The sequence below is a fragment of the Pseudomonas sp. TWR3-1-1 genome, assembly GCF_049896545.1.
GTDB lineage: Bacteria > Pseudomonadota > Gammaproteobacteria > Pseudomonadales > Pseudomonadaceae > Aquipseudomonas > Aquipseudomonas weihenstephanensis.
This window is the reverse complement of the sequence record NZ_JAFCUO010000004.1, coordinates 1-422,462: the sequence shown is the minus strand read 5'-3', so window position 1 is coordinate 422,462 and position 422,462 is coordinate 1. Positions and strand designations below refer to the sequence as shown.

339 protein-coding genes, 7 tRNA genes, 6 pseudogenes and 1 riboswitch are annotated in these 422,462 nt (G+C 57.9%); of the genes and pseudogenes, 179 read left to right on the top strand and 173 right to left on the bottom strand.

Annotated elements, in window-relative coordinates; all coding sequences use genetic code 11:
• Positions 1–66 precede the first annotated feature (66 nt).
• From ACP7A4_RS12615 to ACP7A4_RS12585, 7 genes are all read left to right on the top strand, one after another.
• A complete protein-coding gene (locus ACP7A4_RS12615) occupies positions 67–318 on the top strand; it encodes a hypothetical protein (protein WP_426247138.1) in 252 nt (83 codons plus the stop codon).
• Positions 319–376: 58 nt separating this feature from the next.
• Positions 377–910 (top strand): glycoside hydrolase family 19 protein, encoded by a 534-nt coding sequence (locus ACP7A4_RS12610; protein ID WP_426247136.1) that lies wholly within the window; start codon positions 377–379, stop codon positions 908–910.
• Complete coding sequence (locus tag ACP7A4_RS12605; RefSeq protein WP_426247134.1) at positions 907–1,416, top strand: DUF2514 family protein; 510 nt, start codon at positions 907–909, stop codon at positions 1,414–1,416. Before ACP7A4_RS12610 ends, ACP7A4_RS12605 begins: the two co-directional genes overlap by 4 nt.
• Positions 1,417–1,627: 211 nt before the next feature.
• Positions 1,628–1,742: transfer RNA gene (locus ACP7A4_RS12600), tRNA-Pro, on the top strand.
• 929 nt (positions 1,743–2,671) lie between these two features.
• Positions 2,672–5,227, top strand: a complete 2,556-nt coding sequence (locus ACP7A4_RS12595) for a hypothetical protein (RefSeq protein ID WP_426247132.1) — start codon at positions 2,672–2,674, stop codon at positions 5,225–5,227.
• 214 nt (positions 5,228–5,441) lie between these two features.
• Positions 5,442–5,897: a glycine zipper 2TM domain-containing protein gene (locus tag ACP7A4_RS12590; RefSeq protein WP_059762872.1), complete on the top strand. Its 456-nt coding sequence runs from the start codon at positions 5,442–5,444 to the stop codon at positions 5,895–5,897.
• A 298-nt stretch (positions 5,898–6,195) separates the two neighbouring features.
• Positions 6,196–6,270: transfer RNA gene (locus tag ACP7A4_RS12585), tRNA-Gln, on the top strand.
• A gap of 191 nt (positions 6,271–6,461) precedes the next feature.
• Here ACP7A4_RS12585 and ACP7A4_RS12580 read toward each other — a convergent pair.
• Together ACP7A4_RS12580 and ACP7A4_RS12575 are read right to left on the bottom strand one after the other, a co-directional pair.
• Entirely contained in the window at positions 6,462–8,177 is a 1,716-nt protein-coding gene (locus tag ACP7A4_RS12580) for an amidase (protein WP_426247130.1), read from the bottom strand.
• A 603-nt stretch (positions 8,178–8,780) separates the two neighbouring features.
• Positions 8,781–8,978: a tetratricopeptide repeat protein gene (locus ACP7A4_RS12575; RefSeq protein WP_177332367.1), complete on the bottom strand. Its 198-nt coding sequence runs from the start codon at positions 8,976–8,978 to the stop codon at positions 8,781–8,783.
• A gap of 137 nt (positions 8,979–9,115) precedes the next feature.
• Here ACP7A4_RS12575 and ACP7A4_RS12570 point away from each other — a divergent pair, with 137 nt between their 5' ends.
• Both ACP7A4_RS12570 and ACP7A4_RS12565 read left to right on the top strand, forming a co-directional pair.
• Positions 9,116–9,469 carry a hypothetical protein gene (locus ACP7A4_RS12570; protein WP_059762911.1) on the top strand — a complete coding sequence of 118 codons (354 nt, stop codon included), beginning with the start codon at positions 9,116–9,118 and terminating at the stop codon, positions 9,467–9,469.
• Between the two features lie 30 nt (positions 9,470–9,499).
• The gene (locus ACP7A4_RS12565; protein ID WP_426247128.1) at positions 9,500–11,863 is read left to right on the top strand and encodes a DNA polymerase II; all 2,364 of its coding nucleotides are present in this window, start codon (positions 9,500–9,502) and stop codon (positions 11,861–11,863) included.
• On the opposite strand, the gene ACP7A4_RS12560 is transcribed toward ACP7A4_RS12565, so the two are convergent.
• On the bottom strand, positions 11,860–12,141 hold the full coding sequence (locus ACP7A4_RS12560; RefSeq protein ID WP_048365689.1) for a hypothetical protein: 282 nt from the start codon (positions 12,139–12,141) through the stop codon (positions 11,860–11,862). The genes ACP7A4_RS12565 and ACP7A4_RS12560 overlap by 4 nt on opposite strands.
• A 199-nt stretch (positions 12,142–12,340) precedes the next feature.
• Between ACP7A4_RS12560 and ACP7A4_RS12555 the strand changes: the two genes are divergently transcribed.
• Entirely contained in the window at positions 12,341–12,598 is a 258-nt protein-coding gene (locus ACP7A4_RS12555; protein ID WP_426247125.1) for a CrcB family protein, read from the top strand.
• A gap of 50 nt (positions 12,599–12,648) precedes the next feature.
• Here ACP7A4_RS12555 and kch read toward each other — a convergent pair whose 3' ends face one another.
• The 11 genes and pseudogenes from kch to ACP7A4_RS12500 all read right to left on the bottom strand — a co-directional run bounded on the left by kch (position 12,649) and on the right by ACP7A4_RS12500 (position 23,444).
• A complete protein-coding gene (gene kch / locus ACP7A4_RS12550; RefSeq protein WP_059762868.1) occupies positions 12,649–13,824 on the bottom strand; it encodes a voltage-gated potassium channel protein in 1,176 nt (391 codons plus the stop codon).
• Between the two features lie 82 nt (positions 13,825–13,906).
• Complete coding sequence (locus tag ACP7A4_RS12545) at positions 13,907–14,965, bottom strand: HoxN/HupN/NixA family nickel/cobalt transporter (protein ID WP_059762867.1); 1,059 nt, start codon at positions 14,963–14,965, stop codon at positions 13,907–13,909.
• Between the two features lie 27 nt (positions 14,966–14,992).
• Positions 14,993–15,985, bottom strand: coding sequence for an urea transporter (gene yut / locus ACP7A4_RS12540; protein ID WP_426247123.1), 993 nt, complete (start codon positions 15,983–15,985; stop codon positions 14,993–14,995).
• Positions 15,986–16,070: 85 nt separating this feature from the next.
• Positions 16,071–17,036 (bottom strand): urease accessory protein UreD, encoded by a 966-nt coding sequence (locus tag ACP7A4_RS12535; protein ID WP_426247121.1) that lies wholly within the window; start codon positions 17,034–17,036, stop codon positions 16,071–16,073.
• Positions 17,033–17,677, bottom strand: coding sequence for an urease accessory protein UreG (gene ureG / locus ACP7A4_RS12530; RefSeq protein ID WP_059762864.1), 645 nt, complete (start codon positions 17,675–17,677; stop codon positions 17,033–17,035). Before ureG ends, ACP7A4_RS12535 begins: the two co-directional genes overlap by 4 nt.
• Positions 17,678–17,748: 71 nt before the next feature.
• Positions 17,749–18,435, bottom strand: a complete 687-nt coding sequence (locus ACP7A4_RS12525) for an urease accessory protein UreF (RefSeq protein WP_426247118.1) — start codon at positions 18,433–18,435, stop codon at positions 17,749–17,751.
• A 20-nt stretch (positions 18,436–18,455) separates the two neighbouring features.
• Complete coding sequence (gene ureE, locus ACP7A4_RS12520) at positions 18,456–19,136, bottom strand: urease accessory protein UreE (protein ID WP_426247116.1); 681 nt, start codon at positions 19,134–19,136, stop codon at positions 18,456–18,458.
• Between the two features lie 64 nt (positions 19,137–19,200).
• Entirely contained in the window at positions 19,201–20,919 is a 1,719-nt protein-coding gene (locus ACP7A4_RS12515; protein ID WP_426247114.1) for an urease subunit alpha, read from the bottom strand.
• Positions 20,920–21,095: 176 nt separating this feature from the next.
• A pseudogene (locus ACP7A4_RS12510) lies at positions 21,096–21,497 on the bottom strand (urease subunit beta); the annotation flags it as partial.
• Positions 21,498–21,550: 53 nt separating this feature from the next.
• Entirely contained in the window at positions 21,551–21,853 is a 303-nt protein-coding gene (locus ACP7A4_RS12505) for an urease subunit gamma (protein ID WP_059762860.1), read from the bottom strand.
• 490 nt (positions 21,854–22,343) lie between these two features.
• Positions 22,344–23,444, bottom strand: a complete 1,101-nt coding sequence (locus ACP7A4_RS12500; protein ID WP_426247112.1) for an FUSC family protein — start codon at positions 23,442–23,444, stop codon at positions 22,344–22,346.
• A 446-nt stretch (positions 23,445–23,890) separates the two neighbouring features.
• Between ACP7A4_RS12500 and ACP7A4_RS12495 the strand changes: the two genes are divergently transcribed.
• From ACP7A4_RS12495 to ACP7A4_RS12475, 5 genes are all read left to right on the top strand, one after another.
• Complete coding sequence (locus ACP7A4_RS12495) at positions 23,891–24,799, top strand: LysR family transcriptional regulator (RefSeq protein ID WP_059762859.1); 909 nt, start codon at positions 23,891–23,893, stop codon at positions 24,797–24,799.
• A 171-nt stretch (positions 24,800–24,970) separates the two neighbouring features.
• On the top strand, positions 24,971–26,497 hold the full coding sequence (locus tag ACP7A4_RS12490) for an MFS transporter (protein ID WP_371260627.1): 1,527 nt from the start codon (positions 24,971–24,973) through the stop codon (positions 26,495–26,497).
• Positions 26,498–26,517: 20 nt separating this feature from the next.
• On the top strand, positions 26,518–27,582 hold the full coding sequence (locus ACP7A4_RS12485; RefSeq protein WP_059762857.1) for an HlyD family secretion protein: 1,065 nt from the start codon (positions 26,518–26,520) through the stop codon (positions 27,580–27,582).
• Complete coding sequence (locus ACP7A4_RS12480) at positions 27,579–29,030, top strand: efflux transporter outer membrane subunit (RefSeq protein WP_426247109.1); 1,452 nt, start codon at positions 27,579–27,581, stop codon at positions 29,028–29,030. Before ACP7A4_RS12485 ends, ACP7A4_RS12480 begins: the two co-directional genes overlap by 4 nt.
• Positions 29,031–29,149: 119 nt before the next feature.
• Positions 29,150–30,469 (top strand): MFS transporter, encoded by a 1,320-nt coding sequence (locus ACP7A4_RS12475; protein WP_059762855.1) that lies wholly within the window; start codon positions 29,150–29,152, stop codon positions 30,467–30,469.
• Positions 30,470–30,501: 32 nt separating this feature from the next.
• On the opposite strand, the gene ACP7A4_RS12470 is transcribed toward ACP7A4_RS12475, so the two are convergent.
• Both ACP7A4_RS12470 and ACP7A4_RS12465 read right to left on the bottom strand, forming a co-directional pair.
• Entirely contained in the window at positions 30,502–31,344 is an 843-nt protein-coding gene (locus ACP7A4_RS12470; protein WP_426247107.1) for a nitrilase family protein, read from the bottom strand.
• Positions 31,341–32,774 (bottom strand): purine-cytosine permease family protein, encoded by a 1,434-nt coding sequence (locus ACP7A4_RS12465; protein WP_426247105.1) that lies wholly within the window; start codon positions 32,772–32,774, stop codon positions 31,341–31,343. The genes ACP7A4_RS12470 and ACP7A4_RS12465 overlap by 4 nt, the downstream gene beginning before the upstream one ends.
• 286 nt (positions 32,775–33,060) lie before the next feature.
• On the opposite strand from ACP7A4_RS12465, the pseudogene ACP7A4_RS12460 reads away from it, so the two are divergent.
• The 4 genes and pseudogenes from ACP7A4_RS12460 (at position 33,061) to ACP7A4_RS12445 (ending at position 39,106) form a co-directional block, all read left to right on the top strand.
• A pseudogene (locus ACP7A4_RS12460) lies at positions 33,061–34,932 on the top strand (flavin monoamine oxidase family protein).
• A 79-nt stretch (positions 34,933–35,011) separates the two neighbouring features.
• Positions 35,012–35,506 (top strand): sigma-70 family RNA polymerase sigma factor, encoded by a 495-nt coding sequence (locus ACP7A4_RS12455; RefSeq protein ID WP_048365701.1) that lies wholly within the window; start codon positions 35,012–35,014, stop codon positions 35,504–35,506.
• 58 nt (positions 35,507–35,564) lie between these two features.
• Entirely contained in the window at positions 35,565–36,542 is a 978-nt protein-coding gene (locus ACP7A4_RS12450) for a FecR family protein (protein WP_426247151.1), read from the top strand.
• Positions 36,543–36,688: 146 nt separating this feature from the next.
• Positions 36,689–39,106: a TonB-dependent siderophore receptor gene (locus tag ACP7A4_RS12445; RefSeq protein WP_426247149.1), complete on the top strand. Its 2,418-nt coding sequence runs from the start codon at positions 36,689–36,691 to the stop codon at positions 39,104–39,106.
• A 78-nt stretch (positions 39,107–39,184) separates the two neighbouring features.
• Here ACP7A4_RS12445 and ACP7A4_RS12440 read toward each other — a convergent pair whose 3' ends face one another.
• Complete coding sequence (locus ACP7A4_RS12440) at positions 39,185–40,336, bottom strand: MFS transporter (protein WP_426247103.1); 1,152 nt, start codon at positions 40,334–40,336, stop codon at positions 39,185–39,187.
• Positions 40,337–40,460: 124 nt separating this feature from the next.
• Positions 40,461–42,476, bottom strand: coding sequence for an excinuclease ABC subunit UvrB (uvrB, locus tag ACP7A4_RS12435; RefSeq protein ID WP_059762848.1), 2,016 nt, complete (start codon positions 42,474–42,476; stop codon positions 40,461–40,463).
• Positions 42,477–42,810: 334 nt separating this feature from the next.
• Here uvrB and ACP7A4_RS12430 point away from each other — a divergent pair, with 334 nt between their 5' ends.
• From ACP7A4_RS12430 to ACP7A4_RS12420, 3 genes are all read left to right on the top strand, one after another.
• Positions 42,811–44,007: an amino acid aminotransferase gene (locus ACP7A4_RS12430; protein WP_059762847.1), complete on the top strand. Its 1,197-nt coding sequence runs from the start codon at positions 42,811–42,813 to the stop codon at positions 44,005–44,007.
• A gap of 65 nt (positions 44,008–44,072) precedes the next feature.
• Positions 44,073–44,148, top strand: a tRNA-Asn gene (locus tag ACP7A4_RS12425).
• A gap of 186 nt (positions 44,149–44,334) precedes the next feature.
• Positions 44,335–45,279 carry a hypothetical protein gene (locus ACP7A4_RS12420; protein WP_426247100.1) on the top strand — a complete coding sequence of 315 codons (945 nt, stop codon included), beginning with the start codon at positions 44,335–44,337 and terminating at the stop codon, positions 45,277–45,279.
• A gap of 72 nt (positions 45,280–45,351) precedes the next feature.
• Here ACP7A4_RS12420 and ACP7A4_RS12415 read toward each other — a convergent pair whose 3' ends face one another.
• On the bottom strand, positions 45,352–45,822 hold the full coding sequence (locus tag ACP7A4_RS12415) for an FAD/FMN-containing dehydrogenase (protein ID WP_426247098.1): 471 nt from the start codon (positions 45,820–45,822) through the stop codon (positions 45,352–45,354).
• Between the two features lie 241 nt (positions 45,823–46,063).
• On the opposite strand from ACP7A4_RS12415, the gene ACP7A4_RS12410 reads away from it, so the two are divergent.
• Both ACP7A4_RS12410 and ACP7A4_RS12405 read left to right on the top strand, forming a co-directional pair.
• Positions 46,064–48,256 (top strand): response regulator, encoded by a 2,193-nt coding sequence (locus ACP7A4_RS12410; protein ID WP_426247096.1) that lies wholly within the window; start codon positions 46,064–46,066, stop codon positions 48,254–48,256.
• Between the two features lie 420 nt (positions 48,257–48,676).
• Complete coding sequence (locus tag ACP7A4_RS12405; protein ID WP_426247094.1) at positions 48,677–50,056, top strand: NAD(P)-binding domain-containing protein; 1,380 nt, start codon at positions 48,677–48,679, stop codon at positions 50,054–50,056.
• A gap of 52 nt (positions 50,057–50,108) precedes the next feature.
• Here the strand turns inward: ACP7A4_RS12405 and ACP7A4_RS12400 are convergent, their stop codons facing one another.
• The 3 genes from ACP7A4_RS12400 to ACP7A4_RS12390 all read right to left on the bottom strand — a co-directional run bounded on the left by ACP7A4_RS12400 (position 50,109) and on the right by ACP7A4_RS12390 (position 51,369).
• Positions 50,109–50,291, bottom strand: coding sequence for a DUF1289 domain-containing protein (locus ACP7A4_RS12400; RefSeq protein ID WP_048365358.1), 183 nt, complete (start codon positions 50,289–50,291; stop codon positions 50,109–50,111).
• A gap of 3 nt (positions 50,292–50,294) precedes the next feature.
• A complete protein-coding gene (locus tag ACP7A4_RS12395) occupies positions 50,295–50,669 on the bottom strand; it encodes a hypothetical protein (protein WP_048399365.1) in 375 nt (124 codons plus the stop codon).
• Between the two features lie 79 nt (positions 50,670–50,748).
• Positions 50,749–51,369, bottom strand: a complete 621-nt coding sequence (locus tag ACP7A4_RS12390; RefSeq protein ID WP_203303782.1) for a hypothetical protein — start codon at positions 51,367–51,369, stop codon at positions 50,749–50,751.
• A gap of 656 nt (positions 51,370–52,025) precedes the next feature.
• On the opposite strand from ACP7A4_RS12390, the gene mqo reads away from it, so the two are divergent.
• Complete coding sequence (gene mqo, locus ACP7A4_RS12385; protein WP_426247091.1) at positions 52,026–53,675, top strand: malate dehydrogenase (quinone); 1,650 nt, start codon at positions 52,026–52,028, stop codon at positions 53,673–53,675.
• A gap of 89 nt (positions 53,676–53,764) precedes the next feature.
• Here mqo and ACP7A4_RS12380 read toward each other — a convergent pair whose 3' ends face one another.
• The 6 genes from ACP7A4_RS12380 to ACP7A4_RS12355 all read right to left on the bottom strand — a co-directional run bounded on the left by ACP7A4_RS12380 (position 53,765) and on the right by ACP7A4_RS12355 (position 58,009).
• Positions 53,765–54,616 (bottom strand): CAP domain-containing protein, encoded by an 852-nt coding sequence (locus ACP7A4_RS12380; protein ID WP_203303783.1) that lies wholly within the window; start codon positions 54,614–54,616, stop codon positions 53,765–53,767.
• Between the two features lie 138 nt (positions 54,617–54,754).
• A complete protein-coding gene (locus ACP7A4_RS12375; protein WP_059762839.1) occupies positions 54,755–55,429 on the bottom strand; it encodes a hypothetical protein in 675 nt (224 codons plus the stop codon).
• Complete coding sequence (locus tag ACP7A4_RS12370) at positions 55,426–56,016, bottom strand: UPF0149 family protein (RefSeq protein WP_426247088.1); 591 nt, start codon at positions 56,014–56,016, stop codon at positions 55,426–55,428. Before ACP7A4_RS12370 ends, ACP7A4_RS12375 begins: the two co-directional genes overlap by 4 nt.
• A 97-nt stretch (positions 56,017–56,113) precedes the next feature.
• Complete coding sequence (locus ACP7A4_RS12365) at positions 56,114–56,446, bottom strand: hypothetical protein (RefSeq protein WP_059762837.1); 333 nt, start codon at positions 56,444–56,446, stop codon at positions 56,114–56,116.
• A gap of 119 nt (positions 56,447–56,565) precedes the next feature.
• Positions 56,566–56,967 (bottom strand): hypothetical protein, encoded by a 402-nt coding sequence (locus ACP7A4_RS12360; protein ID WP_059762907.1) that lies wholly within the window; start codon positions 56,965–56,967, stop codon positions 56,566–56,568.
• A gap of 76 nt (positions 56,968–57,043) precedes the next feature.
• Entirely contained in the window at positions 57,044–58,009 is a 966-nt protein-coding gene (locus tag ACP7A4_RS12355; RefSeq protein WP_426247086.1) for a threonine dehydratase, read from the bottom strand.
• Between the two features lie 86 nt (positions 58,010–58,095).
• Here ACP7A4_RS12355 and ACP7A4_RS12350 point away from each other — a divergent pair, with 86 nt between their 5' ends.
• Both ACP7A4_RS12350 and ACP7A4_RS12345 read left to right on the top strand, forming a co-directional pair.
• Entirely contained in the window at positions 58,096–59,442 is a 1,347-nt protein-coding gene (locus tag ACP7A4_RS12350; protein ID WP_426247084.1) for a PLP-dependent aminotransferase family protein, read from the top strand.
• Positions 59,443–59,597: 155 nt separating this feature from the next.
• Positions 59,598–59,822, top strand: a complete 225-nt coding sequence (locus ACP7A4_RS12345) for a hypothetical protein (RefSeq protein ID WP_059762834.1) — start codon at positions 59,598–59,600, stop codon at positions 59,820–59,822.
• A gap of 6 nt (positions 59,823–59,828) precedes the next feature.
• On the opposite strand, the gene ACP7A4_RS12340 is transcribed toward ACP7A4_RS12345, so the two are convergent.
• Both ACP7A4_RS12340 and ACP7A4_RS12335 read right to left on the bottom strand, forming a co-directional pair.
• The gene (locus ACP7A4_RS12340; RefSeq protein ID WP_426247147.1) at positions 59,829–60,905 is read right to left on the bottom strand and encodes a DUF1615 domain-containing protein; all 1,077 of its coding nucleotides are present in this window, start codon (positions 60,903–60,905) and stop codon (positions 59,829–59,831) included.
• Positions 60,906–60,981: 76 nt separating this feature from the next.
• The gene (locus tag ACP7A4_RS12335) at positions 60,982–61,323 is read right to left on the bottom strand and encodes an FKBP-type peptidyl-prolyl cis-trans isomerase (protein WP_203303787.1); all 342 of its coding nucleotides are present in this window, start codon (positions 61,321–61,323) and stop codon (positions 60,982–60,984) included.
• Positions 61,324–61,686: 363 nt separating this feature from the next.
• Here ACP7A4_RS12335 and ACP7A4_RS12330 point away from each other — a divergent pair, with 363 nt between their 5' ends.
• The 6 genes from ACP7A4_RS12330 (at position 61,687) to ACP7A4_RS12305 (ending at position 72,530) form a co-directional block, all read left to right on the top strand.
• The gene (locus ACP7A4_RS12330) at positions 61,687–63,945 is read left to right on the top strand and encodes a FepA family TonB-dependent siderophore receptor (RefSeq protein WP_059762832.1); all 2,259 of its coding nucleotides are present in this window, start codon (positions 61,687–61,689) and stop codon (positions 63,943–63,945) included.
• Between the two features lie 136 nt (positions 63,946–64,081).
• The gene (locus ACP7A4_RS12325) at positions 64,082–64,372 is read left to right on the top strand and encodes a hypothetical protein (protein ID WP_059762831.1); all 291 of its coding nucleotides are present in this window, start codon (positions 64,082–64,084) and stop codon (positions 64,370–64,372) included.
• The gene (locus tag ACP7A4_RS12320) at positions 64,369–65,907 is read left to right on the top strand and encodes a PepSY-associated TM helix domain-containing protein (RefSeq protein ID WP_426247080.1); all 1,539 of its coding nucleotides are present in this window, start codon (positions 64,369–64,371) and stop codon (positions 65,905–65,907) included. The genes ACP7A4_RS12325 and ACP7A4_RS12320 overlap by 4 nt, the downstream gene beginning before the upstream one ends.
• A 1-nt stretch (position 65,908) precedes the next feature.
• Complete coding sequence (locus tag ACP7A4_RS12315) at positions 65,909–66,244, top strand: DUF3325 domain-containing protein (protein ID WP_426247078.1); 336 nt, start codon at positions 65,909–65,911, stop codon at positions 66,242–66,244.
• A gap of 437 nt (positions 66,245–66,681) precedes the next feature.
• Positions 66,682–67,698: a hypothetical protein gene (locus ACP7A4_RS12310; RefSeq protein WP_426247076.1), complete on the top strand. Its 1,017-nt coding sequence runs from the start codon at positions 66,682–66,684 to the stop codon at positions 67,696–67,698.
• A 44-nt stretch (positions 67,699–67,742) separates the two neighbouring features.
• Positions 67,743–72,530: an RHS repeat-associated core domain-containing protein gene (locus tag ACP7A4_RS12305; protein ID WP_426247074.1), complete on the top strand. Its 4,788-nt coding sequence runs from the start codon at positions 67,743–67,745 to the stop codon at positions 72,528–72,530.
• A 55-nt stretch (positions 72,531–72,585) separates the two neighbouring features.
• Here the strand turns inward: ACP7A4_RS12305 and ACP7A4_RS12300 are convergent, their stop codons facing one another.
• The 17 genes from ACP7A4_RS12300 to ACP7A4_RS12220 form a co-directional block, all read right to left on the bottom strand.
• Complete coding sequence (locus ACP7A4_RS12300; protein ID WP_059762826.1) at positions 72,586–73,272, bottom strand: amino acid ABC transporter permease; 687 nt, start codon at positions 73,270–73,272, stop codon at positions 72,586–72,588.
• A 3-nt stretch (positions 73,273–73,275) separates the two neighbouring features.
• Positions 73,276–74,004 carry an amino acid ABC transporter permease gene (locus ACP7A4_RS12295; RefSeq protein WP_059762825.1) on the bottom strand — a complete coding sequence of 243 codons (729 nt, stop codon included), beginning with the start codon at positions 74,002–74,004 and terminating at the stop codon, positions 73,276–73,278.
• A gap of 74 nt (positions 74,005–74,078) precedes the next feature.
• Positions 74,079–74,885 carry an ABC transporter substrate-binding protein gene (locus ACP7A4_RS12290; RefSeq protein ID WP_059762824.1) on the bottom strand — a complete coding sequence of 269 codons (807 nt, stop codon included), beginning with the start codon at positions 74,883–74,885 and terminating at the stop codon, positions 74,079–74,081.
• Between the two features lie 186 nt (positions 74,886–75,071).
• Positions 75,072–76,700: an ABC transporter ATP-binding protein gene (locus ACP7A4_RS12285; RefSeq protein WP_059762823.1), complete on the bottom strand. Its 1,629-nt coding sequence runs from the start codon at positions 76,698–76,700 to the stop codon at positions 75,072–75,074.
• Between the two features lies 1 nt (position 76,701).
• Complete coding sequence (locus tag ACP7A4_RS12280) at positions 76,702–77,724, bottom strand: ABC transporter permease (RefSeq protein WP_059762822.1); 1,023 nt, start codon at positions 77,722–77,724, stop codon at positions 76,702–76,704.
• The gene (locus tag ACP7A4_RS12275; protein WP_426247070.1) at positions 77,724–78,794 is read right to left on the bottom strand and encodes a microcin C ABC transporter permease YejB; all 1,071 of its coding nucleotides are present in this window, start codon (positions 78,792–78,794) and stop codon (positions 77,724–77,726) included. Before ACP7A4_RS12275 ends, ACP7A4_RS12280 begins: the two co-directional genes overlap by 1 nt.
• 1 nt (position 78,795) lies before the next feature.
• Positions 78,796–80,670, bottom strand: a complete 1,875-nt coding sequence (locus tag ACP7A4_RS12270; protein ID WP_082706778.1) for an extracellular solute-binding protein — start codon at positions 80,668–80,670, stop codon at positions 78,796–78,798.
• A 140-nt stretch (positions 80,671–80,810) separates the two neighbouring features.
• Positions 80,811–83,537, bottom strand: coding sequence for a TonB-dependent receptor (locus ACP7A4_RS12265; RefSeq protein ID WP_059762821.1), 2,727 nt, complete (start codon positions 83,535–83,537; stop codon positions 80,811–80,813).
• Positions 83,538–83,751: 214 nt separating this feature from the next.
• Positions 83,752–84,153 (bottom strand): ExbD/TolR family protein, encoded by a 402-nt coding sequence (locus tag ACP7A4_RS12260; protein WP_059762820.1) that lies wholly within the window; start codon positions 84,151–84,153, stop codon positions 83,752–83,754.
• Positions 84,153–84,857, bottom strand: a complete 705-nt coding sequence (locus ACP7A4_RS12255; RefSeq protein WP_203303793.1) for a MotA/TolQ/ExbB proton channel family protein — start codon at positions 84,855–84,857, stop codon at positions 84,153–84,155. Before ACP7A4_RS12255 ends, ACP7A4_RS12260 begins: the two co-directional genes overlap by 1 nt.
• A gap of 51 nt (positions 84,858–84,908) precedes the next feature.
• On the bottom strand, positions 84,909–85,718 hold the full coding sequence (locus tag ACP7A4_RS12250) for an energy transducer TonB (RefSeq protein WP_426247066.1): 810 nt from the start codon (positions 85,716–85,718) through the stop codon (positions 84,909–84,911).
• A gap of 497 nt (positions 85,719–86,215) precedes the next feature.
• Positions 86,216–87,550 carry a TldD/PmbA family protein gene (locus tag ACP7A4_RS12245; RefSeq protein WP_426247064.1) on the bottom strand — a complete coding sequence of 445 codons (1,335 nt, stop codon included), beginning with the start codon at positions 87,548–87,550 and terminating at the stop codon, positions 86,216–86,218.
• Positions 87,550–88,983 (bottom strand): TldD/PmbA family protein, encoded by a 1,434-nt coding sequence (locus ACP7A4_RS12240; RefSeq protein ID WP_059762817.1) that lies wholly within the window; start codon positions 88,981–88,983, stop codon positions 87,550–87,552. Before ACP7A4_RS12240 ends, ACP7A4_RS12245 begins: the two co-directional genes overlap by 1 nt.
• Before the next feature lie 261 nt (positions 88,984–89,244).
• Positions 89,245–91,068, bottom strand: a complete 1,824-nt coding sequence (locus ACP7A4_RS12235; protein WP_426247061.1) for an ABC transporter ATP-binding protein — start codon at positions 91,066–91,068, stop codon at positions 89,245–89,247.
• Positions 91,069–91,571: 503 nt separating this feature from the next.
• Positions 91,572–92,960: a sensor histidine kinase gene (locus ACP7A4_RS12230; RefSeq protein ID WP_059762815.1), complete on the bottom strand. Its 1,389-nt coding sequence runs from the start codon at positions 92,958–92,960 to the stop codon at positions 91,572–91,574.
• Positions 92,938–93,621, bottom strand: coding sequence for a response regulator transcription factor (locus tag ACP7A4_RS12225; protein ID WP_048365387.1), 684 nt, complete (start codon positions 93,619–93,621; stop codon positions 92,938–92,940). Before ACP7A4_RS12225 ends, ACP7A4_RS12230 begins: the two co-directional genes overlap by 23 nt.
• Before the next feature lie 131 nt (positions 93,622–93,752).
• Positions 93,753–95,288, bottom strand: a complete 1,536-nt coding sequence (locus tag ACP7A4_RS12220; RefSeq protein WP_426247058.1) for an MFS transporter — start codon at positions 95,286–95,288, stop codon at positions 93,753–93,755.
• Positions 95,289–95,510: 222 nt separating this feature from the next.
• Between ACP7A4_RS12220 and ACP7A4_RS12215 the strand changes: the two genes are divergently transcribed.
• The 4 genes from ACP7A4_RS12215 to ACP7A4_RS12200 all read left to right on the top strand — a co-directional run bounded on the left by ACP7A4_RS12215 (position 95,511) and on the right by ACP7A4_RS12200 (position 100,127).
• Positions 95,511–96,407 (top strand): LysR family transcriptional regulator, encoded by an 897-nt coding sequence (locus ACP7A4_RS12215; protein ID WP_059762813.1) that lies wholly within the window; start codon positions 95,511–95,513, stop codon positions 96,405–96,407.
• Between the two features lie 139 nt (positions 96,408–96,546).
• On the top strand, positions 96,547–98,643 hold the full coding sequence (locus ACP7A4_RS12210) for a putative bifunctional diguanylate cyclase/phosphodiesterase (RefSeq protein WP_426247055.1): 2,097 nt from the start codon (positions 96,547–96,549) through the stop codon (positions 98,641–98,643).
• Between the two features lie 63 nt (positions 98,644–98,706).
• Positions 98,707–99,453, top strand: a complete 747-nt coding sequence (locus ACP7A4_RS12205; RefSeq protein ID WP_203303799.1) for an SDR family oxidoreductase — start codon at positions 98,707–98,709, stop codon at positions 99,451–99,453.
• 347 nt (positions 99,454–99,800) lie between these two features.
• Positions 99,801–100,127 carry a FecR/PupR family sigma factor regulator gene (locus tag ACP7A4_RS12200; RefSeq protein ID WP_426247053.1) on the top strand — a complete coding sequence of 109 codons (327 nt, stop codon included), beginning with the start codon at positions 99,801–99,803 and terminating at the stop codon, positions 100,125–100,127.
• Here the strand turns inward: ACP7A4_RS12200 and ACP7A4_RS12195 are convergent.
• Together ACP7A4_RS12195 and ACP7A4_RS12190 are read right to left on the bottom strand one after the other, a co-directional pair.
• The gene (locus tag ACP7A4_RS12195) at positions 100,080–101,348 is read right to left on the bottom strand and encodes an AGE family epimerase/isomerase (protein ID WP_426247051.1); all 1,269 of its coding nucleotides are present in this window, start codon (positions 101,346–101,348) and stop codon (positions 100,080–100,082) included. The two genes, ACP7A4_RS12200 and ACP7A4_RS12195, sit on opposite strands and share 48 nt — an antisense overlap.
• Before the next feature lie 127 nt (positions 101,349–101,475).
• A complete protein-coding gene (locus ACP7A4_RS12190) occupies positions 101,476–102,339 on the bottom strand; it encodes a LysR family transcriptional regulator (protein WP_426247049.1) in 864 nt (287 codons plus the stop codon).
• Between the two features lie 239 nt (positions 102,340–102,578).
• Here ACP7A4_RS12190 and hcnA point away from each other — a divergent pair, with 239 nt between their 5' ends.
• The 4 genes from hcnA (at position 102,579) to ACP7A4_RS12170 (ending at position 108,834) form a co-directional block, all read left to right on the top strand.
• Complete coding sequence (gene hcnA, locus ACP7A4_RS12185) at positions 102,579–102,896, top strand: cyanide-forming glycine dehydrogenase subunit HcnA (RefSeq protein WP_048365395.1); 318 nt, start codon at positions 102,579–102,581, stop codon at positions 102,894–102,896.
• Positions 102,893–104,290, top strand: coding sequence for a cyanide-forming glycine dehydrogenase subunit HcnB (gene hcnB, locus ACP7A4_RS12180; protein ID WP_059762809.1), 1,398 nt, complete (start codon positions 102,893–102,895; stop codon positions 104,288–104,290). Before hcnA ends, hcnB begins: the two co-directional genes overlap by 4 nt.
• 1 nt (position 104,291) lies before the next feature.
• On the top strand, positions 104,292–105,548 hold the full coding sequence (gene hcnC / locus ACP7A4_RS12175) for a cyanide-forming glycine dehydrogenase subunit HcnC (protein WP_059762808.1): 1,257 nt from the start codon (positions 104,292–104,294) through the stop codon (positions 105,546–105,548).
• Between the two features lie 361 nt (positions 105,549–105,909).
• Positions 105,910–108,834: a hypothetical protein gene (locus ACP7A4_RS12170; protein ID WP_426247046.1), complete on the top strand. Its 2,925-nt coding sequence runs from the start codon at positions 105,910–105,912 to the stop codon at positions 108,832–108,834.
• 155 nt (positions 108,835–108,989) lie between these two features.
• On the opposite strand, the gene ACP7A4_RS12165 is transcribed toward ACP7A4_RS12170, so the two are convergent.
• Together ACP7A4_RS12165 and ACP7A4_RS12160 are read right to left on the bottom strand one after the other, a co-directional pair.
• Positions 108,990–109,439, bottom strand: coding sequence for a DUF1289 domain-containing protein (locus ACP7A4_RS12165; protein WP_059762807.1), 450 nt, complete (start codon positions 109,437–109,439; stop codon positions 108,990–108,992).
• 43 nt (positions 109,440–109,482) lie between these two features.
• Positions 109,483–110,715, bottom strand: a complete 1,233-nt coding sequence (locus tag ACP7A4_RS12160) for a ribonucleotide-diphosphate reductase subunit beta (RefSeq protein WP_426247044.1) — start codon at positions 110,713–110,715, stop codon at positions 109,483–109,485.
• A gap of 332 nt (positions 110,716–111,047) precedes the next feature.
• On the opposite strand from ACP7A4_RS12160, the gene ACP7A4_RS12155 reads away from it, so the two are divergent.
• Entirely contained in the window at positions 111,048–111,962 is a 915-nt protein-coding gene (locus ACP7A4_RS12155; RefSeq protein WP_048365400.1) for a LysR family transcriptional regulator, read from the top strand.
• 4 nt (positions 111,963–111,966) lie between these two features.
• Here ACP7A4_RS12155 and ACP7A4_RS12150 read toward each other — a convergent pair whose 3' ends face one another.
• From ACP7A4_RS12150 to ACP7A4_RS12120, 7 genes are all read right to left on the bottom strand, one after another.
• The gene (locus ACP7A4_RS12150) at positions 111,967–112,908 is read right to left on the bottom strand and encodes a cupin (RefSeq protein WP_426247042.1); all 942 of its coding nucleotides are present in this window, start codon (positions 112,906–112,908) and stop codon (positions 111,967–111,969) included.
• A 172-nt stretch (positions 112,909–113,080) separates the two neighbouring features.
• Positions 113,081–114,103, bottom strand: coding sequence for a methyltransferase (locus ACP7A4_RS12145; protein WP_203303521.1), 1,023 nt, complete (start codon positions 114,101–114,103; stop codon positions 113,081–113,083).
• Positions 114,104–114,359: 256 nt separating this feature from the next.
• Positions 114,360–116,837 (bottom strand): TonB-dependent siderophore receptor, encoded by a 2,478-nt coding sequence (locus ACP7A4_RS12140; RefSeq protein WP_426247040.1) that lies wholly within the window; start codon positions 116,835–116,837, stop codon positions 114,360–114,362.
• Positions 116,838–117,006: 169 nt separating this feature from the next.
• Positions 117,007–118,671, bottom strand: coding sequence for a cyclic peptide export ABC transporter (locus ACP7A4_RS12135; protein ID WP_048399431.1), 1,665 nt, complete (start codon positions 118,669–118,671; stop codon positions 117,007–117,009).
• 159 nt (positions 118,672–118,830) lie between these two features.
• Positions 118,831–119,703 carry a formylglycine-generating enzyme family protein gene (locus tag ACP7A4_RS12130; protein WP_203303523.1) on the bottom strand — a complete coding sequence of 291 codons (873 nt, stop codon included), beginning with the start codon at positions 119,701–119,703 and terminating at the stop codon, positions 118,831–118,833.
• A 15-nt stretch (positions 119,704–119,718) separates the two neighbouring features.
• Positions 119,719–121,068: a pyoverdine-tailoring dipeptidase-like protein PvdM gene (pvdM, locus tag ACP7A4_RS12125; protein ID WP_203303524.1), complete on the bottom strand. Its 1,350-nt coding sequence runs from the start codon at positions 121,066–121,068 to the stop codon at positions 119,719–119,721.
• 131 nt (positions 121,069–121,199) lie between these two features.
• A complete protein-coding gene (locus tag ACP7A4_RS12120; protein ID WP_426247037.1) occupies positions 121,200–122,108 on the bottom strand; it encodes a LysR family transcriptional regulator in 909 nt (302 codons plus the stop codon).
• A gap of 95 nt (positions 122,109–122,203) precedes the next feature.
• On the opposite strand from ACP7A4_RS12120, the gene ACP7A4_RS12115 reads away from it, so the two are divergent.
• Both ACP7A4_RS12115 and ycaC read left to right on the top strand, forming a co-directional pair.
• Positions 122,204–123,070, top strand: a complete 867-nt coding sequence (locus tag ACP7A4_RS12115) for a pirin family protein (RefSeq protein ID WP_059761624.1) — start codon at positions 122,204–122,206, stop codon at positions 123,068–123,070.
• 90 nt (positions 123,071–123,160) lie between these two features.
• The gene (gene ycaC / locus ACP7A4_RS12110) at positions 123,161–123,787 is read left to right on the top strand and encodes an isochorismate family cysteine hydrolase YcaC (RefSeq protein ID WP_048399441.1); all 627 of its coding nucleotides are present in this window, start codon (positions 123,161–123,163) and stop codon (positions 123,785–123,787) included.
• A 27-nt stretch (positions 123,788–123,814) separates the two neighbouring features.
• Here the strand turns inward: ycaC and ACP7A4_RS12105 are convergent, their stop codons facing one another.
• Positions 123,815–125,293 (bottom strand): alpha/beta hydrolase, encoded by a 1,479-nt coding sequence (locus ACP7A4_RS12105; RefSeq protein ID WP_426247145.1) that lies wholly within the window; start codon positions 125,291–125,293, stop codon positions 123,815–123,817.
• A gap of 138 nt (positions 125,294–125,431) precedes the next feature.
• Here ACP7A4_RS12105 and ACP7A4_RS12100 point away from each other — a divergent pair, with 138 nt between their 5' ends.
• A complete protein-coding gene (locus ACP7A4_RS12100) occupies positions 125,432–126,688 on the top strand; it encodes a cytochrome P450 (RefSeq protein WP_059761625.1) in 1,257 nt (418 codons plus the stop codon).
• Between the two features lie 702 nt (positions 126,689–127,390).
• Here ACP7A4_RS12100 and ACP7A4_RS12095 read toward each other — a convergent pair.
• A complete protein-coding gene (locus tag ACP7A4_RS12095) occupies positions 127,391–128,572 on the bottom strand; it encodes an acetyl-CoA C-acyltransferase family protein (RefSeq protein WP_203303526.1) in 1,182 nt (393 codons plus the stop codon).
• 203 nt (positions 128,573–128,775) lie between these two features.
• Here ACP7A4_RS12095 and ACP7A4_RS12090 point away from each other — a divergent pair, with 203 nt between their 5' ends.
• Positions 128,776–129,234 carry a lipocalin-like domain-containing protein gene (locus tag ACP7A4_RS12090; protein WP_059761627.1) on the top strand — a complete coding sequence of 153 codons (459 nt, stop codon included), beginning with the start codon at positions 128,776–128,778 and terminating at the stop codon, positions 129,232–129,234.
• Between the two features lie 23 nt (positions 129,235–129,257).
• On the opposite strand, the gene ACP7A4_RS12085 is transcribed toward ACP7A4_RS12090, so the two are convergent.
• A complete protein-coding gene (locus tag ACP7A4_RS12085) occupies positions 129,258–132,518 on the bottom strand; it encodes an EAL domain-containing protein (protein ID WP_426247033.1) in 3,261 nt (1,086 codons plus the stop codon).
• Between the two features lie 27 nt (positions 132,519–132,545).
• Positions 132,546–133,451 carry a LysR family transcriptional regulator gene (locus ACP7A4_RS12080; RefSeq protein WP_426247031.1) on the bottom strand — a complete coding sequence of 302 codons (906 nt, stop codon included), beginning with the start codon at positions 133,449–133,451 and terminating at the stop codon, positions 132,546–132,548.
• Positions 133,452–133,581: 130 nt separating this feature from the next.
• Between ACP7A4_RS12080 and leuC the strand changes: the two genes are divergently transcribed.
• The 26 genes from leuC (at position 133,582) to pelG (ending at position 165,131) form a co-directional block, all read left to right on the top strand.
• Entirely contained in the window at positions 133,582–135,000 is a 1,419-nt protein-coding gene (leuC, locus tag ACP7A4_RS12075) for a 3-isopropylmalate dehydratase large subunit (RefSeq protein WP_048399452.1), read from the top strand.
• A gap of 10 nt (positions 135,001–135,010) precedes the next feature.
• Positions 135,011–135,655 (top strand): 3-isopropylmalate dehydratase small subunit, encoded by a 645-nt coding sequence (leuD, locus tag ACP7A4_RS12070; protein WP_426247029.1) that lies wholly within the window; start codon positions 135,011–135,013, stop codon positions 135,653–135,655.
• 101 nt (positions 135,656–135,756) lie between these two features.
• Positions 135,757–136,521, top strand: a complete 765-nt coding sequence (locus tag ACP7A4_RS12065) for a class I SAM-dependent methyltransferase (RefSeq protein ID WP_426247027.1) — start codon at positions 135,757–135,759, stop codon at positions 136,519–136,521.
• A gap of 57 nt (positions 136,522–136,578) precedes the next feature.
• On the top strand, positions 136,579–137,661 hold the full coding sequence (gene leuB / locus ACP7A4_RS12060; RefSeq protein ID WP_203303532.1) for a 3-isopropylmalate dehydrogenase: 1,083 nt from the start codon (positions 136,579–136,581) through the stop codon (positions 137,659–137,661).
• Between the two features lie 68 nt (positions 137,662–137,729).
• The gene (gene asd / locus ACP7A4_RS12055) at positions 137,730–138,842 is read left to right on the top strand and encodes an aspartate-semialdehyde dehydrogenase (RefSeq protein ID WP_426247024.1); all 1,113 of its coding nucleotides are present in this window, start codon (positions 137,730–137,732) and stop codon (positions 138,840–138,842) included.
• Between the two features lie 156 nt (positions 138,843–138,998).
• Positions 138,999–140,009 (top strand): aspartate-semialdehyde dehydrogenase, encoded by a 1,011-nt coding sequence (locus ACP7A4_RS12050; RefSeq protein ID WP_426247022.1) that lies wholly within the window; start codon positions 138,999–139,001, stop codon positions 140,007–140,009.
• A gap of 186 nt (positions 140,010–140,195) precedes the next feature.
• Positions 140,196–142,817, top strand: coding sequence for a FimV/HubP family polar landmark protein (locus ACP7A4_RS12045; protein ID WP_426247020.1), 2,622 nt, complete (start codon positions 140,196–140,198; stop codon positions 142,815–142,817).
• Positions 142,818–143,013: 196 nt separating this feature from the next.
• Positions 143,014–143,838 carry a tRNA pseudouridine(38-40) synthase TruA gene (gene truA, locus ACP7A4_RS12040; protein WP_059761641.1) on the top strand — a complete coding sequence of 275 codons (825 nt, stop codon included), beginning with the start codon at positions 143,014–143,016 and terminating at the stop codon, positions 143,836–143,838.
• A 65-nt stretch (positions 143,839–143,903) separates the two neighbouring features.
• The gene (locus ACP7A4_RS12035; RefSeq protein WP_059761635.1) at positions 143,904–144,527 is read left to right on the top strand and encodes a phosphoribosylanthranilate isomerase; all 624 of its coding nucleotides are present in this window, start codon (positions 143,904–143,906) and stop codon (positions 144,525–144,527) included.
• Between the two features lie 270 nt (positions 144,528–144,797).
• Complete coding sequence (gene accD, locus ACP7A4_RS12030; protein WP_203303536.1) at positions 144,798–145,718, top strand: acetyl-CoA carboxylase, carboxyltransferase subunit beta; 921 nt, start codon at positions 144,798–144,800, stop codon at positions 145,716–145,718.
• Positions 145,715–147,022 carry a bifunctional tetrahydrofolate synthase/dihydrofolate synthase gene (gene folC / locus ACP7A4_RS12025; protein ID WP_203303537.1) on the top strand — a complete coding sequence of 436 codons (1,308 nt, stop codon included), beginning with the start codon at positions 145,715–145,717 and terminating at the stop codon, positions 147,020–147,022. The genes accD and folC overlap by 4 nt, the downstream gene beginning before the upstream one ends.
• Positions 147,006–147,638: an SPOR domain-containing protein gene (locus ACP7A4_RS12020; RefSeq protein WP_426247017.1), complete on the top strand. Its 633-nt coding sequence runs from the start codon at positions 147,006–147,008 to the stop codon at positions 147,636–147,638. The genes folC and ACP7A4_RS12020 overlap by 17 nt, the downstream gene beginning before the upstream one ends.
• Before the next feature lie 106 nt (positions 147,639–147,744).
• Complete coding sequence (locus ACP7A4_RS12015) at positions 147,745–148,302, top strand: CvpA family protein (RefSeq protein WP_048365424.1); 558 nt, start codon at positions 147,745–147,747, stop codon at positions 148,300–148,302.
• 41 nt (positions 148,303–148,343) lie between these two features.
• Positions 148,344–149,849, top strand: a complete 1,506-nt coding sequence (gene purF, locus ACP7A4_RS12010; protein WP_048365425.1) for an amidophosphoribosyltransferase — start codon at positions 148,344–148,346, stop codon at positions 149,847–149,849.
• 93 nt (positions 149,850–149,942) lie between these two features.
• Positions 149,943–151,154: an O-succinylhomoserine sulfhydrylase gene (locus ACP7A4_RS12005; protein ID WP_203303539.1), complete on the top strand. Its 1,212-nt coding sequence runs from the start codon at positions 149,943–149,945 to the stop codon at positions 151,152–151,154.
• A gap of 5 nt (positions 151,155–151,159) precedes the next feature.
• Positions 151,160–151,930 carry an SDR family oxidoreductase gene (locus tag ACP7A4_RS12000; RefSeq protein WP_177332341.1) on the top strand — a complete coding sequence of 257 codons (771 nt, stop codon included), beginning with the start codon at positions 151,160–151,162 and terminating at the stop codon, positions 151,928–151,930.
• A gap of 122 nt (positions 151,931–152,052) precedes the next feature.
• Positions 152,053–152,128: transfer RNA gene (locus ACP7A4_RS11995), tRNA-Val, on the top strand.
• 56 nt (positions 152,129–152,184) lie between these two features.
• Positions 152,185–152,261: transfer RNA gene (locus tag ACP7A4_RS11990), tRNA-Asp, on the top strand.
• A 100-nt stretch (positions 152,262–152,361) separates the two neighbouring features.
• Positions 152,362–152,438 (top strand) — tRNA-Asp (locus ACP7A4_RS11985).
• A gap of 521 nt (positions 152,439–152,959) precedes the next feature.
• Positions 152,960–155,770, top strand: a complete 2,811-nt coding sequence (locus tag ACP7A4_RS11980; RefSeq protein ID WP_426247013.1) for a bifunctional glycoside hydrolase 114/ polysaccharide deacetylase family protein — start codon at positions 152,960–152,962, stop codon at positions 155,768–155,770.
• On the top strand, positions 155,748–159,359 hold the full coding sequence (locus ACP7A4_RS11975; protein WP_426247011.1) for a tetratricopeptide repeat protein: 3,612 nt from the start codon (positions 155,748–155,750) through the stop codon (positions 159,357–159,359). The genes ACP7A4_RS11980 and ACP7A4_RS11975 overlap by 23 nt, the downstream gene beginning before the upstream one ends.
• A 34-nt stretch (positions 159,360–159,393) precedes the next feature.
• Positions 159,394–159,912 (top strand): hypothetical protein, encoded by a 519-nt coding sequence (locus ACP7A4_RS11970; RefSeq protein ID WP_059762130.1) that lies wholly within the window; start codon positions 159,394–159,396, stop codon positions 159,910–159,912.
• Positions 159,913–159,917: 5 nt separating this feature from the next.
• Positions 159,918–161,282: a PelD GGDEF domain-containing protein gene (locus tag ACP7A4_RS11965; protein WP_059762131.1), complete on the top strand. Its 1,365-nt coding sequence runs from the start codon at positions 159,918–159,920 to the stop codon at positions 161,280–161,282.
• The gene (locus ACP7A4_RS11960; protein WP_059762132.1) at positions 161,260–162,246 is read left to right on the top strand and encodes a HEAT repeat domain-containing protein; all 987 of its coding nucleotides are present in this window, start codon (positions 161,260–161,262) and stop codon (positions 162,244–162,246) included. The genes ACP7A4_RS11965 and ACP7A4_RS11960 overlap by 23 nt, the downstream gene beginning before the upstream one ends.
• The gene (gene pelF / locus ACP7A4_RS11955) at positions 162,243–163,760 is read left to right on the top strand and encodes a GT4 family glycosyltransferase PelF (protein ID WP_059762133.1); all 1,518 of its coding nucleotides are present in this window, start codon (positions 162,243–162,245) and stop codon (positions 163,758–163,760) included. The genes ACP7A4_RS11960 and pelF overlap by 4 nt, the downstream gene beginning before the upstream one ends.
• Positions 163,761–165,131 (top strand): exopolysaccharide Pel transporter PelG, encoded by a 1,371-nt coding sequence (pelG, locus tag ACP7A4_RS11950; protein ID WP_059762134.1) that lies wholly within the window; start codon positions 163,761–163,763, stop codon positions 165,129–165,131. It begins immediately after the preceding gene.
• Between the two features lie 24 nt (positions 165,132–165,155).
• On the opposite strand, the gene ACP7A4_RS11945 is transcribed toward pelG, so the two are convergent.
• The 4 genes from ACP7A4_RS11945 to ACP7A4_RS11930 form a co-directional block, all read right to left on the bottom strand.
• Positions 165,156–166,253, bottom strand: coding sequence for a GGDEF domain-containing protein (locus ACP7A4_RS11945; RefSeq protein ID WP_426247008.1), 1,098 nt, complete (start codon positions 166,251–166,253; stop codon positions 165,156–165,158).
• Between the two features lie 167 nt (positions 166,254–166,420).
• Complete coding sequence (locus ACP7A4_RS11940) at positions 166,421–167,140, bottom strand: HPP family protein (protein WP_426247006.1); 720 nt, start codon at positions 167,138–167,140, stop codon at positions 166,421–166,423.
• A gap of 203 nt (positions 167,141–167,343) precedes the next feature.
• Positions 167,344–167,640, bottom strand: coding sequence for a type VI secretion system contractile sheath small subunit (locus ACP7A4_RS11935; RefSeq protein WP_053221307.1), 297 nt, complete (start codon positions 167,638–167,640; stop codon positions 167,344–167,346).
• A gap of 482 nt (positions 167,641–168,122) precedes the next feature.
• The gene (locus ACP7A4_RS11930; protein ID WP_059762137.1) at positions 168,123–169,043 is read right to left on the bottom strand and encodes a MurR/RpiR family transcriptional regulator; all 921 of its coding nucleotides are present in this window, start codon (positions 169,041–169,043) and stop codon (positions 168,123–168,125) included.
• Between the two features lie 290 nt (positions 169,044–169,333).
• Here ACP7A4_RS11930 and ACP7A4_RS11925 point away from each other — a divergent pair, with 290 nt between their 5' ends.
• The 10 genes from ACP7A4_RS11925 (at position 169,334) to ACP7A4_RS11880 (ending at position 182,535) form a co-directional block, all read left to right on the top strand.
• A complete protein-coding gene (locus tag ACP7A4_RS11925) occupies positions 169,334–171,271 on the top strand; it encodes a bifunctional 5-dehydro-2-deoxygluconokinase/5-dehydro-2-deoxyphosphogluconate aldolase (protein ID WP_426247003.1) in 1,938 nt (645 codons plus the stop codon).
• Between the two features lie 79 nt (positions 171,272–171,350).
• On the top strand, positions 171,351–172,244 hold the full coding sequence (iolE, locus tag ACP7A4_RS11920; protein WP_059762139.1) for a myo-inosose-2 dehydratase: 894 nt from the start codon (positions 171,351–171,353) through the stop codon (positions 172,242–172,244).
• Positions 172,241–173,050 (top strand): 5-deoxy-glucuronate isomerase, encoded by an 810-nt coding sequence (gene iolB, locus ACP7A4_RS11915; RefSeq protein ID WP_426247001.1) that lies wholly within the window; start codon positions 172,241–172,243, stop codon positions 173,048–173,050. The genes iolE and iolB overlap by 4 nt, the downstream gene beginning before the upstream one ends.
• A 21-nt stretch (positions 173,051–173,071) precedes the next feature.
• Positions 173,072–174,574 (top strand): CoA-acylating methylmalonate-semialdehyde dehydrogenase, encoded by a 1,503-nt coding sequence (locus ACP7A4_RS11910; RefSeq protein WP_426246999.1) that lies wholly within the window; start codon positions 173,072–173,074, stop codon positions 174,572–174,574.
• 48 nt (positions 174,575–174,622) lie between these two features.
• On the top strand, positions 174,623–176,560 hold the full coding sequence (iolD, locus tag ACP7A4_RS11905; RefSeq protein WP_203303545.1) for a 3D-(3,5/4)-trihydroxycyclohexane-1,2-dione acylhydrolase (decyclizing): 1,938 nt from the start codon (positions 174,623–174,625) through the stop codon (positions 176,558–176,560).
• A 38-nt stretch (positions 176,561–176,598) separates the two neighbouring features.
• The gene (locus ACP7A4_RS11900; RefSeq protein WP_203303546.1) at positions 176,599–177,624 is read left to right on the top strand and encodes a Gfo/Idh/MocA family protein; all 1,026 of its coding nucleotides are present in this window, start codon (positions 176,599–176,601) and stop codon (positions 177,622–177,624) included.
• Between the two features lie 81 nt (positions 177,625–177,705).
• Entirely contained in the window at positions 177,706–178,734 is a 1,029-nt protein-coding gene (locus ACP7A4_RS11895) for a Gfo/Idh/MocA family protein (protein WP_426246996.1), read from the top strand.
• Positions 178,735–178,865: 131 nt separating this feature from the next.
• The gene (locus ACP7A4_RS11890) at positions 178,866–179,792 is read left to right on the top strand and encodes a sugar ABC transporter substrate-binding protein (protein WP_203303548.1); all 927 of its coding nucleotides are present in this window, start codon (positions 178,866–178,868) and stop codon (positions 179,790–179,792) included.
• 92 nt (positions 179,793–179,884) lie between these two features.
• A complete protein-coding gene (locus ACP7A4_RS11885) occupies positions 179,885–181,450 on the top strand; it encodes a sugar ABC transporter ATP-binding protein (protein WP_203303549.1) in 1,566 nt (521 codons plus the stop codon).
• A gap of 62 nt (positions 181,451–181,512) precedes the next feature.
• Complete coding sequence (locus tag ACP7A4_RS11880) at positions 181,513–182,535, top strand: ABC transporter permease (RefSeq protein ID WP_059762147.1); 1,023 nt, start codon at positions 181,513–181,515, stop codon at positions 182,533–182,535.
• Positions 182,536–182,589: 54 nt separating this feature from the next.
• Here the strand turns inward: ACP7A4_RS11880 and ACP7A4_RS11875 are convergent, their stop codons facing one another.
• Positions 182,590–186,450, bottom strand: a complete 3,861-nt coding sequence (locus ACP7A4_RS11875; RefSeq protein WP_426246993.1) for a hypothetical protein — start codon at positions 186,448–186,450, stop codon at positions 182,590–182,592.
• A 400-nt stretch (positions 186,451–186,850) separates the two neighbouring features.
• Between ACP7A4_RS11875 and ACP7A4_RS11870 the strand changes: the two genes are divergently transcribed.
• The 4 genes from ACP7A4_RS11870 (at position 186,851) to ACP7A4_RS11855 (ending at position 189,121) form a co-directional block, all read left to right on the top strand.
• Positions 186,851–187,255, top strand: a complete 405-nt coding sequence (locus tag ACP7A4_RS11870) for a TraR/DksA family transcriptional regulator (protein WP_047274833.1) — start codon at positions 186,851–186,853, stop codon at positions 187,253–187,255.
• A gap of 183 nt (positions 187,256–187,438) precedes the next feature.
• Positions 187,439–188,146 (top strand): phospholipase effector Tle1 domain-containing protein, encoded by a 708-nt coding sequence (locus ACP7A4_RS11865; protein WP_426246991.1) that lies wholly within the window; start codon positions 187,439–187,441, stop codon positions 188,144–188,146.
• A gap of 6 nt (positions 188,147–188,152) precedes the next feature.
• Positions 188,153–188,785, top strand: a complete 633-nt coding sequence (locus tag ACP7A4_RS11860) for a hypothetical protein (RefSeq protein ID WP_426246989.1) — start codon at positions 188,153–188,155, stop codon at positions 188,783–188,785.
• A gap of 126 nt (positions 188,786–188,911) precedes the next feature.
• Positions 188,912–189,121: a hypothetical protein gene (locus ACP7A4_RS11855; protein ID WP_203303552.1), complete on the top strand. Its 210-nt coding sequence runs from the start codon at positions 188,912–188,914 to the stop codon at positions 189,119–189,121.
• Here the strand turns inward: ACP7A4_RS11855 and ACP7A4_RS11850 are convergent.
• The 4 genes from ACP7A4_RS11850 to ACP7A4_RS11835 form a co-directional block, all read right to left on the bottom strand.
• Positions 189,118–189,354: a DUF2789 domain-containing protein gene (locus ACP7A4_RS11850; RefSeq protein ID WP_426246987.1), complete on the bottom strand. Its 237-nt coding sequence runs from the start codon at positions 189,352–189,354 to the stop codon at positions 189,118–189,120. The two genes, ACP7A4_RS11855 and ACP7A4_RS11850, sit on opposite strands and share 4 nt — an antisense overlap.
• Positions 189,355–189,449: 95 nt before the next feature.
• Positions 189,450–189,839, bottom strand: coding sequence for a hypothetical protein (locus tag ACP7A4_RS11845; protein WP_059762152.1), 390 nt, complete (start codon positions 189,837–189,839; stop codon positions 189,450–189,452).
• A 79-nt stretch (positions 189,840–189,918) separates the two neighbouring features.
• Complete coding sequence (locus ACP7A4_RS11840) at positions 189,919–190,149, bottom strand: hypothetical protein (protein ID WP_426246985.1); 231 nt, start codon at positions 190,147–190,149, stop codon at positions 189,919–189,921.
• A 133-nt stretch (positions 190,150–190,282) separates the two neighbouring features.
• The gene (locus ACP7A4_RS11835) at positions 190,283–190,558 is read right to left on the bottom strand and encodes a hypothetical protein (RefSeq protein ID WP_131811515.1); all 276 of its coding nucleotides are present in this window, start codon (positions 190,556–190,558) and stop codon (positions 190,283–190,285) included.
• A 397-nt stretch (positions 190,559–190,955) separates the two neighbouring features.
• Between ACP7A4_RS11835 and ACP7A4_RS11830 the strand changes: the two genes are divergently transcribed.
• Positions 190,956–191,426: a hypothetical protein gene (locus ACP7A4_RS11830; protein WP_059762201.1), complete on the top strand. Its 471-nt coding sequence runs from the start codon at positions 190,956–190,958 to the stop codon at positions 191,424–191,426.
• A complete protein-coding gene (locus tag ACP7A4_RS11825; protein ID WP_426246982.1) occupies positions 191,423–191,644 on the top strand; it encodes a hypothetical protein in 222 nt (73 codons plus the stop codon). The genes ACP7A4_RS11830 and ACP7A4_RS11825 overlap by 4 nt, the downstream gene beginning before the upstream one ends.
• Before the next feature lie 30 nt (positions 191,645–191,674).
• Here ACP7A4_RS11825 and ACP7A4_RS11820 read toward each other — a convergent pair whose 3' ends face one another.
• The 7 genes from ACP7A4_RS11820 to ACP7A4_RS11790 form a co-directional block, all read right to left on the bottom strand.
• Positions 191,675–192,859 carry an acyl-CoA dehydrogenase family protein gene (locus ACP7A4_RS11820; RefSeq protein WP_426246980.1) on the bottom strand — a complete coding sequence of 395 codons (1,185 nt, stop codon included), beginning with the start codon at positions 192,857–192,859 and terminating at the stop codon, positions 191,675–191,677.
• Complete coding sequence (locus ACP7A4_RS11815) at positions 192,856–194,028, bottom strand: acyl-CoA dehydrogenase family protein (RefSeq protein WP_426246978.1); 1,173 nt, start codon at positions 194,026–194,028, stop codon at positions 192,856–192,858. Before ACP7A4_RS11815 ends, ACP7A4_RS11820 begins: the two co-directional genes overlap by 4 nt.
• Before the next feature lie 101 nt (positions 194,029–194,129).
• Complete coding sequence (locus tag ACP7A4_RS11810) at positions 194,130–194,621, bottom strand: CS1 type fimbrial major subunit (RefSeq protein WP_059762158.1); 492 nt, start codon at positions 194,619–194,621, stop codon at positions 194,130–194,132.
• Positions 194,621–195,361, bottom strand: coding sequence for a molecular chaperone (locus tag ACP7A4_RS11805; RefSeq protein WP_426246976.1), 741 nt, complete (start codon positions 195,359–195,361; stop codon positions 194,621–194,623). The genes ACP7A4_RS11810 and ACP7A4_RS11805 overlap by 1 nt, the downstream gene beginning before the upstream one ends.
• Positions 195,362–195,396: 35 nt before the next feature.
• Positions 195,397–196,713 carry a hypothetical protein gene (locus ACP7A4_RS11800; RefSeq protein WP_426246974.1) on the bottom strand — a complete coding sequence of 439 codons (1,317 nt, stop codon included), beginning with the start codon at positions 196,711–196,713 and terminating at the stop codon, positions 195,397–195,399.
• 5 nt (positions 196,714–196,718) lie between these two features.
• Positions 196,719–199,244: a TcfC E-set like domain-containing protein gene (locus tag ACP7A4_RS11795; protein ID WP_426246972.1), complete on the bottom strand. Its 2,526-nt coding sequence runs from the start codon at positions 199,242–199,244 to the stop codon at positions 196,719–196,721.
• 92 nt (positions 199,245–199,336) lie between these two features.
• Positions 199,337–199,837 carry a CS1 type fimbrial major subunit gene (locus ACP7A4_RS11790; protein WP_426246970.1) on the bottom strand — a complete coding sequence of 167 codons (501 nt, stop codon included), beginning with the start codon at positions 199,835–199,837 and terminating at the stop codon, positions 199,337–199,339.
• Positions 199,838–200,393: 556 nt separating this feature from the next.
• On the opposite strand from ACP7A4_RS11790, the gene ACP7A4_RS11785 reads away from it, so the two are divergent.
• The 17 genes from ACP7A4_RS11785 to ACP7A4_RS11705 all read left to right on the top strand — a co-directional run bounded on the left by ACP7A4_RS11785 (position 200,394) and on the right by ACP7A4_RS11705 (position 219,146).
• Positions 200,394–200,927, top strand: coding sequence for a PadR family transcriptional regulator (locus tag ACP7A4_RS11785; protein ID WP_203303557.1), 534 nt, complete (start codon positions 200,394–200,396; stop codon positions 200,925–200,927).
• A gap of 201 nt (positions 200,928–201,128) precedes the next feature.
• On the top strand, positions 201,129–201,881 hold the full coding sequence (locus ACP7A4_RS11780) for an enoyl-CoA hydratase family protein (RefSeq protein WP_120752321.1): 753 nt from the start codon (positions 201,129–201,131) through the stop codon (positions 201,879–201,881).
• A 10-nt stretch (positions 201,882–201,891) separates the two neighbouring features.
• A complete protein-coding gene (locus tag ACP7A4_RS11775; protein WP_426246968.1) occupies positions 201,892–203,046 on the top strand; it encodes an acyl-CoA dehydrogenase family protein in 1,155 nt (384 codons plus the stop codon).
• 8 nt (positions 203,047–203,054) lie between these two features.
• Positions 203,055–204,110: an acyl-CoA dehydrogenase family protein gene (locus tag ACP7A4_RS11770; protein ID WP_203303559.1), complete on the top strand. Its 1,056-nt coding sequence runs from the start codon at positions 203,055–203,057 to the stop codon at positions 204,108–204,110.
• Positions 204,111–204,113: 3 nt separating this feature from the next.
• Positions 204,114–205,265 (top strand): acetyl-CoA C-acetyltransferase, encoded by a 1,152-nt coding sequence (locus ACP7A4_RS11765; protein ID WP_426246966.1) that lies wholly within the window; start codon positions 204,114–204,116, stop codon positions 205,263–205,265.
• A 10-nt stretch (positions 205,266–205,275) separates the two neighbouring features.
• Positions 205,276–206,154 carry an SDR family oxidoreductase gene (locus ACP7A4_RS11760; protein WP_059762167.1) on the top strand — a complete coding sequence of 293 codons (879 nt, stop codon included), beginning with the start codon at positions 205,276–205,278 and terminating at the stop codon, positions 206,152–206,154.
• 50 nt (positions 206,155–206,204) lie between these two features.
• Entirely contained in the window at positions 206,205–206,990 is a 786-nt protein-coding gene (locus tag ACP7A4_RS11755; RefSeq protein ID WP_059762168.1) for an SDR family oxidoreductase, read from the top strand.
• A gap of 10 nt (positions 206,991–207,000) precedes the next feature.
• Positions 207,001–207,471, top strand: a complete 471-nt coding sequence (locus tag ACP7A4_RS11750) for a MaoC family dehydratase (RefSeq protein ID WP_059762169.1) — start codon at positions 207,001–207,003, stop codon at positions 207,469–207,471.
• A gap of 8 nt (positions 207,472–207,479) precedes the next feature.
• A complete protein-coding gene (locus ACP7A4_RS11745; RefSeq protein WP_203303562.1) occupies positions 207,480–208,688 on the top strand; it encodes an acetyl-CoA C-acyltransferase in 1,209 nt (402 codons plus the stop codon).
• Positions 208,689–208,789: 101 nt separating this feature from the next.
• Positions 208,790–210,145: an MATE family efflux transporter gene (locus ACP7A4_RS11740; RefSeq protein WP_059762171.1), complete on the top strand. Its 1,356-nt coding sequence runs from the start codon at positions 208,790–208,792 to the stop codon at positions 210,143–210,145.
• Positions 210,146–210,383: 238 nt separating this feature from the next.
• A complete protein-coding gene (locus ACP7A4_RS11735) occupies positions 210,384–211,358 on the top strand; it encodes a WD40/YVTN/BNR-like repeat-containing protein (RefSeq protein WP_203303563.1) in 975 nt (324 codons plus the stop codon).
• Positions 211,359–211,368: 10 nt separating this feature from the next.
• On the top strand, positions 211,369–213,795 hold the full coding sequence (locus ACP7A4_RS11730; RefSeq protein WP_426246962.1) for an efflux RND transporter permease subunit: 2,427 nt from the start codon (positions 211,369–211,371) through the stop codon (positions 213,793–213,795).
• Between the two features lie 167 nt (positions 213,796–213,962).
• On the top strand, positions 213,963–215,207 hold the full coding sequence (locus tag ACP7A4_RS11725) for a helix-turn-helix transcriptional regulator (RefSeq protein WP_059762174.1): 1,245 nt from the start codon (positions 213,963–213,965) through the stop codon (positions 215,205–215,207).
• A gap of 95 nt (positions 215,208–215,302) precedes the next feature.
• Positions 215,303–216,070 (top strand): SDR family oxidoreductase, encoded by a 768-nt coding sequence (locus ACP7A4_RS11720; RefSeq protein ID WP_426246960.1) that lies wholly within the window; start codon positions 215,303–215,305, stop codon positions 216,068–216,070.
• A gap of 14 nt (positions 216,071–216,084) precedes the next feature.
• Entirely contained in the window at positions 216,085–216,912 is an 828-nt protein-coding gene (locus tag ACP7A4_RS11715) for an SDR family NAD(P)-dependent oxidoreductase (RefSeq protein WP_426246958.1), read from the top strand.
• 108 nt (positions 216,913–217,020) lie between these two features.
• Positions 217,021–218,058, top strand: a complete 1,038-nt coding sequence (locus ACP7A4_RS11710) for a Rieske 2Fe-2S domain-containing protein (RefSeq protein ID WP_059762177.1) — start codon at positions 217,021–217,023, stop codon at positions 218,056–218,058.
• Between the two features lie 74 nt (positions 218,059–218,132).
• Complete coding sequence (locus ACP7A4_RS11705; RefSeq protein ID WP_059762178.1) at positions 218,133–219,146, top strand: AraC family transcriptional regulator; 1,014 nt, start codon at positions 218,133–218,135, stop codon at positions 219,144–219,146.
• A gap of 53 nt (positions 219,147–219,199) precedes the next feature.
• Here the strand turns inward: ACP7A4_RS11705 and ACP7A4_RS11700 are convergent, their stop codons facing one another.
• The 4 genes from ACP7A4_RS11700 to ACP7A4_RS11685 form a co-directional block, all read right to left on the bottom strand.
• Positions 219,200–220,741, bottom strand: a complete 1,542-nt coding sequence (locus tag ACP7A4_RS11700) for a SulP family inorganic anion transporter (protein ID WP_426246955.1) — start codon at positions 220,739–220,741, stop codon at positions 219,200–219,202.
• Positions 220,742–220,823: 82 nt separating this feature from the next.
• Entirely contained in the window at positions 220,824–221,552 is a 729-nt protein-coding gene (locus tag ACP7A4_RS11695; RefSeq protein ID WP_426246953.1) for a carbonic anhydrase, read from the bottom strand.
• Positions 221,553–221,782: 230 nt separating this feature from the next.
• Positions 221,783–222,838: a permease gene (locus ACP7A4_RS11690; RefSeq protein WP_048365465.1), complete on the bottom strand. Its 1,056-nt coding sequence runs from the start codon at positions 222,836–222,838 to the stop codon at positions 221,783–221,785.
• Positions 222,839–222,949: 111 nt separating this feature from the next.
• Positions 222,950–223,726, bottom strand: coding sequence for an IclR family transcriptional regulator (locus ACP7A4_RS11685; protein WP_059762180.1), 777 nt, complete (start codon positions 223,724–223,726; stop codon positions 222,950–222,952).
• A gap of 173 nt (positions 223,727–223,899) precedes the next feature.
• Between ACP7A4_RS11685 and ACP7A4_RS11680 the strand changes: the two genes are divergently transcribed.
• Genes ACP7A4_RS11680 through ACP7A4_RS11665 form a run of 4 tightly spaced genes read left to right on the top strand, consistent with a single transcriptional unit; the run spans position 223,900 to position 227,412 of the window.
• Positions 223,900–224,667, top strand: coding sequence for an ABC transporter substrate-binding protein (locus ACP7A4_RS11680; RefSeq protein WP_048365467.1), 768 nt, complete (start codon positions 223,900–223,902; stop codon positions 224,665–224,667).
• A 59-nt stretch (positions 224,668–224,726) separates the two neighbouring features.
• A complete protein-coding gene (locus tag ACP7A4_RS11675; RefSeq protein ID WP_048365468.1) occupies positions 224,727–225,383 on the top strand; it encodes an amino acid ABC transporter permease in 657 nt (218 codons plus the stop codon).
• A complete protein-coding gene (locus ACP7A4_RS11670; protein WP_059762181.1) occupies positions 225,380–226,126 on the top strand; it encodes an amino acid ABC transporter ATP-binding protein in 747 nt (248 codons plus the stop codon). Before ACP7A4_RS11675 ends, ACP7A4_RS11670 begins: the two co-directional genes overlap by 4 nt.
• Positions 226,123–227,412, top strand: coding sequence for an NAD(P)/FAD-dependent oxidoreductase (locus ACP7A4_RS11665; RefSeq protein ID WP_203303568.1), 1,290 nt, complete (start codon positions 226,123–226,125; stop codon positions 227,410–227,412). The genes ACP7A4_RS11670 and ACP7A4_RS11665 overlap by 4 nt, the downstream gene beginning before the upstream one ends.
• 54 nt (positions 227,413–227,466) lie before the next feature.
• Here ACP7A4_RS11665 and ACP7A4_RS11660 read toward each other — a convergent pair whose 3' ends face one another.
• Together ACP7A4_RS11660 and ACP7A4_RS11655 are read right to left on the bottom strand one after the other, a co-directional pair.
• Positions 227,467–227,691 carry a YgdI/YgdR family lipoprotein gene (locus tag ACP7A4_RS11660; RefSeq protein WP_048365471.1) on the bottom strand — a complete coding sequence of 75 codons (225 nt, stop codon included), beginning with the start codon at positions 227,689–227,691 and terminating at the stop codon, positions 227,467–227,469.
• Between the two features lie 31 nt (positions 227,692–227,722).
• A complete protein-coding gene (locus ACP7A4_RS11655; protein ID WP_426246949.1) occupies positions 227,723–228,625 on the bottom strand; it encodes a LysR substrate-binding domain-containing protein in 903 nt (300 codons plus the stop codon).
• Positions 228,626–228,819: 194 nt separating this feature from the next.
• On the opposite strand from ACP7A4_RS11655, the gene ACP7A4_RS11650 reads away from it, so the two are divergent.
• A complete protein-coding gene (locus ACP7A4_RS11650; RefSeq protein ID WP_203303569.1) occupies positions 228,820–229,755 on the top strand; it encodes a DMT family transporter in 936 nt (311 codons plus the stop codon).
• Here ACP7A4_RS11650 and ACP7A4_RS11645 read toward each other — a convergent pair whose 3' ends face one another.
• On the bottom strand, positions 229,756–230,421 hold the full coding sequence (locus ACP7A4_RS11645) for a histidine phosphatase family protein (protein WP_203303570.1): 666 nt from the start codon (positions 230,419–230,421) through the stop codon (positions 229,756–229,758).
• Between the two features lie 226 nt (positions 230,422–230,647).
• Between ACP7A4_RS11645 and ACP7A4_RS11640 the strand changes: the two genes are divergently transcribed.
• Positions 230,648–231,352, top strand: coding sequence for a YoaK family protein (locus tag ACP7A4_RS11640; RefSeq protein WP_059762186.1), 705 nt, complete (start codon positions 230,648–230,650; stop codon positions 231,350–231,352).
• 104 nt (positions 231,353–231,456) lie between these two features.
• Here ACP7A4_RS11640 and ACP7A4_RS11635 read toward each other — a convergent pair whose 3' ends face one another.
• On the bottom strand, positions 231,457–231,786 hold the full coding sequence (locus ACP7A4_RS11635; protein WP_426246946.1) for a hypothetical protein: 330 nt from the start codon (positions 231,784–231,786) through the stop codon (positions 231,457–231,459).
• A 595-nt stretch (positions 231,787–232,381) separates the two neighbouring features.
• Between ACP7A4_RS11635 and selD the strand changes: the two genes are divergently transcribed.
• From selD to ACP7A4_RS11600, 7 genes are all read left to right on the top strand, one after another.
• Positions 232,382–233,416, top strand: coding sequence for a selenide, water dikinase SelD (gene selD / locus ACP7A4_RS11630; protein WP_059762188.1), 1,035 nt, complete (start codon positions 232,382–232,384; stop codon positions 233,414–233,416).
• On the top strand, positions 233,416–234,513 hold the full coding sequence (mnmH, locus tag ACP7A4_RS11625; protein ID WP_426246944.1) for a tRNA 2-selenouridine(34) synthase MnmH: 1,098 nt from the start codon (positions 233,416–233,418) through the stop codon (positions 234,511–234,513). Before selD ends, mnmH begins: the two co-directional genes overlap by 1 nt.
• Before the next feature lie 225 nt (positions 234,514–234,738).
• Positions 234,739–236,403 (top strand): AMP-binding protein, encoded by a 1,665-nt coding sequence (locus ACP7A4_RS11620; RefSeq protein WP_059762189.1) that lies wholly within the window; start codon positions 234,739–234,741, stop codon positions 236,401–236,403.
• Between the two features lie 14 nt (positions 236,404–236,417).
• Positions 236,418–237,185 (top strand): SDR family NAD(P)-dependent oxidoreductase, encoded by a 768-nt coding sequence (locus tag ACP7A4_RS11615; protein ID WP_203303572.1) that lies wholly within the window; start codon positions 236,418–236,420, stop codon positions 237,183–237,185.
• Positions 237,186–237,195: 10 nt separating this feature from the next.
• The gene (locus tag ACP7A4_RS11610) at positions 237,196–238,389 is read left to right on the top strand and encodes an acetyl-CoA C-acyltransferase (protein ID WP_203303573.1); all 1,194 of its coding nucleotides are present in this window, start codon (positions 237,196–237,198) and stop codon (positions 238,387–238,389) included.
• Positions 238,390–238,398: 9 nt separating this feature from the next.
• Positions 238,399–239,526, top strand: a complete 1,128-nt coding sequence (locus ACP7A4_RS11605) for an acyl-CoA dehydrogenase (protein WP_426246941.1) — start codon at positions 238,399–238,401, stop codon at positions 239,524–239,526.
• Positions 239,527–239,542: 16 nt separating this feature from the next.
• Entirely contained in the window at positions 239,543–240,316 is a 774-nt protein-coding gene (locus tag ACP7A4_RS11600; protein ID WP_048365482.1) for an enoyl-CoA hydratase, read from the top strand.
• A gap of 87 nt (positions 240,317–240,403) precedes the next feature.
• Here ACP7A4_RS11600 and ACP7A4_RS11595 read toward each other — a convergent pair whose 3' ends face one another.
• The 7 genes from ACP7A4_RS11595 to ACP7A4_RS11565 form a co-directional block, all read right to left on the bottom strand.
• Positions 240,404–241,555, bottom strand: coding sequence for an acyl-CoA dehydrogenase family protein (locus ACP7A4_RS11595; protein ID WP_203303575.1), 1,152 nt, complete (start codon positions 241,553–241,555; stop codon positions 240,404–240,406).
• A gap of 3 nt (positions 241,556–241,558) precedes the next feature.
• Positions 241,559–242,665, bottom strand: a complete 1,107-nt coding sequence (locus tag ACP7A4_RS11590; RefSeq protein WP_426246939.1) for an enoyl-CoA hydratase/isomerase family protein — start codon at positions 242,663–242,665, stop codon at positions 241,559–241,561.
• A gap of 146 nt (positions 242,666–242,811) precedes the next feature.
• Positions 242,812–243,582 carry a 3-hydroxybutyrate dehydrogenase gene (locus tag ACP7A4_RS11585; protein WP_082706750.1) on the bottom strand — a complete coding sequence of 257 codons (771 nt, stop codon included), beginning with the start codon at positions 243,580–243,582 and terminating at the stop codon, positions 242,812–242,814.
• 121 nt (positions 243,583–243,703) lie between these two features.
• Positions 243,704–243,985, bottom strand: a complete 282-nt coding sequence (locus ACP7A4_RS11580; RefSeq protein WP_048365485.1) for a peptidylprolyl isomerase — start codon at positions 243,983–243,985, stop codon at positions 243,704–243,706.
• Positions 243,986–244,078: 93 nt separating this feature from the next.
• Positions 244,079–244,963, bottom strand: a complete 885-nt coding sequence (locus ACP7A4_RS11575) for a lipase family alpha/beta hydrolase (RefSeq protein ID WP_426246936.1) — start codon at positions 244,961–244,963, stop codon at positions 244,079–244,081.
• 269 nt (positions 244,964–245,232) lie between these two features.
• A complete protein-coding gene (locus ACP7A4_RS11570) occupies positions 245,233–246,321 on the bottom strand; it encodes a 3-deoxy-7-phosphoheptulonate synthase (RefSeq protein ID WP_426246934.1) in 1,089 nt (362 codons plus the stop codon).
• 676 nt (positions 246,322–246,997) lie between these two features.
• Positions 246,998–247,234 carry a DNA-binding protein gene (locus ACP7A4_RS11565; RefSeq protein ID WP_426246932.1) on the bottom strand — a complete coding sequence of 79 codons (237 nt, stop codon included), beginning with the start codon at positions 247,232–247,234 and terminating at the stop codon, positions 246,998–247,000.
• 81 nt (positions 247,235–247,315) lie between these two features.
• Here ACP7A4_RS11565 and ACP7A4_RS11560 point away from each other — a divergent pair, with 81 nt between their 5' ends.
• The 6 genes and pseudogenes from ACP7A4_RS11560 to ACP7A4_RS11535 form a co-directional block, all read left to right on the top strand.
• Positions 247,316–247,681, top strand: coding sequence for a helix-turn-helix domain-containing protein (locus ACP7A4_RS11560; protein WP_203303590.1), 366 nt, complete (start codon positions 247,316–247,318; stop codon positions 247,679–247,681).
• Between the two features lie 132 nt (positions 247,682–247,813).
• Complete coding sequence (gene gacA / locus ACP7A4_RS11555; protein ID WP_047273603.1) at positions 247,814–248,452, top strand: response regulator transcription factor GacA; 639 nt, start codon at positions 247,814–247,816, stop codon at positions 248,450–248,452.
• A 2-nt stretch (positions 248,453–248,454) separates the two neighbouring features.
• On the top strand, positions 248,455–250,278 hold the full coding sequence (gene uvrC, locus ACP7A4_RS11550; RefSeq protein WP_059762199.1) for an excinuclease ABC subunit UvrC: 1,824 nt from the start codon (positions 248,455–248,457) through the stop codon (positions 250,276–250,278).
• Between the two features lie 32 nt (positions 250,279–250,310).
• Positions 250,311–250,868, top strand: coding sequence for a CDP-diacylglycerol--glycerol-3-phosphate 3-phosphatidyltransferase (gene pgsA, locus ACP7A4_RS11545; RefSeq protein ID WP_048365490.1), 558 nt, complete (start codon positions 250,311–250,313; stop codon positions 250,866–250,868).
• Positions 250,869–250,935: 67 nt separating this feature from the next.
• Positions 250,936–251,011 (top strand) — tRNA-Gly (locus ACP7A4_RS11540).
• Positions 251,012–251,287: 276 nt separating this feature from the next.
• Positions 251,288–251,608, top strand: a pseudogene (locus tag ACP7A4_RS11535) (Arm DNA-binding domain-containing protein); the annotation flags it as partial.
• A 122-nt stretch (positions 251,609–251,730) separates the two neighbouring features.
• On the opposite strand, the pseudogene yecR reads toward ACP7A4_RS11535, so the two are convergent.
• The 11 genes and pseudogenes from yecR to ACP7A4_RS11480 all read right to left on the bottom strand — a co-directional run.
• Positions 251,731–251,946 (bottom strand): annotated as a pseudogene (gene yecR / locus ACP7A4_RS11530) (YecR family lipoprotein); the annotation flags it as partial.
• 170 nt (positions 251,947–252,116) lie between these two features.
• Complete coding sequence (locus tag ACP7A4_RS11525; protein ID WP_426246929.1) at positions 252,117–252,545, bottom strand: hypothetical protein; 429 nt, start codon at positions 252,543–252,545, stop codon at positions 252,117–252,119.
• Complete coding sequence (locus tag ACP7A4_RS11520; protein ID WP_426246927.1) at positions 252,469–253,197, bottom strand: hypothetical protein; 729 nt, start codon at positions 253,195–253,197, stop codon at positions 252,469–252,471. The genes ACP7A4_RS11525 and ACP7A4_RS11520 overlap by 77 nt, the downstream gene beginning before the upstream one ends.
• Positions 253,198–253,266: 69 nt before the next feature.
• Positions 253,267–253,761: a hypothetical protein gene (locus ACP7A4_RS11515; protein WP_426246925.1), complete on the bottom strand. Its 495-nt coding sequence runs from the start codon at positions 253,759–253,761 to the stop codon at positions 253,267–253,269.
• Positions 253,762–253,768: 7 nt separating this feature from the next.
• The gene (locus ACP7A4_RS11510) at positions 253,769–257,920 is read right to left on the bottom strand and encodes an RHS repeat-associated core domain-containing protein (protein ID WP_426246923.1); all 4,152 of its coding nucleotides are present in this window, start codon (positions 257,918–257,920) and stop codon (positions 253,769–253,771) included.
• A gap of 6 nt (positions 257,921–257,926) precedes the next feature.
• Positions 257,927–258,388: a DcrB-related protein gene (locus ACP7A4_RS11505; protein WP_426246921.1), complete on the bottom strand. Its 462-nt coding sequence runs from the start codon at positions 258,386–258,388 to the stop codon at positions 257,927–257,929.
• A gap of 37 nt (positions 258,389–258,425) precedes the next feature.
• Positions 258,426–259,007: a hypothetical protein gene (locus ACP7A4_RS11500; protein WP_426246919.1), complete on the bottom strand. Its 582-nt coding sequence runs from the start codon at positions 259,005–259,007 to the stop codon at positions 258,426–258,428.
• Between the two features lie 6 nt (positions 259,008–259,013).
• Positions 259,014–260,891, bottom strand: a complete 1,878-nt coding sequence (locus ACP7A4_RS11495) for a type VI secretion system Vgr family protein (protein ID WP_426247142.1) — start codon at positions 260,889–260,891, stop codon at positions 259,014–259,016.
• Between the two features lie 91 nt (positions 260,892–260,982).
• Entirely contained in the window at positions 260,983–261,729 is a 747-nt protein-coding gene (locus ACP7A4_RS11490; RefSeq protein WP_426246917.1) for a hypothetical protein, read from the bottom strand.
• Between the two features lie 67 nt (positions 261,730–261,796).
• Entirely contained in the window at positions 261,797–262,510 is a 714-nt protein-coding gene (locus tag ACP7A4_RS11485) for a hypothetical protein (protein ID WP_426246915.1), read from the bottom strand.
• A complete protein-coding gene (locus tag ACP7A4_RS11480) occupies positions 262,507–263,526 on the bottom strand; it encodes a hypothetical protein (RefSeq protein WP_426246913.1) in 1,020 nt (339 codons plus the stop codon). The genes ACP7A4_RS11485 and ACP7A4_RS11480 overlap by 4 nt, the downstream gene beginning before the upstream one ends.
• A gap of 591 nt (positions 263,527–264,117) precedes the next feature.
• Between ACP7A4_RS11480 and tssB the strand changes: the two genes are divergently transcribed.
• From tssB to ACP7A4_RS11455, 5 genes and pseudogenes are all read left to right on the top strand, one after another.
• On the top strand, positions 264,118–264,666 hold the full coding sequence (gene tssB / locus ACP7A4_RS11475; protein WP_426246911.1) for a type VI secretion system contractile sheath small subunit: 549 nt from the start codon (positions 264,118–264,120) through the stop codon (positions 264,664–264,666).
• Positions 264,656–266,155, top strand: a complete 1,500-nt coding sequence (tssC, locus tag ACP7A4_RS11470) for a type VI secretion system contractile sheath large subunit (RefSeq protein WP_426246909.1) — start codon at positions 264,656–264,658, stop codon at positions 266,153–266,155. The genes tssB and tssC overlap by 11 nt, the downstream gene beginning before the upstream one ends.
• Before the next feature lie 25 nt (positions 266,156–266,180).
• Positions 266,181–266,663 carry a type VI secretion system baseplate subunit TssE gene (tssE, locus tag ACP7A4_RS11465; protein WP_426246907.1) on the top strand — a complete coding sequence of 161 codons (483 nt, stop codon included), beginning with the start codon at positions 266,181–266,183 and terminating at the stop codon, positions 266,661–266,663.
• Positions 266,663–267,697 (top strand): annotated as a pseudogene (gene tssF / locus ACP7A4_RS11460) (type VI secretion system baseplate subunit TssF); the annotation flags it as partial. The gene tssE and the pseudogene tssF, both read left to right, overlap by 1 nt.
• A gap of 426 nt (positions 267,698–268,123) precedes the next feature.
• Positions 268,124–268,330: a hypothetical protein gene (locus ACP7A4_RS11455; protein WP_426246905.1), complete on the top strand. Its 207-nt coding sequence runs from the start codon at positions 268,124–268,126 to the stop codon at positions 268,328–268,330.
• Positions 268,331–268,704: 374 nt separating this feature from the next.
• Here ACP7A4_RS11455 and ACP7A4_RS11450 read toward each other — a convergent pair whose 3' ends face one another.
• Positions 268,705–269,523: an alpha/beta fold hydrolase gene (locus ACP7A4_RS11450; protein WP_426246903.1), complete on the bottom strand. Its 819-nt coding sequence runs from the start codon at positions 269,521–269,523 to the stop codon at positions 268,705–268,707.
• Positions 269,524–269,644: 121 nt separating this feature from the next.
• Complete coding sequence (locus ACP7A4_RS11445) at positions 269,645–270,541, bottom strand: LysR substrate-binding domain-containing protein (protein WP_426246901.1); 897 nt, start codon at positions 270,539–270,541, stop codon at positions 269,645–269,647.
• Positions 270,542–270,646: 105 nt separating this feature from the next.
• Between ACP7A4_RS11445 and ACP7A4_RS11440 the strand changes: the two genes are divergently transcribed.
• From ACP7A4_RS11440 to ACP7A4_RS11425, 4 genes are read left to right on the top strand one after another with little or no spacing between them, the layout of a single operon-like run.
• Complete coding sequence (locus ACP7A4_RS11440; RefSeq protein WP_426246899.1) at positions 270,647–271,312, top strand: RraA family protein; 666 nt, start codon at positions 270,647–270,649, stop codon at positions 271,310–271,312.
• Entirely contained in the window at positions 271,312–271,977 is a 666-nt protein-coding gene (locus ACP7A4_RS11435; RefSeq protein WP_059762069.1) for an RraA family protein, read from the top strand. Before ACP7A4_RS11440 ends, ACP7A4_RS11435 begins: the two co-directional genes overlap by 1 nt.
• On the top strand, positions 271,974–272,609 hold the full coding sequence (locus ACP7A4_RS11430) for an RraA family protein (protein WP_426246896.1): 636 nt from the start codon (positions 271,974–271,976) through the stop codon (positions 272,607–272,609). Before ACP7A4_RS11435 ends, ACP7A4_RS11430 begins: the two co-directional genes overlap by 4 nt.
• A complete protein-coding gene (locus ACP7A4_RS11425; protein ID WP_426246894.1) occupies positions 272,606–273,826 on the top strand; it encodes a pyridoxal phosphate-dependent aminotransferase in 1,221 nt (406 codons plus the stop codon). Before ACP7A4_RS11430 ends, ACP7A4_RS11425 begins: the two co-directional genes overlap by 4 nt.
• An 87-nt stretch (positions 273,827–273,913) precedes the next feature.
• Here the strand turns inward: ACP7A4_RS11425 and ACP7A4_RS11420 are convergent, their stop codons facing one another.
• Entirely contained in the window at positions 273,914–274,777 is an 864-nt protein-coding gene (locus ACP7A4_RS11420; protein WP_059762072.1) for a LysR family transcriptional regulator, read from the bottom strand.
• Positions 274,778–274,886: 109 nt separating this feature from the next.
• On the opposite strand from ACP7A4_RS11420, the gene ACP7A4_RS11415 reads away from it, so the two are divergent.
• From ACP7A4_RS11415 to ACP7A4_RS11405, 3 genes are read left to right on the top strand one after another with little or no spacing between them, the layout of a single operon-like run.
• The gene (locus ACP7A4_RS11415) at positions 274,887–275,546 is read left to right on the top strand and encodes an ankyrin repeat domain-containing protein (protein WP_203303506.1); all 660 of its coding nucleotides are present in this window, start codon (positions 274,887–274,889) and stop codon (positions 275,544–275,546) included.
• Positions 275,547–275,565: 19 nt separating this feature from the next.
• Positions 275,566–276,027: a nucleoside deaminase gene (locus tag ACP7A4_RS11410; protein WP_426246892.1), complete on the top strand. Its 462-nt coding sequence runs from the start codon at positions 275,566–275,568 to the stop codon at positions 276,025–276,027.
• Positions 276,014–277,210, top strand: coding sequence for a CynX/NimT family MFS transporter (locus tag ACP7A4_RS11405; RefSeq protein ID WP_059762075.1), 1,197 nt, complete (start codon positions 276,014–276,016; stop codon positions 277,208–277,210). The genes ACP7A4_RS11410 and ACP7A4_RS11405 overlap by 14 nt, the downstream gene beginning before the upstream one ends.
• Here the strand turns inward: ACP7A4_RS11405 and ACP7A4_RS11400 are convergent.
• Positions 277,207–277,893: an ATPase gene (locus tag ACP7A4_RS11400; protein WP_426246889.1), complete on the bottom strand. Its 687-nt coding sequence runs from the start codon at positions 277,891–277,893 to the stop codon at positions 277,207–277,209. The two genes, ACP7A4_RS11405 and ACP7A4_RS11400, sit on opposite strands and share 4 nt — an antisense overlap.
• Before the next feature lie 120 nt (positions 277,894–278,013).
• Positions 278,014–278,454 carry a carboxymuconolactone decarboxylase family protein gene (locus ACP7A4_RS11395; protein WP_059762077.1) on the bottom strand — a complete coding sequence of 147 codons (441 nt, stop codon included), beginning with the start codon at positions 278,452–278,454 and terminating at the stop codon, positions 278,014–278,016.
• Positions 278,455–278,567: 113 nt separating this feature from the next.
• Here ACP7A4_RS11395 and ACP7A4_RS11390 point away from each other — a divergent pair, with 113 nt between their 5' ends.
• Positions 278,568–279,488, top strand: coding sequence for a LysR family transcriptional regulator (locus ACP7A4_RS11390; protein WP_426246887.1), 921 nt, complete (start codon positions 278,568–278,570; stop codon positions 279,486–279,488).
• 115 nt (positions 279,489–279,603) lie between these two features.
• On the opposite strand, the gene ACP7A4_RS11385 is transcribed toward ACP7A4_RS11390, so the two are convergent.
• The 5 genes from ACP7A4_RS11385 to ACP7A4_RS11365 all read right to left on the bottom strand — a co-directional run bounded on the left by ACP7A4_RS11385 (position 279,604) and on the right by ACP7A4_RS11365 (position 286,200).
• Positions 279,604–280,044 carry a cupin domain-containing protein gene (locus ACP7A4_RS11385; protein ID WP_059762079.1) on the bottom strand — a complete coding sequence of 147 codons (441 nt, stop codon included), beginning with the start codon at positions 280,042–280,044 and terminating at the stop codon, positions 279,604–279,606.
• A 95-nt stretch (positions 280,045–280,139) separates the two neighbouring features.
• Positions 280,140–281,579 carry an efflux transporter outer membrane subunit gene (locus ACP7A4_RS11380; protein ID WP_426246885.1) on the bottom strand — a complete coding sequence of 480 codons (1,440 nt, stop codon included), beginning with the start codon at positions 281,577–281,579 and terminating at the stop codon, positions 280,140–280,142.
• Positions 281,572–284,751 (bottom strand): efflux RND transporter permease subunit, encoded by a 3,180-nt coding sequence (locus ACP7A4_RS11375; RefSeq protein ID WP_426246883.1) that lies wholly within the window; start codon positions 284,749–284,751, stop codon positions 281,572–281,574. Before ACP7A4_RS11375 ends, ACP7A4_RS11380 begins: the two co-directional genes overlap by 8 nt.
• 18 nt (positions 284,752–284,769) lie before the next feature.
• Positions 284,770–285,924, bottom strand: a complete 1,155-nt coding sequence (locus tag ACP7A4_RS11370; protein WP_120752314.1) for an efflux RND transporter periplasmic adaptor subunit — start codon at positions 285,922–285,924, stop codon at positions 284,770–284,772.
• A 42-nt stretch (positions 285,925–285,966) separates the two neighbouring features.
• A complete protein-coding gene (locus tag ACP7A4_RS11365; RefSeq protein ID WP_426246880.1) occupies positions 285,967–286,200 on the bottom strand; it encodes a hypothetical protein in 234 nt (77 codons plus the stop codon).
• Between the two features lie 340 nt (positions 286,201–286,540).
• Between ACP7A4_RS11365 and ACP7A4_RS11360 the strand changes: the two genes are divergently transcribed.
• A complete protein-coding gene (locus ACP7A4_RS11360) occupies positions 286,541–287,458 on the top strand; it encodes a LysR substrate-binding domain-containing protein (protein ID WP_426246878.1) in 918 nt (305 codons plus the stop codon).
• A 62-nt stretch (positions 287,459–287,520) separates the two neighbouring features.
• Here the strand turns inward: ACP7A4_RS11360 and ACP7A4_RS11355 are convergent, their stop codons facing one another.
• Positions 287,521–288,060 carry a DUF1523 family protein gene (locus tag ACP7A4_RS11355; RefSeq protein WP_059762084.1) on the bottom strand — a complete coding sequence of 180 codons (540 nt, stop codon included), beginning with the start codon at positions 288,058–288,060 and terminating at the stop codon, positions 287,521–287,523.
• Between the two features lie 355 nt (positions 288,061–288,415).
• Between ACP7A4_RS11355 and ACP7A4_RS11350 the strand changes: the two genes are divergently transcribed.
• Positions 288,416–289,627, top strand: coding sequence for a YeeE/YedE family protein (locus ACP7A4_RS11350; RefSeq protein WP_426246876.1), 1,212 nt, complete (start codon positions 288,416–288,418; stop codon positions 289,625–289,627).
• A 59-nt stretch (positions 289,628–289,686) separates the two neighbouring features.
• Here ACP7A4_RS11350 and ACP7A4_RS11345 read toward each other — a convergent pair whose 3' ends face one another.
• Together ACP7A4_RS11345 and ACP7A4_RS11340 are read right to left on the bottom strand one after the other, a co-directional pair.
• Positions 289,687–291,426 (bottom strand): dipeptidase, encoded by a 1,740-nt coding sequence (locus tag ACP7A4_RS11345; protein WP_426246874.1) that lies wholly within the window; start codon positions 291,424–291,426, stop codon positions 289,687–289,689.
• A gap of 151 nt (positions 291,427–291,577) precedes the next feature.
• Positions 291,578–293,734, bottom strand: a complete 2,157-nt coding sequence (locus tag ACP7A4_RS11340; protein WP_426246872.1) for a TonB-dependent siderophore receptor — start codon at positions 293,732–293,734, stop codon at positions 291,578–291,580.
• Positions 293,735–294,096: 362 nt separating this feature from the next.
• Between ACP7A4_RS11340 and ACP7A4_RS11335 the strand changes: the two genes are divergently transcribed.
• Together ACP7A4_RS11335 and ACP7A4_RS11330 are read left to right on the top strand one after the other, a co-directional pair.
• On the top strand, positions 294,097–295,293 hold the full coding sequence (locus ACP7A4_RS11335; protein WP_059762088.1) for a sugar transporter: 1,197 nt from the start codon (positions 294,097–294,099) through the stop codon (positions 295,291–295,293).
• A gap of 111 nt (positions 295,294–295,404) precedes the next feature.
• Positions 295,405–296,535, top strand: a complete 1,131-nt coding sequence (locus ACP7A4_RS11330) for a metallophosphoesterase (RefSeq protein WP_426246870.1) — start codon at positions 295,405–295,407, stop codon at positions 296,533–296,535.
• Here ACP7A4_RS11330 and ACP7A4_RS11325 read toward each other — a convergent pair.
• The 7 genes from ACP7A4_RS11325 to tauA all read right to left on the bottom strand — a co-directional run bounded on the left by ACP7A4_RS11325 (position 296,532) and on the right by tauA (position 304,833).
• Complete coding sequence (locus ACP7A4_RS11325) at positions 296,532–296,975, bottom strand: YqaA family protein (protein ID WP_426246868.1); 444 nt, start codon at positions 296,973–296,975, stop codon at positions 296,532–296,534. The two genes, ACP7A4_RS11330 and ACP7A4_RS11325, sit on opposite strands and share 4 nt — an antisense overlap.
• Before the next feature lie 104 nt (positions 296,976–297,079).
• A complete protein-coding gene (locus ACP7A4_RS11320) occupies positions 297,080–298,333 on the bottom strand; it encodes a ferredoxin reductase family protein (RefSeq protein ID WP_059762091.1) in 1,254 nt (417 codons plus the stop codon).
• A 126-nt stretch (positions 298,334–298,459) separates the two neighbouring features.
• Positions 298,460–299,359, bottom strand: coding sequence for an alpha/beta hydrolase (locus tag ACP7A4_RS11315; RefSeq protein WP_426246865.1), 900 nt, complete (start codon positions 299,357–299,359; stop codon positions 298,460–298,462).
• Positions 299,360–299,377: 18 nt separating this feature from the next.
• A complete protein-coding gene (locus ACP7A4_RS11310) occupies positions 299,378–301,624 on the bottom strand; it encodes a TonB-dependent siderophore receptor (RefSeq protein ID WP_426246863.1) in 2,247 nt (748 codons plus the stop codon).
• 101 nt (positions 301,625–301,725) lie between these two features.
• A complete protein-coding gene (locus ACP7A4_RS11305) occupies positions 301,726–303,075 on the bottom strand; it encodes a HAMP domain-containing sensor histidine kinase (protein WP_426246861.1) in 1,350 nt (449 codons plus the stop codon).
• Positions 303,075–303,773, bottom strand: a complete 699-nt coding sequence (locus ACP7A4_RS11300; protein ID WP_203303490.1) for a response regulator transcription factor — start codon at positions 303,771–303,773, stop codon at positions 303,075–303,077. Before ACP7A4_RS11300 ends, ACP7A4_RS11305 begins: the two co-directional genes overlap by 1 nt.
• An 85-nt stretch (positions 303,774–303,858) precedes the next feature.
• The gene (gene tauA / locus ACP7A4_RS11295) at positions 303,859–304,833 is read right to left on the bottom strand and encodes a taurine ABC transporter substrate-binding protein (protein ID WP_059762096.1); all 975 of its coding nucleotides are present in this window, start codon (positions 304,831–304,833) and stop codon (positions 303,859–303,861) included.
• 268 nt (positions 304,834–305,101) lie between these two features.
• On the opposite strand from tauA, the gene ACP7A4_RS11290 reads away from it, so the two are divergent.
• Positions 305,102–307,156: a c-type cytochrome gene (locus ACP7A4_RS11290; RefSeq protein ID WP_203303489.1), complete on the top strand. Its 2,055-nt coding sequence runs from the start codon at positions 305,102–305,104 to the stop codon at positions 307,154–307,156.
• Positions 307,157–307,224: 68 nt separating this feature from the next.
• Here the strand turns inward: ACP7A4_RS11290 and mrdA are convergent, their stop codons facing one another.
• From mrdA to ACP7A4_RS11215, 15 genes are all read right to left on the bottom strand, one after another.
• Positions 307,225–309,117: a penicillin-binding protein 2 gene (gene mrdA, locus ACP7A4_RS11285; RefSeq protein WP_059762098.1), complete on the bottom strand. Its 1,893-nt coding sequence runs from the start codon at positions 309,115–309,117 to the stop codon at positions 307,225–307,227.
• Positions 309,118–309,268: 151 nt separating this feature from the next.
• Positions 309,269–310,876, bottom strand: a complete 1,608-nt coding sequence (locus ACP7A4_RS11280) for an ArnT family glycosyltransferase (RefSeq protein ID WP_426246857.1) — start codon at positions 310,874–310,876, stop codon at positions 309,269–309,271.
• Positions 310,877–310,979: 103 nt separating this feature from the next.
• Positions 310,980–311,381: a 4-amino-4-deoxy-L-arabinose-phosphoundecaprenol flippase subunit ArnF gene (gene arnF, locus ACP7A4_RS11275; protein ID WP_426246855.1), complete on the bottom strand. Its 402-nt coding sequence runs from the start codon at positions 311,379–311,381 to the stop codon at positions 310,980–310,982.
• Positions 311,378–311,722 (bottom strand): 4-amino-4-deoxy-L-arabinose-phosphoundecaprenol flippase subunit ArnE, encoded by a 345-nt coding sequence (arnE, locus tag ACP7A4_RS11270; RefSeq protein WP_048365844.1) that lies wholly within the window; start codon positions 311,720–311,722, stop codon positions 311,378–311,380. The genes arnF and arnE overlap by 4 nt, the downstream gene beginning before the upstream one ends.
• The gene (gene arnT / locus ACP7A4_RS11265; protein WP_203303487.1) at positions 311,719–313,371 is read right to left on the bottom strand and encodes a lipid IV(A) 4-amino-4-deoxy-L-arabinosyltransferase; all 1,653 of its coding nucleotides are present in this window, start codon (positions 313,369–313,371) and stop codon (positions 311,719–311,721) included. The genes arnE and arnT overlap by 4 nt, the downstream gene beginning before the upstream one ends.
• Positions 313,368–314,252, bottom strand: a complete 885-nt coding sequence (gene arnD, locus ACP7A4_RS11260; RefSeq protein ID WP_426246853.1) for a 4-deoxy-4-formamido-L-arabinose-phosphoundecaprenol deformylase — start codon at positions 314,250–314,252, stop codon at positions 313,368–313,370. The genes arnT and arnD overlap by 4 nt, the downstream gene beginning before the upstream one ends.
• The gene (arnA, locus tag ACP7A4_RS11255; RefSeq protein ID WP_203303486.1) at positions 314,252–316,243 is read right to left on the bottom strand and encodes a bifunctional UDP-4-amino-4-deoxy-L-arabinose formyltransferase/UDP-glucuronic acid oxidase ArnA; all 1,992 of its coding nucleotides are present in this window, start codon (positions 316,241–316,243) and stop codon (positions 314,252–314,254) included. The genes arnD and arnA overlap by 1 nt, the downstream gene beginning before the upstream one ends.
• Positions 316,240–317,253: an undecaprenyl-phosphate 4-deoxy-4-formamido-L-arabinose transferase gene (arnC, locus tag ACP7A4_RS11250; RefSeq protein WP_059762103.1), complete on the bottom strand. Its 1,014-nt coding sequence runs from the start codon at positions 317,251–317,253 to the stop codon at positions 316,240–316,242. Before arnC ends, arnA begins: the two co-directional genes overlap by 4 nt.
• A gap of 475 nt (positions 317,254–317,728) precedes the next feature.
• Complete coding sequence (efeO, locus tag ACP7A4_RS11245; RefSeq protein WP_426246850.1) at positions 317,729–318,553, bottom strand: iron uptake system protein EfeO; 825 nt, start codon at positions 318,551–318,553, stop codon at positions 317,729–317,731.
• Between the two features lie 23 nt (positions 318,554–318,576).
• Positions 318,577–319,896, bottom strand: coding sequence for an iron uptake transporter deferrochelatase/peroxidase subunit (gene efeB, locus ACP7A4_RS11240; RefSeq protein ID WP_426246848.1), 1,320 nt, complete (start codon positions 319,894–319,896; stop codon positions 318,577–318,579).
• Positions 319,897–319,922: 26 nt separating this feature from the next.
• On the bottom strand, positions 319,923–321,107 hold the full coding sequence (gene efeO, locus ACP7A4_RS11235; RefSeq protein WP_426246846.1) for an iron uptake system protein EfeO: 1,185 nt from the start codon (positions 321,105–321,107) through the stop codon (positions 319,923–319,925).
• 8 nt (positions 321,108–321,115) lie between these two features.
• Positions 321,116–321,958, bottom strand: coding sequence for an iron uptake transporter permease EfeU (gene efeU / locus ACP7A4_RS11230; protein WP_059762107.1), 843 nt, complete (start codon positions 321,956–321,958; stop codon positions 321,116–321,118).
• 134 nt (positions 321,959–322,092) lie between these two features.
• Positions 322,093–324,222 (bottom strand): FAD-dependent oxidoreductase, encoded by a 2,130-nt coding sequence (locus ACP7A4_RS11225; protein WP_426246844.1) that lies wholly within the window; start codon positions 324,220–324,222, stop codon positions 322,093–322,095.
• A gap of 48 nt (positions 324,223–324,270) precedes the next feature.
• Positions 324,271–325,098, bottom strand: coding sequence for an alpha/beta fold hydrolase (locus ACP7A4_RS11220; protein WP_426246842.1), 828 nt, complete (start codon positions 325,096–325,098; stop codon positions 324,271–324,273).
• Between the two features lie 17 nt (positions 325,099–325,115).
• Positions 325,116–326,447 (bottom strand): spinster family MFS transporter, encoded by a 1,332-nt coding sequence (locus tag ACP7A4_RS11215; RefSeq protein ID WP_059762110.1) that lies wholly within the window; start codon positions 326,445–326,447, stop codon positions 325,116–325,118.
• 253 nt (positions 326,448–326,700) lie between these two features.
• Between ACP7A4_RS11215 and ACP7A4_RS11210 the strand changes: the two genes are divergently transcribed.
• The 14 genes from ACP7A4_RS11210 (at position 326,701) to ACP7A4_RS11145 (ending at position 341,975) form a co-directional block, all read left to right on the top strand.
• Entirely contained in the window at positions 326,701–327,435 is a 735-nt protein-coding gene (locus ACP7A4_RS11210) for an SDR family NAD(P)-dependent oxidoreductase (RefSeq protein WP_059762111.1), read from the top strand.
• Positions 327,436–327,457: 22 nt separating this feature from the next.
• The gene (locus ACP7A4_RS11205; RefSeq protein ID WP_426246840.1) at positions 327,458–328,231 is read left to right on the top strand and encodes an SDR family NAD(P)-dependent oxidoreductase; all 774 of its coding nucleotides are present in this window, start codon (positions 327,458–327,460) and stop codon (positions 328,229–328,231) included.
• Between the two features lie 45 nt (positions 328,232–328,276).
• Entirely contained in the window at positions 328,277–328,906 is a 630-nt protein-coding gene (locus ACP7A4_RS11200) for a nuclear transport factor 2 family protein (protein ID WP_059762113.1), read from the top strand.
• A 9-nt stretch (positions 328,907–328,915) separates the two neighbouring features.
• Positions 328,916–329,989, top strand: a complete 1,074-nt coding sequence (locus tag ACP7A4_RS11195) for an alkene reductase (RefSeq protein WP_426246837.1) — start codon at positions 328,916–328,918, stop codon at positions 329,987–329,989.
• Positions 329,986–331,848, top strand: a complete 1,863-nt coding sequence (locus ACP7A4_RS11190) for a long-chain-acyl-CoA synthetase (protein ID WP_426246835.1) — start codon at positions 329,986–329,988, stop codon at positions 331,846–331,848. Before ACP7A4_RS11195 ends, ACP7A4_RS11190 begins: the two co-directional genes overlap by 4 nt.
• Positions 331,841–332,926, top strand: coding sequence for an MBL fold metallo-hydrolase (locus tag ACP7A4_RS11185; protein WP_426246833.1), 1,086 nt, complete (start codon positions 331,841–331,843; stop codon positions 332,924–332,926). The genes ACP7A4_RS11190 and ACP7A4_RS11185 overlap by 8 nt, the downstream gene beginning before the upstream one ends.
• A 67-nt stretch (positions 332,927–332,993) precedes the next feature.
• Positions 332,994–334,664: a DUF1302 domain-containing protein gene (locus ACP7A4_RS11180; protein WP_059762117.1), complete on the top strand. Its 1,671-nt coding sequence runs from the start codon at positions 332,994–332,996 to the stop codon at positions 334,662–334,664.
• Positions 334,665–334,737: 73 nt separating this feature from the next.
• On the top strand, positions 334,738–335,949 hold the full coding sequence (locus ACP7A4_RS11175) for a thiolase family protein (RefSeq protein WP_203303478.1): 1,212 nt from the start codon (positions 334,738–334,740) through the stop codon (positions 335,947–335,949).
• 5 nt (positions 335,950–335,954) lie between these two features.
• Complete coding sequence (locus tag ACP7A4_RS11170; RefSeq protein ID WP_203303477.1) at positions 335,955–336,899, top strand: OB-fold domain-containing protein; 945 nt, start codon at positions 335,955–335,957, stop codon at positions 336,897–336,899.
• A 499-nt stretch (positions 336,900–337,398) separates the two neighbouring features.
• The gene (locus ACP7A4_RS11165) at positions 337,399–338,289 is read left to right on the top strand and encodes a VOC family protein (RefSeq protein WP_059762120.1); all 891 of its coding nucleotides are present in this window, start codon (positions 337,399–337,401) and stop codon (positions 338,287–338,289) included.
• Positions 338,290–338,299: 10 nt separating this feature from the next.
• Complete coding sequence (locus ACP7A4_RS11160) at positions 338,300–339,175, top strand: CoA transferase subunit A (protein WP_426246830.1); 876 nt, start codon at positions 338,300–338,302, stop codon at positions 339,173–339,175.
• An 11-nt stretch (positions 339,176–339,186) separates the two neighbouring features.
• Positions 339,187–339,984 carry a CoA-transferase subunit beta gene (locus ACP7A4_RS11155; RefSeq protein ID WP_426246828.1) on the top strand — a complete coding sequence of 266 codons (798 nt, stop codon included), beginning with the start codon at positions 339,187–339,189 and terminating at the stop codon, positions 339,982–339,984.
• Between the two features lie 15 nt (positions 339,985–339,999).
• A complete protein-coding gene (locus ACP7A4_RS11150) occupies positions 340,000–340,905 on the top strand; it encodes an enoyl-CoA hydratase (protein WP_426246826.1) in 906 nt (301 codons plus the stop codon).
• Positions 340,902–341,975 carry an NAD(P)H-dependent flavin oxidoreductase gene (locus ACP7A4_RS11145; RefSeq protein WP_426246824.1) on the top strand — a complete coding sequence of 358 codons (1,074 nt, stop codon included), beginning with the start codon at positions 340,902–340,904 and terminating at the stop codon, positions 341,973–341,975. Before ACP7A4_RS11150 ends, ACP7A4_RS11145 begins: the two co-directional genes overlap by 4 nt.
• Positions 341,976–342,421: 446 nt before the next feature.
• On the opposite strand, the gene ACP7A4_RS11140 is transcribed toward ACP7A4_RS11145, so the two are convergent.
• The 5 genes from ACP7A4_RS11140 to ACP7A4_RS11120 form a co-directional block, all read right to left on the bottom strand.
• A complete protein-coding gene (locus ACP7A4_RS11140; protein WP_059761991.1) occupies positions 342,422–343,528 on the bottom strand; it encodes a Gfo/Idh/MocA family protein in 1,107 nt (368 codons plus the stop codon).
• 95 nt (positions 343,529–343,623) lie between these two features.
• A complete protein-coding gene (locus ACP7A4_RS11135; protein WP_426246822.1) occupies positions 343,624–344,391 on the bottom strand; it encodes an SDR family oxidoreductase in 768 nt (255 codons plus the stop codon).
• A 24-nt stretch (positions 344,392–344,415) separates the two neighbouring features.
• Entirely contained in the window at positions 344,416–345,483 is a 1,068-nt protein-coding gene (locus tag ACP7A4_RS11130; RefSeq protein ID WP_203303471.1) for a phosphotransferase family protein, read from the bottom strand.
• A 198-nt stretch (positions 345,484–345,681) separates the two neighbouring features.
• Positions 345,682–345,996, bottom strand: a complete 315-nt coding sequence (locus tag ACP7A4_RS11125; RefSeq protein ID WP_003182883.1) for an SCP2 sterol-binding domain-containing protein — start codon at positions 345,994–345,996, stop codon at positions 345,682–345,684.
• A gap of 55 nt (positions 345,997–346,051) precedes the next feature.
• Entirely contained in the window at positions 346,052–346,765 is a 714-nt protein-coding gene (locus ACP7A4_RS11120; protein ID WP_426246819.1) for a histidine phosphatase family protein, read from the bottom strand.
• A 206-nt stretch (positions 346,766–346,971) separates the two neighbouring features.
• Between ACP7A4_RS11120 and sohB the strand changes: the two genes are divergently transcribed.
• A complete protein-coding gene (gene sohB / locus ACP7A4_RS11115) occupies positions 346,972–347,991 on the top strand; it encodes a protease SohB (RefSeq protein WP_059761987.1) in 1,020 nt (339 codons plus the stop codon).
• A gap of 417 nt (positions 347,992–348,408) precedes the next feature.
• Complete coding sequence (locus tag ACP7A4_RS11110; protein ID WP_426246817.1) at positions 348,409–353,355, top strand: NEL-type E3 ubiquitin ligase domain-containing protein; 4,947 nt, start codon at positions 348,409–348,411, stop codon at positions 353,353–353,355.
• Positions 353,356–353,467: 112 nt separating this feature from the next.
• On the opposite strand, the gene ACP7A4_RS11105 is transcribed toward ACP7A4_RS11110, so the two are convergent.
• Positions 353,468–353,962: a DUF934 domain-containing protein gene (locus ACP7A4_RS11105; RefSeq protein WP_426246815.1), complete on the bottom strand. Its 495-nt coding sequence runs from the start codon at positions 353,960–353,962 to the stop codon at positions 353,468–353,470.
• A complete protein-coding gene (locus ACP7A4_RS11100) occupies positions 353,946–355,604 on the bottom strand; it encodes a nitrite/sulfite reductase (protein ID WP_059761984.1) in 1,659 nt (552 codons plus the stop codon). The genes ACP7A4_RS11105 and ACP7A4_RS11100 overlap by 17 nt, the downstream gene beginning before the upstream one ends.
• A 482-nt stretch (positions 355,605–356,086) precedes the next feature.
• On the opposite strand from ACP7A4_RS11100, the gene ACP7A4_RS11095 reads away from it, so the two are divergent.
• The gene (locus tag ACP7A4_RS11095) at positions 356,087–357,178 is read left to right on the top strand and encodes an ABC transporter substrate-binding protein (protein WP_059761983.1); all 1,092 of its coding nucleotides are present in this window, start codon (positions 356,087–356,089) and stop codon (positions 357,176–357,178) included.
• Here the strand turns inward: ACP7A4_RS11095 and ACP7A4_RS11090 are convergent.
• Entirely contained in the window at positions 357,175–357,390 is a 216-nt protein-coding gene (locus tag ACP7A4_RS11090) for a DUF2970 domain-containing protein (RefSeq protein WP_059761982.1), read from the bottom strand. The genes ACP7A4_RS11095 and ACP7A4_RS11090 overlap by 4 nt on opposite strands.
• A gap of 167 nt (positions 357,391–357,557) precedes the next feature.
• Here ACP7A4_RS11090 and ACP7A4_RS11085 point away from each other — a divergent pair, with 167 nt between their 5' ends.
• Positions 357,558–363,944 (top strand): NEL-type E3 ubiquitin ligase domain-containing protein, encoded by a 6,387-nt coding sequence (locus ACP7A4_RS11085; protein ID WP_426246812.1) that lies wholly within the window; start codon positions 357,558–357,560, stop codon positions 363,942–363,944.
• Positions 363,945–364,010: 66 nt separating this feature from the next.
• Here the strand turns inward: ACP7A4_RS11085 and metH are convergent, their stop codons facing one another.
• Positions 364,011–367,721 carry a methionine synthase gene (gene metH / locus ACP7A4_RS11080; RefSeq protein WP_059761980.1) on the bottom strand — a complete coding sequence of 1,237 codons (3,711 nt, stop codon included), beginning with the start codon at positions 367,719–367,721 and terminating at the stop codon, positions 364,011–364,013.
• A 152-nt stretch (positions 367,722–367,873) separates the two neighbouring features.
• On the opposite strand from metH, the gene ACP7A4_RS11075 reads away from it, so the two are divergent.
• Both ACP7A4_RS11075 and nfuA read left to right on the top strand, forming a co-directional pair.
• On the top strand, positions 367,874–370,171 hold the full coding sequence (locus ACP7A4_RS11075; RefSeq protein ID WP_059761979.1) for a fatty acid cis/trans isomerase: 2,298 nt from the start codon (positions 367,874–367,876) through the stop codon (positions 370,169–370,171).
• Positions 370,172–370,281: 110 nt separating this feature from the next.
• Positions 370,282–370,866, top strand: a complete 585-nt coding sequence (gene nfuA, locus ACP7A4_RS11070) for a Fe-S biogenesis protein NfuA (protein ID WP_048365821.1) — start codon at positions 370,282–370,284, stop codon at positions 370,864–370,866.
• A gap of 79 nt (positions 370,867–370,945) precedes the next feature.
• Here the strand turns inward: nfuA and cobM are convergent, their stop codons facing one another.
• From cobM to ACP7A4_RS11045, 5 genes are all read right to left on the bottom strand, one after another.
• On the bottom strand, positions 370,946–371,692 hold the full coding sequence (cobM, locus tag ACP7A4_RS11065; protein WP_426246809.1) for a precorrin-4 C(11)-methyltransferase: 747 nt from the start codon (positions 371,690–371,692) through the stop codon (positions 370,946–370,948).
• A gap of 76 nt (positions 371,693–371,768) precedes the next feature.
• Positions 371,769–372,182, bottom strand: coding sequence for a cobalamin biosynthesis protein (locus ACP7A4_RS11060; protein WP_059761977.1), 414 nt, complete (start codon positions 372,180–372,182; stop codon positions 371,769–371,771).
• Positions 372,179–372,880, bottom strand: coding sequence for a CbtA family protein (locus ACP7A4_RS11055; RefSeq protein WP_426246807.1), 702 nt, complete (start codon positions 372,878–372,880; stop codon positions 372,179–372,181). The genes ACP7A4_RS11060 and ACP7A4_RS11055 overlap by 4 nt, the downstream gene beginning before the upstream one ends.
• An 11-nt stretch (positions 372,881–372,891) precedes the next feature.
• Complete coding sequence (locus tag ACP7A4_RS11050) at positions 372,892–373,080, bottom strand: CbtB domain-containing protein (protein WP_059761975.1); 189 nt, start codon at positions 373,078–373,080, stop codon at positions 372,892–372,894.
• 96 nt (positions 373,081–373,176) lie between these two features.
• A riboswitch (cobalamin riboswitch) is annotated at positions 373,177–373,392 on the bottom strand.
• A 30-nt stretch (positions 373,393–373,422) separates the two neighbouring features.
• Complete coding sequence (locus ACP7A4_RS11045) at positions 373,423–373,788, bottom strand: response regulator (protein ID WP_203303463.1); 366 nt, start codon at positions 373,786–373,788, stop codon at positions 373,423–373,425.
• 255 nt (positions 373,789–374,043) lie between these two features.
• On the opposite strand from ACP7A4_RS11045, the gene ACP7A4_RS11040 reads away from it, so the two are divergent.
• The 5 genes from ACP7A4_RS11040 (at position 374,044) to ACP7A4_RS11020 (ending at position 380,597) form a co-directional block, all read left to right on the top strand.
• Positions 374,044–377,538: a response regulator gene (locus ACP7A4_RS11040; protein WP_203303462.1), complete on the top strand. Its 3,495-nt coding sequence runs from the start codon at positions 374,044–374,046 to the stop codon at positions 377,536–377,538.
• The gene (locus ACP7A4_RS11035; RefSeq protein ID WP_059761972.1) at positions 377,539–378,354 is read left to right on the top strand and encodes a CheR family methyltransferase; all 816 of its coding nucleotides are present in this window, start codon (positions 377,539–377,541) and stop codon (positions 378,352–378,354) included.
• On the top strand, positions 378,351–378,965 hold the full coding sequence (locus ACP7A4_RS11030; protein ID WP_203303461.1) for a chemotaxis protein CheB: 615 nt from the start codon (positions 378,351–378,353) through the stop codon (positions 378,963–378,965). The genes ACP7A4_RS11035 and ACP7A4_RS11030 overlap by 4 nt, the downstream gene beginning before the upstream one ends.
• Positions 378,956–380,152, top strand: a complete 1,197-nt coding sequence (locus tag ACP7A4_RS11025) for a hybrid sensor histidine kinase/response regulator (RefSeq protein WP_059761970.1) — start codon at positions 378,956–378,958, stop codon at positions 380,150–380,152. Before ACP7A4_RS11030 ends, ACP7A4_RS11025 begins: the two co-directional genes overlap by 10 nt.
• 67 nt (positions 380,153–380,219) lie before the next feature.
• Positions 380,220–380,597: a response regulator gene (locus ACP7A4_RS11020; protein ID WP_426246803.1), complete on the top strand. Its 378-nt coding sequence runs from the start codon at positions 380,220–380,222 to the stop codon at positions 380,595–380,597.
• Positions 380,598–380,612: 15 nt separating this feature from the next.
• On the opposite strand, the gene ACP7A4_RS11015 is transcribed toward ACP7A4_RS11020, so the two are convergent.
• Positions 380,613–382,307 carry an ATP-binding protein gene (locus ACP7A4_RS11015; RefSeq protein ID WP_426246801.1) on the bottom strand — a complete coding sequence of 565 codons (1,695 nt, stop codon included), beginning with the start codon at positions 382,305–382,307 and terminating at the stop codon, positions 380,613–380,615.
• A 219-nt stretch (positions 382,308–382,526) separates the two neighbouring features.
• Positions 382,527–383,582: a tetratricopeptide repeat protein gene (locus ACP7A4_RS11010; protein ID WP_426246799.1), complete on the bottom strand. Its 1,056-nt coding sequence runs from the start codon at positions 383,580–383,582 to the stop codon at positions 382,527–382,529.
• Between the two features lie 196 nt (positions 383,583–383,778).
• Here ACP7A4_RS11010 and ACP7A4_RS11005 point away from each other — a divergent pair, with 196 nt between their 5' ends.
• Together ACP7A4_RS11005 and pssA are read left to right on the top strand one after the other, a co-directional pair.
• Positions 383,779–384,915 (top strand): glycerate kinase, encoded by a 1,137-nt coding sequence (locus ACP7A4_RS11005; RefSeq protein WP_426246797.1) that lies wholly within the window; start codon positions 383,779–383,781, stop codon positions 384,913–384,915.
• An 89-nt stretch (positions 384,916–385,004) separates the two neighbouring features.
• Positions 385,005–386,348 carry a CDP-diacylglycerol--serine O-phosphatidyltransferase gene (gene pssA / locus ACP7A4_RS11000; protein WP_203303457.1) on the top strand — a complete coding sequence of 448 codons (1,344 nt, stop codon included), beginning with the start codon at positions 385,005–385,007 and terminating at the stop codon, positions 386,346–386,348.
• A gap of 52 nt (positions 386,349–386,400) precedes the next feature.
• Here pssA and ACP7A4_RS10995 read toward each other — a convergent pair whose 3' ends face one another.
• The 11 genes from ACP7A4_RS10995 to ACP7A4_RS10945 all read right to left on the bottom strand — a co-directional run bounded on the left by ACP7A4_RS10995 (position 386,401) and on the right by ACP7A4_RS10945 (position 402,205).
• On the bottom strand, positions 386,401–388,593 hold the full coding sequence (locus tag ACP7A4_RS10995; RefSeq protein WP_426247140.1) for a TonB-dependent receptor: 2,193 nt from the start codon (positions 388,591–388,593) through the stop codon (positions 386,401–386,403).
• Positions 388,594–388,809: 216 nt separating this feature from the next.
• Positions 388,810–389,088, bottom strand: coding sequence for a DUF1652 domain-containing protein (locus ACP7A4_RS10990; RefSeq protein ID WP_059761964.1), 279 nt, complete (start codon positions 389,086–389,088; stop codon positions 388,810–388,812).
• A gap of 266 nt (positions 389,089–389,354) precedes the next feature.
• Positions 389,355–392,396 (bottom strand): hypothetical protein, encoded by a 3,042-nt coding sequence (locus tag ACP7A4_RS10985; protein ID WP_426246795.1) that lies wholly within the window; start codon positions 392,394–392,396, stop codon positions 389,355–389,357.
• A gap of 27 nt (positions 392,397–392,423) precedes the next feature.
• Positions 392,424–393,152 carry a hypothetical protein gene (locus tag ACP7A4_RS10980; protein WP_426246793.1) on the bottom strand — a complete coding sequence of 243 codons (729 nt, stop codon included), beginning with the start codon at positions 393,150–393,152 and terminating at the stop codon, positions 392,424–392,426.
• 399 nt (positions 393,153–393,551) lie between these two features.
• The gene (locus ACP7A4_RS10975; RefSeq protein WP_426246791.1) at positions 393,552–393,749 is read right to left on the bottom strand and encodes a hypothetical protein; all 198 of its coding nucleotides are present in this window, start codon (positions 393,747–393,749) and stop codon (positions 393,552–393,554) included.
• A 146-nt stretch (positions 393,750–393,895) separates the two neighbouring features.
• Positions 393,896–396,748 (bottom strand): S8 family serine peptidase, encoded by a 2,853-nt coding sequence (locus ACP7A4_RS10970; protein ID WP_426246789.1) that lies wholly within the window; start codon positions 396,746–396,748, stop codon positions 393,896–393,898.
• 237 nt (positions 396,749–396,985) lie between these two features.
• Positions 396,986–398,008: a 2-hydroxyacid dehydrogenase gene (locus tag ACP7A4_RS10965; RefSeq protein ID WP_426246787.1), complete on the bottom strand. Its 1,023-nt coding sequence runs from the start codon at positions 398,006–398,008 to the stop codon at positions 396,986–396,988.
• Positions 398,009–398,013: 5 nt separating this feature from the next.
• Positions 398,014–399,309 (bottom strand): MFS transporter, encoded by a 1,296-nt coding sequence (locus tag ACP7A4_RS10960; protein WP_426246785.1) that lies wholly within the window; start codon positions 399,307–399,309, stop codon positions 398,014–398,016.
• 54 nt (positions 399,310–399,363) lie between these two features.
• A complete protein-coding gene (locus tag ACP7A4_RS10955) occupies positions 399,364–400,326 on the bottom strand; it encodes a sugar kinase (protein WP_426246783.1) in 963 nt (320 codons plus the stop codon).
• Positions 400,319–401,095, bottom strand: coding sequence for a sugar phosphate isomerase/epimerase family protein (locus ACP7A4_RS10950; RefSeq protein ID WP_059761959.1), 777 nt, complete (start codon positions 401,093–401,095; stop codon positions 400,319–400,321). Before ACP7A4_RS10950 ends, ACP7A4_RS10955 begins: the two co-directional genes overlap by 8 nt.
• 84 nt (positions 401,096–401,179) lie before the next feature.
• The gene (locus tag ACP7A4_RS10945) at positions 401,180–402,205 is read right to left on the bottom strand and encodes a LacI family DNA-binding transcriptional regulator (RefSeq protein ID WP_338101716.1); all 1,026 of its coding nucleotides are present in this window, start codon (positions 402,203–402,205) and stop codon (positions 401,180–401,182) included.
• A gap of 770 nt (positions 402,206–402,975) precedes the next feature.
• On the opposite strand from ACP7A4_RS10945, the gene ACP7A4_RS10940 reads away from it, so the two are divergent.
• The 6 genes from ACP7A4_RS10940 to ACP7A4_RS10915 all read left to right on the top strand — a co-directional run bounded on the left by ACP7A4_RS10940 (position 402,976) and on the right by ACP7A4_RS10915 (position 411,356).
• Positions 402,976–404,421, top strand: a complete 1,446-nt coding sequence (locus ACP7A4_RS10940) for a serralysin family metalloprotease (RefSeq protein ID WP_426246780.1) — start codon at positions 402,976–402,978, stop codon at positions 404,419–404,421.
• Positions 404,422–404,554: 133 nt separating this feature from the next.
• Positions 404,555–404,875, top strand: coding sequence for an AprI/Inh family metalloprotease inhibitor (locus ACP7A4_RS10935; protein WP_426246778.1), 321 nt, complete (start codon positions 404,555–404,557; stop codon positions 404,873–404,875).
• A 156-nt stretch (positions 404,876–405,031) separates the two neighbouring features.
• Positions 405,032–406,786 carry a type I secretion system permease/ATPase gene (locus tag ACP7A4_RS10930; RefSeq protein WP_203303447.1) on the top strand — a complete coding sequence of 585 codons (1,755 nt, stop codon included), beginning with the start codon at positions 405,032–405,034 and terminating at the stop codon, positions 406,784–406,786.
• A gap of 17 nt (positions 406,787–406,803) precedes the next feature.
• Positions 406,804–408,114 carry an HlyD family type I secretion periplasmic adaptor subunit gene (locus ACP7A4_RS10925; protein ID WP_371260615.1) on the top strand — a complete coding sequence of 437 codons (1,311 nt, stop codon included), beginning with the start codon at positions 406,804–406,806 and terminating at the stop codon, positions 408,112–408,114.
• A gap of 31 nt (positions 408,115–408,145) precedes the next feature.
• Positions 408,146–409,483, top strand: coding sequence for a TolC family outer membrane protein (locus ACP7A4_RS10920; protein ID WP_059761992.1), 1,338 nt, complete (start codon positions 408,146–408,148; stop codon positions 409,481–409,483).
• A gap of 25 nt (positions 409,484–409,508) precedes the next feature.
• On the top strand, positions 409,509–411,356 hold the full coding sequence (locus tag ACP7A4_RS10915; protein WP_426246777.1) for a polyurethane esterase: 1,848 nt from the start codon (positions 409,509–409,511) through the stop codon (positions 411,354–411,356).
• A 45-nt stretch (positions 411,357–411,401) separates the two neighbouring features.
• Here ACP7A4_RS10915 and ACP7A4_RS10910 read toward each other — a convergent pair whose 3' ends face one another.
• On the bottom strand, positions 411,402–413,036 hold the full coding sequence (locus tag ACP7A4_RS10910) for a methyl-accepting chemotaxis protein (protein WP_426246776.1): 1,635 nt from the start codon (positions 413,034–413,036) through the stop codon (positions 411,402–411,404).
• Positions 413,037–413,326: 290 nt separating this feature from the next.
• Here ACP7A4_RS10910 and ACP7A4_RS10905 point away from each other — a divergent pair, with 290 nt between their 5' ends.
• Together ACP7A4_RS10905 and ACP7A4_RS10900 are read left to right on the top strand one after the other, a co-directional pair.
• On the top strand, positions 413,327–414,157 hold the full coding sequence (locus tag ACP7A4_RS10905) for an undecaprenyl-diphosphate phosphatase (protein WP_059761952.1): 831 nt from the start codon (positions 413,327–413,329) through the stop codon (positions 414,155–414,157).
• Positions 414,154–414,591, top strand: coding sequence for a DUF1294 domain-containing protein (locus ACP7A4_RS10900; RefSeq protein WP_426246773.1), 438 nt, complete (start codon positions 414,154–414,156; stop codon positions 414,589–414,591). The genes ACP7A4_RS10905 and ACP7A4_RS10900 overlap by 4 nt, the downstream gene beginning before the upstream one ends.
• Before the next feature lie 17 nt (positions 414,592–414,608).
• Here ACP7A4_RS10900 and ACP7A4_RS10895 read toward each other — a convergent pair whose 3' ends face one another.
• On the bottom strand, positions 414,609–414,968 hold the full coding sequence (locus ACP7A4_RS10895) for an MmcQ/YjbR family DNA-binding protein (RefSeq protein WP_059761950.1): 360 nt from the start codon (positions 414,966–414,968) through the stop codon (positions 414,609–414,611).
• Positions 414,965–415,873, bottom strand: a complete 909-nt coding sequence (locus tag ACP7A4_RS10890) for a LysR substrate-binding domain-containing protein (RefSeq protein WP_426246771.1) — start codon at positions 415,871–415,873, stop codon at positions 414,965–414,967. Before ACP7A4_RS10890 ends, ACP7A4_RS10895 begins: the two co-directional genes overlap by 4 nt.
• A 128-nt stretch (positions 415,874–416,001) precedes the next feature.
• Here ACP7A4_RS10890 and ACP7A4_RS10885 point away from each other — a divergent pair, with 128 nt between their 5' ends.
• Entirely contained in the window at positions 416,002–416,613 is a 612-nt protein-coding gene (locus tag ACP7A4_RS10885; RefSeq protein ID WP_426246769.1) for an FMN-dependent NADH-azoreductase, read from the top strand.
• Positions 416,614–416,785: 172 nt separating this feature from the next.
• The gene (locus ACP7A4_RS10880) at positions 416,786–417,817 is read left to right on the top strand and encodes an alpha/beta hydrolase family protein (RefSeq protein WP_426246767.1); all 1,032 of its coding nucleotides are present in this window, start codon (positions 416,786–416,788) and stop codon (positions 417,815–417,817) included.
• 1 nt (position 417,818) lies between these two features.
• Here the strand turns inward: ACP7A4_RS10880 and ACP7A4_RS10875 are convergent, their stop codons facing one another.
• The 4 genes and pseudogenes from ACP7A4_RS10875 to ACP7A4_RS10860 all read right to left on the bottom strand — a co-directional run.
• Entirely contained in the window at positions 417,819–419,006 is a 1,188-nt protein-coding gene (locus ACP7A4_RS10875; RefSeq protein WP_426246765.1) for an MFS transporter, read from the bottom strand.
• A 161-nt stretch (positions 419,007–419,167) separates the two neighbouring features.
• Positions 419,168–420,754 (bottom strand): ABC-F family ATPase, encoded by a 1,587-nt coding sequence (locus ACP7A4_RS10870; protein WP_082149463.1) that lies wholly within the window; start codon positions 420,752–420,754, stop codon positions 419,168–419,170.
• A gap of 47 nt (positions 420,755–420,801) precedes the next feature.
• On the bottom strand, positions 420,802–421,980 hold the full coding sequence (locus ACP7A4_RS10865; protein ID WP_048365790.1) for a tyrosine-type recombinase/integrase: 1,179 nt from the start codon (positions 421,978–421,980) through the stop codon (positions 420,802–420,804).
• Between the two features lie 254 nt (positions 421,981–422,234).
• Positions 422,235–422,462 (bottom strand): annotated as a pseudogene (locus ACP7A4_RS10860) (SAM-dependent methyltransferase); the annotation flags it as partial.

The window sequence follows — 422,462 nt, the reverse complement described above, 5'->3', positions numbered from 1 at the left end:
TACGGACGCTGCCAACTTCCCCGAAGACATCGTCAATCCACGTAACGGCCACATAGGGCTTCCTGAATGAACATCGACTTCAGCCAACTCAAAACCGCCGAACAGCTCCAGGCTGACAAAGAACGCACCGAACTCGACGGCATATTGGCCACACGCCGCGCGGCTTACCTGAGCGAGTCAGACCCGCTACGGCTGGAGGCTGACTATGACGGCCTGAGCCAGGGCAACGCGCCGGACTACACCGCGTGGCTGGCCTCCGTCGCCGACATCAAGAAACGCTTCCCGCTGCCCAAGGCGGTCGTTCCGGCCAAAGACTAAAGCCGCACGAACCACCGAACCCCGCCAAGTGCGGGCTTTTTTACGCCCGGAGAAAGCCATGCCCATCACCGCGCAGCAGCTGCTGCAAATCCTCCCCAACGCCGGCCACGTTGCCGGCGTTTTTGCACCTGTCCTCAACACCGCCATGAACCGGTACCAGATCGTCGGCCCGCAGCGTGTCGCGGCCTTCATCGCCCAGATCGGCCACGAATCAGGTCAGCTCAAATATATGCGCGAAATCTGGGGTCCAACGGCCGCTCAAGCGCGATACGAGGGCAGGGCCGACCTCGGCAACACCCACCCGGGCGACGGCTCCAAGTTTCGCGGGCGTGGCCTGATCCAGATCACCGGCCGCAGCAACTACAAAACGTGCGGCGAAGCGCTGGGCCTTGACCTGATCAACCAACCCGAATTGCTGGAAAAGCCACAGCACGCGTGCATGTCGGCGGCGTGGTTTTGGGCCACCCGAGGCCTCAACACCCTGGCTGATGAGGGCAAGTTTGAAACCATCACCCGCCGTATCAATGGCGGGCTGAATGGACTAGCGGATCGTCAGGCGCTGTATGCGCGGGCGCTCAAGGTGTTGGCGTGAGTCAGGGTCGCGGGCTTAGCTTTGCCGTACTAGTGGCGATGGCCATTGCTTGTTTTTCCACATGGAAAGTGGACGCTTGGCGCTACGGGAAGCAACTGGCTGAGCTGAGCGCATCACATCAAACGGCACTCTCAGAAATCGCTAATGCCGCCGCCAAGGCAGGCGAGAAGGCCCGCAAGACCGAACAGCAACGCCAACGAGCCATTGACCAGGTGCGCGCTGATGCAACCCACCAGAAACAGAAAGACAATGCTCTTGCTGCTGAGCAGCGCGCTGACAATGACAGCCTGCGCGACAAAACCCGTCAGCTACTTGCCGACAAGTCCACCCTCAATACCCGCCTTGCCCAGCGAGGCAAGACAATCAATGACCTTATCGATCTGCTCGCCGAGCTGCGATCAGAAGCTGATGGATATGCGGGAGAGTTGGCGACAGCGCTTACAGCAAGTCGTAGGGCCGGGTTCGCCTGCGAGCGATCCTATGACTCGGTAGCTGTGCCGCGTTGAAGGGGGTGCTGGAGTACGTGCGGGAGGCGTGTAAGTGACCTACATTCGCGGTCGTAAAAATCAACACGACCTCAATTCATGCAGGAATTGATCCCGATGATGTTTCTTTTTTTCGCAAAAAGGGATAGGCGAGTCTTGGCAGGAAGCCGGGGTAGGGTGGAATGCTACGTCGGGGGAAATTCGGGGAATGGCTCATCATGGTAGAGCACCGTGGGGCGTCGTTGCAGCGAGCGCGAGGTGCAAAGCCCTGATTTCATTGGGCTTTTAGGAGGTATGCAAGCATGGGGTGCTAGGGGTCGAGTGTTCGAATCACTCCGTCCCGACCATATTATTCAATGACTTAGCCCAACTTTTGCGAGTTGGGCTTTTTCATGTGCATGACTTTTGCGGGACATCTCCGCGACTTACGCCTCAAATTTGTCTGTTCCCCCCCCCCCCTCCCGCATGACAGCCTACGATGCTGTGTTTGCCGCTTCGATTAGTTGCCCAGCCCTTGGGGCGATTGACTGGTGATGCTTGCAGATGGTCGTGTATACGCTTTTCACGCACAGCAACAGCACGCAGGAGCAGCGAGAGTATGCGCAGTTTCTGGCAGTTCAAATCCTTCCCGGTTTCTATGCCCTTCAAACACTTTTGATCCGTCTTGGCTCAGGAAAACGATTAGGGTCAGCCGGATGCAGGGCTGCGTTGTTCGCTAGCACCACGGCTCAGGGTGTAAAAACTCAACTCAACGAGATTGTCAGCAGTCGGGCGCGCCCCCAAATATGTTTGATGGCGAGCTGGGCGGTGTGTCTGGCTTAAACTTTGGTGTGGCAGAAAAGCTCAAAGGCTGCGGCCTGTCCCTATGTCGTGACTTCCTATTCTCCACAGCCACGTAAGGTGGAGGCTCAGCCACTGCTGGGTGATGTTGAAGCGTTGTTCAGCTTGCTGTTGAGAAAGAAGACGCCTCGCGCGTTGGCGCGAGTTTGATCCGCTTGAGTAAAGCTCGCATCCCCGGCGCGAATAGTAGATACGCCAGAGTTGTTATGGGCCTCCTGTTTTTCACCAAGCACAGGAATACTTCTCGCCCGGCTATCTCAGCCTGATGCAGTGCCGTGTCCAGCGCGAGCCAGGTTAAGGCTACTGGCGGGAACCAGGGGAGATAGCGCCAGACCGTTTGCCGGATACTGCCCCCTTGCTCGATAACTAGGCGCTACGCTAAAGACATAAACAATTGGCAGGCTTGATCTCGCCTGTATTAAAAGGAGTTACGACGGTGAGTGTCGGCACGATAGATTGCAGTGCAGAGTTTGTGACCAACGGGACAGTTAATAGCTTCCCGTTTTATTTCAATTTTCTGGATGGCAAGGATCTGGTGGTTATCTATATCAGTCCTGAGGGTGTCAGCTCAAAACTGTTAATGGGAATGCACTACACGCTCATCGGCGCTGGCAATAATGACGGGGCGAGCATACAGACCCGAGAGATTCTGGCTGGCCCTGGGCAATTGATTGTATTTCGGGACAGGCAGGTTTATCAGCAGGCCATGTCAGGCAAGCGGGGAGCGTCATTGTCCAAGGCGAACGCAGGCGTGTTCGACAGATTGATCCTGTTGGTGCGTAAAGCCTATGCACTCTTCAGTCAGGTCCTGACTCGACCATTTGGGCGTGACTGTTTCGATGCGCAAAATCGGCGTATTGCCTCGGTCAAAGATCCTGTTGATCCGCAGGACGCAGCCACAAAGCACTTTGTTGATAGGCTTATAGCTGAACGTGGCGTTAGCGCTGAAGATCTCACGGATACAGCAGACAACATTATTTATGTAGGCCCAAATGACGAGGTTGCGAAAGTCCAGCATCTGTCGGGCTCCCAGGGTTCGCTATTGTTGGGGCATAACGCTGAGACGGTGGCGGATGTACTAAAGCGTGTGGGTGAAAACAATTGCTTTGCCCTCGGTGGGGTTGTTCAAAATACGCGTGACTATTCGCTTAACGGTGACAACGTGCTGCCCGAATTTGCTGTGTTCAGCAAAGTGAATTTTGATGCCTCGGGCTATCACGCTTCTGGATCACTGGGAAACATGACAACGACCGCGTCCCCAGCCGGCTCGGACTTCTCGCTTTACATGGTGACAGTTGTACTTCAGACCGAAGTTGCAGGTTGCTTGAATATCAAGTTCGATGGCGCGCCGATAATGTCTGATCAGCCGTCGGGCTACTTGTTTTCAACAGCGCCCATCAAAACAGCAGGGGTTGAAAATAACCGCGACATCGACCCCAATACTTACAGTTTCATCTATGCGACGAGTGGGACCGCGTTTACAACGGTGTCTATAGAGAGTGATACCTCCTGGGGCGGTCAGGTGTATTCGTTATCCCTTGTGCCTGTGGCGGAGACGATGTTTGCCCTGGCGGGAGCGGGTACAGAGAACGGGCCAAAAAATCCGATTGGTTTCAAGGCCTGCGCTTATGGTCGAAACGACATTGCATTTGGGGATAGATACACACTTGCCAGTCTTAAATACGATGGATTACCTCAAACCCCTGCGCATAACCTTGCGATTGGTGCCAAAGCTCTGGCAACAAATCAGTTCGGTGATCAGAACACCGCGATAGGGACCTACGCACTTGAATTCAACGAAACATCAAACAACATTGCGTTAGGGTACTCGGCTGCAAAACTCAATACTAAAGGCCGAGAGCTGACAGCTATCGGCTATAAATCCCTAACCAATAACACCACAGGCTCGGCCAACACAGCGACGGGATTTTGGTCGCTAGGTCTAAATACAACCGGTACAGATAACTGTGCGTTTGGCTGGTACTCATTGCGAAACCTGCTGCTGGGTAACTTCAACACCGCCCATGGCTCCAACGCTGGAATGATGGCCTTGTCCGGGTCGGGTAACACTTATGTGGGGGCATATGCCGGTTACGGCAATGGGGCTGCCTATGCCACCTATGCCAATACAACGGCCGTGGGGCGAGAGTCCTTGGCCGCAGGTGACAACGCCATCGCCATTGGTTTCCAGGCGCGAAGTGGCTCCTTGAGTCTTTCGTCGCCATTTTCGGTGGCCATTGGTTCATCTTCTAGTGCGGCAGGTGCCACGCCTTGCGTGGCTGTTGGCGCTTCTAGCGCGGCAAGTGGTGACAGAACGGTGGCCATTGGCGAGTCCGCGGTTGCATCAGGCCCTAAATCAGTGGCCATTGGCGCTCTTTCTGAGGCCAGTGCCCAATACGTTACGTCTGTCGGCACTCAAGCGGGTGCAGGCAGTACCGGGATCAACAACACTTTTTTAGGTGCCCTGGCCGGATTTTCTCCAAACGCTTTCAACGGTTGCACCCTGCTGGGGTCGAGCACTGCTGCGACCGGGGACAACCAGGTTCAGTTGGGCGCGTTCGGTACGGTCCCGTACGCGTTCGCGGCTCTTCAAATTCGCGCGGATGAGCGTGATGCGACGGATGTGAAGCCGCTAAAAAAATCATATGAGTTTATTCGTGCTCACAAAGGCATGGCGATTCAATACAGATACGACCTGCGGGCGCAGTATACGAGCGGTAAACCCGATGGGTCTAAAGCCGGAAAATCCCTACATGCTGGTTTTCCCGCGCAGAAGGTTAGCGCGCTTGCCAAAAAGATAGGCATCACGTTCACGGGGGTAAGCCATCACGCAGATACTGGCGGGCTTGATGTCTGGTCAATGGGGTATGAGCAGTACGTTCCGCATTTGGTGGAAGCACAAGCCATCGCGATAGAAATGCTAGAAGCCCAAGCATTAGAGATAGAGCGGCTGTGGGCACGCATAAAAGTGCTGGAGGGGCAGAAGGACTAGGAACTCATCACGGCATCTATAAGCTCATGTGCACCTTGTAAGCCCGTATTTCACTTGTTAAGCCGTACCTCACCTCATCCCTTCAGCCGTGGTTTGAGTCTCTGCGTTCTGACTGCAGCTGTGTGGCTGGAGTGAGCGGCTAACGCTTGAAAAACCCTGTGCTACGCTCTTTTTCACCTTGAATAAACTCATGCCCTAAACACGGAGTTCGGTGATGAATAGCGCATTTTCAACGTTGACGATGGTAGTGGCCGCCTTGGTACTGAGTGCCTGTGTAGCGGTAGGCGCTAATAACGCCGGGCCGGGTGAGTTCGAAATCCGTACCGGTGTGATAGAACAAATTGAGCTCACGCAAGTGCAGACCAACCATGACAGTGGCGTAGGCGCGATTCTGGGCGGGCTTGCGGGTGCGGGTATCGGCAGCCTGATCGGTCATGGCACAGGGCGCGATGTTGCGATGGTCGCCGGTGCGCTGGCGGGAGCGGCGGGGGGTAATTACACACAGAGAACGCGCTACGACCAACCTCAGCAGGCGCAGCAAATTATTGTGCGCATGAAAAGCGGCGTATTGGTGTCGGTGACTCAGCCGATCAACCCCGTACTTAAGCCCGGTATGAGCGTTTACATCGAGGGGGCAGGCAGTGATGCCCGGGTTGTACCCCAGAACTAGCGTGTTCAGGCGTTGCCTGGGCGTGATGGCTCAAGGCAACGCCGTATCGTGATCGCCTCTCTTGCAGTGCGCGTACACGTCTTTACAAGTCCTCTAAACGCGGATATGCCAGGTTTTTTGCACTAAGTAGCTGTTTTTTAATAAATTTGTGCGTTGGGGGGTTCCCAGATGTAACAAATGTTGGTAAATTTGCGCGCATTCCGGGACAGGTCATCACATGGCCTGCTGCAGAGGGCATATATGCCACCTGCGCAGAACAACCAGGAATAGAGTGCCAAGCACTCGTTGCAACAGATACAGGGGCGTCGCCAAGCGGTAAGGCAGCAGGTTTTGATCCTGCCATGCGTTGGTTCAAATCCAGCCGCCCCTGCCATTTTCTCCAAGCTTATCTCTTCGAACCCCCAGCGCCTCTGCGTCAGGTGATTTCGTTGTCTGTTTTATCTCCTCTTCTATCTATGTTCTTGTTCAGCACGCTCTGTTAGCGCTGTCATGGCCAAGTGTTATTGCGCGCTTGAAGCCTGAATCAGTAAAGATTGGCGTGCACGCACGCCAATCCCGTGGTGGTTATGCCTGGTTGCTGCTCAGTGGCGGGGTGCGAGGCGGGATCATGCGCTTTGAGCCCGTGGCCTCAAACGCGCTGGCCAAGCCCAGCAATGACGAATCATCGTAGGCGCGCCCGGCAAATGTCAGCCCGACCGGCATCCCGATATCCTGCATCACGCCCATGGGGACGGTCACCGTCGGAACGCCCAAGTGGCGGATGGCCAGATTGCCGTTAGCCACCCATACCCCATTGCTCCAGGCAATGTCGGCAGATTGCGGGTTGACGTCCGCATCGGCCGGCCCGACGTCGGCCACGGTGGGGAAGATCACCGCATCAAGTTGCAAGTGATCCATCCAGTCTTCGAGGTCGATTTTGCGTGTCTGTTCCAGTCCGCGTAAACCATCGGGCAGCGTCGTGATCTGGTCCCACGGCGTGATCCCGCGCTGGGCCATTTTCACGTATTCGTCCATGCCGGCGGCCAGATCGTCTTCGCGGTTGGGCAGGGTGCCTGGGTCGTGCGGGAAAATCTTCGGCCCGTCGACATCGGCCAGCCGATTCAGTTTTGGGTCGCCATTGGCACGCAAGAAGTCATCGAAAGCCCAGGCCGACAGCTCCCACAATTCGTCATGCATAAAGGCTTTTGATACCAGCCCGCGATTGAAAACCGTCGGTGCGCCGGGGCGGTCGCCCTCACAGTTGGACACCAGCGGGAAGTCCACTTCAATCACTTGTGCCCCGGCCGATTCGAGCGCCTTGCGTGCCTGCTCCCATAGAGCAATCACAGAATCGCGGGTGATGATTTTTTGTCCGGTGGGGCCGCCAATGCCTGGCTTCTCTGCGGTGCCTGCCTCAGGGTCTGCGTTGATGTACATGCGGGGCACGCCGAAGCGCTTGCCGGCAAGCGATTGCGGGCTTGCGGCCAGTTGCGCATACGAAGCAGGGCGCACAGAAGATGCACGCGGGATTGGCACCCAGGGTTGCAGACGCCACAGGTCGCCACGGGTATCCGGGTCATCGGCGACCACAATGTCGAGCACTTCAAGCAGGTCAGCCATGGTTCTGGCGAAGGGCACCACCACGTCCATTGTCGGGGTTAAAGGCCAGTTGCCACGCACTGAAATCACACCGCGCGAGGGGGTGTAGGCACACAAACCATTGTTCGATGCCGGGCCGCGACCGCTGGACCAGGTTTCTTCAGCCAGGCCAAAGGCTGCGAAGCTGGCGGCGGTGGCTGTGCCTGCGCCGTTGGAGGAGCCACTGGCAAACGGTGCGGTCAAATAATGTGCGTTGTAGGGGCTTTCGGCGCGGCCATAAACACCGCGCTGCATACCGCCGTTGGCCATGGGCGGCATATTGGTTTTGCCCAGGCAGATGGCACCGGCAGCACGCAGGCGCTCGATGGTGAAGGCGTCGCGATAAGCAATCAGGTCCTTGAAGGCCGGGCTGCCAGACGCTGCGGTCAGCCCTTTGACCAGATAGCTGTCTTTGGCGGTGTAGGGGATACCGTCCAGCGGCCCCAGAGTTTTACCTTCGGCGCGACGGGCATCCGCTGCCTGCGCTTCTTCGAGCGCTTGCGGGTTGCGTACCACGACCGCATTCAGTGCGGTGGCGGTGTTTGGACCGTCATAGGCTTGGATGCGCGCCAGGTACGCCTCGACCAGCGCTACGGCAGTAGTTTGTCCCGACTCAAGCGCGGCGCGCAGTTGGGCTATCGATACTTCAGTCACTTCGATCATGCCTTCACCGCCGTTGATCGGGAGGTGGACAGGTGACTGCGCTCATCAGGCCTGCATTGGGTTTCAGAGGCATTGTGTTGCTCAAAATGGCTTGTCATATCGGTTCTCATTGCACGGCTCACACAACAGGGGCTGAACGTGGGGTCAGAGCTTATCTAATCCGTGGGCGGTTAGGCCATCTGCGATGCACATTCGGGATAAATCGCCGCTTCAAGCGCAGCCTCGATGAGTCAAGGCCAAAGGTGAAATAAGCCTGCAAATTGGATCCGACTGCATAACCTGCTGAAAAGATTCAGCTTATGGCCAAGTGGAATGGGCTTATGAGCCTAATCTAATGAAAAATATTTGGTTATTTAATGACTTAGATCAGTAATAAATTGAAAATATTCATGCAAAATATCTTGTTACGAGTTGTAACGCTGAGGTAAGATCGCCCCGCGTTCACCTACCACGGTTTATGCATTTTTAAGGCCCAAGTTTCCATCAGCTACTTGGGCTTTTTTTTGCGTGCGATTTTTATTGGATCCAAAATTGCGCAGTCGTGGATCCGGTCATCGCGTGAGGGCCGTTGTGCCGTCAAACACAGGCTTACCCTGCAACTGCTCAGTGCTTGAGCGCCACATCTTCAGGATTGATAGCCTTCCACGCTTGCAGCACCGCCTGCGCTTTGGGCTCCTCACCGTTCTCTGGATAGAACTGGATCAGCGACAGCCGCGCCTCACGGTTGAAAGGTTGGCGCTTGAGCTGTTCTTCCAATTGCTCGCAGGCTTTGCCCACTTGGCCACAACCCTGCATCGCCACTGCCCGGTCCAAGGCATTGGGCGACAGCCTGTCGTGCGCTGCATCACTGTTTAACGACGGGCGGTGCGCGTGCGCAGGGAAAATGAAACCGCGCTATCAGCGTGCTATCGTGCTTGCCATTTTTGAGGGGATACGTGATGCGAATGCTGATTGGCGCTGTGAGCCTGGCCCTGCTGGCCGGTTGTGTTTCATCTGCGATGAACGAGGCCCGCAACCAAAAGCCGGTTCGCCTGCTGATGTCCGACAAACCGACACCGCTGGTGGCTCAGTGTGTTCAATTTGCGTGGCAAGACGAAGCGGTTTACGGCGTGGATGCCAGTGGCTACATGGACAACGCCAACAACGGCCGTATGACGGTGTATACCCGTGGCGCCGAGTCGTTTGCTGACCTGCAACCCCAAGGCACGGGCACCAACGCCAGCTACTACGCCGCCAAACCCGATGACAGCGTGGCTTTGCGCCGTTTGGCCGCGTTGGCTACATGCCTGTAACGGCGCAACGTTGGCGCTGAGGTTGACCCCGTGAGCCTGCGTCAGGGTTTTGTGCTGACCCGTCATTGGCGCGATACGCCGTCGGGCATCGAAGTCGAATTTTGGTTGGCCACCGATGAGGGGCCGCAACAGGTGCGCCTGGCGTATCAGACCTCGACTGCGTTCATCCCGGCCCAGCAGCGCGAGCAGGCTGAGGCGTTGTTGCAGGATGAACGCAACGTTGAGTTTCGCGGGTTGGCCTTGTGCGACTTTCAATCGCGCCCGGTGGTGGGGCTTTATTGCCAGCAGCACGGGCAATTGATCGACATCGCCCAGCGGTTGCGGCGTGCCGGGCTGGATGTGTATGAGGCTGACATTCGCCCCCCGGAACGCTACCTGATGGAGCGCTTTATCACAGCCCCGGTCAGTTTCAGCGGCCAGGTGCAGGCTGATGGCCTGCTGCTCAATGCGCAAATCAAACCCCACCCCGACTACCGGCCGCGTTTGAAACTGGTGTCGCTGGACATTGAGACCAGCGAGCAAGGCGACCTGTACTCGATTGCCCTTGAAGGTTGCGGCCAACGACAGGTGTACATGCTGGGCAAGGCCACCGAGACCGACAGCGCTGTCGATTTCGACCTTGAGTTCTGCGCCAGTCGTGGTGAGCTGTTGCAGCGTTTGAACCAGTGGATGGCCCTGCACGACCCGGACGCAATCATCGGCTGGAACGTCATCCAGTTTGATATGCGGGTGTTGCATGAGCACGCGCGACGTCTGGGCATCCCGCTGTTGCTGGGGCGTGGCGCCAGCGAAATGCAATGGCGTGAGCACGGCGCGCGCAACAACCATTTCTTCGCCAGTGCGGCGGGCCGTCTGATCATCGACGGCATTGAGTCGTTGCGTTCGGCAACGTGGTCATTTCCCTCGTTCAGCCTGGAAAACGTCGCTCAAACCCTGCTCGGTGAAGGCAAGGACATCAGTACGCCGTATCAGCGCATGGACGAGATCAATCGCATGTTCGTCGAGGACAAACCTGCGCTGGCGCGTTACAACCTTAAAGACTGTGAACTGGTCACGCGTATTTTCGAACACACCGAACTGCTCACGTTTCTGCTGGAGCGCGCCTCAGTGACGGGGCTGGAAGCGGACCGCAGTGGCGGTTCGGTGGCCGCGTTTTACCATTTGTACATGCCATTGATGCACCGCCAGGGCTTTGTCGCACCCAATTTGGGCGACAACCCGCCCCAGGCCAGCCCCGGCGGTTTTGTGATGGAGTCCCAACCGGGTTTATACGAGTCGGTGCTGGTGCTCGATTACAAGAGCCTGTATCCGTCAATCATCCGCACATTTCTGATTGACCCGCTGGGTTTGGTCGAGGGCCTGCGCGACCCGCGCGATGAAGCGTCGGTGCCGGGCTTTCGCGGCGCACGGTTCTCCCGCACCCGGCATTGTCTGCCCGCGATCATCGAGCGCGTGGCCAACGGCCGCGAAGTGGCCAAGCGTGAAAAGAATGCGCCACTGTCCCAAGCGCTAAAAATCATCATGAACGCGTTTTACGGCGTGTTGGGGTCCAGTGGCTGTCGTTTCTTCGACACCCGGCTGGCTTCGTCGATCACCTTGCGCGGTCACGAGATCATGCTCAAGACCCGCGCGTTGATCGAAGCCAAGGGTTACAGCGTGATTTACGGCGACACCGACTCCACCTTCGTCTGGCTGCGCAGTGAACACAGCGAAGCCGACGCCAGCCGTATCGGCCGTGAATTGGTCAGCGACGTCAATCAATGGTGGCAGGCCCATGTTCAGGCGCAATATGGCCTGAGCAGCGCGCTGGAACTGCAATTTGAAACCCACTACCGACGCTTCCTGATGCCGACCATTCGCGGGGCCGAAGAGGGCAGTAAAAAGCGCTACGCCGGGATGGTTGAACGCCCTGACGGTCAACTGGAGATGGTCTACAAGGGCCTTGAAACCGTGCGCAGCGACTGGTCGCCGTTGGCGCAGCAGTTTCAGCAGGCGCTGTACGAGCGCATCTTCAAGCGTCAGCCGTATCAGGACTACGTGCGCGATTTTGTGCGCAGCACGCTGGCGGGCGAACATGACGAATTACTGATCTACCGCAAACGCCTGCGCCGCCCGCTCAGTGATTACGAGCGCAACGTGCCGCCCCACGTGCGGGCGGCGCGCCTGGCCGATGACTACAACGACCGGCACGGGCGGCCACGCCAATATCAGCGTGGTGGCAGCATCCGCTACCTGATTACCGTGGCCGGGCCACAGCCACTGGAAAACCTGACCGCTGCGGTGGATTACGACCACTACCTGACGCGTCAGCTACAGCCCGTGGCGGATGCGATTCTGGTGTTCGTCGATGACGACTTCAGTGCGCTGGTCGGCGGGCAACTGGGACTGTTTTAAGCCTTGTCGGCTGCATCAGCCAGGGCTTTGGACTTGGCGCGGTCTTTGGCGGCCTTGGCTTCAACGGCCAGGCACTCCATGCAGAACTGCTCTGCATAGGTCATGAAAATCTCGGTGGTGTCGTTTTTGATCGTGCGTGAACCGGCGAGGATGTAGCGCATGCGCTTTTCCGTCACTCCGATGCGCGAGGCAATCCAGGCGGGGGTTTGGCCGATGCGGTCGACCAGTTTGTTGGCGTACTCGGTGTCAGGGTTGTAGCGGTCAGCGTTGGGGTACATGGGGGTTCCGTGTGCGGTGGATTCTGAGCAGGGCGGCAGGGTACTCCTTTTTGCCGGGGCCAGCCTGGCAAATCCCGCGCTAACCGACGCCCAGCAGCTGCCCGCCTGCGCTGCATGAACTAGAGTTCCTGACGTTTACCCACATCCGCCAGAGGAATTTCCATGACGGCACTGGACGTTTTTTGGGTCGGCCTGGGCGGTGGCCACGTCGTTGTTCAAGAGCAACGGTATCAATCAGTACATCCATGTCATGGTTGGCACCGGGATCATGGGCGGGTTGGCGACGTTCTCAAGCGTTGTGTTTGGCGCGGTGCAAATGATGAACGACCCGGCGGGGGTGTTTGTGTCTGTGTGTTATCTGGTGGCCAGCCTGGTGACAGGGTTTGTTGCGGTAGAACTGGGTTTGATCGCCGGTGCCAAGCGGCCAGCGCCGCGTGCAACCGACCCCCCGCAGTGACACGTCATACCCGCACGCAAGCGCTTGCGTGCGGATTGAACGCGCAAGGCTTAGCCCAGCGAGGTGCGTTTACCGAAGAACATCTCGGTGATCAGGTCGTTATTGATCGTGTCGCCTTGCAGGGTGCGCACCAGCAGTTCGCTGGCCAGTTGCGGCAGTGAAAGCACCATGGTCGGGTTGACGCGCTTGACCTTGTTCATGTTTTGGCTTTCGTTGACCAGCGCGATGGTTTGCGTGTTATCGCCTGCCACTTCTTTGGCCGCCAGCACCACGAATACGTTTTCTGCGTCACTGTCGCACAACGTGACGATGTATTTGGCTTCACCCGCGCCGGCCAATCTCAAGGTGGAAGCCGCCGAGGTATCGCCCTCGATAATGTCTGCTTTATCCGGCAAGTCGTGCTGGGTGCCAGGTGCGCACACCACTGTCACATGCTCTCCACGATCAGTCAGGCTCTTGTAGACGTTTTGCGCCAGCGAGTTGGCGCCCACCAGGATGTAGTGATTTTTACGTGCCATGTGGGTAATCCTGCCTTTAACAATGCGTTGGATGTTGTTGCTGATCAGCGGGCCGGCAATCGAGGCCACTGAGATCGCGAAGATGGTGATGCCCAGAATGATCACGGTCAGGGTGAACATGCGTGCATCGGTGGTGTGCGGCACGATGTCGCCAAAGCCCACGGTCGACATCACCACAATGGCGAAATAGAACGCGGTCGGCAGATCGCTCACCTGGGGTGCAAACTGGTCGCCCATGTAGAGCGTGCCGAGCATGCTGTAGACGATCAATGACGCCACACTGACCACGGCAAAGAAGCTGCCGGTGGCCAGGCTGTAATGGTCAAAGCGGCGCCAGTAATACACCTGCACCGCAATGGTGAAGAGCGAGTAGACGGTTATCCAGGTGGGTTTTTTTACGATGAACACGTCGACGCAGACGGTGGACACCAGCAACAACAGGGCAAAAAACCAACTGATGCGTGACTTGATCACCAAACCGATGGACATCAACAACAACACCAGCCCGACCACGAAACCGGGTATTTCCAGTAAGGCCAAAAAGCTCAAGGCCTCCTTCCATGTGTCGAAGGTGCCCAGGGCCGCGTTGGAGTGCGCGACCCCGCGTTGCAACACCGGCAAAAATAAAAGAAAGCCATTGATGGCCACCAGCAAGGCGACCACATGGGCAAAGGAAAGTCTGGCTTTTATGTCCTCTTTTAAAGTCATGGTTCCTACGACGCCTCAGTGAAAGAGTGGGTGGAGTGTCGATCAGGCAATAACGGGCACATCCCTTTGCTGAACCTGTTCATCAGGCATTGGCTCCTAAGTGGTCATAACCGCGCAGGTAGTAATTCAAGGCTGAGATCAGCCAGCACAACACGAACATGCCGATGATCCAGTAACCAATTTCACCGAAGTGATCGCTGATTGCATTGATCGGGGTCCAGATGCCGCCGCTCAATTCAAGTTTGTCGGCAATCAGCCCGAGCGCTTCAACACCGCCGATAAATAACGCGACCACCACCGACGCCGCCGTGATGGTGATGTTGTAGTACAGCTTGCGCACCGGCTTTGAAAACGCCCAGCCGTAGGCGCCAATCATCACGAAGTTATCCAGTGAGTCGATCAAGGCCATGCCCACGGCGAACAGCACCGGGAACACCATGATTGACCACAGGCTGATGCCGTGGGAGGCGCTGGTGGCGCTGATGCCCAGCAGCCCGATTTCGGTCGCGGTATCGAATCCCAGCCCGAACAGAAACCCCACCGGGTACATGTGCCAGCTTTTGTTGACCAGGTTGAACACTCGGCGAAACAGGCGCGCCATCAAACCGCCGCTGTTGCTGACTATCCCGTCCAGCTCTTCAGGGGCAAAGGTTTTACCGGCTTTGACCTGTTTAAATTTTTTGTACACCGAGCGCAAAATCACCAGGTTGAGCACGCCAAACAACAGCAGGAATAACGACGACACCAGGGTACCGATCAGCCCGCCGGTTTCATGGAACCAGGCCATATCGTCCTTGAACGCCATGGCGGTGGCCGCAATGGCAAACGAGGCCAGCACCACAATGGTGGAATGGCCAAGGGAAAAGTAGGTGCCCACGGCTATCGGGGTTTTACCTTGCTGCATGAGTTTACGGGTGACGTTGTCGATGGCGGCGATGTGGTCCGCGTCCACCGCATGGCGTAAACCAAAGCTGTAGGCCAGCAAAGCCGTGCCCATCAATACCGGGTTGGTACCAAACTCACTGAACGCCCAGAGCCAGGCCAGCGCGTTGGCAGCAATCAGGCCGATCAGCAAATAGATCGCGTTGCGCGTGGTCTTCGAAGGTGGCGTTTGGACCAGGGGTTGGGCTATCGCTGTCATGTAAAGGCTCCGCTAAGGGGTAGATCGCTATTGGCGGTGGGCAGGCATGACGTCCTTGTTGGGCACCAGAAACAGCCACGACGCCAAGACAAACGGCATGGTCAAGGTCGGTATGCCCACCGGCGTCAGTAGCGTATTCAAAGCACCCTGTACAAATACAGTGAAAATTACGCCGATCAGGGTGTAGATCAGCACACGCCAGCTGGGTTTATTAAACGTCGAACCCAGCGCAATGGCCGTCAGCACGGCACTAAAGGCATACATGCCATTGTTGATATTGGCGTGTTCGGCTTGCAGCACCGTGGCGGTGAGCACCGCCAGCAGCGAGCCGCACACGGCAAACACCGCGGCCCACAACGATGACACCGCCAGCCCGGCGATAAACAACGCGCTGGCGATCAGCGAGCTGATCAAAAACACTTCAGAGATGCCGTTCAACAGGCCGTCGAACAGGTGAATGCCATCGAACAGGTCATTGTTGTAGGCGATCAGGTCATGGGGCAGGTTGGGCGAGGGCAGCGCGCAATTGTGCAGGCCGCCAAAGGCATAGCTGGCCAGCAGGAGGGTCCAGGTCACCAGCACAAAGGGTGCAGTCAGGGCGGCCACTTTCCAGGTTTTCAGGATGTCGGCGATGCAAATCATGACAATCACCGACACCACGCTGCCCAAGAGGATGCACAGCCACAGGATCGGGCTTACGTGCAGAAACGTCGGCAGGGCCGCGCCCACCAGGCAACCGTTGTAGCCGTACAGCCCGGCTTTCCATGACGCCCGGTCCTTGAGGTGAGCGCCGGCCAAGGTGGCGACAACCGTACCCAGCACACAGCCCCAGGCCACGGCCGGAATGCCCTCGCTGTAGGCACCGACGAAGATCGCGGCGAAAAACAGTACGCCGGTCAGCGGGTTGTTCTGGAACATAACCTGAGCACAGCCGCGCAGGCTGACATCGATGATCTCAATTAGCCGATTGCTGTTTGCCCATTGTGTCCATTTGGGTGCGGGTGCATTGGCAACATCCATCGAACTTCCTCCCCATTAAAGACTCCTGGCAGACGCTGGCAACAGGCTGCGGGCTATTGAAAGCTGAACCCGCCAAGCCGGCTGTTTAACGCCAAAGGAATTGCGCTGGCAACGTGACGCCCAGAATTTCTTCGCGGGCGATTTTCCAGAACTCACGGATCTGCGCTTTGACCTCGCCGCTGTCATTGCCCAGCACTTTGAAAATCAGCCCGCAGTTATTCGGCAAGCGCGTCACGCCGCTGGCCAGCCCGGCCTTGATGTCGAACAGCGCAGGCACCCGCGCGACAATCCGCTCGTGGTGTTCTTTGGGCGTCAGCAGCACCACGTTGGCGAACACATCGAAGGTCTGCATCACACCAATGGCGTCCAGGCTTTCCTTCTTCGGCTCCAGGATGTACTTCTCGACAAACAGCTCCCGGCCTTCGAGGGTTTGGGCACTGACCCGCGAAGAGTACACATCAAAGCCGAAGCGCTCATCGACATGGTGGTACTTGCGCCCCGACATCAGGATTTCGCAATAAATCGTGGTGGCCGTGGGGTGAATGTTGATCCGCGTGTCGGTGATAAATCGCGCATTGCGGTGCGGAATCAGCGGGTCCGGCATGAACTCCAGATAGCCGTTTTCCTCGATCTGAAAGTGCTGGATTTGCGAGGCATAGTTGGCATTCATCGAATGCACTTTGGTCGCCGACTGGGTGGTGACATGTGCGCATGCGCCCACCCCCACATTGATGTCGGTGGCCAGACGGTCGCCTTGCAGCACGCAGCCCGAGGTCGAGATCATGGTGACGCAGGGCAGGCCGGGCATTTCTTCGTCCCAGTACAAGGCCCGCTGCACCAGCGACGGTACACGTCGTTCAACGTCGGCCAAAATGCTGCGACCCCCACGCCGCTCAAACCCCAGGCGCAAGTACCCGCTTTTACCGACGGCGCCGCTGTTCATCTGTGGCGGTTCGTTCTGATACTCCGCCAGCTCCGGCGCGTCATTGCCTAATGCGTGAGCGCGAAGCCGTGAAGGGGTGTTCACGATGTTCAGGCTCTGTGAACTCATGCATTGACCTCTTGGGTGGAAGGTTTTTGGGCGAACAGAAACATGTGTTCGATCATGTCCACCAACTCTTCAATGCCCTGGCCGGTCTTGCAGTTGGTCAGGATATAGGGGCGGTTGCCGCGTACCACTTTGGTGTCGCTTTCCATCACATCGAGGCTGGCGCCTACGTATGGCGCGAGGTCGATTTTGTTGATGATCAAAATGTCGGCTTGCACCAGTCCAGGGCCGTTTTTGCGCGGGATTTTTTCACCTTCGGCCACATCGATCACATAGATGTAGAAGTCGGCCAATGCCGGGCTGAACGTGAGCGTCAGGTTGTCGCCACCGCTTTCAATCATGATCAGGTCGCTGTCGGGGAATTTCTCTTCCATCTCTTCGACAGCCGCGATGTTCATGCTCGGGTCTTCACGCACGGCAGTGTGGGGGCAGGCCCCGGTTTCAACGCCGAGGATTTTGTCTTCGTCCAGGATGCCCTTGAGTGTGCGTTTGACCTGTTTGGCGTCTTCGGTGGTCACGATGTCGTTGGTGATGATCAGCGGCTTGTAACCGCGGTTGATCAGGATTGGGGTGATGACTTCAATGATGGCGGTTTTACCTGAGCCGACCGGGCCGCCAATACCAATACGGGTAATCTTTTTCACAGCACTTGCTCCTAAAAACCAAGATGTAAACCGATGCCGCGCAGGCAGGTGCCAGACGGGGCGCATCGGGTTCAGTTCATAAACAGCCGCACGTGGGCTTTGACGTGAACGGCAGCGAGCACGTCGACAATCGGTACATACGACGACATTTGCTCGATATCGCCTGTTTGCGCGATGTCGCAGAAGGCTTCGATGTCGTGGTTGAGTTCAAACAGGATGTGTTGGGTGTCCAGGTGGGTGACCCGCATCAACCGCATTGCGGCGCTGAGAATGGTCATCGCCACCCCGTATTGATGCATCACCACCACCTCGCGCGCGCCGATGCCTTGGGTCGACATCACCACGGCCTGGGTCACGGGGTAGGTGCCTGCGGCGTTGCCGGCCTTGATTTGCTCCAGCCACCAGCGCACCAGCGGTGTCTCGACCACATGGATCGACATTTCGGCGAGTTTTTTGCCCATGCGCGTCGCCATCAGGCGGCTTTCTTCATTCAATTTGCGGTTATGCACCGCCCAGTCGGCACGCAAAATACCTTCGCAATCGTCCGCCACAGCGGCGCGATGCGCGGCCACCACCCCTATGCCATCGCAACTGGCAGCCTGTTTCAACGCTGTGTGCACGAAACCTTTAAGCGTCGCTACATCGTGCACGATGCCCGTGTGCACGGCGGACTCCACCCCATTGGAGAAGGTGAACGCACCGACCGGTAATACCGAGTCGCCAAACTGCATGATGCGGATCAGATCTGCTGCCTTCATGGTCACGCCTTTTGCGGTGCTTAATGCTTATGGTCGTGGTGCGCGTGGCCGTGCTCGTGGCTGTGACGATGGCGGATGCCGTCGCCATGGCTGTGCAGGCCTTGAGTCTTCATCGCGGCTGCGTCCAGTTTGTCCTGGGGGCTGGCGACATGGACGTGGGTGTCGGTTTCTTCGGCGCCGCCGAACAGCAAGCGTGCTTCGGATGGGGTGAGGTTGGGCACAATCTCGGCCCCGCCGACAAACGCGTAGGGCAGGTGCTCAAAACCATGGGTGCGCATCACCGAGTCCATCATTTTGGTTTCGACGGTGAGCGGGATGTAGACCTCATTGTTTTTGGTCACGGCTTTCCAGTGCTGGTTGCCCAAGGCGTGACCGAGTTCGAAGCTGGTTTTGATCAGCACATCCAGGGGCTGTTTTTTCAGTTCCTTGAGGTCAATCACCATCACATCGCGCAGGTTCAGTTGCACGACCACCGCGGTGCGGCTGGCTTCATCCCACAACAGCACGTCGCCGTCGGCCAAGACCACGTTGCGCTCCAATGAAATGCCCAAATCACGCCCACCTAGACTGGTGCGGCGGCAGCGGCTTTTTTGCGCTTCACGCGGGTCCAGTACCAACAAGTCGATATGGGCGCCTTCGAGGGTGTGTTGCCAGGCGGGGTCTTTCTTGGCGTTGCCCAGAATGTGTTCAATTAAAATCATGTTGCAAACTCCTTCCTTGATCCCCGGCCGTGGCGCACGCATGCACGGGACCGGGACGTCTGCTTTAACCGAAGAAATAACGCTGGTTCATGGTGGCCACATCAATCGGTTTGCACGTGGCATGAACGCCATCGACCTTGACCTCGAAGGTCTCCGGGTTGACCTCGATTTTTGGCGTCTGGTCGTTGCGCACCAGATCCTTCTTGGAAATGGTGCGGCAGTTGCGCACAGCCATGACCTGGCGCTCCAGCCCGGCTTTTTCTTTGACCCCGTCTTCCAATGCCGCTTGCGAAACGAAGGTCACGCAAGTGTCTTGCAGGGTTTTGCCGAACGCGCCGAACATCGGTCGGTAGTACACCGGTTGCGGCGTCGGCAGGGAGGCGTTTGGATCCCCCATCGCGGCCCAGTTGATCATCCCGCCCTTGATGACCATTTTTGGTTTGGCACCGAAGAAGCGCGGGTCCCACAGCACCAGGTCGGCCATCTTGCCCACCTCGACCGAGCCGAGCACATGGCTGACGCCTTGGGTAATCGCCGGGTTGATAGTGATTTTGGCCACGTAGCGCAGCACGCGGAAGTTGTCGTTGTTGGCGCTGTCTTCCGGCAACTTGCCGCGTGACACTTTCATGGCGTGTGCGGTTTGCATCACCCGTAGCCAGTTTTCACCGACCCGGCCCATCGCCTGGGAGTCGCTGGAAAACATCGAAATCACGCCCATGTCTTGCAGCACGTTCTCGGCCGCAATGGTTTCCGGGCGTACCCGGCTTTCAGCGAACGACACGTCAGCGGGCACGTTCGGGTTGAGGTTGTGACAGACCATGATCATGTCGAACAACTCGGCCTGACTGTTGACGCCGTAGGGCAGGGTCGGGTTGGTGGAGCTGGGCAGCACGTTGAGTTGGCTGGCCACCTTGATGATGTCGGGGGCGTGACCACCGCCTGCGCCTTCGGTGTGGAAGGTGTGAATGGTGCGCCCCTCGAAGGCATCGATGGTGTCTTCGACGTACCCGCATTCGTTGAGGCTGTCGGTGTGCACCGACACTTGAATGTCCATCTCATCAGCGGTGCGCAGGGCGTGGCGCAGGGCGTTGGAGGTGGCGCCCCAGTCCTCGTGAACCTTAAGCCCGGCCACACCGGCGATGATTTGTTCGGCCAGCGGGTCACGCGAGAACGAGTTGCCCTTGCCCAGCATGCCAACGTTGATGGGTAAGCCTTCGAGCGAGCGCAGCATCTGGCGAATGTTCCAGGGGCCTGCGGTCACCGTGGTGCCATTGGTGCCATCGGTTGGGCCAATGCCCCCGCCAAAGAAGGTGGTGATGCCGTTGGACAGGCCGTGATACGCCTGCTGTGGTGAGATCAAGTGAATGTGGGTGTCGATCCCGGCCGCCGTCAGGATCAGGTGTTCACCCGAGATGGCATCGGTGCTCACACCCACCACCATGTTATCGGTGACACCGTTCATGATCCCCGGGTTGCCGCTTTTCCCAATCCCGCAGATCTTGCCGTCGCGGATCCCGACGTCGGCTTTGATCACGCCCTGAATCGCGTCGATGATGGTGACGTTGGTAATCACCAGGTCGAGCACCCCGTTGTCGCGGGTCAAATGGTTATTGGCGCCCATTCCGTCACGCAGGGACTTGCCGCCCCCGTACACGGACTCTTCGCCGTAGCCGCGCAAGTCTTTTTCGATTTCAACGAACAGGTTGGTATCACCCAGGCGGATTTTGTCGCCCGTGGTCGGGCCAAACAGCCCGGCGTATTCTTTGCGTGAAATAGTTGGCATCAGGGGCTCCTTTCTCATGCGTCGCGCGCGTCGAGGGTGCAACGGTGCGAGGCAGAATATGAAATGCGCGCTTAATTGGCAGGCTTGGAAAACTTGAAGCCGCGATCGGCTGCGCGCTGAATCGCCTGCAATTTTTCCGGGCGTTCATGACCGCTGACCGTGCTGTCGGGCGCCCAGCCATCCACCAGGTTGTTGAAGCCGTACAGGGTTTGTTTACCGCCGTAAGGGATCAGCGGCACTTCAATTTCGTCGCCCGGCTCAAACCGGATGGCCGTGGTGGCGGTGATGTTCAAACGCTTGCCGAACGCTGCCGCGCGGTCGAATTCAAGGGCGCGATTGACTTCGAAAAAGTGAAAATGCGAACCCACTTGAATCGGGCGATCACCGGTATTACGCACTTTGACTTGGGTGACCGGGCGGTCCTCGTTAAACGTAATGGGCGCGCTGGCGTAAATGCAGCCGCCCAACGGCACGTTGTCTTCGCTGCCTTTGGAGACGCCACCGGGGTTTTTGGCGTGGGGGATTTTGTGGTCGGGGTGCGTGTCCTGATGCGGTGAGGCGGTTTTTTTACTGCTCATGACGGAGTCCTCAAACGGGTGTGTTTGGCGTTAACCGGCTGGACTGCGCGCCGTTATTTGATCGGGTCGTGCACCGTGACCAGGCGACTGCCATCGGTAAAAATCGCTTCTACCTGAACGTTTGGAATGAGGTCACTCACGCCTTCCATGACGTCATCTTTGGTTAATACTTTGCTGGCTTCGGTCATGACATCTTCAACCGACTTACCATCGCGGGCACCTTCCAGGGCGGTAACGGTAATAATTGAAACCGCTTCGGGGAAGTTCAACTTCAAGCCGCGCGCCTTGCGTCGAAGTGCCACGTCCGACAAGGTGTAAATCATTAACTTATCGATTTCTCTCGGGGTGAGCTGCATAGGCCCTCCTGGTAACAGTGCACTTAAAGTTTACGTTTCATCGCCCGTGTGAGTTTGAAACTTGTGGCCTTACACTCACGCGGCGCTGTGCATGTTTAGCGATAGACGGGCATTGATGTGCCCTGTGACTCTTTTGGTTTATGCCATGTTAAACGGGCGCGATCAGAGCGTAGACGATAAATTCCAGGCGGTGAGTGTCGCGATCAGTGTGGGTGAAGTGTGCCGGGGAAGGCTTGACGAAAGGCGTGAAACTGATCTCTCACCTGAAAATAAATAAAAACAATATGTTATGTGAATTATTTAATCCGGCTTGGTGGGGGTTGGCGGTCTTGTTGAACGATTTCGAACCGTATGAGCCGCCCAATTATTCATCTTCAGTGCTCTAAATCGTCTTTTATAGTAGGAACAATCCTAAGAAAAAGACCTGATTCATATCGGATTTCGATTCTTTGGGTGTACAGGAATCGTTGTTGCAGGGCCTGTTGGATTACTAGCTGTCTGGCTGTTGTGGGTTTTTTTTGAACACGTGTTTATGGCCCGGGTGGAACAGCGCGGTGTGCAGTTGATCATTCAATGCCGTCAACTGTCTGAGCATTTCAAGGCTTAACCAGACATAAGCATAAAAGGGCGTTTCAATCTCTTTTCCCTCAATACTCTTAAGTGCAAGTTCACGTAAGGCATGGCTGCTTTTACGCAGTTCATGGCTGATCTCATTGTTAGGAATGCCCATGACTAACTTGTTTTGCAAGGATTGAAGGGCCAGTGGAATCAACCGATTGAGATCACTTAAGGCGGGTTCATTCTTGATTAATAAATGATGGTCGCGAGAGGACCAGTACGCCTCAATCATCAGACTCAGCGTGGCTAATACGGTGCGGTGAAGGTTTTGCAGTGCGTTGAATACCTCAGGCTTCAAGTGGCTCTCGTTACTGGCCGCGCCGGTATAACTGCGTAGTTTGACCACCGTGTCCAGCTCTTCTTTAAGTTGCTCATCGAGGTCGGGGCGCTCTGGCACACGCGGTGAAAAGTAGGCCTCGTACAGGCTATTGAGCGTGCCCATGCTTTGACTGAACTTGATGCGCCAATCGGTATAGGCCCTTTGCGGATAAATACGGGTGTACGCAAGCGCTAGCAGGGAGCCTGCCAGCACGTAGGCGCTGCGCAAAACAGCGGCCTGCATGTCGTTGGGGGCTGAACAACTGACCACGGCAAGTGTCGCGCCAATCAGCAATGCCATGTACGGATGCTTGCCCAGTGTCAGGTAGCCGCACGCAAACATTACGGCCCCACACCACAGCAACATGGCGGGAAATGAATGCATTTCCAGGTACAACGCCACCAGGCCCGAGAGCGCGCCAATCACCGTGCCACCGGTACGCTGCACTGCGCGCGCGAACACGTTGCCCCAATACGGCAGCGGGCCCATCACGATCAGCATGGTAATCAGAGCCCACGAAGCATCATCGAGCTTGAAATAGCGGATGGCGGCAAAGGTAATCAGAAAGGACAGGCTGATGCGTGTCGCATGAATCCAGCGGTAATAGCGATAGGCCAACTGTTCCAGGGTCGAGATCTTCTTGCCCAGTTGCATGGTGGCCCCCATCGCTGCTGTAAACAGGTGTGGCAGCGTAGTTCAAGGGCGCACTGTCCTCCACATCCCGCCACGATTTGCCGGACGAAATCGAGGTGTCCCTGATGGCGTCAGGAACAGGGCGGATGCAGGCGTTGAATTCAAAGAGGGGGGATGCGATGGCGCAATAAAAAAGGCCATTACCTTCATGGGGATCCGGTAATGGCCAAAAATCTCAACCAAAGAGAGCGTCAGGACTGACCTGACGGAGGCGAATGTATCAATCAGCCACTTAGTTAGCTAGCTAAGCAGGTGTGAAACAGTTTTACCCTGCGCGCAACAATGGTGCGTTTTTGATTCTCTGTTTTGAAAGCGCCTGCTTCGCTGAGCCGGGTATCGAAAGACTCAGGTCGGTTCAAGACCTTTGAACTGTTCACCTGAAGGGTTAAACGCTACCCTTCGGCCCCATGCATATACCTGACATGAATCTATTGGTTGCCCTCAACGTCCTGCTTGAAGAAGGCTCGGTGGTGGGCGCTGCCCGGCGCATGAACCTCAGCGCTCCGGCCATGAGCCGTACGTTGACGCGTATCCGCGAAGCGCTCAATGACCCGATTCTGGTGCGCTCCGGTCGTGGGCTGGTGCCCACGCCGCGCGCCCTAGAGTTGCGTGAGCAAGTGCGCGGGGTGGTGGAGCTGGCGCACGGCGTTTTTACCCAAAGTCAGGACAGTGATCTGAGCCAACTGGACCGCACGTTCAGCATTCGCGCCAATGATGTGTTTTTCGGCATTTACGGCGGGGCCTTGCGTCAGCAAATGGCGCTGGAGATGCCCAATGCTGCACTGCGCGTGGTGCCCGAAGGCTTTACGGATGATGAGGCGCTGAACGAGGGACGTATTGATCTGGCGATCAGTGCCACCCATCACTTCAGTGCCGATATCAAGGTGCAGCAGCTGTTTAGTTGCCCCTTTGTAGGGCTTGCCCGTGAAGGACATCCGATTTTTCAGCAGGCCATGACCCCGCAACGGTTCGCAGGCTTCGACCATATCAGCGTGTCGCGCCGGGGTCGTGCCCGTGGGCCGATTGATGCAGTGCTGGCTGAACTGGACCTGGAACGCCGGGTGCTCTTCACCACGCCCACGTTCTACTCGGCGATTTTTGCGTTGGCCGACTCGGACCTGATTTTGCCGTTGATGCCGCAACTGTTGCTCAGGACCCTTGAACCGCTGGGTTTGAAGCTCAAGGCATTTGAACTGCCAATTGCGTTGCAACCGGTTGAAATCTGCCAGGCCTGGCACCCGCGCCTCGATAACGACCATGCGCATCGCTGGTTGCGACGCACCTTAAAAACCCTCTGCGACAACGCGTCGGTTTAAGCGCCGCCAGTCGATTGCGTTTGGTGCAATCCACAGTTGTCGATATATCAATTTTTATAGCTATCAGCGGTGATTAAACTTTTCGTCATCTTGTAAGGCGACGGAGTCAGCGATGTGTGGGCGTTATAGCTGTGGGCGTGATCTCGCGCCAAGAGTGGGGCTGTGACTGCGTTGACGGTCGGTGCGCAGGCGATCACCACGCCCGCACCGGCGCCCGCTGGCAGTGCAGCCTTTGGGTTGCGGATTTTTACCGGGCTGGTAGGCGTGTTGCTGGCGGTGCTGGTCGCAGGCTTTAACGAGAATGTGACCAAGGTCGCGATGCCGGACATTCGTGGTGCGATGGGCATCGGCTATGACGAAAGTACGTGGCTGCTGGCGGTGTATTCAGCCACCTCGATCAGTGCGATGGCCTTTGCCCCGTGGTGCGCGGCGACATTTTCACTGCGCCGTTTCACCCTCTGCGCCATCGGTGCATTTTTATTGCTGGGTCTGTTGTGCCCGTTCGCCCCCAATGTCGATGTATTGATGCTGCTGCGCACCTTGCAAGGCTTTGCCGGGGGCGCACTGCCGCCCATGTTGATGTCCGTGGCGTTGCGTTTTTTGCCCCCGGGAATTCGGCTTTATGGGCTGGGCAGTTACGCACTGACCGCCACCTTTGGCCCCAGCTTCGGCACGCCGCTGTCGGCGTGGTGGGTGGAATATGCCGGATGGCAGTGGGCGTTCTGGCAAATTATTCCGCTGAGTCTTTTGGCGATGGGGTGCGTGGCCTGGGGCCTGCCGCAAGACCCGTTGCGACTGGAACGTTTCAAGCAGTTTGACTGGCGCGGTCTGTTGCTGGGGTTGCCGGGGCTGATCATGTTGGTTCTGGGGCTGGAGCTGGGTCAGCGCCTGAACTGGTTTGAGTCGTCGATGATCCGCATTTTTATCGTCGCAGGCCTGGCGCTGCTGGTGCTGTTTTTTATCAACGAGTGGTCGCATCCGCTGCCGTTCTTCAAATTGCAATTGCTCAAGAATCGCAACCTGACACATGCCCTGATCACGTTGGGCGGGGTGCTGTTTGTGTTGCTGGCGTTGATCAAGATCCCCTCGGCTTACCTGGCGCAAATTCAGGGTTATCGGCCACTGCAAACCGCTCCGATGATGCTGTTGGTGGCTTTGCCGCAGTTGATTGCGCTGCCTTTGGTCGTCGCCTTGTGCAACCTGCGGCGAGTCGATTGCCGCTGGGTGTTGGCGGTTGGGCTGGCCTTGCTGGCGCTGGCGTGTGGCCTGGGATCGCAGGTGACCTCGGTCTGGAGCCGGGAAAACTTTTATGTGCTGCAAGCGATTCAAATCATTGCTCAACCAATGGCCGTGATTCCGTTGCTGATGCTGGCCACGGGCAGCTTGCACCCCGCTGAGGGACCCTTTGCCTCGGCCTGGTTCAACACAGTCAAAGGCTTTTCGGCAATGGCGGCGGGCAGCGTGCTGCAAGTGGTGACGCTAAATCGCGAGCATTTCCATTCGACGATGCTGGTGGACCGTGCGGGCAACTCACCGCTGGTGAGTGGCGATGCGGATTTGGCGCACCGCATCCATCAACAGGCGATGGTGCTGAGTTCCTCGGACTTGTACCTGTGCATGGCCGGTTTGGCTGTGTTGTTGATCGTATTAATCCCTTTTGGCCCGACGCGGATTTACCCGCCACGGGCGCCGAGCTGAATCTGTAGTGGAGCAATGACATGAGTACAACGCACGGGCGCAAGCCCTGGCTGATAGCCGCACTGGGCCTGTTGAGCGTTCTGGTGCTGTATGGACTGTGGCGTCTGGTGTTCGCGGCCTCGCCGGTGCAAAGCACCAATGACGCCTTTGTCAGCGCTGACTTCACCTTGGTCGCGCCCAAAGTGGCAGGTTTCATTGACGAGGTGCTGGTGCAGGACAACCAGGCGGTCAAGGCGGGCCAGTTACTGGCCCGTATCGACCCCCAAGACTATGAAACGCAAGTGCAAGCAGCCACTGCCGGCGTGGCCACGGCGCAGGCGCAGCAGGCCAATGCATTGGCCATGATGGAACGCCAGCGTTCCCTGATCGAGCAGGCCAGTGCCACGGTGGACGCCGACCTTGCGCAGGTGGAGTTCGCCGCCCATGAGTTACAGCGCTATGAGCACCTGGCCGGGCAGGGCGCGGGTACGTTGCAAAACTCGCAGCAGGCCAAAAACCGCTCGCAAACCGCTCGCGCCTTGCTGGCTCAGCACAAGGCCGCGCTGGAAGCTGCGCGTCAGCAAACCCGTGTGCTGGTGGCGCAACACACGGCCGCTCAAGCGTCGGTGCAGCACGCCCAAGCCTTGTTGGCCCGCGCCGAGCTGGATTTGTCGCACACCCGGTTGTTGGCGCCGTTTGACGGCATCGTCGGGCGCCGTAGCCTGCGGCTGGGGGCCTATGTCAAACCCGGCGACACAGTGATGGCGGTGGTGCCGTTGGCGCAGGCTTATGTAGTGGCCAATTTCCTTGAACATCAATTGACCCATATGCGCCCTGGTCAGCGGGTCACGATCCACGTCGACACCTTCCCCGGCGAAACCCTGTACGGCACCGTGGACAGCATTGCGCCTGCCACGGGCGTGACGTTCGCCGCCATCGCGCCGGACAACGCCACCGGTAACTTCACCAAAGTGGCGCAGCGGGTGCCGGTCAAGATCAGTCTGGATCACGACCAGCCCCTGGCTTATCAACTGCGCTTGGGCATGTCGGTGGACGCGGCTATCGATACGGCGTCGGACCAGCCGCAACAGGTGAGCGCGCGATGAAACACACTGCATGGGCCTGCGCAGTGGTCGGTTACTGCGCGTTAAACCTGAGTGGATGCGTGCTGGGGCCGGACTTTAAAACCCCGAATTCACCGCTTGCCCCGCACTGGGCAGCCACCCCGAGTGAACCCGGCCACAGCGCAGCGGTGGAAACACCGGTCGATACACAGTGGTGGCAGCGCTTTGGTGATGCGCAGCTCTCGGCCCTGGTCGGCGAGGCGCAACGTAACAACTTCGACCTGCAACGGGCGGCCAGCCGACTGGAGCAAAGCCTAGCACTGCGGCGTCAGATCACCGCCGACACGTTGCCCGCTGTCGACGCAGGGCTGGACTACAGTCGCAGCCGCAACAGCCGGCACGGTTTGAATGACCCCTCGGGACGCAACGGCAAGCAGGCCTTCAACCTGTGGAAGGGCGGGCTGGGTTTCAGTTGGGAAGCTGACCTGTGGGGCCGGGTCAAACGTTCGGTGGAGGCCGCCGATGCGTCGGTACGCATGGCCGAGGAAGATCGACACGGCGTGCAGCTGTTGGTCATTCAACAGACGGCACAGCATTACATCCAGTTGCGCGGCACCCAGCAGGCGCTGGCGGTGGTGGAGCAGAACCTGAACATTGCCCGGCGCACGCTGGCGTTGACGCAGTTGCAAGTGCAGGAAGGTGTGGCCACGGACCTGCAAGTGTCTGAAGCGGCCGCGCAAGTCGCTGAAATGCAGGCGCGGCTGGCGCCCTTGCAGCAAAGCAGCGCGCAATTGATCAACGCCCTGAGCCTGTTGCTGGGCAGGGAGCCGCGTGCCTTGCAGGCGCAATTGGCGACACCGGCGCAAGTGCCGTCTTATCAAGCGCCAGTGCCCATCGGGTTACCCAGCGAACTGGCGCAGCGACGCCCGGACATACGCCGTGCCGAGGCACAACTGCACGCAGCGACCGCTGCCATCGGCGTGGCCAAGGCGGACTTTTATCCGCGCATCACGTTGTCTGGCAGCCTCGGATTGCAGGCCATGCAGCTGTCGGACCTGGGCAGTTGGGGGGCGCGCAACTTTGCGTTTGGGCCTGGCCTGAGCGTGCCGCTCTTTGAAGGCGGACGCTTAAAAGGCGCTTTGCAGTTGCAAGAAGGGCGACAACAGGAAGCGGGCATCGGCTATCAGCAAACCGTGCTGCGGGCCTGGCACGAAGTGGACGATGCGCTGGTGGCGTATCAGGCCAGCCAGCGGCGTCGTGACAGCCTTGCGCAAGCGGTGCGCCACAGCCAGCGCGCGCTCGACAGCGTGCACCAGCAATACGCGCAGGGCACCGTGGATTTCCTGAACGTCATGACGGTGCAAAACGCACTGCTGGCCAACGAAGCTGCGTGGGTGGACAGCACGGTTGCAGTGTCGTTGTCGCTGGTTGACGTGTATGCCGCGCTGGGTGGCGGCTGGGAGGCTGGATCGGTCAATGCACGGCGCTGATGCAGCAAGCAACTGCATCACAGGTTGCGGGACTGAAGCGCGGGGGCGCAGATTTGCTATGCTCGCGCCCCTGATCGCCGCGTCTGCTGAGGCGTGTCCTTTTAATATTGAGCGTATTTATGCCTGCTGATACTCAACCCTGCGGGGTGCGCTTTTCCCGTTCTGACTACCGAACCTTGGGATTGGCGGCTTTGGGCGGGGCGTTGGAAATCTACGATTTCATCATTTTCGTGTTTTTCGCCCTGACCCTCAGTCAGTTGTTTTTCCCGCCGGACATGCCTGAGTGGCTGCGCTTGTTGCAAAGCTTTGGCATCTTCGTCACCGGTTATCTGGCGCGGCCGCTGGGCGGGATTTTGATGGCGCACTTTGCTGACCATTTGGGCCGCAAGCGAGTCTTCAGCCTGAGTATTTTAATGATGGCGCTCCCGTGTTTGCTGATCGGGATCATGCCCACCTACGAAGACATCGGCTACTTCGCGCCCTTGATTCTATTGGCCCTGCGCATCCTGCAAGGTGCAGCGGTGGGTGGCGAGGTGCCTAGCGCCTGGGTGTTTGTGGCCGAGCACGCACCGGCGGGGCGTCGCGGGTATGCACTGGGCTTTTTGCAGGCCGGATTAACCTTTGGTTACTTGCTGGGTGCGTTGACTGCCACGGTGTTGGCGCAGTTGTTTACCCCGGAGCAAATCCTCGATTACGCATGGCGTTATCCGTTTTTGCTGGGCGGCGTGTTTGGTGTGATAGGTGTGTGGCTGCGCCGCTGGCTGAGCGAAACCCCTGTGTTTTTGGCGTTGCGCGAGCGCACAGAGGGCCGGGCCGAGTTCCCGTTGCGTACCGTGCTGCGCGATCATCGCAGTGCTTTGCTGCCGGCCGCGTTGCTGACCTGTGTGCTGACCAGTGCCGTGGTGGTGTTTGTGGTGATTACTCCCACCGTGATGCAACAGCGGTTCGGGATGGACGCCAGCCACACGTTCGCCCTGAGCAGCCTGGGTATTGTGTTCTTGAACCTGGGCTGCGTGTTGGCCGGGCTGATCGTCGACCGCATAGGCGTGTGGCGCAGTATTGTGCTGTACAGCCTGTTGCTGCCGCTGGGCATTGGCCTGCTTTACGCCAGCCTGGTCGGGCAGTGGGCGCTGCCGGGGCTGGCGTACGCTTTTGCCGGCTTAACCTGCGGCATTGTCGGCGTGGTGCCGTCGGTGATGGTGGGGCTGTTTCCGGCACCGATCCGGGTTTCGGGGATTTCGTTTACCTACAACATCGCTTATGCGCTGTGGGCCAGCACCACACCGCTGCTGCTGATCGCGCTGATGCCGTGGAGCCCGTGGGTGTGCGTGGTGTTTTGTGCGTTGATGGGCATGGTCGGGCTGCTCACCGCCCGCCGGTTCGGCTTTGCGCGGGGCAATCATGTCGAGCGGCGCCTGGTGGCCAAGGTGGACCTGTAGTGCAGGTTTACGCTTAGAGAAAACCTTAGCGCTCAGGCCCGCCGAGCGCTGTCATACAGATCAGTGCGGCGATCCGCATGAACATGGTTCAACGCACTGATGCGTTTATGGCGGGCTTGCTTCAAGTCAAGGGTGGCCAGAATCATTGCTGGTCCGTTTGACGGTGTTTCCATTGGCCCGGCCAATGGATAACCGTCGGCATCCACGATCACCGATCCGCCCACCCAGTCCACATTACGTTCTGTGCCCGTACGGTCGCAGGCCGCGATAAACATCCGGTTGACAGCTGCGTTGGCCTGAACCCTGACCACTTCGCAAGGCCGCTCTGAGACGGGGCGCGGGCTGGCTGGCCAGTTGACGGGCGCACAAAGCAGTTCGGCTCCCGCCAACGCTGGCAAGCGAACCCACTCCGGAAACTCCAGATCAAAACAGATCATCATGCCTATCAGCCCAAAACGGGTCTCTACCACGGGAGGCGGCTCATTACCTGGCGTGAAGATGTGTTTTTCCTGGTCCCACAGGTGCGCTTTGCGATAGATCGCCTGTACGCCGCTTACGTCAATGAGTGCCGCGCTGTTACTCACCCGGGTGCTATCCAATCGCTCGCAAAAACCGGCCACGATGACAATGTCCAGCGCCCTGGCAGCCTCGCACCAGGCCGATACCGTCGCGCCGGTGGCTGTTTCTGCAAGGTTCAGCGCGTGTGCGTGATCGGTGAATACATAGCCGCTTTGCATCAACTCTGGCAAGACGATGACCTGTGCCCCTTGGCGGGCTGCGTTGTGTATGGCCTGCAAGGAAATTTCACAATTATGTGCAACATCACCCACTCTAGGTGCCAATTGACAGCATGCGACCACGGTGTGTGGGGTCATTTCATTTGCTCCTCAAGCAGGCAGTCGCTGTGGTCGATAAAGGGTGTTTCCAGTGTTGAGTCCAGCGTGCGGGTCATGCTCCAGTAGACCGTGCTGGCGACCAGTAAGCCGATGAAAAAAGCCACGTCAGCCCCACCCAGCGCCTGAACAGCAGGCCCTTGGTAAAAGTCGAGTGACATGAAGGGAACCATTGCGATCAGTGCCGTGCAGTAGGCCACCAGGCCGGCTTTATTCCACAGGCCGTAGATACCCGACGGATTGAATATTTCACTGATGGCGTATCGACCTTTGCGCACACCATAAAAATCGACCAAGTTAACGGCTGTCCAGGGCACGAGCAAATACAGCATCAGCAATACGAAGGTGTTGAAGCTACTGAGGTAACTCGACGGAATCGACAGGGTTATCAGAAACACGGCAGTAGAAATGATCAGAATGCCCGCGACGCGCACTTTGAGGCTCGGCCTGACCTTGCGAAATCCGTCGATGGCACTGAGGCTGGTGAGCATGGCGCCATAACAGTTGATGGCCATAATGCCGATCAGTGACGGTACTGCTATCAGGATCGTAAAGGTGCCAAGGCCGGGGTAGAAGTGGTTGCCGACTTCGCGCACGCTGCCAATGGCATCCGGGAACGGCAGGGCAGAGGCGAGAAATGCACCCAGCGACATCAGCCATAGTGCAGAGCCTGCGGCACCCAGATAGGTCCAGAACACCACCTTGCCCGTCGGGGTGTCATGGGGCAGATAGCGCGAGTAATCGGACACATACACGGCATAACTGATTTGGTAACCGGCTGCGGCAGAGAGCTGGATCAGAAATGCGCTCCATGAAAAATGGGCGTTTGCCAAAGCTGCATCCATTTGCAATGTCATCAATGCACTGACAGTCAGCACCCCGAACACTGAAATCATCACGTATGTCAGCCAGCGTTGCACGGTGTGCAAAAGATCATGCCCGATGATCGCCAGCAGCACGGCGACGAGAATCAGTAACAGATACCAAGGGGCGCGCACGCCGGGCAGTACGGTATTGATGGCATCGGTGGCAAGGATAACGTTGAACACATTGAAGCCAATGTAAACAAACACAACCGCTGCGAAGGGGACGATAGCGCCACGCAGACCGAATTGCGCTCGCGACTGGATCATTTGTGGCAGGCCCATGCGTGGCCCCTGATTGGCATGCAAGGCCATGAAAAAGGTCCCGAAACCGACACCCAATACAATGGCCAGTATTGAATAAAGTGCGCCCATGCCCAACGCAGGTCCGGTGAAGCCGGTGACCATAGTGGTCAACACGAAATTGCCTGTGAACCAGAATGGCGCTTGATGCCACACCTTGCCGTGGCGCTCGCTGCGCGGCACATAATCAATGGAGCGAACTTCAATTTTTGGGCGCGCAGGGGCAGTCGGGTTGTCAAGGCTCATTGGGCATCCTCATCTTTTGTTATAGGTCTTTTTGCGGCTCGCACACAGCCGCTGTCGTCGACGTTGCGTGATGTCGGGGCAGTGTTATTCATGGGTCTAAATATGAGAATAAGACATGACAAATAATTACTTTATGGATTTCTAAACTTTGACGTTTGCCTGTCTATGGTGACGGATTGCCGCTGGTCGATATGTAGGGGTTTTCTACTTGTCGCGTGGGTTAATTTGGACTGGACTTGTTTCAGGTGGCTGTTTTGGCTGCTCGCATAGTGTTTATGCCAAAGGAATGTCATGGAATGTATGGAGTGCAGTCATGCCGTCGATCCCTTCGCGTTCGCTTAAATCCCCGCATCTGGCCAATAAAAATGTCACGGCTTTGATTCCGGATTTCCCATTTCACTACGGTCAATATCTCGATGATGCGCAGGCTCAAGCCAGGCCTTTATGCCAGATTGATCCGCTGTTGCACGGCACAAAAACGGTCCTGGTTGTAGGGGCTGGCGTGTGTGGGATGGTCGCAGCCTATGAATTAATGAAAATGGGCCTGCATCCGGTTGTTGTCGAGGCCACTGACAGAATTGGCGGGCGTTTGTATTCAGTGCTGCAAGGTGATCCTGCAAATCCGGACAAGCAGGTGATCTGTGAACTGGGGGCCATGCGCTTTCCTGCATCCGGAAAGGCCCTGTTTCATTATTTCAAAAAAGTTGGAATGAACCTCAATTCGGCGCCTTTTCCAAATCCCGGTTCTGATGCAGCCGTCAGTACTGTGGTTGATTTCAAGGGCACAACCAACTACTACGAAAATCAGAGTGAGGCCTTTCCCAAACCCGCTGAATACGTGCAGCTTGAAACTGAGTTTTTTGAAAATTTTGTGGGAGGAGAACCTTTTAACTTCGAAAAAATTGAAGCCGCCATGACGGAAGGGACTATTGATCAGGCCCTTATAAAACAGTTGTGGAATGGCCTGCTTAAATTAGCGGATGGCAGAAGTTGGGATGATGTAAGTTTTTATGCTGCTTTGTTACAAGAGTCTGGGTGGAGCAAACAGGATATTGATTTGTTTGGACAAATCGGTTTCGGTACAGGCGGCTGGAATACCAATTATCCCAATAGCATTCTTGAATTGTTGCGGGTGCTTTACACCGGGCTGGATGCTGATCACGCGTTAATGTATGACGGCTCTTCAACCCTGCCGCAAAAACTGTGGTCAAGCACCGCGCGTGACCTTGGGGATGCGTGCGTTGAATGGGCGAACGACAAAAGCGTTGAATCGCTAAGCAAAGCCGTATTGCCAACCCCCTTCAACCAAGAGGTTCGGGATATAAAGCGTGAGGCTGATGGCGGTTTTTCGGTATTGATTCAAGACAACTCAACTGACGGGCAAGCGGACTGGCACCCCTTTGATTTTGTCGTCTATACACCTCATGTGCGGATACTGGACAAGATGCGCTACGCCAATACCCCGCAGAGTCTGAATCCAGAGCTGGCCTTGCTTCCTGCTGAAACCTGGGAAGCGATCATGAACACCCATTACATGCAGTCCGCAAAAATTTTTGCAGCCACGACCTCAGCGTTCTGGAACTAAACACCCCCCGAGGGAAGCCCGCGCAAGATGAGTGTCACGCTGTCAGACCGTTTGACACGTGGCACTTACCTTGTGGATTACGGCGATAGCCGCGGCAAGCATAGGGGCAGTGGCATCTATTTGTCCTACACGTGGAATGATGACGCGTTGAAGTTTCTCGGCGACAGGGCATCGTTGTCGCACGCTCAATTGTGTACCACGTTGCTTGAGAATATTTACCCTGACATCAAGCTGGGTGAGCATTTCAGCACGAGCAATGCCTTTATCGAATACAACTGGGAAGACCAGCCTTTCCATTTGGGTGCTTTCAAGATGAACCTGCCGGGTCACTATGAATACCAGCGGCGCATTTTTTCCCAGTTTATGACGGGCGTTGCGCAGGGCAATCCTGATGGGTTTGTGTTGGCTGGCGATGATGTTTCATGGACGGGTGGCTGGGCCGAGGGAGCGGTGAGCAGTGCCATCAACGCGGTTAACAAAATCGCGGTATGTCTGGGCGGCGGGAGTTATGCGCAAGCCCCAGGTCCTGTTGAATCGTGGGAGGCGTTAAAACCCATTGATTTGAACAACTGATGTTAGCGGGGCGTCACAGTGATTGCTGGCTTTAATAGGAAGCATTACTATTCGCGCCCCGCCTTCATAGCCCAGAGCAATGACGCATAAACCGCCCCGTCGAACGGGCTTTTTTGACCATTACGAAGAGTTGATTGGCACCTGGACCCGCCGCCTGCGCAATCGCCAGCAGGCGCAGGACCTGGCCCATGACACCTTCGTGCGCGTGCTCGAATCCGACTCGGATGCAGTCGAGCAGCCGCGTGCCTATTTACACCAGACCGCCCGCAATATCGCGGTCGATGGTTTTCGCCGTGAAGAGCTACGCGACGCCAAGGAGCAGGCAGCCGTTCCCCCAAGTTCGTCCGAAACGGGCGACCCGGAGCAGTACATGCGCGCTATCCAGTTGGCTGAGTCGGTTGAACGGGCATTGCAGGAGCTGCCACTCAATTGCCGCAAGGTTTTCGTCTGGCAGAAGATTGAAGGCTTGACCCAGGCCGAGATTGCCGAGCGCCTGGGGTTGAGCAAGAACATGGTGGAAAAGTATATGATCCGCACCCTGCGCCATCTGCGTGAACGCGTGGAGGCTCCGTGAAGAGGTCAGGTTGCCAGACACGCTTGAACGGTTTACCGCCAGCACCCGTAAGGATTCCATGATGGATACCCGTGACCGTAGCTGTGACAGCGCAAGCGTGCGTGACGCCGCCGCCACCTGGTTTGCGCGTGCTCAAGGGCAGGCCATGAGTGCCGCGCAGCAGCTGGAATTGGCCGCATGGCGGGCGCAGCACCCCAGCCATGAAGCGGAATACCAATGGCTGCTGACCCTATGGTCGGCCACCGACGTATTGCCCAAGGCGCGCTTGCAGGCGTTATGTGAGCCGCCCGCAGCGCCGCTCAAACGTCGTTCGGTGTTGCGTTACGGGCTGGCGGCCAGCCTGGTTGCCATCGCCGCAGGCGCCGGGGTATGGGGCTATCAGCACACATCGGCGGGGTATCAAGCCCAATTCGCGACCGCCCTTGGCGAGCGGCGCAGCGTGACGTTGCCTGATGGCACACACCTTGAGCTCAATAGCCGCAGCCGCTTGCGCGTCAACTTTGAACGTGGCCAGCGCCATGTTGAGCTGGAGCAGGGGGAGGCCATGTTCAGTGTGGCCCACGACAGCGATCGACCTTTTGTCGTGCAGGCCGGGCCGGGGCAAGTAACGGTCACCGGGACGCGCTTTGATGTACGCCTTGAGGGTGATCAAACCCAAGTGGTCGTCGAGTCGGGCCATGTGCAGGTGCAAGGGGCTGACGCCAACACGCAGGTCAATTTGACGGCGGGTATGGGCACCTACGTCACGGCGCAAGGGCAAGTGGCAGCGGCGTATGCGGTGAATGCCCAGGCGCTGACCGCCTGGCGCAAAGGGCAGTTGGTGTTTGACGATGCCACCCTGCAAGAAGTGGCGGCCCAGGTATCGCGCTATCGCCAGAAGCCGTTACGTGTGAGCAACCCGGCGCTGGCGCAATTGCGCCTGTCGAGTGTGTTCAAAGTGGATGACACCGATGCGCTGCTCAGCGCCTTGCCCAAAATTCTGCCGGTGGTTATCCAGACCCACGCCGATGGCAGTCAGGAAATAATTGCGCGATAGATTCAGGTTTTTTTCGAGTTCTTCGTCTTCTTGAACAACTGAGACTGGTTTGCATTAACAGTCGCACTCAAGATGCGATCAATAGGGCAAGACTCGACGTGAAAAACAATAATTCCCGTGGACGATTTTCTTCGTTCAACTCAGCTCTGAGTACTCCACTTTCCTCCCCCCGAGCGCTGTGGCTGCCCTTGGCGCTGGCCCTGGCGGTCAGTGCAGCGGTGCCTGCCGCGTTTGCCAATGAGTCTGCGTCGAGCGCCATTCACATTCAGGCCCAACCGTTGGGCGCAGCCTTGAGCCAGTTGGCACAACAGACCGCCTTGCAAGTGTTTTTCAGCCCACAGCTGGTGGCTGGCAAACACGCACCGGCGGTCAACGGCAACCTGTCACCTGAACAGGCACTGAGCGAGTTGCTGCAAGGCAGTGGCCTGAGTTACGAGTTGAGCGGCGATGCGGTGACGCTGCGCGAAGCGCCTGTGAGCAGCGCATCAGTAGGCAGCGGCACACTGGAACTGGCACCGCTGGACGTAAAGGTGGTGGGTAACTGGCTGGGCGATGCTAACGAATCGGTGGTGCAAAACCATCCGGGTGCGCGCACCGTGGTACGCCGCGAAGCGATGGTCGAGCAGGGCGCAATGAATGTGCGCGATGTGCTCAAAGGCATTCCCGGCGTGCAGGTGCAAGATTCCAACGGCACCGGTGGCAGCGATATTTCCTTGAACGTGGGGGTGCGCGGCCTCACCTCGCGCTTGTCGCCGCGCTCCACGGTATTGATTGACGGCATTCCGGCAGCGTTCGCGCCCTACGGTCAGCCGCAGTTGTCGATGGCACCGATCTCGGCGGGCAATCTGGACAGCATTGATGTGGTGCGCGGCGCCGGTTCGGTGCGTTACGGGCCGCAGAACGTGGGTGGTGTGATCAACTTTGTGACTCGCGCCATTCCCGAGACGTTCCAGGGTGAAGTCGGCACCACGCTTGAAACCTCCGAGCGCGGCGGTTGGAAGCACATGGAAACGGCCTTTTTGGGCGGCACGGCAGACAACGGCATCGGTGCCGCGCTGTTGTACTCTGGCGTCAAGGGCGATGGTTACCGCGCGCGCAACAATGACAACGATATTGACGACGTGTTGCTCAAAACCCACTGGGCCCCGACCGATCAAGACGATTTCAGTCTCAATTTTCACTATTACGATGCGACCGCTGACATGCCCGGCGGTCTGACGCGCAAGCAGTTTGATGCCGACCCGTATCAGTCAGTGCGCGACTATGACGGTTTCAGCGGACGGCGCAAGGACGTGTCCTTCAAGTACCTGCGCCAGATTGACGATCAGACCCAGTTTGAAGTGCTGACCTATTACACCGACAGTTTTCGTGGCAGCAACATTGCCTCGCGCAACCTTGAAACGCTGGCCTCGTATCCGCGCAACTATCACACCTACGGCATCGAACCGCGGCTGTCCCATGTGTTTACGCTGGGGCCGGTTACGCAGGAAGTCGGAGTCGGTTATCGCTACCTCAAAGAAGCCATGCACGAGCAGGCCAGCCAACTTCAGTTGGTCAACAATGTGCCCGTGGTGGGGCCAAAAGGCGACGGACATGTGTATCAGGACCGTACCGGTGGCACGGAGGCTAACTCGTTCTACATCGACGACAAAATTGATGTAGGCAACTGGACCGTGACCCCCGGCATTCGCTTTGAGCGCATCAGTACGCAATGGCACGACCGCCCGGTGCTGGACGCCAAAGGCAAGCCGGTGCAGGAAAAGAACCGCAGCATCGACAGCAACGAAGCGTTACCGGCGTTGAGCGTGATGTACCACCTCTCGGACGCCTGGAAGCTCTTTGCCAACTACGAAACCTCGTTTGGCAGCTTGCAGTATTTCCAGTTGGGGCAGGGCGGCACCGGCGATCAGACCGCCGCCGGTTTGCGACCTGAAAAAGCCAAGACCTATGAGTTGGGCACGCGCTATGACAATGGCGTGTGGGGCGGTGAAGTCACGTTGTTCTACATCGACTTTTCCGATGAACTGCAATACATCAGCAACGACATCGGCTGGACCAACCTGGGCGCGACCAAACACCAAGGGCTGGAAACCTCGATTCACTATGATTTGGCGAGCCTGGACCCGCGCCTTGACGGCTTGACGGCCAATGCAGGTTTTACCTACACCAAGGCCACTTCTGAAGGCGACATTTTGAACTTCAAAGGCCGTGACTTGCCGTTGTATTCGCGCCAGGTGGTCAACCTGGGGCTGCGTTACGCGGTCAATCGCTGGACCTACAACGTGGACATGTTTGCCCAGTCCAAACAGCGCGCACCGGGAACGGGCGGGGTGTACATCACTGAGCCGACCGCAGATGGCCAGTACGGCGACATTCATGGTTATGCAACGTGGACCACGCGCGTGGGCTATGACTTCGGGCCAGAAGCGTCAAACCTGAAAGTCGGAGCGGGGATCAAAAACCTGTTCAATCAGGAGTACTTCACCCGTTCCAGCGACAACAACTCAGGGCTGTATCTGGGTGAACCGCGTACGTTCTTCGTGCAGGCCAGCGTCGGGTTTTAACCCGCCGAGTGCCTGGCAGCGCAGGCGCTGACGAACCGTGCGCAGCAGCGATCGTCAGCGCCTAAGGGGGATGTGCAGTTAAACCCGCAAAATGCGTCCGCTGATGGCCACGGCCACCAGCAGGGCGGTGATCAACAGGAACGCGGCACTCAAGCTGCTGGCATGCGCGATAAAGCCGATAGCGGCCGGGCCTGCCAGAATGCCTGCATAACCCAGGGTAGTGATGGCCGGCACGGCAATGTGCTCGGGCATCACGGTTTGCTTGCCCACGGCGGAGTACAGCACCGGCACAATGTTTGAGCATCCCACCCCGACCAGTGCATAACCGAGCAGCGCCACTTCCCAGCCCGGTGCCAGCGTGGCCAGTCCCATCCCCAGCGCGGCGAATAACCCGCCCATCACAATCACGCGTGTCGGCCCCAGGCGCTTGACCACCGTGTCACCGAACAAGCGTCCGGCAGTCATGGTCAAGGCAAACGCCGCGTAGCCAAGCCCGGCATAGGCATCGCCCATGCTTTTTTCAGTGGTTAAAAACACCGCGCTCCAGTCGAGCATCGCGCCTTCGGCCAAAAACACGATAAAGCACAGTGCACCGATAAACAGCACCACGCCGTGGGGAATGGCAAAGGCCGGGCCGCTGCTTTCACTGCCATAAGGCAGCAGGTGCGGGGCGGCTTTGGCCAGCGCGCCGAGGATGAGCACAATCACCACTGCAATCGCCCACAGTGGCGACAAACCCAGCGCGAGCAAAGCACTGACCCCCGCAGCACCGGCAATCCCGCCGACACTGAACAGGCCATGAAAGCCCGACATCATGTTGCGCCCACTGGCGCGCTCGACGATCACGGCTTGCAGGTTGACGGTGGAATCGACCACCCCCAGCCCGGCACCAAAAATAAACAGTGTGGCAATCAATAAGGGAATACTGCTGGCGGTGGCCAGCAGCGGCAAGGCCAGACAAATCAGCAGCGTGCCGCCAATGGTGACGTTGCGACAGCCAAACCGCGTGGCCAGCAGGCCCGCGATCGGCATCGCCAGAATCGAGCCTGCGCCCAGGCACAACAGCAACAGCCCAAGCGTGGCCTCATCCAGCCCGGCACGGGCTTTGGCATAAGGCACCAACGGTGCCCAGGCGGCCAGACCGAACCCGGCAATAAAGAAGGCAATGCGGGTCGATACCTGTTCGAGCCGGCCCGGCACAAAGGGCTTTTGGGTGTTGGCGGCAGTCATGGGCTTCCTTGTCGTTCGAGGGTGCTGTACGCGGTGATGTTCGAAGAGAATGCCTCTCTGTAGTCGCTGCCGCAGGCTGCGATGGACAGTATCGCAGCCTGCGACAGCGACTACAGATCAAGGGTTAAACCTGTAACAAGCGCTCGCGCAGTTTGCCAATTTCGTCGCGCATCTGTGCCGCCGCTTCGAACTCCAGATCGCGGGCCAGTGCGTACATTTTTTCTTCCAGCTGGCGAATGCGTTTGCTGATTTCGCTCGGTGAACGCAGTTCGTTTTCGTACTTGGCGTTTTCTTCGGCGGCCTTGGCCATGCCTTTGCGCTTCTTGCTGCGCGAACCCGGCACGGTGGCGCCTTCCATGATGTCGGCCACGTCCTTGAACACGCCTTTTGGCGTAATGCCATTGGCCAGGTTGAAGGCGATCTGTTTTTCCCGGCGCCGTTCGGTTTCGCCGATGGCGCGTTCCATCGACCCGGTGATGCGGTCAGCGTACAAAATCGCCCGGCCATTGAGGTTACGTGCGGCTCGGCCAATGGTCTGGATCAGTGAGCGTTCGGAGCGCAAGAAGCCTTCCTTGTCAGCGTCAAGAATGGCCACCAGTGACACTTCTGGCATGTCCAGACCTTCGCGCAGCAAGTTGATGCCCACCAGCACGTCAAACACCCCCAGGCGCAAGTCGCGGATGATTTCGACCCGCTCCACGGTGTCGATGTCGGAGTGCAGATAGCGCACGCGCACGCCGTGGTCGGCCAGGTAATCGGTCAGGTCTTCAGACATGCGTTTGGTCAAGGTGGTGACCAATACCCGCTCTCCCAGCGCGACACGTTTACCGATCTCTGACAGCAGGTCGTCGACCTGGGTCAGCGCCGGACGGATTTCGATTTGCGGGTCTACCAGACCGGTGGGGCGCACCACTTGTTCAACCACGCGCCCTGCGTGCTCGGCCTCGTAATTACCGGGGGTGGCGGAGACGAAAATGGTCTGCGGGCTGATACGTTCCCATTCGTCGAAGCGCATGGGCCGGTTATCCAGCGCCGAAGGCAGGCGGAAGCCGTACTCCACCAACGTTTCCTTGCGTGAGCGGTCGCCTTTATACATCGCGCCGACTTGCGGCACGCTGACGTGGGATTCATCAATCACCAGCAGTGCGTCGGCCGGCAGGTAGTCAAACAGGGTCGGTGGTGCGGCACCCGAGTCGCGGCCCGAGAGGTAGCGCGAGTAGTTTTCGATGCCGTTGCAGTAGCCCAGCTCCATGATCATTTCCAGATCGAAGCGGGTGCGCTGCTCCAGTCGTTGGGCTTCAACCAGTTTGTTGTTGGCGCGCAGGTAATCGAGGCGCTCCTTGAGTTCCACCTTGATGCCTTCAACCGCATCGAGCAGGGTTTCGCGCGGTGTGACGTAGTGGCTCTTGGGGTAGAAGGTGAAGCGTGGCATTTTGCGAATCACTTCGCCGGTCAGCGGGTCGAACGCACTGATGCTTTCGACTTCATCGTCGAACAGTTCGATGCGCACGGCTTCGAGGTCGGACTCGGCCGGGTAAATGTCGATCACATCGCCGCGTACACGGAAGGTGGCACGGGCAAAATCCATGTCGTTGCGGGTGTATTGCAGGTCAGCCAAACGGCGCAGCAATTCGCGCTGGTCGAGTTTGTCGCCGCGATCAATGTGCAACACCATCTTCAAATACGTTTCGGGGCTGCCCAAGCCATAGATGCACGACACCGTGGTGACGATGATCGCGTCTTTGCGCTCCAGCAGCGCTTTGGTCGCCGAAAGTCGCATCTGCTCAATATGGTCGTTGATCGAGGCATCCTTCTCGATGAACGTATCGGAGGAGGGCACATAGGCTTCGGGCTGGTAGTAGTCGTAATAAGAGACGAAGTATTCGACCGCGTTATTGGGGAAAAACGACTTGAACTCGCCATACAGCTGCGCGGCCAGGGTTTTGTTTGGCGCGAGCACCAGTGTTGGACGATTTACGTGCGCGATCACATTGGCAATGCTGAAGGTCTTGCCCGACCCGGTTACCCCGAGCAGGGTCTGGTGCGACAAACCGGCCTCGATGCCTTCGATCAATTGGCGAATGGCTTCGGGTTGGTCGCCTGCCGGCTCAAAGCGGGTAACGAGCTGAAAATCGGACATATCTGACCTCTGGTTGCGCGTCTATAAAGGCATGGACCTCAGAGTCGCGAGAAAGACTGCACACGACGCAAGCCGCAGGCAAAAACAGGATACGGGTAAATATGGTGCTGGTGGCCGACTGTTTCAAGGCGTGCGTCTGACACGGCTATTTGGATCAAGATTGCAATTAGACCAGTGGCCGGTAAATAAACTGAAATACTTGAGCAAATCCGGGAATCGGCTGTTGCCCGAATCGTGATCGCGCTTATACTTGCTCCCCGTTTGTGCACCGCTCTAGTGCAATCGGCTGGAGCGTTGTCACCCCCTCCATTCCTTATTCAGAGCCGCCGTAATAATGAGCCTGTTCTCCGCTGTCGAAATGGCACCCCGCGATCCTATCCTGGGCCTCAACGAAGCATTCAACGCCGATACCCGTACCAGCAAAGTGAATCTGGGGGTCGGTGTTTACTGCAACGAAGAGGGACGAATTCCGCTCCTGCGTGCCGTTATTGAAGCCGAGACGATTCGCGTTGCCCAGCATGCCTCGCGCGGTTATTTGCCCATTGATGGCATTGCGGCTTACGACCAGGCTGTTCAAACGCTGCTGTTTGGCGCCGACTCGCCTTTACTGGCTGCTGGCCGTGTCATCACCACCCAAGCGGTTGGCGGCACTGGCGCACTGAAAATCGGCGCAGACTTCCTCAAGCAACTGCAACCCGGTGCTGTGGTCGCGATCAGCGATCCAAGCTGGGAAAACCATCGCGCCCTGTTTGAAACCGCAGGCTTCCCGGTCCGCAACTATCGTTATTACGATGCCGCGACACACGATGTAAATCGTGCGGGCATGCTTGAAGACCTGAACGCGTTGCCAGCCGGTTCTATCGTTGTGCTGCACGCCTGCTGCCACAACCCGACCGGCGTTGACCTGACCCCGGCCGACTGGCAGAACGTACTGGACGTGGTAAAGGCCAAAGGGCTGATCCCGTTCCTGGACATGGCATATCAGGGCTTTGGCGATGGCATCGCAGAAGACGCCTCGGCCGTGCGCCTGTTTGCCGAATCGGGCTTGAGCTTCTTTGTATCCAGCTCGTTCTCCAAGTCGTTCTCGCTGTACGGCGAACGTGTGGGAGCACTGTCGATCATCACGCAATCGAAAGACGAGAGCGCGCGCGTGCTGTCTCAGGTCAAGCGTGTAATCCGCACCAACTATTCCAACCCGCCCACTCACGGCGCAAGCATTGTGGCCGCTGTGCTCAACAGCCCGCAATTGCGCGCGATGTGGGAACAAGAACTGGCAGAAATGCGCCTGCGTATTCGTGGCATGCGCCTGCAAATGGTCGAGCTGCTGGCCAAAAAAGCCCCTGAGCATGATTTCAGCTTTGTAGCGCGTCAGCGCGGCATGTTCTCGTACTCGGGCCTGAGCGTTGAGCAAGTGACGCGCTTGCGTGCAGAGTTCGGTATTTACGCGCTCGACACCGGCCGAATCTGCGTGGCTTCGTTGAATCAGCGCAACATTGAAGCCGTTACCGATGCGATTGTTCAGGTCATCTGAATAATCCACAGAGAGGTCATCCAAAGTGTTGACTTCTCTTTTTATATCAGTAAGATAGACGCCATTCCGCGATAGCTCAGTTGGTAGAGCAAATGACTGTTAATCATTGGGTCCCTGGTTCGAGTCCAGGTCGTGGAGCCAGATACAAAAAAAAGCCGCTAGCAATAGCGGCTTTTTTTTTGCCCGCGATTTGTCGAGCGGGTGGGGCGCCTCTTCGATTGTCTGTTCTCAAGCCTTGCTGCTGTCTGCCGATAAACCGGGCGGCGGCCCCGTGCCCAGAATAAATGGAGTGTCGCTCAGGCTTTTCTGAGCGTTAAGGAGAGCACCTTGAAACGCATAGGTTGTGTGGTTGGTTTGACCGTTCTGTTGTCAGGCTGCGGTGTTTACAGCGACGTCAAGATTTCGATGGCCCGTGATGCTTTGCGCCAGGAGTGCATGGGCAACTTCACGAATAGTTGTGTGAGTAAAACCATCGACTACAACATCATGCTGCTGGAGCAAGTCAAAGCCGGGTGGCTGGCTCAAGATGACACCTTGGTCGAGTCGTTGGGCAAAGAGGCTGGCCCGCTCTGGACTGACCTGGTTGAGCAAAGAACCGAGCAATTGATCGACAAGCTGGAGTCGGTGCGACCCGGGTTTTTCTCACGCTGGTTTCTGGGTGACGCCCAACCGTTTAGCGGCAAAGGCATGATGGAGCTCTCTGAGCAGGACCTTAAAGAGATGCAAGGCGCGCTGATGGCCGAGTTCGTGGCCAAGGGCAAAAAGCAGGGCCTTAGCCTGACGGAAAAAGGTGCGGCCAAGTACGCGCCAACGGCTGATGCAACTGCGCCGGCAATCGCTGCGCCCACCGTTGCCGCACCTGTCGCCGGTCAGGTCGATCATGTGCTGCAAATGGCAATCGAGGAGCTGACCTCTACGCTCACCACTCAGGACGGTGGCGCTGAGTACACCGAAGGCCGCCAGGTGATTTACATGGACCTCAATGGCGACGGCCAGCCGGATGCAGTGGTGCTGTTTACGATTGAGGGGCAAGGTGGCGGCAATGGCTCTTTCCAGAGCCTGGCCGGTTTTTACCACTCGGGTGCGGGCTGGGTGTACCAAGGGCATTCGGCAGTGTCAGGCGCTGCGACTGATATCACGCCGGGTGGTGTGCAGCGTGTCTCGGTAACGTCACTGAGCAGTGGGCCGGATGACCCTCGTTGCTGCCCGAGCATTGAAACCGTTGAAAGTTACAGCTGGAATGGGCGTGGTTTTGAACTCAAGCAAGGTTAAAACGCGGCCCGACCTAAACGCCGCCAAATCCACAGGGATTGGCGGCTTTTTTTGAGCCGGGCAGTCAGTCGATTACTGGGCTGGCGTGTCTTGCAATGCTTTTTGCAATTGCTCGGCGCTGGTGAAGGTGTGTTGTGACACCACTGTGTTGCCTTGCAGTTGCAGCCACAGCACTTGGTCTTCTGCGCCGGGGTACTGAGCGGCAATACTGCCATCACGGTCAAGCACTACGCGGTAGGTGTATTTTTGCATGGCTGGAATGGCAAACCATTTGCCGATCAGCGAAGGCATCCCATGAACATCGGCCAGAAACACCGCATTGCGCGCTTCCAGATAGCCTTTGGGTTGGTCTTTGAGCGCCGCTTTGACCAGCTTGGCGCCATCCATGTTGCGCGCCACCAGCAGAATGCGGGTTTGCTCGTTCAGGGTGTAGGGCTGATCGTATTGGTCGTTCAGCGTCCAGGGCGTCAACGACTCACCGATGTCAGCTGCCTGGGCCAGCATGGAGAGCGCGCTTAGCAGCAGCACAAATACAATTTTCACCGTTCAATCCCTCTGTTCATCAATGTTGACTCAGATCGCTAACGGCCGATGGCCATGAGTCGCAGCGCGGCATGTTAGCCCGCAAGCCCGCGCAGTAGAACCTGAGACTCGGTCGTGTTGTCTCTAATGTGTGACAAAGAGTGAGAGCTTGCCTGATGGCTTTGTCGGGCAGTTTTTTTGTGCCTGACTTATCATCGTCGGCGATTCAACGATTAATGGCAGTAATCAGGGTAAAGGCGTTATGACTGACTGGCTTCAACACGATGGCGCAATGGCTGGGCGAATCAGACAGTATGATTGGGCCAGCACGCCGCTTGGCCCGCTGGCTGAGTGGCCGGACGTGTTGAAAACCAGCGTGGCATTGATGTTGGCCTCACATTTTCCGCAGTCAATTGTGTGGGGTGAGGATTTAATCACCCTCTACAACGATGCTTTTGTGCCCATTCTTGGAAGTAAGCCTGAGGCGCTGGGCCGACCGTTCAATGAGGTCTGGAAAGAAGCCTGGAGTGAAATCAGCGCAATTGCCGACGCTGCATTTGCCGGTGAAGCGACGTATATCGAAAACTTCCCGCTGATGATTGAGCGCAGCCAACAGCCTGAGCGGGCGTATTTCACCTTTTGCTACAGCCCGATCCGCGACCCGCATGGCGCGGTCGTCGGCATGCTGGATACGGTGACCGAGACCACTGCCACGGTGTATATGACGCAGCGTCTGGCTGTGCTGGACGGCATTGGCCATGCGGTGGCCAACGCCACAGATGCGCAGGAGATCCTGGCCACGACCATGCAGATGCTGGCGCAGCATTTACACGTCACGCACTGTGCGTATGCCGAAATGGAAGCGGACCAGGATGCTTTCTTTATTCGCGACAACTGGCTGTCAGAGGGCGCCACAACCATCGTCGGCCAGTACAGTCTGGCTGATTTTGGTCAGCAGGCCGCCTCTCAATTGCAGGCGGGCAAACCGCTGGTCATCAATGACGTGGTGAAAGAGTTTCCGGCGCAAGATGCTGCCAGTTTTACCGCGCTGGGCGTGAAAGCGACGATCTGTTTGCCTTTAATCAAGGGTGGGCGCTTAACCGCTTTAATGGCCATTCATGATCGGTCACCCCGTCAGTGGTCAGCCTATGAATTGGCGTTGTTGCGTGAAGTGACGGAGCGTTCGTGGGCGCATATCGAGCGCGCCAGGGCTGACGCTTCGGTGCGCGAGGGTTTGCTTGAGCTGGCGCAGCTCAATACCACGCTGGAGGAGCGGGTGCAGGAGCGCAGCGCGCGTTTGCTCCAGATCGAAGCGGCCCTGCATCAGTCGCAAAAGCTTGAAGCGATCGGTCAGCTCACCGGAGGCGTGGCTCACGACTTCAATAACCTGTTGACGATCATTCGCTCCTCTGTGGATTTTCTACGCATGCCGCACCTCTCGGATGAGCGCCGTGTGCGCTACGTGAATGCGGTGTCTGACACGGTTGAGCGCGCCAGTAAGCTGACCAGTCAGCTATTGGCGTTTGCCCGTCGCCAGCCGCTTAACCCGCAGGTGTTTGATGCCGGTCAGCGTATCCAGAACATCGGCGACATGCTGGACACCATTACCGGCGCGCGGATCAAGGTGGTGGTCGACCTGCCGCAAGGGTCGTGTTGCATCCGCGCGGACGGCAGTCAGTTTGAAACGGCGCTGATCAACATGGCGCTCAACGCGCGTGATGCCATGGCGGGGCAGGGCACGTTGGCGCTTCGTCTCATCGAGCGCGCAGGATTACCGACGATCCGTGGCCATGCAGGCTCCAACGAGCGTTTCGTGGCCATTTCATTGGCAGACACCGGCTGCGGCATGTCGAGCCGGATGCTGAGCCAAATCTTCGAGCCGTTTTTCACCACCAAAGCTGTGGGCAAGGGCACCGGGCTGGGTTTGTCGCAGGTCTTCGGGTTTGCCAAGCAATCGGGCGGCAACGTTGACGTCACGAGCGTGATCGACCAAGGCACGGTCTTTACGCTGTACCTGCCGCAGGCCGATGCAGAGGATCGCAGCGAAAGTGAGCATGAGGCGGGCGCACCTGCCTTGTTGATGCATCCTGAAAACAAACCCCGGGTGTTGATTGTTGAAGACAACCTGGAAGTGGGGCATTTCGCGAGCCAGATCTTGCAGGATCTTGGTTACGAGACGGCTTGGGCCACCCATGCCGAAGAGGCTTTGCGCATGGTAGGGCCTGATGCGATGACATTTGATGCAGTGTTTTCTGATGTGGTGATGCCCGGCATGACGGGTGTGGCGATGGCCAAGGAGCTGCGCAAGCGGCGACCGGATCTGCCGATCATTTTGGCGTCCGGTTACAGCGAAGAGCTGGCGCTGAGTGGCTACGAGGGCTTCGAGTTTTTGCCTAAACCCTACTCAATCGAACAAATTTCACGGCTTTTAGAAAAGATAACCTTCAAAGGCTGATTCCATTTTTATCGGCGCCCCAGATGTACGAAAAGTACTTCAAACTTGTAATCCCTATCTTCATCCGTTATAGCTAAAAAGGAATCCATAACCCAATAAGAGGCTAACCAAGCCCGATGCATGAGACCACACGTATCTTTGACTCTCCAGGCCTTCATCCTGCGCAACGCAGCGATGGAACAAGGCCCTCCCGTCATTCGGCGCTGCCTGTGTTAGTGACCACTTTTTGTCACTCGCTGGCCACGCGTTTTCACCTGCCACCTACTTCGTTGCGTGACGCCCTTGTAACAGGCAAACGCTGCCGCGCGGTGCCTCCACCTTCAGTTTGATCGCCTGAATTTTTACCCTGCCAGCGCCATTTTTACGGGGCTCGCATCAGGGGTTTGCGTTGTTCAGTGTTCAATCTGTTGAGGGAATTCGATGTCTATTCGTGTCGCAATCATTGGGGCCGGCCCTGCCGGACTGGCGCAGCTGCGTGCCTTTCAATCCGCCCATGAGCAAGGCGCACCCATGCCGCATGTGGTGTGTTTTGAAAAACAGGCCGATTGGGGTGGCATGTGGAATTACACGTGGCGCACCGGGGTGGATGAGCATGGCGAGCCGGTGCACGGCAGCATGTACCGCTACCTGTGGTCCAACGGCCCCAAGGAGTGTTTAGAGTTTGCGGATTACAGTTTTGATGAGCATTTTGGGCGCCCAATTTCTTCATATCCACCTCGCGAAGTGCTATGGGACTACATTCAAGGGCGCGTCAAAAAGGCGGGTGTGCGTGATTTCATTCGTTTCAAAACGGTGGTCAAAAGCGTCACCTTTGAACCGGCTTCGCGCCAGTTCAGCCTCACGGCGCATGACTATGCCCAAGGTCTGAGCACGACTGAGACGTTCGATTACGTGATTGTCGCCAGTGGCCATTTTTCAACGCCTCAGGTGCCCGAATTTTCTGGTTTTGAGCGTTTTTCGGGGCGCATTCTGCATGCCCACGACTTTCGCGAAGCCACTGAATTCAAGGGCAAGGATTTGCTGATCGTGGGTAGCAGTTACTCGGCTGAAGACATTGGTTCGCAGTGTTACAAATACGGTGCCCGCTCCATCACCAGTACCTACCGTTCGCAGCCTATGGGCTACACATGGCCCAAGGGTTGGGAGGAGCGCCCGTTACTGCGCAAGGTTGAGGGCGACATCGCGTATTTTGCCGACGGGTCAAGCAAGCGGGTGGATGCCATCATCCTGTGCACCGGGTATCAGCACCATTTCAGCTTTTTAGCGGATGAGCTGACGCTGAAAACAGGTAATCGTCTGTGGCCGCTCGGGCTGTACAAGGGAGTGATTTGGGAGCGCAACCCGCAGTTGATTTACCTGGGCATGCAGGACTTGTGGTACAGCTTCAACTTGTTCGACGCGCAGGCCTGGTTTGTGCGCGACTGCATCCTGGGCCGCATCACGTTGCCTGAAAAAACCGAGATGCAGGCTGACAGTGCGCGCTGGCGTGAGGTTGAAGAGGGGCTGCAATCCACCGCGTCGATGTACGAGTTTCAAGGTGAGTACATCAGGCACTTGATTGAGCACACGGACTATCCCGCCTTTGATATCGACGCCGTAAATCAGATATTCCTCAAATGGAAGGCTGACAAGAAGCGGGACATCATGGGCTATCGCGATAAATCCTACCGCTCTGTCATGACGGGTACGGCAGCAGTGCCGCATCACACGCGCTGGTTACAGGCATTGGATGATTCGATGCAAGAGTACCTGCGCGAAACGTCGGGCAAAGGTGACGTTAATGCGTTGCATCAGCGCTGATTTGAGCGATTGAACGACGCGCCATCTGGCGCCTTGAAGCGCCAGACACGGTTTAACCTTTCTTTTTTTGCAGGCTTTTCAGGCGCGCGGTGGCGCGTTGTACCGCGGCCATTTTTTCAGGCCGCTTCATGCGCCGCCAGGCCCTGATGTCTGCTTTATTGCGCCCGCAGCTGACGCACACATCGCCGCTCAACTGGCACGTGGCCACACACGGGTTTTCAATGTCCTTGGCCACGGCTTATTTTTTCCGATTGGCGCCCTTGCGCGCCATGCGTTGCGGCCAATTACCCGAGTCGGTGCGCTGGCATTCTTCTTCTGAGTCGTAATACACGTAAGTGGCCACATTGCGCACTTTGACATCGGCGTTTTTCAGCGCCTTTTCTGTCAGGTCGACCATGTAGCTGGCGGCGCCATCAGCCAGTGCGAAGTCTTTGTTGTCTTGCGTGTCGAAAACCCACACCACTTTGAAGCCGGCAGGGAAGGTTTCGTAATCGGCCGCGTGGGTCAGCCATACAAACCCTTCGATGTGCTTTTTGGCGGTTTCACAGGCTTTGGTCAGGGCTTTAATCAGGCGCTGTTCAACCTGTGACTGATTACGTTTGTTGGGCGGCATGCAGGTTCCTGTTGGCTGGCGGTGCTTGAAAGCCGGCCATCATACGCAAACATCACGCCCGGTCACGGGAAATAATGCGTTACCACTTGCCCGTGCCGTAGGCGGCCCTGGCGGTCAGCACCACCATGGTTTCGTAATACGCACGGCCATTTTTCTTCGGAATTTTGTACACAGAGCACAGCAGTGCGTTGGAGGTGGGCGGTTTTTGCGCAATGATTTTGCGTTTGCGGCTGTGGTAAGTGTCGAGCGGGGCTTGTGCCATGACGTGGCTCTGGATGCCCACGACTTCATAGGGCAGTTTTTTGTTGACCGGGCCAAAGGGGGCACTTCGCCCACCGATATGGACCAGTGTGACCTTGAAGGCAGCCATACAGGCTTTGTCCAGCTCTGCACTAAGGTTCATCGGTTTGTCGGGGTATTGGGTAAACCCTTTGCGGCTGCCGACCTGTTTGTTTTGCTCGCTTAACTCGACTTCGGGCAAATGCGTTGAATGTACGCCCTGGCCTTCAAGCATGTAGCGCCGTGTAGAGGGAAACACCCAGTTCACGTCTTTGGGGGAGTGGTGCTTCACGTACGCTTTGATGTCGTCCAGTTCATACCAGCGCGACTCTACGAACACTCGGTCTTTTTCGGCGCTCGCCACTGCGCAGGTGGCGACGAACAGCAGGGGTAATACTGCGAAGGGGCCGTTGAGGCGCACAGTTCATTCCTTGAAGAGGGGGAGCAGATTAGTGGCGCAATGCTACCGGTTGCCGGGGGGTTAAAAAAGGCCTTTGCAGACGCGGCAGTTGAACAGTGGGCAGACAGTTTGATGCCGCCCAAGCATCCCGCCCAAGGTCGGGGGCGTGACTGATCAGTCATTGGCGTTGAATCGCGCAGGCAACCCTGCGCCAAATCCCGCTCGCAATCGATTCAGCCGTCACAAAAAACGCGAAAAGATGCGTTTTCGTCTCAAGGGCTACCTGAGGTAGAATGTCGCGGTTTTGAGGCTGGTCACCCCCGGATGGATAGGTTCACGCAGGTTTCTTGGAGGAAACCGCGGGGCGGTCAGATGGCAAGGGAATCGCGAAAAGGTCAGTGGGCGTGAAGGAGCTGGGCGGATTCACTCTGCTGTTGGCCGCGTTCACTGATAGCTGACACACAACATACATGTCACCCAAGTAGCTGAAGCCAATAATTAATAAGAGATCAGCACCCAAGGTACATAAACGTGAGGTCTATAGTGTGCATAGGCCTTTATCGATCTACCCGTTCAAGGCCTGAGGGCTCGATTGCAGGCAGACCCGCCTGTGATGAGTCGAAATCGCTCATGAACCGCGTGCCGGGTAGATGATGTTTTATCTTAGGTACTCCAACATGTTAAAAAAAATGAACAAGGGGCTATTGGGCCTTGCGCTGACCATGGGGCTAACCTCCGTGCACGCAGCCGAGACCAAGCAAGTCGATGTCTTGCTGATCGGCGGCGGCATCATGAGTGCCACATTGGGCGTATGGCTCAATGAACTGGAACCCGGCACCTCGATGGAGATGATTGAGCGTCTCGACGGTGTGGCGCTGGAAAGCTCCAATGGCTGGAACAACGCGGGTACAGGTCACTCGGCGCTGGCTGAACTGAACTACACCCCGGAAGACAAGAACGGCAACGTTGAAATCCCGAAAGCCATTGAAATCAATGAAGCCTTTCAGATTTCCCGTCAGTTCTGGTCCTGGCAGGTCAAGAACGGTGTTCTGAAGAACCCGCGTTCGTTCATCAACTCCACACCGCACATGAGCTTTGTGTGGGGCGATGACAACATCAAGTTCCTGAAGAAGCGCTACGAAGCACTGCAGGCCAGCCCATTGTTCGCCGGTATGCAGTACTCCGAAGACCCGGTTCAGATCAAGAAGTGGGTACCGCTGATGATGGAAGGGCGTGACCCGAACCAGAAAATCGCAGCCACCTGGTCGCCGATCGGCACTGACGTGAACTTCGGCGAAATCACACGCCAGTTCGCCGCTCATTTGCAGGCACAGCCTAACTTTTCGTTGAAGCTGTCGAGCGAAGTCAAAGACATCAAGCGCAACGAAGATGGCAGCTGGCGCGTGGTGTACAAAAACCTTAAAGACGGTACTGAGTCCCAGACCGACGCCAAGTTCGTGTTCATCGGCGCGGGCGGCGGTGCACTGCACTTGCTGCAAAAGTCCGGCATTCCTGAAGCTCAGGAATATGCAGGCTTCCCGGTGGGTGGTTCGTTCCTGGTGACCGATAACCCGACGGTGGCCGAGCAACACTTGGCCAAAGCGTACGGTAAGGCTTCGGTTGGCGCGCCACCGATGTCGGTGCCACACCTGGACACCCGTGTGCTGGATGGCAAGCGCGTGATCCTGTTTGGCCCATTCGCGACTTTCTCGACCAAGTTCTTGAAAGAAGGCTCCTACTTCGACCTGCTGACCAGCACCACCACGCACAACTTCTGGCCAATGACCAAAGTCGGTATCGAACAATACCCGCTGGTTGAGTACCTGGCCGGTCAGCTGATGCTGTCGGACGAAGACCGTTTCAACGCCCTGAAAGAATACTTCCCGAATGCCAAGTCTGAAGACTGGCGCCTGTGGCAAGCCGGCCAGCGCGTACAGATCATCAAGCGTGACGAAGAGAAGGGCGGCGTGCTGAAACTGGGCACCGAGATCGTCAGCGCCAAAGATGGCAGCATTGCCGGCCTGTTGGGCGCTTCGCCTGGTGCATCCACCGCGGCACCGATCATGCTGACCGTGCTGGAAACCGTGTTCAAGGACAAGGTTGCCTCACCTGAGTGGCAAGCCAAGCTGCACCAGATCGTGCCGAGCTACGGCACCAAGCTGAACGGCTCGCCAGAGCGCGTTGCACAGGAATGGGCCTACACGGCCGAAACCCTGCAACTGACACCGCCACCGGCTATTCCGGCGGCAACCGCAGCACCACAAGCACCTGCTCAAGCGCCAGCTACACCTGCGCCAAGCAACCCAGCGGCTGACATGGCCCTGTAAAAAAGCAGCCCCGCCCAACGATGTTGGGCGGGGCTACTGTTTTCGTTACGCCCTCGCTACACCTTCCCTTCTTTTGACCGTGCGCACACTCACTGCGTACCGAACACGGCCGTCCAGTAAATGGCGGCATCACTTTTAGGGTCGACGGCATAGGCCGCACCCAGCTCACGAAATTGCGCGTTCATCAGGTTCGCACAATGGCCGGGGCTGGCCAGCCAACCCTCTACGACCTTGTTCGGGGTGTCTTGCCCGGCGGCAATGTTTTCGCCGATCTGCTGACCGATAAAGCCTGCCAGCTCAGCGCGATCACCGGGTGTGCCGCCATTACGATCCTTGTGATCAAGGTAATTGTTATTGGCCATGTCTCGTGAGTGAGATTGGGCAGCGGTTGCCAGTGTGGCATTCCAGGTTAATGCCGCAGCGGCGGCGAATGCTTGGGTGCCGCATTGACGAGGCTGAGTGCGTGCGGTGTTGATCAGGTCCAGTACCTTTTGCCCTTCGACCTGCCAATCGCCCAGGCGAGCGGTCAGCAATGGGCGCGCCAGCACAATTCTCCATTCCCGCTGATCGCGGCTGATACCGATGTCGACAAATTGCGGGTCGAGCACCACTTTGCAGAAGCTTTCTTGCACGGCTTTCATTGCGGCCTGGGCATCTCTGGGGCCAGACAGGCTGATGGCCTGCACGTTGACCAACGGATACGCCGCGCGGCTCAGGGCTTGTTGCAGGTCGCCAAAACTGTTGGAGGGCAGGATCAGGCGTGGATCAACGGCGAGCGGTGGTAACTCCAGAGACACCTGGCCCGCGCAGTTCTGACTTTGACTGCGATACGTATTGATCAACTCGGCCAGCTGCGACGTTTCACTGGCCATAGCCGGGGCGGCCAGCACCAGCCCCAGAGTGAGTGCTGCCAAACGGGTAAGTGTGAAGTGAACGCGCATGAGCATTGCCTCTGAACGGAATGCGCACATGATGCGGTATGTGGCGTGGGTACAGGCAAGGGGAGATTGGCTTTTATGGCGTCACTGACGCATGAGCCAGCGCTCAGGCGCGATGACACGCGCCTGAGCAGGGAGCAGTTACGCGCGCCCCAGCCGTTCGGCCACGAAAGTGCGGGCTTTGAGCGTCAATAGATCGATCTGGCGATCACGCTTTTTTTCGGCCTCCACCATCGCTTTTTTACCGTTGCGATTGAGCAGGTACGTGTGAATCTGACGCACCTCGGTAGAGCTGTAGACCGCCGACACATCCAGCACGCCCATCAGCCCGTCCGTGCAGTGATCGCGGGTGTTCATCAGCACACGTGGGCCACGGGAGCCTAGTACTTGAAAGCCCATCGCTTCGTATTGCTCCACGTTGCGCACACTGCACGTGAGTTCGGTGTGCGGGTAACGTGCAATGACCTGCTGCACCATGGCTTGCGTGACGGCGGGGGTGCTGGCGGCCATGTAAGCGATACCGCAGGCCTGAGGATCATCCTTGACCGGCAGGTACAGGGCGAAGCCGGTCACGGTATCCGGGGCTTGAGCATCGGTCGCGACGATCAGCTCCACGCTTATCCCTTTAGTGCCGTCCAGCGCTTGCAGGTACAAGTGCACTTCGTAGCCGATGGCGTACTGGTAAAGGTTGTACAGCGGGTTGCTCGGCGTGATTTCCATCATGCTCAGCTCGGTAAGCTGGTCCACGACCCGTTGCAAAATCTGGCTACTGATCGGTTCACTGACCGGCGTATCAAAGTGAGTAAGAAGCGTCATGGGGCCTTTATCTGCGGGGCGTGAAGTGTTGGGGCACGCAGGCTCAGCCAATAGTCATGCAGAGCGCGCACCGCCGGAGCCAGTTCAGCGACCTGTTGTTGGTGAGAAGCGACGTCCAGATCGGCGGGCAGTTCAAAGTTGTCTTGTTCGGCGCAGTCAGAAATGGCGCCCAGTAATTCTGCCTGCGGGGTAGGCAGAGGCGGCCAGCTGGCAACCTGCACCCCGCGCAAGTAGCCGAAACACCATTCTTCGGCCAGGGTTACGGTGTGGCCCTGGTGTTCGGTCTGCTCGCAACGCGGCACAAATGCGTGCGGTTCTTCAGCCAGTTGGCGTGCCAGCGTGTTGATGTGGCGCACGCACAGGTCGAAGAACTGGCGGGCTTCTTCGGGGCTTTCCCAGTCAGGATGCTGTCCGCCCCAGATCGCCGGGAACCACGCCTCGATCTCTACGTGTTTGGGCCCTGAAACCAGAGCCGTGAAATAGCCGTCGAGCTCACTGGGATTGAGGACGCTATGGTCGTTGCCGTGTTTGAGCAGCGTGTTTTCGATAAGCGAGAAGTCGGCAGCGTTCAAGGGTTGAGCTTGCATGGACGGTTTCCTGTGCCGGGCGCGATGGGTTGCGCTTTGAAAGGGCGCGCAGGATGGCGCTTGAGGCAGCGTTAATCCAGTGCGCGTGCCGAATGGCTCAGTCGACTTTAACGATCGAGGCCAATTCGTAATATTTGAACCTGGCTTTGGCCAAGGCTTTTTTGGCTTCCTGCTCAGCATCGAAACGGCTCAGGGATTTTGAGTCGTGAATGAACTGGGTCACTTCGCCATCGTATTCTTTGCTCACGTTCATCGTGACGCGCAATACCGGACCTCTGCGCTTTACAGGCGCGCGCGCAGCCACCTTGGCGGGCTCAGCGTCGGCTTCAGGCAATTGGGGTTCAGGCTTGGATGCAGGGGCAGCAGGGGGTGTGGGTGTATCAAGGCCGAGTGCTCTGCGCATTTCGTCCTCGGTGAATCCGGTGCTCATGGGATGACTCTATTAATGTGAAAGACGGGCTTATATTTCAGCGTTGACACATAGGCAAGTTAAATCTTCCAGCACGAGGCAAATAACGGCTTTTTTGTGAATGAGTATCGAATAGCGATTTAGGTGTCGCGCAGCAAGTCGTGGTCATCGAGCAGTCGATAAGCAATCTCAGGACGTCGTTCCAGGGCACGACGGATGGCCGCGGGGATTGTTTGACGGGTTTTTCGGCACAGCCCGGGTTGATCGGCCAGCCGTATGGCGATGCCGCGCATGGTCCTCACCTCATTAAAGCCGGGCTCCAGGGTCAGCTTAATACCCAGTTGTTCTTGTAAACGGCGGCGTAAGTGTTCGAGTTCATCCAGGCTTTGCACATTTTCCAGACGCTCCAACAACTCTTTTTCAGCCTGCCGGTTGAGCTTGAGAATGCGCAGGTCTGCGCCAACTTCGCCCAGCAACTGTTCGCGCTCGCAGATGCAAACACCCGGTGGGCAAGGTTGGCGGATGGCTAAAGGTGGAGTCATGCCATTGAGCATAGCCAGATTGAGGTGCTTTGCCGAGCGCCTGATTACGCGGCAGCAGTGGCCTGCGGGTCATGGCTCAGGCATCGAAGCCTTCACTCAAAATCCCTGCATACAACTGCCGGTCGATGTTGGCACCGCTTAAAATGACGGCCACGCGTCGACCTTGTTGCTGCGACTGTTCTTTGATCAAGCCCGCCAGCGCTGCTGCTCCGGCGCCTTCTGCCGTGTTGTGGGTGGTTTGATGACAGACGCGTATCGCGTGCGCAATCTCGCGGTCAGACACCCGGATGATTCGCGCTGCGCCGCGAGCAATAATCGCCAACGCTTCAGGCAATGGCTGACGACAGGCCAGGCCGTCGGCGAACGTGTGGGCGGTGTCGGTGCACACCACATGACCTTGCTCGACACTTTGCGCAAATGCATCGGCATGCTGGGACACCACGCCCACTATTTCGGTGTTTAGCCCCAGCAGATCGCGGGTCTGGATCAGCCCGCAAATGCCCGAACCCATGCCGATGGGCACATACACGGTGTGCAAATCGGCCACGGCTTCAAACAGTTCCAGCGCATAGGTGGCGACACCGCGAATCAGGTCAGGGTGAAACGCCGGTACCAGATGAAGTTGATGGCGCTCAGCCAGTGCTGCGGCTTCGGCGCGGGCTTCGTCAAAGTCGTTGCCGAATTCGATCACGTTGGCCCCCAAGGCCCGCATGGCGGCGTTCTTTTCCCGCGAATTACCGTCGGGCACCACGATGCTGATTGCCAGGCCCATGTGCCGCGCCGCCAGTGCCAGGCTTTGCCCGTGATTGCCGCGTGTAGCCGTCACCAGACCGGTCGTGGCGGGTTCGCGCGCCAGTAAACCCTGCACATACAGCAAGCCTCCACGCACTTTGAAGGCGCCGGTCGGGGTGTGATTTTCATGTTTGACCCACACCGCTAAGCCCAACTGCTCAGCCAATAACGGCCAGGCCAGTTGCGGGGTGGGGGCCATGCTTTGGTGAACTGCGTGCGCAGCAAGGCGAAGAGCATTCAAATCAAACATGGCGGGCACCGTTATCGAAGGTTTGACTCGATTCTAGGCACGAAGCATTGTATGGGCCGATCCTTATATTGCATGGCCGACAATAAATGTGGATGCCCACCCTGATTGACCCCCAGCAGCCGCGTTATCTGGCGTTGGTCGATGCAATTACCCAAGCCATAGCCACTGGCGAGTTAGCCCCCGGCGAGCGTTTGCCGCCGCAACGGCGTTTGGCCTGGGCATTGGGCTGGAACCCCAGCACCACCCTGCAAGCCTATCGCGAAGCGGCGCGGCGTCATCTGGTGTCGGGTGAAGTGGGGCGCGGCACCTATGTACTGGCCGGCAGCAAAGAAGCCACGTTGTTCAAATTGCAGCATGCCGACGCTCAGCCCGAACGTCTGGACTTGCGCACCAACGTGCCGGCGATCAATCACGCCAGCGAAGAGGATGCCCACGCGCTGTCATGGCTGCTCGAAACGGGTCAGGCCAAGCGTTTGCAAGGGTATTTGAGCGCTGACGATCTCGTGTTGGCGCGGGCGCAGGGGGCCGCGTGGCTCACCGCGCGCGGCCTGCAACTGCCGGTTGAACACCTCATGTTGTGTACGGGGGCGCAGCAGGGCCTGTTTACGGTGTTGCTGTCGCTGTGTCAGACGGGCGAGCCGGTGTTGGTCGAAGCCTTTACCGCGCCGGGAATAAAAGCGGCGTGTGCGCAATTGCGCTTGCCGATGCACGGCGTACTGCTTGATCAGCAAGGCATCGTCCCGGAGGACTTTGACCGCATGATTCGCGCCACCGGAGCGCGCATTGCCGTACTCACGCCCACGCTGCAAAACCCCACCTCAGCGGTGATGAGTGTTGAGCGCAAACAGGCGATTGCCCGGATTGCCCTGCATCACGGGGTCAGGGTGATTGAAGATGACGTGTACGGTGCACTGACCCTCAGCCCGCCGCTGTGCCACTACCTGGCGCAACAGGGTGTATTGATTAGCAGCTTGTCCAAGACAGTGGGCGCGGGTTTGCGCTTGGGCTGGATCGCGGCCAGCCCCGATGTGCTTGCACGCATTGATCCTCACGCTCAATCGGCGCACTGGGGGCTTTCGTCCATCAATCTGGCGATTGGCTGTCACTGGATCAGCCAAGGCATCGCGCAACAGCGCGTCGCGTGGCAAACCGGCGAAGTCACGCGGCGTTGGCGGTTAGCCAAAAAACTGTTGGGCCCGATGATGGAGCAAACCCATAGCCCATCGCCGCACATCTGGCTCCAGTTGGCAGACGGTGACACACCGCTGGTGCACACGTGGCGTGCGGCAGGAATGGAGGGGGTGCCCGCGCAAGTGTTCGCGGTTAAATCCACCACCGCCAATGCCCTGCGCATCAGCTTGACGGCAGCCCCCAATGCCCAAAGCTTGAGTGTGGCGCTGCATCGCGTGGCTGAACGCTTGAGTGACCGCTGAACAGCAGGGCACGCAGCGGTCGAACACCTTGTGATCTGGCGCATCTGGCACAGCGCGGTCATCGGGTTTACGATCGCTTCGCAATCGAACCTTGCCTTCGGCAACGGCTACGCACGCCGTTGTCACCTTCCCAATTCATCCGTCACAAGGCCCCTATGCGCAGAGAAATCGGTTACTGGCACCGTGAAGGTCGCGAGTTGTTTTATTACCTGGAATTCAAGCCCGACACCGCGCAGTTTTACCTGACCTGCGAGCACACCCCCAGCATCGGCGAAGGCAGCGTGCGCTCGGTATTGCTCAGCGAGGCAAGAGGCGAGCGCTACTACGAAGATGCACTGCTGATCATCAAGGAAGAGTTGTTCAAGCAGTACACGCTTTGACCCAGGCTATTTGAGGGGCGCGGCCCCGGCACGTGTCATACAGCGCTGGCGCCGTTCATCGACCCGTTTGGCAAACCAGGCGGTGGTCAGGTTGCGGGTGATTTTCGGGCTTTGCAGCGTAATGCCCGGCAGCACGGCGCGGGGCAGCGGGGCGCCTTGTTGGCGGTCCGCCAGCGCAAAGACCTGCCGGTACAGAGCGGTATCATTGAACGCCAGGCTGTCGCCTTTCTCCAGTTGACGCCGAATCGCATTGTCATTGAGCCCCAGTTGTTTACCCAGCAGCCGTACGGCCCGCTCAGTCGATCCCACGGCGTAGGACCCCGGAATGGTCAGATCACCATCCAGCGCCAGCGGTAAGCCTGAAACCTGGCTAACCGCAGCCTGAAAGGCGGCATTGCGACTGGCGTACCAGCCCGCATTAAAGTCAGCAAAGCGATACAGCGACTGGGTGTAATCGACGGGGTAACCCAGCAAATGGGCGATGCCGAAGTTCAAACCGCCGCGCCGGGTGAACACTTCGTGACGAATCGACTGTGCCACCGGGTACGGGTATTCCTGCGCGTGTTGCTCGGCAAAGGCGATGCTCACTTGCATCGGTCCGCCTGTGTGCACCGGGTTGAGGCTGCCAAACAGCGTGCTGCCCAGCGGCACCATGCCAATGAAATCATCGAAAATGGCGCTTAACTGGCCTTCGGTACGGGCCGCATCCAGGCGCTGGTTGTAGGTTTTGCCTGTCGGTGAGGTGATGTTCAGCGCGCTGCGCACCAGAAATTCGGGAATGTGCAGTTTGCTGGCGCGGCGGTTGATTTCAGTGCGGGCGATTTTCGCCAGCCCCGGTACGGGCGGATCGGCCTGAAACGTCGACTCCTGTTCGGTAACCGACAGTACCGAGCACAAGTTCTCGTCGGAGGGGGCCAGTGCTTGTGCAACAAAGGCGACCTGGATATCGGCTGCCCACCCCTGACGGTCCGCGACCGTAGACGGCATGAGTTGCACGACTCGCGCCCGCGTTTGTTCAGGCGTCAGGTGGGGGCCTGTCTGCGTGCTCTGGCTGCTACAACCTGCAATAACAGCCAACGACATAAGTGATAAAAAGTGCAGGCCAAATCGATTCACCAAGCGCTATCTCCCTAAAAAACATAAAACCTGCTGCTGCGTGTCAGTCGTCGCGCGTCAGCACTTCGAGCAGTTCGATCTCAAAGGTCAGATCAGAGTTCGGTGTGATATGCGCGCCCATGCTTCTTTCACCATAGGCCAAATGCGCAGGCACCTTCAGCGCACGCTTGCCGCCGACCTGCATGCCCATCAGTCCCAAGTCCCAGCCCTTGATTACGCGCCCCGTACCGATGACGCATTGGAAAGGCTTGCCGCGCGAGTGGGAGGAGTCAAACACCGTGCCGTCTGCGAGCCAGCCGGTGTAATGGGTGGTGATCAGTGCACCTTTAACCACGGTTTTACCGTCGCCCACTGCGAGATCAGTGATGTGTAGTTCTTGGGTCATGCTGTTTTCTCAAAAAGTGGGAAGGGTGTATTGCCGATGTCGTGAGGAGACGCAATCAATACACAAAATGTAACAACTTGGCAGTTCGCCTTCCTTAGCGTGAGCAGGATGGCGTTTTCTCAGACTTGGCGTGCCCCAGCAACCTTTTTTATCGGGCAAAGGTGTGAATCGAGTGAGGGTCAGGGAACTTAACAATGAGTTGCATTGTCATTCGCGCTTTACTCTCAAATGAGACTGGTTATTATTGGCGTCCTGGCAGTGCCGGGAAAAGCTCATCTGCATCAGGCCCATTTAGAGCCTTGCGCATGCGATTCCAGTCTTACGCCTGCTGAGCACACTCCATTGTTAAGGGATCAACTGGACATGTCGTCTCGATTCAAACGCAGTCAAATGTCACTCGCTTTTGTGGCCGCCCTGGCATCACCCACGTTACTCGCCGATGTGCTGGAACGTGATCGCGATGAGGTCCCGGTACAGGCGACTGATTTACCGGTCGATGGCACAAAGCAGGCGTTGGAGCTGGAAGAAACTCGCGTTCTGGGCACCGCCGCCCAAGAGCTCAAGCAAGCCCCTGGTGTGTCCATCATTACCGCCGAAGACATCAAGAAGCGTCCGCCCGCCAATGACCTCTCCGAGATCATGCGCCGTGAGCCGGGCGTCAACCTGACCGGCAACAGCACCAGTGGCAGCCGTGGCAACAATCGCCAGATTGACTTGCGGGGCATGGGCCCTGAAAACACCTTGATCCTGATTGACGGCAAACCGTCGTCGTCGCGCAACGCGGTGCGTTATGGCTGGAGCGGCGACCGCGACACCCGTGGCGAAACCAACTGGGTGCCTGCCGAAGAAGTCGAGCGCATCGAAATCTTGCGTGGTCCAGCCGCTGCACGCTACGGCTCGGGCGCGATGGGCGGGGTGGTCAACATCATCACCAAACGCCCTACCGATAAGCTTAAAGGCTCGTTGACCGCCTACTACCTGGCCCCGGAAGACGACGCTGAAGGTATCAGCAAACGTACCAATTTCAACCTCAGCGGGCCGATCACGGACGATCTGGTGTTTCGCGTCTACGGCGGGATGAACAAAACCGACGCGGATGACGCGGCTATCAACACTGCCGAGCAGGCTTCGCGCGACAGTGTGGTTGCAGGCCGTGAAGGCGTGCGCAACAAAGACATCAATGGCTTGCTCAGCTGGCAGTTCACCCCCGAACAATCGCTGGATCTTGAAGCCAGTTACAGCCGTCAGGGCAACATCTTTGCCGGCGACACCATGCTCAACAGCGGCGGTGATTACGTAAACAGTTTGACCGGTAAAGAAACCAGCATCCTGCAACGCAGCACATTCTCGGCCACTCACAACGGCTCGTTTGACTGGGGATCGACCAAAGCCTCGTTAACCCATGACTTGACCCGTAATGCCCGGCTGAACGAAGGCTTGGCCGGCTATGGTGAAGGTGCGCCGTCTGAGAGTGCGGGCACGTTCGAGTCACGCTTGCGCAACACGCGCGCAACGGGCGAGGTCAACGTGCCGTTGAGCGTGCTGACGGAGCAGGTGCTGACCGTAGGTGGCGAGTACTTGTATGAGTCATTGAATGACCCGGGTTCGTTGCGTCCACAGAGCTGGGATCCGGGCAGCGATGGTACGCCAGGTATTGCGGGGCAGGACCGTACGCAAACCAAAACCACCGCCAACAGTTATGCATTTTATGTGGAAGACAACATTGAGGCCGGTGCCAAAACCATCATCACGCCAGGTGTGCGTTTCGACCATCACAGCGAATTTGGTGGTAACTGGAGTCCAAGCCTCAATGCGTCGCATCAACTTACGGACGAACTGAGCATCAAGGGCGGTATTGCACGCGCCTACAAAACCCCGAACTTGTATCAGTCAAACCCCAACTACCTGTTGTACAGCCGCGGCGCCGGTTGCAGCTCGGTCGAAGTCAATATCGGCGGGTGCTACCTGGTGGGTAACCCGGGCTTGAAACCTGAAATCAGTGTCAATAAAGAAATTGGCCTGGCCTTCGACAAAGGCACATGGCGCACCAGCGGTACTTATTTCCGCAATGACTATCAGAACAAGATCAACGCCAGCAACGAAGCGGCTTACCGTTTGCCCAATGGTCGCCGTGTCTACCAATGGGATAACAGTGGCAAAGCCATCGTTCAGGGGATCGAAGGCAACCTGTTCGTGAATCTGCGTGACGACCTGGACTGGAACACCAACCTGACCTACATGATCGAGAGCAAAGACAAGGAAACCGGCGATCCGTTGAGTATCATTCCCAAGTACACGGTCAACACGACGCTGGACTGGTACGCCACCGAGAAACTGTCGTTTCAGGTCAGCGGGACGTACTACGGCAAACAGGAAGCCCCTAAACGTAATAACCGCGCCAACGAAGAGCTCAACAAATCAGTTCAACAACCGATCGACCCCTACGGTCTTGTGGGGTTGAGCGGGGGCTATGAGTTCAACAAGAATCTCAGCGTGCGGTTGGGCATCAATAACCTGTTCGACAAACAGCTGTACCGCAAAGGCAACTCGGATGAAGCGGGCGCCCAAACCTACAACGAGCCGGGTCGCGCTTACTTTGCATCGGTGACCACCTCGTTCTGATCACCTCAATCGCCTTAGCACTGTGCTTGCGACAGTGCCGGCATTTACAGGCGCGACACCCTTTTACGGGTGCCGCGCCGTTGTCACATCTGGCACTGGCAAAACCGTGGCTGGCGCGCAATGAAGGATTTAAACGATGAAACTCGCAACATCGGCCTGGGTACCCATTGTTTCTCGCACACTGGCAGCACTGGTGGGCGGTTATGTGTTCACCTATGCCTTTACGGCGGCGCTGGCCCGGTTATTACCGCTGGACAACGTGGATGCGTTGATCGTCGCCAGCCTGCTGTCATTCCTCATTTACACCTTTGCCATCCTCTGGGCGTTTGCCGCTAAACGGCAATGGTCGGCGTGGATGGGCGCGGTACTCGCACTACCATTGGCGGTCATCGGGTTTTGGCCGCAACTGCTGGAGCGCCTTGTATGAAACAGACCCTGACTCAATCCATGGCCTGGCTGCACACGTGGGGTGGCCTGATCGTGGGCTGGTTGTTGTTCGTGATTTTCCTGACCGGCAGCCTGGCCGTGTTCGATCAGGAAATTGATAACTGGATGCAACCCGAACTGCCTGCGCATCACTTAAGTGACGAACAAGCAGCCGAACGTGCCTTGGGCTATTTACGTGAGCACAAGCCTGACGCCAAGCAGTGGGGCATCAGCTTGCCCAATGAACGCACGCCCAGCCTGCAAGCCTCGACCGGTGGGCGCCGCGACGGGGTGTCGGTGACGCTGGACCCCAATACCGGCGAGGTGTTGCCGGTGCGTGAAACTGCTGGCGGCTTTTTCTTTTTCTTCTTTCATTTCACCCTGCACATGCCGGGCATGCTCGGGATTTATCTGGTGGGCGCGTTGGCGATGGGCATGCTGGCGGCACTGGTCAGCGGTATCGTGATTCACAAAAAATTCTTTAAGGAGTTCTTCACCTTTCGCCCGGCCAAGGGTCAACGTTCGTGGCTGGACGCTCACAATGCCAGCGCGGTGTTGTTGCTACCGTTCCACTTAATGATTACGTACAGCGGGCTGGCGATTTTCCTGGTGATCTACATGCCCGCGGCGATGGACGCGCTGTTTGATGGCAACCGGGAGGCGTTTTTCAAAGCCCAGGACCGCACGCCACCCGCGCTTGAGGTCAAGCACGCGGCGACGATTGAGCCTGCACCTTTGGTGGCCCTGGGGCCGTTATTGAGCAAGGCCCGTGAGGTGATGGGGCCTTTGAGTAGTGTCAGCATTACTAACCCGGGGCAAAGTAATGCAGAGATTCAGATACGCCCCCTGCTGGGTAACCGCATTGCGTTGGCCAAAGGTCAGGGCATGCGTTTCGACGGGGTCAGCGGTGAGCCGTTGTCCGGCCCGACCGACATGCGTTCCAGCGTGCTCACGCACAAGGTTATTTCCGGTCTGCACTTCGCTCAATTCGGCGGCTACCCGATGCGTTGGCTGTACTTTATTTGCGGCTTGATCAGCAGTGCGATGATCGCCAGCGGGCTGGTGCTGTTCACCGTCAAGCGTCGGCGCAAATACGCCAATGAAAACCAGGTCGCGCAGGTGCTCTATCGCTTGGTCGAGGCCATTAACGTCACGGTCATGGCTGGCTTGAGCCTGGCCTGTATCAGCCTGCTGTGGGGGAATCGTCTGTTACCGGTCAGCCTGGCCGAGCGCAGTGATGCTGAGCTGAATGTGTTTTTTTGCGTGTGGGCATTGAGTCTGGGCCACGCGTTGTTCAGGCCACGCATGCAGGCGTGGCGTGAGCAATTGGGGTTGGCCGGTGTGATGTGCATGACGTTACCGCTGCTGAGCCTGCTCACCGTCAATCAGCCTTGGACATTGCCCAGCCGCCTGGGCGTTGAGCTGGTGGCTGTCGTGTTGGGGGCATTGTTGTTGTGGGCCTGCTGGAAAGTCGCGCAACCGGTTGTTGAGCGCGTGCCGCGCAAAAAGGCGGCTCAATTGGCCGAGGTGAATTGAGATGCTGGCGCATTACTTTGCAGCTTTCGCCTTTGCGTATATGGGCATGCTTGCCTTGTGTCAGGGGCTGGAGCGGCACTACAAGCAAGTGTGGAAAAAAGTCCCTCCTGAGGGGTTGAGGCATCTGTTGCGGGCAGCAGGTTGGTGCAGCCTGGCGCTGAGCTTTTACTTCTGCGGGCTTGCCTGGGGGTGGGCGATGGGACCGGTAGGGTGGTTTGGCATGCTTTCGCTCAGTGGCTTTGGCTTGCTGATGGTGCTGCCTTATCGACCACGTTTGGCCGTTTGGCTGCCTTTGGGCTTTGCGCCGGTGTGGGCAGTGATTGTGACGGTTCTTTGATTATCCACGGCGCCCCGTATTAATAAGGTGGGGCGCCAACTTCATATAACGGTTAAAGCAACAGGCATGCTGCACAAGCAGTGCGGACTGCCGCTGTAGTATGTGTCTGCTGTTTAATGTGTCTTTTATAATAAAACCCCTAATTGGGTATTGTTTCGTTGTGCGTGTTTTTGTTTTGATTCGGCGGTCTAAAAGGACTACGCAGATAAGCGTGTTGTCTGTGCAGTTTTAGGGGAAAGTCTGCTTGAGCTGAAGTTGACCAAGTGTTGGTGTCGGGCTGCTATTGGTGGCCCTTTTTTAGTAATTATTTAACCTGTTCTAATCTGATGTTTATGCAGGACGCGCAGTGGCTATGAAGGTGTCTCTCAGCGGTTTACTGAGGGCAAGTCTTAATAAGGCTGCGTGACTTAAACATAACGATACGGACGGAATTGAATATGGATATTAATGCTGGGCCTGAACAGGCAGAGGCACTGAGTGCTTCGTTTGATGAGCGTCTTCACCCCTCGAATGAGGTAGCCCCCTCGCCAGGCGACGAACAATGGGAGACGGTAAAGGACTTCCAGATCATCGCCGCTGACGGTGGGAATACACTGTATGGTAACGGCCGGCAGCAGATGAAGCTGCGGGTGCTTGTCCGCGTGACCAATGCGCTGAATATGCCAGTTGATCTCGATGAGCAGTCTTTGGCCTCTATTGCATTAGTGGACACCCATACCCACAAACCTTTGGCGTGGAGTGTGGTCAAGTCGGATGATGTTGAAGTCTGGAAGTTTGTGTATGACCCTGATCCCCGCTTCAAGTCGTTCCCTTATCATGGGCCGATCAAGGGGGGGCTGGAGGGCAGTAAATTTTCAGTGCGTGAGTTTTACGTCAGCACCAATGCCTCGTCTTCTATTTCATTATCAGCCTCGATTACACGGCGGGACGGTAAAGTCTTTTACTCGGGGCTAAAAACGGAATTCGGGACAATTACACTGAATGCTCTAGCGCCTGCCGTGTACCAAGGACATCACTTTCACCTCAAATACGTGGCGCAACGGCCCTATCACTCGGCCAATATTGCAAAGCTGGATGTTTATGCACTTCGCATAGTCGCCGACAATCAACGAATTGGCATCGCCAGAATATATGAAGTGTACCCTTCTGCTTTTTTGCGCTTCAGTCGCCACCCGGATTACCTGGGCTATTACACAACAGCGTACTTGAATGCGAGTCCTGATCATTATGGACGGCACATGAGTTTCGAAATGCCACATGCGGTGGCTCAGTATTATGACGTTCCCGGCGAACTGACGTTATTGATGAGCTATGCAAAAACGGGCGGGCGTTCTCAGCTCAGGGAAGAGCATGACCACTGGCGCCTCAATGTGATTGACATGTACGGCAACCTACAAACTATCCGAATTGCGTCCTCTGATGACTCGCCACCCAGGTTAATGGTTCAAGCGTGAGCGGTGATAGATAGACCAGAATTTTAGACACACGGAAGTGATCAATGAAGACATCAAATCAAGGGCCGGGAACGCTGCATTCTGGCGCTTTCAATTTTTCGAGTTTTATTCAAAGCGGTGTCGACCCTCGCACCGGTTCTTATAGTTGCAACCTGGCGTTGAATGAAGTGCTGGGCAATTGTTTGTGTGGGCCGAGCGTCCCGCTAGCACTGGTGTTCAGTGCGTTTAATAGTCGAAATTCGGGATTGGGAACGGGCTGGTCTTTACCATTGAGTTCGTACAACCGGACGACCCACAAACTGTCTTTGTCTTCGGGTACGTGCTACCACGTACACACCCACGGCAATACGGTCAGTCTTTTGGACAAAAAGCTTGATACCGTCAAGGTCCATATCCGTGAAGACACTTGGGTCATTGAGCATAAAAATGGCACGGTTGAAGAACTGACGCGCCCCAGTGAAGAAGATGATGAGTGGCTGCCTTCTAAAATCTTCTCTCCCGAAGGGCGTTATATCTCTTTCTTCTACAGCATTGTTCAGGGGCAACGGTTGCTGCGAGAGCTTCGCGATCAACATCAGTCTTTGTTGCGGTTTGAATATGAAAGCGATAACAACTGGGACAGCCAGCCGGGCCTCACGCTGTGGCCCGACAGTCTGCTTCAGGCGCGAAAGTTTAACTTTGTTATCCGTGATAACTGGCTGCGTCAAATATCACTGACCACGCGCCATGGCAGGGAGGCGGCCCACTGGGTATTTGACTATCAACCCAGCGAAACGGCTGCGCTGCTGATGACGCACGTGCAGACTCCTGCGGGGGCCGTAGAAACACTGAGTTATAACCTTTACGGTCATGCATTGCCGCCCGGTGCTCCCGTAGAAGCGGTGCCGGTGGTGACCTCCTGGCGTATTGCTCCTGGCGCCGGACAACCGGCGGTTGTTCGTGAATATGAGTTTTCCAGGCATAACTATTTTGGTTACGGCGCCGGTTATCTCTGGAGCGACAACGAAGATTACCTTTACCAAAACGCCAGCGACTATGTGTATTCGTCGACTGAAACCATGATTGCAGGGGCACAGTCCACGCGTATTGAGAGGCTTTATAACCGGTTTCACCTGATGATCTCGCAGCAGACAACGATCGGCACAAAGGTTCAACGCACGCTCATTGACTACCACGATGCGCACGGGAAAAGTTTTAACGAACAACCGGCTATTTTCCAACTGCAAAAAAGCCTGTCGGTCACCTACTACGATATGCGCAGCCCGCAAAATGCCCGAACAGAGATCACCCGCACCTCCTACGATTCGTCAGGTAATTTATTGGAAACGCAGAGCCCGACAGGTGGCAGGGAGATCAATACGTATTACGCCGCTGCGGGGGAGACCGGGTGTCCGGCCAGCCCATCCGGGTTTGTGCACTTTCTCAAAAGTAAATCAGTCATACCTTCTCCTGCCTTCAGCGCGGCTCCCAGCACGCGAATAGAGCACACCTACGCGGATCTGCCGTCTCTTCAGGGCAGCAGTAAACGCTTCCTTGTGCTGCTTAGCGATGAGTTATATGAAGTCGGCACGGCTGAGCCGCTCGTGCGCACGACGTACCGGTATGTGACTGATCCGACGCAGACCCAATACGGCAAAGTCAGTGGCAGGACCGACACCGTGGGCGGAGCAGCTACCACCTATACACACACTTACACCCAAGCCCAGGGCTGTCTGCATGTCAGTCAGAGCGTGGAGGCCGGTGGTCATTCATCTATGCAGCAGGCCTGGTATGACGAGTTGAGCGGTCAGGAGGTCAAAGTCTGTGACCACGACCAAAGCCTGCTTGAATCGACCTACGATGGTTTAGGGCGTCTCAAGTGCGAAACCGTGGCATCGCCGACACACCCTGCCTCCCGCCAATACGCCTATCACTTACCGAGCGATGCAGAAGGGGAGGCACGTCACACGATTGTAAATTCGCGTGGTGGGCAGCACACCACCACCTTTGATGGCCTGGGTCGCAAGGTGCATGTAGCGATGCAAGACCTTGACCATCCCGGTACAGAGAAACCCATGCGTGAGGTGTATCGCGCGGTGTACACAGCATCGGGTCAGCTCAGTGAGGAGTTCACGACAGATTGGTTTGAAGGCGTGGCGCACACAGTACGCACTGGGTTCAGTTATGACGATTGGGGCAATGTTTCACAGGTCACAGGCCCGGATGGCACCGTGACTCACGAACTTCATGACCCTGTAACCCGCACCCACACACAATGGATCGAGGGGGCAGGCCAAACCGTCACCGTCAATAATGTTTTCGCCAAGCCCGCGAGTGTTGAGCGTATTGATACGCAAGGCCATTCGCTGGGCAAAACGCTGTTCACCTATGACGGACTGGGCCGGTGCCTGGAAACGCTCAGTCCGCCAGGGCTGCTCAACCAGTTCAGTTACGACGTGTTTGGGCGCCTGACTAAATCGGTATTACCCGACGGCACCGTCATTACACGGCTCTACAGCGCACACAGTATTGGCCCTTACCCCACGCAGATAAAAGCCAATGACTATGTACTGGGCACACGTACTTACGATGCGTTCATGCGCATCAGCAGTACGACCGTCGGCGGGCGAACCGAACGTTTTACTTATGAGCGCGGGCGTGGAGAACCGTCGAGCAAGACCTGCGCCAGCGGGAAAATCATCCACTTCACGCTTGATCCGGTGTGCAAAGGCGAAGTGGCCCGGCGTTCCGTCGAGGGGTATTCGGACTTGACCACGACGTTCAATCGGGCGTCGCCGCATGACGAGTTGCTTCAAGCGTCCAACCCCTATAGCCAGGAAAATTTGTCCTACTTTGCATCGGGCAAACTCAAGAGCAAAGAGCATGTGATCGGGGAGGCGCTATTTGAATCCTCGTACACCTACTCTCTATTGGGTAAGCCGATCAACTTCACCGATATTACGGGGGGCGTCCGTCACTCACGTTATGACGCTTACGGGCGGTTGTCTGAAGTTGAACAAGGACCCGTTAAAAGCGCTTATGGCTACGATGCACGTGGGGCGCTAAAGACCCTGAGCGTCAACGACACTCAAGCAGGGCGAAGATTGGTAACCGAACTTGTACATGATGATTTCGCCCGGGAAATTCGCCGCACGTTCATCTTGGAGCACGATCGTCGGCTAGTCCTTGAGCAAGCGTTTACGGCGCAGGACAAACTCCAGCGGCGAACCTTGAGTGACGGACCCGCGGTGTTGCGCGATGAAACCTATGAGTACGACACCCGAGGGCGCTTGAAGAGATACACCTGCAGCGGTCCGCAAGCCCCGGTCGATCCTCTGGGCAACGTCCTTGTGTCGCAGGACTATGTGTACGACTACCTCGACAACATTCGCTCCTTAACCACCCGATTCGAAGACAGTGAGGATGTCACAACGTTTGGTTATGACTACATTGATCGAACCCAACTCAGCCAATTGACCCACAGTCACCCTGATTACAGCTCTTTGGACTGTCGATTTGAATACGATGCCGACGGTCATCAGCTCACTGATGAGCTGGGCCGTGTACTGACGTATGACGCATTGGGTGGCTTGCGTTCGGTGGGCGGCGATTCATTGTCGCCATCGGGCAATCTGGTGGAATACAGCTACAGCCCAATGGACAAAATTCAGAGCATTGTGCCCGGGCAGGGAGTGGCCAAGGCGTGTTTCTACCACGAAGACTCACTGGCCAATGAGGTTCAGGGAGAGCAGACGTGCAGTTATTTCCAGCAGGGGAGCCATGCGATGGCTCAGGTGACAGCACACGATTGTACGTTGCTGGGCACCGATAGCCAGGGCAGTGTCTTGCACGCACTTTCCAATCACGGCGATGCGCACTTGGCCTACGCCCCTTATGGCAACCGGCCGCTGGATGATGGGATGAGTTCATTACTGGGGTTCAATGGCGAGTTACCCGACCCGGTCACCGGTTGTTATCTGCTGGGCAATGGTTACCGTGCTTACAACCCGATACTTATGAGATTTCATTCGCCCGACAGCTTGAGCGTATTTGATGGTGGCGGGCTCAATGCTTATGCGTATTGCCTGGGCGACCCCATAAATTTCAGCGATCCGACCGGCCACCTGACGACGGTGCAAGGGGTGAAGCTCGGGGTCACCATCGGCCTTTTACTGGCCTCCCTGGCACTCACCCTGTTCACGTTTGGTGCGGCGTCTTCCTCTGTCGCACTCTCGCTGACGTCGGTCATCAGCGTCGTTTATGAGGTGGTGTCCACGAGTATTTCGATTGCTTCGGCGGTGCTTGAAGAGTTGGCGCCTGATACAGCCGTGGCTAACGCGTTCTTCTATACCGGCCTGGCTTTTGGCGGTGCATCGGGTGTGAATTGGGCGATAGGGAAAGCCGTCAACAAGGGCCTCAGTGTTGCGCTGGCTAAAACAATTGATCGAGTGGGAAAGGCCGCTACCCACACAACATGGTCGGGGGCGGTCGCGACCAGTGCCGTGCGGCCACTGGCAAACACCAACACGGTTGTGCGGGGTAATGGGGGGCTTAAACATTTGAATAAGCTGCATAAGCAATTGAGCGCAGTTTCACACGCCAAGAGCGGTGTCGATTACGCACGCTATACGTTCACCGCCCTCAAGGCTGCCCATAAGCACTATGGCAATGTGAGTGAGTTTGTAACGAGCCATGAGGCGCCAAGAACCCTGGGTCAGTTGGGCACTTGGTTGAAGGATGCGAGTACCCACTTTTCTGGAGGCAACTTGTCCGGCTCGGATAAAACGCTGCCCCTGGCGGCATTTTTTGAAGACCTTGAAGATCGGGCACATACCATCAGAAACGCTGTTTAACGCCCGTGGATGATGCACGCCAATCCCCTTTTACGGGGGTGGCGTGCACCGTCTGTCAAACGTGAGAAGGTTTTTGCGTGTTGACCCAGCGGTTGGCGATGATGTCCAGGCTGCTGCAAAACGCGAAATACACCAACGCCACAAACAGGAAAATCTCGGTCGGGTGCACCATCACCCGATTACTCACTTGAGTGGCTACAAACGACAGCTCGCCGACGCCGATCACATATGCCAGTGAGGTGTCCTTGATCAATGAGATCCATTGATTGAGGAAGGAGGGCAGCATCATGGGCAGGGCTTGCGGCAGGATAATCAGGCGCAACACCTGCCAACTGCTCAAACCCAGCGCTTTGCCCGCCGCCCACTGGCCAGCCGGCAACGCACTGATACCGGCATAGACCGAGTGCGCCAGGTACGCGCCGCCGATCAACGACAGCGCACACACCACCGTGGCCAGCGCAGGCACATCGACCTTGAACACAATGGGCAGCAGAAAGTAGCTCCAGAAAATCAGCATCACTACCGGGATCGCGCGCAGAAACCCCAGTACGCCCAGCAACACCCAGCGCCCCCAGCCGCGCATCATCACCAGTGCTACACCCAGCACCAGCCCTAACAGCGCAGAAATAATGCCTGACAGCGCACTCAACACCAGCGTGAGAGCGGCACCGCCCAGCGGGCCATCGGGGTAAGCCCCGAGCAAAAAGTACGACAGATTGTCGCTAATGACCGAGAAGTCCATGACTTACACCACTCCCTGCTTGTACCACTTGCTGCGGGCGACCATTTGGCCGATCACTTCGATCAACGCAATGCTCGCCACATACAAGAGGGTGGCAAAACCAAACGCTTGAAACGTTTTGAAGGTTTCAGTCTCGACCTGGCGCGAGGCATAAGACAATTCGGCCAAGCCAATTGCCATGGTCAGTGATGAGTTTTTCAGTGCATTCATGTATTGCCCCAACAAAGGCCCCAGCGCGGTGCGCAGAGCCTGTGGGAATACGATGTAACGCCACACTTGCGTGCCGGTCAAACCCAGGGCCAGCCCGGCAGCCCGCTGCTCGATGCGCACTGAACTGACCCCCGCGCGAAACTCCTCGCAGATAAAGGCCGCGGTGTAGAGCATCAACCCCCAGAACCCGGCCAGAAATTCAAACGACGGCCATTCAATCTCAAACAGCCCCACAGACAGGCTGCGCGGCTGGTTGAGCCACATCACCAGGCCTTCGGGCAGCATTGCGGTGACGCCGAAATACCAGAAAAACAACTGCACCAGCAGCGGTGTGTTGCGAAACAGCGAGAGATAAGCACGGGCCGGCCATGACCACAGCCGTGAAGGCGAAAGGCGCGCCAGGCACAACAAAAACCCAAGGCCGGTGGCGACGATACAGGTGAGCAGTGAAAGGATCAGCGTCAGCACGAAGCCATCAAGCAGCCAATGCAGGTAATGCGGGGCAAGCAGTTCACCGAACATAAACAACGTCCATCCAGAAACAAACAAACCCGTCCGGTTGACCGTGACGGGCTTAACGATACAGCGCGCAGGTTTTAGCTCTTGTCGCCGATCTTGTACAGACGGGTCAGCGGGGTTTTGGTGGTTGGGCCAAACCAGGCGTCATAAATGGTTTGCGCCTGACCTTTGCCTTCCAGTTCAACCAGGGTTTCGTTGACCACGTTGGTCAACGCCGTTTCGCCTTTGGGGATGCCCACGCCAATCAGGTCGTTGGAAATGGTGAAGGGCGGGACTTCGTATTTGTCCTTGTCCGGCACGTTGGCCAGTAAGCCGATGAGTTTGGGACCGTCCTGGGTAATGGCTTGCACGTTGCCGTTGCGCAGCGCAGTGAACGCGAACGGGGTGTCATCGTAAGCCACCACTTTTGCGCCGGGGTACTTGGCCCGCAGCACGCCTTCGTTGACCGTGCCTTTGTCGACACCTACGCGCCAGGTGTTCAAGTCTTCGGGGGATTTGAGCGTGCCCTTTTTAACGATGAACTGCTGGCCGGACGAAAAATACGGAATGCTGAAGTTCACCTGTTCGGCACGCTCCGGCGTAATGGTGAAGTTGGCCAGCACCAAGTCCACTTTATTAGCCACCAACAGCGGTACACGGTTGGCCGGGTTGGTCGGCTGCAACTGCAACTTCACGCCCAGTTTGTCGGCGATGGCTTTGGCGTAATCGACGTCCAGACCTTCGATTTGCTTGCTTTTAGCATCCACAAAACCGAACGGCGGGTTGCTGTCGAACGACGCCACACGCAGCACACCGGCCTTTTTGATGTCATCCAGACGATCAGCATGGGCCAGGCCAGACAGTACAGCCAGGGTCAGAGCGGTGAGGGCAGTGATTTTCTTCATTTCGTTCTCATCATGAGTTGGAATCGTTATGAGGAGAGTGTTACAGGAAATTTATCTTTTAAAAAAGAATATAAAACGATTTGAATATTCCATTTTTGAATATGAAGGCAGTGAGAAAAGCAAGTGGCAAGCTACAACGATCATGCGGTGCTTAAGACACACCGCATGTCGCAGCCTCCTGCCTCGTCAGCTACAGAGCACCTGTGGGGTAGGAGTCACACCGGTTGCCAATGCCATTGGCTTCAAGCTGCTGGCCTGTAACAGCTCTTGGGTATACGGATGTTGAGGGTGGTTGAAGATCGTCCGCGCATCCCCTTGTTCCACGACTTTGCCGTCCTTGATGACGATCATGTCGTGGGCCAGGGCATGCACCACCGCCAGGTCGTGGCTGATAAACAAGTAGGTCAGGCCGTGGCGCAGTTGCAGGTCGCGCAACAAGTCCACGACTTGTTTTTGCACAGTGCGGTCCAGCGCCGAGGTCGGTTCGTCGAGCAGGATCAGGGCGGGTTCCATTATCAGTGCCCGGGCGATGGAGATGCGTTGGCGCTGGCCCCCCGAAAACTCATGGGGGTAACGGTGACGGCTTTGCGGGTCCAGTCCCACTTCGTGCAATACCCGAATCACCGCCTCTTCGCGCTCCTGGGGCGTGCCGATGTCATGCGCCAGTAAACCTTCGGCGATGATTTGCTGCACCGACATACGCGGGCTGAGGCTGCCAAACGGGTCTTGAAACACCACCTGCATTTGCCGGCGCAACGGGCGCAGCAGGTTCTGGTTCAGCAGGTTGAGCTGCTTGTTGCCAAAACGGATGTCGCCCTCGGAGTCCACCAGCCGCAGGATGGCCTGACCCAGGGTGGATTTGCCCGAACCCGACTCACCGACAATGCCCAGGGTTCTGCCTTTTTTCAGCTCGAAACTGACCCCGTCCACGGCCTTGACGTACTGACGCTCGCGGCTGAACAGCGGCTTGGGCAGCGCAAACCATACCCGCAGGTTGTCGACTTCCAGCAGGTTGTGCCGATAGTCGCTGGGCACTGGCGTGCCACTGGGTTCGGCTTCAATCAGCATGCGGCTGTAAGGGTGCTGCGGTGCACGGAACAGGTCTTCGCACCGGGCTTGCTCAACGATTTGGCCGCCGCGCATCACGCACACGCGCTGGGCTATTTTGCGCACCAGATTCAGGTCGTGGCTGATGAGGAGCAGGGACATGCCCAGGCGCTGTTGCAGGTCGATCAACAGTTCGAGGATTTTTTGCTGCACCGTGACGTCCAGTGCGGTGGTGGGTTCGTCAGCGATCAGCAGTTCAGGTTCATTGGCCAGCGCCATCGCAATCATCACCCGCTGGCGTTGGCCGCCCGACAGTTGGTGCGGGTAAGCTTTCAGGCGTGTTTGCGGGTCGCGGATGCCCACCAGTTGCAGTAACTCCAGGGTGCGTGCCCGTGCCGCGCGGTTTTTCAGGCCCTTGTGGGTGAGCAACACCTCGCTGATTTGCTTTTCAATGGTGTGCAGCGGGTTGAGTGAGGTCATCGGCTCCTGAAAGATCATGGCGATGCGGTTGCCGCGCAGGCCGCGCAGTTGGGCGTCGCTGGCATTCACCAGGTCGATGCCGTCATAGCGGATGCTGCCTTGGGTCTGCACGTCTTTGCCCGGCAGTAAGCGCAGAATCGAGTGTGCGGTCACGGACTTGCCAGAGCCGGATTCACCCACCAGCGCCAGGCATTCGCCACGGCGGATGTCGAGGTTGACCCCGTGCACCACTTCGCGCCCGGCAAAGCCGACGCGCAGATCACGTATTTCAATCAATGTGTTGGTCATCTCAGCTCCGAGGGTCAAATGCATCGCGGCAGGCTTCGCCGATAAACACCAGCAGCGACAAAATCAGCGCCAGGGTGAAGAAGGCCGTGAGCGCCAGCCAGGGCGCTTGCAGGTTGCGTTTGGCCTGGCCAATCATTTCGCCCAGCGAGGCGGTGCCGGGCGGCATGCCAAAGCCCAGGAAGTCCAGTGCGGTGAGGGTGGCGATGGCGCCCGTGAGGATGAACGGCAGGTAGGTGAGGGTTGAGGTCATGGCGTTGGGCAGGATGTGTCGGCGCATCAGGGCACCGTCGGTCAAACCCAGTGCGCGGGCTGCTTTAACGTATTCCAGGTTGCGTCCACGCAAGAACTCGGCGCGCACCACGTCCACCAGTGCCAGCCAACTGAACAGCGCCATGATCCCCAGCAACCACCAGAAGCTCGGCGCCACAAACCCCGACAAAATGATCAGCAAGTACAGCACCGGCAAACCGGCCCACACCTCTTGCACGCGCTGCCCGAAAAGGTCGACCAAGCCGCCGTAAAAACCTTGCAAAGCGCCAGCGGTGATCCCGACCACGGCACTGATGGCGGTCAGGATCAGGGCGAAGAGGATGGAAATCCGCGCCCCGAAAATCACCCGCGCCAGCACATCGCGGGCCTGATCGTCGGTGCCCAGCCAGTTGGTGGCGCTGGGTGGGCTGGGGGCGGGTTCCTTGAGGTCGTAATTGACCGTGTCGTAACTGAACGGGATGGGCGCAAAGAGCATCCAGCCGCCCTGATCAGTGATCAGCTTGCGCACATAGTCGCTGCTGTAATCCGGCTCGAAAGGCAGCTCGCCGCCAAAGTCGGTTTCGACGTAGTTGGCCACTATCGGGAAGTACCAGCTGTCTTTGTAGTGAATCGCCAAAGGTTTGTCGTTGGCCACCAACTCCCCACCCAGGCACAGGATGAAGAGCGCGACAAACAGCCATAACGACCACCAGCCGCGGCGGTTGGCCCTGAAGTGTGCGAGACGGCGCCTGCCAATAGGAGAGAGGGTAAACATCAGGAAGTCCTCGCCGAGAAGTCGATACGGGGGTCGAGCAGGGTGTAGCACAGGTCGCCGATCAGCTTGATCAACAACCCGAACAAGGTGAACAGAAACAGGGTGCCGAACACCACGGGGTAGTCACGCGACACGGCGGCTTCGTAGCTCATGCGCCCGATGCCGTCGAGGTTGAAGATGGTTTCTATCAGCAGTGAACCGGCGAAGAACACCTCGATCAGCGCCTGCGGGATACCGGCGACCACCAGCAGCATGGCGTTGCGCATCACATGGCCGTAAAGCACTCGGCGCTCGGTCAGGCCCTTGGCCCGCGCCGTGACCACGTACTGACGGCTGATTTCGTTGAGAAAGCTGTTTTTCGTGAGGATGGTCAGGGTGGCAAAGCCGCCAATCACCAAGGCAGAGACCGGCAGCACCATGTGCCACAGGTAGTCACCGATCTTGGCGAAAAAGCTCAGGTTTTCGAAGCCGTCCGAAACCATGCCCTGCACCGGAAACCAGCTCATGTAGCTGCCGCCCGCGAACACCACGATCAACAGAATCGCAAACAGGAATGCGGGCATGGCGTAGCCAATGATGATCGCGGTGCTGGTCCACACATCGAATGCGCTGCCGTTGTGAATGGCTTTGCGAATGCCCAAGGGGATTGAGATCAGGTAGGTGATCAACGTCGCCCACAACCCGAGTGAAATCGACACCGGGAGCTTTTGCAGGATCAGGTCCGTGACCTTGGCCCCGCGAAAAAAGCTGTTGCCGAAATCCAGTTGCGCGTAGTTCTTGAGCATCAACCACAGGCGTTCGTGCATGGGCTTGTCGAAGCCGTAGTGCTTGGTGATTTCTTCAACCAGCGCCGGGTCCAGGCCGCGGCTGCTGCGGCTGGCGCCACCGCTGCTGGCCGCCATGTCCCGCGCGCCGCCGCCCACGGATGCCCCGCTAAAGCCTTGCAAGCGCGCGATGGCTTGTTCCACCGGGCCACCGGGTGCGGCTTGGACGATCAGAAAGTTGACCACCAGAATGCACAGCAAGGTGGGGATGATCAGCAATAAACGTCGACTCATGTAATGCAACATTTCAATGGCCCTCCGACGACGTACTGGCGGCGCTCAAGGCGGCGTTGGTTTGCGCGGTTGTGCTGACTTGCCACCAGGTGTCCAGCCCTTCGTCATACATCGGCTCCTGTGCCGGACGGGCGAAGCGGTTTTGGTACACGGTGGGGGTGCCGACTGAGTAGTAGTTGGGAATCATGTAGTAGCCCCACTGCAAGACCCGATCCAGCGCCCGGGCGTAATGCACCATCTCTGCGCGGCTGTTGGCCTGCACCAAGCCGTCGAGCAGGGTGTCTACGGCCGGGTCGCGCAGCACAAAGGCGTTTGAGGCGCCGACCTGGGTGGCGCTGCGCGAGCCATACATGTCGTACATCTCGCGGCCTGGCGAGACGATGGGCTGGCCACTGCGCGGAAAGCCCACCACGATCATGTCGTAGTCACGCGCGTTGAGGCGGTTGATGTACTGCGCCGAGTCGATCTTGCGAATGTCCATCGTGATGCCGATCTGCGCCAGGGTGCGCTTGTACGGCAAAATCATGCGGTCAAAGCCGCCTTGGCCATCGAGGAAAGTGAAGCGCAGCGGTTCGCCCTCAGCGTTCACCAGCGTGTTGTTTTTGGCCGTCCAGCCCGCTTCTTTGAGCAGCGCCAGCGCTTGCAGTTGTTTGTCGCGGATGTAACCGCTGCCATCGGTTTTGGGGGCCTGATAGACCTGCGTAAAGACCTCATCCGGGATTTTTCCGCGCAGCGGTTCAAGGATCTCCCGTTCGCGGGCATCGGGCAGGGCGGTGGCGGCCATTTCACTTTTCGGGAAGTAGCTCTGCTGGCGCACGTAGAAGCTGCGCATCATCTGTTTGTTGGTCCACTCAAAGTCCCACAACAGGCTCAGGGCCTGACGCACGCGGCGGTCTTGAAAGAACGGGTTTTGCAGGTTGAACGCAAAGCCTTGGGCGGCCCCCGGTTTGTCTTTGGCGAACACGCCTTTTTGCAGGCGGCCATCGTTGAGCGAAGGGCTGTCATAGCCGATGCTGAAACCGGTGGCCGAGAACTCGCGGTTGTAGTCGAAAGCCCCGGCCTTGAGCAGTTCACGCGCCACATCGGTGTCGCCGTAAAAATTCACGGTCAGGCGGTCGAAGTTGTACATCCCTTTGCTGACCGGCAGGTTTGCGCCCCACCAGTGCTGATTGCGCTCAAAGGTGATGCTGCGACCAGGGTCAACCTTTGAGACGGCATACGGGCCACTGCCCAGCGGCGGTTCGAAGCCGCCGCCATTGGTAAAGTCGCGGGTCTTCCACCAGTGCTCCGGCAGGATGCGCATGCTGGCCAAATCCAGTGCCAGCGTGCGGTTCTGGTTGCTCTTGAAGTCAAAACGCACTTGCAACGGGCCTTCGATCACGATGTCTTTGACCTCGCCATAGAGCATGCGATAGCTCAGGCTGCCTTGGGTCATCAGCGTGTGGTAAGTGAACGCCACGTCTTGTGCCGTGATAGGGGTGTCGTCAGCGAAACGGGCTTTGGGGTCCAGGTTGAAACGCACCCACAGGCCATCGGGGTCGCGTTCCATGGTTTTGGCCACCAGGCCATACACCGTGTAGGGCTCGTCCAGTGAACGAAAGGCCAGCGGGGCATACACCCACTGATCCACCTGCGCCACGCCGGTGCCTTGGTCGACATAGGGCGTGAGGTAATTGAACTGGCCGATTTCCATCGACGCGCGGCTCAAGGAGCCACCTTTGGGGGCGTTCGGGTTGACGAAGTCGAAGTGCTGGAAACCGGCCGGGTATTTGGGCGCCTCGCCGTAGACCGTCATGGCCTGGCTGGGCGCGGCACTGACGCCGATGCTTACGCACGCGAGTACGGGCACCAACAGCGAGCGGATCAGGGGCAGGAAATATGAAGACATGTGTGGGGTTTCCTTGTACCGCGTGTAGAACCATTGAGTACCGTGAAAAATCCCCACAGCCTTGCGCGTGAACAGGCCGTGGGGTCGCGATTTCGCAGTTAGGCCGACGCAAGCTGGAGGAGGCTTGCGTCGGTGATCACTCAGAAGTGGTAGGTGGCACGGGCGAAGAAAGTACGGCCCATTGGGTCGGCATACCGTGGATCGAAACCACTCTGGAAGTTATAGGCCTGATTGGAGAACGGCGGATTGCGATCGAACATGTTTTTCATGCCCACATCCAGGTCGACGGTTTTGTTGAAGGTGTAGCCCGCAGACAAGTCCCACAGGGTGTAAGAGGCCACTTTGGCATGGGTGCTTGGGTCGTAGTCGTTGTAGCCGCTGGTGAAGCGGTTAACCAACGAGGCACGGTATGGCCCCAGGTTCCAGGTGCCGTTGAGCACATGTTTCCAGCGTGCCACCACCCCGGTGCCTTCAAAGTCACCGACGTTATCGGTGTACGTACCGCCGATCGTGCTCTGGAAGTCATAGCGGGTGACGTAAGTGCCTTGCAGGCCCAGGCCGAATTGGCCGTATGGGGTGTTGGGGAAGCGGTAGTCCATGCTCACGTCAATGCCGCTGGTTTTGACTGCACCCAGGTTGGCGAGGCCGGTTTGCACGTAGTTGAGTGAACCGTCGGGGTTACGCACATAGCGGTCGGCATACAGCGCCGGGTCGTCAAATACGGTGGATTCCGGGAACTCGGCGATCTGGTTGGCGATGTGAATCCACCAGAAGTCCAGGCCCAGCGACAGGTCGCGCACCGGTTGATAGACGAAGCCCAAGGTCACGTTGCGGGCTTTTTCGGGCGAGAGCTGGGTGTTGCCGCCGGTGCGGTTATGGAACTGCTGGCCGCAATCGCGCCCGCTGTTGCCGCCCGGTTGCACCACGCCGCCGGAGCACAGCACCGGGTCGTTGTAGTAACCCTGGGTGTACGTGGTGTATTGCGGGTTGTACAGCTCATACAGCGACGGTGCACGGAACCCTTCGCTGTAAGCGCCACGTACTACCAGCTCTTTGACGGGCTGGTAACGGAACGAGTATTTCGGGTTGGTGGTGCTGCCAAAGTCGCTGTATTTGTCATGCCGTACAGCGGCCGAGAGTTCCAGGCTGTCGAGCACCGGTACGTTCAGTTCGGTGTACACCGCCTTCACGTTACGGTCACCTTTGACGCTGCCGTCCGGGTCAACCCCCAGGCTGCTGACGTCAGCCGCATAAGCTTCGTAGCTCTGGTGGAATTTTTCCTGACGGTATTCACCGCCGATGGCCAGACCGGCAGGGCCTGCGCCGAACCAGTCACCGACCTCGCGGCTCATGCGCCCGTCGATCCCGCTTACACGGCCCACCGAGGAGGAGTATTGGCCGTGGTATTTGTTGGCGTCGATGTAGGCCTGGCCGGCCGACGTTTGCGGGCCGAAGGGGTTGATGATGCCGTCTGCGATGCCGTTGATCATGGCCGCATCACTGACATAACCCCCGGTCAGGCTGGAGATGACCTGATTTTGGTTGTACGAGGCGCCGACGTTGTAATCCCAGCCCTTGACCATGCCATCGAAGCTCAGCACCAGACGCTGACTGGTGTTCTGGTCTTTGGACTGACGACCGCCTGCGGCTGTTTCACGCCAGTTCAGGCCAATCGGCTGGCTGGGGTCGAAGGACGGATCGTTGGTGCCCGGCGTGATGCCGTTGCCGGGGAAGTAAGGCGAAGAGGGGTCCATCGTCAGCCCGGTCAACGGCGCGGGCGCCACCGAGGTGGCGTTGTTGTTGCGGGCCCAGAAGTATTCGAGGTTGACGTTGTCATCGTCGGTGAGCTTGCCGGTGGCCTTGCCGAAGAACGAGGTTTTCTCGGTTTCGGGCAGCAAGTCGATGTAGTCACGGGTGTCGAAGCGGCAGACGCCCTGGCGCAGCACCAGGTTGGCGCCGCTGCAATTGCTGCCGGCCAGCGGGCTGGTATTGATGTTGCCCTGGCTCCAGTTGGCCGGGTAAGAGGTGCCGGAGGTTTGGTCCAGCCCACGGCCCGGCGCGTAGTTGGTGGTAAAGGTGCGGTCTTTACTTTGCAGTGCGCGTTGTTTGTTGTAGCCCACCACGCCCATGACGTTGAAGCGGTCTTTGTCCAGGTCGCCATATCCCCAACTGCCGCTGATGTCGTGGCTGCTGCCGCCACCGCTGGCATCGGCCCCTTCGCCGCCCAGCGAGAGCGTGCCGTCGGTCAGGGATTTTTTGGTGATGAAGTTGATTACGCCGCCAATCGCGTCGGTGCCGTACAAAGCCGAGGCGCCGTCGCGCAACACTTCAACCCGGTCAATGGCTGCAAACGGGATGGTGTTCAAGTCAACTGCCGAGCCGTCGATGGCGTTGTTGCCCAGACGGCGACCGTTGAGCAGCACCAGGGTTTTGTTGGCACCAATGCCGCGCATGTCCGCGAAGGTCGACCCCCCGGTGGCAGAGCCAACGGAGCTGGCCGAGTTGCGGATCGACTGGTTGCCGGTCACGCGTTGCATGATTTCAGCGGTGGTGGTCACGCCTTCATTGCGCAGCTGTTCGGCACGCAGAATGGTGATCGGCACAGCGGTTTCGGCATCGACCCGGCGAATCGCCGAGCCGGTCACTTCCACCCGTTGCAGTTGCGTGGTGGCAGGTGCCGCCACGGCATCTGTGCTGACTGTTGCGGTGCTCACCGCACTGCCAGAATCGTCCGCAGGGGCCGCTTCGGCTGCGTGTAACTGGCCAGCGCTCATCCCCAGAGCAACCAGATACAGCGGCACAAAACGATGGCGTTGCAGGCTCGCAACGAGCGGTTTGAGGGTAAAACCTGAACTCTTCATCTGCATGGTTATTTCCGACTTTTTCAGACGTTTATTGGAATGGCCTTGTGAGCCCTCATGACTCCAGTTGGGTTGTGTCGACCCTGGCAAAACACGTTTTTCAAGCAAGCCGCTCCCCTGCAAGGGCCAAAGAGCCCCTGCGCGGCGTGGGTACTGCGTGGTTACAGCGATTGCACAGTGATCTCTGTAGTCGCTGCCAACGGCGGCGACTACAGGGGCGTTATTTGGCTGTCATCACCGAGATTTTGGTGATCCCCGAACGTTCGATAGACGCCATCGCCTTGGCCACCTGGCCGTAATTGACCCCCTCGTCTGCCTGGAGCTGCACGCGCACGTCGGGGTCCTGGTTTTTGACGTCTTGCAGGCTTTTTTCCAGCAGCTCGGGGGCCACCTCGTTTTTGGCCAGGTAGAACTTGCCGTCCTGATCGACGCTGACCACCACCGGGTCTTTCTTTTGCTGGCTGGCCACCGCGTCGGTCTTGGGCAGGTTGATCTTGATCGCGTTGGTCATCATCGGCGTGGTCACGATGAACACCACCAGCAGTACCAGCATCACGTCCACCAGCGGGGTGACGTTCATTTCACTGAGTACTTCGTCGCTGTCCTGCGTTGAGAAAGACATCAGCTTGCCTCCCGCACCGGGGTGCGCTTGGTGGAAATGGCCTGGCGATCAATGGCGAAGGCGCTGCGTTGGGCGAGGGCGTCGAAGTCATGGGCAAAATCGTCCATGTTGGCCGAAGCCAGTTTCAGGCGACGCAGGAAGAAGTTGTAAATCAACACCGCCGGGACGGCGACCGCGATGCCGACGCCGGTGGCGATCAAGGCATGGCCGATGGGGCCAGCAACGGTTTCAAGGCTGGCCGAGCCTGTAGCGCCGATGGTTTGCAGGGCTTCCATGATTCCCCAAACGGTGCCGAACAAACCGATAAAGGGCGCGGTGCTGCCGATACTGGCGAGGATGGCCTGACCGCTTTCCAGCGCGCGGCGTTCTTTCTGGATTTGCTGGCGCAGGTTGCGCTCCAGACGGTCTGAACGGTTGATGGTGTGGGCCAGCTGTTGGGTCGTGCGCGGGGAGTCATCGACAATCATGGCTTCAAAGCCACTGTTGGCGATGCGCGCCAGTGCGCCGGGGTACTGGCTGGCGTGTTCGGCGGCGGTGAGCAAGTCCGGGGCGGCCCAAAACGCTTTGCTAAACAACTTGTTTTGTTTTTTCTGACGCAAGTACTGCGAAGACTTGATGAGCAATAGTGCCCAGCTCACCACTGAAAACAGCACCAATGCCCACAACACTCCAGGGACAATCATGGAAGACAGAGATTCGTTCATGGCTACACCTCACACGCGACTAAATGAAAGTAAATGTCGGCCCCTGAAGGGTTATGCCGGCAATTTGAAAGCGATGGTCTGGGTTGCAAAACCTTCAATGGGTGTATCCCCACGTTTGGCCGGGACAAACTTCCAGTTGCGCACGGCGGTGACGGCGGCTTCATCCAGCGCTTGCTTGCCGCTGGACTTGGTCACCTCGACCGTCCCGGCGCGGCCGTTGGGCAGCACCTTGATGCGCAACACCACCGTGCCTTCCCAACTGCGGCGCAGGGCCAGCGACGGGTATTCGGGTGGCGGGTTGCCGAGGCTGGCCAGGCCAGACACCGCGGCGGTTTCCTTGACCGGTCCAGGCGCTGCGGCAGGGGCCGCCGGCGCTGTTGGCGCAGTAGGAGCGGCAGGGGCTGGTGGCGCAGGTGGCGCAGGTTTGACCGGCTGTGGTTTTTGCACAGGCTTAGGCTTGACCACCGGCTTGGGCTTTTCGATCGGCTTGGGTTTTTCTACCGGTTTGGGCGGCTCCTTGACCGCGTCTTCATCCTCCTGAGGCACTTCAGGCTCGGGCGGCGGGGGTGGCGGTGGCGGCTCTTCCACAGGCGGTGCAGGAGGGGCCGGGCTGGTAAGCTCGACGGTCATTTCCGGAATTTCGGGCGGGGTGATCACAGGTTCTGCTTTGGCTTGCTGGAACACCCACCAGGCACCGGCATGCAACAGCGCTGCCACGCCGATCAGCAACAACACGCGCGGCGTACTCAACCCGCCGGGCGTTGAGGTGTTGGGCACATGGGGAATATGCGTCCATAGCTGCACACGCTCAGCGTCGAGTGGCGGCGCGGGCCGCGCTTTGTTCTTTACCTCGTCACTCATTAAGAGTCCCTCGACTAAAAGAAGGGCAATAAGGCTCCGTTCGCCCTTGCATGCAGGGACGACAACTGTCTTTGAAACGGTGATCTGCCAATCATGTCGATCCGTGATACTTCACGGATCGACATGACTTAAGGGCTAATGGGATACGACGTCATACAAACTCCTTGGTGCACGCCAACGCCAGTCATGACGCGTTGTTTTTAGAACGTTAAATCCATTTCAATTTATTACTAGCAATGGCTATGCCAACAGTTAAGTTTAAAAAGGCCGGCGCCCCCTTCACTGAACAATGCGCCAGCCTTTTAATAAAAAGTACAGGTGCAAACGTTAGGATCTCTGCACAACCCGCCTCGGTTTAACCCGGTGAACTGCAAAAGACATACACACACTTAATTAGCATTGTTGGACAATCATACGAGCGGCTTAAGTGGAGTTGTTTAATGCACCAAAGTGACCAGTTGCTGTATGAAATGAGTGCACTTTTATGCGCGTGAAAGTTACAGCGTGAGCGTCAATGCACTTAAGAGTGCTCCGGGCATTACATAACGGCTGACCTCGCGGCGTTCATAGGTGCTTGTCGTAGTGAACAACGCCTGTTCTCGGGTCAGGGCCAGCAAGTTGGAACCCAGGATGTTGTACAGCGTGTCATCAAAACGCATGGTTTCGATGGGGGCGACGATCTTGCCGTTCTCGACCCAGAAGGTCGCAAAGCGTGTCATCCCGGTGAGGCGTGCGGCGCTTTGATCCGAGTAGTTCAAGTACCACAGATTACTGATGTACAGCCCCGTGCCGAGTGCGTTCAGCACCTCGTCATCGGGTAAGTCGCCCGGCTCCATGATCAGAGAGGACGGGGTTTCATGGGTGTTTGCGCCATTGCTGGTGAGGCCGTATTCAGCCGCCGAGCGCGAGTTGATCAGTTGCCCGGTGAGCTTGCCGTTCTCAATCAGTGCGACATCTTGGGTCAGGTTGCCTTCACGGCCGAAGCGGGGTTCAAGTCCGGTGGACGGTTGATTGCGAATATTGACCAGCGGTGACAGCTGTTGCACACCGGACTTCAACTGCTGAAGGGCACTTTGGTGGGTGGCGAAGCCTTTGGCCGAGAAGCCGCCGTAGCTCAGCATGCCGATGATTTCATCCAGCGCAGCCGGCGCCAGATAAGCCCGGTATTGACCGGGCGTGAGGCTGATTCGCGGCGTGCGCAAGTGTTCAAGTTTTTCGCGTGCCTGAGCAAACAGAGTGCTTAAAGCCTGCACGTTCCAATCGGGGGCGGCATAGGCGGTTTTCACGGCTTCGCCGCTCACATCAAACAGGCTCCAGTCCAGGGTGTTGCTGCTGCACGCATGCCAACCCAATGCGCCCCACGAGTGGGCAAACCCTCGATACAGCGTGCCGCCCGCATAAATACCGACCATATCCAGGCCTTCGCTGAGGCTGCAAACCTGACGGATAACCTCGCTCACGGGCGGTGTGCGACCAGAGACTACGCGTTCGTCAGTCCATGTGTCGGTATCCAGTAGCAGGTAGGGATCGGCAGGCAACACAGCAAGTGTCGCGCGCAGTTGCTCCAGGGCTTGCGCCAATTGTTGGCAGTCCAGTTGCTCGTCGCCGGTCAGATTCAGGTGATAAGTGCTGTGACGCTCGTCGCGAATCAGTCGCAGGGTCAGCTCTATTTGCAGCACGGGATAAGCCTGACGCACCTTGGCGTGATTGAAGCGCACGAACTGGCTGTCCTCAGCCGAATACCACAGCGTGAAGTGTTCGTCTGCGTGCAGTTGGTGCTTGAGCCACTGTTGCAGGGCCGTGAATGCATGGGCAAATCGGCAATCGTTCATCAGGCCTGGCCTCCGAACACATCTATATGGCTGAACACGCACGCGGGAGACGCGTGCCCGACGGTGACCGCTTGGTTGGGTTCACCCTTGCCGCAATTGGGAGTGCCCATGATTTGATGGGTCGATGCATCGCCCACGGCGCACAAATTGCGCCAGAACTGCGATGAAATACCGCGATAGTTGGGGTTTTTAACCACCCCTTGCAGCTCGCCGTTTTCAATCAATTGGCCCCATTCGCAGCCGAACTGGAACTTGTTGCGGGCATCGTCAATCGACCACGACCGGTTGGTGGCCATCAAAATGCCGTGCTCAATGCCCGCGATCAGCTGCGCCATCGATTGATCGCCAGGCTCGATATTGAGGTTGGCCATGCGATCAATGGGCGCGCGGTTCCAGCTGCAAGCCCGGCTGTTGGCGACACCGGGCAACTCGCTGCGCGCTTGCGACAGCGCACCACCCATAGGCCGCTGCAAAATACCTTCGCTGATCAGGTGTTGTTTTTCAGCTTTCAGGCCTTCGTCGTCATGGCTGTAGCTGACCAGTTCACCGCGCACGGTAGGGTCGAAAGTGACGTTGAGCAGGTCGGAGCCGTAGCGGTAATGACCAAACATGTCGGCGGTGACGAAGCTGGTACCGGCGTAGTTACGCTCATCGCCCAGAATGCGGTCCAGCTCCAGCGGATGACCAATGGATTCATGGATTTGCAGAATCATCTGATCCGGCATGAGCAACACATCACGCTTGCCCGTCGGGGTGTTGGGGGCCAGCAGCAGTTGCAGGGCCTGGTCCGCCACCCGGCGCGCCTCATCAGCCAGCCCTGCGTCGGTCACGATGGCGGCGCTGCCTTGTTGGCCGAGATTAAAACTTCGGCGTTGGCTGTCATGGCCGTCAAATGCCGTTACTTCCAGATGAGGAAACATTTGCTGTTGGGTGCGCTGAATATCATTGCCCCAGCTGTCCAGGTACACCTGCTGTTCGCGCACTACCCGCACCCGGCTTGCCCAATGAACCAGGCGCGGGTCCTCAGGCACGTGGTGCGACACGTCCATGAGCAAGGCCAGCCATTGCGCGGTGTCGGGCAGCGGCTGCTCAAGGTCGGGCGAGCAGTAATGGGCGTGGACACCCGGTGCAGGGGGAGCGCTGTAGTTCAGCAAACCGTGGCCGCGCAGGGCTTTGGCCGTTGCGCGGGCCTGAGCCAGCGCCTGGAGCAGACCTGTGTCGGTGATATCACTGGTGGCGGCAAAGGCTTGTTGACCGTCTTCTTGCACACAAATCATCACCCCGCGTTCGTAGCTGATATGGGGTGGCTCGATGATGTTTCGGGTCACGGCCATGTGGTGGGTGTGCTGCTCCACCAGGCGTAACGACAAAAAATCGGAGGCGTGTGCATAGCGCTGTATGAACTGTCGTAAAGACGACTGTGCGTCAGTCATGAATCTAATGTCCTTGTAGTTAATCACCCTGCGCTACAGAGAAACGCGTAACGAAACCGAGCACGCAGGGCGTCATTGATTAAAGGCCGGCAATAAAAATATCGAGCAAGTCTGGCAATCTAAAAGAGCAAGATGTGCGCCAATAAGTTATGCCTTAGTGCAAGTTTCATGTGGCATGAATCATTAAGAATGAAGTTGCTGTGGTTTTACGCGCTATCGACTGTCGATAGAGCGAGATATAAGAGGGGCGACGTTTAACGTTCATGACTCTTGAGTCACTAAGTTGTCCTGGACTTGATCGTCAGTTTCACTGAGAAGTCCATCCGACTGGCGTTGCCATAATCGGAAATACAAGCCACGGCGTTCAAGGAGTTGCGCGTGGGTGCCGTCTTCAATGATCTGACCTTTGTCCAGTACGACAATACGGTCCAGGTGCGCGATGGTGGACAGGCGATGGGCGACAACCAGCACGGTTTTGTCCGACATGATGTCGTCGAGGCTGCCTTGAATCAGGCTCTCGGTTTCTGAATCGAGGCTTGCCGTGGCTTCGTCGAGCACCATGATCGGTGCGTTTTTCAAGAGTGCGCGGGCGATGGCGATGCGCTGGCGTTGTCCTCCTGACAGTTTGACCCCGCGCTCGCCGATCAACGCGTCATAACCCTCAGGCATTTCTAGGATGAATTCGTGGGCGTGGGCGCGTTTGGCCGCGAGGATGATTTGTGACTCGCTGGCGTGCACGTCGCCATAGCCAATGTTTTCGCGCAGTGAACGGTGAAACAGGCCCGGCTCTTGGGGGATGAGCGCGATATGGGTGTGCAGCGATTGTTGGGTCATGTGTTGAATATCCAGACCATCGACTTCAATCTTGCCGCTCTGTGGATCGTATGAGCGCAGCAGCAGGTTGAGTAACGTCGATTTACCCGAGCCCGAAAACCCGACAATGCCCACACGTTGCCCGGCGCGAATGTCCAGATTGAAGTGTTTGAAAATCGGTTTGTCGGGGCTGTAGCCGAAATTCACATCACGAAAGTGAATCGAGCCTTTCTCGATGCGGGCAGCTTGCGCGCCGTGCTGATCCGGCATTTCGTGGGGTTGCAGCAGCGTATTGATACTGTTTTCGATGTTGCCGATGAACTCGAAGAAATGCATGAACTGCATGCTCAGAAAGCTGCACTGCGCCACGATCATCAAACCCAGTGTGGCGACCATCACCAGTTGCCCGACATCGATTTTGCCCAAGTGCCACAGGTACAAGGCCAAGGCGACCAAACCCACGCGCAACACGATGGACAGGCTGTCTTGCAGCAGGCGGATTTTCTCCTGATAGAAGAAGGAGCGCTGAGCTGCCTGTTTCTCTTCTGTCTGGTAACGGGTCAGGTAATCGAGCTCAAACCCCTGACGGGCGAACAGGCGGATGCTGCTCAAGTTACCCACGGCGTCGACGATTTTGCCGGTGGTCACGCTGCGCGCTTGCGCGTGATTGCCAGCGAGCACCTGGGCTTTGCGCGACAGCACAAACGCCAGCCACGAATAAGCGCCCACCCACAGCAACAAGCCCAGGCCCAGCCACGGTGAGGCCAGGGTCAGCAATACCAGGCTGGTGATCAATACCACCAGAATCGGCAGCATTTCCACCACCAGCGACCAGGTGATTTCCAGCAAACCGATGCTGCCTTCACCGATACGGTGAGCCAGGCTGCCAGCAAAGTGCTCGCTGAAATAACGCGGCGAATGGCGCTGCAAGTAGGCAAAAAGGTCGCGGATAATGCGTATTTTTTGCTGCGGGCGAACCATGATCATGCACAGCGTGGCGCCGCGTGCGAACAGCATTTGCGCTACTGCGAGGGCAAACAGTAAGCCCAGCGCGGGCAGGCTGGCGTGCCACACGTCAGCCTGATCCCAGGCGCCATCGCTGACGGCACCGGTAATTTGGCCGATGGCGTAGGGCATCAGTGTCGCGGTCATGGCAGCCCCAACTTGTAACAGAGCAATGCCCCAATACCAGCCGGGATACAGGCGAATGTAATGCCACACAAAGGCCCACGGCTGTTTGGGTGGAAGGGTGATAGCGTCAACTTCAGACATGACGGGCTGCCTTCTTTTTTTGAGCAAAAGGAATCGCGTTGGCGGCGCGATAAAAGGCGCAGCCAAAAACGGGCTGAGGGTCAGCAAACAGTGAGTGCGTATCGCTGGCGCCCCGGCATAAACGCGGGCGTCAGCGCAGCGTCAGGCTAAGTGTCGGTGCCCGGACACGAATGCCAGACCGGCAGACGCAAGGCGACAAACAGGGCGGGGGCAGGGGGGGTGGTTGAAACTGTGCACACATCCGACATCGTTCATATTCCTTTATAACAGCCGCTTATTGACGTGACTTTTGGCCCGTCATTGCACCGAATGTGGACGGCGTTACCGTCCGTGTTCGCAATGGGTGCGGGTTGCGCACGCGGGAGGGGTCATTCCAGCCGAATAATTGCGAACGCGGATTTACAAGAAAAAAGTGTGCCAGTTTGTGTCAAAGGAAATGTAAAGATGCAACGCGGCTGATCGTTGCCGCGTAGGACGGTTGGCGCCGACCCGCTGTTGCAGTGTTACCCCACGCTGATCAGGCTCTGGCGGCAATGCAGGGTCAGCCGGGCACCACCGCTTTCGCGGTTATCCACCTCCAGGCTGAAACCGTGCAGGTTGACGATGGCAGCCACAATCGACAGGCCAAGGCCAAAGCCGCCATGTTTGTCGTCGCTGCGGTAAAAGCGCTGGAACACCGCCTCACGTTCTGCTTCGGGAATGCCGGGGCCGGTATCGAGCACCTCAATGCGCGGGCTGGCGTCATCGTTGACCGCGCGCAGAATCACTTCACCACCCGGCGGGGTGAATTTGATCGAATTGCTGAGCAAGTTGGCCAGCGCTTCAAATAACAATGCGCGGTCGCCGGTCAGGCCGGGCAGGCTGGCAGGTACGTCCAGCAGCAGCGTCACCTGGCCTTCTTCGGCGAGCGGCAAGTAAAAGTCATACAGCTCTTGCAGCAAGGGCAGTGGGTCTAGTTGCACAAAACCTGAGCGCCGCTGATGGTCTTCCAGTTCTGAAATGCGTAACAACCCGCGAAAGCGCGCCATCAAAGTATCGGTTTCAGCGATCACCTGATCCATTTGCAACGCTTGGGGCGAACCTTCGGGTGCCTGCTGTTGAATGCGGTACAGTTGCGCGCGCAGCCGGGTCAGCGGGGTGCGCAAATCATGCGCGATGTTGTCACACACCCCTTTGACTTCATGCATCAGCCGCTCAATGCGGTCGAGCATGGCGTTGACGATGGCCGCCAGCATGTCCAGCTCGTCACGCCGGTTCGACAGCGGCAAACGATAAGTCAGATCCCCCGCCACGATGGCTTCGGCACTGGCCTGGATGGCTCGGATGCGTTGCAAGGGCCGACGCCTGAGCAAATGCCAGCCCGCGATGCCGGGCAGGATGGTCAGTGACAATCCCCAAAACAAGGCATGCAAAATGATCCGCGTCACCGCGAACAATGAGCCGTTGTCGCGCACCAGCACCAGCCAGCGGCCATCGTTGGTCTGGGTGGCGACGGCGTCGCAGCTGTCTTGCGGCAGGTTGGGATCGTCGGCGTCGATGCAGGTGCGCAGCTCGTGGATCTGGCCATCGAGCGGCAGGTCATCAGGGATGACTTGAATCGGACCGCTGAGGGGGCGGTGTTGCGCATCGAACAGTCCATAGGCATCAACTGTCCGCATGTCGAACGTCAGGCTGGTGGCCAGCGCTTCATCCAGTTGCTCACCTTCAAAGCGCGAGAACAGGTGCTGGCGCTGCATCAAGGAGTGCTTGGCCAGATTGCCGAGGTAGTGCGACACCTCGTAATACAGCACGCCCATCAGGATGCAGCTCCAGGCCACGAACAGAAAACTGTACAGCGCCAGCAAGCGACTGCTGGAAGAGCGCCAGCCCTTAGAGGGGTTCGGCAATGACATAACCCGAGCCTCGAACGGTGCGAATCAGGGGCACCTGGCCCGGCGGATCGATTTTTTTGCGCAGACGGCCAATGTGCACGTCGATCAGGTTGGTGCCGGGGTCAAAGTGATAACCCCACACTTCTTCGAAAATCATCATGCGCGAGAGGATTTGCCCGGTGTTGCGCATCAAAAACTCAAGCAGTTTGTATTCTGTGGGCAGCAGGCTGAGTTGTTGCTCGGCGCGGCTGGCTTCACGGGTGATCAGGTTGAGCTCCAGATCGGCGACGCGCAGGGAGGTTTCGTATTTGTCGGCCGGGCTTTTGCGTCGCAACAACACTTCAACCCTGGCGGCCATTTCGTCGCTGGCGAACGGTTTGGTCAGGTAATCGTCGCCACCGGCCCGCAACCCGCGCACACGTTCGTCGACATCGGACAAGGCGCTGATCATCAAGATCGGGGTGCTGACACCAATGGTGCGCAAGGTGGTGACAATCGCCAACCCGTCCAGCTCGGGAAGCATACGGTCGAGGGTGATCAGGTCGTAATCGCCACTTACAGCGCGCACCAGGCCTTCTCGGCCGTTGTCGACCCAATCGACCTCCAGGCCGTGGCTGCTCAGTTCAGCCACGATTTCTTTCGCCGTTACGGCATCGTCTTCAATGGTCAAAATGCGGGTCATACCGTCACCTGATAAGCCTTCACAGCGGTGAGCACATTTTGCCCACAAAAAGCTGAAACGTTTCTTAATTATTCTTCATGTTCAGCTCCGCGGCAGGTATCTCGTCGCGAGGGTTGACTCGCACAGCGTCTTTAAAGCGGGCGCGTGATCAGCGTCATCTGTGGAATCGGCTTGCGCATCAGGGTGCCTACCACCAACGCGCCGAGTAATCCCAGCCAACCGGCGACCCACAACACCACGCTGAACCCGCTGACAAACGCCTGCGTCGCCAGCGCCTGAACCTGTGGCTGCACAGCATCGGGCAGTTGGCTCAAGGCCCCGGTCATGTCCCCGGCAGCGACTCGCGAGGCAATAAAGTGGGTTTGCCCCACCCATTGCGCCGCGTCCACTTTCAAGCTGGCATGCAGGTTTTGCTCGGTGTGTCCGCCCAGTAACGCCCCCAACACGCCGATCGCCAACACGATGGCGCTGAAGCGCATGGTGGTGCTCATGCCTGACGCCATGCCCACCCGGTCGCGCGGTACGCAGGCCATGATGTTTTTTTGCGTATCGCCATTGAGTAAGCCTGCCCCGGCGCCAGTCACCGCAGTGGTCAGCGCGAAACTCAAATACCCGCCGTGCTCCACCGCCCAGGCGCTCAGCAGGTTGCCGCAGCCCACCAGCGTCAAACCCGCTGCCATCATCGTGGCGGGGCTGTAACGTGAGGCCAGGCGGGCGCCAATGCGCGGGCAAATCAACATGGTCAGGGCAAAGGGCAGCATGCCCAAACCTGACAGGACGGCACTGAATCCCAAGCCGTTTTGCAGGTAGAACGGCAGCAGGGTCATCATCACTTGGGCACAACCGGCGTAGGCGAACATGCCAAGTAACGCGCCGATAAAGCGCGGATGACGGAACAGTTGCAGGTCAATCATCGGGCGCTTTTGCAGGGACTCAACCACCACAAAGACGCCCAGTAGCATCAGCCCGCCGAACATCCGGGCGTAAGTCAGCGGGCTGTTCCAGCCAATGCGGTTGGCTTCAATCAGGCCCCAGATCAGGCACACCAGGCTGGCGCTGAAAGCCAGGCTGCCCCACGGGTCGAGGCGCGCAGACTGCGGGTCACGGGACTCGGCTATCGCATGGCTAACCAGTGCCATGAGCAACAGGCCCACCGGCAGGTTGAGGTAGAAGATCCAGCGCCAACCCAGGTACTGGGTGATCAGGCCGCCCAATGTCGGGGCGGCGGTCATGGCCACCCCCATGCAAGCGCCCCAGAATGCCCAGGCTTTGGCCCGCTCCACCTCGTCATGGAACGCATGACCAATTGAAGCCAGTGCCGAGGTTAGCAGCAGCGCCGCGCCCACGCCTTTTACCGCACGGGCGATGTCCAGCAGCAGCGTGGTCGGTGCCGCCCCGCAGCCGATGGAGGCGAGGATGAAAATGCTTAAGCCCCAGAGCAGGGTCTTTTTGCGACCGAAACGATCGGCAATGCTGCCCGCAGGCAGTAGCAGTGCAGCAAAGGCCAGCATGTAGGCGCTGACCACCCACTCGATATCGACGAAATTGGCGCCTAAATCCTGAGCAATGCTGGGCAGGGTGACGGCGACGATGTTGGTGTCGAGCACGATCAGTGAACACACCCCTGATGCGGCCAGCAGGGTAAGACGTGGGCTGACGGCTTTCATGGCTGTTGCTCCCGGTGGGTGCGGCTCATTGCGTTGCAGGCAATGCACTGCATACGGGCTGGGGCATGCGCCCCGGCTGACTCACTGCACGGCAATAAAACAGGGGATTTGACGGACATGTGAAGGACTCTCTAGTGTGACTGTCGGCACAGGGTATCGCTGTGTAACAGAGTGTTTGTTAGCGAGTGTGCTGGACTTCATTACCTTTGAGCTAATACGGCTATGGATATACGTCATTTCCGCTACTTTCTGGCGGTTGCGCACCAACGCAATTTCACTCGCGCAGCCGAGGTGCTCGGCATCGCGCCGCCGACGTTGAGTCGCCAAGTACAAGACCTTGAAACCGAACTGGGGGTTCGCCTGTTTGTCCGCGAGCAGCGCCAGGTCAGCCTCACGCAAGCCGGGCAGGCCTTATTGCCCGAAGCACAGGCCACGGTGCGCCAATTTGAGCTGGCGCAACGCAACGCCCAGCGTGCAGGGCGAGGCGAGTTGGGGCATATCGAGTTGGGGTATGTGGCGTCGGCGGTGTATTCGGGGGTTTTGCAGCGTCAGGTTCAGGGTTTCAGTCGTGAATGCGCCGACGTGAGCCTTACCGTGCGCGAAGCACTGATGCCCGATTTGCCACTGATGGTGGTCGAAGGTCGTTTCGATGTTGGCTACATACGTTCACCGATGGCGCTGCCAGAAGGTCTGCAAGCCCTGCGCTTGAACGCAGAAGGCTTTGTGCTGGCGCTGGCGGCGGACTCGTGGCTGGCGCGCCTTAAAAGCATCAGCCCCGAACATCTGCAAAACGAGACGTTCGTGCTGCCCGAGCAAATCAGCGGCACCTTGCAAGTGGCCGCGCAAGGTGGCTATGCACCCAGGTTGGGGCCGCAACCCGGCGGGTTGGTCGCGGTCATTGCATTGGTATCGTTGCGCCAGGGCGTGGCGGTGGTGCCAGCGTCCGTGGTGGGGCATATCAGTTTGCCGAGTGTGATTTATCGTCCCATCGACGGCTGTGAAGTGACTTCATGGCTATCCTTGATTCATCGGCGCTTTGAAAAGTCGGCGGTCGTGGCGCGTTACATTGAGCACGCCAAGCACGACTTCCGGGTAAACGAGGCGGCATTAAGCCGCTGATGAGGGATCGATCAAAAAGACCTGATTAGGTACTGGCACATAGCCAATGTCTTTGCGTGCGTTTGCTATGGGAACCAGTACAATCGCGCACTTTTCACCGAGCATGGAAGCAGTTCGGCAAACGCTCACGAGAAGGCCCATGGTTTCTGCAAGTTACTCCCCCGCGTTGGTTTTGATTTCACTGTGTGTCGCCATTTTGGCGTCGTACACGGCCCTTGATCTGGCAGGCCGCATCGCCACGGCCCGTGGTCGTGCCGTTTACCTATGGATGGGTGGCGGCTCGCTGGCGATGGGTTTCGGCATCTGGTCGATGCACTTTATCGGCATGTTGGCGCTGTCCTTGCCCATTGAGCTGGGTTACGACGTGGGCCTGACCCTGTGGTCGTTGCTGGTGGCCATCCTGTCCTCAGGTTTTGCCTTGTGGATGGTCAGCCAGCCGCGTTTGCCGGCGCTGCAATTATTATTTGGCGCCTTGATCATGGGAGCGGGCATCAGCGCCATGCACTACAGCGGCATGGCCGCGTTGCGCATGCAGCCAGGCATCGATTACGACCCGGCACTGTTTGGCTTGTCTTTGGTGATTGCGGTGGGCGCTTCGGCCGCCGCACTGTCGATCGCCTTTCGCTTGCGTCAACAAACGCCTTATGTGCGTCTGGCCAGGGCGGGCGCTTCGGTCATCATGGGGCTGGCGATTGTCGGCATGCACTACACCGGCATGGCGGCTGCGAGTTTTCCTGTGGGCAGTTTTTGCGGTGCGGCGCTCGATGGTTTGAGTGGCAAAGGCCTGGACAACCTGGTGTTGGTCGCCAGCCTGGCGGTGTTGATTATCGCGCTGCTGACGTCGATTTTTGATGCCCGGCTCGATGCGCGGACTGCGGCACTGGCAGACTCGCTGACGCTGGCCAATCAAGAACTGACGCAACTGGCGCTGCACGACAACCTGACCGGGCTGCCCAACCGTATTTTGCTGGCCGACCGTATTGGTCAGGCCATGCGCAAAGTCGCGGAGCAGGGTGGCTGTTTCTCGTTGATGTTTATCGACCTGGATGGTTTTAAACCGGTGAATGATGCGTTCGGCCACCATTTAGGTGATCGCTTGCTGCGTGAAGTTGCGCTGCGCCTGCGTGAGCAGTTGCGCGGGCAAGACACCCTGGCGCGCATTGGCGGCGATGAGTTTGTGCTGCTGGTGCGCTTGAATGAAGCCGATGATGCGCCACAGGTGGCGGCGCGCCAGGTCAGCCTGTTGTCCAGAACGTTTCAAGTGGACGAGCATCAGTTGCAAATCTCCGCGAGCATTGGCATTGCGCTCTACCCCGGCAATGGTGAAAGCGCCGAGGAGTTGTTGATGAACGCCGACGCGGCGATGTACCACGCCAAAGGCGCGGGCAAAAACGGGTACAGCTTTTTTGATGTGTCCATGAACACCAATGCGCGCAAGCAATTGCAACTGCTCCAGGACCTGCGTCATGCCTTGGAGCATCAGCAGTTTTGCCTGCACTATCAGCCCAAATTCGACGCCAGCAATGGCCAGCCGGTGGGGGCCGAAGCGCTGTTGCGCTGGGAGCATCCACAGCAGGGGCTGCTGATGCCGGAGGCGTTTATCGACCTGGCGGAAAAAACCGGGTTGATCATCGCGATAGGCGAATGGGTACTCAACGAAGCGTGCCGACAGATGCGCCTGTGGAGTGATCAGGGTTACAGCCACTGGCGCATGGCGGTGAACCTCTCGGCCTTGCAGTTTTGTCACAAGGGGCTGGTGGACAGCGTGGCGTCGGCGCTGGCGCGTCATCAATTGCCGGCCAACAGCCTGACCCTGGAAATTACCGAAACCACCGCCATGAGCGATGCGGATGCCAGCATGAACGTGCTGCAACAGCTGTCACAGATGGGGGTCGACCTGTCCATTGATGACTTCGGTACGGGTTATTCGAGCTTGATGTACCTCAAGCGCTTGCCGGCCAACGAGCTGAAAATCGACCGTGGTTTTGTGCGCGACCTGGAGCACGACAGTGACGACGCGGCCATCGTCTCGGCCATCGTGGCGCTGGGGCAGGCGCTGGGTTTGCGCATTGTGGCCGAGGGGGTTGAGACCGATACCCAGCAAAGCTTTTTGACCACCCTTGGCTGCGACGCGTTGCAGGGATTCTTGTTGGGCCACCCCAAACCTGCGCAACAGTTCATGGCCGATATCCACCAAGGCCAACAAGCGCTTGTGCAGAAAAACACGGCGCACTGACAAACACCCTGCTGCCAGTTATTCTGCCCGCAGGTTTACACCGTGAATGGGGAACGCGTATTTATGGATAAAGTCATCGTGATCACCGGTGGCAGCCGTGGCATTGGCGCGGCAACAGCACTGTTGGCGGCCCGGCAAGGCTATAAAATCTGCATCAACTACCTGGCTGACGACGCGGCGGCGCACGAGGTGCTGGAGCACGTCCGGGCCTTGGGCGCACAGGCGATCAGCGTGCGCGCCGACGTCAGCAATGAGGACGAAGTCATCAGCCTGTTCCTTCGGGTTGATCAGGAATTGGGGCCGGTGACTGCCCTGGTCAACAATGCCGGGACCGTGGGGCACAAGTCGCGGGTTGAAGAGATGTCCGAGTTCCGCATTCTGCACACCCTTAAAACCAATGTGCTGGGCCCGATCCTGTGTGCCAAGCATGCTGTGCTGCGCATGTCCCCGCGTTACGGCGGGCAGGGCGGCAACATCGTAAACGTCTCGTCGGTGGCGGCGCGCTTGGGCTCGCCGGGTGAGTACGTTGATTACGCCGCGTCCAAAGGGGCGCTGGACACCTTCACCGTGGGCCTGTCCAAAGAGTTGGCGGGTGAAGGGATCAGAGTCAACGCGGTGCGGCCGGGTTACATCTTCACTGACTTTCATGCCTTGAGCGGTGATCCGGGGCGTGTCAGCAAGCTGGAGTCCATCATCCCGATGGGCCGGGGTGGTCGCCCTGAAGAAGTTGCTGAGGCCATTGTGTGGTTGTTATCGGACAAAGCCTCGTATGCCACAGGCACATTCGTCGACATGGGCGGCGGACGCTGAACAGCGCCCAAGCGTTGCTGTGCTTTAGATAGGCTCGCCCTGCCATCCGGCCGCCAGGCCAAGGCGCGGCGGGGCCTTCGCTGCGGCACTGTTGCGGGGGCACGCCGCGACGGGCCCTCCTTGGCCCAGCACGGCTGTCTCGGCATCCCCGCAACAGTAACTGCGCTCAGCCTTCTGTGAGGGGCCTTTGCGTTGTTCGATCTATGAGGGTGGCAGCAGGGAGATATTGAAAAGCTAAAAGCAACCCGGGCGTTGGTCTTGCAATTGAAGTCAATAAGTCGATAATGCGACTTATTACTATTTGAGTCTGGTTGTTTTTTATGAATTGTTCGAGTGGCGGAGTCCCTATGAGCAAAAGCAGCGTTGACCCCATTACCCGTGCGGCTGTTGACTGGATGTTGCTGCTTGAGTCCGGCCACGCATGTCCCTCCCAACGTCAGGTGTTCAAAGCCTGGCTGGCGCAAAACCCGGAACACCTGGCTGTCTGGCAGCGGGTCGCCGATGTTTTAAGTTTTAAATCCCGTCAAACCGCAGACCCTGATCAACTCAAAGAAGTGCGCCGGGTGCTGAGCGCTGGTACTTCGTTCTCGCGCCACAAGGCCATTCAACACGCATGGCTCGCGTTTTTAATCGGTTTGGGGGTTCTGGCCTCGGGCCTGCTGCTCCAGGGCTGATGCCAGGCTGAACGCCAGCGGCAGGCGGGGTAGTAGCGTGGCCTGGTAGGCGTGGTAGAGGTCAGGTTTGCCAGGCCAAATGCGCGCCGAAGGTTGATTGGCTGGGTTCAGTTCGTGATGCCAGCTGCCGTGTTGGCGGTCGATCAGGTGCAGGTCGATGTAGTCCCAAAACTGCGTGTACCACGTTTGATACTGCGCCTCGCCTGTGCGCTGCCACAACGCAGCTGCCGCGGCTGAGGCCTCGGCCAGCGTCCAGTGCAAGCGCTCACGCACCACCGGCCGGTTGTCCTCATCGAGTGTGTAAACAATGCCGCTGCTGCCATCGACATTCCAGCCGTAGCGGCACGCGCTGTGAAACAGCTGGCGGGCATCTTCGAGTAACCATGCGGGCGTCGACAGGCTGCGCTGCGTGCGTGCAGCTTCCAGGTGCAGCAACAGCCGCGCCCACTCAAAGGCATGGCCTGGGGTCTTGCCAAAAGGCCGGAATTGATCGGCCGGGTTATCGCGGTTGTAATCGGGCAAGGGCTGCCAGTTGCCATCAAAGTGCTCAACCGGCAGGTAGTCCGATTGCGCGGCATGTTGATGGATCACCCGTTCTGCAATGCGCAGGGCGCGGTCGAGCCATACGTCTTCATCGAGCACATCGGCCAACGCCAGAAAAGCCTCGGTGGCGTGCATGTTGCTGTTCGCCCCGCGATACGCCTCGCAGTCACTCCAATCGCTGGCAAAGGACTCCAGCAATGCCCCCTCGTCTTCAGACCAAAACGTATCTTCAAGGATTTGGACCGCATCGCCCAGCAGTTCGGCCGACCCTTGCCGACCGGCCATGACCGCCGAACTGAAAGCCAGCGCAACAAAGGCATGCAGGTAGGCTTGTTTGCGGGCAGTACCCGCGTGTGCGGTCGAGGTGGCGAGCCAGCCGCCGTGTTTGGCATCACGCAAAGGCCCGGCCAACGCGGCCAACCCGTGATCGATCAGTTGCACACAATCGGGCAGGCCCTTGAGATGGGCGAGCGCAAAACTGTGCACCATGCGTGCGGTGGTAACGGTGTCTGCGCAAGCATCATCGGCGCGGTGTCCAAAACGGTCCAGACAGGCAAAACCCTGTGGTACTCGCGCAGCTTTGGCGAATTCAATCAGCGTTCGGCCTTGCTCATCAAGCCATTGATGGTGCGCAACAGAAGCCATCGAACCAGCGTGCGTGCGAGTGAGATCAATCATGGGCCACCTGTTTTTTTTGGGCATGATCCAGCGCGTGCAGCCTAAGGGATTGATCATCCGTTGAACAGCTGAAAGGTTTCACTGGTCACCGTGTCACACATGCTGAGGATTCAGCGCAGAGGACAGCTCAGACCTCCGGTCCCCAGCGTTGCGACCAGTCGCTGTCTTGTTTGACGATGTCGCGCAATAGCTCAAGCGCCTGTTGCAGCGCCGCGCAATCACGTTCGCGCGAATACACCAGATAGGTGGGGTAGCTGAATTCTGGCGCTTTGGGCACCCGCTCCAGCGCACCGCTGTTGAGGTAGCTTTGCACCACCCGCGTGCGAAAGTAGCCACTGCCGCCGTTTTCAAGAATGTAGTGCAGCGCCACAGGCCCCAGGTTGAAGCTGAGCACGGCGCGCGCTTTATCGGGCAGTGCAGCATCATGCTGACGCCGAAAGTCTTCGCCCCAATCCACGTACACATAAGGCTCTGGTAAGGCGGGGCGGCGGATTTGAATCAGCTTTTCTTCCAGCAATTGCTCCACCTGCACCCCAGGCCAATACGCGGGCCGGTAAACCAGAGCGGCATCCAGCAAGCCCATTTCCACTTGACGCAACAACTGCTCGCCATCGCGAATTTGCACGCGCACGGCGTGGGAGGTGAGGTGTTGGCGCAGGGCTTTGGTCCAGCTCAGGATCAGCGGGTTGCACAGGCTGACCTCGCCCGCGATATGCAGCACTTGATTGAGCCCTTCGGGGCGCGGCAGATCGCGCCGTGCCGCTTCCCAGGTTTGCAGCAGTTGATTGGCATACACCACAAAGGCTTCGCCTTCGGGGGTTAACCTGGCCCCGGCGCGGTTGCGAATGAACAACGTCACGCCCAGCAGGCTTTCAAGTTTCTGCACCCGTGCCGTGACGGCGGTCTGGGTGACATGCAGGTTCTGGGCTGCGCTGGCAAGGCTGCCGTAGCGAACAATTTCAAGAAAGGTTCGAGCCAGATCCAGGTCCATAGAGGGCCGCCGCAGTGCAAAGGGCGTTCAGTGTAAGTGCAATAGATCGAAAACTCGAAAAATCAGGTGAATCTATTGGCTTATATCAATGCTTATTTTTGCGAATCGTCTAACGTTCGGGGTCTTGGTATTTAAACGCCAAGACCTCTGGCTGCCCAAAAAATCCAGAGGCCCGCATGAAGCGGTGCGGCACCTGCGGGTGTGCCGCACAAGACACATTAAAAGGACAACATAAAAAAATGGATGATTTGAACCGGCAGTACGACATTCAACCTTTAATGCAGGCGGACATGACCATCCTCATCAATGGTCAGGCGGTGAATGCTGCGCAAGGGGAAACCGTACTCAGCGTCTTGAATTCAGTGGGTGTGCGCCAGGTGTCAGCCAACGATCATGGACAGATCAGCGGTGCGTATTGCGGCATGGGCGTGTGCTATTGCTGTTTGGTCAATATTGACGGTCGCCACAAACGTCGCGCCTGTCAGACCGTGGTACACCCCGGCATGAAAGTCGAAACCGGGCACAACCGGGTCGCCGAACAGGAGAAAGTGCTATGAGCCTTAATCCTGTCATCGTTGGGGGTGGCCCGGCGGGTATGTCAGCCGCGATCGAGCTGGCACAGCATGGCGTAGCCAGCACCTTGCTCGAAGAGGCGTCGCGCCTGGGCGGTGTGGTGTATCGCGGCCCGTTGCGCGAAGGCGTTGAGCTGGACTATTTGGGTGAGCGCTATAAAGACGCGCTGCATAAATTGCACGCTGAATTCGCCGAGTTTGGCCATCTGGTCGATGTGCGGCTCAATCATCGCGTGATTGGTGGTCAGGGCGAACAGCGGTTACAAATGCTCGATGCCCATGAACAGGTGCAAGAGATTCAATTCCCGCAACTGTTGTTGTCGGCCGGTTGCCATGAACGCAGCGTGCCTTTTCCGGGCTGGACCACGCCGGGAGTCATCATGCTCGGCGGCCTGCAATTGCAGATCAAAAGTGGTGTAGTCAAGCCTAAAGGCCCGGTACTCATCGCGGGCACTGGGCCTCTGTTGATGCTGGTTGCCTGCCAGTTGCATGCGGCGGGTGTCGAAATAGCCGGTGTTTATGAAGCGTGTGAATTGGGCCGTATCGCCAAAGAAAGCCTGGCGCTGCTTAACCAGCCGCAGTTGTTCCTCGATGGCCTGAGCATGCTGGTGTACCTCAAGCGCCACGGCATCACAGTGCGTTACGGTTGGGGCGTGGTCGAGGCCCGTGGTCAAGGTGAGCTGCAAGAAGTGATTGTTGCGCCGTATTCCAGCACCTGGCAGGCCGACATGAGCAAGGCGCAGCCGGTTGTCGCGCGCACGCTGGCGGTGGGCTACGGGTTTATTCCGCGCACCCAGCTCACCCAGCAAATGGGCCTTGAGCACGCCTATAACGTTGATGGCTATCTGGCTGCAACGGCGAACAGCTGGCAGCAAAGCAGTGACCCGAGTATCCATCTGGCCGGTGATGTCACCGGGTTGCGTGGTGGCGAAGCGGCGATGCTCACAGGGCGTATCGCGGCCCTGTCGATACTGCTGCAGCGCGGGGTCCTGAGTGAAAAACAGGCCCTTGAAGAGCGTCGCGCTTACATGAGTAAACTCAACACCATCGTGCGTTTCCGTGGCGGGATTGACCGCTACACCCAACGCGGCACCCGTCAGATTGACCTGCCTCAGGCCGACACTGTGGTCTGCCGTTGCGAGCACGTGACGCGCGCTGATATCGACGTGGCGCTTAGCCAGGGCGTGCAAGACATGGCCGGGCTGAAAATGCGCACCCGCGTCAGCATGGGCGATTGTCAGGGCCGGATGTGCGTCGGCTATTGCAGCGATCGCTTGCGTGATGCCACCGGGCGCAAGGATGTGGGCTGGTTGCGCCCGCGCTTCCCGCTGGAGCCTGTGCCTTTTTCTGCTTTCACCAATGCCTGCAAGGATGCCTGACATGATCAAGACTTATGACGTTGTAATTGCCGGCGGCGGGGTGATCGGTGCCTCAATCGCCTATCACCTGTCACGCCGCAAAGATTTGAAAATTGCCATGATCGACTGCAAACGCCCTGGCAACGCCAGCCGTGCTTCGGCAGGCGGTTTGTGGGCCATCGGGGAGTCTGTGGGCCTTGGCTGCGGGGTGATTTTCTTTCGCATGATGTCGGCTGAGCGCAAACGCGAAGCCCAGGGCAGCGCAGTGGTGGTGGACTCCAGTACGCCGCACATTCTGCCCGACTGTTTCTTCGACTTTGCCTTGCAGTCCAATGCGCTGTACCCCGGCCTGCATCAAGAACTCAAAGAAAAGCACGGTATGGATTTCAAGTTCGAACGTACGGGCCTCAAGTACGTGATTTACGACGATGAAGACCGCCTGTACGCAGAGCACATCGTGGCCAATATTCCGCATTTGGCCCATGAAGTGCGCTGGCTCGACCAGGCCGCCCTGCGTGAATCCGAACCCAGTGTCAGCCACGATGCCAAGGGTGCGCTGGAGTTTCTGTGCGATCACCAGGTCAGCCCGTTCCGCCTGACGGACGCCTACACCGAAGGTGCACGGCAAAATGGCGTTGACCTGTTCTTCAACACCAACGTCACCGGTGTACTGCGCCAAGGCGCCAAAGTGTTGGGTGTGCGCACTGACAACGAAGGCGTCTTCCACAGTAAAACCCTGATTAACGCGGCAGGCGCATGGGCCGCAGAGCTGAGCGTGATGGCCACCGACTTGAGCATCCCTGTGGCGCCAGTCAAAGGCCAAATCGTGCTTACCGAGCGCATGCCCAAGCTGCTCAACGGCTGCCTGACCACCAGTGATTGTTATCTGGCGCAGAAAGACAACGGTGAAATCCTGATTGGCAGCACCACGGAAGACAAAGGCTTCGACGTCACCACCACCTTCCCGGAAATCAGCGGCCTGGTACAAGGCGCCATGCGTTGCATCCCGCAGTTGAAAGACGTGAACCTCAAGCGCACCTGGGCCGGTTTGCGTCCGGGATCACCGGATGAACTGCCGATCCTGGGCCCCATGAAAGGGGTGGAAGGTTACTTGAATGCGTGCGGTCACTTCCGTACTGGCATCCTGACCTCTGCGATCACCGGCGTCATGCTGGATGCACTGGTGCGCAATGAACCTTTGCCGTTGGACGTGACGCCATTCCTGGCGGATCGCTTTGATTTGCAGCCCGTAGGATTGCCAAAAGTGATGGGCGCGTAAGCACTGCTTTTACGGTAGGAGTTGAGCTTGCCTCGCGAAAGCTAAGTGTCAGTCGGCCTGCAGGTTGAATGCCACATCGTAGCTGCAAGGCAAGCTCGTTTCGGGTTTGTTGTAACAACCTTTGCCCTTGGCGATGACCAACGCTTATACCGTAGTGATCCCGGCCCTTGGTTTAGCTGTACAGACCACTTGCTCAGGGGCGATTTCACGCCACGCGCCATTTAAGTTTTTACACATCGCGATCTTCCCAGGTGGAACCCCGACAGGTGATGAACGCACCTATGGGAGCCTGACCGGAGGATCATGGAAACTCTGACTGACAGGCATAAATTCCCGCCACGTCTGAAAGGGTATCAAGCGAATGTCTACCTTCACGATCCCGTCGATCGCACTCGTCACGCCTCAACTTCCTGCGGTGCCAAGCAAAGAGCAAGCCCGTGGTGTGCAACACAGCCGCTCATCAGTAACCAATCAGACCCTGCCTGTGCAAAACCCCGCGCCATCGCCCGCCAACCCCCAAGAACGTTCAACCAGTGAAACCGGGGTGCCTGCGCAGAGAGTGGGGGGAAATGGCAACTCGTTATCACGGTCTTATTCGCCGCCCCAACTGGATGGCAACACGCACACGATTTATGGATCAAATACGGTTTCACCGCCCGAGGGGAGCTATAGCCTTGATGAGCGAAAGCGGCGTGTCGATGCTTATGCTAATCGGGTAAAAGCGCAGATTGGCAATATAGAGCAGGGGAGCGAGGGTGAAAGAAACGTCAAGTTCCAGAACGCACGCCAGTTCATGGAGCCTTCTGGATTCTTCAGCGCTGGCTTATTGGCTGCGGGGTATGATCCGCATAAAAAAATCACGGTGACGTTCGACGCCTACAGAAAAGAAATAATAGGGAATAAAACAAATCATGTAAGCACTGAAAAGCGAACGTACTTTGCCTGGGAAATTGCAGCCGGCGCGTTGGCACACGACAAAGTTGAGCCGGGTGGCCCGATCAATTTTCAATATATGGGTATTCAGCCCAAAGACCGGAGCAAAGTCGACGCGCTAGAAGTGCTGGGCAAGCAGCTTCAAAATCATTGGGAGAAAGAGGTCGCTACGCCCATGCGCGATGCATCGGGGGAGTTGGCGCAGCGTTCCGGGAAAGCGGATGCCTTTCTTGTAAAGGCCACTTTGCAAAGCCTGGCTAACGACAAAACGGGGTTTGAATCGTTAAGCCCGGCAGGGCAAGCCGCCGTAACACGCACATTGACGCACAACGGTCAGGTCATCATTCCTAATGTGTACGGTTACCCACTGGCCGGGTATGCATTTGTTCCGAATACCCCCTATGACGGCCATTCTGAGCACAGGCCAAATCAGGGGCTGATGATTGATTTACGTAAAGGCAGTGTTCATGAAATCCAGGGCGATGACGGCTTTGCCAAGTGGGCGAAAACACATCGCAATGACCTGCTAAAAAGTTTTAATGCCCGCGATAGACAAGGGGGTAAAGATACGCATTGGCCAAAGGCTGGGGAGGTGCTTGATAACCTGATCGCTGGCAATGATGTGCGTTACGAGGGGTATTTCAATCTTGTCTCGGATCAAGCCATACCGGTGCGGGAAACCTTCAATTACACCCGTTCGCGAAACCGTGATTATGCATTAAAGGAGGGCAGTCTAAACAACGGCCTGGCGTCAGACTATCAAGCCGTGAACACCAAGAACTCAGTATGGTCCGACCAAACACAGGTGTTTGGCAGCTCACAGCAAAGTTGGAAAAGTGTCAAAGAGGCGTGGGGTAACACCTTTGGTTATTTGCCGGTGGTTGGCAACGCCGGCAATATAGTCTTCGGTGTGCATGACGGTATTTATGGCAAAACGGCGGATGATCGAATTCAAGGTAATGCCGCTGCGGTGATTTCGAATCTGCAATTGGCGCATGAACTATTGCCCGGCGCCGTTGAGACGGGATTAGGGGATACCCCTTCACCTAATACGTCTACCGTCAAAGATTACAGTTGGAAACGTAACGAGCAGACGCATGATCTTGAATTACGGCGTGCGCCACAGACGTTAAACACACCGGGTGAAGTGAATGTCCCCGCTCAGGGTGAACCGCCCACCAAAACAACCTCTCACCCAGGGGTCGTCAATAAAAGGGTTGCCACTGAATCTGATATCAACCGGCTGCGTCCCGGCCAAGCGGGGAATATTAGCAGCTATGCAGTGCCTGACGGCGAAAGTTTAATTAAGACGGTTGTGCCGAATGACAAAGGTATTTATCAGCTCAAAAATTCGAGTGGCGCTGACCAGTGGTTCATTCGTCATACCGATAGCAGCGGTGCTTCCAAGGTGTATGAGATCAGGTCCGATTTCAAACTCGGTGACAACCGCGCACAGATTATTGACCCCGTTACTCGTAAACCCGTAATAACGGTCAGTCATACCAACAACGGTGATTGGGTCCGCACTGAGGGGCAAGGGGGAAGTTGGCCTTGGCGCAGGACCACGCCGCCGACTACCCCTGTTGCTGACGAACGACCTGCTTCACCCTTGGCCAGTAAGTTTGAGGTGCAAGGGCTGGACACCACAGGCGCCGAAAAGCTTGATGAATATTTAAAGTTCGATAAAAACGTCAACTATGAGCACGCGGTTAAAAATACGCGACAAGAAAACGGCGTGGTCACGCAAAAGCAATTTCAACTTTCTTGGGAGGTTGCTGACGATAATTACATGATTACGGAGGGGGAAAGAGCCAGGCCGACCGCCTTGGCAGACAGCGACTACTCGGTTAATTTTTTAGCGGATATTGATCGCAATGAATATACGGTCATCAACCGAGAAAAACCTGAGCTCAATATGATGCCTGGCACTCAGATTCAGACGGGGGATGCCATTAAGTTACTAAAACTGCGTCAGTTTGAGGCCGCCATTCCTGATCCGTTAATGCGCGCGCGCATTTCTGAAGTGGCGCATCAAGGTGTGACGGCACACGGACTTAGTTCTATAGGGGGGGGAGATGTTGGACTGAAAGACGGGCTGCTGGCCAGCGGCAGGGGTTTGAGTTTTACAATTGATTATGACCCTGTAAATAATACAGCCAATGTCAATGTCGTTTCCAAGCTTAAAGTTTTTCACGTCGATGAAAACATACGGGAAATTCCGGGTGTAGACGTTACGATAAAGCGCACTTTTTCCATAAGGGAGAGCAATGAAATCGGCGAGGACAGTAATCCTTATGTCATCGATAAACATGCGCCTTCCACCATCGATTTTTCGCTGACTACGGATGTTTAAAATGGGGCGCTGACAACGCCGAGCATCGTGGATGACGTTCCAGGCGCGAGTATCCATATTTCAGGTGGGTTTAAATGATGCCGTATTGCAGTACAACTACGGCGCGTCAGAACGCGATTGAACGCGTTCTGACGATGGTTTTTTTTGTTGACTCATTAACGCTCGCCTAGCGGTATCCGCTTGTAATGCATCTCGGACAGGATAAAAAACTCCTTGTCCAGCAACGTACGCACATCAACCAGAGGCATTCCCCGTAAGTCGGGGGCCAGCCTTATCCCATAATCCTCAATGTTCTTGATCGTCTGCGCTCCTCGCCAGATCACGTGGTACGCCAGGTAATACACCGACTGGCCAGGGCGCAGCCCAATGTTTCGCTGCGCCAGTTTGTCGATGAGCAATGGCTCATCAAACACATCGACCAAGCCTTGCGTTACACGCTCCAATACGTGCTCCAGGCGCAGCAGCACAGACTGCTTCTCGGTTTCGCTGTACCCGTTCCACCCTACGATTTCGTGATGAAAGCGTTTGCAGCCACGGCATACAAGGTCGCCAAAAACCGTTGAGCATAATCCCACGCAGGGCGTTTTAATTTTCTGGCTACACATAAGCATCAGTTTGTAAGGGGGAAGGGTGAATGATGCAGCGGGCTCAATCCCAGCTCAGTGCGCCGCCCGTTTGGTACTCAATGACCCGTGTCTCGAAGAAGTTCTTCTCTTTCTTCAAGTCCATGATTTCGCTCATCCATGGGAATGGGTTAGTGGTGCCCGGGTACTCTTCTTTCAGGCCGATCTGCGACAGACGGCGGTTAGCGATGAACTTGAGGTAATCCTCCATCATTGCCGCGTTCATGCCCAATACGCCGCGCGGCATGGTGTCACGCGCGTATTCGATTTCCAGCTGAGTGCCTTGCAGGATCATCTGCGACGCTTCTTCCTTCATGTCGGCATCCCACAAGTGCGGGTTTTCGATTTTGATCTGGTTGATCACATCGATGCCGAAGTTCAGGTGCATGGATTCGTCGCGCAGGATGTACTGGAACTGCTCGGCAACGCCAGTCATCTTGTTGCGGCGGCCCATCGACAGGATCTGGGTGAAGCCGCAGTAGAAGAAGATGCCTTCAAGCACGCAGTAATAAGCGATCAGGTTGCGCAGCAGTTCTTTGTCGGTTTCAACAGTGCCGGTTTCGAACTTCGGATCGGAGATCGAACGGGTGTACTTCAATCCCCACGCGGCCTTTTTAGCCACCGACGGGATCTCGTGGTACATGTTGAAAATTTCGCCCTCATCCATGCCCAGCGACTCAATGCAGTATTGATACGCGTGGGTGTGAATAGCCTCTTCAAAGGCCTGGCGCAAAATATATTGGCGGCATTCCGGGTTGGTGATCAGTCGATAGACGGCCAGTACCAAATTGTTGGCCACCAATGAATCGGCCGTAGAGAAGAACCCCAAATTGCGCATGACAATGCGGCGCTCATCATCGGTCAGGCCTTCGGGGTTTTTCCAGAGGGCGATGTCGGCAGTCATGTTGACTTCTTGCGGCATCCAGTGGTTTGCGCAACCGTCCAGGTACTTCTGCCACGCCCAGTCGTACTTGAACGGTACCAACTGGTTCAGGTCGGCGCGGCAATTGATCATGCGTTTTTCATCCACCGCCACCCGTGCCGAAGCGCCCTCCAGCTCAGCCATGCCCTCAGCAATGTCCAGCGAATTCAGGGCCGCCTTGGCCCGAATGATGGCCGGTGTGTCACCTGCGGTGACTTGGCGTGCTTTGGCGGCTTCTTGATCGCCAGCGTTGTTGAGTGCGTCCAGTGCAGCCGGTGCGGGTTGCTCGGCACGCAAATCAAGGTCTTCGTTGTCAGAGCTGTCCCAATTCAACATAGGAGTTTCCTTTCGCAGGAGGCGGGTTTGACCAGGGTGTGTGGTCTTGGACGGGCGTAAAAATGTTCGAGCATTAACAAAAACACACCAGGAGTGAGCTGGCCTCGCGAATTTTCGGCGGCGACCTCTCGCGAGTAATCGCGTTCCTGACGGTTGTGTCGATAGCGTAGCTTGTCAGGCTGAAAACACACTATGTGGTGTTAATTGCTCTTTAGTGACACACCATATAGTCGATGGGGAGGGTGGTCAACCCAGAATGCCTGTTCGTGACCACGCCAGTGCAGTGATCAATCTGATAGCCTTTGGCAACTTTTCTTTCGTGCGGACTCGCCATGGACTATTTCGCAGCGCTGAATGCTTTTGTCGAAGCGGCGCACGCCAACAACTTTTCCAGGGCCGCCGAAAAACTGTCGATCAAAGCCTCAACGGTGTCGCGTTACATCAAGGATCTGGAGCACGATCTGGGCATCGCCTTGTTCAATCGCTCAACCCGTACCTTGCGCTTGACCGAGGGTGGCGAGACGTTCCTGCACCATGCGGTGCGGGTACTGGATGAACTGGAGCAGGCCAAGCACGCGACGGCGTCGCTCAACCAGCACCCGCGTGGCCTGCTGAAACTCAATCTGCCCCCCGCATTCGCCCGGCATCACGTTCTGCCACTCCTCGGTGAGTTCATGGCGCAGCATCCCGAAGTCCGCCTGGAACTGATGCTGGACGATCAACATGTGAACTTGATCAATGCCGGCGTCGATCTGGCCTTGCGCATTGGTGTCTTGCCCGACTCCACCCTCAAAGCGCGCCAGCTGGCCAGTGAACGCACACTGGTCTGTGTCAGTCAGGCGTTCGCCCGACAACACCCGGCCCCTTCAAATCCGCAGGCGCTTGGCGCGGTGTTGTTGAACGGTAATTTGCCCGACGATGTTTTCTTTGTGCCTGCTGACGGTTTTATTCACCCCGTGCAGCGGGTGCAAGTGGCAGGCGGGCTGCGCATCAACGACCTGGAGGCGCAATTGCTGGCGGTTGAGCAGGGCTTGGGGGCGGCCTGTTTACCGGACTGGCTGGTAGCGCACAAGCTGGCCTCGGGCGCTTTGGTGCGTTGGTTGCCTGAATGGCAGGTGCAAGCGACGCAGGTGCCTGCGTCGCTGTGGTTGGTGTACCCACCCAAACGCACGGTGTCGTCGAAGGTGCGTTGTTTCATCGACTTTATGGTCGAGCGTGTCGGCAGCCCCGCGTATTGGCAGTCTTGAGGGGTTAGCTGAAGCGGATATCCAGCGCCCGCAGATACGTTTGCAGACCTGCGTCCTGGATCGGGATCAAAAACGCTTCGCTCTGCGACTCATTGAAGTGCGCATGCCAATAACCCGGCGGCGTGACAAACGCCAGCCCCGGCGCCCAGTCGACTCGCGTCGGATTACGGATCTGGCCGTTTTCATCGATGTCCGTGCCTACCAGCGTGTAGCAACCCGCAGGGCAGTCAATGATGAAGTCCAGCGCAATGGATTGATGGCGGTGTGGTTTTTGCACCGAACCTGCGGGCAAAATCCCGTACATCGCCCATAACACGTGAGTCACCGTGCGGGTTTGAGGAAAATGCCGATTGCCCAGCAAGATACTGATACGGCTGCGATCCTGCGCTCGCGGGTCATCCGCGGCTTCGCGCAGCTTGGCATTGGCGGTGTGAGCGGGATACAGCGTGGCGCTGAACTGTTGTTGTGCAGGAACCACCCCCAAGTAGCGCAGCAGCGGCTCGTCATGTACGTAATAGAACCGCGCATCTTCACTGGCGCTCAGGTGAACCGCTTCTATTCCGGGCATGGCGATAAAACAGCCTTTCTCCCATTCAAAACGCGTGCTGCCCTGCACCAATTGCCCACGCCCGGCGATCACATACACCACCTGAGAGGTCGTGACAGGCGCCAGCGTAAGGCTGTCACCGGCATTCAGACGAATGAAGTTCGCCAGCAACCCCGGCCCGGTTGCGGGCCCCGGACATCCCAGTGCCTCGCTCAAGTCCAGCGGGACCACGCGACTTGGGCCTGTGTCATACAGCGATGAAGGGAAATTTTGATAAGGAATACGGGAAATCAACCCGGCACTGATCGGGTTGGCGGCTTTACTGTACTCAAAGTATTGCGCGTCGTGTTCGGCATCCAGCACATCAAGGTGTTGCAATGGGGCATTCAGGCTACTCATGGAAACCTCTTCTTATAAGTCGCATCACGGCTGCACGGAGTAGCCACTATAAGAGGCGTTCACGCCCGGATTAAAGCCTCAAACGGAACAGCAGTTGTGCCGAAAGAGGTGTCCAGGACAACGCTTTACCCCCCGACAGGCGTTAGGGGGGTAAGTGGTTAAACGTGGACAGTTACCCTGGCTTGTAGGCTGAAACAATCGACATGTGGCCATTGGTTTTCAATGTCTTGATGCAGACAAAACCGGCGTCAATTAAGAGTTGCTCCAGCTCTTGCGCTGAAAACTGTTGGCCTTGGGTGGCGCTTAACATCATCAAGCTGTAGGCAATCGCCGCCAGGTTATCTTTAGCGTCGTTGTATAAAACTTCGTGGAGAAGGATGCGGCCGTTATTGGGCAGTGCATCAAAGCTTTTTCCAATAAGAAACGCTGCTTTTTCAGGCGGCCAGTCATGCAGTACGTTCGAGTAAAAGTGCACGTCCGCAGGCGGAAAAGGGTCATGCCACATATCACCGCTGTGTGTGGTAATGCGCTCTGTGAGTTGATGCTCACTTACGTAGTGTTCACACACCTTACAGATAGCGGCGTAATCGAAAACCACTGCTCGCAAATGAGGCCATTGCGCAAGTGCGCCAATCGCATGCGCCCCGGACCCGCCGCCAATATCGAGTAAAAGCGTGTCAGCTTGCAGGTCTATACAGCGTGGCCAGAAACAGGCTTGAGCCATGCTCAAGCTGTGCATGGCATGAGTGAATTTGATGCCTTGTTGTTGGTTTTTTTGGTTCGCATCGAAGATATCGAGTACATCCTTTTGGAATTGCGGTGTATTGGTCACTACTGCTTTTTCAAGGTGCTCGAATGCAAACAGATGTGCGTTATCGATCATCAAGTTCCAAAAGTCACCGAAATAATAGGGACTGGTCTTGACTAAATACTCTTTGCCGGTCGCAGAAAGGGCGTATGACGATGCGTGACGGTGTATGAAGCCAAACGCAGTACTCACATTAAGCAGCGTATTCATTGCCCGTGGCGCAAGCCCAAGATGGCTGCTTAATGAGGTGACACTCCATTCGCCCGGTTGATTGAGTGTTTCAAACAGGCCCAATTTGTGTGCGATTAAAACGGCGGGATAGGTAAATAAATTCAGGGTGATATCAAAAACGTGGGTGTCTTGAGTCTCTGGGGGCGTTAAGCGCATGTGTTCACCTGCGAAATGATGTCAGCGCTTTAGGAGGGAAGAGGCGGTATGGCTGGGTTTGAGCGCTGCAACACAAAAGTCTAGTTCAGGCGTGCGTGCGCACCCGTTTAAACGTGAGGGTGTCAAGGCTCACCCCTAGCGCGAAGCCATCAGGCTTTTGGTTCCTCCTCGGGCGTCAGGTCAGCCGCTGGCAACCCTCAAACGCAAAAGCCCCGGCGCGTGAGCACCGGGGCTTTTGGGGTGGGGCGGCTGACGCTTAGAACGTGTATTTGGTGGTCAGCATCAGGCTGCGTGGCTCACCGTAGTACGTGGTGTTGAAGTTGCCCAGGCCGGACAGGTACTTCTTGTCGAATACGTTGTTGGCGTTGAGGTTGAACGTCAGGTGTTCGTTGTACTCGTAACGGGTCATCAGGTTAACCAGCGCGTAGCTGTGCTGTTCGATGATGTCGTAGTCTTCTTTGGCATCGTTGTAGATCTGGCCGTAGAACGGGCTTTGCCAGTTCACGCCACCGCCAACAGTCACTTTGTTCAACACACCGGGCAAGCGATAGGTGGTGAACAGTCGCGCCACGTTTTCAGGCTTGGTGGTTTGCAATGGATAGCCATACACGCGCTTGCCATCTTCCGAGCGGGTTTGAGCATAGGTGTAACCGGCGATCAGGTTCCAGTCCGGCATGATTTCGCCGGTCAGCTCCAGTTCAACGCCCTTGGTGGTGGCACCGTCCAGAGACTCATAAATGCCTTCGTTAGTGATCGGGTTGGTGCCCACGTTGATGGGGACCTTTTTCTGCTCGGTTCGGAACGCCGCGATACTGGCGTTCAGGCGACCATCGAAGTACTCGCTTTTCAAACCGATTTCGTAACTGTTGCCTTCAGTCGGCGCCAAGGTGGTGCCTGAAGCGCTTCTGTCCGTGACCGGTTTGTAAATGGAGGTGTAGCTGGCATAGACCGAGTAAGTGTCGTTGATGTCATACACGGCACCGGCGTAAGGCGTCACACGGCCGTGTTGCTTGGACGTGGTTTTGTTGTCTTCGAAGTTCGGTGGTGCTTGTACGTAGTATTTGTAAGTACTGTTGTATTGGAAGTCGCTCACACGACTGCCCAGGATCAACGACAAATCGTCGGTAGGCTTGAAGCGTGCCGCTATGTAAGCGCTGTTCTGGTTTTGATTGGTCTCGTACTTGCCGTTTTTCGGAAAGTCAGGCTCCGGGTATTTGCCCTTCCAGTCAAAAATGCTGCCCGGTACTTTGGTGAACTGGCTGCCGTCAAACGTGGCACCTGTTTGTCTGGATTCCTGAGAGGTGTAGCCCACCACCAATTCATGCTCACGACCGAACAGGCTGAAAGGGCCGGTTGCGTTGAGATCGAAGGTGTTTTGAACGCGATGGCCTTCCCATTTACCCCAGTAGAAGAACATGCCATCGCCGGTCACCGGGTCAGGCTTGTCGCCACTGGCAGAGCCTAGCTGTGTGTCGTGATCGTTGACCTGCTGGTTGATCGTGCCTTTGATTTTCCAGTCGTTGGCAAAGCGGTGCTCAAGGGACGCGAAAGTGGTGCGTGCTTGTACGTCACGGCGGCTCCAGTCGGTGGCCGGGTTGAACGAGCGGCTGAAATCGGTCTTGGTGTAGTTGGAGAAATAGTACGGGTTACCGGTCCAGGATGAGCCGCGCGGCTTGATGTCCTGGTAATCCATGCCAAAGGTGAACAGGGTGTCCGGGGTGATGTCGGCTTCAATAATCCCGTAGAACACTTGGTTCTTTTTTGAGTAGCGGTCGCGGTAGGAGTCGGCATCCTGAAACGCCGTCACAAAACGCCCACGCACACTGCCGTCGTCATTCAGCGGGCCGGAAATATCACCTTCGGTCCGGTAGTCGTCCCACGAACCGGCACTGGCGGTAATCGAAGCCTTGAATTCGCGGGTCGGTTTTTTGCGGATCAGGTTAACGGTCGCGGAGGGATCGCCGGAACCGGACAACAGGCCCGTTGCGCCCTTGACGATGTCTACGCGGTCGTACAACGCCATGTCGACCTTGGTCGCGCCTTCGTCGAATACCCCGTCGTATAACGAGTTGACGCCGTCGTACTGGAAGTTGGTGATGGCGTAACCGCGTGCCGAATACTCCATGCGGTCACTGTCGTACGCCTGGGTGCTGATCCCCGGCGCGTTACGCAACACATCACCAATACTTTGCGCGCCTTGGTCGTCCATGTTCTGACGGGTGATCACGGTCACGGTTTGCGGCGTTTCACGAATCGACAGCGGCAGCTTGGTCGAACTGCTGGTGGCGCCGGTGGTGTAGGAACCGGTGTCTTCGGTCGTCAGCGAGTTGCCCAGACCTTGGCCGGAAATGGTGGTTGCACCCAGCTCCAGACCTTTGCCTTGCGGGGCGTTGAGGATCACGGTATCGCCATTGAGCTGGTAGGAAATGCCGCTGCCTTGCAGCAGGGTTTCCAGGGCTTTAACGGGTTCCAGTGAACCGGACACGGAATGCGACTTGATCCCTTGAACTTGATCGGCGCTGTACAGGATCTGCAAGTTGGCTTGCTTGCCCAGCTCATTTAGCGCGTTGGCCAGCGACTGCGCCGGGATGTTCAAGGCTACCGGGGCTGCCTGAGCAACCGATGAACCCAGCAGCACCGAAGCTACAAAAGCACTGGACAACAGCGTGCGGCGAACGGTCTGGCGCTGGGTAGCGATCGAAAGCGGGGTCCGTCTCAAGTTTGGTCGTTGCATTGCGTGCCGAGGCTCCGAAGGAGGGGGAATTATTGTTTGTTAATGGGAATAGTTATTAGACGCAGCGCGATTAAGAAACCGGAAAGAAGTTCCTCATTTAGTTGGAATTTATTTTTCTGAGTAAGAAATCACTGTAGGAGCGAGCAAGCTCACTCCTACATGACGGGGATCAGGCAGGTTCCAGCGCGGTGCTGACCTTGCCGCTGTCCATGCGCACCAGTTGGTCTGCCACATCGAAGTAACGGTCGTCGTGGGAGATGACGATGATGGTTTTGCCCAGGCGCTTGAGGTCCGGCAACAGTTCGGTGTAGAAAATGCGGCGGAAGGTCGGGTCTTGATCGGCCGCCCATTCGTCAAACACCAGAACCGGGCGTTCTTCGAGCCACGCGTTGACCAGCGCCAGACGTTTGCGTTGGCCGGTCGACAGGTCGGTGGTGCTGAACTGACCGTCGTTGATGCTGACCTTGTGCGAAATCTCCAGCCGCTTAAGGTACTGCTCGGCGTCCTGCGGGATTTTCATGTCACCCTGCACCACGTCGTCGAACAGGTAGTAGTCGGCAAAGATGGTGGTGAACAGCTGGCGGTAGTCGTCGCGGGTTTGAGCGCTGACGGCCTGGCCATTGAGGCGGATCTCGCCCTGTTGCGGTGCGTACAGGCCCAGCAGCAACTTGATCAGGGTGGTTTTGCCACAGCCGTTTTCGCCGACGATAAACACGATATCGCCTTGATTGATTTTCAGGTTCACCGGTCCCAGGCGGAAGGGCGCGCTGCCCTCTACCGCCGGGAAGCTGTAGTTCACGTCCACCAGTTCGAGGCTGTTAACGGTTTTGTCTTGCGCGCCATCTTCGCTCAACAGCAGATGTGGCTCTGGCGAGTTGAATTGCTCGGAGAGGTCGGCAATGCGGCGGAAGGCAATTTGCGCGCGGCTGATGATCGGCAGGGTGCTGATCAGGTGCTCAAGCGGACCTTTCATGTACAACAGCACCAGCACAAACCCGCTTATTACGCCAGGGTTGGCGCTTGGCCACAGCGATTGCATGGCCAGCGCCAGGCCGATGACCACGAAGAACAGCATCGACCCCAGGCTTTTGGCGATAACGAAGGTGTTGATCGAGCGCACCTGAATGTCACAGATTTTTTGTGCGGTGCGCGCGATGCCTGACACAAACATGCGCTGGCGACGCGGGCGGTGAATGCGCAATTCCTTGGCGCCTTCGGCAATCGCGTTGTAATGCTTTTGCAGCTCATCTTCTGCTTCGCGGGCCTGGGTAAAACCGTTCAGTCCGTAGCCACGCGCGATGTACTGAATCACCGTGCCGATCACAATGGCCACCAGCATCATCAAAAACATCGGCCACGAGAGCATGGCCAGATAGCCCATGCAGCCCAGCGTCACCGTCAGGGAAATCGCCAGCGGGGCAAAGGCAAACGCGAAATCGCTGATGGTGTCGACGTCGTGGGTCAGCACCGGGATCAGTCGGTGGCTGCGGTAGCGTTCGATTTGCGAAATGGGCGCCGAGAGCACTTTTTCGCCCAGCTCTTTGCGCAATTTGGCGATGATGTGCTGGCCTACATAGTTGCTGCCAATGTCTGAGCAAATGGTGCTGATCAGCGCCAATACGCACAGCCCGGCGAACAGGGCGACCACATGGTTGGTGAGGCCGCTTTCGCTGTGCAACGCATTATTGATGGTTGCCAGCAGCACCGTCACGCTCAAGCCGCCGACCATGCCCAACAGGACGGACAGGCTGACAATGAGCCGGAACGGCTTGAGCAGTTGGAACAGTTCTCGAAGAACCCCGGGGTTGTGTCGGGGCGTGGCGGGCTGGCTCATAAACAAGAGTTCCTTGAATCAAGGTAAGGGCAGTCTCTTGAGAACGAGCGATTGGGGTGGGGATTTAGTGTGAGGCGGCCCAGGTCTACATCCCTTGGGCTGCGATCTTTTTTATCAACATAAAAGCTCGCAGCCTACGCCAGCGCCTACACAGCGGAGTTAAAGTTCGCGCTGCACGCGAAAGCCCACCCAGTCGCCACGGGTTTGCGGGTAAATATCGTTGCGGTTGCCGGAGCGGGAGAATACCGGCGCTTCGCCCCAGTCGTTGCCGCGGATCTGGCGCAGTTCGCAGGTGCTGCCGCTCACCCAGGCACTGCCATCAGTCGGCGCGCCGACGTAGTCATGGTGCTTGCAGTCTTCCAGCCATTCGTAAACGTTACCGTGCATGTCATACACCCCAAACGCATTGGCCGGGTAGCTGCCTACGGGCGAGGTATAGCTGTAACCATCGGTAGGGCCGTAGGTGTTGGCATGTTTGGCGATGCTGTACTCCTTGCCTTCGTCCATCGGGAACGGGAACGGGCCGGTCGAGCCTGCGCGCGCTGCGTATTCGCGGGTGGCTTCGCTGACCATGCGATAAGGCTTACCGGTTTTTTTCGCAATCCAGCTGACGTAGTTTTTGACGTCGTCGAAGTCCATGCACACAGCCGGCTGGCGCGGGCCTTGCGGGTAGCGCGGTTTGCTGGCAATGCACTCGCGTCCCGGGCGGTCATCGCCATCAGCAATCTTGACCCCGGTTTCCTTGATATAGGCGTCAAACTCGGCAGCAGTGACCTGGAAGCGGCTGATGGCCAGCGGCTTGCTGAAGGTCACTTTATGCAGCGGACCTTCATCGGGCTCACGCCCGACTTCATCCTCTGGCGTGCCCATCATGAAGCTGCCCGTCGGCAGGACGACCATTTCAGGGCAGTCTTTACAGTCTTTGAACACCGTGCCCGGCTTGGCAGGTTCGGCTGCCTGAGCCAGTGCAGGCACCAGGCTGGCAAGCAATGTGGCCAGCGATAAACGGTAAAGCGGTTTCAACGTAAGCATGGTCGGCAAGTTCACTTATAGAGTTGACGTGGGTTTGGCAGCTTTTTGCACGGTGTCCCACACGCGCAGGAAATTGCCACCCCACAATTTGGCGATATCAGCCTCCGAGTAGCCGCGTTGCAGCAGTTCGGCGGTGACGTTGCGGGTTTCGCTCACATCCTTCCAGCCGTCTAGCCCGCCGCCGTCATTGAAGTCAGAGCTGATGCCTACGTGGTCGATGCCGATTTTTTTCACCGCGTAATCAATGGCGTCGCCGTAATCCTTGAGCGTGGCTTTGGGTTCTTCTTCGACGATGCCGTACAGACCGGCCGCGTACTGGCCAAAGCGTTGCTCGGGCCATACGGTGATAATTGCGTCGCCGGGCATCAGGGCCATTTCCAGGCTGTGCAACGGCGGCAAGTCAAACTGGCTGCGCAGGGTGTTGAGTTTGTCCTGGCTGGCAGTGCTCAACGGGCGCAAGTAGGTCGCAAAACCCACAATCTGCACCACGCCGCCACTGTCTTTGATCAGTTGCATTTCTTTGTCGCTGAGGTTGCGCGGGATGTCCACCAGCGCCCGTGGGGCTGAGTGCGACGCGACCATCGGGGTACGGCTCAGTTGGCTGACTTGCTCCAGTGCCTGGGTCGACATCTGTGACACGTCAATGATCACGCCCAGATCGTTCAGGCGTTGCACGGCTTGCTTGCCCGTATCGGACAGGCCGCCGAGGGCATCCGGGGTGTCGTTGAAAAAGGGCAGGGGGCGCGATGAGTCGGCCCAGTCGTTGTTGCCGACATAACTGAAGCCGAACATGCGCATGCCGCGCGCCGCCCATTTATCCAGTTGGCTGAGGTCGTTACCCAGCGGGTAAGCGTTGAGCATGCTGATAAACACCGCGAACTTGCCTTCGCCATGCAAACGACGCAAATCATCCGGGGTATAGGCGATGCCGACCTGATTGGGAAAGTCGCGCACCATGCCCGTGATGATCTGATAGCGCGCTTCTTGCTCGTTGCGCGCCGCCTCGACAAACCCTGCGGTGGGGCGGTGCGGTGCGTTGGGTCCGTTCCAGATTTCCGGCCAGCCGAAAACCGTCAGTGCTGCACCGGACAGCCGTCCCTTGGCGGCCTTGGCCAGGTCGAATTGGCCAGGGCCGTCCTTGTCGGCTTCATTACCCGCAGTGCCGAACTCCAGCGGCACCGTGATGTGGCTGTCAAAAGACAGCACGCGGTCCTGTAGCTCATCGGCTTGCTTGATGATCTTGAGCGGGTAGCCCGGGTTACCGTTGTAAAACGTGTCCCACACCAGAAAACCACCGCCGATGGCTGCGGCCAGGGCCAATGGGATACCGATTAACAGGGCTTTTTTTGAACGTGATTGAGTCATTGCCATCTCAGTAGAAATCCGCCGTCAAGGGGCCGGCGCACGGCCTTTGCTATCTGGAGAGAACGATGGGCAAGACAAATAATTTAGCGTCACGCAGGCCCGTCACCCCGCAGACGCCACTTGTGTATGAATCAGATGACATCGCTGTGGCTGAATTCCTCGGCCAGAAAGTCAATCAGCGTACGTACCGACGGCAGTAGCCCCCGGCGAGAAGGGAAGACCGCGTGCACGATCCCGCTTTTGGGTGCCCATTGCGGCAACACGTTGATTAACTGCCCGCTGGCGATGTGATCGCGGACCACCACATTGGGCACATGCACCACGCCGAGGCCGGCCACAGCGGCCTGGCACAGTGCCGGCAGGTCATCGGTAATGAGTTTGGGGGTGTGCGAGATGAGTGCGGTGGCTCCGTCGGGTCCGAACAGCTCCCAGGCATAGTCGCGCTGGGCCGACCCCCAATACAAACTGGGCAGGCCACTCAAGTCGGCGGGCGTGGGCGGCGTTGAAAAACGCGGCAGGAACGCAGGGCTGGCGACCAGACTTTGAACGCTGTTGCCCAGCACTTTCATCACCAGATCGCTGTCTTCCAACGGCGGAAAACGCACCCGGATAGCCATGTCGAAGCCTTCTTCAATCACGTCTACCCGGCGATTGGTGCTTTCAACATGCAATTGCACCAAGGGGTAAGTGAGCATGTAGCGCGCCAGCATGGCACTGACCCACGAGTTGAGCAGCGAGGTGGGGCAACTGAGACGCACAATGCCCTGCGGTTCTGAGCGATTTCGTTCAATGACTTCCGCCGCTGCCTGCGCCTCAATGCACATGGCCCGACACCGCTGGTAGTACTCCTGTCCGATTTCAGTCAGGGAGCAGTGGCGGCTACTACGCTGTATCAACCGCACGCCAAGGCGCTCTTCGAGTTGGGCAATACGCCGGCTGAGTTTGGACTTGGGCATGTCCAGCGCCCGGCCCGCTGCAGCGAAGCCACGATGCTCGACCACCTGGGTGAAGTAATAGAGGGTGTTGAGGTCTTCCATCATCGTTCTCCAAATAGAACGCAACGGTTCAAAAACGCAGTCTAGTCGACAAAACAGATCAAACCTATTCTGTTGCCATGAATTACAGGAGGTGCAAGATGAAAAAAATTCTTGGCGTTTACACCGCTCCACGTCCCCATTGGGTGGGTGATGGCTTTCCGGTTCGCACGCTGTTTTCCTACGACAGCATGGGGAAACACGTCAGCCCGTTCTTGTTGCTTGATTACGCAGGGCCAGCCGAATTTACACCGACCACTGAGCGTCGTGGTGTAGGCCAGCACCCGCACCGCGGTTTTGAAACGGTGACCATTGTCTATAAAGGCGAAGTGGAACATCGCGACTCCACGGGCAATGGCGGCGTGATCGGGCCGGGGGATGTGCAGTGGATGACTGCGGCATCAGGGATTTTGCATGAGGAATTCCACTCCGAGGCTTTTGCCCGCAGTGGCGGCACCCTGGAGATGGTCCAACTGTGGGTCAACCTGCCCGCCAAAGACAAAATGGCCGAGCCGGGTTACCAGAGCATTGTGGATCGGGACATTCCTGAGGTGGCGCTCAAAGACAATGCCGGGCGTTTACGCCTGATTGCCGGTGAATTTGACGGTCATCGCGGCCCGGCACGCACGTTTACTGACATCGACGTGTGGGACATCCGTTTGAACGCGGGCAAGTCGACTACGCTCGACGTGCATCAGGGTCGCAACACCGCCTTGGTGGTGCTGCACGGTGCGGTTGAGGTCAATGGCAAGGAGGTGGTGCGCGAAGGACAGCTGGCGTTGTTCGAGCGTGACGGTCAACAGGTGCGGCTCGAAGCCAATAACGATGCGGTGCTGCTGATCCTCAGCGGTGAACCCATCGACGAGCCGATTGTGGGTCACGGTCCGTTTGTAATGAACACCGACGCTGAAATCCATCAGGCGTTTGTGGATTTTCAGTCGGGTCGTTTTGGCCGCATGCCGGCCTGACGCATCGGCTGCGCCACGTTAACCCGTACACCCGGGCCTTGAACGGTCATGGCCCGGGCTTATCGTTTCATCCCAAGAGAGGAACATCCTGTGACAACTTCTTACAAGCGCTTGGACAAGGACAATGCCGCCGTTTTGTTGGTGGATCATCAGGCCGGTTTGCTGTCGTTGGTGAGGGACATCGAACCGGACAAGTTCAAAAATAACGTGCTGGCACTGGCCGATCTGGCCAAATACTTCAACTTGCCGACCATTTTGACCACCAGTTTTGAAACAGGCCCCAATGGCCCGTTGGTGCCGGAATTGAAAGCGCTGTTCCCGGATGCGCCCTACATTGCGCGCCCTGGGCAGATTAATGCATGGGACAACGAAGATTTCGTCAAGGCGGTCAAGGCTACCGGCAAGAAACAACTGATTATTGCCGGCGTGGTGACTGAAGTTTGCGTGGCTTTTCCGGCGCTATCTGCCTTGGCAGAGGGCTATGAAGTGTTTGTCGTGACCGATGCATCGGGCACGTTCAACGAAATCACCCGTCACTCAGCCTGGGATCGCATGTCGGCCTCCGGGGCGCAGCTAATGACCTGGTTTGGTCTGGCCTGTGAGCTGCATCGCGATTGGCGCAACGACGTGGAAGGTTTGGGGGCGCTGTTTTCCAACCACATCCCGGACTACCGCAACCTGATCACCAGTTACACCACCCTGACGGCGGGTAAATAAGCTGGCAGGCAACTGGCGTTTTCCGCGTCAGTTGCCTGCATCTTTAACCCGAGTTCCGCGCTTAATATCCTGCTCAATGCGTTCAAGCAAATACCCATAGAAGGGGTTTGAAGTGACGCGCATCAGTGTGTCCATCGGCACCATTAATACGCCGCGCTCACCGCGTGCCGCGAGTGTGCCCAGGTGTACGCCAAAATCTTCGTCTTTGTCCGGTTGCTGACCATAAAGCGCATCGCTTTGTGGGAAGGGCAGCGCGACATGTGACAGCGAATAAATGTCTTTCGGGTAGTCCAGCCCTAAGGGAGTTTGTGTGGCTATTTCAGACCGCGCCGGTGTGTTACGTACGACCATTTCGCTGCTTTCAGCGGACAGGTTGGTGACCAGGCTGGTTTGATAATTACGCGGTGGCGGTGGCAGCATCTGCTCGATTGAAGCGCTGGCGGCGGGGGTCAATAAACCACCGAAGTCGCGGCTGCGGTTAATGTCGAACAGCACCAGCTCGCTGCCATTGTCAGGCAATAAACGGAACAAGCCGTTGACCACAGCGGGTGTGCTGACCGTGTGGTCCATGAGTGACTGAAAGGCAAGAATCGGCGGTAGGTCGCGCAGGGCATCTTGCTTTGACAGTAGCAACAGCTGGCTTTGCAACGCGTCAGTCAAAAGCCACGATTGGCGAGCACCGTTGACAGGAAATGAGTTGTATTTGAACGGATTGAACTCCGGCAAACGGCCTAGCCAGGCGGCTTTACTGAACGCCGGCAGCACCGCAGGCAGTCCGGCCAGCCCGGCATAGCGGGCGAAACTGTTGACCCCGATCATGGGCGAGATAAGGATCAGTTGGTCGGCGCGCGCCAGTTGCGGATCGCTCAGGCTGTCGAGGGCATATTTCACCGCCAAAGCGCCGCCGTTGGAAAACCCCACGAGGTGCAAAGGCGCAGGTGCAGGCACTTGTTGGCGAGCTTCGCGCACCGCCAGGCGAGTGGCGGCCATCCAGTCTGGCCAGTCAGCGTCGGTCAGGCCCGCGGGGACGGTGCCGTGACCGGGCATGCGAATACCGATGGCCACAAAACCCGATTCGCAATAGCGACGGGCGATGTGCCTGAGGCTGTAGGGCGAGTCGGTAAGGCCGTGCAACAGCACCACCACACCTTTGGCCACACCCTCGGGTTCGAGCACGTAGGAACGGTTCCAGTCTTGAGTGAAGCGGGCAGGATAGACGCGGCTCTGTGGCTGATAGCGGTTGATGGCCGGGGTGTCTTCTACGGCGAGTTTGTCGCTGACCTCGCGACGTACTTCGTCAAATACTCGCTGCTCCGCCGCCTGCCATTGCACCCAGTCGGCCTTGTCGATCTGCTGTGCACTGAGTTCATGAGGCACCACGGTGTGCCAGAGCTCCAGCGGCGGCCCGAGCTCAGTGTCATAGACACGCCAGGCGAGTAGCGTCACCGCCGCCACGCCAGCGATCAGGGCACTGCGTTTTAACCAGAATTTAAGCGGCGCAAGCATCGTGGCAAAAACTCCGGCAATGAAGGAGGCGGGCAGGTTCGGGTAAAGCAGGCGTTTCGTCAAATCCGTTCTAGGCTTGTGCCCGGGCGCGAGGGACGCTCCCGCAGTATGGCTGGCTACTCACATGGAGACGTGAACATGGACAACTATTATCAGGAAGTGGATTACATGCTGACCGCCGATCCGGCGACCTTGGCGTTGGACCGCTTTGACGTCAGTCATCCAGGATTGGTGCAAAACGACACCCTGGGTCCTTTTTTGGCACGCATGCGCCGCGAAGCCCCGGTGCATTACTGTGCGCACAGCCCTTACGGCGCTTACTGGTCTGTCACCAAATTCAAGGACATAGCTGCTGTCAGCACCAACCACGCGGTGTTTTCTTCGGACGCGGCCCTGGGCGGGGTCACCCTTCACGATCAACCCAAGGACTTTCACCTGCCGATGTTTATCTCGATGGACCCGCCTCTGCATACCCAGCGGCGCAAGGTCATCAGCCCGTTCACCACGCCTGAAAACCTGGCGAAGCTGGCGGGCACTATCCGCTGTGTGGCCGCACGCATTCTGGACGACTTGCCGCGCAACGAAACCTTCGATTGGGTCGAGCATGTGTCCATCGAGCTGACGATCCATATGCTGGCGGTGTTGTTTGACGTGCCTCAGGCCGACCGGCACAAGTTGATGCGCTGGTCGCAAGTGGCCACTTCGATCCCAGGTTCAGGTGTGGTGAAGAACAAGGCGCAACTGCGCACAGAACTGCTGGAGTGCCTGAGTTACTTCACTGACTTGTGGAATGAACGGGTTAACTGTGAGCCGCGCAATGACCTGATTTCGATGATGGCCCATGCCGATGTGATGCGTGAGATGCAGCCCATGGAGTACCTGGCGCATGTGCTGCTGTTGATCGTGGGCGGTAATGACACCACCCGTAACTCGATCACGGGCGGGGTGATGTTCTTGCACCAAAACCCTGAGCAACAGCGCAAACTGCACGCCAATCCGGCACTGGTCGAGGGCATGGTGCCTGAAATCATTCGTTATCAAACTCCCGCCACGCACATGCGTCGCACGGCCTTGCAGGACATTGAGCTGGGGGGCAAGTTGATCCGCAAGGGTGATCGCGTGGTGATGTGGTACTTGTCCGGCAACCGTGACGAAGAGGTGTTTGAGCAACCCGAAGCGTTCATCATCGACCGGCCAAATGCGCGTCGGCACCTGTCGTTTGGGCAAGGCATTCACTACTGTGTGGGCAACCGGGTGGCCGAGATGCAGCTGAAAATCCTGTGGGAAGAAATCCTCAAACGTTTTCCGGCCATTGAGGTGATTGAACCGCCGCGGCGGATCTTCTCCAGCATGTTGCGTGGTTTTGACCGCATGCAGGTGCGCATCCCCGGTTGAAACACGGGTAGCACCGTGCTCTGGCGGCGTAGCAGTTGCCGAATTCTCGTGAAACGTGGATTTTCGACGACGTTGTCGCCAGACGCAGCCTGCGCAAGCTACGGGGAGGTTATTGACGTGCACGTGTAGTCGCTGCCGAAGGCTGCGTCCGATTGCGTAGCGATCGCAAAACCGGAGGGCACGGTTAAGCAGGCGGACTAAATACGCAGGTTCAACGCCAGCTTCGCCGCCGGACGGGGTTGAGAGGTTGTTGACGTGCACATGTAGTCGCTGCCGAAGGCTGCGTTCGATTGCGTAGCGATCGCAAAACCGGAGGGCACGGTTAAGCAGGCGGACTGAATACGCAGGTTCAACGCCGGCTTTGCCGCCGGACGGGGTTGAAAGGTTATTGACGTGCACGTGTAGCCGCTGCCGAAGGCTGCGTCCGATTGCGTAGCGATCGCAAAACCGGAGGGCACGATTTAGCAGGTGGGCTGAATACGCGGGTTCAACGACGGCTTCGCCGCCGGACGGGGTTGAAAGGTTGTTGACGTGCACATGTAGTCGCTGCCGAAGGCTGCGTCCGATTGCGTAGCGATCGCAAAACCGGAGGGCACGGTTAAGCAGGCGGACTGAATACGCAGGTTCAACGCCAGCTTCGCCGCCGGACGCAGCCTGCGCCGGCGGCTACGGGGTGGCGGGGATGCGTAGCAAGACACAGCGTTACACCCGTTCGAAAATCACGGCTATCCCCTGGCCGCCTCCGATGCACAGGGTGGCGAGCGCGTAACGGCCTTGAATGCGCTGCAACTCGTGTAGGGCTTTGGTCGCGATAATCGCGCCGGTTGCACCCACCGGATGGCCCAAAGCTATCCCCGAGCCGTTGGGGTTGACCTTGGCCGGGTCCATGTCCAGTTCCTGCATCACGGCGCATGCTTGCGCTGCGAAGGCGATGTTGGTTTCGATCACGTCCATGTCGCCGATGTGCAGCCCGGCCCGCTGGAGTGCAAGACGGGTGGCAGGGATTGGCCCCAGTCCCATCAATTCAGGCTCGACGCCTGCATGGGCATAAGCCACTAATCGAGCCATCGGTTTCAGGTTGCCCGCCAGCACGGCGTCAGCACTGGCCAGTACCAGCGCGGCAGCGCCATCGTTCAGCCCTGATGCGTTGCCTGCGGTCACGGTGCCGTCTTTTTTGAACGCAGGTTTCATGCCCGCCAGTTGTTCAAGGGACGTTGCACGCGGGTGTTCATCGGTGCTGAACAACGCAGTGCCTTTACGTGTCTGAACCTCGACCGGGGTTATTTGCCGCTCAAAGTAGCCGTGTGCGATCGCGTGGGCGGCACGCTGCTGGTCAGTAAGGGCCAGCCTGTCCTGTGTCTCGCGGCTGATGCTATTGCGCTCGGCGATGTTCTCGGCGGTGATGCCCATGTGAATGCCATGAAAAGGGTCGTGCAGCACACCGAGCAGGTAGTCCTGCACCTGTGCATGGCCCATGCGCGCGCCCCAGCGGGCCGACGGCAGCACATAGGGGCCACGGCTCATGGACTCGACACCCGCGCCAATGGCGAAGTCGGCATCACCGAGCATCAGGGTGTGGGCCGCTGAGATAATGGCTTGCAAACCCGAGCCGCACAGGCGGTTAACGTTGTAGGCCGGGGTGTGCAGGGGAATGCCGGCGTTGATGGCCGCGACCCGGCCCACATAGGCATCCTGCGGTTCAGTGGGGATCACATTGCCCATCACCACATGCCCGATGCGCTCAGGCTCGACCTGGCTGTTGAGCAACGCCGCCTTGACCGCAGTGGTGGCCAGGTCACACATGGGCACGTCTTTGAGTGCGCCGCCAAAGGTGCCAATGGCGGTGCGCTGGGCACTGAGGATGAAAATGTCAGGGGTAGGCATCACGCGTCCTTGTGGTCGTCTGGTTGGCCGTTGTGCAGTATTCCACAGCGGGCACGCTGGCAGAGTAGTCCGTTTGAGGGTCAATTGGATCAGTGGTAGTGCCAGTGGGTGGTTGTCTGAGTCCGGGTGGCTAAGCTGTTTCGGTGCTGAGAAGTGTTATCCCCTTCGTGTTTTCATCCCCCCATGCAAAGGATAGGCATGCTATGACAAACGTTGCCCGAAACGCGCTGATTGGCGCATGGAAGCTGGTCAGTTTTGTAGAACGTGATACTCACACTGGTATAGAGACTTACCCGATGGGCACACAACCGGAGGGCATCATCATGTACACGCCCGATGGCTATATGTCTGCACAGTTCTGTCCGCCCGGACGACGTGAACTGGCCGGCAATGATCCGTTCACCGCCAGTGAGCGTGAATATAAAAACGCCGCACAAACCTATTTTGCCTACAGCGGGCCGTTCTATCTGGATGAGTCTCGCGGGTTGCTGGAACACGAAATGTTTGTCAGTTTCTTCCCTAATTGGCGCGGGCAACGTCAGGTCCGTACCTGTCGTATCGAGGGCGACATGCTCTACCTGTCCCCTGAAGCCCCGGTCAGGTTCAACGGCTCGATGAAAATCGCCAATCTGGCGTGGCAGCGCGTCCCGCCAAACCTCTAACACCGCAGGCAAGCGAGCGCCTCTCACGCCAACAGCAAGGTTTTGAACTCGGCCAAGGGCACGGGTCGACTGTGCAGATAACCTTGGTACACATGGCAGTCCAGGCTTTGTAAAAATTGCAGTTGCTGCATCTGCTCGACGCCTTCTGCCACCACGTTGAGTTTCAGGCTGCGGGCCATCGCCACAATGGCGCGGATGATTTCCGCGTCATTGGGGTCGTTGATGGCATCGCGCACGAACGTCTGATCGATTTTCAGCGTGTCGACGGGCAAGCGCTTGAGGTGGGTCAATGAGGAGTAGCCAGTGCCAAAGTCATCCATCGCGAAACTGACACCCAAGGCCGTCAGTTGGTGCATTTTGGCGATGGTGTCTTCCAGGTTTTGAATCACGATGCCTTCGGTGATTTCCAGTTTGAGCATGGAGCTGGGCAGCTGGTGAGCCAGCAGGCTGCGCTGCACGCGTTCAACGAAGTTGCTTTGGCGAAATTGCCGTGGGCTGATGTTGACGCACAGGCTGAAATCGCGTGAATCAATCAAGCCTTCACTGAGCAGCGTGCCAAACGCGCGGCAGGCTTCATCCAGAATCCAGGTGCCGACTTCGAGGATCAGTCCGCTGTCTTCCAGAATCTTGATGAACTCGGCGGGCGACTGAGGCCCCAGCAGCGGGTGTTGCCAGCGCACCAAGGCTTCGGCACCGACGATACGGTTTTGGCGGGCGTCGATCTGAGGCTGGAAGTGCAAGCTGAATTCGTTGCGCGCCAGCGCGGTACGCAAGTCACTTTCCATGCGCATGCGTTCACTGGCGGCGGCCTGCATGTCGTGATGAAACAGTTGCGTGGTGTTACGCCCCGAGTCTTTGGCGCGGTACAGCGCGATGTCGGCGCGCTTGAGCAAGTCCGCCGGGTTTGAGCCGTGGTCGGGCATCAGGGCAATGCCAATGCTGGGCGTGACTTGCAGGCGTTGACCGTCGAGAAACATCGGCTCGGCGAGCAACTCGCGCAAGGTGTCGGCGGTGGCGCGCACGTGCTGGGTGACGTCATCGAGCGAGCCTTGAAGGCCGGTGAGCAACACCACGAATTCGTCGCCGCCCAGTCGCGCGACGGTGTCTTCGATGCGCACGCTGGCCTCCAGGCGTGCCGTGATGATTTTCAGCACCGTATCGCCCACCGGATGGCCCAGCGAATCGTTGATGTGCTTGAAGTGGTCAAGGTCCAGAAACAGCAAAGCGCCGCGCAAGTGTTGCCGGGTGAGCAAGGCACTTTGCTGGCTCAAGCGGTCCATGAGCAAGGCGCGGTTGGGCAAGTTGGTCAGCGGGTCGTGGTAGGCCAGGTGGCGGACTTGCGCCTGGGCGGTTTTAAGCTGGCTGATGTCGCGGGCCGTGAGCAGCAGGCACGCAGTGCCATTGAGGGTAATGGGCTCAATCGAGACCTCAACGTTAAGCAGGTCGCCGCGCCGCGAGCGTCCCAGCACTTCACGGTTGCTGATACGGCCCTTGGCCTTCAGCTCATCCAGCAACCCCTGACGCTTGGAGCTGTCGCCCCAAATCCCCAGCTCGTAGGGGCTGCGGCCCATCACCTCGGCGCTGGTGTAGCCCGTGAGGCGGGTGAAGCCGTCGTTGACCTCCAAATAACAGCCGGTGGCGTAATCGCTGATGGTGATTGCGTCCGGGCTTGAGTGAAATGCCTTGGCGAATTTCTCTTCACTGGATTTCAAGGCGGCTTCGGCGCGCTGTTGCTGGGTGATGTCGCGCAAGGTGATGACGATGCAGGGCTGGCCGTCCACTTCAATCGGACGGCTGGACAACACGCAGGTCAGCGGTTCTGCGCTCTTGTGGAGCAAGGTCAGTGTGGCGTTGTTTTGGATCGGGGCGCGAAGCGTACTCAGCAGTTGCTGTAAATGCGGTTGGTCGTGAGCCGGCTCGCACTGCAAATCCACCATGTGCCAGCCGAAGGTTTGACTGAAGCTGGTGTTGATTTCGATCACTTGCCCGCTCTGCGTCTGGATCACGCAGATCGGGTCAGGGCTGGTCTGAAACACGCTGGCAAACTTTTCTTCAGAGGCGCTCAGGCGTTGCTCGCGCTCCACTTGTTCAGTGATGTCGAGCAGGGTGCCGGCCATGCGCAATGGCTGGTCGTCTGGCCCGCGATAGAGGCGGGCGCGGCTCTCCAGGTAACGCGAAGTGCCGTTTTCGAGCTGTACGCGGTAGGTCAGTTGGTAATTGCCGGCAGGGCCTTCGCGCAGGGAGCGGTAGGCATTGCGCATGTTATGGCGCTCCTCGTGCGGCACGCCTTCAAAAAACGCATCGAATGATTCATTGAACGCCACGGCGTCCAGGCCGTGTAACTGCGCTGCACGGGCCGAGCCGTAGAGGCGGCCGCTGGGAATATGCCAATCCCAGGTGCCCAGTTGGGCAGAGTCCAGTGCCAGGTCCAGGCGTTCCTGGCTGTCTTTGAGGGCCTGCTCGTTTTTTTTACGCTCGCTGGTGTCCAGAAAGGTGCTGACCAGATAGGCCTCGCCTTCCAGCTCGACGCGTTGGGCACTGAGAATGCCGTCGTGCAACTGGCCATGACGGTCGCGCAGTTGCACTTCCATATCGACCGGCGCGTGCTTGCTGCGTATCGCCTCGATGAAGGCTTCGCGCTGTTGTGGGTCCGGCCACAGCCCTAACTCCACCGTTGTGCGACCAATCGCGTGTTTGACCGGCCAGCCCAGCAAGCTTTCAAAGCAGTGGTTGGCTTCACTGATCAAGCCGTCTTCGATGCGTACCAGCAGCACCATGTTGGGCGACAGATGAAACAGCGTGGCGAAGCGTTTTTCTGAACTGTTGAGGGCTTGCTGGCGTTGGCGCTGTTGAGTGACTTCGCGGATGACGCCCATCATGCGCGGTTGTTCATCCGGGCGGGAGACCACACTGCCGCGTATTTCCAGCCAGTGCAGGCTGCCATCGGCCCAGCGGATGCGATGATGCAGGCTTTGCTCCAGAGGCGCGCCCTTGCACACCGCCTCGAAGGCGCGCTGGGCTTTGGGCCAGTCGTCAAATGGCAGTTCAGACAATTGCTCAAGGTTGCCAGGCAGCGGGTGATGCGGGTCAAGCCCAAATAACGCTTGCGAGCCGTGGGACCAGCGAATGTCGCCGCTGTCCATGTCCCAGCACCACGCGCCCAGTTGCGCAGCGTTCAAGGCCGCCAGCAATTGGGGGCCTTCATGCCAGTGTTGTTCCACGCCGGGCATGTCTCTGTCTGTCAAACCACCAAGAAATGGCACAGGGTCAGCGGGGTTTGGCATTGACGGCAATCCTTGAACTGAAAAACTTTAGGGCTGGTTGGCGGGTTGCGCAGTGTGCCGCGTGTCCACCTGACCATCCAGCAGTGTCATGAAGGCATGTGCGGCATTCGACAAAGTTCGTTCTGTATGAACGATATAGCCTAGCTGGCGTGTCAGTTGTATGCCCGGCAAGGTGATGGATGCCACTTGTTCATCGAGCATGGTGCGCGGCAATACGCTCCAGGCCAGGCCAATGGACACCATCATTTTGATGGTTTCAAGGTAGTTGGTGCTCATGGCGATATTGGGTGTCAGCCCTTGGGCTTCAAACAAACGCTGCACGATGTGGTGTGTAAACGTGTTGCCGCCGGGGAAAACTGCCGGGTGATGGGCGATGTCCGCCAGGCTGATCGGGCTTTTATGGGTCAGCGAGTGTTCGGGCGCGACGACGAAATCCAGCGGGTCATCCCACACCGGTACAGCGCGGATCAAGGAATGCGGCTCGGGCGCCAACGTGATGACTGCCAGTTCGGCTCGCCCGTGCAGGATTTCTTCGTAGGCCACTTCTGAATCGAGAAACTGAATATCCAGCGCGACCTTGGGGTAGGTGCGGGTAAATTCGCGCAGTAACGGCGGCAAACGATGCAGGCCAATATGGTGGCTGGTGGCCAGGGTCAGGCGACCGCTGACTTCTCCATTGAGGTTGTTGAGGGCGCGACGGGTGTCGTCCAGCACGTTGAGAATCTGATAAGCACGCGGCAGTAAGGCGCGGCCTGCCTCGGTCAAGCTCACCTCGCGGCCCAGGCGGTCAAACAGCCTGAGCTTGAGTTGTTGCTCAATGCTGGCGATGCGTTTGCTGATTGCAGGCTGGGTCAAAAACAGCCGTTCGGCGGCGCCCGAGAAGCTGCCGGTTTCAGCAATCGCAATAAAAGCATTGAGATTGGCGAGGTCCATGTTTCGAATTCCTTTTGGTTATCCAAACTATGAAAATTATGAATTTGAGTTATTAACTGTAACGCCCTAGCATCGACCTCACAAGCCAAGTGGTTATTGGCACAGAAAGTAGCTGATGAGGAACCGTGTGATGGCCGGCAAAACGCTCTACGACAAGCTCTGGGATTCGCATTTGGTCAAGCAGCGCGACGATGGTTCGGCGCTGATCTATATCGACCGTCACATCATCCATGAAGTGACTTCGCCGCAAGCCTTTGAAGGGCTGCGTCTGGCAGGGCGCAAGCCTTGGCGCATCGATGCCAACATCGCGACCCCGGATCACAACGTACCGACCACGCCAGAGCGCAAAGGCGGGATCGAAGCGATTGCTGACCAGGTTTCACGTTTGCAAGTGCAAACCCTTGATGACAACTGTGACGAATACGGCATCACCGAATTCAAGATGAATGACGTGCGTCAGGGCATCGTGCACGTTATCGGCCCCGAGCAAGGCGCCACATTGCCAGGCATGACCGTGGTCTGCGGCGACTCGCACACCTCGACTCACGGCGCGTTTGGTGCATTGGCCCACGGCATCGGGACCTCCGAAGTCGAACACGTGCTGGCCACCCAGTGCCTTGTTGCAAAAAAAATGAAGAACATGCAGGTGTTGGTAGAAGGCCAGTTGCCATTTGGCGTCACCGCCAAGGACATTGTCCTCGCGGTGATCGGCAAAATCGGCACGGCCGGTGGCAATGGTCATGCGATTGAGTTTGCGGGCAGCGCAATTCGCGACTTGTCGGTAGAAGGGCGCATGACCATCTGCAACATGTCCATCGAAGCAGGCGCGCGCGTCGGTCTGGTGGCTGCGGATCAGAAGACAGTTGACTACGTAAAGGGCCGTCCGTTTGCACCGCAAGGCGCCGAGTGGGCATTGGCGGTAGAAGCATGGAAAGACCTGGTCTCGGATGCAGATGCACGCTTTGACAGCGTCATCGAGTTGGATGCGACGCAGATCAAGCCACAAGTGAGCTGGGGCACGTCCCCGGAAATGGTCTTGGCGGTGGATCAGAACGTGCCGGACCCCGCGCAGGAAGCTGACTTGGTCAAGCGTGGCTCAATTGAGCGTGCCTTGAAGTACATGGGCTTGAGCGCCAATCAGGCGATCACCGACATCCAGTTGGACCGCGTGTTTATTGGCTCATGCACCAACTCGCGCATCGAAGATTTGCGTGCGGCCGCGGTGATTGCCAAAGGTCGTAAAGTGGCTTCGACCATCAAGCAGGCGATTGTGGTTCCGGGCTCCGGTTTGGTGAAGGCTCAGGCCGAGGCCGAAGGGCTGGACAAAATCTTCCTTGAAGCCGGTTTTGAATGGCGTGAGCCGGGTTGCTCGATGTGTTTGGCCATGAACCCGGACCGTCTGGAGTCGGGTGAGCATTGTGCATCCACTTCCAACCGCAACTTCGAAGGCCGTCAGGGCGCCGGGGGACGCACCCACTTGGTCAGCCCGGCGATGGCCGCCGCCGCCGCTGTCAACGGTCGTTTCATCGACGTCCGCGAATTGATTTAAGGAGCGCAGCATGAAAGCTTTTACCCAGCACACCGGTCTTGTTGCCCCTTTGGATCGAGCCAACGTTGACACCGACCAGATCATTCCCAAGCAGTTCTTGAAGTCCATCAAGCGCACCGGTTTTGGTCCTAACCTGTTCGACGAATGGCGTTATCTGGACGTGGGGCAGCCGTATCAGGACAACTCCAAGCGCCCACTGAACAAAGACTTCGTGCTCAACGACGAGCGTTATCAAGGGGCGAGCGTGTTGCTGGCCCGCGAAAACTTCGGGTGTGGCTCCAGCCGTGAGCACGCGCCGTGGGCGCTGGAAGAATATGGCTTTCGCAGCATCATCGCGCCGAGTTATGCCGACATCTTCTTCAATAACAGCTTTAAAAACGGCTTGTTGCCGATCATCTTGAGTGACGCCGAGGTCGACGAGCTGTTTGCGCAAGTTGAGGCGACGCCGGGTTATCAGCTCAATATCGACCTGCAAGCCCAAACTGTGACCCGCCCGGATGGCAAGGTCTTGAGCTTCGAGATTGATGCGTTTCGCAAACACTGCTTGCTCAATGGCCTGGATGACATCGGTTTGACCTTGCAGGACGATGACGCGATTGCGGCGTTCGAAAGCAAGCACCGAGCCAGTCAGCCGTGGTTGTTTCGTGACGCCTAACCTCTGCAGGTGCTGGCGCAGGCTGTGATGTTTTTAAACGTTCAACACATCGCAGTCCACGCCAGCCCTAACGATGAGCCCGTGACCTAAAGGACATCAGCATGACCAACGCCCAGCACAGTCAGGTTGTACAAAAACAGTTCGGTGAACAGGCGGCGGCCTATCTGAGCAGCGCCGTGCATGCGCAAGGGGCCGAGTTCGGGCTGCTGCAAGCTGAGTTGGCAGGCAAGTCCGGGGTGCGCGTGCTGGACCTGGGGTGTGGCGCGGGGCATGTCAGTTTTCACGTCGCGGCACTGGTGAAAGACGTCGTGGCCTACGACCTGTCGCAGCAAATGCTCGATGTGGTGCAGGCGGCGGCTTCAGAGCGTGGCCTTAACAACATCAGCGCCGTGTGTGGTGCTGCCGAACGCTTGCCCTTTGCCGACGGTGAATTCGATTACGTGTTCAGCCGCTATTCGGCGCATCACTGGAGTGATCTGGGCCAGGCCTTGCGCGAAGTGCGACGGGTGCTCAAACCGGGCGGGGTAGCGGCCTTTATTGACGTGATCTCGCCGGGTAGCCCGTTGTTCGACACCTACTTGCAGAGTGTCGAGGTGCTGCGCGACACCAGCCATGTGCGTGATTACTCGGCAGGCGAATGGCTGCGTCAGGCCAGCGAAGCCGGTTTACACACCCGCAGTACGCTGCGTCAGCGTTTGCGTTTAGAGTTCGGGTCCTGGATTGCACGTATGCGCACCCCGGTCGCCATGAGCGTGGCGATACGGGCGTTGCAGCAGTCGATGGGCAGTGAAGTGCGCGAATATTTTGAAATTGAAGCCGATGGGTCGTTCAGCACTGACGTGCTGGTGCTGTGGGCTGAGAAGTAACCCTACCTATTTCAAGGTGCGCCTGCGGGGGCACCAACAGACAAAAAAGAGGAACCCATGAGCAAGCAGATTCTGATTCTCCCAGGTGACGGTATTGGCCCAGAAATCATGGCTCAGGCGGTCAAGGTGCTGGAGGTAGCCAACGACAAGTTCCAGCTCGACTTTGAACTGACCCATGACCTGATCGGCGGCGCCGCTATCGACAAACATGGCGTGCCGCTGGCGGATGAAACTTTGGCGCGTGCGCGTGAGGCTGACGCCGTGTTGCTCGGCGCGGTGGGTGGGCCTAAATGGGACACCATCGAACGTGACATCCGTCCTGAACGCGGCTTGTTGAAGATCCGCGCTCAATTGGGCCTGTTCGGCAACCTGCGTCCGGCGATCCTTTATCCGCAGTTGGCTGATGCTTCCAGCCTCAAGCCCGAGATCGTTGCGGGTCTGGATATTCTGATCGTCCGTGAGTTGACCGGCGGCATCTACTTCGGCGCACCACGTGGCACCCGTGAGCTGGAAAACGGCGAGCGTCAGGCGTATGACACGCTGCCGTACAGCGAAAGCGAAATCCGCCGTATCGCCCGCGTCGGTTTTGACATGGCGCGTGTGCGCGGTAAAAAACTGTGTTCGGTCGACAAGGCCAACGTGCTGGCCTCCAGCCAGTTGTGGCGTGAAATCGTCGAACAGGTGGCCAAAGACTACCCGGACGTTGAACTGAGCCACATGTACGTTGACAATGCCGCGATGCAGTTGGTGCGCGCGCCCAAGCAATTTGACGTGATCGTGACCGACAACCTGTTCGGCGACATCCTGTCTGATGAAGCGTCTATGTTGACCGGTTCCATCGGCATGCTGCCATCGGCTTCGCTGGACGCCAACAACAAAGGCATGTACGAGCCGTGCCATGGCTCGGCGCCGGACATCGCGGGGCAGGGCATTGCCAACCCGCTGGCGACCATTTTGTCGGTCTCGATGATGCTGCGTTACAGCTTCAATCAGCACACGGCAGCAGACGCCATCGAGCAGGCGGTGAGCCGGGTTTTGGATCAGGGCTTGCGCACCGGTGACATCTGGTCGACGGGTTGCACCCGGGTCGGTACACAGGAAATGGGCGATGCAGTAGTCGCCGCGCTACAGAATCTGTAATCTCTCGGGCCCGTTACTTCCTGTTGGTGGAAGTAACGACCCCACTTTTTGTTAAAGGTGTAGTTGCGATGAAACGTGTAGGTCTGGTCGGTTGGCGCGGTATGGTCGGTTCCGTGCTCATGCAGCGGATGCTGGAAGAGCAGGATTTCGATCTTATTGAGCCGGTGTTTTTCACCACTTCCAATGTCGGTGGACAAGGTCCGTCCGTGGGCAAAGATATTGCCCCGCTGAAGGATGCTTACAACATTGAAGAGTTGAAAACCCTCGATGTGATCCTGACCTGCCAGGGCGGCGACTACACCACTGAGGTGTTCCCCAAGCTGCGTGAGGCAGGCTGGCAAGGTTACTGGATCGACGCAGCGTCGAGCCTGCGCATGCAGGATGACGCGGTGATTATTCTGGATCCGGTCAACCGCAAGGTGATCGATCAGCAGTTGGATGCGGGCACTAAAAACTACGTGGGCGGTAACTGCACCGTCAGCTTGATGCTGATGGGCCTGGGCGGCCTGTTTGAAGCCGGTCTGGTTGAATGGATGAGCGCCATGACCTACCAGGCAGCCTCCGGTGCCGGTGCGCAGAACATGCGTGAGCTGATCAAGCAAATGGGCGCAAACCACGCCGCAGTGGCAGATGAACTGGCTAACCCGGCCAGCGCCATTTTGGACATCGACCGCAAGGTTGCAGCCGCCATGCGCAGCGATGCGTACCCGACCGAGAACTTTGGTGTGCCACTGGCTGGCAGCTTGATCCCCTGGATCGACAAAGAGCTGCCAAATGGCCAGAGCCGTGAAGAGTGGAAAGCGCAAGCTGAAACCAACAAGATTTTGGGTCGTTTCAAAAACCCGATTCCTGTCGATGGCATTTGCGTGCGCATCGGCGCCATGCGCTGCCACAGCCAGGCGTTGACCATCAAGCTGAACAAAGATGTGCCGATTGCCGACATTGAAGGCTTGATCAGCCAGCACAACCCTTGGGTCAAGCTGGTGCCCAATCAGCGCGAAATCAGCATGCAGGAACTGAGCCCGACTAAAGTCACGGGCACCCTGAATGTACCGGTGGGGCGTTTGCGCAAGCTGAACATGGGCTCGCAATTCCTTGGTGCTTTCACGGTCGGTGACCAACTGCTGTGGGGCGCAGCTGAACCGTTGCGTCGCATGCTGCGGATCTTGCTGGAGCGTTAATTCGCGCTGCTCGCTGTCAAGCCCGCGTCTCGCAAGAGCCGCGGGCTTTTTAGTGGGCGTAAAGTTTATGTAACCATTGAGCGGCGTACCGTGCGTTGCCTACCGGGGTTGTGCCCGGTAAAGTGCCGCTCCCAATGTTTCGCCTGAGGTAGCTACATGAACCAGTCCTTTGATATCGCCGTCGTTGGCGCCACCGGCACTGTCGGCGAAACCCTTGTTCAAATTCTCGAAGAACGTGATTTTCCGATTACAGCATTGCATTTGCTGGCCAGTATCGAATCGGCCGGAAGCTCGGTGCCTTACCGCGGTAAAAACGTGCGAGTGCGTGAAGTCGACGCGTTTGATTTCAGTACCGTGCAGTTGGTGTTTTTTGCAGCCGGTCCCGCCGTGACGCTGAGTTATGCGGCCAAGGCCAGAGCCGCGGGTTGCACCATCATCGACTTGTCCGGTGCATTGCCCGCCGTGCAGGCGCCGCAGATCGTGCCCGAAGCCAACTCGCACGTTCTCAAGGGGTTGGCCAAGCCGGTGCAAGTCAGCAGCCCAAGTGCCTCGGCCACCGCATTGGCGGTGGTATTGGCGCCTTTGCGCGGCGTGCTCGATATTCAGCGGGTGAACGTGACGGCGTGCCTGGCTGTTTCGGCCCAAGGTCGCGAAGCGGTATCAGAACTGGCGCGTCAAACGGCAGAATTGCTCAACCTACGGCCGCTGGAGTCGACGTTTTTTGACCGTCAAATGGCCTTCAACTTGCTGGCTCAAGTCGGCAAGCCCGACGCTCAGGGCCATGTGCCGCTAGAAAAACGCCTGGTCAGTGAGTTGCGTGAAGTGCTCGGCCTGCCTGCCCTCAAAGTGGCGGTGACGTGCGTTCAAGCGCCGGTGTTTTTTGGCGACAGCTTTAGTGTCTCGGTGCAACTGGCCGGGCCGGTAGACCTGGATGCCGTTAATGCATTGCTTGAAGCGGCCGATAGTATCGAGTTGGTCGAGGCGGGCGACTATCCTACTGCGGTGGGTGATGCAGTGGGCCAGGATGTAGTGTATGTAGGTCGTGTTCGCCACGGCGTGGACGATACTTCTGAACTTAATCTGTGGTTAACGTCAGATAACGTACGTAAAGGCGCTGCATTGAACGCCGTGCAAGTGGCCGAGTTGTTGATAAAAGCCCCACTGTAAAAGATACTTGGCGTCAATTTGCAGAATGATTCTAGCCAGACGGCCAATCGTTGCAGTTCAGCTGCTGTCAGGGCTCGTAAAGCGTAATGGGGTGATTGTCGGGCGCCTGAGCAGTGCGGGCATCGTCTTAAGGCAGCAGCTACACAGATCTCGCAGGACGAGTTCTGTACCAATAAGGAAGAGGCTATGGTTCAAGTTCGCAAATTAGTGTTAGCAATAGCCGCCGCTTCGGCGCTGTCATCCGGTATGGCACAGGCGCTTGGGCTCGGGGAACTGACGCTGAAGTCGACTCAGAACCAGCCACTGCTTGCCGAAATAGAATTGCTGGATATCAAGGATTTAACAGCGGCAGAGGTGGTGCCAAGCCTGGCACCGCCTGAAGAGTTCACCAAGGCAGGCGTTCAGCGTCCCGCATTCCTCAATGACCTGCGCTTTACCTCCGTGATCAACCCTGAGGGCAAAAGCGTACTGCGCGTGACGTCCACCCAGCCGTTGTCCGAACCCTTCGTCAAGTTTCTGGTGCAAGTGATGTGGCCCAACGGCCGTTTGCTGCGCGACTACAGTGTCTTGCTTGATCCGGCCAAGTTCTCGCCACAGACCGCAGCTGCCGCTTCGGCGTCTGCAAAGCCCGCAGCGGCTGGCGCGTCAACGCAATACACCACCTCGGCGCGTGACACCTTATGGGAAATCGCTGCCAAGACGCGTAACGGCGGCTCCGTGCAGCAAACCATGCTGGCGATTCAAGCGCTCAACCCTGACGCCTTCATCAATGGCAACATCAACCGCTTGAAAACCGGCCAAGTGTTGCGTTTGCCCGATGCGGCGCAAAGTACTCAGTTGCCCCACGCCAAGGCAATGGCGCAGGTGGCCGCGCAGAATGCTGACTGGCGCAACGGTCGCCGTACTGCCCCGCAAGCGCAGCAAGTCGATGCGACGGGGCGTAAAGCAGCACCGCTCGCGCCAGCTAAGGCCGCTGCTGGCGATAACCTGAGCCTGGTCTCTGCGCAAGCGGCTAAAGCAGCGGGTAAAGGCGCTGCCGGCGACGCACAGAATCTGAGCGATAAACTGGCGACGACCCAAGAGGGTCTGGATGCCAGTCGTCGTGAAAATGCCGAGCTTAAAAGCCGCATGCAGGACTTGCAAAGCCAGCTGGACAAGCTGCAACGCCTGATCGAATTGAAAAACGACCAGTTGGCCAAGCTGCAAGCGGGCAATGCACCGGGCACTGAGGCCGTGGCGGCTGCGCCTGCGCAGCTGGTCGCTCAGGCGCCTGATTCGCCAGAAGCCGATATCGAACCGGCCACCGAAGGCACGCCAGCCACAGCCGTCCCCCCTGCACCGGTTGAGGAGGATGCAAGCACCGAGGAGCGCAGCATCCAGGACCTGCTGAGCAGCCCGCTGTTGCTGGGTTTGATTGGCGGTGGCGCGGTCTTGCTGTTGTTAATGCTCATGTTGCTGCTGGCGCGTCGCCGTAAAGCGCAGCAAGCGGCTGAAAAACATCTGCGCATGGCTCGTGCTCTTGAAGAAGAGTCAGAGTTTGCAGCGGACCTGGAAATGCCCGAAAGCAGCTTCGAAGGGCTTGAGGTTGCGCCACCCAGCGTCAAACTCGAACCTGCACCTGCACCTGCACCTGCACCTGCACCTGCGCCGGTCGTTGAGTCTGTGGCGCCGGTGGTTGCTGCTGCGGCCGTGGCTGCGGCAGCAGTCGCCGCCGCTGCGACCCAAGCCAAGCCGGACACCGATGTGTTGGTTGAAGCTGAGCATTTGATCACCCGCCGCCAATTCCAAGAAGCTGAAGAACTGCTCAAGTCCGCGCTTGAACAAGCGCCGCAACGCAGTGATTTACGCCTCAAGCTGATGCAGGTGCATGGCGAGCTGGGCGAGCGTGATGCGTTTATCGCGCAAGAGCGCCAATTGGTTGCCAATGGCAAGAACCACGCTGAAGTTGAGCAGCTCAAAAGCCGTTATCCGGCCATGGTCGCGGTAGCGGCTGGCGGTATTGCTTCGGCAGCCGTTGCCGCTGAACTTGAGGCGCAGTTTGTCAAAGACATGCTGGAGGATGAGCCGGTTAGCGAACCCAAGGTCGAGCCTGCGCCAGAAGCACCGTTGGCTGCTGATGAGTTCGAACATGATTTCGACTTGAGCCTGGATGATCTCGAAACAGCTTCGCCTGCGGACCTGGCACCGGAGTCGAGCCTGGAGGCCACACCCGTTGCGGTTGATGACGCGCTGAGTTTTGAAGCTGTGATGGCGCAGCAAGCCGAGGCTCAAGCGTCAAGCGAAGACCTGTCGGGCTTTGATTTGGACGTGTCGGCCGATGAGCAGGTCGCACCGACACTGGCCGACGATGACCTTTTGGGGCTGGAGGACGAACTTAAAGGCTTGTCTGACGTTGAATCGCCCTTGTTCGATGTCGAGGGTCTCGATGATCTGGAGATGCCTGCCGACTTTGACCTGTCGCTGGCCGATGAAGACGTTCCGGCTGCTCCCGACAGTTTTTCTGTCGAACTGGACGAAGTGAATGCCGAGCTGGAGCGCTTGTCACAAAGTCTTGAGCATCCACCGCTTGCCGACCCGCTGGTCAATAAAGCCAAATTCGAGGCAGATGATGCTGTAGAGCAAGGTGAAGAGCCTGAATTCGACTTCCTCTCCGGTGCCGATGAGGCCGCTACCAAGCTCGATCTGGCGCAAGCCTATGTCGATATGGGTGATGTAGACGGGGCACGGGATATTCTGAGCGAGGTATTGGAGGAAGGCACTGAAGTTCAACGCAATGAAGCCAAGGAAATACTGGCTAACCTTCGTTGAAATGAAAGCCCGCAACACATGACGGCAGCCTTGAGGGCTGCCGTTGTTGTTTGGGGGCAATGATCGCGGCACTCACAATCGTCGTTGGGCTGCATTTGTTTCATGGCGTCTTGGCGGGTGCGCCTTATAATGCCCGCCTTTGCGTTCATGAGCAGGCTGTAAGTCCTTGGCAAATTTAGATAACGCCGCCGCTGAAATGGCGGCTGAAGGTTTTTCCCGCATCGCGTTGGGGGTGGAGTACAAAGGCTCGCGTTACAGCGGCTGGCAGCGTCAGGCCAATGGTGTGCTGACGGTGCAGGAAACCCTGGAAAACGCACTGTCCAAAGTCGCCGCATCCCCCGTGTCATTGTTGTGCGCAGGCCGCACCGATGCAGGTGTACATGCGTGCGGGCAGGTGGTGCATTTTGATACTCAGGCTGAGCGCTCGCTGAAAGCCTGGGTCATGGGGGCCAATATCAATTTGCCCCATGACATCAGCGTGAGTTGGGCTCAGGTCATGCCTGCGCATTTTCATGCGCGGTTCAAGGCGGTTGCCCGGCGTTATCGCTATGTCATCTACAACGATCAAATACGCCCGGCGCACTTGAACCAGGAAGTGACCTGGAATCATCGTCCGCTGGATGTCGAGCGTATGGCGCAGGCTGCTCAATATTTGCTGGGCGTGCATGACTTCAGCGCCTTCCGGGCGGGTCAATGCCAGGCCAAATCACCAATCAAGCACATGCATCACCTGCGAGTGACCCGGCACGGGCAGATGATTGTGCTGGATATTCGTGCCAGTGCTTTTTTGCATCACATGGTGCGCAACATCGCCGGGGTGCTGATGACCATTGGCTGTGGTGAGCGCCCGGTCGAGTGGATAAAGGAGGTGCTGGAAAGTCGTGAGCGTCGTTCAGGCGGTGTGACGGCGCATCCTTACGGCCTGTATCTGGTCCAGGTTGAATACCACGATGAGTTCGCACTGCCTCAACGTTACATTGGTCCGCATTTCCTGACCGGTTTTAGCGAACTGGACGGCTGACGCCTGCAAAACCATTTGTTACCATCCGGCACTTTCGCGCACAAAGCCCTGGGGGTGAACTCGATATGTCAGTCGTTCGAAGCAAGATCTGCGGTATTACCCGCATAGACGATGCGCTGGCAGCCGTTGCCGCCGGGGCTGACGCGATAGGTTTTGTGTTTTATGCCAAAAGCCCGCGTGCTGTCAGTGTCACGCAGGCACGGGCGATCATTGCGGCCTTGCCGCCGTTCGTGACGACCGTCGGCTTGTTCGTCAATGCGAGCGCGTGCGAACTGAACGAAACCCTGGATGCAGTACCGCTGGATTTACTGCAATTTCACGGTGACGAAACCCCTGAGCAATGCGAGGGCTTCCATCGGCCTTACATCAAGGCGCTGCGGGTGAAAGCGGGTGATGACATCGCGCAGGCGTGCCGGGTTTATCAAAGTGCCAGCGGTATTTTGCTGGATGCATACGTCGAAGGTGTGCCGGGGGGAACCGGTGAGGTCTTTGACTGGTCTTTGATACCTCAAGGGCTGAGCAAACCGATTATTCTGGCGGGCGGCCTGATGCCAGGCAATGTGGCTCAAGCCATTGCCCAGGTGCGCCCGTATGCCGTGGATGTCAGCGGCGGCGTAGAAATCAGTAAAGGCATCAAGGATCACGACAAGATTCGTGCCTTCATGCAGGCTGTTCGCGCAACAGCCTGATGCGCGATGTGACGGCTGGCTGTCTGCCACCGTCCATCATTACCGCTGCTGTAAAGCAGACGGGCCCGGTGGTTCGACGGGCAGAAATTAAAGTGGCAGCCGCTCTGTAGTGTGTTGTCGGGAAGGCTGAGGGTTGCAAGGTCGATGCTGGTTTGCCGAGTGCTGACCGCAGGGGTTTGCAACCATCGCCACACACCTAATGAATTAGCTCAAGGGCATACACGGGGCCTGAACCCAGCGTTCGGGTCGCCGGTACTGGAGAAAAAAAGCATGAGCAACTGGTTGGTAGACAAGCTGATTCCTTCGATCATGCGTTCCGAGGTCAAAAAGAGTTCGGTACCTGAAGGCCTGTGGCACAAATGCCCGTCCTGCGATGCAGTGCTTTATCGCCCAGAGCTGGAAAAAACCCTGGACGTTTGCCCTAAATGCAATCACCACATGCGCATTGGCGCACGTGCGCGCATTGATATCTTCCTGGATGCCGAAGGCCGTACTGAGCTGGGTGCTGACCTGGAGCCGGTTGACCGCCTGAAATTCCGCGACAGCAAAAAGTACAAGGACCGCCTGGTCGGCGCGCAGAAGCAAACGGGCGAGAAAGACGCACTGATTTCCATGAGCGGCACGCTGTTGGGCATGCCGGTTGTGGTCTCGGCGTTCGAGTTTTCGTTTATGGGCGGCTCGATGGGCGCCATTGTGGGCGAGCGTTTTGTCCGTGCGGCCAACTACGCACTGGAAAACCGTTGCCCGATGATTTGCTTCGCCGCCTCCGGCGGTGCGCGCATGCAAGAAGCGTTGATCTCCCTGATGCAAATGGCCAAGACCTCGGCGGTATTGGCGCGTCTGCGCGAAGAAGGCATTCCGTTTATCTCGGTGCTCACTGACCCGGTTTACGGTGGTGTTTCGGCCAGTCTGGCGATGTTGGGCGATGTGATTGTTGCCGAGCCTAAAGCGCTGATCGGTTTTGCCGGTCCGCGTGTGATTGAGCAAACCGTGCGTGAAAAGTTGCCAGAAGGCTTCCAGCGCAGCGAGTTCCTGCTGGAGCACGGCGCAATCGACCTGATCGTTTCGCGTCAAGAACTGCGCCCACGCCTGGGCAACTTGCTCGCACAAATGATGGGCCTGCCAACGCCTGTGTTCGTGGCACCGCCTGTTGAAACCATCGTTGTACCTCCGGCTCCAGCTAATCTATGACCCAGCGCACCCTTGGCGAGTGGCTCGCCTATCTTGAACAGTTGCATCCATCGGCCATCGACATGGGCCTGGAGCGCTCGCGAGAGGTAGCGAACCGCATGGGGCTACTCAAGCCTGCGCCTCGGGTGGTAACGGTGACCGGCACCAACGGCAAAGGCTCGACCTGTGCGTTTGTGGCCTCATTGCTCCGGGCGCAAGGGCTTAACGTCGGGGTTTACAGTTCCCCACACCTGTTGCGCTACAACGAGCGCGTGCAAATCTGCGGCGTTGAAGCGTCAGATGAGCTGCTGTGCGAGGCCTTTGCGGCCGTTGAGGCAGGCCGTGGCGAGATTTCCCTGACCTACTTTGAGGTGGGCACCCTGGCCGCTTTGTGGCTGTTTGAGCGTGCCGCGCTTGATGCCGTGGTGCTGGAAGTCGGGCTAGGCGGGCGACTGGATACCGTCAATCTGGTGGATGCTGATCTGGCGCTGGTCACCAGTATTGGTGTCGACCATGTCGAATACCTGGGTAACACCCGCGAATCCGTGGCGTTTGAAAAGGCCGGCATATTTCGGCCGGGCAAGCCCGCGCTGTGTGGTGACCCCAATCCCCCGCACACATTACTGGACAAAGCCAATGAGTTGGGTTGCCCGCTGTTTGTGCGCGGTCGTGACTTCGACCTGGCCACAACCGATCAGGTCTGGCATTGGCGCGGTATGAACGGGCAGGGCGGGGTTGTCGAGTTGCGTGATCTGCCGCTTCTGGATTTGCCGATGGAAAACGCAGCGCTGGCCGTGCAAGCCTACGCGCTGATGGATTTGCCCTGGCAGCCGGAGCGTATTGTTCAGGCACTCAAAGCCACGCGTGTGACCGGGCGGCTTGATCGTCGCCAGTTTAATTGGCACGGTAAAACCTTGAATGTGCTGTTGGATGTGGGTCACAACCCCCATGCAGCGCACTATTTGGTGCAACGTCTGGCTCAGCGTCCCATCGCCGGCAAGCGCTTCGCGGTGTTTGGTTTGCTGGCCGACAAGGACCTGGATGGCGTAGTGTCGCAATTCACCGCGCCGATCGAGCATTGGGCGGTTGCACCGCTTGATACAAGTCGCACGCGGCCAGTGACGCACGTTCAGGCCGCGTTACAGCGTCACGGTGCATCCGTAACCGCCCATGACAGCGTCATTGCTGCGTTGCAAGCTCAATGCGAACGGGCATCCCCGGCCGATGAAATTCTGTTGTTCGGTTCTTTCTATTGTGTCGCCGAAGCCCTTGAGTGGCTGGAGCGGCATGCGACGCAGGAGGCAGCACATGGCTTTGCTGGATAAGGCATACAAGCAACGCATGGTGGGCGCGCTGGTGCTGGTGGCATTGGCGGTGATCTTTTTGCCGATGCTGTTTTCGCGTCAGGACGAGCAGCGCCAGATTCAGGTCGATGCGCCAACCGCGCCTCAAGTGCCGGTGCTGCCTCAGGTTCAGGTCGAACCGGTCGCTGTGCCACAGCCGCAAGTGATTGCCCAAGAGCCGATGCCTGTCGAGGAGGTGGTTGCAACCCAGCCAGCTCCGGCGCCTGCCCCGGTGGCTGCGGCAGTCGCAAAACCGCCGGCCCCGGCGCCAAAAGCGCCTGCGGTCACGCCGGCCCAGACGGTGGCTCAGGCCCCCGCCAAGCTGGACACCACGCAAAAACGCATCGATGCCAATGGCTTGCCTATCAGTTGGTCGGTGCAATTGGTCAGCCTGTCCAATCGGGCGAGCGCTGATAACCTGCAAAAAACCCTTCGCAATCAAGGTTATAACGCTTACGTTCGCACGTCAGGTGGAATGAACCGGGTGTTTGTGGGGCCGCTGCTTGAGCGTGCAGAAGCCGATCGCTTGCGTGATTTGCTGGGTAAACAGCAAAACCTCAAAGGTTTTGTGGTTCGCTTCCAGCCGGAACGTGGCTAAGCGTGAAAAAAGGTTTCATCGGATCGCGAATGCACCGCTAAATCGCCTTACCTGAGCGGCGGCGCTCTGCTAAAATGCGCCGCCTTATCTGTCCGTAGGCTGCACTGTGCCATTTACTTGGGTTGACTGGGCAATCGTTGCAACGATTGCCATTTCCGCACTGATCAGTTTGAAGCGCGGCTTCGTTAAAGAGGCGTTGTCGCTGTGCACCTGGATCATTGCCGGGGTCGTCGCCTGGATGTTCGGTGGTTCGCTGTCGGAATATCTCAGCGGATACATCGAAACACCTTCCGCCCGCGTCATCGTCGGGTGCACCATCATGTTTGTCGCCACCTTGCTGGTCGGCGCAATGATCAATTTTCTTATCGGCGAACTGATTCGCGTCACCGGGTTGTCCGGGACCGACCGGTTCCTTGGCATGGCCTTCGGCGCAGCGCGTGGCGCGTTGCTGGTGGTCGTGGCAGTCGGGTTGTTAAGCCTGGGGCCGGTACAGCAGGACTCGTGGTGGCAAGAGTCACGGCTCTTGCCACAATTTCTATTGGTTGCCGACTGGTCAAAAAATCTCATTTTGGGATTGAGCAGTCAGTGGCTCGCCAGCGGTATCAGCGTACCCGCTGATATTCCGTTCAAGGAGCATCTCTTGCCGGCTATCCAGCCCAAGTGAGTGATGTTCAGTTCAGATCCATAAAGTAGGGGTTGCGTCGCATGTGTGGCATCGTCGGTATCGTCGGTAAGTCGAACGTCAATCAGGCGCTGTATGACGCGCTAACCGTCCTCCAGCACCGCGGCCAGGATGCTGCCGGTATTGTAACCAGCCATAACGGCCGGTTATTTCTGCGCAAGGACAACGGGCTGGTACGTGACGTGTTTCATCAGCGTCACATGCAGCGTCTGGTCGGCAACGTGGGCATTGGTCACGTGCGCTATCCAACCGCAGGCAGCTCGACTTCAGCTGAAGCTCAACCGTTTTATGTCAACTCGCCTTACGGCATCACCCTGGCGCATAACGGTAACCTGACCAACGTTGAGCAACTGGCCAAGGAGATCTACGAATCTGACTTGCGCCACGTCAACACCAACTCCGATTCGGAAGTGCTGCTCAACGTGTTTGCACACGAACTGGCCCAGCGCGGCAAGTTGCAGCCCACCGAAGAAGACGTCTTCGCGGCAGTCACCGACGTGCACAATCGCTGCCGCGGTGGCTATGCCGTGGTTGCGATGATCACCGGTTATGGCATCGTCGGTTTCCGTGACCCTAACGGCATCCGTCCTATCGTGTTCGGTCAGCGTCACACCGACGAAGGCGTCGAGTACATGATCGCCTCCGAAAGCGTGTCCCTGGACGTGCTCGGCTTTACCCTGATCCGCGACCTCGCGCCGGGCGAAGCGGTGTACATCACCGAAGATGGCAAATTGCATACCCGTCAGTGCGCGGCTAACCCGCAACTTACGCCGTGTATCTTTGAACACGTGTACCTGGCGCGCCCGGACTCCATCATCGACGGCGTGTCGGTGTACAAGGCCCGCCTGCGCATGGGTGAGAAGCTGGCCGAGAAAATCCTGCGTGAACGCCCAGAGCACGACATCGACGTGGTCATCCCGATTCCAGACACCAGCCGTACCGCTGCACTGGAGCTGGCGAACCATTTGGGCGTCAAGTTCCGCGAAGGCTTTGTCAAAAACCGTTACATCGGCCGTACCTTCATCATGCCGGGCCAGGCTGCACGCAAAAAATCCGTGCGCCAGAAACTCAACGCCATCGAGCTGGAATTTCGTGGCAAGAACGTGATGCTGGTCGACGATTCGATCGTGCGTGGCACCACCTGCAAGCAGATCATCCAGATGGCGCGCGAAGCGGGTGCCAAGAACGTTTACTTCTGCTCGGCGGCGCCGGCGGTGCGTTACCCCAACGTGTACGGCATTGACATGCCAAGCGCCCACGAGTTGATTGCACACAATCGCAGCACCCAGGACGTTGCCGACCTGATCGGCGCAGACTGGCTGATTTATCAAGACTTGCCAGACCTGATCGACGCGGTCGGCGGCGGCAAAATCAAGATCGAGAAGTTCGATTGTGCGGTGTTTGACGGCAAGTACGTGACCGGCGACATCGATGACAACTACCTGGAGCGTATCGAGCGTGCACGCAACGATGCCTCCAAGGTGATAGCGCAAGGCGTGGGCGCCACCATCGGCATCTACAACAACTAAGGCTTCACCGAACCGGCCCTGATGGGCCGGTTTGCATTTGTGCGATACGCAGTCGTCAATACACAGCAGTCATTACAGCAAGGAGTGGTCAGTATGAGTCAGGATTGGGATGCCGGTCGGCTGGATAGCGACCTTGAGGGCGTAGCGTTCGACACCTTGGCGGTGCGTGCGGGTCAGCACCGCACACCTGAGGGCGAACACGGTGACGCCATGTTCCTGACCTCCAGCTACGTGTTCCGTACGGCTGCTGATGCGGCTGCACGGTTCTCGGGCGAGGCAGCAGGCAACGTTTACTCGCGTTACACCAACCCGACGGTGCGCGCCTTTGAAGAGCGCCTTGCTGCACTCGAAGGTGGCGAGCAAGCAGTGGCCACGGCCACGGGCATGGCCGCTATTTTGTCGGTAGTGATGAGCCTGTGCAGCGCCGGTGACCACATTCTGGTCTCGCGCAGCGTCTTTGGTTCGACCATCAGTCTGTTCGAAAAGTATTTCAAGCGCTTTGGTGTGCAGGTCGACTATGTGCCGCTGGCCGAATTGTCGGGCTGGGACGCGGCCATCAAACCCAATACCAAATTGCTGTTCGTAGAATCGCCTTCCAACCCGCTGGCCGAGCTGGTCGACATTGCGGCCCTGGCCGAAGTGGCCCATGCCAAAGGCGCGATGCTGGTAGTAGATAACTGTTTCTGCACGCCGGCACTGCAACAGCCGCTCAAGCTGGGCGCCGACATCGTGGTGCATTCAGCGACCAAATTCATCGACGGCCAAGGTCGTTGCATGGGCGGTGTGGTGGCAGGGCGCAGCGAGCAGATGAAAGAAGTAGTGGGTTTTTTACGCACGGCCGGGCCGACCTTGAGCCCCTTCAATGCGTGGATTTTCCTCAAGGGTCTGGAAACCCTAAACTTGCGTATGCGTGCTCATTGCGCCAGCGCGTTGGCCCTGGCCGAATGGCTTGAGCAGCAAGACGGCATCGAAAAAGTGCATTACGCGGGCCTCAAGAGTCACCCGCAACACGCACTGGCTCAGCGTCAGCAGCGTGGTTTTGGTGCCGTGGTCAGTTTTGAGGTCAAAGGTGGCAAAGAGGGCGCCTGGCGCTTTATCGACGCCACACGCCTGATTTCGATCACCGCCAACCTGGGCGACAGCAAAACCACCATTACCCACCCGGCCACCACCTCCCATGGTCGCCTGGCGCCGCAGGAGCGTGAAGCAGCGGGTATTCGTGACAGCTTGATTCGCATTGCAGTTGGCCTGGAAGACGTCGCCGACCTGCAAGCCGATCTGGCGCGAGGTCTAGCCGCACTGTGACCGACATGATTCTAGAAGCGCACGCGGCCGGTAACGGGCGTGTAGCGCTGGTGACCGGCGCGGCGCGCGGTATTGGTCTGGGCATTGCCGCGTGGCTGGTGAGTGAAGGCTGGCAAGTGGTGCTGACTGACATTGACCGTGTGCGCGGCTCCAAAGTGGCCAAGGTGCTGGGCGAAAATGCCTGGTTTGTGGCGATGGATGTGGCGCTTGAGTCGGACGTTATCCAGTGCGTGGCTCAAGTGCTTGGGCAGTTTGGCCGTCTGGATGCGCTGGTGAGCAATGCTGCCATTGCCGATCCCCACAACATGACCCTCGAAAGTCTTGACCTTGAGCACTGGAACCGGGTGTTGGCGGTCAACCTGACCGGGCCGATGCTGTTGGCCAAGCATTGTGCGCCTTACTTGCGTGCGCACTGCGGCGCCATCGTCAACCTGGCTTCAACCCGCGCCCGCCAATCCGAGCCTGATACCGAGGCTTACGTGGCGAGTAAAGGCGGGCTGCTGGCGTTGACGCACGCATTGGCCATCAGCCTTGGGCCGGAGATCCGGGTCAATGCGGTCAGCCCCGGCTGGATTGATGCTCGCGACCCCTCGGTGCGTCGTGCGCAGCCGCTCACCGACGCCGACCACACCCAACATCCGACAGGGCGTGTCGGCACTGTCGAAGATGTGGCGTCGATGGTGGCGTGGTTGTTGTCGCGCAATGCCGGTTTTGTGACGGGGCAGGAATTTGTGGTTGACGGCGGCATGAGCAAGAAAATGGTCTACGAAGCGTAGGGCGTAGCTGTCGTGGGTAATAGTCGAGGTTTATCGGTTTTAGCTTTTTTTAAAAAAAGTTCAATCTTGTCCTTGACTTAGCTTCGATAGATGCGTAAATTTCGCGGCCTCAACGAAGCAAAGGGTGATTAGCTCAGCTGGGAGAGCATCTGCCTTACAAGCAGAGGGTCGGCGGTTCGATCCCGTCATCACCCACCACTTCTTGAGTTTCCCGCAAGGGAAAGGTCGTTCTGAAAAGAACCACCAACCGACGCGCAGCGGTAGTTCAGTCGGTTAGAATACCGGCCTGTCACGCCGGGGGTCGCGGGTTCGAGTCCCGTCCGCTGCGCCATATTTGTACAAATCAGGCTTGCCTGGTTTGCGATTGAAAAGCACCGAAGCTTTCAGTCAACGGTTTCAAAGTTTCAAACGGACGCAAGTCCGAGCGATACGCAGCGGTAGTTCAGTCGGTTAGAATACCGGCCTGTCACGCCGGGGGTCGCGGGTTCGAGTCCCGTCCGCTGCGCCATATTTGCTGCAGAGCCCTTGAACTCTCTGTAGCTACAAAGAAAGCGACCTCAGGGTCGCTTTTTTTGTGCCTGCGATTTGACCCTGCCTCCCGCTCGGCTTTGGTCCACTCGCCAACCTCTGTTGTCGTCTGCATTCAGCGACACGTGCAGCCAGGTTGTTCAAGAAAAGCGTTCCGATGTCCTGCCGATGCTCTAAATCGCGCCTCTTAAAGGTGTGTCATTTTTCCAGCGCTGCCGATTCTGTCTTGTAAGTCAGTGTTGAGTCGTCAAAAAACCGCCGCTTATTGCTTGCCGAGATAAAAAATCAAATTGGACGGTGCAGGATTGGATCCATAGGCTTGCCCGCAATTGGTGCGCAGTGCTGTGGCCGATTGAATTGAGCCGCAGGATCAACCAAGGCCACCTGAGGGTGGGTAACCAGGTCGTTTAACGGCTGATCAAACGCATTCTGCAAGGACTCCAATCGTGTCAGCACTGCAATAACCGCTTTGTACTCGGTCATTAAGGTCAAACATTATTTATGGAGTTCAAGTTTCGCAGGAGGCGTGCGTTGACTGTCGCTTTGCGTCTGTTTGCCGCGTTGTCACTCTCGGTCGGGGCAACGGCCAGCCATGCTGCGCAAGCGGCGCCTGAGAGCGTTGCGTTCTGGTACGCCGATAATCCGCCTCTTCAGGAACTCGCTCAGTTTGATTGGGCGGTGGTTGAATCGGGCCATATGTCCACCGCCGATGTCGCCCGTATTCGACAACTGGGCAGTCAACCGTTTGCGTATCTCTCCGTCGGGGAGTTTGACGGCGACCGTGCCACGCTGATTGAGTTGGGGCTGGATCAAGGCGCCAGTTCAAAGCGCAACAAAGCCTGGAACAGCCAAGTCATGGATTTGACCTCGCCGCAATGGCGCGATCACCTGTTCAAGCGCGCCCATGCGTTACAAGCCCAAGGCTATGCCGGGTTGTTTCTCGACACGCTGGACAGTTTCCAACTGCTGCCGCCCTCCGAGTGGCCGAGCCAACAAACGGCCCTGGCCAGCTTTCTGCGCGAGCTTCACACCCGCGAGCCGACCCTGAAACTGTTTTTCAATCGCGGCTTTGAAGTGCTGCCGCAGTTGGACGGTGTTGCCGCGGCCGTGGCGGTCGAGTCGATCCATGCCGGTTGGGATGCAGGCGCCAAGCGTTATCGTCCGGTGCCCGAAGCTGACCGTGAATGGCTCGACATCCATTTAAAGCCCTTGCGTGAAAAGGGTATCCCGCTGGTCGCCATTGACTATCTGCCGCCCAGCCAGCGAGAGCAGGCCAGGAAGCTGGCTCGGCAACTGCGTCAGGAAGGCTTCATCCCCTTTGTCACCACGCCGGACCTCGATTACCTGGGCGTCAGTACGGTCGAGGTGCAGCCGCGGCGCATCGCCCTGTTGTTTGACCCGCGTGAAGGGGACCTGACCACCAACGCCGGACACGTCATGCTCGGCGGTCTGCTCGAATACCTCGGCTACCGGATTGATTATTTTGCGGTGGATCAACCGCTGCCCATGCATTGCTTCAGCGGTTTGTTCGCAGGCGTAGTGAGCTGGATGAACACCGGGCCGCCGCAGGATTCGCAGCACTTCAATGCCTGGATCAACCAACGCCTGGATGAGCAAGTGCCGCTGGTGTTTTTGGCCGGTATGCCGATTGAGAACACGGTGCTGCTCAAGCGTCTGGGCTTGCAGCAGGGCACGTTCAGTGGCCCGGGCGCCTTAAAACTGCTGAGCCATGACTCGCATTTGATTGGCAGTTTTGAAGCCCCGCTGGTGCTGCGCTCGCGTGAGCTCACCCCCCTGTCAGTTTTGCCGGACGGCCCTAAGCCTGGCTTGTTACTGGCGGACGAAAAAGGTAACTCATTCGCACCTGTCGCCATCGGCGCGTGGGGCGGTATCGCCCTGGCACCTTACTTGATTGAGACCAACGGTGAGGCCAGCCGCTGGATCATCGACCCGTTCACCTTCGTGCAGCGGGCCTTGCGCTTGCCGCTGCAACCGCACCCGGACACCACCACCGAGAACGGTCGGCGCATCGCCACCGTACACATTGACGGTGATGGTTTTCCGTCCCGGGCGGAGATTCGCGGCACGCCTTACGCGGGTCAGTCGGTGTTGGATCTGTTTATAAAACCGTATCCCTTCCTGACCTCAGTCTCGATCATCGAGGGCGAGATTTCGCCGCGCGGCATGTTCCCGTTTCTGGCCAAGGAGCTGGAGCCTATCGCACGCACGATCTTCGCCGACCCCAAGGTCGAAGTTGCCACTCATACGTTCAGCCACCCGTTCTTCATGCAGCCTGAAAAGTCCATGAAAGAAGAGGGCTTCGATCCGCAATACGGCCTGAACATGAAAATCCCCGGCTACAACAAGATCGACTTTCGGCGTGAAGTGTTTGGGTCCCGCGATTACATCAACAATCACCTGACCACGCCGCAAAAGCCGGTAAAGATGATTTTCTGGCCGGGGGATGCGTTGCCAGACGAGGCAACTATTCAGTACGCCTATGACGCGGGTTTGCAGAACGTGAATGGCGGCACCACGGTCATCACGCATGCCAACCCGTCGCTGACGGGCCTGTCGCCGCTGCTGCGCCCCACCTCGGGCGGCTTGCAGATCTACGCGCCGATCATTAACGAAAACATGTACACCAACCTGTGGAAGGGGCCGTTCTACGGCTTTCGCGATGTCATCGACACCTTCGAACTGACCAACAGCCCGCGTCGTTTGCGCGGGCTGCACCTCTACTACCACTTTTATTCCGGCACCAAGCAGGCTTCGATCAAAGTCATGGACGACATCTATGCCTTCATGATCAAGCAGCAGCCAATCTCGTTGTGGATGAGTGATTACCTGCCACGGGTGCGGGGTTTATATGAGTCGAGCCTTGCACGCACGGCCAGCGGTGACTGGCAAGTGCGTGGCCTGAATGCATTGCGCACCTTGCGCATCGACCCGCAGATGGGCTGGCCTGATTTGACCCGCTCGCAAGGGGTGGCCGGTGTGCGCGATCTGCCCGAAGGGCGTTATGTGCATTTGAGCAGCGACCACGCGCTACTCGCCTTGCGCCCTGAGCGCGACCCGCGTCCGGCGCTGGAGGAGGCCAACGTGCCATTGCAACAGTGGCGTTATCTGGATGATCGGCGGGTGAGCTTTTCGTTTGCCGGTGAATTCGACATCCAGTTTTCAGTCCGCGCGGCAGGGCCATGCAGCGTTGATGTCAAAGGGCAGCGTTTTTCCGCTCGTGCGGATAACGGCCTGTGGGTGTTCCAATTGCCAATCAAGCAGGTGAGTGATGCCCAACTCCTCTGCCATTAAGAAAACCCGGCTGCTCAACCCGTGGGCGTTGGGTGTGGTCGCCACCGCCGTGAGTGGCTTGTTGTGGATGACCTTCCAACAGGAAAGTGTGTTCCGTCCCGATGAACGCCAACCGGATGAGGTCTCGGCCAACTACGCTGAGCTGCTGCTCACCGCGCACCCGCAAGACGACGCGTTGCGCATCAAGCTGCTGGATTTGCTGATGACCCTGGGCGATTACCCCAGGGCACGCAAACACCTCAACCAGTGGCCGCACCCCAATACGACCGTCGCGCAGCTCTATGCATTGCACCTCGATGCGCTGGACTTGCCCCAGGGTGGTGATCAGGCCGCGCGCACGGCGTTGGTCGAGCGCTTGAGCCTGCTGGACCGCCGCCAATTGCCGGTGCCTGCACTGGAGCGCATGGCCGATTTGCTATTAGTGCTGCAAGCCCCGGCGTTGGCGGGCCAGTGTTATGCCGAGCTGGCCAGTCGCGACCCTGAGCAACGCCTTAAGTGGCTCAGCGCTGCTGCGCAGTGGTCGATGGCAGGCGAGCAACCTGGGCGGGCGGCGGACCTGTACCTGCAACTGGCAGCGGCCAGCAGCGCGCCCGAGCAGCATAAGCGCTACGTGCGCCAAGCCTTTGATGCCCTGATTGCGGCGGATCGGGGCGGCGAAGCGGCGGTGTTGCTGAGCAAGGCCGTGGCGCTACTCAACGACCCGCAAAGCGACCCGCAATGGCTGGAGCAAGGCGTCGAAACGGCCATCGCCCACGACCAGCTGCACGAGGCAGAAACTCTGATCCAGCAGTGGCGCACCCTGCAACCGGGCAATCGTGAAGCGCTGCGCAAAGAGTTCAAATTACGCCTGGCCTTTGGTGATCAGGAGGGTGCTTGGGCGGTGGGCCAGGAGTTATTGCAGAGCGAAACCGGCGATGCGGCGTTTTTGGCGCAGATGGCCCGGCTGGGCGAGTGGAAGGGTGACACCTACCAAGCGCTGGACTATTGGATGGCCTATCTCGAACTGCAAGACGACCCCACGGCGTATGAGCATGCGTGGCGTTTGTCGATTCAGCTGTTTGATTTCGATCACGGCATTCCATTGCTCACCCGGCTGCTGGAGACGCGCAGCCTCAGCGATGGCGAACTGGATGCGCTGGTGTTCGCTCACGAGCAGCGCGGTACGCCGCAATTGGCCGAAGCGGTGTTGCGGGCGAGTTTGCAAAAATACCCCAAGCAACGTCTGGCCTGGATGCGTCTGAGTCAAAACCTGGAGAACACCGAACAATACCCGGCCAAGACGCGGGTCATGCAAGACATGGCGCGGCACTTTCCAATCACCGTCGCCGAGCGCGTGGACTGGGCCAGTACCCACTTGAGGTTCTTTGACAACCAAGGGGCATGGCAGGTGCTGGACATCGACAATCAACACATCGATGACGCCGAGTATTGGGACCTGCGCGCAGCCTTGGCCTGGGAGCTTGAGCGCGACGATGACTTGCAGCCCGCACTCGAAAGGCTGTTGGCGATCAAAGGCTCGTTGAGCTACGGCGAAGAAGAGCAATTGGCCAACCTGTACCGCAAGCGTGACCCGGTCAAGGCGCTGGCCTTGATGGTTGCCAGTTGGCACACCACCCACAACCCGCAACGACTGGTCGTGGCTTTGCAGGTGGCGCAAGAGCTACAGGATTGGGCGCAAGTCAGTGCGTTACTCGACAGCGCCAAGGCATGGCCCAAGGCTGATGCTCAAGAACAGGTGCTGGCCGCCCGGGCCGGGCTGGCCGTGCATGAAAAACGCTTCGCTGATGCCGAACGCCTGCTCAAACAAGGGCTGGCGCGCTACAACGATGACAACCTGTTTCGTGAGCGCCTGTTGTGGCTGTACATCGATCAGGGGCGCACGGCCGATATGGCGCCGTTGCTGCAACAGTGGCGGGCCCGGGCGCGCAACGACAACCTGCTGTGGCTGCCGTTTGCCAGTGCCAGCCAGATGGTCGGGCGTACCCGCGAGTCGCTGGCCTGGTACCGCCTGTACCTCAAAGCCAACCCGCAGGACTGGCTGGTGCAAGCCGGGTATGCCGATGCGCTGGAGGCCGCAGGTTCACTGGAAGCGGCTCAGCGGTTGCGCCTGAAGCTGACGCGCACCGCCGACCTGCAACCGGGCGTGGAATCTTCCCAGCGTTATGCGATGTGGCTCCGGCTGTTGGCCAGCAGCTATTCATCACGGCTGGCGCAAAGCCAGGCTTTGCAGTGGCAAGACGGTTCGCCAGCCATGTTGCAGCTATGGTTCGAACGCCTGCTGGCGCGCCTGGACGAAACCAATCAAGGCGCGCAGAAAAACGACTGGCTGGCCTGGGCCCGTCGCCAAGGTTTGAAGGTCGACCGTTTTGAGTTGATCCAACAAGCGCTGCGTGACCGCAATCGCGACATGCTCAAGCAACTGCTGGCCAGCGGCGAGCTGGACCCGGCGCAGCAGGTCGAAGCCCTCAGCCAATTGGGCCAGGGCGCTCGTGCCTTGGGCGTGAGCCTGTCGGCGCTGGGCGATCAACAACCCGCGATGATTGGCGAGCAGTTGCGCCGTCAGGCCGTTGAAATGCTCGACCGCACGCCGCAGGGCATTCAGTTGGCGTGGGAGGGCAAGGATTTCGGCGGGCTGGACGTGTCGGGCCCGCAACTGACGGTTGCGCGCCACCTCAATGACGACTGGTACGCCAGCCTGGTGCTCGGCCAGGGACGCTACAACAGCGATCAGTTGCGCGACGGTGAATTGGGTCAGGAACGTAATGCGCTGCTGACCTTGCAACGCCAACTCGACAATGGGCGCTACAGCCTGATTGCCGACATCAGCACCCGCAAGGACCACAACCGTAACGGGTTGGGCTTGAGCCGTGCCTGGCAGTTGAGTGCCACCGATGAGATCGAAACCGGCGTCGACTGGCATCGTCAGAGTGACGACACCGGGCTGATGCGCGCACTGGGTCAGCATGATGGCCTTTGGCTCAAAGGCCAGCACGGCTTTTCGGCCCGTGACCAATTGAGCTGGGCACTGTCGCACAACCGCTTCTCGACCCGTGCGGGCGATGCGCTGGGGTCGGGACAGGAAGCCAAGCTTGAGTTCGCCCACACCCTTGAGTTTGAAGGGCCGAACTGGGTGGTGCGCGCGGGCGCTGATTATCAACGTAACGCCCTTAAAAGCGGCGAGCTGAATGACCTCAATGCCTTCCTTAAGCCGGTTTACGAGCAAGAGCCGGTCGAGGATGACGATGGCCGGGTGATCGGTGCTCAGGCTGTCGATGTGACAACGCCGCTGAGCGCCAGCGATTTGCTCCAGGCGCGCTACGGCCAAGTGTATGTGGGCAGTTCGTGGCGGCGTGGCATGCCGGGCGCACTGAACCGCACCCAACCGCAATACACCTGGCTGGTGGACGTGACGGCCGGTTGGCAGTGGGTCGACAAAACCTTCAATTACGGCATCGACACCGGGATCGGCATGGTGCTGTTGGGCGATGACGAGTTGGCACTCAAAGTCGGATACCAGTCCTCACCGCAAGGTGGCGCGGGGGCGGGCGGCACGCTGGGCGTGAGCTACGGCTTGCGTTTTGGACGCTGAACAATCAATGACAACGAATACGTGGAGAAACACTATGCAAGCAATCCGTAACCTGACGCTGGTTTTGAGTGTGATGCTCATGGCCGGGTGCAGCAGCTTCACCGGCAAAACCAGCCCGGCACTTTCACGCGATGCGCAGTGGGGCATCGTGCCGTTAGTCAACTATTCGCAAACCCCGCAAGCCGGGGAGCGCAGCGAGCAAATCCTGCTCAGCGTATTGAGCAGCAAAGGCTTGCAGCCTCAGGTGTACCCGGCCAGCGCGCAGGGCGAACAGGCGTTGCTCGATGACAATGAGCGGTTGAACAGTGCGCTGGAATGGGCGCGTCAGCAAAAACTCGATTATGTGGTCGCGGGCAGCGTCGAGGAGTGGCAGTACAAGAACGGTCTGGATGGCGAGCCAGCGGTGGGCATCAGCCTGCGCGTGATCGAACCCGCCACCGGCCGTGTGCTGTGGAGCAAAAGCGGCGCGCGTGCGGGTTGGTCGCGTGAAAGCCTGGCCGGTTCAGCACAGAAAGTGCTGAACAAACTGGTCGGTGGCCTGCGGGTCGAGTAACGGTGATGAATTCCCCTCATATGGATTTCAGCCTTGCGCCCCGGGCCAAGGGTCCGGCCTCGTGGATCGAAACCGTGCTGGTCAGTGCGCTGGCCATTGGCCTTGGCCTGTGGCTGACGCCTGATGACCCGCTGCAATTGCGCGGCGATTTTCCCTGGCCGTTGCTCGCGCCGCTGCTGATCAGTGTGCGCTATGGCTTTGTGCGCGGGCTGGTCAGCGCGTGTTTGGTGGTGATCACGTTTTTTGTCCTGCGCCAACAAGGCTGGCCGGTATACGCCGACATTTCGCCGTCATTCATCGTCGGCATTCTGGTGTGCACGATGGTAGTGGGCGAGGTGCGCGACTTGTGGGACCGACGCCTGCAACGCTTGCAAATGGCCAACAATTACCGGCAATACCGGCTCGACGAGTTCACTCGCCATCATCAGGTGTTGCGCGTGTCCCATGACCGTCTGGAACAGCGCGTGGCGGGTAGCGATCAAAGCCTGCGCAGTTCGCTGTTGGGCCTGCGTGAACGCCTGCGCAGCTTGCAAGGCACGCACGACCCGTTGACGGTCATGGCCGAGCCGATCCTGGCAATCGCGGGGCAATACGGTTCGTTGCGCGTGGCGGGCCTGTATCGGGTTGACGCGCAACGTTTGGTCATCGACCAGCCGCTGGCGACCCTGGGGGTGATGGGGCACTTGTCGATCCATGACCCGTTGATCACGTTATGCCTGGCGCGCAACGAGTTGGTCAGCGTGCGCAGCAACCTCACCGATAACGGTGAGCAGAGTGAGTTCTCCTCGTTGCAGGTGTGTGTGCCGCTGATGGACACCGAAGGTCGGCTGCTGGCTATTTTGGCGGTGCGGCAAATGCCGTTCTTTGCGTTTCAGGAGCGCACGCTAAGCCTGTTGGCGCTTTTGGCGGGGCACATTGCCGATTTGTTGAGCAGTGATGCGCACAGCTTGAAACTGCCCGATGCCGATGCGCAGCATTTCGCGCAGCAGCTCAAACGTTCCTTGATCGATGTGCAACAGCATGACCTGTCGGCCTGTTTGTACTTTTTCGAATGGAGTGACCCCAATCCTGAACTGCTCGGGCTGTTCGAGCGCAGCCAGCGCGGGCTTGACCTGCAACTGAGCGTGCGTAATCAGCGCGATCACGAGGGGTTGCTGGTGTTGCTGCCGTTGACCAGCAGCGAGGGTGCGCAAGGCTATCTGAGCCGCCTGGGCACGTTGGTGCATGAACACTTTGGTCAAGAGCACACCCTGCACAGTCTGGGCGTGCGCGTGTTGCCGTACACCCTGACGCCTGTCAGCGAGCGTGGCGGTTTGCGTAATTTCCTGTTCAACGAGTGTGGTCTGAATGATCAGCAAATGGCTATTTAGCCTTGGCGTAATACTGGAGGCCAGCGGCTGGTCCAGCCTGTGGCTTGACTTGCCGCCGGGGCAGGCGTTTGCGTTGTATACGCTGGTGCACGCAACGGCCAGCGGTCTGCTGTGTGCCGGGGTGTGGATGCTGTTACCGGCGCGCTATCGCAGCCCATTGCCCTGGAGCCCGCTGTTTCTGTTTTCACTGGTGTTTTTTATCCCGGTGATCGGGGCGCTGGGCGTCGCCTGTGTGATATTCCCGGCGCTGTACTTGCCGCGCCCGCGTGATCAGCAAGCGTGGCAGGCGTTGGGTATCCCGAAGCTGCCGTTTCGCTCGCAGCCGCTGCATTCGCCGATTTTTCGCGACGGCGGGCTACAGGATGTACTGCGCCATGCACCGGACCCCGACCTGCGGCTGTCCGCCTTGCTGACCACGCGGCGGATGCCGGGTAAAGAGGCCATTCCAATGCTCAAATTGGCCCTGGCCGATCCCAGCGATGATGTGCGCTTGTTGGCGTACTCGATGCTCGACAAGCAGGAAAACGACATCAACCAGCGGATTCAGGCCGACCTCAAACAGTTAGCTGGCGCCAAACCTCCCGCGACTGGCGCCTTGCACGCCACGCTGGCGCGCTGGTATTGGGAACTGGCGTATCTGGGGCTGGCACAGGGCAGTGTGCTGGAGCACGTATTGCGCCAAGCCTGCGAGCACGCCGAACAGGGCTTGCGCGAAGGTGAGGGGGGCGAGTTGCATCTACTGGCGGGGCGTATCGCGCTGCAAATGGACTCGCTGACCCATGCGCAGGCCCACCTGGAGGCGGCTGAAAAAGCAGGCATCGATGCCACCTTGTTGATTCCTTTTCACGCCGAAATTGCTTTCAGGGCCGGGCACTACCAACAAATACCCCCGCTGCTGGCCGCGTTGCCCGCCGACGTGTTGCGTCGCCCCCCGTTTGCCGATTTGGCCAGGTGCTGGTTATGAACCCGTCTCAAAACGAAACGCCCATGGCGGATGTCTGCTTGCTGCTTGAAGGCACTTGGCCGTATGTGCGCGGCGGGGTCTCAAGCTGGATTCATCAGATGTTGTTGGGTTTGCCCGATGTGACCTTTTCAGTGCTGTTCATCGGTGGGCAGCGCACGGCGTACAGCCGCCGCAATTACGACATTCCGCCCAACGTGGTGTACATCAAAGAGGTGTTTCTGGAGGAGGCGTGGCAAGGCCGTCCTGCGGGTAAAGCTGACGACCAGAACATCGCCCCCGAGCTGGCCAATCTGTACCGGTTTTTACATCATCCCGACCCACCCACTGTGGCCCAGGGTGAGCAATTGCTCGATGCGTTGGCGCAAGACCGCCTGAGCCTGGCTGACGTGCTGCGCAGTCGCGCCAGTTGGGAGACCTTGAGCGCGGGTTATCTCAAGCACTGTGGCGACCCTTCGTTCGTGAACTACTTCTGGACCTTGCGCTCGATGCAGTCACCGTTGTTGATGCTGGCTGAAGCTGCACGCGACATGCCGCGCGCCAAGGTGTTGCACGCTATCTCAACCGGTTACGCGGGGCTGGTGGGGTGCATCCTCAAGCAACGCTGGGGGTGCCGTTATTTGCTCAGCGAGCACGGTATTTACACCAAGGAACGCAAGATTGATCTGGCGCAGGCCAGCTGGATCGCCGAAAGCAGCGAACAGGCGCTCAATGGCAGCCTGGAAGCGGGCACCGGCTATATGCGTACGTTGTGGATTCGGTTTTTCGAACGCATCGGTCGGTTGGTGTATGACCATGCCGACAACATCATCGCGCTGTATGACGGCAACCGTCAGCGCCAGATCAAAGACGGGGCGCAGGCCGTGCGCACGCAAGTGATTCCCAACGGCATCGACCTGCCCAAGTGGACCGCCGCGCTGCAAGCCCGCCCAGAAGGGATGCTGCCGGTGGTGGGGTTAATCGGCCGTGTGGTGCCGATCAAAGACGTGAAAACCTTTATCCGTGCCATGCGCGGCGTGGTCAGCGCGATGCCTGATGTACAGGGCTGGATCGTCGGTCCCGAAGAAGAAGACCCGGCCTACGTCAGTGAATGCCGCAGCCTGGTGGCCAGTTTGGGGCTGGAAGACAACGTTCTTTTTCTGGGTTTTCAAAGCATTCAAAACATCCTGCCGCAGTTGGGGCTGATGGTGCTGACCTCGATCAGTGAAGCGCAGCCGCTGGTGATCCTGGAAGCATGGGCAGCCGGCATTCCGGTGATTTCCAGCGACGTGGGGTCGTGCCGTGAGTTGATCGAAGGCGGTGTGGCGGAGGACCGCGATCTGGGGCTGGGTGGGGAAGTGGTGGCGATTGCCGATCCGCAGGCCACCTCGCAGGCCATTCTGGGCCTGTTGCGCAGCCCCGGGCGTTGGCAGGCGGCGCAGGCCAGCGGCTTGCAGCGGGTGCATCGCTATTACGGAGAAAACCTGATGTTCGAACGTTATCGCGCGCTGTATCGCGCAGCTATGGAGGCGGTGTAAATGGCCGGTATCGGTTTTGAACTGCGCAAAATACTGTCGCGCGACTCCTACACCGCGACCTTGCACGCCTATGTCTACGCCGGGTTGATCAGCTCCGGGCCGTGGGTGCTGTCGATTGTCAGCGTGATGTTGGTGGGGGTGTTGAGCCTGGGCTTGCTCATGCCCGAGATGCTGGTCAGGCAATTTTTGATTACCGTGACCTACCTGATGGCCACCTCATTGATTCTCACGGGCGGCTTGCAGCTGTTTTTCACCCGGTTCGTGTCGGATCGGCTGTTTGAACGCAAGTTTTCACGCATCCTGCCCAATCTGGTCGGGGTGCTTCTGCTGGTGACGGTGAGCGCGGGCCTGCTCGGCACGCTGTTGCTGTGGGTGCTGTTTGACGAGCCGTTGATCTATCGCCTGCTGGTGCTCGCCAACTTTGTAACGCTGTGCAATTTGTGGCTGGTGATCATCTTTTTGTCCGGGATGAAGGCCTACAACCGCATCTTGCTGGTGATGCTGGTGGGCTATTCGCTGATGGTGCTGAGTGCGTACCTGCTGAGCTTCATGGGCATCAACGGTTTGTTGTTGGCGCTGTTGATTGGCCACGGCTCACTGTTGTTTTTGTACCTGTACGACATCTTGCGCGAGTACCGCGCCGACACGCTGGTGGCCTTTGACTTTCTGGACCGGCGCCACGTGTTCCCTAGCCTGTTGCTGACCGGACTTTGCTACAACCTGGGGATCTGGATCGACAAGTTCATCTTCTGGTTTAACCCGGCGACGTCCAGCGCGGTGATTGGGCCGATGCGCTCTTCGGTGCTTTACGATTTGCCGATTTTTCTTGCGTACCTGGCGATCATTCCCGGCATGGCGGTATTTCTGGTGCGTATCGAAACCGATTTTGCACAGTGGTACGACCGCTTGTTCCGGGCCATCCGCGAAGGTGAAACCTTGCAACACATCGGCCAGATAAAAGCCGAAATGACCCTGTCGATTCAGCAGGGCCTGTTGGAAATCTGCAAGGTGCAAGGCTTGACGGCCGTGTTGCTGTTTTTGTTTGCACCGCAGTTGCTGGCATGGCTGGGGATTTCCAGTTATTACCTGCCGCTGTTCTACATTGATCTGGTGGGGGTGAGCATTCAGGTGGTGTTCATGGCGTTACTCAACGTGTTCTTTTACCTCGACAAACGCGCCATTGTGCTCAAGTTGTGCGTGATGTTCGTGTTGCTCAACGGCGCCTTGACCCTACTCAGTCTGTACCTGGGGCCAAGCTTCTTTGGCTACGGGTTTACGTTGTCGTTGCTGGTCTGTGTGCTGGTGGCCCTGCATCAATTGTCCGCGGCACTGGATGACCTGGAGTACCACACGTTCATGCACAGCCATTAAGCACGCATCGCCCGGGTCAAGCCGTCATTCGCGCCCGGTGAGGGTTGAGCGATAGAACGTAAACCGGTCTTTGCCCGCGTGTTTAGAGGCGTACAACGCTTTATCCGCTTTGGCCAGGGCCTGGTTCAGACTGTCCTGATCATCCACTCTGGCCAGGCCGATGCTGACAGTCACAGGGTGGGCAGCCGGGTCGTTGCGCACTTGGCTGCACAACGTCGCCATCAGGCGTTCGACGTCGGCGCGTCGAACGCCTGACAGGTACACGGCAAACTCTTCGCCCCCCAGCCGCGCACATTCATAACCGTTCATCACCGCCTTGATGCTGGCCGCCGTACGCTTGAGTACCTCATCGCCGATGTCATGCCCGTACTGGTCATTCACCCGTTTGAAATTGTCGATGTCGATCATTGCCAGGTAGTGGTCGTGCATGCGCGGGCTTTGCGCCAACACGCTGGTGGCGCGGGACATGAATGAGCGGCGATTGGGGATCTCGGTCAATGTGTCGATGTACGCCTGGGTCAGCAACAATTTGGACATGGTGTAGTTGTACAGTTTGACCCTGCGCAGCTTGAAGAAGCTGTAGATGGTCAGGCAACTGAGAAAGGCGAAATAACACAGGATCAAACTGCCGCGCAGGTCAAACAGTTGCACTTCGGTCATCAAGAACGGGTTAAGAACCCCCCAGGTCACCCCGACCACCGCCAAAAAACCCCAGCGGCTCAACGGCAAGACCGAAGCGTTATAGAGGATGCTTGAGGTGGCAAGGATCAGCCAGATGGGCTGTGTGTCGGCGGGCAGGCCAAAAATGATCAAGCGGATGCCCAGGGTAATCGCCAGCACGAAGATCAGATTCAACACGTCAAAATGGCGGGCCTTGCGGATAAAACCCAGAGCAATGGTCAGCGCCGCCATCGCGCAGACAAACACGACCGATAACACCGTGAAGCCTTGACCGCCCTTGAAGCTGACGATCAAGTCAAACAGCAGCCAGATGACAATGCTGGCGGCGTAGGTCAGACGGCAAAAGTTGCGCAGTTTTTCAAAGTCGTGCTGGGCAAACTCAGCTTGAACGGCAGGCGGGGCGGCGTATTTTGAGATTTCATGGTCAATGGTTTTGAGCATTGCAAGCCTTGATCACGGTCGGCGAAGTGGGCACTCAGCGGTCGTGAATCCGGGACATCAATGGCATCAAAACAACGTCCGCGGGCACGTATGGGTAACCCTAGCAGGACTTTGACGGTTAACAGGCCGGATCATTCAAGCGGTCTGTCTCCCCTGTGAACATCTGCTCAATTGGCCTGTGACAAGACCTCGCCAATGCTGCGCCGCCGGGCATAGTGCTCGCTGGTGCGAATCAGCTCTTCGAGGTCTTCAGGGGTGACGTCGATAAAAGCGTCCATCTTGGCCAGTGCGTGTTGCAAGTCCTCAGCGGTAATGCCGGGGTCGCCGGGTGCTGTGGGGGCAACCACGGCGGCGGGGGCCGGATCGGTGTGTTTTTTGGGATAGCGCACACGGGTCAGGTTGTTGTAGGCCAAAGCGGCCAGCAGCATGCACAGCGCACTGAGCATGACGGGGGCCAGTAATTCCCAGCCAAGGCGCGTACTGTCCGGGTCTGCCAGCACCACCAGCAAGGCCAGCGCACCGGCGGGCGGGTGCAGGCAACGCAACAGGCACATGATGATCAATGCGGCTCCGACGGCCAGGCAGGCACTGGCCAGGTCACGTCCCAAAAAGTGAACCACCAGTAATGACACCACGGTGGCACACAGATAACCGCCCAGGATTGACCACGGCTGCGCCAAAGCGCCGGAGGACACGGCGAACAATAAAATCGCCGAAGCGCCGAGTGGGCCGATCAAATGCATGGCAACGGGCAGGCCGAAAAACACGCTGCACAGCCATACGCTGAACAAAGTGCCAAGGGACACCCCAATCGCGGCACGGCTCCACTCAATCGGTCGGGTGTTTGTGGCCGCAGGCAATAGGCGGCGGATCCAGCGGGTTTGCATGGTGGCGAAGGTCCGGTTTTGGTCAGGCTGAGGCCAAAAAAAGGCTTGGCGGGGTAACCGGCAAGCCCTTGAAATGTTCCTTCATGGGGGAGGAACCGGTGCAGTCTGCCTACAGCTTATTAATTCCGCAAATTCATAGTAATGATGGTTAACTTCATTATTAATGAGCTTTGTGCTGCGGGCCGCCGAGGTCGTGGCAAGGTTTAGCCACTGCTTACAGGGGGTAATGGTTTTGTGACCACCAATTTGCCAAGTATCCGTTCATGGGCATCATTGCTCAGTAATTGCTGCTCGAGGAGATTGCGCCAATCAGAGCTGCTGCTCAGCGGGCTTTTGAGTACCAGCAGTGCATCGCGAAGTCTGACCAGCCTGCTCAACTCGGGGACGCAGTTCATGTCCCGGTTGTGTGGGGGTGATTGCCTGACGCTGGCAGTGGGTGCAAGCAGCAGCGGGCTTTGCTCTGGCGGGTCCTGGTCGTTAGCAATTACGGCATGACTCATCACGTTGTACTCCATCTATGAAGGTGGGTGGGCGGGGGGCGAGCGCATCCTCGAAAACCATTTAACGGTCGCACACCGCACGTGGGCGCCATCAAAACAACAGTTCTGGGGTGACGTGTTTTGCGAGTTGACTGACAGGTGAGTGGTAACAGGTTGTGTGTGGCAGAGGTCGGCAGCGCGTGCGCGATACAAGTGGTGACACAAGCGCTGTTTACTCGGGTCGGGATATTGGATTGGTGGGAACGATTGTAAGGCCGGGGGCAGGGGACATGTTGTCAGGCAGTGAGTAGCTGACGATAAGATTTACGGAGAAACTCGTAAGATTTTTCAAACGGCGGGGAGGAAGTTTTGCCCCAAAAACGCTGACGATTTTTTAGCTAAGGGTTTACGGGAGTCGATGTAAAAGTCTTACAGCGAAAGACACCGATATAACCCCATGCTGCCTTTAAACGCTTGAGGTGCAATTGATTGAGCGACCTGCCTTAGTCATCGAACCCCGCCTGTTCATGTATCTCGTCGACTTTGAGTTCCAGCCGGTAAGCCACTGCAATGAACAGCGCCTGGCACAGGCACAACGTGGCACTGAGCGAGCGGAACGCGAAAGAACTGCCTTCATTGACCAGCAACACACTGTTGGCGCGCTTGGCCAGTGGTGACAGGTTGCTGTCAGTGATGATCAGGGTTTTGGCTTGATGCAACTGCGCAATGCGCAGGCAGTGCTGGGTTTCTTTGCCATAGGGCGTAAAGCTGATAGCGATCACCAGGTCATTGGCACGCACGCTGCGCATTTGTTCGCGGTAGCTGCCACCCAGGCCGGAGATCAGATGGATGCGCTTGTTGGTGTGCTGCAAGTTGTACACCAGGTAATCCGCCACGGCGAATGAGCGGCGCACGCCCACGACGTAGATGTTGTCTGCGTTGACCACCAGATCCACGGCTTTTTCGAACGCTTGGTCGTCGAGCTCCAGGCCCAGGCGTTCGATGCCAGACAGCGTGGCGTTGATACATTCGCGGGCCAGATCACCGCCGCTGGCTTTCTGCGATTTGTTGGCAATCATGCTGCGAATGCGTTGCTGGTAGTTCTGAACCGGGGTGGCCTTGTGCGTATAGGCCTCGCGGAACAGCGCCTGCATTTCGCTGAACCCACTGAAACCGAAACGCTGCGAGAAGCGCACGATGGCTGAAGGGTGCACTTCGCATTCGCGGGCAATATCGCTGATACGGTCGACCATGATGCGGTCGCTCTGTTGGCTCATGTAGCTGGCAATGCGCTTGAGCTGTCGGGGCAGGCTCTCGTATTGCTCAGTAATGAGGTGCAGCAGGCGCTCGGCATTCACCGGCGGGCTGGTCAATTCGCTCTCTGGCGCTTGCTCGACGGACGCCGGCTGATCGGTGAAGGGCATAGAGGAATCCTTATAGAGGGCGCTGGGTTGTAACGGGCAGCCTGTTGGTTGCGCAGTTTACAGGGTAGGTGCACATAAAATCCTGACCAGCGACTCAAACGGCGAAGCGCTGAATCGATGCACGCGTAAAAAAAACAAGGCAGGATCATTCTGGAACAAAAATTCTACATTAAAATTATATGGAATAAATATTGTTTATTTCGCAGCGACGTTTTAGTCTTCGATTCACGAAGAGCGCTCGGGCCGAGTGAGGTGATGAGCGCAGGCTGATAAAAATAACAGGAGCCACCATGGGACAGACTCGTTTTGCCACAGGGCGTGATTTGGATCTGATCTGCCTTGGACGCCTGGGCGTCGACCTCTACGCGCAACAAGTCGGAGCGCGGCTCGAAGACGTCAGCAGTTTTGCCAAGTACCTGGGTGGCTCTTCAGCCAATATTGCTTTTGGCACGGCGCGCCTGGGGTTGCGTTCAGCGATGTTGAGCCGGGTGGGTGACGACCACATGGGGCGCTTTTTGCTCGAATCGTTGACCCGCGAGGGCTGTGACGTCAGCGCTGTCAAAGTCGATGCGCAACGTCTCACGGCCCTGGTGCTGCTGGGCCTCAAAGACCGCGAAACCTTCCCCCTGGTGTTCTATCGTGAAAACTGTGCCGACATGGCCCTGCGCGCAGATGACATTGACCCGGCCTTTATAGGCATCAGCAAAGCGTTACTGATTACCGGTACTCATTTTTCTACTGAAGGCGTGTATCAGGCCAGTCTCAAGGCGCTCGAATACGCCGAACAACACAACGTCCGGCGTGTCCTCGACATCGACTATCGCCCGGTGCTGTGGGGCTTGGCCGGCAAGGCGGATGGCGAAACCCGTTTTGTCGCGAATGAGACTGTCAGCGCCCATGTACAGTCGATTCTGCCGCGCTTTGACTTGATCGTCGGCACCGAAGAAGAGTTTCTGATTGCAGGTGGTGGTACAGACTTGCTGGCGGCCCTGCGTAAAGTACGTTCGCTGACGGACGCGGCGCTGGTGGTCAAGTTGGGGCCGCAAGGGTGCACGGTGATTCACGGCCCGATCCCGGCCCGTCTGGAAGACGGCGCCATTTACCCCGGCGTACGTGTCGAAGTGCTCAATGTGCTGGGGGCAGGCGATGCTTTCATGTCGGGCTTCCTGAGTGGCTGGCTGGAAGATGCCACCGACGAGCGCTGCTGCCAGCTTGCCAATGCCTGCGGTGCACTGGTGGTATCGCGCCATGCGTGCGCCCCCGCCATGCCGACCCGCGCCGAACTCGATTACTTGTTCAATAGCCCGGTGCCCATTACCCGGCCAGACCAAGACCAAGCCTTGCAGCGTTTGCATCAAGTCAGCGTGCCGCGCAAACAGTGGCAACAGCTGTTTGTGTTCGCGTTCGACCATCGCTGGCAGTTGCTGGAAATGGCGCAGCAATATGGCCGGGATCACGCCAGCATTTGCGCATTGAAGCAGTTGTTCATCAAAGCCGTGGAGCAGGTTGAAACCGACGTGCGCCAACGTGGCATCGACGCCGATGTCGGCTTGCTGGCTGACCAGCGTTTCGGTCAGGACTCGCTCAATGCAGCCACCGGTCGAGGCTGGTGGATCGCCCGCCCGGTTGAAGTGCAAGGCTCCAGGCCGTTGGCGTTTGAGCACGGGCGCTCGATTGGCAGCAACCTGATTGCCTGGCCGCAAGAACACATCATCAAATGCCTGGTGCAGTTCCATCCCGACGATGAGCCAATGCTGCGACTGGAGCAGGAGGCACAAATCAAAGGGCTGTATCAGGCGTCATTGGCCAGCGGTCACGAACTGCTGCTGGAAATCATTCCGCCCAAAGACCACCCCTCGACCTTCCCCGATGTGATGTACCGCGCCATCAAGCGCTTGTACAACCTGGGGATCTACCCGGCGTGGTGGAAAATCGAGGCGCAAACCCCTGCGGTCTGGCAACAACTCGATGCGCTGATTCAAGCGCGAGATCCGTATTGCCGTGGCGTGCTGCTGCTGGGCTTGAATGCTCCGGCGGCGGCGCTGGCTGAAGGTTTTGGCCACGCTCGCAACAGTACCACCTGCCGGGGCTTTGCCGTGGGACGCACGATTTTTCAGGAACCCGGTCGCGCCTGGCTGGCCGGTGAAATCGACGATGCGACGCTGATTGAGCACGTGCAGCGCACCTTTGTGCAGTTGATTGACGCCTGGCAAGCCGCTCGCCGCTGAGCCTGCGTTGCAAGGCCCGCTCGTGCTGGCGGGCGGTCACTGCCAGAGACTTACTTAGACAACAATAATAGGTGCAGCCATGCCCGCTATCCGTATTGGCATCAACCCGATTTCCTGGAGTAACGATGACTTGCCGTCGCTGGGCGGCGAGACCCCATTGAGCACCGCCCTCAGTGAGGGTAAGCAAATCGGTTACGAAGGCTTTGAACTCAACGGCAAGTTCCCCAAAGACGCAAAGGGCGTGGGCGACGTGCTGCGCCCCTATGATTTGGCGCTGGTGTCGGGCTGGTACTCCAGCCGTCTGGCCCAACGTTCGGCCGCGCAAGAAATCGACGCCATTGCCAGCCATGTGCAACTGCTGGCGCAAAACGGTGCCACGGTGCTGGTGTATGGCGAAGTCGCCGACTCGATTCAGGGCCAGCGCATTCCCCTGATCGAGCGCCCGCGTTTTCACAGCGAACAGGCCTGGCAGGCATACGCCGACAAGCTCAACGAGTTGGCGCGCTTCACCCTGTCGCAGGGCATTCGTCTGGCGTATCACCATCACATGGGCGCTTACGTTGAATCACCGTCCGATATCGACACTTTGATGCGTCTGACCGGCCCTGAAGTCGGCCTGTTATTCGACGCGGGCCACTGCTACATGGGCGGCGGCGAACCCGTGGAGGTACTGCGCAAGCACATCGGCCGTGTTTGCCATGTGCATTTCAAGGACGTGCGCAAACCGGTGGTGCAACTGGCGCGCAACCACCTGTGGAGCTTTCCGGACTGCATCATCAACGGCACTTTTACGGTGCCGGGCGATGGCGACATTGATTTTGCCGAGCTGCTGGACGTGTTGCTGGCGGCCGATTACCACGGCTGGCTGGTGGTTGAAGCCGAGCAGGACCCGGCCGTCGCGCCGAGTTTTGCCTATGCGCAAAAAGGCTATCAAACCCTGCGCGCGTTGCTGGACGCGAGGGTCAGTTCATGAGTTTGCTGATCAAAAGCCAGGCCGCTGGTCAAACGGTGGTGCAACTGCCGCCGGGTGCTTTGCAATACGTGGGGTTCAGCGCTTACCGGCTCAAGGCAGGTGAAACCTTGCCGGTGACGGCCGGGGACCAGGAGCTGTGCCTGGTGCTGCTCAGCGGTCGGGTCAGCATCGGTGGCGAAGCACCGGAGCAGGGCGCTTTCAACTGGCCCGACATTGGCGATCGCCTGTCGGTGTTCGACGATAAGTCCCCGTTTGCCGCGTATTTACCGCCCGGCAGTCAAGCCAGCGTGCAGGCCCTGAGCGACGTGCAAATCGCGGTGTGCGCAGCCCCCGGCTCGGCCAGTGCGGGGCTCGGTCCGCGACTGATCAGCCCCCAGAGCATGAAGCGCAGCGTGCGCGGCAAAGGCGCCAATACCCGTTATGTGTGCGACATCTTGCCGGACACCGAGCCGGCACACTCGCTGCTGGTGGTCGAGGTGCGTACCCCGTCCGGGCATTCGTCCAGCTATCCGCCGCACAAGCACGACACTGACGACCTGCCACACCAAAGCTTTCTCGAAGAAACCTATTACCACCAGATCAACCCGGCGCAAGGCTTTGTGTTCCAGCGGGTGTACACCGACGATCGCAGCCTTGACCAGGCAATGGCGGTGGAAAACAGCGACCTGGTGGTCGTGCCCAAGGGCTATCACCCGGTGAGCGTGCCTTACGGCTACGAGTCCTATTACTTAAACGTGATGGCAGGTCCCAAGCGGGTCTGGCAATTTCACAACGACCCGCAGCACAGCTGGCTGATGGATCTTTGACCTTTTGGGAGCACAACAACAATGAGCACAACCCCGATTATTGGCCATTACCTTGACGGCCACGCTCAAGACGCAGGCAGCGAGCGTTTGCGCGAGGTGTTCAACCCGGCCACCGGTAGCGTGCAAGCGCACGTGGCGCTGGCCAGCCAGCAAACCGTGGATGCCGCCGTGGCCAGCGCACTCAAGGCATTTCCGGCCTGGGCCGAGCAGTCGTCGCTGCGGCGTGCGCGGGTCATGTTCAAATTCAAGCAACTGCTGGACGAGCATCACGACGCGTTGGCGCAGATCATTTGCCGCGAACACGGCAAGGTGTTTTCCGATGCCAAGGGTGAAGTGACCCGTGGTATTGAAATCGTTGAGTACGCGTGCGGTGCGCCGACGCTGCTCAAAACTGATTTCAGCGACAACATTGGCGGCGATATCGACAATTGGAACCTGCGCCAGCCATTGGGTGTATGCGCAGGCGTCACGCCCTTCAACTTCCCGGTGATGGTGCCGCTGTGGATGATTCCGCTGGCACTGGTGACGGGCAATTGCTTCATTCTCAAACCGTCCGAGCGAGACCCGTCTGCCAGCCTGTTGATGGCGCGCCTGTTAACCGAGGCAGGTTTGCCCGATGGCGTGTTCAATGTGGTGCAAGGCGATAAAAGCGCGGTCGACGCGCTGCTACAGCACCCGGACATTGAAGCCATTTCCTTTGTGGGTTCGACCCCGATTGCCGAGTACATCTACCAGCAGGGCACTGCACGCGGCAAACGGGTTCAGGCACTGGGCGGGGCTAAAAACCACATGATCGTGATGCCCGATGCCGACCTCGATCAGGCCGCCGACGCGCTGATGGGCGCCGCCTACGGTTCTGCCGGGGAACGCTGCATGGCGATATCAATTGCCGTGGCCGTGGGCGAGGTGGCTGATCAACTGATCGAGAAGCTGCTGCCGCGCATTGACCGGCTCAAAGTGGGCAACGGCCTGCACCCTGAGAGTGAAATGGGGCCGTTGGTAACGGCCGAACACAAAGCCAAGGTCATTGGCTTTATCGATCAGGGCGTGGCCCAGGGCGCACACCTGGTCGTGGATGGACGCGGGCTTGAAGTTCCGGGCGCCGAGCGAGGTTTTTTTGTGGGAGCCACGCTGTTTGACCGGGTCACCCCGGCAATGAGCATCTACCAGCAGGAAATATTCGGCCCGGTGCTGGGGATCGTCCGGGTGCCTGACTTTGCCAGCGCCGTGGCGCTGATCAATGCCCACGAATTTGGCAATGGCGTGTCCTGTTTCACCCGTGATGGCGGTGTGGCCCGGGCGTTTGCGCGCACGATCAAGGTCGGGATGGTGGGGATTAACGTACCGATTCCGGTGCCGATGGCCTGGCACTCATTTGGTGGCTGGAAGCGCTCACTGTTTGGCGACCACCACGCCTACGGCGAAGAGGGCCTGCGCTTTTACAGCCGTTACAAAAGCGTGATGCAGCGCTGGCCGGACAGCATCGCCAAAGGCCCCGAGTTCAGCATGCCCACTGCCAAATAATTCCAGCCACAGCGCGTGTAGCGGCTGTGCATGTTCAAGGGTGCAGACATGAGTACGACACGACTGACCATGGCCCAGGCTCTGGTGAAATTTCTCGACAACCAATACGTGGAGGTCGATGGGGTCCAGAGCAAATTTGTGGCCGGGGTGTTTACGATTTTTGGTCACGGCAATGTGCTGGGACTGGGCCAGGCGCTGGAACAGGACAGCGGTGATCTGCAGGTGCATCAGGGCCGTAACGAACAAGGCATGGCTCACGCCGCCATCGGGTTTGCCAAGCAACACCTGCGGCGCAAGATCTACGCTTGCACCGCCTCCGTCGGACCGGGGGCGGCCAACCTGATCACCGCGGCTGCCACGGCCACCGCTAACCGGATTCCGCTGCTATTGCTGCCGGGCGATGTGTACGCCAGCCGTCAGCCTGACCCGGTGTTGCAACAGATCGAGCAGTTCCACGACCTGAGCATCAGCACCAACGATGCGTTCAAGGCGGTGAGTAAGTACTGGGACCGGATCAACCGTCCCGAGCAATTGATGAGCGCCGCGATTCACGCCATGCGCGTCTTGACCGACCCAGCCGAAACCGGCGCCGTGACCTTGGCCTTGCCCCAAGACGTGCAGGCTGAGGCTTATGATTACCCCGATTACTTCCTGCAAAAACGCGTGCACCGTATCGACCGGCGTTTGCCGACACCCGCGATGCTGGGAGATGCGCAGGCACTGATGCAGCGCAAGCGCACGCCGTTGATCATCTGCGGCGGCGGGGTCAAATACGCGGGCGCCAACGCGGCCTTGCAGGCGTTTGCTGAACGTTTTGCTATCCCGTTCGCCGAAACCCAGGCCGGCAAGAGTGCCATCGTCTCGGCGCACCCGCTGAACATGGGCGGAATCGGGGAAACCGGCTGCCTGGCGGCCAACCTGCTGGCGCCCCAGGCGGACCTGATCATTGGCATCGGCACCCGTTACACCGACTTCACCACGTCATCCAAGTCGCTGTTCCAGCACCCCGAAGTGGAGTTTCTCAACCTCAACGTCAGCCCCTGCGACGCACTCAAACTCGATGGCGTGCAACTGATTGCCGATGCGCTGGCGGGGCTTGAAGCGCTGGGCCAGGCGTTGTCCGCGAGCGGCTATCGGTCGGGCTGGGGCGACGCGCCGCAACAGGCCAGGGCGCAATTGCAGGCCGAAGTCGACCGGGTGTATCAGGTCGACTATCAGCAACCGGACTTCACCCCTGAAATCAGTGACCACATGGACCCGGCCGTGCTGCGCGAGTTTATCGAGCTGACAGGTTCCTGCCTGACCCAGAGCCAGGTGCTGGGCGTGCTCAACCGCACGCTGGCAGACGACGCAATTATTGTGGCGGCCGCTGGCAGCTTGCCCGGTGACTTGCAGCGGGCATGGCGCAGCAAAGGGGTGAATACCTATCACGTGGAATATGGCTACTCGTGCATGGGCTATGAAGTGAACGCGGCGCTGGGGGTCAAGCTGGCCGAGCCTAAGCGCGAGGTGTACGCCTTTGTCGGTGATGGCTCTTACATGATGCTGCACTCCGAGTTGGCAACGTCGATTCAGGAACGGCAAAAAATCAACGTGGTGCTGCTCGATAACATGGCCTTCGGCTGTATCAACAACCTGCAAATGGGTAACGGCATGGACAGCTTCGGCACCGAGTTCCGGTTCCGTAACCCTGAAACCGGCAAGCTCGATGGCGCCCTGGTGCCCGTGGACTTCGCCATGAGCGCGGCCGCGTATGGCTGCAAGACCTACAAGGTCAGCACCCTTGAACAACTGGATGCGGCGCTGGCCGATGCGCGCGTGCAAACGGTATCGACGCTGATCGACATCAAAGTGCTGCCCAAAACCATGATCCACGGCTATCTCTCGTGGTGGCGCGTGGGCGTTGCGCAAGTGTCCACCAGCGCCCGTACGGCCCAGGCCGCGGAGCACCTCAACCGTCAGCTCGCCAATGCGCGGCAGTATTGATTGCAACGCGCGCTCATCCATCCAACAGGAGTCTGCACATGTCGTTGAATACCCAAGCGTTGAAGTTAGGCGTCATTGGTACGGGCGCAATCGGTCGCGATCACATCCGCCGTTGCAGCCGGACCTTGCTCAATAGCCAGGTAGTTGCGGTCACGGATATCAACCTGCAACAGGCCGCCGACGTGGTGGCTGAGCTGGGGCTGACCGCCGAGGTGTACCCGGATGGTCACGCGCTGATCAATGCCGCCGAAGTGGACGCGGTGTTAGTGACGTCCTGGGGGCCGAGCCACGAAGAGTTTGTGCTGGCCGCGATCAAGGCCGGCAAGCCGGTGTTTTGCGAAAAACCCCTGGCGGTCACCGCAGCAGGTTGCCGCAACATCGTCGACGCTGAAATCGCGCAGGGCAGGCGTTTGGTGCAAGTGGGCTTCATGCGCCCGTACGACGCCGGTTATCAGGCACTCAAAGCCGTGATCGACAGCGGGCAGATTGGCGAACCGCTGATGCTGCACTGCGCGCACCGCAACCCGCGCGTGGGTGAAAACTACAAAACCGACATGGCCATCACGGACACGCTGATCCATGAACTGGATGTGTTGCGCTGGCTGCTCGACGACGACTTTGTGTCGGTGCAAGTGGTCTTCCCGCGTAAAACCAGCAAAGCCCTGGCCCATTTGCGCGACCCGCAAATCGTGTTGCTTGAAACCGCCAAAGGCACGCGCATTGATGTGGAAGTGTTCGTCAATTGTCAGTACGGCTACGACATTCAATGCGAAGTGGTGGGCGAGACCGGTATCGCCAAATTGCCAGAGCCTTCGCAGGTGCAATTGCGCAGCGGCGCCAAGCTGTCGAATGCGATTTTGATGGACTGGAAAGACCGCTTTATCGCGGCCTACGACGTCGAGTTGCAAGCCTTTATTGATGGCGTGCGAGCAGGCCGGGTGGGTGGGCCATCGGCCTGGGACGGCTTTGCGGCTGCCGTTGCCGCGGATGCGTGCATTGAAGCGCAGGGCAGCGGGGCGATTGTGAACGTTGAACTGGCGCCACGCCCGCATTTTTACGGCTAACAAACCATCCCCCGCAGGAGCTGGTGCAGATTGCGCCAGCGCCTGCGGGTGGCATGTTCGGTTTTTTAAGGAGAGGTTGCCATGCGCATAGGACTTGTCGGTTTTGGCCACGGTGGCCGTTTTTTTCATGCCCCTTTGATCGCCAGCCTGGCGGGTGTGACGTTTGCTGGCGTGGTCACGCGTTCTGCCGAGCGACGCCAACAGCTGGCCAGCGATTACCCGGGCGTCAAGGCGTTCGACACACTGGCGCAGTTAGTCGAGGCGGGGGTTGATCTGTTAGTCATATCCACGCCGTTGCAAGGGCGACCCGAGCTGGTCATGCAAGCCATCGAGCTGGGCATCGCGGTGGTCAGTGACAAGCCTTTTGCTGCCGACACCCGGCACGCTCGACTGATGATAGACGCCGCCTTGCGCCAGGGTGTGCTGTTGAGCGTGTATCAAAACCGGCGCTGGGACTCGGACTTTCTCACGGTGCGCAAATTGCTTGAGGCGGGTGCATTGGGCGTCGTCACACGCTTTGAGTCGTTCATCGAGCGCTTCTCGCCAGAGTCGGTGGGCAATGCCAGTGGCGGTGGTGTGCTGCGCGATCTGGGCAGTCACCAAGTTGATCAGGCGCTGCAACTGTTTGGCCCGGTGACCTCGGTGTATGCCGAGCTGGCATACAGCGCTGAGCATCCAGAGGTCGATCACAGCTTTTTTATGGCGTTGACCCATGACAATGGCGTGATCTCCCACCTTGGCGCCAGTGTGCTGCAAAACAGCCCGCGCCCGCGTTTTCGCGTCAGCGGCTCTTTGGGTAGCTATAGCGTTGAAGGGCTGGATGGTCAGGAGGCGGCGGTGCTTGCCGGGCGTACCCCCAAAACCGAAGGCGAACGCTGGGGCGCCGAAGAGCATCGCCGCTGGGGGTGGTTCGAGCACGGTGATGAACGCGAGCGCGTGCCCACCGAGCACGGTGGCTGGCAGCGCTTTTACCAACGCATGATCGACGCCGTGCAAGGCACTGGCCAGGTGCCGGTCGCGCCACAGCAGGTGTTGCAGGCTTTGCGTGTGCTGGACGCGGCGCGAACCAGCGCACGCACTTGCGAAGTGATCACGTTGGGCGCGGAATGAAAATAGAAATGTTGCGCTTTAAAATTCTAAAACAGGTTGATATGGAAATTATTTTCCAATAGAGTCGATTTCAGTGAATCGACACCAAGTACCGCATCTATAAAACCAACAAGAATGTGGAGACTGCCGCAATGAAACACAGCCTACGTATCGCATCCCTTGCCCTGTCCGTGATGTTCGCCAGCGGCGCTGCCCTGGCGGACATCAAGATCGGCGTGAGCATGTCGCAGTTCGATGACACCTACCTCACGTACTTGCGTGAATCGATGAACGAAAAAGCCAAAACCTACCCCGAAAGCGTGCAGTTGCAGTTTGAAGACGCGCGCGCTGATGTGGTCAAGCAACTGAGCCAGGTTGAAAGCTTCATCGGTCAAAAAGTCGATGCCATTGTGGTTAACCCGGTCGACACCGCTGCCACCAAACGCATCACCGAGGCGGCCGTTAAAGCCGGTATCCCGCTGGTATACGTCAACCGTCGCCCGGACGATCAGAACTTGCCCCAAGGCGTTGCCACTGTCGCCTCCGATGATTTTGAAGCCGGGAGAATGCAGATGCAGTACCTGGCCGACAAACTGGGCGGTAAGGGCGATATCGTGATTCTGCTCGGGGATCTGGCCAATAACTCCACCATCAACCGCACCAAAGGTGTGAAAGAAGTACTGGCCAAGTACCCGGAGATCAAAGTCGATCAAGAGCAAACCGGTATCTGGTTGCGCGACAAGGCCATGACCCTGACCAATGACTGGATCACCCAGGGCCGTCAGTTTGACGCGGTGGTTTCCAACAATGACGAAATGGCCATCGGTGCCGCCATGGCACTCAAACAGGCGGGTGTCGCTAAAGGCAGTGTGCTGATCGCGGGCGTCGATGGCACACCGGACGGCGTACGCGCGGTGGAGAAGGGCGAGCTGGTGCTGTCGGTGTTTCAGGACGCTAAAAAGCAAGCCTACCGCTCAGTCGAGACGGCGATGAAAATGATCAACAAAGAACCGGTTGAACAAGCCGTCTGGGTGCCGTTCCAGCTCATCACCCAAGACAACGCCAAAGACTTCAAGTAGTCGCCAACTCATCCATAACAACAATAAGTGGCGAGGCATGCGCCTTGCCCACTGTCTCGGCCACTGACCGGGGCATCTGAGGAGTATTGACTATGCTCGCGTCAGCGACTGTATCAAGCACCCGGGCTGTGGCACCTGCTCCCACCGCCTTCACGGCCGCTGCGCCGTATCTGTTGGAAGTGGTCAATGTCAGCAAGGGGTTTCCCGGTGTCATTGCACTGGATGACGTGCAACTGCGCGTGCGTCCAGGCTCCGTGCTGGCACTGATGGGTGAAAACGGCGCGGGTAAATCCACGCTGATGAAAATCATTGCAGGCATTTATCAGCCTGATGCGGGCGAGTTAAGGTTGCGCGGCAAGCCTGTGACCTTCAACGGCCCGCTGGCCGCGTTGCAAGCGGGTATTGCAATGATCCATCAGGAACTCAACCTGATGCCGCACATGAACATTGCCGAGAACATCTGGATCGGTCGCGAGCAGCTCAATGGCCTGCGCATGATTGACCACAAGCAAATGTTCCGCTGTACCGCGCAATTGCTCGAACGCTTGCGCATCAACCTCGACCCGCAAGAGCTGGTGGGCAACCTGAGCATCGCCGAACGTCAGATGGTCGAGATTGCCAAGGCGGTGTCGTACGACTCGGACATCCTGATCATGGACGAGCCGACATCGGCCATTACCGACAAAGAAGTCACTCACCTGTTTTCGATCATTGCCGACCTCAAGGCGCAGGGCAAAGGCATCATTTACATCACCCACAAAATGAACGAAGTGTTTGCCATCGCCGATGAAGTCGCGGTGTTTCGGGACGGCACCTACATCGGCCTGCAACGCGCCGATAGCATGGACAGCGACAGCCTGATCTCGATGATGGTCGGCCGTGAGCTGACCCAGTTGTTTCCGGTGCGTGAAAACCCGGTGGGCGAGTTGCTGCTGTCGGTGCGTGATTTGCGTCTGGAGGGTGTGTTCAAAGGCGTTTCATTCGACTTGCATGCGGGTGAGATCCTGGGCATCGCCGGGCTTATGGGGTCGGGGCGCACCAATGTGGCTGAAACGCTTTTTGGCATCACCCCCAGTGATGGCGGTGACATTCAACTCGACGGTCAGCCAGTGCGGGTCTCCAGCCCCCAAATGGCGATTGAAAAGGGCTTTGCGCTGCTGACTGAAGACCGCAAGTTGACCGGACTGTTCCCGTGCCTGTCGGTGCTGGAGAACATGGAAATGGCGATCCTGCCGCATTACGTCGGCAAGGGCTTCATCCAGCAGAAAGCCCTGCGTGCCCTGTGCGAAGACATGTGCAAAAAGCTGCGGGTCAAAACCCCTTCACTCGAACAATGCATCGACACGCTCTCGGGCGGCAACCAGCAAAAAGCCCTGCTTGCGCGGTGGCTGATGACCCACCCGCGTTTGCTGATTCTCGATGAGCCGACCCGGGGTATCGACGTCGGCGCCAAGGTCGAGATTTACCGCCTGATCTCCTTTCTCGCCAGCGAAGGCATGGCCGTGATCATGATTTCCTCGGAACTGCCTGAGGTGTTGGGCATGAGTGACCGGGTCATGGTCATGCATGAAGGTGAGCAGATGGGCACGCTGGACCGCAGCGAGGCGACTCAGGAGCGGGTGATGCAACTGGCGTCGGGCATTGGCGCAATCCATTAACCATTTCGGCGCGCTGGCTGTAACCGGGCCGGTAGCACAGCAGAGTGAGAGGGTACCTGTCCATGAACGCAATAACCGAAAACAAACCCGCCATGGCTTCGACCAAGTCCCGTCGCCGGTTTCCGACCGAGCTGAGCATTTTTCTGGTGCTGATCGGCATTGGTCTGGTGTTTGAAGTGTTTGGCTGGATCGTGCGCGATCAGAGCTTTTTGATGAACTCTCAGCGTCTGGTACTGATGATTTTGCAAGTGTCGGTGATCGGGCTGCTGGCGATTGGTGTGACCCAGGTCATTATTACCACCGGCATTGACCTGTCATCCGGCTCGGTGCTGGCACTCTCGGCGATGGTGGCCGCGAGCCTGGCGCAGACTTCGGACTTCAGCCGTGCGGTGTTCCCGTCATTGACCGACTTGCCGGTGTGGATACCCGTCGTCGCGGGGCTGGGGGTGGGGCTACTGGCGGGCGCGATCAACGGCAGCATCATTGCCATCACCGGCATTCCGCCGTTTATTGCTACCCTCGGCATGATGGTGTCGGCCCGTGGTCTGGCGCGTTACTACACCGAAGGCCAGCCGGTGAGCATGCTTTCAGACTCCTACACGGCCATCGGCCACGGCGCGATGCCGGTGATTATTTTCCTGGTGGTGGCGCTGATCTTCCACATCGCCCTGCGCTACACCAAATACGGCAAATACACCTACGCCATCGGCGGCAACATGCAGGCGGCGCGCACCTCGGGGATCAATGTCAAACGGCATTTGATCATCGTCTACAGCATTGCGGGTTTGTTGGCAGGGCTGGCGGGCGTTGTCGCCTCCGCCCGGGCTGCCACCGGGCAGGCGGGCATGGGTATGTCTTATGAACTGGACGCAATCGCCGCAGCCGTGATTGGCGGCACCAGTCTGGCGGGCGGGGTCGGGCGGATCACCGGCACGGTGATCGGCGCACTGATCCTGGGCGTTATGGCCAGCGGGTTCACCTTTGTCGGCGTCGACGCTTACATTCAGGACATCATCAAAGGCCTGATTATTGTGGTGGCGGTGGTGATCGATCAGTACCGTAACAAGCGCAAACTCAAGCGCTGAAGGGGTGCAGAGTTTGGGGTCTTCATCAAACGATGGCGACCCCAGCGGTGGGTATTAGTGATAACGATTGAAATAGCGGGGGACGTAATTGACCATCATGTCTTGAGACCTGGAAGGCTGCCCGAGAGTCGCCACTTCCATGGAGACGATTTCCCCGTGGCGTTTGTCGACGCCGGGATAAACGGAATTATCGACAAAAATCTTCTTCAATTTTTTTTCAGCCTCTGATTCTGCTTTTTGCAGACTGCTGCCTGGGTTGGCATGTAAGTGTTCTTTGACCAATCTATTTTTATCTTCGGTGATGAGTGTTGAACCGTACTTCAGTCCAACGGGTCCTTCGAACGCTTTGACGGGTTTTCTGATGGCTTTCTGGAAGCGATCTGCAAATGCGAAACCTTTATAACCGTCTCCCGCGTGGCATATCAGCAGTCGGACATTGTCGAAATTCGCGGGGTCAACGCCTTTGCTTTTCAGCAGTTGTATAAAACTATCTACGCCGTAAGGTTTGCCATCAATCCACACCTTGGTCCCTTCGCCCAAGAATCTATCGAGTGTAGACGCGCCGTTGCCATGCGCCACGATATTAAGTCGTTGCGTCCCTTTGTAAGTGTCCGTGAAGGTATGCACCTCACTAGCGACGAGTTGTAGATCTTTCATCCTGCCGCCCATAAAAATCACGTTGTCTTGGGACAAACCTGCATCAAGTAAGGTGGGCGTTGACCCAGGCACTTGGCTTACCGAGGAAGTTTGTGGCTGAAAGTTCTCGAGCGGGGGGCCATAGGATTTTTGGTTGGGCACATCATAAGCGTGCCATTTGCCCGTCGTGGGTTCGAACTTTGCGGTTATAGGGATAACCTCGTCGGACCTGTTTGCTAATTTGATACTGCCGTGTGCGATATCGCTGTTTTTTGCCAGTTTGAATAAGTCCGTGATGTGCTCACCTCTCTTCAGGAGATTGATGGCAAGGTTTCCAACATGTCTGATCGCTTTGCCTGCGGAGATCACCGACCTTCCCAAACCGGTTGCCAGGTCTGTTGGTGAGGCGCTTATCAACACTGCCTTGGCTACTTTACTGGCGATGATGAGAGCGCGCGAAGTCGTAGAGAGGCCTTTCGCCACGGCGCTTGCTGCTTTGCCGGCTGGGAGTCCAGGGACAATAAAACCTAAGACATCCATGACGAGATCCCTAATTCCCGCCGTGTTATCACCCTTGATGAAACTCTCGATGCTGGTTACCAACGGGATGGTTCGGGCGAAAAATTTCAATGCCTGTCGTGTGGGCGGTCTTTCAGTGTCGAACGTCGTTGTGCTGCCCTCCACATCTTTGATGGCATCTTTAATTTCAGCGTGTTTTAACACGGCGCTGGCAATAAATTGGGTTCGATCACTGCCAAAACTATTTAACGGGCTTTCATTATTTCGTTCCCGAAGGGGGGTCAGGCCGGGTGTGTTGGGCTCCAGTATAATCTGTGCAACATCGGTTGCTTTTACATCAATCATGGTGTACCCACCGGGCGGTGGTACTAGCGTTACAATTTTCACTTTCCCCTGCTCAGGCCGTTTTACAAAACTGCCTGTCTGAAAGTCTATTTCATAAGTGCTATAGACGCCTTTGTGATTGACGTTAAGCAGTAGCGGTTTATTTTTATCGGGCACACGCGAGAGTATTTTGGCAGTGTTCGTGGTGACGTCCATATGACGAAACAGGCTGATTTCACCGTGCTCTATTATTTTCCGATCTTCAAGTGGCAGGTTTGAGATGACCAGTTTTATTTGTGTTTCAATACTCTGACTGAGGGCTGTCGCGTGTTCAGAGAGTTTATTTTCATACACGGTAGCGTTGGTGGGTTGAGTGGAGGCGATCATAGGGTTTACGCTAATGCTGCTGTCCTTAGACTGCCAGATTTTAAAACGCGAGGCATACTCGCCGGACACCCATAAATCGAGCAGTGAATAAGGACCGGCGTCTGCAAAGTCATTTTCCCCTCCGCCGCCAGCTATGGACGGATTTATGTGCCTCTGGTAAATAACTTTTTTCTCAAAGTTCGTGCTGTTGCCGTATATGTTTCTCAGCTGCTCAAGTGCCATTGCTTTTCTGTCTGGTAGTGCCTGATTACGGGTGTCGGTTGCGTCCATCAACAGATTTAAGCGTGCGTTGTAAGCGTGTTTGATAGTCACCACTTCGTCAGGCATATACAGGTCTTTTTTCCCGACCATTCCATTGCAAACCCCCCAGATGATGATCGCTTCTTCTTTAGCGATATCCTCAATCCGCTCACCTGCTTCGGTGATCGGCGGTTTATCAGCATGCAACATGACTTGTGCAAAATTCATCATCGACGTCTTGCCCGGCGCCTGAGCTTCGATGCGGTCGACGGCTGTTTTGAAGGCAACCCAGGTATGCGAGCCGTAGGTCACGCCGTCAGGAATGTCTTTGACCAATACCTCGGGCGCTTTGCGTGACAGGAGCATGAATGCTGCGACGGGGGCCATGTTTGCGAACTGCACACTTTGCGTGTCAATCAGGTGTTGCGTCAGGCCTTCTTTTATTGAAGAAAGGGGTTTGCCCCAATGACTCGACTGGCTTAAATCGTATCCCGCGATCTTATGCTTGCCCGGTGAAGGATCATTGACTTTTTCCTCAATGGCCAAGGCCATTGAGGTCAAGAGCCAATCATCGATACTTGTGGCGCTCGGGGCCGCCTCAAATTTGTTTTGTAGAAGGAGCCCACGGGCTCGGGCTTCAGGTGTATTGATTATTTGTGCTAGCACGCTGCGAGGATCACTCACATCGGCTTGTCTCCAGTGCTCATCTTCCGTCAAACAATCAAATATGTTTGTGTTCACAAGCACCCTTTCAAAACCCGGTAGATGATTTTCTAAGAGTTTTTTTGTCTCCAACCTAACTTCTTCTTGTTGTTGCGTGTTTAGCGCGATAGGCCAGCTCAGACCACCGCCAAAATTGCCATGGGGAGGGCTTTGTAGCGGTGGTTCTTTAAGCGTGGAGGCCAGGTTGGCCAACTCTTCCTGGGTTGTAGGCAGTTTCCAGCCATGGGCGGTTATGAACTGGGCAACGCTCACGGTCTCATCCTCTGCGAATTTACCTGTGAGGGTGAACTGGGAGCTGGGCGCAATGTCCATGGTTTTGTTCAGGTCGAGTGTCTTGGTATTCACCATACGGGTTAATTCAGTAAGCAAAGTACGCTGGTTGAGCATCTCTCCTAACTGAATATTCTGAGGACTTGGCATTTGCTCCGCTTTGTCATCCTGACGATGAAGGGGCACGGTTTTGTCCTGCGATTCTTGAAAACCTAGATTCTTGGCAATCGTTTCAGCGCGTTGTTTGTTAACCTCTAAATCGCTGCTAATGGTTTCACCGTAGAACTGGGCAACTTCATCCAATGAGGCTGAATCGGGATCGTAGTGCAGTGGGCTGAATCCTCCTGGAATTGTGGGGTGGGTTTTCAATGCATTCACGACAGACTGCGCCTGAACCACGTTGGTGAGCAGCACGCTTTTGAGTGCTTCACCTCCCTTCCAATCCTGGATCACTACAGAGCCGTCAGACCTCATGCTGACTTTTGGATTGTCGGTAAAGTTGTTTTCCTTAAGCCATTTAGAGAACGCAGGGCTTTTGAATCCACTGGAGAGCTGATGACGTAACTGACCAAACGTTGACATTGGCGGTACATCGATCTTGATGGATCGACCGTTGGAGGCCCGGGCTGAACCATTCCATTGCAGAGCGTTGCTGTACGTGAGTGCCAGCATTGAATCGGGGACACTGTCACGTTGGGATGATCCACTTTGTGTGGAGGTCGGCTGTTGGACAGACTGTTTTGCGGCGCCCGAAGGTTCAGTGTCCATCGAACGGGTGGGGTGAATCGCGCTTGTCTGGCTTTGTACAAAGGTCATTGTGGGTTACTCACTGGATGATTAACTCGCCAGTCTCAGTAAAAAATCTCTACCTGACGGTTGAATCCTGTGTAGTGCTAGTCAGGAAAATCGTTCCCAGAAAATCGTTGAGGAGTTATGTCCACCGTGCCCGGCTCTTTTTGAAGGGGCATTGAATTTCTTGCTATAAACGCACTCCATTAGCCCCTGCGTGACATGTTTTTCGTCTTTTTCCAGGTTTTGCTGGACAAATAGCTGTCATTTCAGTTGCTGAGTCGATAAGTCGGCCGTAGACTGCCGCCCCTCGTAAATTGAGTGCCGGGTGGCGCTTGAAATAGATGGCACCTAACTGGTTGGGATGAAGATCGGTCAGGACGCTCCCTAATTCGCCTTAATGCACGTATTTTTTATAGAGAAATCAATGACAAAGGATAAGTTGCTGGCCATGCCGGCGGATGACTACATGAATGCCGAGCAACATGCTTTTTTCACTGAGCTGTTGCAAAACATGAAGGTCGAAACCCACGAGCGTATTGAGCAGAATCGCATCGCAATCGAGAGCCTGGATACCCCGGCCGACCCTGCGGATGCGGCGTCGGTTGAAGAGGAGCGTACCTGGCTGGTTAACGCGATTGATCGCGACCAACGCATGCTGCCGCAATTGGAGCAAGCGCTGGAACGTATCAAGGACGACAGCTTTGGCTGGTGTGATGACAGTGGCGATGCGATTGGCCTCAAGCGTCTGCTGATCAGCCCCACTACCAAGTACTGCATCGAAGCTCAAGAGCGTCACGAGCAAATCGACAAGCATCAGCGTCAGGCCTAACCCTGACCTTGCCGGGCCGCGCAAAGCGGTCCCGGTAGCTTTTCACACGCAGGTTTACCCCTGATTCCTGACGTGCTTACCCCTGAATATTCCTGACCGACGTTGCGCTGGTTTCAGCATTTGCACGCCCTTATATTGGTGCGTGGATTTGGCATGAGGCCGAATTTTTTGAGGGCAGGATGAATGAACAATTTCAGCAACACGGGACGTGTGTTGCGTGTCGGTGTGTTTTTTGATGGAACAGCCAATAACCAGTTCAACAGCCTGACAGGTCAGGCACGACAGGCTCAGGGCTTGCCGGTTGACCCCGCCAGCAGTTATGCCGGTGTCCCGACCAACATCGCCAGGCTTTACCAGCTTTACCCGGTACAACCGGTTTTTAATGCCCAGGGCCACGCGGTCACTGCGCTCTATATCAGCGGGATAGGGACAACGACAGGGCAGGCGGATACGCGTTTTCCGGCTCAAACTTATGGCCGTGGCCGAACCGGAGTGATAGGTAAAGCGCAAGAAGCGCATGCGCGGTTGCTCCAATGCTTGCACAGTGCGCTGCTGAATGTGCCACCCCGTTCCCTGAGTGGTGTGCAGTTGGATATTTTCGGCTTTAGCCGTGGCGCAGCAGCGGCGCGACATTTTGCCAACCTCGTCAATGCCACACGCTTGGATACGTTGTTGGCGCTGGCGGCGGACTTTACCTGCGAAATCTGTTTTATCGGGTTGTTTGACACGGTAGCGGCCATGGGCGGGCTGAAGGACTTGGGTGACATCAGTGATGACATCAACCCTGGACTTAATCTTTATCTGGGGCCGGACAGCGCCAAACAGGTGGTGCAACTCAGCGCTCGGGATGAGCAACGGCGCAATTTTGCCCTGAGCCGCATTGCTCCGTAGTGGCCCTTGGACATTGCGGTACCCGGTGTGCATGCCGATGTGGGGGGTGGTTACCCGATTGAAATGCAGGAACAGGTTTACCTGACGCGCTGGGAGACTAATCGGGTTAATCCCAGCACGCCGCTGACGCTCACCCACGCATGGAAGAGCACCGCCGCTCAACTGCCGGTCTGGCAAGCGCGCGACCTGTTGGACCCCTCAGACCCCCAGGCGCTACTGGAGATCCATACGGCCTCGGGTCAGGCAGGCAGTCGCGATGACCCGATCACACGCGTACAGGCGGCGGTTTATATGCAACGCCGGGTGTATGGGCATCTGTCACGGGTGTATTTGCATCTCATGCACCAGTTGGCGTGCGAACAGGGCGTGCCTTTCAACCCGCTTTCAAGTATCGCCGACACGCAACTGCCTGAAGAGCTTTTGCCCATCGCGACAAAGATCCGTGCTCAGGCACTGGCCGGACACATCGAGTTGAGGAGCGATGAAGAGCGTTTGCTGCGCCAACGCTACATCCACCAGTCAGCTAACTGGAATGCGGCGATTGGCGAGGGGTTGGGAGTGGTAGACAAGGTTTTTTTCAACCTGCCACAAGAAGGCGGGCGACCGGTTTACGATCAGCAGGCACCTGTTTTGGTGTGACCATGCGTTGATATTGTTACCGCTCATGCAATTGAGCTATGCATGGCATAGCTTTTTCCTGCGGCATTTAGTCACTATGATGGCCGACATCGTTAGCAGGCTAACTAAGTGCCAGGAGTGATCCTCATGAGTTATCAAGTCGATGTTGCAGTGATGATCGGTAGCGGCGTGCCACAGGGTATGCGCGAAGCCGGGCAGAAAGTGTGCTGGGTGGTATTGGTTAACGGAGAACAGCGCGGTACGGCGTTTGACACTCGTCTGCAAGCACAAGAATGTCAGGCGGCCTGGTTGGCGCAATTAAGCGCCAACCCTTTGGCAATGCGGCGTCGGGCTTAGCGCGACGTGTGCAGGCGTGCATTCAGTTCGTCGACAACCAGCGCCCAAGGGCCGTCTTCAAGAAGTTTCTCTTTCAAGAAGCTGGCTTGGGAGGGTGACCAGAAAGGCGCTTCGACCAATTTCACATCTTCGGCCAGCGGATGGTCTGCGATGAAGATCTCAATTGATTGTTCGTCACTCTTCAGGCCAAGTTGACTGAACAGGTTTTCCAGCGTCTTGGGTGTCTCGTCCATGCTCATCTCCAAAGGTAAATACGGGTTACAGGCTATCTGAGGCTACAGAACCTCAAGAGTTCGCTCCGATAAGCGTTATCACTGTAGACCACAGATCAAATTGAGAGGTTGATACTGCCAATCAGTGCCTTTTCGGCTTGAAAGAGCGAGCTCAGTGCGATGGAAACTGCGCTGTTGAGGGCGACCACCTGACCTTTTGCACTCATGATGGCCGACATTCTGGCCTCTTCACTGCGGTAGCGCACGGCTTTGACCGCCGCCATGCGTGCATTGGCTTGGCGCAGCTGCTGCTGGAGTTGATCGAGGCGTTTTTTAAGTTGCTTGATGCGTTTTTTGAGGGCTTCAACCGGGTCGTCGCTGGAGCGTGGGGCGGGCTCGGTTTCGTTTTGCGACATCAGTTGCACCAGGCTTGAGTCGCTGGCGGGTTTACCGGTCGTCAGCGAGGGGCTGACCGCAAGGCGAGTGTCAATATTCAAGGTAATCATCAGTGATGCTCTTAAACCGTTACTCACCTTGCTATCGGCCTGGCGCTCTGATCCTTGAGGCGCGCAAACCGACAAGGGCTCAAGCGTTAAGGGCGCCTGCGTCTACGGCCGCTTTGAGGGCGAGTGCGGCCTCTTTGCCTGCGGAGGCTGCAACATCGGCAGTCTTGAACCAGCGATCCTTTTCGACCTGATGGTAAGTGACGGTTTTGAGGGGCGGTTTGGCCCGCATCACAATCACTGCCTGAAACTCGCCATCGATTTCTCTGGCCTCACCGCGGATAAAAAACTCGCCAATATCAAATTCCGTCACGTGTCACTTTCCCTTGGAGGTAATGGAGCCGAGACAACCCGGCGGCATGGGCCGGGTCGATTTTTGCGCGAGTATGGCAGTTGTTGGGAGGCAGTGGCGCAGTTAAGTCATCAACCTGACGAAAGCCCTCAATTCAAGGTTGTGCGGTGCGAGTACAGCCGAGCTGTTTGTTTTCGAGATGGATGGCCAGTTTGCATGCATCGTTATGACTGCATCTGAAGCCTTTTATCTGACCCGTACCGGCTTCGCGTACATGAAAAAAGCCATGACTGATTGCAATCACTTGATAGAGAGGTTGATCTGTATACCCAAGATCAGGCTTGAGCCGGTAGAATGGCCCCCCAGCAGTGACCTCAGGCAGGTTATCGGTGTGGCGGGTAGCTATTGGACGTTCATCTGATATGTCCATGCAGAGTCTTCCTCATACGATTCTGTTGCGCAGATGGTTGTTTGAGTCAGGTCAAGGCGGTGAGTGCTGTCGCATTCAATGCGTTTTCGTTTATGTATTTGTAAGGTTTATTTTAAAAACGCTGCGCAGGGCTTTTCGTCTTTACGTGTAGGCTTTCCCTTTAGTTGTATGGGTCCGTTGCGCGCTATGTAATAAAAGGCCAGTGTTCTTCACACATTGAGCCTGCAACGTTGTGCCTGAGGCACAAGCATCCAAATCTGTATGCAGCGACTGTTCCTGGCCCAAGCGCTGCGGGACTGAGTTGAACGCAGATTTTAAAACTTTGGTGGTCAGGGCTTCTTTTGTGCTGCCGGTCTTTTGTGTGGCAGTTTTACTTCATGTTTTCGAGGGTTTTTCGTTGGCAGTCAGCAATTTGGAGATGCATGCGTTGTTCGTGTTGGGTGACCTGCGGGCGCGTTTGGTCAAACTGTTTCAATCACATTTTGTGTACGTCACCGAGCAAACGTCTGAAGGTATCTACATCGCCGAGATCGACACCGCCGCCGCGTTAGTGGTGGATGACAAACCGGGACTTCAGCTGAAGGTCGGGGATCACTTTCGCGCGGCGGTGCTTCCCAGTCGTGAAGGTGGCAAGTTAGAGATCAAGTTTCGGGAAATCAAAATGACGGTGTACGGCATTGGCGACTATGCCTATGTCAGTTCGCCCCAAGGTGAAGGCATCGTGTTTAAAGAAGGGCAGACAGTGGTGTTGGTTTTTGCCGCCAATGAGCAATTGGCCACTGGCTTGAGCAAAACCCTGAAAGCCGTCACTGCCAAAGCAGCCAAGTGGCCCAAAGGCGAACTGACCTTCAAGGCCAGTAAAGAGTGACAGTGTCGCGCAGCACGTTTCATCAGCAATACGCTGTGCAAGCCAGAGCCAAGGCGCTTGAGTTGTTTGCCCAAAAGCCCGCGTTGAAGGGCGCCTGGCTGAGTTGGGTGGCAGGGCAGTTGTATGCTGCAGGCCCCGCAGAATACGCAAGCATGGTGCGCCGCGAGCTCGAGCAGCTTCAGGCGCAGGCGCAAACAGGCAGCCGGACGCCTGAATAAGTCCTGCTATTACCACTTTGATCGTGTGGTCTAACGCGCTTCGCGAGGCATGCCCAATGCGCGTTCAGCAATGATGTTGCGCTGGATCTCGCTGCTGCCTCCGTACAGGGTATCGGCACGGGTGAACAGAAACAGGGCCTGCATCCGGGTGAGTGCGTAAGGCGCCCCAGCCAGCCATTCGGCTTCAGGGCCCATGACATCCATGGCCAACTTGCCCAGTTCAAGGTGCCAGGTGGACCACGCCAATTTGTAGAGGGTCGCTTCGGGTCGCAGGCTACCGTCCTGTGCCCCTGACAACATGCGCAGCGAGTTGTAACGCAACACCCGCAAACCACTCCAGGCCTGCGCAATGCGCTGACGCAAGACCGGGTCCAGGGCTGCGCCGTTGGCTTTGGCGATACGCACGACGTCGTCCAGTTCATTTTGGAACTGCATCTGTTGACCCAGCGTTGACACACCCCGTTCGAAGCCGAGCAAGGCCATGGCAATCTTCCACCCTTGGCCGGGCTGACCGATCAAGTTGTCCGAACCGGTGTGCGCCTGGTCAAAAAACACTTCGTTGAACTCACTGGTGCCCGTCAGTTGTTTGATGGGTTGCACCCTAATACCCGGCTGAGCCATGGGCACCAATAGAAAAGACAACCCGTGGTGGCCTCTGCTGCCTGGCTCAGTGCGGGCTAAAACAAAGCACCAATCGGACTCGTGGGCCAGCGATGTCCAGACTTTTTGCCCGCTGATAAGCCACTGACTGCTATCGGCGTTGAGGCTGGCCCGGGTTTTGATATTGGCCAGGTCTGAACCTGCGCCCGGTTCTGAATAGCCTTGGCACCAAAAGTGTTGCCCGGCCAAAATCGCGGGTAAAAACCGTTGTTGTTGCTCAGGGGTGCCGAATGCGGCGATCGTCGGCCCTACCAAGCCCTCACCGATGTGGCCCATGCGGCCCGGTCCACCGGCGCGGGCGTACTCTTCATAGAAGATCACTTGTTGGTTGATGCTCAAGCCGCGGCCGCCCTGTTCGCGCGCCCAGCCTGCGCCAACCCAGCGGCCTTTGGCCAATACCTGCTCCCATCGCTTGCGCAGTTCAGGGGCGAAGTCCTCATCGCCCGGTCCACCCCGAAAGCGCAAGGCATGAAACTCCCCACTCAGATGCTGCTGCATCCAGTGCGCAACGTGCTGACGGAACTGTTCATCTGCTGCGCTAAAGCCGATATTCATGGCCTGTCTCCGAAAATCTGTTTCGCCAGCTGTTCGCGATGAAAGGCCGGTGGCCCGAACAGTTGCTCACTGGCACGTGCCCGTTTGAAGTACAAATGCGGGTCATATTCCCATGTGAAGCCTACGCCGCCGTGTAACTGGATCGACTGCGCCGCGCATTCGAAAAAACCTTCGCTGGCGTGGATTTTTGCAGTGGCACAGGCTTCGGCCAATTGTTGTTGTGCAACCGGGTCACCGTCGATCTTCAGACATTCGCAGGCGATGCACGCCGCGTAATAACTGGCCGAACGCGCGCATTCAACGGCCATCATCAGGTCGGCGCAGCGATGTTTGATGGCCTGAAAACTGGCAATGCTTCGACCAAATTGTTGACGCTCGCCAATGTAGGCCAGCGTCAGGTCCAGAGATTGTTGCGCGCCGCCGGTTTGCTCGGCGGCCAGACCAATGCAGGCGATCCGCACGACATCCCGTAACAGCGGCCAGCCTTGACCCGGCTCACTGAGCAATTGCGCGTCGCTGACGATCACGTTTTCGAGGCTCAGGTGGGCCAGACGGCGTGTTTGATCCAGGGTTGGCTGGTGTGTACGGGTGAGCCCTGGCGTAGTTGCGGGCAGGGCGAACACGCGTATGCCTGCTTCACCCACACTGCCCGGCGTACGCGCCGCGACGATCAACAAATCACAGTCAGCGCCATCAATCACGTTGAGGTACTTGCCGTTGAGGCAATAGCCGCCAGCGCCAGGCTGCGCGTCAATCTGCACGCTGCTGTCGTCCCAGCGTGGTGCGCTGGTGTACGCCAGGCTTGCGGTGATATCCCCGGCTGCAATCAACGGCAACCACTGATCTTTAAGCGCTTGATTGCCGCTGAGTAGCAAGGCGGGCGTCGCCAGGCAGCAGGTGGCAAAGAAAGGCGAGGGCAACAAGCGCCGCCCGAGCTGTTCTTGCAACAGGCATACCTCGACAAATCCCAGGCCCAGCCCGCCGTAGGTCTGCGGGATGGCCAGAGCAGGCCAATACAGTTCGCGAGCGATGCGCGCCCAGGTCGCACGGTCATGTCCGCATTCACTGGCCATTGCCGTGCGCACCGCTGCGCTATCGGCCACTTGCGCCAAAAAACGCTCGGCAGACTGTTGAATCAGGTGCTGCTCGTCAGTCAGGGCAAGCTCCATAGGGTAGCTCTCGTCAATGGAATAGGGGCCAAAGCAGGAGCATGCAAGGGTCTGGAGCGAGCGCAAACCTTGTGCCGGACTAGTCCGTTTGGTCCAGAGGGTCAGGGCGCTGCGGCATCGAAGGTGATTTGTACGCTGCCGTAATATTCGCCAGCGCGAAAACCTTCTTCAGGCTTGAGCGCGTCGATGCGCAAGGGCACCCGTTTACCCGGCCATGCTTGATCGGCCCGTACGATCACAGTGTCTTGCAGGGTTAACGGTTGCTGATTGAACGTTACGTTCAACGCGATCGTATCGCGGCCGTTGAACAGCACCGGTTCGTACCCCAGCCGCGCGGTCACAGCACCGGCGGCGCTGGCCACATCAAACTCGGCGCGCAGTGGCTGCAGGGTTTCGTTGACCAGATTCCAGTGCATCTGCTGCTCCTGCTCCAGAAAGCCGGGGTCGACGGGTATCACAAACAGCGCGTAAGTCGGGATGCTGACCGAGACCTCAAACGTGTGTTCCTCACGCGCCGCGGGTGCCTGCGAAGCCCACGCCAGCAACGCCAGCATTGCGCTCAGTTGTGAAGGTTTACTGCGCCAAGCCCGCATCAGCCTTTAACCTCGATAGTCTTTTGCTCATGGCCTTCTACCAGCGTCAGGCGATACAGCCGGCCAGCGAGCTTGTCAAAACCGTATGCCTTGCCCGGTAATACGTGGGTCTTGGTGGTGGGTTTACAGTCCAGTGGCGCATCGCTTGCACAGTCCTTGAATTCGTCGACCACCACCACGGTGTTGCCGTCATTGCGCAAGGTGTAGCGATTACCCGTGTTCTCAATTCGGGTATCGAAGCGCGCCTGCCTGGGCCGTACAAAAAAAACCGTGCCATAACCCGCCAGCACATTGATACCGGCCGAGAGGGTTTTTTTGTAGGCGTCGCTGTCTTCTTCGCTCTGTGCGAACTCATCTTCTTTTTCGGGCACCACCGGGACAAACCTGACCCGAAAGTAGCGCTCTATGTCGCGTTCGCCCATAAACAACAGGCGCGTTCCCTGGGTGCCGTTTGCCGGTACGATCAGGCGTGCCGGGCTGGCCATCAAACCGTCACGGGTTGAGTGGTTGGCTTGGGTTTTAAGCGGCGTCTCCTCAAAGGTGCCATCGGTTTTTAAGCGCATTTCCATGACTTGAACCCGGACAAAGGCCGTACTGGTTCCGCCATTGAATACCCGCTTCAAGTACGTACGTTTATCGCTGTCCAAATAGTCATAGACCAGGCCGACATTAATATTGGGTCCTGCCATTGCGCCCAACGACAAACCCCACAAGGCTACTGCTGTATACACCGCTTTCATGTTGACACCTCACTCACCAGAGACCGCTGGTGCGGCTAGACTTCTGAATCCCAAATAACCACGACATTCCCGCTATACGTGCCTTCTTGAAAGAGCATGTCCTTGACGTGTTGTTTCTGTATTTCGAAGTGCAGAGTTGCCTGGCGCCTGTCCACGTAATGGTTGGGCTGGAACAACTGCGTGCCCGCACCGCTTAATAACAGGGGTTGGCGATTGACGGCGGAACCGTCTTCGCGGCCCAGGCCGTTGGGCAACGTGACCAATATGTCGAGGGGCACCCGGTGGCTCTGTTTGTTATCCAGCGCGCAGGTATCGCCTATGACGTATTGGCATTGCAGGCTCATCTGGAAGCGCGAGCTGGCGGAGATAAGAAAGGTTTGGTCGCGGTATAGCTTTTCAGGGGCGCGGCCTTGAAACATCCATTGATGCCAGCCACCTTTTGGCACCAGCTCAACGAAATTACCGCCGGGCGGGACGTCAACTTTCAGGGTGTGTGACACGCCCAGTGAGAAATTAAGCGTCAGTAGCGTGTCACTGGGAATCAAGACGTCCCCCATATCAAAGTCTTGATAAGGGCCGATCGTGTAAGTCATGCGCCCCGTGTATTCGCCCGACGACATGTGCAGCGGGTTCGGCGTTTGCAGCTCATATGAAAAATCCAGCGTCCTGAACGTCATGTAGGGAATGTCGTAGAGCGCTTGTTTGCCACAAGCCGTGGTGGACACCGGTGTTTCCCAAAAAAAAATAAACTGGGTGGCGTCATACAGCGCCGTGGACTTTCCGATGCAGGGAGCAGGGGCCAGAGACCAGCGCTGGCCGCTCCATAACCGGTTGTAGGCGTTGAACCAACTACTGGCATTTGGCACAAGATCATGGATAGTGCGCGGCGAGGTATCCATGGTCGTACCAAAGCCAATTATGCGGACTCTGACTTCTTCTGTTTCTAGCGTTTGCGCATGGGTCACGGTCAGCGTTCGCCATTCGCCAGGCACGGTGATCATGGCGCCCTGGCGCGGATCGGCATGGTGAGCCAGGATGGGCGCCACATTGTTGAAATGCACGGGGGCACTGATGCTGTAGATGCCTCTGTATTCGCAGTTAGCCGGGTAGTAACGACAATAACCGCCGTTATTGGGGGTTTTGTTAACGAACGCGTTGTGATGCGGCCGTGCGGAGTCCGGTTGAAACTCTGCCCGTATGTCCATCTCGATGGCGAATAGGTCGGGCGAGAGGCTGATTGCCAATGCACCGCTCAATGCAACCCGCCCGCACCTTGTCACCTGTAGATCGCGCGCGGCGCAACCGAGCCACTTGAGGCCACGCAAGGCCTTATTGACGACGTGAGCATTCATCCGTTTCATCCTGCTACCTCTGCATCATTACCCGACTCCGCCAGCGTGTCGGGGTGGCAACGCAAGTCACCGATTTCCAACACATGGTTTTGCAGCCGGGCCTTGCCCATATCAATTCGGAACTGGCACAGCAGCGCCTCTCCCTTGCGCACTTGCAAGGTGGGTGCATTGGCGTTCATTTCCATGGAGAAAAAGCCGTCGACTTCACTGATCCCACGGCTGGCGTGATTAATGATGTGATGGCCCTTGAGCGGGTTGCCCTGCGGGTCGACCAAGCGGGCGAGCACGGTGACGGTCTGCACCACATTGATTTTGCGATAGTCCACGCCGCCCTTGTTGAGGTGGTAACGGCTGCGTGCTGGCTGGATCGCAGCGGCCGGTACGTGATTGCCTTCAAAGTCAAAGCTCACCACGCTGTTTTTGTACGCAGTCACGGGAATAAAGTTGCGGCCCGCATGCAGCATCGTGCTGCTGCCACTCAGGTCGTCAGCGCGTAATACGATGTCGTTCACATCAGACTCAACGTCAATGATCATGCCGGCGCCGCGACCCTGATGTTGGCTGGTCAGTACGATGTTGTTGCCACCTACGGCCAGGGTGCTGTCCAGATTCAACCCGCCGCTCAGGTTGCCGTTAAAGGAGGAACGCTGAACAAAGCTGTCGCCGTTTATGTGCTGCGTGGCAAAGGTGCTACGGGCACTCAAGCCCACGCCATAGGTGTCGGTGGTGGCGCTGGCCGAGACGTTTTGCAGTACATGACCCTCCAGGTCGCGGCTGTACGTCAGCGAGGCGTTGTTGTCGCGTCCGCCATCACGGTCGGTGCGTGAACCGAGGCTGGCAGACCAGCTTTCGCCGGGGCCGCCGAGTGCCAGGCTGATGGTCACATCAATCCCGCGATTGCGTGTGTAGGCCGAACTCAGGCTGCCCGGACGATCAAACAGCGATAAACGCCAATTGCCATCACTGCCGAACAGGTTGGTGCGCCGGGTCCAGCCCAGATCAATGCCATAGCCTTGGGTATAGCCATCGCTGTGCGACAGGCGCGCACTGAGGCTGCTCACAGGATTGAGGCGGTGAGTGATCGACAGGGACGAATTGCGCGTTTGTCCGATAAACAGCGAGCGTTGGCGCACGCGTGTCCCGTCCGGCAACGTGTCGTAGGTATTGCGCGTATCCAGCCAGCTGCGCGTGTGGTTGAACACCAGGCTGCCATGCCCGTAGTTGTACAGGCCGTTTAGGTCGATCCCGGTGCCATAGTTTTCGGTTTCATATACGTTGGCGTAAACGCTGGCGTTGTGGGCTAGCGTCCAGTCGATTGACGTGCCGTATTGCATGTCGCCTTTGACCTGTCTGCCCGACACGCCCACCACGACCCGCGGGTGCAGCAGGTAATTAATCGACGCACCGCCAGTCATGTCGCCACTGGCCTGCTCATCCCAGTTGCTCCACAACGTGCTTTCTCGCCCCGCAAATACGTTGTAACGCCAGCGTTCATCGTGGTTGCGCCAGTTGTTGGGCTTGTAGATCAGTTCAGGGGAGGTACTGCTGATTTGACCGTCTTCGATCAGCCTCACCTCCACGTCATAAATCCCGCCGGGTAGCGGGCGGGTGTCGAGGCTCTGCAAGCCTGCGTTGACCATTTGGGTATTGATCAGCAAGCCGTTGCGATAGATTTCGACCGTGGCCTGACGGTTAGCGGTGACATAAACAGGGTAAACGCTGGGCCGGGACTGGTTGATTGCCAAGCTGTCGGAGCTGGCGTACATCACCCCCAGCACGGTGTCGGGGTTGGCACCAAAGGTGCGCACTTGCCGGCTCAAACCTTCGGCGTTGGGGGTGAAATACCCCAGGCGCCAAAAATTGCCTGCCCATTCGCGCTGGGTGTAGGCGTCATAAATGGCGTGATACAGCGCCGTGTCATCCGGCCCTCCCATACGGGACAGTTGCAGATTAAGGCTCTGGCTCCAGTTACCCAGACTGCTGCTGGCCTCAAGGCCAAAGCGCCCGGCCAATGCCTCATCCTGCCCGCCGCTGAGATTGAGCTGATTGCGCACCATCAGACCGCGACTGCCTTGCTCCGGCAACGTGTAGTACTGAGGGGCCTGCTGCTCACGCTCGGCATGTTCGGTAAGCAAAGAGAGCAGTGAGTTTTGCAGGTTGTAATGCACGGCCAGCAACTGTTCCGGGCATTGGCTGTGACAGCTGCCCAGTGGCACGCCTTGTTTCAGATAGTCGGCCCATGATTCGCGTTCGCTGATGGGCAGCGCGCGGGTGTCATGGTCGGTGAATTCAAGCAGGGTCAAGCGATCATCGCGTGAAAGCACAATCATCGCTTCACCGATCAGTTGTTGATTGAGTTCTACTTGCACGGCCAAAGGCACGTCAAAAAAGTGCTCTTCGAAGTCCGAAGGCAGCCCCTTGGCTTGTGCGAGCAAGCTCCGCGGCGTCGTGCCAACTGCCGTGGCGGCGGCGAGGGCACTTGCACTGAATATCAAGGCGAGCGCTGCCGCGATGGGCGTCATCGGTAACATTCACGAAATACTCTGATAGCGGGTATTAAAGTGCGCAGGTAGCGCCCGGACGTAGTCGTACAGGCCGGGCGCCTGGCATTACGCGTGTGGCGTTACGGGGTGACGCGCGGCACGTTGTCGAACACCACGGTGTAGGACGCGGTATAGAGCCCCGAGGCGCTATCGGCAGGTTTGGCGGCCGTAATCACCATGTCGGCCTGAGTACCCGGCGTTGAGCTTGCATCGTTCACCACCTCCAGGGGGGTGCCGGTCAAGGTGGTGCCGTTGAACGTGGTGGTCAGGGCGATGTTTTGGTTCAGGTTGCCGTTGAACAGGCTGGTGGGGCCGCCCTCGATATAAGCATGGATAGAACCGTCGGTATTCTTCACGTTGTACACCTGGTGCAGGCTGCTCAGCGTGCCGTTGACCGGGTCATAATTCATGGTTTCGTCTTTACCAAACTCCGGATCTTGCGGCATGACATGGAACACTTTGGTGGGAATGGACGCCTTGATATTGATCAGGCTGCTGGCCTCTCCGGCAGCCAAAGCGTGGGTAGACACGAGCGACAGGACCAGCAGTGAACCCGTAATAACAACCGTTTGTTTAAACATGATAGATACCCTGAAAGTAAGGAATGTGAAGTGCATGAAACCCCTCGCGTCATAAACGCATGCGGCCAGCGTGACAGTGGCCGTATAAACAAATGAGCACGGACTAATTAAGTATGTGCAGGAGGTGGTGAACTTTCGATGCCGGGAAAGTATTAACTAAGTTGTTTGAAGTGCCTATAAAACTTTGCGTAGTTCTGATCCTTTCGTTCTGTAGTACATATCCCTCAATAATCGAAGGAATATTCCGAAGCCTGCTTTTTTGACTGATAAGTAGAAAATAAAACCTATTTATATCAATCACATGGCTTTTGAATATCACTCGGTATTTTTTACGACGCTGAAGGCGTGCATTTGTAGGGGTTTGAGCGGTTAGTTGGGCGGTTTTTTTACGTTATGTCGCAGTGTTGCGTGCAAGTAATAAAGCGGCCCGTGCGTGCGTTATATCATGCTGCGGGCAGTAAGTTATGTCGTGGAGTTGGACGATAATAGTGGCTTGAGTTGTGTTTTAAGTTGTGCTTTAAGTTGTGTTTTATTAAAGCATGAGGAGTAAGCGTGAATGGTCATTCAACACACCTTTGAACGGGGGCAAGAACGCCATGACGGGTTTGAAAAGCGGGCAGCACGTATACGCAGTCCACGGGTCTTCGCGCCCGGCGATTTAAAACTGTTGTTATTAGCCTTGATCGCTGAACAACCCTGCCATGGCTATGACCTGATTTTGCAAATTGAAGGGTTATTCGACGGGGCTTACAGCCCCAGCCCTGGGGTGATTTACCCCACGCTGGCGTTTCTTGAAGCGGGGTTGCTGGTTGAAGTGAGCGTGCAGGGTGACAAAAAAAGCTATGCGATCACGGAGGCGGGACGCTTGTCCCTGAGTCAACAGGCGGTTGCGCTCAATGGCGTGCGCATGCGCATCGAAGTCAGTCGCTCTTCGTTACGCGGGCAGGATCGGCCTGCCGAAATTCATGAGGCCGTGCACAACTTGCGCCACGCCTTGCAATTGCATCATGGCCATTGGAGCCCGCAAGAAATCCAGCGCGTGCATAACTTGCTCAATAACACGGCCAAAGCCATTGTCGACGGGCAATAACCGTCATGGCGGGGGCAGGCTTACAGGGCGCGGGTTGGCGCCGAACTCAGGCTGGCCCCGCGATGAAAAGCCCCATCTTGCGCCGTAGCGGGCCTGCACCCGCTCCAGTGTTTTAGTCCCAACGGACGATGATCCGGCCCTTGCGCCTTCCCATACTGCTCACATGCCTTTGCCCATTCAGGAGCACATGTGAACAGCGCAATCCCTACTGCATTTCACACCCGCATCGAGGCGGGTGTCGCTGAACTGGTCATCGACCGTGCGCCGGTCAATGCGCTGAACAGCCAGCAATGGTCAGACTTGGCGCTCACCCTTGAGGGCTTGGGGCTAAACCCCCAGGTGCGGGTGATCGTGATCCGGGCCGAGGGCCGGGGGTTTTGCGCCGGTGTCGATATCAAGGAGCTGGATGCCCATCCCGAGCTGATCGTGCAGGTCAACGCAGGCAACTACGCGACCTTCAAAGCGATACATCGCAACCCGGTGCCGGTGATTGTCGCCGTGCATGGCTTTGTGTTGGGTGGCGGGATTGGCATTACCGGCGCCGCTGACATCGTAATCGCCTCCGAGTGCGCCACCTTTGCCTTGCCAGAAGTAGACCGCGGCGCGATGGGCGGGGGGGCGCATTTGCAGCGCCTGTTTGCGGTGCAAAAGGTGCGCTATCTGTTTTTTACCGGCGACAGCATCAGCGCCGTCGAGGCGCAACAGTACGGCTTTATTGAACGCGTTGTACCGCGTGAACAGTTGCGCGACACCGCCCTGACTATCGCCCACAAAATTGCCCGCAAAAGCCCGGCGATGATCCGCATTGCCAAAGAAGCCTTGAACGGTATCGAAGACGGCAACCTGGAAGATAAATATCGCTGGGAGCAGGGGTTTACGTTGCAGGCTTACACCTGTGCCGACTCCGCCGAGACACGCCGCGCATTCGTCGAGAAACGCGACGCCACGTTCTGAGGAGCTGACGATGGACCTGACTTACTCCCCCAAGCAAAAGGCCTTTCGCCAGGAAGTCCGGCAGTGGTTGGCGGCCAACCTGCCAAGCGCGCCCCTGGCCAGTTACGACACCCGCGAAGGCTTTGAACAGCATCGACAGTGGGAGGCCAAATTGTTCGACAGCCGCCTGTCGATGGTCATGTGGCCGACCGAGTTGGGCGGGCGGGGTTGCGACCTGATCGAGTGGCTGATTTTTGAAGAAGAATATTACGGCGCCGGCGCGCCGATGCGCGTCAATCAAAATGGCCAACTGCTGCTTGGCCCTACGCTGATGGAGTTTGGCACTGAGGCGCAAAAAAAACGCTTTCTGCCGCGTATGGCGGCCAGTGCCGATATGTGGGCGCAGGGCTGGTCGGAACCCAACGCCGGTTCTGATATGGCCGCCATCACCAGCAAAGCCACCCGCGACGGCGACAGCTATGTGCTTAACGGTCAGAAAACCTGGTCCACGCGCGCCATTTTTGCCGACTGGTTATTTGGCCTGTTTCGCAGCGACCCGGCGTCCAGCCGCCATCACGGCTTGTCGTTTGTACTGGTGCCGCTCAATGCGCCGGGGGTGACCGTACGCCCGATCAAAGCGCTCAACGGCAAGGACGCGTTTGCCGAAGTGTTCTTTGATGAGGTGCGCATCCCGCTGGACAACCGGATTGGCGAAGAAGGCCAGGGTTGGCAGGTGGCAATGGCCACCGCCGGTTTTGAACGCGGGTTGTTGTTGCGCTCCCCGGCGCGGTTTCAATACACCGCCGCCAAGCTAGTGGCGCTGTATCAAGCCAACCGCGCGAGTGCTGACCGTGACCCGACGTTGGGCGAGGCGGTGTGTAAAGCCTGGATGGACGCCCAGGCGTACGCCTTGTCGGCGTATCACACAGTGGGGCGCTTGAGCCGGGGCGCGCAGATTGGCGCCGAGTCCAGCACCAACAAAATCATCTGGTCAGAACTGGATTTGCACCTGCACGAAACTGCCATGCGCATTCTGGGTGCCAGCGGTGAATTGACCGGTAAAGCGGGCGATGGCCATGACTGGCTGGAGGGCTTTCTATTTGCCCAGGCCGGGCCGATCTACGCCGGTACTAATGAGATTCAGCGCAACATCATTGCCGAGCGCATGCTCGGTCTGCCGAAGTGAGGGCGGGTATGGACTTTACCTTTAGCGATGACCAGCTCACGTTTCGTGAAGCCATCAGCCGTTTTTTGATGACCGAAGCCGCGCCCGAAATGCTCCGTGAAATCTGGGAAACCGATGTCGGACGCTCACCGGATTTACGCAACAAAATCGCCGCACAGGGCCTGACCGCACTTTCAGTGCCCGACGCGTTTGGCGGCTTGGGCATGGACGATGTGGCGTGGTCGTTGATGACCCAGGAGCTGGGTTACTACGCCATCCCCGATTCACTGGCCGACACCGCTTACCTCGCCTGTGGCCTGATTGTTGGCCTGGACGGGCGCGTGGCTGAACGCGGCGAATGGTTGCGGGGCATTGCCGATGGCAGCTTGCGCGTCGCCATCGGTCACCCGGTCAACCCGTGGGTGGCCGACGCCGCTCATGCCGACTTGCTGCTGTTGGCCAACGGCGATGACGTGCATGCGGTGGCGCGTGCCCAGGTCGATGTTCAGGTACACCGCAGCATTGATGCCTCCCGCCGCCTGGCTCAAGTCAGTTGGCAGCCGCATGCCGCCACGCGCGTCGCCCAAGGCGAGGCAGGGCGCCTGTTATGGGCGCAGACCGTCAGCCGTGGGGCGTTATCGGTGGCGGGTCAATTGCTGGGGCTGGCGCAACGCATGCTCGACCTGTCAGTGGACTACGCCGCCCAGCGCAAGCAATTTGGCAAACCCATTGGCAGTTTTCAGGCGGTCAAACACCACCTGGCCGATGTGGCGACGCAACTCGAATTCGCCAAGCCCGTGCTGTACCGCGCGGCGTATGCACTGGCCCAAGGCGAACAAAATGCGCACGTCTGGGTGTCGCAGGCACGGCTGGCGTGTTGTGAAGCCAGTTGGCTGGCGGCACGGCATGCCATTCAGGTGCACGGCGCCATGGGCTACACGTGGGAAGTCGATCTGCAAATGTTCATGAAACGCGCCTGGGCACTGGACAACGCGTGGGGTGATCGTGCCCTGCACAAAACCCGGGTGGCGGCGCATGTATTGAGTGGTGCGCCATTAGGCCCCGGCCATACTTTCGAGGACTGAATCATGCCCCAAGCCTATCTTGTGGACGCACTGCGCAGCCCGACCGGCAAACGCAAAGGTGCGCTGGCCCATGTGCATGCCATCGACCTGGGCGCGCATGTGCTCAAGGCGCTGGTGGAACGCAACCCAATCCCGGCCGATGAATACGATGACGTGATCTTTGGCTGCGTCGACACCATTGGCTCGCAAGCGGGCGATATTGCCCGTACCAGTTGGCTGGCGGCGGGTTTGCCGCTCAATGTGCCCGGCACCACGATTGACCGTCAGTGCGGGTCGTCGCAACAGGCGCTGCACTTTGCTGCGCAAGCGGTGATGAGCGGTACTCAGGACGTGATTGCCGTGGGTGGCGTGCAGACCATGACGCAAATTCCGATTGCCTCGGCAATGCTGGCCGGGCAGCCCTTGGGCTTTGCCGACCCGTTTTCGGGCAGCAAGGGCTGGCAGGCGCGCTTTGGCAATCAGCCGGTGAACCAGTTCTATGCCGCACAGCGGATTGCCGATCACTGGGGCATTAGCCGTGAGCAGATGGAAATCTATGCGCTGCACAGTCATCGCCGCGCGCTGGACGCCATCGCCGAGCGGCGCTTTGCTTCACAGATCGTGCCCTGCGAAGGGCTGTGCGACGACCAGACGCCGCGCCACACCAGCCTGGCCCAAATGGCTGAACTGGCGCCGCTCGCCCCTGAGTTCCCGTCGATCACCGCTGCGGTGTCCAGCCAAACCTGCGATGCCTCGGCTGCCTTGCTGGTGGTCAGCGAGGCGGCACTCAAACGCTACAACCTCACCCCGCGGGCGCGCATTCATCACTTGTCCGTCTTGGGGGATGACCCGATCTGGCACTTGACTGCCCCCATCGCGGCCACCCGTACCGCGCTGAAAAAAGCCGGTATGCGCCTCAACGACATCGATCTGGTGGAAATCAACGAAGCGTTTGCCTCGGTGGTCATGGCCTGGGCCAAAGAACTGGACTACGACCCGACCAAAACCAACGTCAACGGCGGCGCCATTGCCCTCGGCCACCCGCTGGGCGCCAGTGGGGCGCGGTTGATGACCGGTTTGCTTTACCAACTGGAACGCAGTGGTGGGCGCTATGGCTTGCAAACCATGTGCGAAGGCGGCGGGCAAGCCAACGTGACGATTATTGAACGCCTTTAGGAGCAGTGAGATGGCTATGTGTGAAGGACGTACCGTGATCATCACCGGCGCCGGTGGCGGTTTGGGCCGCGCATATGCGCTGGCCTTCGCCCGTGAAGGCGCGAATGTGGTGGTCAACGACATCCGCAGTGATGCCGCGCAACAGGTCGCGGATGAAATCCGTGAGCAAGGCGGGCAGGCGCTGGCCAATGGCGATGACATCACCACGGTGGCCACCGCGCAGCACATTGTCGATGCGGCGCTGGCCGCCTTTGGTGAGGTTCACGTACTGGTCAATAACGCCGGGATCTTGCGCGACCGTATGTTTATCAGCCTCAGTGAAGAGGAGTGGGACGCCGTCATGCGCGTGCACCTGAAGGGGCATTTTTGCCTGGCCAATATTTTGGGCAAACGCTGGCGCGATCAGGCCAAGGCCGGTCAGCCGGTGGCGGCGCGCATTATCAACACCAGCTCGGGTGCGGGGTTGCAAGGCTCGGTGGGGCAGTCCAATTACAGTGCGGCAAAGGGCGCGATTGCCGCCTTGACGCTGGTGCAAGCGGCCGAACTGGCGCGCTATGGCGTCACGGCCAACGCCTTGGCACCGGCTGCGCGCACCGCCATGACCGAAAGCGCGATGCCCGATGTGGTGAAAAAACCGCAACACGGCGGTTTCGATGCCTGGGCACCGGAAAACGTCGCGCCGTTGGTGGTGTGGCTGGGCAGCGCGCTGTCTGGTCATGTGAGCGGGCAAGTCATTGAAAGCCAGGGCGGGCGCCTGTCATTGGGCGATGGTTGGCGTACCGGCGTGACCTGCGATAAAGGCGCGCAATGGCGACCTGAAGAAATCGGCGAGGCGCTGGACCGGATCCTCGCCCAAGCGCCTGAGCCGCAGCGGGTGTGGGGCAGCTGACGTCGCCAGCGTTCACACAATGCAGTGTTTTTTGAGAAGGGCCTCCAACCATGAAACCAGCTCCCCCCTACGTTCCCGGCCATCAACTGCTGGCCGGCAAGTCAGTGTTGATTACCGCCGCCGCAGGCGCAGGCATCGGCTTTGCTGCCGCCAAACGCTGCGCCGAAGAAGGCTGCCGCGCCTTGATGATTTCTGACATTCACCCGCGTCGTCTGGAGGAGGCGGTAGAACGCCTCAAGGCCCAAACCGGCTTGCAGGCGGTGTTCGGGCAACTGTGCAACGTGACCGTCGAAGCCCAGGTGCAAGCCTTGGTCGCGGCGGCTGAAGACGCATTGGGCGGTGTCGATGTGCTGATCAACAATGCAGGCTTGGGCGGGCAGGTGCGGCTCACTGACATGAGCGACCAGCAGTGGTCGTCGGTGCTCGACATTACCCTGACCGGCACTATGCGCATGACCCGTGCCATGCTCCCGCACATGGAAAAACGCGGCGCCGGGGCCATCGTCAACAACGCGTCGGTATTGGGTTGGCGCGCACAGAAGGAGCAGGCGCATTACGCTGCCGCCAAGGCCGGGGTCATGGCACTGACCCGTTGCAGCGCACTGGAAGCCGCCGAGAGCGGGGTGCGGATCAACGCGGTCGCTCCGTCGATTGCCCTGCATGATTTTTTGAAAAAAGCCTCCAGCCACGAACTGCTGGAACAACTGGCCAGCGGTGAAGCTTTTGGCCGTGCCGCCGAAGTGTGGGAGGTGGCCAATGTGATGGTGTTTTTGGCCAGTGACTACGCCTCGTACATGGTCGGCGAAGTATTGCCGGTCAGTTCGCAACAGGCGTGAGGGGCCGTCCATGAGTACGCTTTTCAGCAGTGCCAAGCAGTTGCAGGACGCACAGGGGATGGACCTGGGCCACACCGACTGGCTGCGGGTGACACAACAACGCATCAACCTGTTTGCGGAGGCCACCGGCGATCATCAATGGATTCATGTCGACCCTGAGCGCGCCGCGCACGGCCCGTTTGGTGCGTGCATCGCTCACGGTTACCTGACCCTGGCGCTGGCGAACCTGTTTATGCCCCAGCTCATGCAGTTCGCCAACCTGGCGATGGGGGTGAACTACGGCACTGACCGCTTGCGCTTCCCGGCAGCGGTCAAAGTTGGTTCGCGGGTGCGTGGCCATGGCGAAGTGCTGAGCGTCGAGGCGCTGGGTGACACGCTGCAAGCCGTGGTGCGCATCAGCATCGAAATCGAGGGCAGCCAACGCCCCGGTTGTGTGGTGGACACCATCAGCCGTTACACCTTCAACCCTCTTGAACAGTGAGCTTGAACATGAATGCACAGGATGTGGTGATCGTCTCCACCGCCCGAACGGCGTTGAGCAAGTCTTTTCGTGGCGCTTTCAACGACACCGAAGCCCCTGTGCTGGGCGGCCATGTAGTGCGCGCGGTGGTGGCGCGTGCCGGGATCGAACCGGGCGCCGTTGACGACGTGATCATGGGCGCGGCGGCGCAGCAAGGCACTCAGGGTTACAACATCGGCCGTCTGTGCGCGTACACCGCAGGCTTGCCGGACACCGTGCCGGGCATGGCGGTTGACCGCATGTGCGCCTCGGGGTTGATGAGCATTGGCATCGCGGCCCAAGGCATCCTGGCGGGCGACCTGTCGATTGCCGTGGCCGGTGGCGTCGAGTCGTTGTCGCTGACGCAAAACGCCCACAAAAACACCTACCGCGCCCAGTCCCAAGCCGTCATCGAGTGCATGCCAAGCGCCTACATCCCGATGCTGGAAACCGCCGAAATCGTGTCACGCCGGTACGGCATCAGCCGCGAGGTGCAAGACGCCTACTCGCTGCAAAGTCAGCAGCGCACGGCGACGGCGCAGGCGGCGGGTTTATTTGCAGAAGAAATCGTGCCGCTGGCAGCGCGCAAACTGCTGTTTGACAAAGAAGGCAAGGCAGGCGGCCATCAAGACGTGATTGCCGAGCGTGACGAGTGCAATCGTGCGTCCACCACGCTGGACGATTTGGCTGCCCTCAAACCGGTCTGGAAAGAGGGCAAGTGGGTGCAGCAGGGCGAATTCATCACCGCGGGCAACGCCTCGCAGTTCTCTGACGGCGCGGCGGCGGTGTTGTTAATGAGTCGCGCCCAGGCCAAGCAGCGCGCACTTGAACCGCTCGGTGTGTATCGCGGGCTGGCCGTGAGTGGCTGCGCCCCTGAAGAAATGGGCATAGGCCCGGTGTTGGCGATCCCCAAATTACTCAAGCGCTTTGGCCTGACCGTATCGGACATCGACCTGTGGGAAATCAACGAGGCGTTTGCCTGCCAAGTGGTCCACTGCCGCGACTTTTTGCACATTCCCAACGAGCGCTTGAACGTCAATGGCGGAGCCATCGCCATCGGGCATCCGTTTGGCATGTCGGGCACACGCATGGTGGGCCATGCCTTGTTGGAAGGCCGTCGGCGTGGTGCGCGTTTTGTGGTGGTAGCGATGTGCATTGGCGGCGGCATGGGTGCGGCCGGGCTGTTTGAACTCAACTAACCGCCAATCCCTGGCAGGCGCGTTGGATTGGGTCACTGGCAGCCCTTTTGGATCCAGATACGGTATAACCCTTCACTGCTCTGTTTTGAGGTGTTCAGGTTATGCAAAACCCGTCGCAACGGCCGCTGTGGCAGATCTATCTGATCTTTCTGGCGCCGATGGTGCTGTCCAACTTTTTGCAAAGCTTCTCCGGCACGCTGAATGGCATTTACATCGGGCAGATGCTGGGTACGCAGGCACTGGCGGCGGTGTCGGGCATGTTTCCCATTGTGTTTTTCTTTATCGCGCTGGTGATCGGCCTGGGAGCGGGTGCATCGGTGCTGATCGGGCAAGCGTGGGGCGCCCGTGAAACCACAATGGTCAAGCAAATTACCGGCGCCACCCTGACCTTGGGCCTGTTGATCGGGTTGATTGCCGCCGTGGTGGGCAGCGTGTTCGCCCGTGCGGCGTTGCAAGGGTTGGGCACGCCCGTCGATGTGCTGGACGATGCGGTGGCCTACGCGCGGATCATGATGCTGATCATGCCGCTGCTGCTGGTGTTCATCTTGTTCACGCAGTTGCTGCGCGGCGTCAGTGACACGGTTTCGCCGTTGTTGGCACTGATGGTGTCCACCGTTGTGGGTTTGTTACTGACACCGGCGCTGATTCTGGGTTGGGTGGGGTTGCCGCCGCTGGGGATTCAAAGCGCCGCCTATGCCGGGCTGGTGGGCAATGTGTTGGCCATGCTGTTTCTGGGCCTGCGTTTGCGCCACAAAAAAAGCGTCATGGCGCCGGACCGTGAACTCTGGGCGGCGCTGCGCCTGGACCGTGCCATTTTGGCCAAAGTGCTGCGCATCGGCTTGCCGACCGGGGTGCAGATGGTGGTGCTGTCGTTGTCGGAGCTAGTGATTCTGGCATTGGTCAACAGCCACGGCTCGCAAGCCACGGCGGCCTATGGAGCGGTGACGCAAATCGTCAATTACGTGCAGTTCCCGGCGCTGTCGATTGCCATCACCGCATCGATTCTCGGCGCCCAGGCCATTGGCGCCGGGCACATCGAGCGCATTGGCCCGATTCTGCGCACCGGCCTGATGATCAACCTGTGGCTGACCGGCGCTCTGGTACTGTTGGGCTATGTGCTGTCGCATTGGTTGCTGGGCTTGTTTATCACCGACGTCGAAGCGCGGGTACGGGCTGAGCACCTGTTGCACATCATGCTCTGGAGCATTCTGTTCTTTGGTTTTCAGGCGGTGGTGGGCGGGATCATGCGCGCCAGCGGCGTGGTGCTGGTGCCGATGGGTATCACCATCTTCTGCGTAGTGGCGGTTGAATTGCCGGTGGCCTATGCGCTGGATGCGCATTTCGGCCTGCAAGGGGTGTGGATGGCCTTTCCGGTGACCTACCTGACCATGCTGGCTTTGCAAACCGCCTACTACCGTCTGGTGTGGCGTCATAAACAGATCCAGCGCCTGATCTGAAACGCGCAATCGCTGGCCGTTACCTGCGCGGTAACGGCCCGGTGAGCCCCTTGAACAACCCCCTCACGCCCAGCTAGGCCATTTGGACGATGTGCCTGTGACTGCCCGGTCTGATTATCGAGGCCAGGTTGCTGCGACCTCGCCGCTGAGTTCGTCACAGCCTCCACGACTATAAAAAGAAGAGGACTGGCCGTATGCAATTCGCCCTTCTACTGCCTCGTGCCGCGAGGTATCGATCATGCGTTCGCTAATCGGTTATCTGGTGTGCCTGATCGTTGCCGTCACCATCGCATTCACCTTCACCCCCCGCACAACACTGGACGTCGCTGGCGAACCGCTGCGCGCCGACCGCTTGCAAATCAACGGCATGGTCTACCTCGACCAGCGCGTGGTGGCGGTGGGCGAGCGCGGCACGGTGTTGCTCAGTGATGATCAGGGCGCGTCCTGGCAACCGGCCACGGTGACGCCGCAACGGGATTTGACCCTCACGGCGCTGGTGGCGTTGACCGACAGCAGCCTGTTGGCCGTTGGGCATGACGGCTGGATTTTACGCTCTGACGATCAAGGCGCTCATTGGGCCGAGGTGCGTTACGACAGCGAACTGGCTGAACCCCTGCTGGGCATCTGGAGTGCCGGCGCGCAGCAGGTCTTGGCGTTTGGCAGTTTCGGCAAGTTTTATCAGTCCGATGACGCGGGCCGCACCTGGCGGGCGACGGCGTTGAGTGTCGACAGTGCGCACCTGAATGGCATGGACGGTGGCCCTGACGGGCGGCGCATGGTGGTGGGCGAGCAAGGGCTGGTGATGCGCACCGACGACGCGGGCCAGCACTGGCAGACGCTGCCGGCGTTTTACAACGGCTCGCTGTTTGGTGTGGTGCGTTTGAGCGCCGAGCGCTGGGTGACCTATGGCATGCGCGGCCATGTGTTCGTCAGTCAAGACTTTGGCCAGTCCTGGCAGCAGGTCGCCGTGGGCAACACGCTGCCACTCTATGGTCATGTGTTGCTGCCCAAAGGGGACGGCGTGCTGATCGTGGGGGCAGGCAGCTCAATGGTGCGCCTCGATGGCACAGGGCAGCGGGTCAGCGCGACACGTTTGCCGGGGCTGGGCACCTTGACCTCGGCGGTCATCGTCAACGCAGGGCGCTTGTTGGTGGGCGGTGAACGCGGAGTATTTCAGGGCACGGACGCCAGCGTTGCTGCGCGGACTCAATAAGGAGCGCTAAATGAACGTCGCTAACTCCACGGTTACGCGGCTGGTCGAGCGCACTGCCGATTGGCTGATCCATTGGCGCAAAGCGTTGCTGGCGCTGTTTGTAGTGTTGACCGTGGCGCTGGGTTACAGCGCCACCCGCACCCAACTCGATCCGGGGTTCAACAAGCAAATCCCGGTGCGCAATGCCTACATGGTCAACTTTCTCAACTTCAGCCAGTACTTCACCGGTGCCAACCGCTTTTTGGTCAGCGTGAAGTGGAAGGGTGAGGGCGATATTTACAACCGCGAATTTCTCGACACGCTGAATAAAGTCACCGACGAGGTGTTCTTTATTAATGGCGTGAGCCGCGCCAGCGTCACGTCTCTGTTCACCGCCAATGTGCGCTATATCGAAATCACCGAAGACGGTTTTTTCGGCGATGTGGTCGTACCGCCACGCTTTACCGGTTCGCGCGAAGACCTGGATCAGGTGCGTAACAACGTGGCGCGCTCGGGGCAAATCGGGCGCCTGGTGGCCCACGACTTGACCTCATCAATGGTGCGCGCGGACCTACAGGAGCAGGACCCAAAAACCGGCAAGCCGGTGTCGTATGCCCAAGTGGCGCAGCGTCTGGAAAACATTCGTGCCCAGTACAGCAGCGACAACATTGAGATCAATATCGTCGGTTTCGCCAAACTGGTGGGCGATGTGGTTGAGGGGCTGAACACGGTCATCGGCTTCTTTGTGATTGCGTTTGTGATCACCGCCTTGCTGCTGTGGCTGTATTCGCGCTCGTGGCGCCTGACGCTGGTGGCACTGGTGGTGGCGTTATTGCCGGTCATTTGGCTGTTGGGCCTGCTGCCGCTGCTGGGGTTGGGCATCGACCCGATGTCGATTCTGGTGCCGTTTTTGATTTTCTCCATCGGCGTGTCCCACGCGGTGCAAATGACCAATGCGTGGAAGCAGGACGTACTGGCCGGCCACACCTCGGTGCAGGCCGCGCACGGTGCGTTCTGCAAGATTTTCATTCCAGGCTCGCTGGCACTGCTGATGAACGCGCTGGGGTTTGGCGTGATCATGCTGATTGATATCCCCATCGTGCACGAACTGGGGGTTACCGCCTGCATTGGTGTGATGCTGATGATCATCACCAACAAACTGATGCTGCCGATCATCCTGTCGTACCTGACGCTTGAAAGCAGCGCCTTGCGTCAGGGCCGCAAGGCGGCGGGCAAGCACCCGCTGTGGTGGCGGCTGTCGGCACTCGCCGAACCCAAGCCTGCGTTGGCGGTGTTCGCCATCAGCTTGCTGCTGCTGGGTGTAGGCGCCTACAAAGCGCGTGATCTGGCCGTGGGGGACATCGGGATGGGCGCGCCGGAGCTGCGGGCCGATTCGCGTTACAACCAGGACAACCAGAAAATCATCAGCAGTTACTCCATTGGTCTGGACGTGATGTCGGTGTTCGTGCAGGTCTCGGGTGTTGAAGAAGGCTGCCTGGCACCGCAGGTGATGCGGGCCGTTGAGTCGTTCGATTTTCAGATCCGCAGCGTGCCGGGGGTGCAATCGGTGCAAAGCGTGGCGGGCATGAGCAAGAACGTGATTGCCGGCAACAATGAGGGCAACCCGCGCTGGTCGGCGATTCCGGGGTCTGAGCGCGGGTTGAGTCAGGGCGCGCGGGCCTATATGCCCGATGATGGCCTGGTGACCGAAGGCTGCCAGCGCATGCAGATTCTGGTGTTCCTCACCGACCACGAAGGCGCGACCGTGAGCCATGTGATCAACGAAACCAAGCGCATCATTGACGGTTTGCAAAGCCCGCAGGTGACGTTCTTGCTGGCGGGTGGCAACGTCGGGGTGATGGCGGCTTCCAACGAGGCCGTCAAGCAGGCAGAAGTGGTGATGCTGGCGGCGTTGTTCGGTTCGGTGGCGCTGTTTTGCTGGCTGACGTTTGGTTCGTTGCGGGCTGTGCTGTGCATTTTGGTGCCATTGGCGATTGTCGCTATCTTGTGTAACGCGCTGATGGCGACACTGGGCATCGGCCTGAAGGTGGCAACGTTGCCGGTGATGGCGTTGGGCGTCGGGGTGGGGGTGGATTACGGTATCTACCTGTACGAGCGCATTGAGCATGAAATGGCCGACGGCAAGGACTTGCGCACCGCGTTTTATCAAGCCATGTGTCAGCGCGGCACCGCGGCCGTGTTCACCGCGCTGACCATGTCGATCGGGGTGTGTACCTGGGCGTTTGCTCCGCTCAAGTTCCAGGCGGACATGGGCGTGCTGCTGTCGTTTATGTTCTTGGTCAACGTGCTGGGAGCGATCTTTTTACTGCCCGCGCTGGCGGCCTGGTTCAACCTGGGGCGAGCGCTGGTCAAGGTCAAAAAACGGGCCAATGAACCCGCGTGCGGGCATTACCCGCATAAATCCGGCGTCGCTGCCAAGGGCATCACAAACCTGTGAAACAGAGGCCGGGGGGCGATTGCAGGAGGTTCTGCATTGCCCCCACACTGAGGCCGCTTTGCGCGGCATTGACGGATTAACGGGCAGGCGCTGATGCGCCCGCCACTGGCAACCATAACAATAAAAAAGGGCAGGTCTTGAACCGCGCCCATTGCGAGGAAACGTCCATGGATACAGTGACCTTGAACCATCAGACCCTGGCCAGCCTGGGGGTTGAACTGAGCGATTACGACCACTTGGTCGGCAGCTTTTATGACGGTGCGCTGGACCCAAAAGTCATGGGCCGCACGTTGTGCGCCGTGCGTGCGATGTTCAAGGCCAATTACGCCACGCTGATTTTGCGCGTGCCGGATCAGCCCGACATGGGTTTGATGATTGTGGCGGGGGATATCGAGGGCGAGGGTGAGCTGACCTATCAAACCTACCCGCAAACCAACACCCCGTTCATCGGTCAGGCGCTGGATCAAGTGTTCACCGTCGAAGACTTGATGAGCGAGGCAGACTGGGTCGCTTCGGCGTATTTCAAAGCCTACTGCGGTCAACAGAACGTGTACCACGTGATGGGGGCGGACATCTCCACGCCGGAGGGTGGCAAGCTGCGGTTTCGTATTACCCGACCTAAAACCTCCCCGGCGTTTTCTCAGGCCGACCGTGCCTTGTGCAGCCTGTTTTTGCCGCATTTGCGCCGCGCCCTGCACATGCACAACCTGCTGGACCGCAGCGAGTCGATCAGCGAGCTGTATTCGCAAGCCATCAGTCGCCTGTCTGTGGCCACGCTGGTGCTGGATGAGACCGGCAAGGTGTTGCGTTTGAACCCGGTCGCCGAAGAAATCCTCAACAGTGGCGACGGCCTCAAATTGGTCGGCGGCCGCCTTGAGGCTACATACCCCAGTGATAACCGCGAGCTACAGCGTTTGGTCAAACACGCATTCAGTGCCCAGGTGCGCGAAGGTGGCGTGACGGCGGACGCCATGTCAGTCACCCGGCCCTCGGGCCAGGTCAGCCTGGGGGTCGTGGTGGAAGCGATTCCTTCGCTGGAATGGGCCGAAGGCAAGAGCAAGCCGGCTGCCGTGGTGTACATCCGCGATGCGGTCGGCAAGTCGCTGGCCAGTGAGGTGGTGACCAAGCAACTGTTCAACCTGACCAAGGCGGAGACGGCGCTGGCGATGGAGTTGGCCAATGGTTTGTCGCTGGAGGAAGCCGCAGAAAACCTCAATATTCGACGCAACACCGCGCGCGCCCATTTGCGCTCGATTTTTTCCAAGACCGGTGTGCGGCGCCAGACCGAACTGGTGAGGATTTTACTGAACAGCGTGGTCGCGCTGGGAAAGCCCAAGTGCGCCTTGCAAGCGCCTGAGCGAGTGGTTGTACCCGCGCCCAAATTGGCCCGCAGCCTCCGTCAGAGCGCGTGACCCGTTTTTTTAAAGCCTGTTGACGGTGACGCTCAGGGTCGCCGTCATTCACGTCAGTCAGGCCGCCAACGGTCTGCACCTTCAAGGAAAACCTTATGCCAGTTACTGCTGTGAGTGGTTCTGCGTCCGGGATCGGCGCCGCCGTGTGCGAGGTTTTACGCGCTCGCGGGCATCGCATCATCGGGATTGATCGTGCCAATGCGCAGGTAGTCGCCGATCTGGCCAGCCGTGAAGGCCGGCAAGCGGCGGTGGCGCAGGTGCTTGAACAATGTGACGGGGTGTTGGATGGGCTGGTGTGCTGCGCCGGGCTTGGGGTGACAGCTTCGTCCAGCAGCCTGCTATTGGCAGTCAATTACTTTGGGGTCAGCGAACTGCTGGAAGGCTTGGCCGATGCGCTGTCCAGAGGGCAGGACTCGGCCGCGCTGGTGATTGGCTCGGTGGCAGCCACCCAGCCTGGCGCGGACCAACAGCCGATGGTGGACGCGTTACTCGCGGGTGACGAGCGCCAGGCCCTTGAAATGGCCGACGCCTTGGCTCAACCGCACCTCGCTTACGCCAGTTCCAAATACGCCGTCACGTGTGACGCTCGACGCAAAGCCGTGCAGTGGGCCAGGCAGGGCATTCGACTTAACGTGATCGCGCCGGGTGCCGTCGAAACACCGTTGCATCAAGCCGCCAAGGATGATGCGCGCTTTGGACAGGCGGTAAGGGACTTCGTCGCCCCTTTGGGGCGTGCCGGACGCCCTGAAGAAATTGCTCAAGCGGTGGCCTTTTTGCAGTCGCCGCAGGCCAGTTTCATCACCGGTAGCGTGCTGTTTGTCGATGGCGGCATGGACGCTATGGCACGACCTCAGCGTTTCTGAATCAGGTGAAAACCATGACTAAAGTGGCTTTTGTGACCGGTGCCAGCCGGGGTATCGGCCGTGAGACTGCACTGGCCTTCGCCCGTGCCGGGTTTGATCTGGCGATCAGCGCCCGCAGCCTTGAAGAAGGTGAACACCACCTGCACGGTTTGCGTAACCCGGACGGCTCAGCGTTGCCGGGCAGTTTGAACGCTACCGCTGCGGCAATTCGCACGCTGGGGCGCAGGGCCTTGGTGGTGCCCATGGACGTGCTCGACAGTGCCTCGGTGCTGGCGGCAAGCCAGGCCGTGTTTGCTGAATACGGACGGGTGGATGTGCTGATCAATAATGCGATTTATCAAGGCAGTGATCTGAACGCACCGTTTATGGCGCTGGCGCCAGACACGCTGGAGCGCGTCTTTCAAGGGTATGTCATGGGGCCTTTTCTGCTCACCCGCGCGGTGGTCAGCGGCATGCTGGCACAGGGCGGCGGGGTGGTGATCAATGTCACCTCCGGGGCGGGTGAGAGCGACCCGCCCGTGGCCGCAGGAAAAGGCGGCTGGGGCTATGCCTATGGCGCGGGCAAGGCTGCGGTGTCTCGGCTTTCGGGTATTTTGTCGGTGGAGTTGGGTGAGCAGGGCATACGTGCCTACACCCTCAATCCGGGGGTGGTGACCACCGACGCTTTGCGCGCCACCGTGGGAGAGCAAGGCGTGATTGCCTTGCGTGCAGGCTCTGCGCCGCCCCACGTACCGGCAGCCGTGATGCTGTGGTTGGCGACGCAGGAGGCGGCGATTGATCACCAGCGCAAAACCGTGCACTGCCAGCCGTTTGCGCGCGAGCAGCGGATTGTTGAGTGGTAGCGGGTGGGTGAGGGCTGCTTCTAGTCCATCTGAACGATGAAGCCGCCTGAGCGCTGGTCAAAGATCTCCAGGCAAGACTTGAGGCCTTTGACCGGAGGAATAATAAAAATGACTAAGCTGGCAGACATCCACGTTGAAAATGCACTGGCACCGCGCTTTGGCAGGGGTTGGCATTGCTTGGGCGAGGCGCAGGATTACCGGGATGGCAAGCTGCATACCCTGAACATCTTTGGCTCGCGGCTCTTGGCTTTTGCGACCTCGACAGGGGAAATCAGCGTGCTCGATGCGCATTGCCCGCACATGGGTGCCGACCTGTCCCAAGGCACGATTGAAAACGATCGCATCGTTTGCCCGTTCCACCACTGGCAGTACGACGCCAGCGGTAAGTGCGTCGAAATCCCTTACTGCAAACGCATTCCGCCCAAGGCCAAAACCCGCGCCTGGCAAACCTGTGAAGTGAACAGGCTGCTGTTTGTGTGGCACAACCCGGAAGGCAATGCGCCTGCCGAGGGCGTGGTGATTCCGCACCTGCCGGAAATGGACAGCGACGAGTGGCTGCATTCTTGGCACATGGACACGCTGGTCATTAATACAAATCCGCGCGAACTGGTGGACAACCTGGTCGATGCGCAGCATTTCGGGCCGGTCCACGGCACACCGACCAAGTATTTTCACAACATCTTCGAAGGCCATATCGCCCAGCAGATTTTCCACGGTGACTCAGCGCGTTTGGGTGGTGATTTGGTCGCAGAGTCGGCCTATTACGGGCCAGCGACGCACTTTACGCGCATGCGCGCGGTGTTTGATGGCCAGGAAATCAAGTCGATTCTGCTCAACTGCCACGTGCCAATCGGGGCAAACAGTTTCGAGCTGCGTTTTGGCTGCATGGTGAAAAAAGTCCCCGGCTGGACGCAGGCACAGAACGAAGCGCTGGCGCTTGACTATGTGCAGCGCAACCGCGACTCGTTCTATCAGGACGTGGACATCTGGACCCACAAAATTCGGGTCAACAACCCGGTACTGGCCGAAGGTGATGGCCCGGTGTATCAACTGCGCGAGTGGTATCAGCAGTTCTTCACTGACGAGGCCAGCGTGCCCGCAAGCATGGCCCAAAACCGTGCCTTCACCACGGTGGACAATCGCTGATCAACACTGGCTTTTTGATCCACGCTGCTTAAGATGGCCCACATATAAAAACCAGCGGGCGTGGATCAAGGCCAATGTTGAGCAAAGACACGATCTCTATCCACTTGGTGCGTGAGGCGCTGTTGCAAAGCTGTGCCACACCTGCGGCGATGCGCGAGGTGCTGCACAAAGCTGGCATCGACCCAGCCCTTGCGGATCAGACCGAAGGGCGCGTGCCTGCGCACCTGTATGCTCGTCTGTGGCGTTTACTGGCGCGGCGCCTGGACGATGAATTCTTCGGCATGGACCCGCGTAAATTGCGCTCTGGCAGCCTGGCCTTCATGTGCCGCTCGGCGATGGCACAGCCGACCCTGGCGCAGGGTCTGGAACTGGTGCTGGGCTTTTTGTCGCTGATGCTTGAGCGTTTGCCGGCCACGTTGGTGCGCCAACAAAGCCTGGCCGAAATTGTTTTGCATGAGCCGCAAGAGACCCCGAGCCGCGCCTTCACCTACTTTGCCTATTGGATGATCGTGCACGGTGTGGCGTGTTGGCTCGCCGGGCGGCGCATTCCCATTCTGACGATCGAGTTGCGCTGTGCAGCGCCCGCTTACTGCGAAGACTATGCGGTGATGTTTTCCGACAACCTGCGCTTTGAGCGGCCCCGCACGCGCATGATTTTCGCGGCCGATGGCCTGGACGCGCCGATCAAGCGCACAGAGCAAGAGTTACAGCGTTTTCTGGCGCAGGCACCGGCCAATATTCTGGTCAAATACCGCGACCCGCAAAGTCTGGCCAGCCAGATCAAGCAGAATTTGCGGTGCGTGCAGGCTGCGCAATGGCCCGATACCGAGGGGCTGGCGCAGACCTTGTGCATGTCCGCCTCTACCTTGCGTCGTCGTTTGGCTGAAGAAGGGCAGACCTATCAGGGCCTCAAGGACGGCGTGCGCAAAGAGCTGGCCATCGGCTGGCTGGCAGAGCCGCAGTTGAGCTTTGCTGACATTGCGCTGAACCTGGGGTTTGCCGACACCAGTTCGTTCTATAAAGCCTTTCGCAAATGGACGGGGAGTAACCCCGGCCACTATCGCAGTTTGATTCTGGGCGTTAATTGACTGAGCCTGTCGCTGCAATGCCGCGCGCAACGACAGGCGTGCAGGCAAAACGGCTACGCAGGCGCCGAACCCAAGCCTGCGGTGGTGCGGGTCCGTCCTTCCAGACGACGTTTCAAACCGCGTGGCTCGATCATCAGTGTCGAGCTGCTGGCCGCATTGGCTCGCTGCCACTCCTCAAACAACTCCAGGCAGGAATGGTCGATGTAACTCAGGTTACTCAGCGGTACATGTACGGTGCTGCCCGCAGGCACTCGCGCTAACGTGCGGGTGAGGGCCGGGACTTTGAGAAACGTCGCCGCACCGGTGAGGCGCAGTTCCAGCTCGTTGGGTTGAGGCAGCTCGATCAGGCTTATTTTCAGGCGTGCGGCGTTCCAGGCCAGGTTGGCCAGGGTCAGGGCAAAACCGATCAGCACGCCGCTGAGCAAGTCCGTGAAAATGATCGCCAGCGCGGTGGCCGCGTAGGTGAACTTCGGCATGCGGCCATAGCGCGCCAAACCGCGAAAGGCTTTGAGGTCCACCAATTTGAAGCCGGTATACACCAACACGCCCGCCAGGCTGGCCACCGGAATGCTTTGCAACACACTGGACAGCAGCATCACAAATGCCAGCAACCACACGCCGTGCAGCATGGCAGAAAGCCGCGTGGTGGCACCTGCCTGTACGTTGGCGGAGCTGCGCACAATCACGCCGGTCATGGGCAGTGCACCGAGCAGACCGCAGAGCATGTTGCCGACGCCTTGGGCGCACAGCTCTTTGTCAAAGTCCGAGCGTTGACCATTGTGCATGCGGTCTACGGCGGCGGCGGATAACAGCGTTTCGGCACTGGCGATGAACGCGACTGTGAACGCAGCCAGCAGCAGTGTCGGGTCGGCCAGGTTCAACAGGTCGGCGGGACGCAGCCAGTCGATGGCATCGGCAAGATTTTCCGGGACCTCAACACGTTTGACGGGCAAGCTCAGCAGCAAGCTGAACCCGGTAGTCAGCCCTACGCCTAGCAAGGCGCCGGGCACAAAGCGCAGGCGCTGCGGGCGAAACTTGTCCCATAGCCACATCACCAGAATGGTGCTCAACCCCAGTAAACCGGCTTGCCAGCCCAGTCCGCCGCCCAAGGTCGGGATCGCGGCCATGAGCGCTGGCGCAAAGCCGCTGAGGTTTTCCAGCCCGGAAGGCTTGGGTACGCCGTCCAACATGACATGCACTTGCGATAACACGATGAGTACGCCGATCCCGGCGAGCATGCCGTACACCACCGCCGGTGCCGTTACCCGGAACCAGCAACCCAGGCGCAAACGCCCGGCCAGCAGTTGCACAAGCCCCGCCAACAGCAGGATAGGGCCGAGCATGGCAATGCCATGTTGACGGACGATTTCGAACACCAGCACCGCCAGTCCCGCTGCCGGCCCGCTGACTTGCAACGGTGAGCCGGCCATCCAGCCGACCACCAGCCCGCCGATGATGCCTGTGATCAACCCTTTGGCGGGCGGCATGCCCGATGCGATGGCGATGCCCATGCACAAGGGCAACGCCACCAGAAACACCACCACCGAAGCCAATAACTCCCGTGGCAAGACGGCTTTTAATTGTTCAGCACGCATGGCAACTTTCCCCAGCATGTTTTAGACACAGCAAGGCCTGACTGGGTATGCGCCAGTCACTGCTTTGCAAGGTCGGGAATGGTTAGAAGCGCGCTTTGGGCGTCGCCGATGGAATGGCCTGCGCGTCGTTCAAGGGCAGAAAAGCCCCTTGCTGTGCGTCGTAGGCTTTAATCCCGCCGGTTTCGATGTCGTAGATCCAGCCGTGGATGAACAATTGTCCGTTGGCCATGCGCGACGCAACGCTGGGGTGAGTGCGCAGGTGTTGCAGTTGCGCGATCACGTTTTCTTCCGTCAGGCGGTGCATGCTTTCGGATTCATCGGCGCAGCCGCAGTTTTCATGAACCATGGTCTTGGCCACTTCTGCATGGCGCAACCAGGCTTTGACGGTGGGCATGGCGTGCAGGGTGTCGGGGTTGAGCACGCCGCGCATGGCCCCACAATCGGAATGTCCGCATACGATGATGTGCTGCACGCCCAGGACCAGGCTGGCGTATTCGATGGCGGTTGAAACACCGCCGTTCATTTGCCCGTAAGGCGGCACCACGTTACCGACATTTCGGGTGACAAATAAATCGCCGGGAGCGCTTTGAGTGATGAGTTCGGGCACGATTCTGGAATCGGCGCAGGCAATGAACATGGCGCGGGGACGTTGGGCGGTGGCGAGTTTTTTGAACAGGTCTTTCTGTTGCGGAAAGACCTCGTGCTGAAAGTGCAGAAACCCTTCGACTATGAGCTGTAGCGCTGCATCGGCGTGTTCGGCCGGGTGGGGGGCAGTAGCTACAGCTAACGGCTGATTATCCTTGGTACTCATCATTCATCCTCTTTGGCAAAGCGGAGAGATTTCCGCTTGTGTCCAGAAAAAAGTCATCAGCGACTCGAATGAAAAAGTACCGTTTGAAGCTTAACTCAAACTGAATTAACCGCTCTGGCACAAGGCTTTCATGATGGCATTGAGCAATCGCGACGGGCCGTGAACAGCGCTGTGCAGGGGCAATTCAGGTTCGCCCCAGCACACCGGTTGAGCAGGACGTTATGCCGGTTTCAAAGCAACCACATACCCACCAGTCCACTCACCACACCCACCAGCATGGTCATCAATGCGACGCTGACCAGCACGCGGGCATCAAAGTCTTTGCGCAGCATCAACAGCGACGGCAAGCTCACGCTCGGCAAAGTCATCAGCAGGGCCACGGCAGGTGCGGTGCCCATGCCCAGCGCCATCATGGTTTGCACGATCGGAATTTCAGCCGCGGTCGGGATCACAAACAAAGTGCCGACAATTGCCAATGGCACCAGCCACATCAGGCTGTCGCTCATGGCGCCATCGACGTGAGGGAACAGCCACACACGGGCCGCGCCCAGTAGCAATACCGCCAGCAGGTACACCGGGATGGTGTTCCAGAACAGCTGCCACAAGGTTTGGCCCCAGCGCACAAAGAAATGTTGCTGATCAATCTGGCTGGCCTGGGACACAGCCTCCAGCGCGGCGTCGGGGATGTTTTCGGGGCGTGAGATGCGTTGCGCAATCATCGACACACCGAGCACCAATACAATGCCTGCTACCAAACGCAGCGCGCTAAACCCCCAACCCAGGACAAAGCCCATGAATACCAATGTGGCCGGATTAAGCACCGGGTTGGCGATCCAGAACGCGAGCGCTGCGCCGACCGAGACTTTTTGTCGGCGCATGCCTGCCGCCACGGGGGCTGCACAGCACGTACACATCATGCCCGGCAACGCGAACAGCCCGCCGCGCAAGGTTGAGCCGAACCCGGCCTTACCGAACAGGCGCAGTAACCAGTCACGAGGGATCAACACCTGGATCAGTGAGCCGAGAATGACCGCCAGCACGGCGGCTTTCCAGATCGCCAGAAAATACACCTTGGCGTAGGCCAGGGCCGCTGCAACGGGTTCGCCCTGATTGTCGTTGAGGATTGAAGCGCCGATGCTGTGATTGTCAGCGGCGACAAAGGCTTTGAAGTAGTACGGCGACCACTTGACGTAGTACAGGCCAATGCCTGCGATCAGCAGGAATAACAGCGGTTTCCACCAGAATGACCAGCCTCTGGAAGGTTGGGCTGAGGAGATACTGGGCATAAACAGTTACCGGACATGAGGAAATAGCGGCGCATCATACGCCAAACCTGCGTGCGGTTTACGCCAGCGAGCAGGCCGGTCGCGCGTGCGGTGCGCGGTCGGCCTGCGCGCTTACAAGGTTCGGATCGAAGTGCTGATGGCCCGCGCGCACTGGATGATCGCCGAGCTCATTTTGTCTTCGGCCTCTTCCATGCTCCAGCGACTGCTGGGGGCGACCACGTGCACCGCCGCCACAGGCGTGCCATTGCTGCCATAAATCGGCGCTGCCAGGGTCATGTCGCCCAGGAACATTTCTTCCTTGTTGGTGGCATAGCCTTTAATGCGTGCGGTGAGAATGCGCTCAAAAATGGCCGCCGGGTCCGTGAGGGTGTAGTGAGTGAAGGCGGTGATCTCACTGGCGTTGAGAATGGCATGAACGTCTTCATCGGCCAGCCCACTTAAATAGGCACGGCCACCGCCGCTTAGATACATCGGTATCCGGCTGCCAATCGGCATGTGAATGGGGATGAACTTGGGGGCCGCAAAGCGCGCCACAAACACCATGGACACTCCGTCGGGTTCAGTCAGGTTGACCGTCTCGCCAGTGAGCTGATTGAGTTCAGCCAGGTAGGGATTTGCAACATCGACCAGTATGTCGGCGGCTAAATAGTTGTAGCCGATCTCCATAACTTTGGGCGTTAACTGGAAACGCCTGCTCTGCGGGTGTTTGCGCACATAGCCAAGTTCTTCCAGGGTGTGCACCATGCGTTGTGCCGAGCTTTTACTGATACCGGCGACCTGTGCAATGTCCGCCAGGTTCATGGTGCGTCGAGCTGCGCCAAAGCCTCTCAAGACTGCGAGGCCCTTCTCCAAAGACTGATTGAAAAGGGGGTTGTTGTGATCGCTCATGGCGCTTCCTTGGCGTTGATTAAAGCTATAAGTATCGATATGCGATACCTACAAATCTCTTTACGATTTATGTAAATTGTTTATAGTCGATGGCGGCTTTTTACACCAGAGGGTGAATCAGCTGTTTTGAATGCGTTATCAGGATAGTAAAAGCGACCACAGGGAGATTCGCTATGCATAAAAAATTTCAAGTGCTCACGCTCGTGTGCGCAATCACCGCGGGCCTGATGGGATCAGCCAGTGTTGTTGCAGAGCCGGTGTATAAAGTGGGGGCCACGGCAACTGGCATCCCCTTCACCTTTCTCAACGTCAAGACGGGTGTCACTGAAGGCATGATGATCGATGCCATCCAGGCCATCGGTAAAGCGGGCGGGTTCGAGACCGATATACAACAAAGCGTATTTGCCGCGCTGATCCCTTCGCTGACGTCCAACAAGATCGACCTGATTTCCGCTGCCATGCTCAAAACGCCTGTGCGTGAGAAAGTGGTGCAGTTCTCTGACCCAATCTACAGCTACGGTGAAGGTCTGATCCTGCGTGAAGACGACAACACCGTCTACAAAAGCATGGATGACCTGGCCGGTGAAGTGGTCGGCGCGCAGGTGGGTTCGGTGTTTATTGAAGCGCTGAACAAGCATGGCGGCTTCAAGGAAGTGCGCAGTTATGACTCGGTTGCCGACATGATGAGTGACCTGAGACTGGGTCGTATCAAGGCCGCTTTCGGTGATCACCCTATCGTTGCCTACCAAATGGCAACCAACCCTCGCGCGACCAAGGGCTTGAAGCTGTCGAGCACCTATGTGCCGGTCGTCGTGGGTGATGTCTGTATCGTGTTGCGTAAAGACGATCCCGAGACCCTCGCTCAGGTGAACAAAGGTATTGCCGCAATCAAGGCCGATGGCTCGCTTGAACGCATCATCAAGCAGTGGAAGCTCAACTGATGGTTCCTCGGCCCGCCACTGATTGCGGGCCGTTTCATGTGTTGTTTTGCGGGTAGCTTATGTTTCTCCAGGACGCGTTGGACTTCCTCCCCATTTTGTTGAAAGGGGCGGTGGTCACTGTGCAAGTCACTGCGGGATCGTTCGTGCTGAGTTCACTGATCGGTCTTGTATTCGCGCTGATGATGGTTTCCAAAATACGGGCCGTTGCGTTGTTCGCCATTGGCGTGGTCAACGTGATCCGTGGCCTGCCCATCATCGTGCAGTTGTTTTACATCTACTTCGTTTTACCTGACTTCGGCATCCAGCTCAGTGCCATGCAGGCCGGTGTCATTGGTTTGGGTATCGCCTACTCGGCGTACCAGGCAGAAAATTTCCGGGCCGGCATTCAAGCCATTGATCACGGCCAGATCGAAGCGGCCGAGTCGATTGGCATGCGTGGGCTGATGATCATGCGCCGCGTGGTGTTGCCCCAGGCCTTTCGCATTGCCTTGCCGCCTTATGGCAACACCTTGGTGATGATGCTCAAAGACTCCTCATTGGTGTCGACCATCACCGTGGCGGAAATGACCCGCCAGGGCCAACTGATCGCCTCTTCGACCTTTGAAAACATGACCGTGTACACCTTGGTGGCGCTGCTTTACCTGTCGATGAGCCTGCCGTTGTCTTATGGCTTGCGCCGTATAGAAGCGCGCTTTGCAACGCGGAGAGCCTCATGATCGAACTCAGGGGTGTGCACAAGAGTTTTAGCGGTGTGCCGGTGCTTGAAGGCGTTGACCTGTGCGTTGATCAAGGTGAAGTGGTGTGTTTGATCGGTCCTTCGGGATCGGGTAAGTCGACATTGCTGCGCTGTATCAATGGCCTTGAGAGTTACAGTCAGGGAGACATTCTGGTCAGCGGTCAACGGGTCGACCGTCACGATAAAAGCATTCATTTGTTGCGCACGCGCGTGGCGATGGTCTTCCAGCGCTTCAATCTGTTTCCGCACCGTACGGCGCTGGAAAACGTGATGGAGGGGCCGATTTACGTCTTGAAAAAAACACCGCAAGAGGCGCGTGAGCAGGCGCAAGCGCTGATGGAGAAAGTCGGTCTTGCGCATCGGATGAATGCTTACCCGGATGCACTGTCCGGCGGGCAGCAACAGCGTGTGGCGATTGCCCGGGCGCTGGCAATGAACCCGCAAGCGATTTTATTCGATGAGCCGACCTCGGCCCTCGATCCGGAATTGGTGGGTGAGGTGCTGGCTGTCATGCGGCGTCTGGCCGATGAAGGCATGACCATGATTGTCGTGACCCATGAAATGGGCTTTGCCCGTGACGTCGCCGATAAAGTGTGCTTTTTGCACAGCGGACAGATCGTGGAGTCAGGGCCTGCGCAAACCGTTCTCAGTGCCCCGCAACATCCGCGCACTCAGGATTTCCTGCGGCGCTTGCTCAATCAGACGGGTGAGGTGCAACCATGAAGTCCTCGGCTAGCGGGCAATTGCCACCTTCGCTGTGGTCCGCCACAGCCCGCCCTGGCGCATCAACGCCACCTTTGTGTGAAAACAAGCACGTCGATGTCGCGATTGTCGGCGCCGGTTACACCGGTCTGGTCACGGCACTGCGGTTGGCCGAAGCGGGCGTGAGCGTCTGTGTGCTTGATGCCGGTGAGCCGGGTTGGGGAGCATCGGGGCGCAACGGCGGCCAAGTGATTCCCGGGCTCAAATACGACCCCGAGCAACTGATTCAACGCTTCGGTGAAGAGCGCGGTGAACGAATTATCGAGACCTGCGGGGGGGCTGCTGATGAAGTGTTTTCATTGATCCGCGAATACAGCATTGCCTGTGAAGCCAGTCGCAAAGGCTGGATTCAACCCGCTGTGTCTGCGGTGTCGATGAAAGCCCTGGAACACCGGGCTAAACAGTGGCAGCAGCGTGGCGTTGCCGCCCAAATACTGGATCACGCCGAGGTCAGTCAGCGGCTGGGCACGCAAAATTATTTGGGCGGTTGGGTCGACCCGCGCGCGGGCAGCTTGCACCCGTTGAACTATGTACGGGGGTTGGCCAAGTCTGCATTGGGTCGCGGCGTCACGATTCACAGCCAGAGCCGGGTGACTGATTTGCGCCGAATCGGTGCGCAATGGCAGTTGACCACCGCTCAAGGCAGTACCGTGAACGCCGAGCGTGTGGTGCTGGCCACCAACGGTTATACCGATGGTTTATGGCCGGGTCTGCGTCAGACCGTGCTGGCGGCCAACAGTTTTATCATCGCCACCCGTCCGCTGCCGCTTGAGCTGCGCAAAACCATCTTGCCCGGTGGAGAGGTGTGCTCGGATGCGCGGCGTTTGTTGTTGTATTTCAAGATGGACGCGCAAGGTCGTTTATTGCTCGGCGGTCGTGGACCGTTTGCCGAGCCGACTCGCACCGGTGACTGGGGGCATTTGGAGCGCTCGTTGGTCATGCTGTTCCCGCAATTGGCCGGGGTGCCTATCGAGTACCGCTGGAGCGGGCGTATTGCTCTGAACCAGAGCGTGTTGCCACAGTTGCATGAGCCACAACCGGGGTTGTCGATTTTGCTGGGTTACAACGGGCGCGGGATCGCCATGTCGACCATGCTCGGCAAGCACCTCGCCGCGCGTGTAGTGGGGGCTGAAAGCGACTTCCCGTTCCCGGTCACGCCGATCCGCACCATTCCGTTTCACAGCTTGCAGCGCTTGTACGTGGCAGCAGGAATCACCTACTACCGGATGCTCGACGCCTTGAATTGATGATCACGCCTCTGCAAGCCCGCATTTGCACCGGGGCTTGCAGGTGCGTGCTGATCAATCGTCGGTCTTGATGGTGGCCACGTCATCGGCCTTGACCTTGATGTGCTTGCCGGCGATGTCGACGAATTCGTAAAAGCCATCCTTGGTTTTGGTTTTCGGCATGTCTTTAGTCAGGTATTGCGTACCGTTTTGCAGCGTGACCACGCTCGGTGAGGCACAACCGGCCAGAGTCAGCATTGCCACTATGACCATGGGTAAGCCGATAACGTTGATCTTCATGCAAGCTCCTTGAACATCCGAAAGTAAAGGGTTAAGCGCGCCGGGCTTCGTGCAACAGCCAGCGCTGGAAAATAACTGCTGCCTCTGACAACGTTTTATGCCGAGAGTGCACCAAATAGTCGGCATTGCCGCTGATATATTCGTACGCACCCGCGCGCCGCAGTGCGCCTGAATCAATTTTGTCGCGCACCATGAAATCCCACCCCAGGCCAATTCCCATCCCTTGCACGATGGCTTGATACGCCAAGGTGATCTGGTTGAAGGTCGGCCGCTGGGGCGCGGGTGTGTGTTCAAGCCCGAAGTGGCGAAACCAGTCGCGCCAATCCATGCAGTTCCAGCCTGATGAATCCAACTCAATCAGGGGCAGGGCCTGCAAGTCTGACGGTGTGATGATCTGGGGCAAGTGGACGGCGGGACTGACCACCGGGTACACGCACTCGGCAAACAACGGTTGGGCATTCAATGATGACCAATTGCCATTGCCGTACAGAATCGAGAAATCGTAATCCGCTGTGCTGGATTCGTCCATGCCATTGTTGGCGTGGATATTGACGGTGATGCCAGGGTGCGCCGTGTTAAATGCCAACAGCCGTGGAAACAACCAAAACTGTGCCACCGCGTGGGTGCACAGCACGGTCACTGCATTGGGTGCATGTTGCACTTTGATGCGATTGACGCTGTGTTGCAGGCGTTCAAGTAAGGTGCTGACCTCGCCGAACAGGCTGGCCCCGGCGCGGGTCAAACTGACCCCACGGGGCTGGCGTTCGAACAGCGCCAACTTGAGATGATCCTCAAGGGCACGCATTTGTTTGCTCACCGCGCTTTGGGTCAGGCACAGCTCGCTGGCGGCGCGAGTAAAGCTGCCATTGCGCCCGACGGCTTCAAAGGTGATGAGCGTGTCCAGCGGCGGTAAGTGATTGAGGTATCGGCTCAAGCTAGCTCCTGAGTGGCGTAGCAGCTGCCCCCGGCTGCGTTCGCTGGTTAAGCGACCGTCAGTGTTTCTATAGGCCGTGGATGGCGTCGTTGTAACGCATTCCCCAGCGGAATGCCAGCATGCCGAATGATCCTTTGTGCATGACCCCATGCCTGCTTAATCTTCCCGCATATTGATCGGTATGAGAGAGCGACATGAAGCGCGGGATAGTCTATGCAGGCATGGCAGGTGCTGTGTGGGGGCTGGTGTTTCTGGTGCCTGAATTACTTCCTGAGTTCAGTCCGCTTTTGCTCAGTTGCGGGCGCTTTATCGTGTATGGCGCAGTCTCGCTCCTGCTCATCCTGCCTGATGCCAGGCGCTTGATCACGCAACTGAGCGGACGGGATGTGCTGACGCTGGTCAAGCTAGCCCTGTTAGGGAATCTGATTTATTACATGCTGCTGTCGGCTTCGATTCAGGGCGTGGGTATCGCAGTGGCCTCGTTGATTGTCGGGGTGTTGCCCTTGAGCATTACCTGGATGGGGCGCAGCGATAGCGGGGCAGTGCCGCTTGCGCGGTTGATCCGGCCTTTATTGCTGGTGGTGGCCGGCATGTTGTGCATCAACCTTGAGGCATTGTTTGGCACCGGTGTGCAGCAGCCTTTGGCGAACAAAGTGTTGGGGATTGCGTGCGGTATCGGCGCGTTGGTCTGCTGGACCTGGTTCGCCACCGAGAATGCGCGTTTTTTGAAGTGCAGTGCGTTCAGTAGTGGTGAATGGTCGAGCTTGTGGGGCGTTGTGACCGGCGCGCTGGGTGCCGTGATCTGGGGCATGGCGAGCGCGCTGTCGCTGGACGCCGCACGCATCGAGGTCAGCGATCAGCGCTGGCAGATGTTCTGGCTGATCAACCTGGCGAGTGCGGTGCTGGGCTCCTGGTTTGGCAACAGGATGTGGAACGCCTCTACCCGACGTCTTCCATTGACGTTAAGCGGGCAACTGATTGTGTTTGAAACGGTGTTTGCGCTGTTGTATGGCTTTGTCTACCTGCAACGCTGGCCTACGTTACTTGAGGCGCTGGCGGTGACGCTGCTGCTGGGAGGCGTCAGTTGGGCCGTGCGCTGCCATGCGCCGACCCGCGCGGCTCTGGCGTAATCAGGTCGGGCAGGCTTTGGCACCGTTATTCAGGCCTTGATGGTCAACACGGCTCACCAACGTGGCGTTGCCGTTATGCCAGGTCAGGGTCAGTACATATAAAGAGTCAAAGTCGTTGTCTGCCCAATCTTCAGTCAGAGACATTGTTTTACCCGTTGCCTTGGCGGCAACCGTGTTGATCAATTCGGGCAGGTAGCCATGGGACCAGGCCGTGTAGATGGTTGCGTTGTGGTACTTGTCATCGGTCAGTTCAGCGGCCAGTTGACGGGTGTCATTGGCTGAAAAGGCCAGGTTGATCGGCAAGCCCAATTTGATCGCGCTGGGGTTGATGGTCATCATCGGGCGCACGTAGCTGTAGGCATCATCGTCGGTGCCTTCTTCAACCTCGCGTGAAGGGTTGGCTGCAAACACATAATCCGCTTTGCCATATTTTTGCGGCAGTAGCGTGGCCAGATCGATGGCGCGGTTCAGGCCCTGACAGGTGAGTTGACCAAGTCCGTCGGCCGGTTTTTCGGCGTGGCGCATGAATACCAGGGTTTGCACGCCATTGGCAGGTTGCGCAAAAGCGTCTTCAACATGGGAGGACAGGCTGACGGCGCCTGCGATCAGTAACAGCGGGATCGCGGCGAGTGCGAGGCGAGGTTTCTTCCAGGTGAGCGGGATCATGGGGGTCTTCTGTGTGAATCCGGGCGAGTGCGCTCCTTGCCGTACAAACACCGAAGTGCCCGTCATCCCTGAACAAAGTGTTTATTAGACGCCTGTTTTGAGATTGGTTCGTTTGCCCTTTAGTCGCACACGTAACCGAATGCGTCTGCTGGTTTGATCTGTGCACTGGTCAGACTGAATTCAATTGGCCATCATTGAGCGCATTCACTTTCATGAGGTTCGCCCGATGCTGCCTGTTGCGCGTAGACGTCCGATCAATCCACTGCATGTGCGCGTGCGAGCGTGGCGCGGGCGGGTAGGGCTGGGACTGGTCGGGAGCCTGTCGGTGTTGGCTGGGATGACCGATGCCATCGGATTTTTGGCCACTGGCGATTTTGTCTCATTCATGAGTGGTAACACCACGCGGTTGGCGGTGGCCATCAGTCAGGGCGATCTCAGCTTGATCGTGCGACTGGCCTTGGCGGTACTGGCCTTCATCGCGGGCAATACGTTGGGTATTTTACTGGGACGCTGGGGCGGCCGCCGTGCCTTGCCTTTGATGCTGGGCATCGCCGGATTGCTCTGTGGTGCCGCGTTATTGCCCTTTGAGTCGCAAGTACCTGCCTTACTGGCTGCGATAGTGGCGATGGGCATGCTTAATGCGGCGGTGGAGCAAGTCAACGGGCTGCCGGTCGGGCTGACCTACGTGACGGGCGCGTTGTCGCGTTTCGGCCGTGGCTTGGGGCGTTGGCTGTTGGGTGAGCGGCGTAGCGGGTGGCGCGTGCAGTTGGTGCCCTGGAGCGGCATGTTGCTGGGGGCGGTGCTCGGCGCAGTGCTCGAAGCGCATTTCGGGGTCAAAGCCTTGCTGTTCAGTGCAGGTTTTGCCGCGTTGCTCGGCGTAGTCTCGCTGAAAATTCCACGGCGCTGGCAGCGCGATTACATGCCGCGTTAAGCGTCTGTTTCCGCTGTTGCGGCGCATGCGTAGGTGAGCGCCAGGCAAACAAGCGGTAAAAAACCCGGAGATGCTCCGGGTTTTTTTGTTACAGCGCAGGGTTATCAGCTGTAACGGTCAACTTTGATCAGTTCAGCCCCGGTTTGAGCGCTTTCCCAGGTCAGGGTCAGGGTTTGCAGCACTTTCGCCATGTAGTCTTTATCCGCCGCGGCTTTTTTACCGACGTAGCCCTGGCCGCGGCGGTACATTTTCAGTCGTGCACGCATTTGAGGGTGCTGTTTTTCGAACTCTGTTTCTTCTGCACATGCCGCAACAGGGTCAACACGTACATCGCCTGCTTCGCTGATCCACACAATATGGTCGTTGTGTGTGTCTTTACGAATGGCGAACAGTTCAGCCAGTTCGTTAACAGTCGGTTGATTATTCAGGTTCATAGCTAACTCCTTGACCACTCGTTGATCTGTCTAATTGATTCGCGCAACTGCGTTTGCAGCGCTACGCAGTGTCCATCTAAAGCAGATCCAGCCTTGAGTGCGTCCTATGTAGTAGTTGGTGATGTCTGCTACATAAGCGTTTTTAACGATGAAGCTTAGCGAGAACCCCTATGCCTGAGAGGCTTACTGCATCAGCCACAAGCCTATTGAGGTCGTTTCGCTAGCCTCTGTCGCCTAAAACGCGGACGATCAAGCCAGGTCAGCTTCATCAATTCTGCCTTGTGGGCAGTACCTGTCCCGGAACAGCCCGACGGTTCGTCGAGCGTGCTTACAACTACTTTTTTCAACGCTTCCGGTGGGGAAGACGTCTGCATCATGCAAGGGCAAAAAGCCGTCGTCAATACATATGTAGTGATTATTTTAGAGCACTACATATGTGACTTATGAGTCTGTTTTGAGCATGCCGGTCATCCCTCGGGAACCGTTCTTGCTGCGGGTGTGATCGTGCTTTGTATGGCCCGCGGCAAGGTCTAATGCCTGCGGGCAGGCCCGCTCTGCTAGTATCTGGCGCTTTGATATCTATTAAAGGTGCCCTATGAGCGAGCCGATTCGCCTGACGCAGTACAGCCACGGAGCGGGTTGTGGATGTAAAATTTCGCCTCAGGTGCTTGAAGTCATCCTCGCCGGCAGCGGCGCGCAACACCTTGATCCAAATTTGTGGGTCGGTAATGCGTCGCGTGACGATGCGGCGGTGTATGCCCTGGATGACGAACGTGGCGTGGTCTCGACCACCGATTTCTTTATGCCTATCGTCGATGATCCCTATGATTTCGGCCGAATTGCGGCCACCAACGCCATCAGCGACATCTACGCGATGGGGGGCGATCCGCTGATGGCCATTGCCATTTTGGGCTGGCCGGTGAATGTGCTGGCGCCCGAAGTGGCCCGCGAAGTGATTCGCGGCGGTCGTGCCGTGTGTGATGAGGCGGGCATCCCGCTGGCCGGTGGGCACTCGATTGACACCCCCGAACCGATTTTTGGCCTGGCAGTGACGGGCGTCGTCAATAAGCGCCAAATGAAGCGCAATGACACGGCAACCGCCGGATGCTTGTTGTACCTGACCAAACCCTTGGGCATCGGCATCCTCACCACCGCCGAAAAGAAAGGCAAATTACGCCCCGAGGATGTTGGCGTAGCGCGTGACTGGATGTGCACGCTGAACAAAATCGGCAGTCAGTTTGCCAAACTGGAGGGCGTCACCGCGATGACGGATGTCACCGGTTTTGGCCTGCTTGGGCACTTGGTGGAGATGGCCGATGGCAGTGGCCTGAGCGCGAAAATTGAATACGCCAAGGTGCCGCGCCTGGACTCGGTGGAGTACTACCTGGAACAAGGTTGTGTGCCGGGTGGCACGTTGCGCAACTTTGATAGCTACGCGAGCAAGATTTCGCCGGTGCAAGAGCTGCACAAGCGCGTGCTGTGCGACCCGCAAACCAGTGGCGGCCTGTTGGTAGCTGTCAGCGCGGACGGCAACGAAGCCTTCCTGCAAATGGCGCGTGACAATGGTTTGAACCTTCAGCCTATCGGCCAGTTGGTTGAGCGACAGACGTACGCGGTTGAGGTTTCATGATGGCTCATGACATAACCGACTTGCGCGATCTGTTCATCAACGACCGGCCGATGATGGACACCCGCGCGCCGATTGAATTTCACAAGGGTGCATTCCCCGGCGTGGTCAATTTGCCGCTCATGACTGACCATGAACGCGAACGCGTGGGTACGTGTTACAAGCAACAAGGCCAGCAAGCGGCGGTGGTACTGGGGCATCAACTGGTTTCGGGTGCGACCAAGGCCGAGCGATTGCAGGCGTGGGCAGATTTTGCGCGGGCCAACCCTGAAGGGTGCCTGTATTGTTTTCGCGGTGGCATGCGTTCGCAAATCGTCCAACAGTGGCTCAAGGACGAGGCCGGGATCAATTACCCGCGCATCACCGGCGGCTATAAAGCGCTGCGTACCTTCTTGATTCAAACCCTCGACGATGCCGTTGCACAGTGCGATCTGCTGGTGTTGGGCGGCATGACTGGCACGGGTAAAACCGATGTGCTGGTGCAACTGGACAATGCGTTGGACCTTGAAGGGCATGCCAATCATCGTGGCTCCAGTTTTGGCAAGCGCGCAACCGGACAACCGTCCAACATTGATTTCGAAAACCGCTTGGCCATTGATGTGCTGAAAAAGCGCGACAAAGGGCTCGAACGCTTCGTGCTCGAAGACGAAAGCCGAACGGTGGGCAGTTGCGCCTTGCCGCTGGCGCTGTACCAAACCATGCAGACCGCGCCCATGGTGTGGCTGGAAGACAGCGTTCACAGTCGGGTTGAGCGCATCCTGCGCGATTACGTGATTGAGTTGTGTGCTGAATTTACCGCCAAAAATGGCGATCACGGTTTCACATTGTTTTCTCAGCGGTTGCTGGAAAGCCTGGCAAACATTCAAAAACGCCTCGGTGGCGAGCGTTATCAGCGCTTGCACGATGTGATGAACAGCGCGCTGCAAGAGCAGGCGCGTTGCGGCTCGGTAGATTTACACCGGGTGTGGATCGAAGGCTTGCTGCGTGAATATTACGATCCGATGTATGCCTTTCAGCGTGAGAAAAAGGCCGGGCGGATCGCATTTGCCGGTGACCAGGCCGCCGTGCTTGAGTACTTGCGCCATCAAAAAACCAGTTAATCCCCCCACGTCTCAGACATATTGCAGTGGTCGGCTTCACGGCCACTTCACCCCGCAGCGCAGCCTGGTGCCCGGGCGGCGCCCATCAGGATTGCGTCAGCCTATTGGCCAAACCAGTCAATCAGCTTGAGCGGTTTGACCATTGTTGCAGAGCCTTGGCAGGGCGATTATCAGCAGGATTTTCGACGGTTCCCACTCCTATAAAAAGACCGAGGGATTGTGCTGATGCGCGACTATCTGACCGCGATGAGTGACTTTGACTATCAACATACGGTGAGCCACGCCCTGGATGGCGATTTGACGGCGCTCAATGCCTGTGTCGAATGCTGTGACCGGCACGCGCTACCGGGACGTATTGCGCTGTTCTGGGAGGGACGTGACGCCAGCAGCGCGGCTTACACCTTCACCCAGCTTCAGGATCACGCGGCCCGCTTTGCCAATTTCCTGCTGGCCCAAGGGGTTAAACGAGGCGACAAAGTCGCCGGTTTACTGCCGCGTAACGTTGAGTTGCTGGTGGTCGTGCTTGCGGCGTGGCGTATTGGCGCGATCTATCAACCACTGTTCACCGCATTTGGACCCAAGGCCATCGAGCATCGGCTTAACAGCTCTGGCGCGGCGCTGGTGGTCACCGATGCAGCCAATCGCGCCAAGCTCAATGACGTCAACCAATGCCCGACGATTGTGACGGTGTCTGGCGCCAAGGGGCAGGGGCTGGTGCGCGGCGATTTCAGTTTTTGGGCCGAGCTGGAGAACCATTCTGCACAGTGTGAGCCGGTGATGTTGAGCGGCGAAGACCCCTTTCTGCTGATGTTCACCTCCGGAACAACCGGCCCGGCCAAACCCTTGTTGGTACCGCTCAAAGCCATTGTGGCGTTTCAGAGTTACACCCGCGACGCCGTAGACCTTCGTCCTGAAGATGCGTTCTGGAACCTGGCCGATCCGGGTTGGGCGTATGGCATTTACTTTGGCATCACCGGGCCATTGTCGCTGGGGCATCCGATCACGCTGTATGACGGGCCGTTCACGGTCGAAAGCACCTGTCGCGTGATCAAGAAATACGGCATCACCAACCTCACGGGTTCACCCACCGCCTATCGCATGCTGATTGCTGCGGGCAAAACGTTCGCCGAGCCGATCAAGGGCCAACTGCGGGCGGTGAGCAGTGCAGGCGAGCCGCTGAACCCGGAGGTGATCCGCTGGTTTGCCGAGCACCTGGACGTCACCATTCATGACCATTACGGTCAAACCGAAGTCGGCATGGTGTTGTGTAATCACCATGGCCTGGATCACCCGGTGCACATGGGCGCGGCGGGCTTTGCCTCACCGGGGCACCGAATTGTGGTGCTGGACGACAACCATCAGGAACTGCCCGTGGGTCAGCCGGGAATTTTGGCGGTCGATCGCAGCCAGTCACCCATGTGCTGGTTTGGCGGCTATCACGGGTTCACCACCAAAGCCTTTGTCGGCGACTATTACTTGAGCGGTGACACGGTCGAGCTGAACCCGGATGGCAGTATCAGTTTCGTCGGGCGCAGTGACGATGTGATTACCACCTCGGGTTATCGCGTGGGGCCATTCGACGTGGAAAGTGCCCTGATCGAACACCCGGCCGTGGTTGAAGCCGCCGTAGTCGGCAAGCCCGATCCCGAGCGCACTGAACTGGTGAAAGCCTTTGTGGTGCTTAGTCCGCACTTTCTGGGCGATGCGCAGTTGGCTGAGACCCTGCGTCTGCATGTGCGACAACGCCTTGCTGCGCATGCCTACCCCCGTGAAATCGAATTTGTCAGCGAGTTGCCGAAAACCCCCAGCGGCAAGTTGCAGCGCTTTATTTTGCGCAATCAGGAAATCGCCAAAGCCGACCTGGCCGCCAACGCCAACGTCAGCGCTTAACCTCAGGAATCATCATGCAGATCGCAGACAACGTTTTTATCGTCACAGGCGCAGCGTCGGGACTCGGCGCAGCCACGGCCCACATGTTGGTCAAGGCTGGTGCCAAAGTGATGTTGGTGGACTTGAACGCCGATGCAGTGGCAGCACAAGCACTCAAACTGGGCGATCAGGCCCGCAGCGTGGTGGCTGATATCAGCCAGGCTGATGCAGCGCAGGCGGCGGTCGAGGCCGCCGTCGCAACGTTTGGTGGCCTCAATGGCTTGGTCAATTGCGCGGGCATTGTGCGCGGCGAAAAGATCCTCGGCAAAAATGGCCCGCACGCGCTGGAGAGCTTCAGCCAAGTCATTAATGTCAATTTGATTGGCAGTTTCAACATGCTGCGTCTGGCGGCTGAGGCCATCGCTCAAACCACTGCAGATGCTGAAGGTGAGCGCGGTGTGATCATCAATACGGCGTCGGTGGCCGCCTTTGACGGTCAGATCGGTCAGGCCGCATATGCCGCGTCCAAGGGAGCGATTGCCAGCCTCACATTACCGGCGGCCCGTGAGTTGGCGCGGTTCGGCATTCGTGTGATGACCATCGCCCCCGGTATTTTTGAAACGCCGATGATGGCGGGCATGACGCCGCAAGTGCGCGAGTCTCTGGCCGCTGGCGTGCCTTTTCCTGCGCGTTTGGGCAAGCCTGACGAGTACGCGTCGCTGGTTCGGCACATCATTGAAAACAGCATGCTCAACGGCGAAGTGATCCGTCTTGATGGCGCGCTGCGCATGGCTGCGAAATAAGGAGAACGAAATGACGTTAGTGAATGATCCGGTCGTGATTGTCAGCGTTGCCCGCACGCCCATGGGTGGCTTTCAAGGCGACTTCAAGGGCCTCACGGCCCCGCAACTGGGTGCGGCCGCGATTCGTGCAGCCGTGGAGCGGGCGGGTATTGCCAGCGATAGCGTCGAAGAGGTGTTGTTTGGTTGTGTGCTGTCGGCAGGCCTGGGGCAGGCGCCTGCCCGTCAGGCCGCGCTGGGTGCCGGGCTGGACAAAGGCACCCGTTGTACCACGCTGAACAAGATGTGTGGCTCGGGCATGGAAGCAACCATTCTGGCGCACGATCGTTTGCTGGCTGGCGGCGTCGATGTGGTGGTGGCCGGCGGTATGGAAAGCATGTCCAATGCACCTTATTTGCTGGACCGTGCGCGCAGTGGTTATCGCATGGGGCATGGCCGGGTACTGGATCACATGTTCCTCGATGGCCTGGAAGACGCCTACGAACGGGGTCGTTTGATGGGCACGTTCGCTGAAGACTGCGCGCAAGCCCATGGCTTCAGTCGTGAAGCGCAAGATGCGTTTGCCGTGGCGTCATTGACCCGTGCTCAGCAGGCGATCAGTGACGGCAGCTTCAGCGCTGAAATCGTGCCGGTGCAGGTCACAGTGGGTAAAGAACAGCGTCTGATCAGCCATGACGAACAACCGCCAAAAGCCAATTTGGCGAAAATCCCGACGTTAAAGCCTGCCTTCCGCGACGGTGGCACTGTCACGGCGGCCAACTCCAGCTCCATTTCTGACGGGGCGGCTGCATTGGTGCTGATGCGCCGCTCACACGCGCAACAACGTGGCCTCACGCCACTGGCCGTGATTCACGGGCATGCGGCGTTTGCCGATGAGCCGGGTTTGTTCCCGACCGCACCGGTGGGCGCGATCAAGCGTCTGATGAGCAAGACCGGCTGGAGCCTGAATGAAGTCGACCTGTTCGAAATCAACGAGGCCTTTGCGGTGGTGAGTCTGGTGACCATGAGCGAACTGGATCTGCCACACAGCAAGGTCAATATTCATGGTGGCGCCTGTGCGCTGGGTCACCCGATCGGGGCCTCGGGTGCGCGGATTCTGGTCACGCTACTCTCGGCGCTGCGCCAACAAAAACTCAAACACGGCGTGGCCGCGATTTGCATCGGCGGCGGCGAAGCCACGGCGATTGCTGTGGAATGCCTGTACTAAGGAATTTTTATGCTCCCCACACCCGAACAATTACACATTCGTGAAGCGGCCCGCCAGTTCGCCCAAGAGCGTTTGAAGCCCTTTGCAGCTGAGTGGGACAAGCAGCATCGTTTTCCTCGCGAAGCCATCACGCAAATGGCCGAGCTGGGGTTCTTCGGCATGTTGGTCCCTGAACAATGGGGTGGTTGTGACACCGGTTATCAGGCTTACGCCATGGCCCTGGAGGAAATCGCCGCAGGCGACGGTGCATGCTCCACCATCATGAGCGTGCACAACTCGGTGGGTTGTGTGCCAATCCTGAAGTACGGCACCGAGCAGCAAAAAAGCGACTTTCTGATGCCTTTGGCCAGCGGCGCCATGCTCGGGGCGTTTGCACTGACCGAGCCTCAGGCCGGTTCTGACGCCAGTGACCTGAAAACCCGTGCTCGGCGTGAAGGTGATGGCTACGTGCTCAATGGCTGTAAGCAATTTATTACCTCGGGGCAAAACGCAGGCGTGGTGATTGTGTTTGCGGTCACGGACCCGGCCGTAGGCAAGCGCGGCATCAGTGCCTTTATCGTGCCCACCGATACGCCGGGTTACAGCGTGGCCCGCGTCGAAGACAAGCTGGGGCAGCACGCCTCCGACACCTGCCAGATCCTGTTTACGGAGATGAAAATCCCGCTGGCCAATCTTTTGGGTGAAGAAGGGCAGGGCTACAAAATCGCGCTGGGCAACCTCGAAGGCGGTCGCATCGGCATCGCCTCACAAGCGGTGGGGATGGCGCGCGCGGCCTTTGAGGCGGCGCGTGATTACGCTCGTGAGCGTGTCACGTTTGGTCAGCCTTTGGTCCAGCATCAAGCCGTGGCCTTTCGTTTGGCAGACATGTCGACTGAAATTGCGGTGGCCCGCCAGATGGTGCAATACGCCGCCGCGTTACGAGACAGCGGGCAATCGGCCTTGGTCGAGGCTTCGCAGGCGAAGCTGTTTGCGTCGGAAATGGCTGAGCGGGTGTGTTCCAAGGCGTTGCAAACCTTGGGGGGTTATGGCTATTTGAGCGACTTCCCGCTGGAGCGCATCTACCGCGATGTGCGGGTGTGTCAGATTTATGAAGGCACCAGCGATATTCAGCGCATGGTCATTTCGCGCAATCTTTGAATTGAGGACCTTATCCATGAGTTACGAAACCCTGCTGTTGGACATTCACGGGCATGTTGGCCTGATTACCCTGAACCGGCCACAGGCGCTCAATGCCTTGAATGCGCAGCTGGTGAGCGAAGTCAATCAAGCGCTGGACCAGTTGGAGGCGAATAACGAGATCGGTTGCATCGTGCTTACAGGGTCTAAAAAAGCCTTTGCGGCCGGGGCCGATATCAAGGAAATGGCTGATCTGACCTACCCGCAAATTTACCTGGACGATCTGTTTTCAGACAGTGAGCGCGTATCGACCCGCCGCAAACCGATTATTGCGGCAGTGGCCGGTTTTGCTTTGGGCGGTGGTTGTGAGCTGGCCATGATGTGCGACTTCATATTGGCCGGTGACAACGCCAAATTTGGCCAGCCTGAAATCAACCTCGGCGTGTTGCCGGGTATGGGCGGCACGCAGCGTTTGACCCGCGCTGTGGGCAAGGCGAAAGCCATGGAGATGTGCTTGAGCGGACGCTTGATCGACGCGGCTGAAGCTGAGCGCTCGGGGCTGGTGTCGCGCGTGGTGCCGGTTGACGAATTGGTTGAAGAGGCATTGAAGGTGGCGGCTTTGATCGCCAAGAAATCCTTGCCGGTTTTGATGTTGACCAAAGAGTGCGTCAACCGCGCCTTTGAAGTGACCCTGGCAGAAGGCGTGCGCTTTGAGCGTCGGGTGTTCCACTCCCTGTTTGCCACCCACGACCAGAAAGAAGGCATGGCGGCTTTCGTGGGCAAGCGTGAAGCGCAGTTCAAGCATCAGTGACGGGTTGTGCCTGAAACCGCGGGGTCTGGATGGAAAAGGCCTTAACCCCTCCAGAACCGCGGTTGTACGCTCCTGGAGGGGGCAGGTTCAGATCAGGTAGTTTTTCAGCTCTCGCGCAATCACCATCCGCTGAATCTCGCTAGAGCCTTCGTAGATCTGGGTAATGCGCGCATCGCGGTAGTAACGCTCGACCGGGTAATCCTCCAGGTAGCCATAACCGCCGTGGATCTGAATGGCTTTGGAGCACACGTACTCGGCGATCTCCGAAGCAAACAGTTTGGCTTGCGACGCCTCTGACAGGCATGGCTTGCCAGCGCTGCGCAGGCGCGCAGCGTGCAGGATCAGCAGGCGCGCAGCATTGAGGCGGGTTTGCATGTCGGCCAGCATATTGGCAACGCTTTGGTGTTCGATGATCGCTTTATCAAACTGCACGCGATCACGGGCATAGGCCAATGCGGCTTCAAATGCTGCACGGGCGATCCCCAGCGCTTGCGCTGCAATACCGATGCGACCGCCTTCAAGATTGGACAGGGCAATCGCCAGGCCCTTGCCACGCTCACCCAGCAAATTGGCTTGCGGGACGGTGCAGTTGCTCAGTGTGACAGCGCAGGTGTCCGAGGCGCGGATGCCCATTTTGTGTTCTGTGCGATCGACGATGAAGCCCGGCGTGGCAGTTGGCACCAAAAACGCAGAAAGGCCCTTTTTACCCAGCTCAGGATCAGTGACGGCAAACACGATGGCGAGTTTGGCGCGCTTGCCGTTGCTGACAAACTGTTTGGCGCCGTTGATCACCCAGTGGCCGTCATGCAGTTCTGCGCGGGTACGCAGGTTGTGGGCTTCGGAGCCGGCCTGCGGTTCAGTAAGGCAAAAACAGCCAATGGTTTGACCGCTGGCAAGTTCTGCCAGCCAGGTTTGCTTTTGCGCTTCGTTGCCGTATTTGAGGATCGGGCCACACCCTACCGAGTTGTGAATGCTCATCAGCGCGCCGGTGGCGCCATCGCCGGCCGAAATCTCTTCGACCGCCAGGGCGTAGGCTACGTAATCAACATAGGTGCCACCCCATTCTTCTGGTACCACCATACCGAGCAAACCCAGCTCGCCCATTTTCGCGACCAGGGCGTCGTCAATCCAGCCTGCTTTTTCCCACGCCTGGGCATGGGGCGCGATTTCGCTACGGGCAAAATCACGGGCCATGTCGCGAATCATTACGTGTTCTTCGCTCAGTTCGATGTCCTGCATGGCTCAGACTCCCGCAGGTTTAAAGTTAATGAAAAAACTCGCGACTTTATCCGCGTCCAGGCCGTCTAGCGTCGGTGGATTCCAGTGCGGTGTTTTGTCTTTGTCGATAATCAGCGCGCGTATCCCTTCAATCAAATCGCCACGGTCGAACCATTGACGATCCAGGTGCAGCTCCAGCGCGAAACATTGTTCAAGCGGTAGCGCACGGCCACGGCGCAGCATTTCGAGGGTGACGGCCATGGCCAGAGGCGAGCGGGTGTGCAGCAGGTCAGCCGTTTCATTGGCCCAGGCTTGCTGCGCCGGGTCAGAGATCGCACGCAGCCGGGCGACGATGTCAGGGACGGTCTGGGCATTGAAGGTGTCATCAATCAGTGTGCGCAGTTTTTTTAGCGGCGGGTCGGGCAGGGTATCGACGCTCAACCGCTCAAGCTGGGCCTTGAGATCGTCCAGAGGCGAGGTGCGCCATTTCATAGAGTCGAGTGCGCGGTCAAGATCGGGCAAGACGCTGCTGTCGATGTACCGGTCTGCAAGCCCGCAATACAGCGCGTCACTGGCGCGAATCTGTACACCGCTGACACCCAGATAGGTGCCCAATTGGCCAGGCGTACGGGTCAAAAAATAGCTGCCGCCCACATCCGGGAAATACCCGATGCCGACTTCCGGCATTGCCAGCTTGCTCCGCTCAGTGACGACACGCAGATCAGCGCCCTGAACCAGCCCCATGCCGCCGCCCAAGACCAAACCGTCCATCAGCGCCAGAACGGGTTTGGGGTAGTGGTGCAGGGTCAGATCGAGTGCGTATTCCTCTTCGAAGAACGCGGTATGCAGGGAGTTTTTATTGCGGTAGCTGTCGTATAGCGAGCGGATATCACCGCCTGCGCAGAAGGCTTTTTCACCCGCACCGCGCAGAACCACCGCTTTGATGTTGACGTCTTTGGCCCACGTGTCGAGGTGACGCTGAAGTTCGCGCACCATGTTCAGATTGATGGCATTGAGGCCGCTTGGGCGGTTCAGGGTCAGGTGGCCAATATGGTTGCGCACGTGAGCCAGAATTTCGGATTGAACGACCTCGACATACGGTGCCGGTGTGGAGGAAACCTGAGCAGTCATCACTAACTCCCTGCTTTGTATTGTTTTTAGGGGCTGTTCGCAGGCGAACGATGCTCGATGCTAACAGTGCAAATTTGCCCATTACAACCGGAATAAGTGCAGGGCAAGCGTGCATATTTGCATGTTGGGGGCGTAAATATGCGCTGTTACTGCGCGAGCCAACCCCCATCGACATTCCAGGCGGCGCCGCGCACCTGGCTGGCTGCTTCGCTGCACAGAAATAACACCAACTCTCCCAGTTGAGGCGGCGTCACAAACTCCAGAGAGGGCTGCTTCTCGGCCAGCAGGTCATGTTGGGCCTGATAGGGGTCGATGCCCTGGCTGATGCGTTGATCAATTTGATTTTGCACCAGTGGGGTGAGCACCCAGCCGGGGCAGATGGCGTTGCAGGTGATGTTGCTGGTGGCGGTTTCCAGGCCTACGACTTTGGTCAGACCGATCACGCCATGCTTGGCAGCTACATAGGCCGATTTGCCCACCGAGCCAACCAGCCCGTGAACCGATGCAATATTGACGATGCGTCCCCAATTGCGCTTGTGCATGCCGGGCAGGGCGAGGCGAGTGCTATGAAACACCGCTGACAGGTTGATGGCGATGATCGCGTCCCAGCGCTCAACCGGGAATTGTTCGACGCTGGCCACATGCTGGATGCCTGCGTTGTTGACCAGAATATCAATGCCGCCGAATTCACGTTCGGCATAGCTGATCATGTCGGCAATCTGGGCGGGGTCGCTGACGTCGGCTGCATGATGGCCAACCCGACCACCGAATTGTTCAACGTCTGCGATGACTTTACTGGCATCGCCGAACCCGTTGAGTACCACGTCGGCCCCCGCTTTGGCCAGGCTCAGCGCAATACCCAGACCAATGCCACTGGTGGAGCCGGTTACCAATGCAGTTTTACCCTTAAGGCTCATGATCAATTCCCCCAAGTGAGACACGATTCATTCGTGAATGAGGAAACGTAGCACGAGGTTAAGGCTGCGGATACGAAACGGCCCACCAAAGGGCGGGCCGTTATCACACAAAACCGTAGAGTTAGTCCTGACGGCTGGTGACTTCTAGCAGGTGGTAGCCGAACTGGGTTTTAACCGGGCCTTGAACCACGTTAATCGGTGCGCTGAACACTACAGTGTCGAATTCTTTAACCATTTGGCCTGGACCAAAAGAACCCAGATCGCCACCTTGACGGCTTGACGGGCAAGTAGAGTTGGCTTTGGCGACTTCAGCGAAATCAGCGCCGCCTTCGATTTGTGTTTTCAGTTCATTGCACTTGGCTTCGCTGGCAACAAGGATGTGACGGGCGGTGGCTTTAGCCATGAGAGAGTGCTCCTTTCAATAAAGTGGTGAGACTACCGGATTCAGTCCGTTTTTTCTCGGCAAAAGTTCCTGAAATCAATCGCTCTTGGTGCGTCACAGGCCTTTGGCCTTCAGACGCTGGGCATGCTCGACATACAACTGCACGGGATCTACGGCTTTTGGGGGGCGCCTGCCTGCCAAGTGATTAATCGTGTCCATGTGGTCCAGCGCGTAATCCGAACGAATGACATGGCCTAAGTGCGAGCTGAAACGCCCCACCATTCCGTCGTTTTGTTTGGTTTCATGGGTGAAGAAACGTGCGAAGACCCGGCAGGCATTGTGCAAGGGGTCCAGGAGGTTGATCGACTCGGACAGGAGTGACCCTTTAATAATCCCGCTCCAGGAATAATAGAAAACGCCATCGGTCTGTTCCGGGCCCATACCGCCCCAGACGCCGGGTAAACCTTGCGGGTATGTGCGGTTGAATTGCGCTACGCCTTTTGTCGTCAGCGCATCTAACGCACTGAGTGCATCCTGCGGATTGTTAGGTTGGCCGCTGATGGCGGACAGGAACGAGCCAAATGCTGTGGTCAAAGCCGCAACGACCAGCTCTGGACGTTTGCCCGGGGTAAACGCCTGACGCAAACGGTCGGCCAGTTCTGAGCCGTGGTTGGGGCCGCTGACAGAGGTGACGGACGCCACCGCCTGCGGGGCGATAGCGCCTGCATAACGAGAGGTCAGGGCGCCCTGGCTGTGGCCGATCAGGTTGACCTTGGGTGAACCGTAATGACGACAAATGGCGTGTACTTGCTCAAGTAATTGCTCACCGCGTAACTCATTGCTGTTGGCGGCTGATACTTGCGCTACGTAAACAGTGGCACCAGCGTTATTGAGTGCCTGCTTGATGCCTTTGAAATAGTTGAACGGGCCGATGTGGTCGAAGCCAAAAAGGCCGTGTACCAAAACAATCGGGTATTGCGTATGGGCTGACGTATCCATGTCTATGCGCATCCTCGCAAGATGGTTGATCCATAGACAACACCCTAGATGACAACCTGAGCGTTGTTGTGCTGGGGAGTTGGATAGCCTTAGCGGCTCATAAGTCTGGATTAGAGCCTCATTTGCACCAATCCTGCCAAGGGGGAGCACATATCCGGCTGGTTGTGCTGAATTGTCAGGCCGCTTGAATTGGCCTGCCTGACAGGTACGCTCCTGTTCTTGCGCAACCGCAGGCATGGCAATGCCGGGTTGCGCAGGGGGGGGCAAGGCTAACCGATGACGTTGGTATTTATCCGTTGTTGGCGCAGTTGGGTAGCGGCATTTCGCAATAAGTGCTCGGTCGCCTCCCAGCCAAGGCAGCCGTCGGTCACAGACACGCCGTAGCGCATGTCGTCACTCAGGGGTTGGCAACCTTCGAAGAGATGGCTTTCGAGCATCATGCCGATCACTGAGTCATCCCCTGCGAGGCGTTGCGCAAGCACATCGTTGAAGACGTCGGGTTGGCGCAGCGGGTCTTTGCCGCTGTTGGCATGGCTGCAATCCACCATCAGGCGTACGGGTATGCCATTTTTCTCAAGCCCGGCACGTGCTTTGGCTACATGTGCGCAGTCGTAGTTCGGGCCGCTGTGGCCGCCGCGTAATACCAAGTGGGTATCAGGGTTGCCTGGGGTCAAGACTATGGCCGGATGGCCTCGGTCATCCACGCCGAAGTGTCGATGGCTATGTGCCGCGGAACGCATGGCATCGCAGGCAATGGAAACCCCGCCGTCGGTGCCGTTTTTGAAGCCTACGGGCAGGTCAAGGCCACTGGCCATTTCCCGGTGTATCTGTGATTCGGTTGTGCGTGCGCCAATCGCCACCCAGCCCAGCAGGTCGTCGAAGTATCCAGCAGCAATGGGTTGCAACAGTTCGGTGGCAACAGGCAGCCCCATGCGCAACATTTCGATCATCAATTCTCGCGACAGTGTGAGGCCGTGGGCCATATCATCGCTGCCGTCCAGATGGGGGTCGTAGGCCAGACCTTTCCAGCCCACCGTGGTGCGCGGTTTTTCGATGTATGCACGCATCACCAACAGCACGTCCTCGCTGATATCGCGGGCCAGAGCCGCCAGATGGCTGGCGTATTCAAGGGCTGATTGAGGGTCGTGGATGGAGCAGGGGCCGACCACAATCAACAGTCGGGCGTCTTCACCGTTGAGGATGGCGCGGATGGCTTGGCGTTGTTCGCTGACCTGATTGCACAACAGTGCGCTCAGCGGCAATTGCTGCTTGAGTTGCGCTGCGCTGGGCAGGCGTTGGGTCAAGACGTTTTTGCTTTCTGGGGTAGCGGTGGGTAGTGCGCAGACGGTTGCGTTCATGATGTGAGCTTCCTGGGCAGGCGGCGGGATTCCCGCGCGCTCGGCCCTAGTGGGGTGTTCGACGATTGACCGGACAGGTCGTGAGTGCATGCGTGCCACCAATGTGGGTCCGTTCGGAGGCGGCAGACTGTCCCGAACGACGGCTGATAAATCGCCATGCAGTGCAAAGGTCGAAGCGGTAATAAGTGGCGTTGTTCATGGGTTAAATCCTCAAATTAATAAATTGTCAGGGCCTAAAAAAACAAAACCCCCGGTCGGGGAGCCGACCGGGGGTGAGAATTCTCTGGTAGGCGACCCCTGAAACATGGGCGCCGGTTGGGTATCAGGCGCGCCAGTGGCTAAACCAATACCCAAAATAAAATCGTGCAGCGCAGAGCGTGTTGTTCGCACACACAGCGCCACCCGAGCGCGAAACGCTGGCGATCTGGCAAATGTCTGGGTGGGCGTGGTGCAACATGGCTGCTCTCCGATGAATGGCTCGAAGCTTACTCGAGACAAGTCAACCGATTCAATCAAAAAATGCTATGAGCCGTTGTAGCGGGGGCTATGAGTGGTGAATTCATGAATAGTCAGATCAATGTTTTAGCTTTGAACAGTCCCTGGATCGTGTGCAGCTGACGGCTTTGCCCGCATGGCTCAATACTAAAGCGGGTGGTATTTGCATTAAGGCGCATACTCAAGTGAGTGAATCACTTTTCGCCATAACCTCTGCTGGAGCAGGAATGATTCCATCCTTCATGCCCAACAGTACCGCCACTTTGTGGGCTTCTCCGCGCTTTCCTTTTTTGCGCCCGGCGAGCACTTGATACGTGGTTGCCGGGTCAACGCCGTGTTCTCGAGCAAACTCTTGAACCGACTTTCCTTGATGCTCCAGCCATGCCTTGGCTTGTGCGGCAGTACGAATTCCGGCCATAGTTCAAAACCGTTCAAAGTTGTTTAATATTTTTTGATTATACCATCCTCGCGGGTGTTTAAAATGGGAACTTACATCCAAATGAGTGGAATTGGTTCGCGGTTGAGGCAAGAGAGAGAGCGGCTGGGTATGTCGCAGAAAGCTTTTGGCGTAATCGGTGGCGTTGAAGCTAATGCACAGGGCAAATATGAAAATGGCGATCGCGCACCCAAGGCCGATTATTTATCGCGGGTAGCTGAGTGCGGTGTAGATGTACTTTTTGTGTTGACCGGCAGTCCAACGCCGACATTGGTCGATAACCTGAGTCAGGTAGAAGAGAAGGTGCTGGTCAGTTATCGCGTGCTGCAAAAGGAGGATCAGGATGCTATTCGCCGCTTGACGACTACCCTGGCCGACTTGTCGGTGATCCATTCAGGTAAAAATCGTCATGAGCCGAATGACGCTTAAACCCATGAACACGGGCGGCTTACAGGCTCATCTTGTTTTTGCGGGGTGTGACGTCGCAGGTAAATAGGTTGGTTCAATTGTTTTTTGCTAAGGTGTCGGCAACCAACGAAGACCAATTTACGAGGTGTCGACTTGATTCGGGTTCTAGTGGTCGATGACCATGATCTTGTGCGTACAGGCATCACACGAATGCTGGCTGATATCGATGGCTTGCAGGTAGTAGGTCAGGCCGAGTCCGGCGAAGAGTCATTGATCAAGGCTCGCGAACTGAAGCCGGATGTCGTCCTGATGGATGTCAAAATGCCTGGCATTGGGGGGCTGGAGGCGACACGCAAAATGATGCGTAGCCATCCCGATATCAAAGTAGTTGCGGTGACCGTCTGTGAAGAAGACCCGTTTCCTACGCGCTTGCTGCAAGCAGGCGCTGCCGGTTATATGACCAAAGGTGCTGGCCTGGCTGAGATGGTCCAGGCCATACGCCTGGTGTTCGCGGGCCAGCGCTACATAAGTCCGCAGGTGGCTCAGCAGTTGGCGCTCAAGTCATTTCAGCCTGCCAGCGACTCTCCCTTTGACGCCTTGTCCGAACGTGAAATCCAGATTGCCCTGATGATCGTCGGCTGCCAAAAAGTGCAGGTCATATCCGATAAGTTGTGCCTGTCCCCCAAAACGGTGAATACCTACCGTTATCGGATCTTTGAAAAACTTTCGGTTAAAAGTGATGTTGAACTGGCCTTGTTGGCTGTTCGCCACGGCATGGTAGATGCTGGTTGACGATGACTGACGTGTTTGATGCTAGTGCCTTTCTTTCGACGTGCAGCGGTCGCCCTGGCGTATATCGCATGTTCGATCGCGACGCTCGCCTGCTTTACGTGGGCAAGGCCAAGAACCTGAAAAAACGTTTGGCCAGTTATTTTCGAAAAACCGGGCTGGCCCCCAAAACAGCTGCGCTGGTCTCGCGCATCGCTCAGATCGAAACCACGATTACCGCCAACGAAACCGAAGCCTTGTTGCTTGAACAGACGCTGATCAAAGAATGGCGTCCGCCTTACAACATTCTGCTTCGTGACGATAAATCGTATCCCTATGTTTTTCTGTCTGATGGGCAATACCCGCGCCTGAGCATTCACCGTGGCGCCAAGAAGCCCAAGGGCAAGTACTTTGGGCCATATCCCAGTGCGGGTGCGATTCGGGAAAGTTTGAGCCTTTTGCAAAAGACTTTCCTGGTGCGTCAATGCGATGACAGCTACTTCAAAAATCGAACCCGGCCTTGTCTGCAATATCAGATCAAGCGTTGCAAGGGGCCGTGCGTTGGGCTGGTTGAACCGCAGGAATACGCTGAGGACGTGCGTCACTCGGTCATGTTCCTTGAGGGGCGCAGCAGCGCACTGACCGACGAATTGAACAGTGCCATGGAGCAGGCCGCCAGCACTTTGGACTTTGAGCGTGCCGCCCAAATACGCGATCAGATCTCATTGTTGCGCCGTGTCCAGGACCAGCAAAGCATGGAAGGCGGCAATGGCGATGTGGATGTGATCGCCGCATTTGTGAACCCGGGGGGTGCCTGCGTGCACTTGATCAATGTGCGGGGCGGGCGGGTATTGGGTAGCAAGAACTTCTTTCCACAAGTGGGCATTGAGGAGGAGGTGGCCGAAGTCATGGCGGCCTTTCTTGGGCAGTACTACATCAGCAGTCCGGAGCGTGACTTGCCAGGCGAATTGATCGTGAACGTCGAGCACGAGAGCTTTGAAGCTATCAGCGCGGCCATAGAGGAGCTGCGCGGGCGGGAAATGGCAATCAGCTATCGAGTGCGTGGTACGCGTGCGCGCTGGCAACAATTGGCCGTGACCAACGCCGAGCAGGCGTTGAGTGCTCGCTTGGCTAATCGCCAGCATGTAGCGGCGCGTTTTGAAGCGCTGGCCGAGGTGCTCAAGCTGGATGAAATTCCGCAGCGGCTGGAATGCTATGACATCAGCCACTCAAGCGGGGAGGCCACTGTTGCATCTTGCGTCGTTTTCGGGCCTGAAGGCCCAATCAAGTCGGACTACAGGCGTTTTAACATTGAGGGCGTCACCGCGGGTGATGACTACGCCGCCATGCGTCAGGCCCTGATGCGACGCTTTAGTCGACTCAAAGAGGGTGAGGGCAAGTTGCCGGATATTCTGCTGGTTGACGGTGGTAAAGGGCAGATGTCCATGGCCCGGGAAGTGCTGAATGAATTGGCGGTTCCCGACCTCATCTTGTTGGGTGTCGCCAAAGGGACAACGCGCAAGGCCGGTTTCGAAACCTTGTACCTGAATGATTCAGCTCACGATTTCACCCTGAAGGGGGATTCTCCGGCTTTGCATTTGATCCAGCAAATTCGCGACGAAGCTCACCGTTTTGCCATTACCGGGCACCGCGCTCGTCGCGGAAAAACCCGCAGAACCTCAACGCTGGAAGGCATTGCAGGGGTAGGCCCGACGCGCCGCCGAGATTTATTGAAACATTTTGGTGGATTACAAGAGCTGTCTCGTGCAAGCATCGAGGAGATCGCCAAAGCACCCGGGATCAGTAAAAAGCTCGCTGAGTTGATTTATGCAAACCTGCACAGCGAGTAGAATGCCACCTCACCTCGTAGCCAGTTGTGCCGATGAATATCCCTAATTTGATCACCGTACTACGCGTTCTTCTGATTCCTATCTTCATCCTGTTGTTCTACCTCCCTTACAGCTGGAGCTATGTTGCCTCCAGTTCTGTCTTTGCATTTGCGGCGGCAACGGATTGGCTGGACGGGTATCTGGCCCGGCGATTGGAGCAAAGTACCCCCTTTGGTGCCTTCCTTGACCCGGTGGCAGACAAACTGATGGTGGCAGTGGCCCTGGTGTTGTTGGTGCAAGAGCACCATAACGTGTGGCTGACCTTGCCGGCCGCCGTAATCATCGGTCGTGAGATCGTGATTTCTGCCTTGCGCGAGTGGATGGCCGAGTTGGGGGCGCGAGCACAAGTTGCCGTATCCAACATGGGCAAATGGAAAACCGCCGCACAGATGCTGGCACTGGTGATTTTGTTGGCTAACCCCTCAGATTTCAGCTTTTGGGTGGTTGTTGGATATGGCCTGTTGTTGGTCGCCGCCGGGTTGACGTTGTGGTCGATGCTCCAATATTTGCGGGCTGCCTGGCCACATTTGAAAACCACTTCAGGAAAATAAAATAAAACTTATTGAATCAAGGGGTTGACGCATTCTTTTAAAACTATAGAATGCGCACCACCAAGACGCGGGAATAGCTCAGTTGGTAGAGCACGACCTTGCCAAGGTCGGGGTCGCGAGTTCGAGTCTCGTTTCCCGCTCCAAAATTTGATCCACAGATGTCAATCGGACACTGGGATCCACGAAAAAGACGCTTAGGCGTCTTTTTTCGTTCCGGCGAGTTCCATCGAAAGCCCCCCCAGCTGTACTTTTGGGTACAAAATACGGTACATCTTGAATTTGAGTCTTGGGGGCGTAGCGGTTTTTGCGAAGAGCGCTCATGTTCGGTCTCGATATATATCTCCTCGACTTACAAGGCGGGAGACGGGCCCATGGCCTTGAGCGGTATTGCCGTACGCTAGGCCAAACCCACCGGTAAAAGTTACACCCTCCGCGACTTTGACGGGCTTGTCCTGTATGTCAGCCTCAAAGGCACCAAGCAATGGCGCCTGCGCTTCTGCTGGCTGCGCAAGCAGGCGCGTATTTCCTTGGGCGCCTACCGGGCGGTCATCCTCAAACAGGCGCGTGTGGTACGGGACGCCGCCAACCCGCGTCTTTCGCGCGGGGCGGCGACCTGGCCTCGCCGAGCGCGGCTTAAAGTTGTTCCATGGAGTCGCCGGGGCGCAGCAGGACAAGGCGGGCCCAGTCGAGGCGGGGAGAGGGATGGGGCATTGTGTGGTGGAAGCCGCGAGGGGGTGTGAGCGGAGGCTCACAGGCTGCTGGGAGCGGGCCGGTTGGCACAATAGGTATGGCACGAAAATGGGCTCGCCGTGTTGATCGCGCCATGCACGCCCGCCACGGCACCTTGCACCGTGAGCCGCCGTCACTGTTGACAGCGGTAATCCTGAGTAACGGTAGTTTCCAGGCAGTAGAGTGACCCCATGGTGCGGCACTGGGATTTTTCCGCGCCCGCGCGTTCAGCTCGTTGGCAGTCCCAAAATTGGCAACGCCCCGTGGCGATCACCAACCCTTGGGACTCCCGGATCTGAACGTACTCAAGTGGCGTATGTACGTAGGAAAGTTGCACAAGGCCGGCGGATGGATTGCCGCCGGTAGCCTCTCAATATTTCAGCGTTGCGCAGCTTGCCAGGAGCGGTAGGGCGAGGGGAATGGCGCCGATGGAGGATTTCATTGTCGAGGACGATCCTTCGTGAGTAAAAAATGACGTTTGTCTGAAGTGTTCTACTAGCCAGCCTCAGCATGGGTCGCCTAAGGCGGCCCAAACTTGACCGACCGGCAACCACTGGACACCAGCAGTTCGCCTTCATCGGCTTCAAACCCAGCAACCTTCCTTTCCTGATCGACGGTGATGGGAAGGATGCAACGATTCGGGTTATTGACGGTTACCCAATAGTTGATGTGCACCATCAGGTTGCCCTGCCTTTCCGATACCCAAGCCACTCCCTCGTTGCTTTCATAGGAGGTGTCGCGGTACCACTGCATCACCACATGCTTGTCGTCCGCGCTGCGGTCCATCTTCTGCGGCGGGCCAAAGAAATCAATCGCGTCCTGCGCCGCACGCCCCTTCCACTGGCTGCGGACATACATCTCCGGCACGGTGTCAAAGCTGACGCAGCCGGTCTGCAGCAGCACCAGGGTCAAGACCAATGCGCCTGTGTATTTCAGTCGATCCCTCATTGTTCAAGCGTGCCAGTCGGCGGCGAAGGCCATTTTTCTCAGGGGCACCCAAGAGGAAGTTGAGGTCGCACATCACGTCTTCGGTGCTGCTCTTTTTGGCCTCAATGCGAATCTGCTGATTGCCCGGCAGCTGATAGAAGAGGCCTTGCTGCGTGATCGCCACCAGTTGCTCGCTTAGCATTTCGCCATCATCGTAACGCAGGGCATGCACCAGGCGGTTCTCGTTGTCGTATTCGAATAGTTGGCGTTGAGTTGCGCTGCGCCGCTCGATCACATTGCCCCAGGCGTCGTAGCGGTAGCGGTACTGCTGCCAGTGCCGCAGACGGTTGTCCTTGATATGCCCGAAACGGGTGCCGCGCGCGGGGTCGAGGCCGTTTCCGGCCGGGTCGGTCTCGAAGTGTTCGTTGTTCAGGTGTTCCCTTGTACTGCGGCTGAGCAGGTCGCCAGTTTTCAAGTAGGCATAAACGGTGGCGCCGCGCTGACGATCGCTGCTGCTGGCCAGTTTCCCGGCCTTGTTGTAGTGATACCGGCGCTGCAGGTAACTGCCGGTATCGTCGAACAGGTCGTGGGTGTCGCGCTGCGGTTGCAGCACCCGTGACAGGTGTTCGGCGCCCCGACGCGACGTGAATTGCCACTGCTTGCGCCCGCGCACGTCGTAACCAAAGCAACTGCTGAGGCTTTGATGTTTTCATTGCGGTGAGAAAGTAATGGCTCGAATATTTTAAGTGTTTTTCCATTCCATAACCCACGGATGATTGATAATCATCGGAGATAGTTTGGTCATTATTCTGATAAATGTGTCTTTTGCGTTACTTAACATTTCCAGTAGTTCCGGGGTGTGAATTTTTTCGACCTCCGGGTCGGGGTTCCAGTTTGTATTGCTAGTGCAGGAAATTTTATATATGTCGTTGATGTCTGAATGGGAGAATTTTAGATACCTTTCGATTCCTTGTTCATAAAAATCTATGTTGGTGGGTTGCCTGATTTTAAGTGATTTCATTGTTTCGGGTAATTGTTCAAGGAATACTGCCAAGTCAGTCCCGGTGTCCACGGGCCAGCGATCCTGTCCGAATCCGGAAACATTAAAATCCACTTGATTCTCTATGAAACGGCATACGTCTATTAAGATTGATCGAATATCATCGTCCTCCGTATTGTAGGTGCGAGGAGCAAAATCGCCGAAACAGCTATCTTTAATTAGTATTTCTATTTTCATTTCAAGGTTATTCCAGTATGGGGTAGGCAGTTCTAATTCCGCCGGGTTTGGGTACTACTATTGCCGCTCTTGCCGCAATGATATCCCCGTTCGGCGTGATAACTTGCCCAAGACCAGCGGGGATTTTTATTTTTGTTGGTTCACTAATTTTCATGTTGCCAATGATTTGGGAGGCTTGGTCATTGTTAAGCCATTGTCCTTGGTGGTTGCCAGTGCCGCGTGCACGGTCAAGTAGACGCTGGGTATTCTTGGGTCCAGCACCATGTTCACTGAATGTATGACCAAATTGTTTTACACTTTTCCAGTTAAATTTACCTGTCGAATCGCAGGTCAGTCCCCACGGATCAACCCACCCCGTCGGATTCACCGCATACTGATACAGGTTATCCCCACCCAACAACCCAATCGGATCCTGCGTGGTAAAGCGGCCCACCCCCGGATCGTAATAGCGAAACGTGTTGTAGTGAAGCCCGGTCTCTGCATCGAAGTACTGCCCCTGAAAGCGCAGGTGCTGCTCGATGCTCTGCACCTCGAACCGTTCCACTTCGCCCCAGGCCTTGTAGCGGGCCTGCCAGACCAGATCCCCTTGGGATGTCGTGACCTCCAGCGGTGTGCCGATCTGGTCGGTGTGGAAGTAGTAGAGGCTGGGTTTGCCGCCGTCTGTGCGATCCACCCGCGCCAGCGGTGCATAGCTGTCGGGTTCATAAATATACAGCTGCTGGTGACCGCCGCAGGTCTCTTGCAGCAGGCGCAAGCCTTGCCAGAGGAACTGCGTGGTGGTGAGTGTCCCTTCGATCTCCACCTGCTTGTGCGTGCGCCGGCCCAGGGAATCGTACTGGTAGCGGGCCTCGTTCAGCAGGTTGCTTTCGTCGTAGCGCAGGGCATGCACCAAACGGTTCTCGCTGTCGTATTCGAATAGTTGGCGTTGAGTTGCGCTGCGCCGCTCGATCACATTGCCCCAGGCGTCGTAGCGGTAGCGGTACTGCTGCCAGTGCCGCAGGCGGTTGTCCTTGATATGCCCGAAACGGGTGCCGCGCGCGGGGTCGAGGCGGTTTCCGGCCGGGTCGGTCTCGAAGTGTTCGTTGTTCAGGTGTTCTTTTGTACTGCGGCTAAGCAGGTCGCCAGTTTTAAGGTAGGTATAAACGGTGGCACCGCGCTGACGATCGCTGCTGCTGGCCAGTTCCCCGGCCTTGTTGTAGTGATACCGGCGCTGCAGGTAACTGCCGGGATCGTCGAACAGGTCGTGGGTGTCGCGCTGCGGTTGCAGCACCCGTGACAGGTGTTCGGCGCCCAGGCGCGACGTGAATTGCCACTGCTTGCGCCCGCGCACGTCGTAACCAAAGCAACTGCTGAGGCGGCCCTGGCTGCGCAGGATTTCGCGGTGCAGCTCGTCGCGCTCGATGTCGCTGATCAGTTGGCCGTCGAAGTTGATCTGGTGCAGGTGCCCGCTACCGTAATACAGGTGGTTGAGGGCGCGGCCATCCGGCAGGGTCAGGGTGCTGAGGTTGTCTAACGGGTCATAGTGGTAACCCAGGGTGCCTTGCGGCCCGGCTTCTTCGATCAGGCGGCCCAGCCGATCGTAGCTGAAGCGCAGGATTTCAGGCTGCACACCTAGGCGTTTGCCCTGCTGGCTGGGCTGACGTGCGATGCTCAGCAGGCGATCGGCGTCATCGTAGTGGTAGTCGTGACGCGACTCGGCGGTGATCTTGCTGAGCAGGCGGCCGGCCGTGTCGCGTTCGAAGTCGGTGCGGCGCTGCGGGCGCTCGCCGCTGATGCCGTGGCCGGTTTCGTCGACGCAGAGCAGATGGCCGCTGGCGTTGTAGGTGAACTGGCGCTGCAACTGGTCGACGCGCAGCTCGCTGACCAGTCGGTCGGCGCTGTCGTAGTCAAACCGGTAGGTGGCGTTGTTTTCGTTGATCAAAGCCACCAAACGCTGGGCCTTGTCGTATTCATACTGCGTGCGCTGGCCTTCGGCGTTACGGCGTTGGGTAGGGAGGCCGCGGGCGTTTCGGTGCAAACGGGTGATATGGCCAGCCCCGTCAGTGTGCGCCATCACCTGGCCCAACGGGTTGTACTCGAAGCGTTCTACGCTGCCATCGGGGTGTTCGATACGCAACACTTCGCCTTGGGCGGTGCACTGAAACCGGGTGGTTTGGTGCAGGGCATCGGTGACGGCGATCATATGTTGGCGGTCGTCGTAGTCATAGGTGGTGACCTTGCCGGAGCAATCCTCATAGCGGGTGAGCTGGGCAAAGGCGTTCCAGCTCAGGGCCTTGGTTTTGTGCAGTGGGTCGGTAATGGTGTGGGGCAGGCCATCGTCGCCATTGGCGTACCGCGTGACCTGGCCCACGGCATCGGTTTCGCAGATCAAGTTGCCGGCACGGTCGTAGTCTGCTTGCCAGGTACCGCCGTCTGGTGCGCGGACCCGCGTGACCAATGGGGTGTTGAAGTGATAACGGTACTCGGTGGTGCGGTCGAGGGAATCGGTTTCGGCGATCAGCCGCGAGTATTCATCGTACTGAAAGGCCACGCACTGTTCGCCCGGCAGCGTCAGGCCGACCAAGTTGCCGCAGTCATCCAGATCGATCGTGTAGCGTTCGCCGCCGAAGTCCCGGCTGGCAGTAACCCGGCTGTCATGGTTATAGGTGACCTGAGCTTCGCGCTGCAAAACATCGGTGATGCGCGTAGTGCGGGCCTCCAGGTCATAAGTGAAGTGATAGTGCTCGCCATCGCTGGTCCAATGCTCGACCACACGCGGCTGGCCGCCGAGGTGTTGCCAGCGGTACTGGCAAGCCAAACCCAGCGCGTTGCGGTGAACGACCATCAGGCCGTCTTCGTAGACGAACTGGCGAACCATGTCGCCGTTGCGGTTGATAACCTGGTTGAGCTGCCCGTTGGCGTCGTAGCCATAACGCACGAGGGTTTCCACAGGCAGGTTGTCGACGACGCGCCTGACCTCGGTCAGGCGTCCCATCGGGTGCTCATAGTGCAAGTGCATGCGCCAACCGCCGCTGGCGGTTATGTCGGTGAGTTGGCCGATCTCGTTGTAGGTCAGCGCGATGTAGTGGCCCAGTGCGTTCTCGATGCGTAGCAGCGGGGCAGGGCTGCCGTCTTCGGTGATTTCACCGAAGTAGAAGAAGGTGTTGTCCAGGGTTTGCAGCAGGTAGTGGCCGCCCTGGCTGCGCACCAGGGTCAACCGTTCATGGGGGGAAAAGATGCGTTCGCCTGGCTCCAGCACGACAAAGGGGACGCTGCGGCCTTGGTTATCGCTGAGGTAGATGAATTCGCCGTTCTGGTGCAGGGACTGCTCCCATGGCAGCACCCAGCCGCGTCCCAGTACGCTATCCACGTTCAAGTCGCTGGCATAAAAGCGTGACCAGTGGATGGGCATCAGCCCCGGCAGAATGAAGTCGGTCTCATGTTCTTCGGGCAAGATCTTGCGACCGTTGGTGGCGTCGACGGGATTGCCGAAGATGGCCCCCACTGCTCGATCCAATGCAGGGCTGAGCACATAGTTCTCCAACACGCTCCCGGCGATGTATCCAGCCACGTAGCGTTTGATGCATGGTTTTGCTGCTTTCATGGCGGCCAGCAGGCTTCGCGGCGACATGGCTGGAATCTTTGCCCGCCCCAGCGACGCCAGTACCATCAACACGTCCACTACAACCCGCAGCCAACCAGGCACTTCATCGTTCACCGGCAGGTATCGTTCGCGTCCGCCGCCAATGAATACATTAGGCGAGCCGCCGTCGATGGTCGCTCCGCAGGTGGTTTTGTCACCCTTGCGCGCAGCGGGGAAGCTGTTGATGAATACGTTGGAGGATCCTTCGGCAACCAACGGATCGGTATGCTGGTCGCATGTCAGTTCGCTGTATTTGGCGATGGCTGCACGCTTGCCATTGATAAATACGTTGCGGGAGGTCGTAGTGATGTGCCCTGCCACTGAGCTGAAGTGTTTACCAATCGACTCCCCTAGGGAAGGCATCATGGGGCCGAGCGCGCCAAGCAGGCCTATCAGCAAACAGGCACCCAGGCCACCCGTACCGATGGCGATAGCGGCGAACGCTACCATCGCCAACCCGATAGCGGCCCCAATCAAAAAACCGGTCAATGCACTGGTGTGAACAATCTCATCGTCCCAACGAGCAGCCTCAAACATGCCGGGCTACTCCTGCTCGGAAGTGGTGGTAGTAAGCCCGGGTTTGGGTACAAAACTGTTCAACAGCGTGAGCCAATCCGTATTTTGTTGTGCGCTGAACTCGCCTGGGCGTGTTGTGGAAAACACCAGTACTCGCCCTGGCTGCACTTCGAACGCAGCCTGGCGCTGGAAGAAGGCCTGACGGTCATTGAAGTAATAGGCGTCAACCTGCAAGCCAGGGAGCGGATGGGCTTGGGACAGTACTGCCGCCGAGCGGCCCAGCACCGTGTAACCCTTGTACTTGGCGCGGATCAGTTTGATCTGCCGTTCGAAGTAGGTACTCAGTTCTTCGCCGGGCAGCGTGTTGTCGCGTGAGAGGGTGATGCTCAGTGGAGCAGGGATGCTGCTCCCCAGGATAAACATGTTGACGCTGCGATCTTCAAAGCCCTGAGGCAGGGTGATACGACCTTCCGGTAGTGGGTAGTCCATGACAAAACAATCCTGCGCAAATCAAGATGGGGAGGGGTTAAGCACTGGCCAATGTGTCGAGTAAGGCATCGAATTCGGGAAGCCAATCGGACAGCGCCTCATGGCGGCATCCGAATACGCAGCTGATGCAGAACCATTGCCGGTGGGTGTGCCCGTTTACGGGGAGCAAGGCGCCGACACTGCGACCGTGCTTTTCTTCGTTCTCGCGTGTGAAGCGGTAGTCGAGCACCAAGGCGCGGGCGCCTGCCAACGTGCGTTCGCTGCGTCTCAAGATGTGGAGTTGTTTACAGTGGTGTTGAAGCTCTGCACATTCGGTGTCCATGGCGCGCTCCAGGGTATGGTTGTCCGGAACTGGGAGCCGTTGCAGGTTGATCGAGACTGGGTGACCTTGTTTGTACAGTGTGATTTCAGCGCGAGTAGGGGCGAGATGCTCCGGAAACGTCAGTTGCAACCCCGCCAGAATGAGGTGGCAGTGCTCGGGCTGCAGCTCGCTTGTTATGTCTTGCGCTGATGCAGCGATCTCGGGCGCAGGAGGCTCATCTGGCTCAACCGTCGGAACATTGTGTTCGGCCAAACGCCTCTCGCTGAGCCGGTCGTACAGGCTGCGTTGTCTCATCATGGCGCCTTAGGAATCCTGATTGATGTGAACGGTTTTGCCTTGCACTGTGGTGCCTTGGCTACCGTCAATGAGAATTGCATCTGCCTTGAGCGCAATGCTTTCAGGGGTCATGACAATGCTGCTGTTTCCCACCTGCAAGATCACCGTTGTCTTGCCATACAGGTGAATGCCTTGCTGGGTTGTAGTAAGGGTAAAGTCACCTTCCAACACTGTAATCGCAGCATCTTTCTTAACCGTTTCGGTGTGGCTGCCGCCTACGTTTGTGACACGGTTGTTGCCTACGCTGAGGCTTTCGTCATATTCAACCTCGGTGTCCATATTTCGCTCGGCGTGCACCGAAATGCGCTCACTGCCCTGCTTATCTTCAAACAATAGCGAGTTGGCGTTGGCCCCAGAGCCCTTGGTCGAGCGAGTGAGAAAGCCGCTCTGCGTCTTGTTGGCCGGCAAGCTCCAGGGCGGTGTGTTCTTGCTGTTGTAAACGCTGCCGGTGATCAGTGGGCGGTCGGGCTGGCCGTCCAGGAACGACACCACCACTTCATCGCCAACCCTGGGGATGTGGATGCTGCCGAAGCCACCGCTGGCTGAGGTTTGCGAGACGCGAACCCAGCAGGAACTCTCTTCTTTCTTGCGCTGACTGTTGGCGCCGCGTGACTCACGGTCCCAGTGGAAATGGACCTTCACCCGGCCCAGGTCATCCGTGAAGATCTCCTCACCGGGCGGGCCGACCACGATGGCCGTTTGCGGGCCGTGGACGGTGGGGCGATGGGTCAGTGGTTGTGCACGAAAAGGGATCTTCTTGCGGATGCAGGTGAAGTTATTCTCGTAACCGGCCTCGCTGCCGGTCAGGTAGTTGTTGCTGCCGTGATGGTTCACTGTGAGTAACTGAAACTGCCGGTCTTCTATCGTGTCGCGGTCATGCTCATGGTGCTGGGTTAGTTCAAAGGTGAAGCCAGGGCACATTGCCCGGCAGTTGCTGGCGCCACTGAATATTTTTCCCTGTACTTCCAAGGCTTCGATGCGGTGGCGTACCAGACGCTCCCCGTCGGCGCTGCTTGCGTGGGTGTATTGCCCTGGGAAGTCATAAATCTCGTACGCCGTAACGTCGCCCTGCTGATTCAGGCTTTGCAGGTTTACCGGTAAAAGGTGATCCGGTTGTTTGTAGTCGAATGTCTGTACGGCAATCTTTCCAGATTGCAACTGGCGATGGCCACTCCATCGGAAGATCGAGTCAGCGGTCTCGTTGATTGACGTGCTGTGATAACGGATGGTGGGCTGCTGCGGCAATGGCTTGAGCAGGTTGGAAGCGTCGGTGATGATCAGGGTGTGCTGGTCGGCACTGTGCTCAAAATAAAAGAACAGGCCTTCACTCTCCAGCAAGCGCAGCACGAAGTTCAAATCAGACTCTCGGTACTGGGTGATGTAACTCCGTGACGGCAGATCAGCCAGCAAGCGGAACTCGTATTGGGCAAGCGGTGCGTAGTCAGCAAAAACCGAACTGATGACTTGCTCAATGGATTGATTTTGGAATATGCGCGAGTTGAAGCGTTTGCCGAGCATCCACAGCCAAGGGGTCAGTGTTGCCGAATAATGGGTCAGGTTGCCCTGGCTGCCGGAATTGCCGAATTGGGTGATATAGCCATGCACGTGGCGAGCTCCGCCATCTGCAAGTTCGATCTCTAAGCAGGCAGGTTTGCCGATCAGTGTCTTGAGTTCAAGTGCTGGGTCTTGGGAGAGCATTGATAGGGTAAAGTTAAACAACAGTGAGAGACCCTCAGTGCCATTGAAATTTTCCAGCAGTAACTCTTGAAACTCCAAAGTCGGTGTTGTCAGTTTGATTAAACGACGATTTTGAGTGTTGAGTAATGAGGCTAAGTCCATAGCTATAAGCGCTCCTGGCGTTTGATTTAATCCATTGTTGTAATGGGTTGCTGTGGGAATTGGTTGATTGCCGTTGGTGCGTAAATTTCACATATGATCATTTACTATTTATATTCTTTAGGTGCAATAGCTGGCTATTAACCCATGCCGTGCATCGTGCAGTTATGGATTTTTGCCGGAAGGCACGTATTTCATCAATATTGAAGAAGGTGAATTCAGATTTTTCGCGGGCTTCTTGTTTCTTTAAATGTTTTAATCCGGAAATGGCTGGCCGTAGATTTAACAGAAATAAAAAGAGGAATGCATACATGAGCACTGCTGTGACGGAAAATCCGTATTCGTATTGCAATATTTGAGGTTGGATAATTCTAAAAATTGCAGCAATCACGCCAAGGGCTATTAAAGGCGCTTGATGACTGCTAAGCATTGGGTTGCAAATGGTTTCTACATGCATCTTTCTAATCCAGAATGGATTTATGAATTCACGTCTAAAGTAGGCGTGATCATGAATTGCGCATAAAGGTAAAAGTAACAAAGGTGACTCGATCATTGCCTTTGGTAATGTGTAGTTGTGCTCAAGGTGCAGCGAATAGGTTGTCATTACGTAAGATGATGAATATATGAGTGTTAGCATGTTTTGTAGCGAAAAGCTCACGTATTCACTGTACCTTTCAGTAACGTAAGCGCAGCGAAAAAATTTCACAATTGACCACGCGATAAAGACAAGATAAGGAGCACCTAAGGCTATAGGCGCCATCACCATAATCACACCAGTAAGCGATATACTTAATCCAAGGCCAATAAAGATACGAACCACAAAGCGGTATGTGTTTGTCTCAATCATTTGCTCGCCTAGGTGTTTGGGCTGTGTGACGTTGGTATTTCAAATGTGGGGAGGGTACCATGGCTTTTTACTTGAAAATCCATTGCACACTACGACCTATCCAAGAGGCTTTTCTTAAGGCTTGAATGGTTTCGAGGTTGTGAAAAGTCAAAACTATCCCAGCTTCGTTCTGCTCTTGAGTTAACTGTCTTAACCCGGAAATCGCATTTCGGCATTGAAAAATTAACCAAAGAAAAATTATATATAAAGAAATTGAAACGAAAAAAAGTGATGCGTTGTAGGGGGCAAGATATGGGTAGAGTAATGAACTTGCCCCGACGGTTGCTCCGACAAAGATGTTGCGTTTAAATGGAGATATTGATGTTTCGGGAGTGGATGTCTCAACTCGCTTGTTGTTTTTGGTGAATGGTGTTATGTAGTTCTTCCGTTTGTAGGCCCAGGTGTACATGGTCGCAGGCGGGACGGAAGATATACATGCAAGTATCATGGATTGTTCTAGAGGGATTTTATAGTGCATAAGAAGTATGGCTAATGTTGCGAAGTAGTACGTATATAAAGCTATGTGCAAAGTGCTGAGCAGCGAAAATGATGCATATTCGACAAAGCTTTCAGTTAAGTAGGTGCAGCGTATATATCTGAATGCTGCCCAAGCCATCAAAAAGCAGTATGGAATAGTTAGAAGTGAGGGGGTTAACAATGCCAGAATTCCCCCAAATACGAAGTGTGCTCCAAATGCGCCGTGCATTTTGGAGAAGAATCTGTATTCGGTCGTATGTATCATGGTGTTGTTCCGGTAAGTAAATTTCCGAATTTTCGATTTAACTCCCACTCTTCGTAGCTTAAAAAAAGTTGGACTATATAACCAACACCTAAAGCCACGGCTATGGCGACTACTGCGGACGAGACAGCAGTAGCGACAATCGCGCCGATAGCAAATGATGCCAAGTTGGTAGGCTGGCTGTACGCCGATCTATGGAGAAACTCATCCATATCCCCAGACTCTGTAGCGTCAATGATTGCTTGGGGGCCCACTGCCAGTATTGCACCGGCGGTGGTCCCAGCAACGACTCTCCCTACACTCCGGGCGCTATAAGCGTTGCTGGTGATTGGAACTCTTCTCCGAAGTGATTGAGCTGCTTGGTGAACGGGCAGAAGAATGTGATTTGCACGCATTCTTTCACTGATTTTATAAAGTTTTGCTCGTAAATTAGCAGGGACCTCAAAGTATAGTTGACCTCCCAACCTTACCAATTTAATTCGCTGCTTGAAGGCTCTTTTTGCTGAAATGCTGCCAGGGGTTCCCCGAGTGATAGCCCAGTTTGTTAATTTCTTTCTAACTTCAGATGGTAGATCGAGCAATTCGGCTAATCGCGTGCCTTTATTAAAGGCGTGCAGCATTCCTACAAGTGCTGCTGCTTCACCGGGGATGCTGGAAAGCGAAAAAAGTAAAGGGCCGATCACCGGAATCGACTGAGCCTTCTGATGTAGCTCCTTAACTTCACGCACCGTGACATATCCTGCAACTTTTACCTTTGAAAGTAGATAACTCAGGTGCAACGCCATCTGTTCGTGCTCTTGAGCGTCCAGTCCGTTATCCGGATCGCTAAGCGTTGCCACCATGAAGTGCGCCGCGCTCAGTTCGTCAGTCGCGTAAAAGCCACTAATAGATATGCTTGTAGGTAACTGGCGCTCAGCGATTACGCTTGGCCAAGGCAGTGTGCCATGCCCCAGTAACCCACTATGCGTGCTCTCACCCAGCGGGTCATTCACCGAGCAGGGATACAGTCTATTGCTCATCCTTAAGTCCCTGTAAACGCCTTTGCGCGAATGTTTCGGCCATGTGCATTAGTGATGCTCTTGAAGGGATTTACTTGCAGTTGAAGTCGCAAAGGAGACCTTCTTGAAAAACGCTTGTCAAGCTGGGAAATTGTAACGAGGTGAACTATCTGTACTGCTTTTTGTGAAAAATCCACCTTGTAAAAAAGAATATTTTTTTGAGGTTTCTGCCTAATCCCACAAACTAGAGCGGCTGGTGTGTAAGGCGGCTCGCGTGGGCAGTATGGGGGCGATCAAACTTTTTCAGAAAATTGCCTTTACATAAAAATTAAAACGCTGTTGATCGTGGGGGTATTCCTTCAATTCAAATGGAAATAGGCTACTTGAGAAAGTAACAGGTCTGATTGTGCGTGCTAATTCAGCCAGTTACGGTGTGCGACGTTTGATGAGGCGCTTTGAGTCGCTTCGGTTGCGTTAGTTCAGCATCCGATAGTTTGCAAAAGTTGTGTGTTTGCGCTTGTGCCAGCTTGGTCAACATCGCAATTTCGCAGAAGCAAGTTCCGCTGCGATGTAGGACTAGAACGGATGAAAAACGATTAAGGAGTTCGCCAAATGGCAAAGATGGAAAGGACCCAGCACAAGCTCGACCGCATCCGTGCGCCGCGTGTGCAGATTACTTATGACGTTGAAGTCGGAGATGCCATCGAGCAAAAGGAGCTGCCGTTTGTAGTGGGCGCGATGGGGGACTTCTCAGGGCATCCGTTGGAGCCGCTGCCGCGTCTGAAGGACCGTAAGTTTGTACTCATCGATCGCGATAATTTCAACGGCGTGCTCAAGGGCATCAAGCCTCGGTTGAGTTATCGGGTCGACAACAGCCTGGCCAAAAACGGTACACAGCTGGGTGTCGAGCTGAACTTCAATGCGATGGATGACTTCGAACCGCAGAATGTCGTCAAGCAGGTAGAACCGTTGCGCAAGCTCCTGGAATTGCGTAACAAACTAGCCGATTTGCGCAACAAGATGGGGGGTAACGACAAGCTGGAGGAGATGTTGCAAGCGGTTATTCAGGACCCTGCAAAGCTCCAGGCGTTGGGTCAAGAGTTTGGGCGTCAGGGGCAGGCTAGTTCCGTCGCTGCGCAGGGAGCCGATCATGACTGCTGATCCGTCACTCAATGCGCAGGCCACCCAGCAGCAGTTGGAAACAACTGCGCCACAGACATCCTTGCTGGACAGCATCATCTCCGAAAGCCGTGTAGCCCGTTCCGAAACCGAGCGTACGCGTACCCGTGACCTCATTGGTGAGTTGGTCGGGCAAGTGCTTGAGGGTGCGGTTACACCCAGCAAGGATTTGATGGCCGTGCTTGATGCGCGCATCGCCGATATTGATGCGCTGTTGTCCGAGCAGCTCAACGAAATCATGCATGCCGATGAGTTTCAGCAATTGGAGGCGTCGTGGCGCGGGCTTAAATACCTGGTCGACAACACCGAAACCAGCACCACGCTGAAGATCAAGCTGCTCAATGCCTCGAAGCGGGATCTGGTGCGCGACTTGAAAGCCGCCTCTGAGTTTGACCAGAGTGCCTTGTTCAAGAAGGTGTACGAGGAAGAGTACGGGACCTTTGGCGGTGCTCCGTTTGGCATGTTGATGGGCGATTACAAGTTCAGCCGTAGTCCAGAAGACATGTATCTGCTGGAAGAGATATCGCATGTGGCGGCCGCCGCGCATGCCCCGTTCATCTCGGCAGCCTCTCCTGAAATGTTCGGTTGGGACTCGTTCACGGATATGGCGGGCCCTAGGGACCTGGCCAAGATCTTCGACACGGTCGAGTACACCAAGCTGAAGTCCTTTCGGGCCAGTGAAGATTCACGTTACACCGCGTTAGTTCTCCCGCATGTCTTGGGACGCTTGCCTTATGGGCCGGATACCGTGCCGGTTGAGTCGTTCCTCTTCAAGGAAGACGTCGACGGTCGTGACCACAGCAAATACTTGTGGGTCAACGCAGCCTATGCGTTGACGACCCAGGTTACCCAGGCGTTTTCGCGTTATGGCTGGTGTGTCGCCATTCGTGGCGTGGAAGGCGGTGGCCTGGTTGAAGGATTGCCCAGTCATACCTTCATGACCGATGACGGCGAGGTGGCGCTCAAATGCCCAACGGAAATCGCCATCACCGACCGACGTGAAAAAGAACTGTCGGATCTCGGGTTCGTGCCGTTGGTACACCGCAAAGACACCGACCACGCAGCGTTCTTCGCCACACAGTCGATGCAAAAACAGAAGCAGTACAACACCGATGTCGCCAACGCCAACGCCAGGCTTTCGGCGCAGTTGCAGTACATCTTCGCCACCTCGCGGATCGCTCATTACATGAAGGCAATCATGCGCGACAAGGTTGGAAGTTTTGCCTCTCGCCAAGACGTGGAGTCGTTCCTCAACACCTGGCTTTCCAACTATGTGTTGCTGGATGACACCGCCAGCCAGGAAGCCAAAGCCAAGAACCCGCTACGCGAAGCCCGTGTCGAGGTGTTTGAAGTGCCGGGTAAACCCGGCGTCTATAAGTCGGTGAGCTTCCTGCGCCCCCATTACCAACTGGATGAGCTGACGGCGTCATTGCGTCTGGTCGCCGAATTGCCGAAATCCACCCGCAGTTGATCTGCGCCGGTGCCAGGATGGCCTCATGAATACGCCTGCTAGATTCTTGCCAACCTTGTTTGATCGGTTGAGTGACGAAGCTCCACATCAGCCGGTGGAGGGCCGTACACAGCGGCTCTATTCGCTGGCGGATTACACCGCCAGCCTGGTTCGCGACCTGGAAACTCTTGTGAATACGCGGCAGAACATGCGGTCACGCTCATTGGATGCGTTCCCTCAGTTGCGCGGCTCGTTGCTGGAGTACGGTTTGCCCGACTTCACCAGCAAAGGGTTGCTCAACCCGCAGGATCGCACGCAGATTCGGCTGCAACTCAAGCAGGCCATCGAGACCGGAGATCGTCGCTTTCGTCAGGTTCGCGTTCAGCTCCTGGACTCGCTGGCGCAACAACGCCAACTGACCTTTCGTGTAGACGCTTTGCTGCGTTTGCCCGAGACCACGCGTCAGGTGTCCTTTGATGCCGTGTTGCAGGTCAATACTCAGGCTTACACCGTGCAGAATTTGAACTGATGCATAGCGATCTGTTGCCTTACTACGAAAAGGAACTGTCGCACCTGCGTACCCTCGGGCAGGAATTTGCGCGCCAGTATCCGAAGATTGCCTCACGGTTGTTGATGGACGGTGACCAATGCGAGGATCCGCATGCGGAGCGCCTGATTGAAGCGTTTTCGTTTCTCGCAGCGCGCGTGCACAAGAAGCTCGATGACGATTTTCCGGAAATCGTCGAGGCCTTCCTGGAGGTGATGTACCCGCACTACCTGCGACCGACCCCCTCATTGTCGATTGTTGAGTTCTCTGCCAGCGATAGCAGTGCTGTCACTGACGGCTACTGCATCGAGCGCCATAGCCAACTGAAATCCCAAGAAGTTGATGGCATTTCGTGTCTGTTCCGCACGTGCTATCCCGTGACGATTTGGCCTGTCAGGGTAACCGACGCGACATTTCTGGAACTTGAGCGTTCGGCTTTCAGTAGTCGCACGACCGAGCACCAGGCGCGTTTGCGTATCAGCCTGAGCACCACTACGGATACGTCTTTCGGTGATCTCGCGTTGCAGCCGCTGAGGTTTTTTATTGATGGTGAAAGCACCCTGACGCTTCACCTCTATGAGCTGTTGTTCAACAACGTGGCCCGGCTGACGCTGCTGTTTACCGAAGCAGGGCAGCGGCGCGAGGTTGTACTGCCACTGAGTACGGTGAAGACGGTCGGGTATGCCGCTGACGAAGGCTTGATTGACTATTCTGAACGCTCCTTTCTGGGCTACCGGCTGCTGCACGAGTATTTCACCTTTCCCGACAAGTTCATGTTCTTTGACCTTGAAGGGCTGGGGAGTGTGTTGGTCGGGAAGGCCGTGCATGCGGTGGAGGTCAACCTGTACTTCGCCGAATACGATGTGCCGGAGCGGCTGACCCGGCTGGCACAGAACGTCAATGCCGCTCATTTCAAGCTCAACTGTGCGCCGGTGGTCAATCTGTTCCGCCAACAGGCGGAGCCGATCAAGTTGACTCACACTCAGCACGAGTACCCGGTGGTTCCGGATGGTCGCCAGCATCAACAGTGAGGTCTGTAGCAGCAGTGTTTGGCAGTCCTCGCTCAGGCTGTTGAAAATGTGCGTCGTGAGGTAGTGGGCGACATCAGCCACGCCACCGGAAAAGGCAGCCAGGCCATAAACGCCCCCTTCGTTGCTGGTGCGCCACAGGCGAGCCAGTTGCACCGCCACAGCCCAGCCTTCGGTGGCCGCGTGGACTTGAAGCAGGGCATTGGCGTCTAGCGCGTTGCCGAGTATGCAACGTGCCTCCTCAAGGGACAGGATCAATTGCCGGGCACTGACTTCGTGTACCCAGCCCTTGGCTTTCCAGCGTGACAGCGGCCAGTGCGGGCGTGTGCGGCTGGCGACCACCCAGCGCAGCCACGGAGCTGCTTGCTCTAGCAACTGGCCCAGAATATCGGCCACCTCAGGGCTGGCAGCGAGGTGATAGTCATCCAGAAACAGGGTGATTGCGCGGTTCTCGCGGGCAAGTGCCTGGCGCAACGCATGCAGGGTGCGTTGCGGCTGAACATCCAGTGCCTGCGAAGCGGCCAGATGAGGCAAGTGCGCCAGTTCAATACCCGCATGGTCAAGGGCCAGAATCAGGTAGGCAAGAAAGCGGTTCGGTTCGCCATCGGCCTCATCCAGTGAGAGCCAGGCCACTGCCGTCTCGGGAGTCTGTTGGCGCAAAACCTCGTGCCATTGCATCAGCAGCGTGGTTTTACCGTAGCCCGCCGGCGCCGTTAACAGTGTCAGTGGCACACACGCTTTCTCTTTCATCGACGCCAACAAGGCTTCGCGGGAAACCGACGAGGGCAAGACCTGTGGCGGCGTCAGCTTGCCGATCCAGTACCACGCGTTCGATGAATGGGAGGGGGACTTCTGGGCCATGAGCAGGGTTACCGGTGCAGTGTTTTTTGCGCTGTTGTAACAGCTAATGCACGCAGGCGCCGGTTAACTGTGTTACAGGTTTTGCCTTCAACAGGGCGAGTCCTTTTACGCAAACGCTCTGGCGACACCCTCTTTCACTCGCAAGGTTGACGACGTTGCAGGTGGCCAATGTGTTCCCACATCGCGCTCGGGTTGGAGTACATGGGGAAGTGCCCACAGTTTTGGATCTGGGCCAGATGCACACCCTGGCTCTGGAGAGCGGCCAGATAGGTCAGCGAAGCGTTCTGCTCGCCGTACATGTACAGGCGCGGACATGGCAGGGCGAGAAACTTGCTCATCAGCTCGCCATGATCCGACAGCGCCACCATCGACTCAAAAATGCTGCGCACGGCACCTGCACGTACTTTGTGCCGCAGGCTGGCGGCATACAGCGCGCTGGCGTAGGCCGGAGCCTGTCGGGCACGCTCAATAAAGTCATCGAAGAAGTGCTCGGCGTCTTCATCGGCGTAATCGTGGATCTGGCGGCTGAGAAAGCAGTCTTGCGGATCAATATTGCCTTCGATATTGGCAAAGCTGAGCACCCGCTCGGGGTGCTGATGGGCAAGCATCAGCGATGTCAGGCCCCCCATGGAATGCCCAACCAGGTGAAAGCGCTGGATGGCGAAGTGCTCCAGAAGCGCCCGTGCCGTCTTCACCAGCAAGGCAATATCGATGCGAGAAAGGTCTGAGCAGCTGGTTTCCCCACACCCCGGCGCATCGTAGGCGAGGAACGGATGCCCGTTGAATGCGGCATAGCGCACGATGTCGGCATAGTCCTCCTTGGTCGAGCCGAAGCCGTGCAGGAAGACGATGGGCAGCTTGTCGCCGTCTCGATACAACGCCGCCACGTCAAGGCTGATACCGTCGATGTTGAGCGGCACGCGGGTGTGGCTGAATGCGGTTTGCGTGGACACGAGTGTGACTCCTGAGGTGGGCGAGTGGCCTACTCTGGGAGAGGCGCCTGCCTGTGTAAATTCCTAATCCCGTCATCAATCCATAGGCTGGGCCTATGGATTGATGACGCACTCCCTCCCGCTACTTCGCATCCGCCGCCAACAACGCCACCAGCGCATCCACCCAGGGGTTGGCCCGAGCGCCATTCCAGACCGCTGCCGCTGTGACCACGCTGATGTTGGGCGTCAGGGCCTTGAGTATCACGTTGTCCGGCGCCAGCTTCTTCATGGATGCAGGCACCAGCGCCACCCCTTGGCCGCAACTGACAAAAGCGATTTGCGACGTCACGGAGCGTACTTCGTGCAGCACCCTGGGCGACAGGCCATTGGATTTGCACACGCCGATCAGGTAATCGAAGTAGTTTGGGCTGACTTGACGCGACGACATCACCAGTGGCTCGTCCACCAGACTGGCCAGAGTCAGGCGTGAGCGCGCCGCGAGCGGATGGTCGCGGGGCATGGCAACGGCGAGGCGGTCTTCAGTGAGGGGCAGGCAACGCAAATTTTTACCCAGGTTGCCCTCAAGGCGGGCGAAGGCCAGATCAATGTCGCCGCACTCCAGTGCAGGAATGGCGTGGGCACTGTCGATCTCACGCACAGCCACGGTGATATGCGGATGCTCGGCCTTGAAGCGCTCGATCAGCGGTGGCAGTACATCGGTCATGGCGTGGGTAATAGCTCCGATGGTCAGTACACCGGCCTGGCCGGACACCGCTTCCAGTACCGCCAGTTCGAGCCGTTCCAGTTGCTCAGCGAATTTGCGCACTGCGGGCAGGATGGCCGCCCCGGCGGGTGTCAACTGGGCGCCCTGACGCGAGCGCTCGAACAGCTTGACCTTCAGCGCATGCTCAAGGATCTGGATCTGCTCGCTCAAAGGCGGTTGCGACATCCCCAGGCGCTTGGCCGCCCGGCTAAAACTCTGTTCTTCGGCCACGGCAAGGAACAGCCACAGGTGCCGGATCAGGCGAAAATTGATCATGTTTATTCCATAGGTTGGGCGTATGAAAGCTGTAGTTGAATAGGAATATACCTATGGAAGTTGCCTGTCGATACTCGGGCCTTCACTTCACAAGGTCCGCTTCCCATGAATGCTTGCTCCTTGCTTCTTCGCTTGTCCGCGCTGGACACCAACACAGTGTCCGACGCCCTGGATTTTCTCGGCATGGAGGGGGCTACCCTCGGTCTGCGGCCTTTGTGGAACTGTCCGAAAATCATCGGCCGTGCCAGCACTGTGCAATTGGCACCTAAACGGGACACGGCACCCACTGTGCATCTGATCACGCCAGTGGTGGCGGGTGTCGATAGCGACGACCGAGTGCTGGTTATTGCCGGGGGCGTGGAAGGCATCTCATGCTGGGGCGATATCCTCGCCAATGCCGCGCAACAGAAGGGTATCCGCGGCTCGGTGCTTGACGGTTTCAGTCGCGACATCCAAGGGAGTGAGGCCATCGGTTACCCGGTGTACGGACGGGGCGTGACCATGATCAGCGCGCGTAATCGCTTGGTCCAAGTGGCGGCTGGCGGTGCGGTGAGCATGGCCGGGGTCAGGGTCGAAGAGGGCGATTACGTCATCGCGGATGAGTGCGGCACAGTTTTCGTTGCCGCCGCAGCCATCGCCAACGTTCTTGATTTGGCCGAGCGCCTCGACCGCCGTCAGGCGCGGATGGTCGAAGCTGTGCGCGCTGGAGGCTCGGTTGAGAGCGTGATGCACGACAGTCAGTTTCAACGCCTGGAAGAGGAGCCTGCCTGATGAATCTGGAAGACAACACACTGGTCGCCCTGTTTGAGGGGCTGGACACGCCGGCTGTTTCCGATGCGCTGGACAAACTGGGAGTGGCCGGGCAGTGCCTGGCGATCGCACCTCTGGCCAATTACCCGACGGTCATCGTGGGTCCGGCCTTCACCGTGCAGTACGTCAGCGCGAGCACCCCGCCCGGCACCGTGGGTGACTTTCTTGATGAAGTGGCACCCGGCGACGTGGTGCTGATCGCTAACAACGGGCGCACGGACTGCACCGTATGGGGCGACATCATGACTCAATACGCCCTGGCGCGCGGCATTGCGGGCACCGTGATCGACGGCGTGTGCCGTGATGTGAACATGGCCCTTGTCGAAGAGTATCCGCTGTTCACCCGGGGGCGTTTTATGCGCACCGGCAAAGACCGCGTTGAAGTGGTGGCGGTGAACCAGCCTGTCAGCATGGGCGGTGCCCGTTGCTGTGCGCGCGACATCGTGGTTGCCGATGCCAACGGTGTGGTGGTGGTCCCGCGTCAGCGTGCCCGCGAGGTGGCTGAGTATGCCCATCAAATTGAGCGCATAGAAACGCAGATCCGCGATCACATCGCCAACGGTAAAACCCTGAAAGAAGCCCGGGCTTTGCTCGGTTATCACGGCCTGCAGAGGAAGCTGCAATGAGCGTTTATGACAGTCAGACAGTCGCCGCACGCGCCAAAGTGCTTGGCAGCTCTACCCTGTATGAAGCCTGTGGCTTGCCGACAGCTGTGGACCCGGCCATCCGCCCGATCTGGCGTGGCGCCTTTATTGCGGCCCCGGCCTACCCGCTGGAGTGTTCGCCGGGCGACAACCTGGCGCTGCATCTGGCATTGGAGCGGGCACCAAAAGGCAGCGTGCTGGTGGTCAGTACCGGCAACTTCATCGCCGGTTATTGGGGCGAGGTGCTCACGGTAGCCGCGCAGGCTGCAGGTCTCGTCGGCCTGGTCATTGATGGCGGAGTACGCGATATCCAGGCCATCGAAACGCTGGGTTTTCCGGTGTTTGCACGCGGTGTGTCGGTGAAGGGCACGATCAAGGCCACTGCGCCTTCGGTGGGCCAGCCTATGGGCTTCAACGGGGCACACGTGGCGGAAGGTGATTGGGTGGTCGCCGACGACGACGGCATCGTGATCATTCCCCAGGGCGAAGTCGCGCGCACCCTCACGGCCGGCCTTGCGCGTTTCGACAAAGAGGCAAGGCTCATGGCGGCCCTGCGCGAAGGCCATACCACGGTCGAATTAATGGGCCTCAAGCGCCAGGAGGAGGCTCAGTGAAACGCGACGTTCAAACGCTTAATCGCCACCTTGCGGCGGCTCAGCCCTCAGCCACTTATCGCGTCATGGATCGTGTCGCCGAACGCCGTAAGCAAGGTGTCAGCATCCTCTCGCTGTGCGCCGGAGAGCCCGACTTTGACACCCCGCGGCATATCCGCGAGGCCGCTATCGCAGCAATAGAGTCCGGGCACACCCGCTATACCCAAGTCGCGGGGCTGCGCAGCCTGCGCGAGGCGGTGGCTGAAAAGTTTCGCGACGAGAATGGCCTGTCAGTGAACTGGCAAGACACTCACGTCAGCAGCGGGGGTAAGCAAGTGATTTTCAATGCGCTGGCCGCCACCCTCAATGAAGCCGATGAGGTGATCATTCCCGCGCCTTACTGGGTCAGCTATCCAGAGATCGTGCAGCTTTGCGGCGCCCGCTCGCGCATCGTCCCCTGCGGCGCGGAGCACAGTTTTAAGCTGACCGCAGATGCATTACGCGAAGCCATCGGCCCGCATACGCGCTGGCTGATCCTCAACTCGCCGTCAAATCCGACTGGCGCGGTTTATAGCCGTGAGGAGTTGCACGCTCTGGCCCAAGTGCTGCTGGAGCACCCCCAGGTGCTGATTCTCGCGGACGACATCTACGAGCACCTGATCTTCGACGGTCGGCGTTTTTACACCCTGGCTCAGGTCGAACCCCGTTTGGCTGAACGCACCCTGACCATGAACGGGGTGTCCAAAGCCTACGCCATGACCGGCTGGCGCATTGGCTTTGCCACCGGGCCGCGCTGGTTGCTGCAGGCGATGGAAAAACTCCAGGGCCAGCAGACCTCGGGGGCCTGCTCGATTTCTCAGCATGCAGCGGTGGCCGCTCTGCGTGGGCCGAAGGACTTTCTCGATGAGAGTCGTCAGGTGTTTGAACGGCGCCGCGACTTGATGGTGGGCCTGCTCAACGACACGCCGGGCCTGCGCTGCGCCGTGCCGCAAGGGGCGTTCTATGCCTTTGCCGATTGCGCCGCGCTACTGGGCAAGCGCTCGGCTGGCGGGCGAGTGCTCAACAGTGACGAGGATGTCGTGCAGGCACTGCTCGATGAGGCGCGCGTGGCCGTTGTACCGGGCAGCGCCTTCGGTCTGGCGGGTTACATACGCATTGCTTACGCGGTGGATGATGCATCGTTAAAAACTGCCTGTATCGCGATCCGGCAGTTTTGTCACGGCGTGCGGGCGTTATAAACAAGGCCGTGCGGTGGGTTTACATCGCACGGCCTGTTTTTTGGAGCCTCACCCTCAGGCGCGATATCGCCAGCGGCCAAAAAGCGTTCAGGCGGATTGGGGTTGAGCGAGTGCTTGGCACAGGTCTATCAGTTGGTGCTTCAACAGATTGCCCGCGTGGCTGAGTCCGTTAAGGCCGTAGAGCGCCAGAAATACCCCTTGAATATCAGGCAGGCCACAGCTCGCTTCGAGTACCTGATGGTCTGCCCGGATGACCCGCTCGGGCAGCAAACTGATGCCCAGCCCCGCAGCCACCGCTGCACAGACACTGGCCAGACTGGCACTTGAGTAGTTGATGCGCCAGCGCCATCCGCCCATCTCCAAGTGATGCAGCATTTCATTGCGATACAAACCACCGACCGGAAACACAACCAGTGGCAAGGGATCACGCGCCAAGGCAGGGGTTGAGCGGCTGTCTACCCAGCACATGCGTTCCGGCCAGGAGGCCAGGCAGTCCGCGTCTTGCCCCATCTGCTTGACCAGTAGCAAATCAAACTCGCCCTGACGGTAGAGCCGCATCAGCTCCGGCCCCAAGCCGCTGGTGACTTCCAGGCGGACACCGGGGTGCTCGCGGCCGAAGCGCGAAAGGATCGGCATCAGGCGTTCGGCCGCAAAGTCTTCAGGTACACCCAGGCGTAGCACCCCCTCACTTTTTACATCCACAAGCACCTCTCGGGCTTCCTCGTGCAGGGCCAGAATGCGGCGCGCGTAGACCAGCAGGCGCTCGCCTTCGGGGGTGGCCATCACCCGGCGTTGTTCGCGGTCGAGCAGCTTGCAGCCAAGGCTGTCTTCCAAGCGTCGTATTTGCTGGCTGACCGTGGATTGGGTGAGATGCAGGCGTTGAGCCGCCCGGGTGAAATTAGCGCAATCCACGACAGCGACAAAACTGCGCAAGAGCAAGGGATCAAACATCGTTACCGCCATTCACAAAGCCACTGAAAGGCATGTTTATATTTAATTTCAGAATGCCTGGAGCGGTGACCATACTGGCTTTTCATGAAATTGATAAGAGGGAGTGAGCATGGGTTCCCTAACAGGCAAATACGCAGTGTGGGTGGTGGGGTGGTTGATGACGGGAGCCGTGATGGCAAATGACACCACACTGCTTGGCGCGGTGAAAAACGGTGAGCTGGACACAGTGCAGCAACTGATTGAAGACGGTACAGATGTCAACGTTTCGTCACTGGATGGCAGCAGTGCGCTGTTGCTTGCAACACGCGATAACCACATCGCGATTGCTCAGGCCTTAATCGAGGCAGGGGCCAACGTTAACCAGAAAAACTTGATCCGTGACAGCCCCTACTTGCTGGCTGGCGCAAGGGGTCACAATGAAATCCTAGCGTTTGCGCTGGCCCACGGCGCCGATCTGAAGAGTACCAACCGTTACGGCGGCACCGCGTTGATCCCGGCCTGTGAACGCGGTCATGTAGAAACCGTGCGCTTGCTGATTGCAGCGGGCGTGGACCTCAACCATGTCAACCGCCTGGGGTGGACCTGCCTGATGGAAGCCATCGTACTGTCCGATGGCGGCCCCGCGCACCAGCATATCGTCACCCAACTGATCGAGGCGGGCGCCGATTTGAACCTGCCTGACAACGAGGGCATGACCCCGTTGCAACAGGCGCAAAAACGCGGCCAACACGTTACCGCACAGTTGCTGCGCGAGGCTGGCGCAAACTGATACGCGACCTGGAGTTGTTATGCATAACGATGAGCATTACCTGCAACGTGCCGTGCAACTGGCCGCCGAAAACGTGTCTGGCGGTGGCCGGCCTTTTGGCGCCGTGCTGGTTAAACACGACCAGATACTGGCTGAAGCAGCGAACACAATTCATGTCACTCAGGACCCTACCGCCCACGCAGAGCTGCTGGTCATACGGGCAGCCAGCCAGCAACTCGGTGCGCGTCTGCATGATTGCGTGATCTACGCCAGCGGGCAGCCTTGCCCCATGTGCTTGAGCGCGATGTACCTGAGTGGTGTCGCCAGGGTGGTGTTTGGCGCCACTAACCAGCAGGGCGCACCGTTCGGGCTGTCTACGGAGGCGATCTATCAGCAATTGGCGCACCCTGTGTGCGAGCAAACGTTGCCTGTACGGCATCTGGCGCAACCGGGCATTGAGCAGATTTATCGCGATTGGCAGGCTCGTCATGCAGGCGGATAAAGCCGCTTTTCGCGAGTTCGCTCATTGGGCGTTGCTGGTCGTGCTGGGCCTGAATCTGCGCCCGATCCTCAGCTCTGTCAGCCCGCTGCTGATGGACATTCGTGCCGACACCGGCATGAGCTTTCAAAGCAGCGCCTGGTTGACCAGCCTGCCCGTGATTTGCATGGGCCTGGTGGCGCTGCTCGGGGTGCGCGTGCAAGCCCGTGTGGGTGAACGCTATGGTGTGGCTTTGGGGCTGACGCTGATTCTGGGCGCATGCCTGTGGCGCTTCTATGGGGCGCACGCCCCAAGCCTGCTGGCCACGGCCTTGTTGGGAGGTGCGGGGGTGGCGTTGATTCAGGTTCTGGTTCCGGTACTGATCAAGCGCCAGTTCCCGCATCGCATTGCCCTGGCTTTGGGCGTGTACAGCGCCTCGCTGATGGCAGGCGGGGGATTGGCGGCACTGGTCAGCCCGCGGGTGGCGCTTCATTTCAATCATTGGCAAAGCGGGTTGGGAATCTGGCTGATTCCGGCGCTGGTGGCACTGGTGATGTGGTGGCGCCTGCCCCTTGGTGCCAGCGTACTGCCTGAGGCCGCCGGGGCCGGTACACGGCCTTGGTACACACGCCGGGCGTGGCTGTTGGCGTTGTACTTCGGCCTGGTGAACTGCGGCTACATGAGCATGGTTGCCTGGCTGCCTGCGTATTTTGTGCAAATGGGCTGGAGCGCGGCACGCAGCGGCTCGCTGCTGGCGTTCATGACCGTGTTTCAGGTGATCGCCGCCCTGGTGATGCCAGCCCTGGCGCACCGCAGCATTGACCGGCGCCCACTGCTGGCAATCAGTCTGTGCGCACAGGCGCTGGGTTATGTCGGGCTGGTGATGTGGCCGCTTGATTCGCCGCACCTGTGGGTGGCCTTGATCGGTTTCGGTCTGGGTGCCTGTTTTGCCTTGAGCCTGATTTTGATCCTCGATCATTGCCGCCAGCCGCGCGAGGCGGGGCAGCTAGCCAGCTTCGTGCAAGGGGCGGGGTTTCTGGTTAATGCGCTATCACCCTGGCTGACGGGCTGGCTTCGTGAACTGACAGGCAGCTTTGTCAGTGCCTGGTGGGTACTGGTGGTGGCTGTTGTGTCGATGTTGGTGGTGACGGCTGTGTTCAGCCCGGCCAGCAATGCCCGCTCAGTGTTTGCCCCGCCGGGGGGTTAAGGCAACCGAAGCGACAGCGGCTCAGATGTCGCTTTCGAAGGTGCCAATACCTCGTGCAAAGACTGCTCAAATCGATGCAACGCCATGAGCTGTACCTGCTGTTGCTCGGTAATCTCGGTAACCATCTCTTCACTGCGCTTGTTGCCCGCCCAGATCGGGGGCAGCGTCTTTGCAGCGTGACCTGTTGCCGTGGCGATGTAATTGAAGTGGTGGTCGTAAAACAGCGTGCTCACGGTTGACTCAATGTCTGAGCTGCGCGAGGTCATCAACTGACTGCGGGCATCGACGACCACCATCACATCGGGTTTCGCCGCTTTTAGGCTAGGCATATCCGGGTAGACCGTCACAGCGCCAAAGTAGCGCTGCAAGGAGGTGGTTACCCGGTCCACCGCAAGGTCGGGGTTTGACGTGGCGACGTAAGCATCGTGGATTGACTGGACCAGCAGGCTCTGGCCAAAGCCGGTGCCTGCATTGGCTTGGTAATGCCGCAGATAAGCGCGATTGGTGTCGGTGGTTGCGCTATACAGCACGCCGACAGAAACCTGTTTGCCAGTGGGAATAATTGCCGCTGTGCTCGAACCAGCAGAATGATCGCCCATTGAGACCGCCACAGGCGCAGTGGGTATCGAGCACCCGGCGAGCAGGGCGACTATCGCCAATGGCGTGATAAACCGCAGTGTCATGATGGCGCTCCACGCGTGCTGAATGGGGTGTAAATCGAGGTGTGGTAAACATCACAGGGCAGGCGCACGGCTATCAACCACCAGCCTTGCGCCCACGAGTTGCAACCTGGCTGGCGGGCCTTATCGCGGCTGCATGGCGAAGCCGACGCCGAAGCGGTTCCAGGCGTTGATCGCGGCAATCACAAACGTCAGCTCGCTAAGCGCCTGGGCGTCAAATTGCGCAGCGACTTCTTGGTAAATATCGTCTGGTGCGTGTTTGTCGGCGACCAGCGTCAGTGTTTCAGTCCAGAGCAAGGCAGCACGCTCGCGAGCGTCGAAGAAGGGTGTCTCTTTCCACGCGCTGATGGCCATCAGGCGGCGAGGTGTTTCACCCGCCTTCAGCGCATCAGCGGTGTGCATATCGATGCAGTAGGCGCAGCCGTTGATTTGTGAGGCACGTATGCGCACCAGTTCACGCAGCGCAGCTGGCAAGACGGATTGCGACGCTGCCTTTTCCAGGCCCATCATGGCTTTCATGGCGTTAGGGGCTGCTTCGTAATAGTTAATGCGCTTCTGGCTCATGGGAAATGCTCCTTCAGGTATCGCCACAGGTGTATGGCATGGGCGCATTGTAGGAATTGAATGCTCTCGGATAAACTGGCTGAAATCGTTTTGTTCTTACGGAATTTCGTACAATGGCACTCGACCGATTAGAGGCGATGCGAGCGTTCTGCCGCATTGTTGAAGTGGGCAGTTTCAGTGGCGCTGCTGAGTCTTTGGGGCTGGCCAAAACCACCCTTTCAGGCCAGGTGCAAGCGCTGGAAAGTCTGCTCGGCATCAAGCTGCTGCACCGCACAACACGCAGGGTTTCGCCCACCACGGAGGGCGCGGCCTACTACAGCCGGGCCCGGGCAGTGATCGAGGATGTTGACGAGCTGGAAGCCTCCGTCTCCCAGAGCCGCAACATCGTGCGCGGCCGGGTGCGAATCGAAATGCCTTCCCCGGTGGGCACCCTGCTCGTGGTGCCTGCACTGCCCGATTTCGCGGCCAGGTTCCCGGATATTCATCTGGACATCGGTTGCAGTGAGCGCGTGTCGGACCTGACGCAGGAGGGCGTCGACTGTGCGATCCGCGGCGGTGTGGTGGTGGACCAGGACCACGTATGTCGTCCTGTCGGGCAAATGCGTTTTTGCTTCTGCGCCTCTCCCGCTTACCTGGCTGGCGCACCTGCGCTCAACGCGCCCGAAGACCTGGTGCAACACAAGCATCTGGGCTTCAAGTTCCCCGGCACCGACCGGCGCTATGTGCCGACGCTGTGTCGTGGCGATGAAAGCTTCGTGCTGGACCATCCACCGTCGATGTTTTTCAACAATGGCAGTGCGACCGTCGCTGCGGCGGTGGCAGGCCTGGGTGTGGCTTTTATTCCCAGGGCAGAAGCCGTACCGCATTTCAAACGTGGCGCGCTGGTTGAAGTCCTGACGCAATGGCAGATGGCGAGTATGCCGATTTCCATTGTGTACCCCTACACACGGCACCTGTCCGCCAGGGTGCGTGCCTTTACCGACTGGGTCACGGCGCTGATGGCCAATGATCCGCTGTGGGCGCTTGATGATTAGGCTCAGGGCGATTGGAGGCGGGAAAAATGCTGCCCAAGTGAGCGCGGCAGCGCGTCAGCTTGCGCATTGATCGGGCGGCCCTGACGCGCAGATAGCGCGACAGGGCCATCCGGTATCACGGCTTGACGTGGTTTTTTGTGGACGCTTCTGGCGTGGTGAGTGCTTTATCGTGTGAATCGACGATAAACACCGCCAGCAGTTTTGCAGGCTCGGTGCTGCTGGCATTACGGCTTACCGTATGGCGCGCGCCGGGGTTTTCAAACCAGCTTTCACCGGCCTTGAAGACGTGCTTGGCCCCGTCATCGACTTGGGACTCAATGGCGCCGGACACGACATAGGCGTAGATGAAGGCCGAATCCGCATGGGTGTGCACGGGCGAAGCAGCCCCCGGGGCGTACTCGACCTCGACAGCAACCAATGACTTGCCAGGAATGTTTGGAATCTGGCGTTCAAAGTTGGGCTTTACGACTTCGGTCTGGCTGTGAGCACTGGCAGGTGCGGCAGCTGCCAAAAATACGCTGCCTAACAGCGTGGCCGCGAGCGGGAGAATGTTCATTTAGATGTCCTCGAATGTTGAAGTTGACCTGCGTTTGGGCCTGTCCCGGGGTGGCGGCATGCCCCCCCGGGAAAGTCTTTTTGGTCATGACACGGTTATTGCACCTGTCCTGATGGCTGCACAGCGTACTGTGGCCAGCCTCCGGCGAGTGACGCATACAGATCCACCGCACTTGCTGTGCTCCTGGCCTGGCTATCGGCTTGCGCGATTTGCGCGCTGTATAACGCACGCTGAACATCCAGCAGTTCGAATAACTCAATGGCACCGGCCTGATACCTGGTGCGGGCAATGGTTGCGGCATTTTCCAGTTCGTTCGCCGCACTCGCCACTCGAGCATTTTCATCCTTGCTTCTGGCAAAACGGACCAGCGCGTTCTCGACGTCCTCCAGGGCCTTCAGCACGGTTTGTTGATACCTTGCCAGCCCGGCTGATGCTTCGGCATCGGAGGCCGCAATGCGGCTCTTGACCCGGCCAACGTCCAGAAACGACCAGTCAACGCCCAGCAACGCCAGATTCGACTCCCCGCTGGCGGCGTAAAGGCCGCCACCGCTGAACGCGAAGGTGCCGATTGCTGCGCCCAGGCTGACCCGTGGAAACAGATCGGCCGTGGCCACGCCAACTCGCGCAGTGGCTGCATGCAACTGATACTCGGCCGAGGCGACATCCGGCCGCCGCCGCAGGAGGTCGGCGGGCGTACCGGGGTCCAGATTATCGGGCACTGCGGGCATGCCGGTGTCCTTTTGCAGGCGTGCATCCAGTGCTGTCGGCGTCAGCCCTGCAAGTACCGCCAGCCGGTGCCTGTCTACCGCCACGCGTGCTTCAAGTTGCGGGATGCGCGACACAGTGATGTCGAGCTGCGCCTGTGCTCTGGACAGCTCGTAACTCGACCCGCGCCCAGCGTTCAGTCGACCTTGCACTACCTCAAGCGTTTGCCGTTGGCTGTCGGCATTGGCGTTGGACAGGCCGAGCATTTTCTGCGCGGCGCGCAGGTCGATGTAGGTGGACGCCACCTGACTGACCACGGCCACCTGCATGGCGTGCAGATCACTGGCCCTGGCCTGTGTTTCGGCACGGTGCGACTCCACCGAACGGCGTACCCGTCCGACCAGGTCCAGCTCCCAATTCAACGAAGCGCTGTTGCCATACACCGCATGGCTGCGGGCAGCGCCATTTGCCTGATCAGTGCTTGAGCGCTGGCGTCCCGCCTGTGCGGACATTGTCACGGTCGGGATCTGATCGAACCTGGCGAGGCGCAGCAGCGCGTTCGCCGCGTCGTAGTTGGCCAGCGCCGTTTGCAGGTCATGGTTGGTGGTCAGCGCAGCCTTCACCAGCGAACTGAGCTGTGGATCAGCAAAGCGCTTCCAGAACTCATCGTCAGCAGCGCTCACATGCAATGGCGCCACCTTGCGACTCCCGGCGTGGGTGAAACTGGCGGGCAGGTCGGGCGTTTGTGGGCGATGAAAATCCGGCCCGACGGTGCAGCCTTGCAAAATGGCCGCCAGCAGCGGCAGGGGCCAGTGTTTTAGCTTAATCATGGTGCAGGGCCTCCGCGGCATGAGGTGACAGGCTCGAAGGATGGTCAGGGACGGTGGCGCCCAGCTTTCTCAACACCACGTAGAACACCGGCGTCAGGAACAGGCCGAAGAGGGTGACCCCAAGCATCCCGAAAAACACGGTTACGCCTGTGGCATGTCGCACTTCACTGCCTGCCCCCGAGCCGATCAGCAGCGGCACTACACCGGCGATAAAGGCGACCGAGGTCATCACGATTGGGCGCAGGCGTAGACGACAGGCTTCCAGTGCGGCTTGCAGCGTGCTGCGGCCTTGCATCTCCAGCTCGCGTGCGAACTCAACGATCAAAATGGCGTTTTTGCACGCCAGGCCCATGAGCACCACCAGTCCTACCTGTACGAACACATTGTTGTCGCCCCCGGCCAGCCACACGCCGCTCAAGGCCGCAAACATGCACACGGGCACGATCAGAATCACCGCCAATGGCAACGTCCAGCTTTCATACAGGGCCGCCAGCACCAGGAACGCCAGAATCACGGCAATCGGGAACACAATGATTGCGCTATTGCTCTGGGTAACCTGTTGGTAGCTCAGGTCTGTCCACTCCAGTTCGATCCCGCGGGGCAGCGTACGCGCGGCGATGTCTTCAAGTATTTTGAGCACTTGGCCCGAAGACAGCACACGTGGATCGGCATCGCCAATCAGGTCGGCCGCCGGGTAACCGTTGTAGCGCATGACCGGGTCGGGGCCGAAGCTTGAAACAATGTCGACCATCGCGCTGAGCGGCACCATTTCACCGTGCGCGTTGCGCACCCGCAGGTTGCCGATATCCGCAGCGCTCTGCCTGAAGCCCGTGTCGGCCTGTGCAATAACCCGGTACACACGCCCCAGCAGGTTGAAGTCATTGACATAAACCGAACCCAGATACGTCTGCAAGGTATCGAACACCGCCGTCAGCTCAACCCCTTGAGCTTGAGCCTTGGTGCGGTCCAGCTTGACCTCCAGTTGCGGAATGTCGGACTGATAAGAGCTGACCGGAAATGTCATGCCCGGCGTGCTCGCCACTTGCGCCTGAAACGCTGTCAGCGCTTGCTGCAAGGCGGCGTAACCCAGCCCGCCGCGGTCAGTCAAATACAGCGAGTAGCCTGAGCCGTTACCCAACCCCTGAATCGGCGGGGGCATCAGCGCGTAGGCGGCACCGTCCTTGATGGCGGCGAACTTGCGGTTGAGCTCGGCGTTGATCTGCTCGGCACTGCGTGAACGCTCGGAGAACGGCTTGAGCAGGATGTAGGAGGTCACCAGATTGGGCGTTGTGGTGCTCTGCAACGCATTCAGGCCGACATAAGAGTTGGCAAAGTCCACGCCCTCGACGGTCGAGGCAATCGCCGACATTTCACGGGCGACAGCCTCGGACCGGGCCAGCGACGCGCCGGGTGGCAGCGTGGCGCCTGCGAACAGGTAAAGTTTGTCCTGATTAGGAATAAAGCCGCTGGGCAGGGTGTTAAACAACAGGCCGGTCGCGCCCAGCAACACGGCATAGACCACGAACACCATGCCGCGCCGTGGCAGGAGGCGGGCGATGCTGCCCTCATAGCGCTCAGCGCTGCGGTTGAAAAACCGGTTGAACGGGCGCAGTAGCCAACCCAGCGCATGGTTCATCCAGCGGGTCAGGCGGTCAGGCGCCGAGGAGTGCGCACGTAGCAGTTTGGCTGCCAGTGCTGGCGACAGGGTCAGTGAGTTAATCGTCGAAATCACTGTCGAAATCGCGATGGTAACGGCGAACTGCTTGTAGAACTGCCCCGTAACGCCACTCATGAACGCCATCGGGATAAACACGGCGCACAGCACCAGACCGATGGCCATGATCGGCCCCGAAACCTCGCGCATCGCCTGATGCGCTGCGTGCAACGGGGTGAAACCCAGCTCGATATTGCGTTCGACGTTTTCCACCACCACGATGGCGTCGTCCACCACGATGCCAATCGCCAGCACCAGGCCAAACAGGGTCAAGGTATTGATTGAATAACCCAGCAGGTAGAGAAAGGCGAAGGTCCCGACGATAGACACCGGCACCGCAAGCAACGGAATGATCGAGGCCCGCCAGGTCTGCAGGAACAGCACCACCACCAACACAATCAGCACCATCGCTTCGAGCAAGGTGTGCTGCACTGAGTTGATGGACTCACGCACAAACACGGTCGGGTCCCAGACGCTGACGTAGCTCACGCCTTCGGGGAAGTCCTTGGACAGGTGATCGAGCTTGGCATAGACCGCGTTGGCCACCTCGATGGCATTGGCGCCGGGGGTGAGGAAAATACCCACCGCAACTTCCGGGTTTTTGCCACGGAACACCCGCAGCGTGTAATCGTCGGCGTCCAGTTGCACCCGCGCCACGTGCGAGAGGCGCGTGACTTGCCCGTCGCTGCCGGTCTTGAGGATGATGTCGCCAAATTCTTGCTCGGTTTTGAGTCGTCCCTGTACGTTGATCGAGATCAGAAACTCATTGTTCTGTGGGGCTGGTTCTGCACCCAATTGACCGGCCGAGACCTGCACGTTCTGCTGACGAATCGCGCTAATCGCGTCTTCAGCGCTGATCCCGCGTGAAGCCAGCTTGTTGGGGTCGAGCCAGACGCGCATCGCGTAGTCGCCCGCGCCATACAAAATGACATCACCGATCCCGGGAATGCGCGACAGCTCGTCTTTCACATGCAAACGCAGATAATTGCGCAGGTAGAGCGCATCGAACTGATCATTGCTGGAGAACATGTCTACAAACATCAAGGGTGTCGGCGACTGCTTTTGCGTGGTCACCCCGTACTGACGCACCGATTCAGGCAAGCGCGACAGGGCCTGGCTGACCCGGTTCTGCACGCGCACGGCTGCGGTGTCGGGGTCGACCTTGGCGTTGAAGGTCACGACCACTTGAAGCGAGCCGTTGGAGCTGGCGACGGACTTCATGTAGATCATGTCTTCGACGCCATTGATCGCCTCTTCAAGAGGGACCGCGACCGATTCAGCGATTTCCTTGGGGTTGGCACCCGGATACGTCGCTTTCACCACGACAGTGGCGGGCACCACTTCGGGGTATTCACCCACCGGCAGCAGGGGTATTGCCACTAAGCCCGCAGCGAAAATAATGATCGACAACACAATCGCAAAGATGGGTCTGTCGATAAAAAACTTGGAAAAGTCCATAACAGGAGCCTTTGGCGATTAGTGTTCGTTTTGCACAAGGCGGGGCACTTGAACGTCAGTGTTACCCGGCGCAGCAACCTGCGGCGTTACCGCAGTTCCATCGGCATGAAGTGCGTGCAAGCCCGACACGATGATCGTGTTGTTGCGTTCCAGGCCCGACGTAATGACGCGTTGTTTATCGATGAGTTGGCCGGTTTCGATATAACGTTTTTGCGCCGTGTTATCGGCACTTAAAACATACACATAATGTTTGTCCTGATCGGTCAAGATGGCCCGGTCTGGTACAAGTATCGCCGGTGCCGGATCGCCCACGGATAATTGAACTTTTGCATACAGGCCGGGCGTGAGCAGGCGTTCGCTGTTGTCGACCGTCGCGCGCGCGCGGACAGTACCGGTGGTGGCATTGACTTGATTGTCGAGGAAGTTCAGTTCGCCCACATAAGGAAGCGTTTCATCATTGGCCAGGCCAATGCGCACAGAGGTGCCTGAAACGGTTTTAAGTGTCTTCAGATAATTAAGGTAACTGTGCTCGTCCGGGTCGAAATACACATAGACCGGATTTTGCGAGACCACAGAGGTCAGTTCCGATTGATCGGCAACCGCCAGGTTACCCAGCGTCAACTGCGCGCGGCCGGTGCGCCCATTGATAGGGGAACGCACTTCGGTGAACTCAAGGTTAAGCGTGGCAGCGGCGACAGCCGATTCGGCGGTGTGCACATCGGCCAGGCTCTGGTCACGGGCCGCCCGTTTCTGCTCCGCCTCCTCTTTGGAAACAGCACTGCTCTTGAGCAGTTGTTGCGCGCGCAGGTCTTGCTGGCTGGCGAGTGCAAGCGATGCGCGGGCACGCTCCAGCTGTGCCCGTGCACTGTCCAATGCGGTGCGATAGGGCCGCTGGTCAATGACGAAGAGCAGGTCTCCCTTCTTCACTTCGCTCCCTTCGCGGTAAGCCACCCGGGTGATATAGCCGCCTACACGGGGGAGTATCGACACCGTGTCTGTGGCGCTGACCCGGCCATTGAAGCTGTCCCACGTTTTAACCGCCTGTTGGGTGACGCGAGCCACCTCGACCGACGGTGCGGGGCTGGTCGATGCCGGGTCGGGCTTTTTGTTGCAACCACTGATCAGCAGTGCAGTGGTGATCATTCCAGTAACGGCGACTAATCGAACGCGCACAGGATCATCCTTATGAAGGGCATTAATGGGCAAAGCGAATGTTCAATTAGCAGGTTTTTGATCCTTCTGTACGGCGCTGGCAGCCACCGACTCTTTCTCGCGCTCAGCACGCTGAAGTTCTTTTTGTTTACGCGCTTCAATAGCGTTTGCTTGTTGAGCAAACATGGCTCTGTTTCGCTCGTTAAAACGTTGGAGTGCTTCTGCACCGTCGGAGGCGTGGGCAAAAAGAGGCAGGGTGAACATAAGGAGTGCTACTAATTTAAATGAAGTTTTCATGATGAACTCTCAACGGGCGCGCACGACGATGCGCTAAATTAAATTCAGTGTTTGAAAGGTAAGTTAATACTCAGTTAACAATTCAATAGGCGGGTAACATTGTCCTCGTGTTCAATAAACATGGGTTGAATGTCAGGCGTGGAGTTATGCGTGCGCGTGAACGAAATCTGCATTGACCCAGAGGGCGGGGCGCTCTATATAAGTGGGTTCGCGTACCGAAGACACGGTTGCAATTACCCGGTTTTAGAGAGTGCTGTATCGAGCGGTGGAGGGACTATAGAAAAAAATCCTCTGCGGATAAACCGGGTCCATACGTTTTGTTTTTACGGAAATTCGGACAATGGCATTTGATCGATTGGAAGCAATGCGAGCGTTCTGTCGAATCGTCGAGGTAGGCAGCTTTAGCCGTGCAGCGCAGTCGCTGAATTTAGCCAAGACCACGGTCTCGGGTCAGGTTCAGGCGCTCGAACATTTATTGGGCGTCAAGCTGCTGCATCGCACCACGCGCAAGGTGTCAGCCACCGCTGAAGGCACGGCTTACTACCGGCGCGCCCGCGCAGTGCTGGAAGATGTGAACGAGCTTGAAGCGTCTGTTTCGAGAAGCCGCAACGCCATACGCGGGCACGTAAAAATCGAAATGCCGTCACCGGTGGGCAGTTTATTGATCGGTCCCTCGCTGCCGGATTTCGCGTCCTGCTTCCCGCAGATACACCTGGAAATCAGTTGCGACGAACGCATTGTGGACCTGGTCGAAGAGGGCGTGGATTGCGCCATCCGGGTCGGTCAGGTGTCGGACCAGAATCTGATTTGCCGACCTGTTGGGCTGATGCGCTACTGCTTATGTGCTTCACCCGCGTACCTGGCGGCGACCACCGTGATTGCAAGGCCCGCTGATCTTGCTGGGCACACACACCTGGGATTCAAGTTTCCGGCCACCAACAGGCGTCATCTGCCAACACTCACGCGCGGTAACGAGCAATTCATTCTCGATCAACTGCCGACGATGTATTTCAACAATGGCGGGACTGCGACCGCGGCAACGGTGGCCGGACTGGGCGTGGCATTTGTGCCGCGGGCCGAAGCCGCGATGCACCTGCAAGGTGGCAGCTTGGTAGAAGTGTTACCCGACTGGCACATGGAAAGCCTGCCCGTCTCCCTGGTGTACCCCCCGACCCGTGATTTATCGGTGAGGGTGCGGGCTTTTTCAGACTGGGCCACGGCCTTGATGGCTGGTAATCCACTGTGGGCGCTTGAGTAGTGCCTGGCCACTCAAAGGTCGCCTCACAGCGGGGAGGGGCGCCCCGGTCAGGGGCGCATGGATCAATTGGCCAGCATTTGCGGACGACGCTTCAGGCGGCGCTTGATAAAGACCGCCAGGCAAATCAGGACCAGCGCCAGCACGCTGAAGAACACTGTATTGAACCAGGGGAAGGGTTCAGCGCGGCTGTTGGTGGCTTCGATTGCAGTGATGTTGGGGAACACCGAGAAAATCTTGATGCGCCAGCCGTAGTAACGAATCAACGCCAGTTGGTTGGCATCGCGCGAATACCCTTGAGCCTTGGCCTGGATGTCAGCTGAGTCGAACTTGAAATACCACGGAAAGGACCAGCCCGTGTCCTCATTGCGATACACCATCACCTCTTTGGTGACCGGGTCTTCAGTGTTGATGAAGTAAACATCCCGGGTCGGGCCGTCAGCGGGGTTTTCTGCGTTGATCACGCCGTTGTGATCGACCCGTTTGACTTCCACGCCCGTGACCATCACCACATCGTGTTGGGGCAGAAAGTAAAACAACCCTAGCCCAACCGCGCCCACTGCAAGCAGGGCGGTGCCCAGCAATATGCCCTTGAGCCACTTCATGCAATAACCACGCACATATTGATAATTCCTGAGGGTGTTAATTGAACCGATGGCGACGACAACGTTGCCTGATTCGTCTTTTTAGCCGCCACTGAACGCTGCGTTCGGTGGCGAAGGTCTTGCTGAGGGTTTAACCCGGATTTCCGGCGCACCTTATCGCAGTCTGCGCCAGTGACTACAAGTTCAGAGCGCGCTTCCTACATGATTTGTATCAGTTTAGTCACTAATCGGCGTGCAGGTACTGGACGCACATGCGTTTTGCCCAGGCGATGCATTTGCACGGCAATGAGCCCGCCCTCAGGCTTATACTGGCCGCCAACGCAATTAACCTTATTCAAACGAACCGAGATACCTCATGAGCCGTTCCCTCTCTATGACCCCGGCGCGCACGGCGGTTGCGCCGCTGGTGGCTTTTATTTTGCTTTTGCTGGGGGCCGTGTTTTTGCAAAACAGCGTCGGCTCACGTCAAGTGTTATTGCTGATGGTCGGGGCGGCGCTAGGGCTGACGCTTTATCACGCGGCTTTCGGTTTTACCTCGGCCTGGCGGGTGTTTATCAATGATCGGCGTGGCGCCGGTTTGCGTGCGCAAATGGTGATGCTGGCGGTGGCGGTGGTGTTGTTTTTCCCGGCACTGGCTGCGGGGACGTTGTTCGGTCAGCCGGTGGTCGGATTGGTCGCGCCCATCGGGGTGTCGGTGGTGGTGGGGGCGTTTATTTTCGGTATCGGCATGCAACTGGGCGGGGGCTGCGCATCGGGTACGCTGTTCACGGTCGGTGGCGGTAATGCGCGCATGCTGGTGACATTGTTGTTTTTTATCTGCGGCTCATTGATCGCCACGCATCACGTTGACTGGTGGTTTTCACTGCCGTCGTTCCCGGCCACCTCCATCGTCAAAAGCTTTGGGGTCGTGCCCGCATTGCTCGTGAGCCTGGCCGTCTTTGCCTTGATTGCGGCGGTCACGGTACACCTGGAAAAGCGTCGTCATGGTGCACTTGAAGCCCCGGTGGCCAGCCAGCAGCCGGGGCTACGCCGCTTCTTGCGCGGGCCGTGGCCCTTGGTCTGGGGGGCGATTGGGTTAGCGCTGCTCAATTACGCCACGCTGGCGCTGGCCGGGCGGCCGTGGGGCATCACCTCGGCGTTCGCATTGTGGGGGGCCAAAGCGGTCACTGCGCTGGGTGTCGATGTCAGCAGTTGGGGGTTCTGGCAGATCCCCGGCAATGCCAAGGCGCTGGCCGCCCCCGTGTGGCAAGACGTCACCAGCGTGATGAACGTCGGCATCATTCTGGGCGCTTTAATGGCGGCTGGACTGGCAGGGCGATTCGCACCCAGCCTGAAAATCCCGGCGCGTTCGCTGTTGGCGGCTGTCATCGGGGGGCTGTTGCTGGGGTATGGGTCGCGTATGGCCTACGGTTGCAACATTGGCGCGTATTTCAGTGGCATCGCCTCGGGCAGCCTGCATGGCTGGGCGTGGCTAGTGGCGGCATTTATCGGCAACAGCGTGGGTGTGCGCCTGCGTCCGTTTTTCTTTGCCGGCGAGCGTCCACAGGTGGCGTTGAGCGGTTGCTGATGACAGGGCCCGCCAGGGCAATGGGTTGATCCTCATGCCGTGGCGGGCCTTCTTTGCGTTTACAGGTTAGGCAACTGCCCGATACGGCCCATCATTTCGGTGACGATTTGCAGGTCCAGCATGAACTGCTCAACAGTCTTGAACTCGTTGTCAGTGTGCCCGGTGTATTTGACGTTAGGCATGGCCAGGCCAAATTGCACGCCGTTGGGCAGGTCGTGCACCGAGGTCGCGCCTGCCGACGACTCGAACTTATGCTCCAGGCCCAGGTTTTCGGTGGCGACGGCCAGCAGCGCCTTGACCCACTCACCTTCAGGGTTGCGATACATCGGCTCAGCGATGGTGTAATCGAAGGTCACCGGGGTTTTCGTGCTGGCGCTCCAGGCGCCGAGTTTGTCGGCGATCTCTTTCTTCAGCACCTCGGGTGACTTGCCTTTTGGCACGCGCAGGTTAACCGCCAGTTTCAAGCCTTTGTCATCCAGGCCGACATACGTCAGCGAGGTGGTCAACGGCCCCATGAAGGCATCCTTGAACCCGACGCCGAGTTTTTCGCCGGTGTAATCCAGCCCCCAATTTTCGGACGCATAACGCGCAGCGTCGGTAATGTGGTTGGACTTGAGCGCGACTTTGCCGTTCAGACCGTGAATGAAGTCGAGCATGCGCGCGACAGGGTTGATCCCCGATTCAGGCTCGGACGAGTGGGCGGATACGCCTGTGACGGTCAGGAGCACGTCCTTGCCGACGACCTTGGCGTTTACCTCGAAGTCACCGCCATTGCGCTTGACATACTCGGCCCCGGCTTTGTTCAACTCGCCAGCCAATTCGGCCGGTTTGTCCGTCACCAAGGTGGCCACCGAAGTCGATGGAATCTGGTTGGTGGCCATGCCGCCCGTCAACGAGATGATTTCAGCACCCTGGCCCAAACCGTCGCGGCGAGCGAAGTTGGCCATGACGGTGCCGTAGCCCTTTTCTGCAATCACCACCGGGTAGCCACCGTCCAGCGCCAAGTTGTACTGGGGCGTCGGGTTATGCTCGAAGTAGTACGGCATGGCGTCGCCCGAAGTTTCTTCGGTGGTATCGACCAACAGCTTGAAGTTGCGCGCCAGCGGCAGTTTTTCTTCTTTGATCACCTTCATGGCGTAAAGGGTGACCACGATACCGTTCTTGTCATCTTCTGTGCCGCGGCCGTACATGCGGTCACCGATCAGCGTGACCTTGAACGGATCAAGGCGTGTGCCGTCTTTGAGCACCCAGTTTTCAGGGGTGACGGGTACCACATCGGCATGGGCGTGAATGCCCACCACTTCATCGCCGCTGCCGTCGAGGGAGATCTCATAGACGCGGTTATCGACGTTGCGAAACTTCAGGCCAAAACTCTCGGCCAGGCTTTTGATCTTGTCGGCGATTTTGATGAACTCAGGGTTTTCATGTTGCGCCACGCCCTCGACCGTCACGGTGGGGATGGCCACCAATTCACGCAGCGTTTCGGTTGCGGCCTTGCCGTACTTCACGCGCGTATACAAGCCCAGCAGGCGATGAATCTCGTTTTGCTGTTCAGCGTTAAGCGGCTTGTTGGCGAGAAAAGCGTCGAGGGTCGCGCCGAGGTTATCGGTTTTCGCCAGCTCGCTTTTGCTCAGGACAGTCACGAACTGCCTGAAGTCGTTGATCGAAGCGTCATTGAAGCTTTTCAAAATCGCCGCGCTTTGTTGCGGGGTGATGTTGGCGTTGGCGACGCTGGTGAACGAGGACAAGGCCGCCAGTACCAAGGTGGCCGCAGCCAGTTTTTTCAGGGAGAAATCCATTGCGATGGGCATTCCTTTGCAGGTAATGAGTGAGTAGGTGGTTAAGTTGCTACAAAACTTTTCCAAACTAACACCCCATCGTCGCGCAGGCAGCCCCTCAAATGCGATCTGTCGCACAGAAATGTAAAAGCGACGCACAAATGAAATTGCATCAAAAATCGATTGAAGCACTCAACCGGGCTGTCAGCGGTGCGCCCTGGAACACGTAGTTGTCGCCCATGTAGTCGCCGACATCGCGCCAGTAACGCTTGTCGAACAGGTTGTCGACGGTCAGGCGAAATACCGTGTCGTACCCTTCGATGCGGGTGCTGTAGCGGCTACCCATGTTGAACACCGCATAACTGGCCGCCTGGACGTTGCCCTGTTGGTTGGCGTATTTTTTGCCGCTGTATTGCACGCCGCCGAGCAGCGCCAGGCCATCGACCCACGGCAGGGCGTAATCGCCATAGAGGCTGGCGCGCAGGGTCGGGACGTTGATGGTTTGATGGCCCTCGTACTCGGGCGTGCCGCTACCCGATACCCGTGAGCGGATGGCCGCCACACTTGCAGACACCTGCAAGCGCTGAGTCACCCAGCCGTTAGCCGCCAGTTCCAGCCCGGTGTTTTTCTGCTCGCCTTGCTGCACGTAGGTGAAGTGGCCAGCGCCATCGGGTTGCGAGTACTGGTACGCCTGGCGCATCTGGAACAGCGTGGCGCTGAGGCTCAAGCGCTGCCAGTCGTACTTGACCCCGGCTTCGATTTGCCGCGCAACGCTGGGCGTCAGGATCTCAAAGGCATTGCTGGCGAACCACGGCGCTGTGCCACCCAGCGACAAGCCTTTGCTGTAGCGGGTGTAGAGCGTCAGGTTGTGCAGCGGTTTGTAGATCAGCGCTGCCTGCGGCAGGAATTCGTAGCGTTGGGTGTGGCGCGTGGTGTCACCGCTGTCGTCGAAGGTTTTTTCGTCCAGGCGTACTTCGCGCCCGCCCAGTACGGTTTGCCATTGCTCGTTGAAGCTGATGCGATCGTTGAAGAACACCCCGTATTGGCGGCTGTCGAGGCGTCGGTGGCTGTCGTTCAAGGCACCGTTGTAGCGCGGGTAGTCTGCGGGTTCGGCGTGGATGTTAGCGCTGCCGATCCACTCCATGATCGAGGTGCGGTTATTCACCACGCGGCGCAAGGCGCTGCTGCCCACCGTCAATTCATGGCGCAGGCCGCCCGTATTGAAACTGCCGCTGAGGGTGGCTTGGGCCTCGTCGTTGCGCCGAGTGTCATCGGGGCTGCGGAAGTCGTAAATATCGTAGCCGCCTTCAGGGGTGAAATAGTTGCCTTGGGAGCACGCGTCGCCTGTCGCGCATCCACCCCAGGCAAAGGCGCTGTAGTCATCGATCACCACTTTGCTGCGTGAGGCGCTGAGGGTGCCTTTCCAGTTGTCGCTGAAGCGGTACTCAAAGTTGCCGTTCATGTTCAGCGAATCGATGGTGACGGGTTTTGAGCCGCTTTGATGGCCCAGCAGCTTTTTTGGCGAGGCGTCATGGGGCAGTTCGGTGCCGCCCAGCAGTTGGTAACCGGGCACTGAACGTTGTTCTTTGGTCTGGTATTCGACATCCAGTTGCAGCAGCGCATCGGGGCTGATGTTCCAGTCGAAGGCCAGCGACACGAAATCGCGCTGGCCATTGGCGTGCTCAACGTATGAGTGGATGTCTTCATGGGCCACGTTGGCGCGCAGGCCAAATTGTTGCTCACTGCCAAACCAGCCGCCGACGTCGGTGGCGATGTAACCGCTGCCACGCTCGTCGGTGGACACCGTTACCGAGCGCACATCGGCTGCGCGTTTGGTCACATAGTTGATCAAACCGCCGGGTTCCGACATGCCGGTTTGCAAGCCAGAAAGGCCTTTGAGCAGTTCCACTTGCTGCTTGTTCTCAAGCCCGACGTTTTGCTCGCCAGCGATGGTGCGCCCATTGATTTTGTAGCTGCTGGCCGCGTTCAGCGAGAAACCGCGCACTACAAAGTTCTGGTAATAACCGATGGGGGCATAGCTTTCGCCGACCGACGCGTCATTTTTTAACACGTCGCTGAGCAGGCGCGCCTGTTGGTCGTTGATCAGCGCTTCATTGAACACCGAAATCGAAGCCGGGGTGTCGAGCAACGGTGCCGCGTCAAACCCGCCGACCGATGCCGTGTCTGCCTGATAGCCAATGCTGTCCTGGCCGGTGACCGAAATGGCGGGCAGCTCGGTTTCACTGGCGTGAGCCGTTTGCACGGCGCTGGTGACCAGCAGGCTGAAACTCAAGGCATTGAATGCAAGACGCGGCGAAGGCTTGACCATGAAAACTCCTGAACAGCCCCGCGCCTGCTGGCCTGGGCACGCTGGCGCCGGCACGGGGAGATGTTGCCTGGCTGGTTGCCAGATCTTTGAGGCGCGCAGGGTAGCATCTCTGGGCTGCGCACTAACCTGTTTGGGGTAGTGCACGGTTGAAGCGGGGCACAGGCACCAGTGCGACAAAATGTCTCGCGCGCTCAAACGATGTGCACTAACGTTTGGGGCAGATGCCTATAGAATGCCGCACTGTGTGGCTCAGGCGGCTGACCCGCTGCGCATGGCACGTGTTGTGAATGCAAAAAGCATGTGCCGGGGAGGTCGAGTCATGGGCCTGTTAGATCATCGATAGCGAGTAGTACACCCTTTAAATGAGCACTCCCAACGTTTCATCCAATGCCAATTGGCAACCGGTCATCGCGCTGGCGCTGGCCGCGTTTGTGTTCAATACCACCGAATTTGTGCCCGTGGGCCTGCTGAGTGCGATAGGTGCCAGTTTTGATATGACCACCGCCAGTGTCGGGCTGATGCTCACGATTTATGCGTGGGTCGTGTCGCTGACCTCGCTGCCGATCATGTTGCTGACGCGCAACGTGGAGCGGCGCAAGTTGCTGTTGATCCTCTTTGGCATGTTTATCGCCAGCCATGTGCTGTCCAGTGTGGCGTCCAACTTCGGCATCCTGATGCTCAGCCGAATTGGTGTCGCGTTGTCCCATGCACTGTTCTGGTCCATCACCGCGTCGTTGGCGGTGCGTCTGGCGCCAGAAGGCAAACAGGTGCAAGCACTGGGCTTATTGGCGACCGGCACCTCACTGGCAATGGTCTTGGGGATTCCGCTGGGCCGACTGCTGGGCGAGGCGATGGGCTGGCGCACCACATTTTTGGTAATTGCCGGTTTTGCCGTGGCGTTGGTGTTTTGGCTGGCGCGAACGTTGCCGCTGTTGCCGAGCCAAAACTCGGGCTCGCTCAGAAGCTTGCCGGTGCTGTTCAAGCGTCCGGCGCTGGTGGCCGTTTACGTGCTGACCGCGATGGTGGTCACCGCGCAGTTCACCGCTTACAGCTACATCGAACCGTTCATTCAGACCGTGGCGGGCATGAGTGGCAATGTGGTGACGATCATTTTGCTGCTGTTTGGCGGCGCCGGGATCATTGGTTCGCTGTTGTTCAGCGTGTTGCATCGCCATAGCCCGCAACGCTTTCTGGTGGTTGCCGTGTCGGTGCTGGCCGTGTGCCTGACGTTGCTGTTGCCGCTCAGTGGTAAAGAGTCGTATCTGGCCACGTTAAGCCTGTTCTGGGGCATGGCCATCATGTGCTTCGGGTTGGCGTTGCAATCGCGGGTGCTGATGCTTGCACCTGATGCCACTGACGTGGCGATGGCCATGTTCTCCGGCATCTACAACATAGGTATCGGGGGTGGGGCGCTGCTGGGCAGTTGGGTCGGCGCAAACGCGGGTTACTCCTACATTGGCGTAACCGGCGGCGGACTGGCGGGTGTGGCCTTGGCGATTTATTGCGTGAGCATGTACCGGATCAGCCGTTCTGCCGCACAAGACACGCCGCAAGCCTGACGCGCCAGCGCCAAGTGCTGCATCGGCTATGAGACGGGCGAACGGTTGCAATGACATCCCCGGCTTGTCACTCTTTGCGCCGCACACCTCAGGTCTGGACAGGAAATAAGCATGTTTCATGTGGTTACTGCATTCATCGCGCTGTATGTAATGGGGCGCTTCATCTGGCCATTGCGTGTCAGCCTGCCCGGCAAGTGGGTGCTCAGCGCGTTGCTGTTGCTGGTGGCCGAGCATCACCTGATCCCCCGCAATGTGTTTGGCAGCATGGCGTCGCCCGAAATACCCGGTGAGGTGTTGATTGCGCTGGGCTGGGCGTTTGGCAGTCTGATCGTGCTGGCACTGCTGCTGTTAATGCGTGATGTAATCGGCTTGCTGACGTATTTTGTCTCACCTCGAAAAGGTCGAGAACTGCTGCGCAATCGGCGCCTGAATGCCGCTCTGGGCATCATCAGCGTCGGCTTGTCGTTATTGGGCGTGTGGCAAGCGATACGCGTGCCGGATGTGAAAAACATTGAAGTCACGGTGCCGCATTTGCCGGCGCAAATGGACGGCTTGCGGCTGGTGCAACTGAGCGACCTGCACGCCAGCCGACTGCTGCAAGCGCCGTGGATGCAGGCGGTGGTCGAAAAAACCAATGCCCTGCAACCGGATCTGATTGTGATCACCGGCGACCTGGTCGATGGCACCCCGCAAGCCCGTGCAGCCGATGTGCAACCCTTGCAGCAGCTCAGCGCACGGTATGGCGTGTTTGCCATCCCCGGTAACCACGAATACTACGTTGACTACGTGCACTGGTTGCCCGCGTTCGAACAGTTGGGCCTGCACATGCTGCTCAATGAACACGTGCTGGTGACCCATAACGGTCGGCAATTGGTACTGGCGGGTATCACCGACAAAGCGGCGTCGACATCGAGGTTACCGTTGCCGGACGTAGCCGCATCCCTGCGCGATGCTCCGCAGGATGCCCCGGTCATCCTGCTCAGTCACCGCCCCATTGGCGCCCTGGCCAATGCCAGACAAGGCGTCGGTCTGCAACTGTCGGGGCACACCCACGGTGGCCAAATCCTGGGGCCGCATCTATTGGCGCAATGGGCCAATCAGGGGTTTGTCTCGGGACTTTACGATGTGCAAGGCATGCAGCTTTACGTGAGCAACGGCACCGGGTTGTGGAACGGCTTTCCTGTTCGGCTGGGTCGTGCGGCAGAAATCACTCACATCACCCTGCGCGCGCCAGCACCCTAAGCATTGATCCAGCCCAGCGTAAGGGCGGTCAACACCGCATACCGAGCTGCTTTGGCCAGCGTCACAATCAGCACAAACCGCCAAAGCGGCTCGCGCATCACTCCGGCGATCAGGGTCAGAGGATCGCCAATGATCGGCACCCAACTGAGCAGCAACGACCAGCGGCCATAGCGCAGATAAAACTGCTGCGCTTTTTCAAGCTTTGTTTGGCTCACGGGAAACCAGCGCTTGTGGCGAAAGCGCTCGACCGAGCGCCCCAGTAGCCAGTTGAGCACCGACCCCAGCACATTGCCGAGTGTGGCGACGATCAACAGCAGCACCACGCTGTAGCGGGTCGACACCAGCATGCCCACCAGCACCGCTTCGGACTGCATCGGCAACAGGGACGCCGCGCCAAATGCGGCGAGGAACAGCCCGATGTAACTGGTGAACTCGAACACTCAAAATCGCTCTGGCGGCTATGCAGCGCAGCCTTTTAGCATCAAATGGCATCCGCTGCCCATAAAAAAGGCGCTGCCTGAGCCGCGCCTGTACGCCTTTGCCCTCAGCGAAATTCAAACAACTCCACATGCAGATTCTTCTCGGGCACGCCGCACTCGCGCATCAGTTCGCGAACCCGCAGCAACAAGCCTTTTGGACCGCAGAAACTGACATGCACCGCTGCCGGTGAAGTGTGGTTGAGGGCTTGGCGCAGGTGCTCGGCCAGTTGCTCGGTGCCCCCGCTATTGGCCACGAATGCCACGCCCCGTTGTTCGGCCACCTGTTGCAGTTGTTCTGCAGGCGGGAAGGCGCGGGCAGGGTTGAAGCAATAGATCAGGGTGGCGGCGTCGAAACGCTCGCCGTGCGGGTCTTGCAACCAGGCGATAAAGGGCGAGATGCCGACGCCTGCGCCAATCCAGATTTCCTTGGCCGCATTGGCCGGACGTTTGAAGTGCCCGTAAGGCGCGTAGAGGTCGGCAATCATGCCGATTTTGACCTGCTCGCGTAAGGCTTGGGTGTAGTCCCCCAAGGCCCGGATCACGAACTCAAGGTGGCCGTTTTCACGGTGGGCGCAGGCGATGGTGAAGGGGTGAGGCTCGCGCAGGCCTTTGTCTTTGAACGACAGAAACGCGAACTGACCGGCCTTGAAGGCAAAGCCTTTACCGATGGGGGCCAGGGTCAAGTGCACCGCGCCTTTGTCGCTGCGCACGTTGATCACGCGGTATTCACCGGCACGCGCCACGAACGGGTACAGCAGCAGTTTGTACAGCGCCGCCAATATGCCCAGTACGCAGAGCACGCCCAGCCAAATGCCCGCAGGGCTGAGCAGGGTGATGGGGGATTTGAAGCTCAGACCGTGCAGGATCACGATCAAAAACAGCGGGCCGGACAGTTTGTGCCACCAGCGCCATACGCTGTAGGGGATGTTGCGGTTCAAGGCGAGCAGCACAATCATGCCCAGCGCGACGTAGCTCAACTGACGCACCATGCGCGTCCAGTATTTGGACAGCTCCACAATGGGCACGCTGTTCCACACCTCCAGGTTGGCTTTGAACACCAAATGGTACGAGGCAAACACCAGCGCCCAGATGCCCAGCCATTTGTGGGTGTCGTAGACACGGTCGAGGCCGCCGAACAGATTTTCCACCACGCGCCAACGGCTGGCGAGCAGGCAAGACACGGCCATATACGCCAACGCAGTGGCGCCCAGGATCAGACTCAGTGTGGCGCTGGTCAGCCACGTGTCAGCGGGGATTTCCAGCAGCAGGGTCAGTGCCGTTATCAGCAAAATACCAACCAGCCAGTGCCAGTTCTTCACGGGTGTACTCCCATCATCAATCCGTTGTGCCTAAGACTGAAAACCGGCCCTCCTTGGGGTTTCAGGGAAGCCGGAGTCTAACGGGATGCGCGAAGAGGCCTGTGATCTCGGTCAGGCCAGGCCCGATTAGTCGATGTACAGCGTGTGCAGCACGTAGCGCAGCGAGGCGGGCAGGGTTTGGCCGTGACTCATGCCTTTGAACGGGTGGAACTGCACGTTCAGCCCCTCGATACCTTGTAAATCCGTGACCAGTTGCTGCATCCGTTGATCGGGTGGGCCGCTGGTTGGCGCTCGCGGGTTGCCGGGTTCATCGGTGCCGCGCATCAACAACACCCCGGTTGTGTGGTCCTCCATGCGCTTTTTCAAGTCTGCAACCTGTTGGGCTGCGATACCGTCGCCCCACCACAGTGACGGGCTGGCGGCGGCATAGTGAGCGAACTCGCCGGGGCGGGTCAGCAGTGCGTGCAGCACCAGCAAACCGCCGTACGAGTGGCCCCACAGGGTTTGTTGTTCGAGGTTGATGGGCGCTTTGGCCGCTACGGCGGGGCGCAAGCGATCACGCAGCAAGTCAAGGAACGTATCGGCGCCGCCGCTGGGAAGACCGGTGAGGGGATCGCTCTGCGCCTTCAAACCGGCGCGCGCAGGCGTGTAGTCGTACGTGCGGGCCGTGCGCTCAATGCGCAGCGGCGTGTCATACCCCACCGCTACCAGCAGCGGAGCCTGACCGTGGGCCAGGCGACTGAGCAACTCGGCATCCAGTGCACCGACGGCCGCGTTGCCATCGAGCATCCACAGCACCGGGAAGCCGGTTTTGGGGGCGGCAGTGGCCGGGCGCCCGATCCACAGTTGGTAATGGCGTTGGCCATCCGCCGAGTCGATCAGTAACCGGCTGAAGCGGTAATCCAGGTCCTGGCGTTGCAGCAACCGGGTGTCCATTGGGGCGTCCAGCGCAGGCCGGGCCTGCGCCGCGAACCCTGGCAGTGCCAGGGCAAGCAGCAACGCCAGAGGGAGCGAGAGGTGTCTCATCAGGCGATCTCGTCAGGTTTAGAACGATGCAGTCAGGCTGGTGTAGAGCGTGCGCCCCGGTTCGTTGTACGTAGCGGCACCGGCACCTGCGATGTTGTTTACGCCTTGGGCGTTGCCTTCGCGGTACAGGCGCTTGTCGAACAGGTTATCCACGCCTGCGGTCACGCTCAGGTGGCGGGTGATCGCATAAGTGCCACTCACACCGGCAATGGCGTAGGGCGCGAGCTGGTTGTTGGCGGTGCCCGTGACGCGATCGCCGTGGTAGTCGTATTTTTTCGGTGTTTGCTTGCCGTACCAGGTCGCGCTCATTTGCAGCGACAGGTCTGGCGTGGCTTGCCAGTCCAGCATCGAGTTCACCGTGTAGCGCGGGGTCACGGACAGGTAGTCGCCGGTCTGTTTGTTTTTAGATTGCAGCATGTAGGTGAAGTTGTTGGTCCAGTTCAGTTGCTCGGCCAGCGGCAGGGTCAGCGTGCCTTCCAACCCTTCGACCAGCGCTTTGGGGACGTTTTCCCACTGGTAGATCGCCGCATTGGCATATTCACCTTTACCGCCACTGGCCTGACCAATCGGACTCAGGCCCGATTCGATCTTGTTTTTGTAGTCGTTGCGAAAATACGTCAGGCCCGCGACCACACCGTTGTCCTTGTATTCGATGCCCAGTTCCTTGTTGACGCTGGTTTCGGCCTTGAGGTCGGCATTGCCTTGCAGGTAGCAACTGGTGCTCTGGCCATAGCAACCCTGGCCACGGCTGTACAGCAAGTAGTCGGGGTTGAGCTGGTACAGGTTCGGTGCTTTGTAGGCACGGGCGATACCGGCTTTGAGGGTCAAGGTGTCGGTCAGCGCGTGGGACAGGTTCAGCGAGGGGCTCCAGTTGTCCCCGACCACGTTGTGGTGATCCAGGCGCAGCCCCGGTGTGAGCATGGTGCCGGGTAACAGCTCGATGTTGTCTTCGGCAAACAGCGAGAAGATCCGCGCCGACGATGCGGTGCTGCGGTTGCTGCTGCTCAGGCCACCGACGGTGCCACCTTCGCTGGTGGTTTGGGTGTTGGCACTCGGGTCATCGAGTTTTTGCTCAGTCCACTCGGTGCCCAGGGTCAGGGTTTGATCCAGCCCGGCGTGCAGCGGCAAGTTGATTTCGCCGTGGGCCGTCAGGTCACGCAGCACGGCGGTGTAGAAGTTGGTGTCGCTGAAAATCCCTTCGGTGCCGCCGGCCAGCCCTTCGTTGAGACGAGAGTTGCGGGTCTTTTCATACTGGATAAAGGCCATGCTATTGCCCACCTCCCATTCGCCGCGATGGGTCAGGGCATAGGTCTCGCGGTAGGTGCGATTGGTTTCGTGGCCGAGCATTTTTTTCACGTTGGCGTTGCTGTTGGTGTTTTGCGTATCGCCAGTGTAGAGGTTGCCTTGGCGGCTGAAACCCGCTTCGAAGTCCAGAGTCTGGTCCGGGGTCATGCGCCAGCTCAGTAAGCCATTGACGTCTTTGTTGCGTACCCCTTCGCGGCCTGCGGGCAGGGTGCCGGCCTGATTGGCGCTGCGCGCCGATTGGTGCCCGGCGTTGATGTCCCAGTCATCGGGATCGGTCTTGGCGATGTTGCCGTACACGCGGTAGCTGAGGTTCTCGGTCAGGGGGCCATTGAGGCCGAAGTTCATGCGCTGCGTTGCGCCTTCGTCCTTGTGCTGTGGGAACGAGGTGTACACGGTCACGTCGCCGTGGGTCTCGGCGCCTGCCTGCTTGGTGATGATATTGACCACACCACCGGCGGCACCGTTGCCATAACGGGCGGCGGCGGGGCCGCGCAACACTTGGATCTGCTCAACCTGATCGGCCGGCACCCAGTTGGTATCGCCACGGCTGTCGCGTTCACCGCGCCAGCCGTAACGCACCGAGTTGCGGCTGTTGACCGGTTTGCCGTCCACCAGAATCAGGGTGTTTTCCGGGCCCATGCCACGGATGTCGATCTGGCGGTTATTGCCGCGTTGCCCACTGGTGGAGTTGCCGGTGAGATTGACGCCGGGCATGGTGCGAATGATCTGCGAAAGATCATTGGCCGCAGGGCGCTTTTTGATGTCTTGGGCGGTAATGATCGACACGCCGGGTGCCTGTTTGGTTTCTTCCTGCGCCGTGGCGATCACGTTGGTGTTACCCAGTTGCAGCGCGGGTGGCGCAGTGTCTTCGTCTGCAAGGGCAGCATGAACAGCACTACTCAACAACCAGCAACCGGACAACACAAAAGGGGCGATTGGGCGCAACACACGTAACGACATCGGTGATCTCCGGGACGGCCTGATACAAGAAGATCACGAATGATAATGACTGCTAATTGAGAGTAAAGCGCATTAACTTTCTAAACACTTGTGCCGCGTCCTCAGCCACCCTCAGCCTGCGCTGCCGGTAATAGCAGGTGCATGCACAGCCCCGGCCGCTCATTGGTGGCCCACAACCGGCCTTGTTGCAGTTCAATGGCCCGCTGGGCAATCGCCAGCCCCAGGCCGAAGCCTTCGCCCACGCATCCGGACAGCCGCTGATAGGGCACAAACAGCGTGTCCAGCTCATCAGGGGGCACACCGGGTCCCTCGTCCTTCAGGCACAGATGCCACGCATCGCCTTCGCGCCACCCGCTCAAGGTCACTTGGCCTTGCAGCGGCGAATAGCGGATGGCATTGCGCAGCAGGTTTTCCAGTGCCTGGGCCAAGCTGTCGAGGTTGACGTTGACGCAACAGTCGGTGCTCAACAGGCAAGGCATGCGGTCAACGGGCCACTGGCTTTCGAAGCAGGCGTCTTCACGCAGCGCTTCCCAGACCGACAGCACCAGCACCGGCTCGCGGGTCAGTTGTGGGCGTTCAGTGTCCATCCACGCGAGGTTGAGGGTGTCTTCGAGCAAATGCTGCATGTCATCGATTTCACGGTCCAGGCGTTGGCGCAGTTGCGCGTTTGGTAACTGACTGTCGTGGGCGATGCGCAGGCGCGCCAACGGCGTTCGCAGTTCGTGAGACAGGGTGCGCAACAGCAAACGTTGCTGATTGAGGCTGTTGCGCAAGCGGCTGGCCATGTGCTCGAAGGCGTGTGCCAATTCGCCCAGTTCGTCGCGACGACGCATCAGGGCCAGTGGCGCCTGGCTGTCGAGGTCGTCAGCGCGCAACGCGTCGGCGCGATCACGCAGGCGGTTGAGCGGCACCACCAGTTGGCGGTAGAGCAACACGCCGAGTAACGCCGCCAGCAGGGTCGGCATCACGCCGTGGCTGAAAACATGGGTCCAGGCGGTCAGGCCGTTGGGCAGCAAGCGCTCGGGTAGTTGAATCACCAATTGGCCCTGTTGCGGGTGGTCCGGGAACGGAATGCTGACGTAGGGCAGTTCATCCATCAGGCGGCGGCTCATGGGCCAGTCGAGCTTGCGCATGAACGTCAACTGTTGGTAATGCGCGGGGGTAACAGGCGTGTTGCTCAGGCTTTCAAGTCGTGGGCCAAGCACCGCGACCCAGGTTTGTTCGCGGGCAGACAATCGCTCGGTGAAGCGCTCCAGCCCGTCGGTGCCTTGCTCGCGCCAGATGTCCTGGGCCTGTTGCGCGTAATCGCGCAGATAGTCGCGCTCTTGGGCAGACAGAAAATAGGTGCTGCGCTCGGCCGACAGCCCCCAGATCCAGATGAACCAGGTCAGTAGCAGGCAAAAGCTGATTTGCAGCAGCGCCAGTTTCCACAACAACGGATGACGGCGCATCAGGCGGGCTGCGACTCGATCAAGATGTAGCCCTGACTGCGCACCGATTGAATTTGCAGATGTTGCACGCCGACAGCGGCGAGCTTGCGCCGCAGGTTACACACATGCACATCCAGCCCCCGATCTAGCCGCGTGTAAATACGGTGCAGTACCTGCTGATACAAAAAAGCTTTGCTCAAGGCCTGGCCGCCATGTTCGCGCAAGGTCATCAGCAGGCGAAATTCCGAACCGGTGAGCCCGGCGAAATGGCCCGCGTGGAGCACGTCCTGCGCCTCGTCATCGTAGGTCAGCGCACTGTCGAGTGTTTGCACAGGGCGTTGGGCCTGCATGGCCATGCGCCGCAGCAGGGCATCGGTGCGCGCATCCAGTTCGGCGAGGCTGAAAGGTTTGGGCAAGTAATCATCTGCGCCGCGGGTAAAGCCGCTGATGCGGTCCTGCTCGTTGCCCAGCGCCGACATCAGCATCACGGGCACGTTTTGATGCGTGCGCAAGGTTTCGAGCAGGCTCAGGCCGTCAAGGCCGGGCAACATAATGTCCAGCAGCACCAGGTCAAAGGGTTGGCTTTGCAGGGCATTCAAGCCCTGGGTGCCATCGACACAGGCGGTCACGGCAAAGCCGCGTTGCAATAAGTGACGTTCAAGGTCATGGCGCAACCGAAAATCGTCTTCGACAAGTAGCAGATGAGGGGAGGTTCGCATAAGGCACTGATTGAGAACGTTTAACATTCGCGAATATCCCACCATTGGCGATGCTGTGCAATTGCTATCAATGACGCGAGGCTTTTTAGTCCGGCAAATACTGGTCGCTGACAAAGCCCGAGTAATCCGCTGACACGCTCTCGATTTTGCCTTGGTCCTTGAGGAAAGCGGCAGTTTGCGCAAGGTCTTTGGCCGTGCCACCGCCCAGCAATCGGGCGGATTTTTGCTCTTGGGTGGAAGGGAAATGTGCACCTTGCAACAACTCGGGGATGTCTTGTGCATTGGCACCGGTCAGGGCGGCGATCTTCTGCACGTTGGGCGAATCGGCGGTCCAGTCCGCCTGATGGGCGTTGTAGTCGGCAATGGCATCAAGGCTGACCTTGGCAAATTGGGCGATGACTTCGGGGTGTTTCTCGGCGTAGTCCTTGCGCGCGACCCACACCTCAAAGGTTGGCGCGCCCCATTCGCTGACCTGGCCCGCGTCGGTCAGCACTTTGCCGGTTTTGCGGATCTCGCCCAGCGCAGGCGACCAGGTGAACGCGCCGTCAATATCGCCGCGCTTCCAGGCGGCGGTAATTTGCGCCGGGCTCAGGTTGACCACTTTCACCTGTTGCGGGGTCAGGCCCCAATGTTTCAGTGCGCCGAGCAGGCTGTAATGCGAGGTCGAGACGAAAGGCGTGGCCAGGGTCTTGCCAATCAAGTCTTGCGGGCCGTTGATGCCGCTGCCGTCACGCACCACCAGCGCTTCGGAGCCTTTGATTTGCGCGGTGACGATAAACGTCACCAGCGGCACATTGCGCGATGCCGCAGCGGCCAGCGGGCTTGAACCCAAATTGCCGATTTGCAGATCGCCCGAGGCCAGGGCCGCGACCACGGCCGGGCCTGCATCAAAGCGGCGCCAGTCAATTTTTTCGCCGATGGCCTGCTCATAACGGCCTTCGGCCTGAGCCAGTTTGGTGGGGTCGATACCGGTGATGTAGCCAATGGTCAGGTCAGCCGCGTGTGCCTGAAACGTGGCACCGGCAAGGGCGAGGGCAAGCAAAAGTGGACGCAGGGACATGGGCGCAACCTTGAACTGAGGTGTTTATAAGGTGAGTCCGGCGGTCCGGTGGGCTGAATCTAAGTGCTTTAAATCAAAGGGGAAAATACCGTTTTGGAACTAGCTTAGAGCGTGCCGTGTGCCCATCGATCGCCGCCTGCATGATCCGGGTCAACCGTAGCCGGAGCAGAACCGGTTACAAATGCTGGGTGAGGAGTACATAACAAAAAACGAGCACGGCCCGTGCCGAGGGGACTACCCCAGGCCGGTGCCTTAAAGGAATATCGCCATGATTTTCAAGTTTGCGCGTCTGGCCACGGTCGGCCTGACGCTTCTTTACGCCTGTCAAACCCCTGCCAGCGAGCCGACAGCGGCAGCGCCCAGCGTCAACAACGCAGACACCGACCTGATACAACGCGGCCAATACGTGGCCCAGCTCGGCGACTGCATTGCCTGCCACACCGCCAAAGGTGGGGCGGTGATGGCCGGTGGCCTGGAGCTGAAAACGCCCATGGGCACGATCTACTCCAGCAACATCACCCCGGATCCCGAGACCGGGATTGGCCGCTACAGTTTTGAACAGTTCGACACGGTGATGCGCGAAGGCAAAACGCCTGCGGGTGAAAACCTGTACCCGGCCATGCCTTATCCGTCGTACGCGAAAATGAGCGAAGACGACATGCGTGCGTTGTACGCGTATCTCTTGCAAGACGTAACCGCGGTCAAACAGGCCAACCTGCACGCCGACATGAGCTTCCCGTTCAATCAGCGCTGGGGCCTGTCGCTGTGGAACTGGATGTTTGTGGATGCGCAGCCGTTCACCCCGGACCCGTCCAAAAGCGAGGTGATTAACCGCGGTGCCTATCTGGTGCAAGGGCTGGGGCACTGTGGTTCGTGCCATACGCCACGCGGCCTCGCTTTCCAGGAAAAAGCCCTGAGCGACGCTGGCAGCCGCGGCAAACATTACCTCGCGGGGGAAACCGTCGAAGACTGGCGCGCCTTGAGCCTGCGCAACCTGTGGACCGTCGAAGACACCGTGCAACTGCTCAAGACCGGGCAAAACCGTTTTGCCACGGTCTCGGGCAACATGGCGGACGTGATCCACCACAGCACGCAGCACTTCACCGACGCGGACCTGACGGCAATTGCCAGCTACTTGAAATCGCTGCCGCCGGGCAAGGACGATCTGCCCATGCCGTCAGTGGCCATCGCGCCCGCCACAGCACCGGACACGCTGTTCACCACCCGTGGCGGGCTGGGTTATACGCAGTTTTGTGCCGACTGCCATCGCCCGGACGGTGGCGGGGTAAAAGGCATGTTCCCACCGCTCAATGGCAACCCCGGCATTCTGGCGTCCAACCCCGCGACGCTCCTGCACATCACCCTCACCGGTTGGAAAACGGCTGAGACGGCGGCCCATCCACGGGTCTGGACCATGCCCGGGTTTGCGCGGCTGGCAGACGATGAAATCGCCGAGATTCTGAGCTTTGTGCGCAGCAGTTGGGGCAATGACGCGCCCGCCATCAAGCCCGCGCAAGTGGCCCACATGCGCAAGCAATTGAACCCGGACACCCACGACCCCCGTGCATTTGTCACCCCGCGGCTGGCCAACCTGCTAACAGCGTCCAATGCTGATCAAGTGGTGCGCGGCATGCGCCTGCACCTGCAAACCAAAGCCTTGCTGCCCGATAACGTAGGCAATGCGCTCAATTGCACCAGTTGCCATTTGAACGCCGGCACGGTGGCCGATGGCTCACCCTTCGTTGGCGTGTCAGCGTTTTTCCCTGGCTATGCGCCGCGTGCGGGCAAACAGATCACGCTCCAAGAACGCATTAATGGCTGTTTTCGTCGATCTATGGATGGCAAGCCGTTGGCGGTGACATCGCCTGATATGCAGGCCATGGTTGCGTATTTCGACTGGATGAAAATGAACACAGCGCCCGGCGACAAAGTGGCGGGCCGGGGAGTGGGCAAGGTGGATCCGGGCATCAAGCCGGACATGGGCAACGGCAAAGCGGTGTACGTCAAGCAATGCGCGGTGTGCCACGGTGACAACGGGCAAGGTTTGAAACACGCGGACGGCGGTTTTATTTTTCCGCCGTTGTGGGGTGACGAGTCGTTCAACATCGGTGCCGGGATGGCGCGTACCTACACCGCTGCGGCGTTCGTCAAACGCAACATGCCGATCGGGTTCCATGAACAGTTCCCGCTGGGGCAGGGGGGCTTGTCGGATCAGGAGGCGGTGGACGTGGCGGCGTATTTCTCGCACCAGCCACGGCCGGACTTCCCGGACAAGGTCAAGGATTGGCCGAATGGCGGTAAACCGGTGGATGCGCGGTACTGAGATCAACAGCCCCTCCCCCCAACCCACACCCTGCGCGAGAGGGTTGGGGGGAGGGTGGCGGTCTTCATTCACACATGCGCATTGCCATGCTTGAGCTGCGGGCTGGCGTATTGCGGTTTCAGAGCGCCCTGATTGTCGAGCAACCAGGCATCCATCACTTTGCGCACCACCGGTCCTGCCACACGCCCACCGGCTTCACCGTTTTCAATCATCACCGAGATCACGATCTGCGGGTCTTCAGCCGGTGCAAAGCCGACAAACAGCGCGTTGTCGCGATTACGCTCGGCCGTCTTCAACCGGTTGTAACGCTCGCCCTGTTTGATCGCCACCACTTGCGCCGTACCACTCTTGCCCGCAATGCGGTATTGCGCGCCGGTGGCTGACGCCCGTGCAATGCCTCGCGCATCGTGCATCACCAATTGCATGGCATGGTTGACCTGCTCCCACTCCTTGGGATCGTGCAGCACGATATTGGCCATCGGGTGTTCGTCCACCGGCGGCGCGCCATCGATGGTGCGCGCCAGGTGCGGGCGGTTCCACACGCCTTTGTTGGCAATCAGCGCCGTGGCCTGCGCCAACTGCAATGGCGTGACCTGCATGTAACCCTGGCCAATGCCCAAAATCACCGTTTCGCCAGGGAACCAGGCTTGGCGTCGTGTGCTGCGCTTCCATTCACGCGAGGGCATCAACCCCGAAGATTCCTCGAACATGTCCAGCGAGACTTTTTGCCCCACGCCAAACATCGACAGGTAATCGTGCATGCGATCAATCCCCAGCTTGGAGGCAAGGTCGTAGAAGTAGGTGTCGTTTGAACGCATGATCGCCGCATTCAAATCGACCCAGCCATCCCCGCTGTGGTTCCAGTTACGGTATTTGTGCTCCACGTTCGGCAACTGGAAGTAACCGGGGTCGAACACCCGGGTCGAGGCTGAAATCACGCCGCTGTCGAGTCCGGCAATCGCCACTTCGGGCTTGATTGTCGAGCCGGGCGCATACAGGCCACGCAACGCGCGGTTGAACAGCGGTTTGTCGATGGAGTCGCGCAGCCCCGAGTAATCCTTGGAGCTGATGCCGGTCACGAACAGGTTGGGGTCGAAGCTGGGTTTGCTGACCATAGCCAGCACTTCGCCGGTTTTCGGGTCCAGGGCGATGATCGAGCCGCGCCGGTCGCCCAACGCGTCTTCGGCCGCTTCCTGCAATTTGATGTCGAGGCTGAGCACGATGTTTTTGCCCGGCACCGCATCGGTGTGGCGCAGCACCCGCATGACGCGGCCCTGGGCGTTGGTTTCAACTTCTTCAAAGCCGACAGTGCCGTGCAACGCGTGCTCGTAAAAACGCTCGATCCCGGTTTTACCTATCGATTGCGTGCCCCGGTACTCGGTGGGGTTCAGCTGTTTGGCTTCTTTCTCGTTGATGCGGCCCACATAACCGACCGAATGCGCGAAGTGATCACCCTGGGGGTAGTGGCGAACGAACTGCGCCTCAACCTCAATGCCCGGCAGGCGGTACTGATTGACGGCCAACAGCGCGATCTGTTCCTCCGTCAGTTCGTAGAGCAGGGTCGAGGGGTCGAACGGGTGGCGGGCCTGTTTCATCGCCTTGGTAAACACGGCGCGGTCTTCTTCGGGCAAATGCAGGATGCTGATGACCGAATCCAGCACTTTGGCGCTGTCGCCCGCGCGTTCGCGGGTCAGGGTCATGTTGAAGCTGGGCTGGTTATCGGCCAGCAGCACGCCATTGCGGTCATAGATAAAACCGCGTTCGGGCGGGATCGGCAACACGTGCACGCGGTTGTTTTCGGACACGGTGGAGTTGTAGTCAAATTCGGTGACTTGCAAGAAGTACATCCTGGCCACCAGCGCGCAACTGATCGCCAGCACCAGCGCCGCGCAGGCGATCAGTCTTTTATTGACCAGCCGTTTCTCGGTGTCGTGATCTTTAAGCGGGATCGGCTCGGGCATGGTTCAGGTGTCTCACATCAAAAAACGCAAATACCGCAGCCTGCCGATGAGAGGGTGGGCCACGAAAAGTCGGCGCACACCTTACCAGCACGCTGGAGAATAATCCGCTCATGCAACATGAAACTCGACAGGCTGTGCGCAGCCCCTGCGCTCATGGTTTCTTCAGCAGCACGTAATCGTTTTTGTCAAAACGAGCGCTTAATACCGGCGCGGTATTACCCAAAACGGTTCCTTGCAGGCGCTGGTAATCCTTACGGTCCATGACCACCCACGCGGGTCCGTTGATCGTGCCCAGCTCGGCGGCCGTTTGCGTGAACAGCGCCGACATGTCCCGGTTCACATTGACCATGAACTTGATGGCTTTGGCATCTTTGCCCATGCCATGCAGCACCAGCGGTGCGGGTGTGCGCTCGATCAGGCGCAGCGCCTGATGCGTGAATTCGCGGGTGTCGTACACGCTGCGCTCAAGCGGTTCATACACCATGATGTAAGTCCCCCACACTGCGAAAACGGCACAGCCCGCCAGGCCTGTTGCGCGCCATTGCGTCCTGAACAGCGCCCCGACGGCCAGCAGTTGCAACCCGCCCAACACAAAGAACACCCCCTCCAGTGAAGGCACTTGCTCGTCGAAACGTTTGCGCGCAATCACCAGACCGACGATCAATAGCCCCGGCAACAGTAAAAAAAGCCCCTGTATCAACCCGCGCAACAGCGCAAACACCCGGCCGTGCATGGCCTGGAAAGGATAGGCCGCAATGATTGCTGCAAAGGGCAACATCGCCAGCACGTAGCGTGCTTTTTTGGCTTGGGGAATCGACAGACCGATCATCACCACCAAACCCGCCGCGACGCAGTATTTGACCAGTTGCAGCGCTGCGCCCGATTGATGGCGGCCAGTCACCAGCAGCGCCGCCAGGACCAAGGCCGCCAGTGGATAGGCCAACGCATAGTTACCCATGGAGCTGGTGAAGTAATACAACACGCTGCTGGCGCCTTCTGTGCCGTCCATACGCCCGGTGACTTGCATGCGGATCACTTCGTGGACGAAGGTTTGCCCGCCGCTGATCCAGGCCAGTGTCAGCAGCAGGCCGATGCACGCCAGCAGCAGCGCCAGAGCCTGCAACCCGAGGCTGAACATCCGGCGCCCTTGGCCGCTGACCAGGTAATAGCTGCAGAGCACGCCCGCAGGGATGACTAAACCGATAGGGCCGCGAATGGCAAAGCCCACTACCAACAAGGCCAGTAACCCGACATGACGCCGTGGGGCCGCCAAATGGTCGTGGGCGTAGGCCAGGTAGAAGGCCCCCAGGCTCACCGCCGCAAGCATTTGGTCCAGCGACACGGCACGCGTTTGGGTGATGAACGTCATGCTCAGCAGGAGCAGGGCAACACTCATGAGCGCCCATTGACGGGAATGGGGCGCCACCAGTCGATAGGTGAGGGTCACGGTGGTTGCGCTGGCAATGGCTGTCGGCAGCCACGCGCTGAGGCTGGTGACTTCGCCAAAAGGTTTGGACAGCAACCAGATGAACAGCGTCGAGGTGGCGCTGTAGTCCGGGTAGGGCTGGCCATAAGTGGTGGGGAAGAAACCGGGGCCGTGACGCAGCATCTCGTTGGCGAATAATACAAAGCGTGAGTCGAAGCCGATCGCCGCCTGGTTGTGCTCACCCAGGATGAACAGCAACAACGCCAGGGCGCCCAGGATCAAGGAGTGACGGTGTTGGACCTGTAAGGCGATGTTGGACGAGTAAGCAGGCATGCACCGTTCCTTGACTCAATAAAAAGCATAAAAAAACGCCGCCCTGGTCATCAGTGGCGGCGCCGTCAGTGTCTTAAGCCTGAGCCGCAGCACGCGGCCATGCTCACCTTGCGCGGTGGGGGGGGCGGCGCGAATTGATGGTCAGTACGCCACCGATCACCAGCGCCACGCCCAGGGTTTTGGACAACGTGAAGCTTTCATGGAATACCGGCAAGCTGGCTGCCAACAGGTACACCAATGCATAACTGACACTGAGCAACGAATAGGCGCGGCCCAAGGGCAAATCCCTCAGGGCCAGCAACCAGCAAAGCATCGACAGGGCGTAGGCCATGATCGCGCCCGTCACCACGGCCAGTGCGCTGAACGAAACATCACCCTGTTTGATTGCGCTCAGCCATTGGGCAGGTTCGGGCAAGCGCGTCATGCTCCAGCGCATACCCAGTTGCGCCCCGCTCACCAGCAATACGCTGGCACTCGCAAAGGTCAAGCCACGGCGCAGGCTCATGCGTGTTGCCCCAGCAAAACCACGCCGGCAATTACCAGCCCCACGCCACACCAGTGCCGCAGGTCGATGGTTTCTTTAAACAGGTAACGGGCGACCAGTGTGATCAGCACAAAATTGAGGCTGAGCATCGGGTAGGCAATGCCGACTTCCAGCCGCTGCAACACCAGCAACCACACCAGCAGCCCCAACCCCAGGCACAGCAAGGCCAGCCACAACCAGGGGGAGCGCAGCTTGTGCGCCACCCCAAGGTCAACGTCGCGCCAGCTTTCGACCGCGTACTTTTGCGCGACTTGCCCCGCACACGTCAGCACACACGCCATGAGCAAGAGCGCCAAAGTCATGGAGTGCTCTGCGGGAAAATCAGAATCACCATGTTGCCTTCGTCATACCGCTGCGCATCCTTGGGCAACATGTCCATTTCATGGCTCTCGTCGCTGTTTTTGACCCGCATCACGACGCCCACCGGACCTTTTTGACGTGCGGCACTCAGCCAGGGGCCGACTTCGGCCAAACCGATGCTTTTACCTTTGGCGTCGTCGTAAGTCAGGCCGTATTTCACTTCACCCTGGGTGTTGTACAACGTCACATCCGGGCGACGCAGGCGCCAGGCCAACGCTGATGCCGCGCCCAAATCATTGCTGAGCAGGGTTTTGGCCTGTGACAGCTCTGCAAGGTGCTCCAGCACGAACTGGTCGGGCATTTTGTTGTGCACCACGCTGCTGGGCATGCTGGCCGGCAGCAACAGCACCAGTACACCCATGCTCAGGGCCGGGGCGGCCCATAGCTTAAGCGGTCGCCACAGTTGCAAGGCCCCTGCACCGATCCAGGTCAGTAACACAATGACCAGCAACGCCACATGCTGCGGTTCGTTGTCGTAAAACGGTTTTTTGATCTGGAAGTAGATCAGGGCCAGCAAGGCGACACTGGCCAGCAACAGGTTGACCAGCGCATTGAACCGCAGCGCACCGGTTTTGGCCTGCTCAACACGCTGGATCAATGCATGGCCCAGCAACAGGGCCAGCGGCAGCAGGCACGGCATGATGTAGGTCGGCAGCTTGCCTTTGCTCAGGCTGAACAAGGCCAGCGGCAACAGCATCCACAGCAGTACAAACACCACCTTGGCCTGATGCTTGTTGCGCCAGGCATCTTTGAACGTGACGGGCAGCAACGCAGCCCACGGAAGGCTGGCAACCACCATCAACGGCAGGTAAAACCACCACGGGCGCCCATGCTGAGCGTCTTCACCGGCGAAGCGGCGAATGTGTTCATGCCAGAAGAAGAAGCGCCAGTAATCGGGTTCCTGCGCATGCACCGCCAACACCCAGGGCAGCGACACCAATGCAGCGACCAACATTGCGAGCAGGCCGTATTTGACCATTTCTACAAAGCGTTTCTGCCAGATCATGTAGGGCAGGGCGATCAACACCGGTAACAGAAAAGCCAGAAAGCCTTTGGTCATAAAGCCCATGCCGCAGGCAAACCCCAGCACCGCCCAACTGATCGCCCGCTCACGCCGGGTGCTGCTGTCAATGGCAAACCACAAGGCTGCCAGGCTCAGGTTGACCCACCAGGTGAACTGCGGATCGAGGTTGGAGTAGCCGGCTTGCCCGGCAATCAAACCAAAGGTCATGTACACCAACGCGCAGGCGAAGCTCTTGCGCGGGTCGTTCCACAAGCGGCGCGCCACGGCGTACGCCAGCCACACACTCAGGCCGGTGGCGACGGCAGACGCAATGCGCACACCAAACAGGTTTTCGCCAAAAATCGCCTGGCCAATGGCGATCATCCAGTAACCGGCAATCGGCTTCTCGAAGTAGCGCAAATCCATGAAATGCGGCGTGACCCAATTACCATCGACCAGTATTTGCTGGCCGATTTGGGCGTAACGCGATTCATCTGGAATCCATAATCCGTGCGTGCCGAGCGGCACCAGGTAAAACAGCACGAAACCCAGAATTAGCAGGGGTATTGCCCAACGATTGAGGGTCATGGCTGCTGCACTCCCAACCAACCTTCACGGCCTTGCAGTACGCCACGGCTCAATTGCCCGGCGGGCACGCTATCGAGATCAGCAGGCAGCAAGTTGCGCAGCGGCTGAAACTGGATATCGCGGGCGCGGGCTTGCACCAGCAGTTGCCGGAAGTCGTTTGCCATAAGAATCCCTTCTACTTCTGCATGGATGGTGTACGCGTTCAGCCGTTGCGGGCTGAAGCGATCAAGAATGTATGAATTGAAGTCGGCGGCGCTCACGTGCGGCCCGACCACTTCATCGAATGTGGGTAAATCGACAGGGATTTGCGGCGCGCCCAGGCTGCCATCGGCCAACCTTGGCCGAAACAGACTGTGCCCGCGGCAATCACTGTTGTAACGAAAACCAAACCGTTGCTTGGCCTCAACCACACGTTCATCGGCACGCCACCCGGCGGCAGCCGAGCACTCGACAGCCTGCCCGGTGATGTCGCTCAACGTGTCGACACCCAGGCGGATGTGCTCGATCAACTGTGCCTCGCTCCAGCGCCCGGTGTTGGCTTGCCAGCCGTGGTGATCCCACGCGTGCAAGCCCACCTCATGGCCTGCGGCCAGAGTCTGGCGCATCAAGTGCCCCAGATCCTTGCCGATCGGTTTGCCGGGCCAGGCGGTGCCGGCCAGCAAAATATCCCAGCCATACAAACTGGCGGCCTTGGAACGCATCATTTTCCAGAAGAACCGAGGCTTGATCAGCCGCCATAAATGGCGGCCCATGTTGTCCGGCCCCACGCTGAAAAAAAACGTGGCTTTGATCTGTGCTTCATCCAGCAGTTCGAGCAGTTGCGGAACCCCCTCACGGGTTCCGCGATACGTGTCGACGTCGATGCGTAGGCCTGCCTGCATTAGCGTTTTTCCGCGATTTCTACCATGGCCTCACGCAAGAAGAAGTCCAGCGTTTTACCAATGGTTTCGCTCAGTTCGATGGTGGGCGTCCAGTCAATCAAGCGACGGGCGTTTTCAATACTCGGCTTGCGATGGCTGACGTCTTGGTAACCGGTGCCGTAAAACGACTGGCTTTCCACGTCACGGAAACCGGCAAAGGGCGGGAAGTTATCACGCAACGGGTGCGCTTCAAACTGACGCAGCAACTCTTCACCCAATTGACGAATGCTGGCTTCGTTTTCCGGGTTGCCGATGTTGATGATCTGACCGTCACACTTGCCATCACGGTTTTCGATGATGCGCGCCAGCGCCTCGATGCCATCGGCCACGTCAGTGAAGCAGCGTTTTTGCTCACCGCCATCCACCAGACGAATCGGCGTGCCCTCCACCAGGTGCAAGATCAATTGGGTAATGGCGCGCGAGCTGCCCACCCGTGCCGAGTCCAGACGGTCAAGGCGCGGGCCCATCCAGTTGAACGGGCGGAACAGCGTGAACTTGAAGCCTTTTTGGCCATAGGCCCAGATCACGCGGTCGAGCAATTGCTTGGACACCGAATAGATCCAGCGCTGCTTGTTGATCGGGCCGACCACCAGATTGGAGGTGTCTTCGTCGAAATTCTTGTCCTGGCACATGCCATACACTTCGGACGTGGACGGGAAGATCACGCGCTTGTTGTACTTGACGCAGTAACGCACCAGCTTGAGGTTTTCTTCAAAGTCGAGTTCGAACACCCGCAATGGGTTGCGGGTGTATTCGATCGGGGTGGCGATGGCCACCAGTGGCAGCACCACGTCGCATTTTTTAATGTGGTACTCGATCCACTCGGTGTGGATGCTGATATCGCCTTCCACAAAGTGGAAATTAGGGTGGCTGCGCAGACGCTCGATGGCATCAGAGCCGATGTCCAGGCCATACACTTCGTAGCGGTCGTCTTGCAGCAGACGCTCAGACAAATGGTTACCGATGAACCCGTTCACCCCCAGGATCAGTACGCGGGTACGACGCGCCGGGCGCCCGGACTCGCTGCCTCGCAGTCGCGAGCCATCGACCAGACCCAGTTCACGGGCCAATTGCGGGCCGCTTAAATACAAGCCATCGGCGTTGCGTTGCCCGGCGTTAATGATCAGCGAGTCTTTACCGCAGGCAATGCGCAACGGATCGCAGCTGATCACGTGACCCGGTGCCATGCCGTTGTTGCCCGGCATCACTTCACTTGCCCACACAATCAATTGGTGTTCGCCCACCGCGCAGAAGGCGCCGGGGTACGGTTGGGTGACTGCGCGCACCAGGTTGAACAGTTCTTCAGCCGGGCGCGACCATTGCAGCAGGCCGTCAGCGGCAGTACGGCGACCAAAGTAAGTGGCTTTGGATTCGTCTTGCGGGGTTTCTTTAAGCTTGCCTTCGGGCAGCAATGGCAGTGCTTCGGCCAGCAATTTAGCGGCACAATCACGCAGTTTGGCGTGCAGGCTCAGCGCCGTGTCCGAACGCTCGATGCTTACGCGTTGCTGGGCCAGAATGTCGCCTGCATCGGCGCGTTTGACCATGCGGTGCAAGGTGACGCCGGTTTGCGTTTCGCCATTGACCAGCACCCAGTTGGCCGGTGCGCGGCCCCGGTAGCGCGGCAGCAATGAGCCATGCAGGTTGAAGGCGCCGTGGCTGACACTCGCCAGCAACTCTTCACCCAGCAGATGGCGGTAGTAGAACGAGAAAATGTACTGCGCATTGAGCTTGCGAATGCGCTCGATCCACAGGGGGTGGTTGGCGTCTTCGGGGGCGTGCACCGGGATGCCTTTGCGCGCGCACAGTTGGGCGACCGATGCGTAAAAATTGTTTTCCTTGGGGTCGTCAGCATGGGTAAACACCGCGGCGATGTCATAGCCTGCATTGAGCAAGGCTTCGATGCCTGTGCAACCAATATCGTGATAGGCGAAAACAACAGCTTTCAAACTCATGATGGGACCTGCGTCGAAGAAGAGAGGGAAGTTGGGTTAGTTGAAATTGAAGCGGTGGCGGGTTCGGCGCGTACGATTTTTTCGATAAAGAATCGTGGCCGTGCTCGCACATCGCTGTACATGCGGCCCAGGTATTCCCCCAGAAGCCCCATGCCAATAAATTGGCCACCGGTAAACACAAACAGCACCGCAAACAGCACGAAAGTGCCGTCGCCTGCCCAGGTCGCGCCAAAGATCAAGCGCAGCACGATCAACATGATCGCGAACAGTCCACCCAGCAGCGCCATGCTAAAGCCGATAATGCTCAGCAGACGCAAAGGCGTGGTGGTCATGCAGGTCACCAGATCGAACATCAGGTTGATCAGGCGCATGGGGCTGTATTTAGAGTCGCCATGTTCGCGCTCAGCGTGCTCGACCAGCACCTCGGTGGTGTGGCGGGCAAAGCTGTTGGCCAGAATCGGGATAAACGTACTGCGCTCACGGCAGGCGAGCATGGCGTCGACGATGGTGCGTCGGTAAGCGCGCAGCATGCAGCCGTAGTCGCTCATGGCAACCCCGGTTGAGCGCTGCACCGCAAGGTTGATCAAGCGTGACGGCCAGCGGCGCCAGGCCGAGTCCTGGCGGTTGTTGCGCACCGTGCCAACCACGTCATAGCCCAAGGCAGCCTGAGCCACCAGGCGCGGGATTTCTTCCGGCGGGTTTTGCAAATCGGCGTCCAGCGTGATGACGACATCACCTTTGGAGTGTTCAAAACCGGCCATGATTGCGGCGTGCTGCCCGTAGTTACGGTTCAGAATGACGGCCACCACCGGGCTGCCTTCGCGCTCGGCGGCGTCCTGGAGGATTTGCGCCGACTCATCGCGGCTGCCGTCATCCACCAGAACAATTTCATACGGTTGGGTCAGTTGCGCGCAGGCCGCTTCGGTGCGACGCAACAACTCAGGCAAACTTTGTTCTTCGTTGTAGACCGGAATGACGATCGACACACACTGGATAGGGTAGGGTTTCAAAGTATTCGTTCCAGTCAGTTTCAATGGCACAAGACAACGGGGCTTTACGTGAAACAGTCACAGGACACAGCAGGTTCACGCGCCCAGAGGATTAAAGCTCATTGCGCAAAAAGGTAAAGTCATCGGGCTGCGTTATCTACATGATTTCGTTGCGAACTCTTGACCCTGCTGTGCAAGGACAGTGCATACGTTAAACGCACTTTTGTGAAAAACCTATGAAAGTCAGATCAACACATCGTGTTTCCAGAAACCAGACAGCTGCTATTCAGGAAAGTATTTACGGCGTCAAAACTTAATCCGAATGCCAGGCGTGTTTTTTAACTGACAGTAAATACTGGCGAACACTTAGTTGGTTTAAACCCTGAGCAAGCTTTGCAATTAAACAGTCGGCAGCGTTATTAAACGGGTGGAAAAAACAGCGTCAATCTGCGGGTATGTGACGCAGGTCACATCGATTGACGCTGTGGTTGAGCGTTTAGTTCAAACCCAGCTTGCCGCGCAAGGTAGAAAGGTCTTCGGCCAGGGTATTGACCGGGCCAATCAAGGCTTTGCGGTCGTTTTCCTTGACCTTGTCGTAGGTCTCAAAACCACCGTCTGCGGTTTTGTACTTGGCCAGGATGGTGTTCACCGTGGTGAAGTTTTTATCCACCTTGGCGGCAAAGGCGCTGTCGTTTTGTTCGAGGTAAGGTCGCAACAGATCAACAATCTTCTTCGCGCCATCGACGTTGCCCTGGAAGTCGTACAAGTCGGTGTGGCTGTAACGATCCTCTTCGCCGGTGACTTTGGTCGCTGCCACTTCTTCCATCAGGGCCGCCGCGCCGCCCACCACTTTTTCCGGCGGGAATGTCAGGCCAGCCACGCGGTTTTGCAGGTCTTTGACGTCTTTGTTCAGGCCGTCAGCCAACTGATCGAGGCCCTGGGTGCTGTTTTCGGAAAACAGGCTGTATTCGATGCGGTGAAAACCGGTGAAGTCGGCTGCCTTGACCCCTTGTTCGTGGTCGTCGACCCGTGAATCGATAGACGCATCCAGGTCGCTGAACAGCTCTGCAATCGGCTCAATCGACTCGTAGTACACGCGAGTGGGGGCGTAGAGTTGTTTAGCGGTGGCCAGGTCGCCTTTTTTCACCGCATCGGTGAACTGCTGGGTGTGGGTAGCCAACTCATCCAACTGTTCGGTGACGTAGATCTTGTAGTCGGAAATCGGCGCCACCAAATCCAGGGGCGCCGTTGCCGCGAAAGCCGACAGTGGGGTGTGGAGCAAACCTAAAGCGAGAAACAGGGCAAGCGGCGTCTTCTTCATGGGGCTTTTCCGGGAGGTTGAGGTTAGGCGCGGGGGTGGGGTGATGCGGCATCGAGCAATGAACGCCCAATGAAATCCTGGTCGTCGTGCACACCCGGCAAGGTGAAGAAATAGCCACCGCCTATAGGCTTGAGGTATTCCTCCAGCGGTTCGCCGTTAAGCCGTGTTTGCACTGCGATAAAGCCTTGCTCCAGGTCGCGCTGGTAGCAGATGAACAGCAAGCCCATGTCCAGTTGGCCGTTTTTGTTGACGCCATTGGAGTAGTTGAACGGTCTGCGCAAAATCAGGCTGTTGCGGGTCTGTGGGGTGCGCGGGTTCGCCAGGCGAATGTGGGCGTCGAGCTGGGTGATTTTGCCGTGGGGGTCTTTGCTGTAGTCCGGCACGTCAGTTTCGCGGCTGCCATCCATCGGCGCGCCGCTGGCCTTGCTGCGCCCAAAAATACTTTCCTGCTCTTGCAGGGGGGTGCGATCCCAGCGCTCGACGAAATTGCGGATGATGCGCACCGCTTGATAACTGCCATCGACCGCCCAGCGCGGCTCGTCGCTACCCGGTTGTACCCACACGATCTGATTCATGGCGGTGCGGTCATTGGAGTCGGGGTTGGCCGAACCGTCACGAAAGCCCAAAAAATTACGCGCACTTTGCGCTGGCTCGCCGGGTTTGGCCGGTGCCTGCGGCGGCACGGTGCCTTCTTGTTTCCAGCGCACCAGCAGCAAATCCGGCAGGTTCTTAACAATGTCGCGCAGGGCATGGATGTTGGTGTCGGCGGTGTTGGAGCAGAACTGCACACTCAAGTCGCCATGACACTGTGCGGGGTCGAGGGCATCGTTCGGGAAGCCTTGCATGCGGCTCAGGCGTTTGGGTTTGACGCCGGACAAACCAAAGCGCTCATCGAACAATGACGCGCCCACCGAGACGGTGATGGTCAGGTTGTCGGGGGTGACCACCGGGCCGAGGATGCCTGAATCCGTGGGCGGCAGCTTGGGGTCCACCTGGACGACCGGCCCGCCGGTCATCAGGAAGGCGATGCGCTCATCCAAAGTACGGAACAGGCGTTCGAGGTCTTCGCGGTCGCTGGCCAGCACATCAAATGCCACCAGCATGCCCGCAGCCGGGCGCGGGGTGACGATGCCGCTCTGGTGTTGGCCGTGAATGTCGTGATGGTCACGGGTCTTGTCGCTGCTGGGCGCCTGGGTGACTTGCGCGTTCGCCGGGGCGCTGGCCGCCATGGCTGGGCAGCTCAGGGCGCCGCCCGCCAAAGCAGCACCGGCCACTCCCATGCCCATCAGTAGGCGGCGGCGTTGCAGGTTGAAGTCGTTGGGGCTGTGTGGTGAATCGCTCATGTGCATCTCGTCTGCAATTACAGGCCTTAAAGGCCGAGGGCGGGGTCGATTCCATCGAGTGCGTCGGCCAGAGCCTTGGCCTGGGTGCTGATGTGTTGGCGTTGCGTGCTCGTGACCGTGTCGTACGGGAGGTAGCCGTCGGGTGATTTGAGCGCATTGAATTCGGCCTCCAGCGCTGCGCTGGCGTTATCAATGTTGAGCAGGATGTCGGCGTTGTTCTTGGCCAGTAACGGGCGCAGCAGTTCCACCACTTTGCGTGTGGCTTGGAGGTTGGCGGCGAAGCCATTGATGTCGATATGGCTGTAGCGCTCTTCTTCACCGCTGTTGGCGCGGGTGTCGGCCAGGTTGTGCAGGGTGCGGGCCACAATGTTGACCAATTGCGCAGGGGGCAGTGATTGCGCCAACAGCTGTTGCTTGAGCTGCACCACATTGGCCTGCAATTGTTCGGCAACCGGGGCCAGGCCCTGGGTGCTGTGTTGGTCGAACAGACCGTATTCAAGCCGGTGAAAACCGCTGAAGCCTGGGTCTTGCTCGCGCTGCTCAAAGTAATCGGCACGGGCATTGATTGCGTTGTCCAACTCTGCCAGTCGTTGCGCCGCTGGCGCTAGGCGCTGATACGCCTCGCGAGCGGGCACATACAGGCTTTGCGCGTGCTCAAGCTCGCCCGCTGCAATGGCGTGCGACAACCCGTCAACGGCGTTGATCAACGCATTGCTTTGGCTGCTGAGGTAGACCCGAAATTCGGACAGCGGGCCGATAAAAGCGACCATTGAAGGCGGGGCCTTGGCGCTGGCTTCTGATTCAGCCGTCGGGGTGACGTGCAAGGTGCCACGCGGGTTACTGAGCAAGCCGCAGGTGATGACGTAATCGCCCGGCGCCAAGGTTGCGTTGATCACCTGGCTGAGACCGGGGGCAATGTTTTCGCGCTCTTCGACCACCAGCACGCCGTCGAGAATTTCCCATTCCACGGCGCGTTCAGAGGCATTGACGATGCGAAAGCTATTGAACCCGGCAGGCACGCTCAGTGCGTTTGGCTCGCAACTGTGGGGGTGAATCGTGACGGTGATTTCATTGCTGTGAACCTTGCGTTTGGCCGCAGCCAGTTGCGAGGCGTAATAGAACAGCCCGCCGGCCGCGATCATCACGATCACCGAGCCAGCCACTGCCCAGCGCAGGGCGCGAGGGGGTGTACCGCTTGCAGGGGTAGACATGCAGGACCTTATGGGTTTGTCACGCGAGAAGATTGAGGCGCTTGAGGGGCGCCGGGAGCCTGAAAAAACATCACCAGCGCCACCGCCAGGTACATCACATACGCACCGAGCACGCTCACGGTGGGCGCATCCTGGTACCCGAACATGCCCGCCAGCACTGAGCCTGTTGGCCCGTCCATCGGCAGGGTGGCGCTCAAATCAAAGACCACGCCTTGCAGGTGATTCCACAACCCGGCCTCGTGCAGTGCCTGCACTGAATTGGCCAAAATACCGGCGGCCACTACCAGAATGAACAGGCCGGTCCAACGGAAGAACAGGCCGAGATTGAGGCGCATGCTGCCGCTGTAAATGGCAAAGCCCACGCCAATCGCCAGCATCAGACCCAGCAGTGCGCCCACCGGGGCTGCGGGGCCTTCGCTTTGCTGGAACACGGCAAGGAGGAAAAAGACGGTTTCGAGGCCTTCACGGGCCACGGCAAAAAACACCATCGCAATCAGCGCCGTGACGTGGTGTTTGGAGCCAGCGAGGGCGTGATCCAGCGAGGTGTGCAATGTGTGCTTGATCGAGCGCGCGACCTTACGCATCCAAAACACCATGGAACTGAGAATGCCCACGGCGATCAGGCCGACAATGCCTTCGAACAGTTCCTGTTGTTTTTGCGGGAATTCGGCACTCATCAATTCCAGGCCACCGCCGACCAACAGCGACAAGGCGGCGGCCAGAAACACGCCGATCCACACGGCGGGCATCCACTGCCCGCGTCCGGTTTGCTTGAGGTAACTGGCAATGATGCCGACGATAAGCGCGGCCTCAATCCCTTCGCGCAGCATGATCAGAAATGGAACCAGCATGGGAAGCGCACCGCGTTACGAATTAGATAGGGTGCTAATTTGTAACATAGTGATACGTATTGCTAAACAAGAATTGATTGCATTCGCTGAACGGTGGCTGAACAGATGACGTAAGCCTGCCGTCTTTGCAGCGCTCAGGCTTCCCGTCCAGCCTTATGGCCCGCGCTGATGGCGCCTTCGATGTAACCGATGTGCTGACAATCGCCAATACTGCGCGCCTCAAGCCCGGCACGGGTCAGTTCATCCAGCAGACGGGTATCGGGTTGCGCGCCAATCGCCAGCACCACCGAATCGGCCGCACTGGTGCCGTGTTGGCCGTCTGCCAATTGATAATGCACTGCACGGGCATCAATCAGCGTGACGCTGGCGTGGGTGATGAGCTGGCCACCCAGCGCGCCAATTTCATGCAGCACCCGCCAGCGCCGCACGATGGCCAGCTCGCGCCCCAGATGGCCGGAACTTTCCAGCACGCACACCTCACGCCCGCGTGCGATCAGGAACTCTGCCAGTTCCAGCCCTACCAGTCCGCCGCCGATAATGGTCACGCGTTTGCCCAGCGGCATCCATACCCGTGACAGTTTTTGCAGGGCTTCGCTGCTGTCGGTGATCCCCGCCAGGCTGCCGGCTTTCATCATTGCGCGTTGGGTGAGCGACAATTTACGTTTGGCGATTTCATCGGCCCGGTCGCCGGTCATTAAGCGGCGCAACTCGTCGCCGCTCCAGACGTGATCCAGGTGTGCACCGGGGATGGAGGGGGCGGCGCGCTCGGCGCCCACGGCCACCAGCACCTGATCGGCGCCAAGGTCGCGCAGCAAAGCGGGGTTGGCGAGGGTGTTGAGGCGAATATCAATGCTCGAGTGCTGCACCTGGGCGCGCAGGTTGTCCAGCAGCCGTGCGTTTTCGGCATAGGCCAAACCGGCAAAAAACAGCGTGCCGCCCAAGCGGTCACTGCGCTCGAGCAAGGTCACGCGGTGCCCGCGCAGGCTGGCCACGCGCGCGGCTTCCATGCCCGCCGGGCCAGCGCCCACGACCACTACGTGGCGGGGCGTGAGGGCAGGGCTGATGAGGTATTCGAACTCGTGCCCGGTCATGGGGTTGACCGCACATTTGACCCGCTCGTTGACAAAAATCTGGCTCACGCACACGTAACAGTAAATGCACGGGCGAATGCTGGCGGGTTGTTCATTGAGCAGCTTGTTGGGCAAGTCAGGGTCGGCCAGCAGCTTGCGGCCCATGGCGATGAAGTCGCAGTCGCCACGCTTCAAGGCAGCTTCTGCGACCTCAGGCTCGATGCGTCCGACAGCAATCACTGGCACCTGCACGCTGCGCTTGAGCGCAGCCGTCCATTGCATAAAGCCCGCCGGTTGATGCACCAGCGGCGCCTCGGTAAACACTTCGCCGCTGATGATGCGTGCACTGGCAGACACGCTGATCGCGTCGACGCCTGCGGCTTGAGCCATGCACGCAACGGCCTTGGCGTCTTCCAGCGTGATACCGCCGGGGGTATGCAGCTCTTGGGCATCCAGGCGTAGCCACAGGCCGAATTGGGCACCGACTTTGGCCCGCACTGCGGCGATGATTTGCAGCAGCAAACGCGCGCGGTTTTGCAGTGACCCGCCGTATTGATCCTCGCGCTGGTTGTAATACGCAGAAAGAAAGCCCGCGATGATGTAACCGTGGGCTGCGTGCAGTTCTACGCCATCAAAGCCTGCACGTTGGGCGCGCTCGGCGGCGCTGGCGAACCAGTCGATCATTTGGGCAATGTCGGCGTCGTCCATGACCCGGATTGGAGACCCTTCGGCGCGGCGTTTCATGGAACTGACAAAGTTGGCCAGTTCTTGGGGCGTCAGCGCCGCCATCATGTCGCTTTGCAGCACCGGCGGGACGGAAGGCACCCACAATTGGCGACCTTCAGCCATGTCGCGTACCGAGGTCTTGCCTGCATGTTGCAGTTGCATGGCAATTTTGGCGCCGTGCTGGTGAACCCGGTCCGCGAGGCGGCTGAGGCCGGGGATGAAGTCGTCGCTGGACACTCCCACCTGAAACGGTTCGGCGGTGCCAGCCGGGAAGGCCACCGAACACACACCCATGATCAGCAAGCCCGCGCCGCCACGGGCACGGGCTTCGTAATAGGCTTGAATGCGCTCGCCGCACTGGCCGTCGGCCTCGGCGTAGTTGGACCCCATGGGCGCCATGATGATGCGGTTACGTACTGTGAGTGAGCCGATGCGACCGGGAGCCAGCAACTGAGGGAATGTTGTCATTGTGATGTCAGCCCAAGCAGATGTTTTGAAGGGGGTAGGCGCGGGTGTTTACGCTTTCAAAAATGCCAGGCACGAGGTGTTGAACAGCTCACGGTGTTCAACTTGCACCCAATGACCGCAGCGGTTGAGCAGGATGAAGCGCGCATTCGGTGCGTGTTTGAGCACTTTCAAGGCACCACTGGCCGGGTTGAAATGGTCGTCTGTGCCCCAGAACCCCAAAATCGGCGCTTGCAGCTCCTCAAGGCGTTCGGTCATGTTCGCCACCTTCATCGTCGAGAACAAATGGCGCGGTTGATGCACCGCCACGGCCACGCGCTCGGCCAGCAAGGTGTCGTCCAGCTGCGAGCTGTCGAACAGTTGCAGGCTCATGACCTGGCGCATCTGTTCAATGCCCAGCGGCCCTGCGTTGTACAACTCGACCATGCGCTGGATACCGATCATGTTGAAGTAGGTGTCGCGGTCTTCGACGCCGCCGGGGGCCATCAGGATCAGTTTTTCCACCCGTTGTGGCTCGGCCAGTGCCAGCCCCAGCGCAATGGCACCGCCCAGCGAATTACCAAGCAACGTGGCCCGCCGGACCCCGACCGCCTTGAGAAACCCCGAGAGCGCGTTGACGAAAAAATCCAGGTCGTAGTGCACGTCTTCGGGTTTGTCCGAGCGCCCAAACCCGGGCAAGTCCAGCACCAGGTTACGAAAGCCTGCCGCAGCAAACGCCGGGTAATTGCCTTTGAAGTTACTGAACCCGCTGGCGCCGGGGCCGCTGCCATGCAGCCACACCACCACGGGGCCGCAGCCCTCATCCAGAAAATGCAGGCGCAGGCCGTTATCCAGCGTGACGAAATGCCCGATTGGCAGGGGCAGGTCTTGTTCAGTCATCAGGCTATCTCCAGGCATCAGGCAGTGACCGCTTTGCCCAAGGGCGCGGCGGCAGAGGTGGGGTTGAGCAGGTGGTTGCGATAGCGCGGCAAGGCCAGGGCCAAAAAGATCGACGCCAACACCAGCAGCGACACGCAAGAGGCCAGGGCATAGCGCAGGCCTTCGTGACCCAGCGTGTGGGCGAAACCGTCGCTGAGCATGCCAATCAATAGCGGTCCGACCCCCACGCCGAGCAAGGTCATGGACATCACGAAAATAGCCGTGGCCTGGGCCAGACGCGTGGCCGGGAACAGGTGTGAAATAGCGCCCAGACACGGGGTTGCCCACCATGTGCCGAAGAAGCTGAACACCGAATAAAACAGGAAGGCGGTAGGCACGGGTGTAGTGCCGACATAAAACGCAGTACCGGTTGGCCACAGAAAATACGCCAGCGCGAACGGAATGCTGATCAGTGTGCCCAGCAACGGCACACCGATTTGCCAGCCTTTGTCGCGCCGCGCCAATCGGTCGCACAAAATGCCGCAGGTGAGGGTGCCAAACGTTGCGCCCGCACCGCCTGCCACCCCGGCCAGCAGCCCGGCGTCTTGCAGGCTCAGGCCGTGGGAGCGAATCAAAAAGCTCGGGCTCCAGGTGCCAATGGCATAGCCTGCGATGGCGGCGGAGCCGCCGGTGAGCACAATCCACAAAAATGACGGGGTTTGAAACAGTTGCCGCACCGTCACCGCCCAGTGGTCTTGCAGCACATCTGCCGCTTTGACCAGTTGCGCCGGTTTAGGCGCACGCACCGTGAGCAACAGCAGCAGGCCGAGGAAAATACCCGGTGCCCCGATGATCACAAACGCATGCCGCCAACCGTAGTGTTGAGCGATCCAGCCACCCAGACCCAAGCCAAAGATCGCGCCGAGGCTGGAACCGAGCATCAACACTGACAGGGCCGTTGAGCGGCGATGCGGGGGGTACAAATCGGAGACCATCGCCATCGACGGTGCGGTGCCCCCGGCCTCACCGATGGCCACGCCGATACGCGCCACCACCAGCATGCTGAAACTGGCGGCCAGGCCGCAGAACATGGTCATCACGCTCCAGGCGATACAACTGAACGCGATCACGGATTTACGGCCGATGCGATCGGACAAGCGCCCGAGTGGAAAGCCGAACACGGTGTAAAACACGGCAAAGGTCACGCCCGATAGCAAACCGATGCCCGTATCGGAAATACCGAATTCGGCTTTAACGGGTTCAATCAAAATCGCCATCAACAGGCGGTCGATGTAATTGAACACGTAGATGGCGGCGAGCACGCCTAACGCATAGTGAGTTCGCCAAGTGGGACGCAAAGGTGTGGTCACGACGGGTTCTCCCGGTTTTTTGTTCTAGTGGGGGTGTTATTTCACAAGGGCTGCGCGGGGGGCATCGTCCATTCAGACCAAATGACTCGCTCGCAGCGTGCGGCAACGATTTCACGCGATAAATCATCGCTTCGCGGTTTAGTCCCATCGGACGATGTTACGCGTGGGTGCTCAGTCAATCATTGCTCCCGTATCCCGCCATCAGCCTTAACACGCTGTAGTCGGGCAGCTGTTTGGCAAGCGGGAGGGTTGCATGAAATTACTCAATAAAGTGGCTTTTATAACGGGCGCAGGCCAAGGCATGGGCCGAGCCATTGTTCGCTATTTTGCCGGGCAGGGCGCCATCGTGGTCGCTGCCGACATCAATCTGGAGGCCGCACGCCAAACCATCGAAGGGTTGGGCGATAAAGCCTTGGCAGTCAGTTGCAACGTGGCGGACAGCGATAGCGTCGCCAGCGCGATGGCGGCCGTGTACGCACAGTTTGCCCGCTTCGACATTCTGGTGAACAACGCCGGTATCGGCTCCATAGATGCTTTCGCAGACACGCCGGATGAACACTGGCAGCGTGTGATCGGGGTCAACCTCACCGGGCCGTTTTTCTGTAGCCGCGAAGCCGTGAAGCTGATGCTCAAGGACGGCACGCGCGGTGTGGTGATCAACATCTCCAGCACTGCCGCGCTGACGGGCGAAGGCCCTGGCCATTACTGCGCAGCCAAGGCCGGGGTGATGGGGCTGACACGCAGCATGGCCCGCGAATTGGCCGGACACGGCATTCGGGTGAACACCCTGGTTCCCGGCCCGACCAACACCCCGATGATGGCCGACATTCCCGAAGACTGGATGCACAGCATGCTCAAGGCCATCCCGCTGGGCCGAATGGGCGAAACCGATGAAATCGCGCGCGCGGCGGCATTTTTGGCCAGCGATGACGCGAGTTTCATCACCGGGCAAAACCTCGCCGTGAACGGCGGTATGGCCTTTATCTAATCGGGTGACGGGAGTGTCAGGCATGGGTAATTGTTTGCAAGACAAAGTGGCCTTTATCACCGGCGCCGGTTCCGGCATCGGCGCGGCAACCGCGTTGCGGTTTGCACAAGAAGGCGCCCTGGTGGTGCTGTGTGGCCGGCGTATCGAGCCGCTTGAAGCAGTGGCGGCGCAGATCCGCGACGGCGGTGGGCGTGCCGAATGCGCGGTGGCCGATGTCAGCGATGAAGCCGCGTACGTCGCCGCCATCGGCGCGGCCGCCGAGCGTAACGGGCGGCTGGATATTTTGGTCAATAACGCGATGGCTTATAGCTGGGGGGCGATTGACAGCACCTCAACGGCTGACTGGCATTCCAACTTCGCCACCACGGTGGACGGCACGTTCTGGGGCACGCGCACCGCCCTGAGTGTGATGCGCGCCCAGGGCAGCGGCTCGATCATCAATATCGCGTCTATCTGCGGGCTGTTCGGCACACCGTGGATGGCCGGGTATTCGGCGGCAAAAGCTGCGGTGATCAACTTCAGCCGCGCGGCGGCCAGTGAAGGTGCCAGCCACAACATTCGCTGCAACGTGGTGATTCCGGGGGTCATCGAAACCCCGGCCACCGGCGGCATGCTGGCTGACAACACGACGCGCGCCAATACCGAAAAACTGATCCCGCTCAAGCGTGTGGGGCAACCCCGTGAAGTGGCCAACGCCATTTTGTTTTTAGCCAGCGACGAAGCCTCGTACATCACCGGCGCCAGTGTGCCGGTCGATGGCGGGCGCAGCAGCGAGCTGTACACGGTATTGGAATAGCCCTCAGGGGCACGGCTTTTAAAGATCGCTTTAAGGACACCGTTTATGGAACAGAACGCCTTGCTCGTTCGTATCGACCGGTTGGAGTCGATTGAAGAAATTCGTCAGTTGGCCGGTAAATACGCATTGTCGCTGGACATGCGTGACCTCGACGCACACGTCAACCTGTTCGCCGAAGACATCCGGGTCGGTCGTGAAAAAACCGGGCGCGCGCACCTCAAGGCTTGGGTCGATGACACGCTGCGCGAGCAGTTTCATGGCACCTCCCATCACCTGGGTCAGCACGTGATCGAGTTCACCGACGCCGATCATGCCGTGGGCGTGGTGTATTCCAAGAACGAGCACGAGACCGGCCCCGAGTGGGTGACCATGCAGATGCTGTATTGGGATGACTACGAGCGCAGGCAGGGCCGTTGGTATTTTCGTCGCCGCTTGCCCTGCTACTGGTACGCCAGTGACTTGAACAAACCGCCGATAGGCACGCAAAAAATGCGCTGGCCGGGGCGGGAACCCTATGCCGGCACGTTTCACGATTTGTTCCCGTCATGGAGCGAGTTTTGGGCCACCCGCCCGGACAAGGCGCAACTGCCTGAAGTGGCCACACCTGCGCCCCTGGAACACTTTCTTGCCACCCTGCGCCGTGGGGCTGGCGCACCGAAAATCCGCGTGCGCTGAGGAGCTGCCATGAGCATTTTGTTTGAACCTGTGCGTCTGGGTGATCTGCATTTGGCCAATCGCATCGTCATGGCGCCCATGACCCGCAGCCGCGCCGATCAACACGGCGTGCCAACGGCCGAGATGGTTGAGTATTACCGCCAGCGGGCGTGCGCCGGACTGATTGTGGCCGAAGGCACTGCGCCTTCGGCCAGCGGACTGGGCTATTGCCGCACACCGGCGATTTATAACGCAGCGCACATCGCCGCCTGGAAAGCGGTGACCGATGCGGTGCATGCCGAAGGCGGCTTGATCGTGTTGCAACTGATGCATGTCGGGCGAGCCGCGAGTGCGCACAACAAACCCGCAGGGGCGGCGACTGTTGCGCCATCGGCCTTGCGCGCGCGCACCCAGTTGTTCACCGATGCACATGGGCTGATGGATGCCGACGAACCTCAGGCGCTGTCCGTATCAGGCATCGCGCAGGTGGTGGAGCAATACCGCCAGGCAGCGTTGAACGCCCGCGAAGCCGGGTTTGATGGGGTTGAATTGCACGCCACCAGCGGCTACTTGCCGATGCAGTTCATGGCCTCGGGCAGCAACCGGCGTGACGATGCTTACGGTGGCAGCGTGGCAAACCGCATGCGTTTCCCCACGCAAGTGCTGACCGCGATGGCTTCGGCCATTGGCGCAGGGCGGGTCGGGCTGCGGCTGTGCCCCGGTAATCCGTTCAACGACATCAGCGATGACGACCCGCAGGCCACGGCCGAAGCGTTGTGCAAAGCCGCTGAACCGCTGGATTTGGCCTATGTGCACATCATGCGTTCGCCATTGGCTGAACTGGACGCCTTCGCCCTGGCGCAACGGCATTGCAGCAGCGGGTTGATTTTGAATGACGGTTTTGACGGCGCCAGTGCTGAGGCGGCGTTGCAAGCAGGCCAGGGCGAGGCGGTGTCGTTTGCCCGCCACTTTATCGCCAACCCGGACCTTGTCGAGCGCCTGCGCCACGGCCTGCCACTGGCACGTTTGGAGCGCAAAACCCTGTATTCCCCAGGCCCTGAGGGTTACAGCGATTACCCACGGGCCGGAGCGCTGGCGCCATGAATGACATGACCCCTATCAGCGCCAGCCGGGTAACACGCCAACAGCCCGTACCGCGCGAGCACACCCAGGCGCTGCTTGACGTGCGTGCAGCCGCCAGCGCACGGATCAAACCCGCCGACCTGTACACCTTGGCTGACCGCCTTGAAGCGCAAGCGCTGCACTGTGCTGACCGGCCCTTTTTGATCGATGGCCCCGAGACGTTCAGTTACGCTCAGGTCGATGCCCATGCCCACCGCATGGCCCATGTGTTTTACGACAACGGGCTGCGCCCCGGCGATGTGTGTGCGCTGGCGATGGAAAATCGCCCGGCGTTTTTTTTCAGTTGGTTCGCGCTGGTCAAACTCGGCGCCGTGGTGGCCTTTATCAACACCCAAGTCAGCGGCAAGCCGCTGGTGCATGCGCTGGCGTCCACGGGTGCCAAGGCGGTGGTGCTGGGTGAAGAATGCCTGAGCAATATGTTGTGCACTGAGGGTTTACCGGATGTGCCGTGGTGGTTGATTGCCGATGCGCAAAACCCGTGTGAGGTGGCGCTGCCTGCCAGGGTGGACACAAGCATTGAGCAGCAAATAGAGCGTGCGCCGCGCACCCCGTTCCCCCGTGAATACCGGGCCAATATCCCTGCCCAGAGCACCACGCTGCTGATTTTTACCTCGGGCACCACCGGTCTGCCCAAGGCGGCGTGTTACAGCCATATGCGCTGGATGGCGTCCGGTGATGTGATGCACGTCACCCTAGGCGCTACCTGCGAGGATGTGTTTTATTGCTGCCTGCCGCTGTACCACGGGGCAGCGGCCACCTCGGTCACGTCCACGGCCCTGAGCGCAGGGGCGAGCATTGTGGTGCGGCGCAAATTCAGCGTGCGCGAGTTCTGGCCCGATGTGCGCAAGCACCGCATCACGACCTTTCAATACATCGGCGAGATCTGCCGTTACCTGCTCAATCAACCTGGCGTTGCCGGTGAACGTCAGCACAGCTTGCGGTACATGTTGGGTGCCGGGCTGACGGCCGAGGCGTGGCAGCGTTGGCTTGAGCGTTTTGGCCCCATCCAGGTGTTTGAAGGCTGGGGCGCGACAGAAGCCAATGCCAACCTGATCAATGTCGACAACTACGTGGGTTCTTGCGGGCGCGTGCCGGACTGGAGCCGCACCAACTTGCGGCTGGTGCGCTATGACGTCGAAAGCGACAGTCATCCACGCGACGAACAGGGGTTTTATCAGCGTTGCCTGCCTGGCGAAGTGGGGGAAGCGATGGGGTTAATCGTCAACCATCCGCACAGTGGTGGTGGCCGCTTTGAGGGTTACACCAACCCGCACGCCACTGAAAGCAAGATCCGCCGCGACGTGTTTGAGGCAGGCGACGCCTATTGGAGTTCGGGCGATTTACTGCGCTACGACGACGATGGGTATTTCTACTTTGTGGACCGCATAGGCGACACCTTCCGCTGGAAAAGTGAAAACGTGTCGACCCTCGAAGTGGCCGACACGCTGAGTGACTTGCCAGGCCTTGAGCTGATCAACGTGTACGGGGTTCAGGTGCCGCAGCACGAGGGGCGCGCCGGAATGGCTGCGATTCTGATGCAGGCCGGTCAGTGCTTTGACCCGCACACTTTTTATGACCTGACCGAGGCGCGCTTGCCGCGCTATGCCGCGCCACTGTTTGTGCGGGTATCGGCCGCTGCCGACCTGACCAGCACCTTCAAATTGCGCAAAGTCGATTTGCAACGCCAAGGCTATGCGCCCGAACTGTTTGCCGACCCGCTGTTTGTGCGTGACGACAGCGCAGGCACTTATCAGCCGTATTCATTGGACGCTCTGGCGCGTGCCGGTTTGCCGCCATTCGTGGGCAACGGCCATGCGTGAAATCGACGCCCAGGGCCATGAATGGCGTGATGGCCTGCGTTATCCGTGGCCGCACGCCCCGGCCAATGGGCAGGTGCAGGTCGTGGCCGAGGGCGTTGTGTGGTTACGCATGCCGCTGCCCTTTGGTCTGGACCACATCAACCTGTATTTGCTGCGCCACGGCGATGGCTGGGTGGCAGTCGACACCGGCCTCAACACCGCGCAATGCCGCACGGTGTGGGAGCAGGTGTTTGTCGAGGTCATGGGCGGCCTGCCGCTCAAAGCGGTGATCTGCACCCACTTTCACAGCGATCACACCGGCGTGGTGGGATGGCTGGCAGAGCGCTTTCGTTGCCCGGTGTTGATGACCTTGGGCGAGTTCGACGCACTGCATCACGGGCCACCGCAAAGTGCGACGCCGGACTGGGCGTTTCTGGACTTCTATCAACAAGCCGGTTTCAGCGAGACAGACGCCGCCGCGCTGCTGCCCTTGATTCAGGTCGAGCATTTTCGTCCCCAGACGGTGGCCGGTTTTATCCGCCTGAATCAGGGCAGTGAGTTGATCATCGGCCACCGCCGCTGGCAGGTGGTGGTGGGCAGCGGCCATTCACCCGAGCACGCGTGCCTGTATGCCGCGCACGATCGGCTGCTGATTTCAGGCGATCAAGTATTGCCGCGTATTACCTCAACGGTCGCGGTGCATGTCACTGAACCCCAAGCCAACCCATTGCGCGACTGGCTCGACTCCATCGAGCGCTTGCGGGTGATCCCGGACAGCGTGCTGGTCCTGCCTGCGCATGAGCGACCGTTTTTTAATCTGCATGCGCGCCTTGATCAATTGCGTGATCACCACGCGGGCCATTTGCAGCAGTTGCTCGACGCCTGTGCAACGCCGCGCACGGCGCTGGAGATGATGGCGGTGCTGTTTAAAAAACGCACGGGGCGTTTTGACGACTTGATGGCCGTGGGCGAGACGCTGGCGCACGCCAACTACCTCATGGCCCGGGGAACCCTGGTGCGTGAGGCGCAAGGCGGGCTGCTGCGTTATCAGCGCACCCGCACCGGCCTCACCCCGTTCAACCCGCTCGAGCTGTGTTGAGTGGGCGTGTGCAATGACGCTTGAACCCATCGATGCGGCCTGCGTGTCGCGAATCAGGAGAGTCAGTGTGATCAATAAAAACAACAATAAATGGCCGGAGCTTCGCCCGCACAAGGTCCAGGTCACCGGTTTGGCCGCCGCCGTTGCGTTGGTGTCCGGCCCGCTGTGGGCCGGTGAAACCCTTGAGTTCGATAACGGCGCGACCCTGGATTGGTCGGTGACCACCAGTTATGGCATCGGTATGCGGCTGGGTGATCCGAGCAACCGGCTAATGGGCATCAATGCCGACGACCCCAACCGCAACTTTGACCAGCACAGCCTCACCACCAACCGCGTGGGTGCACTGGGCGAGATGATCTTGCGCAAGGACAACTACGGCGCCGTGGTGCGCGCCAGTACCTTTTATGACGATGTGTATCATCGCGGCAACGACAACGATTCCCCCGCCACGGTCAACAAATACGGGAGCAATGACACCTTCACCCGCGACACGCGCACGTTCAGTGGCGGGCGCACGCGCTTGCTCGATGCATATGTCTTCGGCGGCTGGCGCTTTGCGAACGACACCATGCTCGACGTCAAGGCTGGCCGGCATATCGAGTCGTGGGGTGAAAGCCTGTACTACCCCGGCGTTAACGGTGTGCAGAACCCGTCCGATGCGGTCAAGGCCGCGCAACCGGGGGTCGAGGTCAAGGAAGTGCTGCTGCCGGTCGGGCAGGTCTCGGCGTCGTACCGCATCAACCCGCAAATCACCTTGGGCGGCTACGTGCAATACGAATGGAAGGGCACCGAACTGCCCCCCGTGGGCAGCTACTTATCGACCTCGGACGTGATCGGCCCGGGCCGTGAATTTTTGTACGGTGCCGGGGGCGCCAAGGTGCCTTACAACGGCACGGATGAGCCAAGGGACAGCGGGCAGTGGGGCGCACAGATCCGCTTTCGCCCGTTGCCTGAACTGGAAATGTCGCTGTTCCATGTGGTGTACCACGACAAAAACCCGGCCACCGCCTTGATGGGCTATGACCCGCTGCCAATCAACAATGGCCAGTACGCGTACACCAGTAACGGTTATCGCATCAAATACTTCGAAGACATCAAACTCACAGGGATCAGTGCCACCACCAAGGTCGGTGACACCCAGATCGGCGCCGAGTGGTCGTACCGCGACGGTGCGCCGGTGATGGTCAATACCGGGCTTGGGCCAGTGCCGACCCGGGGCAAAGGTCAGCAATTGCAAGTTTCGGCAATGCGCATTCTGGGGGACCGGCCGTGGGCCAGTCAGACCACCTTGACCGGTGAAATCGTCACCGTGCGCGTGGACGACGTGGAAGATGCCTCGGGCGCGCCGAACTTGCAGGGCCTGCCCCTGGACCCGCGCTATGCAGGCGCCGTGCAGTCGTCCAACGATTACACCTATAAAACCGGCTCAGCCTGGCGCACGCGCTCCTCCAGTGCCTATACCGTGGGTGCGTCCTTCAGCTATCCGGGGGTTTTCACGGGGTGGGACCTGGAAGTACCGCTGACCTATTCCGATGTCTTCAGCGGAGCGGCACCGATGTCCGGCACCATCGCCGGGGTGGCGGGGGACCGGCGTCTGAGCGCAGGCACCACCTTCAAATACCTGAGCAACCTGGAAGTGTCGCTCAAGTACATCGCGTACCTGGGCGAACCGGACCCGGTCAAGCGTCCATTGGCTGACCGTGATTACGCCACGTTTTCGATGAAATACACGTTCTGAACCCCGGCTGCCTGTCGGGGCGAGCAAGCTTGGGCCGACAGGCGTGTGTTGAATTGACGAAAGAGAGAAACCCATGGGGCTTAAAGGTCATGCGGCCATTGTTGGCAGCGCGCAGTACACACCCGAAAAATACGCCACGGCGCCGCGTATGTTTCATCTGGAGCAAGTGGCGGATCTGGCCGCGCAGGCGCTGCGTGATGCCGGGTTACAGGCATCCGACCTCGACGGTCTGGTGATTAACGGCCCGCAATTTCACGAAGCCTCGGTGTTCGTCCCCGCGATGGCGGCCGAGTACCTTGGGTTGCAGCTTAACTTTGCCGAGGTGGTGGACCTGGGCGGCTGCACTTCGGTGGGGATGGTGTGGCGGGCAGCCGCCGCCATTGAGCTGGGGTTGTGTCAGGCAGTGCTCTGCGTGCTGCCTGCGCGCATGGCGCCGATGGGCCCCGATGAAGACCCGAGCTGGATGGCGCGGGCCATGCGTTTTGGCGGCCACAGCACCGCCTTCGGGGCGCCGGAAGCCGAATTTGATTTGCCGTACGGGCACATGGGGCAAAACACCGGCTACGCCATGATTGCCCAACGATATGGCGCGCAATACGGCTATGACCCCCGGGCGCTGGCCAAAATAGCCGTCGATCAGCGCACCAACGCGCAGTACAACCCGCAGGCGATGTTCTATGGCCAGCCGCTGACCATCGAGCAGGTGTTGGCGAGCAAAAAAGTCGCTGATCCGCTGCATGTGCTGGAGATCGTCATGCCCGTGGCCGGAGGCGCCGCATTGATCATTGCGTCCAAAGAGGTGGCCGCACGCGCGCGCAAACGTCCGTCTTACATCACAGGGTTTGGCGAACACCTGGCGTACAAATCGCCCTCTTATGCCCGCGACATGCTGCACACCCCCATCGGCCCTGCTTCGCGCCGCGCCTTTGACATGGCGGGGCTTAAGCCCAAGGACGTGGACGCCGCCCAAATCTACGATTGCTACACCATCACGGCACTACTGACCCTTGAGGATGCGGGCTTTTGCGCCAAGGGCGAGGGCATGAGTTTTGTGCGCGAACACGACTTGACCTGGCGCGGGGATTTCCCGATGAACACCCATGGCGGGCAACTCAGTTTTGGCCAGGCCGGGTCGGCGGGCGGGATGAGCCAAGTGATAGAAGCCGTGACGCAAATTGCCGGAGGGGCGGGCGCGCGCCAACTCAAACGGTGCGACAGCGTGTACGTCTCAGGCACCGGTGGGGTGATGAGTGAGCAGGGCGCGCTGATACTTCAGGGAGCATGAATCCAATGTCCAATAACAAACCAATGCCTGTTGCGACCGAGATTTCCGCACCGTTCTGGGAAGGCTTAAAGGCCGAACGCGTGCTGATTCAGCAGTGCAACGCGTGCAGCCACTGGGTGTTTTACCCACGGCGGCATTGTCCGGCCTGCTTGGCCCACGACCTGAGCTGGCGTGAAGTCAGCGGCGGCGCAACGCTCTACAGTTTTACCGTGACGCGCATCCCGACCTTGCCTGATTTTGCCGACGAAATGCCGCAGATACTGGCGGTGATCGAGTTGGACCAAGGGGTGCGTATCAACAGCAATCTGGTTGGACTGGATGAGTGCGAGGTGAACATTGGCATGCGTCTGCAACCGGTATTTGCCGAGGTGGATGCCAAAGGCAATCGGTTGTTGCGCTTTACCGGGGTCGACAAAGACGCAGCCGGCCTTAAAACCTGGGGCGCGGCCGAGCAGCCTGTACCTGTGAGTGAACCGGGCGTTGCACGGCGCCAGATAGCGTTGGATGACGTCGACGCGTTGCAGTCACTGATCAGCGAAACGTTCAGCCCGTGGAGCAATCAGGTGGTGGTTGACCAGGCCCTGATCGATGCGTTCGCGCAATTGTCCGGCGATGACTACTGGATTCACACCGACCCCGAGCGGGCGCGCAAACACAGCCCGTTTGGCGGCACCATCGCACACGGAGCGCTGGTGCAGATTTTGCAGTCACGCCTGCAACTGAACCTGGGGTATGAAATCACCGGTTTCAGCAACATGGTCAACTACGGCTCGAATCGCTTGCGCTTCCCGGCACCTGTGCCTGCGGGGTCAACCATTCACGCGCGAGCCAGGGTCAAACAGGTTGAACAAATCAAAAGCGGTACTCAACTGACCCTCGAAATCAACACCCATGTGCTGGGCAACGACCGTCCTTCGGTCATCAATGAACTGGTAATCGTGTATTTGTAGCAGCGATCTGCAAGGCGACGTCCGACTGCGAAGAGCGCGGACTGCCTGAGACACCACGTTGAAAGGTTTCACGGCCGCTTCGCGCCCGGACGCAGCCTCGCATTACTCGTCAGCGACTACACCGAGTTGGGCGTAGCAGTTGCCGCAGGGTACGTCCGATTGTGAAGTGATCGTAAATCCACTGACTGTGACGTTGAATGGTTCTACGGCCGCTTCGCGCCCGGACGCAGCCTCGCATTACTCGTCAGCGACTACACCGAGCTGGCGTAGCAGTTGCCGCAGGCGACGTCCGATTGCGAAGCGGTCGTAAACCCGTTGAGCGCGGTCTGCCTGCGCCATCACGCTGAACGGTTCTAAGGCCGCTTCGCGTTACTCGTCAGCGGCTACAGGGTCAGAGTTTAAGCGGGCTCATCGGCGTTAGTCTCAACGGACGATGATCTGTGACACCTTCCTTCCCATACTGCCCTCAGCCCATACAAACAGGCGTTGAGGAGCAGGCATGATCGACATTCGTGGTTTGAGCTACTTCGTTGCAGAGTCCGCCGACCCGGCCCAGTGGCAGCGTTATGCCCACGATGTGCTGGGGATGATGGTGGCCCCGGCACCCTCGGGCGGGCTGTACGTGAAGATGGACGAGCGCCCGTTTCGCATGTTGATTGTGGCCGGTGGCGAGTCGCGCTATTTAGCTTCGGGGTGGGAGTTGCCCAATGAAGCGGCTTTCAACGACGCCATCGACACGCTGAATCAGGCCGATGTGAGCTGGCGCCCGGGCACCGCCGAGCAATGCGCTCAGCGCGGCGTACAAGCACTGCTGCATGTCACGGACCCTTCGGGTAATCGCCATGAGTTGAGCTGGGGGCATCGTTCCGATTGTCAGCCCTTTGTCTCGCCTCAAGGCGTACCGGGTTTTATTACCGGCGACATGGGGTTGGGGCACACCGTGCTGCCAGCCCCCAATTTTGATGCCACGCTGGCCTTCGCCAAGGATGTGTTGGGGTTTGAGCTGTCGGACATTTTCAACTTCCGGCCCGACCCGTCTGCACCGCCCATTCGCATCCACTTTTTGCATTGCAGGAACAGCCGCCATCACAGTTTGGCGCTGGCTGAATACCCGGTGCCGTCGGGGTGCGTGCATGTGATGGTCGAGGTCGGTTCGATGACGCAAGTTGGCCGCGCTCACGACCGGCGCATTGCGCATGACGTGCCGCTGTCGGCCACGCTGGGCCAACACCTGAATGACCACATGACCTCTTTTTATATGAAAACCCCTTCAGGATTTGATCTGGAGTACGGCTACGGCGGCTTGTTGGTGGATTGGCAAGCCCATAGCGCATTTGAATTCACCCGGGTCAGTCTCTGGGGGCACGACTTTTCGGTCGGCCAGCAGTAAGGAGCAAGCGATGAACAAGCAAATGACAGCGGCTGACGTGGTCGGCCAATTGCGCGACGGCATGACCATCGGCTTCGGTGGTTGGGGCCCTCGGCGCAAGCCCATGGCAATCGTGCGCGAGATCCTGCGTTCGCACGTCAAGGACCTGACCGTGGTGGCCTATGGTGGCCCGGAAGTGGGCATGCTGTGCGCCGCCGGTAAAGTCAAAAAACTCATATTTGGCTTTGTTACCCTCGATGCGATCCCGCTGGAGGCTTACTTTCGCAAGGCCCGCGAGGCCGGTGAACTGGAGCTGATGGAGCTGGACGAAGGCATGTTGCAATGGGGTCTGCGGGCGGCAGGCATGCGCTTGCCGTTTCTGCCCACGCGCTGTGGGCTTGGCACCGACGTCACACGCCTCAATCCGCAGATCAAGCACGTGCAGTCGCCGTATGAGGAGGGCGAGGTGCTGTTGGCCATGCCAGCGTTAAACCTCGATATCGCCTTTTTGCATGTCAATGTCGCGGACCGCCTGGGCAACACGTTGATCACCGGGCCAGACCCGTACTTCGACCACCTGTATGCCAGGGCCGCCCGGCAGTGTTTTGTCTCGTGTGAACGCATTGAGGAGCGCTTGAGCCTGGATGCCCGACAAGCACGCTTTAACACCTTCGAGCGTTATCTGGTCAGTGGCGTGGTGCATGCCCCGTGCGGTGCGCATCCCACCTCTTGCCCGTCGGATTACGGTTGGGACATGGAGCACTTGAAGCGCTACAGCGCCAGTGCCGCCGAAGAAGGTGGCTGGCAGGGCTACATGGCCCAGTTTGTGACCGCGGGTGAAAGTGCGTATCAGGCCAGCAATGGCGGTATTGATCGGTTGCACACACTGCCGCTGCCCGTGTTTTGAGGAGGATGACCATGACTGCGACGTGCGAATTTACCTTGGCCGAGCTGCTGATCGTGGCCGCGAGCGAAGCCTGGCGCGGCAATGGCGAAGTGATCGCTTCGGGCTTGGGTGTGATCCCGCGCCTGGCCGCGAGCGTGGCCAAAATGAGTCACAGCCCGCAATTGCTGATGACCGACAGTGAGGCGTTTTTGGTCGAAGAGCCGGTGCCCTTGGGGCCGCGCGACGATGTTGAGCCGCGTTACTCAGGTTATCTGTCGTTTGAGCGGGTGTTTGAGTGCGTGTGGGGTGGGCGCCGTCACGCGATGATCGGCCCCACCCAGGTCGACCGCTGGGGCCAGACCAACCTGTCGTGCATTGGCGATTACCGCACCCCAAAAGTGGCGATGCTCGGCGTGCGTGGTTTGCCCGGCAACAGCATCAATCATCTCAATTCGTTTTTCATTCCTGCGCACAACACCCGGGCCTTTGTTGCGGGTGAAGTGGACATGGTCTCGGGTGCAGGGTTTAAGGATGAGCGCTGGGAAGAAGGCATGCGGCGCGACCTGATGGACATCGGCCTGATCGTGACCGACCTGTGCGTCATGGACTTCGGTGGGCCGGATCGCGCAGTGCAAGTGCGCTCTGTGCACCCCGGTGTGAGTTTTGAGCGGGTGCAAGAGAACACCGGCTTCCCCTTGCTCAAAGCCTGCGACTTTAAGCAGACCGTGGCCCCGAGCGCAGAACAGTTGGCGTTGATCCGCAGGCTCGACCCGCATGACTACCGCGCCGCCGCGCTCAAGGGCAACCCGCCCGGCATTCGTCAGCCTTGAAGGCAAGGACACTCTATGAGCCGCGACCCTGAATTTGTGCAGCGCGTGGATGGCGCTGTGTATGAAACCGAAGAACCGGTGCTGTATAGCGTCGCCGACGGCATCGCGAGCGTGACGCTGAACCGGCCGACGGTAAACAACGCGCAAAATTCGCAAATGACCTACGCACTGGACGAGGCTTTCAGGCGGGCGGTGAATGACGACGAGGTCAAAGTCATTGTGTTACGCGCCAATGGCAAGCATTTCTCGGCGGGCCATGACATTGGTACACCGGGGCGCGACATCAACAAACCCTTTGAACGTGCGCACTTGTGGTGGGACCACACCAACAAGCCCGGGGGTGAATACCTGTATGCGCGTGAGCAGGAGGTGTACCTGGGCATGTGCCGACGCTGGCGCGAACTGCCCAAACCGACCATCGCGATGGTGCAGGGTGCGTGCATTGCGGGTGGCCTGATGCTGGCCTGGGTCTGCGATTTGATCGTGGCCAGTGACGATGCGTTTTTCCAGGACCCGGTGGTGCGCATGGGGATACCGGGGGTTGAGTACTTTGCGCACCCTTATGAGTTGAATCCGCGCATTGCCAAGGAGTTTCTGTTTACCGGTGATCGCATGGATGCCGGGCGCGCTTACCAAATGGGCATGGTCAATCGCCTGTTCAGCCGCCAAGAGCTGCAAGCCGGGACGTACGCCCTCGCGGCTGCCATCGCCAGGCAACCGCGCATGGGGCTGGCGTTGACCAAGCAGGCGATCAACCACGTTGAAGACTTGCAAGGCAAACGCTCGGCAATGGACGCGGCGTTTGCCTGGCATCACTTTGCCCACAGCCACAATGAATTGCTCTCGGGCGACAAACTCGGCGGTTTTGATGCCAAAGCTATGGCCCAGGCTAACAAGGCAGCGGCGGGGGAACGGGGATGAGTGCGTACTTGAACACGGCGTTGACCGTGGCATTGGGCTGCCGCTATCCCATCGTGCAGACCGCTATGGGGTGGGTCGCCGATGCCAATTTGGTGATTGCCAGCAGCCAGGCGGGCGCCTTCGGATTTTTGGCCGGTGCGACCCTTGCACCCCGGCAACTGGAAGCCGAGATCAAGCGGGTGATTGAAGCCACGGGCGGGAGCAACTTCGGGCTCAATTTTCATATGTTTCAAGAAAACGCCGCGCAGTGTATTGACCTGGCCATTGCTTATCGGCTGCGCGCCGTCAGCTATGGTCGCGGGCCTGATGCCCGAACCATCGAGCGCTTTAAAAAAGCCGGGGTGTTGTGCATTCCCACGGTGGGCGCACTCAAGCATGCAATCAAAGCGGTTGAGCTGGGGGCTGACCTGATCACCGTGCAAGGGGGCGAAGGCGGTGGTCATACCGGCGGCGTGCCAAGTACGATTTTATTGCCTCAAGTGCTGGATGCGGTGCAGGTGCCCGTGATTGCCGCGGGCGGTTATTCCACAGGGCGTGGGCTGGCCGGGGTATTGGCCAGTGGGGCTGCCGGGGTTGCAATGGGCACGCGTTTTTTGATGACCCGCGAATCGCCCACCCCGCTTGCCACGCTGGAGCGCTACGTCAAGGTCACAGACCCGCAGCAGATCCGGGTAACCACCGCGGTGGACGGCATGCGTCACCGCCTGATTGAAAACGCATTCATCAATCGCCTGGAGCGGGCCAGTGCGTTGGGTCGCTTGCGCATTGCCCTGGGCAGCGCCTGGCACTGGAAGCAACAGACGGGCATGAGTGTGCGGCATATGCTCAGTGTGTTTGCCCAGTCGCTCAAAGAAGACCCAGGCGCGTTGTCGCAAACCGTCATGGCGGCCAATCAACCGGTGTTGCTACAGCGCTCAATGGTGGACGGCCTGCCGGATGAAGGGATTTTGCCCAGCGGGCAAGTGGCGGCAGCGATTGGCGAGTTGAAGAGTTGCCAGCAGGTCATCGATGACATCGTACGGGAAGCCGAGCGGTGCCTGATGGCCGTCAGCGCGCCGTATAACCTGTAGTCGCTGACGAGTGGTGCGAGGCTGCGAAGCGGTCGCAAAACCATTGACACTCTGAACGTGTAGTCGCTGACGAGTAATGCGAGGCTGCGTCCGGGCGCGAAGCAGTCGTAGAACCATTCAACGTCACAGTCAGCGGGTTAACGATCGCTTCGCAATCGGACGTCGCCTGCGGCAACTGCTACGCCCAACTCGGTGTAGTCGCTGACGAGTAATGCGAGGCTGCGTCCGGGCGCGAAGCGACCGTAAATCCATTCAACGTCACAGTCAGTGGATTTACCGACCGCTTCGCAATCGGACGTCGCCTGCGGCAACGGCTACGCCAAACTCGGTGTAGTCGCTGACGAGTAATGCGAGGCTGCGTCCGGCCGCGAAGCGGCCGTAAATCCATTCAACGGGGTGCCTGAAAGACACTACGGTCATCGGTTTTGCGATCATTTGGCGAGTTCTCAGAGCGGGACCCAGCGCTGCTCCAGCGCCGCCACGCGAATGGCATCGGCCAGGCGTTCTACGTGCCAGGCTTCTTCGAAGTCGGGGCCGGGCGCGGGCAGCCCGGCGCAGGCTTGAATCACCGCGTGCACTTCCAGGGTTTTTAACTCGTTGTAGCCCAATTGGTGGCCTGCCGCCGGACTGAAAGCCGCGTATCCCGGCAGTGTTGGCCCTGACAGCAAACGTTCGAAGCCCGATTGTCCCTCTAAGCACAGTTGAAGTTCGTTCAAGCGCTCCTGATCGAATTTGAGCGTGCCGCGCGTGCCACTGATTTCAAAACTGAGGTGATTTTTGTAGCCGTGTTTGAGCCAACTGCTGCTCAAGGTGCCGCGCGCGCCCTGACTGAAGCGCAGCAAGGCATGGGTCTGGTCGTCGACGCGGATGCTTTTTTGCTCATGACTGCCCGTGTGTGCGGGACGCTGCGGGTGCACGGTCAGGCTGTCGGCGCACACCGCTTCAATGTCGCCCAGCAGATAGCGCGCCAGGGCCAACAGGTGGCTGCCCAAATCGGCCAGTGCCCCGCCAGCATGCCCCGGCTCGCAGCGCCATGACCAGGGCGCGGCCGGATCGGCCATGAAGTCTTCACTGAATTCACCCTCAAAGCTGACGATGCGACCCAGATCGCCACGCGCAATCATGTCGCGGGCCAGCACCAGCATCGGGTTGTGCTGATAGTTATAACCCACGCGTGTTACGACACCGGCGGCCTTGGCTGCCTGGCGCATTTCATCGGCCTGTTGCAGGCTCACGGCCAAGGGCTTTTCGCAGTACACGGCTTTGCCTGCCGCAATCGCTGCCATCGCCATCGGGAAGTGCAAGTGGTTGGGGGTGGTGATGGCCACCAGGTCCACGTCGGGGTTGGCGATCAATTGCTGCCAGTCGCTGTGGGCCTGAGCAAAGCCCCATGCGCCAGCACAGTGTCGGGCCCGTTCAGCGTCGGCATCCGCCAGCGCCGCCAGGTGCAGTTTCACCGGTAACTCGAAGGCTGCACTGACGTTGCGAAACGCCAGCGCATGCGCGCGTCCCATAAATCCGGTGCCGATCAAGCCTATTCCAAGTGAACGCATAGCCACTTCCTTTGAATTCTTATGTTCAGGGAAGGCCATTAATGGAATAAATATTTCGAATTTGCAATAAGTAGAACTAAATTATTGATTTGGTCTCAGGATAAAAACCCGCCATCCACATTCAATGAAATGCCGGTGGTGTAGGTGGAAGCAGCGCTGGCCAGATACAGCACCGCGCCGGCCATTTCATCCGGCTCGGCGACACGTTTGAGTGGCACCTGTTGCAACACGCCCTTGAGGATGGCTTCGTTTTTGACCAGCGCCGAGGCGAATTGAGTGTCGGTCAGGCCCGGTAGCAAGGCGTTGCAGCGAATGCCAAACGAGGCGCACTCCTTGGCAAACACTTTGGTCATGTTGATCACCGCCGCCTTGGTCATCGAGTAAACGCCCTGGAACGCTCCCGGCGAGACGCCATTGATAGAGGCAACGTTGATGATGCTGCCGCCCCCGTGTTCACGCATCAACTTGCCGCCTTCAACCGACATGAAGAAGTAGCCGCGAATGTTCACGTCGACGGTTTTTTGGAACGCGCCGAGGTCGGTGTCCAGCACGTTGCAGAACTGCGGGTTGGTGGCCGCGTTGTTGACCAGAATATCGAGGCGCCCGAACTCGGCACGAATGCGCGCGAAGGTGTGGTGGATCTGTTCCATGTCGCCGATATGGCAAGCAATCGCGGTGGCGTTACCACCTTGCGCGATGATTGCATCCGCTACCCGTTGGCAGCCCTCAAGCTTGCGGCTGGAAACGATCACATGGGCGCCTTGTTGGGCCAGCAGCTTGGCGATGGTTTCGCCGATGCCACGGCTGGCGCCTGAAACAAAGGCAATTTTGCCATCAAGGTCGAACAGTTGAGTTTTGGACATGCTGATTCCCGGGTGAGCGCAGGTTTAAAGGCTGGACTGGCGGATGACCTTAAGGCTCATCTGCTCCAGCAGTGCATTCATCTGTACAAACGGGGCGAAACGTTTGTCTTGAGTCTGGCCGTGGTAGTAGCGGTAGTAGATCTGTTGAACGATGCCTGCCAGGCGGAACAAACCGTAGATGTAATAGAAATCGTAGTTGTCGATCTGAATGCCGGAACGTTGTGCGTAGTAATCAACGAATTCACGGCGGGTCAACATGCCGGGAGCATTGCTCGGTTGGCGTCGCATGCGTTGCACGACGGGTGGATCATCGGCTTCTATCCAATAGGCGAGGCTGTTGCCCAGGTCCATCAGCGGGTCACCCAGTGTGGTGAGTTCCCAATCCAGCACGCCCACGATCTGCATCGGGTTATGCGGGTCGAGGATCACGTTGTCAAAGCGGTAGTCGTTGTGAACGATGGCAGGCGTCGGATGATCGGCAGGCATTTTTTCCTTGAGCCAGGCCTTGACCGCTTCCCACTGCGGGGCATCCGGGGTCAGGGCCTTTTCGTAACGATCACACCAACCGCTGATCTGGCGGTATACATAACCTTCTGGCTTGCCCAGATCGGCCAGCCCACAGGCCGTGTAGTCGACGCTGTGCAACTCGACCAGTGTGTCGATAAAACGGTGGCACAGTTGGCCGGTGTGCGCAGGGGAGAGGTTCAGTTCAGGGGGCAGGTCGGAACGCAGAATGATGCCCTTGACCCGCTCCATCACATAGAACTCACTGCCGATCAGCGTCTCATCGGTGCAGTGGGCGTAGGCTTTGGGGCAGTAGGGGAAGGCGTCCTTGAGATGATTGAGCAGGCGAAACTCACGGCCCATGTCGTGAGCGGATTTGGCTTTGTGGCCAAAGGGCGGACGCCGCAGCACCAGTTCGACACCCGGATACTCGATCAGGTACGTCAGATTCGAAGCCCCGCCCGGAAACTGGCTGATGGTCGGCAGGCCAGAGAGCCCTGCAATATGGGCCTTGAGATACGGATCAACCTGGCTGACGTCGAGTTCTTCGCCAGGGCGGATACGGGTGGACGAGTCGGTGAGCGCCATATCTATCTCTTCTGCTTATTTTTAAGGCCAGACAACATTCGCTAATCTAATGGGCCACCCCGTTCGCGACAAGTCGATGCCGGCCTTAATAGGCGTGGGTGTTAAGGGGTAATCAGTGTCTCTGATGGCAGTTGCACAAAACGCAGCGCAAAAAAAACCGAAGCTGCGTGGGCTCCGGTTTTTCGTGGTGCGCTGGGCTTAGCTCGGGAAGAGTTCGCTCAGTTTCATGGCCAGCATCATGTCGCCTTCAGCGCGCAGCTTGCCGCCCATAAAGGCCTGCATGCCGTCTGTTTCGCCGCTGACGATGCCTTCCAGGGTTTCGCCGTCCATCACCAGAGTCACTTGAGCGTCCGGGTTTTCGCCTTCTTGCAGTTCGCAGGTGCTGTCTTTAACGATCAGCGAGAAGTTCTTGGTGTCATCAATGCGAAAGCCAAACACCAGGTCCAGGCCAGCAGCAGCGGCTGGGTTGAATTTGGCTTTCATTGCTTGCACGGCATCAGCTACAGAAGTCATGGTTCGATCCTTTTATGGTGGGTTACGGCGACCCGAGGGTCGCGGTTGCCGACGCTCAACGATAGGTGATGAGTGACGGCGTCTTCAACAGTTGCAAATGCACATGACTGTTGAAGGAAGCCAGTGTCACCTCGCGGCCTTGAAACTTGAGGCGACTGAGCGAGGTGTTTGCTATTTGCCAGGTCAGCTTGAACGCGTCGTTGGCGGGAATGCGGGTCAACAGGTGAAGCAGGGCGGTGATGGTGCCGCCGGAGGTGAACACAGCGATAGTGTGCTGCGTGTCATGGGCGTGATCGAGCAGTCGATTGAGGCCGCCCTGCACACGCTCGACAAAGGCCAGCCAGCTTTCCAGCTCGGGGGTGTCCCAAGTGCCGCTGAGCCAACGCGCAACAATCAGATCGAAAATGCGCTGGAATTCGACCGGGTCATGGGCGGCGTTGGTCATTGCGGCCACTGCGTGGGGTTCATCCGGCAACAAGCCGGGAAGCAAGGCTTTAAGCACGCCGAATGCATCGAATTCATTGAAGGCTGCGTCAACTTCCAGTGTGGGCCTGGCTAACCCGGCGGCGCTGAACTGCTCCAGCGCATGGCGGGCCGTGTCTTGCTGGCGCGTCAGATCTCCGGATACACAGCGGTCAAAGCTCACGCCCAGGTCAACCAGGTGCTGGCCGACTATTTGTGCCTGTCGCTCGCCCAGCGGCGACAGCACGTCGTAGTCGTCTGCGCCGAAGGAGGCTTGGCCATGTCTTATCAAGTAGATGCTGCCCACGTCCGCTATGCCCCGGTACGTTGAAAGTCTGGCGAGGTTAGGAGTAAGCCGGGAAGCTGTCAATGAAAAAACATACGCTCGTTTGAATTGCCCGATGCGCCTGCGTACAAGGTGTTTCGCGGCTGGCAGCCTCAGGTTGGCGCCGGTATGCTGAGCGTCATCACGCACCCCGCGATTCACGGGGTGTAACGTTTAAAGGAGAGTCTGTGGAATTTCTAGCCGAGTACGCCAGTTTTTTGGCCAAAACCGTGACCCTGGTGGTCGCTATCATCGTGGTCCTGGTTGCACTCGCCGCGTTGCGGGGCAAAGGCCGTCGTTCGACAGGGCAATTGCAGGTCATCAAGATGAATGACTTCTACAAAGGCCTGCGTGAGCGCCTGGAACAGTCGCTGTTGTCCAAAGGCCAGCTCAAGTCGTTACGCAAGCAGACAGGTAAAGCCGATAAAAAACTTAAAAAACAACCCGACGACAAGCCTCGTGTCTTTGTGCTGGATTTCGACGGTGATATCAAAGCTTCTGCCACTGAAAGCCTGCGTCACGAAATTACGGCATTGCTGACCCTGGCCACCCCGGCCGACGAAGTTGTGCTGCGCCTGGAAAGCGGCGGCGGCATGGTGCACAGCTATGGGTTGGCGTCTTCGCAACTGGCCCGTATTCGTCAAGCGGGTATCCCTCTCACGGTGTGTATCGACAAAGTGGCGGCCAGTGGCGGCTATATGATGGCCTGCATTGGCGCCAAAATTATCAGCGCACCTTTTGCCATCCTGGGTTCGATCGGTGTGGTCGCTCAACTGCCCAACGTCAATCGTCTGTTGAAAAAACATGACATTGATTACGAAGTGCTCACGGCCGGCGAATACAAGAGAACACTCACAGTGTTTGGCGAAAACACTGAAAAGGGTCGGGAAAAATTCCAACAGGACTTGGATATCACCCACCAGTTATTCAAAAACTTTGTGTCTCAATACCGCCCGCAGTTGGCGATTGATGAAGTGGCCACAGGTGAAGTCTGGTTAGGCGTAGCGGCGGTTGAAAAACAACTGGTGGATGAGTTGAAAACCAGCGATGAGTATTTGTGCGAGCGTGCACAGACTGCGCAGCTCTACCACCTGCATTACGCCCAGCGTAAAAGTTTGCAGGAGCGTGTTGGGCTGGCAGCCAGCACCTCGGCGGAACACTTGGTCGACTCGGTCTGGAAGCGTGTGTCGCAACAGCGTTTCTGGTAAGCCTGCGGTCCTGTCGCGATGGGTTCATCCGGCAGTCTGTCCACAATGTTTTCAACGCCGCATCACCGAGCGTAGATACATTTTGGACAGAGCGTGGCAAAGAGCGCTGGCATGAGTGGGTGATAAGTCGCGCACGCTTTAAGGTTTATTCGTGATCACCCCTGCGAGGTATTAAATAGGTAACGCCTGTGCCGCAAGGCCAGTATTTAAGCTGACGTTTCTAATGTGAAACAGGCTTTTGTCATGGCTAACGGGAATGAAATAACACCTAGCGCCGCTATAAAGTTGGTCGCTGATCAGTCAAGAACTCTGGCCACTACGCGCGCCGACAATAAGCATCAAACGTTGATACCCACTCTACTGCCTCCCTGGTTTGTTAACGCACCGGGGTATGTGCGTGATTCACTGCGTGAAAGTATGCAGCGACGACACGACTCCTATAAAGAAGTCTCTCGTATCCTGGCCACAGTAACGCCAATGGTGCAATTTGTAGAAACGCGTCTAAAAACCGCATTAACAGCTCAGGGTTGGCATAGCATTGACGTCAAGCGCTATGGACTCAAACACGTCCATCTGGCGAGTAATGTGTTGGGGTTTATTGCGCGGCAAAACATTAACGTTGTTGACTCCTTTATTCGCCTGTTATTCCCCACGTCGTGGGTGCCTGAGTCGCTTGAAATCAACGTGGGCGCGACCTCGACGTATCAGAGCTTGGTGCAGGCAGCCATGCAGAACTTTGAGCCTTCAGAAACGCAGGCCGAGGGTTTCGATCCGGGAACGTGCATCTATTCGGTGAATAATAATCAGCCCACCGTGCACAGCGAACTGGCGCCTGAACAGTTTGCGCGCGTGTGCCGGGACTTGAATGCGGGCGTGCAATATCAGTTGCATCTGGACCGTGTTTTTACACCGGTCGAAGACGCATGGCCCGCCACGGACCCTCGGGCACAGGCCTATAAAATAAAGAGCGTCTTCAGTGCCAATTTACGCCATGAATTTTCATGCGCCTTGCACATGGCCTACATGAAAAACGACATCAGTGTTGAGTCGTATAGTTTTGGTTTTCATCTGTTATTGGGCCCTTCATCGGTGTTTTCCATGGGCAACCCAGCCTATGGCGTATTCGAATTAATGGAAGTGGAAGTCACAGGGATCATGGTGCTATGGCCGCAGCGAAAGCCCGCGTCGCAGACGCAACCCTGCTTGGTCTATCTTCCCCAATGCCCTGATAAAACATTCTATGAGTTTGAGACGTTCAGTGAGTTTCAGGTGCATTTACGTGAATGGTTGAAGCGCCCCGAGTTTGCCGACTATTTTGCACAACGCGTACCACTGAGTCAGCGCGCAGAGTTTGTACGCCGGACTCATCATAAACATGCGTCGTGGGACTCACTGCTCTTGCGGCGCCCGCCGATTATTTATGAACCTGCGTTGTTCACAGAGTCACGCGCCACCCCCAGAACCGATGACCCTTTCGAAGTGATGTGGCTACAGCAATTAAAGCGGATCAAAGATGATGCGCGATTATTGATTGTGCCCACGGAAGATCAAGACACCCGCGAGCGCCTGGAGCGTCAGGCCACGTATTTAAACCTGGGCATCAGTGTGTTGGGGCTGGCATTGGGTTTTGTCCCGGTGTTGGGGGAAGTGTTATTGGCGGCGAGTGTTATCCAGCTGGGTGAAGAGGTCTACGCGGGTATCAAGGCGTGGAGGGCCGATGACAAAGTGGCCGCCATTAATTACTTATTTGATATCGCACAGAATGTGGCGTTGCTCGCAGGTCCCGCAGCGGCCAGCAAAACCTTGAAGGCGCCAGCGGGGGTGGATGCGCTGGTCCCAGTCAGACTTGAAAACGGCGCACGTAAACTATGGAAGCCGCAGATGGCGCCTTATGCGGTAGAAGGTGTTGGTCTTGCTGGAATCAAGCCGGACGCGCAGGGCATTTATACACGTAATGGCCAGTCATATATCAAGCTGGATGACAAGGTGTATAGCCTGCACACAGAGGCTTCAACGCAGGTATTTTCCGTGCGCCATCCCACCGACCCGACGGCGTACCGGCCCAAGTTGCAACATAACGGCATGGGTGCCTGGACCCATGAACTGGACCGTCCCCTTGAGTGGACTCGTCTGCAATTATTTCGCCGCCTGGGGCCAGACGCGCAGGCTTTATCCGCCCGTGCCGCCGATCATCTTTTGGCTGCGACCAACACCTCGGACGCTGTGCTGTGCAGGTTACTGATAGATAACCTGAGTACGCCGGCCTTATTGGCCGATGGTCTTAAGCGTATGGCACTGATCGAAAGAATTGAGGCGTTCATTGCCCGAATGCAGCGTGCCCAGACCGGGCACATGTCTGATGCGGACATACAGTTGAACGTATTGCCTCAGCTCCCTGGCTGGCCAGCCGACCGGGTATTGCGCGTGGTCAGCGACGATGGCCAGGCGTTTAAAGAATACGGGAAAGATCTGGTCTCCAGGCTGCCACGGCTGCAAGTGTCTGAATCGCAGGTGGCCAAGGGGGACTTGTTGAGGGTGACGCTGGAATGCCTGTCGGCGGGTCAGATAGAAGGCTTGCTAGGTCAAAAGCTGTCATCACTTGAACTGCAAGTTCGAGGGCTGGCTCAACACCTGGGAGATTTTACGCAAGCACAAAAAAACGAGGTGTTTTCATCTCTCTACCTTCAAGGTGAAACGCTTGGCACTGCCGGGAGCATCGTTAAACGGCAATTTCCAGGTTTGTCGGCAGCGGTGATCACGGAGTTGCTGGAGCACTTGACTGCCGAACAAGTCAGCCTGCTTGAGCGCGAAGAGCGCTTGCCCATGACGGTGCTGGAGGAGGCCCGTCATTTCGTGCAAAACCTGCGTTTGAACCGCGCCTTGGAGGGCTTGTTTTACGATGCCTTGAGCACTGAAGACAGCCTGGCGCTTGGGTGGAAAGCCTTGCCTTGGCTGCCCGGCTGGCCCGCAGACTTGCGCTTGGTCATTCGCGACAAGGCCAATGGCCTTGAACTCGACAGTGCAGGCAGTGCAACGGCGCGCCGTGTGCGTGAACTGTTCAAGAGTGCGCAGGGTTACGAATACTTCGGAACATCTTCGGGCAATATCTACAGCTCCCCGTCACTGTTCAATTGCGTTCTGACGCTGCTGTCAGCCAATGAGCGTTCAGCGATGGGGCTTACAATCCACGAGCCGTATGCCTCACTCAAAGCAAAAATTGCGAGTGTGGCGGCTGAAGAACGTCACCGAAGCGCACAGGTATTGGGCATGCATAGCCTTAAACCCTGGTTTAAATCACCGATGCGTTTAGCTGACGGCCGGGTGGGTTATACCCTTGGCGGCCGTTCCGGGCGCATTTTGCCTGATGTTCAGCCTGTGTTGCTCAAACATCAGGTTGTGGAGTTATACCCCCTAATGAGTGATGAGCAGGCCGGGCAGTTTCTGCATCGCTTAAGACTGCCGGTTGAGCAGATTGCCCGTGCATTAAGTGCGCTTAAGGCTGAACTTGAAACGCTGCGTCATGATCTTCATGTGTGGGAAACCTCCACGGTCTGGAGTCAGCCGCTCAATGCCCCGCGGTTTAAGGTGTCGGCACAGGTAAAAAGGTCCATCAGCCAAGCGTTGATACGTGCCTGGCGGCGGCAAACGCCCAGCGCCCACATAGGCGGGCATACCGGTTATGAACTGGACCTGAATGCCTGGCCCGTCGACTGTCTGCCCGCGTTGTCGGCTGACTATGCGCATATCAATGTGTTGAGTTTGAGCCAATCACCGGGCGGGGCGTTTCCTCCCCACTTTCTTGATAAGTTCCACCAGTTGCGGGTTCTGTCGCTCAAGCAAAACAAACTGGTGGAGCTGCCCGGATCGATTGGCGCAATGAGCGAGTTGCTGGATCTGGATCTCAGAGGGAATCAGCTTGTATTAACCCCTCAGGCCGCCAGTAAGCTGGCAGCACTGACCAAGCTCAAGTCACTCAACCTCACGGGCAATCCGTTAGGTAGCAGGTTGCGGGTCAGCCAAATGAGAGCGCTTGAGTATTTGTATGTGCGCTATACGGGCCTTACGCAGTGGCCCGAGGGTATTGAGCTGCTTGAGCAGCTTAAAACAGTGGACTTGCGTGACAACGCGATCACTCATGTTCCGGCGCACGTGCTAACCGCCCAACGCAGTGCCATTAACCGTGTGACGTTTTTGCACGACAACCCGTTGAGCAATGACTCGTTACGCCGTCTCTATCTTTACCAACGCGAGCAGGGCATTAGTTTTGGGATTTCGATCCCGCGTCATCATGTCATTCCTCGACGCGGCATTGAGCATTGGGCGGTTGCGCCAAACGCTGCGCAGCGCGTCGTCTGGGAGGACTTGAACGGGGCCGAGTATTCATCGGATTTTTTTCGGGTACTGGAAGACTTGAGTGAGTCATCGCAATTTGTCCAGGCGCGTGAAGATTTACGCCTGCGCGTCTGGACGCTGCTGAGCGCCATGCATGAAAACAGCGGTTTGCGCGGTCGAGTGTTTGAGGTCAGCACCCACCCGCGCACGTGTTCAGACGGCATTGCAATGGTGTTTGCCGATCTTGAGCTGCAACAACAAATCTACATGGCTGAGCACCGGCCACAGACCGAGGAGCAACTGCTGAAACTGGCCCGGGGGTTATTCAGGATCGACTTGCTCAACCAGCATGTTGAATCCGTTATTGCGCTGCTTATGGCACAGGTACGCGCCCAGTCCTTGGAGGCTGTAGAGCAACTGCAACAACTGAGCGATGCGATAAGCCCTGACTTTTCAGCCAAGCCGGTGACTCAAATGACGCCACAAGAACGCCAGGGGGTTGCGTACCGACTCGGCTCGCCGCAAGCGCTTGCGCTGGCAGAAAGGCTTAGCCCTGTGTGGCTGGAAAACCGTTTGGCGCAAATCGATCCGTTGGAAGTGCAGATGTACTACCACATTCATTTGGCAGAGACGCTGAACTTACCCAGCAGGCCCAAGAGTATGCGCTTTGTGAATGCTGCCAACGTGACGCCAGAGCAGCTAGAGATTGCGCGAGCGTATGTAATGGCTCAGGAAACACCTGAAGCGCTCACGGCGAATATTATTGCCAGGGATTTTTGGAAGGTTTTTTTGGAGAAAAAATACCCGGATATCTTTAAGGCTTCAGACACCCCCCATCAGGAACACATGGATACGCTCTTCACAGGGCGTGAGAGCGTGTCGAGTGACGAGTATGCGTCGCAAGCGCAGTTGATTGCGGGCGTACACGACCAGTCCAGACTGGCGTTGGTCACGCGCCTGACCCGCCAGGAGATTGAGCGGTATCCGCAGCTTATGTTCCCGGCCCTGCCTTCAACGTCCAGTGGTGGCTAGGCTCAGTACCCAATGCATCAATGCCCGGTTATGTGCGTTGATAACATTTCGTACAAGCCCTGGTGTTGCAGCCCTGACTCATTGGTTGAATCAGCCAGGGCCATCACAGGGCTCAGCGGCGACGGAAAAGCGGTTGCGGCTCGTCGGTCGATGCTTGATACGTCACGCTGAAATCTTTCAAACCTTCAAGCGCTTCGTACGGGTCTTTGTCGGCCCGAATAGCAAAGGCATCAAACCCGCAGCGATACAGGTAGAACAACTGATCGCGCAATACATCACCAATGGCACGCAGTTCACCTTTGTAGTGGTAGCGATCTCGCAGCAGACGGGCGTTGGAGTAACTACGCCCGTCAGTAAAGGCCGGGAAGTTCAGGGCGATGACCTGAAAGTTCGCGACGTCCCTGCCAAGTTCTTCGGCCTCTTCGTCACTGTCCAGCCACACGCCCAGGCCGCCATCGCGGGCCTTGAGCGCCGGGCCGTGCTCGCGCCACAACGCCAGTGGAACGATCAGGTCATCACAGTTAGAGATATCGTCGAAGTTCGTGTCTTTTGGCAGTAAATGCCAAGTTTCATCGATCACTTCGTTGTTTTTAATGATTCGTTGCATAGACGCGCTCCTTGAAGGGATCGATGCCAATACGTTGATAGGTGTCGATAAAGCGCTCGTCTTCGTTGCGTTTTTCAACGTAAACGTCGATCAGTTTTTCAATCACATCCGGCATGTCGTCCTGAGCGAACGAAGGACCCAGGATCTTGCCCAGGCTCGCGTCACGGCTGGCGCTGCCACCCAGCGACACCTGATAGAACTCGGCACCTTTTTTATCCACGCCCAGAATGCCGATGTGCCCAACGTGGTGGTGGCCACAGGCATTCATGCAACCGGAAATGTTCAGGTCAAGCTCACCAATGTCGAACAGGTAATCCAGGTCGTCAAAGCGGCGCTGGATCGATTCGGCAATCGGGATCGACTTGGCGTTGGCCAGCGAGCAAAAATCCCCGCCCGGGCAGCAGATCATGTCGGTCAGCAAGCCAATGTTTGGCGTGGCAAAACCTTGCTCACGCAGTTCACCCCACATGGTGAACAACTGGCTTTCTTCAACGTCGGCCAGAATGATGTTCTGCTCGTGAGAGGTCCGCAGTTGGCCAAAGCTGTAGCGATCGGCCATGTCGGCAATGCCGTCCCACTGCTTGTCTGTCACATCGCCTGGAGCAACGCCCGTCGGTTTGAGCGACAGGGTAACAGCGACATAGCCCGGCTTTTTGTGGGCCAGGGTGTTGCGGATGCGCCAGCGAGCAAAGCCTGGGTGCTGGGCGTCGAGCGCTGCCAGTTCGGCGCCGAAATCAGGCAAGTCCTTGTAGTCGGGGTCGACAAAGTGCTTGGCAATTCGCTGCACTTCGGCCTCGGTCAGGGTGGTGGACCCGCCGCGCAGGTGAACCATTTCGGCTTCAACCCGCTCTGCGAACACTTCAGGCGTCAGGGCCTTGACCAGAATCTTGATCCGCGCCTTGTACTTGTTGTCCCGACGGCCATAGCGGTTGTACACCCGCAGGATGGACTCCAGGTAGCTGAGCAGGTGTTGCCACGGCAAAAATTCGTTAATAAACGAACCAATCACCGGCGTACGGCCCAAGCCGCCGCCAACCAGTACACGAAAGCCCAGCTCGCCGGCTTCGTTGAACACCGGTTCAAGACCGATGTCGTGCACTTCAATGGCCGCACGGTCTGAAGCAGAACCGTTGATTGCGATTTTGAATTTGCGCGGCAAGTAAGCGAATTCGGGGTGGAAGGTCGTCCATTGACGGACGATCTCACACCAGGGGCGTGAGTCGATCAATTCATCGGCGGCAACACCGGCGAACTGGTCAGTGGTGACGTTACGCAAGCAGTTGCCGCTGGTCTGAATGGCGTGCATTTGCACAGTGGCCAGCTCTTGCAGAATGTCCGGCACGTCTTCGAGCGCCGGCCAGTTGAACTGCACGTTCTGGCGGGTACTGATGTGGGCATAGCCCTTGTCGTAGTCGCGGGCGATCTTGGCCATCATCCGCGCTTGACGCGAGGTGAGTTGGCCATAAGGCACGGCAACCCGCAGCATCGGGGCAAAGCGTTGAACATAAAGGCCATTTTGCAGGCGCAGGGGGCGGAACTCTTCTTCGCTCAGCTCACCTGCCAGATAGCGTCGGGTCTGATCCCGGAACTGCTTTACGCGGTCCTCGATGATCCGCTGATCGTACTCGTCATATACGTACATATAGGTCCTGTTCTCAGGCTGCTAACAGCTTATCTGCGCGCACGGCCGCGCACTCCCCACGGAGCGAGGCACGATACCAGTTTGCAGTTATGCGCAAAAGTGATGTTTAAGCATATGTAAAGAACCAAAACGACTATAAGAGGCTGATTCTCAATCACTTACTTGTGTTGTGGGCATTGCTCAACTTAACTGATTAAAGTCTTCAAGCATTCACCCATAAAACCGAAAAAAGGCGATGCGATGAGTACTCCAGTCAAAGTGCGTAAAAGCGACAGCAAGGTCGATGCGTGGGCCATTTTTTTTATGATTGTTTTGGTCGTGGCGGCGGCTGTTTTTTGGGTCAGCCGCCAGTGACCTGAACGTGAAGGGGCAACACCTGCTCCATTCCAGAGCGATTGATTACCGGGCAAGCGACAGCGGGCCAGCTGTCTAGTGGTATTGTGCCAGCTACCAGACGGGTCAATGTTCAGGGACAGGTGACAATGCTCAAGTTTTTGCGCCAATGCGTAGTCGTGCTGTGCCTGCCATTTTCGATGGTGGCTCACAGCGCGACGGTATTGTTTCTTAATCCCGGCAACGCTGATGAAACTTTTTGGGTGAGCTATTCGCAGTTCATGCAGGCGGCGGCCCAGGATTTAGGCATGCACCTGGAGGTGCAATACGCCGGGCGCTCGCCTGATAAATCAATCGCTCAGGCGCGAGCAGCGCTGCAAGGAGCGCGCCGCCCCGATTACTTGATCTTCGTCAACGAGCAATACATTGCCCCGCAAATCCTGCGTCTCTCACAAGGCAGCGGCGTAAAGCTGTTCATGGTTCATAACGGGCTGACCCGTGAACAGATACAAATGGTCGGCACAGATGCGGGTAACTATTCAGGCTGGGTGGGCAGCATGGTGACCAACGACGAGGAGGGCGGCTACCTGATGCTCAATGAGTTGGTGCGTCAGCATGCGGCGTTGGGACCGACCAAGACGTTGGATCTCGTGGCCTTTTCGGGCGTGAAAAATACCCCGGCATCGCGCTGGCGGGAAAAAGGCATGCTGCGCGCGCTACGCGAGCACCCTCAGGTGCGCTTGCGCCAAATGGTTTACGGCGAGTGGAGTCAGCAGCGCGCTTACGAACAGGCAAAGCAACTGTTTAAACGCTACCCCGACACTGCGTTGGTGTGGTCGGCCAATGACGAAATGGCGTTTGGGGCCATGCACGCCGCACAAGAAGCAGGTCGCGTTGCTGGCCGCGACATGTTGTTCAGCGCGGTCAACAGCTCCATCCCTGCATTGCAAGCACGAATCGACGGGCGATTGAGTGCGCTGGTGGCCGGGCACTTCACCTTGGGAGGTTGGGCGATGGTCCTGCTCAACGATGATGCCAAGGGTATCGACTTCACCCGTTTTGGCGGGCGAGATCGCCTAGTACCCTTGTTGCAACTGATTGATGTCGATCAAGCCAGGCACTTGCTGAGCATCACACGCGAGCAGCATTATCAGTTGCCCTTCAAGCGGTTTTCAGCCCAGGGAAAACCTGACAGCTATGTGTATCCCTTTAGCCTTAAATCGGTGCTTCAAGCCCCTTAAACGCCCGACAGGTGCAGGACCAACCTGACAATGGCGTACAACGTCAGCGCAAATACCCCGGTAAACAGCAAACCCAGAATCAAAAACTGGCTGGGTTTGCCGTGGGTAAAGTCTCGCGTTCTGTTTTTTGCGCTTTGCACCCCGAAAGCGGCGGCCATCACGCTGTGCAGAACCTGCCAAAAAGTGGGCGGATTGTTGTCGGGATCGTCCATACCATCCTCACCTGTCCATTGAATATGCACTGGTTTGAGGATAGTCAAAGGCCATTGCCCCGGTGCATTAGAAGACAGTCGGTGCGCAGCCTCTAAATATGTACCGCATTAAGCATTGCTTCTTTCGTTTTACTGGTGCTCCCCACTGAGTTATCAGGAGAGACTCAATGCCAGCTTCCACCATGCTCCCAGGGCTAGGCCCTCACGCAGAATTTATCAGGGATAAAATGCCTGCGTGGATCAAGCACAGCCTTCCCGATGACATAAAGCGCTTGCGCGCCGGGGGCTGCCCCGAGCATCAAACGCAAGATCAGGCCACTTATGACAATGCCCCTTTAGGGTTACGCGAGGCGTTGAACCGCAGCATGGCACGCAGCCGTGCGGCCAATGTCGCGTTGGCAAGAACACTCAAAGGTCTCGAAGGCATTAGCGCATTTGCCGAGCCGCGCCTGAAGGCCGCATTGCTGAGTCACCGGGGCACCGGGCGAGAGATGGATGTCAACAAAGACTGTTTGTTTTATTTACGGCGTGATCAACCCGTACAAGTACAGAGCCTGTTACAGGCAGCTTTACTCAACTTTGAAGGTAACGAGACATTTTCTGTGCGGGTCAATGGGCAATTCAGTGCATTGGCACCGGCAGGGGCTTTACCTGTTGCTCCCCGTAAACCGCATTCATGGTTCAGCTATGCACTCATTACCGATCCCCTGGTTCATGGGTCGGGTTATTTTGTGGACAAGGTTGAAGACGAGGTTAAAAACTCCACATCGCCCAGCGGCTTTAGTTATAGCGAAACACTGGAGATGCAGCCCTGGACCTTCTCAAATGTGTGCCGAACGCTGGATCTGGGTCGCCAGTATCAGGAGCATTTGAGCGCACACTTCGATGCGCCGACCAAAGCGCCGCGGGTGCGCCGCCAAATGGCGCAGGCGCAAAAGGAGTTATTGACGGTACGCATGCATACGGCCTTGATGAAGCGCGACATCAGTGCGCATGCACATCAAATGCTGAGCGCGATACTCGATGGCCAGCCCCATCCTCGGTTCTATAACAAGCCAGTGGTGTTTAGCCAACTGAGCCTGTTTGGTTTTGTTCTCGCCGATGTCCTGCTAATCGGCCCGTATCGCTCGACGCTGCCCGTCACCGAGTTAGCTCAAACCGGGCTGGGGTTTGAGCTGCCCGTGTTTAAAAAACCGGATCCCGAACCGCTGCTGGTGTATCTCCCTGGCGCTGCGTTACACCCGCTTAAGGAATACAAGTCGCTGGAAGACTTTGAACATGAGTTGGCAAACGACCTGTTGAAGCCCCACGACCAGCAACTGTTTTCAACGTGGGTGCATCAAGGCGACGCGCAAGTTTTTCTTCAGCGACTTAATAATCAGCTGTATCTGAAGGGGTCTGGTCCTGATGACGCTCACGCGCGGATAAACACCGATGACGTAAGCCTGAGAATCAGCCAAACGTATATCCAGACATCGCCCGCTGAGTTGTTTCACGTATTGACCGACCTTCATATCGAGCGACTCAAAGCCAATGCGCGAGTGTTGGCGGTACCTACGGCAGATGCAGACAGCAAATTGTTGCAGGAGCGACTGGATTATTACCTGGGGCTGGGGATGGACGTGGTGAATGTGGCCGCATTCTTTATTCCGGGCGTGGGCGAAATCATGATGGCGGTCATGGCTTTGCAAATCGCAATGGAGATCTATCACGGACTGGAATCTTTCAGCGTGGGCGACATGGACGGTGCTTGGTCACATTTGGAGTCGGTAGCAATCAATGTCGCTATGGGGGCGGGAATTGCGGGCGCGGGTTATGGCATCAGCAAGATCCCGGCCGAATGGATTGCCAAGGTGAAGTCGATTGTTCTGCCAGGGGGAGAAATCCGTTTATGGAAGCCGGATATGGTGCCCTATCAGGCCGACGCTACGTTCGATCCGCAGGTTCAGCCCAATGTTTTGGGGCAGTACGTGGTCGATGGTAAAACCTGGGTGCAAATAGACCAGCACTTTTACGAGCAGACCCTGTGCGCGAAAACCAACACCTGGCGGGTCAAGCATCCGAATGACAGTGAAGCCTATGAACCTGTGCTTGAGCACAACCATGAAGGTGCATGGCGTTTTGCTCATGAGCGACCACTGGAGTGGGAGCGGCCAGTACTCTTGCGGCGGCTGGGGCCTGTTACCCGGATGTTCGATGATCAGATGCTGACGCACATAGGCGATGTGAGTGACGTCAGCGACGCAGTTCTGCGCAAGATGCATGTGGATGATTTACCAGTACCGGCCCGCTTGGCGGATATGCTTGATTGGTTCGCAGAGAACCCCAAAGTAGATATTTTTCAGGTGAAATCCAGTGACCCTGATCTGGCACTGCTGCGGCGCAGATTTACGCCGTTGTCTGAGCGGGAGGCTCAGGAAGTCCTGGGGCTGGCCAGTGCACGGCAAGTGGCAAGCCTGCGCACGGGACGAGTACCCAGACGCCTGGACGATATGGCACGCAGTTACGCGCAGCAGGGGCGCTTGAACCGAGCGCTGGCCGGTTTGTTCGTGCCCGACTTGGTGTCTGCTGACAGTCAGCGATTATTGGCCTATCTCACAGAGCATGTGCCCGGTAGCACAAAGGGTGAAGCTGCGCAGCAAGCCAAAGCACTGGGTGCATACGCAACGTCGCATCGCACTGAGATGGCGCGTGCATTAAACATGCGAGAGCCCAGGTCCAGGCCGTACCTGCGCCGCGAAAATGGCCGGCTGGGCTATGCATTGTCTGGCGGGGGAAGCACCTTTGCTTTCGATGAATCGCTGGTGTCCAGGTTACGAGATGTCTATCCAAATATCACCGACGAGGAAGCCATCCTCTACGTGAGCAGGCGCTTGAGAGAGGGCGACACCGAGCAGCAGGTCTTTCATTTTTTGGCCAATCAGCAACGGGAGTTTCAGGCCTTGCGTGCAGCGCTGGAACCGTGGGTGAATGCAGCGGGCAGGGACTTTGATTTGCGAAACCGCGGGTTGGTCCGCGACAGGCTGATGAGGTGCTGGCGTGAAGGGGTGTTGGACAATGAACAGCCACACGCGGACCTTGATCTGGCGGATATCAAGGATCTACCGCCAATGGAGGCAGATTTTTCCCACGTCAGATCAATAAGAATGGAAGCATCGATGCTACTTGGCGAGTCAGGTGCCGCGCTGATAACGCGCTTTCCCGGCGTTGAGCGCTTTGAGCTGAACCTTGAACCGCGGGACATGATGCAGGTGGTTGAGCGGCTTAATACTCTGCCGGGGGTCAAGGAGCTGTCATTTGTGACTGCGGGAGAGCCGTATTCGCCGAACTTTCTGCATCGGCTCACTGCAATGACGCAGCTTGAGCGACTCACACTCGTTGGCCCAATGGGCACGCTGGATGTGAGTAACCTGCTCAGGTTGATTGAGCTAAAGGTCTCGATGAGTGTGATGGAATGGCCGACGGGTGTTCTGGCGCTTGAACATCTACAAGGGCTGGACTTGCAGGGTTGCGTGTTACGAGAGCTACCAGATGCCATGTTTTCCGGGCATGAGCGTTTATGGCGGGGGCTGCGCCTTGATTGGTCGCACATGGATTCACAAACGGTAATTAAAGCCTATGACTACTTGAGTGAGAGTTCGGCTCACTTAGCCGACATGGAACGGTGGGTTTCTAATTATTGCGACAAGAGTTTACGCAATTTACTGCCGCAACACTTTGGCTCTGCTGAAGAACTGATGGCACAGGTGCGCCTTCAGGGCGAGGCGCCTCGAGATCTGTTAGTGCGAATCGCCGGCTTGAAACAGGAACAACGCATTTTGAATGAGGGTATATCCACTTGGTTAGAGGCCGCGGAGGTCCCCGATACTTATTCATTTCGCGTGCAGCTTGTCGGTAAGCTCAAAAGTGCCTGGCATACGGGTTTGTTACGGCGATTAGGGGTGGATCAAGAGATCGCGGGTCCTTCCTGGCGAAGCGAACCTGCCGGTCAGACGCTAAATCTGTCGGGAAGTACATTGATTGACCTGCCAAACCTTCCGCGCACTGGATTTGAACATGTGCAGCATTTGAATATGTATGGCTTGCGTGTGTCGAGTGAATCGTTGAACCGGTTTTTAGGTTCATTTACGCAAGTACGCGAGTTGAACTTGAGCGCTAACAACATCACGCATTATTTGCCCGAGCTGGGTAATTTCACTCAGCTCAGGGAACTTAATCTCTCCTATAACGACTTGAGATTTACGCCCTCGGCTTTAGAACGTTTGAATCGTTTGAGTCAACTACAAAAGCTCAACTTGAGGGGGAATCGCGTCGGGGCACTGGATGTCAGTTCGATGAAGCAACTGGTAGAGCTCGACTTGGCTAACACGGGTATCACCGAGTGGCCGAGGGGGGTGCTGGAGCTTGCACATTTACGTGAGCTTGATCTATCGCGCAGCGCAATTACGGTCGTGCCCGAAGCTGCACTGAGCGGGCATGACGCACTTATGGCCAATACCCGCCTGAATGGATGTGCGTTGACTCCCGCCAGTTGTTCGTCGCTGTTGAACTACGCCGAACGCACTCGCAGCATCAGTGCTGGATGGATCCCAAGAGGCTTACTGATTGAAGGCAAGACGGGCGGCATACCGGAATTTTTTCCGGCCGAGGTGTCTGATCAACCAGACTTGTTGCTGCCTGCGCCCTTAGACCTGGCGCCGAGCGATGCTTTGCTGACACCGGCTGCCCGATTGCAAAGGATTGATCCAGGTTTAGGCTTACAAGAAGCCATTGATCGCGTTGATCAATGGCTGACCCAAGGCCACAGTGCATTGGAAATTGATGCACGGCTCGAGGGGTGGCAGCGTCAGCACAGCGCCACAATCCAGCAACTTAATCGCTGGATCGACATACAAAGTTACCGAGACGAGGGCCGCTGGATCAGTTCAATGGATCGCAGGCGAGCGGCGGACAGGTTGGTGTTGGCCTGGCGTCGCTCATTGGGCGCAGTCGCTACATCAGGAGCTGAGGACCTTGATGCGCTTAACTTTTCAGACCTGTGTCTGGGCGATCTGCCAGCGCTGCCCTTGTCACTTGAGCATGTAACGCAATTGAATTTGAGCGGCGTAAGGCTGACGGAAGACGGCGCCAATGATTTCCTGCGGTCATTTCCCCGATTGCGTGACCTGCAACTCAATAACAATGCGCTGAGTCGTTTACCTGAAGCCGTTGATTCTCTTGATGCCCTGACACGACTGGAGGTATCGCACAACAGGCTGAGGAACAGCGCTGAGTTGCAGCGCCAGTTGCGGCCGTTGCAGCATTTGGAGTGGCTCGATTTGAGTATGAACACTCTGGACAGCCTCGATGTAACCGGCCTTAACCAGTTACGCACCTTGAACGTGAGCGGTAACCGACTGATCCGCTGGCCTGCGGCTGTGCTGGATCTGCCGGAACTCAGTGCGTTGGACCTCAGTAACAATCAAATCGAGGATGTTTCCATTTCGATTCTTGAGTTAAATCACAACCGCTTAATGGCGGGCACAGACATCACTGATAATTATCTGGACCGCAATGCACTTGAGGTGTTGCGCGATTATGAGGCAGAGACCGGGATTGGCCTTGGTTATACGCGCACAGAGATTGAGTCCCAACTGAGTGAGTTTGACGATATAGACGATTCCTCTGAAACCGAACGCGATGAAGATCTTGAAACTGGCGACAATGAGTCCGGGCAAGTGCAGAAAGATAGATGGTTCAAGGATGTGCCCGATGACGCCGACAAACATGCGATCTGGGAAGAGCTTTATAGTCGGGAGGGAAGTGAAGGGCTCTTTCATTTGTTGTCTGAATTGAAAGTCACTAGGGACTTTATAGAAGAAAAAGAGCAACTTACTGCGCGGGTCTGGGATGTTCTGCGGGCGGCGTACGAAAACCGGGAGTTATGCGCTGATTTGTTCATCCGCGCGCGATCGCATTATACGTGTGGTGACGGGCGCATCTTGTTGTTCAGTGACCTTGAAGTGAAGGTGTATGAATTCAATGCACTCAAAGACATAGCGCCAGGAGCCAAAAGCCGGGTGTTATTGAACTTGTCCAGAAGTCTTTTTCGCTTGGGCAAGCTGGAGGAAATTGCTCAAGATGTGATCAAGTTGCGGCCGCGAAGCGATCCCGCAGAAATCCGCTTGGTCTATCGCGTCAGTTTGGCCCAGCGTCTTGGATTGCCGAGGCAACCTAAAGACATGCTGTACAGAAACATAGCGAAAGTCCCGCCAGAAGCAATCGAGAGCGCTTACCTGGAGGTCATTGCTGCTGAAAATACACCCGCGTTTATGGAGCAATTATTGGGGCGTGAGTACTGGGTTGACTTCTTAACGTCTCAATACCCGGGTGATTTTTTGGCGTTGGAACAACGTCAACAGAGCGAGATTGAAGCATTGGAGGCGCGTTTTACCGCCATCGATGAGGCCTACAGTAAAGCCGTCGATGCCTTAGGCAAGAAAAATGCTGCCGAACTTAAGCAATTGCTCACGCAGCTCACAGAGCGTGAGCGCTCGCAGGTCGCAGATAACTGAGTCGTGTGCGCGCTGTCACCTGTTGAGCGGTAGCAGCGCGCGCACAATGTAGCGGTTGCTACACAATCAATTGTCATAGCCCAAGTTAGGCGCCAACCAGCGTTCAGTCACGCTGAGGTCTTGGCCTTTACGGGCGGTGTAGCTATCGACCTGATCCTTGTCGATTTTACCCACCGCAAAGTACTGCGCTTGCGGGTGAGCAAAGTACCAGCCGCTGACCGCGGCGGCCGGGAACATCGCGTAGTGCTCGGTGAGAAATACCCCGCTTTGGCCTGCACGCATTTCCTCGGCTTCAGGGTCCAGCAGCGTGAACAGCGTGGCTTTTTCGGTGTGATCCGGGCACGCCGGGTAACCGGGAGCAGGGCGGATGCCGCTGTATTGCTCCTTGATCAATTGGTCATTGGCCAGTTGCTCGTCTTTGGCGTAACCCCAGTAGTTCGTTCGAACTTGTTGGTGCAGCCATTCAGCACACGCCTCGGCCAGACGGTCGGCCAAGGCCTTGACCATGATCGAGTTGTAGTCGTCGCCTGCGTCCTGATAGGCCTTGGCTACCTCTTCGGCACCGATACCGGCGGTGGTGATGAAGCCGCCTACATAGTCGGTCACGCCGCTGTCTTTTGGTGCGACAAAGTCAGCCAGCGAGAAGTTGGGCTTGCCATCGGTCTTGATGATTTGCTGGCGCAAGTGATGAAGCGTGGCTATCGGTTGCCCGTCGTCACCGTACAACTCCAGGTCGTCATCGTTGACTTGATTGGCTGGCCAGAAACCAAACACGGCGCGGGCGCTGATGAGTTTCTCGTCGATCAGTTTTTTAAGCATTTCCTGCGCATCGGCATACAGCGCGGTAGCCGCTTCGCCGACTACTTCGTCGGTGAGGATGCGCGGGAACTTGCCTGCCAGGTCCCAGGAGATAAAGAACGGTGTCCAGTCGATGTATTCGGCAAGTACCTTGAGGTCGATGTTGTCCAGCACCTTGGCGCCGGTGAACGTCGGCTTTACTGGTTGGTAGCTGGCCCAGTCGAACTGTGGTTTTTTGGCAATCGAGGCGGCATAGCTCAGGCGCTCGGTACGGGCGCTGCGGTTAGCGGTACGCTCGCGCACCTCGACGTATTCTTCGCGGGTTTTAGTCACGAAGGCAGGTTTGAGTTCTTTGGACAGCAATTGTGTGGCCACACCCACGGCGCGTGAAGCGTCAGTGACGTAGATCACGGCATCGTTCTGATACTTGGGTTCGATTTTGACCGCAGTGTGCGCCTTGGAAGTGGTCGCGCCACCGATCATCAGGGGCAAATGGAAGTTTTGGCGCTGCATTTCACGCGCAACGTGAACCATTTCGTCCAGTGACGGGGTAATCAGGCCCGAGAGGCCGATGATGTCGCATTTCTGCTCTTTGGCCACTTGCAGGATTTTTTCTGCGGGCACCATCACGCCCAGGTCAACGATGTCATAGCCGTTACAACCCAGTACCACACCGACGATGTTCTTGCCGATGTCGTGCACGTCGCCCTTCACCGTGGCCATCAGAATCTTGCCTTTGGCCTCTGGCTTATCGCCTTTTTCCAGTTCGATGAACGGGATCAAGTGCGCCACGGCCTGTTTCATTACGCGCGCGGACTTCACCACTTGTGGCAGGAACATTTTGCCCGCGCCAAACAGGTCGCCGACGATGTTCATGCCCGACATCAGCGGGCCTTCAATCACCTCGATAGGGCGTTTGAACGACAGGCGCGACTCTTCGGTGTCTTCCACGATGTGCGTGGTAATGCCTTTGACCAGCGCATGCTCAAGGCGTTTGTTGACCTCCCAGCTGCGCCACTCTTCGGTTTCTGCTTCTTTGACGCTGCCATCGCCCTTGTACTTGTCAGCAATCGCCAGCAGGTTGTCGGTGGCGTCCGGCGTGCGGTTGAGCACCACGTCTTCGACGGCATCGCGCAGCTCGGTCGGGATCTGGTCGTAGATTTCCAGTTGCCCGGCGTTGACGATGCCCATGGTCAGTCCGTTACGGATCGCGTACAGCAAGAACACCGAGTGAATGGCTTCACGTACCGGGTTGTTGCCACGGAACGAGAACGACACGTTGGACACGCCGCCCGACGTCAAGGCATACGGCAGCTCCTCGCGGATATAGGCGCAGGCGTTGATGAAGTCCACGGCGTAGTTGTTGTGCTCTTCAATGCCGGTGGCGACGGCAAAGATGTTCGGGTCGAAGATGATGTCTTGCGGCGGGAAGCCGACTTCGTTGACCAGAATGTCGTAGGAGCGTTTGCAGATTTCTTTTTTGCGCGCTTCAGTGTCCGCCTGGCCGGCTTCATCGAACGCCATTACCACCACGGCCGCGCCATAGCGCTTACACAGTTTGGCGTGATGGATGAACTGCTCGACGCCTTCTTTCATGCTGATCGAGTTGACGATGCCCTTGCCCTGAATGCACTTGAGACCGGCCTCGATCACCTCCCACTTTGAGGAGTCGATCATGATCGGTACGCGCGAGATGTCCGGTTCGCCAGCGATCAGGTTGAGGAAGGTGACCATCGCCTTTTTGGAGTCGAGCATGCCCTCGTCCATGTTGATGTCGATGATCTGCGCACCGGCCTCGACTTGTTGCAGCGCCACTTCCAGGGCTTCGGTGTAGTTGTCCTCCCGGATCAGGCGGGCGAAGCGTGCCGAACCGGTGATGTTGGTACGCTCGCCGACGTTCACGAACAATGAGCTGCGATCAATGGTGAACGGTTCAAGGCCCGAGAGGCGACAGGCTTTGGGGATGTCCGGAATCTGACGCGGTGCGTAGCCAGCCACTGCGTTGGCGATGGCCTGGATATGCCCCGGCGTGGTGCCGCAGCAACCGCCGACAATGTTCAGGAAGCCGCTTTGGGCAAACTCTTCAATCACCTTGGCGGTTTCGGACGGCAGTTCGTCGTACTCGCCAAACTCATTGGGCAGGCCCGCGTTCGGGTGAGCCGAAACATAGGTGTCGGCTTTGTTCGACAGCTCTTCCAGGTAAGGGCGCAGTTCGCTGGCGCCCAAGGCGCAGTTCAAGCCAACCGAAATCGGTTTGGCATGGCTGACCGAGTTCCAGAACGCTTCGGTGGTCTGGCCGGAAAGGGTGCGGCCCGAGGCGTCAGTGATGGTGCCGGAAATCATGATCGGCAACTCGACACCCAATTCTTCGAACACGCCTTGTACGGCGAAGATTGCAGCTTTGGCGTTGAGGGTGTCGAAAATGGTTTCGATCAGGATCAGGTCGGCACCGCCCTCGATCAGTCCTTGGGTGGCCTCTGTGTAGTTCTCGACCAGTTCATCGAAGGTCACGTTGCGATAGCCAGGGTTGTTGACGTCTGGCGACAGCGAGCAGGTACGGCTGGTCGGGCCGAGTACCCCGGCGACAAAACGTGGCTTGTCCGGGGTTTCGAGGGTCTTGGCGTCAGCTACCTTGCGCGCCAGCCTTGCGCCTTCTACGTTTAGCTCGTAGGCGAGCGCCTGCATGCCGTAGTCGGCCTGAGACACTTGGGTGGCGTTGAAGGTGTTGGTTTCAAGGATGTCGGCACCGGCATCCAGATACGCTTTCTCAATGGAGCCAATGACGTCCGGGCGGGTAATGACCAAAAGGTCATTGTTGCCCTTGATGTCGCTCGGCCAGTCGGCAAAACGTGTGCCACGATAGTCGTGTTCCTCTAGACGGTAGCTTTGGATCATAGTGCCCATGCCGCCATCGAGAATCAGAATGCGCTCTTTGAGGGCTTGCTGAAGTGCTTGGAGACGAGCGCTGCGGTCAGACATAGGACTACCTGTTAGAGCCATGCAAAAGATGGCAAATCATAACAAACCTGCGTGGGATTTGATCGTTCGCTAATTTACATGAATTTCATTCATGTTGATGTGGGCCTTCGACGGGTAGAATCGCGACATTTTTAATATCAGGACAATGGCACATGTTTTTTCGCCTACTCACCGGCGCCGTGACGCTGGTGGTGTGCAGTACAGCGTTGGGCCAAACCCCGCTGGTAAGTCCGGCTATCTCGTATACCCGGGATATCCAGCCGATCCTCACTGAAAAATGCGTGGCTTGCCACGCGTGTAACGATGCGGCGTGCCAGCTCAATCTCGGGAGCGCGGAGGGCGCCACCCGCGGTGCGAGCAAAGTGCCGGTCTATCAGGGTGATCGCACCTCGGCCGTACCACCGACGCGTATTTTTTACGATGCCAGCGGCCCGCAGGAGTGGCGTAACAAGGGCTTTTACTCCGTGCTCGACGCACAGGGCGCGCAGGCCGCATTGATGGCGCGCATGCTCGAATTGGGTCACCGCACGCCGCTGACGCCCAATGCCAAGCTGCCTGAAGAAATCGTGCTGGGGCTTAACCGTGAAAACAGTTGCCCGGCGCCGGGCGAATTCAATGACTACGCACAAAAGCATCCCAAGGAAGGCATGCCGCTGGCCGTAACCGGCTTGACCGATCAGCAGTACATGACGGTCCAGACGTGGTTGGCTCAGGGCGCACCGGTCGATCAGAACGCCATCAAGCCGACAGCCATCGAAGCCACGCAAATAGGGGAGTGGGAAGAGTTACTTAATCGCCCCGGATCAACTGAAGCGCTGGTAGCCCGCTGGCTATACGAGCATTTGTTCCTCGCGCATGCCTATTTCGACAATGGCCTGCCCGGGCATTATTTCCAGTGGGTACGCTCGCGCACGCCCAGTGGACAGCCCATTGATCTGATCGCCACCCGTCGCCCGAATGACGACCCGGGCACCACCTTTTATTACCGGTTGATGCCGGTACAAGGCGTGATCGTTCACAAAACCCACATTACTTATCCAATGGGGGCGAGCAAGCTGGCACGGGTCAAACAGCTGTTTTACAGCGGTGACTGGCATGCGGCCAAACTGCCGGGTTACGGCCCGCGTGGTCGCGCCAACCCGTTTGAGACCTTTGAAGCGATCCCGGCGGTGGCCCGTTATCAGTTCATGCTCGACAACGCGGAGTATTTCGTTCGCACCTTCATTCGCGGGCCGGTGTGCCGCGGGCAAATTGCCACCGACGTGATTCGCGATAATTTCTGGACCGTGTTCCAGGAACCTGCCCGTGACCGTTATGTGACGGATGCAGCTTATCGCGGCAAGGCCACGCCATTGCTGGCCATGCCGGGGCAAATCGATGACGTTGGCAGTGTCATTTCGTTGTGGCACAACTACCGCGACAAGCGTAACGAGTATGAAGAGCTGCGCCAGAGCGCTTATGCCGAAATGCCGCCACCCAGTTGGTCGACCCTGTGGGCGGGTAACGATAACGCGCTGCTGACGATCTTCCGCCACTTTGACAGTGCCAGCGTCAGCAAAGGGTTGATCGGTGAAGTGCCGCAAACTATGTGGTTGTTCGACTATCCGCTGCTTGAACGGACTTACTATCAGTTGGCGGTCAACTTTGATGTGTTCGGCAATGTCTCGCATCAGGCGCAGACACGTTTGTACTTTGACCTGATTCGCAATGGTGCAGAGGTGAACTTTCTGCGGCTGATGCCCGCCGATGCGCGCGCTGACATCCTCGGCGACTGGTATCAGAACAGTGGCAAGCTGAAGATGTGGATGGATTACCAAAAGATCGACACTGACACCCCGACCGGGATCAAGCTTAACCCGGTGGACCCCAAACGCGACTTTGCACTCAAGCTGATTGAGCGTACCGGCACCCTGAATGCGCGGCCTGACCCGATCAACCGGTGCACCGGTGCGTATTGTTCGCGTACGGGGATTGCCCAGGCGTTCCAGTATGCCGAGCAATCGTTGAGCCGCCTGGTGTCGCGCCCAGCTGCCGGTTTGGCAGTGATCAATCAATTGCCTGAAGCCACCATGCTGCGTATCGAAGCCGCTGACGGCAAACGTGAGATGTACAGCATGTTGCGCAACCGGGCGCACACCAACGTGGCGTTTATGTTGGGTGAGGAATACCGTTTGCAGCCAGGGCTGGACACCTTGACGATCTATCCGGGGGTACTGAGCAGTTACCCTAACTTCATGTTCAATATCCCGGCGGGGGAAGTAGAGGCATTCGTCGAGGCGATGGAGAAGAGCCAGGATCAGGCGAGTTTTGACGCGATTGTGCAGCGCTGGGGCATTCGCCGTAGCCATCCACAGTTCTGGCAGTATTTTCACGATATCGGCGAGTACATCAACGAAACCGATCCGGTGGAGGCGGGCGTGCTGGACATGAACCGCTACGAGAACCTGTAAGGGTCATTTGTATTACCCACATGGGGTGCGGCTTTCCTGACAAAAATACTAGGACTTTGTCAGGCGCGCCGATTGGCGTAAACTGCGCCCCATGTCTGCGAGGAGATTCCATGAGCGCCATAACGATTACCGACGCCGCCCACGATTACCTGGCTGATCTGCTGTCCAAGCAGAACACCCCGGGCATCGGCATCCGCGTCTTCATTACGCAACCCGGCACCCAGTACGCTGAAACCTGCATTGCGTACTGCAAGCCTAACGAAGTAAAGCCTGAAGATACCGCGCTGGGCCTGAAGACGTTCACTGCCTGGATCGATTCGGTCAGCGAGCCGTTTCTTGACGATGCCGTGGTGGACTACGCGACCGACCGCATGGGGGGTCAACTGACCATCAAAGCGCCCAACGCCAAAGTGCCTATGGTCAATGCCGACAGCCCGATCAACGAGCGCATCAACTACTACCTGCAAACCGAGATCAATCCCGGATTGGCCAGTCATGGTGGTCAGGTCAGCCTGATTGAAGTGGTTGAAGACGGCATCGCCGTACTCAAGTTCGGTGGTGGTTGCCAGGGTTGCGGTCAGGCGGACGTGACCTTGCGCGAAGGCATCGAGCGCACGTTGCTGGAGCGTATTCCTGAGTTGAAAGGCGTACGTGACGTGACCGACCACTCGCAGAAAGAAAACGCCTACTACTGAGTCATCAGTCACAGGGTGTTCGCTGCGAGCTGCATAAAAAAACGGTGCCCCGTGAGCACCGTTTTTTTACGCCTGTTTTTCAAGGCCGATACAGGTGCGCATGCCCCGCGCGGTACAGCGAAGAATCGCTGAAGCTGTCGTTGGCCAGTACCCGGCCAACCAGGATCAACGCCGTGCGTTTGAAACCGTTTGCCTGCACCTTGTGCGCAATGTCCGCCAGGGTTCCGCTCACCGAGTCCTGGTCCGGCCAACTGGCGCGATGGATCACGGCAATCGGGCAGTCAGGGCCATAGTGCGGGGTCAACTCGGCAATGATCTTTTCCAGGTGTTTGACGCCCAGGTGAATCGCCATGGTTGCCTTGTGCTGCGCCAGGCTTGCGAGTTCTTCGCCAGCAGGCATGACGGTTTTGTCAGCGTAGCGGGTCAGAATCACCGTTTGCGAGATGTCCGGCAGGGTCAGTTCTGTCTCCAGCAGTGCCGCGCAGGCCGCTGTTGCGGTGACACCGGGGATGATTTCAAAGGCAATATTCAGTGCCCGCAGGCAGCGAATCTGTTCGCCGATGGCCCCGTAGAGGCTGGGGTCGCCGGAGTGCACGCGGGCAACATCCTGGCCTTTGTCGTCGGCGGCTTTGATCACTTCAATAATTTGTTCAAGGTGCAACTCGGCGCTGTTAATCACCTGATGTGCCTGATGCCCTTCCAATACGGCAGCGGGCACGAGAGAACCGGCATAAATGATCACCGGGCAGTGGCGAATCAGGCGCTGACCTTTGACCGTAATCAGCTCTGGATCGCCGGGGCCGGCACCGATGAAGTAAACAGTCATGGCAGTCTCTTGAAAAGGGCGAAATAGAGCGGCTCTTGAGCAGCGCTCATAGTGAGGCGGGGGATTATCGCGTTTTTTACCCGCAGCAAGCCACTGCAAACGTTGCCCCGGCCGATGTTTGGCGAGTGATCAGCAAGCGGGCAGGCTGGCCTGTGAGGTGTTCAGCCAGGGCCAGCGCGGCGCTTTCAGCTACGCCGTAACACCCCGTGTGCGCCAACGACAGGTTCGAACGGTGGCTCAGTTGCGCGGCATGCACACTCAGTTGTTGCGCGCTGAACACCCTGAACGGTAATTGCAACTGTTGAGCCAGTTGAAGCAGTCCGGGTTCGTGCTGTTTCAGTTCGATACTGGCCAAGGCCCGGATCGTGTTCAACGCGATCCCGGCCTGTTTCAGCGAACGTTCGAGGAGCGCCTGAATTTCTTCAACCTGACAGCCGCGCCGACAGCCCAGGCCAACCACCAGGGTTGGCACTGTGCGGGTTTGGGTCATGCGCCGTACTGGCTTTCAGGTTTGCGCCGGAATAACCAGGCGCTGATAACGCCCAACGCCAGCCAGAATGCGAAGTTGGTCAATTGCGACGCAATTTTGAACTGTGACTCCAGGGCTTCGGGTGCCAGGCTCGAATGCACCAGGGGTTGAGGGGCGCCCATGATGTGCGGAATGACCACAATCACGATGCCTAACACCTTCAGCGCCCAATGTTTGCCAAACACTACCAGCGCAATGGCTACGGCCGTTGAGGCGGCGGTGCCGACCCACCAGATCTGGCGTTGCAGCAAATCAGCCGCAGCGGTGCCTGGCAGTTCAGGTGGCAGACCCAGGGTGGGCGCCAGGCAGAACGTGGCGTAACCGGCCACGCCCCACAACAAGCCTTGTGATGTGCGGGTAGGGCTGCGCAAGGTGTACAAGCCTGCAAGCATCAACGCAAAACCGACCGCGACCACCAGGTTGCCGCCGGTGGTCGACAGTACGCGCTGCCAGCCGTCTTCCGGCTCCCACGCCTCGGCGTCATGGCTGTGAGCGGGCATGGCGCTGTCAGCGTGATCATGGGGTTGAGTGGGCGCAGGCTTTTCAAAGGTTTCGGCTTCAAGAATCAGCGGTGCGACCCAAAAGCTTTGCAGCAATGTGAGCACAAGTGCGGCCAGCAGGCCCGTAAAGCCTGCGGTTTGAGCAATACGCTTAATCATGGCAGGGCTTCTCAATGGCACGGAAAGGCAGAGCTGTGACGGGTGTCATGCGCGGCATTGTGCACTGCATCGATGTGCGAAAAGCCTGCGAAATACACCAGAAAGGCGCCCAGCACTGCCGCGCTGACAGCAGCGACGATGCGTTGGCTTTGAGTGGACGTGGTGGCAGCGGATTGGGTACGGCTGGTGCTGATGGACATGGCGCTTCCCTCTGGTCAGACAGCGGGCGATAGAGCGCAACAAAACCCCGCGAACGACGTGCGCAGGGTTCAACAGCGCCCGCCCACCGCGGGTTTGTTATTCGATGTGTTCAGGCCGGTCTCCGGGCTTGCGAGGGGTTCAAGGGGCTTGAACCGTTAAACATCACCTTCCCATGCCAGCGGCACAGTGGTTTTGATGTGTCTCTCGCTTACCGTTGCGGGGGCAGCACCGGACTGATCAGGTCGATAAACGCCTGACGCACCGGTTTCCCGTTTCACCCTGTGAAGGGCACCTGATACAAGATGTGTAGGAGAGCACGAGCGCGGGGGAGCCGTCAATTATCAGCAGGCGGACAGAATGCTTTTAACCTTGTCGCGCAATTGGTCGATGGAGAAGGGTTTGGCGATCACGGACATGTCGCTTGGCTTTTGCAGGCTTTCGGCATACCCGCTGGCAAACAAGATGGGCAATGCCGGGCGCAGTTCGCGAGCTTGATTGGCCAGTTCAATGCCGCCCATGTTGGGCAACCCGACATCTGTCATCAGCAAATCAATGGTTTGTTGAGCATCTTCGATAAAGAGCAGTGCCTGTTCAGCGCCGTCAGCCTCCAGCACGCTGAACTCAAGTTCTTCCAGTACATCCACGATCAGCATGCGAACAATGGCATCGTCTTCGACGACGAGGATGGTGGAGGGTGTTGCGGACATAATGGGTATCCCGAAAAAATGTGAGCGCGGGTGGGTAAACAGGTGTGGCATGCAGTATCAGTAAGCTGACACCCCGGACAAGTTCCCGCTCTTGTACTAAGAAAATGCCTATACAAGGCCTGCAAGAATAGCTGCTAGCCACGATAGAAGGCAGCGCTTTGCACGAATTTGTACCGTTCATTGTAAGAAAATAGATTATTTACTCGATATTCCGGCAAACTTGCTGTTTTTTATGACTGTTCACGGGCCAGAAAAATGAATGCACCTGCATCGGTTGATGAGCGAAGTTTTCGCAAGCTCCTGAGTCGCAACGTTGGTTTGCCCTTGGGCGTGGGCGTGCTCAGCGCCGTTTTGTTTGTGGTGATGATCAGCTTTTTGCTGTCAGTCATTCAGTGGCTCCAGCATTCGGACCGGGTGATCAGCAACGCCAATGAAGCGATGAAGCTGACGGTTGACCTGGAAACCGGCATGCGCGGTTACCTGATCACCGGTGATGAGCATTTTCTGGACCCGTATGAAGTGGCCAGGCCGCAGATCATTGCGCAGCTGCACGGTTTGCAAGAGTTGGTCAGCGATAACGCGCAGCAAGTCGATCGGCTCAAGCGCCTTGAGGCGTTGCAGAATGACTGGAGCAACTACGCAAAATCCATGATCGACTTGCGTCGCAATAATGGTGATTACCGCGGTGCGGTCCAGGCTGGGCGCGGCAAGCGCCTCACTGATCAGATCCGCAAGGAATTCGACGCCTTTATTGCGATGGAGCAGCAACTGCGCGTGGCGCGTAACGACGATGTGACCCGCACCACCTTCCTGGTCATCGGCCTGTATTTGGTCTTTGTCCTGGGCGTAAGTGGCTTTTTGGCCTATATCGGTCGTCGTGACTTGGTAAATCTTTCAAAGAGTTACAGCTATACCCTCGACGCCCAGCTCAAGAGCGCCGAGCGCCTGGAGCAACAGGCGTGGCTGCGCAACGGTCAGACCGAGCTGGCAGAGCAGGTGCTAGGGCGCCTTACGCTGAACATGTTAGGGCGCAATATCTTGCAGTTCTGTGCCCAATACCTGGGTTCTGTGGTCGCTGCTGTGTATGTGCGCGAAGACCATGGCGGTCTTAAGCGCGTGGCCAGCTACGGGTTTTCCCGCGAGCAAGAAATGCAAGACCAAGTGATTCATAACGATGAAGGCATCATTGGCCAGGCCGCCCAACAAGATAAGTTGATTCGCCTGGACGACGTGCCGGCGGATTACTTCAAAGTCAGCTCTGGCTTAGGCGAAGGCAGCCCTCGCAGTGTGCTAGTGATACCGACCAGCGATGATGATCGGGTCAATGGCGTGATCGAGTTGGGCTTTCTGCGGCCTTTGACGGAGCGTGATACCGAGCTGTTCGAGCTGATTGCCGACAACATCGGCACCTCGATTGAAGCCGCACGTTATCGTCAGCGCCTACAAGAAGTGCTGGCCGAAACCCAGCAGCTCAACGAAGAGTTGCAGGTGCAGCAAGAAGAGCTCAAAACCGCCAACGAAGAGCTGGAAGAACAATCGCGCATTCTCAAAGAGTCGCAAACCCACCTCGAAACCCAGCAAGCGGAACTCGAACAAACCAACGAGCAGCTGGCCGATCAGGCCCTGGCGCTGGAGTCGCAGCGTGATGCGATGGACCACAAAAACACCGAGCTGAATCAGGCTCAGGTGCAGCTCGAAGAGCGTGCAGAAGAATTGCAGCGCTCCAGCAAATACAAGTCAGAGTTCCTGGCCAACATGTCGCATGAACTGCGCACACCGCTGAACAGTTCGTTGATCCTGGCCAAACTGCTGTCCGAAAACCCGCAACAGAACCTGAGTGCCGAGCAGGTCAAATTTGCCGAGTCGATTTACTCGGCGGGTAACGACTTGCTGAACCTGATCAACGACATTCTGGATATCTCCAAGGTAGAAGCCGGCAAGCTTGAAGTGCGCCCCGAGAATGCAACGGTTGCCAGGCTCATTGAAGGCTTGCGCGGCATGTTCCAGCCAATGGCCGCAGACAAGGCACTGGATTTCCACGTTGAAGTGCAGCCTGGCACGCCGCCGATGATCTTCACGGACCGTCAGCGCCTGGAGCAGATCCTGAAAAATCTGCTGTCCAACGCCGTTAAATTCACTGAAAAAGGCCAGGTCAGCCTGACCGTTTCACGTCAACCGGGGGAGGGCATTGCCTTCACTGTGCGCGACTCGGGGATCGGTATTGCACCTGACCAGCAGGAGAGCATCTTCGAAGCCTTCCGTCAGGCAGACGGCACCACCAACCGGCGCTACGGTGGTACAGGTTTGGGGCTGTCGATTTCGCGTGATCTGGCAACATTGCTCGGCGGCTCGATCAGCATCACCAGTGAGCCGGGCCAGGGCAGCATTTTCACTTTGATTTTGCCCCAGCAGTTTATCGAGCACGATGAGCCTTATGCGCAACCCGCGCCAGAGCTGCTCGCCCGAGCTACGCAGTTGACGGCCAAAGCCGCACCGGTCGTTGCAGCGATGGCGCCGGTCGAGATACCCCGCTTCATGGACGACCGTGAAAAAGCACCGTTCACGACGCGTTGTATTTTGGTGATTGAAGACGAACCTAACTTTGCGCGCATCCTCTTCGATCTGGCGCATGAGTTGGGGTATCAGTGCCTCGTCGCCCATGGTGCGGATGAAGGCTTCAGCCTGGCGGCCGAGTTTATTCCGGATGCAATTTTGCTCGATATGCGCCTGCCGGATCATTCCGGATTGACCGTATTGCAGCGTCTTAAAGAGCTGGCTCCGACCCGGCACATCCCGGTGCATGTGATTTCGGTCGAGGACCGGGTTGAAGCCGCCATGCACATGGGCGCGGTGGGTTATGCGGTCAAGCCGACCACTCGCGAGGAACTCAAAGATGTGTTTGCCCGCCTTGAAGCGAAGCTGACACAAAAGGTCAAGCGGGTGTTGCTGGTTGAAGACGATGACCTGCAGCGCGACAGTATTGCGCGCCTGATCGGTGATGACGACATTGAAATTACGGCCGTGGGCTTCGCGCAGGAGGCTCTGGATCTGCTGCGCGAAAATATCTACGACTGCATGATCATCGACCTCAAACTGCCGGACATGCTGGGCAACGACTTGCTCAAGCGCATGTCCACCGAAGACATTTGCTCATTCCCGCCGGTCATCGTGTACACCGGGCGTAACCTGACGCGGGATGAGGAGGCGGAACTGCGCAAGTATTCGCGCTCTATCATCATTAAGGGCGCGCGCTCCCCTGAACGCTTGCTCGATGAAGTGACTTTATTTCTGCACAAAGTTGAATCTCAGTTGTCCCATGAACGGCAAACGATGCTCAAAACTGCACGCAGTCGCGACAAAGTGTTTGAGGGCCGCAAGATTTTGCTGGTGGACGACGATGTTCGAAATATCTTCGCGCTGACCAGCGCGCTGGAGCAAAAGGGCGCGATTGTGGTCATTGGCCGCAATGGTCTTGAAGCCATCGAACGCTTGAATGAAGTCGACGACATCGACCTGGTGCTGATGGACGTGATGATGCCCGAGATGGACGGCTACGAAGCCACGGTTGAGATTCGCAAGAACCCGCGCTGGCGCAAGCTGCCGATCATCGCGGTCACGGCCAAGGCCATGAAGGACGATCAGGAGCGTTGCCTGCAAGCCGGGTCCAATGATTACCTGGCCAAACCCATCGATCTGGATCGCCTGTTCTCTCTGATTCGTGTGTGGCTACCCAAAATGGAACGTATATAAGTGACGCGAAACACCGATATCGAAATACGGCTGCTGATTGAAGCGATCTATCTCAAGTACAGCTATGACTTTCGTGATTACTCTGGCGCATCGATCAAGCGCCGGGTGCATCACGCCATGCGTCAATTTGATTGCAGTACCATTTCGGCTTTGCAGGAGCGGGTGCTACACGACCCCACGGCATTCATGCAGTTATTGCAGTACTTGACCATTCCGGTCAGCGAGATGTTTCGCGACCCGGAACACTTCCTGGCCATTCGCCAGGAAGTGGTGCCGATCCTCAGAACCTACCCGTCACTGAAAATATGGATTGCAGGGTGCAGCACCGGTGAGGAGGTGTATTCGATGGCCATCTTGCTGCGTGAAGAAGGTTTGCTGGACCGCACCATCATCTATGCCACGGACATTAACCCGCGGTCGCTGGACAAGGCCAAGCAGGGGATTTTTTCACTAGAAAATATCCGCGCCTACACCCAGAACTACCAAAAGTCCGGCGGTCAGAAGGCGTTTTCTGACTACTACACGGCCGCCTATGACTTCGCCATTTTCGACAAGAGCCTGCGTGAGAATGTGACCTTTGCCGATCACAGCCTGGCGACGGATAGCGTGTTCTCAGAAACACATTTAATTTCGTGCCGTAATGTCCTGATTTACTTCAATAAAAATTTGCAAAATCGCGCCTTTGGTTTGTTTCATGAATCGTTATGTCACCGCGGTTTTTTGATGTTGGGCAGCAAGGAGACGTTGGACTTTTCTGACTACAGCAAGCAGTTCTCGGCGTTGCTCAAGCCCGAACGGATTTATCGCAAGCTATGACCCGCAATGATCAAGAAGTGAAGCGCGACCGCTCGCGGCGTGTCGATGCGGTTGTAGTGGGCGCTTCTGCGGGCGGGGTTGAGGCGTTACTGGCGATTTTCGCCGATCTGAGGCCCGGCTTTGGTTTGCCCATTATCGTGGTGCTGCATCTGCCCGATGAACGCCGCAGCCAGTTGGCGGATGTGTTTGGTCGTCGCTTGCAGGTGCCGGTCAAAGAGGTGGATGACAAAGAGTCCATTGTGCCCGGCACGGTGTATTTCGCTGCCCCCGGGTATCACGTGTCGATTGAGCGTGATCACAGTTTTTCGTTGAGTCGCGAGGAGCGCGTGCACTACTCACGGCCCTCGATTGATTATTTGTTTGAGTCCGCGGCCGATGTGTATCAACACCGTCTGGCCGCGATATTACTGACTGGCGCCAATCAGGACGGTGCTCAGGGGCTGGCAACGGTCAAGCTGCAAGGCGGCTTGACCATCATCCAGGACCCTGAAGAAGCCTTGGTTTCGACCATGCCGCAAGCGGCACTGGATCGGATAAAACCAGACTACATCCTCCCTTTGCGCGGCATCGGCCGTCTGCTTGTTGAGCTGGAACGAATCGAATGCTACTGAGTGATATTCAAGCCAAGTTGCTGATCGTGGACGATCTGCCTGAGAACTTATTGGCGCTCGAAGCGCTGATCAAGCGCGAGGATCGCACTGTCTATAAAGCCTTGTCGGCCGACGAGGCCTTGTCGCTGTTGCTGCAACACGAGTTCGCCATTGCCATCCTTGATGTCCAGATGCCGGGCATGAATGGCTTCGAACTGGCTGAGCTGATGCGTGGCACTGACAAAACCAAAAACATCCCGATCGTGTTCGTCAGTGCCGCAGGCCGTGAGATGAACTATGCCTTTAAGGGCTACGAAAGCGGTGCCGTGGACTTCTTGCACAAGCCTTTGGACATTCACGCGGTCAAGAGCAAGGTTAATGTGTTTGTCGATCTGTATCGGCAACGAAAGGCGGTCAGGCAGCAGGTTGAAGCGCTGGAAAAGAGCCGCCGCGAACAGGAAGTGCTACTGGCGCAATTGCAAGTAACTCAGGGCGAACTTGAGCATGCTGTGCGCATGCGCGACGACTTCATGTCGATTGTGTCCCACGAGGTGCGAACGCCACTCAACGGGCTGATCCTCGAAACCCAACTGCGCAAAATGCATTTGGCGCGCGATAACGCGGCAGCTTTTACCATGGACAAGATGCAGGCCATGGTCGAGCGCGATGAGCGTCAGATCCAGAGCCTGATCCGGCTGATTGAAGACATGCTCGATGTGTCGCGCATTCGCACGGGCAAGTTGTCGATTCGACCCAATGAATTCGATTTGTCGCGGCTGGTGACTACCCTGGTCCATACCTTTGCCTCGCAAATCAGCGCCGCACAATCGAGCATCAATTTGCGTGCCGAGCAGCCGGTGGTGGGGCAGTGGGATGAGTTCAGGATCGAGCAAGTGGTGTCCAACCTGTTGACCAATGCGTTGCGCTATGGGGCCAAAAGCCCGATTGATGTGTCGGTGTACGCTGAAGGCAAACGGGCAGTGGTTGAGGTGCGGGATCAAGGCATTGGCATCAGCGAAGAGAACCAGCAACGAATATTTCTGCAATTCGAGCGTGTTACCGCCAAACATGCGGTCGCCGGGCTGGGTTTGGGCCTGTTTATCTCTGAGCAAATTGTTGCCGCGCATCACGGGGAAATCACCGTGCACAGTGCGTTGGGTGAAGGCGCCTTGTTCCGGGTCAGTTTGCCATTGGAGCAAAACTCTTAAAATTTGCGCAACCTATGGCCGCCGTCATGGTCGTATTGGCAGCATTTGAGGAATAAAGGTTTGACCCATGAGTGAAGATGCACTGGATGTCGTGTTGATTGTCGAAGATGATCCTTCGATCCTGATGGTCCTGTCTGACTATTTGTCCGGTGAGGGCTATCGTGTATTGCAGGCGGAGAATGGCGAGCAGGCATTCGAAATTTTGGCCAGCAAGCCGCACCTGGACCTGATGGTCACTGACTTTCGGCTGCCCGGCGGGATTTCAGGTGTGCAAATCGCTGAGCCTGCGGTTAAATTGCGGCCCGATCTGAAGGTGGTCTTCATCAGCGGCTACCCACAAGAAATCCGTGATACGGACAGCCCCATCACGCGCAAAGCCCCTATTTTGGCTAAACCGTTCGACCTGGACGAGTTACAGAGCATTATCAAGACCTTGTTGGCCTGACACTCTCCGCAAGGTTCAGGGTTGGCGTTGCGTCTTGCCTGCCTGCACCATCTCATTCACCTTGGCCGTCAGCAGGTCAAAGGTGAAGGGCTTGGTAATCAGTTGCATACCCTCATCCAGAAACCCGCCGCGCGCCGTAGCATGTTGTGCGTAGCCGGTAATAAACAGCACCTGCAACTGTGGCCGGACCTGGCGACTGATTTCGGCCAACTGACGCCCATTCATTCCCGGCAAGCCCACGTCGCTGATCAACAAATCAATGGTTTGTGCAGACTCGATGATCGGCAGTGCGCCATTGGCGTCTTCTGCACTGATCACCGTATAACCTTGCTCGCGTAATACATCGGTCACCAGATTGCGCACGGCACTGTCGTCTTCGACGACCAGCAGCGTTTTGCTCGCGTTGGCGCAGGTTTGGGCCAACGACAGACTGTCGACGTTCAAACTGCTACTGCTTGCGTTACACCGGGGCAGGAAAATCTCAACCGTGGTGCCATGCTGCTCCTGGCTTTGGATGCGCACATGACCGCGTGACTGTTTGCAAAATCCATAAATCATAGACAGGCCCAAGCCTGTGCCTTGGCCTATGGGCTTTGTTGTGAAAAACGGATCGAAAGCACGTTTTAGCGTGCTTTGGGCCATGCCGCAGCCATTGTCCGTCACGCGCAGCACAATGTAATCGCCTGGCGTGAGCTTGGCATTGGCTTCGCTGAAGGCTGTGTTCACCTGTTGGTTAAAGGTTTGAACGGTAAAATGCCCGGCGGCTGGCATGGCATCACGGGCGTTTGAGATCAGATGTAGCAACGCATTTTCCAATTGCACGGGGTCTACTTCTGCCACCCACAGGGCATCGTCAACTTCAAGGGTTAGCTGTGTTTCCGGGCTCAGGTTTTGTGCGATGAGTTGGCGCTGTGCCATCAGCCACGGGTTGATGGACAGGGGCTTGGCGTCCAGTGACTGGCGCCGTGAAAAAGCCAACAGCCGATGGGTGAGGCCCGCAGCGCGATTGGCGGACGTCACGCCCATGTCAATCAGGCTATCCAGTTCGTCGGTTTTGCCTCGAGCCACTTTGCGTCGTAGTAATTCCATACTGCCGATGATCCCGGCCAGCATGTTGTTCAGGTCATGGGCTATACCGCCGGTGAGCTGGCCAATAGCTTCCATTTTTTGCGCGTGACGCAGGTCTTCGTTGTGCTTGAGTTGCTCTTCCACTCGCTGATTTATTTCAATATCAATAGCTTGCAGTGCACTCTTGATAAAACTCTCACGTTCAGTCAGGCGAGCTGCGCAGTCACGGGCAACGTATTGTTGACGGCGGCTTCGCAACGCGTTTTTCGACAGGCACAGCAACTGTGTGTAGGTCCAGGAGGGCGCTAACAACATCGCGTTACCGAGTTGAGCGCTGAGTTCGGTGATTTGCAGGTCAGACCAGTATTGGCCTGATGTCAGTACGATCACCGCCACATCGGACCAGTCTGGCTGGTGCGCAAGTACCTTGCTCAGTTCGCGCAGTTCTTCGGCTTGCCGTGAGCTGGCTTCGACAATCAACAGCCCCGCACCTTCTGTCAGTGCCGGTTGCAACTGATCGATGCGCGAAAGCTGAAGGCTGTTAACACCGCCCGAAGCCAATTGTTGCTGATCAACAGACCTGACCAGTCCGGGGCACGTGAGAATCAGTGCGCGCTCTTCGGGTGGACCCAATGCAATCACAGAATTTCCCGCCTTTTGATACCTGACCTATAACCATTCCCCGCCTGTTAAGCGGCTATAAGGTCTTGACCCTGCGGTATCGCGGCGGTTCAACGATTTGAAATTATTATTCATATGGAGGGTTTGTTGGCGTCACACGGTGCGTTTGAGTAAGTACAGCGCGATCTTCGCATCCATGACCGTGACGTGCTCGCTCAGGCCCTGAGTGGCAGGCAGTGCTCAAAGTCCCTGCTGTAAGGCCGGGTCATCCGGGTTTTGCTGCTCCAGCTGCGCCAGCAGCACCTGCACATTTTGCAATTGCCCGGACTCCTTCCAGTAACGGATTAACAACACCCGGGCTTTGCGATTGGAAGGCTGGCGTTGCAGCAGTTCTTCAAGTTGGCGTTGTGCCGCCTCCAGTTGCTCAAGGTCGTGCAAGGCGATCGCAAGCTTGTAACGGTAGTCGCTTTTGTCGGGTTCCAGTTCTACCGCTTTGGCCAAACCCAGCAGGGCATACTCGGTTTGGCCATGGTTAAGCAACCAAATCCCCAGTGCATGCTGTAAGTAGGCGGAATCGGGTTTGGCTTGCAGTTGCTGGGCCAATAATGCGCGTGCCTTGTCGGTTTCGCCGCGCTTGTCCAGCAACTCTACCCGCGCGACCACGGCTTTTAGATTGTCCGGTTCAAGGTGGGTGACTTTTTCCAGCGCGGCTTGAGCATCGTCCAATTGACCTTCATGCAGGTACAGCCGTGCCAGTTGGCCTTGCGCTTGTGCGCTGTCCGGCTGGGTTTTGAGTGCCCGTTCGTATTCGTCGATGACGTGTTGCAGCGGACCGAAATACAGCCCTTGCTCATCCGGTGATAACCCCAGCAACGCATTGGCGGCAGCAAAGCGCACGCTTTGCTCCGTGTCATCCAGGATCGGCCCCAGCAGCAGTGTCCGTTGAGCGTTCGGCACCAAGCCGACGATACTCTGGATCGCGGCTTCGCGAACCAGAGGCGAAGGATGTTGCAAATCGGCATCGGCAAGTTTCAAGGCTTGCGGGCTGGGGTAGTTGGGCAGTTCGGCATGCAGACTGGCGCGGCGTATGTCGGACAAATCAGTACGGGCCAATTGCTGATAAAGCACGCGCGCAGCACCAGGCTGACCATTGTGCGCCTGCTCAAGCGCCTTGGTGTAGCTGTGGGGGACGCTGGCAGAGTTCACGGTCGCGCCAGGGCGCATCCACCACCAGAGGCAGGCGGCAACGATGGCAGAGGCAAGGCTGATCAGCAGATAGCGGCGGGGCTTGAGCATGCAAATTCCAGAAGCAGGCGTGCGTAAGGGTGTTCAGCTTCGGTCAGTGAGCCTGATGAGTCAAACCCTTGTCCGATCTCACGCGCTGAGCTTGTGGGAATGTACAACAAAGCCCGTGATACCTTGTGCAGCCGACTGGCGTGTTTACCCACGGTTGCTGGCAGCATGGAGTGCATAAGAACTGGAGATTCGCCTGATGAAAATCGTCATAGCCCCTGACTCGTTCAAAGACAGCCTGAGCGCTGCAAAAGTCGCCGATGCCATTGCTATCGGCCTGGCTGACGTCTTGCCGCACGCGCAGTTGATCAAATGCCCGATGGCTGACGGCGGTGAGGGGACCGTTGATGCGATTGTGGCAGCGGGCAATGGCCAGTTACGCCGTCATCAGGTGCAAGGGCCTTTGGGTGAGCCGGTTCAGGCGAACTGGGGCTGGCTGCCGGACAGCCACACCGCGATCATTGAAATGGCAGAAGCCAGTGGCTTGCAATTGGTGGCGCTCGGTCAACGCAATGCGTGCATCAGCAGCACCTATGGCACCGGTGAATTGATCAAGGCCGCGCTGGACGCAGGCGCACAGCGCATCATTCTGGCCATTGGTGGCAGCGCGACCAACGACGCAGGTGCCGGGGCGCTGCAAGCCTTGGGGCTTGGATTGTTTGATGCTCAAGGTCAGCCGCTGCCTCGTGGCGGTTTAGCGTTGGCCACGCTGGCCCGTATCGATCTGCAAGGGCTGGATGCCAGGCTGGCCGGGGTGCGCTTTGAAATCGCAGCGGACGTGAATAACCCGCTGTGCGGCGAGCACGGTGCCTCGGCCATTTTCGGCCCGCAGAAAGGCGCCTCGCCCGAGCAAGTCAACCTGCTGGATCAGGCGCTGGGGCATTTTGCAGACCGTTGCGCCACTGTGCTGCCCAAGGATGTGCGTGATGAGCCAGGCTCAGGAGCGGCAGGTGGGTTGGGCTTTGCTGCCAAGGCGTTTCTTGGCGCGCAGTTTCGCGCCGGGGTGGAGGTCGTTGCGGAACTGGTCGCTCTGGCAGAAGCGGTGCAGGGCGCGGCACTGGTCATCACCGGCGAAGGCCGTTTCGATGCACAAACCTTGCGCGGCAAGACGCCCTTTGGCGTGGCCCGCATCGCTCAGCAACACGGCGTACCCGTGGTCGTGGTGGCGGGCACGCTGGGTGATGGCTATCAAGCGCTGTACGCGCACGGCATTCATGCGGCGTTTGCTTTAACCAGCGGCCCGATGACGCTGGAGCACGCGTGTGCGCATGCGTCGCAGTTGTTGACTGATCGCGCGCGCGACATCGCACGGTTGTGGAGCCTGGGCCAGGGTTAAGAGGGCCGCCGACAGCGGCGTGGCTAATGCTTAAAACACAGAATCGTGTAAGCTTCGCGGTTCTTCGCATTCGACCCTTAGCGAGCCCTATGCCGTCGTTCTTCAAACGCTCTTTGCTGCCTAAGTTGCGCAGTTTCCCGTTGGCCGCCGATGCGGTGCACATCTTGCCCAGTGCGGCCGAGTTTCGTCGTTGCCTGTTGCAGCATATTGCAGGTGCCCGTCAGCGCATTACGCTGGTGGCCTTGTACCTGCAACAGGATGAAGCCGGACAGGAAATTCTCGATGCCCTGCATGCCGCCAAAGCCGCCCGGCCCGAGCTTGAAATCGTGGTCATGGTCGATTGGCTGCGCGCTCAGCGCGGATTGATTGGCGCGGGCAAGCAGCCAGGCAATGCGGCCTGGTATCAGGCGCAGACGCTGGCACATGACACGCAGGTGCCGATTTACGGCGTGCCGGTGCAAACCCGTGAACTGTTCGGGGTGTTGCACCTTAAAGGCTTCATCGTTGACGACTGCGTGATCTACAGCGGTGCCAGCCTCAATAACGTGTACCTGCACAAGTTCGACAAGTACCGTTTCGATCGCTATCACGTGATTAACAACAAGCCGTTGGCCGACTCGATGCAGCATTTTGTGCAGCACGATTTGATCCAGACCCCAGCGGTGCATCGCCTTGATGTGCCTTCACTGCCGAGCACGCGCAGTCTGCGCTCTGCCATCGGTGATCTGCGCAGTCGTCTGAAAAAAGCCAGTTACGACACCAGCGCCGGTACGGTCGGCCATTTCGGCCTGTCTGTCAGCCCTTTGCTGGGGGTGGGTAAAAACAACCCGCTCAGTCGCGTGATCTGTGAATTGATCGCCAGTGCGCAACAGCAACTGACCCTCTGTACCCCGTACTTCAATCTGCCTTTGCCCGTGACCCGCGAAATCAATCGTGCGCTGGAGCGGGGTGTACGCATTGATATCGTGGTCGGTGACAAGACGGCGAATGATTTCTATATCCCGCCCAGTGAGCCGTTCAAAGTGATCGCGGCGTTGCCGTATTTGTATGAGTTGAGCCTGCGCCGGTTTGCTAAAAGTCATCAGCGTATGATCGACAGCGGCCTGCTGAACCTGCACTTGTGGCGCGACGGCGATAACACCTATCACCTCAAGGGGATGTGGGTGGATGAGCGCTACACCCTGATTACGGGAAATAACCTCAACCCGAGGGCGTTTCGTCTGGATCTGGAAAACGGCCTGCTGATCGATGATCCACGGCGCGAACTGCTAGAGCCGCGACGCAAAGAGCTGGATGCGATTTTTGCTCACACCCGACGCATCGACTCATACAAACACTTGGACACCCTGGCCGATTACCCACCCGCAGTGGCCAAGTTTTTGCGTCGGGTCAGCCGGGTGCGGATCGAGCGCTTGCTGTACCGGATACTTTGAACGCAGGGACGACAGGCCGGTTTTAACCACCGGCCTGTCTTCTCTCGGGTCGTTAGAAGTCGACGGTCGCCGAGACTTTCAATGAGCGCGGTTCTCCCTGGCTCAAGTAGCCGCCGTTGGCAGACGCCCAGTAGTTTGTGTTGGCGACGTTTTCCAGATTCGCCCGCAAGGTGATGGCACGCTGCTCCACCTCAAAGCTGTACCGAGCGCCCAGGTCGAAACGGTTCCAGGCCGGAATGCTCAGGGTATTGGCTTCATTCACGTATTGGCCGCCGGTGCGCAGCATGCGCGCATTCAGCGCCACGCCTTGCAGCCCCGGTACATCCCAGTCAGCGCCCAGGTTGTACTGGAATTTGGGCACACCGATTGCTCGATTGCCATCATTGGCGCCGTTTTTGGTGTCTCTCAACTCAGTGTCCATCACCGTTGCGCCTGCCAGCAGGCGCAGGCCATCGATGGGCTCACCGTAAATGTTCATTTCTACGCCACGATTGCGTTGTGTGCCCTGACGCACGTAAACGTTGTCCGCATTGGTATAGCCATCTGACGGTTTTTCAATACGGTAAACACCCAGACTCGCGCCAAAGGTGCCGTGGTCATATTTGATCCCGGCTTCTACCTGCTTGGAGCGTGCGGGGGCAAATACTTCGCCAGCATTGGCCACCGGGCTGCCACCCGCAGAAGCGGGTGCGGTCGGCCCTTGTGCCAACCCTTCGATGCGGTTGGCATACAACGAAACGTTGTCCCAGGGTTTGAGCACGATGCCGTAGACCGGGGTGGTGATGGATTCGTCGTAGGCAGCGGATCGAGTGCCTTTGTAGTTCCAGCCATCCACTTTCAGTGTCTGTTTGCGCAGACCGTAGGTCACAAGAATGCGGTCATCGACAAAGCCCACGGTGTCAGAGAGCGCCACGCTGCGGTTGATGGTTTTGCCGACAATCCCCGGATCATTAATGTCGCCGCCCACGTATTTACCGGGAGCAGGTTTTGGCACGTCCACGGTGTCATACAGGTTGTTGTTGAAGGTGGCGCTCAAGTCATAGGCCGAGCGTTGCTGGGTCCAGATGCCGCTTAACCCCAGGTTGACCTGATGGCTCACAGGCCCGGTCTGAAATTTGCCGCGCAGCCCGGCCATTGCACTGCGGTTGTCTTCATCGTGGGCCACAAACATGTTTGAGGCCGTGGTCGCGCCTGCCGAATTGACCAAGGTTGGCGTCGAATAATTGCCGACTTCGCGCGTGTGTTTGGCCCCGGCTGCGGCGTACGCGGTCCAGTGGTCGTTGAGGTCGTACTCGGCGCGCGCCATGCCAAACGTGTCTTCCAGTTCAGTGGATGTCCACTTCTGGCTGTAGTTGTGGTCGGCATCGGGGGCATGGGGGATGTCTGTGAGCTTGGCGCCCGCGTACACCACGTTACGGTTGCCATTGATGCGTTGCTTTTGATAGCCAAAATCAGTCGATACACGCAAGCGATCACCACGGTAATCCAGGCCCAGGGCAAACAGCTTGGTGCGCTGGTTTTCATCGTCGATGGCGGTGTCACCTTCGCGCTGCGCCAGGTTCATGCGTACCCCGAACTGGTTGTCGGTGCCAAAACGTTGCCCCAGATCCAGGTGCTCGCCGATCCGTCCATCACTGGAAATATCCGTGGTAAAGCGTCGGGTCGGGGTGTCCAGCGCGCGCTTTGGCTGAAGATTAATGCCGCCCCCCACCCCCGAGCCGGTAGGTGTAACGCCATTGATGAAGGCATTCGGCCCTTTGAACACCTCTACACGTTCAAGGTTGTCAGCTGAAATGACCTGGCGTGGCAGAACACCGTACAAACCGTTATACGAGATATCGTCTGTGCTGAGGGGGAGGCCACGGATTACAAAAATTTGCGAGGCGTTGCCGTAGCCGAATGACTGGCGCACGGAGGCGTCATTGAGTAGCACATCACCCAGGTTTTCAGCCTGTTGGTCTTCAATCAGTTGCGAGGTGTAGCTCGACATCGTGAAAGGGACATCCATGATGTCCTGACTACCCAACACGCCCAATTCACCGCCGCGCGCGACCTGACCGCCGCTGTATACAGAAGGTAAGGCGTTTTGGGGCGGGGCATCGGCCGATACAGCGGTAGGGTCCAGTGTCAACGTGCCACTCGCTGCTTGGTCCGCATGGACGGTAAAACCGGCACACGCGCTCAGGCAGCCGATGAGGGTTGCAGCAATGGGGGTTAGACGAAAAGGCTGGGGAGGTGTGGGCAACATCGAAATTTCCGCATGCGAAGAGAGATGAGGTGATCAGCTTCCATGCAGATATAAAAGCAAATGATATAGATTCACAGTTGTAACAAAAAGAAAAATCTGCCTCCTCTTTAAGAAACAGAGCACAACGTGAAGTGATCGAGAAAGAGGATCAGGCGTGATCCTCGTGGGGGAGGTCGGTAGGGAGAGGCGTGACGCTTCAATGCGCTGCGAGATTCAGGCCAGTACGCGCCATGCCTGCGGTGGAACGAAACTCTCAAGTTCGTCTTCAACGGCTTGAATGATGTGCGCCACTTCGCCGGTGGTCATGACGGTGGAGCAGGGAATGCCGGCGATGGCGATTACCGTCTCGCCACTGGCGCGGTCGAACAGTCGCACGATCATGCTGCGAGGCGCGTCCATGGTTGCCTCAAAGCCCATCGGTTTAAAATGCCAGCGCATCAGTTGGCAGGCGTTGGGAAAGGTCACTTTAGTGCTGTTGCCCATAGGATTCATCGAGCGTTTCCTTTTGCTCTGTGTCTGAACGGTTACGGGTAAGGCCCTGCATGTGCACGAGAGCCTTACGGGATCAAAGCTAGCACTTACGCTGCACAACGATGAGATTTTTGTTAGCGGCGCGCCCATTGAATGGCCAGGTTTTGATGTAAATCATGCAGTGAAGCGATTTAGCGTCGCATTGCAGGTGTGAACGGCTTAGCTCAACCGATGGGTTGACGCTTGAGCAGGCATGGGGAGCCACCAACAGGCTCCCTTGACAGGCCTTACGGGGTGATTGGCGGTGTCATTTTAGGAATGTTGATAGGGGCGGCGAAGAGGCTGAAGACATTTAGACTTTTAACGGTATTTATCAAGTACAACTCATTGAATGCAGCGACATCATAGGTACGGGTGCCTGGGTTGGGCTTGAACAGATGGCTGGTCGTGCCACTGTTCATGGCGCGTTCAAGGCCATTGCGCATGCTCTCTTCAGTTTTAAACGAGGCCAGGCCAAAATTGGGGTCGTAGTAAAACCATTCTTTATCAGGCCCGTTCACTACCACACCGGCTGTTATGCCATGCCGACTATTTCCGATTAGTATGCTTTCCGATTTTTCCGCGCTGGCCAGATCAGAAATAATGTCTGAGTACGTCGCCTTGTAGGTGGTTTGCCCCCCATGAAATTCTGTTCTAAGGGTGGCCTGGAAATGTGTCAGGTTTTGCCGAAATTTTTGTGTGTTGGCATGTTCTGGATGCGCCATGACGGTGAAAAAGTTTTCGATCAATGTGTGTTGTTTCCCTTCTTGAATGGCATAAGCCATCGCGTTGGACAGCGCTGCACATTCGCCTCCCGAGATAGGATTGACCTGATTCAGATAGTAACCTTGCGGCATGAGCGTCACTGTCCCCCCTGCCGAAGTGACGTCCTCACTGAACTTTCTCGAATTCTCCAAGTTAATGGCTATTGCTTTTCTTTCAATCTGTTTTTTCAAACAGCCAATAGCGTGTGGTGTTCGTCCGGGAACCAGTGTCAGTTCTTTGATCTGAGTGATAGTCAACGAAGAAGAGTAGCCATCAATCACCGCGGGATTGCCTGATGTATAGCCTTGATTGAAATGCTGTGCATCCGCGAGTTTGGCGTTTGTCAGTTGTGTTCCGTACGCCTGAGGTAATTTTTCTAGATAGTCTATTCGCTGAGACAGACGGCCTAATTGTTCAGGGGAGCACGAAGAAGCCACGGCCAGTTTTTTTATGGCATCAATGCTCATTGACGCGGTGTAACCCGCTATGTCCGGGGGTGTTTTACTACTAAAACCGCGGTTGAAACTTGCACTGTCGGTATGTGATGCCTCCAAGAGCGCTGCATCAAAATCGCGTTCAAAATTCGGGTTGGGGGTTTGGCCAAACCAATTGGAGAACCAGCCCGAGCTCTGAATATCCCCCCCGTGTGCCACCACCGTGGGCGTGAAATTGTGCAGGGGCGAGCCGTAGGGGCGCGATCGGGCAACATCATAGGAGTACCATTTGCCTTCTTTGAGCACTGCGCTGGTCTCAACAGTGTTGCCGGCAACTTGCAAGTTTCCCTTCGCCGCGACGTCATACTGTCGGCTGGCCGCCTTCAGGAGATCATAGCTACCGCTGCCCGCACTGAACGTATTGATCGCCTTGCTCACAAGTTTGACGCCGCCTTCAAGCACATTGCCGGCAACAGTGAAGGGATTGAATTCACTGAGAAGAGCCTTACCTATCACTTTGCCTGCCTGCAACGCTTTTGCTCCAGCTGAAGCGGCTTTGCTGGTCGCGTTTAAAACTTTCGCACTCACACCGGCGCCCGCTGTCGCAAAACCAAATACATCAAAAGCGAGGTCTAAAGTCCCTGCACCAAAATTACCCTTACTAAAGTTAACGATGGCGGATCTTAAGGGAACCAGGTCCAGGAAAAATTCATTCACGTTCTTTTCGGCGTTTAGCGTGTCTTCGTAACGGGTACTTCCAGTGGCTTGCCTCACCACCGTCTCGTTATCAATATCGAGATGTTCAACCATTACATTGGCAAGGATTTGAGTGCGGGGACTTGAAAAACTATTGGGCGGTAGACCTGTGCTGGAGGGAGATCTGGAGGTCAGGTCGGCGGCGCTGGCGGTCGTGGGTGTAAACGCTTCCATATGCAGTGTGTTGGCGCCAGATATCATGCTCGAGTTGGTATAAATACCCATCGAAATAGGTTTTATTTTCCCCTCGCAAGTATTGATTTCGTACGCGCAGTGTGTGGAGCCCAACGTGGTTTTTACATACAGCGAAGGCTTTTTGCCGACGTAAGTATCACTCAGGCCTCGTTCATATTTTTTTTCTTGGCGAAATTCCAACGCGCCGAATTCAAAGTTCTTTCTGTCCGACAACGGAAGTTCGGAGATGAAGTGTTTGATGAGGATAGCAATCGATTCTTTAGAGGCATCCATGGCCTGTGAGAATTTCGTGTTGAACACTTCGTTGGTGTCGAACGCGAGAGATTTGCCTTTGATCGCGGCAGCAATACGTGGATCGGAAGTCTTCCAGTCGATGTTACTCATTACCTGCCCGCCCATCGCAATATCGAGCAATGAATGACCGTACACGGGACCTCGCGCCGCCACGCTAAACAGGTAAGGGGAAGGGGGTGAGGGATTCTTGGGTACCAGCAGCGGTTCTTCAAAAGGCACACCGGCACCAAACCGCTCTGTAAGTTTGGCCAATGCAATTTCTTTACGACTGGGAATTTCAGTGTTCGCCAGTCTGGAACCTTTGATGCGTTCAGAAGACTGCGCATTGAACGTGGTCCGTGCTAACTCGACCTCCTGCGCGCTGTAGTCTTCGGTTTTTTTTGACGGGAGAACACCTTGAACCACCGCCCAATCCAACAGGGCGGCTTTTTTGGCTTGTTGAGTGCTGGCTTTATCTTGCGCGCCGAGAGTCTGAGCCTCAGTCATGATCTGCGCATAGCTCAAATTGGGAACAGTGCCCGGCGCATTAGCCTCTACCGAAGCCGCTGCAACGGCGAAGCTGACCCAAGCGGCACTCCCATAGGTCACGCTGTCAGGAATATCTTTAGCCAGTAATAGTGGCGCTTTTCTTGCCAATAGCAGGTAGGCGCCCACCTTGGCCATCTCAGGTGTGGTTTTGCCCGTGCGGCTCAAGTGGCTGCTCAGTTCTGCGTGTATTTTGGATACCGGTTCTCCCCAGTGACTTTGCTGCGCCAAGTCAAAACCCGCGACTTTGTTACGCTGCGGCGTGTGCACGGCATCCGGATCGAGCATCAAATTAATGGCTGCCAACGCGTAATCATTCACGCTGGAGTCCGTGGCGATGCCCCCCATCTACGTTTGTAAGCTTTGCCCAAGTGCCTGCGCGCGAGGCGTACTGATGATAATTTCTAGCGCCTTGGCGGGGTTTTGTATGGCTTGTTCGCTGAGTTTTTGGTTGCTGTTCAGGTATTCCAGTATTCCGAGGCTCATGCCCATTTTCGGTGGATTTGGACGACTTGCACCGAAGTTTGTGGCGCCGCTCAATAGGGTGCGTTGCTCACTTGCAGTGAGAGGCAGCGGCCATGACAGGCTGCCGCCAAAGTTGCCCAATGGGTGCTGCAAGGCTCTGCCCAGTACGGCGTCAGCCAGAGTGTTTATATGTGAAGAGCGTGTGGGTAAAAACCATTTGTTGTCCTTGATGTACGTTTCTAGCGTGACCGTACTGCCCGATTCGGGGGTGTAGGGTGAGTCGGGGTGAATGTCCATCAACGTGTTTTTAAGTTCGGTTGTAATGGCTCCACGAGGGGGATGTACCCCCAGCTTCGTCATGATTGCGTTGAGCTTCTTGCCCAGCTCCATTAGGTCTTGTTTGCCGGCCAATGCCTTTTTCAGGCCAATGCTGACGGATGCACTGCTTGAGAGGTTTTGCGCAGTGGGTTGCGCAGCCACAGGCTGATGGGTGCGGGTGGGTGGCTCTGAAGGGGTTTGCGGCCTTTCTTGCGACGTAGGTGCCAGGTCTTTGGCGGTGGGAGGGGGCTGCTGCGGCCTGTGCTGTACCGTCGTAAGCGTGGAAGTTGTCATTCAAGGACTCCTGTCAAATGTGGCGAGATGATTCTCTGGCGACAGGACGTGACGGCTTCCTGAGGCGTCCTTGTGGGTGCGCAAATCACGTTTGCGGGTTCCTTGGCACAGTCCGCAACGTGTAAGGAGTTCGTACGCTCAACACACTGGGGTTTTAAACACAGGCAGCAATCTACGCCCACACTGTATTGGCTACGACTGATGCAAAGATGGGAGGCCACGAGGAGGGGGGCGGGTCCAGTTATCGGGACAAACGCACTGTGGCAGAGCTGATGTTTGCGGCGTTAAACACATCAGGTCCAGCCACGGTGGGTACAAAGCCTGGGCTGTATCGCCCACGTGCAGTGTGGTGGATAAAGGCCAGCGCTGAGTATCAGCCTGGCCTGTTCATTGGCTCATTCAGAAAGCAAAACTGTAGTGCGCTGTAATGCCATGCTCGCGGGCGCGATCACCACGCTGATGGTTCATGCTCACCTTGAAAGCGCTATCGCGGGTGAGCCGCGCAACGGCGCCGATGTCCAGCTGCGTGCTCGCTTGGTTTACCGGTGCCCCGCTGATATGCATCGTGGTGCTATCTTGCCAGGCGACGTCGGACACAGGTCGCAGGCCGCCACTCGCACGCGTATATGCCGCGCCAGCGGTGAGGCTTAACCAGGCAGGCCCGGATGATGTTTTGCCCATATCGAACGTGAAACGTACGCCGCCCGTGGCCAAATTCACAGCGCTATGGGGGCTGCGGACTTTTAATGCACCATGCCCCCTTGTTCGTTAAAGCTTTCACGCTGCAACCGGACATGTGCCAGTTGCAGGTAGGGCTGTATGTCCCATATCCCCGATTGCCAACGATAGCGACCTTCGATAAACGCCTGTTGGGTATGGTTTTTGGCGTCACTGGACAGCGTTTCATTCAGTCCTGTGAAGGTGACCCGGCGTTTGCTTTGGACCGTGTGATGCGCATAAGCCAGCCCGCCATACAGCCCGAACGCGTCCCACGTGTGCCCGGCATATAGGCCGATCTGATACGCATCGAGCGTGGCTTTGCCACTGGCACCGGCTTTGACGTCGCCTTGACCGCTGGCCATCATTACACCGAGGCGCGTGCCTTGCTCGAAGTCATGATCGGCACCCAGCAGCACACCTGCCAGGGTGTACTGCGCCCCTTGGGCATTGCCATTGCCGTCAATGCGGCCATTGTTGTGCAGCGACTGAACCCATACAGCCTGACGTGAGGGTGGCGATTCATGCTGTGCGGGGCGATGCAGGTTGCTGGCATGCTCAAGTGCTGCATTGCGCATGACGCGACTGCTCTCGATCAACACTGATGTGGTACTGGCATGCAACTGACCGCTGAGTTGGTCGAGCGCGTGCGGGGCATCTGCGGGAAACAACGCCGTCAAGCGTTGCGCCAGAGGATGCGATACCGCCAGGCGGTCGGCAGCGTTGGCCGTAGCGCGCTGGTTAGACGTTTTGGCCGCAGAGAGCAGTGGCACGCCACGACTGACTTCAAGCCCCAGCGCGTGTGAGTCATGGGTCTGATCAATGCGCAAAAACGGTGAAATCGCACGGTGATCCACCGAAGTAAATTGCCCGTAAACACCGGCATCGGCTTCAAGTACCGCGTAGCGTTGTCCCAGTGTAATCACCTCAGCCTGCGGGATCAGGTGCAAGGTGCCACCGTGTAGCAACGCCGTACCGGTCACCTTGAGTGCAGGTTGGGCGGGCAGGAGGCCAGGTTTGAACATGAATATTGACTCGCGGCCTTGCGCGTAATCGCCATTGACTGTGAGGGCGGTATCCGCACTACCGGGAGCCAGGGTGCCCAGCACCTGAGTGTGCGAGAGTTCGCCATTGCCCCCTAGATACCCGGTTGGGCCAACACGGGTATAAGCGCCCAGCTGTTGACCCGCAATGTGTGCCATGCCGCTGTTTACGTTAAGGGCGGTATCGAACAACGTACCGTTAATAAGTAGTCGGCCACCATTGACCTGGATGGCGTTGGTTAAGCGTTGAACGCCCTGCAGTTCCAGAGTGCCCTCGTAGAGCGTGGCACCCGCAAAAGTGTTGTTACCACTGAGCCGTAGCCAGCCAGGCCCGCTCTTGCTGAGATGGCCTGGCCCGCTGATATCGTTACGCCAATCGTCCCACGCGAGGCCCTGCCAAACCTTGGCCCCGCCAGCGTGAGCATTCATTGCCACGTGGGTGTCGACGCGTAACTGTCCCGGCCCCTCGATGGCTTTTTTCAGGTCCATCAAGCCCCAACCATAAATATCGTCCACGCCTGGCGCGCCAATATCGCGCGCAGTGGTCAGCAGTACGTCGCGGATCTGCGCGTTGTCCAGATAAGGGAAGCGCTCCATAAGCAAGGCCAGGCCGCCGGTAACGTGTGGGGCCGCCATCGAAGTGCCTGAGAGCTGCTGATAAGTGAACGTTGGCCGGTCGGCAATGATCTTGAATCCGCTTGTTTCACCGTGCATGTCTTCGGTTGTTTCGGCCTCTATCTGTGTCGTGACCACTGTGGAATTGATGTCGGTGCCGGGGGCTGCCAGGCACCAGTTTTGGCTATAACCACACCGCATGGAACGGTCAGAGAGCGTGAGGTGTTGATTAACATTGACCACGCTGAGCCAGTATGGCTCCAGCTCAGGGTACAGGCGGGGCAGTGTTGGGAGTGTGTCGGCGAAGGGCGCGCTTTCTGGGGACAGGTTTGCAGAGTCAGGCGTGTTTCCTGCGGCCCAGACTTGCAGCAATCCAAACTGTCGGGAGGCGTTTCCCAATGCGTTGCCTAACTGGCCGGGGGCTCCCTGCAGGCTCAGGTCTAACTGCGCAACACTCCACAGCCGCTCATCCAGCCCCCAGCTATGGTTTACGACTCGAACCTGTTGCTGCCGGAGTTGCGCATGAGCGTCGGATATAGCACTTAGCGTCAGCGATCGCGGTTCAAGCTCAATGGGCGCGGGGCTGAAGTAAGCGTGGGTGGAATGGCGCATTGCATGCAGTTGGCTACCCCAGGCCACCCCGTGGACACCTTGACCGTCTCTGTTCGCCAGTAGCGTACCTGCCACATGTGTCCCGTGACTGTCTGCACGTACACCAACGTTTTCCAGAAAGTGTTGCAATTCCTCGGCATCAACCAGCCCATAGGCCACGCTTTCTTCGAAATCCAGGATGTCTTCGGCGGGCACGTCGTTCCAGATCACTTGTTCGAGATCACCTCGGGTAAAAAAACACCCGTCGGTAACCGACAGGTTTTGTTCACTGTGGCATCCAGGCTCTGCCAGGATCAGCCCTTTATGATCAGCGCCCTGGAACTGGGGGTGACGCAAGTCAGTGCCGGTGTCGAGCATGCCCAGGTTTACGCCAATGCCACTCAGGCCTCTGGCGTAGGCGTAATCAGCCCCGATGGCGTGTAGCCCCCAATTTGACTGGAACTCCGTGCTGCGCCAACTCGCGGGATTGTGCAGGCGTCCTCTTTCGTCATAAGCCAGCGCCTGCTGCGGTAGTGCGCACAGGCTGGCCAGCAAACTGATCGCGAGCGTCCCTGACGCGCGGCCATATCCACGGTCGCGTAGGCCGTGGTGTGTTTTTAAGTTCAGCATCCTTGAATAACCCATTGCGATTGTCGTAGCTGGCTAGCTTGAGCAATCTGCGGGGCGGTGCCTGTAGGGTGTTGCGCTCGATGAACAAGAGCGATCTGCTAATGCCGTGAGCAAAAGCAACATCAAAAAAGTGGCGGTTAAAACAGCGTTTTCACCCATGCCGCCTGAGTGACATGGGCGTCAGTGACTTTTGATTGGCCTGGTCTGACTGTCAGTCGAAATGTTTCTCAAAGACCCCTAGGAGATTTCCTTGAGGCCGTGCATTTCAGTTTTTGACTGATGAAACGCGCCCACCAGATTCGGTGGCCGCTCTCCGGCCAGCGCGGCCAACAGGTTGTCCACGGCACAACGGGCCATGGCTTCACGGGTTTCTATCGTGGCCGAGCCGATATGCGGCGTGGCGACCACGTTATCCAGCGTGAGCAAGGGCGAGGCCGTATCGAGAGGTTCGCGTTCGAACACATCCAGACCCGCTGCGCGAATCAGTCCGTTTTGTAAGGCGTGAATCAGCGCGGCCTCGTCGACCACCTTGCCCCGTGAAATATTGATAAAAATGCTTTCGGGGCGCATCAGGGCGAATTGTTCGCGGCCTATCAAACCTTCCGTTTCGGCGGTCAGCGGCAACGTCAGGCAAATAAAGTCAGCCTCTTGCAGCAACTGCTCAAGGCTGCGGTATTGCGCATCAAAGCGCGCTTCAACCGCCGGTTTTGGCGAGTGGCTGTGATAGATGACTGGCATGCCAAAGCCAAAATGGCCGCGTTGGGCCAAGGCTTCGCCGATGCGACCCATGCCGATGATGCCCAGGGTTTTGCCATGCACATCGGTGCCGAAATGCTCGGGGCCGATATTTTTTTGCCATTGGCCATTACGCACACGAATGGCCAGTTCAACCACGCGCCGGGCGCTGGCCAAAATCAGGGCAAAGCCAGTGTCGGCCGTGGTTTCGGTGAGTACGTCGGGTGTGTGGGTGAGCAGGATCTTGCGTGCATTGAGGTACTCGAGGTCATAGTTGTCGATGCCCACGGACACGCTGGCAATGGCCTCAAGTTGGGGGGCAAGGTCCAGCAATTGCGCATCCAGCTTCAGGCTTGCCCCCAGTAAACCGTGTGCCTGGGGCAGGGCGGCGCGCAGTTGCTCCAGGCCCTGTGCGTCAAGGCGCTCAATCAGCGTGACATGCGCGTGCGCGTGCAAGCGCTGCATCAGCGCATCGGACAGTTTTTTGTAGAGCACGACGTGTTTTTTCAAGGCGATCACCAACATTTAATTCAAGAGTGGGCCAGACGCTGGGCGGCGCTGAGTTGTGGCGCAACAGGGTCTTTCGTGGTGGGTTTGAGCATCAGGGTGAGCAGCACCGAAATCAGCAGTGCGCCGCTCATCAGCAGGTACGAAGCGCCGGGCGAGCCGGTTTCGCTATTTAAGTAACCCACCAGGTACGAGCCGGAAAACGACCCCAGCGCCCCCATGCTGTTAATGAGTGCCATCGCGCCGCCGGCCACATTGGAGGGCAGAATTTCCGGAATGATGGCAAAGAAAGGGCCGTAGGGCGCGTACATACAAGCGCCCGCAATTACCAGCAGCGTGTAGGACAACCAAAAATGCTCAGCGCCCAAGGCGTAGGAGCCATAGAAGGCAATGGAGGCAATCAGCAGCGGCGGCCAGACGAAGCGTTTACGCTTTTGCAGTTTGTCTGATCCCCAGGACACCCCCAGCATGGCGATCACCGCCGCCAGATACGGCAAGGCCGAGAGCCAGCCAGCCTCGATCATGTCCATGTGTGCGCCTTGCTTGAGGATCGACGGCAGCCACAGCACAAAGCCATACACGCCAATGCTCCAGCAGAAGAACTGCAACGCCAGCAGGATGACTTTGGGTGAGCGAAAGGCCGCTGCGTAGTTCTTTACGGGCGTCATGCCGACTTGTTCGGCATCCAGCGCGCTTTGCAGGTCTTGCTTCTCTTGCAGGCTGAGCCATTTGGCTTCGCTTGGGCGGTCATCGGCCAGACGCCACCAAATAAATGCCCAGAGCACCGCTGGCAGGCCTTCGACGATAAACATCCAGCGCCAGCTGTAATGCTGCACCAGATAACCTGACACGACCGACATCCAGAGCATCGTCACCGGGTTGCCCAGGATCAGAAAGGTATTGGCCCGTGAGCGTTCGGCGCGGATGAACCAATGGCACAGGTACACCAGCATCGCGGGCATCACGGCCGCTTCGACCACGCCGAGCATGAAGCGTATGGCAATCAGCGTGTAGGCATTGGAGACCACGCCGGTCAGGGTGGCGAGGCCGCCCCAGAGAATCAGACTGACAAAAATCAGCTTCTTGACACTGTTCTTCTGCGCATAGATGGCCCCTGGCACCTGAAAAAAGAAGTAACCAAGGAAGAACAATGCCCCCAGCAAGGACGAAAGCCCCGGCGTAATGTTCAGGTCTTCGGCCATGCCCGAGGCGGCGGCAAACCCATAATTGGCACGGTCCAGATAGGCCAGGCTGTAGGTGATAAACACGATCGGCATGATGTACCACCACCGGCGGGCAGCGAGTTTTAGCGTGTGCATGGCGTTGCTCCTGAGCTTGTTGTTTTTGTCGCAGCAGGTCACGGGTGCAGCAAATTACGCAGTTTCACCAGGCGCACAGTGCGCCATGTGCAGCTTTAAATCGGCGCGCGAGGGCAGCCCCTCCATGTCGCCACGGCTTTGCACGGCACGGCTGCCAATCCAGTTGCCGCGTTGTACCGCCTGGGCAAAACCCTGGTTTTCCAACAGGGCACTGATGACCCCCACGGCGAAACCGTCGCCCGCGCCGACCGTGTCGATCACGTTTTCTACGGGCACTGCCGGTACAAAATCTTCCGCGTCAGCGGTGCGGTAGTAGGCGCCTTTTGGACCCAGTTTGATGATCACGGCTTCGGCCCCTTGGTCCAGATAGAACCTGGCAATGTCACTCGGGTCGTCATAGCCGGTCAGTAACCTGCCTTCGCTCAATCCCGGCAATACCCAGTCCGCTCGGGCGGCGAGGGCGTTGATGTCCCCAATCATCTGCGACTCGCTGGCCCACAGCGAGGGGCGCAGATTGGGATCGAAAGACACGGTGCGCCCGGCAGCACGCATTGCCTGCATCAATTCAAATGACAGCTCGCGGCAGCTGGCAGACAGCGCCGCCACAATGCCGGTGGCATGCAAGTGCCCGGCACTGAGCAGGTGTGGGGTGATGGCGTCGCGGTTCAGGTGACTGGCGGCAGAGCCGCGGCGGAAATATTCCACTTGCGGGTCACTGCCGTCTTCAACACGGGACTTGAATTGAAAGCCCGTGGGATGCAACGGATCGATGTCAACGTGCTGACAGTTCAGGCCTTCAGCTTGGAGGGTCTGGAGCACGAAGCGGCCAAGCGAGTCTGCGCCCACGCGACTCAGCCAGGACACGTTAAAACCCAGCCGTGCCAGGCCTATGGCCACGTTGCTGTCAGCCCCGGCAATGCGTTTATGAAACAACTCGACCTGCGCCAAATCGCCCGTGTGTTCGGCCACCAACATGGCCATGGTTTCACCAAACGACAGAACATCGACCTTAGACATGGCTCAGCTCCTGTTGCCCAAGTACGGCCAGCATGGCGACGTGCTCTTTGGTCAGCCAGTCCAGGTCGTTGCCTTGTAACGGGTATTCCACCGCACGGGTCAGGCCCTGAAGCATGTGAGGCAGTAAGTGTTCCCACATTTGTAAGTCAGTGGCCGTCGGCGGGGTGGCAATCAGTTTGCCATCCGGGCGGCGGGCGACCCCTTTGCAATGCAGGTAGGTGACATGGCGCCCGAGTAAACGTGCGGCCGTGCTGGCAGATTGGTCTTGCCAGGCCCAGTTACCAATGTCAAAGGTCATGCGCACAGGCGCGTCTTGCTGCTCAACGGCATCAAAAAACCGCTGGAGCGGCTCAATGCGACCGCCTTGGGAGGTTTGGTCGTTTTCAACCAGCAATTGCACCGGTTGCTGGCCAAGACACGCCGCAAGATTGGCCACATCGCAATGTTCGGTGAAATAGCCCAACGACACCTTTAGCCATTTGGCGCCAAAGCTGTGGGCACGATGCAAGGTCGCAAGCAACTGAGGGTTGGGCCGAGTTTGACCGGCATCCCACAATTGCATAGGCGAGGAGTACACGCATTCCAGTGCGTATTCATCAATGGCCAGGCTGAATGATGCCGGGTTTTCGTCGGTCAGCAGTTCTTCACGCACTTCAATGCGTTGAGCGCCCGCGTTGGCCAGTAGCGCAATAAAACTCTGTTGGCCACGCTGACGTACCAGATCGGCGCCATAGCTCGACAGGCTGATTGAGACAGGGAATGTGTTCATGGTGCTTACCTCTGAAACCGGTTTCATTTCTTGTTAGATAAAGGCCGGCGCGTGTTCGTATGAAGGGCGTCAGCCGTAAAAACGTCAGGCAGCAGGGGGTTGTGTCGAACCGCGAACGATGAGCTGTGCGGCAAAATCGAGCGCGCGTGGCGCGGATTTGTCTCCGCTCAAGCGTTTAAACAGGCACTCAAAAGCGCTGGCGCCGATCTGTTGGGTCGGCTGGGCGAGGGCGGTAATGCCGCTGCCGACCAACGGGTACCACTCCAGGTCATCCAGAGCGATGACCCCCACCTCCTCAAACAGGTTGCAGTTGAGCGCCCGCAACACTTGTGTGCAGGCGAGTGCGGCCACCCCGTTGGCGCAAAACAGCGCTTTGGGGCCGCAGGCGGGGGTCTTTAAAAAGGTTTGAACACGGCTGAAAAGGGCAGGGCCGGTTTCGATGACGGCGCCACGCAGTGCCGGGTAATGGGCCAGTTGCGCGGTAAAGCTGGCGACGCGCTCAAGGCGAGAACTGGTGCCGTCCACGGGTTCACTGACCATTAACACATCACGAAACCCCTGCTCATGCAGGTGCTGCAAGGCCGTGCGCACAGCACCGGCGTTGTCCAGACCCACCAGGTCGGTGTGCAACTGCTCCACCTTGCGATCAATCAGCACGATGGGCATCTCCTGATGCAGCGCTTGCAACGCGTCAGGATGATGGCCGAGGGTGTTCAGAATCAGCCCTTCGATGTTGTAAGCGCGCAGGGCTGCAAGGTGTTGGCTTTCCTGCTCATCGCTACGGTCGGTGTTACACACCACCAAGTTGTAACCGTGCAGGCGACAGGCCGTCTCGACACCGTGCATCACGGCAATGGAGTACGGGTTACGGATATCCGCCACCAGCATGCCAATCAGCCGGGTACGTCCACGCTTGAGACCACGAGCCATTTGGTTGGGGCGATAGCCCAGCTCGTCGATGGCACGCTCAATCCGTTGCGCAGTGGCGTCAGAGAGCAAGGCGCGGTCTTCGCCGATAAAGCGCGACACGCTGGCTTTGGAAACGCCAGCACGTTGGGCAACATCCAGCATGGTGACGCGTGAGCGTTGGGCGGCAGAAAAACTGTTCACGGCCTGAAACCTTTTATTGGTGTTATCGCAGGCGGTCTCATTCATGACGCTGAAACCGGTTTCAGGGAAACCCAAATCACCCACTATCGTCAAGTGCCGTTTGTAGGACGATTCCCAGGCCTAGCGGTATGAAGTGTCTTGGCTCCGTCAGGTCCTCCTGAGGGTTGAGTGCGTGCTCTGCACTAAAACGGTGAGGGGTATTCACTGGGCGCGGGGGTAAGTGACTAATAACGTGGTCGACCGTGGGTGTTCATTTTTAAATAACTTGATGCGTCTGAAACTTACAAATAAGCGACGTTTTTTATAAGAAAACAAGTTGTTAATTTGCACTCATTTGGAGCGTTGTATGCGGCGCATATCGGGCGCGCGGTAAAGATAAATCGCTATTAAAGACTCATATTTTCAGGCGCTAAAAGTTGAAAGCCGGCCCGGTGGGCAGTACGAACGACACGCCTGAAAGTTTAGGTGGGTGCACTAGACCGTGCAGTCAGCCAGTGAACGGCAAGCCGCTGTTTTAACGTGTATCGTTATTCCTGAAACGAATATAAAGAGACGCTTTGTTGGTCGCAGAAAAACCTTTCAGCAAAACTTCCAATGTTTTCGGTTACTTACCGATTGATCGCATTTTGACGCCAAAAAAGTGCTGGACTAAATATTTAAAAATGTGGCAACTTCGCCCGGCCATTTAACGGCGAGTGATAGGACGATCTCGCCAAGGGATCGTCGTTGTCTGTCAAAACTTTTCTACTGCTAAACAAGGAAATGTTTACATGTCGAAACTTAAAGAGAAAGCAGCACTGTCCGTAAACCAGACCTTTGCTGCCAACGGCACCAGTTCTGCCTTCACTCAAATTGATAATTTCAGCCATTTCTATGATCGAGGTGATCATCTGGTCAATGGCAAGCCTTCGTTCACGGTTGACCAGGTGGCTGACCAACTGACTCGCAGCGGTGCGAGCTGGCACGACCTCAACAACGACGGTGTTATCAACCTGACCTACACGTTCCTCACAGCCCCACCGGTCGGCTATGCCTCCCGTGGTCTGGGCACGTTCAGTCAGTTCTCGGCACTGCAAAAAGAGCAAGCCAAACTGTCGCTGGAGTCATGGGCAGACGTGGCCAAAGTGACCTTCACCGAAGGCCCGGCAGCCCGGGGTGACGATGGTCACATGACATTCGCCAACTTCAGTGCCAGCAATGGCGGCGCAGCCTTTGCCTACTTGCCAAACAGCTCGCGCAAAGGTGAGTCGTGGTACTTGATCAACAAGGACTACCAAGTCAATAAAACTCCGGGCGAAGGCAACTACGGTCGCCAGACCCTGACTCACGAAATCGGCCACACCCTGGGCCTGTCTCACCCCGGCGACTACAACGCCGGCAATGGCAACCCGACCTACCGTGACGCGGTGTATGCCGAAGATACCCGCGCCTACAGTGTCATGAGCTACTGGAGTGAGAAGAACACGGGCCAGGTCTTCACCAAGACCGGTGAAGGTGCGTACGCATCTGCCCCGTTGCTCGATGATATTGCCGCTGTGCAAAAGCTGTATGGCGCCAACCTGGAAACCCGTGCGGATGACACCGTTTACGGTTTCAACTCCACGGCTGACCGTGACTTCTACAGCGCCACCTCATCGACCGACAAGCTGATTTTCTCGGTGTGGGACGGCGGCGGTAATGACACGCTGGACTTCTCGGGCTTCAGCCAAAACCAGAAAATCAACCTCACCGCAGGTTCGTTCTCTGATGTTGGCGGCATGACCGGTAACGTGTCGATCGCCCAAGGCGTGACCATCGAAAATGCCATTGGCGGCTCGGGCAACGACCTGCTGATCGGTAACGATGCTGCCAACGTACTCAAGGGGGGTGCCGGCAACGACATCATTTATGGCGGCGGCGGCGGTGCCGACGAGCTGTGGGGGGGCACCGGTTCTGACACGTTCGTGTTTGGGGCGGTTTCTGACTCCACGCCAAAAGCGGCCGATATCATCAAGGACTTCCAGAGCGGCTTCGACAAAATCGACCTCACGGCGATCACCAAGCTGGGTGGCCTGAACTTTGTTGACGCGTTTACCGGTCATGCCGGTGATGCCATTGTCAGCTACAGCCAGGCTAGCAACGCTGGCTCGCTGCAAGTGGACTTCAGCGGCCATGGTGTCGCTGACTTCCTGGTGACCACTGTGGGTCAAGTGGCAACTTACGACATCGTCGCGTAAAGCTGTCGGTTCATGAGCAGCGCGCAAGCGCTGCTCTCTGGCACAAGGCCGAGGTCGTATGAGCACTGCATCCAGAATTTCGAGGGCAATGGGCTGTGTCGCTGCATTGCTGTTGTTGACCACAGAGAGTGTTATGGCCAGTTCATTGATGTTGTTAAGCCCTGCGCAAGTGGCAGGCAATTGGACGTTTTATCTGCAACAGAATGGAAATGAGACCTGCACGGTAAAACTCAAGCAAGACGGAACGTTCAGTGCGCAGGCTAAGTGCCTCACACCCTGGTTGGGAAGTTCCCCCGCAACGTGGTTCCCCACCCCGGATGGTCTGATGATTATCGGTAAGGACGATTCGAAAACGATGTTTTTAGCGTTAATAGAGGCCGGTCGTTATGAGCGTCTTGAGCAGGACGGTAAGCCCTTGGTCATGAAGCGTGCGCATTTACAAAGTGTGAAGTAAGGGGCGTGGCTTTAAGGTGCATGAGTGAGGGCGGATCAGTTTCGTTCAATAACAGCGGAGCAGTGATGAGCCGATCAACAAGTTGGCAGGTCGAGAGGGCTGCGCGATGCTCCACCCCGTGTCTTGGATAAGTAGTTTATTGATCAAGGAAGATTCATGAAGCGCCTTAAGAGCAGTCCCGTCGCGCCCCTGATACATGCGCTGGCTGACTATAAAAAAATCCTGATCAGTGTCGGCTGTTTTACCGCGCTGATTAACATTCTGATGTTAGTGCCCTCCATTTATATGCTTCAGGTGTATGACCGGGTGCTGTCGTCGCAAAACACCACCACCCTGGCCATGTTGTCGTTGATGGTCGTGGGGTTCTTTATCTTCATTGGCACCCTGGAAACAGTGCGCAGTTTTATCGTTATTCGCATCGGCAGCCAATTGGAGCGCCGCTTTAACCAGCAGGTCTACCGTGCAGCCTTCGAGCGTAACCTGTTCAGCGGCCAGGCCCATGCCGGGCAGGCGTTAGGCGACCTGACGCTGATTCGTCAATTCGTCACCGGCCCGGCCTTGTTCGCGTTTTTTGATGCGCCGTGGTTTCCGGTCTACCTGTTTGTGATCTTCATGTTCAATACCTGGCTAGGGGTCTTTGCCACGGCAGGTGCGGCCCTGCTGATTGTGCTGGCGTGCGTCAATGAGGTCATGACCCGCAAGTCCTTGAGCCAGGCCAGCGTGTATTCACAACAGTCCAGCCAATTGGCCACCAGCCATTTGCAGAACGCCGAGACGATTCAGGCAATGGGCATGTTGGGGGTCTTACGTAAACGCTGGTTTAACGTGCATTCGCGCTTTTTAACCGAGCAAAACAAAGCCAGCGACACCGGCGCGGTGATCGGGTCAGTCAGCAAAACGCTGCGCTTGTGCTTGCAGTCATTGGTGTTGGGGCTTGGTGCCTTACTGGTGATTCAAGGCGAAATGAGCGCGGGCATGATGATTGCCGGTTCCATTCTGATGGGGCGCGTGCTTAGCCCTATCGATCAATTGATTGCCGTGTGGAAGCAGTGGAGTTCCGCCAAGTTGGCGTATCAGCGTCTTGACGGTTTGTTGCGTGAGCACCCCTCGGTTGAAGACAACATGGCCTTACCCGCGCCTAAGGGCCAGCTCAGTTTTGAGCAAGTCAGTGCTGCGCCGCCGGGCATCCCCGTGCCGACCTTGCATCAGGTGAGTTTTAGCCTCAATGCGGGCGAAGTGTTGGGCGTGTTGGGCGCATCAGGTTCGGGCAAGTCTACGCTGGCGCGGGTGTTGGTGGGCGTATGGCCAACCCTGGCGGGCACGGTGCGGCTCGACGGTGCCGACATTCATCAGTGGAACCGCGACCAGTTGGGCCCCTACATTGGCTATTTGCCTCAGGACATCGAACTGTTCAGTGGCTCCATCGCGCAAAACATTGCGCGCTTTCGCGATCCCGACCCCCAGCGCGTGGTGGCCGCCGCTCAGCAAGCCGGTGTTCACGAGATGATTCTGCGCCTGGCGCACGGTTACGACACGGTGCTGGGGGACAACGGCAGCGGTTTGTCGGGCGGGCAAAAACAACGCGTAGCCTTGGCGCGGGCGCTTTATGGCAGCCCGCGTCTGGTGGTGCTGGATGAGCCCAATTCCAATCTGGACGCGGTGGGTGATGCGGCGTTGACCAATGCCATTGCGCAACTCAAGGCGCAGGGCAGCACCGTGGTGCTGGTCACCCATCGGTCCTCATCGTTGGCTCAGGCTGACAAATTGCTGGTGCTTAATGAGGGGCGAACTCAGGTGTTCGGCCCCAGCGCGGAGGTCCTCAAAGCACTGGCCAGTGTCCAGCAACAACATGGCTCGGCAGTCAGTATCAATCGCCCGCATCAGGCACAGACCCAGGGCACAGGCGCATGAGCAAGGACGCTCCTATCATGAATGATCAAAAATTACCCAAGGCTTGTGAGCGAGGCGCCGGATTTTACGTGCGCATGGGCTGGATTCTGACCATTGTCGGCGCAGGCAGTTTCTTCGCATGGGCCAGCCTTGCGCCGCTGGATGAAGGTATTCCGGTTCAAGGCACCGTGGTGGTGTCAGGCAAGCGTAAGGCGGTGCAATCGCTGGGGGCTGGCGTTGTGAGCCAAATCCTGGTGCGTGAAGGGCAGGTGGTGCGCCAGGGCGAGCCGCTGTTTCAACTCGATCAAACCCAGATCGACGCTGATGTTCAATCGTTGCGCGCGCAGTACCGCATGGCGTGGGCCAGCACGGCGCGTTGGCAGAGTGAGCGCGACAACTTGCAGCGTGTGAGTTTTCCGCCCGAGTTGAGCGCTAACCCTGACCCGCGACTGGCATTGGTACTGGAAGGTCAGCAGCAACTGTTCAGCAGCCGTCGCGAGGCGTTTGCCCGCGAGCAATCAGGGCTTAAAGCCAGTATCGAGGGCGCGACCCAACAATTGGCCGGTATGCGCCGAGCGCGCGGCGATTTGGGCGCTCAGGCCGATTCCTTGCGCCAACAGTTGATCAATCTTCGTCCTTTGGCCGAAAACGGCTACATCCCGCGTAACCGGTTGATGGAGTACGAGCGCCAGCTGTCGCAGGTACAGCAGGATGTGGCGCAAAACGCGGGTGAAAGCGGTCGCATTGAGCAAGGGATTCTCGAATCGCGCCTTAAATTGGCGCAGCACGTTGATGAATACCAAAAAGAGGTGCGCAGTCAGTTGGCTGATGCACAACTCAAAAGCCTGACCCTTGAGCAGCAACTGGCCTCCGCCGACTTTGACCTCCAGCACAGTGCGATTAATGCACCGGCCGACGGCATTGCCGTCAATCTGGGTGTGCACACCGAAGGCGCGGTGATTCGGGCCGGTGAAACCCTGCTAGAGATCGTGCCGCAGGGCACACGACTGGAAGTGGAAGGCCGCTTGCCCGTGAACCTCGTGGACAAGGTCGGTAATCAGTTGCCGGTGGACATTCTGTTCACCGCCTTCAACCAAAGCAGCACCCCGCGCGTGTCCGGACACGTCAGTCTGGTGTCTGCCGACCAGTTGCTCGATGAAAAAACCGGCATGCCGTACTACGTGCTGCGCAGTTCGGTGAGTGACCAGGCGCTGGAGAAACTCAATGGCCTGGTGATCAAACCCGGCATGCCAGCTGAGATGTTTGTGCGCACGGGCGAGCGCTCGCTGCTCAACTACCTGTTTAAACCACTGTTGGATCGCGCAGGTTCTGCGTTGACTGAGCGATAGGAAATTGCGACGTATGAAAGCAGCTTCAAAGATGTGCCTGGGGTGGGTGCTATGGGCGGGGATCGCCGTTAGCGCACAGGCGATGGGACCGTTTCAGGTGTACGAACAGGCATTACGCAATGACCCTGAGTTTCTGGGGGCCATCAAGGAGCGCGAGGCAGGCCAGGAAAACCGCATCATCGGCCGTGCTGGCCTGCTGCCCAAGTTGTCGTACAACTACAACAAGGGGCGCAACAACTCCAAAGCCACCTATCTGAATGAAAACGGCAACCGCCACGAAGACCGCAACTACAGCAGCTACGGCTCGACGTTCATGCTGCAACAGCCCTTGATTGACTACGAGGCTTACGCCAATTACCGCAAGGGGGTGGCGCAATCGTTGTTTGCCGATGAGAACTTTCGCAGTAAAAGTCAGGAACTGCTGGTGCGGGTGCTGACGCATTACACGCAGGCATTGTTTGCACAGGATCAGATCGACAACGCACAAGCCAAGAAAAAAGCCTACGAGCAACAATTGCGGCAGAACGAACACCTGTTTCGCCAAGGCGAGGGCACGCGCACGGACATTCTTGAAGCCGAATCGCGCTATGAATTGGCCACCGCCGAGGAAATCCAGGCCCGCGATGAGCAAGACGCGGCGTTGCGCGAACTGGGTGCGCTGATTGGCCAGCCGCTGATCGACATTGATCAACTCACGCCGCTGGCCCATAACTTCGGCACTTTCGCCCTTGAACCTGCCAATTTCTCGACCTGGCACGACCTGGCGCTGGCCAATAACCCGGCATTAGCCTCGCAACGTGAAGCGCTGGAAGTGGCGCGTTATGAAGTCGAGCGCAACCGCGCCGGCCATCTGCCCAAGCTCAACGCTTATGCCAGTGTGCGCAAGATGGAGTCTGAAAGCGGCAACACCTACAACCAGCGTTATGACACCAATACCATTGGTATTGAAATCAACCTGCCGCTGTATGCGGGCGGCGGGGTCTCGGCCTCGGTGCGCCAGGCCAGCAGCAATTTGTCGCAAGTCGAATACGAGCTGGAAGGCAAAACCCGCGAAACGCTGATCGAACTGCGCCGTCAATTCAATGCCTGTCAGTCGGGGGTCAGCAAGCTGCGCGCCTATCAAAAAGCCCTGGTCTCGGCCGAGGCGTTAGTGGTCTCCACCCGGCAAAGCATTTTGGGCGGTGAGCGGGTCAACCTGGATGCACTGAATGCCGAGCAGCAGCTCTACAGCACGCGACGTGATCTGGCGCAAACCCGTTATGACTACTTATTGGCGTGGACCAAGCTGCATTTCTATGCGGGCACCCTGCGCGAACAAGACCTTGCGCGTGTCGATGAGGCGTTTGTCCAGCCGCTGAACGCTCATTAGTTTTTACCCAGAGGAGTGCAACACCATGGCTGTTTTTGACTACAAGGATGTGGGAGCAGAGGCTTCGGCGGCGCTGTTCAACGATGCGTTGGCAATCACGTTGTACAGCTATCACAACCTCGATAACGGCTTTGCAGTCGGTTATCAGAAAAACGGTATGGGCACCGGCTTGCCTGCCACGCTGGTCAAGGCGGTGTTGGGTGGCGTGGACGCGCAAGGGGTGGTGCCTGGTATCCCGTGGAACCCGGATTCCGAAAAGCTGGCGCGTGAAGCGGTCGAGAAAGCCGGGTGGACACCTATCAGCGCTGAGCAATTGGGCTACGCGGGAAAGGTCGACCAGCGCGGGACCTTCTTCGGCGAAAAGAAAGGCTACGACACCGCTCAGGTAGAAATACTGGGCAAATACGCAGCAGATGGGCATTTAACTTCAATCGGCATCGGTTTTCGTGGCACCAGTGGCCCACGAGAATCGTTGATTAGCGATTCTATTGGCGATGCCATCAGCGACCTGCTGGCGGCGATCGGCCCTGCCGATTACGCCAAAAACTACACAGGCAACGCATTTAACGCGTTGCTGGGCAACGTTGCAGCCTTTGCCTCGGCACATGGTTTAAGTGGTAAGGATATTTTAGTCAGCGGCCATAGTCTGGGCGGGTTGGCGGTCAACAGCCTGGCCGACCTGAGTGCTGACCGGTGGTCAGGCTTTTATCAGGACGCGCGCTACGTGGCGTTCGCGTCACCGACCCAAAGTGAAAACACGCACAACGTGTTGAACATAGGTTACGAGAACGACCCGGTGTTTCGAGCGCTCGACGGTTCGGATTTCAGCCTGTCGTCATTGGGCGTTCATGACGCGCATCAGCCGTCGGCGACCAACAACATCGTGAGCTTCAACGACCATTACGCCTCAACCCTGTGGAATGTGATGCCGTTTTCTATCGTCAATGTGTCGACGTGGGTCACGCATTTGCCCAGTGGCTACGAAAGCGGCATGAACCGTATCGTCGATTCGGCGTTCTACGACCTGACGTACAAGGACTCGACCATCGTCGTCGCCAACCTGTCCGATCCGGCCCGGGCAACCACCTGGGTGCAAGACCTCAATCGCAATGCTCAAACGCACACCGGCACCACGTTGATTATTGGCAGCGATGGCAATGACTTGATTCAAGGGGGGCGCGGCAATGATTTCCTTGAAGGGCGAGATGGCAACGACACGTTCCGTGACAGTGGCGGTTACAACATCATTGTGGGGGGCAAAGGCATCAATACGCTGGAGTTGCAAACGTCTTTGAGCAAGGTCGATGTGGTGAATGACGGGCAGGGCACGGTGTATGTGCGCGACGCTCAGGGCGCAATCACATTGACCCACGACATCAGCATGCTGGTGAGCGAGGAACCCAATTGGCTGGGCATCCGCCAGTCGGTCACGCACCGGGTGGCAGACGACGGGTTGTGGACAGGCAACACCCGCAGCGATTACACCCATTCAGTCACTGCCAGCACCGCTGACAGTACGCTCAAGGCCCAGCTCAAGGGTGACTGGCTGATCGGGCAGGGCGGCAATGATCATTTGATCGGCACGCTGGGCCAGCATGTGTTCATTGGTGGGGCGGGGGATGACCTGCTAGAGGCGGCGGGGGGGCATAACACCTTTGTGTTCACCGGTGATTTCGGGCATGACACGCTCAAGGGCTATCAAGGCAACGATACATTGGTGTTTTTGGGCGTGGAGGGCGGTTACAACGCCGATTACCGGGCACATGCCCGTGCATCGGGCGCCGACACCGTACTGAGTTTTGGTGACAGCTCGGTCACGTTGGTGGGCGTGGGCCTGGCCCATCTTGGTGGCGCGGACATTGTGATCGCCTGACCGATCACTACCGCGGCGCAGAGTAGGTCTGCGCCGCGGCGCACGTCAGACCTTGAACTGACGTAACAGATTGTTCAACTGCACACTCAATTCCTTGAGATGAACACTGGCAGCGCTCGATTGCTCGGCCGCCTGTGCCGTGCTTTGCGACAAGCCAGCGGCTTGGGTCACGTTTTGGTTGATGTCTTCGACCACATGCGCCTGTTGCAAGGTGGCACTGGCAATCGAGGCGTTCAGACCATTCAAATTGTTCAAGGCCTGACCAATACTGCTCAGGCTTTGCCCGGCCAACGTCGCTTGCTCGATGGTTGACTGTGATGCGCGGCTGCTGCTGGCGATGACATTGACCGCCGCTTCGGAGTGTTTTTGCAGCCCCTCGATCATGGTCTGAATGTCTGCAGTGGACTTTTGCGTGCGTTGGGCCAGCAACCGGACTTCGTCTGCCACCACGGCAAAACCGCGACCTTGCTCACCGGCACGGGCCGCTTCAATGGCCGCATTGAGTGCCAGCAGGTTGGTTTGCTCGGCGATCGAACGGATCACCTCCAGCACCGTACTGATTTCACTGCTTTGCGAGGCCAGGGTGCGAATCACCTCGACGGCCTGGTTGATCGTGCCCGACAAGTCGCCGATCTGTTGCAGGCTGCTGTCAATGTTGTGCTGGCCTTGTTCGGCCTGCTCCTGAGCACCGCGCATTTCGCTGGCTGCGTGCTCAGCGTTTTTGGCCACATCCTGCACGGCGTAGGTGACTTCGTTGATCGCCGTCGCCACTTGATCCATTTGCAGCGCCTGTTGCTGGCAACGGTGTTGAGCATCAGTGGCATCGTTGCCTAGCTCAGTGGAGGACTGGTCCAGTGCCGTGGCCGTGGATTGCAGGTGACTGACCACATTGCGCAACTTGGCGGCAAACGCGTTGAAATGCTGCGCCAGTTCGGTGACTTCATCCTGCCCGTGGGTGTCCAGGCTGCGGGTCAGATCGCTTTCGCCACTGGCGATGTTGGCCATAGCCTGCACGGCGTCTTGCAGCGGACGCACGATACTGCGCGCAATCACCGTCACCAGTGCGGCCATGATCAGCGCGATGCCAAGCCCGGCCCAGCAGGCTTTCCAGACTTGCCCCCAAAACTCGGCCTGCATGTCATCGATGTACACCCCCGACCCCATGACCCACCCCCACGGCTCGAACAGTTGGACGTAGGAGGTTTTTTGCACCGGGGCGTCAGAGCCGGGTTTTGGCCAGCGGTAATCGACCATGCCCGCGCCTTTGGCTTTGGCCAGCGACGCCATTTCGCTGAATATCGCAAAACCGTCCGGGTCTTTGATTGCCGAAAGGTCTTTGCCATCCAGTTTGGGGTTGGTGGGGTGCATGACCATGTAGGGGCGCAGGTCATTGATCCAGAAGTAGTCATCGTGGTCGTAGCGCAACTGGCTGATCACGCTCAACGCCTGCTGTTGTGCGGCTTCGCGGCTCAAGGAGCCTGCCGTTTCCAGCCCATGGTAGTAATTGAGAATGCCGCTGGCAGTCTGTACGACATGCTGGGTTTTCTGGACTTTGCCCTGATAAAGATCGTCATGGATCTGTTTGAGCATCAACAAACCCAACGCCAGCAGCATGGCCATGGCCACGATCAAAATCAGCCACAAACGACGGCTGATGGACAACCTGCGTAAGGTATTCATAAAACGGTCACTCCTTGTTTTTCTTCTTGTAGTCGACACTGACTAGCATCCAAGCACGCTTGGCGGGTGTGGCCCATGCGACTTGGGTCTAATGTCATAGCAGCGAAAGTCGGATGTGTCTGATAGGATCTCGGCCGAAATCGCAAAACCTGTATGTTTCTTGATTTCTGACACTTTTTTCACATCGCACTGGCGAAAATCCACGGCTGTAACCCACCCCGCGGCAGCGGTTGCAGACACTCACTAATGACTTATCAGCTCGGCATGATGCGGGGCTTTATGGGGGAACAATGGATCTTTGGACTGCCGCACAGGCGTTGATACTCGGCGTAGTAGAAGGCCTGACGGAATTTTTGCCGATTTCCAGTACGGGCCACCAAATCATCGTTGCCGACTTGCTCAACTTTGGCGGTGAGCGGGCGATGGCGTTCAACATCATTATTCAGCTCGGCGCGATTCTGGCCGTGGTCTGGGAGTTTCGGCGCAAGATTCTGGACGTCGTCACCGGCTTGCCCACACAGCCGCAGGCACGTCGTTTTACCGTCAACTTGATAATTGCTGTACTGCCCGCCGTGGTGCTGGGCGTGATTTTCGCCGATACCATTCATGAGTACCTGTTCAACCCGATCACCGTGGCCACAGCCTTGGTCATCGGCGGGGTCATCATGCTATGGGCCGAACGTCGCCAGCATGTGATCCACGCAGAAACCGTGGATGACATGACCTGGAAGGACGCCGTCAAGATCGGTTTCGCCCAATGCCTGGCAATGATCCCCGGCACGTCGCGTTCGGGCTCGACCATCATTGGCGGTTTGTTGTTTGGTTTGTCGCGCAAGGCTGCGACTGAATTTTCGTTTTTTCTGGCGATGCCGACCATGGTCGGTGCAGCGGTGTATTCCGGTTACAAGTACCGACACCTGTTTCAACCGGATGATTTGCCGGTGTTTGCCATTGGCTTTGTGACCTCGTTTATCTTCGCGATGATTGCCGTACGTGCCTTGTTGAAGTTTATTTCCAGTCACAGTTATGCGGCCTTTGCCTGGTATCGCATTGTCTTTGGTCTGCTGATTTTGGCCACCTGGCAGTTTGGCTGGATTGACTGGTCGGCAGCGTCTGCGTGAGAACACCCGTCAAACAGCGTCAGCCCCCTGGGCGCGAGCCGGCGCATTACTCCGGGCCGGTTCGTGGGGTGAAGCTCAAGCTAGTGATTTTTGCCCTGCTGTGCGCGTTGCCGGTGGGTGGCGCGGTGATGCTGCTGGTCACCGGCGTCACCCGCGTGCCGTTATTGGTGTACGTCATCGCCAGCGCGCTGGCATTCGGCTTTTATGGGTATGACAAGCAACAGGCCAGAGCAGGCCGCTGGCGTACGCCGGAGAACGTCCTGCATGGGGTGGAGTTGTTGGGGGGATGGCCTGGAGCGTGTGTGGCGCAACACGTGTTTCGCCACAAAACCCGCAAAGTCTCCTACCAAGTGTGGTTCTGGTTGATCGTCGCGGCGCATCAAGCACTCTGGATTGATGTGCTGTTCTTGAAAATGACGTTTATTGATCTGTAGGGCACTGCGCAAAAACGTCAGAGCAATAAGCCGATCTGACGTTTTTTCGGCAGTTTACCCACCACCAACTGATGAGAACGGCGCAGCAAGTCTTGCAGTTCTGCGGTGGCCATCGGGTAGGGTGTTTTCATGTTGATCCAGTGCGCCCGCGCCAGATACGGCGAGGGATGTATACCGGGTCGGTCGACATAGCCCAGAAACAGGTCTTTTTCGACTTTAAATGACAGCCCGTCCTGATTCAGGTTGAACAGCGCAAACATCTTGCTCTGGTCAACAAAGAACACATGAACACCTCCCCACTTAATGTCTTCTTTGACGCCCGGCAGGCTGCGGCAATACGCAGCGACCTCTTCTTTACTCATCTTGTTAGCGCTCATAGAAGCTTGTCTCCACAGCGTTCAAATGATTCGACCAGATGTTCGATCCAGGCGCGTACTGCGGGCATGACACCGCGCCGATGCGGGTAAACCGCGTGCAGCCAGCCACCCGGCAGTGACCATTTGGGCAGCAATTGCACCAGTTGGCCTGTGTGCAATTCCTGCTCGCAATACATCATGGGCAGCACGGTGAAACCCATCCCTGACAGGGTGCAGGCTTTGCGCACAATAAAGTCATCAATGCCTAACCGCGCTTGCAGCACCAGGTCGCAAGGCTTGCCCTGTTGATCCAGCATGCGCAGGTGAACCATGCGATCAGCCTCCAGGGCACCTAAAACCGGGACCTGCTTCAGGTCATTCGGGGTACTGATGGGCCATTCACGGGCAAACTCGGGGCTTGCCACCATGACGGTCTGCGCCTGACGCAGGCGCCGCGTGACCAACAATGGGTCTTCGTCCCCCAGCTCGCGCACACGCATCGCTACGTCAATGCCCTCGGTGATCAGGTCAACCCGACGATTGAGCAGGATCATTTCCAGCTGTACCTGAGGGTAGGCGCGCAAAAACGCGCTAATGACCTCGGGCATGAATTCATGCGCCAGTCCCACCGGGCATGACACCCGCAACGGCCCGCGCGGTTCGCTGGACATGCTGGCGACGGCCTCGTCAGCCATCTCGGCTTCAAGCAGCATCGCCTGACAGTGGCGCAGGTAACGTTCACCCACGGCTGTAAGTTTGAGTTGGCGGGTGGTGCGCTGTAACAGACGCGCGCCCAAGCGTTCCTCAAGCTCGGCGACCCGGCGCGACAAGCGTGACTTGGGGATACCCAGTAGCCGGCCCGCAGCGGCAAACCCGCCGGCTTCGACCACCTTGGCAAAGTAATAGAGATCGTTAAGATCCTGCATGAGTTTTCTCATCGTCCTACAAGTGGGACGAACTATCACACAATGGACGACTTATCGTCGATTGCTTTCATCGGTAGTATCACTGCCACTTGATCGCCCGGCGGCGATCCTCATTTGTGGAGATCACCATGAAACTGTTGCATATCGATTCGAGCATTTTGGGCGACAACTCAGCGTCGCGTCAGTTGAGCCGTGAAGTGGTTGGCGCCTGGAAAGCCGCCGATCCGAGCATTGAAGTCAGCTACCGCGATCTGGCGGCTGAAGCGATTGAACACTTTTCGTCCGCTACGCTGGTGGCCGCCGCCACCCCGGCTGAACTGCGCGATGCAGCACAGAAGCATGAAGCACAATTGAGCGCAGATACCTTGGCGCAGTTCTTGGCTGCCGATGCGGTCGTGATTGGCGCACCGATGTACAACTTCACCATCCCGACCCAGCTCAAAGCGTGGATTGATCGTATTGCCGTGGCAGGTCAGACCTTCCGTTACGCCGACGCCGGGCCTGAAGGGCTTTGCGCTAACAAAAAGGTCATCGTGGTCTCCACCTCAGGCGGCCTGCACGTGGGCCAGCCTACCGGTTCGGCACATGACGACTATTTGAAAGTGATGTTGGGCTTTCTGGGCATCACTGATATCGAGTTTGTTCGCGCTCACGGTCTGGCTTACGGCGACGATGTTCGCAGCAAAGCCATGAATGATGCACACGCGCACATTAGCGAAGGCTTGTTCAGCGTCGCGTAAGCTTTGCAGGCACGCCGTACACACTAAACTCTGTATTCTGGCCATCTATACATGGCCAAGGTACGGAGTTTTTTGCTTCTGGCCTGAAAGATGCTGGCGTGGGTTATGCCCAGACCAAACACTACGTTTTGGCATCAACTCTCACGCTAAGCCTTCACCAAGGTGAGCCTCCATGATGCGTCTGTGTGCGGTTATGGTTTTTTTATTGTCGAGCTGCCCTTTAATCGTGCGAGCTGAACCGCTCTTGCAGTGGAGTGTGGGTTTTCATCGCCTGAGTTTTCAGGACCCGCTGGATCATCAGCCGATGCACGCGCTTGCCTTTTACCCCTCTACGGCGAAAGAGGGCAGTAGCCGAATAGGCAGCTATCAAGTGGATGCCACTGAAAACGCCAAAATTGCCAGCGGGCATTACCCGTTGTTGATGCTGTCCCATGGCAATACCGGAACACCTCTGGCCCTGCATGACTTGGCCACAGCGCTGGCGCGTAAAGGTTTTGTCGTGGTTGCCGTGCTCCACCCCGGCGATAACTATAAAGATCACAGTCGGCTTGGCACCTTGAGCAACTTGTATGGGCGGCCCATGCAGATATCCGCGGCGATCAGCGCGACCTTGCATGACCGCCATTTATCACCCCACGTACTGGGTGATGAAGTGGGCGTCATGGGCTACTCGGCCGGAGGAGAAACCGCGCTGATCCTCGCGGGCGCGCAACCTGATCTGGAGCGTTTACGCCGTTACTGCCAGGAGCGGCCGAACGACCGTGACGCTTGCACCACACAGGGCGAGTTGATCGCCGATCGTGACGACCTTGTCCCCAGCGCAGACCCGCGGGTGCATGCATTGCTGCTGCTGGCACCCTTGAGTCTGATGTTCGGACGCCAAACGCTGGCAGATGTCCATGTGCCAGTCCTGCTTTACAGTGGCGATGACGATACGTTGGTGTTCCCGGACAAAAACGCCGATGCGCTCGCACGCAAGTTGCCGGTGGCACCCGAATTCAAAGTGATTGCGGGCGCAGGTCACTTTGTATTCATGGCGCCGTGTACAGACGAGCAAATGGCGATAATGCCCGGTTTGTGCACCGACGCAGACGGTGTTGATCGCGAGGATATACACCGCGACCTGATTGAGGAGGCGGGGCGATTTTTCCGCCAGTCCTTGCAAAGTCCTTCGCCAACAGCCCTGCGCACTGCAGATCAATGACTCAACAGCGCGTGCGCTTTGATAATCCAAGGGTCAACAAGAGTCCCAACACACATAAAACCGCAGCGCAGAAAAAGATCCACGGGTAACCCATGTTCAAGGCAATGGCCCCCATCACCGGCCCCGCGATGGCTAATGCCAGATCGAAAAATACAGCGTAAGCACCCAGCCCGGCGCCCCGGCTGGCGGTGGGCACTTGCTTGACGGCCTCAACCCCCAAGGCCGGATACACCAGTGACAAACCAAACCCGGTCAGCCCGGCACCCGCCAGGGCATATGTGATGGAAGGGGCTTGCCACAACAGGCCGAGTCCCAGGGTTTCTATGGCCATGCATGCAATGGCCACGGTATAGCCACCCAGGCGATTAATGCTGTTGATAAATATCAGCCGCGCCAGGATAAAACACAGACCAAACATACTCAGGCAATACGCGGCGCCTGGCCAGCCACGGTCCAGGTAATACAGGGTGATGAACGTGGTCAGGGTCCCGTAGCCAATCGAGGCCAACATCAGGCTCAGCCCGTGGGGCGCGATCAAGCCGAAAACTGACCAAAAGGGCAGGCGTTTGCCGGGTATGACAGGCGCGGCAACCCGCTTTCGAATTAACCCTAGAGCGCTTAAGGCCAAGGCCAACAGGCCGATGCCCACACTGAAAAAACCCCATTGGTCAACCATCAGCACACCCACGGGGGCGCCAACCGCAATTGCTCCGTATGACGCAATGCCATTCCAGGCGATGGCCCGAGCGGTATGCTCAGAGCCGACTTGGGCGATGCCCCAGCTTATTGTCCCCACGCCGATCAAGCCTTGTGCCACGCCCAGAAAAACCCGCCCCATGAGCAAGATGCTCAGGCTAAGCAGTGGCCATTGCTCCAGCAACACGCCAATGGCGGTCAGCACACCGCTGATGGCGATGCCGCTCAAGCCATAAACAATGGCGGGTTTAGTGCCCAGGCTGTCCACCAGACGGCCAGCAAAGGGGCGGCTGAGCAAGGTGGCGAGGTATTGCGAGGCAATGGCTAAACCTGCGACTACAGCGCTGAAACCAAGCTGATCGTGAACATAGCCGGGCAGAACCGCGATGGGCAAACCAATGCAAAGGAAGGCGATGAAGGTATAAAAAACGATGGACAAAATTTGTAGAGTGACTGACCCGCAAGGTGTGGGCGAGGGGTGTTGCACAGGCATGGCGGGCGTTCCGGCTAACAATCTTCGATGGCGCGCATGATGGCGTGCGCGGGCGATAAAAGAAAGCAGGCTAACTATTTGCTACGAACGTCAGCTCACAAAAAAACCGTCACGAGGACGGTTTTTTTGATGATGCTATTAAGGTCGCAGGGTGCCTTGAATCAGAACACGACGCCTTGGCTACGCAGGTAGTCATCGTACGTGCCGCTGAAGTCGATCACGCCGCTTGGGCTCAACTCAATGATGCGAGTGGCCAACGAGGACACAAATTCACGGTCGTGGCTGACGAAAACCAGCGTACCCGGGTAGTTTTCCAGCGCCAGGTTCAGCGCTTCGATGGATTCCATGTCCAAGTGGTTGGTCGGTTCGTCCATGATCAACACGTTGGCTTTTTGCAGGATCAGCTTGCCGAACAGCATGCGACCTTGCTCACCACCGGAAATCACTTTTACCGACTTGAGAATGTCATCGTTGGAGAACAGCATGCGGCCCAAAGTGCCGCGTACCATTTGCTCGCCTTGAGTCCACTGACCCATCCAGTCGAACAGGGTCATGTCGTCTTCGAAGTCATGTGCATGGTCTTGGGCGTAGTAACCCAGCTCAGCGGCTTCGGTCCACTTCACAGTACCGGCATCCGGAGTCAGTTCGTTGACCAGGGTGCGCAACAAGGTGGTTTTGCCGATACCGTTCGGGCCAATGATCGCTACGCGCTCGCCAGCTTCAACGGTGAAACTGAAGTCCTTGAACAGCGTCTTGCCATCAAAGCCTTTGGCCATCTGCTCGACAATTACAGCCTGACGGTGCAGCTTTTTGTTTTGCTCGAAACGAATGAACGGGCTGACACGGCTCGAAGGTTTGACTTCGGCCAGAGTGATCTTGTCGATCGCCTTGGCGCGGGAGCTGGCCTGCTTGGATTTCGAGGCGTTAGCCGAGAAGCGGCTGACGAACGCTTGCAGCTCGTTGATCTGAGCCTTTTTCTTGGCGTTTTCTGACAGCAGTTGCTCGCGCGATTGGGTGGCGACCGTCATGTACTCGTCATAGTTGCCCGGGAACAGACGCAGTTCGCCGTAGTCCAGGTCAGCCATGTGGGTGCAGACACTGTTCAGGAAGTGTCTATCGTGAGAAATGATGATCATCAGGCTGTTACGCTGCGTCAGAATGTTTTCCAGCCAGCGGATAGTGTTGATATCCAAGTGGTTGGTCGGTTCGTCGAGCAGCAATACTTCAGGATCGGAGAACAGCGCCTGAGCCAGCAGAACACGCAACTTCCAGCCTGGCGAGACTTCGCTCATCGGGCCATTGTGCTGTTCGATACCGATACCCAGACCTAGCAGCAACTCACCGGCGCGCGATTCAGCGGTGTAACCGTCCATTTCGGCGAACTCGGTTTCGAGTTCAGCGACGGCCATACCGTCGTCTTCCGTCATTTCGGGCAGTGAATAGATACGATCGCGCTCGGCCTTGACCTTCCACAGCTCTTCGTGACCCATGATCACGGTGTCGAGCACGGTGAATTCTTCGTAGGCGAACTGATCCTGGCGCAACTTACCCAGACGCACGTTCGGCTCCAGCATGACCTGGCCGCCAGACGGCTCAAGATCATCGCCGAGGATCTTCATGAAAGTGGACTTGCCGCACCCGTTGGCACCGATCAAGCCATAGCGGTTGCCCGCGCCAAACTTGACTGAAACGTTCTCAAAAAGCGGCTTAGCGCCGAATTGCATCGTGATGTTAGCTGTAGAAATCAAAGGGTTATCCTGCGGGGGTTACAGAGTTGCGAGAGGTGCGCCAGTACCTATTTAGTACCCATTTCCGACATTCCGAGCTTGGAAATTTCATTCCAGTCTGAAGCAGAACTGATCCATCTGGCATAGGTGGACAGCAGCATTTGCACGCTATGCCCAAGTTGATTTGCGATGAAAGCAGGATTCATTCCCGTCATCAGGCATAGGGTCGCGTATGTATGGCGGCAATTGTACTGGGGTCGCTCGCGTAACGATAGGGCGATAAGCGCCTGCTTGAAGTGCTTGTGCAGAACGCTGGTCTCGTTGACGAACTCATTTCCCTTGCTGGGAGGGAAAACGTATGGGGAGTGAGCGTGCTGCATTTCACGCGTGGCGCGGTGTTCAGCGTTGGCTTTTGCTTCGGCCAGGGCCTTCATGGCTCGCTCGTTTAGAAGCACCACCCGGACTTTTTTGTTTTTCACACGCTCGCGAATCTGACGATCGGCGACGATCCGGCAAATTCGGGCAGTACGCTTATCTTCGTCTATCTCGTCCCAGCGTAAGGCCATGATTTCGCACGGACGCATCCCGGTGAACATGGCGAACTCGAAATAAGCTGCGTAAATGCGCGTAAAAGGCGATGCCTCTTTGTAGAGATGAGCAATGATCAGCTCCACTTCTGATTGTTCGAAAGGGTCTACGTCCTTATTGAGTCTCTTAGGCAGCTCAATCGACGCCAGCGGATTGCGTTCGATCATGCCATCAAGCACCGCTGTATTCAGAATGGCGCCGAGCCTGTTCATGGCTGAGCGTTTTACCGAAGGCGTGGACCACTTTATCTTCACAATCAGTTTGCGAAGCTCTGCCGATGTTATTTGGTCCACTGGCCGCCTGGCCAAGTGGGGCATCCAGTACAGGTTAAGGCTGCTGAGATAGTTTTTACGCGTTCCTTTGGCGATCTCGCGACTGTCCAGCCAGTCTTGCGCGTACTCAAACAGCGTAGGGCTGGTCGACCGTGAAACTTGTATGGAAGAAGGGAATAACTCGCAATAGCGTTGTTCATCCATAATCCCGAGCTTAATCAAGCTGACTACTTGAGCACGTAAAGCTGTGGCTGACTTGATCCCTTTGGCCGTCTGGGGATAGGGAGTCGTTTCGCAATATCGCCGCCCATTCCAATAGAAGCGGACCCGGATTGAACTGTTAGCGAATTCAACCCCTGCGGGCAGTCCCATAGACTTTCCAGCCATGCTTCATATCTCCTGACACTGTAAAAGATCCGATTGTTAATTTTGTTCCAGACGCCATTAGGGATAACGCCCCGCGCGCGTTTGCTTTCAAGTGCTCGCGCCGTGGTGCCCAGGATTTCAGCCATTTTGGCTTCGGGCACTTTGTCGAAAGGATGTATTTCGGGAAGCTCTTCTGCGGCTTGCATAGGGATACCTCGCCACGCCAGTTAAGGCTGGATAGTTTTTGGAGTAAGGGTTGGGCTTGGAACTGAGGGTTAGCGCTTCATAAACGTCATCCAGTGCGTGTTCACACGCTTGCCGGACTTATGGCCAAACAGAGGCTGCTGATCAGTTAGGGCCAGTATTTCGCTGACCTTTACCTGTGTTTCGTTCCACTTGAAGATCAATACTCCGTCAGTGGCCAACACGCGAAAGCACTCCGCAAAGCCCTTGGCCAAGTCATCGCGCCAGTCATCTGTTAGCAGCCCGTACTTGGCCCGTAG

Bases quoted from the DNA above. Each gene is read 5' to 3' on its own strand.
- ACP7A4_RS12615 (WP_426247138.1), top strand. From the start codon at position 67: ATGAACATCGACTTCAGCCAACTCAAAACCGCCGAACAGCTCCAGGCT.
- ACP7A4_RS12610 (WP_426247136.1), top strand. From the start codon at position 377: ATGCCCATCACCGCGCAGCAGCTGCTGCAAATCCTCCCCAACGCCGGC.
- ACP7A4_RS12590 (WP_059762872.1), top strand. From the start codon at position 5,442: ATGAATAGCGCATTTTCAACGTTGACGATGGTAGTGGCCGCCTTGGTA.
- ACP7A4_RS12580 (WP_426247130.1), bottom strand. From the start codon at position 8,177: ATGATCGAAGTGACTGAAGTATCGATAGCCCAACTGCGCGCCGCGCTT.
- ACP7A4_RS12570 (WP_059762911.1), top strand. From the start codon at position 9,116: ATGCGAATGCTGATTGGCGCTGTGAGCCTGGCCCTGCTGGCCGGTTGT.
- ACP7A4_RS12560 (WP_048365689.1), bottom strand. From the start codon at position 12,141: ATGTACCCCAACGCTGACCGCTACAACCCTGACACCGAGTACGCCAAC.
- kch (WP_059762868.1), bottom strand. From the start codon at position 13,824: ATGACTTTAAAAGAGGACATAAAAGCCAGACTTTCCTTTGCCCATGTG.
- ACP7A4_RS12545 (WP_059762867.1), bottom strand. From the start codon at position 14,965: ATGACAGCGATAGCCCAACCCCTGGTCCAAACGCCACCTTCGAAGACC.
- yut (WP_426247123.1), bottom strand. From the start codon at position 15,985: ATGGATGTTGCCAATGCACCCGCACCCAAATGGACACAATGGGCAAAC.
- ACP7A4_RS12535 (WP_426247121.1), bottom strand. From the start codon at position 17,036: ATGAGTTCACAGAGCCTGAACATCGTGAACACCCCTTCACGGCTTCGC.
- ACP7A4_RS12525 (WP_426247118.1), bottom strand. From the start codon at position 18,435: ATGAAGGCAGCAGATCTGATCCGCATCATGCAGTTTGGCGACTCGGTA.
- ureE (WP_426247116.1), bottom strand. From the start codon at position 19,136: ATGATTTTAATTGAACACATTCTGGGCAACGCCAAGAAAGACCCCGCC.
- ACP7A4_RS12515 (WP_426247114.1), bottom strand. From the start codon at position 20,919: ATGCCAACTATTTCACGCAAAGAATACGCCGGGCTGTTTGGCCCGACC.
- ACP7A4_RS12505 (WP_059762860.1), bottom strand. From the start codon at position 21,853: ATGCAGCTCACCCCGAGAGAAATCGATAAGTTAATGATTTACACCTTG.
- ACP7A4_RS12500 (WP_426247112.1), bottom strand. From the start codon at position 23,444: ATGCAACTGGGCAAGAAGATCTCGACCCTGGAACAGTTGGCCTATCGC.
- ACP7A4_RS12495 (WP_059762859.1), top strand. From the start codon at position 23,891: ATGCATATACCTGACATGAATCTATTGGTTGCCCTCAACGTCCTGCTT.
- ACP7A4_RS12485 (WP_059762857.1), top strand. From the start codon at position 26,518: ATGAGTACAACGCACGGGCGCAAGCCCTGGCTGATAGCCGCACTGGGC.
- ACP7A4_RS12480 (WP_426247109.1), top strand. From the start codon at position 27,579: ATGAAACACACTGCATGGGCCTGCGCAGTGGTCGGTTACTGCGCGTTA.
- ACP7A4_RS12475 (WP_059762855.1), top strand. From the start codon at position 29,150: ATGCCTGCTGATACTCAACCCTGCGGGGTGCGCTTTTCCCGTTCTGAC.
- ACP7A4_RS12470 (WP_426247107.1), bottom strand. From the start codon at position 31,344: ATGACCCCACACACCGTGGTCGCATGCTGTCAATTGGCACCTAGAGTG.
- ACP7A4_RS12465 (WP_426247105.1), bottom strand. From the start codon at position 32,774: ATGAGCCTTGACAACCCGACTGCCCCTGCGCGCCCAAAAATTGAAGTT.
- ACP7A4_RS12455 (WP_048365701.1), top strand. From the start codon at position 35,012: ATGACGCATAAACCGCCCCGTCGAACGGGCTTTTTTGACCATTACGAA.
- ACP7A4_RS12450 (WP_426247151.1), top strand. From the start codon at position 35,565: ATGATGGATACCCGTGACCGTAGCTGTGACAGCGCAAGCGTGCGTGAC.
- ACP7A4_RS12440 (WP_426247103.1), bottom strand. From the start codon at position 40,336: ATGACTGCCGCCAACACCCAAAAGCCCTTTGTGCCGGGCCGGCTCGAA.
- uvrB (WP_059762848.1), bottom strand. From the start codon at position 42,476: ATGTCCGATTTTCAGCTCGTTACCCGCTTTGAGCCGGCAGGCGACCAA.
- ACP7A4_RS12430 (WP_059762847.1), top strand. From the start codon at position 42,811: ATGAGCCTGTTCTCCGCTGTCGAAATGGCACCCCGCGATCCTATCCTG.
- ACP7A4_RS12410 (WP_426247096.1), top strand. From the start codon at position 46,064: ATGACTGACTGGCTTCAACACGATGGCGCAATGGCTGGGCGAATCAGA.
- ACP7A4_RS12405 (WP_426247094.1), top strand. From the start codon at position 48,677: ATGTCTATTCGTGTCGCAATCATTGGGGCCGGCCCTGCCGGACTGGCG.
- ACP7A4_RS12395 (WP_048399365.1), bottom strand. From the start codon at position 50,669: ATGCCGCCCAACAAACGTAATCAGTCACAGGTTGAACAGCGCCTGATT.
- mqo (WP_426247091.1), top strand. From the start codon at position 52,026: ATGTTAAAAAAAATGAACAAGGGGCTATTGGGCCTTGCGCTGACCATG.
- ACP7A4_RS12380 (WP_203303783.1), bottom strand. From the start codon at position 54,616: ATGCGCGTTCACTTCACACTTACCCGTTTGGCAGCACTCACTCTGGGG.
- ACP7A4_RS12375 (WP_059762839.1), bottom strand. From the start codon at position 55,429: ATGACGCTTCTTACTCACTTTGATACGCCGGTCAGTGAACCGATCAGT.
- ACP7A4_RS12370 (WP_426247088.1), bottom strand. From the start codon at position 56,016: ATGCAAGCTCAACCCTTGAACGCTGCCGACTTCTCGCTTATCGAAAAC.
- ACP7A4_RS12365 (WP_059762837.1), bottom strand. From the start codon at position 56,446: ATGAGCACCGGATTCACCGAGGACGAAATGCGCAGAGCACTCGGCCTT.
- ACP7A4_RS12360 (WP_059762907.1), bottom strand. From the start codon at position 56,967: ATGACTCCACCTTTAGCCATCCGCCAACCTTGCCCACCGGGTGTTTGC.
- ACP7A4_RS12355 (WP_426247086.1), bottom strand. From the start codon at position 58,009: ATGTTTGATTTGAATGCTCTTCGCCTTGCTGCGCACGCAGTTCACCAA.
- ACP7A4_RS12350 (WP_426247084.1), top strand. From the start codon at position 58,096: ATGTGGATGCCCACCCTGATTGACCCCCAGCAGCCGCGTTATCTGGCG.
- ACP7A4_RS12345 (WP_059762834.1), top strand. From the start codon at position 59,598: ATGCGCAGAGAAATCGGTTACTGGCACCGTGAAGGTCGCGAGTTGTTT.
- ACP7A4_RS12340 (WP_426247147.1), bottom strand. From the start codon at position 60,905: ATGTCGTTGGCTGTTATTGCAGGTTGTAGCAGCCAGAGCACGCAGACA.
- ACP7A4_RS12335 (WP_203303787.1), bottom strand. From the start codon at position 61,323: ATGACCCAAGAACTACACATCACTGATCTCGCAGTGGGCGACGGTAAA.
- ACP7A4_RS12330 (WP_059762832.1), top strand. From the start codon at position 61,687: ATGTCGTCTCGATTCAAACGCAGTCAAATGTCACTCGCTTTTGTGGCC.
- ACP7A4_RS12325 (WP_059762831.1), top strand. From the start codon at position 64,082: ATGAAACTCGCAACATCGGCCTGGGTACCCATTGTTTCTCGCACACTG.
- ACP7A4_RS12320 (WP_426247080.1), top strand. From the start codon at position 64,369: ATGAAACAGACCCTGACTCAATCCATGGCCTGGCTGCACACGTGGGGT.
- ACP7A4_RS12315 (WP_426247078.1), top strand. From the start codon at position 65,909: ATGCTGGCGCATTACTTTGCAGCTTTCGCCTTTGCGTATATGGGCATG.
- ACP7A4_RS12310 (WP_426247076.1), top strand. From the start codon at position 66,682: ATGGATATTAATGCTGGGCCTGAACAGGCAGAGGCACTGAGTGCTTCG.
- ACP7A4_RS12305 (WP_426247074.1), top strand. From the start codon at position 67,743: ATGAAGACATCAAATCAAGGGCCGGGAACGCTGCATTCTGGCGCTTTC.
- ACP7A4_RS12300 (WP_059762826.1), bottom strand. From the start codon at position 73,272: ATGGACTTCTCGGTCATTAGCGACAATCTGTCGTACTTTTTGCTCGGG.
- ACP7A4_RS12295 (WP_059762825.1), bottom strand. From the start codon at position 74,004: ATGTTCGGTGAACTGCTTGCCCCGCATTACCTGCATTGGCTGCTTGAT.
- ACP7A4_RS12290 (WP_059762824.1), bottom strand. From the start codon at position 74,885: ATGAAGAAAATCACTGCCCTCACCGCTCTGACCCTGGCTGTACTGTCT.
- ACP7A4_RS12285 (WP_059762823.1), bottom strand. From the start codon at position 76,700: ATGACCAACACATTGATTGAAATACGTGATCTGCGCGTCGGCTTTGCC.
- ACP7A4_RS12280 (WP_059762822.1), bottom strand. From the start codon at position 77,724: ATGTTTACCCTCTCTCCTATTGGCAGGCGCCGTCTCGCACACTTCAGG.
- ACP7A4_RS12275 (WP_426247070.1), bottom strand. From the start codon at position 78,794: ATGTTGCATTACATGAGTCGACGTTTATTGCTGATCATCCCCACCTTG.
- ACP7A4_RS12270 (WP_082706778.1), bottom strand. From the start codon at position 80,670: ATGTCTTCATATTTCCTGCCCCTGATCCGCTCGCTGTTGGTGCCCGTA.
- ACP7A4_RS12265 (WP_059762821.1), bottom strand. From the start codon at position 83,537: ATGCAGATGAAGAGTTCAGGTTTTACCCTCAAACCGCTCGTTGCGAGC.
- ACP7A4_RS12260 (WP_059762820.1), bottom strand. From the start codon at position 84,153: ATGTCTTTCTCAACGCAGGACAGCGACGAAGTACTCAGTGAAATGAAC.
- ACP7A4_RS12255 (WP_203303793.1), bottom strand. From the start codon at position 84,857: ATGAACGAATCTCTGTCTTCCATGATTGTCCCTGGAGTGTTGTGGGCA.
- ACP7A4_RS12250 (WP_426247066.1), bottom strand. From the start codon at position 85,718: ATGAGTGACGAGGTAAAGAACAAAGCGCGGCCCGCGCCGCCACTCGAC.
- ACP7A4_RS12245 (WP_426247064.1), bottom strand. From the start codon at position 87,550: ATGAACGATTGCCGATTTGCCCATGCATTCACGGCCCTGCAACAGTGG.
- ACP7A4_RS12240 (WP_059762817.1), bottom strand. From the start codon at position 88,983: ATGACTGACGCACAGTCGTCTTTACGACAGTTCATACAGCGCTATGCA.
- ACP7A4_RS12235 (WP_426247061.1), bottom strand. From the start codon at position 91,068: ATGTCTGAAGTTGACGCTATCACCCTTCCACCCAAACAGCCGTGGGCC.
- ACP7A4_RS12230 (WP_059762815.1), bottom strand. From the start codon at position 92,960: ATGTCATTGCCGAACCCCTCTAAGGGCTGGCGCTCTTCCAGCAGTCGC.
- ACP7A4_RS12225 (WP_048365387.1), bottom strand. From the start codon at position 93,621: ATGACCCGCATTTTGACCATTGAAGACGATGCCGTAACGGCGAAAGAA.
- ACP7A4_RS12220 (WP_426247058.1), bottom strand. From the start codon at position 95,288: ATGAAAGCCGTCAGCCCACGTCTTACCCTGCTGGCCGCATCAGGGGTG.
- ACP7A4_RS12215 (WP_059762813.1), top strand. From the start codon at position 95,511: ATGGATATACGTCATTTCCGCTACTTTCTGGCGGTTGCGCACCAACGC.
- ACP7A4_RS12210 (WP_426247055.1), top strand. From the start codon at position 96,547: ATGGTTTCTGCAAGTTACTCCCCCGCGTTGGTTTTGATTTCACTGTGT.
- ACP7A4_RS12205 (WP_203303799.1), top strand. From the start codon at position 98,707: ATGGATAAAGTCATCGTGATCACCGGTGGCAGCCGTGGCATTGGCGCG.
- ACP7A4_RS12200 (WP_426247053.1), top strand. From the start codon at position 99,801: ATGAGCAAAAGCAGCGTTGACCCCATTACCCGTGCGGCTGTTGACTGG.
- ACP7A4_RS12195 (WP_426247051.1), bottom strand. From the start codon at position 101,348: ATGATTGATCTCACTCGCACGCACGCTGGTTCGATGGCTTCTGTTGCG.
- ACP7A4_RS12190 (WP_426247049.1), bottom strand. From the start codon at position 102,339: ATGGACCTGGATCTGGCTCGAACCTTTCTTGAAATTGTTCGCTACGGC.
- hcnA (WP_048365395.1), top strand. From the start codon at position 102,579: ATGGATGATTTGAACCGGCAGTACGACATTCAACCTTTAATGCAGGCG.
- hcnB (WP_059762809.1), top strand. From the start codon at position 102,893: ATGAGCCTTAATCCTGTCATCGTTGGGGGTGGCCCGGCGGGTATGTCA.
- hcnC (WP_059762808.1), top strand. From the start codon at position 104,292: ATGATCAAGACTTATGACGTTGTAATTGCCGGCGGCGGGGTGATCGGT.
- ACP7A4_RS12170 (WP_426247046.1), top strand. From the start codon at position 105,910: ATGTCTACCTTCACGATCCCGTCGATCGCACTCGTCACGCCTCAACTT.
- ACP7A4_RS12165 (WP_059762807.1), bottom strand. From the start codon at position 109,439: ATGTGTAGCCAGAAAATTAAAACGCCCTGCGTGGGATTATGCTCAACG.
- ACP7A4_RS12160 (WP_426247044.1), bottom strand. From the start codon at position 110,715: ATGTTGAATTGGGACAGCTCTGACAACGAAGACCTTGATTTGCGTGCC.
- ACP7A4_RS12155 (WP_048365400.1), top strand. From the start codon at position 111,048: ATGGACTATTTCGCAGCGCTGAATGCTTTTGTCGAAGCGGCGCACGCC.
- ACP7A4_RS12150 (WP_426247042.1), bottom strand. From the start codon at position 112,908: ATGAGTAGCCTGAATGCCCCATTGCAACACCTTGATGTGCTGGATGCC.
- ACP7A4_RS12145 (WP_203303521.1), bottom strand. From the start codon at position 114,103: ATGCGCTTAACGCCCCCAGAGACTCAAGACACCCACGTTTTTGATATC.
- ACP7A4_RS12140 (WP_426247040.1), bottom strand. From the start codon at position 116,837: ATGCAACGACCAAACTTGAGACGGACCCCGCTTTCGATCGCTACCCAG.
- ACP7A4_RS12135 (WP_048399431.1), bottom strand. From the start codon at position 118,671: ATGAGCCAGCCCGCCACGCCCCGACACAACCCCGGGGTTCTTCGAGAA.
- ACP7A4_RS12130 (WP_203303523.1), bottom strand. From the start codon at position 119,703: ATGCTTACGTTGAAACCGCTTTACCGTTTATCGCTGGCCACATTGCTT.
- pvdM (WP_203303524.1), bottom strand. From the start codon at position 121,068: ATGACTCAATCACGTTCAAAAAAAGCCCTGTTAATCGGTATCCCATTG.
- ACP7A4_RS12120 (WP_426247037.1), bottom strand. From the start codon at position 122,108: ATGATGGAAGACCTCAACACCCTCTATTACTTCACCCAGGTGGTCGAG.
- ACP7A4_RS12115 (WP_059761624.1), top strand. From the start codon at position 122,204: ATGAAAAAAATTCTTGGCGTTTACACCGCTCCACGTCCCCATTGGGTG.
- ACP7A4_RS12105 (WP_426247145.1), bottom strand. From the start codon at position 125,293: ATGCTTGCGCCGCTTAAATTCTGGTTAAAACGCAGTGCCCTGATCGCT.
- ACP7A4_RS12100 (WP_059761625.1), top strand. From the start codon at position 125,432: ATGGACAACTATTATCAGGAAGTGGATTACATGCTGACCGCCGATCCG.
- ACP7A4_RS12095 (WP_203303526.1), bottom strand. From the start codon at position 128,572: ATGCCTACCCCTGACATTTTCATCCTCAGTGCCCAGCGCACCGCCATT.
- ACP7A4_RS12090 (WP_059761627.1), top strand. From the start codon at position 128,776: ATGACAAACGTTGCCCGAAACGCGCTGATTGGCGCATGGAAGCTGGTC.
- ACP7A4_RS12085 (WP_426247033.1), bottom strand. From the start codon at position 132,518: ATGCCAAACCCCGCTGACCCTGTGCCATTTCTTGGTGGTTTGACAGAC.
- ACP7A4_RS12080 (WP_426247031.1), bottom strand. From the start codon at position 133,451: ATGGACCTCGCCAATCTCAATGCTTTTATTGCGATTGCTGAAACCGGC.
- leuC (WP_048399452.1), top strand. From the start codon at position 133,582: ATGGCCGGCAAAACGCTCTACGACAAGCTCTGGGATTCGCATTTGGTC.
- leuD (WP_426247029.1), top strand. From the start codon at position 135,011: ATGAAAGCTTTTACCCAGCACACCGGTCTTGTTGCCCCTTTGGATCGA.
- ACP7A4_RS12065 (WP_426247027.1), top strand. From the start codon at position 135,757: ATGACCAACGCCCAGCACAGTCAGGTTGTACAAAAACAGTTCGGTGAA.
- leuB (WP_203303532.1), top strand. From the start codon at position 136,579: ATGAGCAAGCAGATTCTGATTCTCCCAGGTGACGGTATTGGCCCAGAA.
- asd (WP_426247024.1), top strand. From the start codon at position 137,730: ATGAAACGTGTAGGTCTGGTCGGTTGGCGCGGTATGGTCGGTTCCGTG.
- ACP7A4_RS12050 (WP_426247022.1), top strand. From the start codon at position 138,999: ATGAACCAGTCCTTTGATATCGCCGTCGTTGGCGCCACCGGCACTGTC.
- ACP7A4_RS12045 (WP_426247020.1), top strand. From the start codon at position 140,196: ATGGTTCAAGTTCGCAAATTAGTGTTAGCAATAGCCGCCGCTTCGGCG.
- truA (WP_059761641.1), top strand. From the start codon at position 143,014: ATGGCGGCTGAAGGTTTTTCCCGCATCGCGTTGGGGGTGGAGTACAAA.
- ACP7A4_RS12035 (WP_059761635.1), top strand. From the start codon at position 143,904: ATGTCAGTCGTTCGAAGCAAGATCTGCGGTATTACCCGCATAGACGAT.
- accD (WP_203303536.1), top strand. From the start codon at position 144,798: ATGAGCAACTGGTTGGTAGACAAGCTGATTCCTTCGATCATGCGTTCC.
- folC (WP_203303537.1), top strand. From the start codon at position 145,715: ATGACCCAGCGCACCCTTGGCGAGTGGCTCGCCTATCTTGAACAGTTG.
- ACP7A4_RS12020 (WP_426247017.1), top strand. From the start codon at position 147,006: ATGGCTTTGCTGGATAAGGCATACAAGCAACGCATGGTGGGCGCGCTG.
- purF (WP_048365425.1), top strand. From the start codon at position 148,344: ATGTGTGGCATCGTCGGTATCGTCGGTAAGTCGAACGTCAATCAGGCG.
- ACP7A4_RS12005 (WP_203303539.1), top strand. From the start codon at position 149,943: ATGAGTCAGGATTGGGATGCCGGTCGGCTGGATAGCGACCTTGAGGGC.
- ACP7A4_RS12000 (WP_177332341.1), top strand. From the start codon at position 151,160: ATGATTCTAGAAGCGCACGCGGCCGGTAACGGGCGTGTAGCGCTGGTG.
- ACP7A4_RS11980 (WP_426247013.1), top strand. From the start codon at position 152,960: ATGGAGTTCAAGTTTCGCAGGAGGCGTGCGTTGACTGTCGCTTTGCGT.
- ACP7A4_RS11975 (WP_426247011.1), top strand. From the start codon at position 155,748: ATGCCCAACTCCTCTGCCATTAAGAAAACCCGGCTGCTCAACCCGTGG.
- ACP7A4_RS11970 (WP_059762130.1), top strand. From the start codon at position 159,394: ATGCAAGCAATCCGTAACCTGACGCTGGTTTTGAGTGTGATGCTCATG.
- ACP7A4_RS11965 (WP_059762131.1), top strand. From the start codon at position 159,918: ATGAATTCCCCTCATATGGATTTCAGCCTTGCGCCCCGGGCCAAGGGT.
- ACP7A4_RS11960 (WP_059762132.1), top strand. From the start codon at position 161,260: ATGATCAGCAAATGGCTATTTAGCCTTGGCGTAATACTGGAGGCCAGC.
- pelF (WP_059762133.1), top strand. From the start codon at position 162,243: ATGAACCCGTCTCAAAACGAAACGCCCATGGCGGATGTCTGCTTGCTG.
- pelG (WP_059762134.1), top strand. From the start codon at position 163,761: ATGGCCGGTATCGGTTTTGAACTGCGCAAAATACTGTCGCGCGACTCC.
- ACP7A4_RS11945 (WP_426247008.1), bottom strand. From the start codon at position 166,253: ATGCTCAAAACCATTGACCATGAAATCTCAAAATACGCCGCCCCGCCT.
- ACP7A4_RS11940 (WP_426247006.1), bottom strand. From the start codon at position 167,140: ATGCAAACCCGCTGGATCCGCCGCCTATTGCCTGCGGCCACAAACACC.
- ACP7A4_RS11935 (WP_053221307.1), bottom strand. From the start codon at position 167,640: ATGAGTCATGCCGTAATTGCTAACGACCAGGACCCGCCAGAGCAAAGC.
- ACP7A4_RS11930 (WP_059762137.1), bottom strand. From the start codon at position 169,043: ATGCCCTTCACCGATCAGCCGGCGTCCGTCGAGCAAGCGCCAGAGAGC.
- ACP7A4_RS11925 (WP_426247003.1), top strand. From the start codon at position 169,334: ATGGGACAGACTCGTTTTGCCACAGGGCGTGATTTGGATCTGATCTGC.
- iolE (WP_059762139.1), top strand. From the start codon at position 171,351: ATGCCCGCTATCCGTATTGGCATCAACCCGATTTCCTGGAGTAACGAT.
- iolB (WP_426247001.1), top strand. From the start codon at position 172,241: ATGAGTTTGCTGATCAAAAGCCAGGCCGCTGGTCAAACGGTGGTGCAA.
- ACP7A4_RS11910 (WP_426246999.1), top strand. From the start codon at position 173,072: ATGAGCACAACCCCGATTATTGGCCATTACCTTGACGGCCACGCTCAA.
- iolD (WP_203303545.1), top strand. From the start codon at position 174,623: ATGAGTACGACACGACTGACCATGGCCCAGGCTCTGGTGAAATTTCTC.
- ACP7A4_RS11900 (WP_203303546.1), top strand. From the start codon at position 176,599: ATGTCGTTGAATACCCAAGCGTTGAAGTTAGGCGTCATTGGTACGGGC.
- ACP7A4_RS11895 (WP_426246996.1), top strand. From the start codon at position 177,706: ATGCGCATAGGACTTGTCGGTTTTGGCCACGGTGGCCGTTTTTTTCAT.
- ACP7A4_RS11890 (WP_203303548.1), top strand. From the start codon at position 178,866: ATGAAACACAGCCTACGTATCGCATCCCTTGCCCTGTCCGTGATGTTC.
- ACP7A4_RS11885 (WP_203303549.1), top strand. From the start codon at position 179,885: ATGCTCGCGTCAGCGACTGTATCAAGCACCCGGGCTGTGGCACCTGCT.
- ACP7A4_RS11880 (WP_059762147.1), top strand. From the start codon at position 181,513: ATGAACGCAATAACCGAAAACAAACCCGCCATGGCTTCGACCAAGTCC.
- ACP7A4_RS11875 (WP_426246993.1), bottom strand. From the start codon at position 186,450: ATGACCTTTGTACAAAGCCAGACAAGCGCGATTCACCCCACCCGTTCG.
- ACP7A4_RS11870 (WP_047274833.1), top strand. From the start codon at position 186,851: ATGACAAAGGATAAGTTGCTGGCCATGCCGGCGGATGACTACATGAAT.
- ACP7A4_RS11865 (WP_426246991.1), top strand. From the start codon at position 187,439: ATGAACAATTTCAGCAACACGGGACGTGTGTTGCGTGTCGGTGTGTTT.
- ACP7A4_RS11855 (WP_203303552.1), top strand. From the start codon at position 188,912: ATGAGTTATCAAGTCGATGTTGCAGTGATGATCGGTAGCGGCGTGCCA.
- ACP7A4_RS11850 (WP_426246987.1), bottom strand. From the start codon at position 189,354: ATGGACGAGACACCCAAGACGCTGGAAAACCTGTTCAGTCAACTTGGC.
- ACP7A4_RS11845 (WP_059762152.1), bottom strand. From the start codon at position 189,839: ATGATTACCTTGAATATTGACACTCGCCTTGCGGTCAGCCCCTCGCTG.
- ACP7A4_RS11835 (WP_131811515.1), bottom strand. From the start codon at position 190,558: ATGGACATATCAGATGAACGTCCAATAGCTACCCGCCACACCGATAAC.
- ACP7A4_RS11820 (WP_426246980.1), bottom strand. From the start codon at position 192,859: ATGAATATCGGCTTTAGCGCAGCAGATGAACAGTTCCGTCAGCACGTT.
- ACP7A4_RS11815 (WP_426246978.1), bottom strand. From the start codon at position 194,028: ATGGAGCTTGCCCTGACTGACGAGCAGCACCTGATTCAACAGTCTGCC.
- ACP7A4_RS11810 (WP_059762158.1), bottom strand. From the start codon at position 194,621: ATGCGGGCTTGGCGCAGTAAACCTTCACAACTGAGCGCAATGCTGGCG.
- ACP7A4_RS11805 (WP_426246976.1), bottom strand. From the start codon at position 195,361: ATGAAAGCGGTGTATACAGCAGTAGCCTTGTGGGGTTTGTCGTTGGGC.
- ACP7A4_RS11800 (WP_426246974.1), bottom strand. From the start codon at position 196,713: ATGAATGCTCACGTCGTCAATAAGGCCTTGCGTGGCCTCAAGTGGCTC.
- ACP7A4_RS11795 (WP_426246972.1), bottom strand. From the start codon at position 199,244: ATGTTACCGATGACGCCCATCGCGGCAGCGCTCGCCTTGATATTCAGT.
- ACP7A4_RS11790 (WP_426246970.1), bottom strand. From the start codon at position 199,837: ATGTTTAAACAAACGGTTGTTATTACGGGTTCACTGCTGGTCCTGTCG.
- ACP7A4_RS11785 (WP_203303557.1), top strand. From the start codon at position 200,394: ATGGTCATTCAACACACCTTTGAACGGGGGCAAGAACGCCATGACGGG.
- ACP7A4_RS11775 (WP_426246968.1), top strand. From the start codon at position 201,892: ATGGACCTGACTTACTCCCCCAAGCAAAAGGCCTTTCGCCAGGAAGTC.
- ACP7A4_RS11770 (WP_203303559.1), top strand. From the start codon at position 203,055: ATGGACTTTACCTTTAGCGATGACCAGCTCACGTTTCGTGAAGCCATC.
- ACP7A4_RS11765 (WP_426246966.1), top strand. From the start codon at position 204,114: ATGCCCCAAGCCTATCTTGTGGACGCACTGCGCAGCCCGACCGGCAAA.
- ACP7A4_RS11760 (WP_059762167.1), top strand. From the start codon at position 205,276: ATGGCTATGTGTGAAGGACGTACCGTGATCATCACCGGCGCCGGTGGC.
- ACP7A4_RS11755 (WP_059762168.1), top strand. From the start codon at position 206,205: ATGAAACCAGCTCCCCCCTACGTTCCCGGCCATCAACTGCTGGCCGGC.
- ACP7A4_RS11750 (WP_059762169.1), top strand. From the start codon at position 207,001: ATGAGTACGCTTTTCAGCAGTGCCAAGCAGTTGCAGGACGCACAGGGG.
- ACP7A4_RS11745 (WP_203303562.1), top strand. From the start codon at position 207,480: ATGAATGCACAGGATGTGGTGATCGTCTCCACCGCCCGAACGGCGTTG.
- ACP7A4_RS11740 (WP_059762171.1), top strand. From the start codon at position 208,790: ATGCAAAACCCGTCGCAACGGCCGCTGTGGCAGATCTATCTGATCTTT.
- ACP7A4_RS11735 (WP_203303563.1), top strand. From the start codon at position 210,384: ATGCGTTCGCTAATCGGTTATCTGGTGTGCCTGATCGTTGCCGTCACC.
- ACP7A4_RS11730 (WP_426246962.1), top strand. From the start codon at position 211,369: ATGAACGTCGCTAACTCCACGGTTACGCGGCTGGTCGAGCGCACTGCC.
- ACP7A4_RS11725 (WP_059762174.1), top strand. From the start codon at position 213,963: ATGGATACAGTGACCTTGAACCATCAGACCCTGGCCAGCCTGGGGGTT.
- ACP7A4_RS11720 (WP_426246960.1), top strand. From the start codon at position 215,303: ATGCCAGTTACTGCTGTGAGTGGTTCTGCGTCCGGGATCGGCGCCGCC.
- ACP7A4_RS11715 (WP_426246958.1), top strand. From the start codon at position 216,085: ATGACTAAAGTGGCTTTTGTGACCGGTGCCAGCCGGGGTATCGGCCGT.
- ACP7A4_RS11710 (WP_059762177.1), top strand. From the start codon at position 217,021: ATGACTAAGCTGGCAGACATCCACGTTGAAAATGCACTGGCACCGCGC.
- ACP7A4_RS11705 (WP_059762178.1), top strand. From the start codon at position 218,133: ATGTTGAGCAAAGACACGATCTCTATCCACTTGGTGCGTGAGGCGCTG.
- ACP7A4_RS11700 (WP_426246955.1), bottom strand. From the start codon at position 220,741: ATGCGTGCTGAACAATTAAAAGCCGTCTTGCCACGGGAGTTATTGGCT.
- ACP7A4_RS11695 (WP_426246953.1), bottom strand. From the start codon at position 221,552: ATGAGTACCAAGGATAATCAGCCGTTAGCTGTAGCTACTGCCCCCCAC.
- ACP7A4_RS11690 (WP_048365465.1), bottom strand. From the start codon at position 222,838: ATGCCCAGTATCTCCTCAGCCCAACCTTCCAGAGGCTGGTCATTCTGG.
- ACP7A4_RS11685 (WP_059762180.1), bottom strand. From the start codon at position 223,726: ATGAGCGATCACAACAACCCCCTTTTCAATCAGTCTTTGGAGAAGGGC.
- ACP7A4_RS11680 (WP_048365467.1), top strand. From the start codon at position 223,900: ATGCATAAAAAATTTCAAGTGCTCACGCTCGTGTGCGCAATCACCGCG.
- ACP7A4_RS11675 (WP_048365468.1), top strand. From the start codon at position 224,727: ATGTTTCTCCAGGACGCGTTGGACTTCCTCCCCATTTTGTTGAAAGGG.
- ACP7A4_RS11670 (WP_059762181.1), top strand. From the start codon at position 225,380: ATGATCGAACTCAGGGGTGTGCACAAGAGTTTTAGCGGTGTGCCGGTG.
- ACP7A4_RS11665 (WP_203303568.1), top strand. From the start codon at position 226,123: ATGAAGTCCTCGGCTAGCGGGCAATTGCCACCTTCGCTGTGGTCCGCC.
- ACP7A4_RS11660 (WP_048365471.1), bottom strand. From the start codon at position 227,691: ATGAAGATCAACGTTATCGGCTTACCCATGGTCATAGTGGCAATGCTG.
- ACP7A4_RS11650 (WP_203303569.1), top strand. From the start codon at position 228,820: ATGAAGCGCGGGATAGTCTATGCAGGCATGGCAGGTGCTGTGTGGGGG.
- ACP7A4_RS11645 (WP_203303570.1), bottom strand. From the start codon at position 230,421: ATGATCCCGCTCACCTGGAAGAAACCTCGCCTCGCACTCGCCGCGATC.
- ACP7A4_RS11640 (WP_059762186.1), top strand. From the start codon at position 230,648: ATGCTGCCTGTTGCGCGTAGACGTCCGATCAATCCACTGCATGTGCGC.
- ACP7A4_RS11635 (WP_426246946.1), bottom strand. From the start codon at position 231,786: ATGAACCTGAATAATCAACCGACTGTTAACGAACTGGCTGAACTGTTC.
- selD (WP_059762188.1), top strand. From the start codon at position 232,382: ATGAGCGAGCCGATTCGCCTGACGCAGTACAGCCACGGAGCGGGTTGT.
- mnmH (WP_426246944.1), top strand. From the start codon at position 233,416: ATGGCTCATGACATAACCGACTTGCGCGATCTGTTCATCAACGACCGG.
- ACP7A4_RS11620 (WP_059762189.1), top strand. From the start codon at position 234,739: ATGCGCGACTATCTGACCGCGATGAGTGACTTTGACTATCAACATACG.
- ACP7A4_RS11615 (WP_203303572.1), top strand. From the start codon at position 236,418: ATGCAGATCGCAGACAACGTTTTTATCGTCACAGGCGCAGCGTCGGGA.
- ACP7A4_RS11610 (WP_203303573.1), top strand. From the start codon at position 237,196: ATGACGTTAGTGAATGATCCGGTCGTGATTGTCAGCGTTGCCCGCACG.
- ACP7A4_RS11605 (WP_426246941.1), top strand. From the start codon at position 238,399: ATGCTCCCCACACCCGAACAATTACACATTCGTGAAGCGGCCCGCCAG.
- ACP7A4_RS11600 (WP_048365482.1), top strand. From the start codon at position 239,543: ATGAGTTACGAAACCCTGCTGTTGGACATTCACGGGCATGTTGGCCTG.
- ACP7A4_RS11595 (WP_203303575.1), bottom strand. From the start codon at position 241,555: ATGCAGGACATCGAACTGAGCGAAGAACACGTAATGATTCGCGACATG.
- ACP7A4_RS11590 (WP_426246939.1), bottom strand. From the start codon at position 242,665: ATGACTGCTCAGGTTTCCTCCACACCGGCACCGTATGTCGAGGTCGTT.
- ACP7A4_RS11585 (WP_082706750.1), bottom strand. From the start codon at position 243,582: ATGAGCCTTAAGGGTAAAACTGCATTGGTAACCGGCTCCACCAGTGGC.
- ACP7A4_RS11580 (WP_048365485.1), bottom strand. From the start codon at position 243,985: ATGGCTAAAGCCACCGCCCGTCACATCCTTGTTGCCAGCGAAGCCAAG.
- ACP7A4_RS11575 (WP_426246936.1), bottom strand. From the start codon at position 244,963: ATGGATACGTCAGCCCATACGCAATACCCGATTGTTTTGGTACACGGC.
- ACP7A4_RS11570 (WP_426246934.1), bottom strand. From the start codon at position 246,321: ATGAACGCAACCGTCTGCGCACTACCCACCGCTACCCCAGAAAGCAAA.
- ACP7A4_RS11565 (WP_426246932.1), bottom strand. From the start codon at position 247,234: ATGGCCGGAATTCGTACTGCCGCACAAGCCAAGGCATGGCTGGAGCAT.
- ACP7A4_RS11560 (WP_203303590.1), top strand. From the start codon at position 247,316: ATGAGTGGAATTGGTTCGCGGTTGAGGCAAGAGAGAGAGCGGCTGGGT.
- uvrC (WP_059762199.1), top strand. From the start codon at position 248,455: ATGACTGACGTGTTTGATGCTAGTGCCTTTCTTTCGACGTGCAGCGGT.
- pgsA (WP_048365490.1), top strand. From the start codon at position 250,311: ATGAATATCCCTAATTTGATCACCGTACTACGCGTTCTTCTGATTCCT.
- ACP7A4_RS11525 (WP_426246929.1), bottom strand. From the start codon at position 252,545: ATGAGGGATCGACTGAAATACACAGGCGCATTGGTCTTGACCCTGGTG.
- ACP7A4_RS11515 (WP_426246925.1), bottom strand. From the start codon at position 253,761: ATGAAAATAGAAATACTAATTAAAGATAGCTGTTTCGGCGATTTTGCT.
- ACP7A4_RS11510 (WP_426246923.1), bottom strand. From the start codon at position 257,920: ATGTTTGAGGCTGCTCGTTGGGACGATGAGATTGTTCACACCAGTGCA.
- ACP7A4_RS11505 (WP_426246921.1), bottom strand. From the start codon at position 258,388: ATGGACTACCCACTACCGGAAGGTCGTATCACCCTGCCTCAGGGCTTT.
- ACP7A4_RS11500 (WP_426246919.1), bottom strand. From the start codon at position 259,007: ATGATGAGACAACGCAGCCTGTACGACCGGCTCAGCGAGAGGCGTTTG.
- ACP7A4_RS11490 (WP_426246917.1), bottom strand. From the start codon at position 261,729: ATGATTGAGACAAACACATACCGCTTTGTGGTTCGTATCTTTATTGGC.
- ACP7A4_RS11485 (WP_426246915.1), bottom strand. From the start codon at position 262,510: ATGATACATACGACCGAATACAGATTCTTCTCCAAAATGCACGGCGCA.
- ACP7A4_RS11480 (WP_426246913.1), bottom strand. From the start codon at position 263,526: ATGAGCAATAGACTGTATCCCTGCTCGGTGAATGACCCGCTGGGTGAG.
- tssB (WP_426246911.1), top strand. From the start codon at position 264,118: ATGGCAAAGATGGAAAGGACCCAGCACAAGCTCGACCGCATCCGTGCG.
- tssC (WP_426246909.1), top strand. From the start codon at position 264,656: ATGACTGCTGATCCGTCACTCAATGCGCAGGCCACCCAGCAGCAGTTG.
- tssE (WP_426246907.1), top strand. From the start codon at position 266,181: ATGAATACGCCTGCTAGATTCTTGCCAACCTTGTTTGATCGGTTGAGT.
- ACP7A4_RS11445 (WP_426246901.1), bottom strand. From the start codon at position 270,541: ATGATCAATTTTCGCCTGATCCGGCACCTGTGGCTGTTCCTTGCCGTG.
- ACP7A4_RS11440 (WP_426246899.1), top strand. From the start codon at position 270,647: ATGAATGCTTGCTCCTTGCTTCTTCGCTTGTCCGCGCTGGACACCAAC.
- ACP7A4_RS11435 (WP_059762069.1), top strand. From the start codon at position 271,312: ATGAATCTGGAAGACAACACACTGGTCGCCCTGTTTGAGGGGCTGGAC.
- ACP7A4_RS11430 (WP_426246896.1), top strand. From the start codon at position 271,974: ATGAGCGTTTATGACAGTCAGACAGTCGCCGCACGCGCCAAAGTGCTT.
- ACP7A4_RS11420 (WP_059762072.1), bottom strand. From the start codon at position 274,777: ATGTTTGATCCCTTGCTCTTGCGCAGTTTTGTCGCTGTCGTGGATTGC.
- ACP7A4_RS11415 (WP_203303506.1), top strand. From the start codon at position 274,887: ATGGGTTCCCTAACAGGCAAATACGCAGTGTGGGTGGTGGGGTGGTTG.
- ACP7A4_RS11410 (WP_426246892.1), top strand. From the start codon at position 275,566: ATGCATAACGATGAGCATTACCTGCAACGTGCCGTGCAACTGGCCGCC.
- ACP7A4_RS11405 (WP_059762075.1), top strand. From the start codon at position 276,014: ATGCAGGCGGATAAAGCCGCTTTTCGCGAGTTCGCTCATTGGGCGTTG.
- ACP7A4_RS11400 (WP_426246889.1), bottom strand. From the start codon at position 277,893: ATGACACTGCGGTTTATCACGCCATTGGCGATAGTCGCCCTGCTCGCC.
- ACP7A4_RS11395 (WP_059762077.1), bottom strand. From the start codon at position 278,454: ATGAGCCAGAAGCGCATTAACTATTACGAAGCAGCCCCTAACGCCATG.
- ACP7A4_RS11390 (WP_426246887.1), top strand. From the start codon at position 278,568: ATGGCACTCGACCGATTAGAGGCGATGCGAGCGTTCTGCCGCATTGTT.
- ACP7A4_RS11385 (WP_059762079.1), bottom strand. From the start codon at position 280,044: ATGAACATTCTCCCGCTCGCGGCCACGCTGTTAGGCAGCGTATTTTTG.
- ACP7A4_RS11380 (WP_426246885.1), bottom strand. From the start codon at position 281,579: ATGATTAAGCTAAAACACTGGCCCCTGCCGCTGCTGGCGGCCATTTTG.
- ACP7A4_RS11375 (WP_426246883.1), bottom strand. From the start codon at position 284,751: ATGGACTTTTCCAAGTTTTTTATCGACAGACCCATCTTTGCGATTGTG.
- ACP7A4_RS11365 (WP_426246880.1), bottom strand. From the start codon at position 286,200: ATGAAAACTTCATTTAAATTAGTAGCACTCCTTATGTTCACCCTGCCT.
- ACP7A4_RS11360 (WP_426246878.1), top strand. From the start codon at position 286,541: ATGGCATTTGATCGATTGGAAGCAATGCGAGCGTTCTGTCGAATCGTC.
- ACP7A4_RS11355 (WP_059762084.1), bottom strand. From the start codon at position 288,060: ATGAAGTGGCTCAAGGGCATATTGCTGGGCACCGCCCTGCTTGCAGTG.
- ACP7A4_RS11350 (WP_426246876.1), top strand. From the start codon at position 288,416: ATGAGCCGTTCCCTCTCTATGACCCCGGCGCGCACGGCGGTTGCGCCG.
- ACP7A4_RS11345 (WP_426246874.1), bottom strand. From the start codon at position 291,426: ATGGATTTCTCCCTGAAAAAACTGGCTGCGGCCACCTTGGTACTGGCG.
- ACP7A4_RS11340 (WP_426246872.1), bottom strand. From the start codon at position 293,734: ATGGTCAAGCCTTCGCCGCGTCTTGCATTCAATGCCTTGAGTTTCAGC.
- ACP7A4_RS11335 (WP_059762088.1), top strand. From the start codon at position 294,097: ATGAGCACTCCCAACGTTTCATCCAATGCCAATTGGCAACCGGTCATC.
- ACP7A4_RS11330 (WP_426246870.1), top strand. From the start codon at position 295,405: ATGTTTCATGTGGTTACTGCATTCATCGCGCTGTATGTAATGGGGCGC.
- ACP7A4_RS11315 (WP_426246865.1), bottom strand. From the start codon at position 299,359: ATGAGACACCTCTCGCTCCCTCTGGCGTTGCTGCTTGCCCTGGCACTG.
- ACP7A4_RS11310 (WP_426246863.1), bottom strand. From the start codon at position 301,624: ATGTCGTTACGTGTGTTGCGCCCAATCGCCCCTTTTGTGTTGTCCGGT.
- ACP7A4_RS11305 (WP_426246861.1), bottom strand. From the start codon at position 303,075: ATGCGCCGTCATCCGTTGTTGTGGAAACTGGCGCTGCTGCAAATCAGC.
- ACP7A4_RS11300 (WP_203303490.1), bottom strand. From the start codon at position 303,773: ATGCGAACCTCCCCTCATCTGCTACTTGTCGAAGACGATTTTCGGTTG.
- tauA (WP_059762096.1), bottom strand. From the start codon at position 304,833: ATGTCCCTGCGTCCACTTTTGCTTGCCCTCGCCCTTGCCGGTGCCACG.
- ACP7A4_RS11290 (WP_203303489.1), top strand. From the start codon at position 305,102: ATGATTTTCAAGTTTGCGCGTCTGGCCACGGTCGGCCTGACGCTTCTT.
- mrdA (WP_059762098.1), bottom strand. From the start codon at position 309,117: ATGCCCGAGCCGATCCCGCTTAAAGATCACGACACCGAGAAACGGCTG.
- ACP7A4_RS11280 (WP_426246857.1), bottom strand. From the start codon at position 310,876: ATGCCTGCTTACTCGTCCAACATCGCCTTACAGGTCCAACACCGTCAC.
- arnF (WP_426246855.1), bottom strand. From the start codon at position 311,381: ATGAGCCTGCGCCGTGGCTTGACCTTTGCGAGTGCCAGCGTATTGCTG.
- arnE (WP_048365844.1), bottom strand. From the start codon at position 311,722: ATGACTTTGGCGCTCTTGCTCATGGCGTGTGTGCTGACGTGTGCGGGG.
- arnT (WP_203303487.1), bottom strand. From the start codon at position 313,371: ATGACCCTCAATCGTTGGGCAATACCCCTGCTAATTCTGGGTTTCGTG.
- arnD (WP_426246853.1), bottom strand. From the start codon at position 314,252: ATGCAGGCAGGCCTACGCATCGACGTCGACACGTATCGCGGAACCCGT.
- arnA (WP_203303486.1), bottom strand. From the start codon at position 316,243: ATGAGTTTGAAAGCTGTTGTTTTCGCCTATCACGATATTGGTTGCACA.
- efeO (WP_426246850.1), bottom strand. From the start codon at position 318,553: ATGAAGAAGACGCCGCTTGCCCTGTTTCTCGCTTTAGGTTTGCTCCAC.
- efeB (WP_426246848.1), bottom strand. From the start codon at position 319,896: ATGAGCGATTCACCACACAGCCCCAACGACTTCAACCTGCAACGCCGC.
- efeO (WP_426246846.1), bottom strand. From the start codon at position 321,107: ATGTCTACCCCTGCAAGCGGTACACCCCCTCGCGCCCTGCGCTGGGCA.
- efeU (WP_059762107.1), bottom strand. From the start codon at position 321,958: ATGCTGGTTCCATTTCTGATCATGCTGCGCGAAGGGATTGAGGCCGCG.
- ACP7A4_RS11225 (WP_426246844.1), bottom strand. From the start codon at position 324,222: ATGACAACATTCCCTCAGTTGCTGGCTCCCGGTCGCATCGGCTCACTC.
- ACP7A4_RS11220 (WP_426246842.1), bottom strand. From the start codon at position 325,098: ATGACTGAACAAGACCTGCCCCTGCCAATCGGGCATTTCGTCACGCTG.
- ACP7A4_RS11210 (WP_059762111.1), top strand. From the start codon at position 326,701: ATGAAATTACTCAATAAAGTGGCTTTTATAACGGGCGCAGGCCAAGGC.
- ACP7A4_RS11205 (WP_426246840.1), top strand. From the start codon at position 327,458: ATGGGTAATTGTTTGCAAGACAAAGTGGCCTTTATCACCGGCGCCGGT.
- ACP7A4_RS11200 (WP_059762113.1), top strand. From the start codon at position 328,277: ATGGAACAGAACGCCTTGCTCGTTCGTATCGACCGGTTGGAGTCGATT.
- ACP7A4_RS11195 (WP_426246837.1), top strand. From the start codon at position 328,916: ATGAGCATTTTGTTTGAACCTGTGCGTCTGGGTGATCTGCATTTGGCC.
- ACP7A4_RS11190 (WP_426246835.1), top strand. From the start codon at position 329,986: ATGAATGACATGACCCCTATCAGCGCCAGCCGGGTAACACGCCAACAG.
- ACP7A4_RS11185 (WP_426246833.1), top strand. From the start codon at position 331,841: ATGCGTGAAATCGACGCCCAGGGCCATGAATGGCGTGATGGCCTGCGT.
- ACP7A4_RS11175 (WP_203303478.1), top strand. From the start codon at position 334,738: ATGGGGCTTAAAGGTCATGCGGCCATTGTTGGCAGCGCGCAGTACACA.
- ACP7A4_RS11170 (WP_203303477.1), top strand. From the start codon at position 335,955: ATGTCCAATAACAAACCAATGCCTGTTGCGACCGAGATTTCCGCACCG.
- ACP7A4_RS11165 (WP_059762120.1), top strand. From the start codon at position 337,399: ATGATCGACATTCGTGGTTTGAGCTACTTCGTTGCAGAGTCCGCCGAC.
- ACP7A4_RS11160 (WP_426246830.1), top strand. From the start codon at position 338,300: ATGAACAAGCAAATGACAGCGGCTGACGTGGTCGGCCAATTGCGCGAC.
- ACP7A4_RS11155 (WP_426246828.1), top strand. From the start codon at position 339,187: ATGACTGCGACGTGCGAATTTACCTTGGCCGAGCTGCTGATCGTGGCC.
- ACP7A4_RS11150 (WP_426246826.1), top strand. From the start codon at position 340,000: ATGAGCCGCGACCCTGAATTTGTGCAGCGCGTGGATGGCGCTGTGTAT.
- ACP7A4_RS11145 (WP_426246824.1), top strand. From the start codon at position 340,902: ATGAGTGCGTACTTGAACACGGCGTTGACCGTGGCATTGGGCTGCCGC.
- ACP7A4_RS11140 (WP_059761991.1), bottom strand. From the start codon at position 343,528: ATGCGTTCACTTGGAATAGGCTTGATCGGCACCGGATTTATGGGACGC.
- ACP7A4_RS11135 (WP_426246822.1), bottom strand. From the start codon at position 344,391: ATGTCCAAAACTCAACTGTTCGACCTTGATGGCAAAATTGCCTTTGTT.
- ACP7A4_RS11130 (WP_203303471.1), bottom strand. From the start codon at position 345,483: ATGGCGCTCACCGACTCGTCCACCCGTATCCGCCCTGGCGAAGAACTC.
- ACP7A4_RS11125 (WP_003182883.1), bottom strand. From the start codon at position 345,996: ATGACTTCTGTAGCTGATGCCGTGCAAGCAATGAAAGCCAAATTCAAC.
- ACP7A4_RS11110 (WP_426246817.1), top strand. From the start codon at position 348,409: ATGCAGCGACGACACGACTCCTATAAAGAAGTCTCTCGTATCCTGGCC.
- ACP7A4_RS11105 (WP_426246815.1), bottom strand. From the start codon at position 353,962: ATGCAACGAATCATTAAAAACAACGAAGTGATCGATGAAACTTGGCAT.
- ACP7A4_RS11100 (WP_059761984.1), bottom strand. From the start codon at position 355,604: ATGTACGTATATGACGAGTACGATCAGCGGATCATCGAGGACCGCGTA.
- ACP7A4_RS11095 (WP_059761983.1), top strand. From the start codon at position 356,087: ATGCTCAAGTTTTTGCGCCAATGCGTAGTCGTGCTGTGCCTGCCATTT.
- ACP7A4_RS11090 (WP_059761982.1), bottom strand. From the start codon at position 357,390: ATGGACGATCCCGACAACAATCCGCCCACTTTTTGGCAGGTTCTGCAC.
- ACP7A4_RS11085 (WP_426246812.1), top strand. From the start codon at position 357,558: ATGCCAGCTTCCACCATGCTCCCAGGGCTAGGCCCTCACGCAGAATTT.
- metH (WP_059761980.1), bottom strand. From the start codon at position 367,721: ATGTCTGACCGCAGCGCTCGTCTCCAAGCACTTCAGCAAGCCCTCAAA.
- ACP7A4_RS11075 (WP_059761979.1), top strand. From the start codon at position 367,874: ATGTTTTTTCGCCTACTCACCGGCGCCGTGACGCTGGTGGTGTGCAGT.
- nfuA (WP_048365821.1), top strand. From the start codon at position 370,282: ATGAGCGCCATAACGATTACCGACGCCGCCCACGATTACCTGGCTGAT.
- cobM (WP_426246809.1), bottom strand. From the start codon at position 371,692: ATGACTGTTTACTTCATCGGTGCCGGCCCCGGCGATCCAGAGCTGATT.
- ACP7A4_RS11060 (WP_059761977.1), bottom strand. From the start codon at position 372,182: ATGACCCAAACCCGCACAGTGCCAACCCTGGTGGTTGGCCTGGGCTGT.
- ACP7A4_RS11055 (WP_426246807.1), bottom strand. From the start codon at position 372,880: ATGATTAAGCGTATTGCTCAAACCGCAGGCTTTACGGGCCTGCTGGCC.
- ACP7A4_RS11050 (WP_059761975.1), bottom strand. From the start codon at position 373,080: ATGTCCATCAGCACCAGCCGTACCCAATCCGCTGCCACCACGTCCACT.
- ACP7A4_RS11045 (WP_203303463.1), bottom strand. From the start codon at position 373,788: ATGTCCGCAACACCCTCCACCATCCTCGTCGTCGAAGACGATGCCATT.
- ACP7A4_RS11040 (WP_203303462.1), top strand. From the start codon at position 374,044: ATGAATGCACCTGCATCGGTTGATGAGCGAAGTTTTCGCAAGCTCCTG.
- ACP7A4_RS11030 (WP_203303461.1), top strand. From the start codon at position 378,351: ATGACCCGCAATGATCAAGAAGTGAAGCGCGACCGCTCGCGGCGTGTC.
- ACP7A4_RS11025 (WP_059761970.1), top strand. From the start codon at position 378,956: ATGCTACTGAGTGATATTCAAGCCAAGTTGCTGATCGTGGACGATCTG.
- ACP7A4_RS11020 (WP_426246803.1), top strand. From the start codon at position 380,220: ATGAGTGAAGATGCACTGGATGTCGTGTTGATTGTCGAAGATGATCCT.
- ACP7A4_RS11010 (WP_426246799.1), bottom strand. From the start codon at position 383,582: ATGCTCAAGCCCCGCCGCTATCTGCTGATCAGCCTTGCCTCTGCCATC.
- ACP7A4_RS11005 (WP_426246797.1), top strand. From the start codon at position 383,779: ATGAAAATCGTCATAGCCCCTGACTCGTTCAAAGACAGCCTGAGCGCT.
- pssA (WP_203303457.1), top strand. From the start codon at position 385,005: ATGCCGTCGTTCTTCAAACGCTCTTTGCTGCCTAAGTTGCGCAGTTTC.
- ACP7A4_RS10990 (WP_059761964.1), bottom strand. From the start codon at position 389,088: ATGAATCCTATGGGCAACAGCACTAAAGTGACCTTTCCCAACGCCTGC.
- ACP7A4_RS10980 (WP_426246793.1), bottom strand. From the start codon at position 393,152: ATGACAACTTCCACGCTTACGACGGTACAGCACAGGCCGCAGCAGCCC.
- ACP7A4_RS10970 (WP_426246789.1), bottom strand. From the start codon at position 396,748: ATGCTGAACTTAAAAACACACCACGGCCTACGCGACCGTGGATATGGC.
- ACP7A4_RS10965 (WP_426246787.1), bottom strand. From the start codon at position 398,008: ATGTTGGTGATCGCCTTGAAAAAACACGTCGTGCTCTACAAAAAACTG.
- ACP7A4_RS10960 (WP_426246785.1), bottom strand. From the start codon at position 399,309: ATGCACACGCTAAAACTCGCTGCCCGCCGGTGGTGGTACATCATGCCG.
- ACP7A4_RS10955 (WP_426246783.1), bottom strand. From the start codon at position 400,326: ATGTCTAAGGTCGATGTTCTGTCGTTTGGTGAAACCATGGCCATGTTG.
- ACP7A4_RS10950 (WP_059761959.1), bottom strand. From the start codon at position 401,095: ATGAACACATTCCCTGTCTCAATCAGCCTGTCGAGCTATGGCGCCGAT.
- ACP7A4_RS10940 (WP_426246780.1), top strand. From the start codon at position 402,976: ATGTCGAAACTTAAAGAGAAAGCAGCACTGTCCGTAAACCAGACCTTT.
- ACP7A4_RS10935 (WP_426246778.1), top strand. From the start codon at position 404,555: ATGGCCAGTTCATTGATGTTGTTAAGCCCTGCGCAAGTGGCAGGCAAT.
- ACP7A4_RS10930 (WP_203303447.1), top strand. From the start codon at position 405,032: ATGAAGCGCCTTAAGAGCAGTCCCGTCGCGCCCCTGATACATGCGCTG.
- ACP7A4_RS10925 (WP_371260615.1), top strand. From the start codon at position 406,804: ATGAATGATCAAAAATTACCCAAGGCTTGTGAGCGAGGCGCCGGATTT.
- ACP7A4_RS10920 (WP_059761992.1), top strand. From the start codon at position 408,146: ATGTGCCTGGGGTGGGTGCTATGGGCGGGGATCGCCGTTAGCGCACAG.
- ACP7A4_RS10915 (WP_426246777.1), top strand. From the start codon at position 409,509: ATGGCTGTTTTTGACTACAAGGATGTGGGAGCAGAGGCTTCGGCGGCG.
- ACP7A4_RS10910 (WP_426246776.1), bottom strand. From the start codon at position 413,036: ATGAATACCTTACGCAGGTTGTCCATCAGCCGTCGTTTGTGGCTGATT.
- ACP7A4_RS10905 (WP_059761952.1), top strand. From the start codon at position 413,327: ATGGATCTTTGGACTGCCGCACAGGCGTTGATACTCGGCGTAGTAGAA.
- ACP7A4_RS10895 (WP_059761950.1), bottom strand. From the start codon at position 414,968: ATGAGCGCTAACAAGATGAGTAAAGAAGAGGTCGCTGCGTATTGCCGC.
- ACP7A4_RS10890 (WP_426246771.1), bottom strand. From the start codon at position 415,873: ATGCAGGATCTTAACGATCTCTATTACTTTGCCAAGGTGGTCGAAGCC.
- ACP7A4_RS10885 (WP_426246769.1), top strand. From the start codon at position 416,002: ATGAAACTGTTGCATATCGATTCGAGCATTTTGGGCGACAACTCAGCG.
- ACP7A4_RS10880 (WP_426246767.1), top strand. From the start codon at position 416,786: ATGATGCGTCTGTGTGCGGTTATGGTTTTTTTATTGTCGAGCTGCCCT.
- ACP7A4_RS10875 (WP_426246765.1), bottom strand. From the start codon at position 419,006: ATGCCTGTGCAACACCCCTCGCCCACACCTTGCGGGTCAGTCACTCTA.
- ACP7A4_RS10865 (WP_048365790.1), bottom strand. From the start codon at position 421,980: ATGGCTGGAAAGTCTATGGGACTGCCCGCAGGGGTTGAATTCGCTAAC.